Annotated in this window: 422 protein-coding genes, 13 tRNA genes, 9 rRNA genes, 2 other RNA genes, 4 pseudogenes and 4 riboswitches (2 of these 454 running past the window's edge); of the genes and pseudogenes, 242 read left to right on the top strand and 208 right to left on the bottom strand. The window is 51.2% G+C overall.

Going from position 1 to position 461,373, the window contains the following annotated elements; translation table 11 throughout:
* From NSS64_RS29755 to NSS64_RS29730, 6 genes are all read left to right on the top strand, one after another.
* Positions 1–898, top strand: the 3' portion of a protein-coding gene (locus NSS64_RS29755; protein ID WP_341142459.1) for an ABC transporter permease. Its footprint begins 80 nt before the window's first position; the window shows 898 of its 978 coding nt (coding positions 81–978); the start codon falls outside the window, past its left edge; its stop codon occupies positions 896–898.
* 15 nt (positions 899–913) lie between these two features.
* Positions 914–1,828, top strand: a complete 915-nt coding sequence (locus NSS64_RS29750; RefSeq protein WP_340946163.1) for a carbohydrate ABC transporter permease — start codon at positions 914–916, stop codon at positions 1,826–1,828.
* Between the two features lie 70 nt (positions 1,829–1,898).
* A complete protein-coding gene (locus NSS64_RS29745) occupies positions 1,899–3,494 on the top strand; it encodes an ABC transporter substrate-binding protein (RefSeq protein ID WP_339312114.1) in 1,596 nt (531 codons plus the stop codon).
* A gap of 189 nt (positions 3,495–3,683) precedes the next feature.
* A complete protein-coding gene (locus NSS64_RS29740) occupies positions 3,684–5,420 on the top strand; it encodes a sensor histidine kinase (protein WP_341142458.1) in 1,737 nt (578 codons plus the stop codon).
* 6 nt (positions 5,421–5,426) lie between these two features.
* Positions 5,427–7,052 carry a response regulator gene (locus NSS64_RS29735; protein WP_340946158.1) on the top strand — a complete coding sequence of 542 codons (1,626 nt, stop codon included), beginning with the start codon at positions 5,427–5,429 and terminating at the stop codon, positions 7,050–7,052.
* Positions 7,033–7,737 carry a hypothetical protein gene (locus NSS64_RS29730; RefSeq protein ID WP_341142457.1) on the top strand — a complete coding sequence of 235 codons (705 nt, stop codon included), beginning with the start codon at positions 7,033–7,035 and terminating at the stop codon, positions 7,735–7,737. The genes NSS64_RS29735 and NSS64_RS29730 overlap by 20 nt, the downstream gene beginning before the upstream one ends.
* 34 nt (positions 7,738–7,771) lie before the next feature.
* Here the strand turns inward: NSS64_RS29730 and araA are convergent, their stop codons facing one another.
* The 3 genes from araA to NSS64_RS29715 are packed head-to-tail and all read right to left on the bottom strand — an operon-like array spanning position 7,772 to position 11,549.
* Positions 7,772–9,196 (bottom strand): L-arabinose isomerase, encoded by a 1,425-nt coding sequence (gene araA, locus NSS64_RS29725; protein WP_340946156.1) that lies wholly within the window; start codon positions 9,194–9,196, stop codon positions 7,772–7,774.
* A 40-nt stretch (positions 9,197–9,236) separates the two neighbouring features.
* Positions 9,237–9,932 (bottom strand): L-ribulose-5-phosphate 4-epimerase, encoded by a 696-nt coding sequence (locus tag NSS64_RS29720; protein WP_036722865.1) that lies wholly within the window; start codon positions 9,930–9,932, stop codon positions 9,237–9,239.
* 3 nt (positions 9,933–9,935) lie between these two features.
* Entirely contained in the window at positions 9,936–11,549 is a 1,614-nt protein-coding gene (locus NSS64_RS29715) for a xylulokinase (protein ID WP_341142456.1), read from the bottom strand.
* Positions 11,550–11,830: 281 nt separating this feature from the next.
* Between NSS64_RS29715 and NSS64_RS29710 the strand changes: the two genes are divergently transcribed.
* Entirely contained in the window at positions 11,831–12,931 is a 1,101-nt protein-coding gene (locus tag NSS64_RS29710) for a GntR family transcriptional regulator (protein ID WP_340994968.1), read from the top strand.
* A gap of 116 nt (positions 12,932–13,047) precedes the next feature.
* On the opposite strand, the gene NSS64_RS29705 is transcribed toward NSS64_RS29710, so the two are convergent.
* The 3 genes from NSS64_RS29705 to NSS64_RS29695 all read right to left on the bottom strand — a co-directional run bounded on the left by NSS64_RS29705 (position 13,048) and on the right by NSS64_RS29695 (position 15,999).
* Positions 13,048–13,788, bottom strand: coding sequence for a hypothetical protein (locus tag NSS64_RS29705; RefSeq protein ID WP_341142455.1), 741 nt, complete (start codon positions 13,786–13,788; stop codon positions 13,048–13,050).
* Between the two features lie 115 nt (positions 13,789–13,903).
* A complete protein-coding gene (locus tag NSS64_RS29700) occupies positions 13,904–15,271 on the bottom strand; it encodes a sensor histidine kinase (protein ID WP_341142454.1) in 1,368 nt (455 codons plus the stop codon).
* A 29-nt stretch (positions 15,272–15,300) separates the two neighbouring features.
* Complete coding sequence (locus NSS64_RS29695; protein ID WP_341142453.1) at positions 15,301–15,999, bottom strand: response regulator transcription factor; 699 nt, start codon at positions 15,997–15,999, stop codon at positions 15,301–15,303.
* 168 nt (positions 16,000–16,167) lie between these two features.
* On the opposite strand from NSS64_RS29695, the gene NSS64_RS29690 reads away from it, so the two are divergent.
* The 6 genes from NSS64_RS29690 (at position 16,168) to NSS64_RS29665 (ending at position 20,812) form a co-directional block, all read left to right on the top strand.
* Positions 16,168–16,425, top strand: coding sequence for a GlsB/YeaQ/YmgE family stress response membrane protein (locus NSS64_RS29690; protein WP_173134188.1), 258 nt, complete (start codon positions 16,168–16,170; stop codon positions 16,423–16,425).
* 132 nt (positions 16,426–16,557) lie between these two features.
* Positions 16,558–17,274 carry a lantibiotic protection ABC transporter ATP-binding protein gene (locus tag NSS64_RS29685; RefSeq protein WP_341142452.1) on the top strand — a complete coding sequence of 239 codons (717 nt, stop codon included), beginning with the start codon at positions 16,558–16,560 and terminating at the stop codon, positions 17,272–17,274.
* Positions 17,267–17,995, top strand: coding sequence for a lantibiotic immunity ABC transporter MutE/EpiE family permease subunit (locus NSS64_RS29680; protein WP_341142451.1), 729 nt, complete (start codon positions 17,267–17,269; stop codon positions 17,993–17,995). The genes NSS64_RS29685 and NSS64_RS29680 overlap by 8 nt, the downstream gene beginning before the upstream one ends.
* 1 nt (position 17,996) lies before the next feature.
* Complete coding sequence (locus NSS64_RS29675) at positions 17,997–18,755, top strand: lantibiotic immunity ABC transporter MutG family permease subunit (RefSeq protein WP_341142450.1); 759 nt, start codon at positions 17,997–17,999, stop codon at positions 18,753–18,755.
* Between the two features lie 33 nt (positions 18,756–18,788).
* Entirely contained in the window at positions 18,789–19,451 is a 663-nt protein-coding gene (locus NSS64_RS29670; protein WP_341142449.1) for a response regulator transcription factor, read from the top strand.
* Positions 19,448–20,812, top strand: coding sequence for a sensor histidine kinase (locus NSS64_RS29665; RefSeq protein ID WP_341142448.1), 1,365 nt, complete (start codon positions 19,448–19,450; stop codon positions 20,810–20,812). Before NSS64_RS29670 ends, NSS64_RS29665 begins: the two co-directional genes overlap by 4 nt.
* 84 nt (positions 20,813–20,896) lie before the next feature.
* Here NSS64_RS29665 and NSS64_RS29660 read toward each other — a convergent pair whose 3' ends face one another.
* The 3 genes from NSS64_RS29660 to pnuC are packed head-to-tail and all read right to left on the bottom strand — an operon-like array spanning position 20,897 to position 23,500.
* Complete coding sequence (locus NSS64_RS29660; protein WP_341142447.1) at positions 20,897–21,790, bottom strand: NUDIX hydrolase; 894 nt, start codon at positions 21,788–21,790, stop codon at positions 20,897–20,899.
* Positions 21,791–21,815: 25 nt separating this feature from the next.
* Positions 21,816–22,826 (bottom strand): AAA family ATPase, encoded by a 1,011-nt coding sequence (locus NSS64_RS29655; RefSeq protein WP_341142446.1) that lies wholly within the window; start codon positions 22,824–22,826, stop codon positions 21,816–21,818.
* On the bottom strand, positions 22,823–23,500 hold the full coding sequence (pnuC, locus tag NSS64_RS29650) for a nicotinamide riboside transporter PnuC (protein ID WP_341142445.1): 678 nt from the start codon (positions 23,498–23,500) through the stop codon (positions 22,823–22,825). The genes NSS64_RS29655 and pnuC overlap by 4 nt, the downstream gene beginning before the upstream one ends.
* A gap of 266 nt (positions 23,501–23,766) precedes the next feature.
* Between pnuC and NSS64_RS29645 the strand changes: the two genes are divergently transcribed.
* Both NSS64_RS29645 and NSS64_RS29640 read left to right on the top strand, forming a co-directional pair.
* Positions 23,767–27,318: a DUF3289 family protein gene (locus tag NSS64_RS29645; RefSeq protein ID WP_341142444.1), complete on the top strand. Its 3,552-nt coding sequence runs from the start codon at positions 23,767–23,769 to the stop codon at positions 27,316–27,318.
* A 21-nt stretch (positions 27,319–27,339) separates the two neighbouring features.
* Positions 27,340–27,843, top strand: a complete 504-nt coding sequence (locus tag NSS64_RS29640) for a hypothetical protein (protein WP_341142443.1) — start codon at positions 27,340–27,342, stop codon at positions 27,841–27,843.
* A gap of 175 nt (positions 27,844–28,018) precedes the next feature.
* Here NSS64_RS29640 and NSS64_RS29635 read toward each other — a convergent pair whose 3' ends face one another.
* A complete protein-coding gene (locus NSS64_RS29635; RefSeq protein ID WP_341142442.1) occupies positions 28,019–30,148 on the bottom strand; it encodes a TerD family protein in 2,130 nt (709 codons plus the stop codon).
* A 518-nt stretch (positions 30,149–30,666) separates the two neighbouring features.
* Between NSS64_RS29635 and NSS64_RS29630 the strand changes: the two genes are divergently transcribed.
* The 3 genes from NSS64_RS29630 to NSS64_RS29620 all read left to right on the top strand — a co-directional run bounded on the left by NSS64_RS29630 (position 30,667) and on the right by NSS64_RS29620 (position 33,308).
* Positions 30,667–31,068: a RidA family protein gene (locus NSS64_RS29630; protein WP_340946123.1), complete on the top strand. Its 402-nt coding sequence runs from the start codon at positions 30,667–30,669 to the stop codon at positions 31,066–31,068.
* A 259-nt stretch (positions 31,069–31,327) separates the two neighbouring features.
* Positions 31,328–32,533: an ATP-binding protein gene (locus NSS64_RS29625; RefSeq protein WP_341142441.1), complete on the top strand. Its 1,206-nt coding sequence runs from the start codon at positions 31,328–31,330 to the stop codon at positions 32,531–32,533.
* Positions 32,534–32,549: 16 nt separating this feature from the next.
* Positions 32,550–33,308, top strand: a complete 759-nt coding sequence (locus tag NSS64_RS29620; protein ID WP_341142440.1) for a PD-(D/E)XK nuclease domain-containing protein — start codon at positions 32,550–32,552, stop codon at positions 33,306–33,308.
* 95 nt (positions 33,309–33,403) lie between these two features.
* Here the strand turns inward: NSS64_RS29620 and NSS64_RS29615 are convergent, their stop codons facing one another.
* The 11 genes from NSS64_RS29615 to NSS64_RS29565 all read right to left on the bottom strand — a co-directional run bounded on the left by NSS64_RS29615 (position 33,404) and on the right by NSS64_RS29565 (position 48,009).
* Entirely contained in the window at positions 33,404–35,914 is a 2,511-nt protein-coding gene (locus tag NSS64_RS29615; protein ID WP_341142439.1) for a hypothetical protein, read from the bottom strand.
* A gap of 24 nt (positions 35,915–35,938) precedes the next feature.
* Positions 35,939–37,027, bottom strand: a complete 1,089-nt coding sequence (locus tag NSS64_RS29610) for a HAMP domain-containing sensor histidine kinase (RefSeq protein ID WP_339252366.1) — start codon at positions 37,025–37,027, stop codon at positions 35,939–35,941.
* Entirely contained in the window at positions 37,020–37,718 is a 699-nt protein-coding gene (locus NSS64_RS29605) for a response regulator transcription factor (RefSeq protein WP_341142438.1), read from the bottom strand. Before NSS64_RS29605 ends, NSS64_RS29610 begins: the two co-directional genes overlap by 8 nt.
* A gap of 24 nt (positions 37,719–37,742) precedes the next feature.
* Positions 37,743–39,068 (bottom strand): ABC transporter substrate-binding protein, encoded by a 1,326-nt coding sequence (locus NSS64_RS29600; protein WP_341142437.1) that lies wholly within the window; start codon positions 39,066–39,068, stop codon positions 37,743–37,745.
* Positions 39,069–39,117: 49 nt separating this feature from the next.
* Entirely contained in the window at positions 39,118–40,278 is a 1,161-nt protein-coding gene (locus NSS64_RS29595; RefSeq protein ID WP_340994990.1) for an efflux RND transporter periplasmic adaptor subunit, read from the bottom strand.
* Positions 40,279–40,323: 45 nt separating this feature from the next.
* Positions 40,324–41,154 carry a carbohydrate ABC transporter permease gene (locus NSS64_RS29590; RefSeq protein WP_341142917.1) on the bottom strand — a complete coding sequence of 277 codons (831 nt, stop codon included), beginning with the start codon at positions 41,152–41,154 and terminating at the stop codon, positions 40,324–40,326.
* Between the two features lie 58 nt (positions 41,155–41,212).
* The gene (locus NSS64_RS29585; RefSeq protein ID WP_341142436.1) at positions 41,213–42,079 is read right to left on the bottom strand and encodes a carbohydrate ABC transporter permease; all 867 of its coding nucleotides are present in this window, start codon (positions 42,077–42,079) and stop codon (positions 41,213–41,215) included.
* Between the two features lie 184 nt (positions 42,080–42,263).
* Positions 42,264–43,214, bottom strand: coding sequence for a hypothetical protein (locus NSS64_RS29580; protein ID WP_341142435.1), 951 nt, complete (start codon positions 43,212–43,214; stop codon positions 42,264–42,266).
* Positions 43,211–43,768, bottom strand: a complete 558-nt coding sequence (locus NSS64_RS29575; RefSeq protein ID WP_341142434.1) for an RNA polymerase sigma factor — start codon at positions 43,766–43,768, stop codon at positions 43,211–43,213. The genes NSS64_RS29580 and NSS64_RS29575 overlap by 4 nt, the downstream gene beginning before the upstream one ends.
* A gap of 151 nt (positions 43,769–43,919) precedes the next feature.
* Positions 43,920–47,459 carry a family 16 glycoside hydrolase gene (locus tag NSS64_RS29570; protein WP_341142433.1) on the bottom strand — a complete coding sequence of 1,180 codons (3,540 nt, stop codon included), beginning with the start codon at positions 47,457–47,459 and terminating at the stop codon, positions 43,920–43,922.
* A gap of 175 nt (positions 47,460–47,634) precedes the next feature.
* Complete coding sequence (locus NSS64_RS29565; protein ID WP_339252383.1) at positions 47,635–48,009, bottom strand: hypothetical protein; 375 nt, start codon at positions 48,007–48,009, stop codon at positions 47,635–47,637.
* Between the two features lie 335 nt (positions 48,010–48,344).
* Between NSS64_RS29565 and NSS64_RS29560 the strand changes: the two genes are divergently transcribed.
* Positions 48,345–49,250 carry an alpha/beta hydrolase gene (locus tag NSS64_RS29560; RefSeq protein WP_341142432.1) on the top strand — a complete coding sequence of 302 codons (906 nt, stop codon included), beginning with the start codon at positions 48,345–48,347 and terminating at the stop codon, positions 49,248–49,250.
* Positions 49,251–49,341: 91 nt separating this feature from the next.
* Entirely contained in the window at positions 49,342–50,103 is a 762-nt protein-coding gene (locus NSS64_RS29555) for a class I SAM-dependent methyltransferase (protein ID WP_341142431.1), read from the top strand.
* Here the strand turns inward: NSS64_RS29555 and NSS64_RS29550 are convergent.
* The 12 genes from NSS64_RS29550 to NSS64_RS29495 all read right to left on the bottom strand — a co-directional run bounded on the left by NSS64_RS29550 (position 50,087) and on the right by NSS64_RS29495 (position 57,471).
* Positions 50,087–50,389 carry a hypothetical protein gene (locus tag NSS64_RS29550; RefSeq protein ID WP_341142430.1) on the bottom strand — a complete coding sequence of 101 codons (303 nt, stop codon included), beginning with the start codon at positions 50,387–50,389 and terminating at the stop codon, positions 50,087–50,089. The genes NSS64_RS29555 and NSS64_RS29550 overlap by 17 nt on opposite strands.
* A gap of 58 nt (positions 50,390–50,447) precedes the next feature.
* The gene (locus tag NSS64_RS29545) at positions 50,448–50,927 is read right to left on the bottom strand and encodes an NUDIX hydrolase (protein WP_341142429.1); all 480 of its coding nucleotides are present in this window, start codon (positions 50,925–50,927) and stop codon (positions 50,448–50,450) included.
* Positions 50,928–50,958: 31 nt separating this feature from the next.
* Positions 50,959–51,378 carry a VOC family protein gene (locus NSS64_RS29540; RefSeq protein WP_340946096.1) on the bottom strand — a complete coding sequence of 140 codons (420 nt, stop codon included), beginning with the start codon at positions 51,376–51,378 and terminating at the stop codon, positions 50,959–50,961.
* A gap of 75 nt (positions 51,379–51,453) precedes the next feature.
* Complete coding sequence (locus NSS64_RS29535) at positions 51,454–52,434, bottom strand: sigma-70 family RNA polymerase sigma factor (RefSeq protein ID WP_341142428.1); 981 nt, start codon at positions 52,432–52,434, stop codon at positions 51,454–51,456.
* On the bottom strand, positions 52,431–53,519 hold the full coding sequence (locus NSS64_RS29530; protein WP_341142427.1) for an ankyrin repeat domain-containing protein: 1,089 nt from the start codon (positions 53,517–53,519) through the stop codon (positions 52,431–52,433). Before NSS64_RS29530 ends, NSS64_RS29535 begins: the two co-directional genes overlap by 4 nt.
* A 19-nt stretch (positions 53,520–53,538) precedes the next feature.
* Positions 53,539–54,282 carry a hypothetical protein gene (locus NSS64_RS29525; RefSeq protein WP_341142426.1) on the bottom strand — a complete coding sequence of 248 codons (744 nt, stop codon included), beginning with the start codon at positions 54,280–54,282 and terminating at the stop codon, positions 53,539–53,541.
* 44 nt (positions 54,283–54,326) lie between these two features.
* Positions 54,327–54,890 carry a DUF4303 domain-containing protein gene (locus tag NSS64_RS29520; RefSeq protein WP_340995000.1) on the bottom strand — a complete coding sequence of 188 codons (564 nt, stop codon included), beginning with the start codon at positions 54,888–54,890 and terminating at the stop codon, positions 54,327–54,329.
* 2 nt (positions 54,891–54,892) lie between these two features.
* A complete protein-coding gene (locus tag NSS64_RS29515; RefSeq protein ID WP_340946089.1) occupies positions 54,893–55,351 on the bottom strand; it encodes an SMI1/KNR4 family protein in 459 nt (152 codons plus the stop codon).
* Positions 55,352–55,383: 32 nt separating this feature from the next.
* A complete protein-coding gene (locus tag NSS64_RS29510) occupies positions 55,384–55,920 on the bottom strand; it encodes a hypothetical protein (RefSeq protein ID WP_341142425.1) in 537 nt (178 codons plus the stop codon).
* Positions 55,921–55,955: 35 nt separating this feature from the next.
* Positions 55,956–56,228: a hypothetical protein gene (locus tag NSS64_RS29505; RefSeq protein ID WP_340946085.1), complete on the bottom strand. Its 273-nt coding sequence runs from the start codon at positions 56,226–56,228 to the stop codon at positions 55,956–55,958.
* A 34-nt stretch (positions 56,229–56,262) separates the two neighbouring features.
* Positions 56,263–56,886: a hypothetical protein gene (locus tag NSS64_RS29500; RefSeq protein WP_341142424.1), complete on the bottom strand. Its 624-nt coding sequence runs from the start codon at positions 56,884–56,886 to the stop codon at positions 56,263–56,265.
* Positions 56,887–56,892: 6 nt separating this feature from the next.
* Positions 56,893–57,471 (bottom strand): hypothetical protein, encoded by a 579-nt coding sequence (locus tag NSS64_RS29495; protein ID WP_341142423.1) that lies wholly within the window; start codon positions 57,469–57,471, stop codon positions 56,893–56,895.
* Between the two features lie 103 nt (positions 57,472–57,574).
* On the opposite strand from NSS64_RS29495, the gene NSS64_RS29490 reads away from it, so the two are divergent.
* Positions 57,575–58,201: a pentapeptide repeat-containing protein gene (locus NSS64_RS29490; RefSeq protein ID WP_339252413.1), complete on the top strand. Its 627-nt coding sequence runs from the start codon at positions 57,575–57,577 to the stop codon at positions 58,199–58,201.
* Between the two features lie 91 nt (positions 58,202–58,292).
* Here the strand turns inward: NSS64_RS29490 and NSS64_RS29485 are convergent, their stop codons facing one another.
* From NSS64_RS29485 to NSS64_RS29475, 3 genes are all read right to left on the bottom strand, one after another.
* The gene (locus NSS64_RS29485; RefSeq protein ID WP_341142422.1) at positions 58,293–59,282 is read right to left on the bottom strand and encodes a nucleotidyl transferase AbiEii/AbiGii toxin family protein; all 990 of its coding nucleotides are present in this window, start codon (positions 59,280–59,282) and stop codon (positions 58,293–58,295) included.
* Entirely contained in the window at positions 59,279–59,941 is a 663-nt protein-coding gene (locus NSS64_RS29480; RefSeq protein WP_076080646.1) for a hypothetical protein, read from the bottom strand. Before NSS64_RS29480 ends, NSS64_RS29485 begins: the two co-directional genes overlap by 4 nt.
* A gap of 132 nt (positions 59,942–60,073) precedes the next feature.
* Positions 60,074–60,214: a hypothetical protein gene (locus NSS64_RS29475; protein WP_340827700.1), complete on the bottom strand. Its 141-nt coding sequence runs from the start codon at positions 60,212–60,214 to the stop codon at positions 60,074–60,076.
* Between the two features lie 69 nt (positions 60,215–60,283).
* On the opposite strand from NSS64_RS29475, the gene NSS64_RS29470 reads away from it, so the two are divergent.
* Positions 60,284–60,943 (top strand): glycosyltransferase, encoded by a 660-nt coding sequence (locus NSS64_RS29470; protein WP_341142421.1) that lies wholly within the window; start codon positions 60,284–60,286, stop codon positions 60,941–60,943.
* 89 nt (positions 60,944–61,032) lie between these two features.
* Here NSS64_RS29470 and NSS64_RS29465 read toward each other — a convergent pair whose 3' ends face one another.
* From NSS64_RS29465 to NSS64_RS29445, 5 genes are all read right to left on the bottom strand, one after another.
* Positions 61,033–61,398: a GntR family transcriptional regulator gene (locus NSS64_RS29465; protein ID WP_341142420.1), complete on the bottom strand. Its 366-nt coding sequence runs from the start codon at positions 61,396–61,398 to the stop codon at positions 61,033–61,035.
* The gene (locus NSS64_RS29460) at positions 61,395–62,051 is read right to left on the bottom strand and encodes an ABC-2 transporter permease (protein WP_341142419.1); all 657 of its coding nucleotides are present in this window, start codon (positions 62,049–62,051) and stop codon (positions 61,395–61,397) included. Before NSS64_RS29460 ends, NSS64_RS29465 begins: the two co-directional genes overlap by 4 nt.
* On the bottom strand, positions 62,044–62,898 hold the full coding sequence (locus NSS64_RS29455) for an ABC transporter ATP-binding protein (protein WP_341142418.1): 855 nt from the start codon (positions 62,896–62,898) through the stop codon (positions 62,044–62,046). Before NSS64_RS29455 ends, NSS64_RS29460 begins: the two co-directional genes overlap by 8 nt.
* Before the next feature lie 83 nt (positions 62,899–62,981).
* Positions 62,982–64,238, bottom strand: a complete 1,257-nt coding sequence (locus NSS64_RS29450) for an acyltransferase family protein (RefSeq protein ID WP_341142417.1) — start codon at positions 64,236–64,238, stop codon at positions 62,982–62,984.
* 150 nt (positions 64,239–64,388) lie between these two features.
* On the bottom strand, positions 64,389–64,865 hold the full coding sequence (locus NSS64_RS29445; RefSeq protein WP_341142416.1) for a VOC family protein: 477 nt from the start codon (positions 64,863–64,865) through the stop codon (positions 64,389–64,391).
* Between the two features lie 99 nt (positions 64,866–64,964).
* Here NSS64_RS29445 and NSS64_RS29440 point away from each other — a divergent pair, with 99 nt between their 5' ends.
* Entirely contained in the window at positions 64,965–65,876 is a 912-nt protein-coding gene (locus tag NSS64_RS29440) for a helix-turn-helix transcriptional regulator (protein ID WP_341142415.1), read from the top strand.
* A gap of 56 nt (positions 65,877–65,932) precedes the next feature.
* Here NSS64_RS29440 and NSS64_RS29435 read toward each other — a convergent pair whose 3' ends face one another.
* The 8 genes from NSS64_RS29435 to NSS64_RS29400 all read right to left on the bottom strand — a co-directional run bounded on the left by NSS64_RS29435 (position 65,933) and on the right by NSS64_RS29400 (position 72,899).
* On the bottom strand, positions 65,933–66,862 hold the full coding sequence (locus NSS64_RS29435) for a sensor histidine kinase (protein ID WP_341142414.1): 930 nt from the start codon (positions 66,860–66,862) through the stop codon (positions 65,933–65,935).
* 22 nt (positions 66,863–66,884) lie between these two features.
* Positions 66,885–67,646 carry an ABC transporter permease gene (locus NSS64_RS29430; RefSeq protein WP_341142413.1) on the bottom strand — a complete coding sequence of 254 codons (762 nt, stop codon included), beginning with the start codon at positions 67,644–67,646 and terminating at the stop codon, positions 66,885–66,887.
* Positions 67,639–68,562, bottom strand: a complete 924-nt coding sequence (locus NSS64_RS29425) for an ATP-binding cassette domain-containing protein (protein ID WP_341142412.1) — start codon at positions 68,560–68,562, stop codon at positions 67,639–67,641. Before NSS64_RS29425 ends, NSS64_RS29430 begins: the two co-directional genes overlap by 8 nt.
* An 83-nt stretch (positions 68,563–68,645) precedes the next feature.
* Entirely contained in the window at positions 68,646–69,338 is a 693-nt protein-coding gene (locus NSS64_RS29420) for a response regulator transcription factor (RefSeq protein WP_341142411.1), read from the bottom strand.
* A 137-nt stretch (positions 69,339–69,475) separates the two neighbouring features.
* Positions 69,476–70,495, bottom strand: a complete 1,020-nt coding sequence (locus NSS64_RS29415; RefSeq protein WP_341142410.1) for an alpha/beta hydrolase family protein — start codon at positions 70,493–70,495, stop codon at positions 69,476–69,478.
* Between the two features lie 4 nt (positions 70,496–70,499).
* Positions 70,500–71,162: a GNAT family N-acetyltransferase gene (locus tag NSS64_RS29410; protein ID WP_341142409.1), complete on the bottom strand. Its 663-nt coding sequence runs from the start codon at positions 71,160–71,162 to the stop codon at positions 70,500–70,502.
* The gene (locus NSS64_RS29405; RefSeq protein WP_341142408.1) at positions 71,159–71,944 is read right to left on the bottom strand and encodes a MerR family transcriptional regulator; all 786 of its coding nucleotides are present in this window, start codon (positions 71,942–71,944) and stop codon (positions 71,159–71,161) included. The genes NSS64_RS29410 and NSS64_RS29405 overlap by 4 nt, the downstream gene beginning before the upstream one ends.
* A 64-nt stretch (positions 71,945–72,008) precedes the next feature.
* Complete coding sequence (locus NSS64_RS29400; RefSeq protein ID WP_076080626.1) at positions 72,009–72,899, bottom strand: LysR family transcriptional regulator; 891 nt, start codon at positions 72,897–72,899, stop codon at positions 72,009–72,011.
* Positions 72,900–73,044: 145 nt separating this feature from the next.
* Here NSS64_RS29400 and NSS64_RS29395 point away from each other — a divergent pair, with 145 nt between their 5' ends.
* Positions 73,045–74,199: an MFS transporter gene (locus tag NSS64_RS29395; RefSeq protein WP_445667820.1), complete on the top strand. Its 1,155-nt coding sequence runs from the start codon at positions 73,045–73,047 to the stop codon at positions 74,197–74,199.
* Between the two features lie 123 nt (positions 74,200–74,322).
* On the opposite strand, the gene NSS64_RS29390 is transcribed toward NSS64_RS29395, so the two are convergent.
* The 4 genes from NSS64_RS29390 to NSS64_RS29375 form a co-directional block, all read right to left on the bottom strand.
* The gene (locus NSS64_RS29390; protein WP_341142406.1) at positions 74,323–75,846 is read right to left on the bottom strand and encodes a malate:quinone oxidoreductase; all 1,524 of its coding nucleotides are present in this window, start codon (positions 75,844–75,846) and stop codon (positions 74,323–74,325) included.
* A 174-nt stretch (positions 75,847–76,020) separates the two neighbouring features.
* Positions 76,021–77,229, bottom strand: coding sequence for a hypothetical protein (locus NSS64_RS29385; protein ID WP_341142405.1), 1,209 nt, complete (start codon positions 77,227–77,229; stop codon positions 76,021–76,023).
* 161 nt (positions 77,230–77,390) lie between these two features.
* Positions 77,391–77,738, bottom strand: coding sequence for a hypothetical protein (locus NSS64_RS29380; RefSeq protein WP_341142404.1), 348 nt, complete (start codon positions 77,736–77,738; stop codon positions 77,391–77,393).
* A 175-nt stretch (positions 77,739–77,913) separates the two neighbouring features.
* Entirely contained in the window at positions 77,914–78,462 is a 549-nt protein-coding gene (locus tag NSS64_RS29375) for a pyridoxamine 5'-phosphate oxidase family protein (protein ID WP_341142403.1), read from the bottom strand.
* Between the two features lie 149 nt (positions 78,463–78,611).
* Here NSS64_RS29375 and pdxR point away from each other — a divergent pair, with 149 nt between their 5' ends.
* Positions 78,612–80,045 carry a MocR-like pyridoxine biosynthesis transcription factor PdxR gene (pdxR, locus tag NSS64_RS29370; RefSeq protein ID WP_341142402.1) on the top strand — a complete coding sequence of 478 codons (1,434 nt, stop codon included), beginning with the start codon at positions 78,612–78,614 and terminating at the stop codon, positions 80,043–80,045.
* Here pdxR and NSS64_RS29365 read toward each other — a convergent pair.
* The 9 genes from NSS64_RS29365 to NSS64_RS29325 all read right to left on the bottom strand — a co-directional run bounded on the left by NSS64_RS29365 (position 80,040) and on the right by NSS64_RS29325 (position 89,650).
* Complete coding sequence (locus tag NSS64_RS29365) at positions 80,040–81,434, bottom strand: MFS transporter (RefSeq protein WP_341142401.1); 1,395 nt, start codon at positions 81,432–81,434, stop codon at positions 80,040–80,042. The genes pdxR and NSS64_RS29365 overlap by 6 nt on opposite strands.
* Before the next feature lie 76 nt (positions 81,435–81,510).
* On the bottom strand, positions 81,511–82,101 hold the full coding sequence (locus NSS64_RS29360) for a TetR/AcrR family transcriptional regulator (protein WP_341142400.1): 591 nt from the start codon (positions 82,099–82,101) through the stop codon (positions 81,511–81,513).
* Between the two features lie 137 nt (positions 82,102–82,238).
* Positions 82,239–82,508 (bottom strand): hypothetical protein, encoded by a 270-nt coding sequence (locus tag NSS64_RS29355; protein WP_340946047.1) that lies wholly within the window; start codon positions 82,506–82,508, stop codon positions 82,239–82,241.
* 76 nt (positions 82,509–82,584) lie between these two features.
* Positions 82,585–83,022, bottom strand: coding sequence for a collagen-like protein (locus tag NSS64_RS29350; protein ID WP_341142399.1), 438 nt, complete (start codon positions 83,020–83,022; stop codon positions 82,585–82,587).
* A gap of 143 nt (positions 83,023–83,165) precedes the next feature.
* Positions 83,166–84,143: a phosphotransferase gene (locus tag NSS64_RS29345; RefSeq protein ID WP_340995030.1), complete on the bottom strand. Its 978-nt coding sequence runs from the start codon at positions 84,141–84,143 to the stop codon at positions 83,166–83,168.
* Positions 84,133–85,032, bottom strand: coding sequence for an NAD-dependent epimerase/dehydratase family protein (locus NSS64_RS29340; RefSeq protein WP_341142398.1), 900 nt, complete (start codon positions 85,030–85,032; stop codon positions 84,133–84,135). Before NSS64_RS29340 ends, NSS64_RS29345 begins: the two co-directional genes overlap by 11 nt.
* A 206-nt stretch (positions 85,033–85,238) precedes the next feature.
* Complete coding sequence (locus NSS64_RS29335) at positions 85,239–86,561, bottom strand: SMI1/KNR4 family protein (protein WP_341142397.1); 1,323 nt, start codon at positions 86,559–86,561, stop codon at positions 85,239–85,241.
* Positions 86,562–86,750: 189 nt separating this feature from the next.
* Positions 86,751–88,511 (bottom strand): dihydroxyacetone kinase subunit DhaK, encoded by a 1,761-nt coding sequence (gene dhaK / locus NSS64_RS29330; RefSeq protein WP_341142396.1) that lies wholly within the window; start codon positions 88,509–88,511, stop codon positions 86,751–86,753.
* Positions 88,508–89,650 (bottom strand): glycerol dehydrogenase, encoded by a 1,143-nt coding sequence (locus tag NSS64_RS29325; protein ID WP_341142395.1) that lies wholly within the window; start codon positions 89,648–89,650, stop codon positions 88,508–88,510. Before NSS64_RS29325 ends, dhaK begins: the two co-directional genes overlap by 4 nt.
* A gap of 171 nt (positions 89,651–89,821) precedes the next feature.
* On the opposite strand from NSS64_RS29325, the gene NSS64_RS29320 reads away from it, so the two are divergent.
* Both NSS64_RS29320 and NSS64_RS29315 read left to right on the top strand, forming a co-directional pair.
* Entirely contained in the window at positions 89,822–90,826 is a 1,005-nt protein-coding gene (locus NSS64_RS29320) for a PocR ligand-binding domain-containing protein (RefSeq protein WP_341142394.1), read from the top strand.
* A 35-nt stretch (positions 90,827–90,861) separates the two neighbouring features.
* The gene (locus NSS64_RS29315) at positions 90,862–91,137 is read left to right on the top strand and encodes a hypothetical protein (RefSeq protein ID WP_341142393.1); all 276 of its coding nucleotides are present in this window, start codon (positions 90,862–90,864) and stop codon (positions 91,135–91,137) included.
* A gap of 24 nt (positions 91,138–91,161) precedes the next feature.
* On the opposite strand, the gene NSS64_RS29310 is transcribed toward NSS64_RS29315, so the two are convergent.
* A complete protein-coding gene (locus NSS64_RS29310; RefSeq protein ID WP_341142392.1) occupies positions 91,162–92,328 on the bottom strand; it encodes a DUF7832 domain-containing protein in 1,167 nt (388 codons plus the stop codon).
* 25 nt (positions 92,329–92,353) lie between these two features.
* Positions 92,354–93,196 carry a hypothetical protein gene (locus tag NSS64_RS29305; protein WP_341142391.1) on the bottom strand — a complete coding sequence of 281 codons (843 nt, stop codon included), beginning with the start codon at positions 93,194–93,196 and terminating at the stop codon, positions 92,354–92,356.
* Between the two features lie 139 nt (positions 93,197–93,335).
* Between NSS64_RS29305 and NSS64_RS29300 the strand changes: the two genes are divergently transcribed.
* Positions 93,336–94,190: a LysR family transcriptional regulator gene (locus NSS64_RS29300; RefSeq protein ID WP_341142390.1), complete on the top strand. Its 855-nt coding sequence runs from the start codon at positions 93,336–93,338 to the stop codon at positions 94,188–94,190.
* Positions 94,191–94,278: 88 nt separating this feature from the next.
* On the opposite strand, the gene NSS64_RS29295 is transcribed toward NSS64_RS29300, so the two are convergent.
* The 5 genes from NSS64_RS29295 to NSS64_RS29275 all read right to left on the bottom strand — a co-directional run bounded on the left by NSS64_RS29295 (position 94,279) and on the right by NSS64_RS29275 (position 98,211).
* A complete protein-coding gene (locus tag NSS64_RS29295; protein ID WP_341142389.1) occupies positions 94,279–94,608 on the bottom strand; it encodes a hypothetical protein in 330 nt (109 codons plus the stop codon).
* Between the two features lie 136 nt (positions 94,609–94,744).
* A complete protein-coding gene (locus NSS64_RS29290; protein WP_341142388.1) occupies positions 94,745–95,251 on the bottom strand; it encodes an SMI1/KNR4 family protein in 507 nt (168 codons plus the stop codon).
* Positions 95,252–95,347: 96 nt separating this feature from the next.
* Complete coding sequence (locus tag NSS64_RS29285; RefSeq protein ID WP_341142387.1) at positions 95,348–96,553, bottom strand: hypothetical protein; 1,206 nt, start codon at positions 96,551–96,553, stop codon at positions 95,348–95,350.
* A gap of 151 nt (positions 96,554–96,704) precedes the next feature.
* Positions 96,705–97,673, bottom strand: a complete 969-nt coding sequence (locus tag NSS64_RS29280) for a helix-turn-helix transcriptional regulator (protein ID WP_341142386.1) — start codon at positions 97,671–97,673, stop codon at positions 96,705–96,707.
* A 70-nt stretch (positions 97,674–97,743) separates the two neighbouring features.
* Positions 97,744–98,211 (bottom strand): hypothetical protein, encoded by a 468-nt coding sequence (locus NSS64_RS29275; protein ID WP_341142385.1) that lies wholly within the window; start codon positions 98,209–98,211, stop codon positions 97,744–97,746.
* 146 nt (positions 98,212–98,357) lie between these two features.
* Here NSS64_RS29275 and NSS64_RS29270 point away from each other — a divergent pair, with 146 nt between their 5' ends.
* Complete coding sequence (locus NSS64_RS29270; protein ID WP_341142384.1) at positions 98,358–98,927, top strand: DUF6199 family natural product biosynthesis protein; 570 nt, start codon at positions 98,358–98,360, stop codon at positions 98,925–98,927.
* A 62-nt stretch (positions 98,928–98,989) separates the two neighbouring features.
* Here the strand turns inward: NSS64_RS29270 and NSS64_RS29265 are convergent, their stop codons facing one another.
* The 9 genes from NSS64_RS29265 to NSS64_RS29225 form a co-directional block, all read right to left on the bottom strand.
* The gene (locus NSS64_RS29265) at positions 98,990–99,391 is read right to left on the bottom strand and encodes a VOC family protein (protein WP_341142383.1); all 402 of its coding nucleotides are present in this window, start codon (positions 99,389–99,391) and stop codon (positions 98,990–98,992) included.
* Positions 99,392–99,502: 111 nt separating this feature from the next.
* Positions 99,503–100,498: a zinc-binding dehydrogenase gene (locus NSS64_RS29260; protein ID WP_341142382.1), complete on the bottom strand. Its 996-nt coding sequence runs from the start codon at positions 100,496–100,498 to the stop codon at positions 99,503–99,505.
* Between the two features lie 126 nt (positions 100,499–100,624).
* Complete coding sequence (locus NSS64_RS29255) at positions 100,625–101,260, bottom strand: hypothetical protein (RefSeq protein ID WP_341142381.1); 636 nt, start codon at positions 101,258–101,260, stop codon at positions 100,625–100,627.
* 70 nt (positions 101,261–101,330) lie between these two features.
* Positions 101,331–101,738, bottom strand: a complete 408-nt coding sequence (locus NSS64_RS29250; RefSeq protein ID WP_341142380.1) for a hypothetical protein — start codon at positions 101,736–101,738, stop codon at positions 101,331–101,333.
* A 139-nt stretch (positions 101,739–101,877) separates the two neighbouring features.
* Positions 101,878–102,573 carry an ABC transporter ATP-binding protein gene (locus NSS64_RS29245; protein ID WP_341142916.1) on the bottom strand — a complete coding sequence of 232 codons (696 nt, stop codon included), beginning with the start codon at positions 102,571–102,573 and terminating at the stop codon, positions 101,878–101,880.
* A gap of 5 nt (positions 102,574–102,578) precedes the next feature.
* Entirely contained in the window at positions 102,579–103,700 is a 1,122-nt protein-coding gene (locus NSS64_RS29240) for an ABC transporter permease (RefSeq protein ID WP_341142379.1), read from the bottom strand.
* Positions 103,701–103,832: 132 nt separating this feature from the next.
* Entirely contained in the window at positions 103,833–104,399 is a 567-nt protein-coding gene (locus NSS64_RS29235) for a TetR/AcrR family transcriptional regulator (protein ID WP_341142378.1), read from the bottom strand.
* 51 nt (positions 104,400–104,450) lie between these two features.
* On the bottom strand, positions 104,451–105,062 hold the full coding sequence (locus NSS64_RS29230; protein ID WP_340945993.1) for a suppressor of fused domain protein: 612 nt from the start codon (positions 105,060–105,062) through the stop codon (positions 104,451–104,453).
* 29 nt (positions 105,063–105,091) lie between these two features.
* Positions 105,092–105,679 (bottom strand): TetR/AcrR family transcriptional regulator, encoded by a 588-nt coding sequence (locus tag NSS64_RS29225; RefSeq protein ID WP_341142377.1) that lies wholly within the window; start codon positions 105,677–105,679, stop codon positions 105,092–105,094.
* A gap of 263 nt (positions 105,680–105,942) precedes the next feature.
* On the opposite strand from NSS64_RS29225, the gene NSS64_RS29220 reads away from it, so the two are divergent.
* From NSS64_RS29220 to NSS64_RS29210, 3 genes are all read left to right on the top strand, one after another.
* On the top strand, positions 105,943–107,097 hold the full coding sequence (locus tag NSS64_RS29220; RefSeq protein WP_341142915.1) for an MFS transporter: 1,155 nt from the start codon (positions 105,943–105,945) through the stop codon (positions 107,095–107,097).
* A gap of 115 nt (positions 107,098–107,212) precedes the next feature.
* Positions 107,213–108,496: an MFS transporter gene (locus tag NSS64_RS29215; RefSeq protein ID WP_341142376.1), complete on the top strand. Its 1,284-nt coding sequence runs from the start codon at positions 107,213–107,215 to the stop codon at positions 108,494–108,496.
* A gap of 102 nt (positions 108,497–108,598) precedes the next feature.
* Entirely contained in the window at positions 108,599–110,314 is a 1,716-nt protein-coding gene (locus NSS64_RS29210) for an ABC1 kinase family protein (RefSeq protein ID WP_341142375.1), read from the top strand.
* Positions 110,315–110,508: 194 nt separating this feature from the next.
* Here NSS64_RS29210 and NSS64_RS29205 read toward each other — a convergent pair whose 3' ends face one another.
* The 6 genes and pseudogenes from NSS64_RS29205 to NSS64_RS29180 form a co-directional block, all read right to left on the bottom strand.
* Entirely contained in the window at positions 110,509–111,270 is a 762-nt protein-coding gene (locus NSS64_RS29205) for a DUF3600 domain-containing protein (RefSeq protein WP_341142374.1), read from the bottom strand.
* Entirely contained in the window at positions 111,257–111,844 is a 588-nt protein-coding gene (locus tag NSS64_RS29200; RefSeq protein ID WP_340945979.1) for a sigma-70 family RNA polymerase sigma factor, read from the bottom strand. Before NSS64_RS29200 ends, NSS64_RS29205 begins: the two co-directional genes overlap by 14 nt.
* Before the next feature lie 178 nt (positions 111,845–112,022).
* Positions 112,023–112,685, bottom strand: coding sequence for a hypothetical protein (locus NSS64_RS29195; protein ID WP_341142373.1), 663 nt, complete (start codon positions 112,683–112,685; stop codon positions 112,023–112,025).
* Between the two features lie 189 nt (positions 112,686–112,874).
* Positions 112,875–114,362: an aldehyde dehydrogenase family protein gene (locus NSS64_RS29190; protein WP_445667860.1), complete on the bottom strand. Its 1,488-nt coding sequence runs from the start codon at positions 114,360–114,362 to the stop codon at positions 112,875–112,877.
* Positions 114,354–115,436: pseudogene (locus NSS64_RS29185) on the bottom strand (5-methyltetrahydropteroyltriglutamate--homocysteine S-methyltransferase); the annotation flags it as partial. The gene NSS64_RS29190 and the pseudogene NSS64_RS29185, both read right to left, overlap by 9 nt.
* Before the next feature lie 104 nt (positions 115,437–115,540).
* Positions 115,541–116,755 carry a TerD family protein gene (locus NSS64_RS29180; protein ID WP_341142372.1) on the bottom strand — a complete coding sequence of 405 codons (1,215 nt, stop codon included), beginning with the start codon at positions 116,753–116,755 and terminating at the stop codon, positions 115,541–115,543.
* Positions 116,756–117,325: 570 nt separating this feature from the next.
* On the opposite strand from NSS64_RS29180, the gene NSS64_RS29175 reads away from it, so the two are divergent.
* A complete protein-coding gene (locus NSS64_RS29175) occupies positions 117,326–117,607 on the top strand; it encodes an ArsR/SmtB family transcription factor (RefSeq protein WP_340945975.1) in 282 nt (93 codons plus the stop codon).
* Positions 117,608–117,691: 84 nt separating this feature from the next.
* Positions 117,692–118,864, top strand: coding sequence for an MFS transporter (locus NSS64_RS29170; protein WP_341142371.1), 1,173 nt, complete (start codon positions 117,692–117,694; stop codon positions 118,862–118,864).
* 156 nt (positions 118,865–119,020) lie between these two features.
* On the opposite strand, the gene NSS64_RS29165 is transcribed toward NSS64_RS29170, so the two are convergent.
* Both NSS64_RS29165 and NSS64_RS29160 read right to left on the bottom strand, forming a co-directional pair.
* The gene (locus NSS64_RS29165) at positions 119,021–119,272 is read right to left on the bottom strand and encodes an NUDIX hydrolase (RefSeq protein WP_340945970.1); all 252 of its coding nucleotides are present in this window, start codon (positions 119,270–119,272) and stop codon (positions 119,021–119,023) included.
* Between the two features lie 68 nt (positions 119,273–119,340).
* Positions 119,341–119,700, bottom strand: coding sequence for a MerR family DNA-binding transcriptional regulator (locus tag NSS64_RS29160; protein ID WP_340995071.1), 360 nt, complete (start codon positions 119,698–119,700; stop codon positions 119,341–119,343).
* 132 nt (positions 119,701–119,832) lie between these two features.
* Here NSS64_RS29160 and NSS64_RS29155 point away from each other — a divergent pair, with 132 nt between their 5' ends.
* Complete coding sequence (locus tag NSS64_RS29155) at positions 119,833–120,471, top strand: nitroreductase family protein (RefSeq protein ID WP_341142370.1); 639 nt, start codon at positions 119,833–119,835, stop codon at positions 120,469–120,471.
* Between the two features lie 16 nt (positions 120,472–120,487).
* On the opposite strand, the gene NSS64_RS29150 is transcribed toward NSS64_RS29155, so the two are convergent.
* Entirely contained in the window at positions 120,488–120,823 is a 336-nt protein-coding gene (locus NSS64_RS29150; RefSeq protein ID WP_076085712.1) for a winged helix-turn-helix transcriptional regulator, read from the bottom strand.
* A 105-nt stretch (positions 120,824–120,928) separates the two neighbouring features.
* On the opposite strand from NSS64_RS29150, the gene NSS64_RS29145 reads away from it, so the two are divergent.
* On the top strand, positions 120,929–121,312 hold the full coding sequence (locus NSS64_RS29145; RefSeq protein ID WP_341142369.1) for a RidA family protein: 384 nt from the start codon (positions 120,929–120,931) through the stop codon (positions 121,310–121,312).
* A gap of 206 nt (positions 121,313–121,518) precedes the next feature.
* On the opposite strand, the gene NSS64_RS29140 is transcribed toward NSS64_RS29145, so the two are convergent.
* From NSS64_RS29140 to NSS64_RS29130, 3 genes are read right to left on the bottom strand one after another with little or no spacing between them, the layout of a single operon-like run.
* Positions 121,519–122,214: a transglutaminase-like domain-containing protein gene (locus tag NSS64_RS29140; protein ID WP_341142368.1), complete on the bottom strand. Its 696-nt coding sequence runs from the start codon at positions 122,212–122,214 to the stop codon at positions 121,519–121,521.
* Positions 122,215–122,255: 41 nt separating this feature from the next.
* Positions 122,256–123,020, bottom strand: a complete 765-nt coding sequence (locus NSS64_RS29135) for an AraC family transcriptional regulator (RefSeq protein ID WP_341142367.1) — start codon at positions 123,018–123,020, stop codon at positions 122,256–122,258.
* A 34-nt stretch (positions 123,021–123,054) separates the two neighbouring features.
* Positions 123,055–123,684 (bottom strand): nitroreductase family protein, encoded by a 630-nt coding sequence (locus tag NSS64_RS29130; protein WP_341142366.1) that lies wholly within the window; start codon positions 123,682–123,684, stop codon positions 123,055–123,057.
* A 111-nt stretch (positions 123,685–123,795) separates the two neighbouring features.
* On the opposite strand from NSS64_RS29130, the gene NSS64_RS29125 reads away from it, so the two are divergent.
* Positions 123,796–124,161 carry a winged helix-turn-helix transcriptional regulator gene (locus NSS64_RS29125; RefSeq protein WP_341142365.1) on the top strand — a complete coding sequence of 122 codons (366 nt, stop codon included), beginning with the start codon at positions 123,796–123,798 and terminating at the stop codon, positions 124,159–124,161.
* A 105-nt stretch (positions 124,162–124,266) separates the two neighbouring features.
* On the opposite strand, the gene NSS64_RS29120 is transcribed toward NSS64_RS29125, so the two are convergent.
* Positions 124,267–124,674, bottom strand: coding sequence for a hypothetical protein (locus NSS64_RS29120; RefSeq protein ID WP_341142364.1), 408 nt, complete (start codon positions 124,672–124,674; stop codon positions 124,267–124,269).
* A gap of 195 nt (positions 124,675–124,869) precedes the next feature.
* Between NSS64_RS29120 and NSS64_RS29115 the strand changes: the two genes are divergently transcribed.
* On the top strand, positions 124,870–125,616 hold the full coding sequence (locus NSS64_RS29115; protein WP_341142363.1) for an MBL fold metallo-hydrolase: 747 nt from the start codon (positions 124,870–124,872) through the stop codon (positions 125,614–125,616).
* A gap of 107 nt (positions 125,617–125,723) precedes the next feature.
* Here the strand turns inward: NSS64_RS29115 and NSS64_RS29110 are convergent, their stop codons facing one another.
* The 7 genes from NSS64_RS29110 to NSS64_RS29080 form a co-directional block, all read right to left on the bottom strand.
* The gene (locus tag NSS64_RS29110; protein WP_341142362.1) at positions 125,724–126,191 is read right to left on the bottom strand and encodes a hypothetical protein; all 468 of its coding nucleotides are present in this window, start codon (positions 126,189–126,191) and stop codon (positions 125,724–125,726) included.
* Positions 126,192–126,249: 58 nt separating this feature from the next.
* Positions 126,250–128,844: an FtsX-like permease family protein gene (locus NSS64_RS29105; protein WP_341142361.1), complete on the bottom strand. Its 2,595-nt coding sequence runs from the start codon at positions 128,842–128,844 to the stop codon at positions 126,250–126,252.
* Positions 128,841–129,524, bottom strand: coding sequence for an ABC transporter ATP-binding protein (locus tag NSS64_RS29100; protein WP_340945924.1), 684 nt, complete (start codon positions 129,522–129,524; stop codon positions 128,841–128,843). The genes NSS64_RS29105 and NSS64_RS29100 overlap by 4 nt, the downstream gene beginning before the upstream one ends.
* 24 nt (positions 129,525–129,548) lie before the next feature.
* Positions 129,549–130,487: a VanZ family protein gene (locus NSS64_RS29095; RefSeq protein WP_341142360.1), complete on the bottom strand. Its 939-nt coding sequence runs from the start codon at positions 130,485–130,487 to the stop codon at positions 129,549–129,551.
* Between the two features lie 101 nt (positions 130,488–130,588).
* Positions 130,589–131,590 carry a sensor histidine kinase gene (locus tag NSS64_RS29090; protein ID WP_341142359.1) on the bottom strand — a complete coding sequence of 334 codons (1,002 nt, stop codon included), beginning with the start codon at positions 131,588–131,590 and terminating at the stop codon, positions 130,589–130,591.
* Positions 131,591–132,274, bottom strand: coding sequence for a response regulator transcription factor (locus NSS64_RS29085; RefSeq protein ID WP_341142358.1), 684 nt, complete (start codon positions 132,272–132,274; stop codon positions 131,591–131,593).
* Positions 132,275–132,288: 14 nt separating this feature from the next.
* Positions 132,289–134,532 (bottom strand): U32 family peptidase, encoded by a 2,244-nt coding sequence (locus NSS64_RS29080; protein WP_341142357.1) that lies wholly within the window; start codon positions 134,530–134,532, stop codon positions 132,289–132,291.
* A 328-nt stretch (positions 134,533–134,860) separates the two neighbouring features.
* Here NSS64_RS29080 and NSS64_RS29075 point away from each other — a divergent pair, with 328 nt between their 5' ends.
* Positions 134,861–135,424, top strand: coding sequence for an RNA polymerase sigma factor (locus NSS64_RS29075; protein WP_341142356.1), 564 nt, complete (start codon positions 134,861–134,863; stop codon positions 135,422–135,424).
* Between the two features lie 280 nt (positions 135,425–135,704).
* Here NSS64_RS29075 and NSS64_RS29070 read toward each other — a convergent pair whose 3' ends face one another.
* The 4 genes and pseudogenes from NSS64_RS29070 to NSS64_RS29055 form a co-directional block, all read right to left on the bottom strand.
* On the bottom strand, positions 135,705–136,238 hold the full coding sequence (locus NSS64_RS29070; protein WP_341142355.1) for a DUF3221 domain-containing protein: 534 nt from the start codon (positions 136,236–136,238) through the stop codon (positions 135,705–135,707).
* An 81-nt stretch (positions 136,239–136,319) separates the two neighbouring features.
* Positions 136,320–137,447: a S1 family peptidase gene (locus NSS64_RS29065; RefSeq protein WP_341142354.1), complete on the bottom strand. Its 1,128-nt coding sequence runs from the start codon at positions 137,445–137,447 to the stop codon at positions 136,320–136,322.
* A gap of 902 nt (positions 137,448–138,349) precedes the next feature.
* Complete coding sequence (locus NSS64_RS29060) at positions 138,350–138,637, bottom strand: hypothetical protein (RefSeq protein WP_341142353.1); 288 nt, start codon at positions 138,635–138,637, stop codon at positions 138,350–138,352.
* 478 nt (positions 138,638–139,115) lie between these two features.
* Positions 139,116–139,495 (bottom strand): annotated as a pseudogene (locus NSS64_RS29055) (EVE domain-containing protein).
* A 348-nt stretch (positions 139,496–139,843) separates the two neighbouring features.
* Here NSS64_RS29055 and NSS64_RS29050 point away from each other — a divergent pair.
* Complete coding sequence (locus tag NSS64_RS29050) at positions 139,844–140,686, top strand: sialate O-acetylesterase (RefSeq protein WP_341142351.1); 843 nt, start codon at positions 139,844–139,846, stop codon at positions 140,684–140,686.
* Positions 140,687–140,789: 103 nt separating this feature from the next.
* Here NSS64_RS29050 and NSS64_RS29045 read toward each other — a convergent pair whose 3' ends face one another.
* Positions 140,790–141,125: a helix-turn-helix domain-containing protein gene (locus NSS64_RS29045; RefSeq protein ID WP_341142350.1), complete on the bottom strand. Its 336-nt coding sequence runs from the start codon at positions 141,123–141,125 to the stop codon at positions 140,790–140,792.
* A gap of 162 nt (positions 141,126–141,287) precedes the next feature.
* Between NSS64_RS29045 and NSS64_RS29040 the strand changes: the two genes are divergently transcribed.
* The gene (locus tag NSS64_RS29040) at positions 141,288–142,289 is read left to right on the top strand and encodes a serine hydrolase domain-containing protein (protein WP_341142349.1); all 1,002 of its coding nucleotides are present in this window, start codon (positions 141,288–141,290) and stop codon (positions 142,287–142,289) included.
* A gap of 569 nt (positions 142,290–142,858) precedes the next feature.
* Here NSS64_RS29040 and NSS64_RS29035 read toward each other — a convergent pair.
* The 4 genes from NSS64_RS29035 to NSS64_RS29020 form a co-directional block, all read right to left on the bottom strand.
* Positions 142,859–143,725, bottom strand: coding sequence for an SDR family oxidoreductase (locus NSS64_RS29035; RefSeq protein ID WP_341142348.1), 867 nt, complete (start codon positions 143,723–143,725; stop codon positions 142,859–142,861).
* On the bottom strand, positions 143,722–144,231 hold the full coding sequence (locus NSS64_RS29030; protein ID WP_341142347.1) for a hypothetical protein: 510 nt from the start codon (positions 144,229–144,231) through the stop codon (positions 143,722–143,724). The genes NSS64_RS29035 and NSS64_RS29030 overlap by 4 nt, the downstream gene beginning before the upstream one ends.
* Before the next feature lie 127 nt (positions 144,232–144,358).
* Complete coding sequence (locus tag NSS64_RS29025; RefSeq protein ID WP_341142346.1) at positions 144,359–144,907, bottom strand: MarR family winged helix-turn-helix transcriptional regulator; 549 nt, start codon at positions 144,905–144,907, stop codon at positions 144,359–144,361.
* A 336-nt stretch (positions 144,908–145,243) separates the two neighbouring features.
* The gene (locus NSS64_RS29020; RefSeq protein WP_341142345.1) at positions 145,244–145,690 is read right to left on the bottom strand and encodes a MarR family winged helix-turn-helix transcriptional regulator; all 447 of its coding nucleotides are present in this window, start codon (positions 145,688–145,690) and stop codon (positions 145,244–145,246) included.
* Between the two features lie 169 nt (positions 145,691–145,859).
* Between NSS64_RS29020 and NSS64_RS29015 the strand changes: the two genes are divergently transcribed.
* Complete coding sequence (locus NSS64_RS29015; protein WP_341142344.1) at positions 145,860–146,756, top strand: alpha/beta fold hydrolase; 897 nt, start codon at positions 145,860–145,862, stop codon at positions 146,754–146,756.
* A 194-nt stretch (positions 146,757–146,950) separates the two neighbouring features.
* Here the strand turns inward: NSS64_RS29015 and NSS64_RS29010 are convergent, their stop codons facing one another.
* The 5 genes from NSS64_RS29010 to NSS64_RS28990 all read right to left on the bottom strand — a co-directional run bounded on the left by NSS64_RS29010 (position 146,951) and on the right by NSS64_RS28990 (position 150,596).
* Complete coding sequence (locus tag NSS64_RS29010; RefSeq protein WP_341142343.1) at positions 146,951–147,868, bottom strand: NAD(P)-dependent alcohol dehydrogenase; 918 nt, start codon at positions 147,866–147,868, stop codon at positions 146,951–146,953.
* 14 nt (positions 147,869–147,882) lie between these two features.
* The gene (locus tag NSS64_RS29005; protein WP_341142342.1) at positions 147,883–148,119 is read right to left on the bottom strand and encodes a helix-turn-helix transcriptional regulator; all 237 of its coding nucleotides are present in this window, start codon (positions 148,117–148,119) and stop codon (positions 147,883–147,885) included.
* 1 nt (position 148,120) lies between these two features.
* Entirely contained in the window at positions 148,121–148,567 is a 447-nt protein-coding gene (locus NSS64_RS29000) for a hypothetical protein (RefSeq protein ID WP_341142341.1), read from the bottom strand.
* Between the two features lie 139 nt (positions 148,568–148,706).
* Positions 148,707–149,543 carry an alpha/beta fold hydrolase gene (locus tag NSS64_RS28995; protein ID WP_341142340.1) on the bottom strand — a complete coding sequence of 279 codons (837 nt, stop codon included), beginning with the start codon at positions 149,541–149,543 and terminating at the stop codon, positions 148,707–148,709.
* A 147-nt stretch (positions 149,544–149,690) separates the two neighbouring features.
* A complete protein-coding gene (locus NSS64_RS28990; protein ID WP_341142339.1) occupies positions 149,691–150,596 on the bottom strand; it encodes a helix-turn-helix transcriptional regulator in 906 nt (301 codons plus the stop codon).
* Positions 150,597–150,669: 73 nt separating this feature from the next.
* Between NSS64_RS28990 and NSS64_RS28985 the strand changes: the two genes are divergently transcribed.
* On the top strand, positions 150,670–151,203 hold the full coding sequence (locus NSS64_RS28985; protein ID WP_341142338.1) for a dihydrofolate reductase family protein: 534 nt from the start codon (positions 150,670–150,672) through the stop codon (positions 151,201–151,203).
* A 235-nt stretch (positions 151,204–151,438) separates the two neighbouring features.
* Here NSS64_RS28985 and NSS64_RS28980 read toward each other — a convergent pair whose 3' ends face one another.
* The 3 genes from NSS64_RS28980 to NSS64_RS28970 form a co-directional block, all read right to left on the bottom strand.
* Positions 151,439–151,777, bottom strand: a complete 339-nt coding sequence (locus NSS64_RS28980) for a cupin domain-containing protein (RefSeq protein ID WP_341142913.1) — start codon at positions 151,775–151,777, stop codon at positions 151,439–151,441.
* 66 nt (positions 151,778–151,843) lie between these two features.
* Positions 151,844–152,824, bottom strand: coding sequence for an ABC transporter substrate-binding protein (locus NSS64_RS28975; RefSeq protein ID WP_341142337.1), 981 nt, complete (start codon positions 152,822–152,824; stop codon positions 151,844–151,846).
* Between the two features lie 86 nt (positions 152,825–152,910).
* Positions 152,911–153,738 (bottom strand): helix-turn-helix transcriptional regulator, encoded by an 828-nt coding sequence (locus tag NSS64_RS28970; RefSeq protein ID WP_341142336.1) that lies wholly within the window; start codon positions 153,736–153,738, stop codon positions 152,911–152,913.
* 844 nt (positions 153,739–154,582) lie between these two features.
* On the opposite strand from NSS64_RS28970, the gene NSS64_RS28965 reads away from it, so the two are divergent.
* Both NSS64_RS28965 and NSS64_RS28960 read left to right on the top strand, forming a co-directional pair.
* The gene (locus NSS64_RS28965; protein WP_341142335.1) at positions 154,583–155,485 is read left to right on the top strand and encodes a helix-turn-helix domain-containing protein; all 903 of its coding nucleotides are present in this window, start codon (positions 154,583–154,585) and stop codon (positions 155,483–155,485) included.
* Between the two features lie 133 nt (positions 155,486–155,618).
* Entirely contained in the window at positions 155,619–156,347 is a 729-nt protein-coding gene (locus tag NSS64_RS28960; protein WP_341142334.1) for an SDR family oxidoreductase, read from the top strand.
* Between the two features lie 757 nt (positions 156,348–157,104).
* Here the strand turns inward: NSS64_RS28960 and NSS64_RS28955 are convergent.
* Positions 157,105–158,031, bottom strand: a complete 927-nt coding sequence (locus NSS64_RS28955) for a bacteriophage abortive infection AbiH family protein (RefSeq protein WP_341142333.1) — start codon at positions 158,029–158,031, stop codon at positions 157,105–157,107.
* Between the two features lie 106 nt (positions 158,032–158,137).
* Complete coding sequence (locus tag NSS64_RS28950) at positions 158,138–159,169, bottom strand: NUDIX hydrolase (protein WP_341142332.1); 1,032 nt, start codon at positions 159,167–159,169, stop codon at positions 158,138–158,140.
* Between the two features lie 328 nt (positions 159,170–159,497).
* Between NSS64_RS28950 and NSS64_RS28945 the strand changes: the two genes are divergently transcribed.
* The gene (locus tag NSS64_RS28945) at positions 159,498–159,650 is read left to right on the top strand and encodes a hypothetical protein (RefSeq protein ID WP_341142331.1); all 153 of its coding nucleotides are present in this window, start codon (positions 159,498–159,500) and stop codon (positions 159,648–159,650) included.
* A gap of 497 nt (positions 159,651–160,147) precedes the next feature.
* Here the strand turns inward: NSS64_RS28945 and NSS64_RS28940 are convergent, their stop codons facing one another.
* The 8 genes from NSS64_RS28940 to NSS64_RS28905 all read right to left on the bottom strand — a co-directional run bounded on the left by NSS64_RS28940 (position 160,148) and on the right by NSS64_RS28905 (position 169,485).
* Positions 160,148–160,672 carry a hypothetical protein gene (locus NSS64_RS28940; protein WP_341142330.1) on the bottom strand — a complete coding sequence of 175 codons (525 nt, stop codon included), beginning with the start codon at positions 160,670–160,672 and terminating at the stop codon, positions 160,148–160,150.
* Positions 160,633–160,986, bottom strand: a complete 354-nt coding sequence (locus tag NSS64_RS28935) for a hypothetical protein (RefSeq protein ID WP_341142329.1) — start codon at positions 160,984–160,986, stop codon at positions 160,633–160,635. The genes NSS64_RS28940 and NSS64_RS28935 overlap by 40 nt, the downstream gene beginning before the upstream one ends.
* A 169-nt stretch (positions 160,987–161,155) precedes the next feature.
* Positions 161,156–162,187, bottom strand: coding sequence for a hypothetical protein (locus tag NSS64_RS28930; protein WP_341142328.1), 1,032 nt, complete (start codon positions 162,185–162,187; stop codon positions 161,156–161,158).
* Between the two features lie 68 nt (positions 162,188–162,255).
* Positions 162,256–162,735: a 23S rRNA (pseudouridine(1915)-N(3))-methyltransferase RlmH gene (rlmH, locus tag NSS64_RS28925; RefSeq protein WP_341142327.1), complete on the bottom strand. Its 480-nt coding sequence runs from the start codon at positions 162,733–162,735 to the stop codon at positions 162,256–162,258.
* Between the two features lie 157 nt (positions 162,736–162,892).
* Positions 162,893–164,098 (bottom strand): DUF4179 domain-containing protein, encoded by a 1,206-nt coding sequence (locus tag NSS64_RS28920; RefSeq protein WP_341142326.1) that lies wholly within the window; start codon positions 164,096–164,098, stop codon positions 162,893–162,895.
* Positions 164,099–164,140: 42 nt separating this feature from the next.
* Positions 164,141–166,228 (bottom strand): M56 family metallopeptidase, encoded by a 2,088-nt coding sequence (locus tag NSS64_RS28915; RefSeq protein ID WP_341142325.1) that lies wholly within the window; start codon positions 166,226–166,228, stop codon positions 164,141–164,143.
* Between the two features lie 2 nt (positions 166,229–166,230).
* On the bottom strand, positions 166,231–166,638 hold the full coding sequence (locus tag NSS64_RS28910; protein ID WP_339225569.1) for a BlaI/MecI/CopY family transcriptional regulator: 408 nt from the start codon (positions 166,636–166,638) through the stop codon (positions 166,231–166,233).
* A gap of 255 nt (positions 166,639–166,893) precedes the next feature.
* Positions 166,894–169,485, bottom strand: coding sequence for an S-layer homology domain-containing protein (locus NSS64_RS28905; RefSeq protein ID WP_445667819.1), 2,592 nt, complete (start codon positions 169,483–169,485; stop codon positions 166,894–166,896).
* Between the two features lie 208 nt (positions 169,486–169,693).
* Here NSS64_RS28905 and NSS64_RS28900 point away from each other — a divergent pair, with 208 nt between their 5' ends.
* Positions 169,694–172,054: a helix-turn-helix domain-containing protein gene (locus NSS64_RS28900; protein ID WP_341142324.1), complete on the top strand. Its 2,361-nt coding sequence runs from the start codon at positions 169,694–169,696 to the stop codon at positions 172,052–172,054.
* Positions 172,055–172,072: 18 nt separating this feature from the next.
* Positions 172,073–173,728: an ABC transporter substrate-binding protein gene (locus NSS64_RS28895; RefSeq protein ID WP_341142323.1), complete on the top strand. Its 1,656-nt coding sequence runs from the start codon at positions 172,073–172,075 to the stop codon at positions 173,726–173,728.
* A gap of 178 nt (positions 173,729–173,906) precedes the next feature.
* Here the strand turns inward: NSS64_RS28895 and NSS64_RS28890 are convergent, their stop codons facing one another.
* On the bottom strand, positions 173,907–174,266 hold the full coding sequence (locus NSS64_RS28890; RefSeq protein WP_341142322.1) for an ArsR/SmtB family transcription factor: 360 nt from the start codon (positions 174,264–174,266) through the stop codon (positions 173,907–173,909).
* 141 nt (positions 174,267–174,407) lie between these two features.
* On the opposite strand from NSS64_RS28890, the gene NSS64_RS28885 reads away from it, so the two are divergent.
* A complete protein-coding gene (locus tag NSS64_RS28885; RefSeq protein WP_341142321.1) occupies positions 174,408–175,820 on the top strand; it encodes an MFS transporter in 1,413 nt (470 codons plus the stop codon).
* A gap of 119 nt (positions 175,821–175,939) precedes the next feature.
* Here the strand turns inward: NSS64_RS28885 and NSS64_RS28880 are convergent, their stop codons facing one another.
* From NSS64_RS28880 to NSS64_RS28840, 9 genes are all read right to left on the bottom strand, one after another.
* A complete protein-coding gene (locus tag NSS64_RS28880; protein ID WP_063829067.1) occupies positions 175,940–176,107 on the bottom strand; it encodes a CxxH/CxxC protein in 168 nt (55 codons plus the stop codon).
* 102 nt (positions 176,108–176,209) lie between these two features.
* Complete coding sequence (locus NSS64_RS28875; RefSeq protein WP_341142320.1) at positions 176,210–178,006, bottom strand: M3 family oligoendopeptidase; 1,797 nt, start codon at positions 178,004–178,006, stop codon at positions 176,210–176,212.
* Between the two features lie 510 nt (positions 178,007–178,516).
* Entirely contained in the window at positions 178,517–180,319 is a 1,803-nt protein-coding gene (cydC, locus tag NSS64_RS28870; protein WP_341142319.1) for a thiol reductant ABC exporter subunit CydC, read from the bottom strand.
* Positions 180,316–182,085, bottom strand: coding sequence for a thiol reductant ABC exporter subunit CydD (cydD, locus tag NSS64_RS28865; RefSeq protein ID WP_341142318.1), 1,770 nt, complete (start codon positions 182,083–182,085; stop codon positions 180,316–180,318). The genes cydC and cydD overlap by 4 nt, the downstream gene beginning before the upstream one ends.
* Entirely contained in the window at positions 182,085–183,098 is a 1,014-nt protein-coding gene (cydB, locus tag NSS64_RS28860; protein WP_036728016.1) for a cytochrome d ubiquinol oxidase subunit II, read from the bottom strand. Before cydB ends, cydD begins: the two co-directional genes overlap by 1 nt.
* Before the next feature lie 3 nt (positions 183,099–183,101).
* Complete coding sequence (locus tag NSS64_RS28855; protein ID WP_341142317.1) at positions 183,102–184,490, bottom strand: cytochrome ubiquinol oxidase subunit I; 1,389 nt, start codon at positions 184,488–184,490, stop codon at positions 183,102–183,104.
* 223 nt (positions 184,491–184,713) lie between these two features.
* Positions 184,714–184,944: a cold-shock protein gene (locus NSS64_RS28850; protein WP_036699797.1), complete on the bottom strand. Its 231-nt coding sequence runs from the start codon at positions 184,942–184,944 to the stop codon at positions 184,714–184,716.
* A gap of 91 nt (positions 184,945–185,035) precedes the next feature.
* A complete protein-coding gene (locus tag NSS64_RS28845) occupies positions 185,036–185,236 on the bottom strand; it encodes a cold-shock protein (protein ID WP_019914582.1) in 201 nt (66 codons plus the stop codon).
* 393 nt (positions 185,237–185,629) lie between these two features.
* Positions 185,630–186,877 carry a S1C family serine protease gene (locus NSS64_RS28840; RefSeq protein ID WP_341142316.1) on the bottom strand — a complete coding sequence of 416 codons (1,248 nt, stop codon included), beginning with the start codon at positions 186,875–186,877 and terminating at the stop codon, positions 185,630–185,632.
* A 355-nt stretch (positions 186,878–187,232) separates the two neighbouring features.
* Between NSS64_RS28840 and NSS64_RS28835 the strand changes: the two genes are divergently transcribed.
* The gene (locus NSS64_RS28835; RefSeq protein WP_209879260.1) at positions 187,233–187,439 is read left to right on the top strand and encodes a hypothetical protein; all 207 of its coding nucleotides are present in this window, start codon (positions 187,233–187,235) and stop codon (positions 187,437–187,439) included.
* Here the strand turns inward: NSS64_RS28835 and NSS64_RS28830 are convergent.
* From NSS64_RS28830 to rpsF, 20 genes are all read right to left on the bottom strand, one after another.
* Positions 187,408–188,214 carry an MBL fold metallo-hydrolase gene (locus NSS64_RS28830; protein ID WP_340995133.1) on the bottom strand — a complete coding sequence of 269 codons (807 nt, stop codon included), beginning with the start codon at positions 188,212–188,214 and terminating at the stop codon, positions 187,408–187,410. The two genes, NSS64_RS28835 and NSS64_RS28830, sit on opposite strands and share 32 nt — an antisense overlap.
* 16 nt (positions 188,215–188,230) lie before the next feature.
* Positions 188,231–188,971, bottom strand: coding sequence for a two-component system regulatory protein YycI (gene yycI / locus NSS64_RS28825; protein ID WP_340945843.1), 741 nt, complete (start codon positions 188,969–188,971; stop codon positions 188,231–188,233).
* 48 nt (positions 188,972–189,019) lie between these two features.
* A complete protein-coding gene (locus NSS64_RS28820; protein WP_340995135.1) occupies positions 189,020–190,312 on the bottom strand; it encodes a YycH family regulatory protein in 1,293 nt (430 codons plus the stop codon).
* Complete coding sequence (walK, locus tag NSS64_RS28815) at positions 190,309–192,141, bottom strand: cell wall metabolism sensor histidine kinase WalK (RefSeq protein ID WP_340995137.1); 1,833 nt, start codon at positions 192,139–192,141, stop codon at positions 190,309–190,311. Before walK ends, NSS64_RS28820 begins: the two co-directional genes overlap by 4 nt.
* The gene (yycF, locus tag NSS64_RS28810) at positions 192,141–192,872 is read right to left on the bottom strand and encodes a response regulator YycF (protein WP_036728027.1); all 732 of its coding nucleotides are present in this window, start codon (positions 192,870–192,872) and stop codon (positions 192,141–192,143) included. Before yycF ends, walK begins: the two co-directional genes overlap by 1 nt.
* 247 nt (positions 192,873–193,119) lie before the next feature.
* Positions 193,120–194,670: a M23 family metallopeptidase gene (locus tag NSS64_RS28805; protein ID WP_341142315.1), complete on the bottom strand. Its 1,551-nt coding sequence runs from the start codon at positions 194,668–194,670 to the stop codon at positions 193,120–193,122.
* Between the two features lie 255 nt (positions 194,671–194,925).
* Positions 194,926–195,603, bottom strand: coding sequence for a hypothetical protein (locus tag NSS64_RS28800; RefSeq protein WP_341142314.1), 678 nt, complete (start codon positions 195,601–195,603; stop codon positions 194,926–194,928).
* Between the two features lie 427 nt (positions 195,604–196,030).
* Positions 196,031–197,317 (bottom strand): adenylosuccinate synthase, encoded by a 1,287-nt coding sequence (locus tag NSS64_RS28795; RefSeq protein WP_340995142.1) that lies wholly within the window; start codon positions 197,315–197,317, stop codon positions 196,031–196,033.
* A gap of 215 nt (positions 197,318–197,532) precedes the next feature.
* Positions 197,533–198,894 carry a replicative DNA helicase gene (gene dnaB / locus NSS64_RS28790; RefSeq protein WP_036699821.1) on the bottom strand — a complete coding sequence of 454 codons (1,362 nt, stop codon included), beginning with the start codon at positions 198,892–198,894 and terminating at the stop codon, positions 197,533–197,535.
* Between the two features lies 1 nt (position 198,895).
* Positions 198,896–199,342: a 50S ribosomal protein L9 gene (gene rplI / locus NSS64_RS28785; protein WP_036728030.1), complete on the bottom strand. Its 447-nt coding sequence runs from the start codon at positions 199,340–199,342 to the stop codon at positions 198,896–198,898.
* A complete protein-coding gene (locus NSS64_RS28780) occupies positions 199,339–201,342 on the bottom strand; it encodes a DHH family phosphoesterase (protein ID WP_340995144.1) in 2,004 nt (667 codons plus the stop codon). The genes rplI and NSS64_RS28780 overlap by 4 nt, the downstream gene beginning before the upstream one ends.
* Positions 201,343–201,353: 11 nt before the next feature.
* Positions 201,354–202,271 (bottom strand): DUF2232 domain-containing protein, encoded by a 918-nt coding sequence (locus NSS64_RS28775; RefSeq protein ID WP_340995146.1) that lies wholly within the window; start codon positions 202,269–202,271, stop codon positions 201,354–201,356.
* A gap of 6 nt (positions 202,272–202,277) precedes the next feature.
* Positions 202,278–202,580 (bottom strand): MazG-like family protein, encoded by a 303-nt coding sequence (locus tag NSS64_RS28770; RefSeq protein ID WP_179090524.1) that lies wholly within the window; start codon positions 202,578–202,580, stop codon positions 202,278–202,280.
* A 158-nt stretch (positions 202,581–202,738) separates the two neighbouring features.
* Positions 202,739–203,164 (bottom strand): CBS domain-containing protein, encoded by a 426-nt coding sequence (locus NSS64_RS28765; protein ID WP_036728036.1) that lies wholly within the window; start codon positions 203,162–203,164, stop codon positions 202,739–202,741.
* 190 nt (positions 203,165–203,354) lie between these two features.
* The gene (locus NSS64_RS28760) at positions 203,355–204,407 is read right to left on the bottom strand and encodes an LCP family protein (protein ID WP_341142313.1); all 1,053 of its coding nucleotides are present in this window, start codon (positions 204,405–204,407) and stop codon (positions 203,355–203,357) included.
* A 394-nt stretch (positions 204,408–204,801) separates the two neighbouring features.
* Positions 204,802–206,523: an oligopeptide ABC transporter substrate-binding protein gene (opp4A, locus tag NSS64_RS28755; RefSeq protein ID WP_341142312.1), complete on the bottom strand. Its 1,722-nt coding sequence runs from the start codon at positions 206,521–206,523 to the stop codon at positions 204,802–204,804.
* A gap of 230 nt (positions 206,524–206,753) precedes the next feature.
* A complete protein-coding gene (locus tag NSS64_RS28750) occupies positions 206,754–208,715 on the bottom strand; it encodes an endonuclease MutS2 (RefSeq protein ID WP_341142311.1) in 1,962 nt (653 codons plus the stop codon).
* A gap of 526 nt (positions 208,716–209,241) precedes the next feature.
* Positions 209,242–209,514, bottom strand: coding sequence for a 30S ribosomal protein S18 (gene rpsR / locus NSS64_RS28745; protein ID WP_036699837.1), 273 nt, complete (start codon positions 209,512–209,514; stop codon positions 209,242–209,244).
* Between the two features lie 21 nt (positions 209,515–209,535).
* A complete protein-coding gene (gene ssb, locus NSS64_RS28740; protein WP_076081908.1) occupies positions 209,536–210,051 on the bottom strand; it encodes a single-stranded DNA-binding protein in 516 nt (171 codons plus the stop codon).
* A gap of 49 nt (positions 210,052–210,100) precedes the next feature.
* Positions 210,101–210,385 (bottom strand): 30S ribosomal protein S6, encoded by a 285-nt coding sequence (gene rpsF / locus NSS64_RS28735; RefSeq protein WP_036728042.1) that lies wholly within the window; start codon positions 210,383–210,385, stop codon positions 210,101–210,103.
* 247 nt (positions 210,386–210,632) lie between these two features.
* Here rpsF and NSS64_RS28730 point away from each other — a divergent pair, with 247 nt between their 5' ends.
* Positions 210,633–210,830: a YjzC family protein gene (locus NSS64_RS28730; protein WP_036728044.1), complete on the top strand. Its 198-nt coding sequence runs from the start codon at positions 210,633–210,635 to the stop codon at positions 210,828–210,830.
* Positions 210,831–211,302: 472 nt separating this feature from the next.
* On the opposite strand, the gene NSS64_RS28725 is transcribed toward NSS64_RS28730, so the two are convergent.
* The 4 genes from NSS64_RS28725 to NSS64_RS28710 all read right to left on the bottom strand — a co-directional run bounded on the left by NSS64_RS28725 (position 211,303) and on the right by NSS64_RS28710 (position 212,987).
* Positions 211,303–211,393, bottom strand: a tRNA-Ser gene (locus NSS64_RS28725).
* Between the two features lie 76 nt (positions 211,394–211,469).
* Complete coding sequence (locus NSS64_RS28720) at positions 211,470–211,682, bottom strand: DUF951 domain-containing protein (RefSeq protein WP_076081909.1); 213 nt, start codon at positions 211,680–211,682, stop codon at positions 211,470–211,472.
* Positions 211,682–212,719, bottom strand: a complete 1,038-nt coding sequence (locus NSS64_RS28715) for a mechanosensitive ion channel family protein (protein WP_341142310.1) — start codon at positions 212,717–212,719, stop codon at positions 211,682–211,684. The genes NSS64_RS28720 and NSS64_RS28715 overlap by 1 nt, the downstream gene beginning before the upstream one ends.
* On the bottom strand, positions 212,712–212,987 hold the full coding sequence (locus tag NSS64_RS28710; RefSeq protein WP_340945816.1) for a DUF3343 domain-containing protein: 276 nt from the start codon (positions 212,985–212,987) through the stop codon (positions 212,712–212,714). The genes NSS64_RS28715 and NSS64_RS28710 overlap by 8 nt, the downstream gene beginning before the upstream one ends.
* A gap of 197 nt (positions 212,988–213,184) precedes the next feature.
* On the opposite strand from NSS64_RS28710, the gene yyaC reads away from it, so the two are divergent.
* Positions 213,185–213,793 (top strand): spore protease YyaC, encoded by a 609-nt coding sequence (yyaC, locus tag NSS64_RS28705; protein WP_076081912.1) that lies wholly within the window; start codon positions 213,185–213,187, stop codon positions 213,791–213,793.
* On the opposite strand, the gene NSS64_RS28700 is transcribed toward yyaC, so the two are convergent.
* From NSS64_RS28700 to rpmH, 12 genes are all read right to left on the bottom strand, one after another.
* Positions 213,765–214,265 carry a DUF4446 family protein gene (locus tag NSS64_RS28700; protein ID WP_341142309.1) on the bottom strand — a complete coding sequence of 167 codons (501 nt, stop codon included), beginning with the start codon at positions 214,263–214,265 and terminating at the stop codon, positions 213,765–213,767. The two genes, yyaC and NSS64_RS28700, sit on opposite strands and share 29 nt — an antisense overlap.
* An 86-nt stretch (positions 214,266–214,351) precedes the next feature.
* Positions 214,352–215,515 (bottom strand): aminotransferase class V-fold PLP-dependent enzyme, encoded by a 1,164-nt coding sequence (locus tag NSS64_RS28695; RefSeq protein ID WP_341142308.1) that lies wholly within the window; start codon positions 215,513–215,515, stop codon positions 214,352–214,354.
* A gap of 92 nt (positions 215,516–215,607) precedes the next feature.
* A complete protein-coding gene (locus NSS64_RS28690) occupies positions 215,608–216,450 on the bottom strand; it encodes a ParB/RepB/Spo0J family partition protein (protein WP_036728055.1) in 843 nt (280 codons plus the stop codon).
* On the bottom strand, positions 216,443–217,204 hold the full coding sequence (locus NSS64_RS28685) for a ParA family protein (RefSeq protein ID WP_209987398.1): 762 nt from the start codon (positions 217,202–217,204) through the stop codon (positions 216,443–216,445). Before NSS64_RS28685 ends, NSS64_RS28690 begins: the two co-directional genes overlap by 8 nt.
* 207 nt (positions 217,205–217,411) lie before the next feature.
* Complete coding sequence (gene noc, locus NSS64_RS28680) at positions 217,412–218,227, bottom strand: nucleoid occlusion protein (RefSeq protein ID WP_036728058.1); 816 nt, start codon at positions 218,225–218,227, stop codon at positions 217,412–217,414.
* A 338-nt stretch (positions 218,228–218,565) separates the two neighbouring features.
* Positions 218,566–219,288, bottom strand: a complete 723-nt coding sequence (rsmG, locus tag NSS64_RS28675; RefSeq protein WP_341142307.1) for a 16S rRNA (guanine(527)-N(7))-methyltransferase RsmG — start codon at positions 219,286–219,288, stop codon at positions 218,566–218,568.
* A gap of 3 nt (positions 219,289–219,291) precedes the next feature.
* The gene (mnmG, locus tag NSS64_RS28670) at positions 219,292–221,178 is read right to left on the bottom strand and encodes a tRNA uridine-5-carboxymethylaminomethyl(34) synthesis enzyme MnmG (protein ID WP_340995157.1); all 1,887 of its coding nucleotides are present in this window, start codon (positions 221,176–221,178) and stop codon (positions 219,292–219,294) included.
* A 15-nt stretch (positions 221,179–221,193) separates the two neighbouring features.
* Complete coding sequence (mnmE, locus tag NSS64_RS28665) at positions 221,194–222,570, bottom strand: tRNA uridine-5-carboxymethylaminomethyl(34) synthesis GTPase MnmE (protein ID WP_341142306.1); 1,377 nt, start codon at positions 222,568–222,570, stop codon at positions 221,194–221,196.
* A gap of 83 nt (positions 222,571–222,653) precedes the next feature.
* On the bottom strand, positions 222,654–223,388 hold the full coding sequence (gene jag, locus NSS64_RS28660) for an RNA-binding cell elongation regulator Jag/EloR (protein WP_036699874.1): 735 nt from the start codon (positions 223,386–223,388) through the stop codon (positions 222,654–222,656).
* Positions 223,385–224,323 carry a YidC/Oxa1 family membrane protein insertase gene (locus tag NSS64_RS28655; protein WP_076081919.1) on the bottom strand — a complete coding sequence of 313 codons (939 nt, stop codon included), beginning with the start codon at positions 224,321–224,323 and terminating at the stop codon, positions 223,385–223,387. Before NSS64_RS28655 ends, jag begins: the two co-directional genes overlap by 4 nt.
* 87 nt (positions 224,324–224,410) lie before the next feature.
* Positions 224,411–224,761, bottom strand: a complete 351-nt coding sequence (rnpA, locus tag NSS64_RS28650; RefSeq protein ID WP_036699878.1) for a ribonuclease P protein component — start codon at positions 224,759–224,761, stop codon at positions 224,411–224,413.
* A 358-nt stretch (positions 224,762–225,119) separates the two neighbouring features.
* Positions 225,120–225,254, bottom strand: coding sequence for a 50S ribosomal protein L34 (gene rpmH / locus NSS64_RS28645; protein ID WP_039295761.1), 135 nt, complete (start codon positions 225,252–225,254; stop codon positions 225,120–225,122).
* A gap of 672 nt (positions 225,255–225,926) precedes the next feature.
* On the opposite strand from rpmH, the gene dnaA reads away from it, so the two are divergent.
* The 6 genes from dnaA to gyrB all read left to right on the top strand — a co-directional run bounded on the left by dnaA (position 225,927) and on the right by gyrB (position 232,250).
* A complete protein-coding gene (dnaA, locus tag NSS64_RS28640) occupies positions 225,927–227,273 on the top strand; it encodes a chromosomal replication initiator protein DnaA (RefSeq protein ID WP_036699882.1) in 1,347 nt (448 codons plus the stop codon).
* Positions 227,274–227,469: 196 nt separating this feature from the next.
* The gene (gene dnaN / locus NSS64_RS28635; protein ID WP_036728067.1) at positions 227,470–228,612 is read left to right on the top strand and encodes a DNA polymerase III subunit beta; all 1,143 of its coding nucleotides are present in this window, start codon (positions 227,470–227,472) and stop codon (positions 228,610–228,612) included.
* Positions 228,613–228,659: 47 nt separating this feature from the next.
* Complete coding sequence (gene yaaA, locus NSS64_RS28630; RefSeq protein ID WP_340945799.1) at positions 228,660–228,890, top strand: S4 domain-containing protein YaaA; 231 nt, start codon at positions 228,660–228,662, stop codon at positions 228,888–228,890.
* A 20-nt stretch (positions 228,891–228,910) separates the two neighbouring features.
* Positions 228,911–230,029, top strand: a complete 1,119-nt coding sequence (recF, locus tag NSS64_RS28625; protein WP_340945796.1) for a DNA replication/repair protein RecF — start codon at positions 228,911–228,913, stop codon at positions 230,027–230,029.
* A 16-nt stretch (positions 230,030–230,045) separates the two neighbouring features.
* On the top strand, positions 230,046–230,294 hold the full coding sequence (gene remB / locus NSS64_RS28620) for an extracellular matrix regulator RemB (RefSeq protein ID WP_036728071.1): 249 nt from the start codon (positions 230,046–230,048) through the stop codon (positions 230,292–230,294).
* 45 nt (positions 230,295–230,339) lie between these two features.
* Positions 230,340–232,250, top strand: coding sequence for a DNA topoisomerase (ATP-hydrolyzing) subunit B (gene gyrB / locus NSS64_RS28615; RefSeq protein WP_036728073.1), 1,911 nt, complete (start codon positions 230,340–230,342; stop codon positions 232,248–232,250).
* A 99-nt stretch (positions 232,251–232,349) separates the two neighbouring features.
* Here the strand turns inward: gyrB and NSS64_RS28610 are convergent, their stop codons facing one another.
* Positions 232,350–233,237 (bottom strand): YheC/YheD family protein, encoded by an 888-nt coding sequence (locus NSS64_RS28610; RefSeq protein ID WP_341142305.1) that lies wholly within the window; start codon positions 233,235–233,237, stop codon positions 232,350–232,352.
* A gap of 295 nt (positions 233,238–233,532) precedes the next feature.
* On the opposite strand from NSS64_RS28610, the gene gyrA reads away from it, so the two are divergent.
* The 6 genes from gyrA to NSS64_RS28580 all read left to right on the top strand — a co-directional run bounded on the left by gyrA (position 233,533) and on the right by NSS64_RS28580 (position 243,430).
* The gene (gyrA, locus tag NSS64_RS28605) at positions 233,533–236,079 is read left to right on the top strand and encodes a DNA gyrase subunit A (protein WP_341142304.1); all 2,547 of its coding nucleotides are present in this window, start codon (positions 233,533–233,535) and stop codon (positions 236,077–236,079) included.
* Between the two features lie 241 nt (positions 236,080–236,320).
* Positions 236,321–237,421, top strand: a complete 1,101-nt coding sequence (locus tag NSS64_RS28600; protein ID WP_341142303.1) for an HD-GYP domain-containing protein — start codon at positions 236,321–236,323, stop codon at positions 237,419–237,421.
* A 376-nt stretch (positions 237,422–237,797) separates the two neighbouring features.
* Positions 237,798–239,358, top strand: a 16S ribosomal RNA gene (locus NSS64_RS28595).
* A gap of 269 nt (positions 239,359–239,627) precedes the next feature.
* Positions 239,628–242,553, top strand: a 23S ribosomal RNA gene (locus NSS64_RS28590).
* Positions 242,554–242,630: 77 nt separating this feature from the next.
* Positions 242,631–242,747, top strand: a 5S ribosomal RNA gene (gene rrf / locus NSS64_RS28585).
* The 16S, 23S and 5S rRNA genes sit together here, the layout of an rRNA operon.
* A 263-nt stretch (positions 242,748–243,010) precedes the next feature.
* Positions 243,011–243,430, top strand: a complete 420-nt coding sequence (locus NSS64_RS28580; RefSeq protein WP_036723990.1) for a hypothetical protein — start codon at positions 243,011–243,013, stop codon at positions 243,428–243,430.
* Positions 243,431–243,602: 172 nt separating this feature from the next.
* Here NSS64_RS28580 and NSS64_RS28575 read toward each other — a convergent pair whose 3' ends face one another.
* The gene (locus tag NSS64_RS28575; protein WP_340945787.1) at positions 243,603–244,127 is read right to left on the bottom strand and encodes a hypothetical protein; all 525 of its coding nucleotides are present in this window, start codon (positions 244,125–244,127) and stop codon (positions 243,603–243,605) included.
* A gap of 211 nt (positions 244,128–244,338) precedes the next feature.
* Between NSS64_RS28575 and NSS64_RS28570 the strand changes: the two genes are divergently transcribed.
* The 10 genes from NSS64_RS28570 to rsmI all read left to right on the top strand — a co-directional run bounded on the left by NSS64_RS28570 (position 244,339) and on the right by rsmI (position 252,267).
* Entirely contained in the window at positions 244,339–244,524 is a 186-nt protein-coding gene (locus tag NSS64_RS28570) for a sigma factor G inhibitor Gin (protein WP_340995166.1), read from the top strand.
* A 215-nt stretch (positions 244,525–244,739) separates the two neighbouring features.
* The gene (locus tag NSS64_RS28565) at positions 244,740–246,587 is read left to right on the top strand and encodes an aminotransferase class I/II-fold pyridoxal phosphate-dependent enzyme (protein ID WP_341142302.1); all 1,848 of its coding nucleotides are present in this window, start codon (positions 244,740–244,742) and stop codon (positions 246,585–246,587) included.
* Entirely contained in the window at positions 246,588–247,229 is a 642-nt protein-coding gene (gene tmk / locus NSS64_RS28560) for a dTMP kinase (protein ID WP_340945778.1), read from the top strand. It begins immediately after the preceding gene.
* A gap of 114 nt (positions 247,230–247,343) precedes the next feature.
* Positions 247,344–247,673 (top strand): cyclic-di-AMP receptor, encoded by a 330-nt coding sequence (locus NSS64_RS28555; RefSeq protein ID WP_036723983.1) that lies wholly within the window; start codon positions 247,344–247,346, stop codon positions 247,671–247,673.
* Between the two features lie 5 nt (positions 247,674–247,678).
* A complete protein-coding gene (locus tag NSS64_RS28550; RefSeq protein ID WP_036723982.1) occupies positions 247,679–248,122 on the top strand; it encodes a YaaR family protein in 444 nt (147 codons plus the stop codon).
* A 16-nt stretch (positions 248,123–248,138) separates the two neighbouring features.
* Positions 248,139–249,113, top strand: a complete 975-nt coding sequence (gene holB / locus NSS64_RS28545) for a DNA polymerase III subunit delta' (RefSeq protein WP_036696363.1) — start codon at positions 248,139–248,141, stop codon at positions 249,111–249,113.
* Between the two features lie 150 nt (positions 249,114–249,263).
* Positions 249,264–250,064 carry a PSP1 domain-containing protein gene (locus NSS64_RS28540; RefSeq protein ID WP_036696365.1) on the top strand — a complete coding sequence of 267 codons (801 nt, stop codon included), beginning with the start codon at positions 249,264–249,266 and terminating at the stop codon, positions 250,062–250,064.
* 31 nt (positions 250,065–250,095) lie between these two features.
* Positions 250,096–250,458 (top strand): DNA replication initiation control protein YabA, encoded by a 363-nt coding sequence (gene yabA, locus NSS64_RS28535; RefSeq protein WP_036723981.1) that lies wholly within the window; start codon positions 250,096–250,098, stop codon positions 250,456–250,458.
* 130 nt (positions 250,459–250,588) lie between these two features.
* Positions 250,589–251,365 (top strand): tRNA1(Val) (adenine(37)-N6)-methyltransferase, encoded by a 777-nt coding sequence (locus NSS64_RS28530; protein WP_200869522.1) that lies wholly within the window; start codon positions 250,589–250,591, stop codon positions 251,363–251,365.
* Positions 251,362–252,267, top strand: coding sequence for a 16S rRNA (cytidine(1402)-2'-O)-methyltransferase (gene rsmI / locus NSS64_RS28525; protein WP_340995171.1), 906 nt, complete (start codon positions 251,362–251,364; stop codon positions 252,265–252,267). The genes NSS64_RS28530 and rsmI overlap by 4 nt, the downstream gene beginning before the upstream one ends.
* A 990-nt stretch (positions 252,268–253,257) precedes the next feature.
* Here rsmI and NSS64_RS28520 read toward each other — a convergent pair.
* Positions 253,258–253,512, bottom strand: coding sequence for an AbrB/MazE/SpoVT family DNA-binding domain-containing protein (locus tag NSS64_RS28520; protein ID WP_019914502.1), 255 nt, complete (start codon positions 253,510–253,512; stop codon positions 253,258–253,260).
* A gap of 275 nt (positions 253,513–253,787) precedes the next feature.
* Here NSS64_RS28520 and NSS64_RS28515 point away from each other — a divergent pair, with 275 nt between their 5' ends.
* The 13 genes from NSS64_RS28515 (at position 253,788) to NSS64_RS28455 (ending at position 266,506) form a co-directional block, all read left to right on the top strand.
* Positions 253,788–255,071, top strand: a complete 1,284-nt coding sequence (locus NSS64_RS28515) for an HD domain-containing protein (RefSeq protein WP_341142301.1) — start codon at positions 253,788–253,790, stop codon at positions 255,069–255,071.
* Between the two features lie 54 nt (positions 255,072–255,125).
* Positions 255,126–255,896, top strand: coding sequence for a TatD family hydrolase (locus tag NSS64_RS28510; protein ID WP_341142300.1), 771 nt, complete (start codon positions 255,126–255,128; stop codon positions 255,894–255,896).
* Positions 255,897–256,095: 199 nt separating this feature from the next.
* Positions 256,096–256,324, top strand: a riboswitch (cyclic di-AMP (ydaO/yuaA leader).
* A 286-nt stretch (positions 256,325–256,610) separates the two neighbouring features.
* Entirely contained in the window at positions 256,611–257,771 is a 1,161-nt protein-coding gene (locus NSS64_RS28505; RefSeq protein ID WP_340945769.1) for a 3D domain-containing protein, read from the top strand.
* A gap of 161 nt (positions 257,772–257,932) precedes the next feature.
* Entirely contained in the window at positions 257,933–258,484 is a 552-nt protein-coding gene (rnmV, locus tag NSS64_RS28500; RefSeq protein WP_036696379.1) for a ribonuclease M5, read from the top strand.
* A complete protein-coding gene (gene rsmA, locus NSS64_RS28495) occupies positions 258,481–259,365 on the top strand; it encodes a 16S rRNA (adenine(1518)-N(6)/adenine(1519)-N(6))-dimethyltransferase RsmA (protein WP_340945768.1) in 885 nt (294 codons plus the stop codon). The genes rnmV and rsmA overlap by 4 nt, the downstream gene beginning before the upstream one ends.
* 74 nt (positions 259,366–259,439) lie before the next feature.
* On the top strand, positions 259,440–260,348 hold the full coding sequence (yabG, locus tag NSS64_RS28490; RefSeq protein WP_340945767.1) for a sporulation peptidase YabG: 909 nt from the start codon (positions 259,440–259,442) through the stop codon (positions 260,346–260,348).
* A gap of 269 nt (positions 260,349–260,617) precedes the next feature.
* Positions 260,618–260,893, top strand: a complete 276-nt coding sequence (gene veg, locus NSS64_RS28485) for a biofilm formation stimulator Veg (RefSeq protein WP_036696386.1) — start codon at positions 260,618–260,620, stop codon at positions 260,891–260,893.
* Between the two features lie 225 nt (positions 260,894–261,118).
* The gene (locus NSS64_RS28480) at positions 261,119–261,298 is read left to right on the top strand and encodes a small, acid-soluble spore protein, alpha/beta type (protein ID WP_036723967.1); all 180 of its coding nucleotides are present in this window, start codon (positions 261,119–261,121) and stop codon (positions 261,296–261,298) included.
* A 158-nt stretch (positions 261,299–261,456) separates the two neighbouring features.
* On the top strand, positions 261,457–262,311 hold the full coding sequence (gene ispE, locus NSS64_RS28475; RefSeq protein WP_340946788.1) for a 4-(cytidine 5'-diphospho)-2-C-methyl-D-erythritol kinase: 855 nt from the start codon (positions 261,457–261,459) through the stop codon (positions 262,309–262,311).
* A gap of 165 nt (positions 262,312–262,476) precedes the next feature.
* Positions 262,477–263,304: a pur operon repressor gene (purR, locus tag NSS64_RS28470; protein ID WP_036723965.1), complete on the top strand. Its 828-nt coding sequence runs from the start codon at positions 262,477–262,479 to the stop codon at positions 263,302–263,304.
* Positions 263,305–263,513: 209 nt separating this feature from the next.
* Positions 263,514–263,801, top strand: coding sequence for a septation regulator SpoVG (gene spoVG / locus NSS64_RS28465; protein ID WP_036696395.1), 288 nt, complete (start codon positions 263,514–263,516; stop codon positions 263,799–263,801).
* Positions 263,802–264,043: 242 nt separating this feature from the next.
* Positions 264,044–265,444: a bifunctional UDP-N-acetylglucosamine diphosphorylase/glucosamine-1-phosphate N-acetyltransferase GlmU gene (gene glmU, locus NSS64_RS28460; RefSeq protein WP_341142299.1), complete on the top strand. Its 1,401-nt coding sequence runs from the start codon at positions 264,044–264,046 to the stop codon at positions 265,442–265,444.
* A 108-nt stretch (positions 265,445–265,552) separates the two neighbouring features.
* The gene (locus NSS64_RS28455; protein ID WP_019914487.1) at positions 265,553–266,506 is read left to right on the top strand and encodes a ribose-phosphate diphosphokinase; all 954 of its coding nucleotides are present in this window, start codon (positions 265,553–265,555) and stop codon (positions 266,504–266,506) included.
* Positions 266,507–266,610: 104 nt separating this feature from the next.
* Here NSS64_RS28455 and NSS64_RS28450 read toward each other — a convergent pair whose 3' ends face one another.
* The gene (locus tag NSS64_RS28450) at positions 266,611–266,817 is read right to left on the bottom strand and encodes a hypothetical protein (RefSeq protein ID WP_379254216.1); all 207 of its coding nucleotides are present in this window, start codon (positions 266,815–266,817) and stop codon (positions 266,611–266,613) included.
* A gap of 85 nt (positions 266,818–266,902) precedes the next feature.
* Between NSS64_RS28450 and pth the strand changes: the two genes are divergently transcribed.
* The 49 genes from pth (at position 266,903) to NSS64_RS28205 (ending at position 320,468) form a co-directional block, all read left to right on the top strand.
* Positions 266,903–267,463 carry an aminoacyl-tRNA hydrolase gene (gene pth, locus NSS64_RS28445; RefSeq protein WP_036723962.1) on the top strand — a complete coding sequence of 187 codons (561 nt, stop codon included), beginning with the start codon at positions 266,903–266,905 and terminating at the stop codon, positions 267,461–267,463.
* Positions 267,464–267,553: 90 nt separating this feature from the next.
* Positions 267,554–267,784 carry an anti-sigma-F factor Fin family protein gene (locus NSS64_RS28440; RefSeq protein WP_036696405.1) on the top strand — a complete coding sequence of 77 codons (231 nt, stop codon included), beginning with the start codon at positions 267,554–267,556 and terminating at the stop codon, positions 267,782–267,784.
* 132 nt (positions 267,785–267,916) lie between these two features.
* Positions 267,917–271,441, top strand: a complete 3,525-nt coding sequence (gene mfd / locus NSS64_RS28435; RefSeq protein ID WP_341142298.1) for a transcription-repair coupling factor — start codon at positions 267,917–267,919, stop codon at positions 271,439–271,441.
* A complete protein-coding gene (locus tag NSS64_RS28430) occupies positions 271,428–272,477 on the top strand; it encodes a peptidylprolyl isomerase (RefSeq protein WP_036723960.1) in 1,050 nt (349 codons plus the stop codon). Before mfd ends, NSS64_RS28430 begins: the two co-directional genes overlap by 14 nt.
* Positions 272,478–272,782: 305 nt before the next feature.
* A complete protein-coding gene (spoVT, locus tag NSS64_RS28425) occupies positions 272,783–273,325 on the top strand; it encodes a stage V sporulation protein T (RefSeq protein ID WP_036723994.1) in 543 nt (180 codons plus the stop codon).
* 207 nt (positions 273,326–273,532) lie between these two features.
* On the top strand, positions 273,533–275,185 hold the full coding sequence (locus NSS64_RS28420) for a putative polysaccharide biosynthesis protein (RefSeq protein ID WP_341142297.1): 1,653 nt from the start codon (positions 273,533–273,535) through the stop codon (positions 275,183–275,185).
* 78 nt (positions 275,186–275,263) lie between these two features.
* Positions 275,264–276,763 (top strand): nucleoside triphosphate pyrophosphohydrolase, encoded by a 1,500-nt coding sequence (mazG, locus tag NSS64_RS28415; RefSeq protein ID WP_341142296.1) that lies wholly within the window; start codon positions 275,264–275,266, stop codon positions 276,761–276,763.
* A 286-nt stretch (positions 276,764–277,049) separates the two neighbouring features.
* Entirely contained in the window at positions 277,050–277,322 is a 273-nt protein-coding gene (locus tag NSS64_RS28410; protein WP_036723954.1) for an HU family DNA-binding protein, read from the top strand.
* Positions 277,322–277,600 carry an RNA-binding S4 domain-containing protein gene (locus NSS64_RS28405; protein ID WP_036723951.1) on the top strand — a complete coding sequence of 93 codons (279 nt, stop codon included), beginning with the start codon at positions 277,322–277,324 and terminating at the stop codon, positions 277,598–277,600. Before NSS64_RS28410 ends, NSS64_RS28405 begins: the two co-directional genes overlap by 1 nt.
* 131 nt (positions 277,601–277,731) lie before the next feature.
* Positions 277,732–278,016, top strand: coding sequence for a sporulation protein YabP (gene yabP / locus NSS64_RS28400; protein WP_076082791.1), 285 nt, complete (start codon positions 277,732–277,734; stop codon positions 278,014–278,016).
* Positions 278,013–278,576, top strand: coding sequence for a spore cortex biosynthesis protein YabQ (yabQ, locus tag NSS64_RS28395; protein WP_340945750.1), 564 nt, complete (start codon positions 278,013–278,015; stop codon positions 278,574–278,576). The genes yabP and yabQ overlap by 4 nt, the downstream gene beginning before the upstream one ends.
* Positions 278,577–278,607: 31 nt before the next feature.
* Positions 278,608–278,943 (top strand): FtsB family cell division protein, encoded by a 336-nt coding sequence (locus tag NSS64_RS28390; protein WP_340945749.1) that lies wholly within the window; start codon positions 278,608–278,610, stop codon positions 278,941–278,943.
* A 125-nt stretch (positions 278,944–279,068) separates the two neighbouring features.
* On the top strand, positions 279,069–279,569 hold the full coding sequence (locus NSS64_RS28385) for a S1 domain-containing RNA-binding protein (RefSeq protein ID WP_036696437.1): 501 nt from the start codon (positions 279,069–279,071) through the stop codon (positions 279,567–279,569).
* A gap of 673 nt (positions 279,570–280,242) precedes the next feature.
* A complete protein-coding gene (gene spoIIE / locus NSS64_RS28380) occupies positions 280,243–282,750 on the top strand; it encodes a stage II sporulation protein E (protein ID WP_341142295.1) in 2,508 nt (835 codons plus the stop codon).
* Positions 282,751–282,967: 217 nt separating this feature from the next.
* Positions 282,968–284,098, top strand: coding sequence for an IS4 family transposase (locus NSS64_RS28375; RefSeq protein ID WP_341139054.1), 1,131 nt, complete (start codon positions 282,968–282,970; stop codon positions 284,096–284,098).
* Positions 284,099–284,719: 621 nt separating this feature from the next.
* Positions 284,720–285,466: a hypothetical protein gene (locus NSS64_RS28370; RefSeq protein ID WP_036723943.1), complete on the top strand. Its 747-nt coding sequence runs from the start codon at positions 284,720–284,722 to the stop codon at positions 285,464–285,466.
* A complete protein-coding gene (locus tag NSS64_RS28365; RefSeq protein WP_445322091.1) occupies positions 285,456–286,394 on the top strand; it encodes a serine/threonine protein kinase in 939 nt (312 codons plus the stop codon). Before NSS64_RS28370 ends, NSS64_RS28365 begins: the two co-directional genes overlap by 11 nt.
* Before the next feature lie 58 nt (positions 286,395–286,452).
* Positions 286,453–287,916, top strand: a complete 1,464-nt coding sequence (gene tilS, locus NSS64_RS28360) for a tRNA lysidine(34) synthetase TilS (protein ID WP_445667818.1) — start codon at positions 286,453–286,455, stop codon at positions 287,914–287,916.
* Positions 287,917–287,962: 46 nt separating this feature from the next.
* The gene (gene hpt / locus NSS64_RS28355) at positions 287,963–288,502 is read left to right on the top strand and encodes a hypoxanthine phosphoribosyltransferase (RefSeq protein ID WP_340945737.1); all 540 of its coding nucleotides are present in this window, start codon (positions 287,963–287,965) and stop codon (positions 288,500–288,502) included.
* Positions 288,503–288,613: 111 nt separating this feature from the next.
* On the top strand, positions 288,614–290,659 hold the full coding sequence (ftsH, locus tag NSS64_RS28350) for an ATP-dependent zinc metalloprotease FtsH (protein ID WP_340945735.1): 2,046 nt from the start codon (positions 288,614–288,616) through the stop codon (positions 290,657–290,659).
* 245 nt (positions 290,660–290,904) lie between these two features.
* Entirely contained in the window at positions 290,905–291,843 is a 939-nt protein-coding gene (gene nadA, locus NSS64_RS28345; protein WP_341142294.1) for a quinolinate synthase NadA, read from the top strand.
* 39 nt (positions 291,844–291,882) lie between these two features.
* On the top strand, positions 291,883–293,499 hold the full coding sequence (nadB, locus tag NSS64_RS28340; protein ID WP_341142293.1) for an L-aspartate oxidase: 1,617 nt from the start codon (positions 291,883–291,885) through the stop codon (positions 293,497–293,499).
* On the top strand, positions 293,489–294,361 hold the full coding sequence (nadC, locus tag NSS64_RS28335; protein ID WP_036723928.1) for a carboxylating nicotinate-nucleotide diphosphorylase: 873 nt from the start codon (positions 293,489–293,491) through the stop codon (positions 294,359–294,361). The genes nadB and nadC overlap by 11 nt, the downstream gene beginning before the upstream one ends.
* Positions 294,361–295,128 (top strand): type III pantothenate kinase, encoded by a 768-nt coding sequence (locus NSS64_RS28330; RefSeq protein WP_341142292.1) that lies wholly within the window; start codon positions 294,361–294,363, stop codon positions 295,126–295,128. Before nadC ends, NSS64_RS28330 begins: the two co-directional genes overlap by 1 nt.
* A 51-nt stretch (positions 295,129–295,179) precedes the next feature.
* The gene (hslO, locus tag NSS64_RS28325; protein WP_340945728.1) at positions 295,180–296,064 is read left to right on the top strand and encodes an Hsp33 family molecular chaperone HslO; all 885 of its coding nucleotides are present in this window, start codon (positions 295,180–295,182) and stop codon (positions 296,062–296,064) included.
* 9 nt (positions 296,065–296,073) lie between these two features.
* Entirely contained in the window at positions 296,074–297,018 is a 945-nt protein-coding gene (locus NSS64_RS28320; RefSeq protein WP_340945726.1) for a peptidylprolyl isomerase, read from the top strand.
* 174 nt (positions 297,019–297,192) lie between these two features.
* Positions 297,193–298,131 (top strand): cysteine synthase A, encoded by a 939-nt coding sequence (cysK, locus tag NSS64_RS28315; RefSeq protein WP_036723922.1) that lies wholly within the window; start codon positions 297,193–297,195, stop codon positions 298,129–298,131.
* Between the two features lie 164 nt (positions 298,132–298,295).
* Positions 298,296–299,918 carry an anthranilate synthase component I family protein gene (locus tag NSS64_RS28310; protein WP_341142291.1) on the top strand — a complete coding sequence of 541 codons (1,623 nt, stop codon included), beginning with the start codon at positions 298,296–298,298 and terminating at the stop codon, positions 299,916–299,918.
* Positions 299,918–300,499: an aminodeoxychorismate/anthranilate synthase component II gene (gene pabA, locus NSS64_RS28305; protein WP_341142290.1), complete on the top strand. Its 582-nt coding sequence runs from the start codon at positions 299,918–299,920 to the stop codon at positions 300,497–300,499. Before NSS64_RS28310 ends, pabA begins: the two co-directional genes overlap by 1 nt.
* Positions 300,496–301,374 carry an aminotransferase class IV gene (locus NSS64_RS28300; protein ID WP_341142289.1) on the top strand — a complete coding sequence of 293 codons (879 nt, stop codon included), beginning with the start codon at positions 300,496–300,498 and terminating at the stop codon, positions 301,372–301,374. The genes pabA and NSS64_RS28300 overlap by 4 nt, the downstream gene beginning before the upstream one ends.
* On the top strand, positions 301,371–302,228 hold the full coding sequence (gene folP, locus NSS64_RS28295) for a dihydropteroate synthase (protein WP_341142288.1): 858 nt from the start codon (positions 301,371–301,373) through the stop codon (positions 302,226–302,228). The genes NSS64_RS28300 and folP overlap by 4 nt, the downstream gene beginning before the upstream one ends.
* 33 nt (positions 302,229–302,261) lie before the next feature.
* Entirely contained in the window at positions 302,262–302,624 is a 363-nt protein-coding gene (gene folB / locus NSS64_RS28290) for a dihydroneopterin aldolase (protein WP_076082833.1), read from the top strand.
* Between the two features lie 9 nt (positions 302,625–302,633).
* Positions 302,634–303,185 (top strand): 2-amino-4-hydroxy-6-hydroxymethyldihydropteridine diphosphokinase, encoded by a 552-nt coding sequence (gene folK, locus NSS64_RS28285; RefSeq protein WP_340945718.1) that lies wholly within the window; start codon positions 302,634–302,636, stop codon positions 303,183–303,185.
* A complete protein-coding gene (locus NSS64_RS28280; RefSeq protein ID WP_036696484.1) occupies positions 303,137–303,346 on the top strand; it encodes a helix-turn-helix domain-containing protein in 210 nt (69 codons plus the stop codon). Before folK ends, NSS64_RS28280 begins: the two co-directional genes overlap by 49 nt.
* A gap of 45 nt (positions 303,347–303,391) precedes the next feature.
* The gene (gene dusB, locus NSS64_RS28275) at positions 303,392–304,360 is read left to right on the top strand and encodes a tRNA dihydrouridine synthase DusB (protein ID WP_341142287.1); all 969 of its coding nucleotides are present in this window, start codon (positions 303,392–303,394) and stop codon (positions 304,358–304,360) included.
* Positions 304,361–304,632: 272 nt separating this feature from the next.
* Positions 304,633–305,112 carry a transcription elongation factor GreA gene (gene greA / locus NSS64_RS28270; protein ID WP_036696487.1) on the top strand — a complete coding sequence of 160 codons (480 nt, stop codon included), beginning with the start codon at positions 304,633–304,635 and terminating at the stop codon, positions 305,110–305,112.
* Between the two features lie 165 nt (positions 305,113–305,277).
* Complete coding sequence (gene lysS / locus NSS64_RS28265; RefSeq protein ID WP_340995201.1) at positions 305,278–306,792, top strand: lysine--tRNA ligase; 1,515 nt, start codon at positions 305,278–305,280, stop codon at positions 306,790–306,792.
* A gap of 381 nt (positions 306,793–307,173) precedes the next feature.
* A 16S ribosomal RNA gene (locus tag NSS64_RS28260) occupies positions 307,174–308,734 on the top strand.
* Positions 308,735–309,013: 279 nt separating this feature from the next.
* Positions 309,014–311,939: ribosomal RNA gene (locus NSS64_RS28255) — 23S ribosomal RNA — on the top strand.
* A gap of 76 nt (positions 311,940–312,015) precedes the next feature.
* Positions 312,016–312,132, top strand: a 5S ribosomal RNA gene (rrf, locus tag NSS64_RS28250).
* A gap of 358 nt (positions 312,133–312,490) precedes the next feature.
* The gene (guaB, locus tag NSS64_RS28245; RefSeq protein WP_076084859.1) at positions 312,491–313,948 is read left to right on the top strand and encodes an IMP dehydrogenase; all 1,458 of its coding nucleotides are present in this window, start codon (positions 312,491–312,493) and stop codon (positions 313,946–313,948) included.
* 126 nt (positions 313,949–314,074) lie between these two features.
* Positions 314,075–315,469 carry a D-alanyl-D-alanine carboxypeptidase family protein gene (locus tag NSS64_RS28240; protein ID WP_341142286.1) on the top strand — a complete coding sequence of 465 codons (1,395 nt, stop codon included), beginning with the start codon at positions 314,075–314,077 and terminating at the stop codon, positions 315,467–315,469.
* A gap of 120 nt (positions 315,470–315,589) precedes the next feature.
* Positions 315,590–316,471 (top strand): pyridoxal 5'-phosphate synthase lyase subunit PdxS, encoded by an 882-nt coding sequence (gene pdxS / locus NSS64_RS28235; protein WP_036724406.1) that lies wholly within the window; start codon positions 315,590–315,592, stop codon positions 316,469–316,471.
* An 18-nt stretch (positions 316,472–316,489) separates the two neighbouring features.
* Positions 316,490–317,074: a pyridoxal 5'-phosphate synthase glutaminase subunit PdxT gene (gene pdxT, locus NSS64_RS28230; protein WP_340945709.1), complete on the top strand. Its 585-nt coding sequence runs from the start codon at positions 316,490–316,492 to the stop codon at positions 317,072–317,074.
* 90 nt (positions 317,075–317,164) lie between these two features.
* On the top strand, positions 317,165–318,454 hold the full coding sequence (gene serS, locus NSS64_RS28225) for a serine--tRNA ligase (protein WP_341142285.1): 1,290 nt from the start codon (positions 317,165–317,167) through the stop codon (positions 318,452–318,454).
* Positions 318,455–318,519: 65 nt separating this feature from the next.
* Positions 318,520–318,608: transfer RNA gene (locus NSS64_RS28220), tRNA-Ser, on the top strand.
* Between the two features lie 155 nt (positions 318,609–318,763).
* The gene (locus tag NSS64_RS28215) at positions 318,764–319,105 is read left to right on the top strand and encodes a hypothetical protein (protein ID WP_341142284.1); all 342 of its coding nucleotides are present in this window, start codon (positions 318,764–318,766) and stop codon (positions 319,103–319,105) included.
* A 12-nt stretch (positions 319,106–319,117) separates the two neighbouring features.
* On the top strand, positions 319,118–319,270 hold the full coding sequence (locus NSS64_RS28210; RefSeq protein WP_076084811.1) for a small acid-soluble spore protein P: 153 nt from the start codon (positions 319,118–319,120) through the stop codon (positions 319,268–319,270).
* A 103-nt stretch (positions 319,271–319,373) separates the two neighbouring features.
* Positions 319,374–320,468, top strand: coding sequence for a DUF6612 family protein (locus NSS64_RS28205; protein ID WP_340945707.1), 1,095 nt, complete (start codon positions 319,374–319,376; stop codon positions 320,466–320,468).
* Between the two features lie 75 nt (positions 320,469–320,543).
* On the opposite strand, the gene NSS64_RS28200 is transcribed toward NSS64_RS28205, so the two are convergent.
* Positions 320,544–321,119 (bottom strand): GNAT family N-acetyltransferase, encoded by a 576-nt coding sequence (locus NSS64_RS28200; protein ID WP_340945706.1) that lies wholly within the window; start codon positions 321,117–321,119, stop codon positions 320,544–320,546.
* Positions 321,120–321,160: 41 nt separating this feature from the next.
* A complete protein-coding gene (gene tadA / locus NSS64_RS28195) occupies positions 321,161–321,664 on the bottom strand; it encodes a tRNA adenosine(34) deaminase TadA (RefSeq protein ID WP_268748444.1) in 504 nt (167 codons plus the stop codon).
* 363 nt (positions 321,665–322,027) lie between these two features.
* Here tadA and NSS64_RS28190 point away from each other — a divergent pair, with 363 nt between their 5' ends.
* Both NSS64_RS28190 and NSS64_RS28185 read left to right on the top strand, forming a co-directional pair.
* Complete coding sequence (locus NSS64_RS28190) at positions 322,028–324,301, top strand: ATP-binding protein (protein WP_340995771.1); 2,274 nt, start codon at positions 322,028–322,030, stop codon at positions 324,299–324,301.
* Positions 324,288–324,989: a pseudouridine synthase gene (locus tag NSS64_RS28185; RefSeq protein ID WP_209879523.1), complete on the top strand. Its 702-nt coding sequence runs from the start codon at positions 324,288–324,290 to the stop codon at positions 324,987–324,989. Before NSS64_RS28190 ends, NSS64_RS28185 begins: the two co-directional genes overlap by 14 nt.
* An 87-nt stretch (positions 324,990–325,076) precedes the next feature.
* Here NSS64_RS28185 and motB read toward each other — a convergent pair whose 3' ends face one another.
* Together motB and motA are read right to left on the bottom strand one after the other, a co-directional pair.
* Positions 325,077–325,898, bottom strand: coding sequence for a flagellar motor protein MotB (motB, locus tag NSS64_RS28180; protein WP_341142283.1), 822 nt, complete (start codon positions 325,896–325,898; stop codon positions 325,077–325,079).
* Positions 325,882–326,682 (bottom strand): flagellar motor stator protein MotA, encoded by an 801-nt coding sequence (gene motA, locus NSS64_RS28175; RefSeq protein WP_036724422.1) that lies wholly within the window; start codon positions 326,680–326,682, stop codon positions 325,882–325,884. The genes motB and motA overlap by 17 nt, the downstream gene beginning before the upstream one ends.
* A 202-nt stretch (positions 326,683–326,884) precedes the next feature.
* Here motA and NSS64_RS28170 point away from each other — a divergent pair, with 202 nt between their 5' ends.
* Together NSS64_RS28170 and NSS64_RS28165 are read left to right on the top strand one after the other, a co-directional pair.
* Positions 326,885–327,178, top strand: a complete 294-nt coding sequence (locus tag NSS64_RS28170) for a hypothetical protein (RefSeq protein ID WP_036698940.1) — start codon at positions 326,885–326,887, stop codon at positions 327,176–327,178.
* Between the two features lie 211 nt (positions 327,179–327,389).
* Complete coding sequence (locus NSS64_RS28165; protein WP_036698917.1) at positions 327,390–327,665, top strand: 4a-hydroxytetrahydrobiopterin dehydratase; 276 nt, start codon at positions 327,390–327,392, stop codon at positions 327,663–327,665.
* 132 nt (positions 327,666–327,797) lie between these two features.
* On the opposite strand, the gene NSS64_RS28160 is transcribed toward NSS64_RS28165, so the two are convergent.
* The 6 genes from NSS64_RS28160 to NSS64_RS28135 form a co-directional block, all read right to left on the bottom strand.
* Positions 327,798–328,154 (bottom strand): c-type cytochrome, encoded by a 357-nt coding sequence (locus NSS64_RS28160; RefSeq protein WP_341142282.1) that lies wholly within the window; start codon positions 328,152–328,154, stop codon positions 327,798–327,800.
* A 127-nt stretch (positions 328,155–328,281) separates the two neighbouring features.
* On the bottom strand, positions 328,282–328,767 hold the full coding sequence (locus NSS64_RS28155) for a GNAT family N-acetyltransferase (RefSeq protein WP_340945695.1): 486 nt from the start codon (positions 328,765–328,767) through the stop codon (positions 328,282–328,284).
* Positions 328,768–329,022: 255 nt separating this feature from the next.
* Positions 329,023–329,514 (bottom strand): C40 family peptidase, encoded by a 492-nt coding sequence (locus NSS64_RS28150; RefSeq protein WP_340945692.1) that lies wholly within the window; start codon positions 329,512–329,514, stop codon positions 329,023–329,025.
* A gap of 4 nt (positions 329,515–329,518) precedes the next feature.
* A riboswitch (cyclic di-AMP (ydaO/yuaA leader) is annotated at positions 329,519–329,661 on the bottom strand.
* A gap of 388 nt (positions 329,662–330,049) precedes the next feature.
* Positions 330,050–330,478, bottom strand: coding sequence for a C40 family peptidase (locus NSS64_RS28145; RefSeq protein ID WP_340946785.1), 429 nt, complete (start codon positions 330,476–330,478; stop codon positions 330,050–330,052).
* A 57-nt stretch (positions 330,479–330,535) separates the two neighbouring features.
* Positions 330,536–330,674: riboswitch (cyclic di-AMP (ydaO/yuaA leader) on the bottom strand.
* A gap of 212 nt (positions 330,675–330,886) precedes the next feature.
* A complete protein-coding gene (locus NSS64_RS28140) occupies positions 330,887–331,720 on the bottom strand; it encodes a hypothetical protein (protein WP_340945690.1) in 834 nt (277 codons plus the stop codon).
* Between the two features lie 9 nt (positions 331,721–331,729).
* Positions 331,730–333,745: a M1 family aminopeptidase gene (locus tag NSS64_RS28135; RefSeq protein WP_340945688.1), complete on the bottom strand. Its 2,016-nt coding sequence runs from the start codon at positions 333,743–333,745 to the stop codon at positions 331,730–331,732.
* 104 nt (positions 333,746–333,849) lie between these two features.
* On the opposite strand from NSS64_RS28135, the gene NSS64_RS28130 reads away from it, so the two are divergent.
* Positions 333,850–334,356: a YwhD family protein gene (locus NSS64_RS28130; RefSeq protein ID WP_340945686.1), complete on the top strand. Its 507-nt coding sequence runs from the start codon at positions 333,850–333,852 to the stop codon at positions 334,354–334,356.
* Between the two features lie 94 nt (positions 334,357–334,450).
* On the opposite strand, the gene NSS64_RS28125 is transcribed toward NSS64_RS28130, so the two are convergent.
* From NSS64_RS28125 to NSS64_RS28110, 4 genes are all read right to left on the bottom strand, one after another.
* Positions 334,451–334,933 (bottom strand): AbrB/MazE/SpoVT family DNA-binding domain-containing protein, encoded by a 483-nt coding sequence (locus NSS64_RS28125; RefSeq protein WP_340945684.1) that lies wholly within the window; start codon positions 334,931–334,933, stop codon positions 334,451–334,453.
* A gap of 268 nt (positions 334,934–335,201) precedes the next feature.
* The gene (locus NSS64_RS28120) at positions 335,202–335,879 is read right to left on the bottom strand and encodes a DNA-3-methyladenine glycosylase (RefSeq protein WP_341142281.1); all 678 of its coding nucleotides are present in this window, start codon (positions 335,877–335,879) and stop codon (positions 335,202–335,204) included.
* Positions 335,851–336,015, bottom strand: coding sequence for a hypothetical protein (locus NSS64_RS28115; RefSeq protein ID WP_340945678.1), 165 nt, complete (start codon positions 336,013–336,015; stop codon positions 335,851–335,853). Before NSS64_RS28115 ends, NSS64_RS28120 begins: the two co-directional genes overlap by 29 nt.
* Positions 335,982–338,054: a transglycosylase domain-containing protein gene (locus NSS64_RS28110; RefSeq protein ID WP_340945675.1), complete on the bottom strand. Its 2,073-nt coding sequence runs from the start codon at positions 338,052–338,054 to the stop codon at positions 335,982–335,984. Before NSS64_RS28110 ends, NSS64_RS28115 begins: the two co-directional genes overlap by 34 nt.
* A 255-nt stretch (positions 338,055–338,309) precedes the next feature.
* Between NSS64_RS28110 and NSS64_RS28105 the strand changes: the two genes are divergently transcribed.
* The 5 genes from NSS64_RS28105 to argS all read left to right on the top strand — a co-directional run bounded on the left by NSS64_RS28105 (position 338,310) and on the right by argS (position 342,799).
* Entirely contained in the window at positions 338,310–339,167 is an 858-nt protein-coding gene (locus NSS64_RS28105) for a carbon-nitrogen hydrolase family protein (RefSeq protein WP_340945672.1), read from the top strand.
* A 15-nt stretch (positions 339,168–339,182) separates the two neighbouring features.
* A complete protein-coding gene (locus tag NSS64_RS28100) occupies positions 339,183–339,851 on the top strand; it encodes a GNAT family N-acetyltransferase (RefSeq protein ID WP_341142280.1) in 669 nt (222 codons plus the stop codon).
* A 38-nt stretch (positions 339,852–339,889) separates the two neighbouring features.
* A complete protein-coding gene (locus NSS64_RS28095) occupies positions 339,890–340,558 on the top strand; it encodes a GNAT family N-acetyltransferase (RefSeq protein ID WP_341142279.1) in 669 nt (222 codons plus the stop codon).
* Positions 340,559–340,673: 115 nt separating this feature from the next.
* Complete coding sequence (locus NSS64_RS28090) at positions 340,674–341,117, top strand: DUF1934 domain-containing protein (RefSeq protein ID WP_076084844.1); 444 nt, start codon at positions 340,674–340,676, stop codon at positions 341,115–341,117.
* The gene (gene argS / locus NSS64_RS28085) at positions 341,114–342,799 is read left to right on the top strand and encodes an arginine--tRNA ligase (protein WP_341142278.1); all 1,686 of its coding nucleotides are present in this window, start codon (positions 341,114–341,116) and stop codon (positions 342,797–342,799) included. Before NSS64_RS28090 ends, argS begins: the two co-directional genes overlap by 4 nt.
* A gap of 69 nt (positions 342,800–342,868) precedes the next feature.
* On the opposite strand, the gene NSS64_RS28080 is transcribed toward argS, so the two are convergent.
* On the bottom strand, positions 342,869–344,113 hold the full coding sequence (locus NSS64_RS28080) for a S8 family peptidase (RefSeq protein ID WP_341142277.1): 1,245 nt from the start codon (positions 344,111–344,113) through the stop codon (positions 342,869–342,871).
* A 445-nt stretch (positions 344,114–344,558) separates the two neighbouring features.
* Here NSS64_RS28080 and rpoE point away from each other — a divergent pair, with 445 nt between their 5' ends.
* Positions 344,559–345,122 (top strand): DNA-directed RNA polymerase subunit delta, encoded by a 564-nt coding sequence (rpoE, locus tag NSS64_RS28075; RefSeq protein WP_339312211.1) that lies wholly within the window; start codon positions 344,559–344,561, stop codon positions 345,120–345,122.
* Between the two features lie 57 nt (positions 345,123–345,179).
* Here rpoE and NSS64_RS28070 read toward each other — a convergent pair whose 3' ends face one another.
* Positions 345,180–345,419, bottom strand: a complete 240-nt coding sequence (locus NSS64_RS28070) for a hypothetical protein (protein ID WP_340995256.1) — start codon at positions 345,417–345,419, stop codon at positions 345,180–345,182.
* Between the two features lie 45 nt (positions 345,420–345,464).
* On the opposite strand from NSS64_RS28070, the gene NSS64_RS28065 reads away from it, so the two are divergent.
* From NSS64_RS28065 to NSS64_RS27905, 33 genes are all read left to right on the top strand, one after another.
* Positions 345,465–347,072, top strand: coding sequence for a CTP synthase (locus tag NSS64_RS28065; protein WP_340945661.1), 1,608 nt, complete (start codon positions 345,465–345,467; stop codon positions 347,070–347,072).
* Positions 347,073–347,364: 292 nt separating this feature from the next.
* Positions 347,365–347,751: a response regulator gene (locus tag NSS64_RS28060; RefSeq protein WP_340945658.1), complete on the top strand. Its 387-nt coding sequence runs from the start codon at positions 347,365–347,367 to the stop codon at positions 347,749–347,751.
* A gap of 205 nt (positions 347,752–347,956) precedes the next feature.
* Positions 347,957–348,811 carry a class II fructose-1,6-bisphosphate aldolase gene (gene fba, locus NSS64_RS28055; RefSeq protein WP_036724454.1) on the top strand — a complete coding sequence of 285 codons (855 nt, stop codon included), beginning with the start codon at positions 347,957–347,959 and terminating at the stop codon, positions 348,809–348,811.
* 198 nt (positions 348,812–349,009) lie between these two features.
* The gene (locus tag NSS64_RS28050; protein WP_340945656.1) at positions 349,010–350,263 is read left to right on the top strand and encodes a UDP-N-acetylglucosamine 1-carboxyvinyltransferase; all 1,254 of its coding nucleotides are present in this window, start codon (positions 349,010–349,012) and stop codon (positions 350,261–350,263) included.
* A gap of 145 nt (positions 350,264–350,408) precedes the next feature.
* Positions 350,409–351,767, top strand: coding sequence for a transcription termination factor Rho (gene rho / locus NSS64_RS28045; protein WP_076162080.1), 1,359 nt, complete (start codon positions 350,409–350,411; stop codon positions 351,765–351,767).
* A gap of 25 nt (positions 351,768–351,792) precedes the next feature.
* Positions 351,793–353,070 carry a radical SAM protein gene (locus NSS64_RS28040; RefSeq protein WP_340995259.1) on the top strand — a complete coding sequence of 426 codons (1,278 nt, stop codon included), beginning with the start codon at positions 351,793–351,795 and terminating at the stop codon, positions 353,068–353,070.
* 126 nt (positions 353,071–353,196) lie between these two features.
* Positions 353,197–353,394: a 50S ribosomal protein L31 gene (gene rpmE, locus NSS64_RS28035; protein WP_036724459.1), complete on the top strand. Its 198-nt coding sequence runs from the start codon at positions 353,197–353,199 to the stop codon at positions 353,392–353,394.
* Between the two features lie 47 nt (positions 353,395–353,441).
* Positions 353,442–353,710, top strand: an RNA gene (ffs, locus tag NSS64_RS28030) — signal recognition particle sRNA large type.
* Positions 353,711–353,975: 265 nt separating this feature from the next.
* Complete coding sequence (gene dnaX / locus NSS64_RS28025; protein ID WP_445667859.1) at positions 353,976–355,694, top strand: DNA polymerase III subunit gamma/tau; 1,719 nt, start codon at positions 353,976–353,978, stop codon at positions 355,692–355,694.
* A 49-nt stretch (positions 355,695–355,743) separates the two neighbouring features.
* Entirely contained in the window at positions 355,744–356,055 is a 312-nt protein-coding gene (locus NSS64_RS28020) for a YbaB/EbfC family nucleoid-associated protein (RefSeq protein ID WP_036698884.1), read from the top strand.
* 36 nt (positions 356,056–356,091) lie between these two features.
* The gene (gene recR / locus NSS64_RS28015; protein ID WP_036698882.1) at positions 356,092–356,691 is read left to right on the top strand and encodes a recombination mediator RecR; all 600 of its coding nucleotides are present in this window, start codon (positions 356,092–356,094) and stop codon (positions 356,689–356,691) included.
* A gap of 263 nt (positions 356,692–356,954) precedes the next feature.
* A complete protein-coding gene (locus tag NSS64_RS28010; RefSeq protein WP_445322093.1) occupies positions 356,955–357,161 on the top strand; it encodes a DUF2508 family protein in 207 nt (68 codons plus the stop codon).
* A gap of 28 nt (positions 357,162–357,189) precedes the next feature.
* A complete protein-coding gene (locus tag NSS64_RS28005; protein WP_076084856.1) occupies positions 357,190–357,456 on the top strand; it encodes a pro-sigmaK processing inhibitor BofA family protein in 267 nt (88 codons plus the stop codon).
* Positions 357,457–357,762: 306 nt separating this feature from the next.
* Positions 357,763–359,323: ribosomal RNA gene (locus NSS64_RS28000) — 16S ribosomal RNA — on the top strand.
* A gap of 124 nt (positions 359,324–359,447) precedes the next feature.
* Positions 359,448–359,564: ribosomal RNA gene (gene rrf / locus NSS64_RS27995) — 5S ribosomal RNA — on the top strand.
* A 47-nt stretch (positions 359,565–359,611) separates the two neighbouring features.
* A tRNA-Ile gene (locus NSS64_RS27990) sits at positions 359,612–359,688 on the top strand.
* A gap of 96 nt (positions 359,689–359,784) precedes the next feature.
* Positions 359,785–359,860: transfer RNA gene (locus NSS64_RS27985), tRNA-Ala, on the top strand.
* 204 nt (positions 359,861–360,064) lie between these two features.
* Positions 360,065–362,991 (top strand): 23S ribosomal RNA (locus tag NSS64_RS27980).
* Positions 362,992–363,073: 82 nt separating this feature from the next.
* Positions 363,074–363,165: transfer RNA gene (locus NSS64_RS27975), tRNA-Ser, on the top strand.
* 24 nt (positions 363,166–363,189) lie between these two features.
* Positions 363,190–363,266 (top strand) — tRNA-Met (locus NSS64_RS27970).
* Positions 363,267–363,275: 9 nt separating this feature from the next.
* Positions 363,276–363,351 (top strand) — tRNA-Val (locus NSS64_RS27965).
* Between the two features lie 33 nt (positions 363,352–363,384).
* Positions 363,385–363,460: transfer RNA gene (locus tag NSS64_RS27960), tRNA-Thr, on the top strand.
* An 18-nt stretch (positions 363,461–363,478) separates the two neighbouring features.
* A tRNA-Asp gene (locus NSS64_RS27955) sits at positions 363,479–363,556 on the top strand.
* A gap of 26 nt (positions 363,557–363,582) precedes the next feature.
* Positions 363,583–363,658 (top strand) — tRNA-Phe (locus NSS64_RS27950).
* A 4-nt stretch (positions 363,659–363,662) separates the two neighbouring features.
* Positions 363,663–363,745 (top strand) — tRNA-Tyr (locus tag NSS64_RS27945).
* Between the two features lie 11 nt (positions 363,746–363,756).
* Positions 363,757–363,829 (top strand) — tRNA-Lys (locus NSS64_RS27940).
* 147 nt (positions 363,830–363,976) lie between these two features.
* The gene (locus NSS64_RS27935; RefSeq protein WP_341142275.1) at positions 363,977–365,077 is read left to right on the top strand and encodes a PucR family transcriptional regulator; all 1,101 of its coding nucleotides are present in this window, start codon (positions 363,977–363,979) and stop codon (positions 365,075–365,077) included.
* 109 nt (positions 365,078–365,186) lie between these two features.
* Positions 365,187–366,308, top strand: coding sequence for an ABC transporter ATP-binding protein (locus tag NSS64_RS27930; protein WP_036726231.1), 1,122 nt, complete (start codon positions 365,187–365,189; stop codon positions 366,306–366,308).
* Between the two features lie 229 nt (positions 366,309–366,537).
* The gene (hprK, locus tag NSS64_RS27925) at positions 366,538–367,476 is read left to right on the top strand and encodes an HPr(Ser) kinase/phosphatase (RefSeq protein WP_036726232.1); all 939 of its coding nucleotides are present in this window, start codon (positions 366,538–366,540) and stop codon (positions 367,474–367,476) included.
* A 12-nt stretch (positions 367,477–367,488) separates the two neighbouring features.
* Positions 367,489–368,520: a prolipoprotein diacylglyceryl transferase gene (gene lgt, locus NSS64_RS27920; RefSeq protein WP_341142274.1), complete on the top strand. Its 1,032-nt coding sequence runs from the start codon at positions 367,489–367,491 to the stop codon at positions 368,518–368,520.
* A gap of 8 nt (positions 368,521–368,528) precedes the next feature.
* Entirely contained in the window at positions 368,529–369,188 is a 660-nt protein-coding gene (gene ppaX, locus NSS64_RS27915) for a pyrophosphatase PpaX (protein WP_341142273.1), read from the top strand.
* Positions 369,185–369,676: an acyltransferase gene (locus NSS64_RS27910; RefSeq protein ID WP_340945642.1), complete on the top strand. Its 492-nt coding sequence runs from the start codon at positions 369,185–369,187 to the stop codon at positions 369,674–369,676. Before ppaX ends, NSS64_RS27910 begins: the two co-directional genes overlap by 4 nt.
* A complete protein-coding gene (locus NSS64_RS27905; RefSeq protein WP_341142272.1) occupies positions 369,676–370,833 on the top strand; it encodes an acyltransferase in 1,158 nt (385 codons plus the stop codon). Before NSS64_RS27910 ends, NSS64_RS27905 begins: the two co-directional genes overlap by 1 nt.
* 93 nt (positions 370,834–370,926) lie before the next feature.
* On the opposite strand, the gene gntK is transcribed toward NSS64_RS27905, so the two are convergent.
* Complete coding sequence (gene gntK / locus NSS64_RS27900; protein ID WP_445667858.1) at positions 370,927–372,465, bottom strand: gluconokinase; 1,539 nt, start codon at positions 372,463–372,465, stop codon at positions 370,927–370,929.
* Between the two features lie 269 nt (positions 372,466–372,734).
* Between gntK and NSS64_RS27895 the strand changes: the two genes are divergently transcribed.
* The 23 genes from NSS64_RS27895 (at position 372,735) to NSS64_RS27785 (ending at position 395,252) form a co-directional block, all read left to right on the top strand.
* A complete protein-coding gene (locus NSS64_RS27895; RefSeq protein WP_340995270.1) occupies positions 372,735–373,952 on the top strand; it encodes an ATP phosphoribosyltransferase regulatory subunit in 1,218 nt (405 codons plus the stop codon).
* 86 nt (positions 373,953–374,038) lie between these two features.
* Positions 374,039–374,683 (top strand): ATP phosphoribosyltransferase, encoded by a 645-nt coding sequence (hisG, locus tag NSS64_RS27890; protein ID WP_036726240.1) that lies wholly within the window; start codon positions 374,039–374,041, stop codon positions 374,681–374,683.
* A gap of 36 nt (positions 374,684–374,719) precedes the next feature.
* Positions 374,720–376,030, top strand: a complete 1,311-nt coding sequence (gene hisD / locus NSS64_RS27885) for a histidinol dehydrogenase (RefSeq protein WP_341142270.1) — start codon at positions 374,720–374,722, stop codon at positions 376,028–376,030.
* On the top strand, positions 376,017–376,628 hold the full coding sequence (gene hisB / locus NSS64_RS27880) for an imidazoleglycerol-phosphate dehydratase HisB (RefSeq protein ID WP_340995274.1): 612 nt from the start codon (positions 376,017–376,019) through the stop codon (positions 376,626–376,628). Before hisD ends, hisB begins: the two co-directional genes overlap by 14 nt.
* A gap of 1 nt (position 376,629) precedes the next feature.
* A complete protein-coding gene (gene hisH, locus NSS64_RS27875) occupies positions 376,630–377,250 on the top strand; it encodes an imidazole glycerol phosphate synthase subunit HisH (protein ID WP_340945625.1) in 621 nt (206 codons plus the stop codon).
* A 42-nt stretch (positions 377,251–377,292) separates the two neighbouring features.
* Entirely contained in the window at positions 377,293–378,042 is a 750-nt protein-coding gene (gene hisA, locus NSS64_RS27870; protein WP_340945623.1) for a 1-(5-phosphoribosyl)-5-[(5-phosphoribosylamino)methylideneamino]imidazole-4-carboxamide isomerase, read from the top strand.
* Positions 378,043–378,067: 25 nt separating this feature from the next.
* On the top strand, positions 378,068–378,826 hold the full coding sequence (gene hisF / locus NSS64_RS27865; protein WP_340945622.1) for an imidazole glycerol phosphate synthase subunit HisF: 759 nt from the start codon (positions 378,068–378,070) through the stop codon (positions 378,824–378,826).
* Entirely contained in the window at positions 378,823–379,542 is a 720-nt protein-coding gene (hisIE, locus tag NSS64_RS27860) for a bifunctional phosphoribosyl-AMP cyclohydrolase/phosphoribosyl-ATP diphosphatase HisIE (protein ID WP_341142269.1), read from the top strand. Before hisF ends, hisIE begins: the two co-directional genes overlap by 4 nt.
* Before the next feature lie 14 nt (positions 379,543–379,556).
* Positions 379,557–380,384, top strand: coding sequence for a histidinol-phosphatase HisJ (gene hisJ, locus NSS64_RS27855; protein ID WP_341142268.1), 828 nt, complete (start codon positions 379,557–379,559; stop codon positions 380,382–380,384).
* 23 nt (positions 380,385–380,407) lie between these two features.
* Positions 380,408–381,355, top strand: a complete 948-nt coding sequence (locus NSS64_RS27850) for a ribose-phosphate diphosphokinase (RefSeq protein WP_036726251.1) — start codon at positions 380,408–380,410, stop codon at positions 381,353–381,355.
* A gap of 254 nt (positions 381,356–381,609) precedes the next feature.
* Positions 381,610–383,058: a tetratricopeptide repeat protein gene (locus NSS64_RS27845; RefSeq protein WP_340945618.1), complete on the top strand. Its 1,449-nt coding sequence runs from the start codon at positions 381,610–381,612 to the stop codon at positions 383,056–383,058.
* 46 nt (positions 383,059–383,104) lie between these two features.
* Positions 383,105–384,058, top strand: coding sequence for a thioredoxin-disulfide reductase (trxB, locus tag NSS64_RS27840; RefSeq protein ID WP_076077056.1), 954 nt, complete (start codon positions 383,105–383,107; stop codon positions 384,056–384,058).
* 49 nt (positions 384,059–384,107) lie between these two features.
* Positions 384,108–384,214, top strand: a riboswitch (TPP riboswitch).
* 151 nt (positions 384,215–384,365) lie between these two features.
* The gene (thiC, locus tag NSS64_RS27835; RefSeq protein WP_340945616.1) at positions 384,366–386,060 is read left to right on the top strand and encodes a phosphomethylpyrimidine synthase ThiC; all 1,695 of its coding nucleotides are present in this window, start codon (positions 384,366–384,368) and stop codon (positions 386,058–386,060) included.
* A 168-nt stretch (positions 386,061–386,228) separates the two neighbouring features.
* Positions 386,229–386,456: a DUF1858 domain-containing protein gene (locus NSS64_RS27830; RefSeq protein WP_340995280.1), complete on the top strand. Its 228-nt coding sequence runs from the start codon at positions 386,229–386,231 to the stop codon at positions 386,454–386,456.
* Between the two features lie 14 nt (positions 386,457–386,470).
* Positions 386,471–387,733 carry a DUF438 domain-containing protein gene (locus NSS64_RS27825; RefSeq protein WP_340945612.1) on the top strand — a complete coding sequence of 421 codons (1,263 nt, stop codon included), beginning with the start codon at positions 386,471–386,473 and terminating at the stop codon, positions 387,731–387,733.
* Positions 387,734–387,934: 201 nt separating this feature from the next.
* Complete coding sequence (locus tag NSS64_RS27820; protein ID WP_036690067.1) at positions 387,935–388,885, top strand: ROK family glucokinase; 951 nt, start codon at positions 387,935–387,937, stop codon at positions 388,883–388,885.
* A gap of 45 nt (positions 388,886–388,930) precedes the next feature.
* Entirely contained in the window at positions 388,931–389,830 is a 900-nt protein-coding gene (rapZ, locus tag NSS64_RS27815) for an RNase adapter RapZ (protein WP_036690069.1), read from the top strand.
* Positions 389,831–389,887: 57 nt separating this feature from the next.
* Positions 389,888–390,829, top strand: coding sequence for a gluconeogenesis factor YvcK family protein (locus NSS64_RS27810; RefSeq protein WP_200869550.1), 942 nt, complete (start codon positions 389,888–389,890; stop codon positions 390,827–390,829).
* Between the two features lie 18 nt (positions 390,830–390,847).
* Complete coding sequence (gene whiA, locus NSS64_RS27805) at positions 390,848–391,777, top strand: DNA-binding protein WhiA (RefSeq protein WP_036726258.1); 930 nt, start codon at positions 390,848–390,850, stop codon at positions 391,775–391,777.
* A 97-nt stretch (positions 391,778–391,874) separates the two neighbouring features.
* The gene (locus NSS64_RS27800) at positions 391,875–392,144 is read left to right on the top strand and encodes an HPr family phosphocarrier protein (RefSeq protein WP_036690075.1); all 270 of its coding nucleotides are present in this window, start codon (positions 391,875–391,877) and stop codon (positions 392,142–392,144) included.
* A gap of 186 nt (positions 392,145–392,330) precedes the next feature.
* The gene (locus tag NSS64_RS27795; protein ID WP_341142267.1) at positions 392,331–393,086 is read left to right on the top strand and encodes an SIMPL domain-containing protein; all 756 of its coding nucleotides are present in this window, start codon (positions 392,331–392,333) and stop codon (positions 393,084–393,086) included.
* 273 nt (positions 393,087–393,359) lie between these two features.
* Positions 393,360–394,463 (top strand): PdaC/SigV domain-containing protein, encoded by a 1,104-nt coding sequence (locus NSS64_RS27790; protein ID WP_341142266.1) that lies wholly within the window; start codon positions 393,360–393,362, stop codon positions 394,461–394,463.
* 150 nt (positions 394,464–394,613) lie between these two features.
* Positions 394,614–395,252 carry a GDSL-type esterase/lipase family protein gene (locus NSS64_RS27785; protein WP_341142265.1) on the top strand — a complete coding sequence of 213 codons (639 nt, stop codon included), beginning with the start codon at positions 394,614–394,616 and terminating at the stop codon, positions 395,250–395,252.
* A gap of 87 nt (positions 395,253–395,339) precedes the next feature.
* On the opposite strand, the gene clpP is transcribed toward NSS64_RS27785, so the two are convergent.
* Together clpP and NSS64_RS27775 are read right to left on the bottom strand one after the other, a co-directional pair.
* Positions 395,340–395,936, bottom strand: coding sequence for an ATP-dependent Clp endopeptidase proteolytic subunit ClpP (gene clpP / locus NSS64_RS27780; protein WP_036690083.1), 597 nt, complete (start codon positions 395,934–395,936; stop codon positions 395,340–395,342).
* 193 nt (positions 395,937–396,129) lie between these two features.
* Positions 396,130–396,204 (bottom strand) — tRNA-Arg (locus tag NSS64_RS27775).
* Between the two features lie 292 nt (positions 396,205–396,496).
* Here NSS64_RS27775 and NSS64_RS27770 point away from each other — a divergent pair.
* The 11 genes and pseudogenes from NSS64_RS27770 to NSS64_RS27720 form a co-directional block, all read left to right on the top strand.
* A complete protein-coding gene (locus tag NSS64_RS27770; protein ID WP_340945605.1) occupies positions 396,497–397,549 on the top strand; it encodes a sugar-binding transcriptional regulator in 1,053 nt (350 codons plus the stop codon).
* Between the two features lie 116 nt (positions 397,550–397,665).
* A complete protein-coding gene (gene gap, locus NSS64_RS27765; protein ID WP_036690087.1) occupies positions 397,666–398,676 on the top strand; it encodes a type I glyceraldehyde-3-phosphate dehydrogenase in 1,011 nt (336 codons plus the stop codon).
* A gap of 133 nt (positions 398,677–398,809) precedes the next feature.
* Positions 398,810–399,991, top strand: coding sequence for a phosphoglycerate kinase (locus tag NSS64_RS27760; protein WP_036726266.1), 1,182 nt, complete (start codon positions 398,810–398,812; stop codon positions 399,989–399,991).
* Positions 399,992–400,018: 27 nt separating this feature from the next.
* A complete protein-coding gene (gene tpiA, locus NSS64_RS27755; protein ID WP_341142264.1) occupies positions 400,019–400,774 on the top strand; it encodes a triose-phosphate isomerase in 756 nt (251 codons plus the stop codon).
* Positions 400,775–400,776: 2 nt separating this feature from the next.
* Positions 400,777–402,321 (top strand): 2,3-bisphosphoglycerate-independent phosphoglycerate mutase, encoded by a 1,545-nt coding sequence (gpmI, locus tag NSS64_RS27750; RefSeq protein WP_341142263.1) that lies wholly within the window; start codon positions 400,777–400,779, stop codon positions 402,319–402,321.
* 57 nt (positions 402,322–402,378) lie between these two features.
* Positions 402,379–403,665: a phosphopyruvate hydratase gene (eno, locus tag NSS64_RS27745; protein WP_036726271.1), complete on the top strand. Its 1,287-nt coding sequence runs from the start codon at positions 402,379–402,381 to the stop codon at positions 403,663–403,665.
* 239 nt (positions 403,666–403,904) lie between these two features.
* On the top strand, positions 403,905–404,138 hold the full coding sequence (gene secG / locus NSS64_RS27740; protein ID WP_036690096.1) for a preprotein translocase subunit SecG: 234 nt from the start codon (positions 403,905–403,907) through the stop codon (positions 404,136–404,138).
* Between the two features lie 240 nt (positions 404,139–404,378).
* On the top strand, positions 404,379–407,360 hold the full coding sequence (gene rnr / locus NSS64_RS27735; protein ID WP_341142262.1) for a ribonuclease R: 2,982 nt from the start codon (positions 404,379–404,381) through the stop codon (positions 407,358–407,360).
* Between the two features lie 178 nt (positions 407,361–407,538).
* Positions 407,539–408,018 carry an SsrA-binding protein SmpB gene (gene smpB, locus NSS64_RS27730; RefSeq protein ID WP_036690100.1) on the top strand — a complete coding sequence of 160 codons (480 nt, stop codon included), beginning with the start codon at positions 407,539–407,541 and terminating at the stop codon, positions 408,016–408,018.
* A 203-nt stretch (positions 408,019–408,221) separates the two neighbouring features.
* Positions 408,222–408,586: a transfer-messenger RNA gene (gene ssrA, locus NSS64_RS27725) on the top strand.
* A 90-nt stretch (positions 408,587–408,676) separates the two neighbouring features.
* Positions 408,677–409,273, top strand: a pseudogene (locus NSS64_RS27720) (Rpn family recombination-promoting nuclease/putative transposase); the annotation flags it as partial.
* A 295-nt stretch (positions 409,274–409,568) separates the two neighbouring features.
* Here NSS64_RS27720 and NSS64_RS27715 read toward each other — a convergent pair.
* Positions 409,569–410,459 (bottom strand): GNAT family N-acetyltransferase, encoded by an 891-nt coding sequence (locus NSS64_RS27715; RefSeq protein WP_341142261.1) that lies wholly within the window; start codon positions 410,457–410,459, stop codon positions 409,569–409,571.
* A 299-nt stretch (positions 410,460–410,758) separates the two neighbouring features.
* On the opposite strand from NSS64_RS27715, the gene NSS64_RS27710 reads away from it, so the two are divergent.
* Both NSS64_RS27710 and NSS64_RS27705 read left to right on the top strand, forming a co-directional pair.
* Positions 410,759–411,004: a hypothetical protein gene (locus NSS64_RS27710; protein ID WP_341142260.1), complete on the top strand. Its 246-nt coding sequence runs from the start codon at positions 410,759–410,761 to the stop codon at positions 411,002–411,004.
* 388 nt (positions 411,005–411,392) lie between these two features.
* Positions 411,393–412,178, top strand: a complete 786-nt coding sequence (locus tag NSS64_RS27705; RefSeq protein WP_341142259.1) for a nucleotidyltransferase domain-containing protein — start codon at positions 411,393–411,395, stop codon at positions 412,176–412,178.
* Here NSS64_RS27705 and NSS64_RS27700 read toward each other — a convergent pair.
* The gene (locus NSS64_RS27700; protein ID WP_341142258.1) at positions 412,120–414,021 is read right to left on the bottom strand and encodes an alpha/beta fold hydrolase; all 1,902 of its coding nucleotides are present in this window, start codon (positions 414,019–414,021) and stop codon (positions 412,120–412,122) included. The two genes, NSS64_RS27705 and NSS64_RS27700, sit on opposite strands and share 59 nt — an antisense overlap.
* A gap of 60 nt (positions 414,022–414,081) precedes the next feature.
* Positions 414,082–414,648, bottom strand: a complete 567-nt coding sequence (locus NSS64_RS27695; protein WP_341142257.1) for a TetR/AcrR family transcriptional regulator — start codon at positions 414,646–414,648, stop codon at positions 414,082–414,084.
* 129 nt (positions 414,649–414,777) lie between these two features.
* Between NSS64_RS27695 and NSS64_RS27690 the strand changes: the two genes are divergently transcribed.
* The 3 genes from NSS64_RS27690 to NSS64_RS27680 all read left to right on the top strand — a co-directional run bounded on the left by NSS64_RS27690 (position 414,778) and on the right by NSS64_RS27680 (position 417,255).
* Positions 414,778–416,031 carry a mechanosensitive ion channel family protein gene (locus tag NSS64_RS27690; protein ID WP_341142256.1) on the top strand — a complete coding sequence of 418 codons (1,254 nt, stop codon included), beginning with the start codon at positions 414,778–414,780 and terminating at the stop codon, positions 416,029–416,031.
* Between the two features lie 166 nt (positions 416,032–416,197).
* The gene (locus tag NSS64_RS27685; RefSeq protein WP_341142255.1) at positions 416,198–416,653 is read left to right on the top strand and encodes a hypothetical protein; all 456 of its coding nucleotides are present in this window, start codon (positions 416,198–416,200) and stop codon (positions 416,651–416,653) included.
* The gene (locus tag NSS64_RS27680) at positions 416,650–417,255 is read left to right on the top strand and encodes a PIN domain-containing protein (RefSeq protein ID WP_341142254.1); all 606 of its coding nucleotides are present in this window, start codon (positions 416,650–416,652) and stop codon (positions 417,253–417,255) included. The genes NSS64_RS27685 and NSS64_RS27680 overlap by 4 nt, the downstream gene beginning before the upstream one ends.
* Positions 417,256–417,444: 189 nt before the next feature.
* Here the strand turns inward: NSS64_RS27680 and NSS64_RS27675 are convergent, their stop codons facing one another.
* Positions 417,445–419,859, bottom strand: coding sequence for a TOTE conflict system archaeo-eukaryotic primase domain-containing protein (locus NSS64_RS27675; protein ID WP_341142253.1), 2,415 nt, complete (start codon positions 419,857–419,859; stop codon positions 417,445–417,447).
* 139 nt (positions 419,860–419,998) lie between these two features.
* Between NSS64_RS27675 and NSS64_RS27670 the strand changes: the two genes are divergently transcribed.
* On the top strand, positions 419,999–420,916 hold the full coding sequence (locus tag NSS64_RS27670; RefSeq protein ID WP_341142252.1) for a VOC family protein: 918 nt from the start codon (positions 419,999–420,001) through the stop codon (positions 420,914–420,916).
* A 98-nt stretch (positions 420,917–421,014) separates the two neighbouring features.
* On the opposite strand, the gene NSS64_RS27665 is transcribed toward NSS64_RS27670, so the two are convergent.
* On the bottom strand, positions 421,015–423,345 hold the full coding sequence (locus NSS64_RS27665; RefSeq protein ID WP_341142251.1) for an AraC family transcriptional regulator: 2,331 nt from the start codon (positions 423,343–423,345) through the stop codon (positions 421,015–421,017).
* 256 nt (positions 423,346–423,601) lie between these two features.
* On the opposite strand from NSS64_RS27665, the gene NSS64_RS27660 reads away from it, so the two are divergent.
* The 12 genes from NSS64_RS27660 (at position 423,602) to NSS64_RS27605 (ending at position 438,521) form a co-directional block, all read left to right on the top strand.
* A complete protein-coding gene (locus NSS64_RS27660) occupies positions 423,602–424,540 on the top strand; it encodes an ABC transporter permease (protein WP_340945582.1) in 939 nt (312 codons plus the stop codon).
* A 10-nt stretch (positions 424,541–424,550) separates the two neighbouring features.
* Positions 424,551–425,435 carry a carbohydrate ABC transporter permease gene (locus NSS64_RS27655; RefSeq protein WP_340945579.1) on the top strand — a complete coding sequence of 295 codons (885 nt, stop codon included), beginning with the start codon at positions 424,551–424,553 and terminating at the stop codon, positions 425,433–425,435.
* 40 nt (positions 425,436–425,475) lie between these two features.
* Complete coding sequence (locus NSS64_RS27650; RefSeq protein WP_340945577.1) at positions 425,476–427,008, top strand: ABC transporter substrate-binding protein; 1,533 nt, start codon at positions 425,476–425,478, stop codon at positions 427,006–427,008.
* A gap of 32 nt (positions 427,009–427,040) precedes the next feature.
* A complete protein-coding gene (locus NSS64_RS27645) occupies positions 427,041–428,087 on the top strand; it encodes a glycoside hydrolase family 130 protein (protein WP_341142250.1) in 1,047 nt (348 codons plus the stop codon).
* A gap of 90 nt (positions 428,088–428,177) precedes the next feature.
* Positions 428,178–432,707, top strand: a complete 4,530-nt coding sequence (locus tag NSS64_RS27640) for a polysaccharide lyase family 8 super-sandwich domain-containing protein (RefSeq protein ID WP_341142249.1) — start codon at positions 428,178–428,180, stop codon at positions 432,705–432,707.
* 148 nt (positions 432,708–432,855) lie between these two features.
* Entirely contained in the window at positions 432,856–434,163 is a 1,308-nt protein-coding gene (locus NSS64_RS27635) for an aminoacetone oxidase family FAD-binding enzyme (RefSeq protein ID WP_341142248.1), read from the top strand.
* A gap of 31 nt (positions 434,164–434,194) precedes the next feature.
* On the top strand, positions 434,195–435,511 hold the full coding sequence (locus NSS64_RS27630) for a BaiN/RdsA family NAD(P)/FAD-dependent oxidoreductase (protein WP_341142247.1): 1,317 nt from the start codon (positions 434,195–434,197) through the stop codon (positions 435,509–435,511).
* Positions 435,512–435,654: 143 nt separating this feature from the next.
* Complete coding sequence (locus tag NSS64_RS27625) at positions 435,655–436,602, top strand: adenosine deaminase (RefSeq protein ID WP_155991481.1); 948 nt, start codon at positions 435,655–435,657, stop codon at positions 436,600–436,602.
* Between the two features lie 521 nt (positions 436,603–437,123).
* Positions 437,124–437,297: a hypothetical protein gene (locus NSS64_RS27620; protein WP_155991484.1), complete on the top strand. Its 174-nt coding sequence runs from the start codon at positions 437,124–437,126 to the stop codon at positions 437,295–437,297.
* A 29-nt stretch (positions 437,298–437,326) separates the two neighbouring features.
* The gene (locus NSS64_RS27615) at positions 437,327–437,680 is read left to right on the top strand and encodes a nitrous oxide-stimulated promoter family protein (RefSeq protein WP_051478087.1); all 354 of its coding nucleotides are present in this window, start codon (positions 437,327–437,329) and stop codon (positions 437,678–437,680) included.
* A 153-nt stretch (positions 437,681–437,833) separates the two neighbouring features.
* Positions 437,834–438,127: an AbrB/MazE/SpoVT family DNA-binding domain-containing protein gene (locus NSS64_RS27610; RefSeq protein WP_036726298.1), complete on the top strand. Its 294-nt coding sequence runs from the start codon at positions 437,834–437,836 to the stop codon at positions 438,125–438,127.
* 1 nt (position 438,128) lies between these two features.
* On the top strand, positions 438,129–438,521 hold the full coding sequence (locus tag NSS64_RS27605; protein WP_341142246.1) for a type II toxin-antitoxin system death-on-curing family toxin: 393 nt from the start codon (positions 438,129–438,131) through the stop codon (positions 438,519–438,521).
* Between the two features lie 268 nt (positions 438,522–438,789).
* Here the strand turns inward: NSS64_RS27605 and NSS64_RS27600 are convergent, their stop codons facing one another.
* The 3 genes from NSS64_RS27600 to NSS64_RS27590 are packed head-to-tail and all read right to left on the bottom strand — an operon-like array spanning position 438,790 to position 441,368.
* The gene (locus NSS64_RS27600; RefSeq protein ID WP_341142245.1) at positions 438,790–439,326 is read right to left on the bottom strand and encodes a GNAT family N-acetyltransferase; all 537 of its coding nucleotides are present in this window, start codon (positions 439,324–439,326) and stop codon (positions 438,790–438,792) included.
* Between the two features lie 16 nt (positions 439,327–439,342).
* The gene (locus NSS64_RS27595) at positions 439,343–440,671 is read right to left on the bottom strand and encodes a HAMP domain-containing sensor histidine kinase (protein ID WP_341142244.1); all 1,329 of its coding nucleotides are present in this window, start codon (positions 440,669–440,671) and stop codon (positions 439,343–439,345) included.
* The gene (locus NSS64_RS27590) at positions 440,664–441,368 is read right to left on the bottom strand and encodes a response regulator transcription factor (protein ID WP_341142243.1); all 705 of its coding nucleotides are present in this window, start codon (positions 441,366–441,368) and stop codon (positions 440,664–440,666) included. The genes NSS64_RS27595 and NSS64_RS27590 overlap by 8 nt, the downstream gene beginning before the upstream one ends.
* Before the next feature lie 177 nt (positions 441,369–441,545).
* Here NSS64_RS27590 and NSS64_RS27585 point away from each other — a divergent pair, with 177 nt between their 5' ends.
* From NSS64_RS27585 to NSS64_RS27570, 4 genes are all read left to right on the top strand, one after another.
* On the top strand, positions 441,546–442,250 hold the full coding sequence (locus NSS64_RS27585) for a TVP38/TMEM64 family protein (RefSeq protein WP_341142242.1): 705 nt from the start codon (positions 441,546–441,548) through the stop codon (positions 442,248–442,250).
* A 64-nt stretch (positions 442,251–442,314) separates the two neighbouring features.
* Positions 442,315–442,704 carry a DUF948 domain-containing protein gene (locus tag NSS64_RS27580; RefSeq protein WP_341142241.1) on the top strand — a complete coding sequence of 130 codons (390 nt, stop codon included), beginning with the start codon at positions 442,315–442,317 and terminating at the stop codon, positions 442,702–442,704.
* 204 nt (positions 442,705–442,908) lie between these two features.
* Entirely contained in the window at positions 442,909–445,158 is a 2,250-nt protein-coding gene (locus NSS64_RS27575; protein WP_341142240.1) for a pectate lyase family protein, read from the top strand.
* Between the two features lie 170 nt (positions 445,159–445,328).
* Positions 445,329–446,609, top strand: a complete 1,281-nt coding sequence (locus NSS64_RS27570; protein WP_341142239.1) for an AAA family ATPase — start codon at positions 445,329–445,331, stop codon at positions 446,607–446,609.
* A gap of 28 nt (positions 446,610–446,637) precedes the next feature.
* Here the strand turns inward: NSS64_RS27570 and NSS64_RS27565 are convergent.
* Positions 446,638–447,621 (bottom strand): annotated as a pseudogene (locus NSS64_RS27565) (S8 family serine peptidase); the annotation flags it as partial.
* A gap of 192 nt (positions 447,622–447,813) precedes the next feature.
* Here NSS64_RS27565 and NSS64_RS27560 point away from each other — a divergent pair.
* Positions 447,814–449,220: a transposase gene (locus NSS64_RS27560; RefSeq protein WP_341142238.1), complete on the top strand. Its 1,407-nt coding sequence runs from the start codon at positions 447,814–447,816 to the stop codon at positions 449,218–449,220.
* Positions 449,221–449,263: 43 nt separating this feature from the next.
* On the opposite strand, the gene NSS64_RS27555 is transcribed toward NSS64_RS27560, so the two are convergent.
* The 3 genes from NSS64_RS27555 to NSS64_RS27545 all read right to left on the bottom strand — a co-directional run bounded on the left by NSS64_RS27555 (position 449,264) and on the right by NSS64_RS27545 (position 452,308).
* Entirely contained in the window at positions 449,264–450,745 is a 1,482-nt protein-coding gene (locus NSS64_RS27555) for a S8 family peptidase (RefSeq protein WP_341142237.1), read from the bottom strand.
* 11 nt (positions 450,746–450,756) lie between these two features.
* Positions 450,757–451,716, bottom strand: coding sequence for an AAA family ATPase (locus tag NSS64_RS27550; RefSeq protein WP_076077175.1), 960 nt, complete (start codon positions 451,714–451,716; stop codon positions 450,757–450,759).
* A 364-nt stretch (positions 451,717–452,080) separates the two neighbouring features.
* Positions 452,081–452,308, bottom strand: a complete 228-nt coding sequence (locus tag NSS64_RS27545; RefSeq protein ID WP_341142236.1) for a helix-turn-helix domain-containing protein — start codon at positions 452,306–452,308, stop codon at positions 452,081–452,083.
* Between the two features lie 121 nt (positions 452,309–452,429).
* On the opposite strand from NSS64_RS27545, the gene NSS64_RS27540 reads away from it, so the two are divergent.
* Both NSS64_RS27540 and NSS64_RS27535 read left to right on the top strand, forming a co-directional pair.
* Positions 452,430–452,699 (top strand): DUF6809 family protein, encoded by a 270-nt coding sequence (locus NSS64_RS27540; protein ID WP_341142235.1) that lies wholly within the window; start codon positions 452,430–452,432, stop codon positions 452,697–452,699.
* Positions 452,700–452,836: 137 nt separating this feature from the next.
* Positions 452,837–455,626, top strand: a complete 2,790-nt coding sequence (locus tag NSS64_RS27535) for an AAA domain-containing protein (protein ID WP_341142234.1) — start codon at positions 452,837–452,839, stop codon at positions 455,624–455,626.
* Positions 455,627–455,665: 39 nt separating this feature from the next.
* Here the strand turns inward: NSS64_RS27535 and NSS64_RS27530 are convergent, their stop codons facing one another.
* Both NSS64_RS27530 and NSS64_RS27525 read right to left on the bottom strand, forming a co-directional pair.
* Positions 455,666–456,466 carry a WYL domain-containing protein gene (locus tag NSS64_RS27530; protein WP_341142233.1) on the bottom strand — a complete coding sequence of 267 codons (801 nt, stop codon included), beginning with the start codon at positions 456,464–456,466 and terminating at the stop codon, positions 455,666–455,668.
* Positions 456,453–457,766, bottom strand: coding sequence for a helix-turn-helix transcriptional regulator (locus NSS64_RS27525; RefSeq protein WP_341142232.1), 1,314 nt, complete (start codon positions 457,764–457,766; stop codon positions 456,453–456,455). The genes NSS64_RS27530 and NSS64_RS27525 overlap by 14 nt, the downstream gene beginning before the upstream one ends.
* Positions 457,767–457,943: 177 nt before the next feature.
* Here NSS64_RS27525 and NSS64_RS27520 point away from each other — a divergent pair, with 177 nt between their 5' ends.
* The 3 genes from NSS64_RS27520 to NSS64_RS27510 all read left to right on the top strand — a co-directional run.
* Positions 457,944–458,747 (top strand): nucleotidyltransferase domain-containing protein, encoded by an 804-nt coding sequence (locus tag NSS64_RS27520; protein ID WP_341142231.1) that lies wholly within the window; start codon positions 457,944–457,946, stop codon positions 458,745–458,747.
* Positions 458,748–458,950: 203 nt separating this feature from the next.
* Positions 458,951–460,216, top strand: a complete 1,266-nt coding sequence (locus tag NSS64_RS27515; RefSeq protein ID WP_341142230.1) for a class I SAM-dependent methyltransferase — start codon at positions 458,951–458,953, stop codon at positions 460,214–460,216.
* Between the two features lie 3 nt (positions 460,217–460,219).
* A protein-coding gene (locus tag NSS64_RS27510) for a metallophosphoesterase (RefSeq protein WP_341142229.1) crosses the window boundary here: on the top strand, positions 460,220–461,373 show its start. 1,456 nt of this gene lie beyond the right edge of the window; 1,154 of the gene's 2,610 nt are visible here — the first part of the coding sequence; its start codon is at positions 460,220–460,222; its stop codon lies off the right edge, out of view.

The following is a 461,373-nucleotide window of genomic DNA, read 5'->3' as shown; positions in this document are numbered from 1 at the left end:
TATCGTGCGATACCGGGTGCTGCTGCTGATGCTGCTGCCCACATCGATTATTTTTTTCATCAACTGCTATATTCCGATGTTCGGATTATTCATTGCCTTCAAGAACATCAACTACGTGGACGGCATTATGGGCAGTCCCTGGGCCGGGCTCGACAACTTCCGGTTCCTGTTCGCCACCTCTGACGCCCTGCGCGTGACCATCAACACCGTGGGGTACAATGTGGTCTTCATTATCTCAGGGCTCATTCTCTCCGTCTCGCTGGCGATTGCGATCAATGAGGTGCGTAACAAGCTGGCCTCGAAGTTCTTCCAGACCGTCATGATTATGCCGAACTTCCTGTCCATGGTCGTGGTCAGCTTCATCGTCTATGCCTTCCTGCACCCGGAGTACGGCTTCCTGGTCAAGCATATTCTGCCAATGTTCGGCTACTCCTCAGTGAATGCCTATATGCATCCTAACGCATGGCCTTACATTCTGTGGATCACCAAAATGTGGCACTCCATCGGGATCGGCAGCGTCATCTACCTTGCAGCCATCACCGGCATCAGCGAAGAGCTGTACGAAGCTGCGGTGATGGACGGCGCCAGCAAATGGCAGCAGATCACCAAGATTACCCTGCCGCTGCTCACGCCGATCATGGTCATTCTCACGATTCTTAACATGGGCGGCATCTTCCGCTCTGACTTCGGGCTGTTCTACCATGTGACCCTGGACTCCGGTGCGCTGCGCTCAACTACGGACGTTATTGACACCTATGTCTACCGGGGCCTGATCCAGCTCAACGACCTGGGGATGTCCTCAGCGGCGAACTTCTATCAATCGGTCGTCGGCTTCTTCCTGGTCATCGGCGCGAACGCTCTGGCCCGCAAGCTGAACCGCGATACGGCGCTTTTCTAGAAACGGAGGATTCTAATGACTACTGCATCCCGAAGCAACCCTTATACCAAAGGCTCCACTACCGCCCAGATTATTCTGAATGTATTCTTCATCGCCTTCAGCCTGGCATGTATTCTGCCGATCCTGCTCATTGTCGCCATCTCCTTAACCAACGAGAAGGCCTTGACGCTGCAGGGTTACAAGTTCTGGCCCGATCATATCGACGCGTCTGCGTACCAATATCTGTTCAAGCATTCGGAGACACTGGTTAAGGCGTATGGCGTCAGCCTGACGGTTACGGTGATCGGAACTGTGCTGGCCGTGCTGCTGATTGCGCTGTATGCGTATCCGCTCTACCGGAAGGATTTTCCTTTCAAAAAAACATTCAACTTCTACCTGCTGATCACCATGCTGTTCTCGGGAGGGCTTGTCCCCTTCTATCTGCTGTACGTGAACTATCTCGATCTGAAGGACTCGCTGGTTGCGCTGATCCTGCCCGGCCTGTCCAATGCCTTCTATATCTTCATCACCCGTACCTTCTTCCAGCAGACGATCCCGGAAGAGATGATTGAATCCGGCAAGCTGGACGGGGCCTCGGAATGGCGGATATTCTTCCAGCTTGTGCTTCCGATCTCCCTGCCTGTTCTGGCTACGATCGGTCTGTTCACTACACTGATGTATTGGAATGACTGGTTCAACTCCATGCTATTCATTAATGACACCGACAAGTTCTCCCTGCAATACGTCATGATTCAGATGATCCGCCAGGCGGAATTCTTCAAAACCCAGCTTGCAGGCAGCGGTGTCGCCCTGATGGTACAGGAATCCGTTCCGACCGAAAGTCTGCGGATGGCTATGGTCGTGCTGTCGATTGGTCCGATTCTGTTCATCTATCCGTTCTTCCAGAAGTACTTCACCAAGGGCCTTACGATTGGTGCGATCAAGGGTTAAGCGGTCTAGCTCTGGCGTAAATGCCGGTTAGAATATATGATCTAATTATCATTCGAGGAGGTTCATACAAATGAGAACAACAAGAAGCTCAGGCACGGTGCTTGCCGCTCTGACTGCCGTGATACTGGGCATTACCGGATGCGGCGGGGGCAATTCAGGTGCATCCGCCCCGTCCAAGGCAGAATCGACAGCAGCCGCCGCAACAGCAGGCACGGAAGGCAGCACGAATCCTGATACCTCAACGTTCCGGAAGCTGAAAGTTTACACGGTCGGGAATTTCCCGCAGAATGATACCAAGGCGGTTGTAGATGAGATCAACAAGTATCTCAAAGAGAAAATCAACGCCGAGATTGACTTCCAGGGACTCCCTTGGTCCTCCTGGGCCGAGAAGATGGCACTGGCTTACCAGTCCGGTGAACAGGTCGATCTGACCTTCGCCCCCAACTGGGCAGACTTCGCCAATAACGTAGCCAAGGGCGCGTTCCTTCCGCTGGATGATCTGTTAGCCAAATATGGACAAGGCATCAAGGAGACCCTTGATCCCCGCTTCCTTGACGGCGGAACCGTAGACGGCAAAATCTATGCGATTCCTACCAATAAGGAAATTGGTGAGAGCCATACCATTATGTTCCGCAAGGATCTGGTAGATAAATACGGATTCGATGTGAACTCGATTGAGACGCTGGAGGATCTGGAACCATGGCTGCAGACGATCAAGGAGAAGGAACCGGCTATTGCACCGATCTGGCTCTCCGGCAGCGGCTCCGATACCCTGGGCTACTTCGACAAGACCAGAGAGAGCATGAAGGAGAACTTCCGTTATGAGCTGGTGGCCGGCGCTCCTGCCGGAATTGTATTGGATACCAAGACTGATAAGATGGTGATCAGCTCCATGGAGTCCGACACCGCAATCTACCGGATGAAGCTCTACGGCGACTGGTTCAGCAAAGGCTACATCAATAAAGATGCTGCAACGACCAAAACCAGTACTGAAGACGCTTTCAAAGCTGGTAAGACCTGGATGAAATTCGGTTCAGACAAACCGGATTCCGACAAGGAAGATTCCATCGCCACCGGCATTGAGCTGGTGAAGCTGAAGGGCAATGAGCCTGAGATCAGTACGGCCAGCGTCAGCAACTCCATGATGGCGATCGGGCGTACCTCCATTGATCCGGAGCGGACGATGATGCTGCTGAACCTGCTGCATACCGACCCGGTTCTGGTCAACCTGATTGACTTCGGCGTAGAAGGACGGCAGTATGTTAAGGTGGAAGGCAAGGACAACTTCATCAAGCTGCCTGACGGCATTGCTACCCGTGCCGATACCGGCTGGGCGCCGGGCATTGAATGGATGTTCGGTAACCAGACCATAACCTATCTGTGGGAAGGCGAAAGCGCCGACAAGTGGGAGAAATTCAAGGCTTATAACGAGAGCGCCCATAAGGTGAAGTCCTTCGGCTTCAACTTCAATACCGACGCTGTCAAAACACAGGTCTCCGTGGTCAGCAACATTATCAAGGAATTCCGCCCGCTGCTGGAAACGGGCAGCCTGGGTGTAGATAAGGTGCTTACGGAGTACAATAAGAAGCTTAAGGCTAACGGCATTGAAGAAATCCGCGCCGAGGTTCAGAAGCAATACGATGCCTGGAAGGCCAAACAATCCTAAACAAACAAGTGAAAACGACTATGCCGTCCTTTTTAAGGACGGCACCCGTTTCAGCGAGAAATATAAGGATAAGTTGTCATGTGGAACATACAAATTCTTATATTTTAGGCTAAGGGGAAGGACGGCTGCCGTCCTTCCCCTTTCCTGCCGCTCAGCGTGTAAATGTACCTAAGGATAAGGGGGAAGACTGTGAAATTATCATTGCGATTCAAAGTGAGTGCCCTTGTCCTGCTGCTGGTCACGCCGCTGTTCCTTTTTCTCTCCTACACCAACCTCTATTCCACCAACATTGTCCGGGAGAAGGTTGCGAAGTCCGCTTCGGACACGTTGACCCTGCACTTAGGTACACTCGATGAGCTGCTGGAGCAGACCAGCCATTATCTGCTGCGTACGGCCAATGAAAACATGCTGCTGGAGCTCTATTCCGACAGCGGTCCCGACAGCGTCAATTATTATCTGTCCATCCGTAAGCTGATGGACCAGTGGTACAGCGATGTCAGCTACTATACCATTATCCGCAGTGTCTTCGTCTACCATCAGGACCGGGATGAACTCTTCCTGAGCAGCCAGAAGGAGTATTACCAAGAGAAGGAGATGATTGCCTCGGGGCTGTCTTCACACCTCAAGACCCCTAATCTCCAGGCCTCCCTGAAGTGGGAGACCGTGACCCTCGGCGGAGAGCCGGTGTTATTCAAGGTGCTGCCGGACAAGAGCGGCCGGCTTCTCATGGGGGTACTGGTCAGCATCGACTCTCTGGCCCAGCCCCTGACCCAGCTGGAGTCTACCGGGGGCAGCGGACAGGTCGGCATGATCGACAATGACGGTAAGTTACTCTGGGGCCAGTTCGCCAGTGAAGATCTTGCGCTCATCCGCAGCCGGCTTAATCAGCCCAACCCTCGTGCGGATGCCTCGATTCGCCTGAGTAACGGCAATTCGTATCTGCTGATTGACAAGCCCTCTCAATATTCCAATCTGAATGTCTTTTTCCTGCTCGACGAGAAATCCATTCTGGACGAGCTGCCGGTCTTCCAGCGGATCATCAAGGTGATTCCCTTCGTCATTATCCTCGTAATGGTTATCCTGCTGGCTCTGCTTAGCAGACTGGTGTTCAAGCCTATCCAGCAATTGACCAGCGGGATGCGCATCCTGGGGAAGGGACAGCTGGAATACCGGCTGAAGGATGGCAACAGCAGGGAGTTCCAGATCATTACGATGCAATTCAACCAGATGGCGGAGCAGATCGGCAATCTCAAGATTGATGTGTATGAGGAGCAGATGAAGGTGCAGCAAGCGGAGCTGAAGCATCTTCAGGCGCAGATCAATCCCCATTTTTTCATGAATTCCTTGAACATCGTCTTTCATCTGGTAGAGCTGAAGCAATATGCGCTAATCAAAAAAATGATCGGACATCTGGTCTCCCACTTCCGGTTCATCATGAATACCAACGACGCCTGGCTTCCGCTGCGCAGCGAGCTAGGTCATATTCAGAACTATATTGAGATCCAGATGGTTATGTATCCGAACAAGCTGTCTTATGAGGTGCTGCTTCCGCAGGAGCTGGAGTCTACGCTGATTCCGCCGCTGCTGATCCAGCCCTTCGTCGAGAATGCCATCAAGCATGGCTTCATTAACAATTCGAAGCCCTTCAATGTCGGCATCACAGTCAGTGAAGAAGCCGGAGAGAGCGGCGATTCCTGCATTGCCATTCAGATCCGCGATTCCGGGCCGGGCTTCTCCGCGGCTCAGCTCGACAGGCTCAATCATGGCGTATATGAGCGCAAGCCGACAGACCGCCATCTGGGAATATGGAACGTATACAGACGCATGCTGATGTTCTATAACAACCGGGCACGGCTTACCTTCCACAATGCTCCAGACGGAGGCGCGGTTGTGGAAATCAGACTACCCGTTCAAAAGGAGCAGTGACGTTCAATGTACAGAGTTCTAATCGTTGACGACCAATACTTCGCCTTGCTCGGCCTCCAGCAGGGGGTGGATTGGAGCGCGCTTAGCGTGTCAGATGTCTGTCTGGCGGAGAACGTAGACCAGGCGATTGCCGTTCTTGAGCAGCAGCCTGTAGACCTGCTGATCTGCGATATCGAAATGCCGGGCAGAAGCGGCCTGGAGCTGCTGGCCTGGGTGAAGCAATCCGCTCCCGGCACGCTGACGATTATGCTGACCTGCCATGCCGATTTCGAGTATGCCCAGCGCGCGATTTATCACGGTGCCTTCCATTATCTGCTCAAGCCGGTAGACTATGAGGAATTGATGAAAATCTCCCGTGAGGCGCTATTCGAGATCAGCAAACAGAGAGAGCAGCAGCAGTTCGAGGCCCTGATCCAGAAGTACCGGAGACAGTGGGAGCATCAGCTCCCCCTGCTGGTGGAACGGTTCTGGCAGGATATTCTCAGCCAGCGGGCAGCGCCCGTGCTGGAATCGCTCACCCTTCCGGCGAACACCTATAATCTGGATCTGCAGCCTGGAGACCGCTACTTCCTCGCCCTGCTGGGGCTGGAGCAGTGGAAGGAGAACCTTAGCGCACGGGATGAGACGATTATGGAATATGCACTGCGCAACATGGCCGATGAGCTGCTGCTAAGCGGGCTGGAAGGCACTGTGCTGCAGGATCAGGTCGGCCATAATCTGGCGGTCATCTACGTGCGTGGCGATATGAACGCCGCCTGGCATACGCTGGAGCAGAATGGCCGCACCTTCCTGGATACCTGCGGACGGCTGCTGCATTGCTCCCTGTCGATCTACATCAGCGCGGGTGTCCCTCTGTCCGGAATCATGAGCGCTTACACGGATGTCACGGAGCGGGAACAACGCAACCTGAACCGTTCGCGTCAGGTGTTCGGACCGGAGGATCAGGCCTATAGCCGAGATCAGCCGCTCGCGCCGGTGCCTCAGGCAGCGCCTATGCATATCTTCGGAGAGTGGGCGACCCTCCTGGAGCTTGGCGAGCTGGAGGAGCTGGAGCGCCGCGTGACGCTGTGGTTCTCGGGCATCGGGCCCGGCCGCTGGACCAGTGAGCTGCACCGCCAGCTTATCCACGGCATCCTGTTCATTGTACACACCGTTCTCGCCAAAAAAGGCTTATCCGCTCACGCCTCAGCGGAGCTGAAGCCCTTGATGGATAAGGAAAATTATCCGAAGCAGTCCGCTTCGCTCCAGAGCTGGGCGATGGAATGCCTGCGAGCCGTAATGCATTTATTGCAGACAAGCAATAACGTATCCTCGGCCACGGTGTCCAAGATTAGGCAGTATATCCGCTCGCGTCTGAGCGAAGAGATCACCCGCGACGAACTCGCGGCCTATGTCTACCTGAACCCGGCCTACTTGTCCCGACTGTTCAAGAAGGAGACCGGGCTGTCGATCTCCGATGTGATCATTCAGGAACGGCTGCAGAAGGCCAAGCAGCTGCTGGAGGAAACAGAGCTGAAGATCACCGACATCGCCGAGCAGGTTGGATATACCAGCCTCGGCAGCTTCTCCAACCTGTTCAAGCGGATCGTCGGCGCCACACCGCAGCAGTACCGTGCGCGGAATAAGAAGTGAGCGGGGCGGGCGGGACCACTGGGCACATGAACCGCTGTGCTGGCACATTGTGGTCGGTTTTTCCACTACATTTGGTCCGCGTGCGCCCATCCGCCGCATTGTAGTCGGTTTTTCGATTACATTTGGTCCGCACGCGCCCATCCGCCGCATTGTAATCGGTTTTTCGATTACATTTGGTCTGCGCGCCCCCATCCACCGCATTGTAATCGGTTTTTCGACTACATTTGGTCCGCACGCCCCCATCCGCCGCATTGTAGTCGGTTTTTCGACTACATTTGGTCCGCGCGCCCCCATCCGCCGCATTGTAGTCGGTTTTCCGATTACATTTGGTCCGCACGCCTCCATCGGCCGCATTGTAGTCGGTTTTTCGATTACATTTGGTTCGCGCGCCTCCATCGGCCGCATTGTAGTCGGTTTTTCGATTACATTTGGTCCGCACGCCCCCATCCGCCGCATTGTGGTCGGTTTTCCGACTACATTTGGTCCGCACGCCCCCATCCGCCGCATTGTAGTCGGTTTTTCGACTACATTTGGTCCGCGCCTGCACATTGTGATCGGTTTTTCGCATACATCTTTCCACGCTTCCCGGCGGGCAGGCAGATGTCTTTGGCATACCGCCGCCGCGCCCACCATATCTGCCAAACAAAAAGAGCGAGAGGGCTATATGCCTCCTCGCTCTTTTTAACATCTACTCGCTGTGCACTTTACATGTAACTCAATTACTTAATAATCACGTATTCCAGACCCACCAGCTTGGCGTAGGTAACGATTTGGTCGGTAGTCAGGTTGAGCGATACGACCGTGTGGTGGCCGCCGCCGTTCTCGATCCAGGCTCTTACTCCGTCCTGGAAGTTTGGCTTCACCTGCCACAGTACGCGGGCTACCGGAAGATTCGGAGCCGGAACGGTAGGTTCGAAGGCAGTAACTTCGTTGATTAGCAGCTTGTAATGAGTGCCGAAGTCAGCCATCGATACCACGACACCTTCGCCTGCCTTGCCGTCGAAGACGAGACGGGCCGGGTCTTCACGGTCGCCGATTCCCAGCGGAGAGACAATGATCTTCGGCTGGTTGCTGGCCAGGCTCGGATCAACCTCCAGCATGTGGGACTGGAGAATCGCTTCCTGTCCGGCAGCCATCTCGTAAGTGTAATCCTCCATGAACCCGGTGTTCAGGTTGTGACTCATCACCTTCATCAGGCGGTCCAGGGCCGCAGTCTTCCAGTCCCCTTCACCGGCGAAGCCGTAGCCTTGGGCCATCAGGCGCTGAACAGCCAGACCCGGAAGCTGCTTCATGCCGTGCAGGTCCTCGAAGTTAGAGGTGAAGGCATTGTAGCCGCCTGCATCCAAGAAGCGCTTCAGAGCAATCTCATAGCTCGCCTGCACCTTCACGCTGGCTTCCCAATCTTCCTTGCTGTACGTGCCGTAATCAACGGCATACAGCTTGGTATATTCAGCGAACAGGGCATCAATCTCTTCCTGCTTCACTTCATTCACATAAGCTACCAGATCGCCGATACCGAAGTAGTCCACAGTCCAGCCGAACTGGATCTGAGCTTCCACCTTATCGCCTTCAGTAACACCAACATTGCGCATGTTGTCGCCGAAGCGGGCAACCTTGATATTGAAGCCTTCGTTATATGCTACGGCAACGTCCATCCATTCTGCAATCTGCTTCTGGACTTCCGGGCGCTCCCAGTATCCTACAACGATCTTGTTCTGTTTCTTCAGGCGGGCATTAATGAAGCCATACTCACGGTCACCATGGGCAGCCTGGTTCAGGTTCATGAAATCCATATCAATCGTTGCCCAAGGAATGCTCTCATTGTACTGGGTAGCCAGGTGCAGCAGCGGCTTCTGCAGCAGCTTCGTGCCGCGAATCCACATTTTGGCCGGGGAGAAGGTGTGCATCCAGGTGATAACACCAGCAACCTCGTCACGGTAGTTTACTTCTTTCATGATGGAGGTAATCTTATCTGCACTGACGGCCAGATCCTGAAGTACCAGCGGATAAGGAAGCAACCCGCTGTTGTTGAGCGCATCGGTCATTTCCTGGGCATGAGCCTTCACTTCACCCAGCGCTTCATCTCCGTACAGGTGCTGCGATCCTACTACGAACCAGAATTGCTTGTCGCTTACTGTTGACATATCATTCATCCTCTTCTCTACTTGAATTGGTAAAAGTCAGTTACTTCTGTCCGTAATACGCATCCTTGCCGTGCTTGCGCAGATAATGCTTGTCCAGAATCCGCTGCGGCAGCTCCTCGGCGAAGGTATTCAGCTGGCGGGCAAAGTGGTTCATCTTGGACACTTCCTCCAGCACCACACTGTTCATGACAGCAGCATGGGCATCCTTGCCCCACGTGAACGGCGCGTGGCCCTTCAGCAGAACGCCGGGAATCGCCATCACATCCAGCCCCCGCTGTTCAAAAGTCTCAATGATCACATGCCCGGTCTCTGCTTCATAACCGCGGTCAATCTCTTCCTGTGTCAGGAACCGGGTGCACGGTACAGAACCATAGAAGGTGTCTGCATGTGTCGTCCCCATAACCGGAACATCCAGTCCGGCCTGAGCCCAGATGGTTGCCCACGTGGAATGCGTATGCACGATGCCGCCGATCTCGGCATAATGCTTGTAGAGTACAGCATGGGTCGCTGTATCCGAGGAAGGCCGCATCTCTCCCTCCACCACATTGCCATCGAAGTCCACAACGACCATATCGCTCGGCTTCATCTTGTCATAGCTGACGCCGCTCGGCTTGATGACGAACAGACTGCTCGCCCGGTCCACCGCGCTCACATTGCCCCAGGTGTATTTGACCAGCCCGTGCTTAGGCAGCTCCAGATTGGCCTCGTACACCTCTTCCTTCAGTTGCTCCAGCATGTGTTAATGCCCCCCGTTCTCTACGAGATGATCTACAGCGGCCTGCTCAATCGCCAGACCCGCCGTGTAGCGTTCCATGAACAATTCAAAGCCCTTCACATCCGCCGCAACCGGATGAATGGTCTCGCCTTCGATATCCTTGAAGACCTTCTGGTCGAGGAAATCATCCAGACGCTCCTGCTGCGCTCTGTTCTTCATATAAGAAGCCAGAATCGCCATGCCCCACGCGCCGCCTTCTCCGGCTGTTGACATCACAGAGACCGGAACATTCATCGCAGCAGCCACGATTCTCTGTCCGACAACAGGCGTCTTGAACAAGCCGCCGTGCGCCAGAATGCTGTCGATGGACACCTGCTCCTTCAAGGTCAGAATATCCATCCCAATCTTCAGCGCGCCAAAAGCGGAGAACAGATGCGTCCGCATAAAGTTGCCCAGCGTGAACCGGCTCTCCGGCGAGCGGACAAACAGCGGCCGTCCCTTCTCCATCCCGGTGATGTTCTCACCTGAGAAATAGCCGTAGCTGAGCAGCCCGCCGCCATCGGCGTCCGCCTCCAGCGCTTTGTTGAACAGAACGCTGAATAACTTCGCCGGATCGGACTGGAGGCCCATCGCCTCCGAGAATTCCCGGAACAAGCCGACCCAGGCATTGATATCGCTGGAGCAGTTGTTGGCATGCACCATCCCTACCGGACTGCCATCCGGGGTAGTCACCATGTCGATCTCAGGGTATACCGCTGTAAGGTCCTTCTCCAGCACGATCATGGCGAACACGGAGGTGCCTACAGAGATATTACCGGTCCGTTTGCGCACACTGTTCGTAGCGACCATTCCGGTTCCGGCATCGCCCTCTGGAGGACAGAGCGGAATGCCTGCCAGCAGGTCCCCGGATTCATCCAGCAGTCTCGCTCCGGCTTCCGTTAACACCCCTGCCTGCTCGCCTGCAGCGTAGACCTTGGGCAGAAGATCACTCAGCTTCCAAGGGTAATTCTTAGCGGCAATCAGCTCATCGAACTGGCTGACCATGGCCGGGTGGTAATCCTGTGAAGCTTCATCTATAGGGAAGACCCCGGAGGCATCGCCAATCCCGATCGCCTTGCTGCCGGTCAGCAGCCAATGGATATATCCGCCCAGCGTCGTTACGAACGTTGCCTGCGGGACATGCTCTTCCCCGTTCAGAATCGCCTGATACAGGTGGGCAATGGTCCAGCGCTCCGGAATATTGAACTGGAACAGCTCTGTTAATTCCTTGGCCGCCGCACCGGTTGTAGCATTACGCCAGGTCCGGAACGGAACCAGCAGCTCACCCGCGCTGTCAAAGGCCATATATCCGTGCATCATTGCTGAGAATCCGATCGAACCGACAGTAGTAAGCGTAACCCCGTATTTCTGTGCAACCTCCTGCTTCATCTCGCGGTAAGCCGCTTGCAGCCCCTTGATGATATCGGTGAGGGGATACGTCCAGTACCCGCCTTCCAGCAGGTTCTCCCACTCGTAGCTTCCGGATGCAACCGTCTCGAACCCCTGATCAATCAGGACGGCCTTGATACGTGTGGACCCAAATTCGATACCCAGTGATGTCTCTCCCTTAAGTATCGCTTGCTTGATGTTCTGATCCATGCCCACGTTACTCCTCTCTGAACCAAACTGTGTTACTTATGAATCTAAAGAATGCGCTTCCTTTATGAACAGGTTTAGTATATTTTTTGTTCGTACATTTGTCAATAATAGATATAAGATATACCTACAAATTTACCGGAAAATCACCCGTATTTTACGCAAATCATGATATATGGTAGACACCGGAGGATATTAAGCTTATATTCAAGCTATAATATGTACGTACAACTACATTAATTTTTCCACTCTATATAAGAACAACTATGAAAGAAGTGACCCGTGTGAGAACCAAGTACCAGATCATCTTCGATGAACTCAAAAGCAATATCCTGTCCGGCACCTACAGTGTGGGCGAACAAATCCCTACGGAATCTGCACTGCAGGAGATGTACGGCGTCAGCCGCCAGACCGTGCGGAAGGCCATTCTGGAGCTGTCCAACGAAGGGTTTCTGCGGAGCGAGAAGGGCTCGGGCACCTATGTCAGCCACCAGTTCCGGTCCAAATCCGGGAATGGCGCGGGCAAGCGGACCATCGGCGTAATAACCACTTACCTCTCCGATTATATTTTCCCGTCCATTATCCGGGGGATTGAAGGCAGGCTCAATGAGGACAACTATTCACTGCTGCTCGCCAGCACCAATAATGATGTGGCCCAGGAGAAAAAGGCGCTGGAGATGATGCTGTCCTTCGGGGTAGACGGGCTGATCATCGAGCCTACGAAGAGTAACCTGTACAACCCGAACATTGCCTACTACCTGTCGTTTAAGGAGCAGGACGTTCCGTTCATTATGATTAACGCTTACTATGAAGAGCTGGAGGTGCCGTTCTTCTGTCTGGATGATGTACAGTCCAGCTATCTGGCGACCCGTGAGCTGATCTCGAAGGGCCATACCCAGATCGGAATTATTGCTAAAATGGACGATCTCCAGGGCAAATACCGCATGAAGGGCTATATCAAGGCGCTCGGCGAAGCCAAGCTGCGCTTCCACCCGGAGCAGGTGCTCTCCTTCGATACGGAATCCAAGCGTGACCTGTCGGCGAACCTCAAGCAGTTCCTGAAGGATAACCGGGAGGTACTGACGGCCCTTGTGTGCTATAACGACGAGGTGGGACTCGAAGTGGTTAACGTCTGCAAGCAGCTGGAACTTTCTATTCCAGAGGAGCTGTCGATCATCGGCCAGGACAATTCCTATATCGCCAAGAACGCTGGCATCAAGCTGACGACCTTAACCCACCCGCAGGAGCAGATGGGCCGGGATGCGGCCGAATGGGTCATTAAGAAGCTCCAGGGTAAAAAAGATCTGAAGAACAGCACCTACTATCTGCCTGAGCTGGTAGAGGGGGAGACGGTGCGGGTGCTGGAGCCAGCTCCTGCGGAATAGGGTAGTCCGCCCGGAAATAGAAGACAGAGACAAACAGCCCTGACCGCTTCATGACCGTTACAGGCCGTGAAGCGGCAGGGCTGTTCTTATTCAATCCCGCTGAACCGGCTCAATGTTTAGTCCAGCAGAGTTGAGATGCTTATGCTTTCAATCTTAGCGCCCTTCACATGGAAGAGCATATAATCCACGTAGTTGCTTGGGGCGAACCGGTAGTCATCCTCTTCCTCAGGTGCCCCGTCTCCGGTCAGCTTGCCTTCGGGATAGGCTTTTTTGAGCGTGTCCAGGCTGTCTCCGACCTTGATATTGCGGACCGTAGTGTACTTCGGATCAGTAATCTTAATACTGAAGATGTAGAACTGCTTGCCGTCACCCGAATCAATCGTCTTAATCTCAAGGCCCGGGAAGGTATACGTGTTCTCTGTTCTGCCGATCAGGGTATCCATATTCTTACCGTCATCCAAGGAATACGTGTGCGATTTCTTCGCCGTTGCCTTGCCCAGCATACTCTCCAGCTTAGCATCATCCACAATGTCGGAGAGGGCGATGGTGTGATCCTTATGGACAAAAGCCAGCTCCTTCAGAATCACATTCCCTTCCTTCTCAATAGTTCCTTCCTTGATCGCCTCGGAGCTGCCTGCTGAAGCCGCAGGGGTTGGCTCAGCCGGAGCAGCTTCAGTCGCCGCAGGCTCAGCAGCCGGGGTAGCCGAAGCCTCCGGTGCCCCCGTGGCCACCGCTTCAGCTGTAGGTTCTGCCGAAGGGGTGGCCGCCGGAGCGGCCGAATCGGACTGGCATCCGGCCAGAAGTGTCATTAATAATACTGCGGGCAGCAGCGCTGCCGGTTTTTTAAATGTTCCCATAAGTAATCCCTCCATGAATGTACGCGATGGACGCGTTGTTTGTTTGGTATGAGGTTAGTATACGAAAAGCATTTATTAGTGTAATAACAGAGTTGTATCATTCTTGTAACGCATATCACAGGAGCGGCAGCCGGATGTAGACCGTGGTTCCCGCGCCGAGCTGGCTCTCTATATCCAGCTGCCCGCCGAACTTCTCGGCGATCTCCTTACAGATGGATAACCCCAGCCCCGTTCCGCCTGCCGCGCTGGCATTCCTTGCCCGGTAGAACCGTTCCTGTACACGGGTAAGTTCATCCGCACTGATTCCAATCCCCTGATCGCTGATCTGCACGACAGCTTCCTGCTCACGGACCGAAGTTTCAATACTTACCCGGGTACGGAGACCGGAGTATTTAATCGCGTTGTCCAGCACATTGGCGATGGCATGGGACATCAACAACTGATTCACTAAGACGAAGGCTGGCGGTCCTTGCTGGATCGTAAGCTCTATCCCCTTACTGTCAGCCTTGGTCCTCAATCCAGCGGCTACCCCCGCAGCCAGCTGCGCCAGGTCCGTCTTCTCGGCATCGATTCCATCCTGCCCTGCCTTATCGAAGCGCGACAGCATAAGCAGCTCATTGACCAGCCGGGTCAGGCGGTCCGATTCATTCACCAGATGGAAGTAGATCCGCTGCAGCTCCTCATCCTCGTCCTCACCTTCGTACAAATATTGAGAGAATCCCTTGATAGCAGCAAGCGGCGTCTTCAGCTCATGGGATACGTTCGAGACAAACTGCTTCTGATACTGGATATAGTCACTGAGCTGAATGCCCATCCGGTTCAGTCCCGCAGCCAGCATGCCCAGCTCATCCTTCCTGTTCAGGTGAACCTCCCGGAACTGCTGCCTGGAGAAGCTCTCTGTGGCGCCAAGCAGGTATTTGATCGGCTTCGTCGTATTGCGGGCGATGAACAGACTGGAGAGCGCAATCAGAATAATGAATCCTCCCGCACCGGCGAACAGGATATACCTGATCTGGTCCATCATCGTATAGAAATAAGAGACATCCTCCACGAACTCGTACACATAGCTGTTCTGATAATATTTGTCTTGGATCGGAACCGCGAAGTACAGCAGGTGATCCTCAGAGACCGTGTATGCATAATTGCCCTTAAGGGCGTTCTGGATATTCCCGGGAAAAATGACGGGGGTCTTGTTATTGATCACAATCCCGTCAACAGCGAGTCCCAGCAGCTTCTGGCTGCTGTCGTAGATCCGCACCTCCTTGACGGAAGCTTTTAACGTCTCCAGCGCGCTTCTCGCCACCTCCTCCATCTGCCCTGCATCTACCTCTTGTTCGTGCCTGGAGAGCACCTCCCTGAAGGACATCTCGCCCAGATCCGCCTTCTCCATCATTTGCTTCTCTATGGTTACGAAGCTGAAATAGTCAATCGCCTTATTCACCGAAATAATGATAACGGCAAAGGACAGTACCGAGAACAGCAAATACATTAGCACCAGCCGGGTAGCGTATTTCAGGCGGAGCCACCTCCCAGCTGATAACCGAAGCCGTAGACGGTCCGGATATATTTCGGATTCTCGGCATCGTCCTCCAGCTTCTTTCTTAAGCGCATAATCGTCATATCCACGCTGCGGCTGTCGCCCATGAAGTCATAGCCCCAGACGATCTCCAGCAGCTCATCCCGGGTATAGATTTTGTCCGGGCGCTTCAGCAGCGTCTCCAGAATTCTGAATTCCTTGGCCGTCAGGGCAACCGGAACGCCGCCTTTCTGCACCACCCGGGTCTCCAGATCAAAGGTCAGCTCCTCATGAGTGATCCGGGTATCTTCGGCATCTGTCGGCAGTCCGCTGTTCTGGGCTCTCCGGAGCACCACCTTGATCCGCGCCAGCAGCTCCCGGTTATCGAACGGCTTGGTCATATAATCCTCGGCCCCCAGCTCCAGCCCCAGCACCTTATCGATAATCTCATTCTTGGCCGACAGCATAATGACGGGAACCGCCTGCCGCTTGGTGATTTCCTTACACAGGTCATAGCCGGAGCAATCGGGCAGCATCAGATCCAGTACCACCAGATCCGGCTGAAAAGCCTCCAGGGCTGTAAGTCCCGCACTTCCGTTCTCCGCTGTCCGCACCTCATAATTCTCTCTGCGGAGCACAAGCTCGATCAGATCTCTAAGAGCCGCTTCATCGTCGATTACGAGAATTTTGTTCATCCGATCCCTCCTCCTATACTTAATATTAACACCGGCAAAGGACGTTAATCTCCCCGCAGCGCAGATCACCTGTTTTCACCGCTTTCCAAAAATAAACCTTCGCAGATGGTTCACCTTACCCGCTTCTCAACATACCTTGAATAAACCAACTAGAAAGGGGACAAATCAATGTATCTGCTCTGGGTAATCATCATAGGGGGACTCATCGGCTGGCTAAGCGGCAATCTGATCGGGCGTGATGTTCCGGGAGGCGTGCTGGGCAATGTAATCGCCGGGTTCATCGGCTCCTGGCTGGGCACCGAGCTGCTTGGTCCAAGGGGCCCTGTAGTAGGTGGCTTCCACATTGTTCCGGCCATTATCGGCTCCATCGTTGCACTATTGATCTTCTTTGCCCTGGCCCGCGGCGGCGCCTTCCGGCGCCGTTAATCCTTCCCGCCGGCTGCTGCAAAGTCAACACAGAGCCCCTCCTGTTCACCCAGGCAGGGGCTCTGCCATGTCATCCTTACAGAATCCTTAGAATCTGCCCTTAGAGTAGAGGCAGAGAAAGGATGATATACTATGCAGGAACATATTCTGGAAATACAGCATCTATGTAAAAGCTTCAAGCGCCAGGCAGCCGTCAACAACGTATCGTTAACAGTCGCGCGCAATTCCGTCTACGGGCTGCTCGGTCCGAACGGTGCAGGCAAATCTACCCTGCTCAAAATGATTACCGGGATGCTGCGTCCCGATTCCGGGACAATCCGTTTTCAGGGGCAGGAATGGACCCGGAAGGACTTAAGCCGGATCGGCGTATTGATTGAAGCACCGCCGCTGTACGATAATCTGACCGCCCGGGAGAATCTCAAGGTACGCACACTGGCCCTCGGACTGCCGCAGTCGCGTATTGAAGAGGTGCTTGCTGTTGTCGATCTGACCGCTACCGGGAAGAAACGCGCCGGACAATTCTCCATGGGGATGAAGCAGCGGCTCGGCATCGCCATTGCGCTCCTCAACCAGCCGGAGCTGCTGATTCTGGACGAGCCGACGAACGGGCTGGACCCGATCGGGATTCAGGAGCTGCGGGAGCTGATCCGCTCCTTCCCGCAGCAGGGAATCACCGTCATCCTGTCCAGCCACCTGCTCTCCGAGGTGGAGCAGACAGCCGACCATATTGGCATCATCGCGGGCGGCGTACTGGGCTATCAGGGTCCAATCTCCCCGGACCAGGACCTGGAGGCGTTGTTCATGCAGGTCGCGGCAGCCCACCGGAGGGACGGTGCCGTTCATGCTTAATATCGTTAGGGCGGAACACCTGAAATGGCGGCGTACCTTCATTCCCAAGCTGGCCTGGATCGCTCCTGTATTCACTCTGCTCTTGTGCGCTGTTCTGATGGGCGGCGGCTTTTTTCAGAGCGGGTCTTACAACTGGTGGTACACGATGCTGTTGCCCGGAGCGCTGAGCCTGGTCTGTTCGCTGGCACTGCAGAAAGATGCGAAGCTGAAGTACCGGGGATTACTGGCCTTGCCCTTTACACCGGGAACGCTCTGGGCCGGCAAAATCCTTGCCTGTATCGGCTGGCTCCTGGCCGCTCTGCTCGTATTCCTGATCGGCGTTACAGCCGGGGGCCTGCTGTTCGGACAGACGATTACACTGCTGAGCAGTCTGGCGGGCAGCATACTGATCTTCCTCACCTTCCTGTGGCAGATCCCGCTGTGCCTGTTCCTGGCTGCCCGTCTCGGATTATTTGCAGCGGTCCTGCTGAACCTGTCCGGTACCGTTCTGGGTGTAGTTGAATTTGACAGGGGCGGCTTGTGGGACTACATTCCTTATACAATTACCTTCAGGCTCATGTGTCCGGTGCTGTCCATCCTGCCGAACGGCCTGCCGGTCCCGGCGCACAGCCCGCTGCGCAGCACAGACATGATTCTTCCGGGTACGCTGGTCTCTCTCGGATGGTTCGCCATCCTGTTCCTGCTCACCACCGTATGGTTCCGTAGACAGGAGGCGAAGTAGCATGAATGCACTTCCGGGCCTGCTCAGGGCCGATCTGCTCAAAATGCGGCGCACCCCGTTTCTCCTGTTCCATCTGGTGACCCCGCTGATCGGGGCTGCCCTGTTCGTGGCCTACTATTCCATCTCCCCTGCCAGTGAAGCGGGCAAGGTGATGGGGTTCATGCAGGCCGTCGCTTGTGCGTTTCCTACCCTCATCGGGCTGGTCTGTGCGATGGCGGCGGAGCAGGAGGCCGCCTCCGGAGGGTTCCAGGGGATGCTTGCCCTGCCTGCGGGCAGGACAACAACCTTTTTGAGCAAGCTGCTGCTCCTGCTGGGATTCAGCCTGGGGGCTGTCCTGCTGATCTTCGGCCTGTTCAGCCTGGGCTTTGCCGGAATGCTGGGACAGGACCGGCACGGCATACTCTTTTATCTGACCGGGGCCGTGATCCTGTTCGCAAGTAATATCCTGCTCTATCTGGTTCACTTCGCTATCAGCCTGCGGTTTGGCCGGGGCGCCTCCATCGGCATAGGCATTACGGGAAGCCTGCTCGCCGCCCTGATGCTGACTGGTCTTGGCGATATCCTGTGGCCGTATATCCCCTTCGCCTGGGGCGGCCGTTTCCTCTCCCTGCTGGAGATTCAGCATTCGGGACTCCGGCTGCCCCGGGCTGAAACGGGACTGGCCACCGGCATATCCATCTGTACAGGAGCAACAATAGCCGCTGGCCTCCTCAGTATGTTATGGTTCAACAAATGGGAGGGCCGCTCTGCGGATAACTAGCCTCCTAATCTGCAAATGAAGGAAACAATGACTATGGCCAAAATACTTGTAGTAGACGACGAACCCGCTATCCTCTCCCTGATTCATAACGCGCTGAGCACAGACCAGCATCTGGTGACCACCATTTCCAATCCGGCGGAGATGCACAGCACCGATCTGGGGGCATATGATTTGATTCTGCTGGATGTGATGATGCCGGGAGTGGATGGCTTCACGCTCTGCCGGGAGATCCGCACGGCGGTGGATTGTCCCATTCTTTTTTTGACGGCAAAGACGCTGGAAAGTGACCTGATGTACGGACTCGGACTGGGGGCGGATGACTATATTACGAAGCCCTTCGGCATCGGCGCGCTGCGCGCGCGGATTCAGGCCCATCTCCGGCGGGAAGGCCGGGAGCGGCGCAATATGCTGTACCTGGACCCCGTGCGCCTGAACCTCTCCGGTAAGGAGCTGTATATACGCGAGAATAAGGTTCCGCTGACCAAAAGCGAATATGAAATCTGCGAATTCCTGGCCCGCCACCGCGGACAGGTCTTCTCCAAGGACCATATCTATGAAGGGGTCTTCGGGATGGACGGGGACAGTGACAGCAGTGCGATTACCGAGCATATCAAGAATATCCGCGCTAAGCTGGCCCGGCACGGGCTGGAGGCCATAGAAACCATCTGGGGGATCGGATACAAGTGGAAGCTGTGAAACAACGTAAAGCCGTGCGACTGCGTACTTTTTTCCTAAAATACCTGCTGCTGCTTAGTCTGGGCACCATTCTGCTGCTAGGAGGACTGCTCGGTGTATTCGCGCTGGCGTTCGCCCGGGGGGCGCTGCTGCCTGCCAACTATGAGGAGAAGGCAATTGCCCAGTTCAAGCAGCAGTTAGCTGCTGATGTAACAGATACGGTTCCCCGGGTCCCAGACCGGCTGAATTACACCGTATTCACCTTGGACGGGAAGCCGCTGGCCGGCAACCTGACGGCTAAGGAGGCGGAGCAAGCCTGGAGAATAATCCGGGAGGGGAACAACAGAAGCGCCTACTACTATACCACCGCCGAGCATGGGCAGGAGCTATGGATCTTCCGCTATGTCCTGACACCGCAGTATGCTTCTCCAGTGCTGCGCAGCGCGCTGCCGAATCCCCAGCTCCTGGGCCCCTTGCTCTTCGTGCTCGGATTCCTGGTGATGGCCGCCCTGCTCGCGGCCCGGTTCGGCCGGAAGCTCTCGGAGCGGATGGCCGGACTGCAGGAAGCGACCGAGAACATCCGGCGCGAGAATCTGGAGTTCGCCGTCCATCCCAGCGGCATTGTGGAGATTGATGAGGTACTGGGCTCGCTGGACCGGATGAAGGATGCCCTGCAGACTTCACTGGAGAAGCAGTGGGAGCTGGAGCGCTCCCGCAGAGAGCAGATCTCCGCGCTGGCCCACGACATCAAGACGCCGCTGACCATTATCCGGGGCAACGCCGAGCTGCTGCAGGAGATTGTAGAGACGGAGCCGCAGCGTGAATACAGCGGCTATATCCGCCGCAGCGCTGAAGACATTGAAGCCTTCGTGCAGGAAGTCATTGATCTGTCCAACCAGCAGGCCGGCTCCTCCCGCCAGAAGGTGCTGGTCCCGGCAGCAGAGATCATAGCTGAGCTGGAGCTGCAGATGAATGCCCTCAAGGCAGGCAGGAACCTGAAGACCTCTATCCGGCAGGAGAAGCTGCCGGAATACCTGTTCATTCACAAGGAGCTGCTGCTGCGGGGCATGATGAACGTGATTACCAATGCCGCCGAGCATACCCCGCCCGGGGGCAGCATTGCCCTGCTTGTCCAGAGCGGGCCGGATGCGGTTCAGTTCACGGTTACCGACACCGGCAGCGGCTTCTCGGCGGCCGACCTCCGGGAGGCCACCAGCCAGTTCTACCGGGGCGACCCGAGCCGCAGCTCCGGGAATCATCACGGAATGGGGCTCTATATTGCACGCTCTGTGGCCGAGCAGCACGGAGGCAGCCTAAGCCTAAGCAATGTCTCCCCTTCCGGGGGCGGGAAGGTGACGATGCGCATTGCCACGCCTGAGTAGCAGCACATCCAGCTCGTGGCTGAATTCCATTGTTCTTAATATTGCTCTTCCTGCGTTCATTGATGGTTCCTCCTAATTAAAAATTCAGGCTTCTCCCCAGTTCCGCTGATACAAGCGGCGGGAGGGTGTGTGTTCCGTATGCTCTGTGTACAGGTTGGTCGCGGTTATAAGCGCAGCCACCTTGTCCATGAAGATCGCCTTCGGCAACTCCTGGCCGAGAATCACCTCGTAGACCTGCTGCAACTCGGCCAGGGTGAATTGTTCAGGCATTAAGAGTAGCGCGATTCCGGTTCTTTCCATCTCCTGACGCAGCCGTTCAATGGCATAGGCAATGATCTTGGCGTGATCAAAAGCAAGTCCGTCATTGGACAAGACGGCATATTGCACCGATCTGGCCGACGGTGTCACCGTCACCGTCTGTTCGATCACTGCTGCCAGCTCCTGCCCGCCCGCTTCCAGCCGAAGCTCATAGGTACGGGTGCGGATGCAGCCCTGCTCCAGCAGCTCTTTGTGCTCCTGCCGGAGCTGGTAGCTTACCTTGAACCAGGCCGCAGCCTCGGCATCATCCCCTGCCTCTAATTGGATACGGCGGCTGTTGACCAGCGCCATATAGCTGCTGCTGATCACCCAGGTACGGGGATCGCGCCCGGGGTCAGAGAAGGTGCGAAGCTGCTCCAGATATACACCTGTAACACCGGTCTCCTCCTCCAGCTCGCGTGCGGCCGCCTGATCCGTGGTCTCGTCCGGCTGGACGAAGCCGCCCGGCAGCGCCCACTTTCCCAAGCAAGGATGCCCGCCTCTGCGGATGAGCAGCAAGCGCAGCTCCTTCGCCACTGGACCAGGCCCTTGGTCTGCTTCTGTGTCCGTGACGGTGAAGATCACCATATCCGCCGCCACGGAAGGCCGTTCATAGTCCCCGGCCCGGTACTGCTCCAGGAATTCACGCTCTGTAAGTCCGTTAGCATCTCTCAATTCCACATTCTCCGCCTCCTCTGTCTCTGGTTCAATGCTCCAGCTCTCCGTAATAATTCCCGTACGGCTTGAATTTTGCCAGTACACTGTCTACCTTGCTTATACGTTCCTTAAGCGTGCCTCTCAGAGTAATATAGGGAATCCGCCTCTCCTTCAGGTCTGCGATAATCTGCTTGTGGAACACCTGCCGCTTCTGGTCCCCACTGCGGTCCCACGTATCGTCATAGGGAATATCATCGTCGCACAGGAAGAACAGGTCGTAGCGCTGCGCGTTCTCCAAGGCCAGCCGGGTTAGCAGCTCGGGTGCCTTCCCATGGTAATCCAGCGCATACATATAGGTGGTAATCGCATTCGTATCGACGAATAAATACCTATTGGCGTCAAGCAGTGCCTGCTCTTCCCGCTCCAGATGCCCCACCGCGATCTCGTCAAAAGCCTCCAGCCCAATCCGGCGGTCCACCTGATGCTCTGTCCAGTAATCCCGCCCGTATTCACTGGCGAAGGCCGTACCGTATCTCCGGGCAAGCGCTTCGGTGATCGTAGACTTGCCGGTAGACATCGCCCCTACAAATACGACCTTGGTAATTAGATCGCGGTACACTAGCCCGCTGACATAACCCCGGTATTGGTAAGGGTCCGAGCGGACCATCGTGGCCGATACCGGAACCTGCATCCTCGCCTCATCCACCCGCCGGTCAATAGCACCCAGCGCCAGACTCATATGCTCTCCATAGAATTCACTCGAATAAAAATGGGTCACCTGCTCGCCCTTCAGCAGCCCGAGAATATACTGCTCCTCCCGGATCTCATGCTCCCTGTCATCCGAGTATCCACCCGGGCCGTCCCAGGCCTCGATGACCCGAACCGCAGGATAGAGCCTGCGAATCCAGTTGGCCCGAATCTGCAGCGGTACCGGAGAGACCTTGGTCTCATAGATCACCACAATCAGCTCGTCAACCTCCCGCAGCGCCGTCTCGAACATGAACTGGTGCCCTTTATGCAGCGGGGCGAACTTCCCGAGTGTTAATCCAAGTGTTTTCATGACAGCGCCTCCCTAGCTCCTTTGTTCCAGTTGTAGTAGCCGTAGACCGCATTGATCAGATAGGCGCTCCACATCACGATCATCAGCAGACCCTCCCCGCTGCCTTCCAGCGTCCGGATCACCCAGAGCAGCACGGTGAACATATTCAGCACAATATAGACCAGCCACTGCTCCTTGAAACGGCGCACCATCAGCATCGTTGCCACTACCGATAACACGGTAGTCAGGGCATCGATGTAAGGTGAATTCTGCGCAGGAATGAACGATAAGCCGAAGCCCAGCAGCAGCGCTCCCGCCACACAGACTGCACCGGTGAGCAGGATGCCCCTCGTTTCCATTTGGCGCATGGACAGCCTGCCGCCGTGCATGTTTCTTTTCCACATATAGAAGCCTACAATATTCATCGGCACAAAAAATAGCAGATTCAGCATAACCTCGCCGAATAATCCGTTGATATAGGCCAAATAAGCATATCCGAACGTATTATACATCCCGAATCCATAGCTCGCCAGCTTCCCCTTCGCCGTCAGCACCACGCATAGTACCCCGGTGATGAAGACCGTGAACCCGAAGAGCGAATCCTTGGACATCACCGTAAAAGTAACAGCGATCAGCGTAAATATCACCAGCCAGGCGAGTTCAAACCCGCTCCAGTTGCCGGGTGCCTTCTTCATGCTCATCCCTCCGCTTCCTCTGTATCCTAAGAAATTGAATACTTATTAACTAATTGATAATTACTTTTTGTTAATATCAAAATAACAGAATTTATAGCGGAATGCAAGCCCGATTTTCCACAACTTCGGCCCTATTTGTCGTCCTCATACTTTTATTCCATTTGTTGTTGCTTAAACCTCTTTATGCAAATATGATAGATTCATATACCCCAAGATCTTACATATTATCCACCCCATTAGCGATCATATAAGGAGGAACGGCAGCAATGTTCAAGACAAGGATCATGAAACGAAGCTTCATCTTATTTGCCATTCTGGTATTGGTATTCTCTTCTCTTCAGCTCAGGCCCGCTCTAGCTCAGGAAGACACGGGCGGCAAGCAGCAAACAATCTACACAGAAGAGGGGTACGAGGTAATCTACACAATTTCCTCCCAGTGGGAAGGCGCCTTTAACGCAGATGTCACGATCAGGAATACGGGTAACCGGACGCTGGAGAACTGGAGTATTGATTTTACATCCCCTTATGAGATTACGAATATCTGGAACGGACAAGTACAGTCCTACGAGAACGGAGTTTATACCATCAAGAATGCAGGCAGCAATCAGGACATTCCGGTGGGTGGCAGTGCGAATTTCGGCTTCACGGCTTCATTTGAAGGAGAGCTTCAGCTGCCTGTAGCATTTGAAATGCAGGGCGCGGAACAGATCGTACCGGCGGGGCAATACGAAACAGGCTTCAAGGTAACAAGTGATTGGGGGAGCGCTTTTAACGGCGAGATTGCCATTAAGAATACATCGCAGTCTACCATAGAGGATTGGACGCTGAGGTTCGATTATGACGGGAACCTGGACCGGTTCTGGACGGCTGAAATTACCGGGCATACCGGCAATCATTACGTTATACATAATGCGGGCTACAATGCCAACATTCAGCCGGGTGAGACTCTTATCCTGGGCTTCTCCGGGAGTCCGGGGAATGTGGTAAGCGGGCCTTCAGGCTATCAGTTGACGCAGATCTCTTCAAGGCAGGAAGCTCCTGAACCGGAGGGGGTATCCGTACAGCTCGATACGTACAGCCTTCAGCTTCAGAACAGCCCGGATGGAGACTACTACTTCCTGACCTCGAAGATGGATAAGCTGACCGGAACGCTGAGCGGGACAGCAAGCGTTACGGCCCTCACTTATCAGATTGAAGACCGAAATAAAGCAGTCCTCCAGCAAGGGACAATCCCTGTAAGTGCGGTGTGGTCTGCCGAAGGAATCGGGCTTGGGACCGGATACAATCTGCTGAAGCTGCGCGCACAAGTTCAAGACGGGACTGAAGTGACCAAAGAGTATATGATCGTGAACTTCGACGAGGGCAATCTGGATAACCTCGGGATCGACCGGGAGAAGGACAGCGATAAGGACGGCATCAGCGATTACTATGAGGAGCATTATGGGCTCTCCGCTACCAGCAAGGATACCGATGGTGACGGATTAAGCGACCGGGATGAGCTGCTCGTGTTGAAGCTGAATCCGCTTGAACCGGACAGTGATAAGAATGGGACCGCTGACGGTGATGAAGACTACGATAAGGATGGATTAACTAATCTGGAGGAGCTGCTGCTGGGCACCAGCCTCATCAGCGAGGACAGTGACGGTGACGGGCTTACGGACGGCGAAGAGGTTCATACGTACAAGACCGATCCCCTGAAGGCCGACACCGATGGCGACGGGCTCTCTGACGCCTGGGAACTCAAGATCGGTAGCGACCCGCTTGTGCCTGAGGCGAAGTTCGCAAGAACGGTGAAGGCAGAGGATGCCGGGGGCAAGGCCGTTCCAAGTGTGTTCGTTGAAGGGATCACTGCGGAGCAGGTAGACAGCTTGTCTGTCCAGCCGGTCCAAGACGGCATTCTTAATGATACAACCATTCCCGGCTACATTGATCAAGGCTATAATTTCTCCATCGAGGGAAGCTTTGAGAAGGCAACGATCTCCTTTGAGTTCGATCAGAGCCTATGGAATCAGGCAGATTTTGCGCCGCGGATCTACTATTACAATGAGGAGTCGCAGCTGTTCGAGGAGCTGCCGGATCAGCAGGTGGACGGAAATGTGGTCTCGGCCGGGACGGCTCATTTCTCCAGATACATTCTCCTGAATAAGACGGTCTACGACCAGGTCTGGCAGTATAAGTTCCTGTATGATGAGGGGCAGGAGCATTATGCCGGGATGGATATCGCCTTCGTCATCGATTCCTCGGGCAGTATGTCAGATAATGACCGGAACAATGTGAGAATCAGCGTCACCCGGCAGTTTGTTGATCTGCTGACGGACAGTGACCGCGGGGCCGTGGTTGATTTTGACGACTATGCTACGGTATTATCCGGCTTCACTTCAGACAAGGCCGTGCTGAGTCAGGCTGCGGGACGGATTGATGCGTATGGCGGAACGACTCTGAGCAGCGGGATTGCCAGTGCGCTTAGTCTGTTCGCCGCCGGCGGCAGAGCGGATGTCCTGAAGTACATTATCATGCTCACGGACGGGGAAGGCTCTTATGACACCGCTCTGACTAAGCGGGCTGCGGATCAGGGCATCGTCATTTATACAGTGGGCCTGGGGAGCAGTATTTCGACCAGTGTGCTGACCAGCATGGCCCAGGGCACCGGCGGCAGCTATTATCATGCGAGCAATGCCAGCCAGTTGTATGGAATTTTCGATACGATTGCGGAGACTTCTGACCTGTACAAGGACACCGACAAGGATGGCATCAGTGATTATCATGAGAAGGAGATGCAGGCCGGAAGACTGCGTGTTGGTACTGGCGGTGCGGCTATCCGATTGAATTATCTGGATGCTGACAGCGATAACGACGGTCTTAAGGACGGGCAAGAGATCCGCATTGTCAAATCCGGCGACAAGGTCTACGCTTATTTGTACTCCAATCCCAACCTGGCCGATACGGACGGCGACGGCTTGAACGATGCGGTGGACAGCAGAAGACTGATTCCAGATGTGGAGCAGGCCTTAATCCTTCAATCGAATCACAGGGAAGGGATTCTGAAGACCGCTGCGCAGGGAACGTCCCCTGTCTCTGACGACCTGACATTCAATGACTACACGTATAGTGAATTAATCAAGCTGGGCCCGGTATTCTCGGTGGCCAGGATTACGCCCGAGTCCATGATCTGGGGCGAGATGGCCGTTCTGTTCGCTGTCGGTAAGATAGGTGCAACAGATGATATGAAGTTCGTTCTTGGCGATCTGATCTCAACCTTCAAATACAGCAAAACCATAACCGAGGGAACATCGGTAGCCCTTGGCGATACCTTCGATACCAGCAAATACATCAAGTATCATAACAGCCAGCTGGGCAACGCCGTTATTACTGACTCCAGCACCCAGAACTATGTAGAGCTCATCAAGAATTATGTTGTGCAGGAGCTGCGCAGTAATAACGGTGATCTGTCCAGGCTGAAATTTGACCCGAACAGCAGCCGGAATCTTGTGAATAATTATGTGAATCAATTTCCGACGAGCCCGTATCCGGTATTTACGGAGAAGAGCAATCTGGCGTTATCGCTCGCCATTCATGCCTTCCATGGTCATAATATTACCATTAAGGACTTCAAGAACATCGGGGGGCAATTCAGCGGGAAGCTGGTATTCCATTTCTACGATCATTTCGGCCTGGATGCCGATGATGAGATCAATAATCCGGGATTTGTGGACTGGTTCACCCTGCAGCACTACGAACGGTTCAATGGCAAATATGTGCCGTTCATTACAACAATTGATTGCGAGCTGGAGTTCAGCGGCTCCGTAAAAACATTCTAAATAAGTAGGCAGGTGAAACAATTGAGCCGCAGGACACGAATCTTCATTGGCATGACCCTCATACTGTTGCTTGCAGCAGCAGGCTTCATCATCCGTTATGATCCCTCCGGGGCGAAATACGAACTATTCCATGAGCATAGCGGGCAGTTTGAGGCCGTGAAGTCGGAGACCCTGCTGCTGATGGACAGCCTGGATGAACGGAGTGATATCGGGAATACCTTCATCTACTCCAATAATGGTAATACCACCTCTCCGTTTCATGACAGTGTGAATACAGAAATGCAAGACAAGATCGGACAGATCGCTGCATGGTCCGGAGACAGCCTGGACTTCGTGCGCTACAGCAGGCAGGACGGGAAGCCGCTCCTCCGGTTCGTATTCGACTGGGAACGGGAGCATGGCCCCACCTATCATATCGTGTATTGCGCAAGTCAGAGCATGGTGGAGCAGGCCTATGCCGCAGAGCCGGTTAAGTATAAGCTGACTCCGCTGGCCGACGGCTGGTACGGAATCGAGATAGAATAGGTACCGTCCTAACAGGTGAAGGATGCTGGTGCTTTTCTCGTCGTCCGCTTGTAAGGAGCAGGATTGTTGCAGGATTTCTCTTATTCAAAGAACTAACAAAAGAAAGGGGTGTCCCACGCCATATCATGGCTGAGACACCCCTTTCTTTTTTGAATAAACCGGTTGCCCGCTCTGCTCACACCACATATTCGGCCATAATCTGCTCAATGTGGTATGGAGTCACTCCCTGATCCACCGAGAATACGGTATCGGCCTGCTGCGGTGACGCGGCCAGTTCGCCGCGGGCTTTGGCGTGAAGCGTGAACAGTTCATACAGATCGGGCTTTCGGAGCGAGGTCATCGCCTTGCCGATGATTACCATCCCCTTCTGGTTCCCCTCCACGTTATTCACATGGAACGGATCTCTGGTCAGGGACAGGTCTGTCCAGATCACGGTCCGCTCCACCAGATCGAGTATCACAGGAATGGCGATTTGGGTATCCGCCGTGACATCAATCTTGTTCGACACTGTGGCTGGCTCATAGATTTCACCAGACCCTGGCTTCTTCCGCATCATCCAGCCCGTGAAGCACTCCGGCAGATTGCAGTACGGCTGTCCAGTGAAAGAATGGAGGGTAGCCACCACATACCTTCCGCCATACTCAACAATAGAAGGAATATGCAGATCAATGAACTCACTGGCCCCGTAGGGCGCCGTTACAATATCCCCGCTATGGGCTGCATGATATTGTGCCGAGCGCAGATTGGTATAAGAGATATGCTCTACGTACTTCCAGTCCTGATCATACATCACGGCGGACAGGTCAATATCTACGCGGCCTGTGGATGTACCGTCCACCTTCCCTTCCTTCCACCAGCAGAAGAAGCGGATCGTGTTCCCTTCGGCCATCGGAATCCGGCTTCCCCGTACCAGAGTATGCAGCGCTTTACTGGCCGATCTCTGGGAGAACGGCACAAGATAATTCTTCAGGCGCTCGTCAACATATACCTTCCCCAGGGAAGGCTGTGCAGAGAAGCGCGCAACCAGCGTCTGCTCGCAGAGATCCACAATATCCCGGCAGGCTTCTTCACTGATCTCTGGCAGGGTGTTAGGGGTGGCCCAGGCTTTGGCGACATTTCCCTTGGGGAAAAACACCCTCAGCTCCGGCAGCTCCGGCAGCTCCGGCAGCTCCCGCTGGCGTTCGAAGTAGTTCTTCACCTGTAGCAGCACCGGGGTCGATACCTGATCGGCCACTTCGCCGAAGGCCATCACGACATACTCAGGCTCCCGGGTCATCCGCAGCAGCTTCGCCAATCTTCGTGCGAATTCACCCGGACGCTTCGCCAGCAGATCCAGCGCCGTCCACATCTGGTGATACTGAAGGGCCAGCTCCACACTTCCGTTAAAGGTCGTGAAGGCTTTTTTGTTGCGCAGGATATCAAAAGCTTCCACACAGCGCTTATACCGCAGCTTGTATTCAGATGGATGCAGGATCTCGCCGAGACGAATCCAGCGCTCCCTGTACCTAAGCATATCCTCCGTGATCGGCTTACACCGCTCCAAGAGCCCCAGCAGCAGCCGGCGTTCACTACGCTTGAACTTGCGGAAACGGGTGGGCAAGGCCAGACTAACATCGCCCCCCGACCAGGCCACCGCCAGCCGCAGCACATCGGTTGCCGTCTTGAAGTAAGGGCTTATTCTCGCCACATCCGCCTTACCATGCTTAAGCAGCGACGCCGCCACATAACCGGCATTCTCCTTGAACGGGATCTCCTGCGGCAGGAGTTCATCCAGCTCTTCGTTGGCTGTATTCGCAATCACAGCATCGATATCCTTCTGATCCTCTGCCGAGATCGAGCCTCTGGCCTCCATCAGCTGGCGGATTAGGGTCCGGAACTCCGTGATGCTGCCCAGGTCAATGACCTTCAGCGTAACTTTCTCCTGAAGCGGTTCTCTCTGCACAGGCTCAGCACCCGGCACTTCCCAAGTGTAGTAATGGAACATCGCATTGAAATACAGCTCCGCTTCGTCCTCCTGCATGACCTGCTCCGGGAACCCCGGATACATCGGTGCATAATGCACATGCGCGCCAACCATCCGTCTTATATCTGCAATCAGCGGATAGTACAGCTGCTCGAAGGCCTCGCGGGGCAGCCTCTGGACCGCCCGGAACAAGGCAGGCGACAGGGTATACCCGAGCCCCTGCAGATTGCGGAGAGCTGCGGCCAAGTACCCCTTCGGGAGCTGTTTCGTGTCAGCAGCGTCAGGTGTGTGTTTCAGCATCATTTTGCCTGCTCTACGCAGGTAAATTCGGTTTATTTTCATAGTAAAAGTGTCCAGGAGAGCCGTATCCCTACTCGGTTTCAGTCCATGGGTAGAAGGAAGGAATACAATAGCCTGGACGCCTCCTCTCTGGATAAGCATCCTTCAGGAGAGCTGCGGCTCTAATTCATCCAATTGAGTAGAAGGAAGAACCGCAATAGCCTGAAGATCTCCCGGCGCACTTGCCGCCGTTTGATGAATCCATCATCGCATACGCTTCTGCAGGCCAACAGGGCGGAAGTATTACGACAGAGGGAAATTTTAACTTATTTTGCCGCCCCGCACCTTATCGCACCCTGTATTTTGGTTTTTGTTGAGGATATGTTATCATTCTTACGTAAGTTAAATTTTAAATGTCTAGGAGGGATACCTGATGAAAAAGAGATCTATTCAATATTTGTCTGCTGGAATCGGGTATTCGACTGCTGTTTTTTTCTAGAATTCATGTGGACGGGATAGGTCTGTCCAATATGAAGTAATACTATGAAAAAACAACCCATTTAAAAGGAGACTTATAAGCAATGAGCCTAAATAACAATGTCATTCAAAGATATAATCCGGAAAATATAGCAAAACCGGTTGGAAGCTACAGCCATGTCACTAAGATCAGCAGAGACGCTGAAATGTATGTCTTTTCCGGTCAAATCGGAATCGATCAGAACAATAATATCCCTGCCGATTTCAACCAGCAAGTAACCCATACGATGAGCAATATTGTTGACATTCTGTCCTCTCAAGGACTAACTCCCGATCATGTCATCAAAATCAACATCTGGGCCACGGAGGAAATCGATTGGGATCATTTCTATTCCATCTGGAATAAGGTGTTCGGCCCCACGCCGCCCTCCATGACGGTTGCTTATATCCAGGGATTAGGTCTGCCTGAGTTGAAGATTGAATTGGATGTGTGGGCCGCTGGTTAGAGCGTAGAGTAAATTAATACACCCAAAACAAGCCCTAGAAGTATTCTAGAGGCTTGTTTTGGGTGTTTTTTTGCTCGCTGCGGGTAATTTAGGGAAAAAGGTGTATTATTGATGTGCATCAGATAATTTAAGAGGATTTTAGTGTTGTTCATCTTAAAAGGTTAGACATCGCTGTTAAATCATGACATTTAGGGATATACTAGAAGAGAATACGAAACTAAGATATTTACAACTATTTATACTGCCGAGGGGTGATAGATTGAAGCTCAGAGTTAGAGATGTTTTTATTGCCGGTGCCCTTCCGATTCACACCTATATTTCCCGCAAATCGGAATTTGGGCTGACCTATGAATTCCGTCTTCATAACGTAATCGATATGGTCGGATTTTTAACTTCAATCATAGGTCCATCAAAAACAGGAAAAACCGTACTGTGTGACAAGGTAATCGGCTTGGACGGATACGTCGATTTTATAGGAAGCGACTTTAAGGATACCGTAGATTTTTGGGAGACGGTTGCAAATAAAATTGGTATTTCCCTAGAACGGGACCATACAGAAATACGCACGCTTGAAGGTCAGGGTCTCGCCGGAACAACAGAAGGAATCACCACCTCCATCACAGAGTCTTTCCGTTCCGGCAAAGATAAAGTCATTCAATATTTTATAGCAAACAACTTAGTTCTATTACTAGATGACTTCCATTACGCTTCACCCAGCAAACAGTTTGAGATTGCCTATCAGCTCAAAGATGCAATCCGCAAAGGGCTTCGAACCATCATCATATCCTTACCACACCGTTCGGATGATGCTATTCGAAAGAATGCCGATTTAAGCGGGAGACTGAATCTGATTAATATCGAGCCCTGGAATGCAAATGAACTGCGTGAAATTGCTGTTGCAGGTTTCAACAAACTAAATATGCAGATTGATCTTAGAATCGCCGATAGTATTGCACAAGAGAGTTTATCTTCCCCTCAACTCATGCAATCGATCTGTTATAACCTAAGTATGATACTCGATATCGACAATACAGATCATCCGGCAATGCCTGATCAGGAGACCCTCAACCAGGCCTACAGAATGACCTCATTGAATCTTCTTGCTTACCAAGAGGTTGCCAGGAAGTTGAAAACAGGTCCTAACCCCCGGGGACAGAAAAGAAAAACCTATTTGACTGTCAAAGGTGAAGAAACCGATATCTATGAGTTACTTCTAAAAGCGATTGCTGATGATCCGCCCATTGTGAGCCTTTCTATCGACAGCATCAAACGAAGAATCGATGTGTTGCTAAGTGATTATACCGACAAACCGGATCGGGTGAAAATAAAAGCTGCTATTGATCAGATGCAGGCTATTATGCAGAGCAGCGAACCGATGTATCAGGTTTTTGAATATAAGGACGATGAAGTTTACATTTTAGAACCGTTATTCCTGTTCTTTTTGCGCTGGGGTAATCTCAAATAATCAAAGGGGGATTGTTTTGACTACGATTAATGAGGATAGACTACAAGTTATACGTGCGCTTCAAGTGCAAATTCAATCTTTCCCACAGGGACAATCGGGTGACTTCAGCAGATGGGTAGGTACTACCAGCCGCATTTTAGAGCGTCTCTTCCCCGATCAGTCTATAGCACAGAAATTTGTCTTGCTCACCAGAGCAGATATACTCCAGGCACAATTATACCTGGAGAATTTAATTACAGATATTAACGATGGGCTTTTCGATGATGCCAAACCACTTAATGAAATAGATGAAGCACATTTTCATCTTATCATCAGCAGAGTTCTTCATAATTTCGATAAGCATATTTACGAAATGTATCAGAAGCCTGTCCATGGAAAAGGAACACTGAAGCTAGAGAGCCTTGCCGACATTTCACTAGGTAACGAATATGATGTGCAGCGGTTGCTATATTCACTGCTCCGTCCCATTTTTCCTGAAGCAAGGGTCGAGGTACCCACTGACGGAGGATACAAGGGCTATCGCTTCGATATATTTATAGATTCCTACGAAACTGTAATTGAAGTTAAATGCTCGCGTCCCAATATGTCAGAGCGGAAGCTCACCGAGGAAATCGGATCAGATGCATTTCATTATCCCAAAAAGCACATCTATTTTTTCATCTATGATAAAGCAAAAATCATTACAAATGTTGAGGCATTCTGTAAGAACTATAACAGGACTCACGATTCTAAGCAGATAAAAGCAATAATAATCCAACCAGTTAAAATAATATAAGAAAAACAGGCCGCCTTCCTTCTCGGAAGCGGCCTGTTTCCTATCCCTGCTCTCAGGCAGCACGCTATACTTCTCCTGTTGTCATCCTATAGCTCTCACTCCCCCTCCGTCTTCTTCGGCGCAGGCCGCTCATACACCACAGCATAATTCTGGCTGCCCAGCAGAATCCGTTTGCCCTGGAACTCGTCATAGATGTTCAACCGCACCGTGCCGCCGTTAAGGGCCTTGTATGCTTTGTTGTTCAGCGGGAAGGACAAGCTGCCCGTGGCTCCCGCACCAGCCGGTCCGTCTCCCAGTGGCAGAAGCTGCTCCGACGGCTGACCGAACGGATCGATCAGCTCGGCTACGAGCTTATGCTCATTCGCCTCAGCAACATACTGCTCACTGCGGGTTAACCGGTAGTTCATCTGTACCTCTATGGACTCCCGGTCTTCAGGCATAGTAGCGGTCACCTGGTTCACGGACAGGGAGTACGGGAACAGGTCCAGCTTCTGAAGGGACGGCTGCGGAGCAGGATTGGCCGGACTCAGCCCCAGGCCCACGGTCTCGATATAAGCGGCCGGCACTGCGCCGGGTGCGGTCAGCTTGCCTTCGGCGGTGCCTTCCCCGAGGAAGAGGGTTAGATCCGACGCGTTGATCTCCGGAGGAAGCTTGCTCCATACGGTTACCAGACTCTTCTCTTTGGGGTTCAGAGCCGCGGCGGACTGCGAGATGACCGCCTCGAAATACTGCCGATCCGGGGTCCGGTAGTAGCCCACCAGCTGCGCCGGCTGGGTCTTGCGTAATTCCTCGTTCGTCATTACCAGCTCAGTATAGATCAGCTTGGAATCGGCGCCCGGATAGATCCGGCTCTGCCGCTCCAGAATCTCTGCCTTCTTCCCGGCCAGCTCCAGGCGGAAGGGTTCACCGGCCGCTACGGTTCTTAAGGTATTCTCCACCTGGCTGGTGAACAGCGTAAGGAAATTCGCCTGGGTCTCTTCCGAAGGATACTGGAGGATCACCTTCAGCTTCGTCAGCTGATAAGAATAGGGAAGGTTCCCCGTAATATACAGAACCGCTGTCTCCTGCGGGGCCAATTGGCTCTTGGAGCCTTCGATCACCATCTGCGCACTGCCGCTGATATCGAGATCCCCCGCCTTCAGAAGCGCTGTTAGCGCCGGGAGCTGCACATTCGTGGACCCTGAGTTGCGGAGGCTGATCTTGGTCACGACCTGATCGCGGTCCGACCACGGCAGGCGTTCCACCGATTCCAGCTTCACCACGAAGGTACCCAGACTGTTCTGTACGGGGTACTCAGTCGCCAGCAGATGATTCGGCTGCAAGGAGTAGGGAATCTGATAGTAAGCCGCCGGGAAGGCGATCCGGCCCTCTTCTGCCGGCTCGTTCATCTGTAGCTGGAGCACTCCCTGATTAAGCTTCAGGGGCAGCTCTGCGCTGAGCTCGACCACCCGCTCTTCCAGCGGCTTCAGACTGAGACCGGCCAGTGCCTTATTGCTGACCGGATAACTGTACCCTTCAGCAGTCGTCAGGCTGAAGGGGTAGGCCGGAATCGTCACCGCTTGGTTGCCTGTGTTGCGCACCCGGAATTTCAGGCTCCATTTCGCCAGATGATCCTCCGAATACACCGCCGTGCTCGCCAGCTGTGTCTCAATTGTATTGTTAGCAACCTTAAGCTTCGCGACGGCATTAGCGGGTAGGATGAAGTTGGGCGACTGTGCAGCAGGCAGCTTATACTCAGCCACCGGCAGGTTCAGCTGCAGCTCGCTGTCTTCCTGGACGAATTGCAGGGACATATTATCCGTCTTCGTATAGGAGGGGATGTCCGCCAGATACTGCACGGTCCGTTGCTCCTTGGGCTGAATCTGGTAATCGGCAGGAGCGGCATTCAGTTCAAATCTGGAGCCTCCCGAGGATATCAGATATCCCTTCAGGCCCGTGTCCTTAAGCACCTTGGTGCCCGAATTGGCGAAGCTGATGCCTACCCTGGCATACACTTTTCCGTTAGCCTTAACGATCTGCAGGCTCTCGGCCTTACTGATCACCGGCATACCCGCCAGGACCAGCTTCTTGCTCTGCCCTCTGGCGGTGGCTTCCGAATAGGAACCCGGAATCGTGAACATCCCCAGCTTCTTCTGGTAATTCGCCTGGCTGAAGTCCCAGCCGTACAGGGCGATGCGGACTCCGGTTATTTTGGCAGCCTTCCCCGCATTGACATAATACGTGACCGACTGGCTGCTATTAGCCGGAATAGACTTGATCGCAGCACTGCCTGTTACCGGCTTGCCTTGAATAACTGCGCCGCTTGAGGTAGTAACCTTGGAGAAATAATCAATCAGGCTCACGTTGCTGTTACTCCCGTTGACGTAATTCAGGGTGTACGTAATCATATTCCCGCTCTCCTGGGGCTGAAGGGCAGCGTCCAGCAGCTTCACGCTCACCCCGCTCTTCAATGAGACCGCCCCCAGTCCCTCCAGCGTGGACACGGCGGCTGTAGCCGCCTTTCCCGCTGAAGGCCCGGCCGCCGCATAGGCTCCGAAGGCGATGGACTGGTTGAGAACCGCCAGGCTTAGCATGGCGACAGCATATTTTCTAGTGGAATGATTCATAATTCTCTCCTCCCTTAACTTCGCTTAAGCTTGCGGCAGCCGGACCTCGAACCTCGTCCGCAGCTCATTGCTCTCTACAGACAGGCTCCCGTCATGCTGCTCTACAATATTCCGTGCAATGAACAGTCCCAGGCCGGTCCCGCCCTCCTGATGTGTCCGTGCCCGGTCCCCCGAGTAATACATCTCGAAGATATGCGGCTGCTCCTCCGGCGGAATGGGATTTCCGTAATTGATGACCTCAACCGCTACTGAACCTGAATCAGGGCGGCTGTTAATATCCACATAACCGCCTTCCTGCCCGTAACGGGCGGCGTTGGTCAGCAGATTGCCTAATACGCGTACCAGCAGATCCCCGTCCCCGTAGATCATTAGGCCAGGAGTCACATTCAGCCGGGAGGTCAGGCCATTGCGCTCGAATACCGGGTACATCTCCTCGTTCAATTGCCGCAGCAATTCGGTAATATCCAGATATGTCTTCACCACAGGCAGTGTGCCATGGTTCATCCTGGTGATCTCGAACAGCCCGTCAATCAGCTTCTCCAGCCGCTGGGACTTGGTGAAGGCAATCGTCGCGTAATGCCGGATCGTCTCCACTGGTAATTGCTCATCCCTCAGAATCAGATCCAAATATCCGAGAACAGACGTCAGCGGTGTACGCAGATCATGCGCCAGATTGACGACTAGCTGGTCCTTGCTGCTCTCGGCGAAATCACCTCTTTGTACCGCCTCCTGCAGCTTGGCCCCGGCCACATTCAGATCCTCTGCGATTGCGCTGAACTCATCCCTTGAGGCAATCCGCACCTGATTCTGGAAATCTCCGCCCGCCAGATGATGAATCCCCTTGGAAATCTCGTTAAGGTAGCGGATGTACGGCTTGGTGAACATGAAGAATAAGATCAGCATGATCGGAATGAACAGCATCAGAGACACATTGAAGTCTCCGATCCTGTAGATGAACCGGCGGATTTCCGCCTCCGGGTCCTCCCACTTCACCCCTGCGTAATAGAGCTGAAGCAGCTTGAAGATCCCGTAGGTAATCCCGGCGGAGAGCAGCATGCTTACGCCCAGTAACTGAACCAGTCTGGTTCTGAAGCCCCGGCGTCTCTTAGGCATTGAACGTGTACCCGACACCCCAGATGGTCTTGATGAACCGGTCCTTATTCTGATCCTCTCCCAGCTTCCTGCGCAGGGTGCGGATATGTACCATCACTGTATTCCCGCTCTCATAGTACGCCTCGCCCCATACCTGCTGAAATATGCTCTCTGCACTGAACACCTGCTTCGAGTGGCTCGCCAGCAGATAGAGGATGTCGAATTCCTTCGGCGTAAGGTCAATCTCTTCTCCATACAGCGTAACGGTGTGCTGGTCAGGGGAGATGATCAGCCCGCCCAGCTCCAGAACCGAAGTCAGATGGGCACCCGGAGGCTGGCTGAACTGCAGGGAGCGCCGTAACTGGGAATTGACCCGGGCCAGCAGCTCCATCGGATTGAAGGGCTTGATCATATAATCGTCCGCGCCCATGACAAGACCGGTAATCTTATCGAAGTCAGAAGTCTTGGCACTGAGGAAAATAATCGGCAGATTATGCTTCACCCGCACCTGGCGGGTGACCTCGTATCCGTCCAGCTTCGGCATCATAATATCCAGGATGGCCAGATCAATGGATTGGGACTGAATAGCCTGAACGGCCGCTTGGCCGTCGGATACCTGAATGCAGTGATACCCTTCCTTCTCCAGGTGCAGGGCAATCAGGCCGGCAATCTCTTTCTCGTCCTCTGCGATCAGAATAGTAACTCGCTTCATACAGGGACCCTCCTAGGCCTGAATCTATTCGTTAAGGTACGTAGTCGCCTTGTTCTGAATCAGCTTGGCCACATCCTCTGCCGTCTTCTGTCCGCTGAAGAACGCGCCTGCTTCCTCGCCGATGATGCTCAGAATCTTCACATCCATCATAGCGAAGTTATCCGCTGTATCCATCATGTCTTGGAACACCTTGAATTGTCCCTCAGGAACACTTGCAAGCTTGCCGTCCGGGAGCTTATACGTCCCGCTCTTCACCTGCTGCTGAAGCTCACTGAACTGCTTCTCATTAAGCGATCGGAGCAGGGAGAAGCCTTCTCTGCTCTGCAGGGACTGAACTTCATCAGAGAGCAGGAACTCCATGAACGTCCAGGCTTGTTCGGCAACCGGCGATTTGGCCTGTATAGCAAACGTATAGCTCGGAATAATTCTCATGGCCCCGGAAGTTCCGCTATGCGGCTTATACAGCAGCTTCGGATTGGCAAAATTGGTATACGGAATGTTGATGAAATCCGCCGGGCCCTGTATAACGGCAGAATAGAACAATTGATTCTCGGTCTCCACCGGCTCGGTGGTCATCAATTTCTCCTGATACATCTCGTTAATCTCCCGCATCATAAATATGAAGGCAGGGGAATCAAACTTGGCCTTGCGTGCAGCTACGTCTACGAACTGGTTATAGCCGTCGACCACCATCTCCTGAAGCAGCATATCCGGCGGATTATTCGGAAGCGCGTAGCGGTGTGCGGCCCCCGCTTGTTGCTCCGACGCGATCAGCGATTTGGATAATTTTTTCCAATCCTGCCAAGTCCAGCTCTTATCAATGATTTCCGCTTGCTTAAGTACATCCCCGTCTCCAAAGAAAGCTCTCAGGCTGAACCCGGATGGAATGATATAGGTGCCCCCGTTCACCTTCAGCGCATCCAGCACATTCATTTGCAGGTCCTCCTGCTTCAGCGTCTTCGACTGCTTGAGGTAATCATTCATATCAAGGAATAGCTTCTTGCTCACGTAATCACTGGCGGGCAGACTGCCCGTTTCATAAATATCGGCTCCTTTGCCTGAGAGCAATGCCGTACCGGCGGTTTTCTGATACTTCTCATAATCCGGCCCCTCCATCTTCTCGCTGATCCCCTTATACGCCTGAATCTGCAAGTCGATATCCGGGTAAGCTTGTTCAAACTTCTGCTCAACCGCACGGTAGAACTCACTATCCTGCTGGACCGATAACGTAACAACCGTCTTCCCCCCAGTGCTTGGAGCCTCTGTATTGCTCCCTGAACTGCATGCTGACATCATCGTTGTAAAAGCAAGGCTCATCCCCAGCCAGCCCATTTTGTTAATCATCTTCATCTTTCGCTACCTCCAATAATTGTTCGTATAGTATGCTGTACTCCTACGGCTATTGCAGACGTACGCGGTTCCCGTCCTGCAAGGGCTCACTGCTCTCCAAAATAATCATCTCGTCCCCATACAGGTTATCCGTCTGAATCATGCTGTCCGGGCCGTTCGTGATACTGGAGCGGATCTGAACCTCGCGGGCGACAAACGTATTGCCTAATGCCCCCCTCTGCTCCTCGATGGTATAGACGAAGCTGCGCCCGCCCGTCTGATGGATGGCCTTAGTCGGTACCACCACGCCCTCCTGAAGGGACGGCTTCTTCAGCTTAATCTGAACCTGCTCACCCCCCTGGAGCGAACCCTCATTCATTACAATGAAGACCGTCTTCTGCGCGATGTCCTCCGCCCCGCTGTTATCCTCACCGGCCGGACTTCCCGCACGCGCCTGAGCGCTCTTGATCTCTGCAATCTTTCCCGGCAATATCCGGGCCGATGGCCCCTCAGCAGAATGAACCTCCACCTCAAGCTTCTCCCCCAGGGTAATTCCAAGGCTGGATAATAGCCCAGCGTCCGCTGTGAAATCGAATTGGAACCCCTCGCGGCTGCTCGACAGCACCAGATCCGGCTCGCCCGATGACAGTATCCCCGGCAGGGCATTCAACTGGGTCACAATCCCGTCGAAGGGTGCCTTAAGCTGCTGCTCCGCCGTTAACCGCTCTCTCAATCCGGCAATTTTCCGCGCCTGGGTGACCTGATCGACCTTGCCCGCTTCAATCTCGCGCCGTGCCTTGCGAATCTGAAGCTCATCGCCTTCCGCATACGTCTGAATGAACTGATCCTGCAGCGTCTGCTGCGCGATCTTTTGCTTATCGAGCGCCGCGACTTCATCCTTCAGCTCCGCTTCGGCGACCTGGCTGTCATAGCGGATCAGCGTCTGCCCCTTCGTGACCCGTTCCCCCTCCTTCACAAGAACCTGCCTGACCTTCCAGCCGCTGGCATTCAGGAGCTTCGCTTCTCTCAAGGGCGTAAGCTTCCCGCTGCCCTCCAGCGTGAATTCTAGGCTCTTGGTCTGCGGCTTGACCGTGGTCACCTTGGGCAGGGTCAACGACTGCAGCGTATTGCTGAAGAAGGTGAAGAAGAGTAACACGCCCATGAGCAGAAGGAAGGCTGTTCTGATATTTTTTTTGCGCCTGCGGTCTGCGGGCACTCCTGTAGTCTCCATTTCCCCGTTCTCCTCCTATCCTCATAAGTCCCTCATATGCGAGCCCTAGCCCTTGATCCCGGATAACTGAATGCCCTCAATGAAATACGTCTCCGCATACAGGAAGAGCAGCACCATCGGTGCCATATAGATCATGGAAGCGGCGAACGCCAGGCCCTTCTCACTGCTGATATTCGATAAGTAGACGGATAAGGGCTGCCTCAGCGGGTCGTCCAGGAAAATAAGCGGCTGCTCCACCATATTCCAATAATCGACGAATAACAGAATCGTCAGAGCGGCCAGACCCGGCTGAACCATCGGAACAATAATCGTATAGAAAATCCGCAAATGTCCGGCTCCGTCCATCTTGGCCGCTTCAATATAGGCATACGGGATATCCAGCATGAACTGCCGGAGCATGAACACACCGAATGCGGCAAAAATACCGGGCAGGATAATGGCACCCGCGCTATTCAGCAGCCCCAGCCGGTCTGCCATGATGTAGTTGGGCACCAGCGTAACCTGGAAGGGCATCAGCATCGTCAGGACATAGACCAGAAACAGCGCTTCCCGGCCCCGGAATTTCAGCTTGGAGAACGCATATGCCGCGAGCGCGGCGATCAGCGTCTGTCCGGCAATGATCGGCACCACCAGGAAGACCGAATTCCAGAACATCGACAGGTACATCGGGCTGTCCAGCAGCACCTTGCCGTATTGCTCCAGGGAGACCTGGTCCGGCAGCCATTTCAGGTTGGCGAACGGATCGCTCCTGCCTGGGGTTACCTGATTCATCTGTCCGATGGGGCCGTAATTGATCCCGATTTCGCGGCTGCTCATGAACGAATTGATGAGGGTCACTCCGATGGGGAACAGCATCAGGAGGGCAATCGCCCCCATCAAGACGGTTAACGTCAGCTTTTGTATGACTTTACCAGCTGCCAAGACTCCTTCACCTCTATTCCATATACCGCCGGTAGCGGCGTTCCATAGCGAACAATCCCAGCACGATGATCAGAATGCCGCCGACCATTAAGGTCGATGCAGCCGTCATCTTCTGGAGGTCAAGCGACAGGAACATATTGTTCATATAGTGCTGCAGCATATAGATACTGTCATGCGGGTAAGCTCCGGCAATCAGATATGTCTCCCGGAAGACCTTGAAGGAATTAATGACCGACATAATGACGACAAAAAACATCGTAGAGGTTAAATAGACCAGCGTAATGCTACGGAACTGCCTTATACGTCCGGCCCCCTCGATCTGGGCGGTCTCATAATAATCCTTCGGAATCTGCTGCAATCCGGCCAGGAACAGGATCACGTTATACCCGATGTTTTTCCAGACATACATCAGCATGATGACATTCCGCGCAGCCTCCGTCTTCATCCAGTCCACCCGCGTCCGGCCGAAGCCGCTCAGCCAGGCATTAAGCACCCCGTTCCAGTCGAACAGGATCTGCCAGACCAAGATAATCGAGGCTACAGGCACGACCAGCGGGAGTACGTACGCAGTTCTCAGCCATTTCTGAAAATACAATTTCCTGTGCAGCAGCAGCGCTAGTCCCAGCGACAGCACAATCAGCAGCGGAACACTCACCACACTGAAGTAGAAGGTATTAGAGGCCGCCTTCCGGAAGGATTCGCCCGCAATGACCTCCCGGTAATTATCCAGTCCCACATAGTGGCCCCCCACCGTGCGGTCCATGAAGGAGTAGAACACGCCCATGCCGAACGGAATCAGATAGAAAAGGGCGAACCCAACCACACTGGGTGCCAGAAATAACCATGCAATCGATGAATCTTTACGGGCCCAATTCTTCAAGTCGCTCCCTCCCTGTACTCAAGAATAGGCTCAACTGTTTAAGAACAAGTCGGGTAAAGATTAAAACTTTCTTAAATTGTCTGCGCAGCAGCACATTCGGACCGATCGCCCTCTCGCCGGCAGCAAAAAAGCCGCAAACGGATGTCTCATCCATTCGCAGCTATATTCGTGTAGCGCAAACTCACTACTTCACCGGCTGTACCTCCATGACCTTATCCTTGAACCGGTACGTCACACTAACATTCTCGATAACCGCTGTGTCGTCGTAGGCCAGGGAGCCCTCGAACACTAACGTATCATTATCTTTCCACACAAGTTGACTCGGATAGCTGTAATTCTCATGATCCGTGCGGGACCACGTGTCCAGCTTGCACTGCGCGCCATGCCTGATCCTAGCCGACTCTACCAGCTCCGGGCTGATTGTCCCCTTCTCCACATTCAGGATCTGCACGAATTCACTTTTGTTAGAGCCGGTGACCACTGCCAGGAGCTTCCGGTCCGGTGACGGGAGGATTTCCTTAATGTACATGGAAGGGGCCGCGAAGCTGAAATACGGTTCAAGCACATCATCTTGTATGCGCCACAGTACATTCTGGGTACCGTAATCCGAATAGTTGTTGAATAAGGCGAATACGATGCTCCCGTCGGCCATTTTGTGGAGATACGGACTCTGGTAGCTTTTCGACAGGATATCTGTGGCAAAAGCAGCCGCACCCGCGATCTTCGGAGAATCATCCTTCAGCAAAGGCTGAAGCTTCTGCAACGCCAGCTCCCGGGCCTGCGGGTCATTGAAGCTCTCCACCAGCCGGTTCACCGCAATGTATACATATTCATCGTTGCCGCTGGCTAACGCCTTCAGGAATTTGTCCGCCTTATATTGAGCAGGAGGGGCCAGCTCCATATCCTCCGCTGTCAGATAACGGATGTAAGGCTCCGCCGCTTTATTCTTCGTGTACTCCGTGGCAAGCAGCGCGGTAGCCGTAGAACTGTAGACGACCAGACAGGCGACCAGTGCGATCCATCTTTTGGAGAACCCTCTTCTTCTGGATCTTCCCCTTACTCCGCTGTGTTCGGCCGCCGCAATCAATTCCTCGTCAATCAGTCCGATCTCCTTATACAAGTCCTCCCGCTTCATAGGTGAACGCCCTCCTGGTCTAAATGAATTCTAAGCTTGTTCCGGGTCCTGAACAGGCTCGACTTCACCTTGCTGCTGCTCATATCGAACCTGCCAGCGAGGGATTCTATGGAATCCGCATACCAATACCGTCTGATGAATAAATTTCGTGTCCCCTCCTCCAGCCCGTACAGGAATTCATTGATCAACCGGGCGGTTTCGCCGGCAGCAATCTCCGTTTCTACCGTTTCCGCTGCAGGCAGGCAGTCTTCCAGCTCCTCCAGAATCACCTCAAGCTGGCGGCTCCGCTTCTTGGCCGTATTATACCCATACTTATCGAGTGCGATATTGCGGGTGATCCGCCCCAGGAATACCGGCAGCCTTCTCGGCTGGTTAGGCGGTATAGCGTTCCATGCAGCGAGGTATGTATCGTTCTCACACTCTTCGGTATCGGAAGGGTTAGCAACAATGTTTCTGGCGATCGCCCGGCAGTAAGCACCATATTTGTTCCGTGTCTCCGTAATGGCCTGCTGTGAGCGCTGCAAGTATAGCTGAATGATTCCCTGATCTTCCATCTGCTGTTTCTCCTTTGGTATCCTCTTATCTATATAGTAGAGAATTCCGGGTGCCGGTTGCACTTATACGCTAATCTTTTTTAACGCAAAAAATCCCGGAACATAAGCATATCACTGCTTACACACCGGGATAGAGATAGCAATCTATAGGTTAACCGAGGACCGGCGGGTCCTGCTCATCCATGCTGTCATCCTCCATGTCTGCCGGTTTCAGGGTTACTCTAATGTCCACAATCAGGGTATCCATCAGCTCCGTATCGGCCCAGGCTGAGCCGTCCCATACCTGCTTGCGGTAGATAACGGTTATCTTGTAATCACCTACAGCAGACGGAACATATGCAGCCTGATACACCTCATCCGTTACGGTGAAGACGCCTGCCATACCTTCCTCTGTGGAGCTCCAGGCCTCCGGATGATAACGTTCATCTCCGGGAGCGTCAGGTGCTACGCTCTGGTTATGGCCTTCAGCCGTCAGGGTGATGATCTCCCCTGCAAAAGGGCTGCCCGGGCTAACGCTGAGCCGGTTGCCTTCAGGCGTAACCGTTTCATACACATCGAGGGTTACCGTCTTAAGCGCACTGGCCGTCACCTTTTGTATTCCTGTAACACGGGCATTATCGAACACCGTATTCTGGGAGGTTGTTCGGAAGCCGATCTTACCTGCAGTTAATTCTGTTATCGGGTTCGTCCATTGGAGCTTTAACTGGCCGTCCACAAATCCTAGAATCCGATTCCCTTTGATGACCGCCTTCAGCGTATACCACTGGCCCGCAGCCGCATCGGCGAAGAGGGTACTGGACACCGGGGTCAGCGTTCCGTTTACCGCCTTGAACAGCTCCAGCTTCTTGTCGTTGACATTGATCCGGTACATGTAATAGTTGTTGGCGTCTTGCACACGGAAGAGAATGCCGGCATTGGCATTAGCGATGGGAACCTTCACCTTGGCTTCCATAGCAATATCTTGCCATGAATCCCCGGCTGTAATGAGCCCCGCCCCATTTCCTTTTGTCTGAATCAAGGCTTTCGTACTGCCGTCAGTGGTTACACTCCAGGTCCCGCTGGCAGCCGTCCAGCCCGTCGTATTACCATCCTCAAAGTTATCCGTGAACCGGACGGAATTCGGATTGGCATCAATCGGAGTCTCGTCCACATCTGTAACCTGAATCGTGAAGCTCTTCTCCAGCGACAGGCCATTGGCGTCAATGCTCTTCACCCGGATGCTGTAGCTGCTCTTCGCTTCATAATCCGGCGTAGTGCGGAGGGTCAGCCTGTCTCCCTGCGGGGCAATGGAGAAGCTGCTGTTATCGGCGTCTCCTTGCCCCGGAACCAGCGCGTAAATAAAGGTCTGGCCCGCATCCGGATGGGCTGTAGTGAAGGTGCCCACTACACCGCCTGGAGTAGTCAGCTCCGGCACCTGGGTAGCGCTGAGTGTAATATCCGTGGGCGGATTGTGAATGGCGGTCACCTTGGCATCATCATACCAGACCCCGGCTGAAGTGGTGCGGAAGCCGATTCCGCCCGAGGTTAATTCATTGACCGGGTTGGTCCATGTCGTCTTCAGCACTCCATCCACATACCCTTTGACGGTATTGCCTTGAACCGTCGCCTTAAGGGTATACCATTGGTTCTTGACAGGCACGAACGAGGTGTTCGAGACCTGCGTCAACGTTCCGGCTACAGCCTTGTAGAGCTGCAGCTGGCTTGTGCTGGCATCAATCCGGTACATATAGAAGTTGTTCTGATCCTGCACCCGGAAGACAATGCCTGCGTTCTCGCTTCCATTAATAAGAGGCAGTCTGGCTCTGGCTTCATACGTGTAATCCGTCCAGGATGCACCGGCCTTGGCGGTAATCAGCGCCGTCGTGGTCTGGCTGGTGGACAGCACCCGGTTCCCTGTTCGATCGGTTACCGCCCAACTGTTGGCGCCTGAAGCCACGGTCCAATCCGGGAGCAGCCCGGAGGTGAAGTGATCGCTAAACCAGGCCTGATCCGTATTCGCGAAGACTACCCCGCTTACATTCTCATTCTTGATGCTCACCTTCAGGTCACTGAGATTCTTCGCCAGCGTTCCTTTGACCACCACATTTTCAAAAGTTACCCCGTTCACCATCCCGCCTCTGGTGGGATTGCCCTGAATAGGGGAATCTCCTCCCGTCTCGCGGACATTGATGTTCCGGAGAATGACATTGCTTACATCACCGGATGTACTGGTGGAGACCCGCAGCCAGTAATTGCCGAACTGGTTGATGCCCACCCGTTCAATATCGATATTCTCGAAGGTCACATCCTGGGCCCAGCCTTCGACCGGGAGCGGATTCTCTGTATAGGCATGATCCACCAGCAGCGCCCGCGCGCTTTGATAGACATACGAATTGCGGATGGTTACGCCAATCTGCGGCGTGCATATGCCCATCCCCAGCTTGAAGGCGGCGCAGCGTGTCCAGGCGAAGCAGTCCTCAAAGACCACATTCTCCAGATGCTCGATGGCTCCCGGCCAGTCCTTGGACATTCCTTTCTGCGGCCAGGTCTTGGTGGAGAAGGTATCGTCATCCGAGATGGCAAGGGCATGCTTCACCAGCACGTTCTGGCTCTCGTTAATATCGATGGCATCATCCTCAAGCGTAAATAAATCCTGGTATCCCTTATAGTTGGTGATGGTCACGTTATCGGAGCGGACCACCAGGAACGCCCAGAAGCCGCCGTCCCGCAGGGTTAACCCGTCGAACTTGAAGTTGCTGGTCGCCATCGGCACCACCAGGTTATTGATGAATCCCTCTCCCTGCTTATGGGTTGCAGGCGGGTTGGTCATCTTGCGTTTGCGCATTTCTATCCCTTTTCCGTCGATCGTTCCGCGCCCCCGCATGGTGATATTCACGGAATTGGTGGCGGTGCGGATGAAATAGGTTCCATCCGAGATCGAATCCTTGCGGAAGTCATTCCGGTAGTCCTCGCCCCGGCCTGTACCGACGATGACTGCACCCCCGGCCAGATAGAACGTTACATTGCTTTTGAGGGTCAGATTGCTGCTCTTATATACGCCCGCCGGAATATAGACGATACCGCCTCCGGCCTGATTGGCAGCATCAATCGCCTGCTGGATGGCGCCCGAGGTGATCGTTGCCCCCGTCTTGTCTGCGTTGTACGGTGCAGCGGTCACATTGTAGATTCCCGGGCCGGAGGACGCGGGGATGTCTGTCTCCAGCGGATCGGCGGCGATCACGAGTCTTTTGCGGCGCTTGTCCGGGTCCTTCTCATTCGGGTCTTCGTTCGCAGGTGCATTAATGTCGACGATCACATAGGTAGAGGCCGACAGGGTGAAGGTCAGCTTGTTGCCGTTGACCGTTCCCGTGATGTTCTTGGCCAGCGGGCTGATCGAATACGAGGTGATTGGCTTGTCTGCCGTCACCTCAAGGCTAATGGTTCCTTCAAAGGAGAACTGGGCATAATCATAGTCGGGTAAATACTTGACGACGGGGACCGCCTCATTGTTCACCTTCAACGAGTAAACAGAAGACGGAGTATAGATAGACGGCATCGGGTAATTCTGGATGGTTGCCGGGCCAGCGGCGGCCACCTGCGGCACCGGTTCCGTTCCCGGTTCCGGTTCAGCCGCACCGGCGGTCTGCGGGATGAACCCCGTGAATGCGACGGCAAGCACCAGCAGCAATCTCAATACTTTGCGAGTAAGCATAAATACCTCCTCCAGATCGATTTGGCTCCAGGCAACCGCTTTCAATTTCCAGCAGGATACATAGAGTCATTCCTTACTATAATCCCGGGCCAAAAAGAAAGGAGGGTGGCAAACCCACTCTCCAGGGACACAATTATACTGTTCTGCACCATCTGTTAACCTTAGATGTTATGCATTAGATGAATGCTTCGAAACGCCCCTCTGCATTTACTGTCGCTGTCTGCGGATCCGTCTGGCCGATCCCCTTCAGGAACCCCTTCCACTCGGTCCTCATCAGCGGACCCTGGACATTCTGGAAGGCTGTGCTTACGTCGGTGGAAGTACTGCTGCCGGCTTTGCGTGCAAGCTGAACCTCCAGCAGCCGGATCTGCCGCTGCAGCTGCTCACGGCGGTAGGGCACGGCCTCGCTGCTCTGTCCCGCGTTCACCCGGTCCAGCTCCAGCATCAGCCGATCCCGCTGCTTCTCCAGTGAGCTGACATCGCTCTGTGTGCCGCCGTAGGCCATGATGACCTGTACCGGACTGATTCCTGATACACTCTGTCCTATCATGATCCATCCCTCCAGTCCTTGGGTCCCGCCGCATTCCGGATGATCGTGCCTGTAACGTTTCCGCGCCGGGATTGCTGTGGCTACAGTTAAAGCTTCTATATCTGTCTATTACCCTGCCTCTTCCGGTATGACTACAGCTTAGCCGCTGGATGACTCTAAAATCTATCAAAAAATCCCAAAAATACAATTTACATAATATGTTATATATGGTATCCTTATGGTGGATGCGCTTACATTTTATGCCGTAAAAGAAGAGCTCTGCTTCATAGAGGGACATAAGAGGACGGATGAATCAGGTTTGGCCTAATCTATTTAAACTAAGGAGGATATGTGAAATGAAGAAGATGATGACTCGTATTGCCGCTTTGGCTCTGACGGCAGCGCTGATGCTGCCCGCTATGTCCTATGCCTCGCCGGTAGCCGAAGAGCAGGAGTTGAGCCTCTCTGCGGATGCCGCTGCGGCTATAACCAGTACCATCACTCCCGCTCCGCAAGGCTATGACGGATACCGCAATAATATTCCCCACGGCAACGTACAGCAGATTTCTTATTATTCGACTACCGTAGGTAAGTCAAGAAACGCAATGGTATACACCCCTCCGGGCTATACCCCTTCCAAGACCTACAATGTTCTTTACCTGCTGCACGGCATCGGCGGAGATCAGAACGAATGGCTGAACGGGATGAATCCACGGAACATTCTGGACAACCTGTACTCCCAGAACAAGCTGGAGCCGATGATTGTCGTGTTCCCGAATGGCCGCGCGATGGCGGATGACCGCCCGATCGGCGATATTTATGCACCGGACAAGGTAGCCGCCTTCGAGCGGTTTGAATTCGACCTGATCAATGATCTCATTCCTTATGTCGATTCCCACTTCCCGGTATACAAAAACAAGCAAAACCGCGCCCTGGCCGGCTTATCGATGGGCGGCGGACAGACGCTGAACTTCGGGCTCAAGCATCTGGACAAGTTCTCCTGGATCGGCGCATTCTCCTCTGCTCCGAATACGAAGCCGGCCTCACAGCTGATCACGAATCCGGCGCAGACGGCCAGCCAGCTGAAGCTGCTCTGGATCTCCTGCGGTGCTTCCGACGGCCTGCTGTATATCAGCCAGAACTTCCATAACAGCCTAACCAGCATGAATGTTCCGCATCTGTGGTATCTGGATGTCGGCGGACATGAAGGCAAGGTCTGGAGCAGCGGACTGTACCAGTTCTCGCAGCGGATCTTCAAGTAATTTAGGTCATAGGCTGCCCTCTCCCGATCCGTTATGGTTGGGGGAGGGCAGTTTTTCTTGATAAGGCCCGGCCAACTTTAAGGAGGGCAATATGGCGAATGCGATAACGGATTACTATGATTCCTATGATGAAGAAGGAAGGCTGTCCAGGGATAACGGTCATCAGATCGAATGGATCACAACGATGGCCTACTTCAAGAAGCTGTTTAAGCCGGAAGCCTACATTCTTGACGGCTGCGCAGGGACAGGGAATTACTCTTTTCCACTGGCAGAATTGGGGCATAAGGTTGTATCTGGAGATCTCGTTCCTTATCATGTAGATATCCTAAGAGAGAAGCAGAGCAAGCATCCGGTATTGGCCGATATGTATGCAGGAAGCATCACGGATTTATCCCGTTTTGACAGTGAAACCTTTGATGTTGTTTTGAACATGGGAGCCTTTTATCATATCGGCAATGAAGACCGACAGCTGGCCATGGCCGAATGCCTGCGCGTGCTGAAGCCGGGAGGGCTGCTGGCAGTCTCATATATTAACAATGCTGCCGTTTCGTTATTAAGCATAGGCGATAGGTTAGGGAATATGGATGATGTGCTTACCTGGCATACCAACCAGACGAAAGATGGTCTATTCCTACATATGTCCCCCTTGGAAATCGAACGCATAGCAGCGGCCTATCACACAGAGCTTGTGGCCCATATTGGAACAGACGGCGTCGGTTATCTGTTTGCCAAGCACATCAATGAGGCACAGCAAGAAGATTTTGAACGCTGGCTTCAGCTTCATCTGCGGACCTGTGAGGACAAGAGTCTGCTCGGGTATAGTTTGCATGGACTGGCTATTTTGCGAAAATGATAGAAATAGACCTACCATTTGGCCCGCGCGCCCACGCAATGCCGAATGTGATCGGTTTTTCGATTACATCTGGCCCGCGCGCCCACGCAACGCCCAATGTAATCGGTTTTTCGATTACATTCGGCCCGCGCGCCCACGCAACGCCCAATGTAATCGGTTTTTCGATTACATTGGGCCCACGCGCCCACACAACGCCGAATGTGATCGGTTTTTCGATTACATTCGGCCCACGCGCCCACACAACGCCGAATGTGGTCGGTTTTTCGATTACATTTCGCAGACGCACTCTCCAAAGAGCACAAGAAAACTGCACGCTCATCGCGTGCAGCCCTTCTCAAGCCCTCTTATGGTGTGCCAACACGTAACCATGCTGCTGGAGTTTTCCTGATGAAATGCTTCTCTATCGTAGCAAGCACTACATCATTCCCCGGTAAAGCGACCCTGTCTATGGCTTCATTCACCGTCAGCCATTCATAATCACTATGCTCATGATTAAGAATGACATCCTGGTCGTCATTCACATATCCCACGAACACTGGTGCGACGTAGATATAGTTTTCTTTTGCCGAATAGATCTGGTCGAAGGTATTGGAAGTGTAGAGAGTGACCTGGGTAATCCCCGTCTCTTCCCGAACCTCTCTTAGTGCAGCTTCCCACGCTTGCTCCCCTTCTTCAATGCCCCCGCCGATATAGCACCAGGCATCCCTGAGTACCGAACCGGCCCGCTTCAGTAACAGGACATGATGACCAGAGGGTGTATTCTTCAGCAATACTACGGCAACACCTGTACAACGTATGGGTACTTCAATGTTCGTCTTCATCATGTCCGAAACCCTCTCCTACTCGCTCTCCACTCTATCCAAGTTCCGTATAGATCTGGAACGTCACCCCGAACTTGTCCGTCAGATCGCCGAAGCCGGGGCTGAACGGCTCCTCCCGAAACGGCATATTGACTTGACCGCCCTCCTGCAGCGCATCAAAAATTCTCCGTGATTCCTCCACACTGTCCGTAGTAACGCAGACCGTTACCCGCTTCCCGCTCTCAACTGGCGTACCGCCGGGAGTATCCGAGAACATCAGCTCCGTGCCGCCCACCTGTACCTTGGCATGTGCCACCAGACTCCGCACCTCATCCGGGAACGTGTCCGGGAGGTCGGGCATATCACCGTACGTCAGGATGGAGAGGACTTCGGCACCCATAGTCTGTGCATAGAACTGAATGGCCTCCTGCGTGCGCCCCTCCAGGGTAATGTAGGGAGTAAGTTTGATTGTCATTGTGTGTTCCTCCTTGAGTTCGGAATGGTCTCGCTTGTGCGATTCATTAGTATAGACGTTCCGGCCGCGGCAGAATCATCGGTGTTCCGGCAATCCGAAGCAAATAAATAATTCAGCATCTATAAAATGATGAACATGCGCGATCTTCCCCCCGCTCAGCTCAAGCACATGAATCGCCCACGGAACCAGCAATCCATCTTCTCCAGAGGGAACGTACTGGGCAAATGCGGGCCGGTTCCCGTTCACCTGGACGGGCACCATCCGTGATCCCACACAGTGACTGCGTGTGATCTGGTAGAAGGCCGCGAGATCCGCGCCGCCCTGCACCCACATCGTAAATGGCGGCATCGACAGGCTGCCGTTCTCCTGGAATAGGTCTAACAACGCAGCAATATTGTATTGTTCAAAAGCCTCCACGTACCGGGTAATCAGTCCTTCGTCCACTTCATTATCATCAGCCTGCAAGGCCTCGGACCGGAGCTGTGCCTTGGCCATGGCTGCCCGTGCCCGCTGCATCGCGCTGTTCACGGCTGCCACGGTCATCTCCAGTGCCCCGGCGGTCTCGGCTGCCGACCACCGGAATACCTCCTGCAGAATCAGCACGGCACGCTGGCGGGGCGGCAACAGTTGAAGCAGTGCAATGAAGGACAGCCGGAGGGTCTCTCTACTGACCAGAATATTACCAGGGTCATCCACATAGCCCGGAGCGGGCCAGATCCAGGAATGCTGAGGCAGGCTCTCCCTAGGCTCCGTAACGACAGCGGCCGGTTCCGAGAGATCCATCGGCAGTGCCCGCCGCTTGGCGCTCCTTAGCCGATCGAGACAGACATTGGTGGCAATCCGGTACATCCAGGCTCGGAGAGAGGCCTGCTGCCTCATCTGCTCCTGGTGCTGCCAGGCCCGGATCATGGTATCCTGGACGGCATCCTCCGCCTCGAAGATGGAGCCCATCATCCGGTAACAGTACCCTGTTAGCTCGGAGCGCATGTCCTCCAGCCCGTCCAGGGTCTCGCAGGTCTCATGGTTATGATTCACTTTAGACGGTCTCTCCTTCATGACCCGTCCAGCTCTCCCTCCATGAACTGTATGAGGTAGCGTTCAGGCTGGGCAAGAAATTCCGGGAAGCTGCACAGATCCGCATACGTCTGATGCTCCAGATCATAGCAGCCGAGCTGCCCCTTCTTCTGCGGATTCCAGACCAGCACAAGACCGGAGTAATTATCGATATCGGCAGACAGCCGCAGCAGCTTGCGCCGCCCGGCCTTCATCTCTATCGTGTCGGTGAAGCTGAAGAAGTCGATGTACCCGATCTTATATTCATTAGGGGCCAGCGTCAGGCGCAGCTCGTCCCCTGTAAGGAAGCGGACCAGTTCATCCGGCAGTTTATATTTGGCCAGCTCGTATTTCTTGTTCTCCACATCATGAACATCCGGCGGTTCCAACGCTTTCAGGTATTCCGCCATAGCGGTATGCTTGCTGCTGACCGCAATCGTATACGGCCGCTCGCCGTCCTTCTCCGTCATCATAAGGTCCGCACCGCGTTCCACCAGGTAGCGGACCATGTTCAGATTGCCCAGCTGGGCAGCCACTGTCAGCGGCGTCGCCCCGTAAGGATAGACCATATCCGGCTTGTTGTAGTTGATATCCACTCCCTGATCCAGCAGATAGGTAAGCGTCTTCAGATCATGGTCCGAGGCGGCTTGCCGCAGCACGGCTCCGGCATGTTGCCGGATGTCCAGACCCAGCTCATGGATCAGCGGGATATTCTTCTTGTTGCCGTAGTAGGCCTGTGAATAAGCGCCCGATCCCGTCCGGTTAAGCAGGTCCAGCTTCGCGCCCTGTGCAGCAAGGTATCGGACCAGTTCCTCCTTGCCGTAACGGACCGCCCGCAGGAAGGCCGGATTCTGAGGTACATTCAGCTTCGCGCCATGCTCCACCAGCAGCTTCACCACCTCGGTCTGCTGCGTGATAATCGCCAGGTCGAGCGGGCTGACTGTGGTATGCTTGCTAAGCTCTAGCCCCGCTTCAATATCCCAGCCTGCAGCAATAGCCGCCTGCAAGGCCGGAACATCCCCCTGATAGATCTGCATCGCCCGCGCCGGCAGCACCTCGAATTTCCCTATGTCCTTCAGGACAATCATCCGCACTCCTCCTTATTCTTCACTCCCATGAATACTGCTCGCATCCCTTCGACAGAAGCCACTCTTTCATCTTGGCCGATACCTGCCCGGCAGCCTGCTCATAGAAGACGGCTACCTCCTGCCCACCCGCCAGATTCAGGCGGATATAGCCCCCCAGCTCCCGGTAAAACAGGTAGCAGACGTAAGGATTCTCAATGAAGAGATCCGGCGGAGCCTCCGTCCGGCACAGGCCAGCCAGCTCCGTGAGCGCCAGCTGGCCCTCTCCCGGCGGCATCCGCAGGAAAAGATGCTCGCGGGTTCCCGTCCATGGCTCATAATAGACGCTCTCCTCCTGGCTCCGCCCATACATCCGGCGGTAGATGCCGTCCAAGATCAGGGCATAGCTCTCTCCCTTCTCCTGTTCCCCGGATGGCAGCGGGATTGCTTGAATCTGTTCCGCATGACGGGGCAGCCATAGCAGCCCGTCCACCTTGGAATGAACCGCCAGGAAATCACCGTCCACAGTGGTCCCGATAGCGGTACACTCACCGATCTGCTGCTCCGTTATAGGACTGTCTTCATCATGCTCCCATAACCCATATTCGGCAAATGGCCGCAGCACCTCCGGGTCAGGGGTCTGCACATTCATCCAGCCCCGATACGTTCCTTCGCCGTACTGCTGCAAGAACCGGATATAGGCTGGAGGATACAGACCTGCGTTCTCCACTTCAAGCAGGTGCCTGTGATGCTCTGACAGCCCCTTGGGCTCAGATACGATATACATTCATCATTCCCCCGGTTTCCTGCGTGAGTTATTCATCAATAACCTTATTCTGCCGCTTCCGCCAGCCAGGCCCGCATCGCCGGAGCTTCCGCCCGGTTCAGCCGCAGGGCAATCTCCGTATTCCCCTCATCCGGCGGCATCACTTCGGCAAGCACACATACGTCCTCCCTGGGCTGATTGAGCGCGAACAGACCCTCAGCATCCAGCATCCGCATCGCCAGCTCTATGGCCCCCAGCCTCATAGTGAACTCATCGTTCCATGCCTCATCCTCAAGCTCCGCAATAGATGGACGCGCCTGGAATAACCGCTTGACCTCATCGAAATACTCATCTCCGAAGCAGCAATACGGCGAATCGGCATACGACCACTTGATCAGCTCGGCGATCTCTGTAGCCGGTGTGCTGTCTTCCTCTGCCTGTCTGTCCGCCTCCTGCTCCAGGGCCTCCCGTGACCAGGCGGAGAGGCTTGGCGCATGTCCCTCGCCCGTTGTATATAGCGTACAGTAATAATAATGCTCCCCATTCGCAAAAAGCGCGCGGAACGACCTCCGGGCCGCCTCCGCAATCTCCGCCGCCAGCCGCTCCACTTCCTTCTGTGCCGTATTCATGGTTACTTCCTGTCGTCGATCAGCTGTTCCAGGAATCCGGCGAACGTGGGAGCATACTCCTCGATCAGATCATTCATGAGGTCATAACGCATGACCGGGAATTCCCCCTGCACATCGGGGACAGAGGTGTCAAAGTAATACAGCTCATCGCTGTCCGGCACGAACAGATCCAGCCGGTGCGGAAACCGGCTGACCCACCAATCCTCCGCCAGATTCAGCCTGTGGATATACAGCAGATCCCAGTCGGTATACTCCCTATCCTCGGGAGCAACCAGCGTCAGAATTTGCCCGTCCCCCAGGCTCCCACCCCCATAACGGGCCAGCCACCAGCGGTAAGACGGCGGCAGCCTGAAGCCTAATTCCTCCTCGGCTTCGGCAATCCAGCTCTCCTCGGCCCCATGGCCCGGAAACCACCGGACCGGGGAAGGCTTGCTTAATAACTCTGTCAGACGCTCATACATAGTTGTACTCCCCTTTCCCTGCTAAGGGTTGATTATAGATTGTCAGGATGAACAGCAGCTGGCGCATCATTATTCATGCGCAGCAGGATATACTCAATCTCCTCCAGCGGCAGCTTCAAGGTCCGGCTAACCTCATGGAGTCCCATCTCCCGGGAGAGGAGGAGGCGTGCCTGATGGATTTTCCCTTCCAGCCAGTTATTGGCCAGCATCCAGCTCTTCACCCGTTCCAGCAGCTCTGCTTGGGCAGTCTTACCGGCATGCTTGGTATACTTGGAAATAGATTCTGCCAGATAGCTGTACAGGTGAATGCCCAGAGCCTCGCGCTGCTCATTCTTGGACATACGCTGGTACTGCTCGTAGCTGAGGCTGATATCCAAATAGAGGGTATGATCCCCGCTGTCAAAGCGTCTGAACGTTCTCCGCCCGTAGCTATCAGGTAACACCCGGAACACAACGAAGATATCGTAGGGGAACTCCAATGTATATGCCAGCTCCTCTAACGGCAGCAATTCATCTCTGAGTACACCCACACATGTTCCATGGGTATCCAGCGTAAAACCCAGTTGCATATTAGCACCCCTCCCCCGCTTAAGACACGCTTGAACTATTTCCCCCTTCTATAGGCATCTGCCAGCTGGACCAGATACCAGACGGCCGCACCGGTCAGGGCTGCGAACAGCAGATTAATACAGCCGAATACAAGAAATAACTTGGCTTTGCCTAGCCCGATCCGTACAGCAGCAACGAGTTGGAGAATCGCAGGGAGCAGGAACATCAGCCAGGCGACGGTGATCAGCTTTTCAGTCTTGAAGCTCCACCATACCGCCCAGCACGATAGAGCCAGCACGCCCCAGGTACAGATGAACTTCAGCGCCATCGGCTCCCCTCCCTTTCATGAGTAATCCAATAGATCAGCTAGGCCCTGGTTGCCCATGGATCAAGAGTCCATATTGTCTGACCATCCACGAGTCGCTTAAGTCTTGAGCCGCGTCACGGCTTATGCGTACAGAGGGCTTCTGTTCGTCCATCGCCTCCGTATCTTGCGCCGAGAAGCGGAGAGGCTTGGTTATTTTTTGAATAGAGCCGGTGATTTCCTTATATAGGGCATAGCTCAGCGGCTTGTGCTCCCGGACATCCTCATAGAGATAATACTCCCCTTGCTCATCCTGAGCATTGACCCGGTGCCCCTTAGGGCAGGAGATCAGGATACAGGGCAGCTCATTCTCTGCCCATTGCCCGTGATAGGGAATAGAAATCCCCTCATTTCTCGCAAAAAAACCGAAGCTCTCTGTATCCGGCAGAACCGATATCGAATAGATGAAGAAAGGGCGCACCCCGCTCTCTTTTTCCGCAGCTGTATAATATTGATAGAAGGCGCGATACGCCTCCACCACCTGATTCTGATCATGCTCTGTATGGGTATAATTGGTTAAATAGTACCGCACTTGCGTAGGCTCCAGAAGCTCTACAACTCTCTTGAACTCCTCGGGCGTGATGAAGAAGCGCTGCTTGTAGAATCCGCTGTTTTTTAGCATCTTCTTCTACCACTCATAGGTAACAAACCGTGCGCTGAGCGTCTCTTCATACGGCAGCCATTCCGCATCGCTCCATAGAGACATTCCAGTAATTTCGGACAGCCGCTCCACCGCTTGCCCGGGGCTGGTAAGGCTGATGAATGCGCCGAAGTTCTCCTCCTCAGCTTGCATCCCGAGCACCCGCTGCATATATTCGTCAGCTATACGCTCTTCCCGCAGGTGTTCGTATTCCTCCCGGGTCCACGGCTCACAGAAGATTCGTTCGGCCTGGATCTCCCCCTGTTCAAAGAAAGACAGCTCGAAGATCTCCTCATTCATGTATCCCGCCGTCATCACCGGCTCCTCCAGCAGCCCGGACAACGTTCTGCCAACCTTTTTCACCGTACCCCATACGAAATAATCGTGAAGCACGCTGATCCAGCCCTCGTTGCTTTGGCTTACATAGATAACTGCCTTACGCTCCGGCGTCTCAGAATCAGGATAACCCAGAACCTTGCCATGCTTGGCGATCAGCTCTTTCAAGGCTTGAAGGGTCTTGTCCAGGTCACCTGACTTGATATGCAGATTTGCAAACGATCTTCCCACGGGTGGATGGCCTCCTTTAATGGCTTGTCTATAGTTACTTGGCATACTAACATATAAACTAGATTTCATTCATTTTACCAAATTAATGTAAGGAGGGGCTACCTTGAATAAGAAATTCCTCTTGGCCAGATGGCAGGACGACCAGCTCTCTGAAGTGAACCGGCGTCTGGCCGCTATTTCAGGCAAACATAATCTCCATCAAAAGGACCGCTCCTTTCCCATCTCCCCTTATGGACAGACGGAGGCAGGACTGGAAGATTACCGGGGGGTTACTCTGATAGAGAGCATACAGTACCTCACTCTACAGGGCATTGATTTCTCTTATTCACGCTTCGAGGATGCGGCAAGCCTCAATACCTCAACGCTTACCCATTGTTGCCTGGACGGGGTCAAGCTGGACAACAGATTCGTGACCCATACCTTCAGCCACTGTTCCTTCCGGGGAGCGAAGCTGAATCGTGCCCGAATCAGCAAGGAGTTCCATGATTGTGATTTCACCGGCTGCAACTTCAGCAAAGCGATCGCTAATGATGTATCCTTCACCCGCTGCCGCTTTGACGGCGCCAACTTTCGCGGTGCCTTATTCCTGTATTGCCGGTTCGAGGAATGCAGCTTTGAGGGGGCGCTGTTTCAAGACGGCTCCATAGCTGGAAGCCGCTTTGCGGGAGAGGCACACTTGCTGCCTGAGTGGGGGAATACGATACTGGATCATGTGAAATTTGAGGAGTGATGCAGGTATACAGCACACCCCTCCACTATTTCCAAGGGAGGGGTGTGCTGATATAAGCCTGACCATAGTTCAAAACAATTTCAAAATAATGTTATCCTTCGAGTATCCGAATAGCAGCTATAACAGCCTCCGCCTGACTCAGTGGAATTTTGTCTTGTTCTCTAAATACATAAATATTTTGCATACGCAAATACTCTTCATGAAAATTCATGTCAGTAAGGAGATCATGTAGATAGCGAAAGTCTTTAATCAAACAATCTGACGGAATACCACCAGAACGTACTTGCTCTTCTTCCCGCTTTAGTCCAATTAGGTACTGAAGGTTAACTTTTTCTGTAAATAAATTTCGGATTTTTTCGTTAGTAAAAAGCACCATTAAATCATACAAATGTTTAGCAACATCAAATGCAAAATCACTTGGATTATCTGTTCTGGAGTTTATATATTGTCTGTATCTTTGATAATAAAACTCGGTAGCAAATACTTTGTCTATAAAGATGCGCTCTAGTTTTATGGTTAATATCTTAAAAGGCCGAACATTAAACTTTGTATCTAGTACATCTTGTGATTCTTTTTGGGCGTACAAGTAAAGAGCTGGGGCTATCAGCATAGGCTCTACAGGTTCGCTTTTAGTAAACGAAGTAGCTTCAATCTTCACTCTTCCAAATCTTTGTAGTGGATCAGTCCCCTCACTACCATTAAAGATGGGATCATATCCATAAACTGTAGTTATATTGCCCTTGCCTTTGCTCGATTGCTGATCATCTGAAAGCTTTTTTAAGCACGAGTAGCCCTCCGCTGACAATTCTAGCCGTTTTTTCTTTTGGGAGTTTGAGCTTACATCATCCACACACACCGTTAAGTCAATATCCTCTGAGAACCGATTAATGGACAACAACGCTTTATATAGTGCAGTTCCGCCTTTAAAATAAGCCTTCCATTGTTCTTGATTCCGAGCCAGCTCCTCAAGCATCAGCGTAACATAATAATCTTTTTCTAAAACATCAGCCCTTATGCCAGCTTTCATACTAACTTGCAGTATGATTTCCTCAAAATCATCCTTACTTTCATGCAATATCATAACCGGGTACCCTCTGCAACTTTACCTAGGCGCCAAACTATATCCTTAGCGTAGTTCATAGCGGCATATCCTAATAGCTTTCCATAGTCTAACTTGTTAGCTTCAATAAATTTGTTAATTATCCCTTCAGGGTGGGGAGCATCCCAGACCACCTGGTCTTTATTCTCAATGGCATCTAGGATCTGCAAATATAAATAGTTATCAATATTCACTTCCATACGCGGCTTACGTAATACAGTATGCAGCTCTTTCACAACCTTTGGAGCAGCTACGTTAGTTGCAATAAAATTATATTTGGGCATTTGAGTTGTAAGCCCCAATCGGTGTTGGAGCGATGCTCCTGTTTCATAACCGACTCTAATATTTTCTTTAGGTGATACGTACATTTTCTTTACAACCTGATCCGGATTTAAATGGGACTTTCCAAATGCAGTGGTTTTAGGCTTGTAGTAGATTCCCTTCCTAAAGCTCTCCAATACTACACCATTTAAACGGTTTAAATTTGTGTTCACAATTTTCCTTGCCTGAGTTTCTTCAAGCCCAAACTCCTCCATAACCCTCTCAGTAACTTCAGCAGTAAAAATTGGAGTTCCATATGGCGACTGAGCAATATAATTCGTAATGAAATCAACATACTTCCCCTTAATCGCTAATGTCATATATAAGCCACCTCCAATGCACTTGTTATTATTGTATACAAAAAACCAACAAATGATACATATATAATAACACCAGATAAGTGTTGAAGACCACCCTTCATACCATTTCTCCTTTATATTTCCGTCTCTCCCTTAGGACCAGTCCTCCTCGGTATACGGGCCTACGTGCTGCTTATGTCCCTCCCCAATGGCTCCGAAAGCAGAAGTTAGCACCGCACGTTTGGCCAGCAAGAGACCCTTGAGGAGATCTCCGCGCTCATCCGGCTTTTTCATAAATAATAACGATCCATCCTAGCCATAATAATACAGATTCTCTCATTCCGCCCAAAGGAGCAGTTGATCTTGAAAAAGCTATGGCTAATGGTGTTCACCCTCACGCTCGTATTCAATCTTGCGCAAGCCGGAGGAACGGTGCAGGCCCAGGCAGGCGGCAGCAAAAAGGCGGCGGCCTGCTGGAGCCCGCAGAAGGTGCAGCTGAGAAGTGAGATGCAACAGGTGTGGATTGACCACACCACATGGACGCACAGCTATATTGTGAGCGCCCTCAACAATAACCCGGATCAGAAGGAAGTATTGGCGCGGCTGCTAAGGAACCAGGAAGATATCGGCAATGTCTTCAAGCGTTATTACGGGGAGGCGAACGGCAATAAGCTGGCCGGACTGCTCAAGGAGCATATTCAGATAGCTGGACAGATCGTCGCAGCCGCCCAGAAAGGCAATGCGGCGGAGGTGCAGAAGCTGCAGGCGGATTGGCACAGGAACGCCGATGAGATTGCCCGATTCCTGAGCGGACTGAATCCGAGCTGGTCCTTCAAAGAAGTGCAGAACATGCTGTACGAGCATCTTCAGCTCGTCACAGACATCGTGCTCGATATCCTCAAGGGAGACTACGCTGCTTCCATTGCTGCCACTGATATAAACGGGGTCCACATGATTCATTTTGCCGACCTGCTGACGGAAGGCATTGTGAAACAGTTCCCGGAGAAATTCCAGGGGAAATAGGATACGTGATCCGTAACACACACAACAAAACAGGCTTTTCACCTCCCCAAGGGATCGTGAAAAGCCTGTTCCTATCCAGTCCATATTGTTCAGTAGATCTTGCCCAGCAGCACGATCACTTCATCAAGCGTAAGGCCGAAGGACTTGTAATACTGAATGTCGCCCTCCATCTGCTTCAAGACCATCTCGTTACGTATCCGCAGCATCTCATCCGGTGAGAATTCGGCCACAAAGCAGCCTTTGCCCGTTACCGTATTAATCAAGCCACTCCGCTCCAGCTCCTCCCAGGCCTTCTTCACCGTGATGACACTGACATGCAGCTCCAGGGCAGCCTGCCGGATGGGGGGTAAGCAATAGCCGCTTTCCAGCTCGCCACTAAGAATCTGTGCGCTGATCTGTTCGTGCAGCTGCTGGTAAATCGGCTTGTCGGAGGTGCTGGAGATGGTTACGTTCATAAGATCTCCACTCTGAGGAATCTCTTCACCGCAATCCGGTAGGCAAGCAGGGTGAAGACCGCGAAAATGAGGATGCCTCCGATCAGAATCGAGAGCTGAAGCCCCGTATGATCGGTCCCGGAGCCGTAGAATATGCCATGCATCCAGCTATTCTGGATGCCGGCCCATTGGACCAGGCCCGCGAACAGGATCGCCCCAGCCGTCGATGCAGTCGTAGCCGCGCCATACTTATATGCCGTCTTGTAATACATCGAGATAAATATAAGGTTGAACACCGCCAGCATAATGAAGCATAGGCCCCAGAAGCCCATATAAGGCGGAAAGAAAATATAAGTCAAATGCGGGTACAGGCGAAACGTAAAGATACTGAAGATCATGGCAATGAGCAGATGCATAAGCTCAAGAATGACAATCACAGCTATTCTGGACTTCACGATGTCCGGTTTGGTCACAGGCATCATCGTGCTGAATATGAGATCATTCTGGCTCTTGAATCCGCCGAACATGTTCGGTACGGTGATGAAGCAGAAATACAGCGGGACTATAAAGTAGACCCAGCCCGGAATGAGCATCAGACCGCCTAGAATTAAAGGTAATACAAAGAACCAGGGGTTAACGCCTAACTTCAAATCCTTCAGCACCAGATTATACATATACACCCTCCTTTTTGGCAAAGTAGATCATGATGTCGTCAAGAGTCGGGATGGCCGTGTTAAGCGTCCAGGCGGGATCGATATCCCGGGCATGAATTAATCCGGTGAAGCCGAAGGAGTTGATCTTGTAGGAAATCAGCTTCTCCTTCACTTCGTTAAGCTGCGACTCGCTGCCGCTAAGTAACCGGTATGACTCCTTGAACTCGTTCTTCTCGCTACTTGCCACAATCTCTCCTTGCTCAATGAAGGTGATATAATCCGCACAGCGTTCGAGGTCAGAGGTTATATGAGTGGAGAAAAGGATGCTGATCTCGCCGCCCATGATAAGCTCCTGGAAAATATCCAGCAGATCATCCCGGGAGACGGGATCGAGTCCGCTGGTCGGCTCATCCAGTATGAGCAGCTTGGCGCCATGCGACAGGGCAAGGGTCAAGCTGTATTTGACCTTCATGCCGGTGGACAGCTCAGCGATCTTCTTGTTCTCGTCCAGCTTGAACCGGCTCAGATACTTGTAATACGTGTCATCATTCCAATTCTTGTAGAACTTCTTCGTAATACCCGTCAGCGTCTTAAGCCTGCTGCGTGTATAGAAATCGATATCGCCGAAGGCGCAGCCGATGTCCTGCTTCAATTGCATTTCGTGTTCAGCGATGTTCTTGCCCAGAATGCTGATCTCGCCGCTGTCGGCTTGAACCATATTCAGGATTGATTTGATCGTGGTGGTCTTGCCTGCGCCGTTGACCCCGATGAAGCCCATGATATAGCCCTGCTCCAATTGAAAAGAGACGTCTTTGATCTGAAAATTAGGATATTTTTTATTTAAATTCCGGACATCTAAAGCCAGCATAACAAGCCCCCTTAACAAATTGTGTATTCCGTGTATACACAATGTATCATGGAGATTTCACAAAGTCAACGGTTCGGTGAAGGTTAGGCTGCCGCCTCCGCAGGCTTCTCCTTCGGCTTGCGCCGGAAGAGCGGCTTGCCTTTGGACCAGTTAATGAACGGCTGTTCTATGGCGTAATACGAAATAGTGGCCGCTGCATACGAGATGACCACAACAGACATACTGATGCCCAGCCAGCGCCACACATCCCTGATCCCGGAATAATGGAAATCCTGAAGGCCATACTTCTCGATCAAGGTAATGAACAGATAGTGCCATATGTACAGGCCGAACGACACTTTGGCTGTAAACCGGAAGAAGCGGTTATCCAGCACACGCCCAACCACCCGGCTGAACGGTGCCGAGAACAGTACAATGCCAAACAGCATGGCATAGACCGGGAATAGATACGGCTGCTGCTGGAGACTGAAGTCGAATTCGCCCGCGTGACGCATCCGCCAGATCAGGAGACCGGCAAGACCCAGGGCAAACGCCACGGCGGCATCGAACACACCAAGTCTGCTGAGCCTTTCCACTCTGGAGCGGCGCTGCAGCAAGGCATTCGTGATGCCCGCCGCCAGAATGCCGATGGTGAAGTGGCCGAAGAAGCCGACCGGATTGTATCTCGGCATCCAGAATTTCGCGCCTCCGACCTGGCCGTAGTCCCAGCCCCGGCCCTGCTCGCCTGGAGTAAACCACTTGTGAATGAGGGCATTGGCGGCCAGCACCAACCCAAATACGGCGACCCAGAACAGGATCGCCGTACTGAAGGAATGCCGCTTGCCGAGCAGGAATAACACCGCCATGAAGAGTGGCATCAGCAGGTAGCAGAATACCTCGAAGCTGATCGACCATAGCGGGCCGTTCAAGTCGGAGGGGAAGAACGTGGTATAGTGGAAGCCCGATGTGAAGGTGAAGGCTGTGACAATACGCCGCCCTAAGTACTCCATCGGAATACCCAGCCTCCAGGTCAGGAGCAGGCAGACCAGCAGGGATACATAGAAGCCGGGCATAATTCTTGCGGCACGGCGCAGAGTGTAGGTCCGCAGACTCGGATACGGTCCGTTATCCAGATACGCACTCCAGAAGGGAAACGACAGCAGGAAGCCGCTTAGCAAAAAAAACAAGCTGACCCCGCCGTTCCCCAGAAGCAGCACGGATTGCAGCTCCTGCAGCCAGGGCTTCTGTGCGGGCATGATCAGCTTTTGCGACAAGTGATGCAGGATGACTGACAGGCAGGCGATCGCACGAACGCCATCCGCTCCTGTTAGCCGGGTATTGCCCAGACGAATCGTTGACATCAGCTCAAATTCCTCTTTTCATGAGTGAATTCCTGAATATATGACGCAGACTGGTCTCAGGTACTCTATCTTTCCATAGATTCAGGCCAATTCCTTCAACGATTTAGGGCTTTAGCGGAGAAAATTTAACAAACTGTGATTTACGTCCCATTATTGCAATTTACTTGAATTCCCCTCCATGATCGCATCCAGAAACTGCTCGGCATCACTGTTGAATTTCCACCCCACACCATACTGGTCCACCAGCAAGCCGAAGCACGAAGACCATGGTGTAGCGGATAAAGGCATGATGACATGTCCGCCCGTAGACAGGCCCTTAAAGTACTCTTCCAGCTTCTGCTTGTCCTCCATCACCAGGCTGATCAGCATGGCATTCCCCTTCACCAGCTCTCCCATTACCGCTTGCATCGAGGGGAGAAGGTCGGACATCATAATTTTGCCGCCTGCGAATTCTATAGAGGATTCCATAATCATCGCTGATTCCTTGTCCGACAGGGGATAATTCGGGTCCTGCGGCATATCTCCGAATTTGACCTTTTTCACCTGGGTGGCCTGTAGAGCCTCTGTGTAGAATTCAATCGCCTGTTCGGCAACACCATCGAAATTAAGATAAGCAATCGCTGACATTGAGCATAACCTCCTTCGTAAGATAAATGTAGTATAATACACGATAGGTGACGGGTGTATGTCACCGTTTCATACTCAACTCAAGAAAGAGGGAAGCGGATGGACAAGGTCGAACGGCTGATTACCATCATTATGATTCTGCTCAAAAAAGATATTGTGCCCAGCTCAGAGTTCGCACAATTATTCGGCGTGTCCAAACGGACGATTCTCCGCGATATGGAAGCGCTCAGCCTGGCGCACATACCTATATACGCCACACCCGGCGTGCAGGGCGGCTATGGCATTATGGAAGAATACAAGGTGGATAAGCGCCTGTTGAGCAGCTCCGATCTGGAGAATATACTGGCTGCGCTCGGCGGGCTGGAGCAAATTCTGATCAGCGAAGACGTGGCCATGACGCTACGAAAAATAGAAGCGATGGTGAGTCCAATCGCTCCTAAGGGGTCGGTTCAGCTGTCCTTCTATGATTGGGAGGGCCGCGCAGAGCTTGCCGGAGCCTTGAAGACCTGCCAGGAGGCCATCGCCGGGAGCTGGCTGCTGTCCTTCCGCTACACCGACAGATCCGGCACTCCGACGACACGGACAGTGGAGCCCTATCAGCTTCATTTCAGTGAATCGAGCTGGTATCTGAAGGGCTTCTGCCTGGAGCGGATGGGGATGCGGATGTTCAAGCTCTCCCGGATGGAGCAGCTTGAGCGTAAGGAACAGACGTTCAGCCCCAGAGCGGACATGCTGAATCAGGCACGGGAGGCTGAAGTTCCGCCGCAGTTAACCGAAGTGAAGGCGCTGATCTCGCCGGGGATTAAGGATCATTTCATTGAACGGTACGGCCGCAAGAGCATCGAAGCCTATAGCGCTGAACAACTGCTGGCTACGTTCTATATTCCGCAGCACCCGATCGGATATCAATTCCTGGCCGGCTTCGGCACCCGTCTGGAGATTATGGAGCCGAAGCCCTACCGTGAAGAATTCCGTAAGTATCTGCTTGAAATGATGAGCCGGTATACGTAAAAATCACTACTTAGGAGGGAGCTGGCTGTTCGATGGGGTTAAACTAACCGCAGTGTTCAGCGGTAATTGGGCTGTTCTTCACCCTGTAACCACAGCGGCCAACAGCAGACCATGGTTAACTTATCCCCTTTCAGCTCTGCAGTCAACGTACCATTCATTTTGTTCATGAGGCTTTTGGCAATCGATAAACCCAGCCCTGAGCCTTGAGCGGAACGGGTGCGGTCTACTGTATAGAAGCGGTCAAACAGCAGCCTCACATCCATACCGGATAGTTCCTTCGCTTCGTTTGTAATTCTAAGCTCTGCTGTCATCTCCCGCTGCTCGAAGCAGATGGTCACCTGGCCAGTAGCATGCTTGACTGTATTCATCAGCAGGTTCTCAACGACCCTCCGCACAGCTGATTCGTCAGCATATACTGCCACCGGTTCCTTCGGAAACCGGATGTCCGGCGTAATGCCCCGCTCATTGAACGGATCATAGAAGCCGACCAGCGCGTCCGACAGCAGGAACGTCATTACAATCCGCTCGGCCTTAAGCTGATAATCCGCAGATTCGATCAAGGACAGCTCAAAAAAATCATTCAATAGCGCCTGAAGCCGCTTGGTCCGGTTTTTGACAATGTAGAGGTATTCGTGCTTCTCCTCAGGCGTTAACGGCTCAACTTCCAGCAATTGAATATAGCCAAAGATGGAGGTCAACGGCGTACGGATGTCATGGGACATATTGGAAATTGCCTGACGCAGCTCATTCTCCGTCCTTCTTCGGTTAGCTTCCGCTTCAACGACCAGATCAGACTGGCGGTTAATCTGGGCTGCGAGCGCTTCGAGCCGCTTGTCAAATAGGTTCACCTCCAGCTTTTTGCCGGTGGTCCGTTCATTATAACGGCGAAGCTGTCCGGTCATCCGTCCCAGCTCCCGCCTTACTACCAGGAGACGGGCCAGCAGGAGAGCCGCCGCTGTGACTGATATGAGCGTTAGGATGAACAAGACTCTCCGCTCCCCTCTTCCTTTATTTAATTTCCTTCTTGCGAAACACAAGCACTCCCAGCAGCCCGGAGACGACAATAGTCAGCAGGGGCACAAGCAGGAGGGCAGGCAGATCCCCGCCGTCTATCCGGGTCTTGCCGATGTCCCCGAGCAGCTTGAATACCGAGTAATCGTACACTGTAGTTAACACAGGGATATATTCCCCCAAGCCTCCTAGTATCGTATTGATCATCAGGAAGAAGACCATCAGGAAGCTGATTGTCTTGCCGCTCTCGGTGAACACTGCTGTGAATAATGCCCCGATCGCTGCGTAGGCAGCAGTGTACAACAGCGTCAATCCAAGGACCCGGGGGAGGAAGAAGGCATCCACGCCCTCCGGCAACTGGCCGAAGCCTGAGAGCATTGATACTTCAGCCAAGCTGACTAACGGAAATATCAAAGAAATCATCATGGCTCCCGCCGAGAATCCAATAAGCTTGGCTGCGTACAGCCGCCCCCGGTCATTGCCTGACGATGCAACCGTCTTCATCACACCTGTCGTATATTCGCTGGCGATGAAGAATCCCGCCAATGCCGCGATGCTGAATTTGATGACATAACCATTGCTTGCCACAAATTTAATCAGGAATTCGGCACCGGTGAACTGCGGCTTGCCGCCGGACTTATTATCGATATAGTAAAGCAGCGGATATGCCACAGAGAGTGCGGCGATTATGAGCAGCAGCACATGGAACGACCGGTCCTTGCGCAGCTTGAACAGCTCGGCTCTGATCAGGTTATACATTCCCGGCACCCCCGATCCGCTTCATGAAATAGCTCTCCAGGTCTTCACCCATCGGCATGAGCTGCTCAATAGTAATACCTGCGGAGAATAGCGCCGTAGCTACCTTGCCGGATTGCTCCCTATATCCGTAGAGCTTAATGACTCCATCCGGCATCACCTCGAAGTCTGTAGTGCCCAGCTCGTTCTGAATCACCATGGCTGCCCTGTCCGGCTGATCCGCTTTAATATGCACATACTGCTGGCATTTATCGTTCAATTCCCGGGCCGTAAGCTGCTCCAGCAGCTTGCCGTGATGGATAATGCCATAGTGGCTGGCAAGCAAATGCAGCTCACTCAGCACATGACTGGAGATCAGAATTGTTAACCCCCGTTCATGATTGAGCCGCTTCAGCAGTTCGCGCATTTCGATAACACTCATCGGATCAAGCCCATTGGTCGGCTCGTCCAGAATCAGAAATTCCGGGTCGCTTAGCATGGCGGTGGCAAGGCCCAGCCGCTGCTTCATGCCCAGTGAGAAATTCTTCACCTTCTTCCGGCCTGTCCCCTGTAGTCCAACCAATTCGAGCATTCTGCTGATGCAATCTTTGCCGGGGATGCCCCGGAGGAGACGGTTCACCTCCAGATTCTCGCTGGCCGTCATATGCGGGAACAACGAGGGACCTTCAATAATCAGCCCCATCCGCTTCCTGGCCTCGGTCAACTCCCGTTCCGTACCCGTGCCGAATAGCTCAATCGTTCCTTCCGATGGAAAGGCAAGTCCGGCGACAATAAGCATCAGCGTCGATTTTCCGGCTCCATTCTGCCCGATAAAGCCATAGATCGAGCCTTTTCGGATCGATACATTCACTTTATCCAGCGCTACACTGCCTTTGAATCTCTTGCTTAATTGATTCGTTTGCAATACATATTCACTCATTGCTGTCTTGGCCCCCCTTATGTGATAGACCAAGTATAGAAATCAAAACTTAAGAAGGGCTAAAGCCGATCCTTAAGAATGTCTTAAGTCTTCAGCCGGTAGCCCATTCCCCATACCGTATCTATAAATTCGCTTCCGGGTGCCGCCTTGGCCAGCTTGCTCCGCAAATTACTCATATGGACGTTCACCGTGTTATCGTCACCGTAATAGGGCTCCTTCCATACACTCTCGTACAGATTGGCCTTAGTGAATACCTTCTGAGGTTCTGATAGGAGCAATTTGAGAATTTCATACTCCCGTGCAGTCAGAGCTGCCTCTGTCCCCTCTGCCGTCACAATTTGAGAATCACAGTCAAGCACAAGTCCGTTGTGCTGCAGAATGCGGGCTACAGCTGGTGGCATAATCTGTGTTAGCCGGCGCAGATGGGAGTCAATCCGTGCGGATACCTCCTCAATATCAAAGGGCTTCGTAATGAAATCATCCGCACCTCCGCGCAGCGCCGACACCTTGGTCTGCTGCTCCCCCTTCGCCGAGATGATAAGCACGGGCATCCCCCCGCGCAAGCGAATCCACTTCAGCAGCTCCTCGCCTGTCATTCCCGGGAGCATCAGATCGAGCAGAACCATGCTCCATTCCCGCTGCTCCAGGTAGAGTAATGCCTCTGTACCAGAAAAGGCAGGCTGGGGCTGATATCCGCTCTTTCTGATAATGCTGCATAGCAGCCGGCTAATGTCACTGTCGTCTTCAGCAACAAGAATAGTTATTGGCTTGTCCATCGGTTCTCCTCTTGTCATTCATAATCCGCAGCTAATCCTATATGTTGAATTCTTTAGCCTATATGATAGACCATTGCTGCTGTAAGTTCCAGAGTATGTGCGTGACAAAAGACATTCTATTTACCAGCCCCTTGAGGTTAGTCCAGTTCCTTAAGGAATTCCCCAATCCGATCCATATAGCCTGGAACTGTAATGTGGCGTGGGGCGAAGAGGCTGATCATGAGCGCCATGACGCTGGAATCCGCCGTCTTCTTGCTCAGCATCGAATGCTCGGCCTCCGGGAAGACCGCCACGCTCAGCAGCTCCGGCTGGACGAGCTTGCGGTACACCTGCTCTGTCTCCTGCCAGTCTACATGAATATCCTGCTGGCCCAGCAGCAACAGCACCGGGGAATGGAATTGCTTAAGATCCTGCCCGGCATCCGACAGGTAATTCTTGCTGACAAAAGTCCACCGCTCCCGCGTCATCAGGTCATCTTCCTTCACCGCAGCCAGATAGTCTTCATAGCCCGCCTTCCGCGCCAGAAGCTGCCTAACCTCGTTGTTAGCCGCCTCTTCGGCTGCGATTTCCGCCTCAGATTTCCCTTCCTGCAGCATCTGCTGCCGGGTATGATAGGCTCCTTGGCGCAGCCAGTTGATGGCCGGTGAGACCAGAATGCTGAAGGCGAGCGGCTCCTTGCCCGCCAGCTTGGGAATCACCCAGCCTGCCTGACTGGCACCCCACACCCCGATCCGGTCCGGATCGATATTCGGCTGCTTCCGGGCCCATGCGATAGCCTCACGTGCTTCCTCCACCCGGTCATCTATACTCTGATCCAGCCAATTGCCTACGGAACCACCGATACCTCTTTTATCCAGCGACAAGGAGGCATATCCCAGGCTGGCTAACCGCTCCCATAGCGGCTTATACCCGTCATCATGCGAGGCATTAATCGGCCCGTCCCCATGGATGAAGAGCACAAGTCCCAGCTTGCCGGAAGATTGCGAAGCCTCCTTAGGCAGTACCAGCGTACCCGTCAACTTGCCTTCAGGCGACGCAATCTCGATGGCCTGCTCCGTCATCTCAAAGCGGTTCTGCTGCACAATATACAACCCCGCACCGCCAAGGAGCAGTACTACAATTAGCAGAGATATCCATAGTTTCTTCGTTGTCCTCATTTCTTTATCCCCCCCTCTGCTGAACCATGTATTCCCAGCTCAACTCATTGAACAATAAGTACAGGGTATAACGTGTCTCCCAGGCTTCCGTGTGGAAGGACCACTTCCCGTATAGCTTACGGGCATGCGGGTTACCGGCTGATACATGAAGGCTGAGACGATTCAGTCCCGGGTCTGTATCCACAAGCTTCTGCGCCCACTCTACAAGCAGCCTTCCTACCCCTTTGTTCTGATGCTCCGGGTGGACCGCAAGGTCGGTAATATAACACTCGCCTGCTGCCGGGGTATGGTCTAGTACATAGAGGCCGATCAGCATTCTGATCATGCCCCGTTTGCCTAATAGCTGTGAGGTTCCCGGTAACGGAGACGTCTGCTTGCTCCCCATAAGGTCCGCTTCAGGTGTACGCTTAACCGAGATGCTGCCAATCACCTCACCCTGCTGCACAGCTACCATCCTGTGTGTATAGGGATCAGCAGGAGCATACTGAAGCAGCAACTCGAAGCACCCTGCCAGCTCTGCCTCCTTCAGCCTGATCCGGTTCTGGAATTTCCCTTGAAAAGCTTGAGCCAGCAGCAGCCCCACCGCACGATTATACCTCGCCTCCATAGGTTCGATAGTTACTGGCGCTGTACTTATTGACGTTGTACCTGTTGGCATCGTTCTCATACGGAACCTCTCCCTTCCACAGGTGCAGCCGGGCCGATGCAGGCCCTCAGCTCATAATGCAGCTTGCCTTGAACGAACAGGGAGAGATAAGAGCGTTCAATGACCACCAGCGGTCCCGCGAGAGGAATCGCTTGTGCAGCAGCATGCACCAGTAATTGACTGATCCACTGTTCCAGCTCCTCCTCGCGGGCCACACATTGCAGAGTCAGATACTCCCCGTCCGGCAAAATCACCCCGCCCGCATCCGGCTGCTCCAGACACAAGGTTACCGCACCCGACTCCTCCAGCACATAATAAATATCCGATTCGAACAGATCCGGTATCCCTGCCGCCTGCTCCGCAAGCAGCGCTGCACTCAGCTTCCTGTGTGAATCCAGCTTCATCACCTGCATAAGACTTGTAGCCTTACACTTCTTGATCTGAAAGGTCTCAGGCGAGGTGCTGTAGCTCTGCTGTTCCTCCAGCATTTTACGGATGAACTGCCGAAGCTCCTGAAGACGCACCAGCTCCTGTTCAATCCCTTCGAGAGAGTTCTCCAGCAGCCCGCGATGCTGCTTCGGACTATAGCTCATACATTCGTTAATCGACTGAACAGGCACTTCAAGCTTGCGGAGCAGCAGGATATGCGCGAGCTGATACACTTGATCCATACTGTACATTCTGTACTGATTCTCACCGGTATAAGCAGGCTGCAGCACACCCTTCTCTTCAAAATACCGGATCTGGTGGACCGACACATTCATCAGCTTGGCCAGTTCACTAATCGTTATTTCATTTCTCATCCTAATCACTCCCCGGACTGCGGCTTGGAATATCTCTACGATACACCCTGGGTCTGACCTAAGGTCAAGGGGAGGATTCGAGATCCCGGGCCAAATGGATAAAAGCCTCAATTGCCGGGGAGAGCCATTTCTCCTCATGCCAGAACATTTGGGTGGCAAAAGATACTGCGGTCAAATCCCACGGCAGGGAGATCAGCTCCCCCCGCTTCAATTCTTCGCTTACGGCCATTTCAGGGAGGATGGCGATGCCCATGCCCAGCTTCGCACATTGTTTGATGGCTTCTGCGCTGTGAAACTCCAATTCCGTAATGCCCGCCATTCCCTTCTGCGACAGGCTGCGCTCGAAGAAGCTGCGGTAGGAGCACCCTTGCTCCGTCAGTAAGAACGTTTCACCATGGAAATCCTCGATAGCCAGCGCCGGGCGCGACGCCAGCGGATGATCGGGAGCGGCCAGAAGGCAGAAGCGTTCCTCCCTTATTTTTTCTCCGCAAAATCCGCTCTCGCCCTTCACTTCATCCAGCATAAAGATCACATCGACATCCCCGTCCCGCAGACTCTGCCGGAGGCTCGGGCTCACCAGCGGCAGGAAAATCAGCCGGACTCCGGGATGAAGCTGCCGGAACTTCTGCAACACAGCGGGGAGCCGGTAGGTGCATAATGTCTCATCTGCGCTAATCACGATGGTGCCTGTCAGCTCGCCGGGCTGCTTGAGCGCGTGCTGCGCCTCCTCCACCATACACAGGATGTTATCCGCATAACGCAGGAACGTTTTTCCGGTATCGGTTAACGTCACATTTTTGCCGAGCCGGTCCACCAGCTTCACCCCCAATTCTTCCTCCAGGGCCTTCATTTGCATCGTAACCGTTGAGGGAACGTAGTTCTGTGCTTCGGCGGCGCGGGCGAAATTGAGTGTGGAAGCCAGCGTATAAAAGGTTTTAAGTTGGCGTAATTCCATATGTGTCACTCCTTCATTCAAAAAAAATGAACGTTCCATTCAGAAACGTTTCTTTGACTTAACCTTAGCAGCATCGTAGAGTGATGACAAGAACGGCGGCCGATTCCGTTATGAAGGTACAAGGATATGAAACCACAAGGAGCGAATGAACTTGAATAACCGATTGACGATATATATTCTGGCACTTGCCGTTTTTCTGATCGGGACGATTGAATATATTATTACCGGCGTCATTGAGATGATGGCGGCAGATCTTAGCGTATCCACCTCTGAAGTGGGGCTGATGGTGACCGTATTCGCGCTGTCCGCAGCGATTATTGCCCCGGTTCTCATTGCACTGACCCTTAATATGGACCGCAAAAAGCTGCTGCTGACCGCCCTCGGCGTGTTCATTGCCAGCAACGGGCTGATGCTTCTGAACCTGCCCTATGAAGCTATGCTGGGGGTGCGGGTTATCCAAGGGGCAAGCGGGGGCATAGCGACCGTAGTCGCTATGGCTGTAGCTACACGGCTCGTGGAGAAGGAACGCAGAGGCAATGCGATTGGCATTATTCTGATGGGACTGAGCAGCTCGCTGGTTCTGGGCGTTCCTGCCGGCACTTTTTTCAGCGAACACTTTGGGTGGAGGGCTCTGTTCATCATCGTCGGGGGGCTGAGCCTTGTTCCGCTGTTCATTATCTCTGCCAAGGTCCCTGCCATCAAAGAAAAAGAAGCCGTCACCCTCAGGATGCAGCTGTCTGTGCTGAAGGATTCCAGAATTGTTACTGCTCTGGCGATCACCTTACTATATGTAGGGGGTTACGCTACACTCTTCACTTATATTACCCCTTACCTGCAGGCCGCATCCTCACTGTCTGTGACCGAAATCAGCGGGGTGCTCTTCCTGGCGGGAGTCTGCAGCTTCATGGGCTCCAAGTTAGGCGGGCAATTGGCTGATTCCAAAGGATCGAAGTTCACCATAATTACGGGACTTCTGTTACAGGCAGCCACGCTCCTCCTGTTCGCGCTGGCAGGCGTTCATGTGATTGTCCTCCTACTGATCCTGATGATCTTCATGCTGGGGACCTGGAGCATCTCCCCTGCGCAGCAGCTCCTGCTGGTCACCCTGGTTCCCCGGAACCCGGATATGGCCCTGAGCGTAAACACCTCCTTCATCCAGTTCGGATTCGCGCTGGGATCGGGCTTAGGCGGCTATGTGATCAGCCGTACCTCGGTGCTCCACCTGAACTGGGCCGGTCTCGCGGCTGTAGCGGTGGCTCTGATTCTGGCCATCCGGCTGTTCAAGACTCATAAGGCTTGATCTCTTTCGGGGTATAGGTTGGGCAGGTTTGATACAGCAAGACAAAGAGGCTATCCCAAGGGATGGCCTCTTTACACGTATACAAAAGCTGGCAGGCTTGTGGTCAGCACACGCCAATCTTTTCTATAGATGATTGACCGCGACTGGCGGCTCATGCCCATCTGTTCCATTCGTCAGGCCCAGCGTTTGCGCTGCGGAAGCATGAATGTCGTTCAATAGCTTCGGGTTAGCGGACAGGGACATGCCGTAGGCAGGAATCATCTGCTTGATCTTCGGCTCCCAGGCCTTGATCTGCTGCGGGAAGCACCTGGTGATTACCTCCAGCATGACAGAGACGGCCGTTGACGCCCCTGGAGAGGCTCCCAGCAATGCGGCGATCGAGCCGTCAGCACTGCTAATTACTTCCGTTCCGAATTGAAGTATGCCTTTGCCGGCTGCTGTATCCTTAATAATCTGCACCCGCTGGCCCGCCACCACCAGCTCCCAATCCTCGCTCTTCGCATCCGGGATGAACTCCCGCAGCGCTTCCATGCGCTGTTCTTTGGACAGCATGACCTGCCCGATCAGATACTTGGTTAATGACAGGTTCTTCGCTCCTGCTGCAAGCATCGTAACCAGATTATCCGGCTTGACCGAGGTAATCAGATCGAACATCGAGCCGTATTTCAGGAACTTGGGCGAGAAGCCGGCAAACGGCCCGAAGAACAGGGATTCCTGCTTATCGATCACCCGGGTATCCAGATGCGGAACAGACATCGGAGGCGCACCCACCGCAGCCTTACCGTACACCTTGGCATGATGCTGGGCTACAATCTCCGGCTTCTTGCAGACCATGAACAGTCCGCTTACCGGGAATCCGCCAATCTTTTTACCTTCCGGGATGCCGGATTTCTGCAGCAGATGCAGGCTTCCTCCCCCGCCGCCGATGAAGACGAACTTGGCGTTATGACGCTCTGTTGCGCCGCTGGCGAGATTCTTCACCTTCAGCTCCCAGGAGCCGTCCTGCGCGCGCTTCAGGTCATCCACCTGATGATTATACCTAATATCGGTGTTATTGCTCTGCAAGTGGTCGAACAGCATACGGGTCAGGGCGCCGAAGTTCACATCCGTTCCCGAATCGATTTTGGTAGCCGCTATCGGCTGGTCCAGCTTCCGGTTCTTCATCATCAGCGGTATCCATTCCATCAGCTGCCTTGGATCATCGGAGAATTCCATGCCTTGAAACAGCGGACTGTTTGAAAGCGCTTCAAATCGTTTTTGTAAAAATGTTACGTCCTTCTGCCCTTCCACAAAGCTCATATGTGGCACAGGAACAATGAAATCCTGCGGATTGTGTATTCGTTTCTGGCTCACCAGATAGGACCAGAATTGCTTGGAGAACTGAAATTCCTCGTTCACCTTAATCGCCTTGCTGATGTCGATCGATCCGTCCGGCTGCTCTGTAGTATAGTTAAGCTCGCAGAGTGAAGAATGCCCCGTTCCCGCATTGTTCCATTCCCCTGAACTTTCCTCCCCGGCACCCGCACGCCGCTCAAACACGGTTATTTGCCAATCCGGTACTAATTCCTTTAACAGTGAACCAAGTGTTGCACTCATGATTCCAGCACCAATTAAAATAACGTCTGTTTTTGTTTGTTGGTTGCTCATATTATACCGTCCTTCTACCCTACGATTTGCAGGAAGGATGCAGACACTCCTGCTTAGGCGCCATAGCAAGCCAGCGCGGACCAGGTCACACACCGTTTGGATCAATCCTGATCCTAGTTTATCACTAATGAAACTAAATTTTAAGATTTATCTTATTTTTTATAAACTTTTTAATTAATAATCACGGGCCGCATCGAACCAGCCCTGCGCCGCTTCCTCTGTTATAGGCTGCCCGATCTGGTGCTCTGACTGGCTGAGCTGCCATACCGCTTCGCCCAGGTCTTCCCTCTCGGTAGTCTCGATGCCCTTCAGTGAATTGAAGCGCAGAGTGAAGGCGGTAATGGCTGCTTCTGCCTCTTCAAGACTGCGGGCCTCCGCCAAGGCTGCCTGCGCAGCATCGTAGGCTTCGTTCGCCAGCTTGGCCAGACGCTTCGGCCAGGCGGAGAACGGGCGGCCGTACTCGATTATCCACCACTCGGGCTTTCTCAGCTGGCTCACCGAGGCATACTCATCCCAAGGACGCACCTTGGCCCGCGCCTTCATCTGTTGTCTTAGACGCTTGCCGCCGGCCTCTTCCACATTGAAGGCAATGAACCGGTTCAGCAGCGGCCACGTATCCAGCGAAGGCAGACCGTCAAGCTCCGGCATGAAGCGCAGCTCCAGGCTGGTCAGCCCGGTAAGGCGGGCAAGTGCGTCAAGATCACAGAAGCTGCCCCATAAGCTCAGGGATTCCAGGTTCGGTAACTGCTCCAGACCCGCAAGCGAGATGGGCTGGCCCAGCGGCGGGCTATTCAGCGCCAGAGTGGTCACCTCACTCAGCATGCCCAGGTCCGGCAGCCGGTAAGGTGCATCGCTTTTACGTCTGCTTGTGTCCGGCACCAGGGCTAGATAAGCCGGCAGATGGCCGGAAGCCGAGAAGCGTGTCAGATCGCCGGACAGGCTCAGGTTGTACAGCTTCTCCGGCAGAACCAGGCTCAGCTGTCCATTTGCCAGAGGACCCAGTTTGATACCCAGGGTATAGATATCCGCCCGGCTACCGTCCAAGGGTGTAGCCTCCGGCAGCACCGGGGTCCAGCTTATACTCTCAATAGGCCGCCGCTCCGCCCACTCCAGGAAGCCCGTGTCACCGCCGGTATAGCTCAGATAACGCGGCCAAGGGGAGCCGGCCGGGGTGGCGAAGGGCTCGAAGACAGACCAGTTGATGCGCTCATCCGCAGCGACCAGCAACTCCGCTGGTTGCTTCGATTCCCTGGGGCCGATTGATAAGCTGCCCATACCGGGCTTGCGGTCAAGCGTGTGGCTGCCGGGCCCCGTCAGATCAAGGACATACCGTCCGGGTTCTGTAATCGGAGCCGGGGGAAGAGCTTGGTTATCTGTGGACATTTGCTTCATCCTCTCTGCTTAATCCTACCTGTATTCTCGATACTACTAATATTCTCCATACTACCTTTGTTTGCTATACTAACTCAACCATACGATATCCTGGGGCTCACAGCAACTTTGACGGCCCTCTATCCTGTACATATCCTATGCCACCTGCAGTCTCATCCAATTGTAATCGATTTTTCGATTACATTTGGCCCATGCGCCCCCACCAGGCCCATTGTAATCGGTTTTCCACTTACATTTCCGTCCATGCCCCTCTCGTGGCGCATTGTAATCGGTTTTTCGATTACATTTCGATCCATGCCCTCCTCGCGGCGCATTGTAATCGGTTTTTCGATTACATTTCCGTCCATGCCCCTCTCGCGGCGCATTGTAATCGGTTTTTCGATTACATTTCCGTCCATGCCCTCCTCGCGGCGCATTGTATTCGCTTTTTCGCATACATTTGCTCCACACGCCCCCGCCGAGCCCATTGTATTCGGTTTTTCGATTACATTTACGTCCATGCCCCCTCTCGCGGCGCATTGTAATCGGTTTTTCGATTACATCCGCCCCAGCACATCGCCCGCCCCGCCCAATGGTGTTCGGTTTTTTGCATCCATTCCGCCGTGCCATAACGCGAACAAGCCCGGGCCGTTACCGGCCCAAGCGCTCATCTCTATTTAGTTTGGAGTGCAGCTATTACACGCTCTGCCCTTCATTCGTCCCTGCCTTGTACATACTCTCTGCTTCAACCGGATTCTCTTTGGCTGTCAGATGCTGCGGAGTGATCCGGTACACTTGTACGGGCCCGCCGTACACAGCCGACCGGTATTTCTCGACATGCTGCTTGGACAGAGGCCGGTTATAGTAACCGGGCACATACTTGTTCATCATCTCCTGCAGGACCTGCGTAGCCTCATCCAGATCCGTCACCGGCTCTGCCTGCCCGAAGACCATCACGCTCATATAGGCGGTATCCGTCTTGGCGGGCACGGGGTTCGTGATCGTTCCGTATTCCTCACATACCGTGAAGCATACCTCTGAATTGTCACTCATCACCTGATTGCGTCTTCCATCCCCGGCCCCGTGGATATACAGCTTGCCGTCCATCCATACATAGTTAAGCGGCACAACATAGGGGAGATTACCATCGACTAATCCCAGAAACCCAATTCTCGCCTGCTTCAAAAACTGTTCAATCCTCGCCTCATCCTTACATTCCCTGACCTTGTAACGAACCGGATTCATATCGAACCCTCTCCTTCCCGCGTCCTCCGCGTATACGTTATTCGGTAGTATATCAGCTATTGGATTGTGCTAAAATATCCAAAGAGGACGGTTCTAGGCAATCCATAATGCAAATACGGAACCAAAGCTACGATTAGGAGGGATTCCTCATGATGTTCGTCAACCGTAAGGATACAAGCCCGATCTGGCAGCAACTGCTGAATCAGGCGATCCATAATATTACACAAGGCATCTGGACCCCGGGTGAGCTGCTGCTCCCCTCCCGTGAGCTTGCTCACCAGCTAGGAGTCTCCCGCTCCACGGTACAGCTCGTCTATGAGGAACTGCAGAGCAGAGGATATACCGTAACCTCCCGGCGGGGTGGAACACGGGTAAGCCATTGGAACCCGGTTCCTGAAGCGGCACAGGAGGAGCCGGTGCCAGAAGGACCTGTTCCACCTTCAATTCCCCTACTGAACTCGGCGGTAGATCAGCTGCAAGACTGGTTCGGAGGCCATCTGCCTCAGGAGGTGGAGATCGATTTCACCCCCCACGAGCCCTATGTGGATAGGACCTTCCAGAATCAATGGCGGCAATCTCTGCTTCACGCCTCTGCCGCAATGGACGTATCCGATTGGTCCTACGGCAATCCCTATGGTCTCCTGCCGCTCAGGGAACAGATTCAGCGTTACCTGCTGCTTGAGCGGGGCATACGGATTGAGCTCAATCAGATTCTGTTGACCTCAGGAGCGCAGCACAGCCTTGACCTGATTGCCCAATCCCTGCTCACGGAAGGAGATACCGTCTCTGTGGAAGATCCCGGCTTCCCTGCGGCCTGGATGGCGATGAATTACCGGCGGATGCACGTAGCCCCTGTTCCTGTAGACGGACATGGTCTTGTGGTTGACCAGATCCACCCGAATTCCAGGCTGGTCTTCGTAACTCCATCGCACCAGTGCGCCATAGGCTCCGTGATGTCAGAGCCGCGCAGGCAGCAGTTGCTGCATCAGGCCGTGCAGGAGCAGCTATGGATTATAGAAGACGGCTATGACAGTGAATTCCGCTACCGTGGCGACCCGCTGCCCACGCTCTATAGCCAAGCTCCGAATAATACCCTGTATCTGATGAGCTTCTCCAAAATGATCGCCCCGGCCATCCGTATCTCGGCGATTGTCGGCCCGGCGCGGGCCATTGCCCAGTTGGCGCGTGTACAGGAGCTGACCTACCGCCACCTTCCCGTGATGGACCAGCTCACCTTGACTCATTTTATTCAAAAGGGGCACTTCATGCGCCATATGCGCAGAGTCCGCAATGTGTACCGCCGCAGACATGAGGCCATCACCAAGGCGATAACCGCAAGCGGTCTAGGCGAGCGGTTCACCCTGAGCGGAGCAGAGACGGGACTGCATGTATTCCTTGAGGCAGAATCAGACTACGATGAGGAAGCCGTGACCCGGTTAGCCCTGGAGCAGGGAATCCGGGTATATCCTCTTGCGCACTACTGTCTGGAGAGCCGCAGGAAGGGTTGGGTGCTGGGTTTTGCCAAGGTGGATGAGACCTTGATTGAGCAGGGGATTCACCGGCTGGCCGGGCTGTTATTATAAGCCCCTGCTTATGGTCCCGGATGATCTGCTCTCCTTGCGCCCGAACTGCACATAATAAACCATGCTCACCGCCATAACCAGAACAGCAAGCACCGTGAAAATATTACTAAACACAAAGGAAGCCTCATTTCCAGGTATAGGATTGAACGCCGCTGCCGGGGCACCGGAGTCGAGCACCTTGCCCAAGACGGCCGTTGATGTAGCGGCCGAGATGAAGGTGAGCATGGAGAACAGCCCCATCCCCACTCCTGTCTGCTCTGGGGTCAACGTCCGCGAGACCGTATTGGACATAGCAATCTGCATGAACGACTGACCCAGCACACAGAAGATGAGCGAGATCGAGACCAGGACCGCTGATCCTCCAGCTACGGAAGACAAGCACAGGAAGCCTATCCCCAGAAGTGAGGCCGCCGTATACACGAGCCGCGGATTCCCGTGCTCATCTGCCAGCTTACCGCCCTTACGGCCCAGAACCGTGGTAACGATAGCTGCGGGCAGCATGACGATTCCAATATAGGCGGGAGACAGGCCGTTTACAAGTGTCAGCAGCTGCGGGATGAGATATGGAGAGCTGAAGCTGATGCCTGTAATGCAGAAGGTAATGATCAGGATGATCGCATACTGCCTGTTGCGGAAAATATCAGGATGGATAAACGGAGCCGCAGCGGAGCGGATACGCAGAATAAACAGAATGAGCATCAGAACCGCTGCCAGCGCAAACCGGAAGCTCCCGTTCGTTAGCGCCAATAAGGTTGCCGTTACCACTCCAGCCAGCAACATCCCGCCAAGCCAGTCGATCGAAGCAGCCTTCCTTGATTCATCCTGCAGATATTTGCGGTAGACTGGCAGTGTCAGCAGCGACAGCAACGGAATGAGGAATAGAACCCGCCAGTTCCAGGCGCTGATGACCATCCCGGCAATAATCGGGCCCAGCGCTGTACCCAAGGCTATCCCGATAGCAGAGGTACCCAGCGCACGGCCTCTTTTGTCGGGAGAAAAGTAACGGATCGGGATGATCATCGTCATAGCAGGAATCACAGAAGCCCCGCCTGCCTGAACTACACGGCCTGCAATGATCATCCAATATTCGGTAGCGGCAACGCCAGCCATAGAACCCAAGACAAAGAGTAATAATCCATACGTCAGCAGGTCCTTCAGCCGGTACTTCTCCGTCAATTTGCCAAAAGTAACCGCACCGACAGCATATACAATCATATAACTGGTAATGACCCAGCTCACCTGGGATGGCGATAATTCAAATTCCTTACTGATCGTAGGCAGCACAATATTGAACATATTCGCATTCATTGACGAAATCACCAGGGTAAAAACGAGTGCGCGCATTAACACATTACCTTTGGTAGTAGGGGTTACAGCATGATTCTCCATAGGTGGTGCTCCTCTCTCCGTATATCAATTCGATAAGGTCAGTCAGTACTTACTGTCATTTCATTCAAAAAAACAACTAGGGCGTTAACGCCCTAGTAAACGTCTGGACACTTGCCGTGATGAATTCCTCCAGCGACACCGAAGTGAAATTCCCCTCATCGTCCAGATTGTTCAGGAATGCGCCATAATTCATCACCATAAATTGCACAGCCTGCACTCTGGGATTCCCGGGAATCAGCTTCCCTCGCTCAGTCATGGTCTTGAAATAATCCGTCAGATTCCGCATCAACTGCTCCGGGGCGGTTCTGCTATACTCCTTAAGACCGGGGAGCTGATCCCCTTCCTTGATAAATATCATGTTCATCTTCCGGTTGCGGTTCATAATCTCATGATACGTCCGGCTGACCAGAAGCAGATCGGTAGGAAGATCCCATATGATGCTTTCATTGAACAGCTTGGCCATATCTTCGGTATAATGAAACCGGTCGAAGGCCCGCTCCAGCAGGTTCAGCTTGGTTCCGAACTGGCGGAACAGCGTCTTCTCGCTTAAGCCTGCCGCCGCCGCAATCTCCTGGGTGGTCACACTCTTGTAGCCCTTCTCTGCGAATAGATCAATGGCAGCGGTCAGGAGTTTATCACTGGTACTTAGCGATTTGCTCTCCATCATCCTATTCCTCATTTCAAAAGTTGACTGTCAGTACTAACTGACATATTAGACTAAGAATACACCCTGCTCCCGAATTTAGCAAGGTGTATCGTTCTGCCCGCTATCACTTAAGCCGTTTCCAGCTCAATATGCTTGTCCTATTCTAATAGCGAGGTAACGCCCAGTGCAGCAAATAGGAGCAAGCCCAGCCCCAACAGAATGCCGCCCATCAGCGAATACCGTACTTCCCGCTGAAACGATGCGGTGCCTGGGCCTCCAGGTGCCGGCGGGCCGGGCTGGGCTACCGCGCCTTCCAGACGGGTACGCTTGCCCGTGCGCCGCCGTTGATAGCCAATAATGAGTAGTACAATCCCCAGCAGACTCAAGAAGCTGCCAGGGTAGACGAATGCCATCCATAGGTTCCCCATGGTACACCTCCCTGTCTAGTTGTCTTGCTGTATACTTAACCAGCACAAGTGAGGCCAAACAGGGAGATAGGTCAACCTAGAAGCAGGTGAACGAGCTAACCCGGTTCAAATCAACGCCGTAGTATCCCCAGAAGAAGCCGTTCCATCTGAAGCCTGCGACCGAACTTCTGCCCACGAATACCGGGTAGAACCAGAACTGCTCACCATTATTCAGCCAGATATAGGTGTTGCGGAACAGGCATCCTCTGATGCCTCCAGGGTCAACCGCATAAGCCGTGACCGCTGGTGCTTGCGGTACGAATTGCGGCGGTGGCGCCGTCGGTGCGGCTACTCCTCCCGGCGCACCCCCGGGCGTCCCCGGAAATCCTCCGGGCCCTCCGCCTGGAATCCCTGGAATCCCCGGCAAACCTGGTATCCCCGGAGTCCCCGGCCCTCCCGGCAAGCCTGGTCCACCCGGAAATCCCGGTATCCCCGGAAATCCTCCGCCGCCTCCCGGCACTGGTATAAATCCCATATATATCACTCCTCTTTCGCTTCATTAGGCATAATCATCATATGCATTCGCGGAGAAGATGCCTGGGCGGGTGCCCAGCTGCAATGGGCTTTTAACAGCATTCCGCCTAGCGGAGGGTAATCGGCACTATAGCTCATGGATCATCAGACTATATCGTAAGAGCGGAACTCATCAATGAACTCCTCCAGCCAGTCTTCCGTGTAATCCAGCGCCCCGCTGTCACTGATGAACTCAACATCAAGTCCCATCACCCACAACCGGCGGGCAATCATAAACAGATCAATTGCAGATTCATCTTGTTCCGAGAAGTCTCTAACCGAGCGGTAGCCCGACATTAACGCCTGCCACAGCGGTTCCTTCTTCTCCTGCGGCAGACGTTTTCTGTGCCGGACCTGGGCCAAGTCGTAGGCGCGCCAGCCTTGTGCCGCCCATTCAAAATCATAATGCGTAAACGTATCGCCCTCCTGGAAGGCATTATTGTTCCCGTGCAAATCTCCGTGGCAGATGCCCCAGTCCAGGCCCGGACTGGCAGCGATGATCCGCTCCGTTAATGCACCGGCGAACTCGCGCAGATAGGCAGCTGAGCGGTGTCCCTCACCGAGATAATCCACAATACGGTTCAGCGGCTGGAGGATCAGAGCGCGGGTATCCAGATCCGGTCTAGGCAGATCCAAGGAAACCCTGTCCATGGCAGCGTGCAATTCAGCAGCAGATTTCCCGAAGGAAGCACATGATTCCTCGTCATGCAGTACATTCTCAGTGCCTGTCAGATAGCTGTAAATCACGGCAACTCTCGGGCCCTCCGGCGCATCGATGACCGTGTATAAGCTGCTGTTCTTTTGAGGGATAGGAACGGAAACCTTTGTATTTACTGCGCTCAGTTGGTGTTCCAGCTGTGCCAGCAGAGACAATTCATAGACAACATCACTTTCAGCTATCGATTGGCGGTAGATCCGAAGAATATAAGTACCTGTGCCAGTACGGATTCTGTAAGTATCGTTCAAGCCGCGTAACCAGAACAGGCAATCTCGCCAATCCCCAATGTCATACAGAGGACTAAGGCAATATTCCAAATACTTTGGATCTAGAACGGAACGCATGGCCTTCGGTTTATGATACATTTAGCTCTCCCCTAGCTTGCTGCTCCAGCCGGACAACGGTCTCCTCGAACGTTTTGACCGGACTGTAGCCGAGCTCGTTTTTTATTTTGTCGCAACTATACGCCGTCCTTATAGGGTCCCCGCCCGGTATAATGAACTTCTTATTCAGGGCAAGCCCGATACGCATCGTAAAATCTTTTTCCGGATAATTTCCGTCAATTGCGTTATAGCACTGGTTCCCAGCCGCAGGCTGCGTCGCTGCCAGTACACACATCTCAGCCAGGTTGTCCGCATGCACCCAGGGCGTTAAGTCCTCCGGATGAATCCAGTCCACTTCCGCAGAATCAGCAAGCTTAGCGATCAGCCGGTCGCCCCAGTGCGAGTTATATTCAGAGCAGATCACTCCAGGACGCAGAATAACACTTGTCAAACCGTTAGCCATTGCAGCCTGTACGATCCGTTCCGATTCACATTTGGTTGAAATGTATACCTCCCCGTGGCCGAAGGCAAGGCTGCTTGACTCATCCAGCTCCACCTCTCCATCAAAATGACCATAGACGGACACCGTCGAAAGATGCACGAAGCGTTCCACTCCCGCGAATATTGCCCCGTCCACCAGATTTTGCACCCCCTGGATGTTGGACGCCTCGGCAATCACCCGATCCTCACCCAGATATGCCGCAGCGTGAATAATAATATTCACATTCCTGAGCGCTTCCGCGATGACGGCTCTATCTGTCAAGTCTCCGATGACGGGTGTAATGCCGAGCTCTTCACATCGCACGATCTGGTCCCTATTTCGGATAACTCCCTTGACCTCCGCTCCCTCGCTAACACATCTTCTGGCAATTTTATCTCCTGCCGTGCCCGTAACGCCTGTTACGAGAACGACTTTATCTCGAAGTCTCATGGGAACACTCCTATTAGAACATTGTTTTATTTGCATAGTCTAACTTTTCTTATGAATCTCACAATAGTAGTGAGGAGGACATAAAAGGCAGCTTAACGACATCTTCAACCGGTATTCATTTGATGATCATTCCGGGCCGGGGAAGATTGGGCCTATCTGACGGCGGTGAGGGCTACATCTAATCCTGAATAGGCCGGGCCAACTCCTCAGTCCAAATAATCATCCGGCAGGTGCAGCTCCCGCAGGCAAGCGGTGAATTTCTCCCTGAAATTAGGATTTCCTCTGTATTCGGGCCATATCGCCTTATAGTAAGGCAGCAGCTTCTCATGTGGAATAACGTCCCAATGTGAAATGGAGCTGCGCAGTACCTCTGTACCTCCAGTACGGAACATCTGCTCAATGATCTGCCAGCTCTCCTGCTTATTCCCGCAGTCTCTCACGGCATAGATCGCAGTCGTCTGCATAACCAGGCTGGTATGGCACAGGAAGGGTGCGAAATCGTGGAAGTTCACAGCATCGCAGTCGTTGAGGATATAACCTGCATAACGCAGTGTTTCCGCGTCATTAATTCGCTCAAGCCTCTGCTGGATCACCGGAATGAATTCGGTCCGGTCCTCATTCTTGCCGTAAGTATGCAGAATGCTTAAGGCGCGGAGCGATCCCTCAGCGTCATCCGACTGCAGCAGCTTCAGCAGATAGGGTCTGCCCGCCTCAAAGGACGTTTTGCAGAGCAGCGAGATGGCTGTGCCCGCATCCCGGGAACTTTGCCCGGCCACATTGCTTAGGAATTCCAGGGTGGACGGGGCGATTCGCTTGAACTTGAACATGGCCTCCAGCGCCTTGGCCTGCAGCTTCCCGTCAGGAGTGTTGCGATACAGCTGAATAAGCGTATTCTCGTCACCCGGCAGCCGGCTGCCAAACCATGCGTTGTCATAATCCAGAATAATCTCATCCAGCCAGCGCTCGTACCAGTCCAGGAAGTTATCTTCATAGACGAAGAAGAACGGGCGGTCAGGGAAAAATTCCGAGGTATACACAATCCTCCCCCGGTGCTCCCCTTCCAGCACGAGATACATCTCATATTCGCAGCCCTGGGTGCCGATACACAGCATTCCGCCAAGCGCCTTGTTTCTCGCTTCCTCGTACTCTTCATCCGAGATGTCCCGTTCCCCCGTCAGAGGCTCCGTCAATAGATTCCATTCCTCTGCAGTCATCCCGGGGCGAAGCACTGCCCGGCCCTGGAGTGCCGGAAGCTCGGTATAGGAGGTGGCCTGTGCAAGCGGATAGATTCCGTAATACGGTCCAGCCCCGCCGTTCCCGATCTCTGTAAGGAACCGGGCGAACGGTTCAGGAAGCCTGATCCCATATTGTGCCTCCCAGTCTGCCAGCTCGCCTGCTGTAAGCTTTTCTTTCAGCTTGTATCGATGCGAAGAGACACCGAATTCCGTGAACTCCGCATCCTTGCGCAGGGCCTGCTCCAGCTTCGTCCTGATCCGCTCAAGCTGATCAGCCTGCTTCTCTAATTCCATGATGATCCCTCCTGCATATTCAAAGAATGTCACATAATGGCCTGGCCGATTGTCTTCCATCATATCACACCCTGCATATGTTCCAGGCTCCTCGTTTACTCCCACAACATTCGGGAATTATAGTTTACCAGACAAGAATAAGCCCGCCGTCACGGTGAAATGACAGGCGGGCTTATAACGATAGAATACTTATTGGACAGCGTTAGACAGCTCTGTGAAAATAACCCCCAGGGCAAATGCGCCCGCATCCGGGTGGCCGATGCTGCGCTCACCTACCGTCCCGGCCCGGCCCATCCGCGCCACAATGGATTCGGTGCGCCGGGCTCCCTCAACAGCCGCTTCGGCCGCCTTGGCGAAGGCTTCCTTCAAGGACAGCTTCTGCTGGGCACTGCTCTTCCAGGCTTCGGCACAAGGGACCAGCGCATCAATCAGCGTCTTATCGCCCACGACTGCCCCGCGACCGAAGGAGCGTTCACCAGTAGCCTGGATGCCCTGAACCGCTGCTTCCAGCATTTCGGCCATCTCCAGCGTTTTCAGCGAGGTCCGGCCAGTGGCATATTTGCCTGCTGAGCGGAAGGCTGAGCCCCAGATTGGACCGGAGGCTCCGCCGCAATGCTCCATAATGATCAGGGAGCAGGCCTGAAGGAAGCTGCCGATATCCGTAGCGTGATCCTGCACAAGCTCCTTCCATTCCCGCTTCAATTGCTTGAAGCCCTTGGCGACACTCATCCCGAAATCCCCATCACCCGCATGAGCATCCAGCTCACAGAAGGGAGCCTCATTCGCGATAATAATCTCACTCATCTTATCCACCAGATAGATGATGTTCGTAAGCCGCAGCCGTTCGTCACGGAGGACAGCGAAGCCCGGATCGGTCTCGGCCGTCAGGCTCACCTCAGCCTGAGCGTCCTGCTGCGGAAGCGGGCTGACGTATTGCACCGGCGCAAGCTCACCCGTTAACCGGAGCGCCGGAGTATCGCAAGGCTCAGCAAGCCATCTGCGCAGCTCATCATCCAGCTTCATCAGGCTGATGGAAGCGCCGGCCATATCTATGCTGGTCATATAGTTGCCTACAAGAGATTGGCGGATGATGATCCCCCGTTCTCCCAGACTACGGATCACGGAGTGATTGAGCAGGTACAGCTCCTGCAGAGGCGTTGCGCCGAAGCCGTTGACCAGCACCACCACCTCTCCGCCGTCCTGCTGATCCAGGTTCAGACTGGCCAGCAGGGCAGAGATCATACGTTCCGCCAGCTCATCGGCGGTCAGCAGCTTTTCTCTGCGGATGCCCGGTTCACCATGAATGCCGACCCCATACTCCATCTCATCCTCCTGAAGCTGGAAGGTAGGCGTACCCTTGGCCGGAACGGTACAGGAGGTAAAAGCAAAACCAAGACTGCGCACATGAGCAGCCGCATGCTGCGCGGCCTGCTTCACCTCTGCCAGCGGCAGTCCGGCCTCGGCAGCCGCCCCGGCAACCTTATGCACCAGAATCGTGCCTGCAACCCCTCGGCGTCCCACCGTATACAGGCTGTCTTCTACTGCAATATCATCATCAACCTTCACATAGTCCACAGCGAGGCCGTCCTCAGCCGCCAGATAAGCCGCATTCTGGAAGTTCATCATATCGCCGCTGTAATTCTTGATGATCAGCAGAGCGCCCTTATGGCCGGTATGGTTGCGGATCGCCTGGTAGACCTGAATCTGTGACGGGGAGGCGAAGACATCCCCGCAGACGGCTGCATCCAGCATTCCCGGACCGACCAGCCCGGCATGCGCCGGCTCATGGCCGCTGCCCCCGCCGCTGATCAGCGTTACCTTGTCAGGATTCGGCGCAGACCTGGAGACAATTTTGTATTTGCTGTCGAATGTCAGCTGCGGATGAGCCATCACCAGTCCGCTGCACATCTCACGGACGAGATTGGCCGGATCGTTGATTATCTTTTTCATACGCGTTGCTCCATGCTCTTCTTGAAGGCTTCGCCCAGCTTGTCAGCAACAGCAATGGCAGCGGCAACCGCTTCAGCGGTAACCGGGAACGGCATCGAATGAATCGACTCCTCCGGGATACACGCCTTGCGGGCCACTTCCATCAGCTCCTCATGGGAGATGGAAGCGACACCAATATCGGCCAGGCATACAGGAAGGCTCACCGAGTGGCAGAAGGACAACACCTGATCGATCTCTGCCTGCTGCGCGTTCTCCAGAACGAGCTGTGCAATCGTGCTGAAAGCCACCTTCTCGCCATGGTAATAATGATGGGTGCCTTCGAGCGCCGTCAGGCCGTTATGGATGGCATGTGCGGCAGCCAGACCACTGCTCTCGAACCCGAGCCCCGACAGCAGGATGTTCGTTTCAATAATATTCTCCAGCGCCGGTGTCACCACGTTCTGATCACAAGCCAGCTTGGCCTTGGCGCCATCCTCCAGCAGGGTATCGTAGCATAAGCGGGCAAGGGCCAGCGCGGCTTTGGTGCCTTTGGCCTCCGTAATTACACCTGCATGCACTCCGCAAGGAAGCCCCGCATTGACATTGGAATAGGATGCCGCAGTAGCTCTGGCCTCGAAGTAGGTGGAGAGGGCATCGCCCATCCCGGATACCAGGAAGCGGGTAGGAGCCTGCGCGATAACAGTCGTATCAATCAGCACGACCGAAGGGCTGGCTTTGAAGTAAGCATAATCCTCGAAAGCGCCTTCAGAAGTGTAAATCACAGCGGAATGGCTGGTGGGTGCATCGGTGGCTGCAATGGTAGGAACGATAATCAGCGCCTCGCCTTCTGCCACACATTTAGCCGTGTCGATGGCCTTGCCGCCGCCAAGACCGATAGTACAAGCACACTTATGCTCACGGGCCAGCTCCTGTAGTCTGGAAATCTCCTGCCGGGAGCATTCGCCCTGGAAATCCCCCTTCACGAGAGTAATGCCGAATTGACTGCTGGTGGCATCGAGCTTGGCCTGCACACGCTTCACATCATCCGGGTGCGCAATCAGCAGAGCCGATGTGCCGAAAGTACTGACGAAGTATCCCAATTGAAGCAGCTCATCCTCACCTTGTGTGTATTTAGCCGGGCTGATAAAGGTTCTTCTCATTCTTTCATTCCTCCTCGAGTCGTATGTCCCCATTATAGACAAGTGGATAGAGGGGCGCATGGGACAAAGCAAACGAATTAATATGCTGCAAAATAGTATTATTATGTTCTAGACATCTGAATTATAATTATTTTGTACTCATTGTGACTGTAGATGGAAAGGGTGAGCCGGATGCAATCCAAATTCGACTTGAAGTATATCATTGATATGGACGAATGGGGCAAGCTTCAGGAATCGTTGTCTCTGGTGACGCGCATGGCCATCATTATGGTCGATTATAAAGGCGTGCCGGTTACGGCACATAGCCGCTGTCAGGCCTTCTGCCAGACCGTGCGCAGCGACAAGGAATTCTCAGCCTATTGTCAAAAATGTGACGCGCGCGGAGGTCTGGAGGCTGTGCGGCTGAGCCAGCCCTATATCTACCGCTGCCACTTCGATATTCTCGACATTGCTATCCCTATCATTGTCGATAATCAGTACATCGGGGCGCTGATGGCCGGACAGATCCGGCTGGCGGAGGGAAGCGGCCCGAATCTGGAACAGATTGTGTCCCGTCCGCAGCAGGACGCCATGACGGAGGATCGGGCCCGCAAGTACGAGCTGCTGCCTGTCATGACGTATGAGGAGGTTGTGGCCACCGCCGATATGCTCTATCATTTGTGCAACTATGTGGTTAAAGAATCCATACTAAAGCATGAGCTGCTGGAGCAGAACCGGCAGCATGAGGCCTTGAACCCGCAGCAGGAGTCCAAGTCGAAGCCCGGGCTGTCTGCGAAGCCCCTAGAGCCGCCCCCGGCTCCCGAGACTCCGGCCTCTTCGGGAAGCGCATACAAGACGGAATGCATAAGTCCTACGCTGCAGCCTGCTTTTGACTATATGCTAAGCCACCGGGAGGAGAATTTCTCGCTGAAAATGCTGGCACAGCTATGCCATATCAGTCCGAGCTACTTCAGCCGCCTGTTCACCAGGGAGATGGGCGAGCCTTTCTCCCTATATGTCGCCCGCATGAAGGTCGGGTGGGCGAAGGAGCTGCTGGCAACAACGGATTGGTCAGTCAACAAGATCAGCAATCACTTGAATTTTTGCGATGCCGGCTATTTCATTAAGATCTTCAAGAAATACGAGTCGGCAACTCCCCGGTCCTACCGTGCTTCTCTCATAACAAATCGAATATAATAGATGTAACACTATTTGAGCAGGGGGGTAGCCACATGAAGCTGAACGAACAAGGTGTGCTCATCATTGAAGAGCAGGATATACACAATCTGTACTTTTATCTGGTCCATGACGGGACGGCGTTCCAGGATTCTTTCCGGTTTGAGATGGGACTTCAAGGGATCGAGCTTCATCCGGGCAGCGTATCCGCCATTGTTCATCCGCAGGCCATGCCCGAGGACTATGGCTACCCGGAAGAAGACCTTCCCCTTATAGTGGAGGCGATTTATTCCGTCGTCAGGGAGTATGATCCGGGCTTCGGAGTGTGGTAACATCCCTGCTGCCTGTCTACAGCATCAAGGGATAACCAGACCGCTCTTGAACGCCAGCTTCACATCATTCTCACGGACATAGGCGGAATTGTCCCAGGATTCTCCCTCCTGCAGCCGCTTGTAGGTCTGATGAATATTCCGGCGCCAAGGCGACGGCCGGCTGTTGAAATAATTCGTAAAGAAGCGCTGCGCCTGCTCTTGTGTGCCGAAACACAGCAGATAGGCCAGCGGACTGGATTCAGCATCGCAGATGCCGGGGAATCCTGCGCCGCAGGCGGCAAGCTGCTCCAGTGCGCGGGGACGGTCTGCGAACAGCTCGAACAGCGGCAGGACACGTTCCCCGATCAGCTGACCGATACTCTCCAGGGAGGAATCCAGCTGTGAGCCGGCGACCTGCCAGACGATGGCGCTAGAGAATTTCTGCGGCCTGCGCAGCGAGCCGAACAGTACGGTATCGTCCCCTCTGCCGGTTTGTCCGGCAAGCCATTTTTTGAGGGGCTTGCTGGCAATCCACAGGTTCACCGTCATCCGCACATCGGTGCGGGTGTTGTAAGACTGCGGTTGGAAAGAGAGCTCGAATACGGTATCTTTGTCGGCCGCTGTTTTTTTCCATACCGTACCCGTCTTATTGGATCTGAAGCCCTCGGCCTGGAGGAACTGCTGTCCGATCTGCTGACAGGCCTGAAGGAATTGAGCTTTGGGATCGAGCTTACGGTTGGACAGACCTTCTGACCAGACCTCCCACTGGGCATAACGTTCGTCCAGCAAGGGCTGCAGGCGGTCATAATTCTCCCAGGTGTTCTCCACATGATAGATGCTGGGGTATTCGCGGCCTTGTTCAGCCGCCTGGCGGTTGAAGACTTCACAATAATCATTAAGATAGCTTCCATACTGTGCGGCAAAGGCCGATTGACCGTCGTAATAATCAGTGGCGAAGGCATTGCCGCGCTCATCCAGATCTTCATCCCAGAATTTCCCGTCGCAATACTCCAGCAGGTAATCCAGCCCCGTGAGCTCACGGCGTTTCAGCCGCTTCAGCGCTTCCGCCGACTCCTCAAGGTGAATTTCCCCCGCCATACCGCGGCCTAAGGCCCAGGCTAGAAACATGCCGATATGAATCCCGCCATTCTCTTCCGGCAGATCCGAGGGATAATCTCCCCCGGAATGCCAATCGATCCGGTCATATGCCATATAGGTCTCCTTTCGGCCAGGAGCTCTAGCTCCCGGCTTCCCTTCTTAATACAAATTGATACACTTCATCACTCGCTAAATCCCACTCTACTTTGCTTTCAGGAATCTGAGCAAGCGGGGTGGTCAGCAGTGGATGGTCTACTGAAACGTTATTGAGCCCCTCGGCCTGTCTCATTTTTTGGATGAGCCGGACTTCATAAGGGATGTAATTCAAGCATAGAATTTCTGCGAATTTATTAGTCAGATCCAGCGAGCTGTAGATATGGTAATCGCAGATTTCACCCATCAGGCTGCGCAGCAGCGCTTCATCCGTGGTAGACCAATGATCGAGAAGCCTCCGGTACACATGCTGCTCCGGCAACACCGGATACAGCTCCTGATTGATCTGCTCCGTGATGAATAAGTCATGTAACAACGCCATGAACAAATGATGCGTCTCCTTGAGGGCATAGCGCTGTGCATCTTTTTCAAATATCATCTGAAAATAGTCCCTGGCTAATTGCGCCAGCTCCTTCATATCCCATAGCAAGGCTAATCCTATGATACAGCCTATCGTTCTTGAAGAGACCTCTTTATAATCAAACAGCCTCCGCAGGATATGTTCCTCCCAATAAAGAAACCGGGTAACATACTTCCACCCTTCCTGTTCCCCGTTCAGAATCAGATTTTTCGGATAATCTCCGCCATGTACACCGATTCCAAGGGTCAGGTTTCTGGCGATGGTCTCTTTGTATCCGTCTTTGATGTCGTCCTGGATACTTTCTTTAATTAACGTATACCATTCTTTGAGTTCTCCTTCGGATACGGTTTTCTTTTGGAGGGTACGGATCTCTTTGTTGAATGCTTTTATTAATTTGCGGTGTTCCATCTGCTCACTCCCTGTAAGAGATCGTTAATCCAGGTGGCCCTAGCGGGTGCCGGATTTGTCATTAAGGATGGAATTCAGTACAATGATCAGCATCGGAAGGTACTACCACAGATTATGATATACAGAAGGTGACACCGCAATGGAAAGTGGAGATTTGAGGATTTTTCAGGCTGTGGCCCGTGAGGGTACGATTACGAAGGCTGCGCAAGCCTTGAACTATGTTCAGTCCAATGTGACCAGCCGGATTCAGTTCCTGGAGGCCGAGCTGACGGTCCCGCTGTTCCACCGGTCCAACCGGGGAATGAAGTTAACGCCTGCGGGTGAGAACCTGCTGGAATACGCGAATGCCATACTGATGCTAATGGATGAGGCTGTCCAATCAACACAATACTCCGAGCACCCGGCAGGCCCTCTGCGAATCGGCTCTATTGAGACAACAGCGGTCATTCATCTCACATCCATGATCGCTGACTACCATTCCCGCTACCCCGATGTCCATCTGTCGCTCATCACAGGCGAAACGCATGACCTTCTGCACAAGGTGCTTGATCACAAGCTGGATGGCGCCTTTGTCTATGGACCTATAGACCAGCCGGATATCGGGCATGTTGCGGCTTACGAGGAGGAACTGGTGCTCATTGCTGAACCGGGGACAACTGAGTTGCATGAGTTACTGCACAAGCCCATGCTGTTCTTCGACGTTGGCTGCACGCACCGCGTCAAAGCGGAGCGCTTCCTGCGCCAGAGCGGGATGCACTCGGTTCAGATCCGGGAATTCGGCACGCTGGAAATGATACTACACGGAGTATCTGCCGGACTCGGCGTATCCCTGCTGCCTGAGTCCTCGATCCGCAAGGCGGAAGAGGCCGGACGAATCATCTCCCACCGCCTCCCCGAAGAATACAGAAAGCTAGAGGTATGGTTGATATACCGCCGCAACTCCGTGCTTTCCAGTGCAATGTCCAGGTTTTTGGAGATGGTGGGGCAGAGATAGATAATGATAAAAGGAATATTTTCCTTGAACGATACACCCCACACCCTTAAACAAATTATCGGAGGCTTAAAGATTACTCCCTCCTACTTTAAATTGGTTGAACTTGAGTATGACAGAGACTGGGAGCAGGAATGAAGCAACTCTCTAGCTCTATCCAAGCATAAAATGCCTGCGGCATCCCCGTTGTGGTCGGTTTTTCGACCTTATCTGGCCCACACACCTCCGCCGCACCGAATGTGATCGGTTTTTCGACCTTATCCGGCCCACTCGCCTCTGCCGCACCGAATGTGGTCGGTTTTTCGACCATATCTGGCCCACTCGCCTCCGCCGCACCGAATGTGATCGGTTTTTCGACCTTATCCGGCTGTTCGGTGAAATCAGCGAAGTCATTCCTATTACTGATCCAGAATATAGTCATCCTGCCGATGCTCCAAGACACTTACCCCCAACTTTATGCACAACTTATCCACATCGGACGAAAATCATAATTTCCTAATCAATAAAAAAGATCAGAACCTATTCCCTCAGGTTCTGATCTTCTCGCATCTTAGAATCTATCTATTCGAATTCGACATCAGCCAGACCAGGAATTCCCCGAACGAGTCGGCTACCTTCTCAACCTCTTCGAATTCAGGCTCACATCCATGAACAATAGCCCCGCTGTCTGTCGTTAAGTCAATGGCATAGAAGGAATATTCGTCCTTCACAGACATTACGATCGGCAAGTGATGATCCCACCAGGACGTAATCTCTGACTGCCAAGCTGGATCACCCGCTGCTGCCTCCACACTAAGCATTTCAAATTCATTCCACCGGAATTCGGTTTCTGCGCTATGATTGAACTCAGCCTCACAATTAAACCAGGCTTGCTCATCCGGTGCAACGCAGGTCTCAACTACCTTTAGAAATTCTAAATACTCATCGGGCAGTCCTTTATATCTGGAAGTAATGCCGCTATTTAAATGCAGCTGAGCACCGGACTTTCTCCTTATCTCCCAGCCGTTTGCCTCCGCCCAAGTGATAAAATCCCCAATATGAGTTTTTCCTTTTCCATTATCCATTGCCAATTGATACACCTGCCCATCCGCTTAAGAAATGGAAACTCCTACACTAATATACCATTTCCGCAGGTCACTTATTTCAAAAATCCGCTAGAATCATTCCTTTACCTTGATCTGCTCCGTCGCATCCCTTCCCTCCCACTGCTTACCGTTAGCCACATGGTATTCTCTTTCCGTGGAACCGTCTGTTTTAGTAAGGCTGATGGCAAATACCTGACCTTCTTCGATCAGCATCGGATATTGATCATATGGAAGAACATTACCCGTCAGCGGCAGCTTACTGACATCTTCGAAAGCCCCCTCCACCCGCCAAAATTCCTGGGAGACGTAATCCTTGACTCCGCTCAAATCACTCTTTCCAAAATAAGATGCTGTATACTTGTTACCCTGCATGGTGATTTCATCTACTCTGACTGGTTCAATATCCTTAACCATCCAGCTTATGTCCTCCGTATGCAGGTTGCTGCCATAGTGCTTCTGCAACTGATTCGCCATGCAAGGGACCGATTGGGTAATAAGTTCCATTTCATTGACTCCGGTATGCGCTGCCCCGTAAATGCCCATGATGCTCTCGTTGCCCAGCTTTTCAAATTCTCGGATGAAATTCTCCGTCATCTTATTTTCCCGGTATACATTATCGTAACTCCTGTAATACCTCTGGCCCTGCTGAATCGCTTCGGTTGTTAAGGTGTACATCTCCGATCCGGTCAAATCGTTGGCCTTAAGATAAGACAAGAACCGCTCGCCGGTAGTATCAGGTCCATGCCCAATATCTGTTCCGTGGAAAATAGTATCAGGACATCCGCTTTTTATTTTCCGAAAAAAAGTCTTCGTATAGGGAATGTGACCCGGAGTCCCTTCCCAATCCTGATAAAGCTCCTCCAGAATGTCGTCATTATCCGACTGCATCCATAGGTTCAAGTATTCGGCAGCATAGTAGGACTGTTCCACGAATAGGTGTCTCGTCCCCTTGTTGTGGTAATAATCTGACCAAGCCTCATATTCCTTGTCCATAATCTTGGTAACGCCATGGGCTTCGCCATACAGATAAATCTGGCCGGTCGCTTTGGTCGTTAGCGGGGTTGCAGCAGGCGTTGCCTGGGCCAATTGGGCAGGAGGAGCCGATGGACTGGCTGGTTGTACAGACGGACTGGCTGTTTCACCCGCAGAAGAGTTGCCGCTGCAGGCTGTCAGGCTGCTGATTAGAAGTATAGCCATTAGGGCAAGCAGCAGAGGGCGAGCATACCTTATTCGCACCTGAGCCGCTACCCCGCCGTATATATTGGAACTTCTTACATCCATAAGAAATATCACCCTTTCATCATTAACTCCTACAAGTTAATCACAAAATATGGATGCCCTCAGTGCTGTATGTCATGCGTAGAGTTACATTATTCTTCTATTGAAATCAGCAAAGCACCCGCCCTATGAAGCAGCAGGCGCTTGGCAGCAATTAAGACTTCCGTACAGGCCGGACATACTTGAAGTACCGCTCCGGGTTGAAATAGAAGTAGATGATCCGGCCGGGGGTAGGGTCGAAGCAGTAGCCAGTGCCTGTATAGTCAAAAGCGGCCATCGCCTGCTCCATCCGTTCCTCAACACTGCGGTTCTCCTGCTCATAATCGAATGGCCCGTGCTCGAACACAATATACTCCGCCTCGGGGACATCCGCCATCAGCATCTGCGCAGGGACTTCGCCTTCATAATCATAGGGGAGACGTACCCCATAGCACTCTGTACGCGGAAATCCCCAATCGCAGAGCCTGCCGTCCGGGTCATTCATATAGGCCATAATCTGGCCGTTGCCGCTGTTCGTATCGCTTCCGCCGTCATCATCCAGCTTCCCCTTGATACTATCCAGCAAGCCGCTGATGGTCTCGCAGTCCTGCCCTGGAATCAGGCTCTGCTTCTGCCAGAAATCCCAGTACCCGTTGCTCTCGTAATTCTTAATGTGCAGGAATTTGTGCGCCGGAATGGTTACGAAATAAATCTTAACCTCTTCTGTAGATTTGATCATGCCAACCTCTCCTAGTCCGAAAAAGTAGCGGTCAAACGGGTTGATTTTGGTACGAAGGACGACAGGATACGGGTGTCTCCGGTACTCGCTTGGGGCTACACCATAGGTCACCTTGAACGCGCGCGTAAAGGCTTCATGGGAGGAGAATCCATAGTCGAGCGCAATATCCAGAATGCTTTTGCCGCTGTCCCGCACCTCCTTCAGTGCAAAAGCCAGCTTCCGGTGGCGAAGGTAATCCCTAAGCTGCATCCCGGATATCTCTTTGAATTTCCTCGTCGTATGAAACTCCGAATACCCCAGCTTGTCAGCAAGAGATTGCAGCGTTATGGCCTCACTGTTATGCTGCTTAATGCTTTGGTCCATATCATCGACAATGGTCTGGATCTGCCTGTGCCACTCGTACACCGTCCGCTCACCCCCTCGTTCCAACCGCTCTATGTTCATTCTAGAATACTGGAAAAGGCATTTCTTGATTCTACTTGCGGCATGGGATCAGCCTCATCTCTGTAAGATGATCCAGATTGATCTCGATCCTCAACTCATCATGCTCATTCACCGCGATTAATGTCCGGGCTTCGATACTTAATTGCTTAATAGGATTGGTGACATCCGAGAAAAAAGCCCAAACCAAATCACCGCCCGCATCGGTGCAGGCAATGAAGCCCTCGTTCCCCATCTGCCCGTCCCCGCCGTAGATTGTACCGCCCTCATAATCCAGGCTCGTCCATTCATCCACGATGGTCCAAGGATCATCATTGTACTTCACAATGCTCTCAATCGTTGTGTCACACAAGGGGGAACAGCTCATTGTGCGCTGACGGGTATTTGGGTCGTAACAGGTCTCAATATTTAGAATCGTAATGCTGCCATCTGCCCAAGCAATACAATTGATCCCCGGCAGCTCACGCTCCTCCGTCCAATGCTTCTGGATGAAGTTACTCATGGCTCTATCCTTTCATTGGGTTGATTTTCTAGTCTAATATACTATTTCTGTAAGCTGCCGCGTTTTCCCTTCAAAAGTTAAAGCCCCCCTGGGCAGGATGGCATTTCTATAAAAGAAACCTGAAAGAAGAGTCTCCCGTAGTACATATGAATAAACAGACATGGGATGTGATTGATGTGACAGGATTCCTTGGTGTTATCCTCATTGCCGTAGGATTGGTTATCGCCATTTGGCCAAAGGTAGCCTTTTATCTGCGGCTGGGCTGGAGGTTCAAAAATGCGGAGCCCAGCGGGCTGGCCTTAGGGGCGGAACGGGTAACCGGTGTGGTCCTGGTAATCGCCGGTTTCATCCTGGTGGTATCCAGCTGCGCCTCAGGAAACGCAGAGCGCCGATGGTCAGAGCATTTCAAAGAGAAGCTGGAATCGGGGCAGGTTCAGGAAATCAGCATCGGCATGATTAACCCCACCGTATTAAGCGAAGAAGAAACGAATAGAATGATCCAAATGATCCAGGATGCTGAGCTTAGACCTTTTGATGCAGGGAATTCGTTCGGGGCAAGCAACACCGGGACCATTACCTTTAAGGACCAGACCCGTGTAGATATGGTTATCCTAGGCCCGTCCGGGGGAATTGAGCTGCATCCAGGTGATGCACAGAGCGAATATGAGATTATGAGCGGATCACTGAAATCGTGGCTGAAGAGTTACGGGAACTAGACATGGCTTTATGCAAAAAAAAGCTGGAGGCTACCCGTCGGGACCTTCAGCTTTTTCTTTCGTTACCTGCCCTCAAACCGTTTCACCGCATCCTCCGTCACCGGCTGAAAGAGATTCACCAGGTTGCCGTCGGGATCACGGAACAGCATCGAACGGTTGCCCCACGGCATCGTCGTTGGCTCCTGTACCCAATCCTCAACAGTTGGCTTCAAGCGTGTATACTCCGCTTCAACATCGTCAACGCGGAACTCCAGAATGACCGTGCGGTTACTGCCCGCCACTACAGAATCAGCACCGAATAGCTGCGCTGTCTTGGAGTGGCCGATGGCCAAGGTACATGTCGGCATTACGAATTCGGCAAATACAGGAGCGGGCCGCTCTGCCGTCACCCCCGTCACTTGTTCATAGAATTCAACCAGACGATCGATGTCGTCAGTAATGATACGTATCGAAGCGAAATTCATAAGTGTTCATCCTTTCTTGAATGTTTACATGTCCAATGATACAAAAACGCTACTGACAACGTTATGTCAGTAGCGTTTTTATGCCAGTAGCTTTACGTGTATCCTGTACCCTTAGCCTATTCTCAGGGCAATGTTCCCGAGCTGCTCCGCGCGCTCCATCCGCCGAAGGGCAAGCGGAGTCTCCGCTAAGGAATACACGCTATCCATGATAGGGTGTATCTGATGCTGCTCCATGAACTGAAGCATCGCGGTGAATTCTTCATGGCTGCCCATGGACGTTCCAAGCACCTGAAGCTGCGGGAAGAATACCGCTCTGGCCGGAATGGTGAGATCATCGCCTGAGCTTGCGCCGAACATAACAATTCTCCCGCCCGGTTTGATGACCTCGAAGTATTGCCCGAATGTGGCTGGACCTACGCTATCCAGGATCAGGTCCACAGGTTGGTCCCCGATTTTCTCCCGCCAACGGCCATTGCTGTCTATAACCTGAGTAACCGGTAATTGCAGGGCCTCCGCACGCTTCGCTTCACTTCTGGACGTAACTGTGACCCGCGCCTCAACGGCTGCCGCCATTAGTGCTGCGAAGGTAGCCACTCCGCCGCCAATGCCCGGAATCAGCACATGGTCGCCCCGCTTCAGGCCCCCTCTAGTGAATAACGCCCGGTACGCAGTAAGTGCCGCTAGGGGTAACACACCCGCCTCTTCCCAGGACAGATACGCTGGCTTAGGCACAACATTCTGCTCTGGCACAATGACATATTCCGCAAAAGTCCCGTCTGCAGGATACCCTAATATGTCAGGAACCACAGGCACCTCATCCGCCCGATCCCAGCCCAGACATGGATTAATGATAACTTCCATCCCTTGAGACAGGCCAGTTACCCCTTCACCCGTCTCTGCAATAACGCCAGCCCCGTCTGAACCCAGCACGCAAGGATGAACCGGACCAGACGCACCTTCTGTAGCAGAAGCGGCAGCGATGATGAATAAATCCCGGTGATTCAATCCGGCTGTCTTTAACCTTACCCTAACCTGCCCCTGTTCAGGATGCTTGTCCGGATGATCCGTATATTGCAGACCCTGCGGTCCAAGTGTAATTGCCTTCATCTTCATATCCTCCTGTTACGCTGTAGTGGCTTCATACAAAGTGTAGGCTGTTACAGCGGTCAGGTAAAATGATTGGAAGAGAAGGTGAGTATCATAAATAATGATATCAGTAAGCCGGAACCGCCTCTAAGAGAATTGCCAGAACCCTGCTACCGGATGCCCGATTCCTTTCGTTCCGATATGGGCGTATACATACAGCGCTCCAAACCCAAGAAGATAACTCCCGTCCCCTTGAAGCAAGGTGTCGGGGTAGCCGTCTTCATCGACTTGGAAGAAGAAAGAGAAGGCCTCCTCCTCCAGCTTTGCGGAATAATACGTTTCATTCTGAAGAAGTCTCGGCGTCCCGCCCACTTTGATCAAGAAGGACCGTTCTACCGATTTATCATCAGTGCAAGGTTCTCCGGTTGTAATGTGGTGTTTCCGCAGACCCGCGTTTGTATACGTCTCTATATGGCTTTCCGCAGATAGAGGATGTTCTATTACCTTGATCGGGCAGTCAGGGTACATGTTATGTTCCAAGTACTCCTCATACTCTTCAGGAATGAAGATCGAAATCATACGCCCGGGTTGAATCGGATGAACGAAGCTCAGATAGAACAGGTAGGTTCGGCCCCCCAGGTCAAGGAGATGGGCTGGATTGTCAAAAAACTCGGGCGCATTCCCGCCGATCCAGCCTGCCCGGGGGATGTCCGCTATAGCCGGCTCCACATAATGCAGCATACAGTCTGTTCTTTGGGCCAGCAGATTGATTGGTTTGTCCATCCCTCAGCAGCTCCTCTTCTTTTTATGAAAAGTGTAATAATTCCATCCATCAGGATCAAGCGACTTGCGGTTAATGAAACCTCATCCCCCGTGAATGGTACCACCACAGGATGCGGATGACCTCATCCCCGATCTGAATCTCCTCCAGCTCCTCACTTTCCTCCATCAGCTTCCCCCGCAGGGGGGCATGGTGTGGCCAGTAGGCCAGTGTGTACTGGCTCTCATCCATCAGCCTGGGCATCGGGGAATCAGGGACAGCCTCCAGATGATGGGCGATTAGCTCGCATAAATAGGTGAAAATCCGCTCCAGCGTCTCTCCGCCTAAGTCGCCGGGCACGGCCATCACCCATTCTGTCCCCAGCGCTCGTCCACCGGATAGGTGATTAGCGGATAACCCGACTGTCGCAAATCTCGCTACCTTCTTCTCTTCTGCCGCCGGAAAATAATAGATCTCTACATGGACTGTTTTGGGCTTCATTAAAGTGATCCAGTATTCCGGTATCTGCCACACCCTGATATAAGCATCTAAGATGACCGACCGGCAGATATCGAAGGAAAGCTCATGTTCTTCGCTGGATTCAATGGATATGGCAACCACTCTCCCTGTTTTCCGAGTGCTATACGCTGGGCTCCAGTTCTGCCACAGATAACCTGCCGTCCTCCATCCGGTACACCTTGTCGCAGTATTCAAGCATACGCTCATCATGTGTGACCATAATCGCCGCTTTGCGGCGTGTTCTCACCTCATGGGCAATCAGGGAGACCACTTCATGGGCACGCTTGGTGTCCAGGCTTGCGGTAGGTTCATCCGCCAGGATGATCCCGGGATTATTAATGAGCGCACGGGCGATCGCTGTCCGCTGCTTCTCACCGCCTGACAGTTCCTCTGGGAAGCTGCTTAACTTCGAGCCCAGGCCGAGCTCTTCCAGCAGCTTAACGGCGAACGCTTTATCTTCTTTGCTCACCCTCCCTGACATCTTTTTTACGATAAGTAATTGGTCGAGTACATTTAGATAGGGAACCAGATTCGAGGATTGCATAATAAACCCGATCTCTTTCAGCCTTAGATCCGCCAGTTCCTGTGCTGTGAGCTTGGATATAGGATGTCCATTCAGCTTGGCCTCTCCTTCTGAAGCCTTCAGCAGTGCTCCGGCAATAGACAGGAATGTGCTTTTCCCTGAACCCGACGGTCCAACGACAGCAACGAACTCACCCGGCTCCACGGAGATTGACACATGATCGAGTGCTGCGATACGGTTGCTTCCTTCGGCATAATACTTGGTGACTTCACCCATTTGTAATCCCTTAGTCATTGTCATTACTCAGCCCTCCCGAGTGCCTTCAGCGGATCAATCCTGGTAATCTTCCGAACCGATACCAGCGAACTTAACATAGCGATAACCAGCAGGATCACAGAATACGTGACAACAAGAGTAGTCTCCAGCTTAAACGGCATACCCTTCGGCATAATGGCTGCTGTTCCATAAGTCAGTAAGACTCCGACTACAATGCTGGTCAGCGATAGCACAAGCACTTGCGATACAATGGCTTTGCTTAAGAATCTGTTACTGGCACCTATAGCTTTCATAATGCCGAACTGATTGGTTTTCTGCATCGTCATTACGTAAAAGAATACGCCAAGCACAAACGCGGCGATGGCGAGCAGAAATGCCAGCATCATCAGAATAGTTCCGTTCTCTTCTTTGTACCCTGGCATTCCTTGTACTGCTGCCGACCGGGTAACCGTGTCCGTCCCAGTTAGCCCGCTATTCATAGCGTCCGGGTCGATATCCTTGCCCTGTAGCATAATCGCATTAACGGGCCCGGCAATGCCTTTATCCGAACCCGGAGCTGCGAAGGCAATCTTCCGCCATTCCGCCATTGGAGTGAACACGGAGGCCACGTGGTTATAGGTCTGATTCTCCACGAATCCTATAATCTTTAGTGACTCCGTTGTGCCGTCTAATTGAAAAGTGTCACCTACGCCATAACCTTCGTCCTTCATGGTCGTATTCACGATGACACCCGTAAGATTCCCGGCAGATAAGCTCTCCCCTTCAATGACAGCCGGTTCCAGGAAGCTTCCCGGGTTAATCCCTATAATCGCGATATCCAGCTTGTCTTCACTGCTTGTACTGTTTGCCTTCAACGCCGTGGCCATGGTAGTTCCCATCGGGGCAGCGTCATCTACATTAGGCAGCAGTTCCGCTTCTGCTAGTAATTGATCTGACAACAGCGACTTGCTCATTGAGGACTGCGACCCTTCTTCAAAAATGACATAGTCTGCCTTCATCGTCTTAAAGGTTGACGCAGCCAGCGTAGATAAGCCATTCCCTAAGCCTGATAAGATAAATACCAGCCAAGCTAAGAGCACGAAAATAATGATGATCATTAAAAATCTCACTTTACTGTGCATCAATTCTTTTACAGCTAAAAACATTCCCTTGCCAACTCCTTATTTATTTTTCGACACATGTGTCAATTTAAACCTGCTGTTACCATCACCGGCATCCGACACATTAAATTAAACACCATATTTGACACTTGTGTCAAATTATATTCAAGGCGCATGTTAGCTCTTGGCCCCTCCGATCCACATTTGAAACAGCAGCTTACCCCAAGCAGGAGTAGGGATATTCAGCATATTCGGCGTATCAATCAGGTTAAAGAACACACCAATAAGTACAGGAAGTGGGATATCCTGCCGCAGGTCTTGATTCTGCTGGGCGCGTTCAAATAAGCGGGATAATTGAATTTTAAGCGTCTGATGCCCTTTCTCAATCACTTCGAGATCTCTCGCCGCTGCTGAAGAATTAGCCGTATTGATCTTATTGGCGTTTCCGAGCAGTTGATGTAACGCAGACTCCTCCACGTAAATGAGCAGCAGCTGTTCAAGGGCATCCATGGGATCAGCCTCATCAATGGCTAAAGCCTTGTCTAGTACCGCTGACATTACGCGCTTCATACAAGCCGCCACAATCTCTTCCTTATTCGCATAATATTGATAGATAGTGCTTCTGGCCCCTGACAGATGCTGTGAAAGCAGCTTAAGATGAAACCCGTCATATCCATGCTCAAGCACCAATTGTTTGGTTGTATCCAGCAGCTCTGTCTCTGTAAAAGACTGTTTTCTTCCCATTACATCTCTTCCGTCCTGTCCTTGGTGATATATATCATTAGTTTAGCATTGTTAGTGAACATTTCCCAATGGCCGCCGCGGATCAATAATGGAATGCTCGATATCCTCAACGTAGGAATCGAACGCTTCCACGCCTTCACTTAAGATTAATGCAGCCTCCTGCGCCGTGACTGGCAGCGCCCATAGGATCTGGGCCCTCTCGCTCCCGACCTGAATCTCCTCCAGCTCTTCACTTTCTCCCCTCAGCTCATCCAGCAGAAAAGCAGTGGTTGTCCAGTTAGCCGGGGCAAGCGGGCTCTCTTCCATAACCCTAGGTATCCGCGAATCACCGGCAGCCTCTATATGATGGGCGATAAGATCACTGAGATAGGTAAATATCCGGTCCATAGACTCTCCGCCTAAGTCAGAGGTCAGAGCCATCACCCACTCTGTACCCACAGCTTGCCCATTTGGGCGGTGTGTCGCGGATAACCCTACTGTTGCAAACCTCGCAATCTCTTCCCCCTCCACTGCAGGAAAATAATAGATCTCAACATAGGCTCCTGTTTCGGGCTTCTTCAGAATGACCCGGTATTCCGGCATCTGCCACTCCCGCATATAGGCACCCAAGATAAGGGTTCTGCGGATATCGAAGGAGAGCTCCCTCTCTTTAGTTGATTCCATGAAGATGGTCATCACCTTTCCTCTTTTGATTAGGATATGGTTAATAAGTTAAGTATCTCTTTTACAAACGTATCAACAACTGCTCTGTCAGGACGGGACTTCAGGAACACCGTAAGTCCTATTAAAGAAATGACAAGTGTCTGCGCCAGATTCTTGGCATTAATCCCGGCAGCTAGCTCCCCTGACCGCAAGCCCCGTTCAATCGTTTCCTGGAAGATGACCGAGAGGTACATCTGATGTTCTCTGGTCAGGATCTCAAACTTCTCATCATGGGGAGCAAGCTCCACCATTGAATTGATGCAGAAGCATCCCGTGCTCGGGCTTTTCTCATATTCTTTGGACACCACATCTTCAAAAAAAGTACGGAACGCCTCTTTCACTGAAGAATGCTTGTGCAGACTGCCCCGGACATAGGCAGCGTGGGAACTCGTATATTTCCGCAGCGCAGCTTCAAATAAGCCCTTCTTGTCTCCAAAGGTAGAGTATAGGCTTGGACGCTGAATGCCCATTCTTGCGGTTAAGTCGCTTAAGGAGGCAGCTTCGAACCCTTTTTCCCAGAATACATGCATAGCTGCCTCTAGCGCCTTATCCTGATCAAATTCACGCGGCCGGGCCATAGATCTCCCTCATTTCGTATCGAATGGTATATTTCGATTGTATTTGACGAAGTAGCCCCTGTCAATTAGAGCAATTTATATCCGACTCTTCCCGCTTTCCCCTTGACAATTAATTTTGGTTAGCGGTATATTAATCAGGAATTATTTCATACCAATCAGTATGTTATTATATCCCTATGTCGAAGGAAGTGTTATCTCTGGTCAGCTTTATAAAAGAACCGCAAGCCATTACCGCACCATCCGGGCCAACGCCTGCATCTTCAATGTCCCGCAAGGTAGCACTTCTGTTTGCCATCACCTGCGGTCTGACCGTTGCCAACATCTATTACGCGCAGCCCCTGCTCGACGCGATCTCCAGCGAATTCGGGATTACGCATTCTTCGGTCGGCATCGTGATTACCATTACTCAGATTTGTTACGCTCTTGGACTGCTATTGCTGGTGCCGCTCGGCGATCTGCTGGGTCGGCGCTGGCTGATTGCCGGGCAGATGCTGGTGTCCGTGCTGGCTTTGATTGTGGTGGGCACTGCCCCCACCAGCATGGTGTTATTCATAGGCATTGCTACGGTCGGACTGCTTGCGGTAGTGACACAGACGCTTGTTGCGTTTGCAGCCACCCTGGCTGCCCCGGCTGAACGCGGACGTACGGTGGGTGTGGTGACCAGCGGAATTGTCGTTGGTATTCTACTGGCACGGACGTTCGCCGGTGTGTTAACCGATCTGGCCGGTTGGCGTTCAGTCTACCTTGTCTCGGCGGGACTCACGTTAATCATGGCAGGTGTATTGTTCAGGGTGCTGCCGCAATCTGAGCCCCGCAGAGAGTCCTTATCCTATCCGCAGCTTCTCCGTTCGATGTTCACCCTGTTCGCACAAGAACGGCTTCTGCGAATCCGTGCTGTGTTATGCCTGCTGATTTTTACCGCCTTCAGTATATTGTGGACTTCCCTGGTGCTGCCTCTCAGCGCTCCGCCACTGTCCCTGTCCCATACTGCGATTGGAGCGTTTGGTCTGGCCGGAGTCACCGGGGCGTTAGCAGCAGCACGGGCAGGCCGTCTGGCCGACCGGGGGTTAGGGCAAAAAACCACCGGCGTGGCGCTATCTCTGCTGCTTCTCTCATGGCTGCCAATCAGTTATACTCCACATTCGCTCCTCGCGTTAATCGCCGGGATTATCCTTCTTGACCTGGCCGTACAAGCCGTACACGTCACCAACCAGAGCATGATCCTTAATCTGCGTCCGGAAGCGCGCAGCAGGATTACTGCCGGTTACATGGTATTCTATTCGATTGGCAGCGCTACCGGATCGATTGCATCTACCAGTATGTATGCATACTCGGGCTGGAACGGGGTGTGTCTGCTCGGTGCAATGGTCAGTGCTGCAGCGCTTATATTCTGGGCATTGACCCGTCACATTAAATGAACCGTGTAACGACTTCACATTTCCTCTGAGGTTTGTCAAACTCTGATATTTCCATTATTGTTATCCTTATCTTACATTTGACGTTATGGATGCAGAAATGGAGGCCCGGATTTCCTTGAGACCACGGTTATTAACACGTTCCTTCTATTATCTCTGGACAACTCAGACGGCGGCGAATGCCGCCGATGTCCTGTATATTATGGCGCTGACGGTGCTGGTGCTGGACCGGACGGATTCCCTTGTCTCGGCGGCGCTGATGCCGCTGATGCGCAGCTCGGCCCAGATGGTGAGCGGCTTCATTGCGCCGCTGCTCATCAACCGGATCAAGCTGCCCTCGCTGCTGCTAATCTCACAGACAGGCCAGTTCCTGCTGTTTGTGCTGCTGGCTCTGTACCTGCAGCTTAACGGTGCTGCTGCTTCACTCATGCTGGTCTTTGCCCTGGTCTTCGTCATGTCCTTCCTCGACGGCTGGACCGTCCCAGCCCGTAATGCACTGGTGCCGCGGCTCGTCACGCGGGAGGAGGGGCTGCTTCAAGCCAACGGTCTGATCAGCGTCAGTGATCAGGTCGTGCAGTTTGCGGGCTGGGGACTGAGCGGCCTTTTGGTCGCCTTCCTGGGACCCAGCCCGGCGCTGCTGCTGACAGCGGCCATCTATGGGCTGGCGGCCGCTTTTACGCTTGGCGTCAGAGAGCCGGCAGAGGCAAGTGTCCAGATGCAGGGACAGCAGGCGGACTCTGAACCGGCACCGTCATCTGCTTCGAAATGGAAGACCTTGACTGAAGGCTGGCAAGTCATCTGGCGTATGCCCCGCCTGCGGATGCTGACCTTCATGGACATCATCGACATGCTTGGAGGCTCGGTCTGGGTCGGCGCGTTCACACTGGCCTTCGTCCAGGTGGCGCTGAAGCAAGGCGAAGAATGGTGGGGCTTCATTAACGCAGCCTATTTCGCAGGAACGGTCGGCGGCGGGCTGCTGGTCCTGTCGGCAGTGCGTCTCATCGGCAACCGTTATCTGGGGGCGATGCTCATCGGTATGGCGGGCTATGGCCTGCTCACCATGGTGTATGCTCTGACTACACAGCCGTATATAGCACTGGTCCTTGTCCTGCTGATGGGACCGTTCGCGGAGCTGTCGGTGATTAACCGGCGCACCCTCATCCAGCGCAGCACCAGTAAGCAGATGCTGCCCAAGGTGCTGTCAGCGCAAGCTTCGCTGCTGCATCTGGTGTTCTGCATCTCGCTGCTGGTAATGGCGGGACTGGCCGAACGGTTCGGGATCGTCAACCTGTATCTGCTGGCGGCGGTTCTGACATCGCTGGCTTTCTGCGTCGGCTTGCTCGGCCGCCGGGCGTTCCGGGACGAACCGGAGTCATCAGATGTCAGAATTCCAAGCCTGTAATTGTATATCTGACTGGTATGAAATATCATACAATTAGGCACATGGATTTTAGAAGGAGAGATCTGGGATGCAGCATACTGACTCTGTGGCAGATGAACAAGAATGAGCGAATTCCTGAAATTGATGAAGGATGTACGGTTCAGAAGAACCATGCGGATGATTTTCAAGTTCGCCTGGGATTTCTGGTGGCTGGGCAAGCTGAAGTACTTGATGTCACGGCGGCGCTTTGCAGCGAGAACCAAAGCCTTATACCGCAAGCAGGCAGCGTATTTCACGACAACCGCCATGGATATGGGCGGGCTAATTATCAAGCTTGGGCAGCATGTGAGTGCGCAGGTGGATATGTTGCCGAAGGAAGTTATCGAGGAATTATCCAAGCTGCAGGATTCTGTAGAATTCGTAGATTTCCACGCGATCCAGCAGAAGGTAGAGCGTGAACTCGGAGCATCCATCAGCGAGAGGTTTGCTGAGTTCAGCACGACTCCTATTGCAGCAGCTTCCTTCGGACAGGTCCACCGGGCAACCTTACGGACAGGTGAGCAAGTCGCCGTGAAGGTAATGCGGCCCGGGGTCGAGGACATTATCGCGATTGATTGGAAATCCATTCAGGTCGCTATTTCGTTATTGAAGCGCCAGAAGATGATTACAGACTTCATGGATCTTGATGCCGTATATGATGAGTTTCATGACACCATTATGGAAGAGCTTGACTATCAGCAAGAAGGGCGTAATGCCGAAGAGTTCAAGCAGCAGCTAGCCCACCGGAAGGATGTCGTGATTCCGCACATCCATTGGTCCTGTACTACCTCGCAGGTGCTGACCATGGAGTTTATGGAGGGTGTCAAAATCAATGATTTCGCCAAGCTCGAGGCTTGGGGGGTAGACCGGACCCAACTGGCAACATCGCTGATCGAAATGTTCGTGGAACAGATTTTATTGAATGGCTTGTTTCACGCAGACCCCCACCCTGGCAATATGCTCGTGCAGCCTGACGGCACCATCGCCCTGATCGATTTTGGCATGGTTGGGCGAATTCCCGGAGATATGAAGACCCAGATGGTCGCCCTCCTGCTGGCCGTATACTTGAAGGACGCACACGGCGCCATCGATGCCCTGAACCGGTTGAGATTTTTAAGACGGAATGTAGATCTGGAGGTCTTCTCCAGGAACCTTACGTTATTATTCGAACAAATCAACGGAGATACATTTGATCTGAGTTTTGTGACGTCAGGCGACAATGTGGAGGAGTTACGCAATTTCCTCTACTCTCAGCCGTTTCAATTACCTGCCAATACCACATTCCTGGGCAAAGCCATAGGTACTGTGTATGGACTCTGTACCGGACTGGACCCTGAGCTCGATCTGGTCGGGACGGTTAAGCCTTATGTGGAACAGGTAGTGCGCCGCGATCTGCGGGGAAGTGTCATCTCCAAAGTTATCGAAGATGGCAAGGGTATGCTCAAAGACATCCTCCCAACGACCAAGAAGTTCATGTCGGCAATCGATAAAATGGATAGCGGAGGCTTAAGGGTCAAGCTGGCGAGCTCCCTTGAGCAAAAATTAATCGAGACGCAGAACAAAAATACACAGCGGTTGATTGCCACCATCATTGGCGCAGTATTACTTCTGGCCGGAGTCAACCTGTGGAATGAAGTGAATCCCATCATCTCTTATGTATTCGGCGCCCTTGGCCTGCTCGTTATGCTGAGCCAACTCCGAACAAGACAAGGCCGCCGGGACGAAAGACATGCGAGGCAAATTAATGCTATGCGTGAACGTAGCCGCTTGGAGAAGCCGAAGTCTAAATCGCGCGGATAACATTAACGCTGCGTACGAAAAAACGGTACCGTCCTTTAAAAGGACGGTACCGTTTCCACTTCATCCTTCCGTCCGATCACATCATTGTTATTCATTAGTGCTGAGCGGAACGTGAAAAGTTTGCTGCTAAATAAAGCTCCTGCGAGTTTTGGATCATAATGACTGATTTTTAAACCATACTGAGGGAGTACGGTTTAAGAGCCTTTTTTAACCATTAGGTCCAGCTTATTAACATAAGGGGTGAGCGCCTCCAATAACTTCTGTTGATCCTGTATTTCTTCTGTCGACAGGCGATCCATATGAACACTTCCGTCTGGATCAGTTACTTTGGCATCATAGCTTTTCAACTCATTTATTATGGGTTCAAGCTCCCTATACTCCTGTTCAGTAAGCCTCTGTTCAGCCTTCTCAAGCAAGCTATCCCAGAAAGCGCCACGATCTGTACCAGATGCCTTTGCCTTGGATTTATACGTTTCGTTCATTTTCTTGAAATACGGTTCAAGCTCCACCAGTAATTTCTTGTAAACCTTTTGTTCTTCTGCATAAAGCTGTTCTATGTGAAAAACTCCCTTGGAATCTGCCGCCAGCAGATTGTAATCGCCTAATTCCCTCAATAAGGACATAACCGTGGCAGCTTCTTCCTCGCTAAAATTATGCTTCAACCTCTGAAGCTTGGTCTCAAACTCCTCATATTTCTGCTGGCTTAGGCCAATCGTTGCTGCTGCTTCTTTCGACCCATACATACTATCCGCCAGATAATGATATCCGGCAAACGCTCCAGTAGGAATTAATAATGTAGCTGCCAAAACACCTGCTACGATCCACTTCTTTTTCATTCGTCTTCCCCCTTGTCCGGTTACGGTCTGATTTAGTATTCTCTCCTTCAGTTCCGGTGGGGCATTTAAATTTCTGGCCTCTTCCTGCAGAACTGTTCGCAGCTTTTCATTGAAATTCATGCAGATCCTCCACCTTTCCCTTAAAAAGAGTCTGATTCTCTGGCTTCTGACGAAGCTTGCGCAGTGCAGCATGAATACGGGATTTCACGGTACCCAGAGGGATCTCAAGGATTGCGGCACTTTCTTCCTGCGATAATTCATTTAAATAATGCAGAATAATCACCTGCTTCAGCTTATATGGAAGACTTTCTACGCTAGCAAGCAAGGAATGGTTAGAGATCCTGTCCACAACCTTATTTGTAAATTCAGGCTCCACCATCAGATTGACCTGCTCTGCCTTTTTGAGAACTCGGAGATGCGTCCATCTCTTTCTCCGGTAGGCATGAATTTGTCGCATTGCTATTCCCATAAGCCAGGGTCTAAAGGGACGACTGATGTCAAAATGTTCAAGAGATCTGCGCATTTGAATATAAATCTCCTGAACGATATCATCCACCTCAGATGTTTCGCGAACGAGGAAATGAACGGTTTGATATACATCCCTAATCGTAGCTTCATATAGCTCACTAAATGCTTCACGACTGCCGGCTAGCGTAAGCGTAATGAGCTGAGAATATTCTTTTGGATGTTCCATTCATCACCCCTCCCTTCGGTCTTACACTATATATTGGGGAATAAAGAATATTTCGTTCGATTTTTCTTCGGAAAAATGCTGTGACTCAGGTGCAGGCAGGTGATAAAAGAATAAACCGATCAAAGTCCACTAAGGATTTTGGTCGGTTTATTGTTCTCCCTAACGTTCACGTTCGCCATTAGTTGAGCAACATGCTCTCGAAATGTATTATCAGTGAATCCAACGGATTCCCGATTCTCACATTAAACTCTTGCTCAACTTTAACGGCTGATTCCACCATAGATAATTGAGCAACAGAAATTTTCTTGTTTTTTTCTGATGCAAGTATCCCCTTTATGTACTTTGATAATTCTTCAACATATTGCTCATTTTTACCTTGCATGATTAGCTCAAATGTATTCTCTATGACACGTGCCTCAATATGAATTGGCTTATCCTGAATAGAAGCAAATTCATTAAGCCTTCTCATTGTCCCTTCGACGGTTGCTGGATTAGTGAATAATAGAACTTGTGGTTCTGTAATATTGCAGACAGAACTAAAGAAAGGCTCATCGATTTTTATTATAGGAATAGATGTATGAAGCCGGTTTTCTTCAAGAAGAGCAATATAATTAGTACATGTGATAAGAATAGCCTCAACATTTGCTTGTGATATCCATTCTATTTGTTCGATGACTTTATTTTTGGCTTGTCCTTCATCGAAATTTTTATCTGATGTAATTCTACTCATCAAACCAGGATCCACAAAATGAACCAATTCCAACTCATCAGAGGTAAGAGCGTTTTGAATATACTGGATATTTGAATAGTGGGCGTGTAAACAGGCAATCTTTTTCTTCATGAATTTATCTCCTTACACCCGTACTTTGAGCAGTCCCGCTCCTTAATGATATCATGTTTCTCCAAAAAGTTCGTAATGCTGCTCTACCGGGTAACTCACTCTAGTTGCCAACGCAAAAAACACCTCCAAGGATCTCTCTATCTTACGACAGAGTTCATTCTCTTGAAGGTGTTTACATTTTTTTCTTTTTTACTCCGGGATATAAGGAAGATCCAGTGTCTTCGGAACGTTGATCACATGCTGCTCTGTATACGTGCGGATGCCCTCTGCCCCATATTCACGGCCGATACCGGACTGCTTGAAGCCACCGAATGGGAACCGGACATCGAGCCCCTGCACAGCAGCCGTATTGATCATGGTCGTTCCCGCTTCGAGCTGACGTGCGACCAAGATGGCCTCATCTTCTTGTCCCCACACCGAGCTCGTCAATCCATAGATGCTCTCATTGTGCAGATGAATCACCTGCTCCACATCGTCAAAGGGCAGAATCGGAACGGTAGGACCAAACTGCTCCTCCACCACAATCGGATCATGGTAATCACAGTCCAGAACAAGCGTAGGCTGCAGGTAGTATCCTTGTTCAAACCGCTCCTGATCCAGAATTTGGCCGAGAGGAATGATCTTAGCCCCGCGCCTCTGCGCATCTTCAATCAGACCCTGCACATAATTCTTCTGCTTCAGGTTATTCACCGGACCTACTGTCGTATTGGCGTCAAAGGGATCACCAATGCGAATCCAGCGGTTGGCCGCCTCGATATATTTTTCAACAAAAGCATCATAGATAGAACGGTGTACATATACACGCTTGGCAATCATACAAATCTGGCCTGTCGTCAGGAAGTTAGAGATAACAATCCGGCGCATGGCCCGCTCATCTTGAACATCGAAGCTATCCAGGAAGATCGCCGCATCATTACCGCCCAGCTCCAGCGTCATATCCTTGATCGTATCTGCAGCTGCTTTGATAATATGCTTGGCCGTTGCAGTCCCGCCTGTGAAGGCGATTTTGGCGACAAGAGGATTGCTGGTCAGTTCAACGCCCACATCCGCATCCCCATGAACGACATTGATGACTCCCGCCGGGAACTCACCCGCGATCAGCTCTGCCACCTTCGCCGCCGCCAGCGGTGCAAATGGACTCGGTTTGAGCACAATCGTATTACCCGCAAGTAAGGCAGGAGCAATTTTAATCGTAGATAACGCAATCGGATAGTTCCATGGACTGATCGCTGCCACCACTCCCATTGGATCATAGGACAGGATGGTTGTACCATGGTCATGCTCCTGAACCTCTTCCTGTAGAACGGATGCAGCTTCATTACAAGCGAACTCCATCCACATTAACGAGACATAAATCTCACCATGGGCATCATATAAGGGCTTGCCATGCTCTCTGGACAGCAGATGGACAATTTCATTCTCCGCTGCTCTAATCTTCTCTATTGCCTTACGCATCCGGGTAATACGTTCATCAATCGAGGTCTTCTTCCATATTTTAAAAGCTTCTGCCGCCGCTTCAATCGCCTGAGCCGCTTGTTCCTTCGTAGTGACAGGGAAATAACCTACGATTTCCGCCGGATTGGCCGGATTCTCTTTGGCTGACTGCGAACGGGAGGGTACATGGTGACCATTAATGAAGGCTTGGGCAACAAAGGTCTCTTGGTCTGCCTTCCACACTTCTTCGGCAATTTCCTTCACATAACGAAGCTTACGCCACTGTTGTTCTTCCGTTAGAATATTGCCTTCCTCTGTAGAGGAGAACCCGCATTGCGGGCTCAAGCACAGCTGCTCAAGGGGCACATAGGTTGCTGCTTCGGCAATCCGGGCTTTAATGTGCTCTTTATCTTCCAACTCACCTGTTTTGGATGTGAGCAGACCAAGTACGATTTTCAAATCCGGCCGGTTCACATATTTCAAGGACTCGAAGCTGCCGGAACGCTCATCGTCAAATTCCAGGAATAAGCCATCTACGTTCAAGCCGCCAAAAATGACCTCAGATGCGTAATCATAACCGCCCGTTGAGAAGTAGTTGGATTTATAGTTCCCCCGGCAAATATGCATCGTCACCACTAAGTCTGCCGGCTTATGGGCCAAGGTTTCGTTAATCATGCGCTGCATGATCTTGAGCTCTTCCGCCGGTTCCAGACCCTTTGCCCGCAGCTTATCGTGACCCGCTTCTGAGAAAAGGTCTGCCCATGCTGTATCATCCAGTTGCAGGTACCGGCATCCGGCATTATAGAACGCTTGAATGGCTTTTTGATACGCTGCAATCGTATCCTGAAGGAATTGCTCCCGGTCGTTATAACTATTGGCACCCGGCTCCAGCCGATAGATCAGCATGTTGGGGCTTGGAATGGTTTGTTTCGCTACGGCGTCACCTGCATGCTTCAGCAAAAACTCAAAATGCTCCACAAAGGGATGGCTCGAGAAATCCACCTTACCCACCACACGAATGCCACCCTTACGGGTCTGCATATTATGGAACTTGGGCCCGTCGATCTCCTCATACAGCTCTACGCCGTCTAGGCCGCCCAGAAAGTCAAAATGCCACCAGCTTCTGCGGAATTCCCCATCCGTCACTGCGAATACGCCATTCTCCTTCTGCTTCTCAATAATCCGGATAATCTCTTGATCTTCCACCGCTTTTAAGGCTTCATATGTGATGTTGCCTGCTTTATATTGTTCACGCGCCTGGCTTAAGTTCGCAGGACGCAGGAAGCTGCCTACATGATCATTACGAAAGGGTATCATCGCTACATCTCCTTACAACTTTTTAGTGTACTGAGTATAGCATGAGGGCAAAGAATGCAGGTTATATGTAAAAAGCATGATTGGTCATAGCTTTTCGCAATAACCTATTTATAATCATTTAAAGGTCCTTGATCCATTATCACTTCTACCATATTGGAGTCCCCTACCTTAAGAATCGGCCTATACTCTGAATTTGGTCTACTGTAAAGCTCTAGCGGACTAATAATTACGCCATTTGGCGTATTATGAAGTATCCCGGGTACACAGGTATAGATCGTATCATTATTATTTGCATTCTTGGCGGAGATCGTAACTGAGGTTCCATTATGATTATCTATACTCATGGAGACCTTATATCTGTAAAATGAACCGGTTCCATTGGATTGCGCTGAATAAACTACAGGAACAACCGCAAGAACATCATCTCTTAGTCTTAACTTTATGACCTCTGTCTTCTTTGATTTTTCACCTCTCCCCACATCGCCCATATGCTCAACTGTCCCTTTACCATAATTTTTGAGGGGAGGTGTTCCCGTTGCACCAAACATAGCTACATCAATCTGCTTTCCATCCTTTGTATAGACTAAAGCATAAATGTCATAATCCGTTCCAGTCTCCCAAGATACCGTAGCCGTAATTTCTGGTGTTTTCTCAATGATAACCGGCTTCTGCCCTTTATCGAGATTGATCTTACCCTTTACCTTCTCAAGGTTGATGGACATAGCCGGCTCAGGTTCCTTTGATACAGGCTCTTGAATAATCTTAGGTTCAGAATGCTCAATGGGCTCATCAGCCTCAGCTTCAACCTCAACACCATAGTTTTTGCATAACCCTTCAAGCCCGGAATCAAATCCGCGCCAGATTGATTTTACCTTGGTCTGACCGTTCCTTAGATATAATTCAAGCACTACAATTCCATTCTCGTTCGTGAAGCTGGATGGTGATAATTGAATAACCGTATTCTGTATATATATCTCTGCTGCCAGATTCTTCACATTCGCAAATCCCGTGCTGTTATCCTCTGTCAGAGTTACAGCTATTTTGGTTATACCTTCAGGGACCTTATCCATGTCGAAATTAAGCTTATGAACTTTGGTATTACCCACTTGCTCGGATGGTTGAAGCGTGGCTACTCCCGTGGAACTTGTGGGCTGATTATAGAAGATGATTCCGCTATCTCCTTGTACCTTATCCGAATCCGTTAAGAGGAAGGCTGTTAAAGAAACGTCTACCAGAGTAGAGATTTCGTGGCTAATCGTAATGCTACCTTTTGCGGCACTTAAAGTTGTATTTGCTCCCATTTGCAGAAATTGATTCACTTTCAACCACTCCAATCCATTTAATGGCTCGTGCTGTCTCAATTATATTAACACAGGGAGGAAATGCTTGGGATATAAAACTATAAAGGGCTCCGTTGTGTTAACCGGCACGTTATAGTACTCCTCTAATCGCGCTCTACAATAGTAATGGTGAGGAGATCGATATATATGGCGGACATCAATTTGTCAGGGTACAGGCGCTTGGCAAATTTGATGATGAAGACCGCGATAATTTTTACTCCTTGTTGGAAAGTGATGGTGTGGGATGAGTTTCCACCACAATGGTGTGGATATGGTTCATATCCGTAAGTTTCAGCAGTTTCCGTATGCAGGGAAGCTCCCGTTTGTAGAAAAAACCAGGTTCGTATGCCTGAGGGTTCTCTGTATAGGATACGATGACGGCGACCGATTAGTTGTTCTGTATTATCCCAATAAGAACATTTGTTATTTTGTGGAGGATTTAAGATAAATGCACCCGGCTACATTTTCACTTTACATCGCAGCATTTAGGTGGTAATATCATTTCTATAATTCCACAAATATAGAAATGATGGTGGAAGGGAGAATATAATGGCTGATGTCGATCGTGATCTGGTGCAAGCTGTCAAAGTATACAAGGCTCTAGGTGAGCCTACACGGCTAAAAATAGCCTTAATGCTAATCAAGCAAGAGAATCAATGCGTTACCGCGATCAGTGAACAGCTTGGTCATGTAGCCGGTTCAACGTTATCCCATCATCTCAAGCAACTGACGGAATCGGGTTTAATCCAGGCGCAAAAGAACGGTTCGTTTATTCACTACAGCGTTGATCAAGAAGTGGCAAAGAAGTTTGCGCCATATTTACTGGCGTAAATTTTTTTAAATAACATTTCTATATTTTTAGAATTATAGAATAACAACAAGAAAGGCTAAAGAATTTGAAAGGGGAACAATCAAATGATTAAATCTTGGAAAGTTTATATTTTAGCGATTATCAGTTTTTTAGTGGGAACCTCGGAATTTGTAATAGCCGGGATATTGGATCTGGTGTCCAAAGATGTAGGCGTAACTATTGCTGCGGCCGGCCAACTCATTTCGGTTTACTCCATATCTTACGCAGTGGGTACTCCGATTCTCATTGCGGCTACCTCCAAACTAAGCCGGAGAACACTTATGCTGGCTGCTTTGGCGCTGTTTTTTATAGGGAATTTAATTACGGTGTTCTCGACGGGCTATCCCATGCTTGTTGGTGCGAGAGTGATCTTAGCGCTTAGTACAGGTGTCTTTACCGTGGTTGCCCTAACGGTTTCTGCTCAAATTGCCGGGCCTGGAAAACAAGGCACCGCCATAGCAACGATCATGATGGGATTTAATCTATCGCTTATTTTAGGCGTTCCTCTGGGAAGAGTCATTGCCAGCACCTACGACTGGAAAATAATTTTTTATGGAATCGGCGCTCTTAGTTTTATCGCCATGCTGGTCATTTTAATGGCATTGCCCAAGTCGCAGGGAGAAGCAAATGTGCCTCTCAAAGAACAACTCGCCCTGTTGAAAAAGCCTCAGCTATTACTAACCTTGTCGATTAGCTTCTTTTGGATGGTCGGTTATACGATCGTTTACACGTTTATTACACCATTTCTGTTGGACATTACGGGCATGAGCAATGGGATGGTGAGCATCGCGCTATTTTCATTCGGCATAGCAAGCTTGCTGGGCGCCCAGGCTGGAGGATTTGGTGCAGATAAATTAGGTATTCCGCGTACGCTGAATGGAAGCTTGATTATCCACGCGGGTATTCTGATCCTTATGACCCTCTTTGCCCATACGTCTATCGCTGTCTTTCCCCTGCTGCTGTTATGGTCGTTTTTCGCTTGGTCTACGGGTCCCATTCAACAAGTCTATATGATTAGCCTGGCACCAAGCGCTGCAGGCATTCTTCTGAGCTTGAATACCTCCTTCATCCAGTTGGGGATTGCTGCCGGAGCTGCCATTGGCGGTCTTGTGGTGGAGAGTCTTTCCTTACAGTCAATCGGCGTGGCTGGCGCAATGGGTGTTGCCATCGCACTCCTTCCGGCTATATTATCGTTCTCGATGCGAAGTCAGTCTTCGGACGGCATACCGACGGAATAATCTACGGCTGAAATGGAAAAATATCTGTATAGATTTCATTCCGATCTCCGGTCAAAATTCACTCTTAAGCGCCTCAAACCTTTCTTTGTAGCTTGACGCTACATTCGGACGTTGTTGTGGTGGCGTACTCTATGAAATTTACAGAGCCGTTAAAGTTCAAATAAGCTTCATACCGTAAGCGGATGGGGGGCAGGGTAATGAAATCCAGAACGTTCTCCTTGGCCACCCATCGTCTATTCCGCTTTCCTCTTTGATTTCACGTATCACGCCATCGATAAGGTTCTCTCCAATTTCAGTTATCCCGCCAGGATACACCCAGCCATCATCATGGGCTTTTACTAATAGGATATTTCCCTTCCCATCTTCTACAATTCCGCCTGCCGACACAATATGCGTTGGAAAAGCCATTTTACAACCTCCATTATGAAGTGATCGGATAACTACCTCTGTAGATCCTAACATGGGTAACGAAACTATTATTGAGATTCACATCCGGTCTGAAAATGCGCTCTGCCCTCTAGCAAATCACCTAAAAACTTTTGGGATGCATTCAACTTGGCTTCTAACTCCTGAATTTCTTTGATTTTCTCCTTTACCAATGCTTCCTTCTTAATATACGAGCTCTCATTGATAAGTAAAACTAAGTCCTGGATGGTTAAACCCAAAGTGAGCAGCATTCTACAATCCTGCAAATAGGTGACCACTCCTTCATCGTATACGCGGTAATTATTCTCATCCCTTGATATGAACTGCTCAGGGATCAACTGTTTGCGTTCATAGAATCGCAAGGTGGATATGGGTAAATTCGTCAGCCTGGAGACTTCATTTGCTTTCATACTCTGCTCCTTCTAAATAAATCATTAATTTATATTTGCTATAAACCAAGGTTCATAGTTCAAAATAAAAATATGATAACCCGGGACATCGATACTGTCAAAATAATGGGTTACCTCAGAAGGAGTGCATTTATGCTGGAATCTATTCAAAATAATGATTTTGTCAACATTCTGACCGGCCGCCGTTCCATACGACAGTACGATGAGAGCATCAAAATTTCGGAGGAAGAAATGCATGCTATGATTCAAGAAGCAAGCTTGGCTCCCTCTTCCGCGAATATGCAGCCCTGGCGCATAATCGTGGTTCATTCCCCTGAAGGGAAAGACAAGCTTCGGCCTCTAGTCCAGTTCAATACACGGCAAAATGATACCTCTGCGGCGATGCTCATCATTCTGGGAGATACGCAGAGCGATTTATATGTAGAGAAAATCTATGATACGGCTGTGGAGCAAGGAAAGATGCCCAAAGACATACGCGATAAGCAGGTCACGCAAATTCTGGGCATGTATCCGCAAATCCCTAGAGAATTGAAGATCGAAATTGCCAAAATCGATGCAAGTTTATTCGCGATGCAACTGATGCTGGTCGCCCGTGCCCATGGGTATGACACTAATCCGATGGCGGGCTTTGAACGCGATCAGATCGTTAGCGCCTTTGATCTGGACGTTCACAGATATGTTCCGGTAATGATCTTATCCATCGGCAAGGCCAAAGATGAGGGTCATGAATCCGTCCGCCTGGGTAGCGAGGAAATTACCTTTTGGCGCTAATGTGAATGTATGAACATCACCGATTCTGTGCTCCCCACTCGCACAGCTGCTCCAACACAGGCAGCAGGGTCTGCCCTTTCGGTGTCAGCGAATACTCCACTTTGGGCGGAATCTGCGGATACTCCACGCGCTTCACCAGCCCGTCAGCCTCCAATTCCTTAAGCTGCGCGCTGAGAACCTTGTACGTCACCGCTCCGAGCTGTCTCTGCATCTCATTGAACCGAATCGACGGTTTGGCGGACAGCAGATACAGAATCGCCATCTTCCATTTCCCGCCGATCACCGACATCGTATAACCGAACGGCGTGTCTTGGATCACCGTCTCCTTGCCCTTCAGATCAGAAATGCCCATGTTCACGCTATCCTTTCGGATAGTAGCCCACTTCTTTGTGCGTACTATCCCTTTATTTTCGCTCAGTCTATAATAGCTTTACTTTGATGTAAAGGGGCTAAAGCAATGACAACCATTCGAACATACAACCATAACCTATGGGATCACGGGATTTCGCAGGGGTACCTTGTCGACAACACGCTGTATATCTCGGGACAGTTCTCCCATGATGCGGAGGGCAGCTTCGTTGGAGCAGGCGATATTCAGGCACAGATGACGCAGACGCTGAAGAATCTGGATACCGTGTTACAAGAGTTCGGAGCGACCAAGGATAATCTGGCTTACGTGGAGCTGTATCTGACGAATGCGCAGGAGCACGGGGAAGCCGCGATCGGACTGTTCAAAAAATATGTCGGAGCGCACCGGCCGGCGGGGAGCATGATCGGGGTGACTTACCTGGCATTTCCGGAACAGTGGGTAGAGGTGCGGGCTGTGGCGCATGTTGGTTAAGAAAAAGAGAGAGGGTTCAATTAAACAACGCTACTGGCAGAGTAATGTCAGTAGCGTTTTAGAATTTGCGGAATGTTTCCTTGTAATGTAAGAAATGCATTAGCTTGTTCAAATTGCTCCTTTAGATGTTTTTCAGGTTCTACACGTAAGGAAGTTACGTCAGCATCATTGCTTGCTACATAAACATTCGGCGAAATATGAATCGGTTACTTCATCCTCCCCCGCCTGATGTGATCAACATTCCGGTTCATCAGATGCCGCACCACCTTGGTGTAGACTATTTTCTTGACCGGACTTAGCCCTTGGGGATGAGCGGAGAAGAAGGCATCAGGGCTGTCGTAAATGCCGAAATCCTGAACGATTCCTTCTTTTTGCACGTAGGTATCATTTTCGTTCCAATAAATTTGCGGATTTTGAAAATCATCTGTTGCAGCGCCATATCCGCAGAAGGAACCCGTACACTGTTCAAATTTCTGCTGAAGCTTGGTTAAATAAGGAACGTCCAGTATAAATCCTTCAATATTCAACCACTTGTCTTCATATAGCACTTCAACCCAGCTATGAATGATCTCTCGGGGGGAGAGCTGGTAATACCACCCTTTCATGGCCCCCTTTTGCAGCTTCTTATCAATGGCAAATCCATGCATACGGCAAGGCACGCCCACGGCCCTTAGAAATGCCATAAACAGCACACCCTTCGTATTACACTGACCGTAGCCATCCTGCAGGACGTCCGAGGCTGGAATATCGTCCGCCCGGTTATAGCCGAACCGGATTTCGTCACGGACGTAGTTATAGATGGCGAGAATTTGGTTCTTCCTGGACATCGAATCCCACCGGCGGCTGTGAACAATAAGCTGGATTAACGGATGAGAATAGTTCAGCAATTCAGTTTCCTTCAAGTATGCACTCATGGAACACACCTCCTGCACCCATTGTAAGGTTAATACAGGCTGGAAACTTTTAAAAAGACGCTATCTTTACGGATATCCTTCGCCGTCATGCCCAGCAACTGCTTGCTGGTGGCAGCTAAGTGGGACGGACTGTCAAAGCCTGCGGCCATCGCCGCATCCGTAATGCTAAGCCCCGCAAAAATCAAATAGACGGCCTTCTGCAGCTTGTGCAGCACCATGTACCCGCTAAGCGAAATACCCGTATTTTCTTTGAAGAGATGCGACAATCTGCTGTTGGATAAACCTAACTGCCGGGCGTATTGACTAACGGAGTGCTCGGAGTCGGTACAATCTTTGATGAGCTGAATAAACTCTCTTATTCTCGAATCAACAATAGCAGTGTTCACCTGCTCTACACCCAATAACCTCAAGAGTTGTCCCAGAAAAGAACGATAGCTGTCCGGGTCCTTAATGCCGGCGTACTCGTTACGCACAAATTCGCGAATGCTCTTAATCAATTCATGCGGGAACACATGGAACTGCTGCCCCTCCAGCATCCGGCTAAAGCTTGCCGCCATGTCAGAGGCGCTGTCGATCAGAAGAAGCATTAGCGGATGTCCCGCTTCTTTTAACCGGTGAATGACACTTGAATTGATAACGATCCCTAGACAACGCAAGCTTTGCCCCGCTACCTCAATGTCAAATTCACCCGTTAAGGAGATTGTCACCTGTACAAAAGAATGCCGGTGCTCTTCCGCATCAATCGAATCGGACACCACCATCAAGTGATGCTCCGCTCCATATAAATTCATCATGTTCGAATCACTCCAGGCTTATTTCCTTATAAAATCACGAAGGTACCCTATCTATAAACGTTATATCCTCAACATCATGTCTTACAGTGGAATGCCCTTCTTGAATCCCTCTGCCCACACTTAATAACATAATGTCTTCATAGTGTTCAGGAATATTGAGCTCTTCAAAAAGGGCAGCTTTATCATAACCTGACATCGTGATGGTCTGGTAGCCTTTTTCGTTCAAAATAAGGACCAAGCTCATTGCAGCCAGACTGCCATCGCGGACCAACTCTTTTAAATACTCCTGATTAGACATGTCTCGATAATAACCAATGGCTGCATTTGTTAAATACGTTTTCGTCTCTTGAGTGAAATAACCTTTCTCCAAAGCCTGCTCTTGAATAGCTTGGATATTCTCAGCATGAAAAGCATGGTAATCCCCTAGAATCAAAATCAAATAACTGGAGGTTTCAACTTGCTCCTGGTGATATGCAATGGGTTTAACTTTAGCGCGTAGCTCCTTATCTTCGATGATTAAATAGCGTGTACTCTGAATGTTATTTCCGTTTGGTGATTTGGCTGCCAGTTCGATCGAATCAAGTATTTCCTTTCTTTCAATCGCATAGTTTGGATCATAGTGTCTGACTGATTTCCTGTGTAAAATAATATCCTGCACACTCACTTTAACGCCCCCCATAGCTTAGATTTGCTATAATCATCTTATCTGGAGTGTCTGCAATTGAAAATACTGCACTTTGTAGTCATTAGGTTACTTCGAAGTAAGGAGGATATCATGAATAAAATAAATACAGGATTTGATGTGGTACAAAATATCATTAGTGGTAAATGGAAAAGCATTATCCTGTATCAACTGGGATATGAGCAAAAGCGTACAAAAGACTTACTCAAGATTTGTGAAGGCGTCTCACATAAAGTTTTAAACGAACAATTAAAGCAACTGCAACAGGATGGATTAGTTCATCGGGCGGTATATGCAGACGAGGTTCCCATTAAAGTAGAATACACAATAACAGACTATGGCCGGACATTGCTTCCCTTATTAAAAGAAATGTGTGATGCGGGCGATAATCATCTTAAAAGAGAGGGGATCACCGCAGGTAATAATGCAGTCTGCGAACATTCTAAATATGGGACGTAAGCGTGCAAGGTCTCTAACCGTACCGGTGACGCTGGCTCCGTGACATAAAAGCGAAGAAGGAGTCATTGTCGAAAACAATGGCTCCTTCTTTAAGAAATGAACTTACTATTTTGATGAACTTGATGGAACATCAATATCAGTCAGATTTTCATCATTTAAGGTTTTACCTAAGAGCAACGAATTGGGATAATTTTTATGAAATTCTGCTTCATCTACTTTTAAAAAAAACGCGCCTTCAAAAATTAGTTGATTCGTATTAGGCCCGATTTCATCTATTTTTCTTGCTATCTCCGATTCCTTAAAGATACTTTGTTCCTCTGCCCGCACAAACATGCCATGAGGTGTATAGAATTGACTAGAATCCCCTTTTGCGATTTTTGATTCTACGGATTCTACGTTTTTTTCTGATTCTACGGATTTTACGTTATTTGTTGAAAAGTTAGTGTTAACAGGAGTTTCAACTGAAAAAATAATAATCACTGCAACGGTTAATAAGCCTATTTCTTTTAACATATTATCCCCGCCCTTTCTATACCAACAATTATTTCCTGCTTTTAAACACTATATTCACTAAAATGTTGAAAATATAGATATGAAGTATTGAGGGTGAAGATCAGTTACGGTCAGTGTTTTTTGACTCACCCTGAAATTTTTTTGAAGTAACTGATATACAGCATGAAACCTTAATAAATGGTACTCACCAAGCTTATGACTGAGACAATTATGCACAAGGAAGCCTCCAGAGAGCGTCTCACCGAGAATATCAGCTGGATGGACAACGTCATCAGAAGAGGGAAGGATTCTCTGGAATCGACTTCGGGTGAGCGGTTTTTTGCAGCAGAATTTGAAGGATTCGACCTGGAGGGCGTAGAATGGGTATACCCGAATATTCAGATCAAGGACGATATCAGTATCCGGCTTGACGATACGGAAGTCATGATTTACAACGTAGCCCCGGCCCACTCCGACAGTGACTTGCTGCTGTGGATGCCCAAAGAAAAAGTGCTGTTCGCCGGTGATGTCGTGTTTAACGGTTGTACGGCATACAGCGAAGAGGGAACCCTCAATTGGGTTAAAGTGCTTGATCGCATTATTGATGAAATTAAACCCGAAATCGTTGTTCCAGGACATGGCGCCATCTGCGGCCTGGACTTCGTGAAGGAGCAGAGGGACTACCTCCTGAACCTGATCAGCGAGTTCAACAAGCATTACAATGACGAAATTGATTCCTTGTCCTTGACCAAGCAAATTGATATTTCCCGCTTCCTTCATTGGATTCAGCCAGAACGCTTGTATGTTACCGTGGATATCCTATTGAAAAGCAAACGGGGGTTATCCCCCCTTCCAGCCTGGAACGAGGTGCCTGCTAAGCTGGAAGACATGAATGCTTTTTTGGCCGGAAAATATGGCAATCAGATCAAGCCATGGGACCCTATGAATGTATGGCAAGAATAGCAATTTGAAGCTAGCGCATGAAAAACGGAAAACGGCCCTGCCGCAAACGATGCGGACAGGGGCCGTTTTGTTTCAAAAACATTTAGGATGCATCCAACTTGTAAATGTTACGGAAAATCGAGCTCATCATCGATGACACGGAATATCTCCCTGCTCCGTGCCGGATACCGGGCATCCAGCTCTTCCCACTGCCGCTTCGGTAAAATCAAAAATTCGTGTGTATCCGAAAAATATGAGTCCTCAAACAGCCGGATTTCGTATTTATCCCGGATCAGCTCCTGAAAGCCGCGAATCGTGATGTAGCGGTCTTGTCCGGTGAAGGTAAGCGCAATCGAATGCAGTTGTCCATTGTAGGTAACGTCCAGTCCTTTGTCCGTTGATGTCACCTCAACCGTTTCATCTGGAAGCCGTTTACCGAACAACCGGATGATCTCCTCGTCCTCTTCTCCCCAATCTACAATGACGCTGTACGCAAAAGTAAATTGCTGCAGCTGTTGCTCATCTCCTTCGAATAGCACTGTCAGCTCGCTGCCGCTTGGCATTCTCATCCCGGTATCCTCCTTGTGTTCACTCAATTAATATACTCCTGATTTTTCGCCGTCACATACAAAATACATTTCAATACCAAGTAAATCATATATTCTCTTGCTTTAATGCATCAATAATATTCTCCTTTTTTATTTTAGCTCCGGAATAAACTACCGCAGAGCTGACAATGACAAATACACACACAATGACAGACAGAATACTCATCCAGGGCAGGGTGAACCCATAGCTGAATTTGTTCGCAAATGCTTTATAGATCAGAACCATCACGGCGAAACTGACAGGAAGCCCATACAAGAGCGACTTGACCCCATAAAAAACACTCTCATAGTTCAGCATTTTTGCAAACCCCTTTGGCGTCGCGCCTACGGATTTCAGCATCGCAAATTCCCGTTTCCGAAGAGCCAGCCCTGTAGAGATCGTATTAAAGATGTTCGCAACGGAAATCGCAGAGATTAATACGATAAAACCGTAAGAAAAGACGTTCATCAGCAGAATCTGTTGTTCTTCTCTTATTCTGGATTGATTTACATTGTAGACATTCAGATTGGTCTCATTCATCGCTTCAATTTCCTGCTGCGTTTTCAACGGTTCCTTGCTTATCAAATGGAGGTACATCGAAGCGTTAGCCAGCTCCTCGCCGTCTGCCAGCCGATTCATGACGCGTTCTGACACGATCATATTTAACCCGCCTACGCCTAACGGGCTCATCCCCATCGGTGCCTTATCCGTCAATGCGGCGGCAAATATCACTTGATTTGCCTTCGTTTCTTCCCCGCCCGCTTTAATAAAACTCGTTAGCTCGATAGGTTGTCCGATATTCGCATATATGGACTTCGTCTGAATATATTTCCCGGTATCTATATCTTTGTAATGAATCGTATCCATCACGATTGCGGCGGGATGATCCAGATCCGTAAGCTGTTCGTAATCTGCGCCAATCGCTCTGGCATAGGCTTGCAGGCTCGAATCATTCAGTGCATAGAGCTTAACTTCGTAAGGGTATTTCCCGTCTTGGAGCATACTCTTATCCTGCTTAACCTTCTCTTGCAACTCGTCGGCGATGCTTGCTGCATCGACCCAAGCGTTCCTGACTAACTCATGACTGACGCTGTATTCCGTGACGCCATCCAGAGATACCAGCGATTGCATCAACCGGTCATCTAGTCTTTCGCCATTACTGGACGACACTTCAATATCGTAATTGATGCCTTCCAGCGACAATGCCAGAGATTGTGTCAGGCCAGTCGTGAAAAACGATATCGTCAAAAACAATACGATGCTGATGACAAGCGAAAAAAGAATAACATGATATCTTCGTTTGTTCCTTTTTAAGTTTTTCATCCCGATTTCTGCTTCGATTCCGAAGAGCTTACGAATGATCTCGGGCGTCTTCACTGCATTGGCCGTAAGCTTTACGTCAGTGGTTTGGCGAATCGCGTCCATAGGAGATACCTTGGATGCTTTAACCGCCGGGAGATACACCGAAACGAAAATCGTCAGCATCGAAACAAGACAAGTAATCAAGAGCAATAACGGCGTGACGATAAGCCTCAGCTTTTCACTAGTCCATAATGCCCCTTCAATCATTGTGTTCATGAACGAAAAGGTGATTCCGATTCCGGCAAGACCGCATAAGATACCAATGGGAATGCTGATCAAACCAATGACGATACCTTCAAAAAATACGGAATTTCGCTTCTGCCTTTTCGTCGCCCCCACGCTTGCGAGCATCCCTAGATGGCGGGAACGTTCCGAGACGGATATCGCAAAAGCGTTATAGATGAGTCCAACCGAGCCAATGATAATGGTCCCTATAATGATTGCCGATAAGGAGAACATCATGCTGGATGAGGCCCCGCTGCTGGACAAGCCATAATAACGAAGCAAATCGTTATTATATTGGACAGTGTCAATTTGGTTTTTCTCAGCCAGCTTCTCCGCATGTGCGAACAAGAACGGATTGACCTGCTGCAAGACCACCGACGCATCGACCCGATCGTCCCCCCCGATGATATGATCATCGACATAGCTAATAATCGTATAAGCCGGGGCCCAAGGCGTTTCCGACACCGGGCGTTTAATGAAGCCTACCACCGTATAATCCCTAATTATGCTATGCTGTAATGTCTCGGTCAATGTGCCTTCTTTCCTGCGCAGCGGTTCCGTCTGATCCAGGGGATGATCGCCCCCTTGGTCGAACCGGTCGCCTACGCGAAGCGTTAGACGGTCGCCGATTTCGTACTTCACTTTGCCATTTGTTGCAACAGACTCGGAGATCACAACCTCCTTGTCCGTGTGCGGAAGACGTCCCTTGCTTATTTCTATCTGAAATTGTGTGAACCCTTGCACATCATATTCCTTAATGAACAAGTACGGCTTATTGGAATTTTGTCCCCCTTCTAATGGGGCATACCCAAGGTCTCTTGTGATTGCAACCGTTTTGGTTGCATCATCGCCCTGTATCGCCGCAAGCTGTTTCTTGGTTATATCTTGATACTGAATATGCCACTCCCCTGTATCTGTGATAGTTTGTCTAATCATTAAATCCGCAAAGGAAAAAATAAGCGTAATGACAGCGGTCATCATGGATACCGAAATAATTACGCCAAAAATAGTCACAAGTGTTCGTCTCTTGTTCTGCTTCAGATGCCGGATGGTTAATGTATTGACAATATTCATCGCCTGATCACCTCGTTTTTGGCAATCCTCCCATCTTCAATCGAAATGATTCTGTCGGCTTGCAGGGCGATCCGTTCGTCATGCGTGATTACGATCAGTGTCTGATGATAGGTCTTATTCAGCATTTTCAATAAAACGACGATCTCGTTGCTATTCCTGCTGTCCAGATTCCCGGTGGGTTCGTCGGCCAGCATGATCGCAGGATTGCCGATAATCGCCCTGCCAATCGAGACACGCTGCTGCTGTCCACCGGATAGCTGATTCGGCAGATGGTTTAATCGATGCTGCAAATTCAACGTATTCACAAGATCAGCCAATTGCTTTTGATCTACCTTTTGTTGATCCAGCAAGAGCGGCAGCGTAATATTCTCTTCCACCGTCAGGACGGGAATCAGATTGAAAAACTGGTAGATCAGCCCGATTTGCCTGCGTCTGAAGATGGCCAGCTGCGTTTCGTCCAAGGTATACATATCCGTATCCTGAACATACACTTTCCCGCCAGTCGGTCGATCCACACCGCCCAGCATATGAAGGAGTGTCGATTTCCCCGATCCGGAAGGTCCGATAATGGCGACGAATTCGCCTTTTTGGACCGAAAAGGAAACATCATCAAGCGCCTTCACCGCGGATTCGCCTGTGCCGTATATTTTGGACAAATTTTCAATGGTTAAAATCTCCATTGCCACTCCTCCCTCCCTAGATGCTCAATTCCAGGTATACACCATCTCTCTATATCCAACATCCCAAAGGGTTTCATTCCCCTCAATGGTTATCTTAAGCTCATTAGCCCGGGTGAGATGAAGGATCCTATTATCCGGCTCATGGAGCTGATCTTCTGCAGATACAGACAGGAGCTCATTCCCGTCAACGGTAACCTTAAGGCTGCCCTGAAAATCCTTATGATCAGGAATTCCATAATTCAAGCTAAGATACAGTTCTCCCTTATTGTCTAGCGAATACGTATATGTTTCCTTCTTTTTACCTTCGATGCCATACACATTATATTGGGGTGTCACGTCTTGACCGCCAATCTTAAGACTGTCCTGTTTGGTTCCCGTTAATCGATTTCCGGTACTATCTTTCCATTCGTTTATCGCTACAAAAGGGGCCAACTCTTTGGTGAACACTTGATCCACTACTCCTAAGACCCCCCACACGCCGAGCATTAAGACAGCACCGGCAAATCCCGTAGCAGTGATATTTCTCCAGTAGGTTTTTGTACGGAAGCCAATCTTGTACGCCCCGAATCCAATAGCAGCGCCCAATGAGTTCTTTATGACGTCGTTCATGTCAAAGCTGCCGAGGAATGTTAGTGCCTGGATGGTCTCCACCACAAGAATGGACAGGATAAACCCTGTCATGAAGCGAACAAAGCTGGTGCGGTATAACAGCGGGAACAGTATGCCAAAAGGTATGAAGGCTGCAAGGTTTCCAATACCCACCAAGTCCATCAGTGTCGGATGCAGGAGATCGGAAAGACCCGGCACCCTAAAAAAATCGTCCGGCAAAAAAATAAAGGTGTACTGACTGGTTTGATCTACAGTATCCGCTCTGCCGAAAGCAAAAAACATAAAATAAAGAATAATCAGTGTGTAGCCTATCGTGATAAAAAAAGTAATCTTGCGCTGCTGCTTCATTTGCATGGTTGTACCTCCATCGTTCATCTGATGAATATCATTTTATCTGTCTAAAATGACTTTACAGTGACGTTGGAGGTGACAGTTCAGTCACTTACGGAGTGCTGTTAAATGACATGCTTATAAAATTTGATCCGAAACTCTGTACCAGTCCCTTTGTCGCTCGTTACATCAATCACGCCGTTCTGGCTTGCAATGATGCTGTGAGCCATCGCAAGCCCTATACCGATGCTTCCTTCATTAGCATTCTTTCCTTTATAAAAACGTTTGAATATATAAGGCAAATCCTCTTTCGGAATGCCCTCTCCGTTGTCAGCAATAACGATTTCCGTAAATAGCATGTTGTCGGAAAATGTGATGGTAATCGCACCGCCCTCAGGTGTATGCTCCACTCCATTCTTCAAAATATTGATAACCGCTTCAGCAGTCCAATGCAAATCGCCGTCAAAAGAGACGTTGTCATCCCCTGTGATGGAAACGGTCTGTCCCTTAATATCCATCGGAATCATAACCGGCTCCAGTGCCTTTTGGATTAGGGTTTTCATGTGTATTCGATCTTTTTTGAACGGGATAGTTCCCGTATCCATTTTCGCTAGCTTTAATAAGGATGAAACAAGCCAATCGATCCGTTCAAGCTGAATGCGAATATGATGGGTGAACTCCGTTCTTTTGAGTGGAGGCAGATCAGGGGCGCTTAACAGATCTGCCATGACTGTCATAGAGGTGATCGGTGTTTTGAGTTGATGTGAAATATCGGAGATGGCATCGGTCAGTTGAAGCTTATCCTGCTGCAATAGCGAACGATGCTCGGAGAGCATGCGTGTCACCTTGTAAATATCATTCTTTAAGATGCTAAGCTCACCTTCTTGATTATCGCGGGGGTCAAGGGAGGCCTGGCCGCTGCTAGTCTCCCGCAAATAGACGGACAGCTTCTCTAGCTCGTAATATCTCCGTTTTGTGAATAATACAGCTGTGCCGGTAAGCAGCACGGATACAATAATAACCAGGGCTGCGGCGGCAGACGAAATGAAAGCAGCAATGACGGTCGCCGATAAGCTGATCGAGCCCATGACGAGCAATAATACTAGATTTTCCCGATTGCGCAGCATCTAATCACCAACCTTATAGCCTAAACCGCGTACCGTTTTGATCAGAGCCGGCTGCTCCGGATTATCCTCCAGCTTTTCCCTTAGCCTTTTGATATAGACCGTTAACGTGTTGTCATTCACGAAGTCGCCGGCCACGTCCCAGATTTGCTCCAAGAGCTGATTCCTGCTGAGGACCTGTCCAACGTGGTTGCCAAAGATCAACAATAAGCGGTATTCCAAGGCGGTTAGCGAAATTTCGGAACCGTTTTTATATACTTTGCCTTCCAGCGTATGGATGCGCACATTGTCAATGTCGATGACCGCTCCGGCGTGGGACAGCTTCTGGTATCTCCGCAAGACGGATTTGATCCTGGAGAGAAGCTCGCGAACCCGAAAAGGTTTGGTAATGTAATCATCGGCTCCCATATCGAGCCCCATCACGACATTGACCTCATCATCAATCACCGTTAAGAAAATGACCGGAATATCCCGCCGTTCCTTCACCATCTTGCATAATTCATAGCCCGTTCCGTCTGGAAGCTGTAAATCGAACAGGCACAAAGTGAACTGATCGATGTCTTCGGCAAGCACCTTTCGAGCTGAAGCGGCATTATGGCAGAGAACAGTCCAATAACCCTCTTGCTGCAGCGAATATTCCAGTCCCGAAGCGATCGTCTTATCATCTTCAACTAATAATATTTTCATCTGAAGGTCATCCTTTACACAATCTCTTTATTATAATGCCCTCTTGTGTCGGTTTCCGGATTAAAGACAGCATGATTCATTGAGCCATTTAATTTGCCTGAGGCCATATGAATGACCTCTACAACCTGCTCTTTAGATTCAACGGTGAAGTTTAACCGGAGCGCCTCGATTCCTTTGATATTCGGCAGCTCATCCAACAGATTAAGCGTCTTCCCGTTAAGAATAGTCGCTGTACAATCCTCATGGGAAAGGATAGGGAACGTTCCTTGCTCATCTTTTAACTCATAGCTTTTCGTTCTGCAAATTCTGCATTGATTCATTTTTCTCATCGGACAATATTTGGTGAACATCAACGGAGCCTTGCCATACACAATCATTTCCAGTGCAGGATAGCCGTCATTTTCTTCAACATAGGCATTCAATACATCTTCAATTTGGCTCTTATTCATTTCATAAGATAAAGTGACTCGCTTGGCACCTAATTTATAGAGTTCATAGCAGCTAGTAGCATTAATAACGTTTAGAGAATAGTCCGTAACAAACGGATTGGTGTCTCTATAGTGATAAATGCCGCCATATCCGCCGATCAGCAGCTGCCCTTCTTGTTCCTTATAATCATTCTGATTTCTTCTAACCACATTGTCAAAATAGATCTCCTTAATTCCACAGCTCACGCAGGCATCATACTGTTCCTGATTCGTTACAGAGGCCGTAAGGTATGGCATTACAGGGGCAAAGCTTATTTTTTCTTTTGTAGACACAGCCTTGGTTCTTTTCTGCTGGCTGTTAAGCTTCAAGTCATATAAGCCCAGTACAATATCTCTTCTTGCGGCATTTAACAGCTTAGCTGGAATAAACGCATTGCCTTCCTCATAATCGACATGATTAAGTTCAAATATTGTATCATTTAATCTGGAGAATTGCTTGATGACCTGGTCTTTGGTTGTTGGGTTATTAATGGCTTCGCCTAGTATTTCCTCACTTTCATAGGAATAATTAAAGCCTAAGCCCTCCGCCTCTATGACAAGCTTTGAACCTGGATATGCATATACTCTAAGATCCAGGTCGAACCGCTTAAATTCTTTTTCCAGTGACGCTTCTAATTCCTTGTGGTAGAAATAATCCTTCGTTTTATAGACTATATCTCCCGCAGACATCTTTTCTTTGACTTTGATATAGCAGACACCATCTGCTGTGTTGATTAAGTCGCCGTCTTTGTTGTATAGCTTGGCAACCGTCAAATTAACATCTTCATTGTTGTGGCTTATTCGAATGGTATCATTTTGATTTAAAGGACGTGTAAGTGTGATTTCATACCTGTCCTTCTCAAGCCTGCTAATGGTTCCAATCTCATAACCAAAGTGATTAGGTCTTGCGATGTTTGTGATATTCCTCCGGTCCTCGTGGAACAAATATCCTTTGGTAAAGGTGCGATTAAATGTCTTCTTCAGATTTTCTTTATCTGCTTCGGTGATTTTATGATCTAACGCCTTGCGATATTTGGATACCACATTCGCCACATACGTCGGCACTTTCATTCGGCCTTCTATTTTTAAAGAATCGATTTCTTTTAAATCGTCGATATAATCGATGGTGTTCAAGTCCTTAGTGGATAAAATATAGCTTTTGCCTAAAGATGTACCTGTTGTCTGATCCATCAGATCATATTCCTTACGGCAGGAACCCACACATCTTCCGCGATTGGCGCACCGAAAGCCGCTTAGTCCTGACATTAGACAGTTTCCCGAATAAGATACACATAACGCACCGTGAACGAAAATCTCTAAAGGGATGTCAGCTGCTCTTTTGATCTCTTTGACTGTTTCAATCTTAACCTCACGGGACAGAACAACCCTTTTAGCACCAAGTTCTTTGAATAATAAAGTTCCGTCTACATCGTCTATTCCCATTTGAGTGGAACAATGTGCTTCCATATCAACAAAGTTTTTAACGATATAATCGAAGGCCGTCAGGTCCTGGACGATAATGCCATCCACACCGATTTCATTTAATTCGTGTATCTGCTCTTTCATCTCTTCCACTTCGTTTTCGAACACGATGGTATTCATGGCAACATAGATTTTAACGTCCCTCAGGTGCGCATACGTAACGGCCTCTTGTAACGTTTCTAGATCAAAATTAGATGAGTATGCGCGTGCACCAAATTTTTGCATGCCTAAGTATACTGCATCACAACCATTAGATATTGCAGCTTTTAAAGCTTCCATGTTTCCTGCTGGCGCTAATAATTCAGTCATAAATGATCCTTACCTCCTACTTCAATAACCGCTCAAACTCAGCACCATTCATCATAGAATATGAACTACACTTAAGCTGCGGCAAAAAGCACAAACCAATGGCTTGCGCTTTTGTTTCTTGCAAGTCCTAGATTTGATCCAGGTAATTACAACTACTGAAAGCAAGAAGATTTCCAAATTAGTCAAAAGTGAACTTCAACATTAGATTGTCGATTTTCCCAGTCTTATAAAGGTTTTTCGGCCCGAAAAGTTTGACAATCAAATTATAAAATCATATATTATACATAACTTTACTTTTATGAAAATATAAGAGAATAGGATGACGCTTATGAAGGAATGGTTTTATCTATTCTATCAAGACTTTGAATTACTTAGTTTTGAGCAACAAGAAACCGTCTACCTCTCATTCTACAATCTGGTTTATAAGAACACTTATTATTTGACTAATGATCACGGAATGACAGAAGATATTATTCAAGAATCTTTCTTTAAGGCTAACGCTAACGCTCATAAATACGAAATTATAAATACTAACGCTTGGATAAAACAAATTACTCGAAATACAGCATTGGATATACTTAAAAAAAATCAGTTAATCAACTTACATAGCATAAATATAGATGAAGGTAATATACAAATCCCCGAACAGCAAGTCGAGGTTATTCAACAAGTAGAAGATAAGATTAAGTATGAGCTGCTTCATCAGTCAATCATGAGCCTAAAACCTGATTATAGAATCGTTATTACTCTCTTTTATATTGAAGGGTTGTCTTACAAAGAACTTTCCGCTCTGCTGCAAATCTCAGAACAAGCAGTAAGTCAAAGACTCGCTCGTGCTCGCAAAAAATTGCTTCAACAATTTCAAGATAGATGGGGTGGTTCAAATGACTAGTCATGAAAAAATATGAATTGCAAAATTTCATAATTCAAAACCAAGAGCATTTAGAAATACCTAATAACCCCCCCATTTTGCTATCTAAAAATTCCGTTTCCTTCTTCATAACGCTTTCATAATATAATCCAACACTTCGATTTTGTATGGTAATAATCACCTTTAGTAACGTAAAATTAATGATACGAGGATATATAAAAAGATAAAGCGGTATACTGGCTGATTCCTTTTGCTTTTATCGCTAGTAACAATACATTTCAGAAATCATTTTCTTGAACATTTATTTGTCCATTATTTCCGTATTCATTACTTCAGTATCTTTGTTAACTTTAAGACCTTCTAGATAACTAATTAGCCACTTCTTTTTTATTGGATCAAATTGTAGATCTTTAACTACAAAAACATTAATACTTGGATTTCTATCAATTACTTTTCGAATTACTTCATCAGGTAACATTTTAGCTTCATCAAAGATAATATTGATTACTTTTAATTGATCTATTTCAACACTACCGGGATAGGTTGTTAAAGTGATGCCTTTGGTTGTGAACTCAATCTTTTGCCCTACTTTTAGATCTTTATTTTTCACTCCTTGAAGCCATACTGCATCATAGTATACTTCTTGGCCACCACTTGAACTGAAATCTTGTATTTTATTACTCACTGCAAGTATTCGATCATTTTCTATTTTGGTAATGTAACTCCCCTTTATATCCACTGTATTGCCCCCCCCCTTCACCTCATTGTAATTATTCTCTGAACAACCACTTAACAAAACCATTATTAGTAGTATTGCAACTAAATATAACTTCAATTTAAATCCCTCCTTTGTATCAAAATCCAAAAAAGTCACACTATTCAGTAGCAAAAATAGTGTGACTTTTAAAGTGAATTATTATGGATTTGAAAGATTTAAGGTTGAAAATATTTTATCAGTTCTAGTGAAAATAGTATAAGAAGTACCAGAAACCCACGCGTTATTAAATAAGGCACTTGCACTTTGAATTCCCATGACAGAATAAACTGAAGATGCAGATCCAACATATCTATAATAGCATACCGAAGCACCGCTATCGCCAGGAATAGCCTTATAGTTTGCTTTTACTGTGTCAACCATTATAGCTCCATTATATGTTACTGTGTAATACGCTTCTAGTATTTGTCCGGTTTGTTTTCCCGATACTGAACCGTACGCATAAACTGTTTTCCCTTGTATTAAATTAGAAGTATCAGTTGCAGCGGAACTATAGGTATCTCCATTTGAGAAAGTTTTTGTAGGAGTATAAGAACCCGTTGCTTCTACCCAAGCAGCATCCACACCGCCACCAAAAGTTTTATTTCTTAGTGTGCCAACAGTGTTACCATTAATTTTGGCAGTAGACCCTACACCAGCGGAAAGATGACCTGCTGTAACAAATCCTTTAGTACCTGAGGAATTAACTGCAGCAAATCCGACAGTCATCCCATCTGAGCCAATAACTGATTGAGTTCCATTTATGATATTAGCTGTAGTCTTGATTTGTGTTTTATCTATATCGTATTCAACAGTTTCAGGGTCTATAATTGAATTAATTTTTTCAATAGACTCTTCACTTAATTTGTCTTGAAAATAAACAACAACTTTATTTTTTTTCTCATTAAGTCCAAGGGCACGAATTTCAAGTTCATTCATTTTATCAGTTAATACATCTTTTGTTTCTCTCAATTCCTCGAAACTATTGGCTACTACATTGTACTTTACTTCATTAATGCTTTTAGAAAATTTATTGACTTCTAAAGATTTTTCAACGAAGTTGATATTAAGCACACCATTATCATCAATATAGACTCCAGCGTAAGCCTTTTCAAGATCACTGTTTGAATGAATTTGCTCCTGTATTACTTTATTTAGTTCTACTGCTCTTTCCTCTTTTGTAGAACGTGAATTAATTGAATCAGAGCCACTTTCCGCAGAGACAAAGCCATTGAATGTAAATAACATAAGCATACATGCTAAACTCATAATTTTTAAATATCTTCTCATAAATTTTTATCCTCCTGAAATTGTGTTGTGATTACTTCATTTTTTCTTTTCTATAACATAATGTTTGTTTAATTACGACAGCTACTACATTAATCAAATTAGATAAAAAATATTAATTAGTATCTTTTCAACTTTACACCTCCATATAAACTGATATGAAGCAGGTCAAAGATGTTTGTCTATATATAGAGACTGATTAATAAAAGGAATTCTAACGCTTTTTTTGTAAATATATCTAAAAAAGAAAAATAACTAAGCATATTGCTCAAATTCATTAATAAACTTTTGATTTTCAAGAGATTTAACACAGTGTGAAACCTTAAGTTATTAGGGTTTGTCTTTTTATTAAGGTCGCTTACTAAAATAGATATAAGGATGCCTTGATTTTCATCATAAAGTAGCACCACAAGGTAGTGAAGGCAAATGCCGGTGGTTATCGATTCATTGTTAAGGTATGCACCTACCAATCTTTCTCTTCTGTGGCAGACTTGGATACCCATTTAGAGGAACTGAAACTTAACCAAGTCCTTACAAAGAAACATGAGATGAAGTTAGAAGAAATTATAAAATTTCAGAGTTTGAGGAAATAAAAAAACAGATTGGCTGACAAATGAATAAGGAAAATGGAGGGAGTATCGATACGAGAGGAGAATGCCTGTGACGGGCGTTCTCCTTGGGTTTGGCTTGATGGATCGTGCGTGGTGGAGGGCATGCTTCCTTGAATTTATTTATATTGCTCTCAAATTAACTTAGGCCATCATTGAAGTACTTGATTAACTATCTACAAACATACGTTTCCTTATGCGTATCAATATAGAGTCCCCTTCGATGATACGCCCTATGTCGCAGGGCTAATTGTTTTGTGAGCAAAAATGCACCGGGGGTTAGCCCGATCCTTACGATTATAATTTTCCAATCAACTCTTCTGCTTCCCTTAGTTCGTCACTATCAAAGTATTCTTTATATTTCGTGTATATTTTCATTGCTTCCTGCCTACTATTCGCTGCATTTGTTTCGTATATAGTCAGGTATTCTTGCGCTTCCCGTAGTTGGTATTTTACTGATTTTGTTTGTGGTGCGTACCTAAAGCCGCTCACAAGGTTTTCTTTATCTTCTGCTTGGCTTCTGTTTAATTCATAATTTTGCACATGGTCGCGAATATCATCAACAATTTGTGAAGCGATAGACATTTTATATTCCCCTTTCATTATGTATACAATAATTTTACCACATTAAAAATATGTAAATTCATCCCTCATTTATGGCATTTATACCCAAATAAATCTTGAACGCCCGGTACACCTACTCAGCTGGAGCACGTGCGGCAAGTTAATGTGGCCAATGTCTCAATCACTTTCTCAGTGCGGGAGACTATTGCCGCGAACAGGCCAAGCGAACCGTACACTTGTTACGGTAAGTAGTGCGGATGTGTCCGGCTGATACCGCTTCATTGCAACTGAAATGCCTCTTCGAGACCTTTCTAACTTCTGCCGGACCGAGGGTTGCACACGAAATTACCCAGAATTCATATCTAGAGAGATAAATATACTCCTACAGCCTTTACACCATCACTTCTACAAACCTCCGTACTTCTCCCCCCCCTTTTTCGCCCTACTTATACTACCGTTCCCCGGGCTGTCTGTAACGGCAAGTTAAAAGACCCTCTCTTTATTGAATGGCCGCATACATCGCTTCCGCGATAGTAAAGAAATCTTCTTGGTTTATCTCAAAGTGGCCGGTACGGAACGGGTAGCCCCAATTCCGCTTACCGCGGGTGAAGGACAGCCTATCTAGCAAGCCTTCGATTCTTGCTTCTTGACAGGGAACATATTCGATATTCCGCCGGTAAGGTACGAACGTCGCGGACATCGCATATTCGTACACATGGTCGTCCAAAACCCGGCCAATGGCGGTGAACGCTTGCAACGGCTTGCCGTCTCCTATCTCCGTTCGGGGAGAATAGTACACAAGCCAATCCCCAGGCTGCATTCTGCGTAAGGGTGCAGATTTACCGTGACACATTTGGGCGATGCCGAGACGACGCCTATCCAATAGGAAGGGGGATGGAGAACCGTATTTCGGACAAGTTGTTCAAGACTTGAGCCCGCCAATTCTTGAATATTACCGCAGACCGTTTCCTCAAAATTACACAACGTTTCTTTCGTATTCATTGCTGAACCCAGCTCCTTTTTCTTACACTGAATCCAGCTTACAATAACGCTACTGACAGCGGTCTGTCAGTAGCGTTCGAGCATTTTTTTGATATCCTGTCTATAAATCCGGCAACCGTCACTACCCCAACACCAGGCATAGTGATCATTAATTGATTTTAGCCTAATCAAACTATATAATAATTCAATTAGTCAATAATCGTTAGGTAAAGGAATGAAGATTAAATGATAAAATCATTTTTAATGCTGGGTCAATCGAATATGGCAGGCCGTGGATTCTTGCATGAAGTCGACCCTATATATAATGAAAAAATAAAAATGCTGCGAAATGGACAGTGGCAGATGATGACAGAGCCGATTAATTATGACCGTCCGGTTTCCGGTGTGAGCCTGGCGGCGTCTTTCGCCGATGCCTGGTCGAAAGCCCATTCTGATGATGAAATTGGTTTGATTCCTTGTGCAGAAGGTGGCAGCTCGTTGAATGATTGGCATCCGGAGGGCATCCTTTTTCAGCATGCTTTGTCTGAAGCTCGCTTTGCCTTGCGGTCCAGTCAAATCTGCGGAATTCTTTGGCACCAGGGAGAGAGCGACAGTTATCATTCGCTGCATGAAACCTATTACGAGAAATTAACCCTGATCATCGAGACCCTTAGAAACGAATTGAAGCTTGATGAGGTGCCGTTGATCATTGGCGGACTTGGTGATTTCCTTGGGAAGACTGGTTTTGGACAGCAAGCGACAGAGTATTTGCAGGTAAATGAACAGTTGCAGCGCTTCGCTAACGAACAGCAAAATTGTTATTTTGTAACAGGAGCAGAGTTGACCGCGAATCCTGATGGCATTCATATAAACGCAGTTTCGCAACGCAAATTCGGCTACCGCTATTTCGAAGCTTTTTCGAACAAGTGTCATGTCTTGGAGCCCCTCCGGGGAGAGGAGCAATCGCTGAAAGTGGAGCGCGACTATTCAAAAACAGAACAGATCTACCTTCATAGCATGGATTTGGCTTTGGGTAAAATTACTTACGCCGAATTCGAGGCGCAGATGGTTAAGGTTATGCAGGTCTGATCCCTTTTGCTTAACGGATCTATCGGTGAAAACAAAGGGCGGCCTAGAAGGCCGCCACTGTTGTTTATACTATGAATAGATAGGCTTGATTCATAATGATTCTTTATAGTAATTCCTTCAGTACATTTCTAGCCACACGTACCTTCTCGTCATTGGCCTCACGGAGCATACCTACCATATCCTGAATATCACGCTCTGCTGCGGTAACCATGAACTCCTCACCCTGGTAGGCAAACAACTGAATGATATTCACCTCAAGCGATTCTGCAATCTTATGTAAATTCAATAAAGAAACGTTCTTCTCCCCACGTTCAATCTGACCTATGTATGAAAAATGAAACCCGCCGATCTCCCCAAGCGCCTCCTGCGACAGGCCCCGCTCTTTCCGAAGAGCACGAATCCGGGCTCCTACCTGCTTCAATATTTCCTTATCCATCACAGTATTCACCTCTCCATGTTCAAAGTGCAGACAAGTTCCGCTCAAAATAAGATAGCCTAATGTACCTTTCCAGCGTTACCATAGTCTATAACTTCCAAAAAATGATATGATTTTTATATTCTATACCGGCATCTTTATTATAAACAGAGGTGAAGTGAGAATATGTTCATACCAAAAGAAGTAGTACATACCAGAAACCATAAGTATTGGGCGCTAACTAACCATGTAATTAAAGCTAAGAACCAAATTTCTTGTTCCGCTGCCGCTACACTTATCATCCATAATGACACTATTGTTAATGAAAGCTACTTTGGTTCATATGAGTATAATTCAAAGATACAATCTGTAACGCCCTCAACCCGGTTTAATGTTGCTTCAGTAAGAAAGTCTTACATTGGCTTTGCGATCAGCCTGGCCTTATACCAAAATAAACTTTCAAGCATTGATGATTATATTTCAGATTACTTAGAAGATCTAAACCCAGCTGCTGTTGAAGGGGTTAGAATAAGACATTTATTAACACATACTCATGGACTCAAAAATAATCAAGAGAAACTTTTCCCGCCGGGAACGAATTGGAAGTATAACAATATAGGAATCAATATGCTTATTAGATTAATAAAGAATTTATTTGAAGCGCCCCTATCAGAGGTCATGCAACAATATGTTTTCAAACCCTGCAATTTCATTGAGACAGGTTGGTGTAAGAATAGAGATGACAATTTAGTCTGGTTAAATGAAGAATATGCTGATGACCAAGGGGGGGAAGCCAATCTTTTTGTAAGTACCCGTGAATTGGCCTTTTGGGGTTATCTTCACCTGAACCGTGGACTCGTCAATGGACAACAAATTGTTCCGAAAGAGGTTATAGAACAAGCTACAACCAATCAGAGCCCAGCAAATCTTGATGATACTCTGCCTAGAAATGGCTTCGCTTGGTGGATTCAGGATAAGCCTAGAGCTATTTCTGAAATAGGAAACACACTCCCACCCGAGTCCTACCAAATGCTGGGACTAACTGGCTGTGCCTGTTTGGTTATTCCTGAACATCGGCTAGTCGCGGTTAGAATGTACAATCAAGCAGGTCCAAATCCACCAGGGTACGACTACTTGGAGGATATTAAAGCATTTGGAGACAAAGTCTTATCGTGTACTCTGAACTAATGTTAGCCAAAGCTGGATCATCAGGGTTTGCGGGAGCGAATTTGTCTGGTCTTCTGCAAGATGGCTTATTGCGGGAGGAGGCCTGGCAGTTCTTGCAGGTGTAACTATTAATGAATTTAATACTGCAAAGATGGATATGCAAAAGTCGTACATTAACATCACCCAACTTTAAAATTCACTAGTAAGGTTTGATCCCTATGTATTTAAAGATATTTATAGTGATTGGTATTGCCTGGCTTATGTTTTATAGCATATACTCAGCCTACAAAAAAGACCGTAACCCTCAAAACACATCTTTGAGTTTTATAATTACTTTTACATTGTTTAGTGTGTCTCTTTTACTGGCAGATAAAACAGATTATTCTTATATATTGGTGCTAATCAGCATAGCTATCCTTATTCATAATATCAGTATTTTTTTCGGCAGACGGAGAAAGAAGTAAGCGAATAGCAGGGTTGCAAAAGGGAGATTAACAGTTGTTCGTAGCTGCTAATCTCCCTTTTTGTAACCATCGTTGATACGTTAGCCAAAAGGGTGTGATTTCACAACCCCGTGTCATTGACATCCACTACCGGAAATTCTCCACATACTCCTGCAGAAACGCTTCCAGCTTGCGCGGCTCTCTGCCGAGCAGGCGCTGCACAGTGTCATTTGGACGTTCTGGAACCACCATAGACATGGATTGAATCTCCACAACGTGGTTCGCAAGCCAAGGAGGCATATTCCCGTGTTCAATAAGATTACGGAGTAGTTCTTGAGGTTCCATGTTGATGTAACTTATCGGCCGATTGAGCAGGGCGGACAGCCGGGCCGCGATCTGAGGATAGCTGAAAATCTCTGAACCCGTAAGCGTATATATTTGACCTGTGACCTCAGGGTTAGTTAGAGCTTCTGCGGCAACATCTGCGATATCGCGGCAGTCAATGAAGTTACACGGTGAATGGCCCATGGAGCCGAAGAAAACATTTTGGGTTGTAATGGTTGGTGCAAAGCGCATTAGGTTTTGCATGAATGCATACGGGCGCAACACGGTGTGGGTGAGATCTGATTCCCTCAGCACTTGCTCGATTTCTGTATGCCAGCCCGCCACTGCTACTGGAGAGCTCTGCTCAAAGGCAGGGCTGGATATTTTCACGATGTGCTCGATTCCAGATTCGCCTGCAATCTGAATGATTGAAGTTTCCAATTCAATTTGTCTTGGACTGTTGGACATGGCGAGGAAGAGCTGGCTGGCACCTGTACATGCGCGGCGCAGCGATTCGGGGTCAGCAGCATCTGCCCATACGACCTCGATAGCTGATCGGCCCTTTTCTCCGACCTGCTTACGCAACTGCTCTGGCTCTCTACTCAGAGCCCTGACGGGCACGCCAAGATCAGCCAAACGTTCCAAAAGCGCACTGCCTATCGTACCTGTTGCTCCCACAATAACTATCATTTTTTTCTTCTCCTTTTGAATGTCAAATGGGTGGTAACGGCGAGACGCCACCGCCATGTCACTATCGTGCTTGCTATGAATCCAGACAACGGGAAATCGGTCCAGACGCGATCGACCCAGGCCAAGTGATGGCCCGGCATCATAAGTTCCAGTACACCAGATGTCACCCATGCCGCGCATAGGCCATACAAGGACCCAGCTATTGCGAACCCTCCTACCACAACCAAGTGAGGTGCACCTGTGACCCATCGCATATGACCCAACCGGCTGCGCAATATAAGGCCAATCATCAAAGCCATCAAAGCTGATGCACCGCCGATTGTCGTCAATGCTCCGATTTGAAGCCCCCTATCAGCAGTAACCAATCCCCCAATACCTGCCATGATGGCAGGAGCAGCATAGGCCATTACAACTTCACGCCATAGTGCAAAGGGCTTTTTTCTGGAACCCACCGTCTTGATACCGTAAGCATCATCTGGCGGATTCGGGTATTTCATCTGGTTCATTTCGTTGCCCCTTCCTTCTCTGAGATCATTCCGTCGAGTGCTTTCAGTGAGATATAATTAGGAACCTAACTATATAGGAGTAAAAAGAGGCTAGCATTACTAGCCCATTCTACTCATTACTGATGTTTCATTTTGGTTGCGAGCCTGGTTCGTCCGTAAGGGCAGAGATGCCTTGTGTAACCCGGCCCAGCAAGTCGAGGAATACGCTGCGCTCGTCTATACTGAGTAAGCCCACCATGGCCTCCAGCCAAGCGAAATGCTCAGGAGCCATTTCATGTAGCTTCTTCGCTCCTCCTTCCGTCAGAATAACCGATTTCTGACGGCCATCCTCTGAGCTTAACCGCCTGGATACTAGGCCATCCCGTTCAAGAATGTCGATCAGACCAGTCACTGTAGCACGCGTAACGCCTAGATGCTCTGCTAATTGCGAAGGCAACTCTTCTCCTTCGTGATCTTCGAGATCTGCCAATACACGATATCGGCCTGTTGATAAGCCGAATCTGGAGAAATGAATCTCCGAGGCATGCCCAAGCTGGGCTCCCGCTGCCATTAGCCTAGACGCGACGAGTATAGCTTGGGCGTCTATGTCCAGGTTATAGCGATCAATCTGACGCTTGGATTGTACAAGGGAGGGAATTGCCTCCATGTCATTTATTTTTCTATTATTGTTGTTCATATATATAGTATGGTTCCTAATTACTTTTATGTCAACCAGCGTAAAGCAAGATTTAATCATATATTATATTTTTTCCTTCTTCAGTCCGCCCGTAATTCACGAGGCTCCAGCAGCTCTCACTCCTTGCCTGTTACCGTACCTTTACCCGAGATGGTCAGCAGCATGGAGAGCAATCGATCGACTCGCATGATTGTGTATGACGCTAAAGTAACGTCTCCTCCTCTGGATGGAATTCATTTTTCATATTACAAAAAACCCCTTGCAGATGAAGCTCACAAGGGATCAGTTCTCTTTATATCTTTGAAAATTTCGCCCTGCATCAAACCTTTAGAAAAACTACTCCCCTAGGTCTTGTGCAAGCCACCCTGAGTTATCGAGGCGATTGGGATCAGTTCCAATCAAATCCGCCAGGTGTTTCTCTAATTCCTCGAGCTGGGCGCTTCCAATCTGTCGGGCCCATTTATCCCGCAACTCATCAAAGATCTCTTCAGCTTCTCGCAGCATTTCTAACCCGCGTGCGGTGACACGAAGGCGTTTGCGCCGAGCGTCAAGTGGATCGACTTCGCGAACGACGTACGCTCGCTTTTGAAGGATGTCAATGGTTTTCGCCGCAGCTTGTTTTGAGACCATTAAGCGCCGGCCTAGCTCCGAAGCACTGTCGGCTCCAGAAGCAATGGCCCGAATTGCTACGTCGTGAACGGGGCGAACATCCTCGTATCCCCGAGCAGCAAGTTCAGCTTGCGCAGCCTCCACTAGTGAACGATAGCCGCCAATTAAAAGCATTGTTAGAGTAGCACCTGAATTAGACATAGTAAAATTATAATAGCATAGCTACTGATGATCCGTCAAAAACACTATACTCGTGAATATACTGCTTGACAAAGACAACTTGGTTGTCTATTATACAAATGGACAACCAAGTTGTCTAAGTGAATTGAAGGAGGATTTTTGAATGACTATAAATAAAACAGGGGTTACACTGACTGGTATCTCCCATCACTACGCAGAAGTTAACGGAACCAAGCTTCACTACGTATCAGCAGGAACTACTGGCACTCCAATCCTACTGGTTCATGGTTTCCCTGAGACTTGGTGGACTTTTCGAAAACTAATTCCACTTTTAGCCGAGAATCACCGTGTCTTTGCCGTAGACCTACGCGGTTTCGGTGACTCAGACAATGCGCCTGGTAATTACGACAGCAAGACCTCTGCAGAAGACTTGCATTTTCTTATCAAAGAGCTCAATGTTGGCCCAGTTCACCTCACAGGCCAAGACATAAGCGGGGCAACCGTCTTCCGCCTCGCGGTTACCTATCCGGAGGATGTACTCAGCTTCACCGCGATCGAGATGGGCCTACCTGGATTCGGCTTAGAAATGCTGGCCGATGTCACACATGGGGGTACCTGGTACATCGGCGTTTTTGCTGCTCCGAACATCCCCGAGATGCTGCTCTCCGGCCGCGAACGTGAATTCCTTGGACAATTCGTATTCCCAACCATGAGTGCGACACCAGGGGCAATCACTGAAGCCGACATCGGCGAGTTCGTACGCACCTATTCCCGTCCCAACGGTTGGCGGGGAACGATTGGCCTCTACCAGTCTATGCTTCAGGAGGGCGAAGACATTGCAGCTCTCGCCGCCGCCCACAAACTGAGTATGCCCGTGCTAGCGATCGGAGCCGGAGGAGGTGAGTTTACTTTTGCAACAATAAGCCAGGTAGCGTCAGGCGAAGTCCGGTCGGTTTCACTTGATGGCGTCGGCCACTATGCAGCACTAGAGGCACCCGAGAAGGTAGCAGCTGCTCTTCTCGAATTCTTTGACAGCATGTCTACGATAAATTATTTATAATCATTTAATGCTGCTTCTCCCGACATCGCCCTTGAATCGGCTAATAAAGGCTGGTCAATACGCACAGCCGCCAAATAGAAGATTTGGCGGCCCTGTTTGAAACCAGTGCAATCTTAAGCTTTATCGCAGGTAGCCAAAAAAGGTACTGAGCATTTTTCTTTGCCCTACTTATGATACGGTTCACCGCGCTGGCACTAACGGCAAATTTCACTTACAGTAATGACGACATTCCCCTTCTTATGTTTTTGTTCGACATAACGATGGGCATCCGGAATTTGTTCCAGCGAATAGCATCTATCAATAACAGGCTTAAGGGTACCGGCCTCAAGCAGCTCTTGGAGGAAGATAAGATCTTCAACGCGAGGCTTGTATGACATATCCACACTCACATACTTCCCGTTCGTACGCAGAGCTTTTTTGAATGCCGATTTTTTGATTTTCGATATCGTTTGCCCAACGGCATCAAAGATCAAATCATAGCTTTCTTCATGCGCCATGAACTTCTGTTTCGTATAATCTATGACCCGATCGGCTCCTATAGATCTTACCAGCTCAAGATTAGCAGTACTGCATACCCCTGTTACATCTGCCCCATAATATTTGGCAAGCTGGACCGCATAAGTTCCCACACTTCCAGAGGCTCCATAAATAAGCACCTTCATTCCGCTCGCGAGTTGCCCCTTCCTTAGAAGGTTCAACGCGGTGAGCCCCCCGACGGGAATAGCGGCAGCCTGCTCATAGCTCACATTGACCGGCTTCATGACCACCAGTCCATCTTCAGGCAGACATTTGTACTCGGCATATGCACCGAAGCTGAAACCACAAGACGCAAATATTTGATCGCCAATCTTAAAGCGTGTTACATTTTTGCCTGCGGCTTCAACTTCCCCGGCTAACTCAAACCCCAATATCGTTACCTTTTTGGGCCTTAAGAGACCATTGTACAATCTTGCAAGGAACGGGTCGGCCTTTCGCATACGCCAGTCCCCCGCTGTTACCGTTGCCGCATAGATTCTGACAAGGACTTCGTTATCCTTCGGTGCGGGTTTCTCTAGCTCCTTCAGGTGAAGCACATCAGGCGAACCGTATTTGGCATATACCATTGCTCTCATCCTTTACCCCCTATCTATTTCCCTCTTGGCTCCTCTGAATTTTCCCCGTAAAAGAATACCTCTTCGAGCGGCAAGTTAAAGGTGCGGGCAATACGAAAGGCCAACTCCAGTGAGGGGGAGTAATTTCCTTTTTCAAGAGCTACGATCGTTTGTCTGGTTACACCTACCTTGTCGGCCAGCTGCTGCTGGGTCATTTCGTTAAGATCGAATCGTAATTTTCTGATGTAATTGCCAACAAGAACTTTGCCCATCTTAGACTCCTCTCCTGTAGTAATACAGTCTCGATATTGAACCGGTTACGTCTGACAGAAATCCAGCGGCGATTAGGACGATGAACATTACCTTCAAAGGCTGGTCTATAACCAATAAGCCCATAGCCAGAAGGAAACCACTGACAAACATGGCAAATGAATTTCGGAAGGCCAACAAGTCGATGCGCTTATCCAGCTCGTCCGCGAATGCAGGTTCCTTTTCACCTGTCGTCATCCGGAAGATGATGTTAAAAACAATGCTGATCACGATATGTGCCGCGATGGAAACCAAGGTCAATACAAGAATGAAGGAACCCCAGTAATGGAAGGTTACTTTTGAATCCGACACTTCATTTGGATACTGCGGGTACCTGTACAGCAAATACACTGTAAAAATGAGCAGGGTGCTGATTAGCGATACGATGCTCTTCTTTTCCTGATAAGTCATGTATGACACCGCCTTTAGTATAGTTCACTAAACATAATGTATACAAAACTATACATCGTGTCAACTTTATCATACAAAAAAACCGTCTTATGTATGTTATGATCCTTTTTATCATACATAAGACGGTTTTTTTGTAGTATCAGCCCTTCAAGAATTGCAACAAGGCATGGTTAAATTCCTTAGCGTGGGTAACATTGAATCCGTGGGGGCCGCCATTAATTATGACTAACTGGCTACCTGCGATCCGCTCATGCGCTTTTTGACCACTGATCTCGACAGGAACGATCGCATCAGCATCACCATGAAGAATAAGCGTTGGCAATTTGAATTTTTCAAGGTCCGCACGAAAATCGGTATAGCAGAATGCCGAGATGCAATCAAGCGTGCCTTTCGGCGACGCGAAAGCCGCAATATCGCGATTGTATAAGCGGAACGCTTCGTTTACCAAGTCAGTTCTGTCCCCAGAGGCGAAGAAATTGGTTACAAACCCCTCTAGGAACCCTAGACGATCCGCCTTTACTCCCTCTTGGAATCCTTTAATAGTCGCATCGTCAAATCCGCCGTCCGGGTTATCCGAGGATTTGTACAGATACGGAGGGACAGCACCGGCCAACACCGCTTTTGATACCCGATCCACTCCATAAGTACCAATGTAACGCGCTACTTCTCCTCCGCCCATGGAGAACCCGACCAATGTCACATCATGAAGATCCAGGTTCAACATCAACGCATGCAAATCCGCCGCGAATGTATCATAGTCGTATCCGTTCCACGGCTGGGAAGACTGACCGAATCCACGGCGATCATACGTGATCACCCGATAACCGGCTTCCACTAGTGCAGGCACTTGCTTCTCCCAGGACCTTCCACTGAGCGGCCAACCATGAATCAGCACAACTGGCTTCCCTGTTCCGACATCCTCATAATGAAGCTCAATTGAAGTTCCATTCTCCTGCCCAACCGTAACCTTTGCCATTTGTACATCCCTCCATTTTTTGTTTCACCGCTTATTGGGCTTCTACTACCCCTTTAATTGTTAAATATAGTTAAAATTTTCGACGTTGAGAATATAACAATTAATAGTCTAGCTGTCAACACCCCGGGAAAATGGATATTGAGTATTTTATGAATACTGATTTATAGCCTTCTCCAGCAACTCTCTGACAGATTCCTGCAATTCCCTTGGAGAGACCACCTTCACTTCAGGTCCGTAGGCAAGCAGCTTCTGCGCCGTGAACGGGAACTCTTCCACAGGAATACAGCCGCGCCATTCCCTGTCCAGAACTGAAGCGAATACCCGGTCCGACTCCGCCAGCCTTACGCCCATATCTGTAAATTGTAATATGACTTCGGTGCTATCCCTGGTCTCCCCGGCCTTCATCCATGCTGCGAGCGTCGGAAGTGACTCCTCTGTTCGGTGAGGCCCTTCCTCCAGCTGCTCCATCCGATCGACCCGATACAGGCGAATCTCACCCTGCTTGCTGGCGGGCATATACCAATACCCTTGTTCATAATAGATCCCGAGCGGATAGACCTGTACATTCTTCTTGCCGCTGCGGGAATGATAAGCAAATGTAATCTCTCTCTTCTCCACGGCTGCACCTAACACCTGGGTCGTTAACGGAGCTGGGCGTATCGAAGAGTGCTGAAGAACAGCAAGATGCTGCTTCGAACGACTAATCAGATCCCGCACATCATCCGGCAATCCGGAATAATACTGATCTGCCAGTTGAGCCCGGATGATTCCATAGGGAAAGTCAGGAATATGCTCCAAATATTCAATCATCAGGAACAATCCCAACGCCTCGTGCTGTGTTAATTGAAGGGGCGGCAAAATCCGGTTCGGCAGCACCCGGTACCCCCCGTGTATGCCTACCTCCGAATACAGAGGAAGCCCCATCTGCTGCAGATAATCCAGATCGCGTTGGATCGTCCTTAGCGATACTCCGAATCGTTCTGCCAGCTGGCGGGCCGTAAATTTGGTCCTTGAATCCAATGTCCGCATAATTTCCAGTCTTCGATTAATCAATGGCTTCACCTAACTACGTCATATTTTGTCATAGTTCTAGTGTATCATTAAATCTAGAAGGGAGCGATTAACAATGTCAAAACATAAAGTTGTGCTGTACATCGCTATGAGTCTGGATGGTTACATTGCAAGATCCGATGGCTCCGTCGATTGGCTGTATGAGATCGAAGGAAATGGAGGGGATAACGGGTATAGTGAATTCTATGGAACTGTGGGAAGCGTAGTGATGGGGCGAAATACTTATGAAGAGGTGCTGAAGCTAGCCGATGAATTCCCCTATGCAGATAAACCGGCTTTTGTCCTTACGCATTCCGAGCAACCGCCTGCTCCACATGTAGTTTTTACAGGAGAATCCATTGACCGGCTTATCCCCCGGTTACAGCAAACCTCAGAAGGCAAGGTCTGGATTGTAGGCGGTGGATTGCTTGTCCAGAGCGTCCTTAAGCTTCAATTGCTGGATGAGCTCCAAATTGCGCTTATTCCCACCATTCTGGGAGAAGGCATTCCCTTATTCCCTGCCGGAACAGCGCCAGAGAATCTAACCTTAACCCATACCGAGAGAATGGGTCAGATCGTGATGCTTCATTATCAAACACTTCGGTCATAATCTCCATGATTGAGGGGTAGTTATGATACGGCTCAGCTTAACGGGTCTATCGGCGAACAAAAAACAACCATTGACGACTCCCGGTCATCAATGGTTGTTTGCATTACTTATCAATCAGGTCGTTTACTTTGAGCATTCTTGCGATCAATGCAGTTACTTCAGCACGAGCCATTTGTGCTTTTGGATCAAGGGATTTAGGTAGCAAACACTAGATCCAAGTATCATTGGCTGCAGTTCATTCGGACTCAGTACCGTCATTGTTTACTATGCTTCTAGGCTCCACCAACATGATATGGCATTCCTTTTCGGCGGAAGGCTTCATCTCGATCCCCTTCGGGAGAACAATCATCTCACCCTTGGAGATTTTAACCTGACCATCACGAAAATCAATGATCATCTCCCCTTCGATCACCATAAATACCTTATCGGTCTCTTCATGACTATGCCATTCAAACTCCCCGGCAATCTTAATGAGTTTAAATTGATAGTCATTCATTTCACCAATGACTTTCAGAGACCAAAGATCGTTAAGTTCAGATAGTTTCTCATTTAGATTAATCGCTTGGTAATGGATAGTAATCACTCCTTATTTTTTGATCTTCAAGTTACTTACAGTGAATAGGCAAGAGCTAACCATTATCTACTTACGCAAGGCAGTTAATATATTTTGCATAGCGTATTCAGTAGCTAATGGCCCACCAGTAATAGCGGAATTATCCATTAAATAGACATTGCCTTTCTTTACCGCATTCATTGCATTCCATACATTACTTTGTTTTAAGTCATTCATTAATTGTTCCTCTTTTGTAATGTCACCTATAAGGAAAATATGGTCTGCTTGAACAGTTGATATTCCTTCAAACGTAGTAAATTCATTATTAGCACCTGTATATGTATCATCTGGTGTAAGCCCGAGTCCCTTTTCTTTATCAAACGCAATGTTATAGACCGGATTTCCTTCACCTAGAACATTAAAAGTTTTTCCATCCCAAGACAATATAAGTGCTACTGTCTCTCCTTCCATCGACTTTAATACTTCACGCCCAGTTGTGATTTCTTTCATCATTTTATCAATTACTTCTTCTGCTTCGTCTTCTTTACCAATAATCTCGGCTACTGTACGGAGTCCATATTGCCAATCTTCATAGATGTCCTTGTATTTTAACGTAATGACTGGCGCAATTTTATCTAGTGAATCATACACTGCTTCATGATGCTCTGTTGCTAAAATAAAATCAGGGTTAATAGATAAAACTTTTTCAATACTAGGAGACACTTTATCGCCTAATTCTTCAGCTGAATCCATCTTTCCTTTTAAATAAGATAAAGATGATAGATACTCTTTTTCAGTCGAAGCAGCAGGTGGCTCACCTAATGCAACTAATATTTCAGGATAAAAATACCATAGTGAGGCTATCTTTTCTGGTTTTTTCTTGATAACAATTTTTTTACCTAAGGCATCCTTAAATGTTCTCGGCCAATCAGTTGCATCTACATTAACTGCTGATGTAGATGCGCCTTCTTTAGTTGATCCTTTATTTTCAGCAGGTGCTTCATTACAACCTGCTAGTATGCCTGATAATAATAGCATTGAGACCAGCAATCCTTTAATCTTCTGCATACGAAATTCCTCCAACATAATGGTTTCTTTAGTTAACCACTATTATAGTAAAGTAATTTTTAGATTAGAATGGATGCATGTTGAAATCAGCATGGATTATTGATGAACTTCTCTCGATATTCAGTAGGAGAAATGCCACATTGTTTCTTGAACACTCTACTAAAATAAAAGGGGTCAGTCATTCCAACCGTTTGCGCAATTTGTTGTACAGTCGCATCACTCGTAAATAGCATTTCTTGCGCCGCATTTATACGATATTTTAATAAATATTCTGCTGGTCCCATACCTGCATGTCTTCTAAATATGTAAGAAAGTCGATTTCGATTAACGTTATATTGTTCTGCAAGCGATGCGATTGTAAGGCTTTGATAATAATATTCATGAATATAATTAGTTACCTGTTCGAATAAAGTATGCGATTCACAACTATTTTGCCTATTATCAACACATACTAAGGCTTCATTCAGTACGTCACGAAATAGCATTTCGGTCTGAAACATCGAAATGCCTCCACGCTGATTATACACATGCCAAAGACGCATAATTAATTCAATAAGACGAGGAGATGGTCCTGTTGATAATTCAAAATGCTGATGAGAAAAGCTTGGCTCTGCTAGTTCTAAGTTACATATCCGGTATAGAACGAGAATATATTCCCAGTCGGCTTTACCAAACATTTTTTGAGCTAGTTTCATTTTCGCACCACCATGCACAACTTTTCCTGGCGAAAAGATATAAGGCGTTCCATTAAATTCAAATTGCACCTTACCTGTAAGTGGAAACACAAATCCAGGAAAAGAATCTGTGTAGTCAGCGTGAGGCGCACCTGGATTTCTAGCATATCGATATACTCCTTCTACTTGAAATGGAGTATGTGCAAAATGCTCTGCTAACTGATTTACGTCAATTTTCACATTGCATACCTCATTTCAATAGTAGTTTACCGGCAATCCTGAGATCGATCGGGAAGGCGGGCATGAGGACTCTCGTCTATCTTTAGATTATTGATAACGATTATCATTGTCAACCTATATGAAGAATAAAAAATCCGCACCCGGCTAAAGTACTTATTAATGGCGGTAGGGTTCCCCGCAATAGCTGAAGAAGAAAGTTTAGCAGCCATTCCCGTTGGGAATGGCTGTTACTTCAATCTTGCAGAAAACTATTTTACGCACCGTTCTGCGGAATCGGCTTTGGAGGTTCTTGAACTTGGCTGGTAAAAACATTCTCCCGGTTATCCTCGTTCGTTTTCCACACAAAACCAATCCCTTGTTCCTCCAGTTGTCACGCTCAGGCATCAGCTCAGTCCAGACGATTGTGGAGAGTAGATCGTAACACTTTTCGTCTCCACTTGGGCCCAATAATCAGATCAGGTTCTGTGGAGAGTATCCCCTCCAAAGTTTAAATTGCCACCCAATGGAATGACGTCCTTGAACGTTCCTTTGAAATAACTAGGAAACTCAGTGTGATAGTTCTCTGCTGCAACCGGGTTAACTCCCAGTGAAAAAAAATAAATTAATCATAATAGCCCATTATCCAGGAAAACTTGCTCGTTTGGAGCTAAATGAATAAGTCGTTTGAGCTTTTCAGCAAAGTATTCTCGCTGGGTTCCAGTTATACTAAAAGGATAAGTGTTGAAACGTTAACGTCAAAACGGCTTCTAATTATTCTACAGGTAAGCGCAGACTGGCATAACCGAAAGGATGATTAAGAAATGGAAACTAGAGCAATCGCAGGTACAAGTAAGGCGGGACGTCCATGGCTATGAGATCAAGCAAAATGGTCAAGGTGCCTAATGAACTGGTAAAGTTTCCTAATAAAAAAGGAAGCTTGAAGCTGGGTGGGATGTCCGTTATCGAAATCTGCTTTTACACGCAAGGCATAAAAGGCACCTTTTTTTTGCAGGATCATCTTCTGCTAATCGTCAAGTCGGGTGTCTATACAGTACGCTTCGGTGATCAAGAATATACGATGCGGAGCAACGAAATGATGTTTATTCATAAATCAATGGGAGTCGAGTACGAGAAAGCGGGTGAACCCGATTCCGATTACATCCTCGACTATATGATGTTTTTCCTGAACGAGAAGATAGTAGATGAATTCCTCAAATTCGCCGGTTTAAAACCGGTTTGTCTCGTGAATGATGTTGTTCCGATAACAGTCTTTCCGATCAATGACCGCATTGGAAGCTATATCGAGTCGTTAAAACCCTATTTCGAGAACCCTGACGAAGTCAAAGAAGGACTGGTTCGTGTGAAACTGATGGAATTGCTGTTTCACATAGCAGATTCGAATGATCGTTTGTTGCATCAAATGATGCAACCCATAAGCAAGGACAGAGACAGCATCACAAAGATCATGGAGGAGAACTTCATGAATCCCGTTTCCCTTAACGACCTGGCCTATTTGTCTGGCAGAAGCCTGGCGGCGTTCAAAAGGGATTTTCAAGCAATATACAATACCTCCCCGCTCAAGTGGGTTCGCAATCGAAGGCTGGATAAAGCCGAGGAACTGTTAGCGGAAACAGCGTTATCTGTTACTGATATCTGTTTTTCGACCGGATTCGAAAATATCGCTCACTTTTCCAAAGTATTCAAGGAAAGATTCGGACTTCCACCGTCAGAGTTTAGACGGCAGCTGAGGTTGAAGAAGGACGCCTAAAGAGGCTTAAAAATGAGCTAAATAAACAAATAGAATGAGCTTGTAGGCAAAGAAATGTACTCGTCTCCTTGATATTCTTATCTCATGCGGTAAACGCAGCCATATTAAAACAAGAATGTAGGGAGGCACTTTTATGAATAAATCTAAGATCGTATTAATTACAGGTGGAAACAAAGGTATCGGTTTTGAGACAGCAAGACAATTGGGAAATATGGGGTATGAGATTTTAATAGGAGCAAGAAGCGAAAATAAAGGACATGAGGCCGTAACGTTATTGGAAAAGGAGAAAATTAAAGCTAAAACAGTGGTTCTTGATGTCACGAACCCCAGCTCCGTTCTCTCCGCAGCAGAATGGATTGAGCAAGAGTATGGATTGCTTGATATCTTGATTAATAATGCAGGCGTGTTTTTCGAAGAAAACACCTCTCCAAGTGAATTGGAATTGTCTGTTCTCAAGAGTACCTACGAGACAAACGTTTTCGGTGTATTTTCTGTCACTAAAGCAATGCTTCCATTGCTCAGAAATTCTTCTGCCGGAAGAATCGTTAATCTTTCCAGCGCATTAGGTTCCTTAACCTTGAATTCAGACTCAACGTCGGAATTTTATAATGCGAATTCGCTCGCCTACAATAGTTCTAAAACGGCTGTAAATGCTTTAACCGTTTCCTTAGCTAAAGAATTAAGCGATTCTCCTATTAAAATCAACTCCGTTTGCCCTGGATTTACAGCTACCGATCTAAATGGTAATAGTGGCTATCGTACAGTCGAACAAGCAGCTTCCATTGTAGTGGAGCTTGCCACAATAATTAGTGATGGTCCAACTGGTGGCTTTTTTGATGAGCATGGAGTTGTGGCTTGGTAAAACAGAAGCAGTTGTCGCCATTCCTGCCCGTTAGGAGCTTAATTAACCTGATTATGTAGAAATCCATGATACCGTCAAGAAGTTTGTGTAAGTGGAATTTCCCTCGGAACGATGGAGAAAAGGGTCTGCTGTTGCCTTCGCTTGGGCTACGCCCTTCGCGAAGGCGCGGGAGGCTTTTAATTCTCTTCCCTTTGCTATTTGGATAACGTTCCTCAAACAGCTCCGTTAGACTTTTTAGATACGTAAGTGATGCTTTAATTACACCAGGCTTCCTGTCCTCTTTCGCAACTTCTTCTTCCAGTTGGGAAATGACCTGACATTGAGACGCTCTCCAACGAGCCCCATATGTTAGCCATCCAGTCCCCATTTCTGAACGAACAGCCTCTTCAAAAGCGGACCAAAGCTTGTTAACACCGGCAATACCCGTATTTAACATGTGCGGCTGCAGGCGACCCGGCCCCACCTCGGCCAATGCCCGCGAAATATCATAAGTGACTTCCGATTTCTATAAATTGATTTTCGCCGTCACTTATGATACGGTTCACCGCGATAGCTGTAACGGCAAGTTTCAGTGATATCAAAAAGGTTCACCTGCGAGTGAACCTTTTACACTATATCAAACATCATCGTGGTTATGTTGAACTCCAGCCTGCAAATCGTATAGGAGTTGAAATACGAGATCTGTCACTGAAAGCTTCACAATCCGCAGCTATAAGCTTCTAAACTTTAATACTATTACAGAACATACCATTTCAAACTACGAAATATGGTATGTATCAAAACTTCCCCTAAAGCCACAAGATCTCACAACTTCTTTATACTCATCTTGCTTCGAAACATCATCATAATCATTCAGATACCACGTAATATCTGCTGTAGGTAAAATCCGGCATAACTCATGTATATACACTTCATCAACTTTAGAAAATGAGAATCCGTAAGAATATATTTTCTTAACTGACTTTGAAATGCTGCTAAAGAAACCTTGATTCTTTTTAAGAGCCATTTCTGTATTTTTTCTCAGTTGACTTTGCATATACTGTAGCCGATCTTCGGAACCAACATTTCGTCCCATATTTTCTTCATAGTAATCCTTATCGTTTCCATGTCCAAATAACAATTCTCCACCTTGCTCACCATGAATATGACAAACATTCTCTGCTTCATACAACATCTCTAATGTATCAGTATAGTTAAAGGTTAAGAAAAAATCGTTTTTCTTATCAATAAGCTTTACGAAGTCCGCTATTGGTAAGCTATCTGTTGGTTCAATTTCATTAATCCAATCAGCAAAATACTCTGTAATTCCTAGAATTGCTCCAACAAGATTATCTGCTAGGTCTTGATTTCTATAAACTTTATGCCAAGGATTATCGTCATCATCGTCACCCCAATCAGAAAAGTAGTCATCCAATTCTAAAAAACCCACTGATGTTTCAAGGTCAGACCATTTATCTCCATATGGTTCAGCATTTGAAATAACTTCGAATAATAATCCTACTACTTCAACATCATTATAACTTTCACCGCCATCAGGCATTGTTATGGATTCGGGAACATATCCACCAAATGAAGCTTTAGCATCAGGATGATTTTCTTTGAGATAGTCATGAAAATTTTCATATGATGTTTTCATTCCATGTGCAAGATCAAATCCATTACCTATTAGAAATAAACTGTTCATTTTAATCTCACGCCCCTTTACAGTTAAATATACAGACTATATTTAACTATGTCAATATGACTAAGTTAAATATAGTGTATTTAATTTCTAGGGGTGCGTATTTACATTAAAATGAATTATAAATTGATAGGATTGGCTCGTTCCCCTCCTGTCTGAACTTATATAATTGCGCTTTAGGTCCCGCATATCTTTGCTCTTTTTCATTGAGTACCAGCAAAATTCCTTCCCTCCCCTTAGTTGCTAGAAGTTTTTTAGAAAAATTAGTTTCATCCACCTGAAATTCAGGCACTGTATCTTTTAATAATCGATGCAATTCACGAAGGGTAAATCCCTTTTTGTTTAAAAAATGTCTAGCAATTGTCGTTGATAACAACTCTGTTTTCATACGCTTCGTAGCATATTTAATAACTTCTCTATGATCGAATGCTAATTCGAGTTTAAGTGCTTCATCTATAGTAAAAAGCTTTGCCTCTAAAGCATCTGTATTCGCTTCAAGTTCTTTAAATACTATTTCTTTGAATACATCTCTTCCATCTTGAACAGTTATAAAAATTTCAGGTCTTACTAATGAAAAATATGCAACAGAAGGAATCCATCCTCTAGGATCTCGACCTTTGTAGTAGAACGTCTTAAGTTGATTAAGTGTAAAATCCTTCTCTATTCCGGTTTCTTCTTTCAACTCCCTTTCTGCCGCTTCATCTAGTGTCTCATCCACCTTAGAAAATCCCCCCGGTAATGCCCAGTGCCCCTCATAGACTTCATCTTTTCGACGAATTAAAAGAACATAAGGTTTAAACGAAGGCATATGTGGGCGTTTTTTACACTCAAACTCAGGAAGGACCGTTAGAATACAAATATCTACTGGTAATCCATCAGGTGTATGAAAAGCCCAAATAGATTCTTCAGACCCAGGCAATAAGTGTTTCTCACCTTCTAAATACTGAGCATAAACAGCGATGTTATTCTGAGCTCCAGCTATTAAATCACCAATAACACATGAAGTTTGATCTGAATTCAATTTTGTATAAAATTGTCCATTCAAGTGAATCTCATATGATAAAGCTTGCGAATCTGCTAAAGTAGTCCAATCTATACGTACAGCTTTTGTTAATAATCGCTCAAAATTCAACTTACTCAATAATATACATCTCCTCTTATTATAAAGTCATTTTGACTAAGTCATCATAACATAAATATAGTGATCTACAAAAAAGGTTGCCCATCAGTTAATGGCCAACCTTCATTTCATTCTATAAATTGAACTTTGTCAAAAGAATCTATAACCGTTATTGCATTATGAAATAAATATTCCTTCTCTTTTCTCTTTCTATTTGCTGAATATTAAAGCTGATACTCTTTAGTGGGTATATTTTCATATATTTCAGCAATGCTACTAACATAGTCATAGGTGGCGTTGCCCCGATTGTGTTAAAACGTTGCTACACCTGTTCATTAAGTGAATTACGATGAACACAAGCAAGAAGATAGAGTTAATTGAACTGAGCTTTTATGACAACGTGGATTCCTTCTTCTTCGACTCTTCTGTCGCAGCAGCGGCAAGGGACTCCCTCCAGCCTAAACAAGTAATGAAGGGGGAGAAAATCGAAATCATCATCTGAATTCATGGCTGCTCGCTTTAACGATTATGGGGTGAGCAGTTTTATGGGAGCCGCGCATAGAAAGCAGTTCATTTCCAAACTGCCTGTATGAAACGTTTGTCGTTAAAGATGACTACTTTAAGTTGTAAAGGTTTATGACGTTATGGGCTTATAATATTTTAAGACGCGGGGGGAATGGTAGGGAATCCATAAAAAGGTAGAAAGGGAGGCAATACGTCCACGCCTGGGAAGATTAACACTTTGGTGGAATGGAGGAAACGCCCATTCCTGGTCAGGATGATCGATGAGGAGACACCTGCAAAGGATCTGGTGTTATGGGCGATCCATTGCAGGTAGATGCTAATAGAAATAGGTATGATGGAACAGGATCGAATTTTGCGATCCTGTTCCATTGCAACTGAAATGCCTCTTCGAATCCCTTCACTTGTGCCGGACCGAGAGCCGCATGGCCTGAGCGTGTTGTTATAGGATGTCGGTGAATGCGGGGTTAGGCGAAGTTACTTTCTTTCCAGTTTCAGCTCTCTAATCTGATATTCTGAATCACACAATACAGTTACTGTTTTCTCAATAATTCCGTAAATCTTAAATTCGCAAATAATTTCACTTTCTTGTTTATAAAAATCAATTAGAACGAGGTCTTTATGATCTTCAACTATTCTGTCAGCAATACTTCTTCTAAGTCGTTTAAATTTCATACTGTCTACAAACGTAGCCTTGATATGTTCAAGCTCAGAGCCAAACCTGCTTGTCAAAAGTCCCTTTAGAATGTCCCAAGTTATTCCGGAAGTAACTGACCCACTAATAAACAATAAAATTTCTTCAAATCCTCCAGATGCCCCACCGTCAAACCGAGATTGCTGATGCCGAATTGTCTTAACGATCACATTTTGAGAAGATAAAAGTTTCCTTAAATCGTCTGCTACTCCCCAACCTCCACCTTCATGTGCTTTAATTACGAAGCCGTCCTCATCCACTATCTTATCTAGTATTTCAAAGTTATTGTGGCTTGTTGTTGTATCCAAATGCTCCAAATTCTGAAAAACAATTCACATTTCTTTATTACTTTGTTGATAATTTGTTTGTTATCTTCACTCAAATTCATTTCGTGGAAAATCAAGGTTGTTTGGATATAATATTTATCGCCTACTACGTTGGTGTTAAAGTTTAACCAATCCCCCTTAGCTTGAATAATTTCCATATGTAAATCATTAATTTCCCCATCAGTTACCAGCACGTTTTCTATTTCATAACTTTTTAGATGTGTAATGTCGTTCTTATAGTCATCAGTATTCCAGTCCATTTTTTCTAAATACAGTTCAAAATATAAATTGGACATATTAGCTCCTCCAAAGTTTAAAATTAATTTCACCTAACGTCTCTCGCGTTCGCGAACTCCCGAAGGGCGTTTTCCGCAACTCCTGCTTCCTCGAACCTACGTCTGCGACCGAGGCGTCCGCTGACGTGTGAATGTAGTGTTATCGGATATTGCCAGTTCTTCGAGTATGCTATAGGGTCACTTCACTTGAAATAAATTTGGATACCAAATTATTCAATTCTTCATTTTTTTGTTCTAACCATTTACGACGTTTTGTCGGTTCTTTCATAATAAAAGTAATATTACGACGAAAATTGAGATACAATTCTCCAATCGCTAGCGATTCAGTTTCTCCATATTCTTTATCGAATTCTTCGTAAGTCGACAGTATTTCTTCATCCCATTTATTTATGTTATCTGAAAGGTAAGACCTGATTGCAGAATGTATTTTCGTTATTGAACTGATATATTGTCGAATGTATAGTTTAAGATCAGCTTTTTCATTTTCTTTTTCTAACTCATTTAATACAGAAGCCTTAAACTTCCCATCATTTCGTAACTCACTGACCTTCAAGAATGGATTTATTACATGTTTTGAAAGGTCACCTACCTTGCTCTTATTAAATGAGAGTAAATGAACAGGAAGTCCTCTATGTTGTACATAATTTCTTAAAGCCTCTAAAACTCTGTAACCTAGAACATTTTCGTATTCAGTATTCTTTAACTTCTCAACAATACTGGAGAAAGTGGGGTCATCACTTAGTTCTTTTACGTCGTGAAGAATTTGGTCCAAATATAATCTTGAAGTTGTAAGGAAATTAATAATTCTTCGATTGATCAAATGAAAATCTCCAATTGATAGTATCCAATCAGTTGAGTATACAGGAGAAATCATTCTATTAAATGAAACGTTTAGAATGTCCTTCTCCAGTTCCGAATAGTTTTCAATTAAAAGATTTAGTTTCTCTTCAACCTTCATCATAGAAACAAGTTGTCGCTTAGCTTTAATTAATCGTTCATACTTTTCTGAACTGATGATAATGTTAACATCTGAGTTTAACCTAAAAAGACAGTACTCCACTGTCATAACCATTCCTCCAAACTCTCTTGGCGATTTCACAGTCTTATTTGCGAATTTCGCGAACAGTTCATATCCGTAAGTCTTTTCGAATCCACACACACCACAAAATCTCCCAGAATCCATTTCTTGAGAGATAAACATATCCCGATAGCACCTTACTCCATCACTTCTACAAACCTCTTACTTCTCAACACCCCCATTTTTCGCCGTCACTTATGATACGGTTCACCCCGATTGATCTTCACCGCCCGGTAAACCTGCTCCACCAGCACCAGCCGCATGAGCTGGTGGGGCAGCGTCATGCGGCCGAAGCTCATGCGCTGCTGGGCGCGGCGCATGACGTCATCGGAGAGCCCGTGGCTGCCTCCGATGACGAAGACGACGTGGCTCGTCCCGTAGGTGCCGAGCCGGTCGATCTCAGCGGCAAGCTCCTCGGAGCTCCAGAGCTTGCCGTCAATCGCGAGCGCAATGACATGCGCCTCGCTCTTAATCTGCGCGAGGATACGCTCACCCTCGCGCACCTTCACCTGAATAACCTCTGCGTCGCTGAGGTTATCAGGGGCCTTCTCATCCGCCACCTCAATCATCTGGAACTTGAGGTAGGGCGTGAGCCGTTTGGCATATTCTGCGATGCCGAGCGTCAGATACTTTTCCTTCAATTTGCCTACGCTTATCAGTTGAATTAACATAGTTCCTCCATCGGTCTGATCTTGTCATGTCCCTGTATTTTATCACATCCCTGTCCATAACATGCCCTCCATAAGAGACAATCCCCGCTCACCCTATACCGACACAAGAAGAGCCACCCTTCACGGATGGCCCTAAGATACTTCAGATGCCCTTCCCTTATTGGTTAGGCATATCCACAATCAACTGCTGTGTAATCTTACGGTCTTTCATATTGGTGAAATCCAGGCGAAGCGATTGCGGCTTATTCAAGAAGAAGTAGCTTTCCGACACGATTCTCATCTCATGGTCTGCATAGGTATAGGCAGAAGCTCCCTCTTGCGATTTATAATCACCGGTTCCGTTCTTGACCAATAGCGATGGATTATATTCCATATAGAAGGTCTCCATAAACTCTCTGTTTTTAAACAAAGCTTCGTCTGAGGATAGTGTGGTTACCGTCGTGAACGGTGTCAATTCCAGCTTCACTTTGATCTTATGCCCTGCCACATCAATGGTTTCCTCCGGCATCAGTGTCCGGGTCTCCTGCTTCCAGACCTTGGGATTGATATCAAAAGCCACCTTCAGCACAGAGCTATACTTCACGTTGGACTTGAGCGTGTTATACTTCTTTAGCAGTTCAGGACTGTAGCTGAACGATGAGGTCTGGTCCGGGTCGTCCGCATGGGACTTTTCGGTGGCAGCGAGCATTTCAGCATCCAGCGCCTTTAACTGATTCAGCTCAATGGCGGTTAAGGTGCCTAGCTGAAACTCAGCAGCTACTTTTTTGGGCGGCGTGGTCAATGGACTGCTTAACGGGATTTTAGCAATTCCATATAGAATATGATCTTTCTTTGCCGGACTTGTGCCTATGACTAGAGCATCATTGAATTTCTTGCCACTGATGACCTTGCCTGTAACCGCATCGGACAATTGGAGACTATGACCCTTTGGCGGCATGAACACGAATGCTCTCTTACTGTCGGCTTGGGCTGTAAAAAGAATAATTAGCTCATATTTGTCTGCGATAAAACCGTTCACCGTCAGCTGATAACCGTCTTTTTTGACGACTGTGTTCAGCGGCTGCACCAGATTGTGTTTGATGGCATACTCAACCTGCCGATAACCCTGAAGCTCGGGATTTACAAAGGGGGCAAGCGCTGCCGACGGTTTCGCGGCGGTTGCCGAGGCGGCCAAAGCTTGACCTGTCACGGCAAAAGGGCTAAGCACCAGCGCTGCGGTTGTCATGACTGCGACGATGGCGGCAGATAGCCGGTTCCTGGAGGACCGCCGTTTATTTGGTGCCGACCCTTGCTTTTGTTCCTGTCCTGGATGCGTCTGTGCCGTATGTTTAATCTCCATTGTATCCCGCTTTATGCTATTCATTACTACACTCTCCTTCAATACAAGTTGGTTGTTTCATCCGGATCAGCTCTGATCCTGTCCGGGGACATCAAAGGTCATCTGGTATGTATGCTCAAGATCCTTCATTCCAGTAGGTTTCGCCGGACTCTTCATGAAATCCAGCCGCAGAGATTGCAGCTTATCCAACAAATAATAGCTTTCTGTAACCATCTTCATTTCATAGTCTGTAAACGTAATTGATGAAGTGCCTGGCTGCTGCCTATAGTCTCCCGTTCCAGTCTTGCTCCACCACAGGAATGGAGAACCGTACTTCTCATGGAATGATTTCATAAATTCCTTATTCTTAAACAAAGGTTCATCTGAATAAAAAGTGGCGATGGTTGTTAAGGGTGTCAATTGTAATTTCACTCTGATCTTGTGTCCCGCTACGTTAAGCGTTTCTTGCGATGTGATGGTATGCGACTCCTGCTTCCAGTAATTTGCCCTCACATCGAAGGTGGTCTGAAGTGCCGGAGACTCCTGAATGTTGGAATCGTTGGCTCCCAGTGTGCGTAAATGGAACTCTACCTTAATCTTTGAAGGCGGGTCCGTCAAAGGAGTACTGAACGGAAGTCTGGCTATCGCATCTTTAATATGCTGCTCCGGGCTGCTGCTGCTGACCAGCGCGTGGGTCCGGCCGTTAATCACCTTGCCGGTAATACCATCCGTAATGATGCATTCTACGAAATGAGGACCGTCAGAGAATAGTGACCTACCGCCGTCCACTCTCGCAGTATAGAAGAGAATCAATTGATTCTTGTCTGCCATGAAGCCTGTGATGTTGACCTGGTAACCGTCTTGTTCAATCTCCACATTCATCGGCACCAGAAGATTATGCCGGGTCACATACTCCGTCTGTTGTGCACCTATGCTCGTTAACGGCATCAGTGTCTCTCCTTGATCCGTTGGCGTTTCTACGCGTTCCCCCGCAGCAACGCCTTCTGCATGAGTACCAGCGGAATTGGCCACAGGTTCTGTGACAGCAGAGTCACCGGATTCCCCAGAGACACCTGTAAGCATCACGATGCTGAGCAGAGCGACCAGAATTACAGCTGCTGCGGAGATGCGGTAGGAGCCTTTTTTGAAAGATTGAATCATACTGATTCTTCTTCGAATCTGTTGCCGCTGGTGCGGGTTAGAGAAATAAAGATGCCCCCTCCGCTCCCGGACTCGTGAGAAGCGCTTCAGGAACTCCACCAGAGTAAGCCCGTAATCGATGGCCTCCTCTTCTCCCAACACCTCCAGCACATAGGCGTCGCATGCAACCTCCCGATCGATCTTCATCCGCCGGATCGCCAGCCACATCAGGGGATTGAACCAATGTATCGTTGCGGCTAGGCTCCCTAGCAGGTTCCACAGCATATCCCTCCGCTTGCAGTGGGCAAGCTCATGCGCGAGGATATGCCGCAGCCGGGAAGCATCCAGTTCCCGCAGAGCTTGCTCCGGGACAAAGATCCATGGACGCAGGAGTCCTGACAGATATGGGTTGTTAGCGGAACCTCCGGTATAGATAGGTATCGCTCTCCTGATTCCAAACTGGCGTCTGGTGGCAAGAACCACCTTAAGAATCTCCGGGGCATTCACCCGTCTAAGCCGTCTGCGTTCGCGGTGCATCCGCCTTATGTACAGGAGTCCATTCAGCAGCATAAGCATGACGCCCAGCAGCCAGATCCCTGTGCCTATCTTCAACCAGAGCGGATAGTCTACGGCTTGCACAGAGCTGCGGTTATCCGTTGCCGCTCCATCCTTCTGCCGGGCTGTGTCTGTCTGCCCTTGTGCATCCCAAGCGGTGTTATTAGCCGGATATATAGCCTGATCTCCCTCTCCGGGCGCAAGCTCCTGATAATCACCCTTAGAAGCTCCGGTGTCCGGCCCCTTGTCCAGGATAGTTGTTAACAAATGCTTACTATTGCCGAGAATATGCAACATGCTGACAGGGCTGTCCGGTACAGCAGGCAATAACAGCCGGGCGATAACAAGCAGCCACAGGAGGTAACGCACCCGGGCATTAATGAACCTCCGCAGAACATATTGAATGAACAACACAGCCAAAATCACCATGCTTGCCGCCAGTGTCTGTTCTGCGATACCGGCAAACCATCCGTAGACCATATTCATTCCTGCTTACCTGAGTTGCCGCTGGTGCCCTGCGACTTCTTCTCCTTGAGCAGCTGTTCGAGTTGTTCAATCTCCTGCTTGGACAGCTCAACATCCTCCAGGAAGCTGGTCACCATTAACTGGGTAGCTCCGCCGAATACGCGCTTCAGGAAGGAGCGGCTCTCGGCCCGGACACACTCATTCTCTGACACCAGCGGATAATAGAGATAGCTCCGGCCGGATTTCTCATACGCTATCGCCTTCTTCTTAAGCAGCCGGGTAACGAAGGTGCGCACCGTCTGCTCGCTCCATTCCACAGATGCAGGCAGGAGCCGGGTAATTTGTTCCGAGGTGAGCGGATGATGCTCCCAGATAATCTTCATAATTTCCCATTCGGCTTCCGAAATCTTCGGGGTTGTACTCATCATAACAGCTCCATTCCGTGGCGGCGGCATTCGATCTACAAGTGTAAATACAAGATCTGTTCTATACATTACACTTGTAGATTTAATTTGTCAAATATGCCCACATTGTGATAAAAGCACGCGAAACGACACCCGAAGTGGCTAAGTAGCCGTAACCATAGCAAAAAGCACAAGCCAGCGGCTTGTACTTCCTGCTTTCTATCCATAAGAACTTACTTACTCCTGTCTCTCACTTGCAGCTAACAACCCTGCCGCTTACAACCCCGCAATCAAAGCCTTAACCGAGCTGTCGCTCTCCATCGCGCGGATGATCACAGCCACCGCTTCGGCACGGGTAGCCTGATTCTTTGGAGCGAACGCTGAAGCAGAGATGCCCTTCACCAGATTGGCCGAAGCAGCCTGGCGGATGGCGTCAGCCGCCCAGTAGCTGCTGCTGACATCCTTGAAGCTCACCGGAGTGCCGGTCTGGAGCACGCCGAGATCAAGCACACGGCCAATGATTGTGACCATCTCAGCGCGGGTAATGGTCGCGCCCGGCTTGAAGCTGCCGTCCGAGTAGCCGGTTACGATGCCTTTGTCTGCCAAGACACCGATATAGCCTGCCGCCCAATTGGAGGCTGTATCTCCAAATTTAGAGGCCGCCGATGTAGTGCCTAGCCCGAAGGAACGGGCGATCATCGCCGAGAATTCGGCTCTGGTCACCGGCGCATCCGGCCGGAAGGAGCCGTCTGCATAGCCGCTGATAATCTGCAGCTTCACGGCTGTAGCGATGGTGCTGCTGCCCCAGTGGTCTGCGGTATCCTTGAAGCTGATGCTCTGATTCTTCGTGGCTGCAATAGCTTCAGTCACGGTCTTGTACACCGCTTCTCTGCTGACCACTCCGGATTGGAACGGATCAACTCCGCCCTGTGGCTGTTTCCCCGGTTCAGCCGGAGTAGTGCTGCCATTCCCTGGAGTGGTGCCAGTGGTGCCTGGTACTGTTCCGGTATTTCCAGCCGGAGTACCCGGCGTTCCGCCACCAGTTCCACCGCCGGAACCAGGATTCCCGCCGCTTGTCGTATCTGTAATACTAAGCGCAATCTGATCGCTCAGGTATACTACCTGGGTGTTATATTTGCTTGGCAATCCTTCAACCTGCACGGAAGCAAACTGCCCGCTGCGCTGGCTGACGCCATGCGTAATGAGCGGAATCAGGCCGCTGCCTGGAACGTAGCTGTTCGCGAAGTTCACCTTCAGCTTCCCGTCAGCCTTCACCTCACCCTTAATCTCAAGGACATCGTCTGCTCCGGTAAGGCTCAGTACAAGCGTACCTTCGGAGGCCTGGGTGAAGCTGCCGCCAATCACTATTTTACCGTAGACGTTCTCAACTACAGAGCCGCCGGTATTCGTCACATTCCCTTTGCCGAAGGCTGTTGCCGAGTCGCCTTCCAGGACACCTGCGTTCACCTCAGTACCGCCGGAGTACGTATTGTTGCCCGCCAGCTTCAGCGTGCCTGTACCCTCCTTGGTCAGTCCGCCCGTCCCGGAGATATCATTGCGCCAGCGGTCTGCGGCGTGGAAGCCGCCCTTCGCAGCGTCCATCGCTACCGTTACATGCTCAGCGAATGCACCGTACCCGTCAGCAGCGGCGAACAGGTTCAATCGTCCCCAGCCTTCGGGATCATTAAGCAGCGGATAACCGGAAGGGAGTGACGTTGTTACGAGAACTGCTCTACGCTGATCCGCAGTCAGGTAAGGCAGGCGGGTCTCCAGCAAGACCTCTGCTCCCTTAGGAGCAACGGCAGGCTCAGTCGTGGAGTGAATCTGCGGGAAGCCGTAGGTCAGCCGCTGCGTATACTGGGCCTTATTCTTCGCATAATCCGTGAACCGGTCTTCTGCGGTGCCCGTCTGTGTAAGCAGCACTTCATGAGCCTGAGTATAGGCCGCCTGCTTCAATGCCGCATTATCCGGGTCATTCAGCGCTCCTGCTGCGAAGGCCATGGCCGTCACCCGTCCGCCCATAACATCCAGCGGCGAGTGCATCCCGGCGACAACCCGGTTGTTGCCCATCTCCGAGGCCCGGGCCATCAGCTCCTGGAAGCGCTCAGGTACAGAATACGCCAGAGCCAGGGCTGCCAGATAGGAAGCGTTGGTATGTCCGCTCGGGAAGCCGCCGTCTGTGGCAGGCGTACTGCTTCTCGCCGGCACCAGCGTCGGCACAATGACGGAGATATCCTTCCAGCGGAAAGGACGCATGTAGCTGTAGAAATTCTTGGCCTGACTCGTTGAAGCATAATTGCCGCGGACAATCCCGATCAGGTCCACCATTTTGCCCAAGCTGGAATTGGAATCGCCTGCCTTGTTACTGTCATTGCCGTCACTATATTTCACGGAAGTGGCATCATCAGGGATGCTGTTAATGGTCGTGAAGGTTCCTGACATCGAACGGTACACCTCAGACAACGGTCCAAGGCCGTCAGCCGCTCCATAAGTCTGGTTCCGCCGGTCATCGTAATACGCGGCCTCCTCCTCTGCCGGAGTTCGGGTCTTAGACAGATCGGCCACATATTGAATGTTGTAATCCAGCACACTGCTGTTCAGCTTCGTTCCGGTATCCCAGGTGGCGCCCGGTGTCCACAGATCCAGGAAGCCGGAGAGAACACCGATCGAGGGGTTGGAATACACCGCCGTATTCACAGGTGTGTTATTCTTATAAGTATCTACGAAATGTCCCCATGCCGGAGCAGCCGGCAGCCCGGTTAATGAATTACCCGTGGCCGCCTCTGCAGGATGTACCGCGATCGAATTCGTGAGGAGTACCAGACCTGCCGTAACAGACAACAGCTTTCTTTTCGACTTCAAGTTCAATGTGTCAGCCCCTATCCTGTTATTTTGATTGCCTGAATCGGACTCAATATAGCACCTGCCTCCACCGCCGCTCAATAACACAATTTCGCAATTCTATGATTTTGGGAACAATTCAGCTTTTTTCCGGCCATTTAACTTTGATTTAACATGAATCCCGAACAGATCTGTGAGGGGCTAGTGTATAATCCGCCTGGGAGGAGAATACATCTTGCGAAAATGGAACTCTGCCTTTGCCGCCCTTGCCGCTTCATACATCTCAGTTGTGTTAGTCATTGTCCTCTTACTCTGCTCTGCCTTCTATCTGTATTTCTCGAACCATTATAAGGAAGAGCTTCAGGGCCGCAACCGGCTCATCCTTGATAATACCGCCCGTACCCTTGAAGCTTCCGTGCTTCAGCGGGTGCAGCAGATCTATCTGGAAGTCTCCCTGAACCAGCGGGCTGCGCTCCGTATGCTGCCTGATGCTTCACTTCCAGCGAATCTCAGCAAGGTAAGCAGTCTCCAGGAGTCGCTGAACATGCAGGTATCCAATCATTCGGACCTGATTCAAGCCGTACATCTGTATGCTCCCAGGCAGCATCTCCTGCTGTCTTCGCTGTATGGGCTGAAATTTCGTGCGGACCAGCAGGCCGGTGCCGCCTACTGGATGGATTGGGTGAACGGCATGAACCTGAATTCCCGAAACAGCCTCTGGACGGAGGCCCGGTTCGTGCCGGACGATATCGTCTCCAGCATCCCCGGCGGCAGCGGCAGCCAGCTGATCACCTATGTGCACAGCTATCCGTTCCAATCTCCCGGGGCAGCCAGTGAGCTGCTGATTGCCATTGATCTGAAGGAGAGTGCGCTGCGCGCCATTCTGCAGAATATGATGCCTGCCCGCTATCAGAGCAGCTTCATTGCTATGCCCTCCGGGGGAATCGTGGCCGGATCGAATCCGGATGCTGCGGCTCAGGCCGACACCTATGCTGCCAGTATCTCGAATGCCCTAGCCTCTCCTGAGACATCCGGGAACATGAGCCAGGAGATCGGGGGCAGCACCTACGTCATCTCCTATCAGGACCTGCCGACCACCGGGTGGAAGCTCTTCAGTGCGGCTCCGGCGAACCTGTTCTATGAGAAATGGCTCGCCGTCCAGAGGGTCATCCTCTCCCTGTGTCTGCTTGCTCTATTGGTAGGAATCTGTCTGTCCGGCATTCTGGCCAAATTGAATTACAGTCCGCTTAAGCGGCTGCTTCGCACTATTAAGGACCTCTACGGCCCGGGGCCAGGGGTACCTGAACTTCCAGGACAAGCCCTTAACGAATTCGGAATTATTGACTCCGCTTTCATCCGCCTGAACGACAAAGTCACCACACTGGAGGGAACGCTTGAGGCCAGCAGTCCGCATATCCGGCAGAATATGATCCTGAATCTCCTTCAGGACAGCCCTGCCCAAGGCTGCGTAACCGTAGATCCCCAATTCCTGGGACTCTCTCCGGAGCACCGTTATTACTGCTGCCTGCTCCTCAACACCCGTGGAGCCTACGCCCGCATGAGTCTAAGCGGCTTGCAGGCAGCTATAAGCGGGATGACCGGGACGCTTGAGGCGATCCGGCTTCACGGAAGCCGCATTCTGGCCGAGGAGCTGCCGGACAAGCAGACGGTTGTCATTATCAGCGCGCTCGAAGCCTCCGGGACGCTGCTCGAACAGCTCTCGGACCGGATTACAGCAGCGGCGGAGCAGCAGTTCCAGCTGAATATTCAGCTCTCGCAGGGCTGCTGGGTGGATGCCATCAGCCTTCTCCACACCAGCTATGCTGAAGCGCAGACTTTAATGAAGTATGCTTATTTCCTGCCGGAGAACAGGATCTTGAAGGACCAGGAGCTGCTGAAGAAGGAGCAGAGTCTTGACGAGATTCCGCAGCCTGTGCTGATGCGGTTCAAGGATAAGCTGCAGACCCGTCAGCTGGATGAGACTCTGGCCGCGCTGGAACAGCTCATAGCCGTCATGCGGGAAGGCAGCTACCCGGCGGATTATTGCCACTTCGTGCTGGCGAACACCGTATTTATGTACTCGGATTATCTGAAAAGCATCCGCTACACCCCTTCCGCCCACGGGCCTCTGGATCTGTATAACGAATATATTGGCCTGCCGGATATCCGGCAGCTGCAGGAGTGGTTCGCGGCCTCTATCGGCACCTTCATTATGGAGACACAGAAGCGGAACAGTGACCGTGCACTCTCGGCCATTGAAGCGGCCAAGGCCTATATCGGGGAGCATTTGTCCGAGGATCTATCGCTGGATGCCGTATCCGCCAAGGTCTTCATCAGTCCCAAGTATCTAAGCAAGCTGTTCAAGGAAGAGCTGGGGATCACCTACACCGACTATATCACCGGTATACGGATGGAAGAGGCCCGGCGGCTGATTGAGAACAATAACATGTCGATCGAACAGATTGCCGGTACGGTCGGTTATGGAACGACTCCGTACTTCATCAAGCGCTTCAAGGAGATCTACGGCTGTACGCCGGGGAATTATCTGCGAACCGTGAATACACTACCGCCGCAGGCGGAGATTAGCATGGGATAAGGAGGGGGCCTGATGTATATGTATAAAAGATTACTGCTCTTGCCCCTCCTGGGGCTGATCTGCGGCTGCAGCGGGCAGCCAGCTTCCCTCCCGTCCGCGCCTGGACAAGGGCTGCAGGATGCCGCCGTTTCCGCTTCTGATTCTGCTGTTCCCGCTGCCTCTGCCCCGAAGCTCAAAATCTCTTGGACCATGCATCAGAATCTGCCTGTTGCGGAGGATGCAGTGATCGTGCGGGAGCTGGAGCAGAAGTTCAAGGTAGATCTGGAGTTCTGGAATCTGCCGAACAACAAATACGAATCTCTGCTCGACCTGAAGCTGGTGCAAGGCAGCATTCCCGACCTGTTCCGGGTCAGGCAGACCCAGGATCTGCTGAAGTACCAGCAGCAGGGCGTGCTCGCCCCTATTCCCGAGGATATGCTGAACACCTACGCTCCCAATATCCTTAAGGCCATCCGCGAGAATGCACCTGCCTATCAGCAATATGGCCGCATTAACGGGGCCTATTACGGCATTCCGGTCATTAATCCTACCAATATCTATCGGGTCCCCGTGGTCTACCGGCAGGATTGGCTGGACAAGCTCGGCCTTAAGGTGCCGGACACCTTGGCCGATTTCGAGAAATTCATCTATGCGGCTACGAACGAGGACCCGGACGGCAACGGTATCCGGGACACCTACGGCTTGTCGCAGGAGGGCATGAATGTGGTCTTCGGCGCATTCGGACAGATGGTCTTCACGGATCAGCTCTACTTCAGCCGGAAGGATCAGGGGCTGGTCATTGGCGCTCTGGAGCCGGACATGCAGGAAGCGCTGCGTTATCTCCGTAAATGGTACCGGGACGGGGTCATCGATCCCGAGTTCATCACCGGGGAGAATAGCGGAGGCTATAAGCATCTGTCGCATGCCTTCATTAACGGGCGAATCGGCATGACCTCCATGGGCAATTATTATCATTGGACACAGGCAGGGGATTATACGGACTGGAGACTGGATGACCAGAAGGCAGCGAGGCTGGTTCCGGTAGAAGCAACGTTTAACGTCAAGGAGTTAACCGCCAAGCATCCGCAGGCCAAGATCGCTTTCGGGCGGCCCTTCAGCGGTCCGGACGGCAGGCGCGGCTCCAAAGCCTACGATATGCTGATGAGCTTCACCGCCATTGGCGCGGATGCTACCCAGGAGCCGGGCAAGCTGGAGAAGATCCTCCAGCTGCTGGACTACGTCAGCGCAAATCCTGACCCTGATGAAGCGGCATCTCTGCAGTACGGTATTCAGGGGACACACTGGGACTGGGCCGGAACGGACAAGAAGGATATCATCCTGCTGCCGCCGTATAACCATAAGTTCAGCTACCAGAATACGATCGGCGCGGGGATCGGCATGACCCTGCCCATCCTTCCTGCCGGCCGGAGCGAGCAGTGGGCGGCAACCCTGGGGCTGGATCACGACGGCATCTATAATGCCTTGGAGGTGGCTACGCCCTCTCTGATCAGGAACAGCCCTGGGCTTATTAACCTAAGAGACCAGGCGTATATTGCCTTCATCACCGGGGAGCGTCCGCTGGAGGAATTCGGGGAGTTCGTGGAGGAGTTCCTGGCGGCGGGCGGTGCCGAGGTACTGGCGGAAGCAAATGAGTCTTATAAGAAGCTTGATCCACAAAATAACCCCACAAAGTGAGGCTTTAGCGTAGGTGATGACTCAGGTACTTTGCGGGGGCCCCAAAACATATAAAGTGAGAACGGTACCGTCCTTTAAAAGGGCAGTACCGTTTCGGCGAGAGCGTAGTCTCCTCAATTGCTCCTTGCAGTTGTTATATTAAACGATGTGAGGATGATGGCAAACGTTATATGTTTGATTAACCCTGCTCTTGCCCTTCCTCTTCCGGCTCCCCGAATCCCTCATCCGGCCCGGGTCTGACGTAAGCCTGCAATACAGAATCCAGCAGCCCGGGGAAGCGCTCGTCCAGATCTTCCGTCCGCAGGGACAGAATACGCTGGGTACCCTGCACCCGGGTATGAATGACACCCGCTTCGCGCAGCGTCCGGGCATGGTGGGTCAGCGTGGACTTGGCAATCGGCACCTTGAAGCTGTTGCAGGACTGCGGGCCGTGGTTACAGATCTCCGACACTACATATAGACGGATCGGGTCGCTAAGCGCATAGAGCACCGAGGCGAGCTGAATGTCCTTGCGTTCCGGATGATGGAGCTGCTTCATGAATAAGACTCCTTCAGAGTATATAATAGTACTTCTTTTCACGATGATTTCCTAATTGCATTTTACATTAGCGCATGCTATATTTCAATAGTTCGTAAGTAATCGAACAATACAATAAAAGAATGAAGGAGTGGCTTTCTCATGACCTCATCACCTGCTTCTGAGGGCGATCAAGAGCATTCAATGGCTGCTCCGCAAGCGGCTCTTCCACGGGAAGGACTGTTAACTCTGCTATTCAGCGTTGCTGTCGTCCTCGTGATTATGAACACAGCGATGTTCAATTTGGCCCTGCCTGATGTAACCGAGACCTTCGGCATCACCGCAGCGTCCGCCTCCTGGATTGTAACCGGGTATTCCATCATGTTCTCTATTGCCTCAATCACATACAGCCGGCTCTCGGACTTCCTGCCGATCCGCCGGCTGCTGGTTATCGGGCTGCTCACCTTAGGGCTTGCTGCTGTGGCCGGATTCTTCAGCACCAGCTTCATTTTCCTGCTGATTGTGCGTATTCTGCAAGCCTCGGGTGCAGGCGCCGTGATGTCACTGTCCCTTGTCCTGTTCACGCGCTACATTCCGCAGGCCCGGCGCGGCAAAGCCATGGCGACGATCATGTCGGCCGTCTCTCTGGGACTCGGTCTGGGTCCGGTAGCCGGCGGCTCCATTGTTGAATACCTCGGCTGGACCTGGCTGTTCGCGGTCACTGCTGCCATTCTGCTGCTGGTGCCGCTGTTCCTGATCCTGCTGCCCAAGGAAATTCCGGCTCGCGGCTCATTCGACGTTCTGGGCGGGATCTTCCTCGGCGTGGGTACCACCGGTCTGCTGCTGTTCCTGACCAGCGGACTGTGGATCGCGCTGATCGCCGGCATCGCCGCGATTGCCTTATTCGTAGGGCGCATCCGCACGACTCCTGATCCATTCGTGCTGCCCGCGCTGTTCAGCAACCGGCCATATCTGGTACTGGCGCTGATCGGGGTTGCCTCTTACCTGTGCAGCTTCGCTACCCTGTTCCTGCTGCCGCAGATTCTGACTCACCGCTTCGGCTTCAGTGCCAGCCATGCCGGGCTTGTGATCTTCCCGGGCTCGCTGCTGGCTATCTTCGTCTCCCGCCTGGTCGGACGGATGATTGACCGTTACGGCAATACCGGAATCCTGCGCTTCGCACCGCTGCTGGTTCTGGCCGCCACCGTATTGTTCGCCTTATTCGCCGGACAATCCTGGGTCGCCGTTATGCTCGTCTACATGATTATGAGCCTGTCATTCACTGTACTGTCGAGCAGTGTATCGAATGAAATCTCGCGTATCCTGCCTGCTTCGCAGATCGGCTCCGGGATGGGGCTCTTCCAGCTGCTGCAGTTCTTCAGCGGTGCCTTCAGCGTCGCGATGGCCGCCAGCGCCCTGGAATGGCAGCGCAGCCTGCCGCTTCAAGCCGCTTACTCCAACATCTACTGGGGCTTGTCGGTTGCGGCAATCGTGGCGATTGGCTCCGCCTTCATCTACCTGCGGGGCAGTGGGCGCGGACCGCTGTCCGAGATGGCGAAAGCCGCAGACTGCTAGATCCATTTTAGGTAATGCTAGATCCGCAACTGTACCACTCGCACACTCGCACATACGCCCGCACGCCAAAACACCCTGCAGCCTTCACGGCCACAGGGTGTTTCTTATTCCAGCCGTCCTCAGACGACCAGATATTCCGCATTTCGTTCACATTCCGCACATTTCGCCGGCGGGTCCCAGTCCGAGAACTCCGTCTCCTTCAGATCGACTACATCTGGTGCATCCTCGTACTCATCCACAAATTTGTCGATGGCCAGCTCTACGTGTTCCTTACAGACTACATACATTCAATCAAGCATCCCTTTCTGTGCCGCTGCGGCGTAGACTTATACTACTGTTCTACCACACTTCCCCGTAAAAAGGAACCTCCGGCAGCGCAAAACGCGCCCTTATTCCCTCCCCGCAAACTTCCGGACATCCCCGGCAATAAATCCGAGTGCCTCCTGCCAGAAATTCAGAGAATGCACATCAACATCCATCAGCTTCGCAGCGTCTGCAATGCTCCGGGTACTGGTCGCTGAGAGGAACTGTTCATAACGGCTTACGAACGCCTGCCCCTGCTTTTGGTACTGGGCATACAGCCCCTTAGAGAACAACAGCCCGAAGGAATACGGGAAGTTCAGGAACTCATTGCCTGCCATATAATACCCGGCCTTGCTAATCCACTGGTAAGGATGAATGGACCCGGGCAGCACACTGTCCCCATAAGCCGCGGCCATCGACTCCAGCATCAATGCATTCAGCTCCTCTAATGGGAGGGGACCGGATAACCGGCGGGCATACAGTGCGCTCTCGAAGCAGTACCTGGCATAGAAATCGACAATATAATACCCCGCATCCGAAAGACTACGTTCCAGGATCGCATCCGCTTCCTCCGCAGGCAGCGAGTTCAAGAGTTCAACATGGATCAGACTCTCGCAAAAAATCGACGCCGTCTCCGCAATCGGCACCGGATACTCCGTGTTAACCATTGTATGTCCCGCGAGACGGCTGCTATGGTACGCATGCCCAATCTCGTGGGCCAGCACACTCACATCTATATATTGGCCGTGGAAGCTCGTAATAATCCGGCTCTCTCCTATCGGGACAATATCGACACACATCCCGAAATTGCCCTTCCCGCTGCGCGGCTCGGCATCGATCCAGCGCTGCCCGAACACCTTGCGGGCGAACCCGCCCAGCTCGGGGCTGAACCCGCTGAACCCCGCGATAATCATCGCCTGGGCCTCAGCATAGGTTACGCGGACCGAGGATTCAGTGCCGGTGGGCGCAAAAACATCCCAGAACGGCAGCTGTCTCCCCGCATGCCCCAGCCGCCCAGCCTTCTCAGCATAATACTGCCGGAAGACCGGCAGGCTCTCCCGGATGGCCTGAAGCATCACCTCCAGCGTCTCCTGATCCATCCGCTCTGCTTCCAGCACCTTATGCAGCGGGGAAGCATAGCCCCTTAGCTCATAGATGGCTGCCGCCTCACCGGAGACAGCATTGATACAGGCAGCACTCTGCTCCGCTACACTGCGGCAAGCCTCATGCTCTGCTTCAGCCGCCGCCTGCCGTACCGCAGGATCGGGATCGTAGACCAGATTCCGCAGCTCCGCCAGCGTCACACTGCGGGTCACTCCGGCCAGCTCCAGATCGGTCCGCAGTGTAGACAGCGTCTGCATGTACAGCCGCTCCCAAGCCTTGGAGCCGGTACGCTGCATCCGGGCAATTACTGCCTCGCCTTCCGCGCTGAGCATATGCTGCGATTTACCCTGTAATCTGCGCAGATAGAAGCTATGCTGCTCCAGATAAGCGCTGGAGCGGAGACTCTGCTCCAGTTCATCCGCACTTACACCTGCCAGCCATTTGCTGAAGCGGACCAGGGCTTCCCCCGCCCCGCTGGTCACCTCTTCCAGCTCGTCCATCAGATTCACAGCTTCCTCACACTGGCTGTCCGCACTGAACCGCAGCTCCGCGTAGCTGAACAGACGCAAATATAGCTGTTGATACGCATTATATTGTTTAAGGAACTCTTCCATCAGTTCGGCTGGAGCCTGCCCGCTAACGGGCTGCGAGGCCGACCATGTATTCAGCTCCCCGGCAAGTCTCTCCACCTGCCGGCGGTCATGCTGAAATCCCTCCGACTCGAACGAGGGATAGATCCGGTCCAGATTCCATGTTAATTCGCACGTTGTTGATTCCATTGATTAATCTCTCCTTATTTATAATCGCAGGAGCCCTCCGTTATCACATGCTTCCACCCCGTTCTAATTGATCCTGACAGGATCATCCATTTCAGTATACCTTAATTCCTGAACGTCTCCCATCCACAGCCAGGCACCTTTTTTCGCATACACCCGGCCCGAACACCCAGCACTTTCGCCCAATGTGATCGGTTTTCCGATTACATCCCGCCCCAACACCCAGCACTCGCCCAATGTGATCGGTTTTCCGATTACATCCCGCCCCAACACCCAGCACTTCGCCCAATGTGATCGGTTTTCCGATTACATCCCGCCCCAACACCCAGCACTCGCCCATTGTGATCGGTTTTCCGATTACATCCGACCCGCACACCCCAGCACTCGCCCAATGTGATCGGTTTTCCGATTACATTGGGGCCCACGTGCAAAAAAAGCTCTTCCTGCCCCCAGCGGGACAGGAAGAGCTTTACCTTTGTACTCACACACTTACCTCGGCTCTAATCCTAGCCTCTACACACCATCTGCCCCATTCAGATATTGACCCGGCCGGTCCAGTTCATAGAGCTTGCGGTAACGCGGCTGCTGCTCCATCAGCTCGGCATGAGTGCCGCGCATCTCCACTTGGCCGTTCTCCATGAAGATGACCTCGTCCATCTGCTCGGCACCCACCAGATGATGCGTGACCCAGATCAGCGTCTTGCCGGCCATTGCCTCGAACATCGTGGCCAGCAGCTCGCGCTCCGTGCGCGGGTCGAGACCAACCGTGGGCTCGTCCAGCACGACTACCGGCGTATTCTGCAGCAGAATACGGGCCAGGGCCATGCGCTGGCGCTCTCCGCCGGAGAAGCGCTGCCCCGCCTCGCGTACCGGAGTATCATAGCCCTCCGGCAGCGAAGAGATTAGCGTATCCAGCTTCGCCAGGGCTGCCGCCTGCTGGACCGCTGCCTCTGAAGCCTCCGGGTCCCCGAGCCGGATATTGTTCGCCACCGTGGTGTCGAACAGATGAGGGCTCTGGTTCAGCACCGCGATGAGCTGCGGAATCCGCTCACCGTAAGCCGCAGCATCGATACCGTTAATCGTCACAGAGCCGACGGTGGGCGCTATCACGCCCTGCACCAGCTTGAGCAGTGTCGATTTACCGGCTCCGCTGCGGCCGATAACTGCAACCTTCCGCCCCTGCGGCAGCGCAAGGTCCAACCCCTGAACAGAGAAGTCGTCACCTGCCGCATAGCGGTAGCCCGCCGACTTCAGTTCAATCTGAACCTGCCCGCTGGCCTTAGCCGCCTGCATCGCAGCGTCAGCCTGAGCTTCCGCTCCGGCATTCCCAGCAGCAGTTCCCGCGCTAAGCGGTGCATCTCCCGCTGCGGCTTCCACGCCCTCCAGCCGCTCCAGTGAATTCCGGTATTGCGGAATTTTCTCCACAGCCTCGGATACGGGCAGGAAGGCATCCGCTACCGGGAAGACTACCAGCACGAACGCCGCAATCAGCGTTCCGGCAATCGCCCCTTCAGCATACTGTCCAGCCGCCCAGTATAACAAGGACAACACGGCCAGGCCGACAACCGCCTGCCCGATGAACATACGCAGCCGTGCCCAACTCCGCAGCGAACCGTCTACGCGGGCAACCGCCTGCTCGTCTGCTTCGTACGTATCGACGAACTGGTTCTGCCGCCCGCTGATTACCCAGTCGCTTAAGCCAAGCACAGCATCTGTCAGCTTTTGATACAGCCGGTTGCGCTCCTGCTTCACCTGACGCTGACGCTTCTGGGTCAGCAGGAGGGAGATCAGCGGCAATACGACAACCAGCACTAGCATGTAGAGTCCCATAAGCAGAGCAAAGGCCACATCAAACGTCCCGAGCGCAATCATCGCCGCTGCATAGATTAAGAGCGCGATAATACCCGGAAAGACCGTACGCAGATACACATTCTGCAAATATTCGATATCATCGGCAAGCATACCGAGAATATCCCCGGTACGGAAGCGTGTGGATAAGAACAGTGCCTGCGGCTCCAGCATATGGTACAGCCGGATCCGCATCTTCGACAGAATGCGCAGAATCGTGTCATGTCCCACCAGCCGTTCCACATAGTGAATGACAGCCCGGCTGGTCCCGAAGGTACGCACACCAACAATGGGGACATAGATCATCAGTATATTTTCCGGCGGAATCGAGGCCTTCGAGATCAGGAAGCCTGAGGTGTACATCAACGAAGACGCTGAGAAGATCGTCAGTGCGCCCAGCAAGATAATTAACACGAACCGCCAGAAGTAGGCAGAGTAATAGGGAGCAAACCATCCTTCACGTTTCAATGGATTCCCTCCAATTGACTTTGAATAAGCTCATAATAAGCACCCTTCCGCGCAGTCAGCTCGTCGTGTGTGCCTATTTCAGCCACCCGTCCCCGCTGCATAACGACAATCAGATCCATGTCGATCATCCAATGCAGGCGGTGTGTAGCCAGGAATACCAGCTTGCCTTCGAATAACGGCAGCATCGTCTCCTTCAGCTCATATTCCGTCTCAATGTCCAGATGGGCCGTCGGCTCATCCAGCAGCATAATGGGGCGGCTGCTCAGCAGAGCGCGGGCCAGAGCCACACGCTGCTCCTGTCCGCCGCTGAGCGAACGGCCGCCGCCGCCGATCATTTCGTTCAATCCCTCCGGCAGCGAGGATACCAGCTTCGATAAACCTGCCGACTTCAATGCGGCAGCTACCGCTTCCTGGGAAGCCTCAGGATAATAGAACCGGACATTATCAGCCAGAGTGCCGCTGAAGATATACGGGCGCTGCGGAATATAAGCCGTCTGCTTCCGCCACCTCTCATCGGTCAGCGCGCTGACACGGTTTCCATTGATCGTAAGTGTCCCAGAGGTTGGATGAAGGAAGCCGCCCAGAATATCTACAAGCGTAGACTTCCCTGCCCCGCTCTCTCCGATAATGCCAATCTTGCGATAACCGCTGAATTCAAGATGAACAGCTTCAAGTGACGACACTCCATCCGCTTCATAGGTCACGCCAACCCCTTCAAGCTTCAGGCGGCTGTTATTGTTCCACGTGAAAAAGTCGCCGGACCAAGCTCCGCCCAGGCCTGTCATCTCCTTCTGCCCACCCGGCTCCAGCAGCTTCGCCTGGACCATCTCACGGTCAATGATGCTCTTCATCGCTTCTCCAGCTTCCTTGCCGTCCAGCGTGGCATGGAAATCTGCACCCACCAGCCGCACCGGCAGGAAATATTCCGGCGCGAGAATCAGGATCGTTAGTCCGGTAACCAGCGTCATCTGCTCATTAACCAGACGCAGACCGAGACTTACCGCTACCGAAGCGACAGACAGCATAGTGAAGAAATCCAGCGCGAACGATGACAGGAAAGCGACTCGCAGCGTACGCATGGTTGCTGAACGGTAGCGGTCACTGACCTTGGCAATACTCTCACTGTGGCTGCGGCTGCGTCCAAGAAATTTCAGCGTCTCCAGACCGCGTAGCGAATCCACGAAGTGATTCGATAAGGTACGGTAAGACTTCAGCTGACGGTCCATCTGCTTGCGGGCCGTCATCCCGATCAGGATCATGAATACAATAATGATCGGCATCGTTAAGGTAAGAATGACACCGCTGGACGTATCCAGGGTGAATACATAGATAAGCAGCAGAGCGGGTGTGACCGCCATACCGACCATACGCGGAATAATCAGCTCCAGGTACGTTCGGAACTTCGTTACTCCTTCAAGCACTAATGTGACCATATTTCCGGTCCCCCGGTCGCCAGCCAGCCTTGGTCCCAGCTGGAACAGCTTGTCCATCATCTGTCTCCGCATGCTGCTGCCGGTCGCTTCTGCGAAGCGGTACGACACCCGGCTCATCAGCAGAGCGCAGGCATGGCGCACAAGAAACGCAAGAAGGAACAAGAGCGCTCTAGCCCCTTGTTCCTTCAGCGGTTCTCCTGCAAACAGCGCAGAGACAGCTTCTGCCAGCGACTTCGCCAGCAGAAGAATGGAGAAGCTTTGCACCAGGGTCAGGAAGCCAACCAGCAGAAAGACAGGCTTAACTCCTTTGTACCCAAGCAAATTTTTATCCATTAGTATTCAAGATGCTCCTTCTCATGAACCCGTTTGTGGAAGATGAAATAACTCCAGATCTGATAGCCCAGCACGAACGGCAGCAAGGTCAGCGCTACAATCGTCATCACCTTCAGCGAATATTGGCCGGAGGCCGCATTCGTAATCGTCAGGTTGAACGCCTGATCCAGCGAGCTGATCATCACCCGCGGGAACAGTCCGATGAAGATCGATGCAACAGACAGCGCCATCACAGCGCCGGTCATCCCGAAGGCATAGCCGTCCTTCTTCTTAGTCATGAAATATCCGGCCAGCAGATAAGCGGCTACAGCGAGAACAACTACAATCCACAGCAGCGTTCCGCGTTTATCGAAGATATCCGTCATAGTATATGTCATCACAACGAAGGCTACCAAGAGCGCCGCCAGTGGAATCAGCAGCTTCTGGGCCAGCTTACGCGCCCGTTCCTGCAGATCTCCAAGCGTGCGGAGCGTAGTGAACATCAGCCCGTGTACCAGACACAGCAGGACAACCGTAATTCCTGCAACCACCGTATACGCATTGACGATATCGAAGAATCCGGCATACATCTGCATATCCTTGTCGATCGGCAAACCCTTGATGAAGCTGGCGAATACCACGGCGAGCAGGAACGGCGGCAGGAAGCTGCCGAAGAAGATACAGACATCCCATGTTTTCTGCCAAGCCTTGGAATCGCGCTTGCCTCTGAATTCGAAGGCGACACCACGGGCGATCAACGCCAGGAGAGCAAATACAAACGGAATATAGAAGCCGCTGAACAGCGTAGCATACCAATGCGGGAAGGCCGCGAACATTGCACCGGCACCCGTAATCAGCCATACTTCATTCGCATCCCAGAACGGCCCGATCGAATTGATCAGTATCCGTCGCTCCGTATCATTCTTAGCCAGAATCTGCGTCTCCATCCCTACACCGAAGTCGAAGCCTTCCAGGAAGAAGAACCCGACGAACAGCACCGCAATCAGCAGAAACCATAATTCATTAAGTGACATGGGTTAGCCCTCCTTGTTATACGGATCGTGGGATTCACCGTGTTCGTTATCCATAGCATAAGGACCTTTTTTGATCACTTTGACGAACAGGCCGACCAGCACTGCACCCAATATGGCATAGATCGCAGTAAAAGAAATCACCGAGAACAGCACCTGTCCGCTCGTAATATTAGGTGATACACTGTCTTCTGTAGTCATAAGTCCGAATACAGTCCATGGCTGACGCCCGATCTCTGTCATAATCCAGCCGGCCGTGTTGGCAATCGGCGGAAGCAGCAGTCCCCAGAACATGAAGCGCATGAACCAGGTATTGGGTCTGTCCATCTTTTTACGCCACATGAGGTAGATAGCATATACCCCGAACAGCATCATCAGCGTGCCGGCAGCAACCATGATCCGGAAGCTCCAGAAGGTTGTTTTGACCGGCGGAATATAATCTCCTGGTCCGTAGGCTACTTCATACTCCTTCTGCAGCTCCAGCATCCCCTTCACATCACCGGAGAATTTACTGTAGGACAGAAAGCTCAGCAGATACGGAACCTGAACTTCATTGCTGTTGGTCTGGTTCTTCACATCGATATTGGCAAATACCGTCCAAGGTGCCGGGTCGCCGCTCTCACCCCACAGCGCTTCGGATGCAGCCATCTTCATTGGCTGTGTCTCTACCAGATATTGAGCCTGTGCATGTCCTGCAACCGCAACGCCGAAGGAAGAGATAACCCCTACAATGGCTGCAATCTCGAATGATTTCCGGAAAAAAGCAACGTCCTGCTTCTTAAGCAATTTGTAAGCACTGATCCCTGTTACCAGGAAGGCGCCTGTAGCGTAGGCGGCAAGCACTGTATGCGGAAATTCGACCAGCAGCTGGCCATTTGTAATCAGTGCGAAGATGTCATTCATCTCAGCCCGGCCATTGCTAATCTGGAAGCCGACCGGATGCTGCATGAACGAGTTAGCCAGCAGAATCCAGAATGCCGACAGCATCGTTCCGAAGGCAACCAGCCAGATGGATAACAGATGAATCCGCTTGGATACCTTATCCCAGCCGAAGATCCAGATTCCGATGAACGTGGACTCCAGGAAGAAGGCCAACAAGGCTTCAATCGCAAGCGGAGCCCCGAACACATCACCGACGAAGCGCGAATAATCCGACCAGTTCATCCCGAACTGGAACTCCTGCAAGATCCCTGTTACTACACCTACTGCGAAGTTAATCAGGAATAGCTTCCCCCAGAATTGCGCCATTCTTTTGTACTCTTCATTGCCCTTTCTTACGTACATGGTCTCCATAATGGCAATTATGAGCGCAAGTCCGATCGATACTGGCACAAAGAAATAATGAAAAATTGTCGTCGACGCAAATTGTATACGCGACAGCAGTACTGTATCCATATTTCTCCCCTTCCTTCTCCCCATTTCGTTATGTCTATTTTGTCAAATTTCTATCACTCAAAGTGTGATAATTATCACATTATACGCCCCGTTTAGGCATAAAAAACAATAAATTTGTGACAAATATCACAATTTTGCATTTAAAAGCAAAAAAAATAAGACGGTTTCACCGTCTTGAAGGTGCCCTGCATATATAGTTGTCTTGACTCATAAAGGTATTGGTCTAGGTAATGGAAATACCTTTCTTAAGCGATTTGAGATCGCCATTTGAATTAAGCAATTGCGGCAGCATCTTCATGCTACGAACCATTGGGGAATGACAGAGACGGCAGGAAGGCGCATGTTCAAATGCGAAATTATCCCTCATCCATCCATTGCAATCCTCATTGGTACAGGCCCAAATTGCGGTATTTTCTTCCGGTACTTCCTCCAAAGGCTTTTTCCGGTAGTTCATTGCCGTTCCTCCCTTCCTTTATGTTGCAAGCAAGTAATGATAAAAAAAGACCGTCCCAACTTTCACAAGCGGGGACGGTACCTTCTATTAATTACAGTTTTACAACGTTTTCGGCTTGTGGTCCGCGGTTGCCTTGAACAACGTTGAATTCAACGCGTTGGCCTTCGTCCAAAGTTTTGAAGCCGTCGCCAGTGATTGCGCTGAAGTGAACGAATACGTCGCTTCCGCCTTCAACTTCGATGAAACCGAATCCTTTTTCTGCGTTGAACCATTTAACTGTACCTGTTTGCATGTGTGTTACCTCCACAAATTTAAATTAATATGTTCTTTTTATCTTCAGACAAAGAAAAAATTCACACATTGAGAAAGGTTGTAGCTTTGGTTGACAGCCCTTTTCAATGCGAGAATAAGGTATCAATGTAAGAATAATTTCATGTTACCACACCTTAATAACAAAGGCAAGCTGTTCTATCCTAATTCCTCCGTTTTTTCCCTTATAAGGACTACTTCCCAATGTAAGGGCTACCAGTCATATTAAATTGTAATATTTATACCCAATGCTACCAATTACCCCATTTATTTATTCTTGAAACAGCCCCGCCCTCTTCTTTTTTCCTGAAAAGGACGGCTTGAACTGTTTCCGTAATCGTGACTGCCTCATTATTATATACGGCCATTTCCAATTTTATTCCTCTGGCTTCTCAAGAAGCTGGACCGTGGTCTGCTTCACTTCACCATTGCGGTAAAAGGTAATCTTCAGCTTATCGCCGATCTTGGTATGATCGTACAGATATTTGCGCAGCGACAGGGTGGAGGTAATCGGCTTATCGTTGAACTTCGTAATTACATCGTTAAGCTGCAGACCCGCATCCTTCGCCGGTCCCACCGCATCCAGAACTACAACCCCATCGGTTACTACAGACGGAAGATTAAGCTCCTTGCGCTGGTCGTCGGCCAGCGGCACATACGGATTATTCAGATCCACTGAATAGACGCCCAGATATGACCGGGCTATCCGGCCTTTGGAGGTAAGCTCATTGGCTGTATCCACCACATGATTGGCGGGAATCGCAAAGCCCAGTCCCTCTACCCCCGTATCGGAGATCTTCATCGTATTGATACCAATCACCTTGCCGTCCAGATCCACTAGCGCGCCCCCGCTGTTGCCCTCGTTAATGGCCGCATCCGTCTGGATTACTTCCTGCTCCCAATCGTACACGCCGTCCTGGTTCAGTGACACCGGTATCGTCCGCTCTGTGTAGCTGACAATGCCGGAAGTCAGTGTATCTCCAAGCCCCAGCGGGTTGCCGATGGCAATGACAGTCTCACCCAGACGCAGCTTGGAGGAATCCCCGATCTCAGCAATCCGGTCGATTCCCTTGCCGTCAATGGAGAGCACAGCAATATCGCTCACCTTGTCGGCGCCTACCAGCTCCGCCTTGTGTGTCACGCCGTCTACTGTAACCACTTCCAGCTTGCCGGCACCCTCAATGACATGATTATTCGTGATGATAAATGCCTTATTATCATCCTTCTTATAGATAACTCCCGAGCCTAGCGCAGACTCATCGAGAATATTAAGTTCCTTATTGTCTTGTTTATGATTAATGATGCTCACTACCGCAGGGCGGATATGTGCAGCAGCCTGAATAATCCGGTCATACGGATCTGCGCTGCTCGCAGCCACCTTATCAATAACCACCGGAGCCTGAGCTCTCTCAGCGGCGAACTGTCCCGTTACCAGACTGAACAGCAGCACAGCCACTACAGCACTGCAGACAGAGCTGATCAGCGAGATCTGCCAGGTTGCCAGCGACCGCTTCGATTTGCGGACAGCCCACTTGCCGTCAGCATAACCGCCGGTTGATTTAGATTTGCCGCTTTTGCGCCGTGACACCTTGGTTGAATAGAAATCATCATCGAATAATCCCATGTTACACTCTCTCCCCTCTATTGCCACCGCATTCACGACTGAACGCCAAGCAACCACGCCCGAGCTTACCCGCTATATCTCTTAGACTTCACGAAGTACTAAAAGGTTTCACTTGATTTATTCACCACATTCCAGTGGGTTCTAAGCGCAAGGGATGTCTATTATTCTAATAAGCTACTAAAAAGTTTAACAGCTTGTATCCGGAATATTTTGCAACTTAAAAGACTACAATAGGATTAGAACGCTCTATATGATTGTATCACAGGCAGCCGCGCTGCCCACATGTTTTCTATGTTAAATAAATGTAAATTATTCACAGCTTCATTACTATCCATTTCACAAGGAGGGCCCGACTATGGAATCTTTTTCAACAAGTAAAGATCTGGTGCAATTCATTGGCAAGCTGGGGGACCTTAAGGATGAACATTATCAGCTGATTCTTGTCCAGCATGCAATGATTGAGCTGTTAATTGATAAAGGGCTATTCTCCCGCCAGGAGCTGGAGCACAAGATTACCGAGGTTGACCGTCTTATGACTGGCTCACCTTATCCCATGGCGTAGGCCGGTCATAGTAGGTGTCGCAGAGCCTGAACTCACTGTCTTTGTAAAAGCAGCCCCGGTCCTCCATAGCCCCGCGCACGGACATCTTCGCCAGATCCATCATATTATGGTCTCTGCTCAGATGTGCCAGATAAGCGCGCTTGGTCCGCCCGCTCAGAATCTCGCTGAGCGCTGCGCCTGCCGCCTCATTGGACAGATGCCCCAGATCGCCGAGAATCCGCCGCTTCGTATTCCAGGGATAACGCCCCATCCGCAGCATTTCGATATCATGATTCGACTCCAGCACCAGCACATCGGCATCCGATATGGCCGTTCTCACCTTGTCGCTGACATACCCGAGGTCTGTCGCAACACATAGCTTCTCCTTGCCGTCATAGAAATTGTAAGCTACCGGCTCCGCAGCATCGTGGGAGATGGCGAAGGATTCCACCCGCATACTGCCGAAATCCCGGTGCTGCCCGGTTTCCATAACGACCCGGTTATGCTCCTCAATCTTGCCAATCCCCTTCTCAATGGCTCCCCAGGTGTTCGAATTCGCATAGATCGGAAGATTATACTTGCGGGCCATCGCGCCCAGTCCCTTAATATGATCCGAATGCTCGTGGGTCACAAGAATTCCGTCCAGCTCCGCTCCCGTCAGTTCGCGCATGGCCAGCAGCTCGTCAATCCGCTTCGCGCTCAGACCCGCGTCGATCATAAGTGTGGTCTCGCCGTTGCGCACCACTGTCACATTCCCGGTAGAACCGCTGGACAGTACTGTAAATGAAATCCCCATATCTCTCCTGCTCCTTCTACTCTGTTGTCTTCGGACTGATAATGTCCGCACTGATCGCATCCATATAATAGGCGCTTCCGTCCTCCAGCATGAACCGCCACATCGGCGAAGCCACCTGACTCTCGGAGTTGAACAGCTCGCCGTAATAGCCCAGCTCAATCTCCTTCACTGCGGCATCCGCAGGAAAATACTTCTCGATCAGACTGCTAAGCGCCTGCGAAGCCGGGAGCACCTTCTGCAGATCCTCGCTCCGGCTTGCTGCGATCTCAATCTTCGGCCAGCGGTAGGCCACAATCTTCTGGTCACTGTTAATCAGCTCCAGCCGCACTCTGAACAGAGACCACTTGTTATCCACCAGCGGATGCAGGACGAACCTCCCAACCTCACTCTCCTGTGAATCGAACCGGTAATTGGCAATGTCGGGAATCTGGCTCTTCAGCAGATTGCTCAGCTCCGAGAACGAGGAGTACATCAGCTTGCTGTCGATCGGCTCCTTAAGCTTCACAGGCAGTTCATTCTGCTCTTCGGCCGAATAACGGTACGTGATATCAGGCAGCTGCGGAGTAGCAGCCGGAATCGGACATAGCAGCCGGATATTCTTCTCCTCCATCACCGCCTGCGTCTCTGCGGACAGGGAAGTGAAGTCAAGTCCCGCACTGACCTGATCGCGCACATCGATCCATAGCTGATAGCACAGCAGCAGATTCAGCACCAGAAAGGCATATATCAATACACTCTTGGCCCTTCCCCAGTCCATAACGTCCCTCCTCGAATCGGTATTCTGTCCGCTTGGCTTAACTCCGCCCTAATTCAATGTAAGCTCACTGCCATCACTAAGCGTAACCCGCCAGACGGGATGAAGCTGCAGCTTCTCCCCGGCCAGCGCAGGCATATAAGCAGGCGTAAGCTCAACAATCCGCAAGGAGCTGCCGATCTGCGCCAGCCGCTGCTTCAGCAGTTCGCCGCCGGGCAGCTCGACAATGGTCTTCTCAGACTTGTCCTCATTCGTATACATCAAGGAGCGCTCATAGGAAGAGACCGTCCCCTGCTGGAGCTCCAGATGGATTACCCCATACTGAAGCTGCGGGTTGCTCATAATTGGATAGGAGCCGGATGGATAAGCACCATAATATTGCTGAAAAGAAACCTTGCGGTCCTGCCGGCCCTCCTCCGTAGCAGCCAGCCTGTAGGTTCCGTTCCAGCCGCCGTGCCGGTTCACGAAATCCACCGCCTCCAGCGCATCTTTTGCCGGTGTACTGTCGCCATCGGGCAGTGCAGCCGGGTCGCTATAGCTCATCCAGTTCTGTTCCTGGTCTACCTGCAGGCTGCGCTTGCTGTCCGTATAAATCTTGGAGCCATCCTTCTCCGGAATGTATCTGGTGCTGCCCGCATCGAAGAACAGATTGCTCTGCATTTGCTCAATGGTATACATACCCGCAGGCATCACAACTTTAACCAGCGGAACATCCGCCTCAGGAACATAGTACTCACCGTTCACGGCTGTATACAGCGTCAGATTCTTGCCGAAGTCCACATGCTGCTGCACATCCTGGACCGTAAGGTCCGCCTTGGCTGCCTCGTACACAATATCCCCGCGTGTGCTGAAGAAGATGGCATGGGCTTTGGAGTCATTTTTGATATTATAGATCCAGATCCGGTCAATGCTCTCCCCCTCGAACAGCGAATCCGGTGAGATCTGCATGACCCGCTGCAGCAGCGTTACCGGAATGCCTGCCCCGAACGACAGCTCAATGCCCGGATTCTCGCTGCGGATCTTGTCCCAGTCGAAGTCCTGTACGGACCGCCGCTGGAAGCTCTCGAAGCTGCGGCCCTTCAGGCGGTTCATAATCAGATTATAGAAGGTGGAGCTGGGGTAGAACAGCGTATGCTTGTCCCCGCCCATATGAATGATCATTTTATCGGGGTAGAGCAGGTTCTCCACCTTCTCCTCCGGCCCCATATTATCCGTCTTCACATATAAGGTCTTCGACAACACTGCCGAATCACTGCCGGGCAGCCTGTAGATCAGATAATAGCTCTCTACGAGACTTCCGAGTATAAGCAGGACCAGCATCCATGACTTGATTCTCTCCTTCACGCCTCACTCCCCCTTTGCTTCATCAAAGGCAGTGTGAACGTGACCAGCGAGCCCTCATTCAGCTCCGATTGCAGGGAAATGGAGCCGCCGTGGGCTTTGACAATTTCCCGGGCAATGGACAGCCCCAGACCTGTTCCGCCCATGTTCCGCGAGCGTGCCTTATCGACCCGGTAGAAGCGTTCAAAGATGCGCTCAATATCCTTCTTCGGAATCCCTATACCGGAGTCGCGGACAGACACGGCCAGCATGCCGTCCTCGCTCTTATGCGCCTCCAGCTGAATCGTCCCGCCTTCCGGCGTATACTTGAGGGCATTGGAGACCAGATTACCCAGCACCTGATCAATCTGGTCGCGGTCCAGCCAGGCTGTAGCGACATCCTTGCGCACCCTGGTGCTGATGTGAATCCGCTTCTGGCGGATCTGGAAGGAGAAGCGGTCCGCCACATCCTCCAGCATCTCGGTGATATCCGTCTGCTGAATGCGCAGGCTGGATTCCTTGGAATCCAGCCGCGACAGATGCAGCAGATCCGTAACCAGCCGGATCATGCGCTCCGTCTCATTACGGATAACGCCGACGAACCGCACGGCAAGCTGCGGATCTTCAAGTGCGCCGTCATCCAGCGCCTCTGCATAGCTCTTGATCGTCGTAAGCGGCGTCCGCAGCTCATGCGACACATTGGCCACGAACTCCCGCCGGGACTCCTCCAGATTCTCCTGCTCCGTAACATCCTGCAGCACCGCAATCGTCCCGGCGATCCGTCCGCCTTCGCGGCGGTGAATCGGGGTGAAGGTCACCCGCACAATATTGGGGTCCTCTCCGCCCATGGGAGACAGATGGAGCATAGCCGACTGGGGAACGCCCTGAGTTACCGAGACAGACTGCTCAGGCTCCAGCCCCAGCAGCCCGCCAAGTGAGGCTCCTGCCGGAAGCGGTCCTTCCGCGCCCAGCATCAGGGCAGCGCGGGTATTCATCAGAATCACCGCACCACTCTCGTCTGTGGCTACGACACCGTCACTCATATTGGCGAGAATGGACGACAGCTTCTCCTTCTCCTCTTCGTTCTGCAGCAGCGCCTCGCGCAGCCGGTCGGTCATATAGTTGAAGGCCTGGCTCAGCTGGCCAATCTCATCATTGCCGAACACAGGAACCTTCCGGTTGAAGCGCCCTTCGGCCACAGCCGTGGCATGCTTGGTCATCTCCTTGATCGGATGTGTGATCGTATGGGCCAGAATGACCCCCAGCACGGCCGTGAGCGCCAGCGCCAGCAGCAGCCCCGAGAGGAATACACTGTTAATCCGGCTCATGGTAGCATATAAGTCTTTCATGTCGGCGGCGATATAGATGGCGCCTACCACCTTATCACCGGAAATTACCGGCTTCGCCACTACCTTCTTGCGCACATTATCATCAGCGATGATATATTCCTCATTATCGCTGATCCCCTGCAAGGCGCGGCTGACCACGGTCTGCGTGTTCCGCTGGCCGACATAGTCATTCTGCGAAGGGATCGAGGTGGTAATAATCTTGCCGCTCGCATCCAGCACCTGAATTTCTGCACCATTGATATACAGATTATTCACCATGCCGCGCAGGCTCTCCACCGCCGATTCCTCATCGGCTGTTCCTGTCTCACTGCCGAATTTGTCAGCGGTGAGGATCGAGAGCATCTCGGCCCGGGCCTTCAGATCCTTGGTGAAGTTATCCGTCAGCGAGTTCTTCATCGAGCTGACAAAGTATACGCCGATCAGCTGCATCGCAATCAGAATCAGCAGCACGTAGATTACGATAAGCCTGGCCTGAATCGTCCGGAAAAAGGACAGTGCCTTCATTACAACCCTCCGTTTTTGGGGCTATGCATCAAATAACCGAGTCCGCGCCGGGTATGAATATACTCCGGCTTGCTGGGATTCTCCTCAATTTTTTCTCTGAGCCGGCGGATGGTCACATCCACCGTCCGCACATCGCCGAAATATTCGAAGCCCCACACAGCCTGCAGCAGATGCTCCCGGGTCATTACCTTGCCCGCATGGCGGATCATATAATAGAGCAGCTCATATTCACGATGCGTCAGATCCAGCGGCTCACTATCCTTGTAGACCATGTACATATCCGTATCAATGAATAATCCGAAATGATAGACCCCCTGCTTGCTCTCCACTGTCTCACTAGGCGCTTCCGACGGGGACGGCTTATGCTGGCGCCGCATTTGGGCCTTAACCCTGGCCAGCAGCTCACGGGTACTGAACGGCTTGGTCACATAATCATCCGCACCAAGCTCCAGACCCAGCACTTTATCAATCTCCCCATCCTTGGCGGTAAGCATAATGATAGGAATATCCAGATGGGCAGAGCGCACCTCACGGCAGACATCCATTCCGTCCTTACCGGGCAGCATGAGATCCAGCAGCATCAGATCGGGGCGCTTGGACAGAGCCAGCTCCACCGCACTGTTGCCGTCGAAGGCGCAGATGACCTCGTAGCCCTCTTTTTCCAGATTGAATTTCAATATATCAGCAATAGGTTGTTCATCATCCACTACAAGAATCGTTCCCATTTGCATATGCTCAGCTTCACCTTTCTAACGATACTCGAAACCCTGATTCCTTTATTTTAACATACCTGCCTTGGTGTCACATCTAAATCACCACACAAAGTGAGGCTTTCGCTTCAAGGATGACTCAGGTACTTTCCGGAGGTCCCAAAAACCTATAAATCCAAGTAGAAACGCGGTTCAGCGGGAAATAAAAAACCGCCCGAAATCATCCGGACGGCAGGGAATTATAGAATGGAAGCCTATCTGTCATTCTTTACTTTAGGTATTTCATCGGATTGATGGCCGTCCCGTTCTTGCGGATCTCGAAATGCAGATGCGTCCCCGTCGAGCGCCCGGTGCTGCCCATAATTCCGATGGGGCTGCCCTGTCCCAGCTTCTGTCCGGCAGAGACCGAAATACTGCTTAAATGCCCATAGTACGTAACGTATCCGTTGTTATGGTTAACGATCACCACATTGCCGTACCCGTTCTGCACACCAGCGAAGCTGACCGTCCCAGCGTCTGCAGCCTTGATCGTGCGGTTGGCCGATACCAGATCGACTCCCTTGTGTGTGCGTCCCCAACGCTCGCCGTAGCTGCTGGAGATCATCGCTCCGCTAACCGGCCAGGCGAACATTCCTGTTCCTTCACCTACAACCTTGGTGCCGGAATAGACCACTTCAGGCAGGGAAGCCTTCACTACGCTCTGGCCCAGCCACTCCTCCTGAACCACCTGTCCGTTCTCTTTGGTCAGCCTGTACTTCATTGTTTTGAGCCCGGTTTGTCCGGGGCGGACTACCTTCCGCTTGCCTGCCGGCAGCTGGTCACTCTTGCGGATAATAACCTCAGGCTCCGTGACCACCTCTTCGGTTACCTGTTCTACGGTCACTACCGTTAGGTCAGGCTGTGGCACCGTTAGCTGCAATTCATCCCCAATCTGCAGACTAAGCTCCTTCACCTCGGGATTATTGCGGAAAATCTCCGCCTGAGTGATATTGAACCGGGAAGCAATAGCGGAGACTGTGTCGCCTTCCTGAACCGCATAGCGCAGCGGCGCCTCCCTGCCTTCGGTCAGCACCTTCACTGCCTCTTCTACACTCAGCACCTTATTGGGATCTGCCTTCACCGGAACGATGTTCACTTCCTCCCGGATCTTGACCGACTCCACCTGATCATTGGCGGCTGAACCCGCCGCTCCCGCCTTGGCCGCAGTCTTCTTCAGCTTCGCACCCGGAGCTGCCGCATTCTGCGGAGCGTAATGCGACTTAACGGCCTGAAGCACCGCCGCCGCCGTCTCCTGATCCTTCACGATCCCGAGCGGTTCCCCGTCTACAGCGAGTTGTACGCCTACGGCATAAGCCTTGAGCATACCATCCAGCTTGTCCAGTGTAGCCTCGCTGTTAATCTCCGGCTTGTAAGCACGCTGGGCCTCGGTCGTAATACCGCCGGTCTGTAGTACCATCACAGAGTCAGGATACTTGAGCTGATATTCCCGTCTCTTCTCCTCGAACAGCTTGTTCAAATCCGCCTGCTGGTTCAGCGCTCCAATCTCCTCACCGTTCACCAGCACTTTGTAATAGGTTACTGTATTCGCTGCTACCTGCTTCTTCTGTGCCCCCACCAGGAAGGTGGTCAACAGAACCAGACCAGCAGAAGCCAGTATCCATGAACGCCGGCGGCGGGATTTCATCTCCGGCTGAAAGACACGGGGTTCACCCGCAGTCATTGCATCCTTACCTTGTTCACCTGCTGCACCAGATCCTGCGGATGCTTCTACGCGGTTCCGCAGGTTCCCCATCCGGCGCATAAATTTAAATCCTTTCATGGAACTCTCCCTTTCGGCTGTAAAAACAAGAATGTATATGCTTCGCGCACCCGATTTGCATGAGTACGAATATGACTGTGTGACGCATACGTAAAAAGGTTACAAAATATTAACCCTTATTAGTCCTTTTTTACTGTACCATAGCCTGAAGAAAAATTTCAACTTTGCTCCTATGGCAAAACCCGCGAAATTCGCGGGTTTTTTCCAAAAATATGCGTTTTAAACGGCAAAATCGTGTCCAAAAAATGACAATTTTTAATTCTGATTCGTCCCTCCGCTATCTGGTGTAAGCATTTTCATCAGCGCCTTATATTCATCCTCATCCACGTACTTCTCAATGATTCCCTGCAGTTCCGTTACTTCGCTCTCTGTCAAGCCGCCCTCCAGAGCAGCGGAGATCTTAACCATCTCCTCCGGGGGAAGCTTGTTCATCAAGATATTGAAGATATTGGATTTCTCACTCGCGGGGAGCTTCTCCTTCAAGTCGTTCATAGCCTCGGGTGTCATCACCAGATTCTGGTCAAGTCCCTGCTCACTTTGTTCTTCTCCCGCCGAAGCTTGTCCCATCACAGGCAGTGCATTGTCCGGCACCGTCTCGTCCACCGGTTTCTCCTGATTATTGCCGCTCTTTCCGCCGCTGCTGTCCTTCTTCACCCCATCCACCTTGCTCGCATCAGCTTCCTTCGCAGAGTTGTTCGTCCCGCTTGAGGCCGCTTTGGAGTTCTCCTTGGAGGCCGTTCCGCTGCCGCCTATACCGGTCAGACTCTTCACGAAGCCGCCGATTCCCGGCCCCGGCCCGTCCAGCTTAATATCGAAGCTGGCCAGCACCGACTGGATATACGTATTCACCACATAGGCCGTTGTCAGCATGGACAGGCCGCTCGCCAGCACTACAATCAGGCAGACGCTCAGCGCACGCTTCACTATTTTCATCAACATCACTCCCTTACACCCTGCTCTATTCAATCTCTGAAGAATCAGTTCGCTATTGATCCCATTCTCACAGTATTGACTAGAACAACGCCCGGGAAACGTCATCGAAGCACAGAAGAGCTGATTAACCTGCTGAAAAACATCTATATAAATTGAACTAATGATTTTAATGCTTTGGAATTAGCCGTGACTCCAGAGAAGTTTTGGACTTCCGGCCGCTGTTGTCTACAGATTTCATGATTTTTTACCGTATTAACGGTTGAAATCCGTAGACAAAGGCGGTCGCTACCGCTCCTCCAGTTCCAAAATTCCCCTCCGTCACTTTTCCTTTAGCTTAAATTTTTAGTTCAATCCATATAGACATACAGAAACAGGAGCCTCACCGAGGCCCCTGCTCCTATACGTATCTATTTAGTTCTGCTTCAGTCTAGATATAGATTGGCAGTACTTGATTAGTCTGTTCACGGTTGCGGCCCACAGAGAAGATCGAGATCGGAATACCCGTCAGCTCCGATACACGTTCCACGTATTTGCGTGTGTTGGCCGGCAGATCCTCCAGCGTCTTCGCCGCAGTGATGTCTTCGCTCCAGCCTGGAAGCTCCTCGTAGACCGCCTCACACTCTGCCAGCATTTTCAGGCTTGCCGGGTAATGGGTGATAATATCTCCACGGTACTTGTAGCCGGTGCAGATCTTCACAGTCTCAAGACCGCTCAGGACATCCAGCGAGTTCAGCGACAGGCCGGTGATTCCGCTGACGCGGCGGGCGTGGCGCACAACCACACTGTCGAACCAGCCCACGCGGCGGGCGCGTCCGGTTACGGTTCCGTACTCATGCCCGGTCTCGCGGATATAATCACCGGTCGCATCATTCAGCTCTGTAGGGAACGGGCCGTCTCCAACGCGGGTAGTATAAGACTTCGCCACACCGATAACCTGCTGGATCTTGGACGGGCCCACGCCCGAACCGATGCAGACGCCGCCAGCCGAAGGATTCGATGAAGTAACGAACGGATAAGTTCCCTGGTCGATATCGAGCATCACGCCCTGCGCACCTTCGAACAGCACCCGGGAATCCGCATCAATCGCATCATTCAGTACCACCGAAGTATCGGTTACATAGCCGCGCAGCACTTCTGCATACTCCAGATATTTGGTCAGAATTTCTTCCACATTCAGCGGCTCAGCGCCATATACCTGAGTGATCACCTGATTCTTCTCTTCCATCAATGGACGAAGTCTCAGCTCGAATTCCTCAGCGTCCATCAGATCGGCAATCCGGATGCCGTTACGGGCAGCCTTATCCATGTAGCACGGGCCGATCCCCTTGCGTGTTGTACCGATTTTGTTCGGGCCTTTGCGGTCTTCCTCAAGCGCATCCAGCACCATATGATAAGGCATAATGACATGGGCACGATCGCTGATGACCAGATTCTTCGTATCGAAGCCATTGTCATGAATATAATTAATTTCTTGGATCAGCGCTTCCGGGTTAATGACCATTCCGTTGCCGATAACACAAGTCTTCTCTTTATAAAATACACCCGATGGAATCAAGCTCAGCTTGAACTTCTTTCCGTCAATCAGAATCGTGTGACCGGCATTGTTACCCCCTTGATACCGGGCGACCACATCTGCACTTTCCGCCAGAAAATCCGTGATCTTGCCTTTGCCTTCGTCTCCCCATTGTGTTCCCACGACGACTACCGTTGACATGTACATTCCTCCGTAGGTGCTAGCAAGCACCATTATTTTTCCGCTTATCATAGGGGCTCTGTACGCGCTTCATCTTGTACGCAGCCCTCCGGACACAGGCGGGCAGGCCGCCAAAGCACAATAATCAGTGTAACAGCGGCACTTTTTAAAGTCAAATAAAAACGAACGATCACAGACTGAAATGTGCGATCGTTCGTGTATTGTGCGAAGTTTGCCTAACCTGCAAATGGTTCTGCATGGGCCCGCTCGTAGTTGACGAACTTGTTGAAGTTCTTGAGGAACACAAGCTCCACCGTCCCTACCGGACCGTTACGCTGCTTGGCAATAATAATTTCGATAATATTCTTCTTCTCGGTATCCTGATTGTAATAATCATCACGGTACAGGAACGCTACGATATCGGCATCCTGCTCGATAGAGCCTGATTCACGAAGGTCACTCATCATCGGCCGTTTGTCCTGGCGCTGCTCCACACCGCGGCTGAGCTGGGACAAGGCAATAACCGGAACGTCAAGCTCACGGGCGATCTGCTTCAAGGTACGGGAGATTTCCGATACCTCCTGCTGGCGGTTCTCGCCGGCCTTGCCCCGGCCCTGGATCAGCTGCAGGTAGTCGATGACAATCATCCCGAGTCCCTTTTCCTTCTTAAGCCGGCGGCATTTGGCCCGGATATCGGTAACCGTGATGCCCGGAGTGTCGTCGATGTAGATTTCGGACTCGGACAGCGACTGGATGCCCATCGTGAGCTTGGACCAGTCATCATCGCTCTTGAAATCACCGGTACGCATAATATTGGCGTCCAGATTGGCCTCTGCGCAGATCATACGCTGAACCAGCTGGGGCGCCGACATTTCCAGACTGAAGATGGCTACCGTCTCCTTCGCCCGCACCGCCACATTCTGCGCGATATTCAGAGCGAAGGCTGTCTTCCCGACAGAAGGACGGGCCGCCACAATAATTAAGTCATTGCGCTGAAAGCCGTTCGTCATATGGTCCAGGTCAACGAACCCGGTTGGAATCCCCGAGGTTCCGCCTTTATTCTGATGGAGCAGCTCGACCCGGTCGAATACCTGCATGAGCACATCGCGGATGGCAATGAACCCGCTGCCGCTGCGGCGGTTCGAGATCTCCAGGATTCGCCGTTCGGCGTCACTCAGCATAATGCCTACGTCTTCGCCGCCGGTATAGCCTTCGCTGACAATCTGCGTGGCTGTGCGGATCAGCCGCCGCAGCATCGCCTTTTCTTCAATAATCTGGGCGTAATAATCGACGTTGGCCGCAGTCGGCACCGCATGCGCCAGCTTCGCCAGATAGCTGACCCCGCCGATATCCTCAAGCTCCCCTTTATCCTGGAGGCGGGAGGTCAATGTAATCAAGTCAATCGGCTGGCTCTCTTCTCCGAGCTGCACCATCGCCTCAAATATCATCTGATGCGGTTTGTCGTAGAAGTCTTCGGTATTCACCCGCTCCATCGCGGTAATCAGCGCCTCATCCGACAGTAGAACTGCACCCAGTACGGCCTGTTCTGCCTCCAGATTCTGCGGGGGAACCCGATCGAAAAAGAGATCTCCACCCATCCTACTCCTCCGTTACCTGAACCGTGAGGTTAGCCTTTACTTCAGTGTGCAGCTTAACTGTTGCCTGGAACGTGCCTACATGGCGGATCGAATCGCTCAGCTCAATTTTGCGCTTGTCGATCACGATGCCCTGAGTAGCTGCCAGTGTCTCGCCGATCTGCTTACTGGTAATAGCGCCGAAGAGACGGCCGCCTTCGCCAGCTTTGGCCTTCAGAGTCAGAGTCAGCTCATCCAGCTTTTTGCCCAGCTGTACCGCTTCCTCCTTCTCCTGGTCCTTGCGGCGCTGTTCGGCTGCCGCCTGGTTCTCCAGTGTCTTCACATTGCCGTCTGTAGCCGGACGAACCAGCCCGCGCGGCAGCAGGAAATTGGCTGCATAGCCTTCCGACACCTCTTTAACCTGCCCCTTCTTGCCTTGACCCTTAACATCCTTCAAGAATATGACCTTCATTCAAATAACCCCTCTTTCGCTTCAATTTCGGCCAGCACTGCGAGCAGTCTGGCTTCCGCTTCTTTGGTTGTTCCTTCAAGCTGTACAGCCGCGTTGGACAGATGTCCGCCGCCGCCCAGCTTCTCCATGACTACCTGCACATTCATCCGACCCAGAGAACGGGCGCTGATGCCGATCAGGCCGTCAGGACGTTCACTGATGACGAAGGATGCCACCACATTCGTCATCCCAAGCAGCGTATCCGCCGTCTGGGCGATCAGCAGCTGCGGTATCTTCATCCCGGGCTGTGTGACCACCAGTGCTATCTGGTCATACACCATGCGCGCATGCTTGATGATCTCCGCCTTCGAGATGTACTCCTGCAAATCCTCCTTCAGCATGCGCTGAATGAGAATCGTATCCGCCCCGACCCGGCGCAGGAACCCGGCGGCCTCGAAGGTCCGCGAGCCTGTATGCAGCGCGAAATGCTTCGTATCGACCGTAATCCCGGCCAGCAGCATCGTGGCCTCCAGCGGGCTGAGCTTAATCTTGTCATGAATGTACTGCAGCAGCTCCGTCACCAGCTCACAGGTCGATGACGCATACGGCTCCAGATACACGAGCACAGCGTCATTGATGAACTCCTCACCCCGGCGGTGATGGTCAACCACCACAATCCGGCTGGCAACCTGCACCAGCCTCGGCTCCATAGTCATGGAAGCCTTGTGTGTATCCACAACAATGAGCAGCGTATGCTCCGTCATCATCTGGAGAGCCTGCTCTGGCGTGATGAAGGTCTTGTAGAGCGCCTCATCCTTACGAATCTCCTCCATCATCCGGGTAATCGAGGGATTCGGTGTCTCCATCACAATGCTGGCTTCCACATTGTACATCTGTGCCGCCTTGAGCAGGCCAATCGCCGCCCCCACCGCGTCAATATCCGGTATCCGGTGCCCCATAATCAGTACCCGGTCGCTCTCCTGCATCAGATCCCGCAGGGCGTGGGCGATCACCCGCGCCCGGACGCGGGTGCGTTTCTCGGCGGCATTGGTCTTGCCGCCGTAGAAGGAGAGCCGCTGGCCCGCCTTCACAGCGGCCTGGTCCCCGCCTCTGCCGAGCGCCATGTCCAGACTCGACTGGGCAAGCGCTCCCAGCTCACTGGCCGATTCCGAGCCGTAGGCAAGGCCTATGCTCAGCGTCATCGGCACCTTGAGGTCAGCCGTCATCTCACGGACCTCATCCAGCACCACGAACCTGCTCTCCTCCAGGGCCTGAAGGCTGCGGTGATTCAGCAGCATCAGGTAACGCTCGGAAGACAACCGGCGCAGATATACCTCGAATTGTTTGCTCCACTCGGTAATCTCACTGGCAACCTTGGCGATTAGCGAAGTGCGCTGCTGATCATCCATCCCCTGGGCGGCCTCATCCAGATTATCCATCATGACAATTCCAATCGCCAGCTTCTCTTCCTCATACCGCTCACGCAGCACCACAAGCTCGGTAATATCGAATAAATACAGCAGCCGTTCGCTTGGAATCACCACGACCTCATAATAACGGTCATCCACCGTAAGCTCATGGCGCTGCTCCTTCAATACTCCTTCCTTAACCGGTTCCCGCTTGGACGGCAGGCTCTGCAGAGAAGCCATAACCTCAGGCATCAGCTCCTGCATATCTTCACCCACAAGAGACTTGCGGGAGAAGATCTGGCCGGCATTCCGGTTATGCCACTCCACCGCCCGGTCCTCACTGTACAGGATAATTCCGAGCGGAAGCATGCTTACAGCCTCCCCCTCCACCCGCTTGATGCGGAAGGACAGGCCGTTGATATAATCTACAAGGTTGCGGCGGAACGACAGCTCGGCCTGCAGCATGGTGAAACACAATGTGCCGGCCAGGAAGAGGCTGGCAACACCGAGGACCCAGTTATAGATACTCACTACTATAATCAGGACCAGCAGCAGTAAGAACGCCCACACGGTATGATAGCCGTGCCAGCGTCTTTGCAGAAATTTTGGCATGAGCCCTCACCCTATCGTTTCGATTTCTTCACAAGCTCCCGCAGCGGAAACGCCAGGTCCACCACACCAATAATCCAGAATCCCGGCAGAGCAATAACAGGGATGGCCAGCAGAAGAGCGATGATCTTGCTCCACTTCCGTTCATGCACCAGGAAGAAGAGGAAGCCGATGGTCTGAATCTTGAACGCAATCTGCAGCAGCGGCAGCAGATTGGCCGAGACCATTAGCATGAAGCCGCTGTCGGCACCGCCGAACAGCAGGCTGATTACGACGCCAAGCAGATAATACCAGATGAATGCTCTGGCCAGTCTCCATTCCCGCGCCGGCTTCAGCTTGGGCACCGCATATCCCATACTGTTCAGAATAGGGCGGACAATGGAATGGGTAATGACCGCAATCACGAACGCACTGAGGATCAGCGTCATCGGTATCGCCTGGATCGTCAGCCAGCTCATCTGGCCAATCTGATCGGAGGAGAGGGCGATCTCGGACAGCAGCGGATTGCTTGCCCCCATACTTGCCAGCCAGTCTGCATAGGTCTTCAGAACATCATAGACATAGTCGTACAAGTTGAACTTAAGGAACGTCGTACTGATCAGCAGGATCAGCAGGAATTCAGCTAGGATAGCGACCATACCGGCAATCAGTGTAGAAATCGCTGAAGCACGCTTCTTGTACCATCGTCCCATCACAAGGGCCGGGATTAAGAAATAAGCCGCAATCAGGATATACATCGGGGTAATCAGGCCCACAATCAGCAGAACCGGTAACAGATGCAGAATGAACTGCTTGGTGTTAAGGGTCGTAAAGAGCACTATGGCCGGAATAATCATAAAGAATGTTGTAATAAGCAAAAGCGGGGTTGACAGGGATAACAGCAGCAACAGATAAGCTACGCTCCAAGCCACAGATGTCCAGCGAAATTTCAACAGTATTCACCTCTTACGCATATGTTCTTCTAATGCAGATATATCCTGGTACCATTCTTCCAGCTGATGGCCCTCCTGCCTGTGCTTTCTCAGCTTCTCCAGCAGTAAATCATCCAGCTCGCGATAAGGGATACCGAGTCTGCGCCCCAAGATGTACGAGCTCATAATCAGGCTGGCCAGACTGTCGCCGACACGCGTGGTACTGCCTTCCCACAGCGCTTTGAATAACCTTGAGACTTGATCAATAACTTCCGTCTTTAACCACTCAATTACCTTGGCGCGTTTGGCCACATCCAGATCCTTCGGCACATTGGGCACTGTCTCTCTACCTCCGGCAAAAAGCATTATTCTCCATTATAGCATAAAAATTTCCGAGCCACACGGACGCCTGCCGCCCCTGAATACCGCCTTCCATCTTTCAAAAAAGGCCCGCATTCCGCTTCGCCGGAAATACAGGCCTTGGTACCTTATAACGATTCGAGCGATTGCCGTGAGACAAATTTCTCGCAGTATTCAATAATCTGGCTCCGGCGTACAATGCCGATGAACCGCTTCATGTCGTCGACCACCGGTACGAAGTTCTGGACCTTGGCCAAATTAATCAGATCTTCCATATCCGCATCAATCGAGACCGCCAGATTGTTCATCCGCAGCGGAACATCCTTAAGCAGAAATTTGGAAGCATTCTCAAAAGTGACCGCGCCGCCCGACTCCTTCATATACCAGAGCAAATCACCTTCAGTAACCGTTCCGGCATATTCACCGTTGCGGTTCAGGATCGGCACTGCTGTATAGCGGTGAAACTCCATCCGTTCCAGGGTCTGCCGCAGCGTCGAATCCATGGTAACACATGCGACCTCCTGCTTCGGAAGTAAAAAAAACGCAATGTTCATCTCTTGATCCTCCTCAAAGAATTCCGAAGGAATGCTACTTTACCTTCCTTGCACTAAAGCCCACCGTAGTAATACGTCTGCCCTCAGCAATAAGTTCCATTCCATTATAGCATGAAGACAGTAAACAGCAGCCATTAACCTTGAGGGAATGGCTGCTGTTTTTACACGGACAACAATGGCCGTTCTAATCCTATTGTACTGCAGGTGTGGCCGAAGGCTCAAGCGCATTGCCGGCCTTGCCCGGCTCAATCAGCTGGTCAACCGGTGTGCTTGGGTTCATCCAATTGTCGATCAGCGCCTTGGCTTTATTCAGATCCTCTTCGTTCACTACATCGTAGTAGACCCCGTCCATCCGTTTGCCTTCCCCCATCACCGTGAAGCTGGAGATATCCATGTCCTTGCCGCCCATGAACTTCTTGGCGAGACTGATGATCATTGAGGGCTGAATATCCGTTTTGAAGTTGTCGCCCATGATATCCAGCAGCTCAGGAATATTGCCGATCTGGCTGATCGATAACATTTTATTCGCTACGACATCAATAAAGACCTGTTGACGTTTGGTCCGGTTGAAGTCGCTATCCTCACGGTAGCGGGTATAGTTAAGTGCCTCTTCGCCGCTATAATTCGACTTATTGGCCTTAATGGTGAATTTCTCATGGTCTTTGCCTTTGTTGACAATATCCTTCTTGATCGGGAGCGGCACACCGCCAATGGCATCGACAGCATCCTTCAGCCCCTGAAAGTTGATGGTGGCATAATATTGAATATCATGGCCGAGGAGCGCTTCCAGTGTGTCCTTGGACATTTGCTGCCCGCCGAACGCATAAGCATGTGTAATTTTATCCTTCTTATTGTCCTTGTATCCGATAATTTCCGTGTAGGTATCCCGGGGAACGGAGATCAGCAGAATTTTATAATCCTCCGGCCGGATCACCGCATACATCATGGTATCTGAGCGTGCGGTTTCATTCTTCCGCTGATCTGTACCCAGAAGCATCAGAGAGAACGGATCGCTTTTGAGTGCCACGGGTTCAGCCTTAACGGAAGTCGGTGTCTTGCTGGTGTTATTCTCCAGTGGCACATAGGATGCATCCTCCAGTTTCTTCTCCACCTGATCGGATAAAAAGAGGTCGAAGGCCAGCACAGCAAGCGGCTTCTGGAACAGAAACCCTCCGGCTGCAATCACCAGTACCAGAATGAGCGCAATGTATCTTTTCTTTATTTTTTTAAGCTTATTCATCATTATTGATTCCTTCTTTATGGTGGAATGTACATATTATGAACGTAATCTATTTACAATGGCCGCTTGGGCTTCCAAGACAGTCATGAGTGGGCTGTTCTAGCTGCTGTACGCCGCCCTGCTTCAGATGGTATTATTCCCCCTTTCCGGGATTCGGGTCGTTCTAATTGTAGAATAAACCTGGAAAACGGCTTTGACACATAAACAATATTTCTATTGTAATCACTTCACAACTAAAAAGAAACAACAAATAACGACAACATTGGCATTTAAGCCGCTTATATTCCATAAAGTATATGACGCAGCAAACGGCGTTTTGATTCTTTTTCAGGGAAAAAAATAAAAAAAGACAGTCTGTTCAGCCACTTAACACAGCAGATCAGACCGTCCTCTTAGCCTATTCAGTATCCTTAATCCACCAGCTCTGCGGATTGATGATATTGCTTAAAGCGTTCATTGTTACCCCTTGCAGGCGCTTATTCACCGCAGTAATATCCGAGCGTTCAGCGAAAAAGATCATCGGAACCTCATCATTGATCAGCTTCTGCCATTCATAATAGATTTCCTTCCGGAAGTCCTTATCGTACGCCTTCAGGCTGACTCCTTCCCGGATCAGGTCCTCACTGCGCTTCGACGTCCACCGGGGGTAATTCCACGAATCGGCAGCGCGCCATAAGCCCGAAGGATCAGGGTCGCTGGCCAGTCCCCACACGCCGTTGAACAGCTCCACTGCCGGATCATCCGACTCCACCGCTTCATAAAAGGTATTCAGCTCCTTCAGGCTTCCTCCGCTGAGCCGCACATCCAGCCCGACATCACGCCAATTCTGGAGAATGGCTGCCGTCCGGGCCTCAGCTGTCTTGCTGCCGCTCATCGCATCATAGTGAATAACAAGCTTCTTGCCGCCGGGATCTTCGCGGAGTCCATCCCCGTCCCTATCCAGATACCCGGCCTCATCCAGCAGCTGCCCAGCCTTTTCCGGGGAATAGGGATAGGTGTCGATCTCCTCATCCGCGATCTTGGCCCAGCTGGAGCTGGGGATAGGTGTCTCGATAAGCGTCCCAAGGCCATAGGAATATTTATCTAGAATCCCTTGCCGGTCAAGTGCATAATACATTGCCTTACGCAGTCGTTTATCCTTAAACTTGGGATTATCCATTTCCACCTGACCGTCTGTCTCATCCCAGTGTCCAAACTTGAACCCGATATATTCAAACGACATTCCTGGTGTGACCCTAATCTCTACATTATCCAATTGCCCTGCGGCTTCATAGGCATCACGCGGCAAAGCCGCCATATCGACAGTTCCTGCTTCAAGCAGAGCGGTAATATCCTTGCTGTCGATCGCCTTATAAGTAATCCCGTCCAGAAGCGCTCCGCCCTTGTAATAATTATCGAACCGTTTCATTTCCACCGTCTGGCCCGGCACAATGCTGGTTACCATGAACGGACCCGTGCCAATTGGCTGCTTGCGCACCTGATCGCTGTCCGGCATGTCCTTAACAGCCACTCCCTCGAAGTACCGCTTGTTCATCGGGTAGGCCCACAGATTATCAATCATGTTCACCCGTGCTGAATTCATTGTAATGCGCAGCGTATACGGGTCCATCACCTTAAGCCCTGTAATTTCCTTCGCCTGGCCCTGGTGGTAAGCTTCTGCGCCCTTGATCATCTCAACGCTATAGTATCTGGAACCCGTATACTCCGGGCTGGCGATAGTCTCCAGAGCAAACTTCCAATCCTCCACGGTCAGCTCATCCCCGTTATGCCAGCGGACCCCGGGCTTAATGGTGAATGTGAACACCGTATGATCCTCGGACTCCTGCCAGCTGGCGATATTAGGAGCAGTGGACAAATCATCCTTCACAGTGAACATGGCCTCAGTGGTGAACTCCAGCACATTGGAATCATCTTCTCCTTCGAAGAATGCCGGTTCAAAAATCCCTTGAAAAGCCGACGGGTAGCCGAAGGTCACAGTCCCGCCTGTAATGGGTTCATCGGCTGTTTGGCTAAGGCGCGCCACAACATTCTTGACGGCCGGGCTTGGCCCGCTGCATGCCGACAATGCCACCAAGAGCGCAAGCGGTAGCATCAGTCTGCCGATGAGTCGGTTTGACATATATTTCTTCCCTCCCGGGTTGGATCACACAGTAATGTAAGCGGTTTCCACACTAGATTTTACTGTAATGCCTATTATGCAGATTATGGACAATTAATTATTCCACATTATAGAGGATATACAATATTCACTGTAAAGTGAAGTCTTTAATTTATTTCGGGGCAGCCAAGAACCCTTCCGATGTTGAAAAAAGCCTGCCCTGACGGGCAGACTTCAGCTACAGCAGCGCCTTAATTTTCCTCTCCCGGGTGGATGATGCTAAGGCCCTCCACATGCTTTTTCCGCATCAGCTTACGCTTCTTCCGGGTCTCCTTACTCTCAAAAATAATATCAAAATCATAATCCTCCGGATACAGCTCTTCCTTGGACAGATAAGGCTTCAGCCGCTTATGGTTAATGCTCAGCTTCTGCTTCTGGATCATCACTCCTACCCTCCCCCGGCTGTCCTTCCTCTCATAGACAATTCCAGTGCGCCCCAGAGAGCTGACATAGACAGCATCCCCTACCGCAAATTCAGGTACCTGAGTGTGTGCCTCCTGTGATGCACCGCTTCCCTGCTGTCCTTCAGCCGTTCTATCCGCCTTTGCAGTTGTTTCAGCTACTGCTGCTTTAGCCCTCTGAGCAGCTCTGATAGCGTCCGTCCACGGGCTGTGGCCGCCTCTGTGTCCCTGCTGCTCTGTCACAAGCTGTTTGGCCCGCTCGATAACGGAATGGAGGATACCCAGCTTCTCAGCGATCTGCAGCGCGTAGCTCTCGCCAGCCTCGCCAATCGTTAGCTTATACAGCGGCTGCAGCGTGTTCTGATCGAACTCCATCCGTGCATTCTCGAAGCCTGCCGTTGCCGCCGCGAAGGCCTTCAGCTCATTGAAGTGGGTCGTTACCACGATATTAGCCCCCTTCCGGTTCAGCTCCTCCAGAATCGCGATGGACAGCGCGAACCCTTCACCAGGGTCTGTGCCGGCAGCCAGCTCATCAATCAGCAGCAGCACGCCTCTGCCGGCATCATAGAGCATTCCTTCAATACTCTTCATCTGTGCCGAGAAGGTGCTCAGGGACTGTGTCAGGCTCTGTCCGTCTCCGATAACGCTCATTACATTGGTGAAGACCGCGAAGTCACTGCCGGGACCAACCGGTACCAGCAGGCCGGACTGTGCCATTAATACGAGCAGGCCCAGAGTTTTGAGCACCACCGTCTTGCCGCCTGTATTCGGCCCGGTTACGATCAACGATTTATACCCCTGACCCAGCTCCAGACTGACCGGCACCATATCCTTCAGCAGGGGGTGACGGCCTCCATTCATCCTCACATACCCGCGTTCGTTCAGAGCAACCGGCCCCGCATCCATTACCCGGGCAACCTTCCCTTTGGCGAAAATAAAGTCATACATGCCCGTTACCTCAATATTAAGCCGGATAGCGGCCTGCTCCTGCTCTAACAGCCCTGTCAGCATACTCAGGATTATTCCTTCCTCGCGGGCCTCGTCAGCAGTCAGGAGCCCGATCTCTCCCTGTAACGAGGCCACCTCATCCGGCTCCACGAATACCGTCTGCCCGCTGGTGGACTGATCCAACACCGAGCCCTTAATTTGCTTATGATACTCCCGTTTCACCGGGATGACATACCGCCCGCCGCGCATACTGACCAGACTTTCCTGTAAAATAGATTTGTGGCGGTTCATGATACTCTCCAGCTTCCGGTGCAGGCGCTCCTTGGCGACCGCCAGCCGTTTGCGGACCCGTTCCAGTCCTTTGCTGGCCTGGTCATCAATGACGCCCAGCCGGATACACCGTTCTATCTCGTCACGTACCCCATTCAGCTCCTGAAGGGATGCCCCGTAAGCGGCGATGCGCGGCGCTATCTGCTCCTTGGCGGCCATGTATTTCCTGAGCTGTCCGCAGCTGTTCAGAAACAGCGAGACTGCAGTGAAATCCTGCTCATTATACATATAGCCAGTTCCAAGCAGTGACAGCACCCATTCAATGCCCTCCAGCGAGGGAATCGGCACACTGGCTCCGCGTTCCAGCAGCTCCTTCGCTTCTTGCGCCTCCTCAAGCGCCCGGTGTATCGCCGGCAGATAGATCATCGGCTGAAGCTCACTGACAATCCTTCTTCCCTCATAAGATACCGCATGACGCAGCAATTCCTGCTTAATCGTCTCATATTCCAATGTGTGCAGACTTTGCAGATTCAAGCTGAATTCCTCCTTGTATACAAGTATATTTCTTATCCCAATCCACTGCGCATAACGCAAAAAGAGGGCAAAGAACCGCCACCACGGCAGTCTTCGCCCTCTTTTTGCTGCTGCTTCTCTTTGGCCTCAGAGTCCCGACTCTGTCGGGAGGACACCTGAAAACAGAAAAAACCGTGCTGCAAGAGCACGGTTAATCACAAAGAGAACAATAGCCGGATCAAGAGGCCATCATGACGCTTCGCGTGTGTTCTTAACTAAATCATTCATTCCAGCAGCCCACGGTCTACTCAGTCAGAGATGTCACCAGGACAGACTCCAACAAGACATGTCTCTGTCAAAATCAGAGCATGCGGCGGCTAACAGCCGGAACGATATGAAATTGCTTAGTTAAGAACGCTCACCAACATCAAAATTTCCCCTTTAGTTATAGGATACCTGTAATTTACTACAGCTGGAATCCGTTTGTCAATTAGGGGTTATCCCATACAAAAAGCAGCCGGCTCAGCCGGCTGCTTCATAAAACGTCCTATTCTGTTGTGTAAGGCAGCAACGCGATTTGACGCGAGCGCTTTACAGCAATAGTCAGAGCGCGTTGGTATTTTGCACTTGTACCAGTTACACGACGCGGCAAGATCTTTCCGCGTTCGCTGATGAACTTCTTAAGAAGCTCAGTGTCTTTATAATCAATGTGAGTAATCTTGTTCACAGTGAAATAGCACACTTTTTTACGCTTGTTGCGTCCACCACGACGTGCCGGTCTTTTGTCGTTGTCCGCACCTTCTCTTGGTTTGAAAGCCATGTTCAGTTCAGTCCTTCCTTATTAAAATGGCAAATCATCGTCCGATATATCGATCGGTTTTCCATCGCCCGAAAAAGGATCTTGGGTATTGTTGTTACGCGAGAAATTATTGTTGCTTCCATTTCCGCGAGCACTGTTCCCGCCGTTACCGCCGCCACCGAAGGCTGGCTCTTCAGGCATACTTCCGCCACTTGCTGCATTTCCGCCTTCACGGCTCTGCGCGGATTCCAGGAAACGGACATTATCGGCAATAACTTCAGTAACGTATACACGTTTGCCTTCGTTATTCTCGTAATTCCGTACTTGGATGCGTCCTTCCACGGCTGCCAGTCTTCCTTTGCGCAAATAATTGGCACAGGTCTCAGCCAGCTGTCTCCAGGTTACTACCGGGATAAAGTCCGCTTCGCGTTCACCGTTCTGGCCCGTAAAGTTACGGTCTACGGCAAGCGTAAACTGTGTTACGGCAACACCAGCAGGAGTATAACGAAGTTCCGGGTCACGGGTCAACCGACCGATCAGAATGATACGGTTCAACAATTAGGTCCCCTCCTTAATAGCGCGATTCGTTACAAAGCTTGTCAATATCTTAGGCAACGTCGTTCGTAATGAGATAACGAATTACTTCGTCAGAAATCTTCATGATACGCTCAAGCTCAGTAACTACTGCAGGTTCTGCATTGAAGTTAACCAAAACAAAAACGCCATCACGATGTTTCTTGATCTCATACGCAAGACGGCGTTTACCTTGCACATCGTGCTTTGTAATTTCTCCGCCGTTGGAGATGATGCCTTGGAATTTTTCGACTGCTGCTTGAACGGCTTCTTGTTCAATGTCAGGACGAATAATGTACATGACTTCATATTTGCGCATAATTTTCACCTCCTTATGGTCTGCGGCCCCTGATCAGGTCAGGAGCAAGGAACGAGCACAAACATAGACTCGCACCAAATCAATATACCAAACCCAGCAGAGGATTGCAAGTTTTATTAATACGTACCAGATGCTGGACCATAGTAAAAAGGTGTTGGCGGATTCCATAATAACCTCTGAGTAATCCCTCATCGTCAAGGCCACAATATAACCGCTTCATCATTCGATAACAGGAGGTTATTCACCAATGGGCGAACAGACGGAGTATGAAAAAGGCGACAAAGCCCCCAACCCGGGCGTTTACACCGAGGTAGGCGAAGCGCGGAGCTTCCACACGGAGATTCAGAATCCAAAGCGGATTACAATGGAGAAAGGCGACACCTTCCCGGAGACCAGCAACCAGAACCGCAAGTGGAAAAAAGTCGAGAAGGCCCGTGTCCATTAATTTCAGCAGCCAGGTATAAAACCTTGAAGGCTGCGCATACTAGACCCAGGCAGTACAAAAGAGAGGTGTGGTTCCGTTGAACGTCGCAGACGAACACGATCACAGGGATTCTGAATTCAGCAGCTATCGTACCCGGGGAGAGTGAAGCTGGCTCTGTAAAAAGGAGTAACAGCTTTGGCATTACCCAATCACAGTAGTAGCTATAGACAGAGATTTCCGAACGTCATTGATGTACTGCCTCTGGAAGAGAGACCTGCGAAGGTCTCTCTTTTTGCGTGCTATCTATCCGGACTTCACGTTCAAGTATGCAGCAAGTGGAAACGGCTTTGCCGTCCTTTTACAGGACGGTACCGTTTCAGCGAGAAATAGAAGGATAATTAATCGTGTGCAACATATAAAATTCTTATATTTGCACAAAAAAGCCCCCGTATCAGAACGGAGGTCTCATAAATTAACAATATAATTGCTGAAGTGGCGGAGAGGGTGGGATTCGAACCCACGCACGCTGTGACACGCCTAACTGATTTCGAGTCAGCCCCCTTGGGCCTCTTGGGTACCTCTCCGCAGCAAGAATTATCATATCATGCCAATCGCACAATTGCAAGCGTTATTCATTTGCGTTTCGCTGCCTGCACCGGCTTAATTATTCTCCGCTCCGCTATCCGCTGAATGCAGGACCTTCTTCAGATTCTTCTCGAATTTGGCGCGGGGAATGAGGACACTGTGCTGACAGCCGGTGCACTTAATCCGGATATCCATCCCCATACGGATAATCTCCATCTCGTTCGTTCCGCAGGGATGCTGCTTCTTCATCTGCACTATATCACCCAGCCCGAATACCTTGCGTTCCATTACTCTTCCCCCTCCTCTGCCTCTTGCGCAGCTGCCACCTGCCTTCTTGGGCTGGCCTCCTGCTCCTCACGGGCTCTGTGGGCTTCCTCTGTACGCTCCTGCTCACGAGCCGCCTTAGCCTCTCTTGCCTCCCTCTCCGCCTGCTCACGCGCCTCCTGCTCGGCCTTAGCAGCCTCCAGGGCGCTCTGCTTCTCCAGAGCATGCTTGATATCATTCTGAATCTGCCGCTCGGCAGCGTCTCTGGCATTAGGCAGGCAATTCGCCGCTATGCGGATGACATACTCCGAGGTACTCATCGACTGGATTCCCAGAATATTAGGGTAGGCAATGACACTGGAGCTGCGTTCCTCGATGCCCTGAAGCGCCTCGCCGATCAGGGCCAGGGTGGCTTCGAGCCCGCGTTCGATTTTAACCGGTACATCTACTACAGCCAGTGCATTCGCCAGCGAATAATTCGTCACATTCACAATCGTGCCGTTAGGAATGATGTGTACCTCGCCCGTTGCACTTAACAGTCTGGTCGTCCTCAGGCCAATCATCTCTACCGTTCCCTTATAGGTTCCGCTCTGGATCACATCCCCGACAGCAAACTGGTCCTCAAAAATAATAAAGAAGCCCGTAATCACATCTTTGACCAAACTTTGTGCGCCGAACCCTATAGCCAGCCCGACTACCCCTGCTCCGGCGAGCAGCGGCTTCAGATCGAAGTTGAACTCCGACAGAACCAGCAGAATCATGGTGAAGTTACAGAAGAAGGTAACCACATTCTTCATCAGTCCGCCGACGGTGGAGAAACGCCGGTTGTTCGCTAGCATCCTCCCCCTCGTCTCCCGCTCAAGAGACCGGTCAATCACATTGGAGACCACTTTGATAATCACCCGGGTCAGAATGAAAATCAAGAGAATTCTGATTCCCGAAAACAGGACCGTGGCCCACATATCCGCATTGGTGAACCAGTCCCATAATTTATCTTTGAAGCGGACGGCATCATTAACAACACCTTCAACACCGTCGGCCGCAAGTAAGCTGTCAATCATCGAACCCCTCCTTCTCCGTTATTTCCACATACCCTGCACCCTCAACGGCCTTGGCGAAGATCCCCCGGATCTCTACGTTCTGCTCTTCGACCAGGACCCTTACCTCATCCAGCGCACTCCGGGAGAATTGGATCGACATCGCACAGCCGGCGGTGATCTCCTTGGGCGTAGGGAAGATATCGATTTCAATCTCCGCATATTCAAGCAGCATCTCGGCGCGCAGCGCCTGCTGGGTCGAATCAAACGCTAGCAGCAGTTCCTCCTCCACACTCCACGCCTCCTCTGGGCTATTGGTCCTATCTATTGCCGCCATAGTATAAAAAACCACTTCCATCCATATACTAGGATCATCAGAACACGCTCCCGCGGACGTAAGCCTTGCATAATCAGCAGCCTGGCAGCCTGACTGCTTTTTTAGCAGATTTTCCCGTGAATTGCAGTCGCCGCCCCAGAAAGGACGATTATATGAATTTCTCTTCCAAAGCTCCACCGCTGCAAGAACCATCCTGTTTAAAAATATCACATGCCGACCCCAATATCTATTCTGCCATTACCCACCGTCTGCTGTTCCACTTTTCGCGCACCCGTCCGGATACGCCCATTGTCATTATCTGCGTGGGCACGGACCGCTCGACCGGCGATTCTCTTGGCCCCCTGGTCGGCACGACACTGGCCCGCTTTCACAGCCCGCTGTTCCATCTCTACGGAACGCTGGAGGAGCCGGTACATGCTATTAACCTGGAAGAGACAGTGGGCCTTGTGTACCAAAAGCATGCCAACCCGTTCATCATCGCCATTGACGCCTGCCTCGGCCAGTCCACCAGCGTCGGCTGTATTCAGGTGGTTGAAGGTCCGCTGCGTCCCGGCGCAGGGGTCAACAAGCAGCTTCCCCCCGTTGGCGATATCCATTTGACCGGCATCGTTAATGTGGGAGGATTCATGGAATATTTCGTATTGCAGAACACCAGATTAAGCCTGGTGATGCGCTTGTCGGATATTATTTCATCCAGCCTCTACTCTGCCTTGAAGCAGTGGAACCTGCATGCTAGATCTGCTGCAACGCGAGAGCAATAACTTCCTTCTCCTCAGGTGATAGAGCATACGTGGACTCTCCCTGTTCAACCGGCTTAGCATAGATATATGAGTTCTCGCGGTTGTGCAGACTGCTCAGCACAATCCCGCTGTGGTTGTCATCCAGAATGGCAAGCGAGAAACTCAGGTCATTACCGCGTTCTCCAAAAGCATTATAGCGCTTCATGGCCACCTTGGACTTCATGCCGCGCATTTTGGTATGTGCCGCTTCAAGCAGCGTCTTCTGCTCCAGCTGGACCTCCTCCAGCATATCCCCCTGATTCTTCAGGTTGACCAGCAGATTCTCCAGATCCTCTATGCCATTCCCGCCCATCATGGCTTCGTACCGGCTCCGCATTCTGCGAAGCTTGGCGCCCTGGACGATCATCATAATGGCCATCAGTATGATGACCCCGGCAAAGCCCATGATGAACGCCGATAAATACTCGCTTATGATTTCATTTAACTCCGACATGTTGAATCATCCTTTATACAAAAATAAGAATTCCCACGCTGTAACGACACCGACCTGTATAATCCATCCGAATCCTTATCCACTTACTAGCTTGAACGCGATACGCCGTACATTTCCTTCATGGCTAACAGCAGCCGCTGGACATCCGCTTCCGTGGAGCTCACTCCTACACTTGCCCTTACCGCTCCGCTATCCAGAGTGTCCGCTGCTTGATGGGCCAGCGGTGTACAGTGCATACCTGCCCGTACGGCAATCTGGTATTCGCGGTCCAGCCGGTGGGCAATATGCGCCGACTCCTGCCCCTCTACGACAAAAGCCACAATTCCGCTGCGCGGAGCGCCCGGCGCCGGGCCCAGAAGCCGCATGCCCGGAATAGCAGCCAAGCCCTCCATCAGCAGCTGTGTCAGCTTCCATTCCTGCATATGAATCTGTTCCACTCCCAGCGCCTTAACCGCCTTCACTCCAGCCAGCAGACCGGCTATTCCGACGGCATTCTGTGTTCCTGCCTCATAACGGTCCGGGCGAACACTTGGCTGCTCGCTGTTCTCCGACTGACTGCCAGTCCCTCCATGCATCAGCGGTTCCAGATCCAGCACAGGAGAGATATACAGCCCCCCGGTTCCTTGCGGACCGAGCAGCCCTTTATGTCCCGGAAATGCCAGCAGATCAATATTCATAGCCGCCACATCAATATTAAGCGCCCCTGCACTTTGAGCGGCATCTACCAGGAACACAGCCCCATGCGATTTCACGATGTCACCGATATCCCCAACCGGCAGAATACTTCCCAGCAGATTGGAACTATGATTGCAGATCACCATCCGGGTGTTAGGACGCAGAGACCGCTGAAGCTCGTGAAGATTAATTTGGCCCTCGCGGTCCGCCTGTATATAATCCACTTCAATCCCGATGCTCCGGCGCAAATACTCCAAGGGTCTGCGCACAGAGTTATGCTCCGTCATCGTTGACACGACATGATCCCCTGGTTGAAGTGTACCCTTAATAGCCATATTTAGCCCCATAGTTGTGTTATGAGTGAACGCGATATCCTGAGCATTCGCTATACCAAACAACTCTGCCAGCAGCATTCGTGCACGAACTAATACCCGCCCCGTCCCGATAGCCAGTGAGTGGTTGCCCCGCCCGGCATTGGCTCCTGACTGCTCCAAGGCCTCCACCATAGCTGCAGCCACCTCCGGCGGCTTGGGCCACGAAGTAGCTGCGTGATCGAGATATACCAGCCTCTCCATCTTCCGCCTCCCTCTTTTCGATTTAAAAAACATACCCCTCCATATCCGTATTAAGGATATCTCAGGATATGTCTTCGGTACAAATATCCAAATCAGTTCCCCAGCAGCTCCAGCAATCTTTCCAGGTCTTGGGCACTGTAATAGTTTAATTCGATTTTTCCTTTTTCCTTGCCTTGTTTTATTTTGACTGTTGTCTTGAACCGCTCCCGTAATACTTCCTCTACATTATCAATATAAGGATCACGTTTCACAACCTTGGCCTTAATTCCGTTAGCCGGTTTGCGGTCGAGATTCTTCACTACCTCTTCCAGTTCTCTAACACTCCACTGAAGCTCCACACACTGAGCAGCCAATTGCTTGATGACCTCCGGATCTTTCAGAGCCACAATTGCCCGGGCATGCCCCATCGAAATTGTTCCACGTGAAACATAATCCTTCACTTCTTCCGGTAAGCTAAGCAGCCGCAAAAAGTTGGCGATATGCGATCTGGACTTTCCGACTTTAAGAGAAAGCTCTTCCTGAGTTAGTGAGAATTGATCCATCAGTCCTTGATAAGCAACCGCTATTTCCATCGCGTTAAGATTCTCACGCTGCAGGTTCTCGATCAGGGCAATCTCCATCACCTGCTGATCACTGAGGCTGCGTACCACTGCCGGAATCGTAGCTTTGCCGCAATATTGCGAGGCCCTGAATCTGCGTTCCCCGGCAATAATCTCATACCCTTTCAACACACTGCGAACAATGATCGGCTGGATCACACCATGCTGTCTTATGGATTCTGCAAGCTCCTGAATGGCCTCTTCATTGAAATCCTTGCGCGGCTGATAAGGATTGGCTCTAAGCTGCGTCAACGGGATCTCTACTACCTTATCGTCTTCATTGATCGACAGAGAAGGTATTAATGCATCCAAGCCTTTTCCCAAACGCTTACTCATAAGAGATCACTTCCTTTGCCAACTCTAAATATACTTCCGCTCCCTTGGAACGGGAATCGTAGGTAATAATTGACTGTCCATGTGAAGGGGCTTCGCTTAGGCGTACATTACGCGGGATAATCGTTCTGTATACCTTTTCCTGGAAATATTTTTTCACTTCTTCAATGACCTGAATCCCAAGATTCGTCCGGGCATCCAGCATCGTGAGCAATACTCCCTCTATTTTGAGATGCGGATTAAGATTCTTCTGAACCAGTCTTACCGTATTGAGCAGCTGGCTTAATCCTTCAAGCGCATAATATTCGCATTGTATAGGGATAATCACTGAGTCTGCAGCCGTTAGAGAGTTAATAGTAAGAATCCCTAATGATGGCGGGCAATCGATGATGATGTAATCATAATTCGCCTTCACTGCATTCAGTGCCTTCTTCAGCTTCAGTTCCCGCGATATCGTAGAGACCAGCTCGATCTCTGCTCCTGCCAGCTGAATAGTTGCCGGAATAATATGAAGGCCCTCAATCCGGGTCTCCTGTATTGTTTCCTGCGGATTCACTTCATTAATAAGAATATCGTAAATGCAATTCTCTACATCCGCTTTGTTGACGCCAACGCCGCTCGTAGTGTTGCCTTGCGGATCAATATCAACAAGCAGCACTCTCTTCCCCAGAGTAGCCATGCTGGCACCCAGGTTCACAGAGGTTGTTGTTTTACCTACCCCGCCTTTTTGATTTGCTATGGCAATAATCTTGGACACTTATTTCACCTCGAATTGTTTAGAAAGAATCATCTTGTAGTTCTTAGCTGTTAACGGCATTATAATCTGGATCTACGGCATCACATTTGCGGAGATGTAGATAAATAGACAACAACTTATCCTTAGAGTGTATATGTGATAATGTTCGGAGCTAGTCATAGAAAAGGCGGCCAACACCTCAGGGCCGCCTTCAGCTTTTTGTTGCCATTATCGTTTTGGAATTTGGATCACAATCTCATAATGATCTCCGCGGTCATTCTCGGAGGTCTTAATCTCCATTCCTGAGCCGGTAACCATGTCTATAGATTGACGAATTGTATTAAGAGCGAGACGGACATCTTTGGTATAGGAGGTCCGTTTTGATTTTTTGGTCTGGGTAACAGCCTTGTAGAAGGCGATACGTGCTTCTGTTTGTTTTACATTCAATTCCTTGGAAATAACCTCAGCCAGAACCTTAAGCTGCATCTCCTCAGTGTCTAGCGACAAGAGCGAGCGTGCATGGCGCTCGGTAATTTTTCTTTCCATTAATGCAGTTTTGACCTGTTCAGGCAAATTCAGCAAGCGGATTTTATTGGCAATGGTGGATTGGCTTTTGCCAAGCCGCTGAGCCAGACTCTCCTGGGTCAATTGATGCAAGTCAATCAGCTTCTGATACGCGATCGCCTCTTCAATAGAAGTTAAGCCCTCACGCTGCAGGTTCTCTATCAGTGCGATTGATGCAGCCTGTGAATCATTGAATTCGCGGACAAGCGCCGGAATGGTGTCCATGCCCAGCTTTTTAACTGCCCGCCAGCGTCTTTCGCCTGCAATAATCTCATACTGGGAATCACGCATACGAACAACGATCGGCTGGATCACGCCATGAGTTTTGATAGTCTGACACAGCTCGTCGATCTTCTCATCATCGAAAATAGTCCGTGGCTGATACGGACTGCTGATGACCTCATGAACCGGGATTTGTTTGATCTCTTCTCCGCTGCTCCGCTCGGTAAATCCAAAAAGCTTGGTGAATTGTTCTTTCATTCCGTTCATAACCACCTAATTTCGTTATAGTACGATCCTCTTAACCTTTCATGCGAAAAGCTTATCGTACAGCGTAAGAAAAGTATCCATAAGTCATTCTTAGCCACTTCTCTTAAAAGACGGCCTGGCATTCATTCTGATCATATCTATTAAAAGTCTTACTATATTATTCTATCACTTTTCTGCTAATAATCCTATTCTCCATAATGACCTATTTTTCCTGCAAACCAGCCTCAACTAAGCCAGCTTTCCAGGAAAATAAAAAGATCAAGCTCACATTCGCATGAGCTTGATCCAGTATAACAGAAGACTGTCAAATGTTGTTTCACGTGAAACAATTAGATAAGCGGCGACTTCGCAGGTACGCCGGGCTTGCGCGGATACTTGGACGGGGTGGCCCCTGTCTTACGTACAAGAATGATATGCCGGGAAGATTCTTCCACCGGCAGACTGAAGGATTCTACCTTGTGCAGTTCAGCACGCAGCTCCTTGAAGCTGCGCTTGGCTTCTTGCAGTTCCTCCGTCGGATCGCTCCCCTTCATGGCAGCGAAGATGCCGTCCTTGCGGGTGAATGGCAGACAGAATTCATTCAGAAGCGATAAGCGGGCCACCGCACGGGCAGTGACTACATCATAAGCATCCCGGTGAACAAACTGTCTGGCGACATCCTCCGCCCGGCCGTGAATGAGCTGTACACCCTTCAACCCCAGGGTATCACAGACATGCTGCAGGAAGGTGATCCGCTTGCTAAGTGAATCCACAATCGTCAGCTTAAGATCAGGGAAGCAGATTTTCAGCGGAATTCCAGGAAACCCTGCCCCTGAACCAATATCAGCAAGACTCTTCGTCTCCTGCATATTCACATAGAAGGCTAAAGATAAAGAATCATAGAAGTGCTTGGTATATACCTGGCTCCGCTCTGTGATCCCGGTTAGATTCATCTTCTCATTCCAGGAGACCAGCTCCTGATAATAGAGTTCGAATTGTTCAAGCTGCTTCATTGAGAGTTCCAGCCCATGCACCTTAAGCAGGTCGGTGAACTCAGCTACCGTTGTATCCATAGATTATCCTTTCGCCGCTGTTACACGGTTGTAGTGCTCCAGATAAACCAGCAGAATCGAGATATCTGCCGGGGTAACGCCTCCGATACGTGAAGCCTGCCCAATGGAGATTGGAGCGATTTTGGTCAGCTTTTGCCGGGCCTCCATGGCCAGTCCATGAATCTCATTATAGTTGATGTCGTCAGGAATCTTCTTCTTCTCCATCTTCTGAAGCTTCTCCACATGCAGGAGCTGTTTCTCAATATAGCCGGCATACTTAATCTGAATCTCCACCTGCTCCTTCATCTCTTCATCCAGCTCTTCTGGAGAAGGAGAGATCAGATCCACGAAGCTGTAGGCTAGCTCAGGGCGGCGCATTAAGGTCAGCAGATTGCTTCCGTCAACAATCGGTGCAGATCCATAACTGGCTAGAGCTTCATTCACTTGAACCGGCTTAATCTTCGTCTCCTGCAGACGGATAATCTCACGGTCGACCCGGCCCTTCTTATCAAGGAAGGCTTCATAGCGCTGCTCTGTAATCAGCCCAATGTCATAACCGATTGGCGTCAGGCGGAGATCCGCATTATCATGACGGAGCAGCAGCCGGTATTCCGCACGGGAAGTCAGCAGTCGATAAGGCTCATTCGTTCCCTTAGTGACAAGATCATCGATCAGAACGCCAATATAGCCCTGCGAACGGTCCAGCACCACCGGCTCTTTCTCCTGCACTTTACGCGCTGCATTGATACCGGCAATAACCCCCTGCCCTGCCGCCTCTTCATAACCGGAGGTACCGTTGATTTGTCCCGCAGTGAATAGTCCCGGCAGACGTTTGGTTTCCAGAGACGGCCAGAGCTGCGTCGGAACCATCGCATCATATTCAATGGCATAGCCGTTGCGCATCATCTCTACCTTCTCCATTCCGGGAATAGACCGCAGAACCGCCAGCTGCACATCCTCAGGAAGGCTTGTCGACAGACCCTGTACATAGTATTCCGATGTGTTTTTACCTTCCGGCTCCAGGAAGATCTGATGCTGTGATTTATCACTGAACCGGACAACCTTATCTTCAATTGAAGGGCAATAACGCGGACCCGTTCCTTCAATAATACCCGTGAACATCGGCGCCCGGTGCAGATTGTCATTAATGATCTGGTGAGTAACCGGGGAGGTGTAGGTTAGCCAGCAAGGCAACTGCTCATTATCCGAGGATTTGGTTTCAAAAGAGAAGAATTTCAGCTTCTCATCGCCCGGCTGGATTTCGGTCTTGGAGAAATCAATCGAGTCCTTGTGGACACGCGGCGGCGTTCCGGTCTTGAAGCGGACCAAATCGAACCCCAGTTCGCGCAGATTCTCGGACAGGCGTACGGACGGTTGCTGATTATTTGGTCCGCTCTCATATGTCAGCTCACCCATGATCACCTTGCCGCGCAGGTAGGTTCCCGTTGTCAGAATAACGGTCTTGCTGTGATACACCGTCCCGGTCTTCGTCACCACTCCGGCGCAGCGTCCGTCTTGGGTGATCAGCTCCTCCACCATCCCCTGGCGCAGAGTCAGGTTAGGAGTCTTTTCCATCGTTTCTTTCATCGCGTGCTGATAGAGGAACTTGTCGGCTTGTGCACGCAGAGCATGAACAGCAGGCCCCTTGCCTGTATTAAGCATTCGCAGTTGAATGAAGGTCTTGTCTATATTGCGGCCCATTTCTCCGCCGAGTGCATCAATTTCACGCACCACATGGCCCTTGGCGGGTCCGCCAATCGATGGATTACATGGCATGAAGGCCACCATATCCAGGTTAATTGTGATCATCAGTGTGCGGCAGCCCATCCGTGCAGCAGCCAGAGCTGCTTCGCAGCCGGCATGACCGGCGCCGATGACGATAACATCATAGCTGCCTCCATCATAATTCATAACGGTTCCTCCTTCTTATTTGCCCAAGCAGAATTGCGAGAAGATCTGGTCCAGCAGCGAATCAGCCGCCGTATCTCCAATAATCTCTCCAAGCTGCTCCCAGGCCAGACGTACATCAATCTGTATCATATCTATAGGAATCAGTATCTCCGCTGCTTCATAGGCATCCTGTAATGATTTATGTGCCTTCTTCAGCAAGGCTATATGCCTTACATTGCTTACATAAGTCAGGTCGCCAGATTCCAGCTTGCCTCCGAAGAACAGTGCGGAGATCGCCTCTTCCAGTCTATCGAGTCCTTCCTCTTCCAGCACCGACATCGGTACAATACTCGCTTCAGCGAAAAAGGAGCGCAGCTTCCCCGTGTCCAGACGGGACGGTAAGTCCATTTTATTCATGATGACCAGCGCTTGTCTACCGTGGATTTGTTCCATCAGTGCCAGTTCATCCTCATGAAGCTCCTCATTGGCATTTAGCACCAGCAGAATCAGATCCGCATCGCTGAAAGCCGCCTTCGAGCGCTCCACACCGATTCTCTCTACCACATCCATCGTCTCACGGATACCGGCAGTATCCAGCAGCTTCAGCGGGATATTATTAATCGTTACATACTCTTCTATCACATCACGCGTTGTTCCCGGAATGTCGGTCACAATCGCCTTGTTGTCACGGGCAAGCGCGTTCAGCAGTGAGGACTTCCCGACATTGGGCCTGCCCACAATAGCTGTCGTAATCCCTTCGCGCAGAATCTTTCCTTCATTGGCGGTTCGAAGCAGCTTATCTATGCCTTGCATAACCTCTTGACTCTTATCCTTGATGAAATCGGCAGTTAAGGATTCCACATCATGCTCGGGGTAATCAATATTCACTTCTATATGGGCCAGTGTCTCAATTAGCGTGTGCCGAAGCTCATGAATACGTGCGGATAACGAGCCGCTAACCTGCTTGAGGGCAACCGAGAAGGCCCGGTCCGACTTGGAACGAATCAGATCAATTACGGCCTCGGCCTGCGAGAGATCAATCCGTCCGCCCAAAAAGGCACGCTTGGTGAACTCTCCCGGCTCGGCCAGCCGGATATCCTGCTGCAGCAGCAGATCCATTACTCTTCTTACAGAGATTACACCGCCATGAGCGCTGATCTCCACCACATCCTCCGTGGTAAAGGAGCGTGGTCCCTTCATGACGGTTACCAGTACCTCTTCCAGCTGTTCGCCGTCCTGCAGACTTACGATATGTCCATAATGCACCGTATGAGAATCAGCTTCCGTAAGGGGGATACGGCTTTTGAACAAAGGGGCTACTTGGGGGATTGCCTGCGGTCCGCTAACCCGGATGATGGCAATACCGCCCTCGCCCAAGGCTGTCGATACAGCGGCAATAGTGTCACTAAGCATGTTGTAATTCACCTCTGGTTATGGTCTCTTCAAAAAAACAATGACTCCTCGCATAGGTCAAGGAGTCATTGCGGCATATGGTTCTACTTCAAAGTTATAACGACGCGGCGGTTCGGCTCTTCACCCTTGCTGAGGGTGTTCACCTGCTTGTGATCCTGTAATCTGGAATGGATGATCTTGCGTTCCTGCGGGGACATGGGCTCCAGGACCACCTCTTTGCGGGTCCTCACCACACGCCCGGCCAGACGGTCAGCCAGCTCCTCCAGTGTCTTCTTGCGGCGCTCCCGGAAGTTCTCCGCATCCAGCACGAGCCGGATGAAGCTGTCAGAATACCGGTTGGCCACAATATTAGCCAAATACTGCAAAGCATCGAGAGTTTGTCCTCTTCTGCCAATCAGCAGCCCAAGCTCCGGACCGGAAATTTGCAGAACAGTTGATTCCTTGGCATGAACGATTTCAACTTCCACCTCAAGCCCCATGCTCTTGGCGACATCTACAATGAAATGAACGGCCTGACCGTATGCTTCTTCTACCGGGTGTCCGGAATCCTGGCGCGGTACACCGCTGATCGCCTCTGTATTGCTCTCTCTTGTTGTCTGCTGAGACAGTAGCGGAGCACTCGCCGCTGATGCCGGTGCGGCTTCCGGGATCAAGGTCAATTCCACCTTGGCACCCTTCGCACCGATCAATCCAAGGAATCCTTTTGACGGCTGTTCAAGTACGTTGACCGTTACCCGGTCCTTGTGAACTCCAAGCTGATTAAGTCCCCGTTCTACAGCTTCTTCAATGGTTTTCCCTGTCGCGACGACTTTGCTCATTTTGACTTTTTGACCCCCTTCTTCCCATTGCTTCCGTTTCCTTTAGCAGCAGGAGTTACATCTTTGCGGGCGTTAGAGTTGCTGTTCTTGCTTTTCGTCAGGTTAACATCCTTGGCCTTGCTGTTGCCTGCACTTACCGTAGCATTCGCAGCCACAAGTGCTGCTTTGTGCTTATCATTGTTGCGGTACAGGAAGTAGTTCTGGACAATGGTGTAAATATTGCTGTATACCCAGTACAGAGGCAGAGCAGCCGGGAAGTTGTAGGACATGATGAAGATCAGAACCGGATAGACCATCATCATGAACTGCATTGGACCCTGCTGTTGGACCGGGTTCATCTTGGTCATCATGCGGGTCTGAATGAAGGTGGTTGCGGCAGCGAGAACCGGCAGAATGAACAGGTGGTCGGGCTTGCCAAGCTGCAGCCACAGGAAGTCATGCAATCTGAGATCCGGGTTGTAGTAGATGGAATTGTATAGGGCAATAAAGATTGGCATTTGCACGATCAGCGGCAGACAGCCCGCCATCGGATTAACCTTGTTCTCCTGGAACAGGCGCATTGTCTCCTGCTGTACCTTTTCGGGCTCATCTTTATATTTCTTCTTAATCTTCTCAAGTTCCGGCTGAATCGCCTGCATGGCGCGCGAGCTCTTCACCTGCTTAATCGTAAGCGGGAGAATCAGCGTGCGGACAATAATCACCATCACAAGAACGGCAAAGCCGTATTGGCCGTTGAACCACTTGGCGAAAGTATCCAGAGCTAAGGCGAAATAATAGACAACATTACTCTGCCAGAAGCCTCCATTTTTCAAATCCTCCGTAGTGTGCGTCACTGTTGTCGCAGACGGAGAGCATCCCGACAGAACAGCGATCATTAGAACCATTAACCCGAGGAGAAGAAACATTTTTCCTCGCTTAGTCTTCATTAGAGACACTTCAAAACCCCTCTCATAAACATTCCATTGCACCGTAAATCATAACATAATTATGGATACAAATAAACAAGCCCTCTTCAGGCTCTTTTACTTGCGTAAAGCCTTGAGCAGCTTGGCTTTGCGCAGCACATGCAGCACGCTTTTCTCCAGCTCGGCGTAATCCTTGGAGAGCGCTCCTTTTCTGACAATGAAAACGATATCCAGATTGCCGGCAATTTCCGCCTCGTGATGACGGACAATCTCCTTGACCAGCCTTCTCATCCGGTTCCGGACTACGGCATTCCCGACCTTCTTGCTGACGGATATGCCCACCCGGAATCGTTCCACTTCTCTTCTGGGGAACCAATACACCACATACTGATGATTCGCAAATGACTTCCCATGGCGGTATACGCGGCTGAAGTCGGCACGGTTTCGTAATCGTAGACTTTTGTGCACGGAAATCTCCTATTCAAATACCGGAATTGCTCCAGGCTCCGGAATTTCATCTTCTAATTAGTATTGTCATTCAAGGGAGACCATAAACAGTTACCGCGGCGGCCCTGGAGATCCCCTGCCAACAAACATAGACAGCTTGTGGAATTCTTATATCTTTAAAAAAAGCCCCGCAGTAGCGTTAACATCCCCTGCAGAGCCTATCATTTATTGTTGCAGCAGCAGAAGTAGTGCGTGGGTTTCTGCTCACTGAGCGTCATCCTATTCTGCGCTATATATAGAAGAGAAATAAAAACAGCTGATGCATTCTGCAAATAAAGCGTAAAAAAGGACCACAGCAGTGGTCCCAAAGTGGCCTATCTTACGCACTCAAAACTTTTCTGCCTTTCAAGCGGCGGGCTGCCAGCACTTTGCGGCCGTTTTTCGTGCTCATTCTTTTGCGGAAACCATGCACCTTTTTGCGTTTGCTAACATTTGGTCTGAACGTCGGTCTCATGTATTGCACCTCCCTTACAGGAACATAATTACTGTCATATAAGCAGAAACGGACTAAGCCGTCCTTAAAGTAGGGACAGTATCTACAAGTATTATCAATTTAATTTGGAGACATATCCTCACAGAAAACACCTTTATATATTTAAACATATATTAGCGCCAAAAGTCAACCATGTCTCTTTCTCCCTCTTTTTCAGGTTGCTCCGCTTATCCACAAAGGAACACATCCAAAATAATAATCCACAGGCTTGTCCAGTTATCCACCTGTGATTAATTCCGGGGGGAATTTGCTCACAGGTGAGCACAACCTGTGTATAAAAAAATTGGCGCAGCCGCGGAAACTGTCGAACGGTAAACAAATTATCAACAATATGTAGTGGTGTGCCTAAAAATTATACACAAGTGATTGAATTTGTGGATAAAATGGCCTCGCTCATTGAAAAACAAGGGGCGTTTTGCTATGATAGTATTACTTTTGAATGTGAATAGATTTGTTTGTTCAATAAATTATCAACAAGCTGTGGATAAAGTTGTGAACAATTCAAATTTATCCATATTTTTTTGTCTCTTGAAGTTGCATACTGGGGATAAGATTCAGCACCAACCCATTTTCTTCGACATTTCCACTTCATGGCTGATGCCACATTTGGAAGATTTAAAGGAGTGACAGTCTGTGGACAGCCATACTTCCGAATTATGGCAGCAAATATTATCGATTATTCAAACCAAACTAAGCAAGCCGAGCTTCGATACCTGGTTCAAGGCCACCAAGGCCATGACGTTCAATTCCCAGGCTCTTATCATCTCGGCGCCTACAACCTTTGCCGTAGAATGGCTGGAAAGTCGCTATACCAAACTGGTAGGAGCAACGGTATATGAAGTTACCGGACAGCAGGTGGAAGTCAAATTTGTCATTGAGGAGAACAAGCCCTCTGAGCCTGTAGTTCAGCAAAGTGCGCCTACTCCCGTTGTTTCGCGCGAAGAGGCACAGACTCATTTGCTCAATCCCAAATACACCTTCGACACGTTCGTGATCGGTTCAGGCAACCGTTTTGCGCATGCAGCCTCCCTTGCTGTAGCCGAAGCGCCGGCCAAAGCCTATAACCCTCTGTTTCTGTATGGAGGCGTAGGTCTCGGAAAGACTCACCTTATGCATGCGATCGGCCATTATGTGCTGGAGCATAACCCCAATAACAAGGTGATTTACATCTCCTCCGAGAAGTTCACGAATGAATTCATCAACTCCATCCGTGATAACCGCGGCGAAAGCTTCCGCAACAAGTACCGCAATGTTGACATTTTGCTGATTGATGACATCCAATTCCTGGCCGGCAAGGAGTCCACGCAGGAGGAATTTTTCCATACGTTCAATGCTCTTCACGAAGAACGCAAGCAAATTATCATCTCCAGCGACCGGCCTCCCAAGGAAATTCCCACTCTGGAAGAACGGCTGCGTTCCCGGTTCGAATGGGGACTGATCACAGATATCCAGCCCCCCGATCTTGAGACGCGGATTGCCATTCTGCGCAAGAAGGCCAAAGCGGAGAACCTGGATATCCCGAACGAAGCCATGATGTACATTGCCAACCAGATCGACACGAATATCCGGGAGCTTGAAGGCGCGCTGATCCGTGTTGTGGCTTATTCTTCCCTGACGAACCAGGATGTGACGACACATCTGGCAGCCGAAGCGCTGAAGGATATCATCCCTTCAAGCCGTCCGAAGATGATCACCATTAACGATATTCAGCAAAAAGTCGGTGAATACTACAATTTGCGCATGGAGGACTTCAAAGCGCGGAAACGCACGAAGGCTGTAGCTTTTCCAAGGCAGATTGCCATGTATCTCTCCCGCGAGCTGACGGATTATTCGCTTCCTAAGATCGGCGAGGCCTTCGGAGGACGCGATCATACGACCGTTATCCATGCCCATGAGAAGATTACGCAGCAATTAAAGGTGGACCAGGAGCTCTATAAAGTGGTAAATAATCTTTCGGAGAAAATTAAAAATCCTTCCTAAGAGGAACAAAGAGCCTATACACAATCTATACACATGTGGGTAGGCTTAATTTTATGCTGTTTAGCCACTTATCCACATAAACGGAGCCCCTACTACTAATACTATTAAATAACTATAATAATTCATCTTCTAAGAGCAGGTTTCAAAGAGCATTTACGTACACCCATTTCCCAATTTTTCAGCTAGGAGTGAAATCATGAAAATCAGCATTCTCAAAAACGAGCTTAACGAATCCATCGGCCATGTCTCCAAGGCAATCTCCAGCAGAACAACTATCCCTATTCTGACCGGTATTAAGTTTGAGGTTAGCCATCAGGGCGTTACACTGACTGCAAGTGATACGGATATTTCCATTCAGTCCTTCATCCCTGCCGAGAATGACAGCCAGACGATCGTCAAGGTAGAGCAGCCGGGCAGCGTAGTGCTTCCCGCCAAATTTTTCGTTGAGATTATCAAGAAGCTTCCCTCCAAAGAAATTCACATGGAAGTCAAGGAAGGCTTCCAGACCTATATCTCCTCCGGCTCTACGGAGATTCAGATCGTGGGTCTTGATCCTGAAGAATTCCCGGTTCTGCCAAGCATTGAGGAGAATGAAACCATCTCCATGCCGGGTGATTTGCTGAAGAATATGATCAAGCAGACCGCCTTCTCCATCTCCACCCAAGAGACAACACCGATCCTGACAGGCATTCTGTGGAATCTGGCCGACAATGAATTCAAGTTCACGGCTACCGACCGCCACCGGCTCGCAACCAGAGCTGCCCACTTGGAAGGCACAGAGAATATCCAGTTCGCGAATATTGTCATTGCCGGCAAAACGCTGAACGAGCTGAGCAAAATTATCCCTGATCAGAATATGCTGGTGGATATTGTCGTCGCCGATAACCAGGTGCTGTTCAAAATCGACAAAGTGTTGTTCTATTCGCGGATTCTGGATGGCATTTATCCGGATACTTCTAGAATTATTCCAACCACCTACAAAACAGAACTAACTTTGGACACAAAAAAATTAAGCGAATCGATTGACCGTGCTTATTTGCTGTCCCGTGAAGAGAAAACGAACATCGTCCGGATGCAGACCCTGGAAAACGGTGATGTGGAGATCTCTTCCAGCTCCTCCGAGCTGGGGAAGGTCCGTGAAGAGCTGGAAGTTATCGATTTCAAAGGCGAGCCGCTGCGCATCTCCTTCAACTCCAAATATATGCTCGATGTGCTGAAGGTGGTGGAGAGTGAGCAGCTCGTGATCGCCTTCACCGGTATGATGAGCCCGATTATTCTCAGACCGCTCGATGAGAGCCGCAGCCTGTATGTGATTTTGCCGTACCGGACAACTAATTAACGCCCTGTCCATCAACATGTGGATAAGTGGCTGAAAGGATTAAAATCATGAAAAAAATAGTTATCCACAGTGGATACATTAAGCTCGACCAGTTCCTGAAGCTCGCTGACTGTGTATCCACAGGGGGGATGGCCAAGGCGCTGCTGCAGGAAGGGCATGTGCAGGTGAACGGAGAGGTTGAAGAACGCCGTGGCCGGAAGCTCTACCCGGGTGATAGAATAGAGGTACAGGATAACGGCGTGTTTGAAGTTGAGGGCGGCGGCGTCAAGGAGGAGTAACCCTAAGGAGGAACAGGCTCTTGTTTGTCAAAAATATCGGACTGCAGGATTACCGTAACTATGGGCTGCTGCGTCTTGAGCATCTGGGCGATGTGAATCTCATTCTCGGACAGAATGCCCAGGGCAAAACCAATCTCATGGAGGCTTTGTTTGTCCTGGCGATGACCAAAAGCCACCGGACCTCCAAGGACAAGGAGCTGATCTCCTTCGATGCCCCGTCGGGCTCTGCACAGATTGTTGCTGAAGTAGAGCGCAAATACGGGGATCTTAAGCTGGAGCTGACCCTGTCCCCGCAGGGCAAGAAGGCCAGAATTAACGGACTGGAGCAACGGCGGCTCAGTGAATTCGTAGGCTCGCTGAATGTTGTAATGTTCGCCCCGGAGGATCTGGAGATTGTTAAAGGCACCCCGGGCATCCGGCGCCGGTTCCTTGACATGGAGATTGGCCAGGTTCAGCCGAGCTACCTGTTTCATCTGCAGCAATACCAGAAAATCCTCCTCCAGCGGGGCAATTTGCTGAAGCAGTTATGGGGCAAGGAGGCTGGCGGCCGGGAGCTTCTGGACATCTGGGATGCCCAACTTGTAGAACATGGTGTTAAAATCGTCAAAAAAAGGAAACAATTCATAAAGAAGCTGCAGATATGGGCAGAAAGCATCCACCGGGGCATCACAAACGGCGGAGAAGAGCTCAAGCTGCTCTATGTCCCCTCGTTTGGTGAGCGTGAAGAGGAAGATGAAGCTGTCTTATTGGACAAATTTATGTTAAAGTTATCACAAACAAGAGATCAGGAAATCAGGCGCGGCATGACGCTGACGGGTCCCCATCGGGATGACCTGTCCTTTTTTATCAACGGAAGAGAAGCTCAGGTCTACGGTTCCCAAGGGCAGCAACGTACGGCAGCTTTATCGCTCAAGCTGGCGGAAATTGAACTGATCCATGAGGAGATCGGAGAATACCCTGTGCTGCTTCTTGATGATGTTTTGTCCGAACTTGATCCCTATCGTCAGACCCAGCTTATTGAAACCTTTCAGAGCAAGGTGCAGACCTTCATCACTGCCACCGGTGTTGAGGGACTGAATGCTGATAAACTAAAGGGTGCAATCCTGTATCATGTTCATGGCGGCAAAGTGGGGTTATAAAGAGCGGAGGAAGACCATGTATATTCATTTGGGCGGAGAAAAAATTATTCGATCCTCAGAGCTGATTGCTATATTTGATATATCGATTGAGAAATCCTCCAAGGTATCGAAGCAGTTTATGACTCATTCCCAGCAGGATAAGAAGCTGGAACGCATTGGTGAAGAGGAAGCGAAGTCTATTGTCGTGACCAGGAATACTGTCTACTACTCCCCGATCTCCTCCTCCACTCTCAAAAAAAGAGCCAAGATCTTGTTAGAAATATAAGTTTCGTAAGTTACAAGAGATAATCTGAAAGAAGTAGGTGAAGGCATGTCAATGAATCAACCGACATATGATGAGAGCCAGATTCAGGTACTGGAAGGGCTGGAAGCAGTTCGGAAACGTCCCGGCATGTACATTGGCTCCACCAGCTCCAAAGGTCTGCATCATTTGGTCTGGGAGGTTGTCGATAATAGTATCGATGAGGCGCTGGCAGGTTTTTGCGACCGGATTCAAGTCATAATTACTGAAAATAATAGTGTGACTGTTATTGACAACGGGCGAGGAATTCCTGTCGGTGAGAACGTCAAGCTGAAGAAGTCCACGCTTGAAGTGGTCATGACTGTCCTGCATGCAGGCGGTAAGTTCGGCGGCGGGGGTTACAAGGTGTCCGGCGGTCTTCACGGCGTAGGGATCTCTGTGGTTAACGCCTTGTCCGAGAAGGTAGTTGTCACTGTCAAACGTGACGGGCATGTCTACCAGCAGGAGTACAACCGCGGCGTGCCGCAATATGACATCAGAGTGATCGGGGATACAGAGGAGACGGGGACCACCACCACCTTCCACCCGGACCCGGATATTTTTACCGAAACCACTACTTTTGAATACTCCACGCTCCTTACCCGTATCCGAGAGCTGGCCTTCCTGAACAAGGGCATTGAGCTGTCACTGCTGGATGAACGGACCGGAGTCAACAATACGTTCAAGTATGAAGGCGGTATTGTGGAGTATGTGAAATACCTTAACGAGAAAAAAGAAGCTCTTCATGAGGAACCGATCTACGTGGAAGGCTCACGGGATATGATCGCGGTTGAAGTAGCTCTCCAATATAACGATTCATATACAGAGAATATCTATTCGTTCGCCAACAATATCAATACCCACGAGGGCGGAACGCATGAATCCGGCTTCAAGAGCGCTTTGACGCGGATCATTAATGATTACGCACGCAAGGCCGGCGTGATCAAGGATAGCAGCCAGAATCTGACCGGGGACGATGTCCGTGAAGGTCTGACGGCGATTATTTCCGTCAAAATCCCTGAGCCGCAGTTCGAAGGCCAAACCAAGACCAAGCTCGGCAACAGTGAAGTCCGCGGGATTGTAGAATCACTGTTCGGCGAGAAGCTGCAGGAGTTCCTGGAAGAGAACCCTGCCGTCTCACGTAAGGTGCTGGAGAAGTCATTGCAGGCTTCCCGTGCCCGTGAAGCGGCCAAAAAGGCCCGTGAGCTGACCCGCCGCAAAAGTGCGCTTGAAGTCAGCGCCCTGCCGGGTAAGCTGGCAGACTGCTCCTCCAAGGATGCGTCCATCAGTGAGCTGTACATCGTCGAAGGTGACTCGGCCGGAGGATCTGCCAAGCAGGGCCGGGACCGTCACTTCCAGGCTATCCTGCCGCTGCGCGGCAAGATCCTGAACGTGGAGAAGGCCCGGCTGGACCGGATCTTGTCCAATGCGGAAATCCGGGCGATTATCACCGCACTGGGAACCGGGATCAGTGATGATTTCGACCTCTCGAAGGCGCGTTACCACAAGGTTGTCATCATGACCGATGCGGACGTCGACGGCGCCCATATCCGAACACTGCTGCTGACCTTCTTCTACCGCTACATGCGGAAGATTGTTGACGCAGGGTATATCTATATCGCCCAGCCGCCGCTCTTCAAGATCGAGCGCAACAAGGTTGTGCGCTATGCACAGACCGAGAAGGAGCGCGATGAGATCATTGCTGCCTTCGGTGAGAACGTGAAGGTTAACGTTCAGCGCTACAAAGGTCTGGGTGAGATGAACGCCGCTCAGCTGTGGGACACGACGATGGACCCTGAGAGCCGCACCATGCTGCAGGTGACCATTGAGGATGCCATGCTGGCGGACAGCATCTTTGATACCCTGATGGGTGACAATGTCGAACCGCGCCGTGAATTCATTCAGGAGCATGCGCAATCGGTTAAGAACCTGGATATTTAAGCCGCACATAGCGAACCTCCGGATTATCCCTTGCGGATGAAGCCGGAGGTTTTTTAGTAATCAAGAGGGGGATATAGCCTGCCGCTTGAATACATAGAGCTAGAAGTTTGATATTCGCTTGCGGCGGCTGGTCACGGACTTCCGGTTAGGCTTCAACCGTCCATAGGCCACAGCGTAACGGTGGATTCTGCGGTAAATTGCTTTGTTCTTGAACAATTTGAAGACAATGATGGAGGGTAAGGTGTTTACTTCAAGCAGCCATAGATCGTGATGCTGGTCGATAGCTACATCAAGCCCCAGCTCCTTAAGGCCTGGATAAGCCGTTTCGAGCTGCGCGCCGATTCGGACGCCCAGCGATTTGAGCTGCTGGGTAGTCGCAGACATTTCGTCAGAGGTCATATGCTCCTTGAACAGGGCATCTACCGGAAAAACACTGCCCCCGCTGTGATAATTCGTGATCACCTTCTGCGGTGCGGCGACCCGGCCAAGCATGCCTGTAGTCTCCCAGCTGCCCTGGGGATTCTTTTGGGTAAGCACCCGCAGGTCGAAGGGGCGCTCCTGATGCTGCAGCAGATCAATGCCCTGCTGGACCAGATAGCTGCGGTCTTTAATCCGCGGCACCAGTGCGGCATGAAGCTCTTCAGGGTTATTAAAGACCTCGGCGTCCTTCGCATACCTGAGAATATACATCAGCTTCGGCTCTGCCGATACTTCTGCTTCAATGTCTGCAGCTGCTGTCTCCGGTTCACGGGTCTCCGGCTGCTGCCCGCTGGGACTTAAGTGTACAACCCTCTGCTCGGCTCTCATCACTCCGCTGCCATAGGTGCCGCGGTCGGGCTTTATATATACCGTGCCATGCAGATGCAGCATTTCTTTCAGATCCTCCAGGCCGTATTTGCGCGTTTCCGGAATATAGACCGATAGCTGACGGTTTTGCAGAATGACTTTCGTTTTTGCCCATTTGCTGGACACGCGTTGAATCTTCATGTTCTGCCTCCGTTTCTTTACGCATAGCGAATTTTCAGGACAAGCAAACAAAAAAATGTTATAATATAAGGATATGAGATTATGCTTTTTGGGACGAAAACAGGGGCATGAAGCCAATTCTCTTGTCTCTACAGTCTATGTACTGAAGACAGCAGCGGAGAGGGCGTATACCCTTATCCGTACTAAAAGAAAATCAATATAGACGATAACAGGCTATCATGTTTAATTGTGCTGGTTTTGTGAAAGTAATATAATATAGGGTAGCGGTTTTTAACTGAAGGAGGTCCACCAACTCATGGCTGAACAAAATAACCCGCAAGTCAAAGATCGGGACATTGGCGTGGAAATGCGCGAATCCTTTATGGATTACGCAATGAGCATCATTGTAAGCCGGGCTTTGCCGGATGTGCGGGATGGACTTAAGCCTGTTCACCGACGCATTTTGTTTGCGATGTCGGAACTTGGTATGTCCTCGGATAAGCCACATAAGAAGTCAGCTAGAATCGTCGGTGAGGTTATCGGTAAGTATCACCCACACGGTGACTCAGCAGTCTATGAAACAATGGTACGTATGGCACAGGACTTCTCCATGCGCTATATGCTTGTAGACGGTCATGGTAACTTCGGTTCCATAGACGGAGACATGGCGGCTGCAATGCGTTATACAGAAGCACGTTTGTCCAAAATTGCCGGAGAAATGCTCCGTGACCTGAACAAGGAGACCGTTGACTTCGCGCCCAACTATGATGGTGAAGAGAACGAGCCTGTAGTCTTGCCGGCACGTTATCCCAATCTGCTGGTCAATGGTGTAGGCGGGATTGCGGTGGGGATGGCAACCAACATTCCTCCGCATAACCTCGGTGAGGTTATTGACGGTGTGCAGGCGATGATCAAGAATCCTGATATTACGCCTATGGAGCTTATGGAATATATTCAAGGCCCGGATTTCCCGACGGCCGGATATATTCTGGGCCGTGAAGGCATCCGTCAGGCCTACCGTACTGGACGCGGATCGGTTACCATGCGTGCCAAAGCGGTCATTGAAGAGAATAACGGCAAGGCCCGGATTATTGTGCATGAGCTTCCTTACCAGGTCAACAAAGCCCGGCTCGTGGAGAAGATTGCGGAGCTGGTGCGTGAGAAGCGCATCGAGGGCATTACGGATCTGCGTGATGAGTCTGACCGTAACGGAATGCGCGTAGTGGTTGAAATGAGACGGGATGTGAATCCGAGTGTTGTACTCAACAATCTCTACAAGCATACTTCTATGCAGTCCACTTTCGGGATCAACATGCTGGCTATTGTCAACAATGAACCGAAGATTCTGAATCTGCGCGATGTGTTGTATCACTATCTGCAGCATCAGATCGAAGTCATCCGCCGCCGGACGATCTTCGACCTTAAGAAGGCGGAGGCACGGGCGCATATTCTGGAAGGTCTGCGTATTGCCCTGGATCATCTGGATGAGGTCATTGCCCTGATCCGCGCCTCACGCACTACCGACATTGCCCGGGAAGGTCTGATGGAGACCTTCAGTCTAAGCGTAGAGCAGGCCCAGGCGATCCTCGATATGCGGATGCAGCGCCTGACCGGTCTGGAACGCGAGAAGATCGAGAACGAATATAACGAGCTTTTGGCCAAAATTGCCGAATACCGTGAGATTCTGGCCAATGAGCATCTTGTGCTGGATATTATCAGCAATGAACTGCAGGAGATCCAGGATAAGTACTCCGATGACCGCCGTACAGAAATTACGGTTGGGGAAGAAAGCATCCTCGACGAGGATCTGATTCCGCGTGAAGAGGTTGTTATCACGATTACCCACACCGGTTACATCAAACGTCTTCCGGTCAACACCTACCGCAGCCAGAAGCGCGGCGGACGCGGTGTCATCGGGATGGACACCAAGGACCAGGACTTTGTGGAGCATCTCTTCGTGAGTAACTCCCATAACTACCTGATGTTCTTCACTGATAAGGGTAAAGTGTACCGGATTAAGGCTTATGAGATTCCGGAGCTTGGACGGACTGCTCGGGGAACGCCGATCATCAACCTGATTCAAATTGAGCAGGGTGAGAAGATCAGCGCGGTCATCCAGGTAGAGGAAGCGGACAGTGACAAGTACCTGTTCTTCGCTACCCGCGAGGGAATTGTGAAGAAGACGCCTCTGGAAGATTACAACAACATCCGTAAGGGTGGCCTGATTGCAATCAATCTCCGTGAGGAGGATTCACTGATTGAGGTGAAGCTGACAGACGGTGAGCAGAATCTGATTATCGGTACTGCACGCGGAATGTCGATTACCTTCTCGGAGAATGATGTGCGTTCCATGGGCCGCAGCGCTACCGGGGTTAAGGGGATCACGCTTGATTCCAATGACCATGTTATTGGCATGGACTGCGTAGACCAGGAGCTTGAGGTGCTGATCGTAACCACCAAGGGCTATGGTAAGCGGACACCTGCTGCTGACTACCGGTCCCAGACCCGCGGCGGTAAAGGCATCAAGACCATTAACCTTACGGATAAGAACGGGCCGGTTGTCGGGCTGAAGGTCGTCAAGCAGGACGAGGACCTGATGATTATTACGACCAGCGGTACCCTGATCCGTACCAGCATGGACGGAATATCCACCATGGGCCGTTATGCGCAGGGCGTTAAGCTGATTAATATCCGTGAGGATGATGCTGTAGCTACACTGTGCAGAGCGGACAAAGAGGATGAAGAGCTGTCTGAGCATGAGGATGGCGAAGACATTCAAGGAGCTCCTGTAGAAGGCGAAGGCGAGATTGAAGCTAGCCAGCCTGAAGCGGATGACTTGAACGAAGACGACAGCCTCGAATAAGGATTGCAGGAGAGCATGGGTTTCTGATGTATAGAAATCCATGCTCTTTTTTTAAAAGATTTATATGTTTTGGGGCCCCCGCAAAGTACCTGAGTTATCTTCGAAGCTAAAGCCTCACTTTGTGGGGTTATTTTATACCTTATCAACTGATGAACGGGGAATTCTCTATCTAGCCGCTTCCCGTGTTCCATACTATAATTAGAGAATTACAGGTGTCACCGACATAAAGGGGCTTAGGCTAATGCCAAACATATCCGTTGGAGAGATTAAAGCGGGTTCAAAGATTATAAAGGATGTAATTACTCCTTTAGGGGGAGTATTATTCGGAAAGGGGAAGATCATTCTCCCCCGGGATATTGAAATTTTGCAGGCTTTTTTGATCGGACAGGTCGAGATTGAAGGGGCGCATGGGGAAGACAAACCGGCAGAGAGCGCTAAACCGGCAGTGAAGCAGCAAGCGGCCAAGGCAGGTGCTCTAATTAATGAGTCGGTGCTGTCCAAGAGTAATTCTCCTCTTCACGATGAGTATGAGAAAATGCTGGTGCTTATCAAGCAAAGCTACCGCGCAGCGGCCGCTGCGGCGTTGCCGATCTTCGAACTGCGGAGTCAGCTGGAGCTGCTGATTACCCATTTGAAGGATTACCATGTCTTAAAGTTTGCGCCGCGTGTGCTGATTGACCAGGAATATAACTATCATAATGCGGTCTTGTCTGCCCTGACCTCCTATCGAATTGCCCAGTGGTGCGGATATCCGCAGAAGGACTGGATGCAGGCTGCTTTTGCCGGCTTGCTGCACGATATAGGTAACATTAAGGTAGACGAAGCGCTGCTGCAGAAGCCAACCCCTCTAAGCGGTGCAGAGATTGATGAGGTACGCAGGCACACTACATACGGTTATCAGCTGCTGCGCAATGTTACAGCCATTAACGAAGGGGTTAGACTCGCCGCCTTGCAGCACCATGAGAAGATAGACGGTTCAGGGTACCCGCTTAGGCTGGATGGCAGCCAGATTCATTTCTACGCCAAGATTGTGGCAGTCGCCGATATCTTCCATGCCATGACGCTGGGAAAAGCCTACAGAAAGGCACAGTCGCCTTATCTGGTATTGGAGCAGCTGCAGAAGGAGAGCTTCGGGAAGCTCGATCCGGTAATCGTACAGACCTTCATTCAAAAGACGACAGACCTATACAACGGTACACGGATACGGCTCAGCGATGGGCGTCATGGGGAAATCATCTTTACTGACCGTAACAACCCGACAAGACCCATGGTTCAGGTTGAAGGAAACATCGTTAATCTCATCAATGAACGGGAGCTGCATATTCAGGAGATTATTGCTTAAGCACACGGACAAAGGAGTAGAGCTATGCTAACTTGCTTGCCGGGCTATGGCTGGTTAGAAGAAGCGTAGCTTTTAGATAATGAGTATGAAATAATGCTTGCAATGAATCTCTATCCGTGATATATTCTATTTCTGGCCGCGAAACATCAACGCCGAGCTCGAACAAGAAGTTAAAAAAAGAGCTTGCATTGATCGGCTGGATGTGATATATTATAAGAGTTGCTGGTGACGATAACATCGCCGCTAACAACGAGCTTGATCTTTGAAAACTGAACAACGAGTGAGTATCTGGAGATCACTTCGGTGAGATCCAAAATTAGAGAATGTAAATTCTCGTCAGATGTTTCAAAATGAGCAATCGCTCTTTCTAAATACCAATTTGGAGAGTTTGATCCTGGCTCAGGACGAACGCTGGCGGCGTGCCTAATACATGCAAGTCGAGCGGAGTCTGAAAGGAAGCTTGCTTCCTTTCAGACTTAGCGGCGGACGGGTGAGTAACACGTAGGCAACCTGCCCTCAAGCCTGGGATAACTACCGGAAACGGTAGCTAATACCGGATAATTTCTTTCTTCTCCTGAGGAGAGAATGAAAGGCGGAGCAATCTGCTGCTTGGGGATGGGCCTGCGGCGCATTAGCTAGTTGGTGGGGTAACGGCCCACCAAGGCGACGATGCGTAGCCGACCTGAGAGGGTGAACGGCCACACTGGGACTGAGACACGGCCCAGACTCCTACGGGAGGCAGCAGTAGGGAATCTTCCGCAATGGGCGCAAGCCTGACGGAGCAACGCCGCGTGAGTGATGAAGGTTTTCGGATCGTAAAGCTCTGTTGCCAGGGAAGAACGTCCGGTAGAGTAACTGCTACCGGAGTGACGGTACCTGAGAAGAAAGCCCCGGCTAACTACGTGCCAGCAGCCGCGGTAATACGTAGGGGGCAAGCGTTGTCCGGAATTATTGGGCGTAAAGCGCGCGCAGGCGGTTATTTAAGTCTGGTGTTTAAACCTTGGGCTCAACCTGAGGTCGCACTGGAAACTGGGTGACTTGAGTACAGAAGAGGAAAGTGGAATTCCACGTGTAGCGGTGAAATGCGTAGATATGTGGAGGAACACCAGTGGCGAAGGCGACTTTCTGGGCTGTAACTGACGCTGAGGCGCGAAAGCGTGGGGAGCAAACAGGATTAGATACCCTGGTAGTCCACGCCGTAAACGATGAGTGCTAGGTGTTAGGGGTTTCGATACCCTTGGTGCCGAAGTTAACACAGTAAGCACTCCGCCTGGGGAGTACGGTCGCAAGACTGAAACTCAAAGGAATTGACGGGGACCCGCACAAGCAGTGGAGTATGTGGTTTAATTCGAAGCAACGCGAAGAACCTTACCAGGTCTTGACATCCAACTAACGAAGCAGAGATGCATCAGGTGCCCTTCGGGGAAAGTTGAGACAGGTGGTGCATGGTTGTCGTCAGCTCGTGTCGTGAGATGTTGGGTTAAGTCCCGCAACGAGCGCAACCCTTGACTTTAGTTGCCAGCAGGTAAAGCTGGGCACTCTAGAGTGACTGCCGGTGACAAACCGGAGGAAGGTGGGGATGACGTCAAATCATCATGCCCCTTATGACCTGGGCTACACACGTACTACAATGGCCGGTACAACGGGAAGCGAAGCCGCGAGGTGGAGCCAATCCCAGCAAAGCCGGTCTCAGTTCGGATTGCAGGCTGCAACTCGCCTGCATGAAGTCGGAATTGCTAGTAATCGCGGATCAGCATGCCGCGGTGAATACGTTCCCGGGTCTTGTACACACCGCCCGTCACACCACGAGAGTTTACAACACCCGAAGTCGGTGGGGTAACCCGCAAGGGAGCCAGCCGCCGAAGGTGGGGTAGATGATTGGGGTGAAGTCGTAACAAGGTAGCCGTATCGGAAGGTGCGGCTGGATCACCTCCTTTCTATGGAGAATCGTTTCCTGCAACGGAAACATTCAAATCGGAAGCTCAGCTTCCACCAAAGAACCCTTGGGTTCGAATACTCACTCGTTGGTCAGTTTTGAGAGTTTAAGCTCTCATCTTTACCTTGATCCTTGAAAACTGGATACCGAAACGAATTTGCGTTTTAGAACATCTTTTAGCTGAAACTTGTGTAAGCAAGTTGAAATAGTTATTAGTTGCTACAAAGTGAAGGTATTGGATTGTGAAAACAAGCCAAATGCCGGAACGTTGGTTAAGCTACTAAGAGCACACGGAGGATGCCTAGGCGCCAGGAGCCGACGAAGGACGTGGCGAACAACGAAACTGCCTCGGGGAGCTGTAAGCAAGCTTTGATCCGGGGGTGTCCGAATGGGGAAACCCAGCTGTGGTAATTCGCAGTTACTCGTATCTGAATACATAGGATACGCAGAGGCAGACCAGGGGAACTGAAACATCTAAGTACCCTGAGGAAGAGAAAACAATAGTGATTCCGTCAGTAGCGGCGAGCGAACGCGGAACAGCCTAAACCAAGGGGCTTGCCTCTTGGGGTTGTGGGACGTCTCACATGGAGTTACAAAGGAATTCAGTAGGTGAAGAGGTCTGGAAAGGCCCGCGATAGAGGTAAAAGCCCTGTAGCCCAAACTGTGTTCTCTCCGAGACGGATCCCGAGTAGTGCGGGGCACGTGAAACCCCGTATGAATCCAGCAGGACCATCTGCTAAGGCTAAATACTACCTGGCGACCGATAGTGAAACAGTACCGTGAGGGAAAGGTGAAAAGCACCCCGGAAGGGGAGTGAAATAGAACCTGAAACCGTGTGCTTACAAAAAGTCAGAGCCCTTTTTATGGGTGATGGCGTGCCTTTTGTAGAATGAACCGGCGAGTTACGTTTAACATGCAAGGTTAAGGTGAGAAGCCGGAGCCGCAGCGAAAGCGAGTCTGAATAGGGCGATTTAGTATGTGGACGTAGACCCGAAACCGTGTGATCTACCCCTGTCCAGGGTGAAGGTGCGGTAACACGCACTGGAGGCCCGAACCCACGCATGTTGAAAAATGCGGGGATGAGGTGGGGGTAGCGGAGAAATTCCAATCGAACTCGGAGATAGCTGGTTCTCCCCGAAATAGCTTTAGGGCTAGCCTCGGTGAATGGAGTGGTGGAGGTAGAGCACTGATTGGGTGCGGGGCCCGCAAGGGTTACCAAGCTCAGTCAAACTCCGAATGCCATTTACTTCTTGCCGGGAGTCAGACAGTGAGTGCTAAGATCCATTGTCAAAAGGGAAACAGCCCAGACCATCAGCTAAGGTCCCCAAGTGTGTGTTAAGTGGGAAAGGATGTGGAGTTGCACAGACAACCAGGATGTTGGCTTAGAAGCAGCCACCATTGAAAGAGTGCGTAATAGCTCACTGGTCGAGTGACTCTGCGCCGAAAATGTAACGGGGCTAAACACACCACCGAAGCTATGGCTAGATGCGTTGCATCTGGGGTAGGGGAGCGTTGTATATACGTTGAAGGTGTACCGTAAGGAGCGCTGGAGAGTATACAAGTGAGAATGCCGGTATGAGTAACGAAAAGATCAGTGAGAATCTGATCCGCCGAAAGCCCAAGGTTTCCTGAGGAAGGCTCGTCCGCTCAGGGTAAGTCGGGACCTAAGGCGAGGCCGACAGGCGTAGTCGAAGGACAACAGTTTGAAATTACTGTACCACCGTAATCCGCTATGAGCGATGGGGTGACGCAGGAGGGTAGTGACGCGGACTGATGGATGTCCGTCTAAGCAGTGAGGCTGGTGTGCAGGCAAATCCGCACATCGTAAGGCTGGGCTGTGATGGGGAGCGAAAATTACAGTAGCGAAGGTCATGATCTCACACTGCCAAGAAAAGCCTCTAGTCAGGAGAAGGTGCCCGTACCGCAAACCGACACAGGTAGGCGAGAAGAGAATTCTAAGGCGCGCGGAAGAACTCTCGTTAAGGAACTCGGCAAAATGACCCCGTAACTTCGGGAGAAGGGGTGCCTCGGTAGGGTGAATAGCCCGAGGGGGCCGCAGTGAAAAGGCCCAAGCGACTGTTTAGCAAAAACACAGGTCTGTGCGAAGCCGCAAGGCGAAGTATACGGGCTGACGCCTGCCCGGTGCTGGAAGGTTAAGGGGAGCGGTTAGGAGCAATCCGAAGCTGTGAACCGAAGCCCCAGTAAACGGCGGCCGTAACTATAACGGTCCTAAGGTAGCGAAATTCCTTGTCAGGTAAATTCTGACCCGCACGAATGGCGTAACGACTTGGGCGCTGTCTCAACGAGAGATCCGGTGAAATTTTAATACCTGTGAAGATGCAGGTTACCCGCGACAAGACGGAAAGACCCCATGGAGCTTTACTGCAGCTTGATATTGAATTTGGGTACGATCTGTACAGGATAGGTGGGAGCCGGTGAGGCAGGAGCGCAAGCTTCTGCGGAGGCGCCGTTGGGATACCACCCTGATCGTATCTAGGTTCTAACCTGGTACCCTTAGCGGGTACGGGGACCGTGTCAGGCGGGCAGTTTGACTGGGGCGGTCGCCTCCTAAAGAGTAACGGAGGCGTTCAAAGGTTCCCTCAGAATGGTTGGAAATCATTCGCAGAGTGCAAAGGCATAAGGGAGCTTGACTGCGAGACCTACAAGTCGAGCAGGGACGAAAGTCGGACTTAGTGATCCGGTGGTACCGCATGGAAGGGCCATCGCTCAACGGATAAAAGCTACCCTGGGGATAACAGGCTTATCTCCCCCAAGAGTCCACATCGACGGGGAGGTTTGGCACCTCGATGTCGGCTCATCGCATCCTGGGGCTGAAGTAGGTCCCAAGGGTTGGGCTGTTCGCCCATTAAAGCGGTACGCGAGCTGGGTTCAGAACGTCGTGAGACAGTTCGGTCCCTATCTGTCGTGGGCGCAGGAAATTTGAGAGGAGCTGTCCTTAGTACGAGAGGACCGGGATGGACGTACCGCTGGTGCATCAGTTGTTCCGCCAGGAGCATGGCTGAGTAGCTACGTACGGACGGGATAAGCGCTGAAAGCATCTAAGCGTGAAGCCCCCCTCAAGATGAGATTTCCCAGTATGTAAGACCCCTTGAAGACGACGAGGTAGATAGGTTGGAGGTGGAAGTGCAGTAATGCATGGAGCTGACCAATACTAATCGGTCGAGGGCTTATCCAAATTTCTATTACGCAAATTCGTTTCGGATTCAGTTTTCAGGAATCAATTTCCTGAAGCATTTACGCTGTAAATGCCCGTTTGGTGGCGATAGCGGAGGGGTTCCACACGTACCCATCCCGAACACGACCGTTAAGCCCTCCAGCGCCGATGGTACTTGGACCGAAGGGTCCTGGGAGAGTAGGACGTTGCCAAGCACACATGAGCCATTGTCGAATTATCGACAATGGCTTTTTTGTATACCTGTATATATAAAAAGCGGGCAGGGGTGCGGTGTTTTATTATAAAAACGCTTACAAACGAGTGACATTTTTGTTACCGACGAGGCGATGGTTCCAAGTATAATGGAAAAGTGCAATAAATAAGCAAAAGCCTTAATACGAATGAACTACGTATAAATTCTATCTTGGAATTTTCTTGCGTCTTTAGATGCATGGTAGAGGTAAGGAGGATTTAAGGTATGAAGCGAACTCAACCTTTGTGGATATTAGTTATTCTTTGTATAGTCGGAGTAATGCTGGCGGGTTGCGGAACGAAGGAGCCGGCTTGGGATACTTTTAACGGTGCACTTAATGAGGAAGACTTCCCCGTTCCCAAAGAGGCAAGCTCACCCGACAGAACAACTACAAACGTAGCCATGGACTATGTACGGTACTCCTTGCCGGGGTTGAAGGAGAAGAAAGGCGTGCCGGAGCCTTATCTTGCAGCCATTAAAGCATGGGGCTGGGAAGAGCAGGAACAGAAAGCAGACGATTCCGGGAGCTCCCGTGTATTTCAGAAAGAAGGACTTATTGTACATCTGACCGTGCATGATGACTATTTCATCGTGATGATTCCGAAGGAAAAGAAGGTCACGACCAAAGGCTTGAAGAACAGATAAAAAATCGCCGTCCGGTTATGGATGGCGATTTTTTTGATAGATAAGAATTTATATGTTTTGGGGTCCCCGCAAAGTACCTGAGTCATCACCTACGCTAAAGCCCCACTTTGTGGGGTTATTTTGCGTGCATGCTTGGCCGCTTAAATACAGCGCTATGTATATCTGGTTGGGATTACTGGGCGTAATAGGAGGCGTCTGCCGCACCCAACTTGAGCATCCCGTCTTTGCCTACACTTTTTAACCGCAGCAGCGCATACAGACGGGGTAGCAGCAGCCACAGGTGGCATACCGCAAGCGAAACCGTAAAGGCTGGCGGAGCCCAGACGATGAAGAGTGCGGCTATACAAAGACCGATCCAGAGGTTATGCAGCTGTACGGTGCGGAAGATGCCGTAATTGATATATTGATCGGGCATGTAACCGGGCCAGGGCAGGCGCAGGGATAATCTCCAGCGCTTGGCGATAGGGTGTCCGCTAATCAGCAGCACAGAGCGTGAGATGACATACTGAATCCACAGCATGACAGGTCCGGCTATAATCATGAACAGAATACTAAGCCAGGAGAGAAAGACACTTTCGAGCACAAGGCATATAAAGGGCAGGGTGACATAGACCCGCAGCAGGAATGCTGTAATAGTAATTTTTTTGATAAGCTTGTATTGATAGAATGTAGCGGCACCTTTGGTGTTTGGTTCCATACCTGGAATTCGGACCTCCTCGCAAGTTCTCTTGTTATTATTATCGGCCTGCTCCTGCGTTTTTATTAAACAACGGGCTCAGATTCACCGAATGGGCAGCGGGCGAATATATATATTTTAGGCTATGAAGGATTAGGAAAAAACTATGAAAAGGTTTAAAATGATAGAAGGTGTACCATACTGTTCTTAAAAGAGTCAAGGTGGGATGAAAATGGAACAGCAAACCGGGCAGGCCTGCATTATCTGCGGGCAGGAAAAGGAAGAAGGCATTGTGATTGTCGCGCATTTCATCTGTGAGGACTGTGAGAGTGAGATGGTGCGTACGGAGGCTGAGGATGTGAAGTACAACTTTTTCATTAACCGGATGAAGAAGATCAATCTGCGTATGCATGCTTAATGCACGAATTGCAGTACCTGTAACAAGCAACATATAAAGAGCGGGCGGTGAATCTGTGTCGCGTTGGCTGCAAATACAAGGTTCCTCTTAACGGCTTCTCCGCCCTGACCGGGTGAGGGGAGCCGTTTTATTGCGTGCAATCCTTTGCGGAAGTGATAGGCGTGTGGGTGTATTTGCGTTAAAATAGAAGGTAACCCCCAGGGGAGGAAGAATCTATGGACAAGCTACAGCCTGGCAGGGCACCTGTATACGAAATGCTGGAACAATATAGACATAAGGGTAATATATCTTATCATGTGCCGGGTCACAAGAACGGGGAGGCTTACCGGAGTGCTGTAAGTGCAAAGAGTGCAGGATATCTCACGGAAGTGATGCGTTACGATGTGACGGAGATTACCGGAACGGATGACCTTCATCATCCGGAAGGGGTAATAAGGGAAGCCCAGGAGCTGGCAGCCGATTGTTACGGCGCGGAGGAGAGTTATATGCTGGTGGGCGGCAGTACCGCAGGGAATCTGGCGCTCATTCTGACGGTCTGTGCTGAGCCCGGAAGTCTGCTTATTCTGCAGCGCAACGTCCACAAGTCCGTGATCCATGGACTGATGCTGGCGGGAGCGCGTGCAGTTTTCCTGGAGCCGCAGATCGACCCGGGCAGCGGCCTTGCGGTGGCTCCGTCTGCTGAGACGGTGCAGGCGGCACTGGCCGCTTACCCGGAGGCTGCCGGGGTTCTGGTTACCATGCCGAATTACTACGGCATGGGCAGTGACCTAGCGCCCCTCGCGCAGGCCTGTCACGCTTGCTGCGTGCCGCTGCTGGTGGATGAGGCGCACGGAGCGCATTACGGGCAGCACCCCGCGCTTCCGGCGGGGGCGCTTGCCCAGGGCGCGGACGGCGTGGTGCAGTCCACACACAAGATGCTGACGGCGCTGACGATGGGCGCCATGCTGCATGTGCAAGGGCCATGGCTGGACCGCGCGCTGCTGCGGCAGCGCCTGGCCATGGTGCAGAGCTCCAGCCCATCCTACCCCGTGATGGCTTCGCTCGATCTGGCCCGGCGCCTGCTGCACAGCCAGGGCGCCGGTGCCTTCACGGCGGGACTCGCCGCCGTGGATGTCCTGCGGCGCGGCCTGGCGGCGCTGCCGCGCTTCGGGCTGCTGCAGCCGGCCTCGCCGCAGCAGCCTGTCTGCGGCGGGGAGGGCGCCGCAGGAGTGAGTACGCCGCCGCTGCGCGGGGCGGCGTACGTGACCCAGGACCCCTTCAAGGCGGTCATATATGACGCCGCGGGGGTCCTGGGGGGCTTCGAGCTGCAGCGCAGGCTCGAAGAGAGGGGAATCGTGCCGGAGATGAGCGACGACCGGCACGTGGTTCTGGCCTTCAGCCTCGGCTCGAAGGCTGAAGAGGCAGCGGAGCTGCTGACAGCGCTGCAGGACATTGCAGCGCAGACCTCCTTGGCAGCGCAGCAGACCGGCGGGAGCGCAGCCCCCTCAGACCTTGATCTTACCGCTGGCCTTGATCCTGTCGCTGACCTCAATCTTACCGCTGGTTCTGTCCCTGATACTGATACTGATCCTGACCGATTTCCCGGACCAGGATCGGCTCCCGGTTGTGATCGGGCTTCCGGCCCCAGCCAGCCTGCTTACTCAGACACTGCCGCAGCTCCCGCTCCCCAAGGCGGAGAATCCTTCTCCAGCGCACGGACCGCAGCCCAGGCAGCGTCATATAATAGCAGAGAAGGGGACTCAACCTTCTCCGGTGATATTTCCACGTGGAACAATTTCGACATTCCGGCAGTATCGGCTCCGGTCGCGTTCTCGATCCGGCCGGTGGCTGCCGGGGAGACAGAGAGTATAGAGCTTGAGGCAAGCGCGGGCAGGATTGCGGCAGAGATGGTTATTCCCTATCCGCCAGGCATCCCGCTCTTATATCCCGGAGAGAGCATTACAGCGTCTGTCTGTGACAGGCTGATCCGTCTGAGAATAGGCGGGGCGAAATTTCAGGCCTGTGCTGATCCGGCCTTACAGCATATTAGGGTATACAACATTCAGAAGGGCGGAGAAGCATAAGTGAAGCGAGAAGGATTCTTCATTACACTGGAGGGAGGCGACGGCTCCGGTAAAACAACCGTACTCGGCAGGGTGGCAGCTTATCTGCAGAACCATTCCATGCCCTATTTAATCACCCGCGAACCGGGAGGGATAGAGATCGCCGAGAAGATACGCTCTATTATCCTCGACCCGGCACATACGGCTATGGATGCCCGGACAGAGGCACTCCTGTATGCGGCGGCAAGAAGCCAGCATCTGGCGGAGGTGGTCGAGCCTGCCTTGCAGGAGGGCATTACCGTGCTCTGTGACCGTTTTGTAGACAGCAGTCTGGTCTATCAAGGGTACGCCAGAGGGCTGGGCATCGAAGAGGTGTGGGGGATTAACCGGTTTGCGACCGGCGGGAGAATGCCCGATCTTACCTTTTACCTGGATGTAGATCCTGAGGTGGGCCTGTCGCGGATTGCCGCCAACCAGAACCGGGAAGTGAACCGGCTGGATCTGGAGAGCCTGGAGTTTCATCAGAAGGTGCGGGCGGGCTATGAGCTGGTAACCAGCTCTGATCCGCAGCGGATTGTGGTGCTTGATGCGGGTCGTCCCATCCATATGGTGGAGCAGGATATTGTACGTGTACTGAAGGACAGGATATTAAAGGATTTCTGAGGTGTTTTGTCAAATAAACAATAGAGGTATAATGATTGAACAGGGCTTCTCCGCAGATTGAATCGATGTTGTGCGGAAAGCCTGTGAACATAACTAATAGGAGGGGATACGAAGATGAATTTGATCATTGCAATTATCCAGGATAAAGACAGCAACCGGCTATCCAGTGAACTGGTGAAGGCGAACTTCCGTGCCACCAAGCTGGCCAGTACAGGCGGATTTCTCCGTGCGGGTAACACTACCTTTTTGATTGGGGTAGATGATATTCAGGTGGATGCCGTACTCAGTGTAATCCGTAACAGCTGCAAAGTGCGTGAGCAATTGGTCACTCCTGTAACGCCGATGAGCGGCACGACAGATTCCTATTTGCCGCTTCCTGTTGAAGTGCAGGTGGGCGGAGCTACCGTATTCGTACTTCCCGTCGATCGTTTCGAGCATTATTGAGCATAATGAAGATCAACCCGGGCTACAGGCCCTTAAAAAGCGAAATGCTGACCACGGAGGCTGAGAGGCGTCCGGTCCAGCAAAAAAACTTCAACGATGTATTTCAACAGCAAAGCCAGCAGAAAACTATAGATGAGTTGAACCGTCAGATCAAAGATATCCAGCTGCAAGGCGACCGGCTCTCCAAATCCATGACTGTGCGTGAGCTATCCATCTATCGGAACCTGATCAAACGGTTTCTGGAGGAGACGGCCCGCCGCGGAGTGATCCTGAAGGACACCAAAGGCTGGGACCGGCGGGGCCGTGGCAAACGCTACAAGCTGCTCGAAGAGGTTGATGCCGCTCTGCTGAATATGGCGGATGATCTGCTGGACAGCGAGCAGGGCCGGATCGATCTCCTGGGACGGGTTGGAGAGATCCGCGGGCTGCTGATTAACCTTTCTTTCTGACAACTTGGAGGAACCTATGTCTTTTCATGAACTATTAGGCCAGGAGGACGCCAAGCGGCTGCTTCAGAATGCCTTACGCAAGGATGCGGTCAGCCATGCCTATCTGTTCACGGGTCCGGCAGGCAGCGGGCAGGTGAAGATGGCTTTGACGTTCGCCCAGGCGATATTCTGTACCGCCAGCAAAGATGATGCCTGCGGAGAGTGCCTGGAATGCCGCAAGGTGGAGCATGGCAATCATCCTGATCTCACCCTGTTGCGTCCTGACGGGGCCAGTATTAAGATCGACCAGATTCGTGAGCTTCAGCGTGTTTTTTCCTACCGCTCGGAAGGGATTAACCCGAAGGTCTATATTATAGAAGGAGCGGACAAAATGACGGTGCAAGCCGCCAATAGTCTGCTGAAATTTCTGGAGGAGCCGCCTGCCCCGGCGGTCGGTATTCTGATTTCGGATAACAGCAGTTCCCTGCTTCCGACGATCCAGTCCAGAACCCAGCGCATTCCGTTTAGCCCGCTGCATCCGGATATTATGCTGCAGGCGTTGTCTGGAGAAGGGGTTCCGGTGCCGCTTGCACGTTGCGCGGTATCACTGACGGCCGGTCTTGACGGCTGCAGGGAACTTTTGGCACAGAATTGGTTTGCAGAAATGAGAAATCTAGTGTTACAATTAGCGAAGGAGTCTCTGGGCAAGGGCAGCACTGCGGTAGCAACCGCGGGTTCGAAGCTGTTCAAGACCGGACTTGGTGAACATTTGGACACTCTATTCAGCATGTTCCACTTATGGTTCAAAGATATGCTCTACTTCCTGTACCGAAAGCACGAAAGTATCGTTTTCATAGATCAGTTAGACTTTATTTCGAGGGCTGCCCGTCAGAGGAGTACGCAGCAGTGGGTGGCTTATATGGAATATGCGGCGGAGAGCAAGCGGAAGCTGCGTTCCAATGCCAATGCCCAGCTGTGTCTGGAGCAGTTTTTAATCCGGCTGGAAAGCTAGAGGCTCGGGTTATTTATAATAGATCCTCCGGGATATAATCCTCAGCACCTGGAAAGACCGGGTATAGCGGACGAGGAAGGACAAGCATGGATCATCAGGGAAGCAGTCTTGCTTAAGGGTTCCTTTACCGTCAAACAAGGGGGTTAATTTTTGTACAGCGTAGTAGGTGTCCGCTTCAAAAAAGCGGGTAAAATATATTATTTTGATCCGCTTGATTTCCCGATTGAACGCGATCAATGCGTGATTGTCGAGACTGCAAGAGGGGTCGAATACGGTAAGGTTGTCGTTGGCAAAAAAGAGGTGCAGGAAGCTGACGTTGTACTGCCGCTTAAGAAAGTCATGCGCATTGCCGGTGAAACCGACGCGCGCGTGGTGGAAGAGAACAAAGGTGCAGCTAAGGATGCTTTTACCACCTGTTTAAATAAAATCCGCGATCATGGCCTCAAAATGAAGCTGGTGGATGTGGAGTTTACGTTTGACCGCAACAAGATTATTTTCTATTTCACGGCCGAGGGCCGCGTGGATTTCCGCGAGCTGGTGAAGGACCTGGCCAGTATTTTCCGTACCCGCATTGAGCTCCGGCAGATTGGTGTGCGTGATGAAGCCAAGATGCTGGGTGGATTAGGCCCATGCGGACGGGTGCTCTGCTGCTCCTCCTGGCTTGGCGATTTCGAGCCGGTGTCCATCAAGATGGCGAAGGATCAGAATCTGTCGCTTAACCCGACCAAGATCTCGGGATTATGCGGACGGCTGATGTGTTGTCTGAAGTTTGAGCATGATAATTATGAGAGCACGAAGGAAGAAATGCCGGCTGTAGGCAAAATGGTCGTTACTTCACTGGGTGACGGCAAGGTAGTCGGTATCAATGCCGGCAGCCGCACGGTTCATGTGCAGCTGTTTGAAGTGGGCAAAGTTAAAGAACTTCCAATGGATGATGTTGTCGTCAAGTAAACCATTATAAGGTTACTTTCGGGGTGGAAACTTGGAGAAGAAAAATATATTTGCACACATGCAGGAGATGGAAGCGCAGATGGATGAAATGCGCACCACTCTGGGCGATTGGAAGCAGACGGTCAAAGAGCTGATGGAAGCGAATCAGAAGCTGAGTCTGGAAAACGAGCAACTTCGTATCATATTGAAAAGGGAAGCGCCTGTAGATAAGGCCGCACTGTCTGCGGAGGCGGAGGCTATACTTGCTGCCGAAGGGAAAGAGGAGGTTGTCGGGGAAGGCTACGATAATCTGGCCCGGCTGTATCACGAAGGCTTCCACATCTGTAATGTCTACTTTGGGCATTTGCGGACGGAAGGCGATTGTCTGTTCTGCCTTTCTTTTCTTAATAAATGAGGATATCCAGCCGTAGGAGATTGTCGCCTACGGTTTTTTTGAATGTAAGGCTATGCTTCCGAAGCAAGTTTTGTTTCGAAGAATATACAGATTGAAGCATACGCTCAACAAAAACTTTTAGGAGATTACAATGACCCATTCAATGAACAATACACCTGTACCCTTACATGAAGCAGAACGAGTCGATGACCTGCTCACCCATGATCTGAGAATTATCCAGAGTGACGAAGTGTTCAGCTTCTCGATGGATGCCGTATTGCTGGCACGGTTCGCCAGTGTACCGCCGCGTGGACGGGTGCTTGACCTGTGTACGGGTAACGGAGTAATTCCTATGCTCCTGACTACACGGACGAAGGCTTCTATTGAAGGAATCGAGATTCAGCCCCGTCTGGCAGACATGGCCCGGCGCAGTGTATCGCTTAACGGTCTGGAGGAGCGGGTACAGATTCATGAGGGCGATTTGCGGGAGCTTCATCTTACAGCGGGCTATGGCGTATACGATGCGATCACGGTGAATCCCCCTTATATGCCGCTGAACGGGAGCGATCTGAAGCTGAATTCCCATCAGGCGATGGCCCGCCATGAAATCGGTTGTACCCTGGAGGAGGTCATTCAGGCCTGTGTCCGGCTGGTCCGTACCGGAGGCAAAGTCAGCATGGTGCATAAGCCACAGCGCCTCGTGGATATTATCAGTCTGATGCGGAAGCACCGGCTGGAACCGAAGCTGATCCGCTTTGTACATCCCCGCGCCCATCTGGAAGCGAATATGGTTCTGATCGAGGCCGCGCGTGACGGGAAGCCGGAGGTGCGTTTACAACCGCCTTTAATCGTATATAATGAGGACAATCAATATTGCCCTGAGATTATGGATATTTATTATGGGAACAAAGAGGATACGAGCCAATGACCATACAATGCCAAAGCAGCTTTCAAAATAACCATGACGGAGCGAAGCCCGAAGGATGCGGATGCCTGTATCTGGTGGCTACGCCGATCGGCAATCTGGAGGATATGACTTACCGGGCAGTACGCACGCTGAAGGAATGCGATATTATCGCAGCTGAGGATACGAGACAGACGCGTAAGCTGCTGAGCCATTTTGAAATTACACCGTCCATGCTGTTCAGTTACCATGAGCATAACAAGGCCGCCAGTGGGCCGGAGCTGATACGCTATATAATAGAAGGTAAAAATCTGGCACTCGTCAGCGATGCCGGTCTGCCGGCGATTTCCGACCCTGGTGCCGATCTGGTAGCTCTGGCTGTCAGCCATCAGATTCCGGTGATTCCGGTGCCTGGAGCGAATGCCGCTTTGTCGGCTTTGATTGCCTCAGGACTGCCTACCGCCAGCTTCACGTTCGTCGGCTTCCTGCCTAGAGAGCGCAAGGATATAAGGGCTGTTCTGGCGCCTCTGCGTTCTGCCCAAGGGACACTGCTCTTCTACGAATCGCCGCACCGCGTGGCCAAGACCCTTGTTCATTTGCAGGAGGCCTTCGGCAACCGCCGGATCACACTGGCCCGTGAGCTGACTAAGCGGTATGAGGAGTTCCTGCGCGGAAGCATTGAGGAGTGCCTGGCCTGGCTGGAGGAGCATCCCCCGCTGGGAGAGTACGTAATTGTCCTTGAGGGAGAGAGTAAAGAGGAGGCCGAGCTGGCCGAGTCTTCCTGGTGGCGTCAGCTTAGTACCGGGGAGCATGTAGCCCACTATGAGGCTTCAGGCTTAACACGTAAGGATGCGATGAAAAAGGCAGCGTCCGACCGTGGCCTGTCCAAGCGCGATATTTATAATGAACTCCTGGAGCGGGGTTAGAACACTGCGGTGTTGTAGTTATTACAATTCCAGTAAAAACCTAAAGATGGGTTTAACCATCTGATTACCCAATGAAATAAATGTATTTCGTACACTTATATGGATTATCTTGTTCCATTTATTGATTATAGTTGTAGTTTATACATTTATATGTATAGGAAAATAAATCTTTTGGAAGAATTATGTGGATATAAGTGTTCAAAGTATACTTATAATGTTCAGATGGATGATTTAGCAATAAATAGCTGCTCAGAATACAGTTATCCAAATTTCTCAAGACCATTTTTCTTATATAATGATTCTCACCTTAGGGGCGTTTGGCTTAGTGTAACGGACTGAGGTGCTCTTATCCGGGAAGAAAGTCGTCACTTGAGCGATTAACGGACCCCAAGGACCTTATCCCCTGCAATTCAGCTCCAAAACGACTCGTAGAAGGATGATAAGGTCGCCTGAGTCCGTTACGCTGCAAAAGGTGACGTCATCGTGGGAATAAGGTCTTTTCGGTCCGTTAGATTTTTTTGGGGTGATAGGGTTTCATTATCTGACACTGTACTAGTCGCTCCACATAGCAAGTTCTGGCAAAAAGAAAGTCAGCAGCCAGTAACCATCCAGCATCCAAGTCGCTAGTCACTCTATAGTAAAGCGTATCCCGCAGGGAGAGCGATCTGCGCTCATCCGTGGCACGGGAGCAACCGGCGCAGCCGCCATACTGCCTATGGCGAAACCCTTCGCATGGCAAGGCCTGAGGGATCACCGCAGGGAGTCCGAAAAGGGCCGGTCCACCGCCGAACCCCGCTTCCTTCCGCGTCCGCTGCAGAGATCCGCCAAGCTTCCGGGTGTCTAGAGTGCCGGGGCCCTTGGGGCCCTCCCTGTAGGGAGGGTTTGGGAGGGTACACACAAAAAAATACCTCCCGCGCGAACGGGAGGCCAAGGAGATATAAAAAGGTTAGAATTAACAATTGGATTAGTTCCTATTATACCCTATTTATTTTAGTTTGTCACAGGGGTAGGGATAGCCGAAATGCATTCATGACAAACAATTTTACCTTTGAAGTAAGTTACATTCTCAGCATTACCGCAGAAAATGCAAGCAGGCTCGTATTTCTTAAGCATGATCCGCTCACCGTCCACGTAAATTTCGAGCGCATCTTTTTCTCCAATGCCTAGGGTGCGACGCAATTCAATTGGAATAACGACCCGTCCAAGCTCATCTACCTTACGTACAATTCCTGTTGATTTCATCATTACAATCGTTGCTCCTCTCAATGTTCAAAAGCGTCATTATTCGACATTCTTCACTGTTTTATGATATTTATAATACCAACCATTCCCAAAACAGTCAACCTTTTTTCAGGCTAATTTTAAGGAATCTTTTGAGACCACATTTATTCCGCGTTTGATCGGGCAAATCACTCTAAAAAAGCTTATGAAGATGTTTGTCGATTTGGCAGTATATGAATCGCTAATATTCGACAAAGAGCGACAATATATTATATAAAACAAGAAAAGGAGATGATTTCATGAAGCAACCGCTGTCAGAAGAGAAGGTATTTAAGGACCCGGTCCACAACTACATCCACGTACAGGACACTATTATCTGGAGATTGATCAACACGATGGAATTTCAGCGTCTGCGGCGCATCCGGCAGCTGGGCACCTCCTATTTGACCTTTCACGGGGCGGAACACAGCCGGTTCTCCCATTCTCTGGGGGTATATGAGATTACGCGGAGGATTATTTCCCAGTTTGAACGGAGCGGCTATAAGGACTGGATGCCGGAGGAGAGACTGCTTACCCTGTGTGCGGCACTGCTGCATGATTTGGGGCATGGCCCATTTTCCCATTCTATAGAAGAAGCTTTCGAAATGGATCATGAAGACTGGACCTGCCGTATCATTCTGGAGGATACAGAGATTACGGCTATTCTGCGTGATGTGGCCGAAGATTTCCCCGGTAAAGTAGCCTCGGTCATCTCCAAAACCTATGAGCATGAAATTGTTGTCAATTTGGTGTCGGGACCGCTGGATGCGGACCGGATGGATTATCTGCTCCGGGATGCATATTATACAGGGGTGAATTATGGAACCATCGACATCGACCGGATTCTGCGGATGCTGCGCCCTTATGACGGCCGGGTGGTTGTGAAGGAATCAGGGATGCATGCGATTGAGGATTACCTGATGTCACGGTACCAGATGTACTGGCAGGTCTATTTCCACCCGGTAACCCGCAGCTCTGAGATTATTCTCAGGCAGATTCTCCGCCGGGCCAAGGAGCTGGTGCAGCAGCAGCATACCTTCCGCTTCATGATCGAGCCCTTAAGTGATCTGTTCAGCGGAGAGGTAACGGTAGGGCAGTACCTGCTGCTGGATGAAGCCTTGATGCAGACTGCCTTCATGCAGTGGACGCTGGAGGAGGATGACATCCTGAGCGACTTGTGCAGCCGGTTTATCCATCGTAAACTGTATAAATATGTGGAGATGGAGCATTTGGATTCTGACACGATTGACGAAATCCGCCGCAGCTTCGCCGGTGCGGGACTCCGGCCCGATTATGATCTGGAAATTGATTATCCCACCGATCTTCCCTATGATGTGTTCCGTCCGGGAGACGGCTTTGACAGCAAGCAGATCCTGCTTCTGGACAAGCATGACCGGCTGAGGGAAATCTCGGAGGTCTCGGATATTGTTCGTTCTATCAGTGGTATTCACCGCGGCAGATACCATCTGTATTTTCCGCAGGACAGACTGCAGAAAGCCCTTCCACAGCTGCCGCCGTCCATCGCAGAGATTTTTGCCAAATAATCAGATCATGCTTGGAATTATAGATACAACAACAGGCCGAAAGGATGTAATGTAATGCAGTTATTCGACACCCATACCCATCTGGATGCTCCACAATTCGACGAAGACCGCGAAGAGGTCATTTCCAGGGCGCTGGAAGCCGGCGTCAGCAAGATGATCAACATCGGCTTTAACCGGGATACGATACCGACCACCATGCAGCTTGCCGAGAAATATGATTATATTTATGCAGCCGTTGGCTGGCATCCCCAGGATGCCATCACGATGAAGGACGGAGACATGGAATGGATCGCCTCCTTATGCGCTCATCCCAAGGTGGTTGCCATCGGCGAGATTGGGCTGGATTACTACTGGGATACCTCTCCTAAGGATGTGCAGCATGAAGTATTCCGCAAGCAGATCGGGCTGGCCCGTGAGCTGAAGATGCCAATCAGCATTCATAACCGTGATGCTCATGAAGATGTGATCCGTATACTCCGCGAGGAGAAGGCGGGCGAGGTTGGCGGGGTAATGCACTCCTTCTCCGGGAGCTGGGAAAGTGCCAAGATGTGTCTTGATTTGGGCTTCCATCTTTCTTTTGGAGGACCGATTACGTTCAAGAATGCCCGGGTGCCCAAAGAGGTGCTTGCCCAGACTCCGCTGGACCGGCTGCTGATCGAAACCGACTCCCCATATCTGACTCCGCACCCCTTCCGGGGCAAGCGAAATGAGACCGCTCATGTGAGGCTGGTAGCGGAGGCGGCCGCGGCAATAAAAGGGATTGAATTACAGGAATTGGCGGAAATTACGTATGCGAACGCACTGGAACGATTTGGGATACTCTGAAAACAGGAGTAAAAGCGGTGAAAAATGAAGTATAGCGGATATATTAAACTTTTATGACGGAAAAACGGCCGATTATTACAATATTTTAATCATTTTTTTACGTAAACGTGGTTGAATCGTCCTTTACAACATGTATCAAAACAGGATATCATCTTTTCAGTGCAGTGAGCTGTTGTAACTGTGACAGTCACTAATTTCATGGATCGTCTCGCTGAGTCTCCGTATGGAGAACGGGGGAACCAATAATGCGCTGCCGCATGAACGTACAAGAGTACTGGCACAGAATTGCCGCAGGCATTATTTGATTTCTTTACGTGGTCTTTGGGGTGAATTTGAGGGCAACCGCCGTGAGCGGGTGACCTGAGATAGGGCGTCTCTCTTATGTCCGAACCCGACAGCTAACCCCGTAAGCGCAAGTAAGAGAGGAAACCTCGTGCATAAGCATTCCGACGTATTCGACACCGGGAAGCCACGAAAGAGTCCTCTATGAGCTCTTTTTAGGCTTCTTTTGTTTTGAATAATGAGAATGCTCCCGGCATACTGTTATATAACAGATCTCCGGAGTAACTATGCCGAGCAGGCGATCCATGAGCAGGAAACGCTGAAGCAAGTGCGGGCGTATCCTGTTGCAAACTCAAACCTAGTTTCGTCAGAAGTGATACAGTCACCTTGAACTAACTTGGACGACGGGGCTATGTAAGGAGGATGGAAAGAGTGGGCGTATTCCAACCAGAGGTATCCCATGATTCGCAATCATCCAGCAGGTCTTTCGCATTACGGTTGAAGCAAGTGAATCCCCGCGTAGTTTTACTTGCCGGTGTGGCATCGATTGTTATCGCACTGTTAATACTGCTGTACGTACACGGTCAGAGCAAAAAAGAAATTACCCTAGTAATAGACGGACAGGTACAGACACTGGAGACGCGGGAAACGCTGTTCAGTGATGTGCTGGCTAAGGAACAGATTTCGCTGCAGGCGCATGATGAATTATCTATTGGCCTTAGTGATGAAATAAAAGACGGCGACCGTATCGTGATTAACACTGCGCAGAAGTTCGCTCTTACCGTAGACGGAAAGACCGAGACGTTATTTACGACCGAGGATACCATTGGTCAGGCCATCGACAAGCTGGGCTACAGCCTGGAAGGCTTAGACAAGATTTACCCTTCGCTAGAAACCGCAGTATCTGCAGACATGGAAATCAAAATTGTCCGGATTAACAAGCATGTGGTTCAACGGACAACTAATTTGCCTTTCCGGGTCATTAAGACAGCAGACCCCTCATTGACCAAGGGAACCGTAAGAGTGGCACAGGCAGGTAAGCCTGGCGTAATGGTCCAGCACATCGAGAAGATCTATCAAGATGGCGAGCTGGCATCCATGCGCATGATCGGCAAGGAAGTACAGACGGTTACCAAGGACAAAGTCATTGCCATTGGAACCAAGCCGCTTCCTAAGCCCGTCGTAGTTACTGCCAAAGTTTCCAAACCTGTAACAACCTCCAAGTCATCTAAAGCGAGCGCAAAGGCCAGTAATGTTACCAGTAAGGCTGGTGTGGATTTCGAGTACAAAAGAATGATCAAAAACGTATCCATGACCGCGTATTCGTCGCAGGAACCGGGTATTGGAACACGTACTGCCTCCGGCACACGCGTAACGGAAGGCCGCACTATTGCTGTAGATCCTAGGGTTATACCAATCGGCTGGTGGGTGTACATTGAAGGATTAGGGTTTCGCCGAGCAGAGGATACCGGCGGTGCCATCAAAGGCAACAAGGTGGATGTCTATTACGATTCACTGAGTCATGCCCGTAATTTCGGCCGCAAGTCGCGCACACTCTATGTGATCGGACCTGTGAAGCCGGAGCTGAACTAAACGTAAAGTCTTTTGCAAATTAGCGGTTAATACGATATAGTGAGGGAAGCACTTACGAAATTTCAGAGAGCTGCCGCTCATCACTTATACATTCTTTAGCCAAAAAGAAGGGGAGCGAATCCTCTTCTTTTTGCGTTCTGGAGTAAGGAGTAAAAATATTTATGATTAAAGAGCTAATTGTGGTTGAAGGGAAAAGTGATACCGTTGCCGTTAAGCGGGCGGTTGAGGCCGATACGATTGAAACCGGGGGTTCGGCAGTGGATAGCAGGGTCATTGCCAAGATCAAGCTGGCCATGGAGCGCCGGGGTGTAATCATTCTTACCGACCCGGATCATGCCGGAGAGCGAATCCGCAAAATCGTCGCGGCCAAGGTGCCGGGCTGCAAGCATGCCTTCATCCCTGAGAAGGATGCAACGCGCAAAGGAGATATCGGAATAGAGAATGCTTCGCCTGAGGCTATCCGCCATGCGCTGGAGCATGTACATACCTCCTTCGAGGGGGCGCCGCCCATCATCGGGCTGGATGAGCTTATGGCCGCAGGGCTGATGGTGCATCCCCGGGCGGCTGAGCGCAGAATGCAGCTTGGCAATCTGCTCGGTATCGGTTATTGCAATGGCAAACAGCTGTACAAACGTCTGGCGATGTTCGGCATTACCCGCGAAGAGTTCGCGCAGGCCCTCGCCCAAATTGATCAGGGAGGCATTACTTCATGAGCGGTATCGAGAATATCTCGTCCCCAACAAGAACCAAAGCGATAATTCAGCGTTACGGATTCTCCTTCAAAAAAAGCCTGGGCCAGAACTTTCTGATCGATCAGAATATTCTGGACAAAATCGTGGATGCCGCCGGTCTGGACAGCACAGCCGGTGCGCTTGAGATTGGCCCGGGGATCGGAGCACTGACGGAACGGCTGGCGTTGACGGCCGGGGCCGTCACTGCGGTAGAGATTGACCGCAGGCTGATTCCGATTCTTAGGGATGTCCTGTCGCCTTATCCCCATGTAAAGATCCGTAATGACGATGTGCTGAAGGTGAATCTGCAGGAGCTGTTCGCTGAGGATTTCGCGGGCAGGGACCGGGTTAGTGTCGTAGCTAACCTGCCGTATTATGTGACTACACCTATCCTCATGAAGCTGCTGGAGGAGAAGCTGCCGCTGGATAATATCGTGGTCATGATCCAGAAGGAGGTTGCCGAGCGTATGGCGGCGTCTCCGGGCGGCAAGGAGTATGGCAGCCTGAGTATTGCCGTCCAGTATTACAGCGAGCCTGAGCTGGTCTGTATGGTGCCGCGTACGGTGTTCATCCCGCAGCCTAACGTGGAATCGGCTGTGATCCGACTGAAGGTCAGAGAACGTCCTCCGGTGGAGGTAGCGGACGAGAAGCATTTCTTTGGTGTGGTTCAGGCGTCCTTTACCCAGCGGCGCAAGACGATTGCCAATAATCTTAAGGCACGCTTCTTCCCGGAAGAAGGGCGGGAGCGCCTGGAGGCGCTGCTCTCCGAAGCCGGCATTGAACCCTCGCGGCGCGGCGAGACGCTTAGCATTGAAGAGTATGCACGGCTCAGTGCGGTTCTTCTGGCCGCAGGCATCGCATAGAATACAGAAAACCCTCCCGGCGGATGAACCAACCGGGGCCTTTGCCCATAACATGGGGTAGAGGTGGTGTTGTGATGAATCTAGGAGACTTGGTCATTCGTAAATCCTATGGCGGCGATGTGACCTTCCGGGTAGACAATATATTGCAGAATAGAGCAGTCATTAAAGGCACGGAGTTCCGTCTGCTGGCGGATTCCCCGCTGGAGGATCTGGTTCAGGTGCCTCCTACACGGGTTACCGAGCGGGGAGCGCGTGCGCAGATCAAGGCAACAGAATCTCTAACCTGGTTGCGTAAAGACCGGCAGGTGCAGAGCCAGCGAAGCGGAGAGAGCGTGTCGGGGTCCACGGGAACCTGGGGCCAATCTCCGAAGGAAGCGGCTTATTTTGAAGTGCCGGGTAAGGTCCTGCATTTGGATGGTGATGCACTCTATCTGAAGAAGAGCCTGAGCCTCTACGAGCAGCTGCGCATACCGGCGGAGGGACATCATGTCAACGAATCCAAAATGGCGGAGACGCTGTACCGTCTGCTGCCCCGTGTGCGTCCCGATATCGTAGTGATTACCGGCCATGATGGAGTACTTAAGCAACAGCAGAATTATGATCTGTACAGTCTGAGCAGCTATAAGAATTCACAGAATTTTGTGGCAGCCATCCGGGTGGCCCGTGAATATGAGCGGAATTTCGATGCTTTGACGATTGTAGCCGGAGCCTGCCAGTCGCACTTCGAGGCTCTCCTGGGCAATGGTGCCAACTTCGCCAGCTCCCCGGGCAGAATACTCATTCATGCCCTGGACCCGGTGTATATCGCGGCCAAGGCCTCTTTTACCTCTATCCGGGATACGGTGAACTTAAGCGATGTGCTGAGCCATACGATCAGCGGCAATCAGGGGATGGGCGGAATCGAGACGCGGGGCAGCTTCCGGATCGGAATGCCTCAGCTGCAGAACCTGGCTACGCTGAAGGTAGCGCCTTCGGTGCTGTAACCATTCAAGTGATAACTGAACAGGCGGAAGGAATAGGGTAAGCATTCGTGCTTATCCTATTTTGCTGCCACGGAAGCCGCTTAGGACACAAGATGGGTTAGGGAGCAGCCAGTCATCATTACTGATAACAAGGTGCTTAAGTCAGGAATATCCCCGTCTAAAAAAATTCCGTTGACAACTTTTTTCTCATCATCTATAATTATTTATTTAATTTGACAAGTGGTTATAGAGGTTGTATAATGGACAAGGAAAGAGGTGGTCGTCAGGTAATGGCTAATAACGCGCTGTTAGAAATTAAACGCAGTCTTGAAGCTCACGTCGGTCATAAGATCACGTTGCGGGCTAACGGTGGCCGTCGGAAGACCGTTGAACGCACCGGTGTCCTGGAAGAAACGTACCCTTCTGTATTTATTGTCAAACTCGATCAGGAGCAGCAGACATTCAAGCGTGTCTCCTATAGCTATGCCGATATACTTACTGAATCTGTGGAAATCACAGTTACCGAAGACGATGGGCAGATGCGGATTATGTATATCAAAGCTTAGCGTCATGACAGTCTCCCTGCGGGGGGGCTGTTTTTTGATAGAATTTTTATGTTTTGGTGTCCCCGCAAAGTACCTGAGTCAACACCTACGCTAAAGCCCCACTTTGTGGGGTTATTTTGCATGTAGGGGTCTTACTGAATTATGCTGCATGACACTGGCCTCCCGGCTGCATACTACATAGGCAGTACGTTCATCATAGAGCAGCATACAAGGGAGGAATTCGTAATGAGCCGCAGAAGACGAAGCATGATGTCGGAGGAATTGAAGACGGAGCTGGCCAAGGAGCTTGGGTTCTACGAAACGGTTGAGCAGGAGGGCTGGGGCGGAATCCGGGCAGTCGACGCCGGGAATATGGTGAAACGGGCGATTCAGCTGGCAGAGCAGGCTGCTGCGCGGAAATTGTAAGCGGCTATAGCGGTGTTATGCCGCACCGGGTATCGCCTGCGGGCGGTACCTTTTCTGCTTCATAGAACCGGATGTTTATTTAATGGACTTCACTGTCAGTTTCTCATATAATATGTTAAGTTGTTTTGTACGGGAAAAGCTGAGGGTGGGTGAACGCCTTGAAAATGTATGAGAAGGCACCGGCAAAAATTAATCTGATGCTGGATGTGCTGCATAAGCGGGCTGACGGATTTCATGAAGTGGAAATGATAATGACAATGGTCGATCTGGCGGACCGTCTGGAGCTGTCGGAGCTGAAGCGGGATTCGATTATTATCTCAAGCCAGGCCGGATATATCCCGCTGGATGAGAAGAATCTGGCCTTCCAGGCGGCAAGGCTGATCAAGGACCGGTATAACGTCAGAAGCGGAGTACATATCCATCTGGACAAAAGAATTCCGGTGGCTGCCGGCCTCGCCGGCGGCAGCAGCGATGCCGCGGCTACGCTGCGCGGCCTGAACCGGCTCTGGCGCCTGGGCATCCCGGTGCAGGAGCTGCAGGAGCTGGGCGCTGAGCTGGGCTCAGACGTCCCGTTCTGCGTCACAGGAGGCACTGCCCTGGCTACGGGCAGGGGCGAACGGCTGACCCAAATCGCGAATCCTCCGCAAATGTGGGTCATCCTGGCGAAGCCGCCGATCAATGTATCGACGGCTGAGGTATACGGACGCGTACGCGCCGGCAACATAGCGGTGCATCCGTCCGCGCTCCGCATGCAGCAGGCTCTGGAGGCCGGTGACTTCTCAGCCGTCTGTGAGGGCCTTGGCAACGTGCTGGAGGATGTGACGCTGAAGCTGCACCCTGAGGTGCAGCAGCTCAAGGAAGCGATGCTGAAGCTGGGGGCGGATGGCGTGCTGATGTCGGGGAGCGGTCCGACCGTATTTGGCCTTGTCTCCAAGCACTCCAAGGTGGCGAGAATCTATAACGGGCTGCGCGGATTCTGCAAGGAAGTCTATGCAGTGCGTTCGCTGAGCTAAGCGGAGCGGAACCATCCTCTGATCACGGAGGCAGAGCGGTTTTCGCTTGTGTAAATCCGTACAATAATGATATTATTCATAGTAATATTCGGTTTTGTATAAAGTGAATTTAAGAAGCAAGCATGCATTATTCTTAAATTCAGCTTATAAGGCGAGGAGCGTTCCGTGAAAAAACTTAAACGAAGCCAACGGTTAGTTGACATGACCCAATTTTTACTGGAGAAGCCGCATGATCTGCTGCCTCTGTCCACTTTTGCAGAGCGGTACGGTGCGGCGAAGTCATCGGTCAGCGAGGACCTGGCTATTATAAAAGAGGTATTTGAAGGCGAAGGAATGGGCGAGCTGCAGACACTGGCCGGGGCAGCGGGCGGAGTGCGTTATATTCCGCGCATGCCTATGGATATGGCGCTTGCCTTCGTGAACCGTCTGTGCGGGCAGCTTGAGCAGAGCGACCGGATACTGCCCGGCGGTTATCTGTATATGTCGGATCTGCTCGGCCTCCCGTCCCTGATGGAGCAGGCCGGCAAGATCATTGCCACCGCCTTCTACGGCGTGGAGATTGATGTCGTCATGACGGTGGAGACCAAGGGGATTCCGCTGGCGTACGCAACGGCTGCACAGCTGGGGCTGCCGGTCGTGCTGGTCCGCCGTGACCATCAGGTAACCGAGGGCTCGGCTGTAAGCATCAACTATGTATCGGGCTCCCATAAGAGCATTCATACGATGTCCCTGTCCAGACGGGCACTGCGCGAGAAATCCCGGGTGCTGATTGTCGATGACTTCATGAAGGCGGGCGGCACCGTACGCGGAATGGTCGATCTGTTGGGTGAGTTCAATGCAGAGGTCGCAGGTGTAGGCGTGCTCGTAGAGTCCGGCGACGTGGAGAATGAAGAACGTCTGCTGCATGACTACGTGTCGCTGGTGAAGCTGACAGAGGTGGACTCCAAGGTGCGGCGTATTTCGGCGTTTCCGGGCAACTATTTCTCCTCCTGAACGAGGGATACTGCCGGTTCTGAAAAGTCGCGCATAATGTCGAAACTGTGAGGATTCTTAAGATAACTGCACGAAATCTGTCGAAATCGACGATTCTGCAAAAATAATCTTCTTAATCAGGCATTATTTGGAATGAAAAAGAAGGAATTCGCTTTGCTGTGTGGAATTATACACCAAGTCTCTGATGGAAAAAGGTGGTGAACACACACATGCAAATTACGGATGTCAGACTCCGCCGCGTCAACTCTGAGGGGAGAATGAAAGCAATCGCATCCATTACAATCGATAACGAGTTTGTTGTTCATGACATTCGCGTCATCGACGGGAATAACGGGATGTTTGTTGCAATGCCCAGCAAGCGTACACCTGACGGAGAATTCCGCGATATCGCACACCCGATTTCTTCGGGAACGCGCGAGAAGATTCAATCTGCGGTTCTGGCCGAGTACGAACGTGCCGCTACGGAAGAAGAGGAAGTTATTGAAGAGGGAGCTTAAGCGGTGAACCGCTGACTCTCTGGAAGTTGCTGCCTCCCCAGGGCGGCAATAGGCCATACCGTTTTATATGTTTCGGGGTCCCCGCAAAGTACCCGGGTCAGCCTCGGAGCCAAAGCCCCACATTGTGGGGGATTTTATTGGGGTTCGAAGAAAAGGGAACCATGCCTGCATGGTTCTCTTTTCTTTTTGCCCGGAATGAGATATATTCAGTAGTGAGTTCAAGAAGTGGGAGGTTGGCATTCTTGAAAAGAATGGCTGTTGTACTTGCTGCAGGTCAAGGCAAGCGCATGAAATCTAAATTATACAAGGTACTGCACCCTGTCTGCGGTAAACCGATGGTAGGGCACGTGCTTGATACAGTGAAGGCAACCGGATGCCAGCGTAATGTAGTTGTTGTAGGCCACGGCGCCGAGAAGGTTAAGGCATACTTAGGCGAGGATGCCGAATATGTGCTCCAGGATGTCCAGCTTGGAACCGGCCATGCCGTCAAGCAGACCAAGGATCTTCTGGGCAGCGAAGAAGGAACCACCATTGTCATCTGCGGAGATACGCCGCTTGTCATGAGCGAGACACTCGAAGGCATGATGGTGCTGCATGAAGCGCAGAATGCTGCTGCAACGGTCCTTACTGCTGTTATGGAGCAGCCTGCCGGATATGGACGGATTATCCGCGGCGAAGACGGCGGAGTGCTGAAGATTGTGGAACAGAAGGATTGCACAGAGAGTGAAGCTGCGGTTAACGAGATTAATACAGGGACGTATTGTTTTGATAACGCGAAGCTCTTTGCTGCTCTCGAGAAGGTTACGAATACCAACAACCAGCAGGAATATTATTTGACGGATGTTATCGGCATACTCCGGGCGCAGGGCGATATCGTTCTGGGCTATCAGGCCCATGATGCAGCAGAGTCCATTGGTGTGAATGACCGACTGGCGTTGTCTGAAGCCGAAGGCTATATGCGTCAGCGCATCAACCGGGGTCATATGCTCGGAGGAGTCACTATCATCGATCCGGCTTCAACCTACATTGGAGCAGATGTTGTCATTGGAGCAGATACTGTGCTGTATCCGGGCACGGTACTCAAGGGCAAGACAGTGATCGGCGAAGATTGTGTGATTGGTCCGGCAAGTGAAATTGAAGACTGCGTGATTATGGACGGAGCGGCTGTGAAGCATTCCGTGCTGAATCAGGCTCAGGTCGGCACACGGGCTTCCGTTGGGCCTTTTGCGTATTTACGTCCCGGTACCGTTCTGGGTGAGGGTGTTAAGGTCGGCGACTTCGTAGAGATCAAGAATGCTACAATCGGCGACGGCTCCAAGGTATCTCATTTAAGCTATGTCGGTGATGCTGAGGTTGGTAAGAATGTCAATATCGGCTGCGGCGCGATCACCGTTAATTATGACGGCTATAATAAGTTCAGAACCGAGATTGGCGATGATGCCTTTATCGGCAGCAACGTGAACCTTGTGGCTCCGGTTACAGTGGGCAAGGGCGCATTCATTGTCGCCGGTTCCACGATTACGCGTCCGGTATCGGAGAACGATCTGGCGATTGCCAGAGCAAGGCAGGAGAATAAGCCGGGATATGCAGAGAAGATCCGCTCCCGGGCCAAGGCGAAGAAAGACCAGCATAGTCCATCGTAAAGCGTGTAAGCAGAAAGCAGCTGTAGGCTTAGAGCGCCGGACGGACTTCTTGCACATCCGCGCCGGTGCTTTGACCAGTTAAATTCCGTCACGGAGGGTTTATATTTTATGACTTATTGTGATTCCAAACTCAAGATTTTCACCTGCAACTCCAATCCTAAGCTGGCCAGCCAGATTGCTGATTATATCGGCATTCCGATGGGCGAGTCCCATACGACCAGCTTCAGTGACGGAGAGATTCAGGTTAAGCTGTCGGAGAGTGTCCGGGGCTGTCATGTCTATATCGTACAGTCCACCTGCGGACCGGTGAACGACAATCTGATGGAGCTTCTGGTGATGGTAGATGCGCTTAAGCGTGCCTCCGCGAAGAGCATCAATGTCGTGATTCCTTACTACGGGTATGCCCGTCAAGACCGTAAGGCCCGTTCCCGTGATCCGATTACGGCCAAGCTGGTAGCGAACCTGATTGAGAAGGCGGGTGCACATCGCGTCATTACTATGGACCTTCATGCGATGCAGATTCAAGGCTTCTTCGACATTCCTGTGGATCATCTGCTGGGTGTTCCGATTCTGGCTCAATACTTCCGTTCGAAGCAAATTCAGAACCCGGTGGTCGTCTCTCCTGACCATGGGGGCGTGGTGCGTGCCAGAAAGCTGGCAGACTTCCTTAATGCTCCGCTGGCGATTATCGACAAGCGCCGTCCTGAACCGAACGTCAGTGAGGTTATGAACATTATCGGTAATATTGAAGGCAAAACGGCGATCCTGATCGATGATATCATCGATACGGCAGGAACGATCGTTCTGGGAGCCAATGCTCTGATGGAAGGCGGCGTGAAAGAAGTCTACGCCTGCTGTACGCATCCTGTATTATCCGGTCCGGCGCATGAACGTCTGGAAAACTCTCCGATCAAAGAAATTATCGTGACGGATACCATTCCAATTCGCAGCAGTAACCCGACCTCCAAGCTCAAGGTACTGTCCGTAGCCCCGCTTATGGGCGAAGCTATCATTCGCGTGCATGAAGAGCTGTCGATCAGTAAGCTGTTCGAAATCGAATAGGCCGCAGGCAGATCAGCAGAAAAAGGGTTACACCTTTCGTCAAGCGGAAGGTGTAACCCTTATCGGCGTGATGCAGCGGCAGGGACTAAAGGCTCGTATAAGCTTCAATATCCCGGACGGGAGATGAAGGTGAAGAGGCTGCGGTTGTACAGCGTACCCTGCAGCTCTACGAAGCCTTCGTCCACCGCTGTAATTACACCGATGTCTACGTGCGCGTTCCCCCTATAGACTTCAACAGGCACAGCATATTGAATATGGTACTGGAAATGGCGCTGCAGTGTTAAGATATCGCCCTGATGTGGCATGTTCATCACCTGTCTCCGGAGTATAAACTTATTGTACCAAAAACGGAACTCTTCTGCTGAGAGTACCGGGCGGAAAGGAAAAACCTTAAATATGAAATGGATTGTTGGACTCGGGAATCCCGGAACGCAATACGCGAAGACCAAGCATAATGTCGGCTTCATGGCCCTCGATGAGCTTGCGTCCAGACACGGAATTGCCTTTAACCAGAATAAATGCAAATCGGTAATCGGTGAAGGGATGATCGGCGGTGTGAAGACTGTGCTGATCAAGCCGATGACCTTCATGAATCTGTCCGGGGAAGCGGTACGGGCTTATATGGATTATTATAAGGTCCAGCTGGAAGATATGATTGTGGTCTATGATGACCTGGATACGGAGCTGGGTAAGATCAGGCTGCGTTATCAAGGCAGTGCCGGCGGGCACAATGGCATCAAGTCCATCATTCAGCATACGGGCACCCAGAGCTTCAACCGGGTGCGGATGGGCATATCCCGTCCGGAGCCGGGCTTTGCTATAGTTGACTACGTACTATCTACCTTCGCCAAGAAGGATGGAGCAAGGCTTGAGAGCATGATAAGTGATACTTGCGATGCTGTGGAATATAGCCTGCAGCATACCTTTGAACAGACCATGGCCAAATTCAACGGATGAAATACAAGGCATAGGGTTCAGGACCCTGCGGCTAAAGCCCTCCCGGGCGGGGCATACTGAAGGTATATACTACCTTCAGGAGGCATATAGATGGCAATACACTATGTATGCAGGCACTGCCGGACGTTCTTGGGAAGCATTGGCAGAAGCGATATTACAGAGATGCAGCTGGGGCTGCAATCCTTGACCCCTGCGGAGCGCAGAGATATCATAGCGTATGATTCAGAAGGCGAGATTACGGTGAAGGTGACCTGCGATTACTGCAAGCAGGCGCTGGATAACAACCCCGAGCTCAGCCTGCTGGCCAGTCCGCTTCAGTAAGGTGGAAGCGCCTGTCTCTATCGTCATCCGCAAGCCTTGGCCTTATCCGCTGAGGCTTGTTTTCGATTCCAATTATAATAGGTGATAGCGGCATTGCCGCTGTCAGCCTGTTTAGTAAGAGAGGTGCACCTGTTGTTACAAGGTCTTATAGAAGATTTTTCCAAGGATACTGATTTCCAGTCTGTCACCTGTGGCATCGCAGCAGGGATGAAGGAACAGCTTATCTCCGGTCTGTCCGGCTCGGCCAGACAAATCATGCTGGCTGCCCTGCATGAGGAGACGCAGCGTCCGCTCTTGGTTGTGACCCATAATATGTTCTCAGCCCAGAAGATGGCTGATGATTTGCAGGAAGCGCTTTCCCCGGAGCAAGTGCTGCTCTACCCGGCGAATGAGCTGGTGGCGGCTGAGGCCGCTGTCTCAAGCCCGGAGACGCTGGCCCAGCGGATTGATGTGCTGACGCGCTGCGCCCAGGGCTTCCGGGGGATTGTGGTCGTTCCCTACTCCGGCGTTCGGAGGCTGCTCCCCGCTCCGCATGTCATGGCTGAAGCCCAGCTTACGGTTTCGCAGGAAGGAACCTTGCCACTGGATGACTTCCTCATGTCTATGATTGAGATGGGCTATGAGCGGGTGGAGCGGGTAGAGAACCGCGGTGAGCTTAGTGTACGCGGCGGTATTATCGACTTCTATCCCATGACCTCTCCACTGGCTTACCGGGTGGAGCTGTTTGATGATGAGGTAGACTCTATCCGCACCTTCGATCCTATGGATCAGCGCTCCATCGATAAGGTCCGCAGTGTGAAGATTACACCGGCCAAGGAGATTATATTCGATCAGCTCCGCCAGGATGCGGCTTCTACCGCTGCGTCTGCAATGCTGGAGCGGCAGCTTGAGAAGATGAGTGACCGTCAGGCCAAGCTGCGTCTGCGTGAGGAGATGGGCCGGGAGCTGGAGATGCTGCGGCAGGGTACCTATTTCCCGGAAGTCTATAAATATATCAGTCTGCTCTACCCTGAACGTATTCATCTGTATGATTATATGGCTCAGGATACTTTGCTTGTCCTGGATGAGCCGGCCAGACTTCTGGAGACCGCCAAGCAGCTGGAGCGGGATGAGTCGGAATGGAATCTGCACTTGCTGCAGAACGGCAAGACGCTGCCTGAGCTGCAGCTCTCTGTCGACAGCGAGGTTATTATGTACCAGCGTCCGTTCCAGAGCCTGTTTATGTCGATATTTCTGCGTCAGGTTCCACATATTCAGCCACAGAATATCTTAGGCTTCATCAGCCGCGGAATGCAGGACTTCCATGGCCAGATGAATGTGCTGAAATCCGAGATGGAGCGTTGGCACAAGTCCGGCGTGAAGGTGATCATGCTGGCTAATGGCGAGGAGCGGATGGAGCGTATCCGCCGGGTACTGGATGACTATGGCATCGAGGAGCCGACGATTCTGCAGGGTAACCTGGGCTCCGGCTTCGAGCTTCCTTCGATTCATCTCGCGGTGATCACTGAAGGTGAGATGTTCTCGCAGAAGCAGCGCAAGGCGCGGAAGGTCTCGAAGGGCATTGATAATGCCGAACGGATTAAGAGCTATACCGAGCTGAAGATCGGGGATTATGTGGTTCACCAGAATCACGGGATCGGTAAATATATGGGCATCGGGACGCTTGAGGTCAGCGGCATTCACCGCGACTATATGCATATCCTCTATGCTGGAGGCGACAAGCTCTCTGTTCCGATTGAACAGATTGACCTGATTCAGAAATATGTCGGCTCGGAAGACAAGGAGCCGAAGGTCTATAAGCTGGGCGGCAATGAATGGACCCGGGTGACCAGCAAGGTGCGGAGCTCGGTTCAGGATATCGCCGATGATCTGATCAAGCTGTACGCAGAGCGCCAGAGCGCGCTTGGCTATGGCTTCGAGAAGGATACGCAGGAGCAGCGCGAATTCGAAGAGATGTTCCCTTATGAGGAGACCCGTGACCAGCTGCGGGCGATCGAAGAGATCAAGAAGGATATGGAGCAGAACCGTCCGATGGACCGGCTGCTCTGCGGTGATGTAGGCTATGGCAAGACAGAGGTGGCGATCCGGGCTGCTTTTAAATCTGCTATAGAGGGCAAGCAGGTGGCTGTGCTCGTGCCGACGACGATTCTGGCGCAGCAGCACTACGAGACCTTCCGTGAGCGCTTCGCCAATTATCCGCTGAATATTCAGGTATTGAGCCGGTTCCGCAGCCGCAAGGAGCAGAATGAGACGATCAAGGGAGTACGCCAGGGGACAGTGGATGTTATTATCGGCACACACCGGCTGCTGTCACAGGATCTGGTCTTCAAGGACCTCGGCCTTCTGATTGTCGATGAAGAGCAGCGTTTCGGCGTGACCCACAAGGAGAAGCTGAAGCGGCTGAAGACCAATGTCGATGTATTGACTCTGACAGCCACACCGATTCCCCGCACGCTGCATATGTCGATGCTCGGGGTGCGTGACTTGTCAGTTATTGAGACACCACCGGAGAACCGCTTTCCCGTACAGACGTATGTGGTGGAGCATAGCCAGACGCTGACCCGGGAAGCAGTGGAGCGCGAGCTGGCCCGTGGCGGGCAGGTCTATTATCTGTACAACCGTGTACAGGGGATTCAGGAAATGGCGGCGCAGATCTCCATGCTGGTGCCGGAGGCAAGAGTGGGTATCGGGCATGGACAGATGTCGGAATCGGAGCTTGAGAAGACGATTCTCGACTTCCTGGACGGAGAGTATGATGTGCTGGTCAGCACCAGTATTATAGAGACCGGTGTCGATATTCCTAATGTAAATACACTGATTGTTCATGATGCTGACAAAATGGGTCTGTCCCAGCTCTATCAGCTGCGCGGACGCGTCGGCCGTTCCAACCGGATTGCTTACGCCTACTTCACCTACCAGCGCGATAAAGTGCTGACCGAGGTGGCTGAGAAGCGCCTGCAGTCCATCAAGGAATTCACCGAGCTCGGTTCAGGCTTCAAAATTGCTATGCGCGATCTCTCCATCCGGGGAGCAGGCAATCTGCTGGGGGCGGAGCAGCACGGCTTCATTGCCTCGGTCGGCTTCGACCTGTATTCACAGATGCTGGCGGAGGAAATCCGCAAACGCAAGGTGAGCGTGCTTGGCGAGGAGGATACTTCCCTGAAGCAGGGGAATACGGTCATTGATTTGTCGATTGACGCGTATCTTCCTTCCGAGTATATTTACGACAGTATCCAAAAAATAGAAATCTATAAGAAGGTTGCTGCTGTGGCTTCCTTCGAAGATGCCTCCGAGCTTGAGGATGAGCTGCTGGACCGGTTCGGCGAATTGCCGGAAGCCGTTATTAATCTGCTCTCTGTGGCCCGGTTGAAGGTGTATGGCAAGCTGTACGGCATGGAATCCATGGTCCGGCGCGGGGATGATGCCCTGCTTAATTTCCACGAGGGCAGCCTCGGGGCGTTTGATACGGCAAAGCTCGCCAAAGTTGGTAATAGCTTCGAAAGGCGTGTACAATTTGATAAGGATGCCAAGGCAACGATCCGGATCAAAGCGAAGGATTTAGGTGACAAGGAGCTGCTGGATGTGCTGGAGCAATTCCTGGCGGCAGCCAAACAGTCTTTAAAATCGAAGGGAGAATTACACAATGTCGTTAAATAAAAAATCCTGGAAGGTACTGGTGGTCTCGCTGACTGCAGCCCTGTCCTTCTCCATGCTTGCTGCCTGCAGCAATAAAAGTGATGATACTGCGGTGGCAACGTATAAGGGCGGCACCATTACCCAGAAGGAATTCAATCTGGATACCCGCGTAATGAAATTCCTGTCCCCCGAGCAGGCGCAGTATCTGGAGATCGATATGTTCAAGGAATCCATCCTGAAGCAGGAGGTCGCGTTCGAATACTTGGCGGACAAGGCCACGGATGAAGCGAAGAAGGCTGCGGAGAAGGAAGTCGATACTCAGATCGGCTCTATCAAGACTGCGCTGGGCGATAAGTACAAGAGCACGCTGAAGGAACAGGATCTAAGCGAGTCGGACCTGCGTTCCTATATGCAGCGCGTACTTACCGTATATCAGGACATGCTGCTGAAATTAACGGACGAGCAGGTCAAGACCCATTATGAAGCCACCAAGGCTGATTATAGCGTGGCTACTCTGCGCCATGTCCTGGTGGGCCTGACCGATAGCGCCGGTAAAGAGCGGACGGATGCCGATGCGCTGAAGCGCGCCCAGGAAGTGAAGGCGAAGCTGGATGGCGGGGCGGACTTTGCAGCCGTTGCCAAGGAATACTCGGATGATACCGGCACGAAGGAAACCGGCGGTGAATATAAGGACAAGGCTCTGGTAGAATATGTAGCAGAGTTCAAGGCTGCGGCCCACAGTCTTCCGCTGAATACGATCAGTGAGCCGGTCAAGACTACCTACGGATATCACATTATCAAGGTGGAAGCCCGCAAGGACACTACCTTTGATACGCTGACTGCCGACCAGCTGAAGGCTGTGAAGAACTCTGCCGCTTCTGCCAGCCTGGAGACCTTCCTGGAGAAGGAACTGGACAGTCTGGAGATTAAAATCAATCTGCCGAAGAGCTCAGCTGCTGCAGGCAGCGCGGGAGCCACAGCCACACCGGCTCCGGCTGCGGGCAGTGACACGCCAGCCGCTACAGATACACCGGCTGCTACAGAAGCCGCTAAATAAATTTAGGCTGGACAAGCCGCCTGATGCGCCATGCATCCGGGCGGTTTTTTTTGCCGCAATAGAGCAAAACGGGGAAAATACTGCGGCGGTATAGAAATGACTATTTGTGATCATAACTGGAATGATGCCGGGCCGGGGCGTTCTCATTCTCCATGAACAATTATATGCGGACTGACGGATGTATAAGGAACTGGGAAGAGATGAATACTATGGTCAGATATTACGATAAATCACCGGGATTAACCATTCCCATAATGGACAGTAGTTGGACCATACATCTTAAGGAAAGCGGGGCAACATTTGAAATGAAAGCTACTGGTATTGTAAGACGTATTGATGACCTCGGACGAGTTGTTATCCCCAAAGAGATCAGACGCACCTTACGGATTCGTGAGGGCGATCCTCTGGAAATTTTTGTTGACCGCGATGGTGAGGTTATATTGAAAAAATATTCACCGATTGGTGAATTGGGCGATTTCGCCAAGGAATATGCAGAGTCGCTGTATGAAGGAACAGGGCATATTACCATGATTACGGACCGGGACACGTTCATCGCGCTCGCCGGCGGCTCCAAGAAGGATTATCTGGAGAAGCAAGTGGGTGTGCTGCTGGAAAAGGTAATGGAAAGCCGTAAAACGATGCTTGAGACCAATGCAGGCAGCTATGACATCAGCAAGGACCACACGGAGCTGTTATCCACTTATGTGGCAGCGCCTATTATCTCCGGAGGAGATCCGATCGGCTGCGTAGTGCTGCTGAATAAGGATGATTCAGTCAAGATGGCCCAGATGGAAGTGAAAATGGCGGAGACAGCCGCAGCCTTCCTGGGCAAGCAAATGGAGCAGTAATCAGCTGGTGCTGGAGAGTCCCGCTTTTCCTTTGGTTATTATGACCGTAGGGAATGGCGGGTTTTTGCTGTGAATCGGCCCGCTAAGGAATAGACGCATAGCCATTTACACTTCTACCCTTAGATAAGTTATAATATAGAAATTCATTTGCTTAGGTTAAAGCAAGCTCTATATTATGGCAGTTATGGCTGTAGAAGCAGGTAAACGATGACATCCAATTCGCAAGGCTCGAAGCTGCTGCAGGGCGCTTTTATTCTTAGCGCGGCAGCTATTTTCTCGAAACTGATCGGTACGCTCCAGAAGATACCGCTGCAGAATCTGGGCGGTGACGCCGCGTTCGGTATCTACAATACGGTCTATCCGCTGTATACCATTCTGGTTACGGTGGCGATGCTCGGGCTGCCTGCCGCCATCTCGCGGTTCGTGGCCGAGGCCTCGGCGGCACAGGACGCGCAGAAGGGGCGGCGGGTCCTGCTGCTATCCGCCGGAATTACAGCGGCCAGCGGCCTGGTGCTCGGCATTCTGGTCTACGCCGGGGCTCCGCTCATTGCGGTATGGGTCGGCAGCTCCCATATAGTCCCGGCGCTGCGCAGCAGCGCCTGGGGGCTGGCGGTGGTGCCGCTGATGGCGGCGCTGCGCGGCTACTTCCAGGGACTGCATAATATGATGCCGACCGCCGTGTCACAGGTGGTCGAGCAGTCGGTACGCGTGGCGGTCATGATCGCGCTTCTGCTGTATCTGACGGGCGCTGGCGCAGATGCGGCAGGAATCGCTGCGGGTGCGATGCTGGGTCCAGCCGGGGGCGGGATCGCCGGTCTCGGCGTGATGCTGCTATATTGGCGCAGCCACCGCCGGGGCTTGCCCGACAGGCTGCCTCAAGCTCCGCTTCAGAACAGAACGGCATCGGCCGTACGAAGGGATAAGCAGGGCATTCCTGCCCGCGAGCTGTTAGCCTATGGCCTCCCGGTGATGCTTGGTGCGCTGGCTGTTCCGTTAATCGGACTGGTCGATGTCTTCACAGTTCCCCGTCTGCTGGCGGGGAGCGGGAGCAGCGAGACGGCGGCGATGGCCCAGTTCGGCATCTATAACCGCGGGCTGCCGCTCGTGCAGATCGTAACGATGCTGGCGACCTCGCTCTCGGTCGTCTTCATCCCGGCACTGGCTGAAGCGAAGTACCAGCGGGATGAGGCCCTGATCCGCACGCGCATCACGCTGTCGCTGCGCTGGTTCTGGCTCCTCGGGCTGGCCGCCTCCGTAGGTCTGGCCGTGCTTGCCGAGCCGGTGAACACGGCTCTGTACGGGGACGCCGCCGGCAGCGGAGCGATGACCTGGCTGGCCTTCACCGCCGCGGGCGGCACGGTCAGCATCATCTCCGCCGCGCTGCTGCAAGGCCTGGGCGCCGTGCGCGCGCCGGCGCTGACCCTGCTGGCCGCCGCTGTGCTTAAGGCGGCCCTCAACCTGCTGCTCGTCCCGCAGCAGGGCATTACCGGTGCGGCCATCGCTGGCGTGGCCGCACATCTCTTCGCAGCAGCGCTGAACGTGCTGCTGCTCTACCGGCAGGGACATCTGCGGCTGCGCGCCGCAGATGTCCTGCTGAAGCCCGCGGCGCTGCTCGCGGGCCTCGCGCTGGCCGCCGCGGCCGTGAGCCACGGCGCAGCCTGGGCGGCAGACGCCGCCGGCTTCGGCGGCGGGCGGACCGCGGCCCTGGCGCAGAGCCTGCTCGGCGTGCTCGCAGGCTGCGCCGTCTTCGCACTCGGCGCAGTGGCGCTGCGGCTGCTCAGCGAGAGCGAGCTGCGCCAGCTTCCGGGCTTCGGCCCGCGCTTAGCGGACAAGCTGAAGAAGCTGCGCCTGTTCCCATAAGGCGCAGCTCAATAGATACATAGCGCAGCCGCCTTTCGCGAACAGCAGGACGCGGCTGCCTGGAAGGAGCAGAATGGCATGAGCGCAACATTAACGATCGTCGGCCTGGGCTCCGGGAACCCGGACCGGCTGACACTGGGCATTATCAAGAAGCTGAAGGCGGCCTCGGCCGTATACGTGCGGACCGCAGAGCATCCTGTCATGGCTGCACTGGGGGAGATGGAGATCGTCTGGGAGTCCTTCGACGGGCTGTATGAGTCGCTGTCGTCCTTCCCTGAGGTCTATGAAGCCATTGCGGCAACGCTAATGGAGAAGGCTGCATCCGCTCCGCAGGGCACGGAGATCGTCTATGCCGTGCCGGGGCATCCGATGGTGGCCGAATCCGCCGTCTCCCTGCTGCGCGGGCGCTGCCCGGAGGCGGGCATTGAGCTGAATATCCTCGGCGGCGAGAGCTTCCTGGATGAAGCGTTCGTCCGTCTGGGCTTTGATCCGATTGAAGGCTTCCAGCTGCTGGACGCCTCCGGTATCCGCAGCTCCCAGCTTCACCCGGAGCTGCACACCCTGATCGGGCAGGTCTATGACAGCTTCACTGCATCCGAGACCAAGCTCTGCCTGATGGAGCTGTACCCGCCCGAGTATGAGGTCATTGCCGCACATGCGCTTGGCGTGGAGGGCGAAGAGCAGATTCTCCGGGTGCCGCTGTACGAGCTGGACCGGCTGGACGGCTATGGTAATCTGTCGCTGGTATATGTTCCGGCGAGCCTTGCGGATGAAGCACGTAACCGCACCTTTGCCCGGCTGCATGAGATTGTCGATATTCTGCGGAGCCCCGAGGGCTGTCCCTGGGACCGTGAGCAGACGCATGAATCCTTGCGCAAAAATCTGATCGAAGAGACCTATGAGGTGCTGGAGACAATTGACGAGGATGATCCGGACCATATGAGGGAAGAGCTGGGCGACCTGCTGCTCCAGATTATGCTTCACTCCCAGATGGAAGAGGAGCTGGGAACCTTCAGTGTCTACGATGTCATTGAGGGGCTGAATGAGAAGCTGCTGTTCCGCCACCCGCATGTATTCGGCGATCAGGCGGCGGGCAATGCCGAGGAGGCACTGCAGAACTGGGAAGGGATGAAGGCTGAGGAGAAGCGGCGCAAAGGCGTGAAGCCCGAAGCCCTGTCCGCACTCAGCGGGGTTCCGAGGGATCTGCCGGCTCTGATGAAGGCGTATAAGCTGCAGAAGAAGGCGTCCCGCGTCGGCTTCGACTGGGATAACACCAGTGATGTGCTGGCCAAGATCCGCGAGGAGGTTGACGAGCTTCAGGAAGCGATTGAGACGGGACAGTCCGCCGAGGAGCAGATGCTGGAGCTGGGCGACCTGCTGTTCGCAGCCACCAATGTGGCCCGCTTCATCGGAGCCGATCCGGAAGAAGCGCTGACCCGCACCAACCGCAAATTCGTATCCCGCTTCGAGTATATTGAGCAGCGTCTGCGGGATCAGGGGGTCCGGCTGGAGGACAGCCCGCTCGAAGAGATGGAGGCCCTCTGGCAGGAAGCCAAGACAGAAGAGCGGAAGCAATAGATTTTAGAATTATAGTCTTCGGCGGTATATCCCGCGCGTTTCACGGCAATGCTGTGACTATTGGCGCGAATCTCTGATTTAAAATGCATTGAGAGGTTTATAATGTTATAGTGCTATAACCCCCATATCCTACTCACGATGTTACTTTTTCAAAAAAAACGGCGGATCGTGGCAGGAATTGAGGGCGGAATCCAGAATATCATAAAGACGAAATGACGATTTGCCGTGATTCCCCGGTAAACCTGATTTTCATTTATTTTTTGTATCCTAGGAGGAACTTCAAATTATGAACAAGACAGATCTGGTAAACAACATTTCCGAGAAAAGCGGATTGGCCAAAAAAGACGTAGAAACCGTACTTAACGGAATGCTGGGCGAAATTACAGAAGCTCTCGCAAGCGGAGATAAAGTACAGCTGATCGGCTTCGGTACTTTTGAAACGCGCAAACGTTCCGGCCGCACCGGCCGTAACCCGCAATCGGGCACACCTATCGAAATTCCTGAATCCACAGTGCCGGCCTTCAAGGCAGGTAACAAGCTCAAAGAAGCCGTTAACTAATGCGTCTGGACAAGTTCCTGAAGGTCTCCCGTCTGATCAAGCGCCGCACCGTGGCCAAGGATGTGTCCGAACAGGGCCGGGTGTTGATCAATGGACGGGAGTCCAAACCGAGCAGCACAGTGAAGATCGGTGACGAGATTACTGTGCAGTTCGGCCAAAAGCTTGTGACGGTCAAAGTGGAAAAGCTGGTGGAAACCACCCGCAAGGACGAGGCCGCCGGAATGTATACCCTGCTCCGTGAAGAGCCGGTTGCCAAAAGCACGGGACTCGACTGGTAGCAAATGATTGCAGCATAAGGTGAAGAGGTATTCCTGAAGCCGGAAGACGGCGGAGCGGGATGCCTCTTTTTTCTTGTTCTATACCCTGTCCTTCCTTCATAGATTAGAACCAAGAAGGAGGGGTACATGCTATGATGGAGCCAACTAAAGTCAACAAACAGCATGATCTGCACATGCGCAGCCGTAAGCAGATTGAGCTGACAGGTGTGCAGAATGTGGAGAGCTTTGACAACGAGGAGTTTCTGCTAAGTACAGAACTCGGCCAACTGACCATTCGGGGTACTCATTTACATATCAAGAATCTAAGTCTGGAGAATGGAATGCTGTCCCTTGAAGGCAATGTTCATTCCCTGATTTATCTTGACCCCGGGGCGCAAGGCAAAAATAAAGGGATTCTCCGCAAGCTGTTTAAATGAATCCCTCCGTTCAATGGATCACCCTGCTCTATATGATTCTGTCCGGCATTTGCATGGGACTGGCCTATGACAGCTACCGGGTGCTGTCGCAGAAGCTGAGATTTCCCAATTGGCTGAATGCGCTGCTGGATTTGCTGTATTGGATAGGGGCGGCCCTGCTGGTCTTTCGCATGCTTTATGCCGGAAACCAGGGACAATTGAGGTTTTATGTCGTTCTTGGCCTCTTTCTAGGTGTATGGATCTATTTTTTGATCTTCAGTATTACGGTGCAGCGTTTTGTGGTAAGGTTAATTCAGTCGGTGCAGTATGCATGCAGGAAGCTATGGCGGTTCATTACCATAGTTATCGGAGGTCCGATTCTCTGGCTGTGGCGCCTGATTAAGGGAACAGTGCTGCTGTTCGGCCGGGTCCTTCTTTATATTTTTAAGCTGCTGCTGCGTCTAACCAAGCCAATCTGGGTACTTCCTGTAAGGTGGGCCTCTCCGTATACATCCCGGTTCGTTCATAGCGCCCGGATCGTGAGGATCACCAAGTGGATATCAGGGTGGCGGAAGCGCTGACCTTGAACCCTGGAACTGGAGGTAAGCTTAAATGAACAGATTCTCTGCGGAAGAGAAGAATACGAACCAGAGTGCTTCGGCCGCAGGCGCGAAGAGAAGAAAGTTTATATGGATTCTTGTGATGGCTGTTTTCTTCGGCTGGGCCGGATTCACTTTCTTTGCCCAGAGCGCAGCAATCGCAGACAAGAGTGCACAGCTCGCCCGTAAGACCGAGAGCAATGAGAGTGTAACAGCTACGCTGAATCAACTGAAATATGAGGTCTCGCGTCTGAATGACGATGAGTATATCGGACAATTAGCGCGTAAATGGTACAATATGTATCCTGCAGGCGAATCACCTATCCGTACCGAGCAATCCGGGCAATAAAAGCAGGCGAAAAGAGGCTTACGCTGTGTTGCCTTGCTTTGCTCTTTACTGTATAATCAAATCACCGCAGACAGGATGGACATTATATTCGTCTGTATATTTTTAAGGGAGGATCATTTTATTCTATGGCAATTGAAGTGGGCACCAAGTTAGAGGGCAAGGTGACAGGCATCACGCATTTCGGAGCATTTGTGGATCTGTCAGGAGGTGTCACAGGTCTCGTTCACATCTCGGAGATCGCCGATAACTACGTCAAGGATGTCAACGATCATTTGAAGATTGCGGATGTAGTAACCGTTAAGGTGATCAATGTTGACAAGGACGGCAAGATCGGACTTTCCATTAAGCAAGCCGTTGATAAGCCGGCATCGGAAGTACGTCCCCCCAGAGCTCCAAGACCTGAACGTCCAAGCGGTGGAGACCGTTTCGGCGGTGGTGGCGGCAGTGGCGGAGGCGGCGGTGGATTCAATCGTGAACGGGGTGGGCGTCCATTCAAGCCTGCAGCCGGTAAACCTTCATTCGAGGATAAAATGTCACGCTTCCTGAAAGACAGCGAAGAACGGATATCTTCGATCAAGAAGAACACAGAAGGAAAGCGCGGCGGCCGTGGAGCCAAGCGCGTATAATCTGAGTCTTGCACATCATAAATAAACCGCAGGGGCGTTGCGCCCTTCGCGGTTTTTTTGTGTTTGTGCCCGCGGGCCGAATGTAGGCCAAAAACCGAACACCATTGGCAGCTTGGAGGCGCGTGAACCAAATGTAATCGGAAAACCGATTACAATCGATAACGTGGAAGCGCATTGACCAAATGTAATCGGAAAACCGACTACAATCGGCAACATGGAGGTGCATTGACCAAATGTAATCGGAAAACCGATTACAATCGGCAACGGAGAGGTGTATGGACCAAATGTAATCGGAAAACCGACTACAATTTGCTCGCAACGCAGAGTATGAGCAGCCCACCCCGCCCCAGCTCTATACCGCGCGCCCAAGCTTCCGGCTATTTTTGTCGGGCTTTGAACAAATTGCCGACAGCATCTATGCCATTCTCACATAACTCTAGGGCAATCGCTGACGAATGTCCGCGCGGCCACTACCTGCAACCGGCAGTCTGACTGCGGCAGTCCGCAGCCGATCTTTTACCCCGTATGGGATTGGGAGGCTTTTCCACAGAATGTCGGGACAGGCTTTTTTGTCGGAAATTTTTTACAGATTGCTCTCCGTTTCTGACAAACTTTCTTAAGACCCCCGCTATATAATGAGAACCATAAAATTCATAAACGGGTGGTGCAGGGAATGAGTAAAAGCAATGTGGTGAATTTGCCGGAGTGGACAAGAGCAGGAAGCAAAGACAAAAATCAGAAAGAAGCCTTAGGTACGCGCTTGAAGGCGTGGGGCACCAAGCTGCCGGTTATCCAGTTCATCACGGTCAAGAAGTGGGTGCTGCTGCTTAGCCTTATGGGCTTTTTGCTGGGACGGGCTATGATCCTGGATGAGCTTACCCCGTTTGCTGCTGCTTATTTCGCCGTCATTGTATTTATGCGCAGGGATTCCATGCTGCCTGTGGCCGCAGCCATCGTGCTCGGCAGTCTCTTCACCCCGTTTCCGGGTGCCATCGTGGTTGCGGCAGAGCTGATTATTTTTTATCTGATCTACAAAGGGCTGGAGAACTTCCAGCGGGTGGATCTGTCTTATGCCCCTCTGATGGTGTTCGTAGCTTCTTTTATGGTGGGACTGTTCCAGGTCGTTATCGGTCCTTCGCTCACGTGGTATCCGCTGATGATGGCGGCCATTGATGCTATACTCGGGTTCTTGCTGACGCTTGTATTCCTGCAGGCGCTTCCTTTATTCACCTATAAGCAGAAAAGCAGGGCACTCCGCAATGAGGAGGTACTCTGTCTGATCATCTTGCTGGCTTCCGTCATGACCGGCCTTGTCGGCTGGACCATTAACGGTCTATCGCTGGAGCATGTTTTATCGCGGTTTCTGATTCTGATCTTTGCCCTGGCCGGAGGAGCGCCGCTTGGTGCTGCGGTTGGTGTAGTGACCGGACTTATTCTCAGTCTGGCCGATATCGGAGCCATCTATCAAATGAGCCTCCTGGCCTTTTCCGGGATGCTGGCAGGTATGATGCAGTCCGGACGCAAAGGGGCGGTCTCCATCGGGATGCTGCTGGGATCAACGATTCTATCTGTATACTTCATGGGACCGGGCGATGTCATGAATTCTACCTGGGAGACCTGTGCAGCTGTAGTATTGTTTCTTCTAACACCTAAGGGGATGATTACTGCCATTGCCAAATATGTACCAGGCACGGCCGATCACAGCCGTTCCCAGCATGAATATGCCCGGAGGGTCCGGGATATTACAGCAGACCGGGTGACCCAGTTCTCGCAGGTATTCCAGCAGCTCTCCAGCAGCTTCGGGCAGATTCCCCGGGCCGCAGAGGCGGGCAAAAGCGACCGTGAGATGGAGGATTTTATGAATACGGTAACAGAGGGAGCCTGCGCCGGGTGCATCCGGCGGACCCACTGCTGGGATGCCAAGTTCTATCAGACCTACAGGTATATGACCGACATGATGACCACGGTGGAGGAGTGCCCGGACATTACCGCTGCCCAGCTGCCGCCGGAGTGGAGCCGGATCTGCGGCAGGACGGGGGAGGTTCTTGAGGTGATGAAGGGCCAATATGAGCTATACCAGCATGATATGCGCTGGAAGCGGCAAATATACGACAGCCGCCAATTTGTGGCTGAGCAATTATCCGGCGTCTCGCAGGTAATGGAGGACCTGGCGAAGGAGATTAAGCGGGAAGGGCAGGCGATGTACCGGCAGGAGAGCCAGATCCGGGAGGCGCTGGAGAAGCTGGGCCTCTCCATTCACAGCATTGAGATTCTGAGTCTCGATCCCGGCCGGGTAGAGATTGAAGTCGTGCATGCCTACACCCGGGGCTTCGATGAATGCCGCAAAATGATCGCCCCGCTGCTCTCGGATATTCTGGAGGAGAATATCGCAGTGGTCAGTGAGACCGCCGTCCATCCCCGCGAGGGCCTGTCGATGGTGACCTTTGGCTCGGCGAAGGCTTACGAGATAAGCTCCGGTGTAGCTGCCGCCGCTATGGGAGGCGATATGCTGTCGGGAGACAGCTTCAGTACGGTGGAGCTGGGTAACGGCACCTTTGCCGTCTCCATCAGTGACGGAATGGGCAACGGGGAGCGGGCCCGGATGGAGAGCAGCGCTGCGTTATCTATGCTGGAGAAGCTGCTGCAATCAGGAATGGATGAGAAGCTGGCGGTGAAATCTGTTAACTCCATTCTGCTGCTGCGCTCCCCGGATGAATTCTATGCGACAGTAGATATGGCGCTGATCGACCAGTATTCAGCGCAGACCATCTTCATGAAGATTGCTTCCGCTCCGAGCTTCATCCGGCGGGGCAGCGAGGTGATCCCCGTGACGGCCAGCAATCTGCCGATCGGCATCATCAAAGATATCGAGGTCGATCTGGTCACCATGCAGCTTCGCCCCGGTGACATCCTCATTATGATGACTGATGGTATTTATGATGCGCCCGGTTATGCCGTTAATAAGGAGATATGGATGAAACGTCTGATTCAGGAGCTGGAGGGTGATGACCCGCAGGATATGGCGGACGAGCTGCTGGATAAAGTAATCCGCTATCAGGGCAATGAGGTCCATGATGACATGACCATCGTGGTCAGCCGTGTGGATCATTACCACCCGGAATGGTCCAGCCTGCATATGCCCGGCGTGGGCCGGATGGAGCGTCCGCGTACGGTTAGCTAACGAAGTAAGCCATTGACCTGACAACTAATTAGTCTATTTGGATGAGTAAGCTGGAAATGTTGCACATAATGCAGCTTGACGCTGAAGATACCCCGGTGTTTTAGTGGATTGTTGCATAAATTGTAAGCGTGTTGATTTCCCAAAAAAAGGGACAAAAAAGGCCGCCATTTCGGGTAATGGTAAGTACGACCAAACCAAACCGAAATGAGGCGACCTCATGAATAATAATACCCCATTCTTGGCCGTGTTCAAACAAGTATTAACTTCAGAAGAAGTCCAAAGGGTGACCGGGCAAACCAAGGACTACGAGGATACCGGAACCAAAATGACCGTGGGTGTGTTGTTCGATTACTTTATCCAAGCCTGCTACCACCAATGGGATGGCTTTCGTCAAAGTGCTCGGGTGGGCTCGAACTACGATTTGCCCAAGGTTCATTACTCCACCCTTTCGGGCAAAGCCGGTGAAGTGCCTTACGATATCTTCAAGCGTTTGTTTCAACTGCTCGTCCAGAAATGTAATCGGCAAACCCGTCGGCACCTAAATCTGCCTAAAGATCTTCTACTGATTGACTCTACGACGGTTACGGCGGCAAACTCCCGCATGTCTTGGGCTCCGTATAAAAAATTCAGAGGAGGCATCAAGCTGCATGTCGCTCTTTCACATGGACAGCATTCACCCGTGAATGTGGTCGAATCGATTGCCAGGCGCAATGACGCTCCATTTGGAGAAGTTTTGGCCGATAAGGACTACCTTTTAGTTCAGGATCGGGCGTATGGAAAAATCGGTCGATTGGATCAATATGTGCAGCAAGGTCAGTCCTTTGTGATTCGTCTGAAAGACAATCTCCATTTGGTGATGCCGCGAAAGCTTCAGCGACCGGCGGAGGGAGACACCAAAATTGTACGCGATATCACCTGTTATATTGGTCAAGGCAAACACCAATCCGCCCAGCGCCACCGCGTCGTTGAATTTGAAAATGACCGGGGTGAAGTGGTACGAATTGTGACCGATTTGAGAAAAGAGTCCGCTCATGTGATTGCTGAAATGTACAAAGCACGCTGGGAAATTGAAGTCTTTTTCCGCTGGGTGAAACAGCATTTGAATGTCCCTTGTCTATTTGGAACCACCGAAAATGCAGTATATAGCCAATTGTTTGTAGCCCTTGCCACGTATGTGCTTTTGAAATACATTTTTGATGAAATTCACCCGAAGGTACCGGTCTTTGCTGAGCTGACTCTTTGGGAATTTATGCAGCACTGGCGTATATTTAATCTTCCGCTGGAGTGGCAGGTTCAGTTTAATCTGCTCAGGCGTAAAGAACATTTAGGTGTTTTTGTCATCCCATAATATGGGTAATCAACACGCCTGCATAAATTGCATAAATTCTTTCCGCTAATCGATCTGTGAGGGCGGAATCCTGCCTTTTGTGCAACAAATTCCGGTTTTGAATGAATTAATGAGAGGAATGTTGCATATTAGGCAGGATTATTAGATTCGGAGCTGGAGCTAGGGGATGAAGCATGAGAATGGGCAAAAGTATGAGTAAAAGTATGAGTAAAAGTAACATTCAAGGGCCGAAAGCAAAGTGAGCGCTGAAAGGCCGGGTCTTGTCTTCAAATTATTCGGCGGGTGCATTCCACCCACGCGCCAGCCCCTGCTCCTCTCCTTTTCAACCGCTGCTGGTTAGCGGACGAAAGTTGAGGTTGAAGGTTTATCGTAAAATAAACGGAACGGAGAGAATTTTGAAGCCGTAGAAGCGCCAGCGTTCGCCTTGTCTTCCGATTTCAACCGCGAGCTGCGGTACAATAAATCAAGAAATCGGAAGACAACAGCGATCGAAGGCCCAAAATTCTCGCAGAGACTCTTTTTTACGAGCTCATTCAGATCTAATCTTTAAACGTTAAGCGGCGTTTGAAATCTCTCAACCTTGGCAATGCTAGTAACTAGACAAGGAAGGGAGGAACGGTCATGAAGCAAATTCTGCTGATCACGGACGGTTGTTCGAATGTGGGGGAGAGTCCGGTGCTGGCGGCTGCACACGCCCGTCAGGAGGGCATCACGGTCAATGTTGTAGGGGTCGTAGATTATGGAACCATCGGTGAGCTGGGCAGCCGGGAGATTGCCGATATTGCCAAGGCGGGGGGCGGGATCAGCCGGATCGTGGGAACCCCGCAGCTGGCCCAGACCATTCAGATGATGACACGCAAGACGGTGGTTCAGACCATTCAGCAGGCGGTTAATAAAGAGGTGCAAAAAATTCTCGGCGACGGCTCACTGGCGGAGCTGCCTCCGCAGCAGCGTTCACAGGTGGTTACCGTGGTCGATGAGCTGACCGAGACCTCGCCGCTGCGCATAGCGCTTTTAATTGATGCAAGCGCCAGTATGAAGCCGAAGCTTGGCGCGGTGGAGGACGCCATCCGTGATCTGGCGCTCAGTCTGGAGGCCCGGGAAGGGCGCAGCGAGATTGCCGTGTTCCATTTTCCCGGACGCTCCGGCAGTGAGGATGCCATGCTGGATATCGACTGGACCCGGAATGTGTCCGAGGTCCGCTCCCTCTTTTCCAGATTGAAGATGCGGGGGGCTACGCCGACCGGGCCGGCTATTTTCAAGGTGCTGGAACATTACCGGTATGATAAACTGGAAGAACATCGTAATTATCTTCCAGGGGAAGATGACGGGGCAAGAGAAGGGATGATTGATGGGTATGTCGTCTAATCCATCCTATCCGGCAGGCACAGTGATTACCGGCAAATGGCGGGGGAACCGTTATGTCGTGGAGCGTGTGCTGGGGAAGGGGGCAAACGGAACCGTATATCTGGTGCAGCGGGAAGGCAGACGGGAGCGGTATGCGCTCAAGATCGGATACGATACGCTGGAGCTGCAGTCTGAGATTAACGTGCTGACCTCCCTGCAGTCCTGCCGCAAGCGCAGCGAGCACCGGGCCCGCAAGGAATCGCCGCTATCCTCCTATCTGCTGGAATCGGATGATTTCAAGGACCGGGACCATACCCCCTTTTATGTGATGCGTTATGTGGAAGGAAGGCCGCTGCACCATTTCCTGTCCAGGAACGGTGCCTCCTGGCTGGGGCTGGTCGGAATGACGATTCTGGAGAAGCTGCAGACGCTGCATGAATGCGGCTTCGTGTTCGGGGACCTGAAGCCGGAGAATGTCATGGTATCCAGCTACGGGGAAGCCGAGCTGATTGATTACGGAGGGGCAAGCCCAATCGGACGGAGCGTGAAGCAGTTCACCGAATGGCATGACCGCGGATTCTGGAATGCCGGCAGCCGGACAGGCGACCAGAGCTATGACCTGTTTTCTTTTGCCGTCCTGTGCCTGCGTCTGCTTAATGAAGAAGGGCTGAAGTCTGCCGCCCAGCAGCTGCCGCAGACAAGGAGCGTAGAGGAGCTGATGAAGCTGGCCCGGGAGCTGCCGGATAAGAAGCTGTCCTCCTGGCTATGCCTCGCGCTTAAAGGCGGTTTCCCCGGTTCCGCGCAGGCAGCAGAGATCTGGAGAAGCCACATCTACAGAGGACGGAAGAGCGGACACGAGACGATGGCGACCCCGCGCTGGCTCAAAAATGCGTTCGCGCTGTCTTTATTTCTGCTGGCATTCACGCTATACTGGGTTTTCCGTTTCTGAGATCTGAAATCGTACATAATCAACAAGATGCTGACCGCCGGAGCAGGCGGTGTAAGGGATGGCAGGAAAGGAAGCCCCTATGGAGCACAGGAAGGAACTGGTGGAATCCGTAATGGAGGCTGCGGCTGAATATGAGCTGTGGGCGCCGCATGACACCATTGTAGTCGCAGTTTCCGGAGGGCCGGACTCTGTGGCTCTTTTGCGTATTCTGCATGAGATCTCCCTGACCCGGATGCCGCTGACGCTGATCTGCGCCCATGTCAATCACGGCTTCAGAGCCGAATCGGTTGAGGAAGCAGAGCTGGTCCGGGACCTCGCGGCGGAGCTGGGCATTCCCTTCGAGCTGGGCGAATTCGATATTCCGTCCATCATTAAGGACAGCGGGCTTGGCCCGGAAGGGGCTGCACGGGAGAAGCGTTACCAGTTCCTGATTGCTACCGCACACCGTTACCGGGCGCGCTCGGTAGCGCTGGCCCATCATGCAGATGATCAGGCAGAGACGGTGCTTATGCGGCTGCTGCGGGGGAGCGGGCCTTCGGGCCTTGCAGGCATGCGCTGGAAACGGACCGAAAAAAAGGTGGAACTCATCCGCCCCTTCCTGCGTATTAACAAAACGGCTCTTGTCGGCTTTTGCCTAGAAGAGGGCTTAGCTTATGCGGAGGATGCGACCAACCTCCTGACGCAGTACAAGCGGAATGCAGTCAGGCTGGAGCTGCTCCCTATGCTGGAGCAGCATAATCCGAGAGTGAGACAATCGCTTCTGCAGCTGGCTGAAATTGCCTCGGCGGAAGATGAATATATGGAGGCGAATGCGGCAAAATGCTTTGATGAGCTGGTTTTCACCGAGCATGGAAAATACACCTTGAAAAGAGCTGCCTTTGCGGCCATACCCTCCGCTTTACAACGGCGTTTGATTAAACTAATATTAAATTATCTGTCGGCGGATTCATCATTCATGGATTTTTCCAAGATTGAAGCAGTACGCCGGGGAACGCTGCAGGAATACCCTACCGTCTGGACACTGGATATGGGTGGCGGTTATGTCTGTGTGCGGCAATATGATACCATTGTGTTCTCGTCCAAGCCCTTGACCCGGCAGGTAAGCTATACATACCGGCTGTCTTTGACTCATCCCCGGATTAAGCTGATGGAGATAGGAAAGGTTATGACGATGAGGGGGCTTGCGGGGGAAGTTTTTTCTGCACAGGAGGAGGATTACGGGAAGAACTCGGCTTGGTTTGACGGGGACGATCTTGTCCTGCCGCTCACCATTCGTTCCCGGTTGCCTGGAGATACCATAAGGGTTATGGGATTAAACGGAAGCAAAAAGGTAAAAGATATTTACATTGATGATAAAATACCTTCTTCCGAACGGCCTGCAATTCCCCTCGTATGTGATGCACTCGGCAATATCGTCTGGATTCCGGGCGTAAGGCGCTCGGTGCATGCCGCAGTTGGGCGGCACACGGCCTCAGTTCTGCTCCTGACCCTGGAAGACATGGAACAGGGCGAAGAATCGTAATGGCCGAAGTAAGTCTTTCATAAGTATATCTTAGGAGGTTCGCAAGTTGCAGAATGATATTCAGGAAATCTTGATCAGCGAAGAAGAAATTCAACAAAGAATCAGGGAGCTTGGCGCCCAGCTGAGCAAGGAATATGCAGACCGCACACCTTTAGTGATTTGTGTACTCAAAGGTGCGTTTATTTTTATGGCGGATCTGGTTAAAGTGATTACAGTACCCGTTGAAATGGACTTCATGGCGGTATCCAGCTATGGCGGTACAACCAAATCATCCGGCGTAGTCAAAATCATCAAGGATTTGGACACATCGGTTGAAGGCCGTGATGTTCTGATTGTCGAGGATATTATCGACAGCGGCCTTACACTCAGCTATCTGATTGAAATGCTGCAGGGGCGCAATGCCGCTTCTGTCAATGTAGTCACTCTGTTCGACAAGCCCTCGGGCCGCGCCGTGAATCTTGAAGCCCAGTATACCGGCTTTGTGATTCCTGATGCATTCCTCGTAGGCTACGGACTGGACTATGCCGAGCTGTACCGGAACCTCCCTTATGTCGGTGTACTGAAGCCTGAGATTTATACCAAATGAACAACCCGACAGCCTTAGATCTACGGATCACTTTTCTGGATCTCCTGACAATTTGAGGAGTCCGGTCAGGCTATGGTACAATAACTTGAGCGTTGCGAGAGGAGGTAGGGGATGAATCGGTTCATCCGGAATTCTGGTTTTTATTTGATTTTATTTTTAGTCGTGGTGGGCATAGTCCAGTTTGTAAGCAATGGAAATGAATCCGCCGATCTCCCTAGATATGATGAGTTGCGGCAGGAGATCTCGAACAATAATGTGAAGAGCATGACGGTTCAGTTTGAGGGGAATGCATTTCTGGTTACTGGCGAATATAAAGAGCTGCCACCCGAGGCTAAATCGAAGAATTTCTCCACTTATGTTCCTCCTACAGACGAGGCTCTTAACGAGCTTGTGGCTGCCAGCGATAAGAACGGCATAGAACTTAGCCAGAAGAAAATGGAAGGTGACAGCATCTGGCTGACATTCCTCTCTTCCATGATTCCACTGGTTATCATGTTCATCCTGTTCTTCTTCCTGTTCAATAATGCACAGGGCGGCGGCGGCAAGGTGATGAACTTCGGCAAGAGCAAGGCCCGGTTATATAATGAAGAGAAGAAGAAGATCAGCTTCGAGGATGTTGCAGGAGCTGACGAAGAGAAGCAAGAGCTGGTTGAGGTTGTTGAATTCCTCAAGGACCCGCGCAAATTCGCAGCAGTGGGTGCCCGGATTCCGAAGGGGGTACTCCTTGTAGGTCCTCCGGGAACAGGTAAAACCTTGCTGGCCCGTGCAGTTGCAGGGGAAGCAGGCGTTCCGTTCTTCAGCATCTCCGGTTCCGACTTCGTGGAAATGTTCGTCGGTGTCGGCGCATCCCGCGTACGTGACTTGTTCGAGAACGCGAAGAAGAATGCTCCTTGTATTATCTTTATCGATGAGATCGATGCTGTGGGACGTCAGCGCGGCGCAGGACTTGGCGGCGGACATGACGAACGGGAACAGACCCTTAACCAATTGCTCGTTGAAATGGACGGCTTTGGCGGCAACGAAGGCATTATCATTGTCGCGGCTACCAACCGCGCAGATATTCTTGACCCGGCTCTGCTCCGTCCGGGCCGTTTCGACCGTCAAATTACGGTTGACCGCCCAGATGTGAAGGGCCGTGAAGCTGTACTGAAGGTTCACTCCCGCAACAAACCGCTGACCAAGGATGTAAGACTTGACGTTATCGCCAAGCGTACTACCGGGTTCACCGGTGCGGATCTGGAGAACCTGCTGAACGAAGCGGCATTGCTTGCTGCACGCCGTAACCGCAAGGACATTACGATGCGTGAAGTGGATGAAGCGATTGACCGTGTCATCGTCGGTACCGAGAAGCGCAGCCGCGTCATCAGTGACCGCGAGAAACGGATTGTCGCCTATCACGAAGCAGGCCATACCATTGCCGGCTACTTCCTTGAGCATGCTGATGTGGTTCACAAGGTTACCATTATCCCGCGCGGCCGTGCCGGCGGATATGTCATTATGCTTCCTAAGGAAGACCGGATGATCGTTACCAAGCAGGAGCTGCTTGATAAGGTTACCGGATTGCTTGGTGGACGCGTTGCTGAAGAAATGTTCATTGGCGAAATCGGCACAGGCGCTTATAGTGACTTCCAGCAGGCTACGCGCATTGTGCGTGCGATGATTATGGAATATGGAATGAGCGATAAGCTTGGGCCCTTGCAGTTCGGTGCAACCCAAGGCCAAGTCTTCCTGGGCCGGGATATCGGACATGAACAGAATTACAGCGACTCCATTGCTTATGAAATTGATCAGGAAATGCAGAACCTTATCCGCAGCAGCTATGAGCGCTGCAGAGAGCTGCTGACCAAGCATTCCAAGGAAATGCACCTGATTGCCAACACCCTGCTTGAGAAGGAAACGCTGGAGCTTGATCAGATCACAGAATTGATTGAGCAAGGCTACCTGAGCGAGGATGGCAAGCCAGAAGAAGGCGACGCCGTTACCAATGAAGCGGGCGAGCCGATTATTGATTCCATCGGTGATGTGCGTGTCCGGATTCAAGGCAAAACTGGCGAGGAATCCCCATTAGACCTGTCCAAGGATATTCCGAACAAGCCGGACCCTGAAGAGGGCAACGGACCGGATGACGGGAATAAGGGCGGCGGAAGCCTCGTCTAAGCTGTACCGCAGCACATTGTGTAATCTAGTCCGGAGAACCACTGGTTCTCCGGGCTTTTCTTTTGGATATAAGCATGCACAGGTTTCACACGGCAACTTGTCCTCCGGTTTCTCTCTGAAACAGAGCACCCGCTTGGATTGACAGGGGGTGGAACGTTGTGTACATTAGTGAATAAATATTAAATTTATCATTTATAAGAAATGTACTGGCGGCAAGCCATGAAGACATAAGGGGGAGACTGACCGTGGAAGCTCTGGCGCTTGAGCGCAAGAAGGAACAGAATCGTGAACTTCGTGTGCGCCTCGAACAGCTTAAGAAGGAACGGAATGCTATTATTCTGGCTCATTATTATCAGCGTGATGAAATTCAGGAGGTCGCCGATTTCCGGGGAGACTCTTTCCTGCTGGCCCAGAAGGCAGCGGAGACAGAGGCAGATGTAATCGTATTCTGCGGCGTTCATTTCATGGGGGAAAGTGCCAAGATTCTGGCACCGAACAAGACGGTCCTGATTCCTGACGAACGTGCTGGTTGCCCGATGGCTGACATGGTCAATGTGGATGGGCTGCGCAAGCTGAAGGCTCAGCATCCGGGTGCGAAGGTAGTAACCTATATCAATTCCTCTGCAGAGATCAAGGCGGAGACAGATATTTGCTGCACCTCAGCGAATGCGGTGAAGGTGATCGAATCACTCGATGCCGAAGAAATCATCTGGGTGCCCGATAAGAATCTGGGCCAATATGTGCAGGATCAGACCGGCAAGAAGCTGATTATCTGGGAGGGCTATTGCAATACTCATGACATGCTTACCGTCAAGGATGTAATGGAGATGAGAGCCAAATACCCGGAAGCTGAATTTGTTGTACACCCCGAATGCCGCCCGGAAGTCGTGGCAATGGGGGACTATGTGGGCAGCACTACCTCAATTCTGGAATATTGCCGGAAATCGGACCGCCGGCAGTTTATTGTGGGTACTGAGGATGGAACCGGGTATCAGCTAAGGCTGGATAGCCCGGATAAGGAGTTTCATTTTGCCACCAAATTCCTGGTATGTCCTAATATGAAGGTAAATAATTTGAAAAAGCTGGTCAAATGCCTGGAGACGATGAAGCCGCAGATCTATGTACCGCCTGCAGTCGCCGACAAAGCCAGAACATCCCTAGAGCGCATGCTACAAGTCCGGTAGCATGCGCTACTCTTTCGTTGAAACAGGTGAAAAGCGGTCATGATTCCACAATATTTGGTTGATTTTGATCTTCAGGGACTTCCTGTAGTTAAGACAGACTGCCTGGTCATTGGTTCCGGTATTGCCGGGTTATTCACAGCGATCAAGGCCAGCGAAGACCGGAAGGTTATTATGATTACGAAGAAGACCGTAATGGAGAGCAACACACGGTATGCCCAGGGCGGAATTGCGGCCGTCATTTCGGAGGATGATTCGCCGGCATATCACCGTCAGGATACCCTGATGGCCGGCGCGGGGCTGAACTCCTCTGCGGCTGTCGATGTGCTGGTCAATGAAGGACCCGAGGGCGTCCGTGAGCTGATCCGGCTTGGCACTATTTTCGATAAGGAGAATGGTGTACTGGCCTTAACCCAGGAGGGGGCACATAGCCACCGCCGTATTTTACATGCAAATGGGGATGCTACAGGATATGAGATTGTCCGCGCACTTGCTGAACAGGCTGCCCGGCATGAGAATATTGAGACCTGGGACGACCATTATGTCATTGACCTGATTACGGAGGGCGGAGAGTGTCTGGGAGCGCTTGTACAGCGGCCTGACGGCGGGCGGTTATTCCTGCAGGCAGATGCAACAATCCTATGCTCCGGGGGAGCAGGACAGCTATACCGTTACACGACCAATCCTGAGGTGGCCACCGGAGACGGGGTAGCCATTGCCTACCGTGCCGGTGCCCATATCCGGGATATGGAGTTCATTCAGTTTCATCCGACTGCACTCAGCTATCCTGGTGCTCCGCGCTTCCTGATCTCGGAGGCTGTGCGGGGAGAAGGCGCTGTGCTGCGGAACATTAACGGTGAGCGGTTCATGGAACGTTATCATGAGCTGCAGGAGTTGGCCCCGCGGGATATTGTTGCCCGTGCCATTGTAAGCGAGATGGAAATGACCAAATCAACCTTCGTCTATCTGGATATTACACATGAACCGGCGGATATGGTTAAACACCGCTTCCCGACCATTTATGCGACCTGCATGAGCTACGGGCTGGATATTACAAGTGACTGGATTCCGGTGGCTCCTGCTGCGCATTATATGATGGGGGGCGTGAAGACCGACCTGAGCGGAGAGAGTACGGTTGCCCGCCTGTTTGCCTGCGGTGAGGTATCATCTACTGGCGTGCAGGGTGCCAACCGGCTGGCCAGCAACTCCCTGTCGGAAGCTGTTGTGTTCGGCCGCCGGATCATTGAACGAATCCGCCAGCTTCCGCCGCTTCACCGGGATAACCTACCCTCAGCCTATCATCAGGCAAGGGTAGAAGCTCCTGCACAGGCTATTGTTGAACGGCGGTTGAAGCTTCAAAAGGTTATGGTGCGGTACGCCGGACTGCGGCGGAACCGGGAAATGCTAAACAAAGGCCTGGATGAGATAAAGCGCCAGCTGCCGATTTTTAAGACCAAACTGACAACACGGGAAGAATACGAGTTCGCCAATATGCTTACATGCTGTCTGCTGATCACTGAATCGGCCCTGGCACGGGAGGAGAGCCGCGGTGCGCATTATCGTGAGGATTACCCGCTGCGCAGTGACGCACAGTGGCAGAAGCATCTGCTCCAGATTCGCGAACTTGGAATAGTGGAGGAATTAAGTGATGATGTTTAACGGATACAATGAAGATCTGCTTAAGGCTATTAAGGGCTGGCTGCAGGAGGATGTCGGCTCGGGGGATATTACTACCCGTACTACCATTCCTGCCGGGCATGAGTCCAAGGGAATCATTCATGCCAAGGAAGACGGGATTATTTGTGGAATCCCCGTGGCTGAGCTGGTATTCGAAGTTGTTGATCCTGGGCTCGTATTCACGGCGCTGGTCCAGGAAGGACAAGCTGTCTCCAAGGGCACTGTGATTGCTGAGGTAGAAGGCAGCACTCATGCCATCCTTACTGGTGAACGGCTTGCCCTCAACTTGATGCAGCGTTTATCCGGTGTGGCCTCGCGCACGGCTTCTTTTGTAGAGAAGCTTCAAGGGCTGCCGACCCGCCTGGTGGATACCCGCAAGACCACACCGGGTCACCGGATGCTGGAGAAATATGCAGTCCGCATTGGCGGCGGAGCCAACCACCGTTACGGTCTGTATGATGCGGTAATGATTAAGGACAATCATATCAAGGGGGCCGGCGGCATCCGTCAGGCAGTAGGGCGTGCCCGTGCCAATATCCCGCACACCATGACCATTGAAGTAGAGACGGAGAGTCTGGAGCAGGTAGAGGAAGCGCTGGCGGCCGGAGCTGATATTATTATGCTCGATAACATGTCTCCTGAGCAGATGGCTGAAGCCGTGAGAAGAATCCGGACCAAGGCGAAGCATGTCACCATTGAGGCATCGGGAAATGTATCTCTGGAGACGGTCCGGGGCATTGCTGAATCGGGTGTGGATGTGATTTCGGTAGGACGGCTGACGTATTCCTTCGCGAGTCTCGATATCAGCCTGGATCTGAATGGCAAGAAGGAGGGAGCCCTCTGATGATACTTGTCGTCGATATCGGCAATACGAACATCGTGCTGGGCGTCTACCGGGGCAGTGAGCTGCTGCACCATTTCCGGCTGAGCACTGCCCGCGGGTCCACTGTCGATGAGTATGGTGTGATGATTCATAATCTGTTCAGCATGTCGAATCTCTCATTCAGGGATGTCGAGGGGGTCATCATCTCCTCGGTTGTTCCGCCGCTCGTGCAGGTTATCGTAGAGATGTGTGTCAAATTCATCGGCAAGGACCCGCTCCTTGTGGGGCCTGGTATCAAAACCGGGCTTAATCTGCGTTATGAGAACCCGCGCGAAGTGGGGGCGGACCGGATTGTGAACGCGGTTGCGGCGATTGAGCAGTATAAATGTCCGCTTGTCGTCGTTGATTTCGGGACGGCAACCACCTTCGACTGCATTGATGCCGGGGCCAACTATCTGGGCGGTGCTATCGTGCCGGGTCTGGGCATTTCCACGGAGGCCCTCTATCTGCGGGCGTCCAAGCTGCCCCGGATTGAGCTGGAGAAGCCCAAGAAGGTAATCGGGCGCAATACCGTACATGCGATGCAGGCAGGGATCATTTTTGGCTATGCCGGTCAGGTTGAGGGTATCGTCAGACGCATCAAGCAGGAGATGAACGCTCCCGTTCTCAAGGTTATTGCTACCGGAGGGCTGGCCTCACTGATTGCCAGTGAGACAGAATGTATCGATGAGGTTAATCCGATGCTGACGCTTGAAGGATTGCACATTATTTACAACCGTAACAAATAATCATAAAGATGAACCTATACAGAAGAGAGAGATAGGAGGAGTATGCACCTAATGGATAATAAGAAGGACCGGCTGGTCCGGGGGACGGCGATGAACGGAAGAGTCAGAGCATTCGCTGTCCGTACCACAGAGCTTGTCGATGAATTGCGGCGCAGACATGATACGTATCCGACGGCTACGGCAGCGCTTGGACGTACGGTTACTGCCGCAGCTATAATGGGGGCCATGCTCAAGGGGCAGGAGAAGCTCGCGATTATGGTCAAAGGAAACGGTCCGCTCGGGCAGATTACGGCTGAATCCAATGCCCTGGGAGAAGTTCGCGGCTATGTGCACAATCCGCATGTTCATCTGCCAAGCAACAGCATGGGCAAGCTGGATGTTGCAGGGGCGGTAGGCACGGAAGGCTTCATTGATGTCAGCAAGGATCTGGGGATGAAGGAGCCGTACCGTGGCAGTGTGCCTATCGTTTCAGGAGAGCTGGGTGAGGATTTCACCTATTATTTTGCCCTCTCGGAGCAAACGCCTGCTGCTGTAGGACTTGGAGTGCTGGTGGAGACCGATAATTCAGTCAGAGTTGCCGGAGGCTTTATTATTCAGCTGCTGCCTGGCCTGACCGATGAGGAGATTACCGAGGTTGAGCAAGCGGTTGGAGCCATGCCTTCGGTTACGTCGGTGCTGGATCAGGGGCTTGAGCCTGAGGAAATGCTGCGGCTGCTGCTGCCGGATGCTGTGATCCTGGATGAGCTCGAGGTCCGCTTTGTATGTCAGTGCTCACGGGAACGGATTGAGCAGACTCTGGTTAGTCTGGGTGAGCACGAGCTGGAACGGCTGATCGAAGAAGATGATACGGCAGAAGTTGTCTGCCATTATTGCAATGAGAGCTATGTATTTAACAAGGATGAACTGCAGGTAATCCTCGATCAAGCGAAGTCATAGGGCTATGAAATGGTGACAAGACAGGAGCGCGCGCTGCGCAATGCCGTTATATTACTTGCCGTGGCAACGCTGGTGCTGGGAGGGCTATTATTCTGGAGCCTGCGTGCCATGGCACTGCTGAAGGCAGAGACGGCTGAAGGGGAAGCCTCGGATGTCGCTGCTGCCGGAGGACAGCCGGTCACGGAACAGGAATGGATAGAGGAGCTTCAGAAGAAGCACGGGGAAGAAGTGCTGCTGAGCATGCTGAATCATATCGTGGTGGGCAAGGAAGCCGCAGCGCTGGGAATTACGGTCACGGATGAGGAGATTGAACGGGAACTGAAGCGGGGAATGTCCGGTTACAGCTCGGAGGAGCAATATTATCAGCAGATGCAGTCTGAGCTTGGACTAACCCGTCAGGAGCTGCGTGAGGAGACGTTATACCGGCTGACGCTCCAAGCCATAGCAACGGCCGGCATTACGGTCAGTGAAGCGGAAATTGATGATTATCTGAAGCAAAATAGCGAGAGATTTATGCCACGCAAGCAAATGCAGCTCTCCATCATCCAGACCTCCACCTATAACGAGGCCAGTACAGTGATGGACCGCCTGGAGCGGGGTGAGAATTTTGCAGCGCTGGCCCGTGAGGTCTCGATCGACGAGGAGAGCCGCCAGCATGGCGGCAGTATCGGAACGGTCGAGGAGAAGGACCCGTTCTGGCCTGAGGAGCTGCTGGAGACAGCAGCCGGGCTGGAGAACGGGGATATCGCAGGACCGCTGCAGGTTGACGGGGGGTATGCTGTGATCCGTCTGGAGAAGCTAATTGATCCGGTGAAGCCGGATCAGGAGGAACTGCGCCGGATGATCGGCCAGCAGCTGAGACTGGAGCAGGCAGCGCCCTTGCAGCAGGTAGAGCGTGAATTACGGGCCAAATATGATACAGCAATATATATTGACAACAGCCTGCAAGATTGATAATATGAAATTAAATATAAAACCTACTGATTTAGTCGGAAATATTAAGCGGTACAATTACAACTGTTAGTTACCCAGGCATTGTGAACCGGGAGCTACGGTAATATATGCTGATAGCATCTGTCATAAGTCCCGCACCCTAATTCATTTATCATTCCAAGGAGGTTTTTACTCATGGCTAAAGTCGTCAACAGTGTAACAGATTTGATCGGTGGCACACCGCTCGTCCGCCTGAACCGGATTGTTCCGGAGGGCTCGGCAGAGATCTTCCTGAAGCTGGAATACCAGAATCCAGGCTCCAGTGTGAAAGACCGTATTGCCATCAGCATCGTAGAAGAGGCTGAGAAAGAGGGCCTGCTGAAGCCGGGTGGCACGATTGTAGAAGCGACAAGCGGTAATACAGGGATCGGCCTGGCGCTTGTGGCAGCTGCCAAAGGCTACAAGGCCATTATTGTTATGCCGGAAACGATGAGCCTTGAACGCCGCAACCTGCTGCGCGCTTACGGCGCTGAGCTGGTATTGACTCCGGGATCGGAAGGAATGAACGGTGCGGTCAAGAAGGCTGAGCAGATTCTGAGCGAGAATCCGGATTATTTCCTTGCGGAGCAGTTCAAGAACAAGGCTAACGTGAAGATCCATCGCGAGACCACAGGACCTGAGATCGTTGAAGCGATTGAATCTGTTGGCGGCCCGCTGGATGCATTCATTGCCGGTGTCGGCACAGGCGGAACGATCAGCGGCGCGGGTGAAGTGCTGAAGAGTCAATATCCGGGCGTGAAGATCTATGCGGTAGAACCTGCGGCTTCACCGATTCTGGCTGGAGGGAAACCGGGCCCGCACAAGATTCAGGGTATCGGCGCTAACTTCGTGCCAGAAATTCTGAACCAGAATATCTATGATGAGATTATTCATGTTGAGAATGATGAAGCGTTCGAAACTGCCCGCCGCGTAGCCAAGGAAGAAGGCGTGCTGTCCGGCATTTCCTCCGGTGCGGCTGTATTTGCTGCACTGAAGGTAGCGAAGGAACTGGGCGCAGGTAAGAAAATTGTTGTCATCATTCCAAGCAACGGCGAACGTTACCTGAGCACTCCGCTCTATAACTTTGAAGTATAATTGCTGAGAATTCAGCTCTTACGAAGAGCCTGCCCTATCCGCTTTCACAGGGATACCGCAGGCTCTTTTTTCGGATAATAAGCATTTATAAGAATTGCGGGCTTTTCAAAGTAACCCTATGTACAGTATACTGACAGGCAATAAACTATCGATGAGACGGGAGAATGGTTGTGGAGATCTTAACGGCTTGGCAGGACTGGGAGCAGTGGGCAGAGGCAGATGAAGCCTGGAGCGTCTTGCCCCTGATCCTGAGGAAACGGCAGGACAACCAAGGCTTGCCCCGCAGCTGGAAGCAGGCCTGGGAACAGGCTTCCCCCTATTCGGTTGTCCTGGAGAGCGGCAAGGGCGGGCGCTACACCTATCTTGGCCTGAGCCCTGTCTCGATCATCGAAGGCCGAGGAGCCGTTGCGGAGAGCTATACTCCCGGAGCCAAGGCTTCGGGGCATATAGAGTCTGCCGTAACGGAAGGCCAGCCGCTGCAAGTGCTGCAGGCATGGATGAGGGAATATACGTCTCCCCGCCTGCCGCTTGACGGTCTGCCGCCGTTCACCGGCGGCTGTATCGGATTTCTTGGCTATGATGTGGCCCGTTCCCTGGAGAAGCTGCCGTCGCTTGCCAGGAACAACCCTGAGTTTCCGGATTATCTGTTCATGAGACTGGAAGAAGTGTGGATCTACGATGAGCAGGAGCAGCAGCTCTACTGTGCAGTTCATATCCCTGTGCCGGATATTGTATCCAGCGGTAACCTGGATGGGCTAAGGAGTCTGTATGAGGCTGCTGTGCACCGTGCGGAGCGCATGCTGGAGCAGTGGAGCCTTCTCTATGCACCGGCAGAGCCGGAAGAAGCAGCCGTTGCAAGGTACGCCGGGCTTACCCGCAGGGTGGAGGGCGAGGCCGAGATCACCGGTGAGTGGCCCGGCATGAGCTCGGATTTCTCTGCCGCACCCTTCCAGCAGGCTGTGCTGAAGGTCCAGGAATACATCCGTGCCGGAGATGTATTCCAGGTGAACCTCTCGCTGCGCCAGCAGGCGCAGCTCAAGTCTACACCCGAGGACGTCTACGAATGGCTCCGTAGACTCAACCCGTCCCCGTACATGGGGCTGCTCCGCACGCCCGGCTTCGCGCTCTCCAGCGCATCGCCGGAGCTGCTCGTCAAGCTGCACGGGGACAAGGTCAGCGCCCGCCCCATTGCCGGCACCCGGCGGCGGGGCCATACTCCCGCGGAGGACGCCGCCATGGAGGCGGAGCTGCGCGGGAGCGAGAAGGAGATCGCCGAGCATATTATGCTTGTCGATCTGGAGCGCAGCGACATCGGCCGTGTCGCTGCCTACGGAACGGTCAGCGTGCCGGAGCTGCTGACCGTAGAGCGATACTCGCATGTCATGCATCTCGTCTCGCAGGTTGAGGGGATCATCGCACCCGGCAGGGATGCGTATGATGTCATTGCCGCCTTGTTCCCCGGCGGCACCATCACGGGCGCGCCCAAGGTGCGCACGATGGAGATCATCGAAGAGCTGGAGCCGGTCCGCCGGGGACCCTATACGGGATCTATGGGCTGGATTGACTATAACGGCAATATGGAATTAAATATAATCATACGTACGCTGGCCGTGAAGGACGGAATCGGCTACATTCAGACAGGTGCGGGGATTGTGATCGATTCAGACCCTTACCGGGAGTACCGGGAATGCCACAACAAAGCCAAAGCGGTAGTCAAAGCCATTCTCTGCAGTGAACGCGAGCAGGAAGAGCGGGCTGCCCTCGGCACCGAAGGAGGAAGCTTCTAATGATCTTGGTCATCGATAATTATGATTCCTTTACGTATAACCTGGTGCAGTATCTGGGTGAGCTGGGGGAAGAGGTTAAGGTAGCGCGCAACGATGAGATCAGCATTGAGGAGATAGAAGCATTAGCCCCGGATCATATTCTGATCTCTCCGGGACCCTGCACACCGAATGAGGCAGGCATCAGCCTTGCGCTGCTGAAGCATTTCAAAGGCATCATCCCCATATTCGGCGTATGTCTCGGACACCAGGCGATCGGACAGGCTTTTGGCGGTAATGTCATCCGTGCAGAACGTCTGATGCATGGCAAAACCTCACCGATCCACCATAACGGTACCTCCGTATTTGAGGGGCTGGAGTCTCCTTTCACAGCGACACGCTATCATTCACTGATCGTGGAACGTGAGAGTCTGCCGGATTGCCTGGAGATTACCGCCGAGACCGCTGAAGGCGAGATTATGGCCTTGCGGCATAAGGAATACCCGATTGAAGGGGTACAGTTCCATCCCGAGTCGATCATTACGAACCACGGTCATACTATGCTGCGTAATTTCCTGAAACGGAGAGCCGGAGAACCGGCATGAGATATATAGGACTTAACAACAAAGCAGTCGACGCCAAAGACGCCGTGGTCTCCGCTCTGGATCACGGCTTTTTGTACGGCATGGGTCTGTTCGAGACCTTCCGCACCTATGGGGGGCAGCCGTTCCTGCTGGAGCGTCATCTGAGCAGAATGGCAGCGGGTTGCCGTCAGCTGGGCATTCCCTTCGAGCCGGATGTGCAGGGGCTGCGGGAATGGATTCAGCTTGTAATGGACAGGAATGAGCTTAGTGAGGCGTATATCCGCTACACCGTTACGGCGGGTGAGGATATTCTGGGTCTGCCATCCGCAGCCTATAAGCAGCCTAATCAGCTGCTCTATATCAAAGCCCTGCCGGTCACGCCAACCAGCCTTTATACGGAAGGCAAAGAACTTCAGCTCCTGAACCACAGACGCAATACCCCGGAGGGCCCGGTAAGACTCAAATCGCTGCACTATATGAACAACATTCTGGCAAAACGTGAATTGGCCGGTTATCCGTCCGCAGAGCGAGGAGCCGAGGGACTGATGCTGACCGCACAGGGCGAGCTTGCCGAAGGGATTGTGAGCAATATTTTTTTCATCTCCAATAAGCGGCTCTATACCCCCGATGCCGACACCGGGATTCTTCCGGGAATTACCCGGGAAATGGTGCTTGAGCTGGCAGCGTCCAGCCTTCAGCCTGAGCAGGGCTTTTACCGCTGGGAGCAGCTTGAAGCTGCCGATGAAGTCTTCCTTACCAATTCCGTGCAGGAGATCGTACCGGTGAGCACCTTGTGGAATGGGGACCGGAGGGTAACCATAGGCAGCGGGCGCTGTGGAGAGCGGACGGCTGCACTTATGAGGCTGTACAGAGAAAGGACGGATATGCTGATATGAAGCCGATGATCTATGAGCGGACTTACCGCTGCGGAAGCAGCGAGCTGAAATTGGGCAAGCGCACGCTGATTATGGGCATACTCAATGTGACACCGGACTCCTTTTCAGATGGGGGCCTGTGGACAGAGCGGGATAGAGCGGTAGAGCATGCGTTGCAAATGGCGGCAGAGGGTGCCGATATTATCGATATAGGCGGAGAATCCACGCGTCCGGGTCACCAGCCGGTGAGTGCTGAGGAAGAATTGGCCCGTGTACTTCCTGTCATTGAGCGCATCCATCAGGCCGCCCCGCATCTCCCCCTCTCTATAGACACCTACAAGGCGGAAGTCGCCCGCCAGGCGATTCAGGCCGGTGCGCATATCATCAATGATGTATGGGGAGCCAAGGCCGATCCGCAGATGGCGGCAGTTGCTGCGCAGGCAGACTGTCCGATCATTCTGATGCATAACCGCCATGACCGAGATTATAAGGATTTGATCAGCGATATGACGGATGACCTGAGCGCGAGTATTCACCTGGCGCTGGCAGCGGGAGTGAAGCCGGAGAATATTATTTTGGACCCGGGAATCGGCTTCGCCAAGGACTATGCAGAGAATCTTCAGGTCATGACCGGCCTCGGCGAACTGACGAAGCTGGGATATCCGGTGCTGCTGGCCACTTCGCGCAAAAAATTCATTCGTACCGCCCTAGGTCTGCCCGCAGATGATGTCCTGGAGGGGACCGCAGCTACTGTCGCCTTCGGGATTGCCCAGGGCTGTCAGCTTGTGCGGGTTCATGATATTGCGGCAATGAAACGTACCGTAGAGATGTGTGACGCCATGTTATATGCAGGGTCACCTGTGTTCTGCGTATAGACTATATTCTTCAAGAGAAGGCAGGTACCCTTAATGGATAAAATGAAGCTGCACCGCATGGAGTACTACGGTTACCACGGAGTGTTCGAAGAGGAGCGGAAGCTCGGACAACGTTATTATATCGACCTTGAGCTGGAGCTTGATTTGCAGGGAGCAGGACTCAGCGATGATCTGGAGCAGACTGTGAATTATGCTGAAGTTCATGTTTTGGTCAAAAAAATTGTCGAAACCCAGTCCTTCAAGCTGATAGAAGCTTTGGCGGAACATATTGCATCCGGGTTACTGGACACTTATACTGTTATCAATGCAGTAACGGTCCAGGTGACCAAGCCGCATCCTCCTTTTGATATTCATTTCCAGGGAGTCACTGTAGAATTGCGCCGGACGAGAAAGTGAGACAGACTGATGAACATACCTTCCACCTCTGAGGCATCAGAGGCTTATATTGCTTTAGGGGCTAACCTGGGTGACCGTCAAGGCACCTTGAGAGAAGCCCTGCACCGGCTGGAGCATCACGACAAGATTGAAGTTGTGCGCACCTCCCGGGTCTACGAGACGGAGCCTGTCGGATATCTCGATCAGCCTCAGTTTCTTAACATGGCGGCTGTTCTGCGCACCACACTGGCACCGGAGGAGCTGCTTCATGTGATGCTGGACACAGAGACCCAGTTAGGCCGGGTCCGGGATGTGCGGTATGGACCGAGAACGGTAGATTTGGATTTGCTGTGGGTAGAGGGGCTGACCCTGGACACGCCGGATCTGACGCTGCCTCATCCGAGGATGCTGGAGCGGGCGTTTGTCCTACTGCCGCTCAGCGATATCTTATCGCAGAACGAAGAGTCTTCCGGATTCCGCAGATTAATTACAACAGCGCTGCAAGACATAGACGGAAAGGCAGGAATTCGCCTGTGGACAACAAACGTATGGGAATGCGGGTCAGAGCGTTCCGGAAGCTGAAGGGCTACACGCAGCAGGAACTGGCGGATTCTGTCGGAATATCACTTGCTGTGCTTGGCGCAGTGGAGCGGGGCAACAGACGTTTGGAAGATCAAATTTTAAATAAAATTGCGGATTTTCTGGAAGTGACAGTAGAGGAATTGGCCCATCCGGCACCATAAGACCGGGCTGAACGTTACAAATTGAGGTAGGGAAGTGATTGGGCCATGCTGAAGATTGGTGATATTGAATTGAAGAATCAGGTCGTGCTGGCGCCTATGGCTGGCGTATGTAACCCGGCATTTCGTCTGATTGCCAAGGAATTCGGGACTGGCCTGGTCTGTGCGGAGATGGTTAGCGGCAAGGCGATCGTACATGGCAACCAGCGTACGCGTGAGATGCTGTTTGTTGATGAGCGTGAGAAACCGCTGAGCCTGCAGATTTTTGGCGGCGACCGGGAATCACTGGTGGATGCGGCGAGAATTGTCGATAAAGAAACGAATGCCGATATCATCGACATCAATATGGGCTGCCCGGTGCCGAAGGTGACGAAATGCGATGCCGGAGCACGCTGGCTGCTGAATCCGGACAAAATCTATGAGATGGTATCCGCAGTAGTGGAGGCCGTGGACAAACCGGTCACCGTAAAAATGCGAATCGGCTGGGACAGCGAGCATATCTTCGTTGAAGAGAATGCGCGTGCGGTGGAACGGGCCGGCGGAGCGGCGGTCAGCGTACACGGGCGGACCCGCGAGCAGCTCTATACCGGACGCGCCGACTGGAATTATATCCGTATGGCTAAAGAGGCAGTATCGATCCCGGTAATCGGCAATGGCGATGTGAATACGCCGGAGGATGCGCGGGCGATGCTGGACCAGACCGGCTGTGACGGTGTAATGATCGGGCGGGGTGCACTGGGCAATCCGTGGATGCTGTACCGGACGATTCAGTATTTGGATACCGGTGTTCTGATGCCTGAGCCTGGCGCTGAAGAGAAGATTAAGGTAGCCATTCTTCATATGGACCGCCTGATTGCTCTTAAGGGTGAAGCGGTGGCTGTCCGCGAGATGCGCAAGCATCTGGCCTGGTATTTGAAGGGCTTTAAGGCGGCGGCCCGCGTGAAGGACGTTATTATGGAAGAAACCAAACGTGACGAGATGGTGCGGATTTTGAATGATTTTGTCGGTCAGCTTTAGCAGGATGAGGAGCAGAACAGCGCGGATAGCGAGCTTTTTGCCGTATGAGCCTCACATATTCCTGGGATTAAGCCCCGTTCCTGTGTGCTTTATTGATTATTGCTAAACATTATATGGGGCGTCATTGACATTTTGTAGCGGTTCCAATATAATTTCACAGTATAAAATCGCCGTTACAGCAGGAGCAATGGTGAAGGAGGGTTCTGATCCCTCCGGATTCGCATATAGTATGGTGTTTTCAATAAATGTATACGACAGGAGAATCGGTTAAGATGAGCGATAAAGAAGTCATCCTTACACCGGACGGACTTAAGCGTCTGGAAGAAGAACTGGAGTTCCTCAAATCCGTTAAACGCCGCGAAGTAGCGGAACGTATCAAAGTGGCCATCGGCTACGGAGATATCAGTGAGAACTCGGAATATGAAGACGCGAAGAATGAACAGGCCTTCATTGAAGGACGGGTTCTTACTTTGGAGAAGATGCTCCGCAATGCCCGTATTATTAATAGCGATGAGATCGTGACAGATGTGGTAAGCATCGGAGTAACGGTGAACGTTGAAGATATGGAGTATGGCGACATTATGGAATACACCATCGTGGGTACTGCCGAATCCGATCCGCTGAACAACAAAATTTCCAATGAGAGCCCTGTAGGCAGAGCGATCATCGGCAAGAAGATTGGTACGATTGTGGATGTTAGTGTCCCTGCAGGCGTCATTCAATATAAAATTCTTGATATCAAAATGAAGTAAGACGGTTCCGAAAGCTTCCTTAGGGAAGCTTTTTTCAAAGTTACAGCCAGCCGTAAAATATGGGTGAACACATACAGCTTATATTTTGTACCGGAACGGACTGTCCTCTAGATCGGGGCGGAGCCGTTTCTTCTTTTGTATAGTGAGTAAGAGAGGATGAAGAACATGACGGAAGAAATCAACAACGTCGAAGCTACAGAGAATGAATTAAGTGAATTGCTGCAGATCCGTCGGGGCAAGCTGGACGAGCTCCGCGCACTCGGGATCGATCCGTTTGGCAAGAAATATGAGCGTACCGCTGCTGCTGGCGATCTTCTGGCCAAATACGACGGGCTAACCAAGGAAGAGCTGGACGAGCTGGCGCTGGAGGTTAGTGTGGCCGGACGCATTATGGCGAAACGGGTCATGGGCAAGGCAAGCTTTTCTCACATCCAGGACCTTAGCGGCAAAATCCAGATCTATGTGCGCCAGGACAGTATCCCTGAGTCGCAATATGCAGCCTTCACGATCCTTGATCTTGGCGATATCGTCGGTATCCGGGGAACCCTGTTCAAGACAAAGACCGGCGAAACCTCTATTAAAGTGGATAACCTTGAGGTGCTGTCCAAGTCCCTGCTTCCGCTTCCCGAGAAGTATCATGGTCTGAAGGATGTAGAACTCCGCTATCGTCAGCGTTATGTGGACCTGATCATTAACCCTGAGGTACAGCAGACCTTCATCATGCGTTCACGGATTATCCAATCAATGCGCCGTTATCTGGACTCGCTGGGCTATTTAGAGGTGGAGACTCCGACCCTGCATGCCATCGCTGGCGGAGCAGCGGCCCGTCCGTTTATTACCCACCACAACACGCTGGATATGCAGCTGTATATGCGGATTGCCATCGAATTGCACCTGAAGCGCCTAATCGTCGGCGGTCTGGAGAAAGTCTATGAGATTGGCCGTGTATACCGTAATGAGGGTATTTCAACACGCCATAATCCGGAATTCACAATGATCGAGCTGTATGAAGCGTATGCGGATTACAAGGACATTATGCATCTGACAGAGAGCCTGATCGCTCATATTGCCAGCGAGGTGCTGGGCTCCCAGGTAATTAATTATCAAGGACAGGAAGTGGATCTGTCTCCAGGCTGGCGCCGCGTTACTATGGTGGATGCTGTTAAGGAAGTAACCGGAGTAGACTTCGGTGTTCAGATGACGGATGAAGAAGCACAGGCTCTGGCTAAGGAACACCGGGTACCGGTAGAGAAGCATATGACCTTTGGGCATATTCTGAATGCGTTCTTCGAGCAGTTTGTGGAAGAGACGCTGATTCAGCCGACATTCGTAATGGGACATCCTGTAGAGATCTCACCGCTTGCCAAAAAGAATGAAGAGGACCCGCGCTTCACCGACCGGTTCGAGCTGTTCATTGTAGCCCGCGAGCATGCCAATGCGTTCAGCGAGCTGAATGATCCGATTGACCAGCGTCAGCGCTTCGAAGCACAGATTCACGAGAAAGAGCAGGGCAATGATGAAGCCCATGAGATGGATGATGATTTCATCCGTGCTCTGGAGTACGGCATGCCGCCAACAGGCGGACTGGGTATCGGTGTAGACCGTCTGATCATGCTGCTGACCAATTCAGCATCTATCCGTGACGTGCTGCTGTTCCCTCATATGCGTAATAAAGACTGAGGATTTCTCTGATTCCAGACCCGGATAACCAAGGGAGCTGCTCAGGCAGTTCTCTTGGCATCGGGGATTGAATACTCTGGTCAAAGGATTTAGAAATAATACTTGCAATGAATCTCTATCCGTGATATATTCTATTTCTGGCCGCGAAACATCAACGCCGAGCTCGAACAAGAAGTTAAAAAAAGAGCTTGCATTGATCGGCTGGATGTGATATATTATAAGAGTTGCTGGTGACGATAACATCGCCGCTGACAACGAGCTTGATCTTTGAAAACTGAACAACGAGTGAGTATCTGGAGATCACTTCGGTGAGATCCAAAATGAGAGAATGTAAATTCTCGTCAGATGTTTCAAAATGAGCAATCGCTCTTTCTAAATACCAATTTGGAGAGTTTGATCCTGGCTCAGGACGAACGCTGGCGGCGTGCCTAATACATGCAAGTCGAGCGGAGTCTGAAAGGAAGCTTGCTTCCTTTCAGACTTAGCGGCGGACGGGTGAGTAACACGTAGGCAACCTGCCCTCAAGCCTGGGATAACTACCGGAAACGGTAGCTAATACCGGATAATTTCTTTCTTCTCCTGAGGAGAGAATGAAAGGCGGAGCAATCTGCTGCTTGGGGATGGGCCTGCGGCGCATTAGCTAGTTGGTGGGGTAACGGCCCACCAAGGCGACGATGCGTAGCCGACCTGAGAGGGTGAACGGCCACACTGGGACTGAGACACGGCCCAGACTCCTACGGGAGGCAGCAGTAGGGAATCTTCCGCAATGGGCGCAAGCCTGACGGAGCAACGCCGCGTGAGTGATGAAGGTTTTCGGATCGTAAAGCTCTGTTGCCAGGGAAGAACGTCCGGTAGAGTAACTGCTACCGGAGTGACGGTACCTGAGAAGAAAGCCCCGGCTAACTACGTGCCAGCAGCCGCGGTAATACGTAGGGGGCAAGCGTTGTCCGGAATTATTGGGCGTAAAGCGCGCGCAGGCGGTTATTTAAGTCTGGTGTTTAAACCTTGGGCTCAACCTGAGGTCGCACTGGAAACTGGGTGACTTGAGTACAGAAGAGGAAAGTGGAATTCCACGTGTAGCGGTGAAATGCGTAGATATGTGGAGGAACACCAGTGGCGAAGGCGACTTTCTGGGCTGTAACTGACGCTGAGGCGCGAAAGCGTGGGGAGCAAACAGGATTAGATACCCTGGTAGTCCACGCCGTAAACGATGAGTGCTAGGTGTTAGGGGTTTCGATACCCTTGGTGCCGAAGTTAACACAGTAAGCACTCCGCCTGGGGAGTACGGTCGCAAGACTGAAACTCAAAGGAATTGACGGGGACCCGCACAAGCAGTGGAGTATGTGGTTTAATTCGAAGCAACGCGAAGAACCTTACCAGGTCTTGACATCCAACTAACGAAGCAGAGATGCATCAGGTGCCCTTCGGGGAAAGTTGAGACAGGTGGTGCATGGTTGTCGTCAGCTCGTGTCGTGAGATGTTGGGTTAAGTCCCGCAACGAGCGCAACCCTTGACTTTAGTTGCCAGCAGGTAAAGCTGGGCACTCTAGAGTGACTGCCGGTGACAAACCGGAGGAAGGTGGGGATGACGTCAAATCATCATGCCCCTTATGACCTGGGCTACACACGTACTACAATGGCCGGTACAACGGGAAGCGAAGCCGCGAGGTGGAGCCAATCCCAGCAAAGCCGGTCTCAGTTCGGATTGCAGGCTGCAACTCGCCTGCATGAAGTCGGAATTGCTAGTAATCGCGGATCAGCATGCCGCGGTGAATACGTTCCCGGGTCTTGTACACACCGCCCGTCACACCACGAGAGTTTACAACACCCGAAGTCGGTGGGGTAACCCGCAAGGGAGCCAGCCGCCGAAGGTGGGGTAGATGATTGGGGTGAAGTCGTAACAAGGTAGCCGTATCGGAAGGTGCGGCTGGATCACCTCCTTTCTATGGAGAATCGTCTTCTGCAACGAAGACATTCAAATCTTAAATCTAGCCGGTCGGCTAGTTACTCACTCGTTGGTCAGTTTTGAGAGCTCAAACTCTCAGCAGTCTGTAACTTCGATCGACACAGTCGTGTTCGACCCGAACTTACAGCATCTTGATCCTTGAAAACTGGATACCGAAACGAATTTGCGTTTTAGAACATCTTTTAGCTGAAACTTGTGTAAGCAAGTAGAAATAGTTATTAGTTGCTACCGTGATTTTCCTTAGGGAAAACACATTGGTTAAGCTACTAAGAGCACACGGAGGATGCCTAGGCGCCAGGAGCCGACGAAGGACGTGGCGAACAACGAAACTGCCTCGGGGAGCTGTAAGCAAGCTTTGATCCGGGGGTGTCCGAATGGGGAAACCCAGCTGTGGTAATTCGCAGTTACTCGTATCTGAATACATAGGATACGCAGAGGCAGACCAGGGGAACTGAAACATCTAAGTACCCTGAGGAAGAGAAAACAATAGTGATTCCGTCAGTAGCGGCGAGCGAACGCGGAACAGCCTAAACCAAGGGGCTTGCCTCTTGGGGTTGTGGGACGTCTCACATGGAGTTACAAAGGAATAGGGTAGGTGAAGAGGTCTGGAAAGGCCCGCGATAGAGGTAAAAGCCCTGTAGCCCAAACTGTGTTCTCTCCGAGACGGATCCCGAGTAGTGCGGGGCACGTGAAACCCCGTATGAATCCAGCAGGACCATCTGCTAAGGCTAAATACTACCTGGCGACCGATAGTGAAACAGTACCGTGAGGGAAAGGTGAAAAGCACCCCGGAAGGGGAGTGAAATAGAACCTGAAACCGTGTGCTTACAAAAAGTCAGAGCCCTTTTTATGGGTGATGGCGTGCCTTTTGTAGAATGAACCGGCGAGTTACGTTTAACATGCAAGGTTAAGGTGAGAAGCCGGAGCCGCAGCGAAAGCGAGTCTGAATAGGGCGATTTAGTATGTGGACGTAGACCCGAAACCGTGTGATCTACCCCTGTCCAGGGTGAAGGTGCGGTAACACGCACTGGAGGCCCGAACCCACGCATGTTGAAAAATGCGGGGATGAGGTGGGGGTAGCGGAGAAATTCCAATCGAACTCGGAGATAGCTGGTTCTCCCCGAAATAGCTTTAGGGCTAGCCTCGGTGAATGGAGTGGTGGAGGTAGAGCACTGATTGGGTGCGGGGCCCGCAAGGGTTACCAAGCTCAGTCAAACTCCGAATGCCATTTACTTCTTGCCGGGAGTCAGACAGTGAGTGCTAAGATCCATTGTCAAAAGGGAAACAGCCCAGACCATCAGCTAAGGTCCCCAAGTGTGTGTTAAGTGGGAAAGGATGTGGAGTTGCACAGACAACCAGGATGTTGGCTTAGAAGCAGCCACCATTGAAAGAGTGCGTAATAGCTCACTGGTCGAGTGACTCTGCGCCGAAAATGTAACGGGGCTAAACACACCACCGAAGCTATGGCTAGATGCGTTGCATCTGGGGTAGGGGAGCGTTGTGTAGGGGTTGAAGGTGTACCGTAAGGAGCGCTGGACACTACACAAGTGAGAATGCCGGTATGAGTAACGAAAAGATCAGTGAGAATCTGATCCGCCGAAAGCCCAAGGTTTCCTGAGGAAGGCTCGTCCGCTCAGGGTAAGTCGGGACCTAAGGCGAGGCCGACAGGCGTAGTCGAAGGACAACAGTTTGAAATTACTGTACCACCGTAATCCGCTATGAGCGATGGGGTGACGCAGGAGGGTAGTGACGCGGACTGATGGATGTCCGTCTAAGCAGTGAGGCTGGTGTGCAGGCAAATCCGCACATCGTAAGGCTGGGCTGTGATGGGGAGCGAAAATTATAGTAGCGAAGGTCATGATCTCACACTGCCAAGAAAAGCCTCTAGTCAGGAGAAGGTGCCCGTACCGCAAACCGACACAGGTAGGCGAGAAGAGAATTCTAAGGCGCGCGGAAGAACTCTCGTTAAGGAACTCGGCAAAATGACCCCGTAACTTCGGGAGAAGGGGTGCCTCGGTAGGGTGAATAGCCCGAGGGGGCCGCAGTGAAAAGGCCCAAGCGACTGTTTAGCAAAAACACAGGTCTGTGCGAAGCCGCAAGGCGAAGTATACGGGCTGACGCCTGCCCGGTGCTGGAAGGTTAAGGGGAGCGGTTAGGAGCAATCCGAAGCTGTGAACCGAAGCCCCAGTAAACGGCGGCCGTAACTATAACGGTCCTAAGGTAGCGAAATTCCTTGTCAGGTAAATTCTGACCCGCACGAATGGCGTAACGACTTGGGCGCTGTCTCAACGAGAGATCCGGTGAAATTTTAATACCTGTGAAGATGCAGGTTACCCGCGACAAGACGGAAAGACCCCATGGAGCTTTACTGCAGCTTGATATTGAATTTGGGTACGATCTGTACAGGATAGGTGGGAGCCGTGGAGGCAGGAGCGCAAGCTTCTGCGGAGGCGCCGTTGGGATACCACCCTGATCGTATCTAGGTTCTAACCTAGTGCCCTGAGCGGGTACGGGGACCGTGTCAGGCGGGCAGTTTGACTGGGGCGGTCGCCTCCTAAAGAGTAACGGAGGCGTTCAAAGGTTCCCTCAGAATGGTTGGAAATCATTCGCAGAGTGCAAAGGCATAAGGGAGCTTGACTGCGAGACCTACAAGTCGAGCAGGGACGAAAGTCGGACTTAGTGATCCGGTGGTACCGCATGGAAGGGCCATCGCTCAACGGATAAAAGCTACCCTGGGGATAACAGGCTTATCTCCCCCAAGAGTCCACATCGACGGGGAGGTTTGGCACCTCGATGTCGGCTCATCGCATCCTGGGGCTGAAGTAGGTCCCAAGGGTTGGGCTGTTCGCCCATTAAAGCGGTACGCGAGCTGGGTTCAGAACGTCGTGAGACAGTTCGGTCCCTATCTGTCGTGGGCGCAGGAAATTTGAGAGGAGCTGTCCTTAGTACGAGAGGACCGGGATGGACGTACCGCTGGTGCATCAGTTGTTCCGCCAGGAGCATGGCTGAGTAGCTACGTACGGACGGGATAAGCGCTGAAAGCATCTAAGCGTGAAGCCCCCCTCAAGATGAGATTTCCCAATTAGTAAGACCCCTTGAAGACGACGAGGTAGATAGGTTGGAGGTGGAAGTGCAGCAATGCATGGAGCTGACCAATACTAATCGGTCGAGGGCTTATCCAAATTTCTAACACGCAGATTCGTTTCGGATTCAGTTTTCAGGAATCAATTCCTGAAGCATTTACGCTGTAAATGCCCGTTTGGTGGCGATAGCGGAGGGGTTCCACACGTACCCATCCCGAACACGACCGTTAAGCCCTCCAGCGCCGATGGTACTTGGACCGAAGGGTCCTGGGAGAGTAGGACGTTGCCAAGCACACAAGACCACTGTTGATTTCTCAACAGTGGTCTTTTTGTATATCCGGGGATGCCGCCGAAATTTGTTCTATTGTCCACTGGAGACGGACTTTAGTCCAAGAATTCGCTTACCGGAGGGCGGATTGCCTAATCCCTTCACAGAGCGGTGTAATATTCTTGACAGGCCAAATGCCCTTTGCTAAGATGGACAATAATATATTTTTGGACAAGCCTCTCAAACCTTAACAGAAGACACAATTATGTATAACTCCCAGGCCTCTACCGCTGTCTATCGGGTATGGACTTGACGCAGGAGTTTCTTTATTCATAAGTTGGCGGGCGGGTAGAGAAAAGAATTTAGAGGAGGAATGACCCAGGTGTGGGAAGATAAGTTTGGTAAAGAGGGATTCACTTTTGATGATGTGCTGCTGGTTCCGCGTAAATCCGAGGTATTGCCTAAGGAAGTGGACTTAACCACTGTACTCAGCAAGAATGTGAAGCTGAATATCCCTTTGATGAGTGCAGGTATGGACACAGTCACAGAAGCCGCTATGGCGATTGCTATCGCCCGTGAGGGCGGGATCGGCATCATTCATAAGAATATGTCCGTGGAGCAGCAGGCAGAAGAGGTAGACCGTGTGAAGCGCTCGGAGAGCGGGGTTATTACCAATCCATTCTCACTTACGCCCGACCACTGGGTATCCGATGCTGAAGTTCTGATGGGCAAATACCGCATTTCGGGTGTGCCTATCGTAGATGAAGAGGGCAAGCTTGTCGGTATTCTTACGAACCGCGACTTGCGTTTCATCCATGATTTCAATATTCAGATCAAAGAAGTGATGACTCATGAGAATCTCGTTACAGCTGCTGTAGGAACCACTCTTCAGGAAGCGAAAGGCATTCTGCAGCGCCACAAGATTGAGAAGCTGCCGCTGGTAGACGAGCATAATATTCTCAAAGGTCTCATTACTATTAAAGATATAGAGAAAGCTATCCAGTTCCCCAACGGTGCCAAGGATGCTCATGGACGTCTGCTGGTTGGAGCGGCAATCGGGATCTCCAAGGACACGCTGGAACGGACTGAAGCACTGGTAAAAGCCGGTGTGGACCTGATTACCGTGGATTCCGCACATGGCCATCACATCAATATTATCGATGCAGTGCGTAAGCTGCGTGAGACTTATCCTGACCTAACCATCGTAGCCGGTAATGTGGCTACAGGCGAAGCTACCCGCGAATTGATTGAAGCAGGAGCCTCGGTAATCAAGGTGGGTATTGGTCCTGGCTCTATCTGTACTACCCGCGTAATTGCCGGTATAGGCGTTCCGCAGGTTACCGCGATCTACGATTGTGCGACAGTAGCCCGTGAATACGGCATTCCGGTGATTGCAGACGGAGGAATTAAGTACTCCGGAGAGATTACCAAGGCCATCGCTGCCGGTGCTGCTGCAGTCATGATGGGAAGCCTGTTCGCCGGTACGGAAGAGAGCCCTGGAGAGTCGGAAATCTACCAGGGACGTAAATACAAGGTATACCGCGGCATGGGCAGCATGAGCGCCATGAAGCAGGGCAGTAAAGACCGTTATTTCCAGGATGATGATAAGAAGCTGGTACCGGAAGGCATTGAGGGCCGAGTCGCTTTTAAAGGGCCATTGTCTGACACGGTTCACCAATTGATCGGCGGACTGCGCTCCGGTATGGGCTATTGCGGAACGAAGACATTAGAAGAGCTGCGCAATGATACCTCGTTCATCCGTATCACTGGGGCAGGCCTGCGTGAGAGTCATCCCCATGATGTCCAGATCACCAAGGAAGCCCCGAACTATTCTCTATAAACCGGAGAGAATCACTTATTTTGCCGACAGACGGGACGAATTCGTCCTGTCTGTCTTTTTTTGCAGATACCCCTGTGTTAGAATAGAACAAGCACTGATCTGAGGATTAAAGGAGAGTAGTAATCATTGAAGTACAAGCGGAAACTAAGCAGTAAACAAATTGTGATTAAGACAGTGGCAGCAGGTCTGCTTCTAAATATGCTAGCATTTCCTGCGGCTTCTGCGATGGCAGAGGCAGTAAATAAACCCGCTACAACCGAGGCGGGAACCAAAGCAGCGGCTACTCCTGCCAAAACGGCAGCAGCGAAGATTCCAAGCGTGGAATCTCTGGGACTGAATGTGAAATCTGCAGTGCTGATTGAGCCTACTACAGGGGAGGTTCTGCTCTCACTTAATGCAGACCAGGCGATGCCTCCGGCGAGTATGACGAAGATGATGACAGAATATCTTGTAACTGAAGCTGTAAATAGCGGCAAGATCTCCTGGGACCAGAAAGTCATTGTCCAAGAGAATGCGTCCAAGCAGATTGGTTCACGGATTTTTCTGGCTGCGGGTGATGAACATACAGTTAAAGAACTCTACATAGCGATGGCAGTAGGCTCAGCCAATGATGCTACGGTTGCCTTGGCTGAACTGGTAGCCGGTTCAGAGCAGCAGTTCGTCACTATGATGAATGAAACGGCGAAGAAGATGGGGATGAAGACGGCCCATTTCATTAATCCGACCGGGCTTGACCGTAAGGACATGCCTGCCAAATTCCGCCCGGAGGGTGAAGGCGAAACAGTAATGTCTGCGATGGATGCGGCGATTCTGGCCAAATATATTGTCACCGATCATCCGGAGTTTACAGATTTTACGACAATTCAGTCGTATAAATTCCGCGAGCGTGATTCGAAGCCGATGATTAACTACAACTGGATGCTGGAAGCCAACAAGAATATCCCCAATTTCAAGGCATACGCTTATCCGGGCCTGGACGGACTGAAGACAGGACATACCACTAACGCCGGTAATTGCTTTACGGGTACTGCGGTGCGTGACGGCATGCGTCTAATCAGCGTAGTTATGGGAGCGGACTCTGAGGCCCACCGTTTCACTGAAACGAAGAAGGTGCTGGATTTTGGCTTCAATAATTTCGAGATTAAGCAGGTAGTTGCACCTAAGGCCGTGATTGAGGGAACTGAAACCGTGCCTGTGCTGAAGGGCAAGAATAAAGAAGTGCCCGTGGTTACCGATGCCGGAGTAACGTTCATGGTTCCTAAGGGTACTGTATCGCCGCAGATCAAGACCACTGTGGTCACGAATGATCCGGCTACGCTGGTCGCACCGATTGCCGGAGCCAGCAAGGTAGGGAAGGTTACGTACTCCTATAAGATTGAAGGAATGAATCAGACGCAAGAGAAGACGGTGAACCTGATTACTGCCGAGGAAGCGGAGAAGGCGGGCTGGTTCAAGCTGCTGCTGAGAGCTATCGGTAATTTTTTCGGTGATCTGTTCAAAGGAATTAAAAATCTGTTCTAACCTTAACAGGTGCACAGGTACTAGCTTCACGGCAAAATCCCAGTAAATAGGTTGTATATATTACAGCCTTACGGTAGAATTAAATGTTAGATTAGGTTAGATCTAACGGGAGGCGTAGATATGGAAACAGGAACTTCGCGAGTCAAAAGAGGCATGGCAGAAATGCAAAAAGGCGGCGTCATTATGGACGTCATGAATGCAGAGCAGGCGAAAATTGCCGAGGCCGCAGGCGCAGTAGCCGTAATGGCCCTGGAGCGTGTACCTTCCGATATCCGCGCAGCGGGTGGTGTCGCACGTATGGCTGATCCTACTATTGTAGAAGAGGTTATCAAGGTAGTGAGTATCCCTGTAATGGCCAAAGCGCGGATCGGTCACTATGTGGAAGCCAAGGTTCTTGAATCTCTGGGTGTAGACTATCTCGATGAGAGCGAAGTACTAACTCCTGCCGATGAAGTGTTCCATATCAATAAACGCGAATTCACGGTTCCTTTTGTATGCGGAGCCAAGGATCTGGGGGAAGCGCTGCGCCGGATTAGCGAAGGAGCCTCCATGATCCGCACCAAGGGTGAGCCGGGTACCGGCAACATCGTGGAGGCTGTCCGCCATATGCGCCATATCAACAGCCAGATCCGTAAGGTGACCGGCCTCTCGCTTGATGAGCTATATCATGAAGCGAAGACGCTGGGTGTTCCGTATGAGCTGCTGCTGGAGGTTCACGAGCTGGGCAAGCTGCCTGTCGTTAACTTCGCTGCCGGTGGTGTAGCTACGCCTGCCGATGCCGCGCTCATGATGCATCTGGGTGCTGATGGGGTGTTTGTCGGCTCCGGGATTTTCAAATCGGACAATCCTGAGAAGTTCGCCCGTGCCATCGTCGAAGCAACAACCCACTTCACGGACTACAAGCTGATTGCTGAAGTATCCAAGAATCTGGGCGCTCCGATGAAGGGGATTGATATCGCCACATTGTCCCCGGCTGAACGCATGTCGGAACGCGGCCGGTAATAGAGAGAAGGCTTCCGGATGAGAATTGGAGTGTTAGCGCTTCAAGGCGCTGTTACAGAGCATATTATCAGTATTGAGAAGACTGGCGCACAGGGCCTGCCTATTAAGCGTATAGAGGAGCTAGACGGGGTAGATGGTCTGATCATTCCCGGCGGTGAGAGTACGACGATTGGCAAATTGATGCGCAAATACGGCTTTATTGAGGCTGTTCGTGAGTTCGCGGTTCAAGACAAGCCTATTTTCGGCACATGCGCCGGTATGATCGTGCTGGCGAAGCGGATTGCCGGAGACGAAGCCGGTCATCTGGAGCTGATGGATATTACCGTGGCCAGGAATGCCTTTGGCCGCCAGCGGGAAAGCTTTGAATGTGATCTGGAGGTTAAGGGGATTGCTGAGCCTGTGCGGGCGGTATTTATCCGCGCTCCGCTTATTGAAGAGGTGGGTCCTGATGTTGAGGTGCTTACGCTCTATAAGGATGAGATTGTAACCGCGCGCCAGGGTAATCTGCTGGCCTGCTCGTTTCACCCGGAATTGACTGATGATTACAGGCTGCATCAATATTTTGCCGGCATGGTAGAGGACAGTATGGCAGCCAATCTATAGAACCGCATATAAGGACACTTTGACTCTTTCAAAGCTGCAAACAAAACAGCATTTTGAAAGAGTTTGGGCTGTTTTCAGGAGGGAAACTTTGTGTTAGATGTTAAAGTATTGCGCAGCGATTATGCAAGAGTAGAAGAGGCACTGAATAAAAGAGGAAAGTCGCTGGATTTGATTGCCAGCTTCCCGGCGCTGGATCAGCGCCGCCGTGAGCTGCTTCAGGAAACGGAAGGGCTCAAGAACCGCCGGAACACTGTATCCGGAGACGTAGCCAAGAAGAAGAAGAACGGGGAACCGGCTGATGATCTGATCGCAGAAATGCGCACGGTATCTGACCGGATTAAGGAATTGGATGACGAGGTGCGTGAGCTTGAGGTCAAGATTGACGAGCTGACGATGAGCATCCCAAATATTCCGCATGAATCGGTGCCGGTAGGTACCTCTGAGGCAGACAATGTCGAAGTGCGCCGCTGGTCAGAGCCTACAGAGCTTGGTTTCACTCCGAAATCCCACTGGGAGCTGGCGCAGCAGCTGGATATCATTGATTTTGAGGCAGCGGCGAAGGTTACGGGTTCCCGGTTTGTCTTCTATAAAGGACTAGGTGCCAGACTGGAACGTGCCCTGATCAATTTCATGATGGACCTGCACAGCGGGGAGCATAACTATGAAGAGATGCTGCCGCCTTATATTGTTAATAAGGACAGCCTCTATGGAACGGGACAGCTGCCCAAATTCGAAGAGGATCTGTTCAAGCTGCGGGATACAGAGTATTATCTGATTCCTACGGCGGAAGTGCCTGTGACGAACTATTACCGTGAAGAGATTATGACGGCTGGCGATCTGCCGAAGTATCATGTGGCCTATAGCTCTTGCTTCCGCTCGGAAGCCGGTTCTGCCGGACGCGATACCCGTGGTCTGATCCGTCAGCATCAGTTCAACAAGGTGGAGCTGGTGAAGCTGGCCAGCCCGGAGAGCTCCTATGAGGAGCTGGAGAAGATGACAGCCGACGCTGAGCGTGTGCTGCAGCTTCTGGGGCTGCCCTACCGCGTCCTGCTGCTCTGTACGGCAGATATGGGCTTCACCTCTGCCAAGACGTATGACCTTGAGGTGTGGCTGCCTGAGAGCGGCATGTACCGCGAGATCTCCTCATGCTCCAACACTGAGGACTTCCAAGCGCGCCGGGCCAATATCCGTTACCGCAAGGAGCCGAAGGCGAAGCCTGAATTCGTGCATACGCTGAATGGCTCTGCCCTGGCTGTAGGACGTACGGTAGCAGCTATTCTGGAGAATTACCAGCAGGAGGACGGAAGTGTGCTGATTCCGGAATGCCTGCAGCCGTATATGCGTAATGTGAAATCCATTTCCGCCAAAACAGCTCAATAATAATAGTTGCATATTATTTGTGGGGCGTGGTATAATTCCTAATGCATGTGAAATTTCGATGCATTGGAGAGGTACCGAAGCGGTCATAACGGGGCGGTCTTGAAAACCGTTAGGGTGCAAGCCCACATGGGTTCGAATCCCATCCTCTCCGCCATTCCTTTACATCTAAATAAGTGCAGATAGAAGCCGTTCTCTCAGGAGGACGGTTTTTTTGTTATCCCGGGGCTTCTTTTTAGTGGAAGGCATTCCAGCGGGAATAAAAAGTCTCTTTTCTCCGCAATGTATTAGAGAAGGAGGCTGATCATAAAGATGGACCGACAATTGCAAGTAGACCAGCAAAGTCTGGTGTCTGCCTGGCAGGAGCGCCTGCCGTTACTGATGGAGAACGGCGACAGCTTCAGCGTACAGGGGGATGCGGCGAACCAGAACAGTCTGCTCATCCATTTCAATGCAGCGGGACGGCAGGGGTATTCTCTGGATTTCCGCTGCACCTATGTGGATAGCCGCGAGGTTGCAGTAGATTTGCTTGACGCCGAACAGGCCGGGGTACACGCGGATGAGCAGTTAGATGCTGTTCAGCTGTTGGCGCAGCAGTATACGAGACAGATTCATGAGTGCGCACAGGCCCTTCAGGGCTTAACTAATCCATAGGAGGTAATCGAAGTGAGCAAACCCAAGAGCATGCCTGTACCCGGCGTACAGCAGGATAATCAGGAGCCCCGCAAGGAGCATCATTCATCGGGTCCTGAGCCGTTGTCCGGGTCTAAAAAGGTGAAACAGGCCAACCATGTGGACCACAATAATCCTCAGGGCTGATAGGCTAATGGAACGAAATTACTGAGAAATGTTTCTCATAATTGCCAAATGGTTTATCATTAGGGAGGGGAAAAAGTTTTTTACATGGGAGAGGAGAAAAATAATGAACAAAAAGTGGGGGTTATCCGCTGCCGCGTTACTGTTAACTGCTGCAGTAATTCTGCCGGGATGTGCAAAGAAAGAGGAGCCGAAGGAGGCTCTGACTTCAGCTGCAGCCAAAGCTACAGCTATGACATCTTACGAAATGAAGACCAAATTAGTTATTAATGATCTGTCGATAGACACAGGCACCAATGAAGCGGATGCTTCAACGGGACAGATGCTCAGCATGCTTAAGAACGCCGAGCTTACCATCGATGGAGTCTACCAGGCAGAGCCAATGCAGACAGAAATGACAACCGTTCTGAATCTGAAGGGGGACATGGCCATGTCCTTCACGGTTCCAATGGTAATGACCGGACAGAAGCTGTATGTCAAAGTACCTTCAATTCCGTTCCTGCCGATTCCTGAGACGATCGTGAACAAATTCGTAGAGCTGGATCTGAAGCAGCTGGCGGAAGAGCAGGGTGCTGAATTCAATCCTGCACAGATGGATGCACAGAAGGTGCAGAAGCTGTCGAATGAAGTGATGAATACCTTGCTGGGTGAATATGATGAAGCCAAGTACTTCAATAATATCAAACCGAAGGATGCCGGCCTGCCTGAAGGCGTAGAAGCCAAGCAGGTAGTTCAGTTCCAGGTTACCAACGATAACGTCAAAGAGGCGCTCACCATTCTGGTGAACAACGCTATGCCTAAGATTATTGATATTCTGGGCAAAGAAGAATACAAGGATCTGCTGCAGATTGAGCCTGCCAAGCTGGCCGAAGCCAAGGAACAGCTTCAATCCAGTGAAGCCCGTGCAGAGTTCGACAAGAGCCTGGCTGATCTGAACAAGTATCTCACTATTAACCAGTTCCATCTGAATACCGCAGTCAACAAAGATGATTATCCGGTATATCAGGATATGCTCATGAACATCAAGGTTAATGATCCTGACAAGGGTGAGAACGTTACCTTATCCATGAATGCAAGCAACCAGTACAGCAAGATCAATGAGAAGCAGACCTTCAAGATTGGCATTCCGCAAGGCGATGATGTCATCACTCTGGAAGAGCTGCAGCAGCAGTTCGGAAGCACAGGTACGGGTACTTATTAATACCATAGTTCCGCAAGCCAAAAACCCGTATGAGCAAATTGCGCTCATACGGGTTTTTGTGTGGACATATGAAGGTTAAGGGGATTCCTGTCCCTCTGGCAGGAACTCCTCAGCCAGAATGGCGTAGGTACGGTGATCCTGCCATTCGCCGTTGATCCGGATGAAACGGCGCGCGAGTCCTTCGGCCTGGAAGCCGTTCTTTTCCAGCACTCTGCGTGAACCGGTATTATGAGGCAGGATGGCAGCTTGTACCCGGTGAAGGCCCAGAGAGCGGAAGGCATACCCGAGGATCAGGTGTACGGCGGCACTGGTATAGCCTTGCCCCTGCTGCTCATGATCGATCATATAGCCGATATCGCAGAATTGTCCGACTCCCCGCACTACATTGGAGATCGTAATCTGGCCGATCAGCTCGCCGCTGAGCAGATAAATCCCGAACATATACGCGCTGTCCTGCTGCGCATCCAGGATACGCTGGTTAATCAGCTGCCGCTGGCTCTCCAGGGTGAAGTAGTCTTCACTGCGCAGGGGTTCGAATTGCTGGTGGGCGATGCGGTTACGTAAACGGAGGCATAGCAGCTCCTCAGCATCCGTAAGCTCCAGCAGCGAGAGATAGATCCCCTGTGCGTTGTTATACAGCTTGTAGGACATCTGGCATTCTCCTTATGAGCATAATAAGTGTTGATGGGCTTTCAGAGCTTCGCAGGCCGCTTCCGCAGCTTGCGGAAGAAGGAGGTTAGCAGCTCCGCGCATTCCTCCTGCAGCACGCCCTGGATGACCTCTGTACGGTGATTAAAGCGAGATTCCTCCAGCAGGTTCATCAAGGTCCCTGCACAGCCGGCCTTGGGGTCTGGAGTGCCATACACGGTGAGCGGCACCCTGGACTGCACCATCGCTCCTGCACACATAGGACAAGGCTCCAAGGTAACATAGAGCTGGCAATCGAGCAAACGCCAGGAGCCCAGGGCTGTACTGGCTTCCCGGATTGCTACCATCTCCGCATGGGCAGTGGAGTCGAGCGTCGTCTCACGCAGATTATATCCGCGGCCTATAATTTGGCCTTCGTGGACGACCACGGCACCAATCGGCACTTCGCCCAAGGCTTCAGCCTTGCGGGCTTCTCCTATCGCTTCTGTCATCCAATGTTCATGAATGGCCCGCTCCTCCGCCGGCAGTTCTTCAAGCCTGGTATTCAAATGCATCTTCCCTTCTTCTATGCCCATTGTACAACGAACAAATATTCGTTCTTAACAAATTGTGGACAACTCTGTGGATAACGACCGACTTATACACAAAATTGTGCACATCGCAATTTGGCAAAATGTTTATATGTGCATAACCTGTGGATGGTTTCTTACCTATTGTAGAGAAACTGCCCCGATAATTCAATATCTGCCAGCACCCGGCTGTGGGGAAAGGCCTTTTCAAATGGGAGGGCAAAAGGTATGATTATGTTGAATGCCCGCTAGGATTTACCAGCGGATAAGAGGTGAACAATACGCTTGTCCATAAAAACGAAATTATCAGCGATTATATTTGGCTCGGTGCTCCTAATCTTGATGCTTAATCTTACACTCAATCTGTATGCTGCCCGGAATAATCTGCGTAATGAGAGTGTAAGCAACATGAAGATCACTGCGAAGCAGGTTGCCGTATCGGTGGAGCAGAGCGGCTACAGCTCGAATTACGTGCAGGATAAAATTGCCCAGAACCTGCGCTTGACCGCCATTCTGGCGTCCTATGAGCTGGACCCGGATATCAGGAATATTACCAATCAACAATTGAAGGCGCTATCCACCAAGCTGGGGGTGTCGAATATCTCGCTGCTGGTGAAGACTGCGGATGATATTATCGTAGCCAAATCTTCAGATCCTGCAGAGATTGGACTTTCGACCAGAGGCATGGGTTTTTGGTATGTGGCTTTTCTGGAGCTGTTTGCAGGCCAGCGGGTATCTGTCGATCAGGGGCAGTCCCTGGAGAATTTCTGGTCCGGGCCGTTTGAATATTCAACCTCCAATCCGGAGTATATTGATAAATGGGGCTATTATTATGACGGGGCCCGCAATTATATCATAGATCCGTTCGTCCGGAGCACAGCGGTAAGCGATTATGTCAAAATTATGAGTCCCGATGAGATCATCCAGGAATCCAAAGCTGTAAATCCCGGAATTCTGGAGATTACGGGAATCAATCCGAAGACCTTCGGGGCCTCAAGCATGCTGCCTGACGGTGCAGATCCCAAGAACACGAAGCTGCGGAACCGCCCTATTCAGTACGGTACTTATTCCTACGGCAATATTGCAGAGGACAAGGCGGCAATCCGTGAAGCATTGAACAAGGGCGAGCCGGTAACGCTGGATACGAAGGCATTGGGTAAAAGAGTGCTCAAAAGCTTCATTCCGATTGAGCGGCCGGGAGCCGCAGATTATGTGATCAGTGTAGTCATGGACTATCAGGCGATCTCCTCAGTCATCCGCGAGCAGCTGTTCAATAATATCACCACCTCGGTGCTGCTGCTTATTATCTTTCTTCTGGCCAGTTATGTGCTGGCCGGTGTAGTTACACGTCCGATTCAGGATATACTGGCTAAGGTCAATGATGTGGCCAAGGGCAAGTTCGAGCCCCCGCTTAATGTATCCAGCCGCGATGAGCTTGGGCAGCTGGCCCAGCGCATCAATGCGATGACCTCACATCTGCTGCAGCACACGAACAGGCTGGGGCAGACACTGGAGGAGAACCGTGCGGTTAAGGAGCATCTGGAGTCGGTCATTAACGGCACTTCGGATGCCATCCACACGGTGGATATGGAGGGGCGGATCATCAGTACGAACAGAGCGTTCGAGGATCTCTATGGATGGGGCGCTGCGGATGCTCTGGTCAAGCCGCCTTATCTGGTTCCGGCCACTGTGCAGGAGCAGGAGAGTATACGATTGCAGCAGCTTAAGGATGGGGCATCTCTGCCGCCTGTGGAGACCGTCAGGCTGAAGCGTGACGGCTCCCTGGTAGAGGTCAGCGTCAGCAGCTCGGTTATCCGGGATGAAGAGGGCCAGCCGCAGTCGGTTGTCCATGTATCCCGTGACATGACCGAGCGGAACCGGATCGAGGAGCTGCTCAGACGCTCGGAGAAGCTGACTACAGTCGGCCAGCTTGCCGCAGGCGTTGCCCATGAGATCCGTAATCCCTTGACCACCCTGCGGGGCTTCCTGCAGCTTCAGCAGGAGAAGAAGGTTCTCGTTCCGCTGCATATTGATCTGATGCTCTCGGAGCTGGACCGGATCAATATGATTGTCAGTGAGTTCCTGATTCTGGCGAAGCCGCAGGCTGTTCATTTCCAGCAAAGGGATCTGCGGCATATTGTGGGCGATGTCATCTCCCTGCTGGACAGTCAGGCCCACCTGTTCGGCATTGAATTCACAACGCATTTCTCGGGAGTACCTGCCATGGTGCATTGTGAGGAGAATCAGCTGAAGCAAGTATTTATCAATGTAATCAAAAATGCGATCGAAGCGATGCCGGACGGGGGAACGATTACCGTGGAGCAGCAGGAGCAGGATGATTCTGTGGTTGTTGTGATCACGGATGAGGGCGGAGGCGTCCCTGAGGATATGCTGCCCAAGCTGGGAGAGCCGTTCTTTACGAACAAAGAGTCCGGAACCGGTCTCGGCTTGATGGTCAGCCAGCGGATTATTCAGGCCCATAAGGGCAGCCTGGAGATAAGAAGCGAGTATGGCCGGGGGGCACAGGTAATTATCAAGCTGCCTGAAGCGAAGGAGCCCGTGCCACCGGCCGTTATGAATATAGAACGGAGTGAAGACGAACATGAGAATCAATAAATTCATCAGTGAGACAGGCTATTGTTCACGCCGTGAAGCAGACAAGCTGGTCGAGGGAGGGCGGGTCACCATCAACGGTGAGCCTGCTATGCTGGGCAGCCAAGCCGAGGCCGGGGACATTGTACTGATTGACGGCCAGCCGCTTCAGACGGGCAGCAGGATCGTGTATATTGCGCTTCATAAGCCGGTTGGCATTACCTCTACTACAGAAGCGCATATTCAAGGCAATATTGTCGATTTCATAGGGCATGAGGAGCGGATATTCCCGATCGGGCGGCTCGACAAGGATTCAGAGGGATTGATTCTGCTGACCAATGACGGTGACATTGTTAACAAAATATTACGCGCAGAAGGCAAGCATGAGAAGGAATATGTGGTCACAGTAGATCGACCCGTCACGCCTTCTTTTCTGACCGGTATGTCCACCGGCGTGAAAATTCTGGGCAGCAAGACACTTCCCTGTGAAATTACGCGTATTAGTGAGCGGGTATTCCGTATCGTGCTGACTGAGGGCAAGAACCGGCAAATTCGCCGTATGTGCAGCGCCTTCGGTTATGAAGTCCGGCGGCTGCAGCGCATCCGGGTCATGAATATCCGACTTGGCGCACTGAAGACCGGAGAATGGCGGGAGCTGTCCCAGGAAGAGAAGCAAGAGCTGGGGGCTATGCTGAACTATCAGCTGCAATAAGCTTATAATGCCCATACCTATAATAAGAGCTGCTCCGATAGACCCTGGTAGGGCCGTTCGAAGCAGCTCTTATTTGTTTTATAACTATCAGGGAGCTGTTACATTAGAGACATCCGTTGTCTCCGCAGCAGCGTCCTTATATTTACGCAGGATGGATACTTCAACCCGGCGGTTCTTGGCCCGCCCGGCAGCCGTAGCATTGGTAGCGATGGGGTGGTATTCGCCAGAGCCGGTCGGGCTGAACTTCGTCGGGTCCAGGTTGGGATTAAGCAGCAGAATCTTCATGAACTCAAGGGCGCGATCTACGCTAAGATCCCAGTTCGAGGAGTACGTGCTGTTGGAGATCGGAACATTATCGGTATGCCCCTGTACCAATACTTCATAATCGGGAAATTGCTGCAGCATGTTAGAGATCGACTTGGCCAGCTGGCGGGATTCGTCCTTCACTATAGCCTGTCCCGAAGCGAACAGGGCATTGTCACTAATCGTAATCATCAGCTGGGACTGATTCAGCTTCGTGCTAAGCAAGTCATTCATCCCGTTGTTCTTGATGTACTGGTCGAACTGCTTCTTCAGCTTCTCCAGATCCTCCTGCTCTTTGGCACGGAGCTTGGACAGATCGGAGGTGCCGGTGTTCTTGGCAATCACATTGTTCATTTTATCCTGCTTGCCCTGGTCCAGCTGGGTGCTGGTCGGGGAATCCGACCGGTACTCCAGGACGCCGCCGCCGCCGCTGAGCGCTGAATTGAAGGCTTCAGCCATTTGCTGGAACTTCACGGCGTCCGTTGCGCTCATGGCGTACATAACCAGGAACAGAGCAACAAGCAGGGTCATCAGATCAGAATAGGGAAGCAGCCAGGATTCATCGGCATGCTCTTCATGTTCCTCATGCCTAGTCTTTTTGCTCACTGGAAGCCCCCTCCTTCTCGCTAAGCTTGGCACGCTCGGACGGAGTCAGGAAGACGGACAGCTTCTGGTTAATGGCAATGGTAGACACCCCGGACTGAATGGAGAGCAGACCCTCGACCATCATCAGGCGGACTTCAATCTCGCGTTTGGATATCCGCTTCAGCTTGTTCGCCATAGGATGCCACATGACATAACCGGTGAATATCCCGAGCAGGGTTGCAATGAAGGCACCGGCAATCGCGTGGGCCAGGACGTCCATGTTACTCATATCCCCCAAGGCGGCGATCAGCCCGATAACAGCCCCGAGTACCCCTAGTGTAGGGGCATACATCCCAGCCTGGGAGAAGATCAAGGCTCCGGCTTTATGTCTGTCTTCAGTGGCATGAATATCTTCCATTAATACATCACGGACGAACTCCTGATCATTGCCGTCAATAATCATCCGCATGCCGTTACGGAGGAAGTTATCTTCAATTTCATCGACATTGGACTCCAGAGCGAGCAGCCCTTCGCGGCGGGTAATGGATGCCCATTCCATGAACATGGTAATCAGTTCGGGCTTACCGACCATCTTTTTCTTCGTAAACAGGATCTTCAACAGCTTAGGGAAATTCTTGACTTCCGACATCGGAAAGGCCATGAAGATAGAGGCAGCCGTGCCAAGAAAAATAATGACATAGGCAGCGGGGTTGTTCAAGCTTGCAAGCGGAGCATGCTTGAGTATCATCCCCCAGATTACTGCGATCAGACCAAACACCAGGCCTAGAATTGTTGAGATTTCCATTTATGCACCTCGTCCATGAGAATTAAGAAGTGATCGACTAACCGCTAATTCGTCCTTGAACCGCGGGAGAACACTCTGTTCGTAACCAAATCACGTATATTCTTCTTTATCGACATCATTCCCTTTTTTGTGAAGTGATTTTTTCGGCTATAATAGATAAGGTAGGTTATTATTCATCAGCGAAGAAAACGGAGTGATTGATGTGGGAGTTAAGCATGGCAGGGATTACGGTGAAATTCTGGTTGAACTGACAGGAGCCGTTGGACGGATTGCAGACGGGTACATTTTTTTTGAAATGGAGCCTGAAGAGTGGACGAATCTGCCGGAGGAATCGAGGCAGGAGGTGTGGGAGGCGCTTGCAGAAGACCTGTTCTACGCGCTGGGCAACGAGCCGGTCATTCAGGTGGGCAGCGGAGTTGTGATGTACGATAAAGAAACACACCGCATTAATATTCTGCTGGGTGATGAGGATCTGGCTTCGGTCGTTCTTGTATAAAGCAGGGGGAAAATGCGGCAGCGGGTTTGTCCCGGGCATCCGGCCATGTTAAAATTGGAAGTGGAGTACTAATTTCCGGGATGTCAGAATACATTTAATCAAAAATCTTTGGCCTGGCACATCCCTTGGACTTTCAGAAGCTGAGGGATGTTTTATTTGAAGAAGAAGAGCAGGCTGAAGGAACCGTTAACTTAGCAAGGGAGGAAACGAATTGCAATTAACTGAGGAACAACTGCAGGAGCAGATCGGCAAGCTTGAGGGCTGGAAGCTGGAGAGGGATAGGCTGGTGCGCAAATATATGTTCAGTGAATATATGAAGGGAATTGCCTTTGTGGATGAGGTAGCGGCAATTTCGGAGGCCTTTGACCATCACCCGCATATCACCATTGATTACAAGACGGTTGTTCTGCGGCTGGCTGCAGATGTGGAGAAGCTTGATCTCCGCCAGGCGCATGAATTTAATGAGGCATTCGAGAAGACCCGCTAGAGGACAAGGCCCCTATGGAGACAACAGGAATATCTGATCAATAGAAAATGCCCGTGCAAGGATCATTCGTTATCCTCGTCACGGGCATTATACATTTAGAATAAGGAGCATGGTGTGAGTACAGGTTGCGGATTATTTCTTCTCGGCCAGCCATAGGGCTACATTCGCAATCTCTTCAGGGGCCAGCCTGTCTTTGAAGGGGGGCATCTGTCCGCGGCCCTTGGTGACTATGCTGTAGATCTGAGCTGCGTCATGTGAAGTGCCTTCCTGCTGCAGGCTGGGCCCCGCCCCGCCCTGAAGCTGGTCACCGTGGCAGGAGATACAATTGGCCTTCACTGTGGCTTCTGCGCCCGCAGCGTCCAGCACAACCTCCGGCATGGTCGGTTTGTTCTGTTCCGCCACCTCGGATTTACCGGGTAAGGTAAACATTAAGATTACTGCAAAGGCACAGGCGGCAAAAAACAAACCGCTCATGATCCATTTCTGCATCTGCATCCGTCCCTCCATGTAAGCTGCTGACTCCATTATAGCGGATGGTGAAGCGTTATCATAGTATGTGTGTCAAAAAAATGAACACAAATGATCCATTTTTTTGAAAACACCTCATTCTCCGGTGCTATTCCTCATAGACCATGCAATAAAAAGGCTTATTGCCCGTCGGGGTACGGCGCTCATAGGTATCTGTTATGGTGAACCCGCATTTCTGATAGGCGCGGATGGCGCGCTGGTTCCAGGTCAGCACCTCCAGATCGATCTCGCGTTCCGGGTAACGGGCCTGTGCTGCCTGCACAATAGCCTTCATGAACAGATGCCCCATTCCATGACCGCACAGATCGGGCCGCATTCCGACTCCAAGCCGGACTACCCCCTCCATCGGAAAGAGCTGGGCGAAGCCGCACAGAACGCCTTGTCCGTTCACTACCGACACATATTGCTCGCTGCGCAGCTGCGGGTCTCCGAACTCCACGCCCAGCGCCTGCATCTGCTCCCAGGACATCCAGCCGTAAATATTATACGGAGGCTTGTAGCTCCACTCACAGATCTCAGCGGCATGCTGCGGCTCCATAGGCACCACGTAAAAGGTTAGCGGGGAGCTAATCATTAGGGGAGGCCTCCTTCCAGGGGAAATCAATTTATTCTTATCATTCTTTATATTAATTATATACAAAAACAGCGAGTTTCGACGCAAATTCCTTGCGGAAATACAGAAACTTGACAAACGCCAAAATATATTTTCCGAAAGTGCAGAATCGGTGTTTTACAAATATAGAGACGGGTAAGTAATTTTATAGACAAAAAAAGCCCTTCTCCAAGATTTCGGCAAAAATCTCGGAAAAGAGCGTTAGGTTACAAAGGATTATTGTACATCATCGTTGTCTTGGGAATCCGAAGCTACAGTCTTGTAGGCATCTGTACTCATGATTCGCTTGGCGCCAACGTAGCGGTTGACGTAATAGCTGTCACTCAGCGAACTGATGGTTACACCACGTGAGGAAGAGGCATGGGCGAATTCGCCGTCACCAACATAAATACCGACATGGGATACGCCCTTACCGCTTGTATTGAAGAATACAAGATCGCCCGGTCTCATCTCGTCACGGGATACAGCAGAGCCCATCTGATATTGGGAGCCGGATTGATGGGGCAGGTTAATGCCGATCTTATCAAAAACATACATTGTAAATCCGGAGCAATCAAACCCGTTAGTTGATGTACCGCCGGACACGTATTTGGTTCCGATGGCTTTGTCGATCACTTTATCCATTTTGGAATCCGCGAAAGCGCTTCCTGCTCCGATGGTGAAGATAATGGACAAGCTTAGTACTGCGGCTGCTAGCTTCTTCTTCAAAAGTAAATACCCCTTCCAATGCCTACGAGGTTAGCTTAAGGGTTCGGTTGAAGGTCCCCTATGACCCCTCTTAGAATAGGAGGTCAATTCACCCAAAGTGGTTCCCCCGTTTCCCTAATTCATTAGGGAACTCGGCACGACTGTTGATTAGGATTAGCGGTTCATTCAATACATGACAAAACCTTTGTTAAAAGCGATTCAATAATTACAAAAATGTTACTAAAAGATCACTGCGATAATTGTAACAAAGACTAAGGCGCTTGGCAATCACTTATAACATATTAATGCATCTTTTTTGCTGTTTTTTAGAGTTATAGCCCTTTCGAAAGACTCATATCTATGCGCAGGGGTTAATTTATATGATAATTTCTTTATTTTTGCAAGAAAATGCTGTTTCAAGGCTGCGAATTCGGTGTAAAAGGTAGAATAAGGAAAAGGAAAAACCCGGAAATGATTACGGCAATAATCATCCCGGGCTCGTATAAGTTACATTTAGTTGTTAGAGGCTGAAATATTCGGGGTATGCTTCAAGGGTTCAATCGTAAGCGACAGCTTGGTAGGCTGTTGTGCTCATTACTCGTTTGGCGCCAACGTAGCGGTTGGCCCAGTAGGACTGGCTCATCGAACTGATGGTTACACCACGTGAACTTGAGGACTGTGCGAACTTCCCGTTTCCAACATAAATACCGACATGGGACACTCCGTTACCCAGAGTATTGAAGAACACGAGATCACCTGAACGCAGGTTGCTCTTGGATACACTTGTTCCAACTTTGTACTGTGCTTTGGAGGTGCGGGGCAAGGTAAGCCCGACATTCTTGAACACATACTTGGTAAATCCGGAACAGTCGAAGCCGCTGGTGGTTGTGCCTCCGGTTTTATACGACGTTCCAATGGTTTTTGAAATCACAGTATCCATTTTGGAATCTGCGAAGGCACTGCCCGCTCCGAGTGTGAATACCATCACAAGACCCAGCGCTGCTGCGGTGCATTTTTTCTTGAAATTCTGACTAATCAAAAGATGTACTCCTTCCAGGGCCTGCGAGGTTAGCTTAAGGATTCGGTAGAAGGTTCCCCTATGACCCCTCTAAAGCGAGATCAATTCACCCAAAATATGGTTCCCCCACTTCCCGGTGCAGGGAATTCGGCGTTTTGTGCACCAGAACAGTGACTTATCGGCATAGCTTAAATTGCAATAGTTACGGAAGATTTTGCTTGAAAGATTACAACTTTGTTACTACTGGTACAGCCATCATTGTATCAGAGGATTTAGCCTTTTGCAAATGCTTTTGTCCTCCGTTCAAGCAAAAAAGAGTCCTGCTCCCGGATAGAGGGGCTGTGACTCTCTTTAGTATGCCGCTTCAGCAGCTTATTATTGTGGAAATGATTTACTGGACCAGAGGTGGTACTGGGCAGCGATCCCCCACATATTGAACAGCGTGGAGGGCAGCGGAGCTGCCTGGCGGAGCATAAGGGCCGGCAAACCGGGATAGAACAGAGCAGAGGCGCTGCAGAGCAGAATGACGGCCAGGCTTCCCGCCCCCAGAACGATGGATATACCAATGGAAGGCAGCAGCACCTTCAGGCAGATCAGCAGCGAGGAGAACATACCGGTACCTGCGGTATAGCCGAACTGCATATAGAGCAGAAGCTTGCGGACAAGGAAGAGATAGAGCAGCCAGCCCAGTACATAAGGCACCAGCTTGAGCAGGAGCTGTACATCGAGAACGCCGCTGAGCAGATGACGGTACATACGCGGAAGCAGCCAATAGAGCGGCAGGAGGGTTAGCGCCCATTCAACGAGGCTGAACACCAGCACCGGCAGCCCATATTTTCTCATTCCGGGAAAAAAGAACAGTCCCCGCGCTCCGGCGCGCTCCTGGTGAAGCTCGTGCAGCAGCCCTGCACGGATAAAGGGAGTCACCAGCAGCCTTAGCACTGTCAGCGCAAGCAGCATCCACAGCCAGTGCTGGACGGCGGGGTCGGTGCGCAGCGCGGTCTGCCCCTCGATATAATACAGCAGCCTGCCTATTCCGCTGCCGCCGGCGTTCGCATCCGGGTAGCGGAGCAGGACGGGGACAACCGCGCTTTTAATGAATTTGTACAGGAAATATCCCCAGAACAGCCGGTAAATAAATAGCAGGATCAATATATAGAACTGCTCTTTCATGCTGATCCAACCGCGGGCAATTGAGCTTTTCACCATTCCTTCACCTCACCAGACAAGAGTTCCGAGCAGGGTTTCAAGCAGAGTTGATGCACTAAGCGTCCAGCGGGAGAGTGTACGCGGCTCAAGCTCCGCCATTCTGAAATTATTAAGATGCCTGCTCTCCAGCAGAATGGAATGCCCCGGATCAATCTCTGCGGAGACCAGCGGCGCTTTATACGTTAATTCAAAGGAGGTAGCCTTACCCTCGCCATTCCAGTATTGCTGCACCGTGTACCCGTCTGCGAAGGTGAATTTCACGGGAACATCGGGGTACAGGCTGCCCTTATTGCTTACATCGACCACAGCGCTATAGCGGCTCCCCCCGCTGTCGCTGTTGTCTTGTTTAACCGTAAGCCTGATATCGTCAACTGCGAAGTCGGGTGCCCCCCCGCTATAGACATACCGCTCAAAATACGTCTGCCAGGATTGCTTGGTCACTTTCTCCACAACCTTCTGGAAGTCGGCGGTGGTCGGATGCTGGAAGCGGTATTTGCGGGCATAGGCGGCGAGGATGGCGTCCATATTCTTGGTCCCGGCGATGCGTTCGATATCCTTCAGCACCAGCTTGCCCCGGATGTATACATTGCGCGTGTAGGCATCATCTCCGGTGTATTTCCAGGTCTCCAGCTTAAGCGGCTGTGAAGAGGAGACCAGGCTGGACTGCAGCGGGAGGCTGGAGACCACACCGTATTCCTGTTCCATCAGCCGGTCTTCGGCATAAGAGGTGAAGCTCTCATCCAGCCAGGCTTCTTCGAATTCATTGCTGGCCACCAGGCCGTAGAAATATTGGTGCCCGATCTCGTGGATGATCGTGCGCTCCAGGGAGGTGCCCGGTGAAGTGTCCGTGGCGCCGAAGGCGGTAATCAGGGTCGGATACTCCATGCCTCCGGCCCCGTTGCCGGACTCCGGCGGGACAACAATTGATAAGGTGGAGTAGGGATAAGGGCCATACCACTTGCTGAATGCCATCAGTGCAGCCTCAGCCGCCTGGAAGTAACGCTCCTGGAGATGCTTATGCAGCGGGTCCAGATAGAGCTTAATCTTCACCCCGGGCACCTGCGGCGCGGAGAAGGCCTTCTCGGCAACCACGAAATCAGGCGAGGCCGCCCAGGCGAAGTCGTGGACGTCATCTGCATAGAACTGATAGATCTTGCGCCCCTTCACAACCTTGGCGTCTCTCACCGGAAACCCGGTTGCGGCGACCTTATACTCGGGCGGGACAGAAATCGATACATTGTAAATTCCAAAATCACTGTAGAACTCGGAGTTGCCGTGATATTGATGCAGGTTCCAGCCTTCTTCCTTCAGTCCTCTTCTGCCGGCAGGCTCATAGACGCTAATCTTCGGAAACCACTGTCCGGCCATCACGAAGTCGTCAGCGGTTCCCATCCGGGCGAAAATTTTCGGCAGCTTGACCTCGAATTTAAGCCGTACCGTAACGCTCTCACCGCCGTTCACCGGCTGCGGCAGATGGACCTTGAGCAGTGTTCTGTCATTGACATTGCCGTCGTCCGGCTGCACATATTGGGTGCGCTGCATCAGTGAAATGCCCTCGGAGGTCCGCAAATCTGTCAGGGTAATGCTCCCGTAACCCCCTGCAGGCATGGTATCACCGCGAAGCGTGCCCCCGGATTCCTTCATGAAGGTGGTGCCGGCGGATGAGAATGCATTGGGATACAGATGAAAGTAGAGCTCCTGGACCGGCTTTGCGCCCGGATGGGTCCAGGTCAGCGTCTCGGAGGCGACCAGGGTCTCCGCACCCGGCAGGAGCTCCACATCCATGTGATATTCAACCACGCGCTGGCTTAAAGCCTCTGTCTCCGATGTGTAGATCGTATCTGAAAGATCGGACTGCACGGGCTGCTGCCGGGGGATAATGGCGGGGGACTTGGCCTCTTTTGGAACAGAGGCAGTCCATACGGCAGGGCTATGCCCTGACAGAAACCATATTCCGCCTCCAAGCAAGGTGAGGACAGCCAGGACTGCGAAGATGAGGGTATACCTTAATGAATGTGGCTTCATACTATGATTCCTCCCGTGACAAGCATCTACGGGATGTATATGTTTGCAATCGCCGCATTATTAGCTAAAATTAAATAATTAGTGAATGGAAAGGATGTGCACATGTGGATAACGTACAACCGGAGGGCAAAAAACAAATTGCCTTGAATATTGTGAACGCCAGAGCCAAGCATAAGGGCTTCGGTGCAGGCTCGATTGATCTGAACAATGTATCGCCTGTCATTATTGATCAGGGTATCGCCGTTATCGATATCGGTGCCATGCATGCCAAGAGCAAAGTGGAGAAGGGAATCAAGTTCTCTATGAACCGTGAGGATGTCCCGGCGGGAAGACAGGTATGGGTCGTATGGGTGGCTGTGGACCGTACCCCGGAGGGACAGTTCTACGGCGGGATTACCGCCTGTGAGATGTGGATTGACACCGAAGCGCGCCGCGGCTGGAAGATTCTTGCGGATCATGTCAATAAGCTGGATGCGGCCTTGAAGCGCAAGCTTATTCTGGATGGACTTGGAAGCACTGAGCGGGCAGCGCTGAAATCACTGCTGATGGCCCATAATGAAGAGTGGTGGGCCGCTTCGCCTGAGGAGCTGAAAGCTGCGCTATCGGAATAGAAGATCAGGTTATATGCTTCGCCCAAAAATTAAGGCTTGGCCCCGACGGGGCCAAGCCTTATCTGATGTCTAAGCAGGGATGAATGGATAACGGTTACTGCGGATCTGTTCTGCCGGGAGTGTTCAGCTTGCGCTTGAGTTGGCTGACTCTGGCTTGGCTGATGCCGAGAACCTCGGCAAGCTCCTTCTGGTTGGCATACGGATGATCTTCGATCGCTTTCATAAGACGCAGACTCATTTCTTCGGTCTTGCTTCTCCGGCCCCCGCGGGCTGGCTCGGGATGCTCTTCTGCTGAACTTGGGGAGACATGGATGGGTTCTGATCCGCGGTCGGGGTCACTAAGCTCCTTCAGACAGGTGTTGCAAATGAACTGATCCTTATAGTAGGTCACATGATCAAGACTTCTGCAAAAAGTGCATTCTGTGGAGGTGTACTTTCGGAGGACGATGATATCCTCATCCAGTATAAAAAATTCGATAGGATCCCCAATGTCAATATTACGTGTCATGCGGATTTCTACGGGAACCACAATTCTTCCGAGACTGTCTAAGCTTCGGATCATGCCTGTATCTTTCATCCCATGTCCCTCATTTACATCTTTATATTTTTTGTAGATATATATGATTATAGCAGTAATTGTAAGTTTAGAGAACGGGGGAAGCGTATACAAATAGGGGGATTTATTGTCATTTTATAGGAGTGTTTATCATTTTTTGGCGCCTAAGGGTGCGGAGATCAAAATATAGAAGAAAAACCTCTCCGCCTGGAAAGTTCCAAGGGAGAGGCTGATTAGGGTTCTCTTATTAATACCCAATATACCACAGCCGAAACAGCGGTGTAGGCCTTTAGACCAGCCTGTGGGGCTGTGCCTGCGGATCGCTGACCGAGACATAAGGATTGCCCTTCAGATAGAAGCGCCAGGGGCGCCCGGCATACTCTTCCGCATAAGGAATATTGATGCGCGGGGCCTCGACAATATCCAGGGACTCCGGGTCATCCCCCTGCTCGATGCTCAGCGGGCCTTCCGGCAGATCGAACCTGGTATTGTTAAGACTCTTGTCAATCCGCAGCGCCCGGCACAGCTTGCCCGGCCCGCCCGAGAGGTCCGAGGGCTTCCTCACGGCAACTCCTCTATATGCCGTCATAAGCTCGGTATCCCTCTCCGTAAGCGGCTCTACTGCCCGGATCAGAACGGCATGCGGCTCGTCCTGAGCGGCAGTTACGACATTCAGGCAATGGTACATGCCGTAGATCAGGTATACATACACTGCGCCTCCGGCGCTGAACATGACCTCTGTACGGGCGGTCCGGCGGCTGCCATACGCATGGCTGCCTTTATCCTCAGCGCCTCCATAGCTCTCTGTCTCCACAATACGGCAGCGGATGTCCCCGTCTTCTGTGCGGCGGACCAGATGCTGGCCAAGAAGGCGCGGCGCTGCTTCAACTGCCGCGAGCTTATAGAGCTCAGGCTGCAGCAGCTGTGGCGCGTCCGGCTCAAGGCTGCCGGAATGATTCGGCTTCATGAATGGATGACACACCTTCCTGCGGCGGAGTTAGGCGGGCGTACGCCTCTGCCAGTCTCCCCATCGTAACGCAGACAGCGGGGAGCGGCAATCCCCGGTTAGTTAGTTCATCCACCAGCGCTTGATATTGTTCCATAGGGAATGATCTTCCTTGACCGGATCGGCTGGAGCGGAAGGATCGGTGCTTCCGGAAGCACCGGGTTCACCGGAGCTATGCTGGTCACAATATCCGGTAGGCTCTGTGCCGCTGATGAAGGTCTCCAGCTTTTTCTCCGGACAGTCTGCTGTAGCCAGCATGCCGGACAGCGGATCGACATATACGCTGACTACGCCATCGGGAATGGGGAAAATCTTCGGCGGCACATTCTCCAGTGCTTTTTCCGTGAATCCGGCGAAGATAGGTGCTGCCCGTCTGCCGTCGGTGGTCGCAATATCGCGGCCCTTATCGTATCCCACCCAGACGGCGGTTGAGAGCTCAGGCGTGAAGCCGACCATCCATCCGTCGGTATCTGTAGTGCCGGTCTTGCCGGCAACCGGACGCTTGATCATCGAGGCCACCCGGTTCCCGGTGCCTCCGCTCTCGAAGACCCCCTCCATCAGCCGGGTTAACACATAAGCCGCTGCCGGCTCAACCACGGGCTGACCCTCTGGCTGCGGAGCTTCATATAGAAGATGTCCGCCCGCATCCGTGATCTTCAGGACCGCAGTGACCGGCTGCTTCACTCCTCCACTGGCAATCACTGCGAAGGCTGAGGCCATCTCCAGCGGGCTGACAGGCGAGGTTCCCAGCGCCAGCGAAGGAACGCTCTGCAGCGGGCTGTTAATCCCCATGGCGGCCGCCATAGCGGCGACCTTATCTGCCCCGATCTTCATAATAGTATTCACTGCATAGATATTGTCGGACGCGGCAATGGCCTGCCGCATATTAATCTCTCCCAGATATTTATCCCCGAAATTCCGGGGCTGGTACGTCTTGCGGTTGTTATCATAATGGAACAGCGTCGGCTGGCTGTTGAAGACGGACAAGCCGGTCATTTCTTTGGTCGACAGCGCCGCCAAATACATAATCGGCTTAAAGGAAGAGCCGGGCTGGCGCGTCTTCGCCAGCGCATGGTTGAAGGAGCTGGTCCGGTAATTCGTGCCCCCGACCATAGCCTTCACATAGCCGGTGCGGGGATCAACGGAGACCAGGGCCGTCTCCAGCTCGCTGCTGTGGTCCATCCCCTGATCCACCGCCGCTTCCGCAGCCTGCTGCATATCCGGGTCAAGCGTTGTATAGACATTCAGCCCGCCCCGGTCCAGCTCGTCACTGCTGATATGCAGGCTGTCGATCACAAGACTGCGCACATAATCGCGGAAATAGGGTGCAGCCACCGTGGTATCCTTTTGACCCTGAGGACTCAGCTTCAGCTGCTCCTTAGCAGCCTCCTGTGCCTGCGACTCGGTAATATCCCCCGTATCAACCATGGCGGCCAGGATAATGCCTTGACGCTTCAAGGCGCTGTCCAGATGATTATAAGGAGAATAATAGGTGGGTCCCTTGGGCACTCCGGCCAGCAGGGCGCTCTCCGCCAGATCCAGATCTGCGGCAGCTTTACCGAAATACATCCGGGCCGCAGCCTCGATTCCGTAAGCCCCGTGTCCGTAGTAGATTTCATTTAAATACATATTCAGAATTTCATCCTTAGAATATTTCATTTCCAGCTGCAGAGTATATAGCGCTTCCTTGGCCTTGCGGGTCCAGGTCTTCTCATGGGTCAGGTACAGATTGCGGGCGAGCTGCTGGGTTAAGGTGCTGGCCCCTTGCGTGCGTCTGCCCGCCTCCAGATTGGCGAGTACCGCTCTCCCCATGCCTTTGAGATCAAAGCCGATATGATTATAGAATTTCCGGTCCTCCACAGCCAGCGTGGCCTTGATGAGCAGCGGGGAGATCCGGTTAAGCTCAACAGGCTCGCGGCTGCGGCCGTCTGTAGTGAAGGTGGTCATCACATTGCCCCTGGCGTCAAGCAGTCTGGAGCGGACATCATCCCCGAGCGGGGGGAGCGGCTTCTGATATAGGTATCCAAGCAGAGCGCCGGCTGCCAGCAGGAACAGCAGGGCGGAGACGGCCAGCAGCCGAAAGAGCAGGCGGAAGCGGCGTTTGCGGACTTTGGGTGTGGCAGAATCGCGCGTCATGGTATCAGGCTCCTTCGAATTCAAGCAATAACACAGGCTGTCCCCATGAGGGCTGCCGCTGCTTGTATTCCTCATTATGGGAAAGGATGAGAGGAGATATTCACCATTGGCAGAGAAAGCGGAACTTGCCCGACCCGGCGGTATACCGGGGAGTATGCGCCCGCTGCGACTTGTGTGATTTTGTGAACGGTTATGGTAAAATTTTAGATACTTATGAAAATGCATGTAACTATCATGCCCGGGAGGACTGCCGCCATGGCTTTTCGCGTATCTGCTGTACAATATCATCTGCACACCATCTCTTCCTTCGGGGAGTTTGCTGCCGAGTGTGAGCACTATATCAAGACGGCCGGAGAGTACGGGGCCGAATTTATCCTCTTCCCTGAATTTCTTACGACACAGCTGATGTCGATTGGAGGCGAGGACGGGGAGGCGCTGGGGATAGAGGATCTGCCGCAGTTCACAGACCGTTACCTGGAGATGTTCTCCGGGTACGCGGGGAAGTATGCGGTACATATTATTGGGGGGACCCATGTGCTGCGGCGCGGCGGCAAGCTGTATAATGTGGCCCATCTGTTTTATCCGGACGGAAGAATTGCCGAGCAGGCCAAGCTGCATATTACCCCTGCTGAGGTAGAGGGCTGGAATATGGGGGCGGGTGAGGAGCTTCAGGTATTCCAGACAGACCATGGAACCATTGCCATGCTGACCTGCTATGACATTGAATTCCCTGAGATTGTGCGCATGGCCCGGGCCAAGGGTGCAGATGTGATCTTCTGCCCGTCCTGCACGGATGACCGCCACGGCTTCCACCGGGTACGGTATACAAGCCACGCGCGGGCTATCGAGAATCAAGTCTACGTGGTGCTGACCGGCACCGTAGGCTCACTGCCTACGGTTGATCTGATGCGGGCCAACTTCGGCCAGGCGGCGATTATCACACCCAATGATATTCCGTTCCCTCCGCAGGGTCTGCTGGCCGAAGGAGAGATCAACAACGATATGATCATCACCGCCGATCTGGATCTGGAGCTGCTGTACCGCGTCCGGGAACACGGGTCTGTAACTACGTGGCGTGACCGCCGCACCGATCTGTACACCGACTGGACGTAAGGGGGAGACTAACGGATGTATTATAAGAAGTTCTACGCTCTGGACGGCAAGACGCCGGTGCCTGCGGTGATCCGTTCCTATACGGAAGCTGACTTCACCGAGCTGATCACGATTCAGTCCGAGGCGTTCCCGCCGCCTTATCCCGCGGAGCTGTGGTGGAACCGGGAGCAGCTGCTGAATCACGTGACACTTTTTCCGGAAGGGGCCTTATGTGTAGAGGTGGCCGGGGAGCTGGCCGGATCGGTTACCGGATTCCTGATGAATTTCGACCCGGAGGCGCAGGCGCATCATCATACGTGGTCAGAGGTTACGGCAGACGGTTATCTCACTACGCATCAGCCGGGCGGGAACACGCTGTATATCGCTGATTTGTGTGTCCGTCCCGGATACCGCAAGCTGGGTCTGGGCAAGGAGCTGGTCCAGTCGTTATACCATGTGGTCGTGCAGCAGAAGCTGGAGCGGCTGCTGGGAGCGGGCCGGATGCCGGGCTATCACCGGGTGGCCGGGCAGATGACAGCGGAAGAGTATCTGGCCGGGGTTATCGCCGGAAGCTGGTCTGATCCGGTGATTACTTTTCTGCTGCGGTGCGGCCGGTCTCCGGTTCGTGTGGTCGCGGGTTATCTGGAGGACGAGGAATCAGGGAATTACGCAGCGCTGATGGAATGGCGGAATCCTTTTCAATAAATGAATATAGCCTATCGCTTGGAGGAGATCCCTTGACTATGGAATATAGAAGAATTACAGATATTGCCGACCCGTTGTTCAGAGAGGTGCATCAGATGTTGTCGGATGTATTTCCGCCCGAGGAAGTGCTGGAGTACAGCTTGTGGAAGGAGCCGCTTGCCGATCCGGGAATACGCGTGTTCGCTGCGGTGCATGAAGGGAAGGTTGTAGGCACTACGGAATACCGTTACTATGCCGACTGGAATGTAGCGATGACCGATTTCACCATCATTGGCCGGGAAGGGCTGGGCATTGGCCGTTTTCTGGCGCGTCAACGCTTGAAGGACCTGGAGAAGCTGGCGGCTGAGAATCATACGGAGCTGCTGGGGATGTTCGCTGAGATCTATGATCCGTACCGTGTGGGGTATGATTTTGGCGGAATTAAGCCGATGGACCCGTACGTCCGCCGTGAAGTTCTGTCGCATTTGGGCTATAAAAGAATAGATATTCCCTACGTCCACCCTTCCTGGCAGGGAGATGGCGAGGCGGTGTCCGGTCTGGACCTCTGCTTCATGCCCGGAGATGAGGAGCAGGAGAGCATCGCGGCACCGCTGGTGGCCGATTTCCTGACCCGTTATTACGTCGTGCTGGAGGGCAAGCCGGAAGCCTGGACATCGATGATCAGCCAGCTTCGCAGCAGGGAGCGTGTGGCGTTATTGCCGCTGTGAGGGCCAGGGCAGATGAAAAAGCGATTGAAATGCCCTCCTGATCTGGATATAGTGTACAATGGGAAAGCGAATATGACCTCTATGATTACAAGTACGAATAAGCGGGGAACGTGTGATGACTGAAGGACCGCAAGGCAAATACGGCGTTTCGGTAACGCTGGAGAGTGTGCAGGGCACAGAGCGCAGTGTGGTACATGCTGCAGGAGAGGCTATTGCCAAGGGGCAGTCGCTGTACATCATTTATGAAGAGCAGCAGACCGCACCCGAAGGCGCAGCAGTTGTGGTACGCAACACACTGAAGATTTCAGAGGGCAGAATCAAGCTGATCCGCCATGGCGCTGTCCAGTCGGAGCAGTCCTTTGAGCCGGGGCAACCGCTGCCCGGATTCTACCGCTCGCCTTATACACAGTTCAATCTCACCACAGACACGAAGACACTGGACATCAAGCGCGAAGGAAGATCGCTTGCCGTTTCATGGGAATATGATCTCTACGTATACGGGGAAATATCAGGACAGTTCGCTATAAGTTTGAATATACAGGAGGAACCACAATCATGACACAATCTTTAAATCCGCTCCAGCTTGCCCATGAACGGGTGAAGGAGGCCATCGCCGATGCGGTAGTAGCCGCAGGTCTGGTGTCCCGCGAAGAGCTGCCGGCCATTGTGCTGGAAGTACCGAAGGACAAGGCCCATGGAGATATGGCCACCAATGCTGCTATGCAGCTGACCAAGATTGCTAAGCGTAACCCCCGGCAGATCGCCGAGGCGATTATAGAGCATCTGGATACGGGCCGCGCTTCTATTGAGAAGGCGGAGATTGCCGGACCGGGCTTCATTAACTTCACTTTGTCCAAAAGCTATCTCTACCCCGTGATCGCACTTGTGGCCGAGCAGGGTGAAGGTTATGGCCGTGTGAACATAGGCCAGGGCAAGCGTGTAGAAATGGAGTTCGTCAGCGCGAACCCTACCGGCAGCCTTCATCTGGGACATGCCCGCGGCGCTGCGGTCGGCGATGCCCTGTGCAACGTGCTGGATTATGCCGGCTACAACGTGACCCGGGAGTACTACATTAACGATGCCGGCAACCAGGTCGCCAATCTGTGCTTATCCATCGAGACCCGGTACCTGCAGGAGCTGGGCCAGCCGGCCGAGATGCCGGAGGACGGTTATCATGGAGAGGATATCAAGGGCTTCGCCAAGGAGCTGGTGGCGGAGAAGGGCGACTCTCTGCTGGCTATGACACCGGGCGACCGGGCGGCATTCTTCCGTACCTACGGGCTTGCCAAGGAGCTCGACAAAATCAAACGTGACCTCAGCCGGTTCCGGGTCAACTTCGATATCTGGTTCAGTGAAACCTCCCTCTATGAGAACGGAGAAGTGCTGCGTTCGCTGGATGAGCTCCGCGAGCGCGGAGAAGTCTATGAGAAGGAAGGCGCCACCTGGCTTGCGACCACCAAATACGGCGATGATAAAGACCGCGTGCTGATCAAGAACGACGGCACGTATACGTACCTCACACCGGACATCGCCTATCACAGCGACAAATACGGCCGCGGCTACGACACGATGATCAACATCTGGGGAGCCGACCACCACGGCTATATTCCACGGATGAAGGCGGCTATGGCGGCGCTCGGCAATGATCCCGAGAAGCTCGTGGTGCTGATCGCCCAGATGGTCAGCCTGTTCCAGGACGGCGAGAAGGTCAAGATGTCCAAGCGTACCGGCAAAGCCGTGACGATGGAAGACCTGATGGAGGAAGTCGGAATCGACGCGATCCGTTACTTCTTCACCATGCGCAGCATGGATTCGCATCTGGACTTTGACATGGATCTGGCGATTTCGACATCCAATGAGAACCCTGTATTCTATGTACAGTACGCGCATGCGCGGATTTGCAGCATATTCCGCCAAGCGGAGGAGCAGGGGATTGTAGTGCCGGATGCAGCCCAGATTGATTACAGCAAGCTGACTGCCGCACATGAATATGATCTGCTCCGCAAAATCGGTGAACTGCCTGCGGAGATTACCATTGCCGCCGAGGGCTATGCGCCGCACCGGCTGATCCGCTATGTATACGACCTGGCTTCGCTGTTCCACAGCTACTACAAGGCAGAGCGCGTAATCACTGAGGATGCTGCTCAGACGGTAGCCCGCCTTGCCCTGCTGGGCGCTGCACGGACGGCCATTGCCAATGTCCTGCGGCTGGTTGGTGTTACTGCACCGGACCGGATGTAACTATACTTGGAAAGCGCCGCCCCTATTTTCTGGGGGCGGCGTTTTTTGGTCTTGTCATGCTGCTGTACCTTACACCTTTGCCGCCGCAGCGGCCTTCGCCCCGCTGCTGCTTCCGCTGCCAGCGCCGCTGCCACCGGCTGCGCTGCCGCCAGCCCCGTTGCTGGCGCGCCGGGCCCGGATGCCTGCGCGCAGCAGCCGCAGCGCATCGGCCGCCCCGCCGCCCAGCGATGCGCGGCGCTGGCCCTTGCGCAGCCGCACCGGCGAGGCGGTGCGGCGCAAGAGCAGCTTCAGCTCGCGGGGCGACAGCCCCGGCCGCAGCGCGAGCAGCAGGGCCGCGGCACCGGTGACATGGGAGGTCGCCATGGAGGTGCCGCTCATTTCCTTGTACCCCTCCCGCAGCCAGCAGGAGGGGATGCCCTCGCCCGGACCGTACACATCGATGTACGGTCCGCGGTTGCTGAAGGCCGCGACGCGCTGCCTTCTGTCAAGAGCGCCAACGGCAATCGTCTCCGGATAGCGCGCGGGGTAATCCCCGCCGCGCTTGCCGTCGTTGCCGGCGGAAGCGATGATGGCAATCCCGGCCCGGTAGGCCTTGATTACCACATCATGCAGAGCCTTGCTCCGGTTCCTCATCCCGAAGCTCATGTTAATGATGTCGATTTTGTTCTGCACGCACCAATCGATGCCAAGGACAATATCCGACACATAAGCGGAGCCGTTGTGGTCGAAGGCCTTGACCGGATAGAGCAGCGCCCGGGGAGCTACGCCCATCATGTTGCGCGCGCCCCCGGCCGCCGCCAGGGTGCCGGCAATATGCGTGCCGTGGCCGTTGTCATCCAGCGGCATCATGCCGCGGTTCAGCAGGTTGACTCCGGAGGCCAGGGAATGCCTGAGATCAGGATGGCGGAAATCAACGCCCGTATCGATGACGCCGATCTTCACATGAACGCCGGTCGATCTGGACCAGGCCTGCGGAGCGCGGATGGCCCTGATCCCCCAGGGCATCAGGGCGGAACCGCTTTTGTCCGCCAGGGGCGAGTGAACCTTAATCCGGTGGTCTTCTTCTATACAGAGGGAATCCGCATAACGGTCCATCAGCCGCTCTGCTCCGGCGGCGGGCACGAAAAAAGCCCGGATCAGCGTAGAGACCTGAACCTGCCTCAGGCCAGGCTTTTTACTCTTCAGAGATTTCCACTGCGACAATGCGCCGGCATACATGCGGGGGTCGTTGAAGGTCACAATGTGCCGTGGTGCACTTTTGGAGGCAGCCTTCATTTCTTCAAGCAGCATCTGCCAAAATCCGTAATAATCCATAGGTTACGCCGTCCCCTCCTCGGTGCCGTGCTGCCATATTGTATGAAAGGGGGATGGCGTCCGAATGGGAACTTGCCCTTTTTTAACGAAATAGGCTGCCCATCGTGTCAAAAGGCTGGAGTTTACATAAAATAAACAGAGGGAACCGCGAGGCGCCCTGCAACATCCCGTAAGGAGCCGATCCTTGGCGTGGATACAGTCATGCGCGGAGGGGTAACCCCTCCGCCTTTTTGGAATGAAAAGCCCGTCCATGCTCATCCCATTTATTGCCCTGTCCAGGTGGATAAGCCTTCTTCATGCGGAAGCACCGCCAATCCTGTTTCCCTGATCTTGCTGCAATAGACTTGCAATTTACCCGCAAATAGGTTTTACTTAGTTTTGTTAATGGATATCATGAATGAAGCATGATTGAATGTGAACAATGCGTGAGAGGAAGTGTCCTTTAGTGAGTACGCCACTCAATTTAAAGCTGGACCCTGAGAAAGTAAAAGAAATGCCGATGGTAGACCTGGCCTTCCTGGTGCTTAAGGCAGCCAATACGCCTTACTACTACCGTGATCTGATGGTGGAGGTTGCCAAGCTGCGCGGGTTGACCGATCAAGAGAGCCAAGATACGATCGCCCAGCTATATACCGAGATTAATATTGACGGACGTTTTGCCTGTGTCGGAACCAACCTGTGGGGGTTGAAGCGCTGGTACCCGCTCGAACGCTCCGATGACCCTGTCGGCAACACCAAGCGTGTGCGGATCATCAACGACGAAGACGACGATCTGGAAGATGACGACTTCACCGATGAAGAAGAGAATTATGCTGCCGAGGAAGAGGATTTCGATGCGATTGACGAAGATCGCGACGACCTCTATTCCGACGACGACAGCGAAGAGGAAGTTGACGAAGATGTAGTCATCGATGAAGACGACATTGACGAAGACGAATCGGATGATGAAGATTCCGAAGACGGCGAAGAAGACGATGCCGACGATGAGGACGAGGAAGATAAATATTAGAACAGTCTTTGCAGCGCGCAATTCCTCCCTTGACAGGGGCGGGACGCTCAGAGTAAACTATTGCATGGGCTTATAATGAAAGTTAATATTGTTTTCGAAAATAAAAAGTGCCCCGGGTCTACGGGTGTCACTTTTTTGTTTTTTTACAAGATAAGAAGGAATAGGCTTCGCTTCATTTGTATGCCAAGAAGCTGCGGTTTTCCGCGATTCCCAGGCTGCCGGCCTTGAATTTTGGCGGGTGGAAGCAACTTTCGGGTTCCCCGGTTGGATGATGGAAAAAAGGGATACGATAAGCATCAAGCGTCCCCTGAATTTCTGGACTTTATTTAGGAGGGTTTTAGAGTGACAAAGTATATTTTCGTAACGGGTGGCGTTGTGTCTTCCCTTGGCAAAGGCATTACCGCTGCTTCGCTGGGCAGACTGCTCAAGAACAGAGGTCTCAAGGTAACGATCCAGAAATTCGATCCTTACATTAACGTGGACCCGGGAACAATGAGTCCTTATCAGCACGGGGAAGTATTCGTAACCGATGACGGTGCGGAGACCGACCTCGATCTTGGGCATTACGAGCGGTTTATTGACATTAACCTGTCCAAGAACAGCAACGTAACCACAGGCAAAATCTATTCCTCGGTCATCAGCAAAGAACGCCGCGGGGAATACTTAGGGGGAACCGTACAGGTTATCCCGCATATTACGAACGAAATCAAGGAACGCGTCTTCCGTGCAGGCCGTGAGACCGGCTCCGATGTAGTCATTACCGAAATCGGCGGCACCGTGGGCGACATCGAGAGTCTGCCGTTCATGGAAGCCATCCGCCAGATCAAGAGCGACATCGGCCGGGAGAATGTCATGTACATTCACGTAACCCTGATTCCTTATATCAAAGCAGCCGGAGAAGTGAAAACAAAGCCGACCCAGCACAGTGTGAAGGAGCTGCGCAGCATCGGGATTCAGCCCAATGTGATCGTATGCCGTACGGAATATCCGCTCACCGACGATATGAAAGCCAAGCTGGCTCTGTTCTGTGATATTGATGCGAACGCCGTTGTGGAATGCCGCGATGCCGCGACGCTCTATGAAGTGCCGCTGAATCTGCGCGACGAAGGTCTGGATGAGATTGTCGTCAATCATTTGAAGCTGACCACTCCTGCACCGGATATGCGCGAATGGGAGAGCATGCTGGAGCGGATCCAGAAGCTGGAGCGTACCGTTGAGATTGCTATCGTCGGCAAGTATGTGGCGCTGCACGATGCTTACCTGAGCGTGGTTGAATCCTTGTCCCATGCCGGATTTGCCTCCAATGCCGAAGTGAAGCTCCGGTGGGTCGATGCAGAGCTGGTGACGGATGAGAATGTGGATGAGCTGCTGGGCGGCATCGGGGGCATTCTGGTTCCAGGCGGTTTCGGTGACCGGGGAATCGAAGGCAAGATCTCGGCCATCCGCTATGCGCGGGAGCAGTCCATTCCGTTCTTCGGCATTTGCCTGGGAATGCAGGTGTCTGTCATCGAGTATGGCCGTTCCATGCTGGGACTGGCAGGAGCGAACAGCTCCGAGATCGATCCTGCGACTCCGCATCCGCTGATTGACCTTCTGCCAGAGCAGAAGGATATCGAAGATATGGGCGGCACGATGCGCCTCGGCCTGTATCCTTGCAAGCTTTTGCCGGATTCCCTGGCTATGTCCTGCTATGACGATGAGCTGGTCTATGAGCGTCACCGTCACCGGTATGAGTTCAACAATGCTTACCGTGATGAGATGGAGAAGGCAGGTCTGGTTATTTCCGGTACCTCCCCTGACGGACGTCTGGTGGAGATTGTCGAGCTGCCGGGTCACCCGTGGTTCCTGTCCGTGCAATTTCACCCGGAATTCACCTCCCGTCCGAACCGTCCGCAGCCGCTGTTCCGTGAATTTGTCAAAGCCTCGCTTACACATTCCGAGCAAATGTAACTATAGAATGAATAGGCCAGACAGGCCTGTGGGAGCTCCCGGTTCGGGGGCTTTCTTTTTGACAAAACCTCCTTTGCATAATAGCTCCCGGAATGCAAGGGGACTGTATTCCCGCTTTTTCACCGGAATTCCTCCTTTATATGGCATAGATTTACGCATTTTAGCCAATTAGCAGGATTTTGGCTGCAAAGCACGAATAATAGGTTTCGTATAGACTAAGTTGAAGCGGGGCCGTTAGCTGTTGAGAGGGCGCGGTATGGACAATCTGCCTTAAACTCTGGGAGGGTAACGTATGGAAAAGAAAAAAGTGTTAATCGTCGACGATCAGAATGGAATCCGGATTCTTCTCATGGAAGTATTCAATAGTGAAGGTTATGCCACCTTTCAGGCAGCTAACGGGAAATTGGCGCTGGACATTGTCAGGAACGAATCGCCGGATATGGTTTTGCTGGATATGAAAATTCCGGGGATGGACGGACTCGAGATTCTCAAGCATCTGAAGGAGCTTAATCCGGCGATCAAGGTCATTATGATGACGGCCTACGGAGAACTGGACATGATTAAGGAAGCGACCAAGCTGGGGGCCCTGATGCATTTTACCAAGCCGTTTGATATTGATGAGATGCGCGTTGCCGTCAATATGCATCTGCACAACAAGTCGATTGACCAATGCAGCTAGCTTAGAAGTTTATAGTTTGGGGACGTCCTGTTATGGATACGCTAAATGAGAAAATAGTCCGCCGGCAAAGGGTTGGCCGAATATCGTCCCACCGGGACATTTTTTTGTGTATCCTATTTAGTATTTAACACAGGATGTGCTATAATAGGCCTGTATGTGATGTCGGCTTATATAAGCAACCCAATATTTTAGGAGGATTGAAACCATGCCATTAGTATCTATGACAGACATGTTGACCAAAGCACTTGAAGGAAAATATGCAGTTGGCCAGTTCAACATCAATAACCTGGAGTGGACGCAAGCGATTCTTGGTGCAGCAGAAGAAGAGAAGTCACCGGTAATCCTTGGCGTATCCGAAGGCGCAGCCCGTCACATGGGCGGCTTTTACACAGTAGTTAAGATGGTTGAAGGTCTTATTCATGACATGAAAATCACCGTTCCTGTAGCCATCCACTTGGACCACGGTTCAAGCTTTGACAAATGTAAAGAAGCTATCGATGCCGGATTTACTTCCGTAATGATCGACGGCTCCCACCACCCGATTGATCATAACATTGAGATGACCAAGAAGGTTGTTGACTATGCTCACGCTAAAGGTGTTTCTGTAGAAGCAGAAGTTGGTACTGTAGGCGGACAGGAAGATGACGTTATCGGCGGCATCCAATACGCTGACCTTAACGAATGCGTACGCATTGTTAAAGAAACAGGCATTGACACTCTGGCTCCTGCACTGGGTTCCGTACACGGTCCTTACCTGGGCGAACCAAACCTTGGATTCAAGGAAATGGAAGAAATCCGCGATGCAGTTAACCTTCCGCTTGTACTTCACGGCGGAACTGGTATCCCGGTACATGACATTCAGAAATCCATCTCCCTGGGTACTTCCAAGATCAACGTTAACACTGAGAACCAAATCGCGTTCGCTAAGGTTGTCCGCGAAGTTCTTGCTGCTAAGCCGGATGCTTACGATCCGCGTACATTCATCGCACCAGGCCGCGATGCTATCAAGCAGACTGTTATCGGCAAAATCCGCGAATTCGGATCCAGCAACAAAGCCTAATTATTACCCTGCCGCATAACGTTTTTTCCGCACAAGCTATTTCGTTTTCCTCAGAAACGGGTGCCGTCCTTCAGGTAAGGACGGCGCAGCCGTTTCTTCTTCTAATCACCAATCACAAGCAGTCCTTATGTCACCTTAAGCCACAACTGGTATTGCCACAACAAGCTGCAATACACGTAGGGGGAACCAGATAAATTTATGGAAAAATTAATGATTGGCGGCGGACGTCCGCTAGAGGGCGTTGTTACCATCAGCGGAGCAAAGAATAGCGCCATTGCGCTTATTCCTGCAGCAATTTTGGCGGAGTCTGAAGTTGTGCTGGATAATTTGCCTGCGCTTAGTGATGTTGCCGTTTACTCCGAAATTCTGGAGGAGCTTGGCGCGAGCGTGTCTTGGACAGGCAGCCAAATGAGAATTAATCCCTCCCGTATCGTATCCATTCCCATGCCTAACGGACCGGTGAAGAAGCTCCGGGCCTCTTATTATATGATGGGCGCACTTTTGGGCCGGTTTAAGGAAGCGACCATTGGATTACCCGGCGGCTGTAATTTTGAGCCCCGTCCGATTGACCAGCATATCAAAGGCTTTGAGGCGCTTGGTGCGACTGTTACCAATGACCATGGCTCGATTCACCTGTATGCCAAAGAACTGCGCGGTGCCAAGATCTATCTGGATGTATCCAGTGTCGGCGCCACTATTAACATTATGCTCGCGGCCTCCCGTGCCAAAGGCTCTACAATTATTGAAAATGCGGCTAAAGAGCCTGAGATTATAGATGTAGCTACCCTGCTCAACTCCATGGGCGCTGTTATTAAGGGTGCCGGAACCGAAACAATCCGGATTGAAGGCGTAGACGAAATGCACGGCTGCCGCCATTCGATCATTCCTGACCGTATTCAGGCTGGAACTTACATGATTGCCGCAGCGGCTACGCGGGGCAATGTCTTAATTGATAACGTGATTCCCAAGCATCTGGAGGCGCTCACTGCCAAGCTGCTGGAAATGGGAGTTGACATAGAAGAACTGGATGAGAGTATCCGGGTGATCGGCAAGGCCAAGTATCAGCACGCGGATGTCAAGGCGCTGATCTATCCCGGTTTCGCGACTGATCTGCAATCGCCAATGACGAGCATGCTGACTCAGGCTGAAGGCGTTAGCGTCCTGAGCGATTTCGTCTACAGCAACCGGTTCAAGCATGTTCCTGAATTGGTCCGCATGGGCGCTAAGATTCGTGTAGAAGGACGTTCCGCAATCATTGAAGGCGGGCCGCTCAATGCAGCTAAGGTGAAGGCTGCCGACCTCCGTGCAGGCGCAGCATTGGTGATTGCCGGTCTGACTGTTGAAGAAGGCATCACCGAAGTGACAGGTGTAGAGTATATTGACCGCGGTTATGACAACCTCGTAAGTAATCTTCGCAGTTTGGGAGCCGATGTCTGGCGCGAGAACGAATAATGAGAATACCCGGATTGGCAAGGGCAGAAATTGGCTGTTAAATGCATATCTCCTTCCAATTCGGGTAATCCTATCCTAATAAGCATTTTCATAGACTCATAGTTTAGAACTCATCATACACAAATTGAATAGGTGGTTATAGCACATGGATCTTCAAATTTCCGATCTGGAAGAAATGAAGCTTACCGATCTGTATAAGCTTGCCAAGAAATACCAGATTCCTTATTACGGAACGCTTAAGAAGCGGGAGTTAATCTTCGCTATTCTTAGAGCACAGGCAGAGCAGAGCGGTCTAATGTTTATGGAAGGCGTGCTTGAGATTCTGCCGGAAGGCTATGGCTTCCTTCGGCCGATTAACTACTTGCCTAGTGCAGAGGATATCTATATCTCCGCATCGCAGATCCGCAAGTTCGACCTTAGAAGCGGTGACCTGGTCTCCGGGAAATGCCGGACGCCGAAGGAGAACGAACGCTATTTCGGACTCTTGCAGGTGAATGCCGTCAACGGCGAGAATCCGGCAACTGCAGCTGAACGGTTACATTTTCCGGCGCTTACGCCGCTTTATCCGCAAGATAAGCTGCCGCTCGAAACATCCCCAACCCATTTATCGACCCGTATCATGGATTTGCTTGCTCCTGTAGGACTGGGGCAGCGCGGTTTGATTGTAGCACCTCCCAAAGCAGGGAAGACGCTCCTCCTCAAAGAAATTGCCAACAGTATCTCTACGAACAATCCCGAGATTGCACTGTTTGTTCTGCTGATCGATGAACGTCCCGAGGAAGTAACGGATATGCAGCGTTCGGTTAAAGGTGAGGTAGTGGCTTCGACATTTGACGAGCTGCCGGAGAACCATATTAAAGTGGCAGAGCTTGTCTTGCAGCGCGCGCTGCGTCTGGTAGAGCACAAGAAGGATGTCGTTATTCTGCTGGATAGCATCACCCGTCTTGCCCGCGCCTACAATCTCGTAGTTCCGCCATCCGGCCGGACACTTAGCGGAGGGATTGACCCTGCTGCGTTCCATCGGCCTAAGCGTTTCTTCGGTTCCGCACGTAACGTGGAGGAGGGCGGCAGCTTAACGATTCTTGCTACCGCACTGATTGATACCGGATCACGGATGGATGATATTATTTATGAGGAATTCAAGGGTACAGGGAACATGGAGCTCCATCTGGACCGTAAGCTGGCTGAACGCCGGATCTTCCCGGCAATTGATATCCGCCGTTCGGGTACACGCCGTGAAGAAGTATTGCTTAGTAAGGAAGAGCTGGATACCATCTGGTCGATCCGTAAAAATATGAATGAATCCTATGACTTCGTCGAAGGATTCCTGAAGAAGCTGCGTGACAGCAAGACGAATGCGGAGTTCCTGGCCTCCTTCGATGTAGCCGGAGGCAAGGATTCCTCGTCAGCAAGCGGTACGGCCAGCAAAGGCGGCACCTCGAACAGCGGCTCGTCCGCCCGCCGCACCACGCGTCCCAAGGCGCCTTCTGTGCCGACTACCTGAGAATAGATAACAAGAGGAGAATAACATGTATTTGGTATATGCCGACGAACAAGGAAACGTATATGATCATCCCGAGCTGTATGCCCTGGCCCGCAGTGGCGATATGATCGTTGAGATACTGGAGGAAGAGCTGGTTCCGCTGCCTGAGGGGGCCACGCTGGTCGGGCTCCCGAACACCCGGGCGATTGGGATGAATCCGGAGACCGGCGAGATGCTGCCCCTGCCGGCAGGTTCGCAGGCTGTCGGAGCCTTGCTGCCGCAGGGATACACCCGCCTGTGCCTTCCCGGTTACGTCAAGACAGACAAGACCTACAAGCTTCCGCTCTTCGGATATTCCGCTGTAGTATGGAAGGACGGCGGATTCTATGTGGCGGCTGATCTTACGGACGATCCGGAGCAGTGGAACCCGCTTAACTGTGACCGGGACGATGTGAAGACCGGTGTGGGCGAACTGACTGCCAAGTACCCGGAGAACCGTCTGTATAATCACTTGTCCAACTGCGCGCTGGAGTATGAATGCTTAACCTCGTCCAATACCTTCCTCGGCCGCTGGGAAGGCGCTGTTCCTGTCTCCTACTCCTGCAACGCCGGTTGCTTCGGTTGTATCTCTGAACAGCCCGATGACAGCGGGTTTGTGTCCCCGCAGACACGGATGAACTTCCGTCCGGCAGTGAACGAAGTATCGCAAGTGATGCTGGAGCACCTGAAGACGCCGGAATCCATTGTCAGCTTTGGACAGGGCTGTGAAGGTGAGCCTTCTACGCAGGCGAAGCTGATTATTGAATCTATCCGTGAAGTCCGGTCCATTACCGATATGGGCTATATCAATATCAACACCAATGCCGGCTTAAGCGATCATATCCGCGGCATTGTCGATGCCGGTCTTGATCTGATGCGGGTTAGCACCATCAGCGCGCTGGATGATCATTATAACGCCTATTACAAGCCTCGCGGGTATACGCTGGCTAACGTGGAGAAGTCGCTGAAGTACGCTGCCTCACAAGGCGTATACACCTCCATTAACTATTTGATTTTCCCGGGGGTTACAGACCGTGAGGAAGAGATTGAAGCAATGGTGGAGTTCGTGAGACGTACAGATCTTAAGCTCATTCAGATGCGTAATCTCAATATTGACCCGGAGAGCTATCTGGAGCTTATTCCCCCTGCACGGGGAGAGATCCTTGGCATGAAGACCATGCTCGAGATCTTCCGTGAGGAGCTTCCGGAGGTTGTGATCGGCTCCTTCACCCATGTTCCCCCTGCTGAGCTTGCCCGTGCCAAGCGGCGCGGAGTGCAGCTCTAGGCCTTAGGTTTTTTAAGAACGGCTGGCCTATTGCAGAGCCTGGGCTTCACATGCTAGAATGTAGCTTGCGTAATCATATAACTCTAGGCCCGCATGAGGCTTAGGGCGTGAGAGGTGAGATTTCATATGCAAACAACCATTCAACCCAAGTACAATGTAACGAAGGTAACCTGCGCTTGCGGCAACACGTTTGAAGCCGGTTCGACAGTTCAGGAGCTTCGCGTCGAAATTTGCTCAAGCTGTCACCCGTTCTTCACCGGTAAGCAGAAGTTCCTGGATGCCGGCGGCCGTGTGGACAGATTCAAGAAGAAATACGGTGTCTAATATTGCATAGTTGATTTTTGCCTGTCCGTAAGCTATACTTATCTTCGCCGTGCTAGACGGGGAGGTAGCGGTGCCCTGTAACTCGCAATCCGCTGTAGCGAGGTTGAATTCCTGTTAGAGGTGCTGTCGATGTGAGGCCTTGGTTCCTATGGGCTGTGTTGACGGTTGGGTCCTCCGCAATGAGTGCTTGTGAACCTGGTCAGGTCCGGAAGGAAGCAGCCATAAGCGAGTTTGCTCTTGTGCCGGAGGGTGGCCTAGCCCGAGCAGTTTTGTAGGGTTACCGCTTGGATCGCAGCCATCAATAACAGGTGCACGGTTTAAATAAGGATGATGATAGCGTCTTTGCTACAAGCAAAGATGCTTTTTGTTTTTCTGCGTATCCCAGGCAATGAGATATTATTCCCGCTCTGGCTCATATCCTCACCTTTCGGACGGTGAGCCGCTTCTGCTTGGTCAAAGACTTGGGAATATAGTATAATAAATTAGCGACAAATGCCGGAAAGCGGCAGCCTGAGAGAGGGTAATGCATAGTGGAACATATCGCGCTGTACCGTGCCTGGCGGCCGCAGTCGTTTCAAGATATGGTAGGGCAGCAGCATATTATCCAGACGCTGCAGAATGCGATCCGTGAACAGCGGGTTTCGCATGCCTATCTGTTCAGCGGACCGCGGGGAACCGGTAAGACGAGTGCGGCCAAGGTATTGGCCAAGGCAGTCAACTGCGAGCGGGGCCCGGGTCCTGAGCCCTGCAATGAGTGTCCGTCCTGCCTGCGGATTACGGCAGGCAACATCATGGACGTTCAGGAGATAGATGCGGCATCCAACCGGGGCGTTGAAGAGATTCGCGATCTGCGGGATAAGGTGAAATATGCACCTACCGAAGTACGCCGTAAAGTGTATATTATTGATGAAGTGCATATGCTGACAACAGAGGCTTTCAATGCCCTGCTGAAGACGCTCGAAGAGCCTCCGCAGCATGTGATGTTTATACTGGCGACTACCGAGCCGCACAAGCTGCCGGCTACGATTATCTCGCGTTGCCAGCGGTTTGACTTCCGCCGGGTCTCACTGGAGGAACAGACGGGCCGCCTGACCGAGATCTGCCAGAAGGAAGGCATTACAGCAGATGCAGATGCTCTCCAGTATATCGCCCGCCTGTCTGACGGGGGAATGCGGGATGCGCTCAGCATCCTGGATCAGATCTCATCCTTTACAGATGGGAATGTGACCTATCAGCAGGTGCTGGGAATGACCGGGGGCATCCCCTCCGAGCAGTTCGCGCGTCTGGCGAACGCTATTCTTGAGAGTGACATGGGGCAGCTGCTGGAGCTTGTGGAGCAGATGATGCATGAGGGTAAGAGCGCAGATAAGTGCCTTGAGAATCTTTTGTATTACTTCCGCGATTTACTGATGATCAAGATGGTGCCTGGAGCGGATCAGCTAACGGACCGCGTGCTGAATCCGGCAGATTTCCGCGATATGGCTAAGGCCTTTACCCGCGACCGCTTATTCCTGATTGTGGAGACGCTGAGCCGTTATCTGGGAGAGATGAAGTATGCTACACATCCGCAGACCATATTCGAGGTAGCGCTGATGAAGCTGTGCAGCGGTCCGCAGGAGGCTGCTGCTCCGTCTGTAGGCGATCCGGCAGTGAATGCAGCCGCGCCTGCAGCTGCGAATGGTTCTCCGCAGGTACAGTCCGGTGAGCTGGATCAGCTCAGAGCGCAGATTGCCGCGCTGGAGAAGAAGCTGGAGCAGGCTGTTCAAGCCGGCGGGGTTGCCGGCGGCGGGCGGGAGCAGGCGCCGCAGCGCACTGCCCCGCCAAGCGCTCCGCGCGTATCCTCGGCCTCTAAGCTTCCCCCGCAGCTGGATAAGTTTATTGCGGGTAAGGACAGTCCTGATTTTAACGCGGTCTATAAGCAGTGGAGTCTTGTTCTTCAGGGTGTGAAGGAAGAGAAGGTCACGGTACACGCGTGGTTTGTGGACGGTGAGCCGGTGGCGGTGATGGAAGATGCCGTGCTGGTTGCCTTCAAGAATACCATTCACCGGGATACTACCGAGAAGCCTGCAAACCGGCAGGTCATCGAGAACGTAATGAATGCCAAGCTGGGTAAGCCATTCCGGCTGGTAACGATGATGATGCGCGACTGGAATGAAGCTGCGACGAAATCCGCGGCTTCGGCCGGAACAGAGGAGCTGCGTCTGGAGCATGAGCACGAGAGCGGCGAAGGCAAGTCCGAACCATGGATTGATGAGGCGATCCAGCTCTTTGGAGAAGACCTTGTTGTCATAAAAGAATAAGGATTCAGCTATCAGCGCGAAGAAGCGCATCCCAAAGGAGAGATGATCTATGAATAATATGAACCAAATGATGAAGCAGGTTAAAAAAATGCAGGAGCAGATGCTCAAAGCCCAGGAAGAGCTGGGCAGCAAGACGATTGAAGGTTCTTCCGGCGGCGGCGTGGTTACCGTTCAGGTGAACGGACACAAGAAATTGCTGTCCATTCAGATCAAACCGGAGGTTGTTGATCCGGAGGATATCGAAATGCTGCAGGATCTGGTGATTACTGCTGTTAATGATGCTCTTACCCAGGCAGAAGAGTTGGCGAACAACGATATGGGTAAATTCACAGGCGGAATGAAGATTCCTGGCTTGTTCTAGGCTTACTCCACTCCCTGCCAAAGGAGAACCGATACTTTGTATTATCCAGAACCGCTAGCCAAGCTAATAGAAGCTTTTACACGTTTGCCCGGGATTGGTCCGAAGACAGCTGCCCGGCTGGCCTTTCATGTATTGAACATGAAGGAGGACGAGGTGATTGATTTCGCCAAAGCCCTGGTCAGCGTCAAGCGTAATCTTCATTATTGCTCGGTCTGCTGCAATATAACGGATACCGACCCGTGCCGGATCTGCCAGGACAAAACCCGCGATGCTTCGGTAATCTGTGTGGTTCAGGACTCGAAGGATCTGGTGGCTATCGAACGAACCAAGGAATTTGACGGCTATTATCATGTGCTCCAGGGTGCAATTTCGCCTATGGAAGGCATAGGGCCGGATGATATAAGGCTGAAGGAGCTGCTGACCAGACTCAGCGATGAGCGGGTGAAGGAGCTGATTATGGCTACCAACCCCAACATTGAAGGGGAAGCCACCGCCATGTATATCTCGCGTCTTGTCCGTCCCTTTGAGATCAAGATCACCAGGATAGCCCATGGCTTGCCTGTAGGCGGCGATCTTGAGTATGCGGATGAGGTAACCCTGTCGAAGGCGCTGGAAGGCCGTCGTGAGCTGTTCTGAGTGTTGTGCTGTTGTATTATAAGTGTAGGGAGCCCTCGGGCTCCTTTTTTGTTTCCCCGGAGAGCCGCTGATATTCTGCTAAAAGTTGTGCTAAGTCCCCTCTCCCGGTTCTAAGTTTGTCCCTATTCCGATATGTATGAGATTAACGGGTGTGAATCACCGGTTGCATCTGCAGTTATTCATATCTCTTAGGAGGGATTGCAATGGGTTGGTGGAGTGCCAAATGGCTGAGCGGAAATACGGGGAAGGAAAAGGCAGTGGAGATGGAAGAAGAATGGGGCGCGGTGTACCATGAGGTGCGTAAAGCCCAGTCTGAATGGGAGCGGGCCTATCTGATGTTTGATGAGGCTCTCGGCCAGGATCAGATTGACTATGCGATCTATATCCTGGAGGCGGCTGAGCGTAAATATCAGATACACCTTAAGGATGCCAAGCGGCTGGGGCTTAACCGGAGCCAGCTGCAAGTATGAACAGACTGAGTCAGCGAGGAGGAGAACGATGCTAAGAACTGTTGCAATGGGTGTGCTGATTATATCTGCAGCGCTGCTGGTCCTGATTGTATTCAGGAAAAGGCTGGGCTGGGCATGGCTGAGCGTATTTGGAACCCATCTTATATTGGCGGCGCTGGGGATTTATATCGTTAATTTCTCAGGAGTTGTAAGTGATCTGCACATTCCGCTTAACCCTACAACCATAGGTGCTGTAACCATTCTTGGGCTGCCGGGAGTGGCGCTGTTATTGGGATTAAAATTAACTTTGTTTTAGAGGTTGACGAAGGCTCCTGATTCATGATACATTAAGTCTCGGCCCTTTGGACAGGAGATCTTCGGATCACTTGCTGGAAGCTAAAGCAAAAAAAGAAATTAAAAAAACGCTTGACTGAAACAAGGGTGCTGTGATATATTATAAAGGTCGCTGCTGAGACAAACATCAACGACAAAAGATGAGACATTGATCTTTGAAAACTGAACAACGAGTGAGTGGGAAATCACTTCGGTGAGATCCAAAATTAGAGAATGTAATCATTCTCGTCAGATGTTTCAAAATGAGCAATCGCTCTTTCTAAATACCAATTTGGAGAGTTTGATCCTGGCTCAGGACGAACGCTGGCGGCGTGCCTAATACATGCAAGTCGAGCGGAGTCTGAAAGGAAGCTTGCTTCCTTTCAGACTTAGCGGCGGACGGGTGAGTAACACGTAGGCAACCTGCCCTCAAGCCTGGGATAACTACCGGAAACGGTAGCTAATACCGGATAATTTCTTTTTTCTCCTGAGGAGAGAATGAAAGGCGGAGCAATCTGCTGCTTGGGGATGGGCCTGCGGCGCATTAGCTAGTTGGTGGGGTAACGGCCCACCAAGGCGACGATGCGTAGCCGACCTGAGAGGGTGAACGGCCACACTGGGACTGAGACACGGCCCAGACTCCTACGGGAGGCAGCAGTAGGGAATCTTCCGCAATGGGCGCAAGCCTGACGGAGCAACGCCGCGTGAGTGATGAAGGTTTTCGGATCGTAAAGCTCTGTTGCCAGGGAAGAACGTCCGGTAGAGTAACTGCTACCGGAGTGACGGTACCTGAGAAGAAAGCCCCGGCTAACTACGTGCCAGCAGCCGCGGTAATACGTAGGGGGCAAGCGTTGTCCGGAATTATTGGGCGTAAAGCGCGCGCAGGCGGTTATTTAAGTCTGGTGTTTAAACCTTGGGCTCAACCTGAGGTCGCACTGGAAACTGGGTGACTTGAGTACAGAAGAGGAAAGTGGAATTCCACGTGTAGCGGTGAAATGCGTAGATATGTGGAGGAACACCAGTGGCGAAGGCGACTTTCTGGGCTGTAACTGACGCTGAGGCGCGAAAGCGTGGGGAGCAAACAGGATTAGATACCCTGGTAGTCCACGCCGTAAACGATGAGTGCTAGGTGTTAGGGGTTTCGATACCCTTGGTGCCGAAGTTAACACAGTAAGCACTCCGCCTGGGGAGTACGGTCGCAAGACTGAAACTCAAAGGAATTGACGGGGACCCGCACAAGCAGTGGAGTATGTGGTTTAATTCGAAGCAACGCGAAGAACCTTACCAGGTCTTGACATCCAACTAACGAAGCAGAGATGCATCAGGTGCCCTTCGGGGAAAGTTGAGACAGGTGGTGCATGGTTGTCGTCAGCTCGTGTCGTGAGATGTTGGGTTAAGTCCCGCAACGAGCGCAACCCTTGACTTTAGTTGCCAGCAGGTGAAGCTGGGCACTCTAGAGTGACTGCCGGTGACAAACCGGAGGAAGGTGGGGATGACGTCAAATCATCATGCCCCTTATGACCTGGGCTACACACGTACTACAATGGCCGGTACAACGGGAAGCGAAGCCGCGAGGTGGAGCCAATCCCAGCAAAGCCGGTCTCAGTTCGGATTGCAGGCTGCAACTCGCCTGCATGAAGTCGGAATTGCTAGTAATCGCGGATCAGCATGCCGCGGTGAATACGTTCCCGGGTCTTGTACACACCGCCCGTCACACCACGAGAGTTTACAACACCCGAAGTCGGTGGGGTAACCCGCAAGGGAGCCAGCCGCCGAAGGTGGGGTAGATGATTGGGGTGAAGTCGTAACAAGGTAGCCGTATCGGAAGGTGCGGCTGGATCACCTCCTTTCTATGGAGAATCGTTTCCTGCAACGGAAACATTCAAATCGGAAGCTTCGCTTCCACAATAGAACCTTCGGGTTCGGACACTCACTCGTGTTCAGTTTTGAAAGAGCAAGTCTCTTTCGTATGCGTTTGGTGGCGATAGCGGAGGGGTTCCACACGTACCCATCCCGAACACGACCGTTAAGCCCTCCAGCGCCGATGGTACTTGGACCGAAGGGTCCTGGGAGAGTAGGACGCCGCCAAGCGAACAATCAATTCATTGATTGCTTCACTACTGTATGTTTTGTTATATGGGCTTTTAGCTCAGTTGGTTAGAGCGCACCTCTGATAAGGGTGAGGTCGGTGGTTCGAGTCCACCAAGGCCCACCATATAACAATCTGAAATTGAATAGTAAGTACCGGGGTCCCCGAAAAGTAATCGGAATTAACCTCGAAGCTACACCTCGCTTTTTGGGGTGATTATATGGGGCCATAGCTCAGCTGGGAGAGCGCCTGCCTTGCAAGCAGGAGGTCAGCGGTTCGATCCCGCTTGGCTCCACCAAAACTTCTTTACAACAGTATATGCACATCGTCTGTTATTCCGAACATCACAGTCGTGATTGTTTTATAATAACAGCAACTTGATCCTTGAAAACTGGATACCGAAACGAATTTGCGTTTTAGAACATTCCTTTAAGCTGAACTTGTGTAAACAAGTTTTGAATTAATGGCGATGCTAAGCGGTTTTCCTTAGGGAAAACGCATTGGTTAAGCTACTAAGAGCACACGGAGGATGCCTAGGCGCCAGGAGCCGACGAAGGACGTGGCGAACAACGAAACTGCCTCGGGGAGCTGTAAGCAAGCTTTGATCCGGGGGTGTCCGAATGGGGAAACCCAGCTGTGGTAATTCGCAGTTACTCGTATCTGAATACATAGGATACGCAGAGGCAGACCAGGGGAACTGAAACATCTAAGTACCCTGAGGAAGAGAAAACAATAGTGATTCCGTCAGTAGCGGCGAGCGAACGCGGAACAGCCTAAACCAAGGGGCTTGCCTCTTGGGGTTGTGGGACGTCTCACATGGAGTTACAAAGGAATAGAGTAGGCGAAGAGGTCTGGAAAGGCCCGCGATAGAGGTAAAAGCCCTGTAGCCCAAACTGTGTTCTCTCCGAGACGGATCCCGAGTAGTGCGGGGCACGTGAAACCCCGTATGAATCCAGCAGGACCATCTGCTAAGGCTAAATACTACCTGGCGACCGATAGTGAAACAGTACCGTGAGGGAAAGGTGAAAAGCACCCCGGAAGGGGAGTGAAATAGAACCTGAAACCGTGTGCTTACAAAAAGTCAGAGCCCGATCTATGGGTGATGGCGTGCCTTTTGTAGAATGAACCGGCGAGTTACGTTTAACATGCAAGGTTAAGGTGAGAAGCCGGAGCCGCAGCGAAAGCGAGTCTGAATAGGGCGATTAAGTATGTGGACGTAGACCCGAAACCGTGTGATCTACCCCTGTCCAGGGTGAAGGTGCGGTAACACGCACTGGAGGCCCGAACCCACGCATGTTGAAAAATGCGGGGATGAGGTGGGGGTAGCGGAGAAATTCCAATCGAACTCGGAGATAGCTGGTTCTCCCCGAAATAGCTTTAGGGCTAGCCTCGGTGAATGGAGTGGTGGAGGTAGAGCACTGATTGGGTGCGGGGCCCGCAAGGGTTACCAAGCTCAGTCAAACTCCGAATGCCATTTACTTCTTGCCGGGAGTCAGACAGTGAGTGCTAAGATCCATTGTCAAAAGGGAAACAGCCCAGACCATCAGCTAAGGTCCCCAAGTGTGTGTTAAGTGGGAAAGGATGTGGAGTTGCACAGACAACCAGGATGTTGGCTTAGAAGCAGCCACCATTGAAAGAGTGCGTAATAGCTCACTGGTCGAGTGACTCTGCGCCGAAAATGTAACGGGGCTAAACACACCACCGAAGCTATGGCTAGATACGTATGTATCTGGGGTAGGGGAGCGTTGTATATACGTTGAAGGTGTACCGTAAGGAGCGCTGGAGAGTATACAAGTGAGAATGCCGGTATGAGTAACGAAAAGATCAGTGAGAATCTGATCCGCCGAAAGCCCAAGGTTTCCTGAGGAAGGCTCGTCCGCTCAGGGTAAGTCGGGACCTAAGGCGAGGCCGACAGGCGTAGTCGAAGGACAACAGTTTGAAATTACTGTACCACCGTAATCCGCTATGAGCGATGGGGTGACGCAGGAGGGTAGTGACGCGGACTGATGGATGTCCGTCTAAGCAGTGAGGCTGGTGTGTAGGCAAATCCGCACACCGTAAGGCTGGGCTGTGATGGGGAGCGAAAATTACAGTAGCGAAGGTCATGATCTCACACTGCCAAGAAAAGCCTCTAGTCAGGAGAAGGTGCCCGTACCGCAAACCGACACAGGTAGGCGAGAAGAGAATTCTAAGGCGCGCGGAAGAACTCTCGTTAAGGAACTCGGCAAAATGACCCCGTAACTTCGGGAGAAGGGGTGCCTCGGTAGGGTGAATAGCCCGAGGGGGCCGCAGTGAAAAGGCCCAAGCGACTGTTTAGCAAAAACACAGGTCTGTGCGAAGCCGCAAGGCGAAGTATACGGGCTGACGCCTGCCCGGTGCTGGAAGGTTAAGGGGAGCGGTTAGGAGCAATCCGAAGCTGTGAACCGAAGCCCCAGTAAACGGCGGCCGTAACTATAACGGTCCTAAGGTAGCGAAATTCCTTGTCAGGTAAATTCTGACCCGCACGAATGGCGTAACGACTTGGGCGCTGTCTCAACGAGAGATCCGGTGAAATTTTAATACCTGTGAAGATGCAGGTTACCCGCGACAAGACGGAAAGACCCCATGGAGCTTTACTGCAGCTTGATATTGAATTTGGGTACGATCTGTACAGGATAGGTGGGAGCCGTGGAGGCAGGAGCGCAAGCTTCTGCGGAGGCGCCGTTGGGATACCACCCTGATCGTATCTAGGTTCTAACCTGGTGCCCTTAGCGGGTACGGGGACCGTGTCAGGCGGGCAGTTTGACTGGGGCGGTCGCCTCCTAAAGAGTAACGGAGGCGTTCAAAGGTTCCCTCAGAATGGTTGGAAATCATTCGCAGAGTGCAAAGGCATAAGGGAGCTTGACTGCGAGACCTACAAGTCGAGCAGGGACGAAAGTCGGACTTAGTGATCCGGTGGTACCGCATGGAAGGGCCATCGCTCAACGGATAAAAGCTACCCTGGGGATAACAGGCTTATCTCCCCCAAGAGTCCACATCGACGGGGAGGTTTGGCACCTCGATGTCGGCTCATCGCATCCTGGGGCTGAAGTAGGTCCCAAGGGTTGGGCTGTTCGCCCATTAAAGCGGTACGCGAGCTGGGTTCAGAACGTCGTGAGACAGTTCGGTCCCTATCTGTCGTGGGCGCAGGAAATTTGAGAGGAGCTGTCCTTAGTACGAGAGGACCGGGATGGACGTACCGCTGGTGCATCAGTTGTTCCGCCAGGAGCATGGCTGAGTAGCTACGTACGGACGGGATAAGCGCTGAAAGCATCTAAGCGTGAAGCCCCCCTCAAGATGAGATTTCCCAATTAGTAAGACCCCTTGAAGACGACGAGGTAGATAGGTTGGAGGTGGAAGTGCAGCAATGCATGGAGCTGACCAATACTAATCGGTCGAGGGCTTATCCAAACACACTAACACACAAATTCGTTTTGGATTCAGTTTTCAGGAATCAATTTCCTGTGCGGATTTACATGGCTACCATTAATTTGGAGAGATACCCAAGTGGCTATAAGGGGACCCTCTGCTAAGGGGTTAGACTGCGTAAGCGGTGCGAGGGTTCGAATCCCTCTCTCTCCGCCATTATAAATCCAATACTTGTAGTGTGGCGGCGTAGCTCAGCTGGCTAGAGCGTACGGTTCATACCCGTGAGGTCGGGGGTTCGATCCCCTCTGCCGCTACCATACATACCCGGAGGCTTAGCTCAGCTGGGAGAGCATCTGCCTTACAAGCAGAGGGTCGGGGGTTCGAACCCCTCAGCCTCCACCATTTTTATGTTCGAATTGTATTGCCTTACACCGTGCCGGTGTAGCTCAACTGGTAGAGCAACTGACTTGTAATCAGTAGGTTGGGGGTTCAAGTCCTCTCGCCGGCACCATTTTTTACAATAAATTGTGGAACCGTGGTGTAGTTGGCCTAACATGCCTGCCTGTCACGCAGGAGATCGCGGGTTCGAATCCCGTCGGTTCCGCCATTTTTTTGTTTTTAGGTTTTTTTTATGGCTCGGTAGCTCAGTCGGTAGAGCAAAGGACTGAAAATCCTTGTGTCGGGGGTTCGATTCCCTCCCGCGCCACCATCATGGAGGCTTAGCGAAGTGGCCAAACGCATCAGACTGTAAATCTGCTCACGTACGTGTTCGGTGGTTCGAATCCATCAGCCTCCATCCCTTTTTAGGAGCCATTAGCTCAGTTGGTAGAGCACCTGACTTTTAATCAGGGTGTCGAAGGTTCGAGTCCTTCATGGCTCATCTTAAGTCAAACGGTCATCACTTTAGGGTGGTGGCCTTTTTTGTATTTTGATACATGATACAAGTATGCTCATAAGCGCAAATTCCGCATTTTACAGCAAAATATGATAAAATAAGCGAAAAAAGCAAAAGTGGTGGAGAATGGTGATGATGGATAGTGAGGGTTTGCGTCAAAAATTGGAGCAACTCACCGGAAAGAGGACCGGAATCAAGCAGCTGGGGAGACAGCATTCCGCTTCACTTTTTGGCATAGGTACGGATAAGGATCAGGAACTGCCGGTCATTCATGAGGGTTATCTCTGGCTTCCCCTCTATGAGAATGATGGCCGTGTTACAGCAGTGTGGGTGGAGACAGAGGGGCTGTCGCCGCTGGAGCTGGAGCTGGTGAATTATGCCGGACGCAATTTTGCGGTAGCGCTGAAGGCAACCGGGTTCAAGGAAGAAGGGGAGATGGAGGCGCGGCAGCTTAGCGGCTGGCTGAATGCCCAACTGGAGCAGGAGAAGGACGATGCGGAGATCCCGGATGAAATCTCACTGAAGGGCCGGCTGTTCGGAGATATGATTCCGTTCATGCTGGTAAGCGAGAATGTTCATAATCCGCAGATGACGTATCGCTCCTTAATGAAGCTGCTGCGCAGTTATTTCGAGAATGATGTATTGCTGGTTCCCCTGCAGGATAAGGAATGGTTAATTTTAGCCCGTAAGGAACTCCTCACAGGCGGAGATGATAAAGAGGATGAGGAAGAGAGTGCTGAGGATCTGCTGTCACAGACTTCTATGGGGCTGCATGAACTGATTGCCAGTGAGTGGGTTGGCGTCTTCCATCTGGCGGTCTCTCCAGCCATTATCCCGGTTAAAGGTCTGACAGGAGCAGTCGCCTTGCTGCGGGAGACCATTATTCTTGGCCGTATCTTCCAGGTAGGCGATTATATTCATCTGCCGTGGGAGCTGCACATGGAGCGGCTGGTTAACAGTATTCCGGATGACCGGCGGAGACAGCTGCTGGGCCAGATCGGTGATTACACGGCGGTACTGGCGGATAAGGAAATGCTGCTGACGCTGGAGAGTTTTTTTGAAATGGACTGCAATGTCAGTGAAACCGCCAAGAAGCTGTACATTCACCGCAACACGCTGCTCTACAGGCTGGACAAGATCAAACAGGAGACGGGGGCCGATGTCCGCAGCTTTGGTGATGCCGCTATTGTGAAGCTTGCCATGTTATTGTATAAAGTGACGAAAAGAAAATAGGTTTTTTGTGAACCTTGCAAATAGCCATGAGGCCGGCTCTGGGGTAAGATAAGTGTACAAGAAAGCGTTTGATTTTCTAATCCAATACTAGACTCGAGGGGGAAATACAATGGCAGGCGTACGTTTAGAGCATATTTTCAAAAAATACCCGGGTTCCGATAAAGCAACAGTAATCGATATCAATCTTGATATTAAAGATAAGGAATTCCTCGTACTGGTTGGTCCTTCCGGTTGCGGTAAATCCACAACCCTGCGTATGATCGCTGGTCTGGAAGAAATCTCTGAAGGTAAAATGTACATTGGTGACCGTGTAGTGAATGACGTTGCTCCTAAAGACCGTGATATCGCGATGGTATTCCAATCCTACGCCTTGTACCCGCACATGAGTGTATATCAGAACATGGCTTTCGGTCTGAAATTGCGCAAAGTGAAGAAAGAAGAAATCGACAAGAAAGTACGCGAAGCAGCGAAAATCCTGGATATCGAGCACTTGCTGGAACGCAAACCTAAGGCACTGTCCGGTGGTCAACGTCAACGTGTCGCTCTAGGCCGCGCAATCGTCCGTGATCCACAAGTCTTCTTGATGGATGAGCCTCTTTCCAACTTGGATGCTAAGCTTCGTGGTCAAATGCGTGCTGAAATCACTAAGCTGGTGAAACGCCTTGAAACTACTTGTATCTATGTAACGCATGACCAGACAGAAGCAATGACGATGGGTGACCGAATCGTAGTTATGTACGATGGTATCATCCAGCAGGCAGCTTCCCCTGAAGAACTGTACAATGAGCCTACGAACCTGTTCGTAGCCGGATTTATCGGTTCCCCTACCATGAACTTTATCAACGGTACTCTTTCCGAAGTGAACGGCGCTGTCCGTTTCCGTGCAGAGAACCTTGATGTTGAAGTTCCAGGCGGCAAAGCTACAATCCTGCGTAACAAAGGCTTCATCGGTAAAGATGTAATCATGGGCGTTCGTCCAGAAGACATTCATGAAGAGCCAGTGTTCCTGGAAGCTTCCCCTAACACAATCTTCACTTCGATGGTTGATGTTACGGAAAACCTTGGTCATGAAATGCTCCTCTACTTGAGCGGTCTTGGCAATAACACTGTAATTGCGCGTGTAGATGGACGTTCCACTACCCGTGAAGGCAGCAAGCCTAGATTGGCCATCGACATGAACAAAGTCCACATCTTCGACAAAGAATCCGAACTTAACGTTCTGCTGGGATAAGATCTCTGCAGGGTGAACATAGTTTATAATGAAGAAAGCCGCCTGGTTAGGCGGCTTTTTCTTGTAATGATCATGGTGGAATGGAACGATAACCGCTGGGGTTAAGATTGCATTCACTGGCATAATCCATTAAGATAGCAGGAGAATTACCTGTAGCTGGAATGGATAAAGATGTAACCGGTATGCGGGGAAGCGGCATAAGCCGCGGGTGACGAAAGGACGGACATATATGGCTAAGAAGGTAAAAGTATCGGAATTGGTGCAGCATTTTCAATTAGAGGTAGTATCCGGACATGAAGGTCTGAAGAGACCGATCACAGTGGATGATTTGAACCGTCCCGGGCTGGAAATGGCCGGTTATTTCGAATATTATCCGGAAGAACGTGTGCAGCTATTAGGCAAAACAGAGCTGGCTTTCTTCTCTATGCTCTCAGAGGAAGAACGGAAAAGCCGGGTACGCGGAATCTGTAACGACAATACCCCTTGTATTGTCATTACTCGTGCGCTGGATGTACCCCAGGAGCTTGTAGACATCAGCAACGAGAAGGGACTTCCCGTGCTTCGCAGCTCGATGGCGACCACGATTTTCTCAAGCAGACTGACCAGCTTCCTTGAGGGCAGACTGGCACCGACAGCAACAATTCACGGTGTTCTCTGTGATGTATATGGGGTAGGGATGCTGATTACAGGCACCAGCGGCATTGGTAAAAGTGAAACGGCACTGGAACTCGTTAAACGCGGTCATCGCCTGATTGCCGATGATGCGGTGGAGATCCGTCAGACCTCGGATAATCAGCTTCATGGTACCGCACCGGAATTAATCCGTCACCTGCTGGAGATCCGCGGTGTCGGGATTATTAATGTTATGACGCTCTTTGGGGCAGGCGCTATCCGTAATCACAAGCGGATTACCCTGGTGGTCAGACTGGAAGCCTGGCAGCAGGACAAGCAGTATGACCGTCTGGGACTGGATGAGGAGACGACACGGATTATTGATACCGATGTGCCGCTGGTTACCATCCCTGTCCGTCCGGGACGTAACCTCGCTGTCATTATCGAGGTGGCTGCGATGAATTACCGGCTCAAGCAAATGGGCTTCAATGCCGCGCTGCAATTTACGAATAAACTTACCGCCACCATCTCAGAAGATATGGATGATCTCGATTAGGAGTGTGAGAGCATGTTTTATTCACTAGCGATTGACCCGATTGTCTTCTCGATTGGATCACTGCCAGTGCACTGGTATGGCCTGATTCTGGGTCTTGGTGCGCTTATCGGGCTATTCCTATGTATTCAAGAAGGCAAACGCTTCAACATTCCTCAGGAGTTCTTCATGGATATGTTGCTGTTGGGCTTGCCATCGGCTATTATTGGCGCGCGGCTATACTTCGTAGCCTTCAAGTGGGAAGACTATAAGGATAACCTGCTCGATATCTTCAAGGTCTGGAATGGCGGTATTGCGATTTATGGCGCCCTGATCGGCGCGATTATCTGCGGGATTATTTATTTCCGCTATAAAGGCTATCCGTTCTGGCGCATCGTGGATATCTGTGCTCCCGGACTGCTTGCCGGCCAGATGATCGGCCGTTGGGGTAATTTCATCAACCAGGAAGCCTATGGCGGCGTGGTTGAGGAATCGTTCCTGCGGGATAAGCTGCATTTGCCGGATTTTATCGTTAATCAAATGTACATAGGGGATGCTTTTCACCATCCGACCTTCCTGTACGAATCACTCTGGAGTCTGCTGGGTATTCTGCTCCTCATGGTGCTGCGCCGCCAGAAGTTCGTACGTGCCGGAGAAATCTTCATGTCCTACTTCATCTGGTACTCCATCGGCCGCTTCTTCATTGAAGCTCTGCGTACGGACAGTCTTGCCTTTGACGGCAGCAGCGGTGTGGCAGCCTTCATTAACGGGCTGTGGAGCCCGATGAAGTGGATGGGCTTTGAGCAAGGCTATCTTGACCCGGCTTACGGGAATATCCGTATCTCTCAGCTGCTCGCGCTGCTCATTATTGTTGCCGCCATTGTACTGATTATTGTACGGCGGGTTAGCGGACAGCCGAAGGCACATTACCTGGACCCGATCATCAGCACCAAACCGGCAGCGGCGGATGCTGTAGTTCCAGAGAGTGCCGCTAATACGCCTCAGAAGCCTGCTCAGCCTGTTCAACCGCTGGAAGATCCCTCTGAAGATAAGGAAACAAAGGAGTAATACAATCAATGATAGAATGCGTGTTATTTGATCTGGACGGAACGATTGTGAATACAAATGAGCTGATCATTAATTCGTTCATGCATGCGCTGAAGGAGAATAATCTGCCGGCTCTGACCCGGGAACAGATCATTCCTTTGATGGGAACTACACTTCAGCAGCAGCTAGGCGCATTCTCCGGCCTGGAGCCGAAGGATATAGGGGTGCTGGAACGGTCCTACCGTTCGTACAATAATGCGCATCACGATGAGCTGGTCCGCGCTTTTCCCCATGTGAATGAGACGATGGAGGAGCTGCAGCGCCGGGGAATCAAGCTTGGGGTGGTGACCACGAAGATCCGGCCAACCACGCTCAAGGCACTGGAGATGTTCGATCTGCTGAAATATATGGAGACGATTGTTACGGTGAATGATGTGACTCATCCGAAGCCGCATCCGGAGCCGGTGCTCACGGCAGCTGCCAATCTGGGTGTTGATCCAGCCAAGACACTGATGGTTGGCGACAGTGCTGTCGATATTCAGTCTGCGAAGGCAGCAGGGGTTCGTGTAGCCGCTGTGGCCTGGTCGCTTAAGGGTGAGGCTGTGCTGCGCACCTATGAACCGGATTACATCATCCAGGAGATGAAGGATTTGTACTCTATTGTGGAGCAGGAGACTATGCAGCCGTGAGAAAGATAACCCGTTATCCCGTGGAGGGGCATAATTCGCTCTGGCATATATACCGCACGGTCAGCCCGTGGAAAGGTGTGCGCAATTTTATTTTTATCCAGATTGCCCGCTATTGCCCGATTCTGCCGCTCAAGAACTGGATTTACCGCCGGGTGCTCGGGATGAAGGTAGGCAAGCATACTGCGTTTGGACTTATGGCGATGGTGGATGTTTTTTTTCCGGAGAAGATCTCTATTGGGGAGAACACGGTTATCGGCTATAACACTACGATCCTGGCTCATGAGTATCTCATCAAGGAGTACCGGCTGGGTGAGGTTATGATCGGTGAGAATGTAATGATTGGGGCTAACACGACTATTCTCCCTGGGGTTACGATTGGGGATGGGGCTACGGTTGCGGCGGGATCGGTGGTTCACAAAGATGTTGCTGCCGGTTCGTTCGTCGGGGGGAATCCGCTCCGTGAGCTGCGTAAACAGGAGGAATCATAATGGCTCAAAAGGAAAGAATACCACAGCTTGATATTTTTCGGGCAATCGCTATTTTTGCGGTGATCGCCATTCATGCCACTTCACGCACGTTGGCTGAGACACTGGGCACGTCCATGTTCCCTCCGTTTCTGTTTATTAACAAGTTCAGCCAGTTTGCGGTGCCTTCCTTTATATTCTTAAGCGGGTTCGTCCTGTTCTACAATTATATTGACCGTCCGCTGGGCGGGAAGGTACTGGCCAAATTCTACAGCCGCAGGCTGATCTATATTATTGTGCCTTATCTTGTGTTTACGGTGCTGTATTTTGGACTGAAAATGACGGCCGGTCATACCTGGGGGATGCCTCTTCAGGAGATGGGCGGGAAGTTCTTCAAGTATCTATGGACGGGTACGGCGTATACACATCTCTACTATATCATCATCATTATCCAGTTCTATCTGCTGTTCCCGTTGATACTCTGGTGTCTGCAAAAAGTCCGGCATCTCGCGGCATGGGCACCGGTGATCGGGCTTGCTCTACAGTGGGGCTTCGTGCTGCTTAACAAATATATGGTGAACCACGGGTACTGGAAGCTGTCCAAGGGTAGTCTGGCCATTACGTATTTCTCATATTTCCTGCTAGGTGCGGCGATTGCCATCTACTACAGCTCGTTGAAAAAGTGGCTCGTTCCCTCCCGCGAAGGCTGGCGCTCCGGTAAAGGCACGGGCTGGGTGGTACTGTGGCTGTTATGGGCCGCTGCAGGGATTGGGCACGTAATATTGTGGTATAACAACTATACGAAAAAAACAGTGATCAACAGTCTGTGGTATGAAGGCTTCTCGAACCTGCATGCCTTGCTCTCTTGTCTGGTACTGTTCCAGCTGTCCTTCCTGCTGTACGGGGCAGGACGAAGCGTGCTGAGCAGACTGCTGCTCTCGGCCGGGGCATGCTCCTTCGGTATCTATCTGCTCCATCCGCTGCTGCTGTTCATGTACCGGAAGCTGCCGTTCCACGGCGGATCGCTGGCCTATACGGCAGCAATAGCGGGCGGCTGGCTGGTGGCCCTCCTGGGCTCCTGGCTGGTGGTTGCGCTTGCCTTCCGTTATGTGAAGCCAGCCTGGATGGTGTTCGGCTCTGCACCGCAGAAGCCGGCAGCAGCGCCAAAGGCGACAGTGTAGACTTAGGCTAAGTATAATATATTGAAAGCGCCGGCTGGCCGCATCTGCGGCTGTCCGGCGCTTTGCTGTAAGCAGGCGGTTCTGGAAAGCACGTTAGCCGGGCTGTTCCCCCGCCTGCTCGCGCTGGAAGTCGGCGATAGCCTGATATTGATCCTCCAGACTGCGGGATACCGAGATGAAGATGGGCAGCAGCTGTTTGTAGGCTTTGGCGTGGGCAGTAACCGGCTCATGCCGGTGAGTGGAGCCAATCATGCTGAAGACAGCATCCAAGGAATCGATCCGGCGGATGGCGTATAATCCCAGTACGACTGCGCCGAGGCAAGAGCTCTCGAAGCTCTCAGGGACGACTACCTCCTGATCGAAAATATCCGCCATCATCTGCCGCCATAGCTCCGAGCGGGCGAAGCCGCCGGTAGCCAGGATTCTAACGGGCTCGCCGATACATTCCTCCATGGCCAGCAATACGGTATACATATTGAAGATGACACCTTCCAGCACCGCACGGATCATATGCTCCTTACGGTGATTCATGCTTAGCCCGAAGAAGGAGCCGCGGGCATCGGGATTCCACAGCGGTGCACGTTCTCCGGTCAGATACGGATGGAAGAGCAGTCCGTTACTGCCGGGCGGCACCTGCTCGGCGATCCGGGTTAATACTTCGTAGGGATCAATGCCCAGGCGCTTCGCGGTCTCCACTTCAGATGCGGCGAACTCATCACGCACCCAGCGGAAGAGCATCCCGCCATTATTCACGGGGCCGCCAATCACCCAATGCTTGTCTGTCAGGGCGTAGCAGAAGATCCGTCCTTTGGGATCGGTAAGCGGATGGTCAACTACAGTACGTATGGCACCGCTTGTGCCTATCGTTGCAGCGATTACCCCCGGCTCCAAGGCCCCTACGCCCAGATTGGACAGAACGCCGTCACTGGCACCCACTACAAACGGAGTGTCTGTGAGCAGACCGAGCTTTCCGGTAAGCTCCGGAAGCAGTCCCTGCAGGATATGGGTGGTGGGGACCAGACGGGATAGCCGCTCTGGAGTAACACCGGCAATCTGGAGCGCCTCCTCGTCCCAGTCGAGCTTCTCCAGATTGAACATGCCGGTGGCAGAGGCGATGGAATGGTCAATCACATATTCTCCGAACAACCGGAAGAAGATATATTCTTTGATGGAGATGAATTTGTAGGTCTGCCGGAACAGCTCGGGCTGCTCTTCGCCCAGCCACATCAGCTTGGTGATTGGAGACATAGGGTGTATAGGCGTTCCTGTCCGCAGATACAGCTCATGTCCATTCAATTCATCCTTCAACCGCCGGGCATAGCGGCTGCTCCGGTTATCAGCCCAGGTGATACAGGCGGTGAGCGGCTTACCCGCAGGGTCTACAGCGATGACGCTATGCATAGCGGAGCTGAAGGAGACCAGCAGAATGGCTTCAGGGGTTGCAAGGCTCTCCTGCATGACCGATGCTATGGTATGAATTACGGCTTCCAGAATCTGCTCCGGGTCCTGTTCTGCGACAGAGGGGGAGGGCTGATGCAGCGGATAGCCCTGATTGCTCTGAGCGACAATTGTTCCGTTCTCCTCAAAGAGGACAGCCTTCGTGCTGGTGGTTCCAATATCAACGCCAATCATATAGGATGTACTCAAGCCGTCAGTCCTTCTTTCTGCTTCTGAATTAGATACCGGGAATACTTAATGGAGGAAATAAAGTACAATCATATTAACTTATTATATTCGCCGCTTATCCCGGTGGCAAAAGGAACTCTGTAATTCAAGCGAATTGTTGACGCAAAAGGATGGTCCGTGATACGATATTGCCACTACTTTACTTTGCTACCACTTTACCATGATAAAGTATTTGATGATACCCTTTAACATATCCGATGAGGTGAACAATGAAGATGGCCAAACCAAAGGGATTTGAAAAGCCTGCCGGCGTAAGAGATTATCTCCCGCGTGCGGTAACGAAGCTGCGCAAGATCGAGAAGGATGTACTTCACTGTATGAGCCGCTGGGGCTACCGGCAGATGATTACGCCTACTCTTGAATATTACGATACGGTCGGTGTAGCCAGCTCTACATCGGATCAGAAGCTGTATAAATTGCTGAACAACCGTGGGCAGGCGCTGGTACTGCGTTCAGAAATGACGGCACCTGTAGCCCGTGTGGTCTCCTCTCTATTGAAGGATGAGCCGCTGCCGCTGCGATTGTCCTACCATGCCAACGTCTTCCGGGCCATTGAAGAAGAGGCCGGGCGGGAGGCAGAATTCTTTCAGACCGGTGTAGAGCTTGTCGGTGACGATTCGCCGGAGGCTGACGCGGAGGTAGTCGCGCTGGCAATTGCTTCACTGCAGGCGGCGGGCGTAAAGTCTTTTAAAATAGCAATTGGACATGTGGGCTTCCTCGACGGTCTCTTTCAGGAGGCGGTCTCCGGCCTGCCCCAGGCTCAGGAGGAGCTGAAGAGCCATCTGCTCAGCCGCGATTATGTAGCCTTCCGCGAGACGCTGCGGCGTCTTGAGCTGTCTGCTGCCCAGAAGCAGGAGCTGGACGGACTGCTGCGGCTGCGCGGCGGGAAGGAGATCTGCGGTCAGGCGCTGGAGCTGAGCAACCATCCGGTGGCGCGCGCATCGATCGAGCATCTGTGCAAGGTATGGGAGGTGCTGGTTGCTTACGGTGTCTCGGAGCATGTGCTGATTGATCTGACGATGATCGGTGATTTCTCATACTATACAGGCATGACCTTCGAGGGATATGCTTCTGAGCTGGGCTTCCCGGTATGCAGCGGCGGCCGGTATGACAACCTGCTGCAGCAATTCGGGCGTCCGATTCCCTCCACCGGCTTCTCCCTGAAGACCAACCGTATTCTGGATGGAGTCTCCGGGCTGCTGGAAGAGGAAGAGCTGCCGATTCTGGTCCAGTACGATGCACTGCGGCGCCAGGAGGGTCTTGCTGAGGCTGCGAGGCTGCGCTCGGAAGGGCATGCTGTGGTTACACGGCTGGCAACCGGCCCGGAGGAGCTGAAGACCGTGAAGCGGCTGGATGCGGATACTATTCAGGCAGAGGGCGAGCTGTACGGCGAGATATACACGTTCGTGTCTTTTGTCAGCGAGCATGGGTGAGCGGAGCAAGATTAAGAAATGGAACCATGATGTCATATAGATGCAGATGTTAAAGAAGCGGAAACACGAAACGGGGGCGGGTATTGATGGCACAGATTCTTAAGGTAGCCATGCCGAAAGGCCGGATTTACAATAAAGCGGCAGAGCTGTTCCGCCAGGCGGGACTGCCGATTCCTCCCGATGGAGAAGAGTCGCGCAAGCTGGTGATTTCCTTGCCGGAGGCCGGAATGGAGTTCATTCTGGCCAAGCCGGTGGATGTGCCCACTTATGTAGAGTATGGAGTGGCGGATATCGGCATTGTCGGCAAAGATGTATTGCTGGAGGAGAGCCGCGATGTGTACGAGCTGCTGGATCTCGGGATCGCCCGCTGCCGGATGTCGATTATCGGGCTTCCGAACTGGCAGCCGGGCATTCAGCAGCGGGTAGCTACCAAGTACCCGAACGTGGCTTCACGGTATTTCCGTGAGCAAGGCCAGCAGGTGGAGGTGGTGAAGCTGAACGGCTCCATCGAGCTGGCACCGCTGATCGGGCTGGCTGACCGGATTGTGGATATGGTAGAAACCGGCCAGACGCTGAAGGATAACGGTCTGGTGGAGATGACGAGCATCTTCGAGATTACCAGCCGCCTGGTGGCGAACCGGGTAAGCTACCGGATGAAGAATGAGGAGATTCAGCAGCTGTGCGACCGGCTGCAGGCTGTTATTGCAGAACCGGGGTTGCAGGTAAAATAATATAAGCAAAACTATAAGCTCAAGGGGGAAGCGGCGGTGAAGATCCAGTCCAGTAAGGAATTTAAACTGCAGCGTGAGGTGGAATACGGCACGCCGGAGCAGAACAAGGCCGTACGTGAAATCGTGGCCGGTATCAAGCGGGAAGGCGACGCGGCGCTGCTCCGTTATACGGAGCGCTTTGACGGCGCTGTACTGACGCCAGCGCAGCTGCGCGTAACGCCGGAGGAGCTTGAGGCCGCCTACGGCCGGGTAGAGGAGTCCTTCGTGGCGGCGATCCGCGCAGCAGCCGTGAACATCCGTGCGTTCCATGCGCGGCAGAAACGCAATTCCTGGATGGATCTGCAGCCGGACGGCACGATCCTCGGCCAGATCATCCGCCCGCTGAAGCGCGTGGGCGTCTATGTTCCCGGCGGCAAGGCGGCCTACCCGTCCTCGGTGCTGATGAACGTGATTCCGGCACAGATCGCCGGGGTGCCGGAGATCGTGATGGTGACGCCGCCTTCGACGGGCGGCTCTGAAGGCATTGATCCCTATATTCTCGTGGCCGCCGCTGAAGCGGGCGTACACGAGATCTACCGCGTAGGCGGCGCGCAGGCTATCGCCGCCCTCGCCTTCGGCACGGAATCAATCGTGCCGGTCGACAAGATCTGCGGGCCAGGGAACATCTACGTGGCCCTGGCCAAGCGCGAGGTCTACGGCGCTGTCGACATCGACAGCATCGCCGGACCGAGCGAGATCGTCGTGCTCGCCGACGATACCGCCGAGGCCGCCTACATCGCGGCCGACCTGCTCTCGCAGGCCGAGCACGACGAGATGGCGTCGGCGATCCTCGTGACGCCGTCGCAGCGTCTCGCGGAGGCGGTGGCTGCCGAGGTCGAGCGGCAGCTGCAGGCCTTGCCGCGCGAGCAAATCGCGCGGGCCTCGGTAGAGAACTACGGCGCGATTATCGTCGTAGACTCGCTTGAGGAGGGCATCTCCGTAGTGAACCGGCTGGCGCCGGAGCATCTGGAGATTGTGGTGAACGACCCGATGGGGCTGACCGGCGCAATTGAGAACGCCGGGGCGATCTTCCTCGGGCCGTACAGCTCAGAGCCGGTAGGCGACTACTTCGCCGGACCGAACCATATTATACCGACGAATGGCACAGCGCGGTTCTCCTCGCCTGTAGATGTGGATGACTTCATCAAGAAGTCCAGCCTGATCTATTACAGCAAGGAAGCGCTGATGCGGGACGGGGCGGCGATTATGGAGCTTGCCCGGCGCGAGGGGCTGGAAGGCCATGCACGCGCCATCGAAATCCGGCTTACGAACGAAGCGAAAGGTGGAGACACAAATGGAGAACAATAACAACGAACTGGCGCTACGTAAGGCCGGACTTAGCCGTACAACCAATGAAACGGACATCAAGCTAACCTTTGCCGTAGACGGCAGCGGGGTTTCGGAACTGGAGACCGATGTGCCTTTCTTGAATCATATGCTGGACTTGTTCACGAAGCATGGACAGTTTGACCTGAACGTGCAGGCACGGGGCGACATTGATATTGATGACCATCACACGGTAGAGGACATCGGCATCTGTCTGGGACAGGCTCTGCGCGAAGCGCTGGGCGACAAAAAAGGGATCAAGCGGTACGCCAGTGTCTTCGTCCCTATGGACGAAGCGCTGGCTCAGGTAGTGATTGATATCAGCAACCGTCCGCATTTTGAATACCGGGCGGAGTATCCTTCCCAGCAGGTGGGCAGCTTCTCTACGGAGCTCGTTCATGAATTCCTCTGGAAATTCGCGCTGGAAGCCAGAATTACGCTGCATGTCATCGTACATTACGGCTCCAACACCCACCATATGATAGAAGCAGTATTCAAGGCATTGGGACGGGCACTGGACGAAGCGACTATCGTAGATCCGCGTGTGAAGGGCGTACCTTCGACGAAGGGAGTGCTGTAGCATGGCCGTTGCAATCGTCGATTATGGCATGGGCAACCTGCACAGTGTCAGTAAGGCGGTAGAGCGGCTGGGGTATACGAGTCTTGTAACCTCGGATGCCGCCGAGATTCTGGCGGCAGACAGTGTCATTCTGCCGGGTGTCGGTGCCTTTGGCGATGCGATGGAACACCTCCGCGAGAGCGGAATGGATGTGGTAGTCCGGGCCGCAGCAGAAGCGGGACAGCCTGTGCTGGGCATCTGCCTCGGGATGCAGCTGCTGTTCAGCAGCAGCGAGGAGCATGGCGAGCATCAGGGGCTGGAGCTTCTGCCCGGCGCAGTGGTGCGCTTCGCCCCCCGGGACGGCTACAAGGTGCCGCATATGGGCTGGAACAAGCTGAGCTTCCGCCAGCCGGAGAGTCCGCTGCTAACCGGTCTGACGGAGGGCCATGTGTACTTCGTGCACTCCTATCATGCACTCGCGGCGGACAGCGAGCTGCTGGCCGTCACAGACTATGGACATCCGGTAACGGCTATTGTGGGCCGCGGCAATGTCTACGGTATGCAGTTCCACCCGGAGAAGAGCGGGGAGCTTGGCATCAAGCTGCTGGGTAATTTCCTGAGACTCCAGGCACAGCAGGCTTAGCCTGCCTGAATCACTAATTTGCAATGAAAGCGGGGAGTATTCATGTCTTCTTTTATCCTATATCCGGCGATTGATATCCGGGACGGCAAGTGTGTCCGGCTGCAGCAGGGTGATTATGCCCAAGAGACGATCTATAACGACAGTCCGGTAGAGGTAGCTAAGTCATGGGAAGAGCAGGGCGGGCAGTATATCCATCTGGTGGATCTGGACGGAGCCAAAGCAGGCTGCCCCGTGAATGATGCCATCATTGGAGCCATTGCGAAGCATGCGAATGTTCCTGTACAGGTCGGCGGGGGTCTCCGTACTCTTGCCGATGTCGAGAAGCTGCTGGGCCTTGGCGTCAGCCGGGTGATTATCGGAACGGCGGCCATTAATGATCAGGCTTTTACAGAAGCAGTTCTTGCCAAATACGGCGACAAAGTTGCCATCGGCATCGATGCCCGCAACGGCTATGTGGCTACGCACGGCTGGCTCAATACGTCTGAGGTCCGCGCGGAAGATCTGGCTAGAGAGCTGGCCGCCAAAGGTGCCGAGACCTTCATCTATACCGATATCTCCCGTGACGGGATGATGCAGGGGCCGAACGTGGAAGGCATTCTGTCTATGGCCAAGGCAAGCGGCCGCAGCGTAATCGCCTCCGGCGGAGTGACCAGCCTTAATGATCTGCAGCGCCTGAACGTACATAGCGGCAGCGGAATCGGCGGGGCGATTGTGGGCAAGGCGCTGTATACCGGCAATATTGATCTGGCTGAAGCGCTGCAGGCCCTGGGCCAGTCCTCCGGATTGCGGTAAGTCTATACTAGGGAGGGGTCTTGGAATGTTGGCGAAACGGATTATTCCCTGTCTGGATGTGAAGGACGGGCGTGTGGTAAAAGGCGTGAATTTTGTGAATCTGCGCGATGCCGGAGATCCGGTGGAGCTTGCGGCGCTGTACGACCGCGAGGGCGCGGATGAGCTGGTATTCCTGGATATTTCCGCTTCTGTGGAAGGCAGGGCGACCATGATTGAAGTGGTGCGGCAGACGGCAGGTGAGATTGCCATTCCCTTCACGGTGGGCGGGGGCATCTCGACCCCGGAGGATATGAAGCGGATTCTGCGTGCCGGAGCGGACAAGATCGGCATTAATACGGCCGCTGTCAATAATCCCCGGCTGATTCTGGAAGGGGCCCGTCACTTCGGCTCGCAGTGCATTGTAGTGGCGATGGATGCCAAATATAATGAGGCTTGGGGCGAATGGGAAGTGTATACGCACGGCGGACGTACGCCCACGGGCATCCGGGCCTTGAACTGGGCCAAGGAAGCTGAGCGGCTGGGGGCCGGCGAGATTCTGCTTACAAGTATGGACGCAGACGGGACCAAGGACGGCTTCGACCTGAAGCTGACGGCGGCAGTCAGTGATCTGCTGAGTATTCCAGTGATTGCTTCCGGCGGGGCCGGGAGAATTGAACATTTCTATGATGTATTTACGGAAGGCCGGGCAGATGCCGGACTTGCGGCAACCATTTTTCACTATAAAGAGATTGCTATTCATGATCTGAAGGCTGATCTGAAGCAAAGAGGAGTAGAGATCCGATGAGCGAGGATAAAAAGACTATTGCACAGAGCCAGCAAGAGGCAGTGTCCGGCATCCGCTGGAATGAATCAGGCCTGCTGCCTGCTGTCATTCAGGATGCGCGCACCCTGGAGGTATTAATGTTCGCCTATATGAATCCTGAGTCGCTGCAGCGCTCCCTTGCGAGCGGCCAGACCTGGTTCTGGAGCCGTTCACGCAGCGAGCTGTGGCATAAGGGGGGGACGTCCGGCAATACGCAGGCGATCACCTCGATCCATTACGATTGTGACAGCGATACGCTGCTGGTGAAGGTAGTGCCGGAGGGACCGGCCTGCCATACCGGGGAGAACAGCTGCTTCTTCCGCGAGGTTCCGCTCGATTCACCTGCAAACGTAACTGACACTGCCGGGGCTGCCGTGAACGCTGCTGGAGCAGAGAGCGGCCGGTTTGCAGTACTTGGGGAGCTGGAGCGTGTGATTGCCGAGCGTGAGGTGAACCGTCCTGAGGGGGCTTATACGACCTATCTGTTCGACAAGGGCGTGGACAAGATCCTGAAGAAGGTCGGTGAGGAAGCCTCCGAGACGATCATTGCCGCCAAAAACAAGGATAATGCCGAGCTGCGCCTGGAGGTCAGCGATCTGATCTATCACCTGCTGGTGCTGCTGCAGGAGCGCAAGCTTCCGCTGGATGAGATTCTGGAAGAGCTGAGCGCCCGCCATGAACGGCCTCGCCGCGATTAGGAGGAACTTTCAGCATGCACATCGATTATCATACCCATCATGAACGCTGCGGTCATGCGGTCGGGAAGCTGGAGGAGTATGTGCAGCGGGGCATCGCTCTGGGGCTTGAGCAGCTCGGGCTGTCGGATCATCTGCCGCTTATCCATGTCGATCCGGACCACTATTATCCCGAGATGGCTATGCCTCTTGCGGAGCTTCCGCGATATGTGGAGGAATGCCTTACACTGAAGGAGCGCTACCGTGGCACGATTGAGCTGCGGGTGGGGCTGGAGGCGGATTATATTGAGGGATATGAGGAACAGATCCGCGAGCTTTTGGCACCCTATCCGTGGGATTATCTGATTGGCTCGGTGCATTTCCTGGGAGAATGGGATATTACCGACCACAGGCAGACCCATGGCTGGGAAGGCCAGGATGTAATGGCGGTATACCGCCGCTATTATGATGCTGTACAGAAGTCGGCGTTATCGGGATTATATGATATTATAGGACATATGGACGTCATCAAAAGGTTCGGTTACGGACCCCGGACGCCGGAGGACCTGGCGGAGGCCAGAGCGCTTGAGCTGGATACGCTGAAGGTCATCGCCCGCAGCGGAACCGCCATGGAGCTGAATGCTTCCGGGCTGACCAAGCCGTGCGCCGAGATGTTTCCGGCAGAGCATGTGCTTGTCCAGGCGCTTGCGCTAGGCATTCCGCTCACGGTTGGCTCTGATGCGCATGATCCCATGAAGCTGGGAGACGGCTTAACTGAGGCCCGGGACATGCTCTGGCGCACCGGCTTCCGCGAACTGGCCGTCTTTGAAGGACGCCGCCGTACATCCGTTCCGTTCAATATATAAATTTATAATCCCAGGAGGGTACTATGCATCATCAATTACGGATTTTTTCCGGTTCGTCGAATCCGAAGCTTGCCGCTGATATTGCGGAGCGCCTTGGTGCGCCGCTTGGCCAGATCAAGCTGACCCGTTTCAAAAGCGGCGAGATTTATGTGCATTATGAAGAGAGCATCCGGAACTGCGACGTATTTTTGGTGCAATCCCTGGCTCATCCGATTAACGAGCTGTTTGTAGAGCTGCTGGTCATGATTGATGCCGCCAAGCGCGCATCGGCCAGAACGGTGAATATTATCGTTCCCTATTACGGGTACGCCCGGCAGGAGCGTAAGTCCGCACCACGTGAGCCGATCTCGGCCAAAATGGTCGCCGATGTGCTGACCACCGCCGGCGCAACGCGCGTCATTACGATTGATCTGCATGCTGCAGCCATACAGGGATTCTTCAATATTCCGGTGGATCATCTGACTGCGCTTGATCTGATCAGCGGTTATCTGAAGGTGAAGGGGCTTACCGATCTGGTCGTGGTCTCCCCGGATGCGGGACGCGCGTCTATGGCGGAGAAGCTGGCCAGCCGGCTGGATTCGCCGTTCGCCATCATGATCAAGAAGCGTCCGGCGCATAATGAATCGGTGATTACGCATGTCATTGGTGATGTGGAAGGCAGGACGCCGATCATTATAGAGGATCTTATTGATACCGGAACGACTATCGTCAATGTGGTGGAGGGCCTGAAGGAGCGGGGCGCCCGGAACAGCATCGTCTGTGCTACGCACGGACTGTTCTCCGGGGATGCGCTTGAGCGGATGGATCATCCCAATATCGACGAGATTGTCATTACCGATTCGATTGCCCTGCCGGACGAGCATTCCAGCAGATTCGCAGTGCTCTCGGTAGCTCCCATGCTGGCTGAGGCCACGCGTATTATCATCGAGGGCGGTTCCATAGATAAGCTGTTCAGAGACGCGGGGATTTAACTCCCGCGTCTTTTTTATTGTGAATGAGGCACAAGATAACCTATCCTTCTATTTCTCGCTGAAACGGGTGCCGTCCCTGAAAGGACGGCAAAGCCGTTTCCACTTGAGCTTTTCCCTCCCGTCAGCTCTCTCCCTGAGACTTGAGAATCTCGTTGCCACATGTGGTATACTGTGTGAAGAAGACAGCCGAGACCATAAATGGAAACGAACAGGTAAGGCTAGGGAAGCTGAAACAAGGGAGGTGCCTTGCTTCCATGATAGAGAGAACTTCAGAGAATGTCGCGGAGCACAGTAATGTCATTCCGGTCACTCTGGATGCCAATTTTTTCTTTGAAAGAGCCGTTCGGTCGCTGGACCGCTTTCAATATGATAAGGCATTAAGAAATTTTCGCAAAGCTGTTGAATATGAGCCGGATAATCCGGTGAATCATTGCAATATGGCGGGTATATTATCTGAGATGGGCAATTATACCGCATCTAACGAGATTCTTATCCATGTTCTGGAGAAGATCGACCCCGCTATGACGGAATGCCATTTCTACATGGCTAATAACTTCGCCAATATGGAAAGCTTTGAAGAGGCGGAGCGTTCGCTGGTCACTTACTTGGAAGAGGATGCTAACGGCGAGTTCATGACCGAATCCGAAGAACTGATGGAGCTGCTGCAATATGAGCTGAACCGGCCTGCTCCGCTGGTGCGTATCCGCAGCCGTGAGGGAGTCGTAGAGCATGACCGGGCGCGGAGTCTGCTGGAGGAGGGTAAGTTCCCTCAGGCTGTAGAACTGCTGGAGGAGATCACTGCGGGCACCCCGGATTTTTTGGCTGCGCATAATAATCTGGCACTGGCTCATTTCTATATGGGCCGGTTCGCCAAGGCGAAGGAATGTCTGAATGAGGTGCTGAAGCAAGACCCCGGCAATCTGCACGCTCTGTGCAATATGGCCATCTTCCTGCAGTATGCAGGAGATAAGGAACAGCTTGCGACACTGCTGGGTATGCTTGAAGCAACGGTGCCGTTCCATCAGGAGCATGTATTCAAAATGGCTACAACCATGGGTATCCTGGGCCGGCACGCTGCCGCTTACAGCCATTTCCGCCGTCTGCTGAAGGACGAGGAGGTCGCCGGAGACGCCGGGCTGTATCATTACTGTGCAGCGGCGGCAAGCAATAGCGGAAGACATGATGAGGCACTGCGCTGCTGGAGACAGGCAGCCAAGCTGGACCCTGCTTCCGCTGTCCCGGCGTTCTTCCTGTCCCAGCTCCAGCAGGCCCGGGCAGAAGGACAGCCTATGCCTGCAGTCAGCTATAACTATCAGCTGCCCTTCCAGGAGCAGCTGAAGCAGTGGAAGGGCAATACGGGCAGATTCACTGAAGAAGTGCGGAATAATCCGCTGCTGCGCGCCTCGTTCTTCTGGGCGCTGCGCTACGGCGATTCCGCTACGAAGCTTCAGGTGACCGAGGCTCTCCGCTGGATTGAGGACGAGGAGATGTCCGAGGTACTGCGCGGAGTTCTGGAGCAGGAGCCGCTGAAGGAGGACCGCCTGCAGGAGGCGGCATTGTTCAGCCTTCAGCGGCTGATCGGGGAGAACCTGAATGAAGCCGGCGGCTCGCCCGGCGAAGAGCAGGAGCCTGCGGCTGCTCCCGGACCCAAGGGGATGCTGCCCGGAACCGGCGGCTTATCGCCGTCCACTACCCGTATTTGAAGCAATTGCTGTTGTAAGAACACCTACTTGTAAGGAGGCCAATGTAATGTACAAAACGATTGTAATCGGAACAGGCCCGGCCGGGCTGACTGCCGCGATTTATCTGGCGCGTGCGAACCTGAGCCCGCTGGTCATTGAAGGCTTGCAGCCGGGTGGACAACTGACAACGACGACAGAAGTGGAGAACTTTCCAGGCTTCCCTGAAGGGATTCTGGGTCCGGACCTGATGGACAATATGCGCAAGCAGGCGGAACGCTTCGGCGCTGAATTCAAGAACGGCTGGGTGGAGTCGGTGGACTTCTCACAGCGCCCGTTCAAGGTAACCGTGGACGGGATGGGTGTACTGGAAGCAGAATCAGTTATTATTTCAACCGGGGCCTCTGCAAGATATCTGGGCATCCCGGGCGAGCAGGAGAATGTGGGACGCGGGGTCAGCACCTGTGCGACCTGTGACGGCTTCTTTTTCCGTAATAAAAAGATTGTCGTCGTCGGCGGCGGAGACTCCGCCATGGAGGAAGCCAGCTTCCTGACCCGCTTTGCGTCCAGCGTAACGCTGGTTCACCGCCGTCCCGAGCTGCGGGCCTCGAAGATCATGCAGGACCGGGCGCGTGACAACAGTAAGGTAACCTGGGCCTTGAACCGCACACCGGTTGAAGTAACGGTAGGAGAGACCGGAGTGAAGGGCCTTACGGTGCTTAATAATGAGACAGGTCTGACAGAGCTGGTAGAAGCAGACGGCGTGTTCGTAGCGATTGGACACACACCGAACACAGCCTTCTTGGGCGGGCAAATCAACACGGATGCTAATGGCTATATCGTGGTGAACCCGGGTACCACCGAGACCAACATCCCAGGCGTATTCGCCTGCGGCGATGTGCAGGATACGCGTTACCGTCAAGCGATATCGGCAGCAGGGACCGGCTGTATGGCCGCCATGGATGCTGAGAAGTTCCTGGAAGGCACGATGGTGCACGACTGGAGCGAATCGCTGGACAAATAACGGGTTTACAACAATTACCCAAACTGGTAGAATGCATTTAATTAGATAAGATACCCACTAGGGGAGCCTGAATAGGCTGAGACGGGAAAATTGAATTTCCGGACCCTTGAACCTGATCTGGATCATACCAGCGTAGGAAAGTGGAGTCGGACCTTTTTTGAATACAGTCTTATTTGGCTGTTCCTTTAATAAAGCCGCTCCAGGTGGAGCGGCTTTTTGACTTGCAGGAATCTATAGATTCTTCAGCTCAATCTGCTGCGTGACCTCTTATCTGATGAGTGTACAGAGCGAAGAGGAGGAGATTGAAATGACAGGAATGCTCAAGAACGAAGAGGTGAATCTTTCCGGATTCCCCGCGAGCCGTAAAGTGTATGTGGAGGGCTCACGCCCGGATATCCGGGTTCCGATGCGGGAGATCAGCCTCAGCAGAACCGAAGGCGTTGCCGGGGAAGAGGACAATGCTCCGCTGCGGGTCTATGACACAAGCGGTATGTACACGGATGCCGCGGAGGAGACGGACATTCGGAGGGGACTGCCGCCGCACCGTTCATGCTGGATTGAGGAACGCGGCGATTCGGAGGAATACACCGGAAGAGCCGTCCGGCCGGAGGATAACGGAATCCGCAGAGAAGGGGCTGCCGCAGAAGCTCATCCAGGACTGTGCAGGAATCCCCGGCGGGCCTATGCAGGCGGCAATGTGACCCAGCTGTATTATGCAAGGCAAGGGATCATAACACCGGAAATGGAGTATATTGCGATCCGTGAGAATATCCGGCCGGAGTTCGTAAGGGATGAGGTGGCCGCAGGCCGCGCCATCATTCCGGCCAATATCAATCACCCGGAGAGTGAGCCGATGATTATCGGCCGTAACTTCCTCGTGAAGATCAATGCGAACATCGGAAATTCTGCGGTCACTTCTTCTATTGAAGAAGAGGTGGAGAAGATGCGGTGGGCAACCCGCTGGGGGGCAGATACCATCATGGATCTCTCCACCGGCTCTAAGATCCATACCACCCGGGAGTGGATAATCCGCAATTCTCCTGTGCCGGTCGGGACAGTGCCCTTATACCAGGCGCTGGAGAAGGTGAACGGCATAGCCGAGGACTTAACCTGGGAGCTCTACCGTGACACGCTGATTGAGCAGGCGGAGCAGGGAGTGGATTACTTCACCATTCATGCCGGGGTACTGCGGCGCTATATTCCGCTGACTGCCCGGAGAATGACCGGCATCGTATCCCGGGGCGGATCGATTATGGCCGCCTGGTGCCTGGCTCATCAGCAGGAGAACTTCCTGTACACACACTTCGAGGATATATGTGAGATTATGAAGACGTATGATGTGGCCTTCTCGCTGGGGGATGGCCTGCGTCCCGGCTCTATCGCCGATGCCAATGATGAAGCTCAGTTCGCCGAGCTGGAGACACTGGGAGAACTGACGCTACTAGCCTGGAAGCACGATGTTCAGGTCATGGTCGAAGGTCCGGGCCATGTGCCGCTGCACAAGATTAAGGAGAATATGGACAAGCAGCTTGAGATCTGCCACGAAGCCCCTTTCTATACCCTCGGCCCGCTGACTACGGATATTGCACCCGGCTATGATCACATCACTTCGGCCATCGGGGCAGCGATAATCGGGGGGCTCGGGACGGCGATGCTGTGTTACGTTACACCTAAGGAGCATTTAGGCCTGCCTGACAAGAATGATGTGCGCGAAGGCGTCATTACCTATAAAATCGCTGCACATGCCGCAGACCTCGCCAAGGGACATCCGGGGGCGCAGGACCGGGATGATGCGCTGTCCAAGGCGCGGTTCGAGTTCCGCTGGCGCGACCAGTTCCATCTCTCCCTCGACCCGGAACGGGCGCTCGCGTATCATGACGAGACCCTTCCGGCAGAGGGGGCAAAGCAGGCGCATTTCTGCTCGATGTGCGGTCCTAAATTCTGCAGCATGCGGATTTCGCATGATATCCGTAATTCTCATAGATGGAGCAAATCACTGTAATTTAGCTGCTAATATAGCGGAATCGCAACATTCTTAGGCTATCTCCCAAGCTGAAAGGCTTGCGGGGATAGTCTTTTTATAGTTAGTGATTACAATCACAATTCACCTCTGTGACCTATGCTAAGCTGTTGCTTGAGAAGAGTTCTCATTAGTGAGGTGTGCAAAAGGATGAGCAAAGCGTTGAAGCTGGATGAATCGGTCTTTGAGCTGGTAACCAGGCACCCGGAAGTGGTGGAGATCATGGTGGAGCTGGGATTCCGTGATATTGCGAAGCCTGGAATGCTGCAGACCGCAGGACGGTTCATGACCCTGTCTAAAGGAATGAAGTTAAAGAAAATAGAGCTGGAAACCGTTCGGCTGGCCTTTTGGCAGCATGGTTTCGAGATTATAGAATAGAAGGAGAGATTGCGATGAGCGAACTGATTAATAACCGCGAGGTCGATGTGCCGGAACAGACACGCCGCCAGGCTATGCTGAGAGAGATCATCAAGGAGCTGCATGCGGGCAAAAGCGTGGAGGAGGTCAAGGCGCGATTTGAAGAGGCGGTAGGCGATGTTACGGTGGAGGAAATCTCCGCCATGGAGCACTCCCTGATGACCGAGGAAGGCATTCCGGTAGAGGAAGTACAGCGCCTCTGCTCTGTGCATACGGCGATTTTCAAAGGCTCGATTGAACAGATTCACCGTTCTTCTAAGCCCGAGGAGCAGCCCGGTCATCCCGTGCATACGTTCAAGCTGGAGAACCGCGAGATCGAGCGTCTGGTCAACTTCCGGCTGGAGCTGCATGCAGATAAGTTCAAGAAGAACGCCAGCGAGGAGATTATTTTCAAGCTGCTGGAGGACCTTAGTCTGCTGCTGGATCTCGACAAGCACTACAGCCGTAAGGAGAATCTGCTGTTCCCTTACCTGGAGAAGTACGGCATATACGGTCCTACGAAGGTAATGTGGGGAGTGGATGACGGAATCCGCAATATGATCAAGGAAGCCAAGAAGGCGCTTAGCGCCTATAACGGGGACAGCGGGCAGATTACAGCCGCACTGGAGGAGATCATTAAGGAAGTCAATGAGATGATCTTCAAGGAAGAGAATATTCTGCTCCCGATGGCGCTGGATAAGCTGACTGAGGATGAGTGGGTCCGGATCGCCCGCGAAAGCGATGAAATCGGCTTCTGCCTGACTGCGCCCGACCAGGAATGGATACCGGAACGTGCAGCGGAGCCTGAGGGTGCTGATGTTCCGGCGGAAGAAGGGGAAGGCCTGTCCCCGCAGGGCTTCATCCGGTTCGAGACCGGACTGCTGTCGCTCCACCAGCTCGAGACGCTGATGAATCATCTGCCGGTGGACCTCACCTTTATCGATGAGAACGATGTTGTCCGCTACTTCTCGCATGGCAAGGAAAGGATCTTCGCCCGGACGAAGGCCGTTATCGGCCGCACCGTACAGAACTGCCATCCGCCGCAAAGCGTGCATGTTGTCGAGAAGCTGCTCGCTGATTTCAAGGCGGGAGTGAAGGATGCCGAGGATTTCTGGATTAACATCAAGGATAAATTCATCTATATCCGTTATTTCGCTGTACGGGATGCAGACGGCCGTTATATGGGGACGCTGGAATTCACCCAGAATATTGCACCGATCCGTGCCCTGGAGGGCCAGAAGCGAATTTTGTCCGAATAGCATTAAGGCATCTGGCACCCTACAATAGAAGAGAATGAACGGACTTTCTTGCCTGCCTGGTGAGAAAGTCTTTTTGTTAACAAATAAGAACTGAAGCCCATTGCCCCGGGTGTATCGCCTTTCCTTGACCGCAGGGGAGGCTTCTATTATAGTGGGTACGTAGGATTAACTATTTTAGCATAGAAAAAGGTGGCTTGTAACATGTCTGAACATATCTACGTTGGCGTGGATTTAGGTGGTACCACGATTAAGGTTGGAATCTGTAATGCCGAGGGAAGCCTGCTGCACACTTACGAAGGTCCGACAGGGACTGCGGATGGCGTCGATGCTGTCATCGATAATATCGAGAAGTATGTACGCCAGATTGTGGAGGACTCTCCGTACTCCTGGGACCAGCTGGCTGGTGTGGGTGCGGGACTGGCCGGATTTACGAATATTCGTGAAGGTATCATCATCCTTGCGCCCAACATAGGATTTAGAGATGTGCCGATCCGCTCCATTCTGGAGGGTCGTCTGAACAAGCCAGTCAAAATAGACAATGATGCCAACGTGGCTGCACTGGGCGAAGCCTGGAGCGGTGCAGGGCGCGGCATAGAGAATTGTGTCTGCTATACGCTCGGTACCGGTGTCGGCGGCGGTATTATTATTAATGGTAAGGTGTATCAGGGCTTTGCCGGTCTGGCCGGTGAGCTTGGACATATCTCCGTGGTGCCCGATCTGGAAGCGATCCAGTGCGGCTGCGGGAACATGGGCTGTTTGGAAACCGTTTCCTCAGCGACAGGCATTATCCGTATGGCGAACGATGCTGTAGCACGCGGGGACCGGACCTCCTTGTCCACCGTTGAAAAAATCGCTGCGAAGGAAGTATTCGATGCCGCCAAGGCAGGCGATGAAGCTGCGCTGCGGATTGTGAACCGGGCGGCCTTCTACCTGGGCAAATCAATGGCCTCCGTTGCAGCGGTTCTGAACCCTGAAGTATTCATCGTCGGCGGCGGAGTCTCCAAGGCAGGCGATATTCTGTTCGATGAAGTCCGCCGGGTATTCGCCAAGCTGGCGCCTGCCCCTCTGCAGACCGGTGTTACGATTGTACCTGCAGCGCTTGGCAATGACGCCGGTATTATTGGTGCGGCAGGTCTGCTGCTGCGTTCTTAAAAGACCGGAATTATTCATATACTAATCATAGGGAGGGATGCTGTAATGACCGACCTCGAGCAAACCCTGCCCGCCCATGCCACCCTGATTATCATTACAGGCATGTCGGGTGCGGGCAAGACGATTGCCGTGCAGAGCCTGGAGGATCTGGGGTTCTTCTGCGTGGATAATCTTCCGCCTGTGCTAATCCCGAAATTCGCTGAGCTGATTGAGCAGTCCAAGGGTAAAATCGCCAAGGTGGCGCTGGTCATCGACCTTCGGGGGCGGGAATTCTTCACCGCCCTGTCGGAGTCTCTGGCCTACATCAAGGACGAGTCAACGATCGGGTGTGAGATCCTTTTCCTGGACGCCACAGATTCAGTGCTTGTACAGCGTTACAAGGAGAGCCGGAGGCATCATCCGCTTGCTCCGAAGGGCATGCCGCTGGACGGCATCCGCATGGAGCGCCAGATGCTGGAGGAACTGAAGAATTCAGCTACCCTGTGTCTGGATACCAGCAGCATGAAGCCGGTTCAGCTCAAAGAAAAAATAGTGTCACGCTTCTCCCACCTCGGGAAAAGCACCCTCTCGGTTAACATTACTTCGTTCGGATTCAAGTATGGGATTCCGATTGATGCTGACCTGGTGTTCGACGTCCGCTTCCTGCCTAATCCGCATTATGTGGATCAGCTGCGGCCCAAGACAGGCCAAGACAACGAGGTGTACGACTACGTAATGAAATGGCCTGAAACGCAAGAATTCCTGACCAAGCTGCTAGATATGCTTCAATTCCTTATTCCGCAATACCGCAAGGAAGGCAAATCCCAGATTATTATCGGCATCGGCTGTACGGGCGGCAAACACCGTTCGGTAGCCATCGCCGAATACCTGGGCAAAATGCTGGGGGTTAGCGAGACGGAAGCGGTAGCAGTCAGCCATCGGGACTCCGAACGCGACCGGCATTGATGAGAGAAGGGATGAATAGTGGCTGAAGAACAAGGACAGCGTCCGAAGATCGTCGTGATGGGTGGCGGGACCGGGCTCTCGGTGATGCTCCGGGGGCTGAAGGAGAAGCCGCTGGATATCACGGCGATCGTAACTGTAGCAGATGACGGGGGAAGCTCCGGGATTCTGCGCAGTGAGCTGCAGATGCCGCCGCCCGGGGATATCCGCAACGTACTTACGGCTATGGCTGACGTTGAGCCTCTGATGGCACAGATTATGAAGTACCGCTTCAGCAGCGGAGAAGGCTTAGCCGGGCATAGCCTGGGCAATCTGATTCTGGCTGCACTGACGGACATCTCCGGGGACTTCGTTACAGCAGTCCGGGAGCTTAGCCGGCTGTTCGCCGTTCGCGGCCGGGTGCTGCCTGCGGCCGGAGAGGCGGTAATCCTGCATGCCGAGATGGCGGATGGAACGCTGATTACCGGTGAATCCAAAATCCCGGAGGCGGGAGGCGTCATCAAGCGCGTATTTCTGGAGCCGGTGGATGTTGAGCCGCTGCCGGAGGCGCTGGAGGCTATCCGTAACGCAGATGCTATTCTGCTCGGTCCGGGCAGTCTGTATACCAGCATTCTGCCGAATCTGCTGGTGCCGAAGCTGGCAGAAGCCGTGGTAGCTTCCGAGGCCATTAAGATTTTTGTATGCAATGTAATGACCCAGCCGGGTGAGACGGATAATTACACGGTTAATGACCATCTACAGGCCGTATATGACCATATCGGGCTGCATCTGTTCGATTATGTGATCGTCAATGACGGGGAGATCCCGGAGCAGGTGCAGATCAAATACGCCGAGAAGGGTGCCCGTCCGGTACAGCTTGACCGTGAGGCCGTGGACGGCAACGGGTATAAGGTGATTGCTGACAAGCTGGTATTATTTAAAACCTATTTGCGGCATGATACAGATAAGCTCAGTCACCATATTTTCCAGCTGGTGAAGGATTGGATTGACAGAAAGAGTTAAATGAAAGAGGTGAGCCCCTTGTCTTTTGCGGCCCTTACCAAAAAAGAGCTGACGATGGTCGAGAGCCAGCCCTGCTGCGAGAAAGCGGAAATGTCAGCGCTGATCCGAATGAATGGTTCGGTGCAGCTTTCGAGCAAAAAGGTGGTTCTCGACATTTCGACGGAGAACGCCGCGATTGCAAGGCGGGTATATTCTTTGCTTAAGAAATATTACCAGGTCCATATCGAGCTGCTCGTGCGTAAAAAAATGCGTTTGAAGAAGAATAACGTCTATATTGTAAGAATCCCGAACCAGGTCCAGGAGATCCTGAAGGATCTGCGGATTGTCTCTGAGGGCTTTATTTTCACGGATGGGATTGATGAAGAGATTGTCGGCAAGAACTGCTGCAAGCGTGCCTATCTGCGCGGTGCCTTCATGGCTGGCGGTTCGGTCAATAACCCGGAGGGCTCTTCGTACCACTTGGAAATCGCTTCCATGTATGAGGAGCACTGCAAGGCGCTCGTGGAGCTGGCTGGTGAATTTCACCTGAATGCCCGCTGCATAGAACGCAAAAAAGGCTTCATCCTATACATCAAGGAAGGCGAGAAGATCATTGAGTTCCTCAGTCTGATCGGCGCCCATCAGGCGCTGTTCAAATTCGAGGATGTGCGGATCATGCGCGATATGCGCAACTCGGTCAACCGGATTGTGAACTGCGAAACGGCCAATCTGAACAAGACGATCAGTGCGGCGGTACGCCAGATTGAGAACATCAAGCTGCTGCAGCGCGAGGTGGGTCTGGAAAGTCTGCCGGATAAGCTGCGGGAGGTTGCCGAGATCAGACTGGCGCACCCGGATATTAACCTCAAGGAAGTCGGGGATATGCTGGGCGGGACAGTCAGTAAATCGGGTGTGAACCACCGGTTGCGCAAAATTGATGAGCTGGCGGACAAGGTCCGCGGCGGCTGATTATTTTTTTTCTAGTGCGGTATGCGTTATAATGATATAATATTATAAAATTAATGTGAAATTTTTGGGCAGATCTCAAATAGGGGGTAAGCGTTTCATGACAAAGCACCCGGTAGTTGTTCGGTTGAAGACGGGGCTCCATGCTCGGCCGGCAGCATTGTTTGTGCAAGAAGCTAATAAGTTTTCGTCGGAGATTTTCGTGGAAAAAGACGATAAAAAAGTGAACGCCAAGAGTATCATGGGCATTATGAGCCTCGCGATCAGTTCCGGTACGGAGATCCACATCAGCGCAGACGGTGCAGACGCGGAACAGGCTGTAACCGCTTTGACCAGTCTGGTAAGCAAGGAAGAGCTCGAGAATCAATAAATGCTACATGGTCTAACCAAAAGCCCTTAGGGGCTTTTTTTCATATCGGAAATGTCATCCGCCTGTTCTGGACCGGGACGGGGAACAAATAAAAAATAAATATCGTACATCGCTCATGCAACTTTTACCATGCTGTCCCGTCTAGAGGGTAATAACACTTAAACGAATCGAAAGGGGATGGCAAGCATGAGAAAATGGGGTAAATCGATTGGATCAGTTCTGCTGGCAGCTAGCTTGATGATTGGAGGAATGGGGTTGAGCGGAGTGCTGAAGGGTCCTGAAAAGGCTTACGCCGACGAAGTACAGAAGAATATTGTGAACGTGGTGGGCAAAGGCGAGCTGTCGATCAAACCGGATATTGCGTATCTCTCCATCGGGGTAACGACAACTGCCGAAACCGCGCAGGAAGCACAGAAAGGCACAGCCGCGAAGGTCTCCAAGCTGACCGCTTTGTTCAAGACCACCTGGGGCATTGCGGACAAAGACATTCAGAGCACCCAGTTCAACGTACAGCCTAACTACACTTACAGCGAGAAGGACGGCCAGAAGGTAAAAGGCTATAACGCCCAGCACACGCTGGAGGTCTCTTACCGGGATCTGACAAAGGTTGGACAATTGCTGGACGCTGCTTCTGCAGCTGGAGCGAACAACATCGGCAATGTGCGGTTTGCGATTGAGGATCCGTCCGCCTTTGAAGCACAGGCTATTGAGAAGGCTATGCAGAATGCAGATGTCAAAGCTGCGGCCATCGCCAAAGCAGCCAAACGCGGACTGGGTCAGGTAGTCACTGTCATTCAGAGCGATGACGGGAATCATCCGGTAATCTTCGCTCAAGCAGAGGCTATGCAGAAATCCGCAATGGATAACAATGCCGGCAGTTCCGTTGAGCCTGGGCAGGTTAAGGTCACTACCCAATTGAGTGTAACGTATGAACTGAAATAAACGTTTCGCAAGAGGCGCTTGCTCTGCTGTTATAAGCAGGGCAGGCGCTTTTTATAATCATATAAATGAATGTATATGCACATATGCGCTTTTGAAATCTCTCAGTTTGTTTAAATTAAGGTAACAGGATCTTTAGATAATCATGGCAAACCTTAAGAAACTGTAAAGCGGATTGTAACATCCCCCGCTAGTTCTTTTACTATAATAGGAACAGTGATACGGAAGAACACACATCATGACTAATCATACCACCAGGTGGAAGGGGAAATAACAATGAATTCGAACTCTAAGAAATACATCCGCAGATGGGGTGCGGGAATGCTCGCAGCAGGAATCCTGCTGGGCGGAACAGGAATAATTCAGACAGGCATAACGGAGGCCGCTCCGGCAGCCGCTCAGGTCAAGGCCAAATCCTCCTCTGTAGTGCTTAAGGTAAACGGTAAAAATGCAGCCCAGGCGGGCCTGCTCCAGGAAGGAAAGGTATGGGTGCCGGTAACCTTCCTGCGCGATGCGCTGGGGATGCCGCTCTCTTATGATAAAGCGGAGAAAACTTATTCCATAGGAACAGGTACTGCACAATTGAAGCTGGCAATTATGGATTACGGCATTATGATCCGAGTGAACAACTATTATATTGGTGAATATGAGGGCAAACAACTGAACAACCGGCTGTACGTCCCGTTCCAGCTGATTAACGATTACATGGGCTATAAAGGGGACTGGAACGCTGCTGCAGGACAGCTGAATCTGACGAAAAGGACGCAGAATGCCGTAACAATCAAGACAGCGAGCTATACGAAGGACTATAAGGATGCGCCAATCAAGCTGGATTATCCGCAGGTCAGCGGTCTGGCGAACGCCGGGGCAGAGAAGGCGATCAATGATCTGATCAAGCAGACCGTTCTGAACTATGCGAAGGATGCTGAAGATCAAATCTCCAAGCGGTCGAAGGATGACCGGCCGTATGAATTCGAAGGCGGTTATGTGGTCACGTATAACCAGGATGGCGTACTCAGCCTAATCACTAATCAATACGGGTATACCGGCGGTGCCCATGGGATGACTTACCGCAATGCGTTCACCTTCTCGCTCAAAGACGGGAAACGTCTGTTGCTGGGCGACCTGTTCGGTGCCAATCCTAATTACAAGAAACAGCTCAATGCCAAGCTGGCCACCGAGATCAAAGCTAACGGAGGTTATCTGGGCGGGTTCAACGGTCTGGATACAGAGAAGTATTTCTATTTAAAAGATGGCAAAGCGGTGCTCTTCTTCCAGTTATACGAATACACCGCATATGCCGAGGGCTTCCCGGAATTCAACTTCAGCTTCAAGGAACTCCTGCCGGACGGAAGCAGTCCGTTCGCAGCGCTGAAATAATACAGCCTAATACTGACCCTTGTGCTCTATGACGAGCACAAGGGTTGTTTGCGTTTTAATGGACTAATCGGGCGGCCCTGCCGTTACCACTTCACCCGGCCTTTCATAAATTAAAGAAGGCAAGCAGCTTATAACGGGGAGGGAAAGAGTATGGTCTATCAGTATACGGCCATTGGGGATTCACTCACAACCGGCTTCGGGGCGCTTCCCGGGAACGGCTTCGTCCCCGTCTACCGGGGGATGGCGGAAGGGAGACTCGGCACGCCGGTGGTGCCGGCGAATCTTGGCGTCAATGGTCTGACCACCGGGGGGCTGAAGCAACGGCTGAGGAGCTCGAACGTCTACCGGGCGGCGGTGAAGGATGCGCAGATCATTACGCTGTCCATTGGCGGCAATGACTTGATTAAGGCAGCCCGGGCAGCCGGGCCACGGCCCGGTGAATTCCAGGGCTTGCTGAAGCAGGCGCTTAGGGACTGCAAGCGTAACTACAGCGACATCATGGGTAGCCTGACACAGCTCAAAGCGGGCTCCCGCAGCCCCTACATCCTCCGGATGGTAGGGCTCTATAACCCATATCCACAGGTGGATGAAGCAACAGAGTGGGTGCGCGAGTTCAACCGCTATGCATCAGGCTACAGCAGCAGTAACGTAGGGTTTGCTTCGATCTACTATGAATTTGCCGGTAATGAGCGGGGGCTGCTGTTCCTGGATCATATTCACCCGAACAGCAGAGGCTACCGCGTAATTGCAGGCAAGCTGGATGCTCTGGGGTACGGGGGCTTAAGGTAAGTTGGAACGGTGCAGGAACAATCAAAGAGGCTGCTACGGACCAGATGGTCTGTAGCAGCCTCTTAGTGAATTCATGAAATTAAGTACTTATACGCCTGTCGGCAGAGTCTTCTCAATTACCTTGTCCACGATACCATATTCGGCAGCGTCTGCGGCGCTCATGAAGTAGTCGCGGTCAGTATCCTTCTCGATCTTCTCCAGCGGCTGGCCTGTACGTTCGGACAAGATGCGGTTCAGCTTCTCACGCAGTTTGATGATGCGGCGGGCGCGGATCTCGATATCGGAAGCCTGGCCCTGGGCACCGCCTAGCGGCTGGTGAATCATGATCTCGCTGTTCGGCAGGGCGAAGCGCTTGCCCTTGGCGCCGGCGTTCAGCAGGAACGCTCCCATGGAAGCGGCCATACCTACACAGATGGTGGATACATCCGGCTTAATGTATTGCATTGTATCGAAGATGGCCATACCCGCTGTGATGGAACCGCCTGGGCTGTTCACATACAGGTGAATATCCTTATCCGGGTCCTCGGCAGCCAGGAAGAGCATTTGTGCGATGATGGAATTGGCAACCACGTCATTAACCTCCGTTCCAAGGAAAATGATGCGGTCCTTCAGCAGGCGGGAATAGATGTCATAAGCGCGCTCACCGCGGTTGCTCTGTTCTACTACCATAGGAATATAACTCACGTGGAAAACCTCCTTGAAATTGGTGCTTCGAATGTGTTCATTTTTTACTGTTACCGTATTAACCACATGATAAACAAATTCAAACAAAAAGTCAAAGAAAGTCAAACTTACTTTCAAAAAAAAGAGCCCTCAAGCGGCTCTTTGGTTAAATATAATATAATCGTCACTAAATTATGTACAAGCTTGAAAATAATGGCGCGCCCGCCAAGAATCGAACTTGGATCTCAGGCTTCGGAGGCCTACGTCATATCCATTGGACCACGGGCGCAACAGAAATTATTATAATATACTTCTCGGATAAAAGCAATGCGTATTAGGCATCCTGCGCAAAAATAGTTTTCTCTGCCTCCATTAATAGAGCCGGAGATGCGTCTCCTGCCTGCGGCCTGCCGGACAAGCCCATGTATAAGATGAAAGCGGGCTGAGAATTATAGTCTCGGAACACTTGCACTCGGCGTCAGTTTTGGGTAGAATATGGGTGGGACTTAAAAAGTTAACCCGGGACATTTTGAGACCACGAACAAGGGATAAGAGAAAGACGAAGTTGCAGGAGTGAAAGCATGCGTAATCTATTGGAAATCCAAAAGCAGCTTCTGCCTGATCTCATGGAAACCCTTAAGAGACGGTATACGATTCTACATCAGATCATGCTGTCCGATATTATTGGGCGCAGGACGCTAGCCGCATCGCTTGATATGACCGAGCGGGTGCTGCGTGCCGAGACGGATCTTCTGAAATCGCAGGGGCTCATTGAGATCGAGAGCGTCGGTATGCGCATTAGCGATGCCGGTCGCAGACTGCTTGACCTGCTGGAGCCGGTCGCCAAGAGCCTATTCGGCCTGGATGATCTGGAAGAGAAAATTCGTACTACGTACGGTCTCACCAAAGTAATTGTGGTTCCTGGCGATTGTGAGACATCGCCGTTCACCAAGCGTGAACTGGGGCGCGCAGGCTCCAAGGCACTGCTCAGTGTACTGCGAAGTGACGATACGATTGCCGTCACAGGCGGATCAACCCTGGCCGAAATGGCCGATCAGCTGACCCCGCCGCTATCCCTTTCCTATAAGAACGCCTGGGTTGTTCCGGCGCGCGGAGGACTGGGAGAGAGCATGGAGATACAGGCCAACACTATTGCTTCAACCATGGCCAAACGGATTGGCGCCAATTACCGTCTGCTGCATGTGCCCGATCTGCTTAGCGGAGACGCTTATCAGTCGCTTGCACAGGACTCCAATATTGGAGAGATTGTACAAATTATCCGCAGATCGCGTATTATTGTACATGGAATAGGTGATGCCATTGAAATGACCCACCGCCGCAAGCTGGACTCCGGGACGATCTCAGAGATTCAAGGCGAGGGTGCTGTAGCCGAATCCTTCGGATACTATTTCAATGAGGACGGCGAAGTGGTTCACACTATGCTGACCATGGGGCTGCGCCTGGAAGACATTATCCGTACGGAAGTCGTTATCGGTATTGCCGGAGGCAAACGCAAGGCGAAGGCCATTCATGCGATGCTGCGGTTCGGACAAGAGGATATTCTCGTCATCGACGAGGCGGCGGCTGTCGAAATCGGCAAGGAAATCGACACACAGCTACAAAAGGTCCTATAGATTCCATTAAATGGGACGCGCGCAAAGGGTTTATGCATTATACTTAACATTGTTGTCTTGACGAGCCTCACGGCCTGTCTTGAATAAATAAAACGAACTCTAGGAGGAACTATTCAATGAGTGTAAAAGTTGGTATTAACGGTTTTGGACGTATTGGACGCCTTGCATTCCGCCGTATTCAAAATGTAGAAGGTATCGAAGTGGTAGCAATCAATGACTTGACTGACGCTAAGATGCTTGCTCATTTGCTTAAATATGATACAACTCAAGGTAAATTCCAAGGCGATGTTGAAGTGCATGACGGCTTCTTCAAAGTGAACGGTAAAGATGTTAAGGTTCTGGCGAACCGCAACCCTGAAGAGCTTCCTTGGGGAGAGCTTGGCGTTGATATCGTTCTGGAATGTACTGGTTTCTTCACAACTAAAGAAGCCGCTGAGAAGCACCTGAAAGGCGGAGCTAAGAAAGTAGTTATTTCCGCTCCAGCTACAGGCGACATGAAAACTGTTGTGTACAACGTTAACGATGACATCCTTGACGGTTCCGAAACAGTAATCTCCGGTGCATCTTGCACAACGAACTGCCTGGCTCCTATGGCCAAAGTTCTGAACGACAAGTTCGGTATCATCGAAGGCCTGATGACTACAATCCACGCTTACACAGGTGACCAGAATACGCTTGATGCTCCACACGCAAAAGGCGACTTCAGACGCGCCCGCGCTGCTGCTGAGAACATCATCCCTAACACTACCGGTGCTGCTAAAGCCATCGGCCTGGTTATTCCAGAACTGAAGGGCAAGCTTGACGGTGCAGCACAACGTGTGCCTGTAGCTACAGGTTCCCTGACTGAGCTGGTTACTGTTCTGGATAAGAGCGTAACCGTTGAAGAAATCAATGCAGCCATGAAGGAAGCTTCTGACCCAGAAACTTACGGCTACACTGAAGACGAAATCGTATCTTCCGACATCAAGGGTATGACTTTCGGTTCCCTGTTCGATGCAACTCAGACTAAAGTACTGACTGTTGGCGACAAACAGCTGGTTAAAACTGTTGCTTGGTATGACAACGAAATGTCCTACACTGCACAGCTGGTTCGTACTTTGGAGAAATTCGCTAAGCTTGCTAAATAAGACCGATTTCATATAAGCAGTACAATAGAGCGGAAACAAGGAAAGTCTGTTTCCGCTCTTTCTAAATGCAATGGCTACGTGATGAAATGGCTTCGTGAAGGAACCAATTTTGGGTGTGGAGGAAATGTTAATCATGAACAAAAAAAGTGTCCGTGATGTAGAAGTAAAAGGCAAGCGCGTATTCGTGCGTGTAGATTTCAATGTGCCAGTGGAAGACGGCAAGATCACTGATGATACCCGTATCCGCGAAACCCTTCCAACAATTAAATACCTGATTGAGAACGGTGCAAAGGTCATTCTGGCCAGCCATATGGGCCGTCCTAAAGGCGAATTCGTCGATTCCATGCGGTTGACTTCCGCTGCAGTCCGTCTGTCTGAATTGCTCGGCAAACCGGTAGCCAAGGCTGATGAGGCCATTGGCGAAGCGGTAAAAGCGAAAATCGCTGAACTGAACGATGGCGATGTGCTTGTGCTTGAGAATGTCCGTTTCTACAAAGGTGAAGAGAAGAATGATCCTGAACTGGCTAAGCAGTTCGCTGAACTGGCTGACCTGTTCGTCAATGACGCATTCGGCGCAGCTCACCGTGCCCATGCTTCGACAGAAGGAATCGCTCACTTCCTGCCGGCAGTATCCGGTCTTCTGATGGAGAAGGAATTGTCCGTTCTCGGCAAGGCGCTCTCTAACCCGGAACGTCCTTTCACGGCCATCATCGGCGGTTCCAAGGTTAAAGACAAGATTGACGTTATCGACAACCTGCTGAATCTGGCTGACAATGTACTGATTGGCGGCGGCCTCTCTTACACGTTCACCAAGGCTCAAGGCTACGAAATCGGTAAATCCCTGGTAGACAACGACAAGATTGATGCAGCGCTTGGATTCATTGAGAAGGCCAAGAAGCTGGGCAAGAACTTCGTGCTTCCGGTTGACGTTGTAGTCGCTGACAAGTTCGGTGCAGATGCCAACACCAAGATTGTAGATGCAACAGAGATTCCTGCAGACTGGGAAGGTCTGGACATCGGTCCTAAGACTCGTGAAATCTATGCCGATATTATCAAAAACTCCAAGCTGGTTGTATGGAATGGACCGATGGGCGTATTTGAAATCGACATCTTCGCTGAAGGTACAAAGGCTGTGGCTCAGGCTTGCGCTACTACCGAAGGCTACACTGTTATTGGCGGCGGCGATTCCGCTGCGGCTGCTGAGAAATTCCACCTCGCAGACCAGATGGACCACATCTCCACTGGCGGCGGCGCATCGCTCGAGTTCATGGAAGGTAAAGCTCTTCCAGGTGTAGAAGCACTGAACGACAAGTAATACCGAAGAGGGAGGCAATACATCACTATGAGTAGAACACCTATTATTGCAGGCAACTGGAAAATGTTCAAAACCGTTCCGGAAGCCGAAGGCTTCATCGCTGAAATCAAAGGCCAGGCGGAAGTGGCAGGCGTAGAGACTGTAATCTGCGCGCCATTCACGAACCTGCCTGCACTGGTTGCAGCGGTACAAGGCACCACCATCAAAATTGGTGCACAGAACCTGCACTTCGAAGATAACGGCGCTTATACAGGTGAGATCAGCGGCGTAATGCTGAAGGATCTTGGTGTAGAGTACGTTATTATCGGCCACTCCGAACGCCGTGCTTATTTCGGTGAGACGGACGAAATCGTCAACAAGAAGATGCATGCGGCATTCCGTCACGGCATTACTCCGATTGTCTGTGTAGGCGAAAAGCTTGAAGAGCGCGAAGCTGACCAGACTAAGAACGTATGCAAGGTGCAGACTGAAGCGGCATTTGCCGGTCTTAGCGCAGAGCAGGCAGCAAGCGTAGTTATCGCTTACGAGCCCATCTGGGCGATCGGTACAGGTAAATCCTCCACTTCCCAGGATGCCAACGAAGTTATTGCTTATATCCGTACCCTTGTTAAAGGCCTGTACGATGAAGCAACAGCTGAAGCTGTACGTATCCAATACGGCGGCAGCGTGAAGCCTGAGAATGTAACGGAGTACATGAGTCAAAGCGACATCGACGGCGCTCTAGTCGGCGGTGCCAGCCTGCAGCCTGCTTCCTTCGTTTCACTCGTTGAGGGGGCGAAGTAAGAATGTCAGCTCCAAGACCTGTAGCACTGATTATCATGGACGGCTTCGGACTGCGGAACACGGATGAAGGCAACGCTGTTGCCCAAGCCAACAAGCCGAACTACGACCGTTACCTGAAGCAATATCCGAATACTACGCTTACCGCTTGCGGCGAAGCTGTAGGTCTGCCGGAAGGCCAAATGGGTAACTCTGAAGTAGGGCACCTTAATATTGGTGCCGGCCGGATTGTATATCAAGACCTGACCCGTATCGACAAGTCGATCCGTGATGGAGAATTCTTCGATAACGAGACGCTGGTGGCTGCCGTAAGAAGCGCTAAGTCAACCGGCAAAAAGCTTCACCTCTATGCACTGGTATCCGATGGCGGCGTACACAGCCACATCAATCATCTGTTCGCCATGCTCGATCTGGCCAAAAAAGAAGATCTGCATGAAGTCTATATTCATGCCTTCATGGATGGCCGTGACGTACCACCCGACAGTGGACAGAAGTTCATTCAGGATCTGGTCGCCAAGATTGAAGAGGTTGGCGTAGGTACGATTGCTACGGTATCCGGACGCTACTTCGCGATGGACCGTGACAAGCGCTGGGAGCGTGTAGAGAAGGCTTACCGTGCAATGGTATATGGCGAAGGCCCTAAATATACCGATGCCCTTCAGGCCATCACTGCATCCTACCAGAATTCTGTGTTCGATGAATTCGTGGAGCCAAGTGTAATTGTGGACAGCCAGAACAAACCGGTAGCGACAGTGGAGAGCGGCGATTCGGTCATTTTCCTTAACTTCCGTCCTGACCGTGCCATTCAGCTGTCACAAGTGTTCACGAACTCGGATTTCCGCGGCTTCGACCGTGGTCCTAAGTTCCCGCAAGGCCTGCACTTCGTATGCCTGACTACCTTCAGTGAGACGGTTCAAGGCTTCGTGGCTTACTCTCCGAAGAACCTGGACAATACGCTCGGTGAGGTGCTGGTTCAGCAGAACAAGAAGCAGCTGCGTATTGCAGAGACCGAGAAGTATCCGCATGTGACCTTCTTCTTCAGCGGCGGACGCGATGAGGAGCTTCCGGGCGAGACCCGTATCCTGATCAACTCGCCGAAGGTGGCAACCTATGATATGAAGCCAGAGATGAGCGCTTACGAAGTGGCGGCGGCCTGCGTAGCGGAGATCGAGGCGGACAGACAGGATGCCATTATCCTGAACTTTGCCAACCCTGATATGGTAGGACACTCCGGCATGCTGGAGCCTACAATCAAGGCAGTTGAAGTAACGGACGAATGCGTAGGCAAGGTTGTGGATGCTGTAGTTGCCAAGGGCGGCGTTGCGATTATCATTGCCGACCACGGAAATGCGGATATGGTATTCGATGAGAACGGACGTCCGTTCACAGCCCATACCACCAACCCGGTACCGTTCATCGTTACCACTGAAGATGTAGTTCTGCGCGAAGCTGGTATTCTCGCAGATGTGGCACCGACGATCCTTGATCTGATGGGACTTCCGCAGCCTGCGGAAATGACCGGACAATCCATGATTGCCAGCCGCAAATAAGCAAGACACCTGTTTATGTAAACCCAAAACCATTGTATAAAAGGAGATTAAACTTACATGACTATTATTTCTGATGTGTATGCACGCGAAGTCCTTGACTCCCGTGGTAACCCTACTGTAGAGGTTGACGTATATCTGGAGTCCGGCGCAAAAGGCCGTGCTATCGTTCCTTCCGGCGCTTCCACTGGCGCTCATGAAGCTGTAGAGCTTCGTGACGGCGACAAATCCCGTTACATGGGTAAAGGCGTTCTGAAAGCTGTTGAGAACGTAAACGAAATTATTGCTCCAGAAGTTATCGGTATGGACGCTCTTGACCAAGTGGGCATCGACAAGCTGATGATCACTTTGGACGGAACTCCTAACAAAGGCAAGCTGGGCGCTAACGCAATCCTGGCAGTATCCATGGCCGTAGCCCGTGCAGCTGCAACAGCACTGGATATTCCTTTGTACGTATACCTGGGCGGATTCAACGCCAAGACGCTTCCAGTACCAATGATGAACATCATCAACGGTGGTGAGCATGCTGACAACAACATCGACGTTCAAGAGTTCATGGTTCTTCCTGTAGGCGCTCCAAGCTTCAAGGAAGCACTGCGTACTGGTGCCGAAATCTTCCACAACCTGAAATCCGTACTGCAATCCAAAGGCCTGAACACAGCTGTTGGCGACGAAGGCGGCTTCGCACCGAACCTGGGTTCCAATGAAGAAGCGATCACTACAATCATTGAAGCCATCGAAAAAGCCGGTTACAAACCAGGCGTTGACGTATTCCTCGGTATGGACGTTGCTTCCACTGAGTTCTACAAAGATGGTAAGTACACACTTGCCGGCGAAGGTAAATCTTACACTTCCGCTGAGTATGTTGACCTGCTGGCTTCATGGGTTGAGAAGTACCCAATCATCACAATCGAAGACGGTATGTCCGAAGATGACTGGGATGGATGGAAATTGCTGACTGAAAAATTGGGCGACAAAGTCCAATTGGTGGGTGACGACCTGTTCGTTACAAACACTGAGCGTCTGGCAACAGGTATCGAAAAGGGTATTGGTAACTCCATCCTGGTTAAGGTTAACCAGATTGGTACACTGACTGAAACCTTCGATGCGATCGAAATGGCGAAACGTGCCGGTTACACAGCTGTTATCTCCCACCGTTCCGGTGAGTCCGAAGACAGCACCATCGCTGACATCGCTGTAGCGACTAACGCTGGCCAGATCAAGACTGGTGCTCCTTCCCGTACAGACCGTGTGGCTAAATACAACCAGTTGCTTCGCATCGAAGACGAGCTGGGCGAATTGGCTCAATACAACGGCCTGAAATCCTTCTACAACCTCAAAAGATAATTTCTTTTGAACCTATATTGAAGACCTGCCGCACTTTGGCAGGTCTTTTTTTGCTCTTATTGTGTCTCCTGGCTGCCTGTAGGAGATAAATATGCGATTTTAATAGGAAGATCGGGGTCGATCGCGATGTGGATGGTTGTTTTCATTCTGTGGCTATGATAAAATAAGAATGCTGTTTATGAAACGGAAATTCTAATTTAGCATAGATAGTGATGCTTGGACGTAGGAGGTGGAAGTGAATGGATATCTTTTTGAAAGTGGTGCTTCTGATTTTTGCCGTAGGTCTGATTGCGGTCGTTCTTCTGCAAAAAGGGAAAAGTGCAGGTCTTTCCGGTGCCATCTCCGGCGGTGCTGAGCATCTCTTCGGTAAAACAAAAGCACGCGGTATGGAGCTTGTGCTACAGCGTGTAACAGTTGGCCTGGCGGCCGGATTCTTCATCATGTCAATTGTTGTTGCCATTGTTGTTGAATAGTATGTCTACAGTAAACCTTCGCTCTGTTCTGAAATGGAATAGGCGGAGGTTTTTTTGTATGCAGATTTAATATTGTGAACATCATAACAGGGATGCCCGGGATTAAATTCGTGTATACTAGGGTATGAAGTATAGAAAGGTAAATTTTACTTGAAATGATTAGCTGTGCAATAGGACAAGGCATACATATATGCCAGCGGCATAGGAATGCTGCGGAGCGGAGAAGAGAAGGTGACGAACATGATAACACAGGAAATTTTACTTGATTTCATGCGGGAGACCGCTTATAAACCACTAACTTATGAAGAACTGGTGAGCCATTTCGCAATTGAGGATAGTGCTGAATTCAAGGCCTTTGAGGCCTTGCTGATTGACCTGGAAAAGGACGGCCGGATCATATTGACCCGGGGTAGCCGTTATGGTGTGCCTGAGCGGATGGATCTGCTGCGCGGACGGCTGCAGGTTCATGCCAAGGGCTTTGCTTTTCTGATTCCCGATAACCGGGAGCACCCGGATGTGTATATCCACGCGAACGATCTGAAGGGTGCTATGAACGGCGATATCGTCTTGATCCGTATTACCTCGAAGAGCCCGTCCGGCGGGCGAATGGAAGGCGAAGTGGAACGGATTCTGATCAGAGGCGTGTCGCAGACGGTGGGTGTCTTCCAGAGCCTGGAGACCTATGGCTTCGTGCTGCCTGATGATAAGCGGATTAACCGGGATATTTTCATTCCCAGGGAGTCTTTCAAGGGTGCGGTTGACGGGGAAAAGGTGGTTGTCCGCATTGTGAACTATCCGGAGGGCCGTGCTGCGGCTGAGGGTGAGATCATTGAGATCCTTGGCCATAAGGATGATCCGGGCGTGGATATTCTGTCGGTCATCCGTAAGCATCAGCTTCCGGAGGCTTTTCCGGCTGAGGTGATGACGGAAGCGGAGCAGGCGCCGGATTCCATCACGGATGAAGAGATTATCGAGCAGGGGCGGCGTGATCTGCGCGGACTCAATATCGTAACCATTGACGGCGCGGATGCCAAGGATCTGGATGATGCGGTCAACGTAGAGCGTCTGGAGAATGGCCATTATAAGCTGGGCGTTCATATTGCTGACGTAGGCTATTATGTGCGTGAAGGCTCTGAACTGGACAAGGAAGCCTATGACCGCGGATGCAGTGTGTACCTGGTGGACCGTGTCATTCCGATGCTTCCGCACCGGCTGTCGAACGGGATCTGCAGCTTGAACCCGCAGGTTGACCGTCTGACGATGTCCTGTGAAATGGAATTTGACGAGCAGATGAAGGTCGTGAACCACGATGTCTTCACCAGTGTCATCCGTACGAAGGAGAGAATGACCTACTCTGATGTACGGAAGATTGTCGAGGATGAAGATCCTGAGCTGCTGGAGCGGTATGCTCCGCTGATCGGGGATTTCCGGCTGATGAAGGAGCTGGCGATGAAGCTGCGAGGTGCCCGGATGCGGCGCGGTGCGGTGGATTTCGATTTTGAAGAGAGCAAGATTATTGTAGATGAGGCCGGTAAGGCTATCGATATTGTAAAACGCGAACGCTCTGTGGCGGAGCAGATTATTGAAGAGTTCATGCTGGTCGCCAATGAGACGGTGGCGGAGCACTTCCACTGGCTGAAGGTTCCGTTCCTGTACCGGATTCATGAGGACCCGGACCCGGAGAAGCTGCAGAACTTCATGGCTTTTGCGGCTAACTTCGGCTACCACGTGAAGGGCCGGGGGAATTCGGTTCACCCGCGCGCGCTCCAGGATCTGCTGGAGCAGATTCAGGGAACGAAGGAGCAGACCGTCATCAGTACGATGATGCTGCGCTCCATGAAGCAGGCGAAGTACGATGCCGAGAGCACCGGGCACTTCGGACTAGCCGCAGAGTTCTATTCCCACTTCACCTCACCGATCCGCCGTTATCCCGATCTGGTGATTCACCGCGTCATGCGCGAGGTGCTTGAGAATGGCGGAGCGCTAACCGAGAAGCGCCACGAATATCTGGCCTCCCGGATGCCTGATATTGCCCAGCAGTCCTCGGAGCGTGAGCGTGTGGCTGTTGAAGCCGAGCGCGATACCGAGCAACTGAAGAAAGCAGAGTTCATGCAGGACAAGGTGGGCGAGGAATTCGACGCCATGATCAGCAGCGTGACCAGCTTCGGGATGTTCATCGAGCTGGATAATACGGTCGAGGGTCTTATTCGCCTTAGTGCGCTGACGGATGATTACTACCACTTCGATGAAGCTCATATGGCGCTGATCGGCGAGCGTACCTCCAAGGTCTTCCGCATCGGCGATGAAGTGAAGATCCGCGTAGCCAAGGTCAACATGGACGACCACACCATCGACTTCGAGCTGGTCGATATGAAGCCGCGCGCAGCCGGAGACCACCGGAGCTACGGCGGACGCGGCGGCAAAGGCGGCCGTCCGGGCGCAGGAGGCTTCAGCAAGCCGTTCGCCGGTAAGGCCGGAGGCGGCAAGGGACGCGGTGGGAAGGGCAAGCCCGGCAGCGCTGCTGCCGGAGGTAAGAGTGGTGCTGCCAAGGGCAAGAACGGCGCCATCTTCGGGGCTGGCGGTAAGGGCAAGAGCGGCGGCGCAGGTGCCGCTGGTAAGAGCAAGAGCGCTTCTGCCGGGGGCGGCGGTGAAGCGGCTGGTGGCTTCGGCGGCGCTGAGTCTGGCGCCGGGAACGGGCCTCGCGAGGGCGGAGCGGCGGCGTGGGACATCGCCGGCGCAGCAGGCAGCGGCCGCAAGCGCGGGCGCGGGCCGGAAGCGGCAGCGCGGCGCGGTCTTGCCGCCGCAGGCGCAGCGGGCGGCGGCAAGGCGGACCGCCGGGGCGAAGCCGGCGGGTCTGGCGCTCCGCGCGAGGGCGGCAGAGGCCGCGGCGCGGAGGCCGGTGGCGGTGCCGGGGGACGCGGCATCGCTTTCGGCTTCGGCTCGGGCAAGGGCGGCTACGGCGCGCCGAGCGGTGGCGGGTCTGAGCAGGCGGGCGGTGAGCTGCGCGGCGTAGACGCGGGCACACGGTTCCGCAGCCGCGAGGACCTCGGGGCCGAAGGGCGCGGCGCAGCGCCGGAGGGTAAGGGCCGCCGTAAGAAGAAGGGCGGCGTGTTCATTAGCCCCTCCGTGACGCCAGGCAGCGGGGATTCCGCAGGCGAGGCCGGTGCTGACACTGGCGAGAAGAGCGGGCGTCGTAAGCGTAAGAAGAAACCTAAGGCGTAGGCTGAATGATATGAGGCACTGTTCTTTTAGGGGGACAGTGCCCTTTTAATAAGGAATTGGCATCATAAGAGCGGAGTATAGGGCGATCCTTCCTTGCGCTGGAAGCTTCGCTTTTGATACAATATAGACCTGGTGTCCGTGAAGGATTGCCGGGAATTCGATTCAAGGAGTGACGCTCATGGGTAAAAAAGCAGACGGGAAAGTGCTCGCCCAGAACAAAAAAGCTTCCCATGACTATTTTATTGAGGACACCTACGAAGCGGGTTTGGTTCTTACAGGAACAGAGATCAAATCGCTGCGTAATGGCCGCGCTAACATTGGGGATGCGTTCGCTACGATCCGTAATGGCGAGATTCATATCCACAACATGCATATCAGTCCTTTTGAGCAGGGAAACCGCGCCAATCCTACCGACCCTACACGCACACGTAAGCTGCTGATGCATAAGGAGCAGATACACAAGCTGCTGGGCTCGTCCAAACGGGATGGCTTCACCATTGTGCCGCTTAAGATTTATGTGCGTAATGGCTACGCCAAGCTGCTGATTGGTCTGGGTAAGGGGAAGAAGGAATACGACAAACGGGATTCCGCCGCGAAGCGGGACGCCCAGCGTGATATCCAGCGTGTGCTGCGCGACAAACAGAAGGTAGCCAGATAGACTGACTTCTGCACCCGGCGACAGGTAGTTCCAGATTCAACCTTCAATTCCTTTAACCTGCGTGTTAAAGTGTTGATAAATGTGCTATACTGGGTAAGTAGATTTTTTGCTTCTGAACAGCCATCTTAAGTCAGATCGCTGTGTACCGGATCAGCATTTGTGCTTGTCATTGATCCGTTAATCCGAAGCGCCCTTTCTAATGAGGGGCCGTTCTTGGATTCGACGGGGATAGTTCGAGCATGAGTAGCGAGTAGTGGGGACGCGTCCGCTTCATCAACGCTAAAGCCTATTAAACGGCAAACAACAAAACAACTACGCTTTCGCAGCCTAAGAAACTGTGTGCGTGCTTCTACTCTGCATCGTCCATGTGACAGGGCTAGGGGCTAACAAATAGTGGAATACGCTGTCTCATCTCCGCCTGGGGTGAGCTGAAGAAGATAATCAGGCTGACCCGAAGGGGACCCGGTTACGGGGGGCTTCTAGGGTGACATCAAAACTGTAACTACACTCGTAGAAGCTTATGTGCCGTTATCTTCGGACAGGGGTTCGACTCCCCTCGGCTCCATATGGAGTAAAGTAGAAGACACCTTTATGGGTGTCTTTTTTCGTTTTAAGTATTTTCCTTCAAAGCCTATTTTAAATGAAAAATGTTATAATCCTTATTGATATAGAGATGCAGCTTTTTAATAAGTACGATATAGAGAAACGGACGCTGTTTTATTGGAGTAAACGGTATGCCAGCCAGCTTAATGAAGGCGAGAAGTATCCAGAGTTGAAAAAATGCGTAACGATCAACATTTTGAATTATTCGTTCCTGAAGAATGACCAGTACCATAACGTATTTCATCTGCGGGAAGACCGGACAGGAATATCGTTAATTGACGACATTGAGGTTCATTTCTTGGAGTTGCCGAAGTTGGATGAACGCAGCGTTCCATCTGAAGGCGGATTGATCAATTGGCTGTTGTTTCTGAAAGGTGCCGATACATCACACTGGGAGGTGCTGAAGATGAATGAACCGGGTTTGAAAAAGGCGATGGATACTTTGCAGTATTTGAGTCAGGATTCAGAGGCCAGACGGTTGTATGAAGCTAGACAGAAATATCTGCATGATGAAGCGTCGATGCTGGGTAGTGCGGAAATGGCAGGTATAAAGAAGGTGGCTAAGAACATGCTTGACCTGAATCTAGACACATCGATTATTGTAAAGGCCACTGGATTAACGGAGCAGGAGATCAATGCTTTGAGGAAGTAAGGAATGAGGGAGCATCCTATGTGCGAATTCTCCCTTTCTATAAGTTAGGCAAATTATATAATTACGGGGGCTTCTAGGGTGACGTCAAAACTGTAACTACACTCGTAAAAGCTTATGTGCCGTTATCTTCGGACAGGGGTTCGACTCCCTAGGCTTCATATGGAGTATCAGTGAAAGGCACCTTGTCAGGTGTCTTTTTTCATTACTGTGAATGTTTTAAAATTATCTTTTTCCGTCAGGTCAATTACGCGGTTACACAGGTATCCACTTGTTCGCTGCTGAGCATTACTTTTACTTAAAAAGACCTACTCCAACAGTAACTCTTTGACGTTTGTTTGAAGCCTATGCTTTTGTACCAAGGATAAGGTTGTTTATCAGGGGCAACAAAGACGATATCCGCACCAAGTTCTTTGCAATTCTTCATGGATTCATAGATACATGCTTTGGCTAATCTCTGATGTCTATACTTTTCTGCTGTCGCCAATGGTTCAATAAAGGCTGCCTTTGTATCCGAATCGAACCACATTCCGCAAAAAGATGCATAGCTTCCATCTGGGGCTACAGCGACGGAGCAGATCTCTTGTCTATAGTCGAGCCATGCATGTTTTATAGGTAAATAGACATCATCATCATAGGCAGGTGGTTCTCCTTCATAATTAAATGCTCTCCACAGTAAATCATTCAGTTTCTTGAAGTTGTACACTTCTTGTAGGCTCTTTATTTCAAATCCCACAGGAATAGGGACATCTTGTATCGGTTCGGATAAAGAGTATGTCAGAGTCCTGCCTTCGTCTCCCTTGGTGTATCCGTTGGCTTCAAGGCAAGCTTGTAATACATCTCCTTCATTTGCACCAATGTTTAAATACGTATTCCCGTTGTCATCTGTACCTGCAAAGGTACTTTCTGCATATTGGAGCAAGTCTGGACAAAGCTCAGCATATTCAGGGTTAATATAAATGATTGCATCACCATACCAAGGACTGTCAAGTGAAACCCTTCCCACAATTTCACCGTCATCCTCCCAAATACCGATCTTTTCTGGATGAAACATTTCAAAACAGGGATGTTTTGAAAAGCAATCCCAGGTCACCTTTCCCATGTTATTAAACTCATATTTGCTTTTTCCAAGTGCCTTGCTTATTTTTTCGATGTCCCCGTCTTTAAAAGTTCGAAAAGTTATCCCCATGAGTATTCTCCTTGTTAGATATAATTAAGTTGTTATATATATTTAATTCTATATTTTGGGTGTCCGTAGTGCGAGAGAAAGAATGGATAATATCCATTTTTTATCTAAGTATAGTTATTGTATGTTTGTTATGGATTAAAAATAAGGAATGCGATAAGTATGTCAGAACTATAGGTATACCCGTAGAAGTTTATGTGGCATTATATACTCCAAAGATCGGGTGGAGGTCTAACTCTGGTTTAGACTATACCAACCGATATGCTATAATAATAGTAATTATTTAACCGGAGGTGTCCAAGATGCGATGGGATGAAGTTCAGGAGCGGTTTCCGAATGAATGGGTCGTTCTTGAGGCGACTAAGGCCTATTCTAAGGAGGGCCAGCGTTTTATTGAAGAGATGTCTGTGATCGATTCCTACGAGGACTCTACCAAAGCATTGAAGCGGTATAGTGAATTACACCAGGAAGACCCTCACAGAGAGTATTGTTTTTTTCACACCTCCCGTCCTGAGGTTGTAGCACGAGAACGATATGTCGGGATTTGAGGGCCTCGGCTTCATATGGAGTATCAATAAAAGTCACCTTTAGGGGTGTCTTTTTGTTTTATTCTATCAAACTCGGAAAAGATGGGAATTTCTCATTCTCCAGCATTCCTTTAATTTGATCCTCCAGTATGTGCCAAGGCTCTCTGAGTTTTGAATGCATTGTAATTCCTTCTCTGCGGTGAGAAGGATATCTCGCTTGGCGAATATATGACCCGAACGACTTCATCCATAGGTTCTCCCCTCACTAACAAGTTATTAACCCAACTATACCAAATATCCCTTTACGGGGGGCTTGCGGGAATTTCAAAAGTGGAATATTATTTAATTATAATTAACGTATTAGCTTACTAATTAATGTTTATATTAACTTTATTGGAGCGGATGTATTATGTATCCCCATCATCAAGCTGCCATTGATGCCATCACCAACAAGCTTAAAGCCAGACCCGACGTACAAGGGATTATCATCGGAGGTTCCGTGGCGCATGGCTTTGCGGGCGAAACCTCTGATATCGACATTATGATCGTCCTTTCTGAAGAGGATTACCAGAAAGCTTGTTCCATCCATAATCTTGGGTATTTCGAAACGGAATCCTGTTCTTATAAAGGCGGTTACGTGGACGGGAAAGTTGTATCCGCTTCCTACATCAAGCAAGTGGCCGAATCCGGCAGCGATCCTGCTAAGTTCGCATTCCAGGATGCGTTCGTCACGTATTCCAATATTGAGGGGCTCAAACAGTTGGTCCAAGACGCTCCCCGATATCCGGTGGAGAAAAAGGCTGAGAACATGCAGAAGTTCTATGCACAATTCGAAACCTGGAAATGGTATTATTACGAAGGACTGAAACGAAACAATCGTTTATTAATCGACTACTGTTTGACCCACTATGCCTTTTTCGCAGGTAGGTTGATTTTGGTACACAACGAAACGCTGTTCCCTTCTTATAAGTGGTTCTTAAAGGTTCTGGAAGGTGCCCAAAAGAAGCCGGAGAATTTGTTGGCGGACATCCATCGGGTACTGGAAGAACGAACGCCGGAAGCCGTCGAGAATCTGTACGAGAGTATTGTGGAATTTAATAACTGGTATCAGGCAGAGCATCATTGGACGGTTCAGTTCATGATGGATAGCCAGCTGAACTGGATGGACGGACCGGTTCCGGTTCTCGATTTATAAACAGTTCCGCTAACACATAACCAGCCGTCTCCCGTGGATGGCTAAGCGGAAAATGATGACCATACGGAACAACATCAACCTTACCAAGCTGCACTGGAGCAGAATAGCGCCGATCTTGATCGCCCCAGATAATATGAAGATTAGACCCCGGTACTTTGGTGAAATCCCCCTGATAATTTTTCGACAGGAAACGGTTGAGCTGAAGAGTTGTATTTAAAATTCTAGGCGAAGTGAAGCTACTGCGTACTTTGGCAATATAATGTTTCGGAATGCTCTCTGTGGTTTCAAACAGACCATGACCAATTAAATAACGTTCTAATGAATTAGCTGTTGCTAATTTCAATGCCCACTTGTTCAACAATTGAGGAGCATTGAACGATTTAGAATTTTTTTTGGCAACAGGTGGCTGAAGTAAAGTAATAGTATTCTTCGTATCTAGGTACTCTCGCGCTAACGCTTCCAGCAGAATAACCGCTCCGAAGGAATGGCCAATCCAATGTGCGCCATGAGCAGCTTTTCCTGATAACTCCTTCACTACATTCAAATATAGATCCAGAAGATTCTTCTCCCGCTTAAAAGGGGAACGTCCTAAACCCGGGAGATCTGGAATCCATACGGGTTGACCCGTTTGTTCATGAAGCTCTTGCCCTAAAGAAAATAAATCGGCTCCATCACTGAACAAACCGTGGAACAAAATAAAGGGCCTGCCCTCTCCTTGTATTTGATACATCACAGTGTTTCCGATTAAGTTTCGTTCAAATGTATGATTATGCTGGTCATTTGGGTACATCAGGCAATAATCCAAATCTGCTACTACGGCCGGGAAAAAATTCATCACACTCGTCTTAGTAAACCAATCTTCCCCCATATTTTTTTTCGGTAAATCATTTGAAAACGTTCTATTTGTAATAAAATTCAGTCCATCCGATGGAATTTGTGTGATTTTACTGATTCCACTGTTCATAAGTGCCTTCATGAGGCGAAGCGGCACAGAGATTGTAGGTGCGGCCATATTCATACTCTCTGACATAATGCCTAATAATTCAGAGATATCCGGGTCCAGCGGTTGGTCTGGAACAAGTGTATAGGTTTGAATAGACGATGACTCCCGCTTAACAACCTGAACAATCAACTTCGCCAGCGCATCGTTTGCAATTAGCGGTAATTTATACCCTTTGCCTCCCGGAATAACTGGCATCAGCCCTCTGCGCATACTCTCCACAAGCAAGCCTAAGCCTGCAACCTGCTCCGTACTCCCTGTTGTACTGCTGCCGACTACAGTTGGCGGATTAATCACAGACAGCGGATAGCCTATTGCCGATGCCTGCTGGCGAATATACAGATCTGCTAGAAATTTTGTTCGTTCATACGGATTTTTTATTTTCAAATAGTCGTGCCCTTCTTGGAACACATCAATCGCAACCTTGCTATTAGTATCATCAAAGGGGGACATATATCCAACTACATGAATAAATTGCTGCAAACCTTTCAATTGGTGGATACGTTTAGCGAATTCACTGATATGCTTGGCACCGTTTAAAAATACAGAGGTTGCCTCTTGCGTTGTCGCTTGAATATCCATTTGTCCGCCTGCGTGAATAATAACATCTGTGTTCAATACCCTATCCTTATCTTCATCGCTTAAACCTAAATCTGTTTTGGTCAAATCACCTTCAATAAAGTGCATGGCTGCCTCGTTTAAAATACCTTGTTTCTGAAAAACACGTGTTGCTTTACCTTTCGACCGCACTAAAAGAAAAATCATAACATCTTCTTTAAGAAGCTCCTCCACGAGTTGCCTCCCGATAAAACCTGTTCCACCTGTTAATAATATTGTTCTCACTTCATCTGCTCTCCTTTTTAGTACTGAATGGTACTAATAATGTGTAAAAAAAATGCTTCTCTATCGAAGCAAGTTGAAAAAGTGGCTGGCTGTTCTCGTGATCACCGTTGCATCCTTCAATGTCTCTGCAAGAAACAGCGCTCCTTCCAGATTTGTTATAAAAAGTGCCGCTACCTCATCAATATGAATCGTATCTCTAAACTCGCCTTTTTCTGCTCCTTGCTTAAGTAATAGAGAGATTTTCATTTGTAATCCTGTGAAAAAGAGACCTATTTTTTCTTTGATGTGCGTAGCTTGTGCCGGAGTTTGAATATAAAGCGTAATAAACGGACAGCTCCCCTTATAGTCTCTGGACTGAACTCCCTGCGATAAATGCTTTAAAAACATCTGGACACGATCTTCAACGGATAATTGGTTCTGAGAGAGGATTTGATCTATTGCTCGCTCATACGTTTCAATCCAATAATCCACGACCCCTGCTAACAACTCTTCCTTATCAGCGAAGTGATAATACACATTCGATTTTGATACTTTGCTTACACGTACTAATTCATCCATGCTGGTATAAGCAAATCCCTTTTCTAAAAATAAGGCTGCCGCGACTTCAAGCACACGTTTTTGATTCATTACTTTTACCTTTGTCATGACTAGAACTATACAGTGCTAAATTGAGCGTTGCAAGTATTTTTATTTTTGCATAACCCCTAATTATCCTCTATAATTGTAGGCTACTATGCACCCAGTCAGGAGGATATGATGAATTTTATACAAGAGCACCTAGCAGGATATGGAATGAGCGAGCAGATGGTTGTGTATCTCTCGAACATCATTATGGTTTTATGTATTGCTTTACTCTCTATAGTGGCTAATCTTGTAGCCAAAAAAATTGTGCTGAGGATCATCATCCATTTTATTAATAACAACCGGTATACGTGGGATAATATCTTTTTGGAGAAAAAAGTATTTCACAAGCTGTCGCATCTCGCTCCGGCCTTTATCATTTATTACGCCGCGCCTATTTTTCCGCTGTATCAGTCTTTCATTGTAAAGTTCGCCTTAGCTTATATGATTATTGTAACGATCACGGTGTTTAATGCCCTGCTTGATGCTATCGATGCTATTTATCGTACGTATGAAGTGTCCAAGATGAGACCGATCAGAGGCTACATTCAGGTTGCGAAGATTATACTGTATATTATTGGTGCGATTGTGGTGATTTCTAACCTCATGGGTCAGAATCCGCTAATTCTGCTTAGTGGACTGGGCGCGTTATCCGCTGTTCTGATGCTGGTCTTCAAAGATTCGATATTGGGCCTCGTGGCAGGTATTCAATTATCTTCTAACGATATGGTTCGTGTAGGCGACTGGATTGAAATGCCTAAATATAATGCCGACGGCAATGTAATTGATATTACGCTGAATACGGTAAAGGTGATGAATTTCGATAAAACCATTACCATGCTTCCGAGCTATGCCCTGATCTCAGACTCTTTTAAAAATTGGCGGGGGATGGAAGCCTCCGGGGGCAGAAGGATTAAACGAAGTGTCTGTATTGATACAAGCAGCATATGTTTCTGTACCAAAGAAATGATTGAGGAGTTCCAAAAGGTTCACTATCTTAGCGATTATGTCCTGACAAGATTAGATGAAATTAACGCCTATAATACGGAACATCATATCAATATGGAGAGCAAAGTGAATGGGCGACAGCTAACGAATATCGGGGTGTTCCGGGAATATGTCCAAGAATATCTGCGCAATCATCCCAAAATTCATAAGGATATGACGCTCATTGTCAGGCAGTTAGCACCAGGAGACAGCGGACTGCCTTTAGAAATTTATGCGTTCAGCAATGAGACTACCTGGGGTGTGTATGAGTCCGTCCAGTCAGATATCTTTGATCACATTTTTGCGATTATCCCTCTGTTTGGACTTCGCGTTTTCCAGAACCCGACGGGCCAGGATATTGTTAATTTAAAAGAAAGTAGGGAGTATTCGGCGGGATACTGACCATAAATCGGTTAAATGACTTTGGCAAGGAAGAAGACTCAGTAACATCAAAATTGTAGTGAATACACTCTAGGTCTTTATGAGTTGTTGCTGGTGTGTTTGTTAATACCAATCATACTTTATTTTGTGTATAATTGGGTACAAAGATCTTAAGGATGGTGAGATTGTGAATTCAAATTCGTTTGATATTCTCATAACAAATGATGATGGAACAATCGCAGTAGTTGAAGTAAAAAATCGTAAAAATCTCAATATAGAAGATGCAAAAAAAGTAAGAAGAAATATCATGGCTCATCAAAATTTAAAGTCTAAGTATTTTGTTTTGGTTTCTCAGGATTATGGATATATATGGGATAATGAGGATTCACATCAAGTTTTGAGCAACCCGCTCATTAGCTTTTCTATGCAAGACGTTGTGAGCCGTTACTATAAACAAATGAGCACTAATGAAAACCGCCTTAGGGAAAATGAATTAGAGATAATTGTAACTCAATGGATAAATGATCTTGTAAGAGCGAATGAAAGCCGTAATTTCACAAGTGAACCTGAACAAAAGCTGTTGGAAGGTGGCTTTATTGATACTATAATTGGTGCAAGAGTCATCTCAGAGGTACAAGGATGATTGTATATGTAGAATCAAATTTTATACTTGAATTAGTTCTTGCACAAGAAGAGTCAATATCAGCAGAACGGATTCTTCAACTTGCAGAAAGAGATGCCATTAGCCTGCTATTCCCTTCTTTTTCATTAATGGAACCTTTTTGGACGATACAGGGCAGGGGGAAGCAACGGAAAAATGTTCAACAGTCCTTAAATAAGGAATTACAACAATTACAGAGATCTCTATATAATCAAGAACTGGTTTCCTTACTACAGCCATTAACAAAAACAATCGTTGATGTCGAGATTAAAGAGATGGATATGCTAGAGAAAGTACTGAGTCGATTACTACAAGTTGGGCAACAGATTGATATTAATAAGAACATTTTTGATGAATCCATACGTTATCAAGAGGAATTAGGTCTATCACCGCAAGATGCAATTATTTATTCTTCGATAATCGCCAGTATAAAGCAACAAAATGGTGGTGAAGAAAAAGTTTTTGTAAGCAGAAATTGGAAGGATTTTGACCAAGAGGAAATTGTAGAAGAATTAAGAGCGTTTCAATGTAAATATTTCTCCAAATTTGATAATGCAGTTGAATATGTTCAATCAAGACTGTGATCCGTCTGAAGGCGGACTGGACAATTGGTTATTGTTCTAAAGGTGGATCGGGTTAGAGGTTGAAACTATTGTAAAAGCAGCGGGTCTCTCAGTACAGGAAGTAAAGGCATTAAGCCCACTGCAATAGTACAATTTTCAGATAAGAGTAAAGCCAGCCTGATTGTGTGGGCTGGCTTTTTCTCTCCTATCCTACAACTCCGCCCCCCGATACCCCATCTTCCGGTAACCCTTCACCCGTTTCTTGAACATCCCCATCAGCATGGGGACCTGGAGGTCGATATAATCGTATATTCTAACTTCTTCTTTGTTGACATGACTCCGGTGCAGGCGGCCGGCATATTGCTGTAGGGTGCCTGACCAGGAGATGGGATGGACCAGGAACAGGGTGTCCAGTCTGGCGTCATCGAAGCCTTCACCGATCAGCTTGCCAGTAGCAATAACGACCCGTTCCTGATCGTCTGGAATAGCGGCGATTTGGGTGCGGAGTGCCTCGCGCTGTTTTTTGCCCATGCGGCCTTTCAGTACAATGACGTTCTTGGCAAAAGCCTGCAGCCTCTCTGCAAAATACTCCGCATGGGCCGTTCGTTCAACTAGCAGCAGGGGAGAGCGGCCTTCGTCCAGACAGGTGAGCAAGTCGTCGAAAATAAGGGTGTTTCGCTCCTCATCCTGCGTTAGCTGCTGATAGATCTCTTGAATCCCGGCAGCCTTGTCTTCTGACTTGAGCTGAAATGTAGTATACCGGGGAACCACCCTAAGGGAGAATCCTCTGGAACTGCTAAGGGTTTTGGCATCGATCTTCATGATCACCGGGCCAAGCTGAAACCGGACAATGGCCTCCTGACCGTCCTGCCGTTTAAGGGTAGCCGTTAAGCCGAATACATACTTGGCCCGGACTCTTTGCAGAACCTGCTCGAAGCTGTAGGCAGATACATGGTGGCACTCATCCACGATGACTTGTCCGTATTCACTTACAAGGGATTTAACCTCTCCTTTGTGGTTGAGGCTCTGTATGACGGCGATGTCGATGATGCCGGTTGGTTTGTTTTTGCCGCCGCCAATCAACCCGATGGCTTGTTTCGGTACATCCAGAAAAGTGCGCAAGCGCTCCTGCCATTGCTCCATCAGCTCCCGGCGGTGCACCAGAATGAGAGTATTTGTTTTTCTGGAAGCGATCACGCTGGCGGCAACGACCGTTTTACCGAATGCGGTGGCTGCGGAGAGAACGCCTATATCCCGGTTCAGAATAGCTCTGGCTGCTGTATCCTGAAGCGTGGTTAGGGTGCCGGTGAACTCTGCCTCAATAGCTGTACCGGATGAACGTTGGTCCTCCACAGACACTTGGACTGCATATTCTTCAAACAAGGATAACACCTCTTGCAGGCATCCCCTTGGCAGCACTACAGCATTGCCCAAATCCTCTGCGCAGGAGATGACCCGCGGTTTGCCGTAGGTGGAGAGCCGCATGGCTTGTGCCTTGTGGAACTCGGGGTTGGAGAAGGAAGCTATTCGCATTAAAGCATGAATGGCACTTGAAGGCAGCCCAGACTTGGATATATACAGGCGATCCGACTGTAGAATCTGTATTTCCGCAGGGAGGGTTTCTGGCAGAATCGCTTGCCTATTACTTTTATTCTGTTTAAACAGGTTCAATTCATCTGCTTCATCATCGGACCCGGCTAAAATATTGTCATTGCCAAACAGCCCGCGCTCCCCGTGCTTGTGTATAAAGCTCCAGACCTCGTCCCCGCTCATTTTGCCGATTCCGGATAGGGCGCTCCATTGGTCCTCATAAGGTTCAAAATGCTCGTCCACAAAGACACTGTTCCCCTGTTTTCGGGGTCCACCTTGAAGCGGGAGCGCAATGAGGTTGCCGAAGCCGCCTTTGGGCAGTGTATCCTGATTGGGGAAAAGCCGGTCATACGATTCCATGCCAATCTGGTATCTGTGATTCATGGTCAGACTCAGCAGGGTCATTCCAAATCTTCTGGCTGTAGCCGCCTCAATCTTCTGACTGAAGAAAATCCAGATATGCCCCCCGTTGCCAGAACGCGAACGTTCTAATAGGGCAGGGACTCCATGGTTACTACATAGCTCCATCACGGCAGTAACATCCTGCTTCCAATCACGCTTGTCGAAATCTATGGCGAGCAGCCAGCAGGTCTCATCTGGCAGCATAGGGTAGATCCCAATGGTCCGGTCTTGCCTTGCATCCAGATGGGTGGATAGGACTTCAGCGGTGAGCGGCATGAAGCTCTGATGCTTACATACGGAGCATTTCACGCGGGGCTTCTCACAGACAGCAGTCCACTCATTGGCACATACGGGCGAGTACCCGGATTTACCTTGCTTGTTGCTCCAGCGGATCGGGTACACATCTTCTCTGCCGCGAAAATAACTTTTATATAGAGCCAGTTTGTCATCTACGGTGGAGTACTGATGAACATTCGATTCTGCAACAGTAACCTCGCCGCTGGATTTTTCGGGAAAAGTGGTCATTTCGCCTTCCTCCGCATGTCCCAGAAGAGCTTTTAACCGGATAATCTCCAGCTTAAGTTCCTTGATATGTGCCAGCGCTGCCTTGTATTTGTCCTCCATATTGTCCATTGATAGGTCCTCGTGTTTTCTTTATAGTATACCTTGAAAGAAAATAAAGAATAAAGCAGTCTCCCTGTAGTGTATAATAAAGCAAATTAAAGCCCCTATCCCTGGATCGGAACGGACAGGAAGCTGAGGAGGAATCGTTGTGGCCAGCATCAGACAGAGAATTGTCCCGCATCTATGGTATGACAAGGAGGCGGCAGAAGCCGCCCGCTTTTATGCTTCTGTGTTCCCGGAGTCCAAGGTAACGAGTGTGACCACCCTTCAGGATACGCCGTCCGGCGATGCGGATCAGGTCTCTTTTGAGGTCTGGGGGCAGCCATTCATGGCGATTAGCGGGGGTCCGTATTTCAAGCTGAATCCGGCTGTATCTTTCTTTGTGAATTTTGATCCTTCACGCGAACAGGATGCAGCAGGCAGACTGGGTGAGGTGTGGGACAAGCTGTCGGAAGGCGGTACCGCCTTGATGCCGCTTGGCAAGTATCCATTCAGTGAGCGGTACGGCTGGATTCAGGATAAGTTCGGAGTGTCCTGGCAGCTGATTCTCACGAACCCGGCAGGGGAGGAGCGGCCTGCAATTATTCCATCCCTGCTGTTCGTCGGGGATCAATGCGGGAGGGCGGAGGAGGCGATGTCCTTCTATCTGTCTGTATTCAAGGATTCACGGCAAGGTCTTCTTACCCGCTACCCTGCGGGCTCTGCGCCGGATCAGGAAGGGACGGTAATGTTCGCGGACTTCATGCTGGAGAACCTGTGGTTCACGGTCATGGATAGTGCGCATAATCATCAGTTCAGCTTCAATGAAGCCGTCTCCTTTATGGTATCATGCGATTCTCAGGAAGAGATTGACTACTACTGGGACAAGCTGTCCGCAGTTCCTGAAGCCGAGCAATGCGGCTGGCTGAAGGATGCCTTCGGCATCTCCTGGCAGATTATTCCTGCGGAGATGAATGAGATGATGGAGAAGGGCACACCGGAGCAGCTGGCGCGTGTGACGAAGGCTTTTCTGCAGATGAAGAAGTTCGAGCTTGCGGAGCTGCGTAAGGCCTATAAGGGAGAATAAAAGCGGCAACTTGCTGGAATACCAACACAAGCGATAAGGAACATATCCTTATCGCTTGTTTGCGCTCAAATATAAGAATGTATAGGTTTCACTTGCCCTCACACCTTCCCCCCGCCATCCCCCGCCCGGTACTTCTTCCGGTACTGGGCCGGTGTCATGCCGTACACCTTCTTGAAGCTGGAATAGAAGGTGTTCAGGGACGAGAAGCCGAAATGCTGGACGATGGGCTCGATCGGGGAGTCGGAGGCAATGAGCTCCTGGCAGATGAAGGTCAGCCGCTTCTCCGATATTTTGTCGGTGATGGACTGGTTGGTCTCTGCTTTATATAGGCTGCGGAAATAATTGACCGACAAGCCCAGGTGATCAGCCAGCATGGTGGCAGACAGATTCGGATCGGTGAGATGACTCTCCATGAACTGGTCCACCTGTGAGATCAGGGCGATATTCTTGGATTGGCTGCGGGCGGCTGCAATGTCTTCGAGCGTCTTGGTAATTAAGGCCTCCATCCAAGGCGTGACGTTATCTATTGTCTCCTGCTGGATGATCTGCTTCTCGATGGACGTTAGCCCCCACGAGCTGGGCAGCGGCTGAGCCGAATGCTCCTGGATGAGCCGGCGGATGTTCATGAACAAGGTGATGAGGGACATTTTGCATTCAAAATATGGCAGTTCCCGCAGCTTCACTACCGCGGAGCGCAGGACCTCCAGAATGACGGGGGCCTCCCCCTTGAGAATGGCCTGGGCGATCTGCCGCTCCTGGCTCACAGGCAAATGATACAATTCCCCGGGTGCATCCGGCAGCCATGCCTTGACGATAAGCGAGCGGTGTCCGAAGCGGAACCGTTCTTGCGTCAGCTCATATGTCTCCAGATATACCTCGTGCATGTCGGTTAAGCCCGGCAAGGTCCGGCCCCAGGCAATGGTGGTGCCCACGGACAAATATTGCTGGATTAATTGCTGGGAGCCTTGCAGCTCCTTCACGAATTCCTCGGATAAGGGAGCCGATAAGATGACAGCCACGTGGTCGTCTCCCATATCCACCGTTTGCAGTTTGTGCCTGGACGCTTGCAGCGACTCTTGAATGATATTGGACATGGCGAACCGCAGCAGACGCCGGTCCTTCTCCGGGTATACTCCCGAGAATTCTGCGAAGTGGTCGATCCGGAAGATCGCTACGGATAGCTGATCTGTCGGCAGATCAATCCCCCATTCCAAGAATTGAGCGCTGATCTCCTCTGCCGAGTGATAAGTCTCCCCCAGAAAATCCCTTAGGAATCGCTCTCGGCCCAGAAATTTATTATGCCGCCATTGCTCGGTAAGCTCGTGAATCTGATTATGCTGCGAGGTAAAGACACTCGATAGGTATTCCAGTTCATTGGCGTTTGCGCCAAGGCCCGGCTTCTCGGCCTGATGCTGCCGCATGACCCGGCTGATCAGCTCCTGAATGGGCGAGTATACCCGTTTGGAGATTAGAATAATCACCGCCAGGGAGGCCGCGAACAAGACGAGGAACAGGATCAGGCTGGTATTTCGCAGGACTGTGATTTTGCCCAGGATGGCGGACTTCGGTATCATCTCAATGAAGGTCCAATCCTGGATGCCCTTGATCGAGGAGTCGGCATACACCACCAGCTTCTCCCCCTGGCCATAGGGCTGGAACAGCTTCCAGCCGCTGGCGCCCTTCATTCCGTGGCTCCGGAGCTCTGCAATCTGCTGCGGACTCATGTCCGTGCTGCTGAAGATCGTCTCGTCGCGGTCATTCAGCACGGTGATGGATCTGCTGGCGAAGTTTGAATTGTTCTGAAGCAGGGTCATGAGATTATCCGTATCCACATTCATGACGAACGCAGAGATGGAACTGCCTTTTTCATAAAATCTGACAATGGTCAGCACGTCCTTGGGTGTATTCCCGGTAAGAGGGAGGGACAAGGTTCGCGGAATGAGCACGCTATGGTTCACTATATCCGGGTCACGTAAGCGCTTAAGTATATCCTGATCGTAAAAAGCGGCGGTATCATTTAACCCAAGCCTGGAGTCAACAACCGTATTCGTATAATCGTTAATGAGGTAGACAGAGTCAATGGAGGGGTTGGCGTTCTTAATGTCCATCAGCTGGCTCCATACCTCATAGGTTTCGAAATCGCTGTAATGATCTGAAAGCGCATACACCTTGAGTGCGCTGTCATTACTGGAGGAGAAGCTGAAATCAAGCGCCCATTCCATCAGCCGTGACGTATTCCGGGCTCCGTTCACCAAGAGGGATTCCGAATGATCTCCGATCTCGTGCAGCAGGGTCTTAGAGGATTGCCCATAGAGCAGTACGAAGGATACCCCCAGTACCAGAACGTTCGCACTGACAAAATAAAAAATAAGCTTCATATAAGTAGGGTGCCGCTTCAGCGATGCGAAGAGTGGTTGTCTGAATTTCATGGCGCTGGAACCTCCGTAATCATAACTGCCCGGCTCGTAATAAGTAGGTTTATTATAGCATAACGTGCATTTTCGTCTGCCAAATCGTTTGTTTTCGGAAGAGTGTTGTTTTTGGGAAGGCGGTGAATCTGCGCTTGCGGGAAGGATTGGAGCTTCTCGGAATTGCTCTGGCCGTAAGGGCTTGATAAGGTGACGGCATAGATAACGGGACGCTCTTGGGGCGGTTACCGGTCTTGAGGAAAGGGGGGATGTAAAGATGAACTACCAGCTTAACGCAGGTAGACGTTCAAAATGGAGGCATATCGTGCAGAATCCTTTTCTGTATGTAATGGCTGTACCGGGGCTGTTGTTCTTTCTCGTGTTCAGTTATTTGCCCATATACGGGATTATGATTGCCTTCAAAGACTATGATTTTGCCAAGGGGATCACGGGGAGTGACTGGGTAGGTTTTAGAAATTTTGATTACTTTTTTACATCAGATGACTTCTGGATTATTCTGCGGAACACACTGATGCTCAACGTGCTGTTTATTGTGTTTACGACAGCGGCTGCCGTTCTGATTGCACTCATGTTCAATGAGATCCGCAATAAGTATTTCAAACGGATCTCGCAGTCGCTTATTTTCCTTCCTTATTTCATGTCCTGGATTGTGATCGGAATGATTGTGCAATCCTTATTCGGCGGGGAAGAGCCCATGATTAATGTCTGGCTGCACAATATCGGCATGGAACCGGTCAACTGGATGTTTGAGTCGAAGCTTTGGCCGTATATACTGACTGTGATCCGTGTATGGCAAGGCGCCGGTTATCTTTCGATCATATTCCTGGCTTCCATTACGGGAATACCGGAGGATCTGTACGAGGCTGCCCGGATTGACGGAGCATCCAAGCTGCAGATTGTAACCCGCATTACATTGCCGCTGCTGGTGCCGACGATTATGATCATGACGCTGCTGGCCGTAGGCAAAATTTTCAATGGTGACTTTGCGATGATCTATGCGATCATTGGAGACAACTCCATGCTGTATCCGACTACGGACGTTATTGATACCTTTGTCTTCCGCTCGATGAGACAGCTGCACGATTTCGGCATGTCTTCGGCTGTAGGCCTGTTCCAGTCCATTATGGGGCTGATCTTCGTCATTGCCGCCAACTGGGTAACCCGGAGGGTATCCAAAGAATCTGCTTTATTCTAGGAGAGTAACTATGAGACAGAAACATAGCGCTGCGGATCGCACCTTTACGGCATTCGCCCATACGTTCATTTTGCTGTTCACTATATTTTGTCTGTTTCCTTTTCTGCTGATGATTGCCGGCTCGTTTACGGATGAGGAGGAGCTGATTGCGCACGGCTACACCTTATTTCCGCAAAAATTATCGCTGGCCGCTTATAAGGCGGTTCTGCAATCCGATGTATTGTTCAACGGCTATGGCGTCACCGTGTTCATTACGGTGGTCGGGGCCTTAAGCGCCCTGTGCATTTCGGCCATGCTCGGCTATTCACTGGCGAATAAACGGAATGTTCTGCAAACGCCTTTTCTGTTATTCTGCTACTTGCCTATGCTCTTCTCGGGAGGCATCATTCCGTTCTATATTGTGGTTAGCCAGTGGCTGCATTTGCAGAATACGATCTGGGTACTGATTCTAACCATGTTGTGCCAGCCATTCCTCGTCTTCCTGCTGGTCAGCTTCTTCCGCACCATTCCTGAGGAGCTGGAGGAAGCCGCCAGAATAGACGGAGCGAATGAGATGAGAGTGTTCTTCCAGATTATGATTCCGATCTCTAAGCCGATTCTGGCTTCTGTCGGTCTCTTCTATGCGCTGAGCTTCTGGAATGACTGGTTCATGGGACTGATGTTCATCGATAATGAGAAATTATTCCCGCTGCAGTTAATTCTGCGCCGGATGGTCTCCAATATGGAGGCGGCCAAGAATCTGATTCCTTCCGGTGCGGCGATTGCAGTGACACCACCGACTTACGGGGTGCGGATGGCGACAACAGTGCTGACCATCGGCCCGATTGTACTGCTGTATCCGATGCTTCAGAAATATTTTGTCAAAGGTCTAACGGTAGGAGCGGTAAAAGGGTAAGTTATTCAGATTGTGTCCATAGATATGGGAGGGTTATGAGATGAGGTTAAAAAGATGGTTTGGCACGGCAACAACAGCGGTATTGGTATCGTCACTGGTGCTCGCGGGCTGCGGGGGAAATACGAAAAATGAAGGCAATGCCGCGAATCCTCCGTCCAGTACAGACAGTGCAGCTCCTGCTGCCAAAGACATTGTGACGCTAAAGGCTTATTTCCCGGGAGATAAACCTGCGGGGTTCGATACTGTGCTGCAGGCGGTTAACGACAAGCTGAAAGCGGATAATATCGGAGCCGCCCTGAATGTCAATTTCATGCCATGGTCCGATTACGGGAATGCGGTATCCGTGAAGATGTCTGCCGGGGAAGAGTTCGATATGTATCTGGATGCTCCTTGGATATCCATGAACCAGATGATTGAGAGTAAATCTTTGATGGAGCTGGATGCGGCAGTGGCTGCACGGCCCGAGCTGAAGGCGTCCATTCCGGAGGAAATGTGGGAGTACAACAAGTTCGGCGGCAAAATTATGGGGGTTCCGCTCGGCACCACCCAAGGCCAGCTCTATGGCCTGCTGATCCGCAAGGACTTACGCGAGAAATACGGGCTTCCCGAGCTGAAAACGCTGGGTGACCTGGAGAAATTCCTGTATGCGGTCAAGGAAAATGAGAAAGACGTCAAGCCTTTTGTCATTAACGGAATTAAGGCGGATAAGCTGCCATTCATTCTGAGTGACTCTGCGAATCTGGCAAAGGATGAAGTGCTGGAGATTGGGGTCAACATGTTCTCGTATTCGATCAAGGATAAGAAGGTCATTGGCCAATGGGTGAGTCCGACGATTGCCGATGCCTATGAACGTGTCACCAAATATTATAAGGACGGAATTATCTCCAAGAATATTGCCCAGGAGCAAAATGCGGAGACGCTGTTCAAGCAAGGTAAATATGCGGCGACCTACTATGCAGCCGATGGTGTGGAAGGATTGAAATATTCGGAAATGCTGAAGGATGGCAGCGACAAGCTGGAGATCTTCATTCCGAACGGGGAGCAGGCCAAGCCTTATACAGCTTATCAGCAATGGAACTTCCTCTGTATACCGACGACTTCCAAGCATTCGGATACAGTTATGGATGTAATGAACTGGCTGTCGATTAAGGAGAACCATGATCTGATGGAATACGGCATTCAAGGGAAAGACTGGGAGCCTGTCGGCGATTCGAGCTATAAGGTACTGTCCGCGTATACCTTCCCTGGTTATGTGCTGACCTGGCGGCCGACGCTGAACCGTACACCTGACAACATGATGCCGGATGACAAGAAGTGGTTCGATTTCTCGACCAAGACATCCAACTTCACGCTGAGTCCAATTGCAGGCTTCAACTTCAACGCCGAGAAGGTAAAGACGGAATATGCCAAAATCACGCCGCTTCATGATTCGATCTTCCTGCCGCTCAGCCAAGGCCTGATCCCTGCGGAGGAAGGAAAGAAAACGATGGAGGATAAAATGGCCAGTCTCGGCGGGCAAAAAGTGATCGATGAAATTCAGGCTCAGATTGATGCCGTTACTTCCGGGAAATAACCGTACTTCACACACAGAAAGAGGTCACTCCAATGAAAATAACACGCAGCGCGCATAATCCGCTGATTGAAGCCGGGGATGTTGTCCCCTCCCGTCCCGATTTCCGGGTGCTGGGTGCCTTCAATGCAGGCGTGGCGCAGCTACAGGATGAGACGATCCTCTTGCTGCGCGTTGCCGAAGCGCCGATATCGGACCAGGCGGACGAGGTGCTCGTTCCCCGGCTGAATGAGGCAGGGACGGAGGTGCAGGTGGAGCGTTACGACAAGAGCGATCCGGGCTATGATTTCTCCGACTCGCGCTTCGTAGCCAAGGACGGACAGACGGTCATGCTCACCTCCTTATCCCATCTGCGGGTAGCACGAAGCCGGGATGGCATTCATTTCGAGGTGGAGCCGCAGCCGGCCCTTTTCCCGGAGCATCCTCTGGAAGCCTGGGGGATCGAAGATCCGCGGGTGACCCGGATCGGGGACACCTATTACATTACTTACAGCGCGGCCTCCGCGCGCGGTGTCGGTGTCGGGCTGGCGGAGACCCGCGACTTTCAGACGTTCAAGCGGCGCGGGATGATGCTGCCTCCCGAGAATAAGGATGTTATGATTTTCCCAGAGAAAATTGGCGGCAAATACTACGCTCTGCATCGTCCGGTGCCGAAGTCATTCGGCGCTCCCGAGATGTGGATCGCGGAATCGCCCGATCTCGACCATTGGGGGAACCACCGCTTCCTGATGGGACTCGGCGAGCAGGGCTGGGACTCGGCCCGTATGGGCGGCGGGGCGGTTCCGATTCGAACCGAACGCGGCTGGCTTGCGCTGTATCATGGCGCGGACAGCAGCCACCGCTATTGTATGGGGGCGGTGCTGCTGGATCTGGAGGACCCGACCCGGGTCATTGCAAGATCGCGTGTCCCAGTGCTGGAGCCGGAAGCTTCCTATGAGGTGAACGGATTCTTCGGCAAGGTCGTGTTCTCATGCGGAGCCCTGCTGCTGGACCAGACGGTCCGTATGTATTACGGAGCTGCGGACGAAGTGATGGCAGTGGCGGACATTCCTCTGGAGGATATATTAAGTACGCTGTGGTAATAAGCTGGAGGCAGTGCAAGCTGCCTTCTTTCATCCGCTAAAAGGAAAGCGCTGTCAAAATAATGGCCCAGATAGCAAAGGAGCGTGTACATGACTGGTAACATGCAAAGCAGGATCAAGAGATGGATATGTCTCGTTATGGTTGGTTTGATGATCTCGACCCTCGGGTTCCAATATCCTGTATCGGCAGATGGATCGTCGCAAGAGCTGGCGGAAATCAAGCTGATGAAGCAGCGGGTGGTAGACTTCTACATCTCCAAAGACATCATCAATGACGGCACGAATGGGCGGGTCGAATGGACTTTTAAATCACAGGCCGGAACCTACTTATCTAGTCAAAAGGCGAATGGAAGCTGGGGCGATGTAGATTATACCAGTACGGCTTCCAGTGCCAACGGGCGGGCGTGGTCGCCTTACCTTGCGCTGGACCGGATGCAATCGATGGCTCAGGCTTTTGCAGACCCGAAGGGGCCTTACTATCACGATGAAGCCCTGTTAGCCGGTATTCAGAAAGCACTGGATCACTGGTTTACGGTCAAGCCGACCTCCACTAATTGGTGGGAGACCGGGATCGGCAAACAATTACGGCTCAGCAAAGTTGCACTGCTATGTGAGGGCTATCTGACTGCGGAGCAGGCTGCCAATATTATCGGCACGTTAGACAGCAAACCGAATACGATCGATGGGGCCAATTCGTCCTGGTACAATCAGAATTATATGATCCGCGGCTTATTGCTGGAGGATGTCCAGAATGTCCGTAGCGCTGTAGAGGCGTTTAACGTGCTCTCGGCGGTGACGGAGACGCTAACGGGAATCCAGTCTGACATGTCCTTTTTCATGCATGGGAAGACGAATTATACCACGGGCTACGGAAGAAGCTTCGCGAGAGATATGTCCTTCTGGGCTTATGTCGTCTCGGGCACAAGCTTCGCTTACAGCCAGGCGGCGATTGACTCGTTGTCCTCTTATGTGCTGGATGGGACCAGATATCTGGTGAGAGGCGATGTTGCCGATCTGGGGATGGGGATGAATGGACCGGAGTGGCCGGATTATGAGAGCTCTGCGCTGACCTTCTACGAAGATCCGCTGGAGTGGATGCAGGCGGCGAATCCGAAGCGGGCGGATGAGTTCGCAGTTTTCCTGAATAACATCCGGGGTATTGGCACGGTCTCGGGCAATGGACTGGATGCGAACAATATGACGCAATGGCAGACCCTGGTCTCCTCTCATATGCGCAAGGATTACGGAATTACAGTCAAGATGTCGTCCAGCACGGTCAAGGGCGGCGAAATGAGAACCATTAACCCAAGCGGATACAACCTGCTCTACTGGACTCCGCAAGGCGCCACGGCTATCCAGAGAACCGGGGATGAGTACAGAACCGTGTACCCGCTGATGGACTGGAATCATGTTCCGGGAACAACAGCTCCCTACGTTTTCACGAAGGAGAATAACTTCAACAACCCGAAGACCTTTGTGGGCGGCGTAACCAATGAGCGGTACGGAGCCACGGCGTTTGATTTCAACAAGCTGAGTACCAGCGGGAAAAAGGGCTACTTTTTCTTCGATGATGAAATGGTAGCGCTGGGCGCAGGCATCACTTCGACGAATGCTGCACCGGTCCATACCACGCTGAATCAGAGTCTTGCTGTTGGCGATGTGCTGGTAGACGGCAAAGTGGCAGATGGAACATCGCAGGTGAACGGACGCTGGGCCTATAACGATAGTACCGGGTATGTGTTCCCGGATAAGACGGACTTCCAGGTGAAGCAGGAGACGAAGACCGGGAAATGGAGCGATGTGGTTACTGGCAGTTCAACAGAGCCCATCACTAAGCCGTTGTTCTCGATGTGGCTGGATCATGGCGTGAAGCCGATCAATGCGTCCTATCAATACATCGTATTGCCGGGTAAAACCGCCGGGGAGGTTGGCAGCTACGCGGAAGCAAACCCGATTAGTATTCTCGCGAATACCCCGTCCGTGCAAGCGGTCCGGCACCGTTCGCTGGGTATTGCGGAGTTGCTGTTCTATCAGCCGGGTACGGTGACGCTAAGAGAAGGACTGACTGTCACCGTAGATAAACCGTCGATGGTGATCGTTGATGAATCCGCGGACCCTGTCCGCATCTCGGTGGCGAATCCCGAAACGCCGGGGATTACAGTGAATGTAACGCTGAACCGGAACGGAGACCAGACTACGACCACGTACAGACTCGGTAAAGATACGTTCACCGGGCGGAGTGAGACGCTAAGCGAGGGAGCTTCCATCGACGACAGCGGGTATGATCTCGCTTACAGTAAAGGAGCGGCTGCTTCCTCCAGCGTAGGCAAGCAATTTGCTTCCAATGCTAACGATCTCTACAGAACCTCCAGCTGGAGTTCTAACGCTTCGGACGATGAATGGATTTACGTTGATCTGCAGGATCAATATATGATCAATAAGGTTAGACTGCATTGGGAGAAGGCTTACGGCAAAAGCTATAAAATCCAAGTATCCGATGATGGGGCCACCTGGAAGGATGTTTATGCGACCTCGATGGGAGATGGGGGAATCGATGACATTACGTTCGGTAAAACCAGTGCCAGATTCGTCCGCATGCAGGGCGTTCAGCAGGGAACCGGAGAGGGCTACTCGCTTGCTGAATTTAACGTGTATGAAGCGGTTGCCCTGAACCTTGCGGAAGGCAAAACCGTGATTGCAAGCTCATCCAAAGCCGCCGATGTGGCAGTGGGGAATGCGGTAGACGGCTCATTGACGACCCGCTGGGGGTCCAACTATGCCGATCCGCAGTGGATTTATGTCGATCTTGGCGCAAGTCAGCCTATTGCTAAGGTCATGCTGCACTGGGAAAGTTCGTATGGAAAGGAATACCGGATCGATGTCTCCGATACGCTGGACGACTGGAAGACAGTATATAGTACATCCAGCGGAGATGGGGATATCGACGAGATCTCTATCGATTCGGTGAATGCCAGATATGTCCGGATGTACGGAACTCAGAGAGCAAGCAAATACGGCTACTCGCTCTGGGAATTCAAAGTGTTCGGACCAGAGAACGCAGAGAGGGTTCCGGCCCGGGTTGAGCTTGCGGCAGCGCCATCTTCGGTGGTGACTGGAGGCAAAGTATCCGTTATGGGGGCCGTCTACGCTGACGGTGATCTTCCGTTGTCCGGTGTAGACGTTGAACTCATAGCAGCCGATGGCAGCCTTGAGCCTGCCAAAGTAACTACAGATGTGTACGGCAAGTTCAGTACGGTCTATACTGCACCATCGGTTCCCGGTAAGGTATCCATCTCAGCCGTACTGCCGGCAAGTCCATCCGTGACAGGGGCGGTTACCGTATCCGTTGAAGAAGAGGCTGTGCCTGTATCCGCCCGGATTGAACTGCAGGCCACACCGTCCTCCGTATCCGCTGGAGGCAAAGTGTCCGTTACGGGAACCGTCTATGACGGTGAAGATCTTCCGTTAGCCGGTGCTGCGGTTAGTCTCATGGCAGCCTCGGGTAGTTTCGAGCCTGCACTTGCCGTAACGGATGAGTACGGAAGGTTCAGTACGGTGTTTACGGCACCATCCGCAGCCGGGGATATCGCAATTACGGCTGTACTGACCGGCAATCCTTCCGTGACGAATACGGTTACCGTTTCGGTTAGTAAGGCGATACCGGTCCCTGCTCTTATTGAACTACAGGCAGCACCGTCTGCTGTGAATACCGGAGATGAAGTATCCATCACAGGAATCGTCTCGGGTAGTGACAATCTTCCGGTCTCCGGCGTAGAGGTTGCACTCGCGGCTTCCTCGGGCAGCCTTGAGCCGGCTCATGCTGTAACGGACGCCAATGGCCGGTTCAGCGCGGTCCTTACAGCACCGTCCACACCTGGAGAAGTGACGGTTACGGCAGTCTTGAGTGCGTATCCGTCCATTACGGGAAAAATCAACGTTTCGGTTAACGAGCGTTCGGGCGGCGGAAATGACGGCGATCCTGGAGGTGAAGCGCCAGTGACTCCGTCAGTACCAGTAGCGCCGGTTATTGTTGGAACGCCTAGTAAGCCGGACGAGGGCCCGCAAGCCCCCGCTAATCCGGTGCCTGGTCCATCCTTAACAGATATTGCCGGACATTGGGCCGAAGCCAGTATCCGCGAAGCCGTCAAGCAAGGGATCATTACAGGGTATCCGAACGGTTCGTTCCAGCCTGACCGTACCGTGACCCGTGCAGAATTCACGGTGATGCTGGCAAAGGCGCTGAAGCTTCAGAACACAGAAGGAGCGTTGTCCTTCAAGGACAGTGACCGGATCGGTTCGTGGGCCCGGACCGCCATCTCGCAGGCGGTAGCCTTGGGAATCATCCAGGGGGATAACAACAGCAATTTCCGCCCGGATGCGCCTGTAACCAGAGCGGAAATGGCTGTCATGCTGGCAAGAGCATTACAACTGGCTCCCGTTGCCCGCTCCGCTGGATTCACGGATGACCGCGACATCCCGGCCTGGGCAGTTGGAGCAGCAGCCGAGATGAAGAAGTCGGGACTGATGCAAGGCAAAGGCAACAACAGCTTCTTCCCGAAGGATGCCGCAACGCGGGCAGAGACGGTTACGGTTCTGCTGCGGATGCTGGAAGCTAAGTAAGTATAGCCAACCTTTCATCGATATACGTTAGAACACAGCAAAGCAGCGATTCTCCTGTTGTTAGGGAATCGCTGCTTTGCTTATGCTATAATTTAATAAAGTGTTTTTGAGCTTAGAGAAAATTGGATAAAGGATGCATTGACCAACCATGTATGAGAATCAGACTTCTATGCACCACAAGCTCTTTATTATCGGCGCAGGTGCTGCCGGACTAATGGCTGCTGTTACTGCGAGTGATATGGGGATCGATACTGCTATTCTGGAGAGTAACGACCGGATTGGCAAGAAGATCTTAATGACAGGTGATGGCCGCTGCAACATTACGAATGAATCCACTGTGACAGATACGGATGAAGCAACTGCTTTATCGCGCAGATATCACAGTAATCAATCCGAATTTCCGCTTGCGGTAGTGCAGCAGTATGGCGTCAGTCAGACGATTGATTTTTTCTCCTTTCTCGGGCTTCCGCTGACAAGACTCAAGGGGGGCTTGCTGTACCCGATGTCGCTGCAGGCAGCGGCGGTACTGGATATTTTCCAGCTGGCGCTAGAGGATCGGAATGTTCCCGTATACCTTAAGAATAAAGTGGTGGATGTTACTGCTTCGGCAGATCATCCTCGCTTCACGATAAAATGCCTAACCGAGACAGAGGAAGAGGTTGTGTATACTAGCGACTATCTGCTTCTGTCTACGGGGGGCAACACCGGTCCCAATGCAGGAAAAGAACCTCCGGGTTATACCCTTGCCGAGCGTCTGGGGCACACCGTGATTGAGCCTTTTCCGGCCATTGTGCAATTGAAGCTGCAATATCCGAATATGAGGGCACTGTCCAGTATCAAATCTCAGGGACAAGCTCATATCATTGTTAAGGGTAAAGTCATCGGCAGTGAACAGGGTGAGCTGGCCTTCACAGACTATGGTATTACCGGTCCGCCCATTCTCCAGTTAAGCCGAAAGGCCGCGTATCATCTGGCCAGAGGAGAACAGGTGAAATTATCGGTGGATCTGATGCCTGGCCGCACAGAGGAAGAGCTAGTGGAGTTCCTAGAAAAGCTCTGGGAGACCTTTGGGCACCGGACCGTGGCGGATTCCCTCGTGGGTATCTTCAACAAAAAGCTTGTTACTGTCCTGCTTAAGGAGACGGGCTTAGATCAACAGCCACAGCTTCTTTGCCAGAATCTGCCGCAGAAAACTAAAGAGAACTTTTATAGGCTCTTGAAGCGTTGGGAATTTAAAGTGACGGATACCAATGGCTTTACGAATGCGCAGGTGACAGCCGGCGGCATTGATACGTCGGAGCTCACCCGGGGAACGCTGGAATCCAAGCTAGTGCCCGGGCTGTATCTGGCTGGCGAGGTGATGGATGTGGACGGAGATTTCGGCGGCTATAACCTGCAATGGGCCTGGAGTTCCGGATATGTGGCCGCCATGGCGATAGCTAAGTCCATTCAATAAATTTATTAGGAAAAGGGATGCATCAATTAACATGTATAAGGATCAGACTTCTAAGCACCACGAGCTGTTCATTATCGGTGGGGGTGCTGCAGGTCTAATGGCTGCAGTTACAGCGAGAGATCAAGGTATTGATACAGCCATTATTGAAAGCAATGACCGGCTCGGTAAGAAAATAATAACGACAGGTAACGGGCGTTGCAACATTACGAACCAATCCACCGCCACCGGTACGGATGAAGCAGCCGCTTTATCCATTAAGTATCACAGCAATCAGGCAGGATTCCCAATACATGTACTTCGGCAATTCGGTGTCCGCCAGACGATCGAATTTTTCTCCTCGCTCGGGCTTCCTTTTATGAGCTTGGAGAATGGCCGGATGTATCCGATGTCGCTGCAGGCGGCTTCGGTGCCGGGGGTGTTTAAGCTGGCCCTGGAGGACCGGAATGTCCCCGTATATTATAAACATAAAGTATTGGATGTGACCGTTTCGGCGGGACATCCGCGGTTCGCGATAACCTGCCAGACGGAGACAGAGGAGCAGGTTGTGTATACAAGCGACTATCTTTTTCTATGTACCGGCGGCCTTACCGCTCCCAAAACAGGAACAGACGGTTCCGGTTATACGCTTGTCCAACGTCTGGGGCACACCATGATCCACCCGGTACCAGGCATTGTACAATTGAAGCTGGATTATCCGTATTTGAAGGAACTGTCGGGCATCAAATTTGAGGGAGAGGCCCATGTGATCGTGAACAATGAGGTTATCCGCACGGAGTCCGGAGAGATTCTTTTTACAGACTATGGGATCTCGGGCCCGCCCATCCTTCAGCTAAGCAGAAAGGCTGCGTATAATCTCGGCATAGGAGAATCCGTGACCCTGTCGGTTGATTTGATGCCGGAGCGCACAGAGGAAGAGTTAATTGATTTCCTGGAGATCCACTGGGGGATCTTCGGACACCGGACGGTTGCCGATTCCTTCGTGGGTATCGTCAGCAAGAAACTGATTCCAGTGCTGCTGAAGGAGGCTGGAATTGATCAACAGCTGCATCTGCTGTGTCAGGATCTATCGTGGAAAACCAAGAAAATATTTTATAAACTATTGAAGCGTTGGGAATTTAAAATCACCGATACCAACAGCTTCACGAACGCCCAAACCACAGCCGGTGGCATCGATACGACGGAGCTGATCGAAGGAACGCTCGAATCTAAGCTAGTGCCGGGCCTCTATTTAGCCGGTGAGGTAATGGATGTGGACGGAGATTGCGGCGGCTATAACCTGCAATGGGCCTGGAGCTCCGGATACGTCGCCGCGATGGCGCTTGCTGACCGGCGTGCAGGCACCACGTAAGGGTAGAGGATTGATACAGTGCTAATGAAGACACCCCTTAGGGGTGTCTTTTTTATAAGATATGCTAAGATAAAAGTGTCATCGAACCTGCTATTTCATTATCTTGAATGGGGTGTCACCAATTGCCGACAGGATCTAAGAACTTGTCCACTAAACAAAGGTTTGTAGAAGCGCTTATGAATGAATCACTTGTGGAGCTGCAGTCCATCCCGAAAAGCGATTTGCATAACCACGCCGGACGCGGAGGGAACATTCGATATATTAGCGAGTGGGCGCATGTTGACATAGAGCCGGCGGCGGAACCGTTCCGATCGTTGCAAGACATGCAGCAATGGTTTGTTGAATCTGTGAAACGGCATTGCCCTGGTATTCAAGGTTATTTGAAACGGATTGAAGCTTCCTTTGCGCAAGCGGCTGACGACCATATTGAGAGATTGGCATTAAGCTTTGGAGTGGATGAGGTGGATACCTTGGGAGGAATGGAGCCATTTATGCGGATCATGAATGAATATCATCGCCGGTTTGCTCCTGCAACACAGTTTCTCCCGGAGCTGGCTTTGGACCGTGCCTGCAATGTAGATGAAGTGTATAACCGGTTAGATGAAATATTGGCTTACCGCTGGTTTCGCTCCATCGATATTTGTTGCGATGAATTTGCCCAGCCGATCACATCTTTTAAGTCCATTTACCAAGCTGCGAATACGGCGGGGCTGGCGCTCAAGGCTCATGTGGGGGAGTTCGGAACCGCGGATGATGTTATGGAAGCTGTTGAGGAGCTCGGGCTTCATGAGGTTCACCATGGAATTGCAGCCGTCCGTTCGCCTCAAATTATGAACTGGCTTTCTGCTCACCATATTCAACTGAATGTCTGTCCTACTAGTAATATTATGCTTGGTGTAGCGGAGAACTACGGCAGCCATCCTATTCGGAAGCTTTATGATTGTGGAGTACCTGTGACGATTAACACCGATGATTTGCTGATCTTTAATCAAAGCATTTCTCAGGAGTACATGAATCTGTATCAAGCTGGATTAATGACAGCAGAAGAGCTGAACGAGATCCGCCTGATAGGACTTGGAGGCGTTCTTTGATGAGTTTGAAGAGGTTCTGGCTATTCTTGAAGATTTAAGGGATCGTTGATAGGACTAGTAGCTCATCAGAACTAAACGTGAGAAAATTACTTTAACTCATGGCTTGCTGAGGGTTTACCGCGCCCCGTTTAGAGTGCAAGGGGAGGCTTAATTGCAATTTGTACAACTAAATCGCCCTATGTCCCGCTAAATCAATGTTTAGTTGTATTTCCTGCAATTAAAATGCCTCAATATCTGGATTTTCGCCCATCCGGGCAAATTTAGTTGTACAGAATACAATTAGAAGAGGAAGTCCACCCGTTTCACTGTTTTTAGTTGCACAGAATACACTTACCCCTTTTTTTCGCTACGAATGCAGCTTCATCCCTTACCACATTTTTGGAATGAAATCACTTGTTTAAATCTGATGTGGTACTAGATAAAGGCAAGGTGTCCAAATGACTGATGAATATATCTGGGTTATTTTTGTTGCTGAGCAGACGAGCGGATTTCCGAACTTTTATCCTATAGGAGTATTTACAGTGCACGACAGGGCTGTCGAAGAAATAGACAAGCTGCCTAAGGATAAGAATTATCAGCTTCTAAGGCTGCCGATTAACCGGATGTTTCCGTATTACCATAAGAAGAGCGGAGAGCTGGTTGGAATGGATGCGATCCATCATGAGCATTTTCACTTCAAAGATTTAGATGAATAAGTTCAACTAAGTCCAGGAGGCCTTATTATATGAGCAGAGCAGCAAAGCAGCAGCTGAACGATGGCCCTAAGATCCGCAAAGAAAAAATGATTGCTTCAAAGATGATTCGTATCTATTGCAAGAAAAAACATTATGGGCAGGAGCTCTGTGAGGAATGCCGGGTTTTAAATGAGTATGTTATGACAAGACTCTCCCGCTGCAAATTTGGTGATGAGAAGACAGCGTGTGCCAAGTGTCCGATTCACTGTTATACACCCGTCTACCGCCATAAAATTAAGGGGGTTATGCGTTTCTCGGGACCGTGGATGCTGCTGTATCATCCGTTAGAATCCATAAGGCATATTCCCATACCGGAGAAGTTAAGGAAGCCTTTGTCACGATAGCCGCTTCAATCAATCTATCTGCTATCAGAAGGACCATCTGTGAGTTGGTCTTTTTAATATCCTTTTGATAAAATGTACATATATTATAACTTTTATTACCGTTATAAGTTATAACTTGAAGCGAGCAGAGCATACTATAGGAGGGGGAAAAAAATGAATGGTGTGGTCAAAGTGACGAAGGATCAATCGAAGGTGAAGCGTTATTCCCGAAAGATTGGACGGATGGGGAATAGCTTGGGTGTGAGCTTGCCAAAAGCTCTTGCGGATAAAATGAATATCTCTCAGGGAGATGAAATTGAGTTTATTGAAAATGAACACGGAGAAGTGGTGTTGAGAAAAAGCCGGGCAGCTCTGTTGCCTGAACAGGTTCGTCCTGAGGTGTTGGAGGCGTTCTTCGATGTATTTGAAGAGGATCAGGGCATTCTTGAAGACCTAAGGGATCGTTGATATGGCCATCTTTCTTACTAAGGAAGAAGTTATTACAGCACACCATTTCATGATGAAAAGAATGAATGACGTAGATCAGGCAGGTGTGAAGGATCACGGCCTGCTGGAGTCTGCGGTACATAGACCACAACAAAGTGTTTTTGGAGAGGATGCTTATCCCTCTATATTCGATAAGGCAGCTGCATTGCTGGAATCGCTGGTCAAAAATCATTGCTTCCATAATGGCAATAAACGTACAGCTTACCTGGTTACGAAATCATTTTTGATTCTAAACGGGTATCATCTAAGAATGCAACGAGAGTTTGCAGTTGAGTTTGTTGTAGACATTGCCAAGGGTGTGTATTCATTAGAAATGATTACTGATCTTTTAACAAAATATTCTGTGGAACAGTAAAGGCAAGGTGTCCAAGATGCGATGGGATCAAGTTCAGGGGCGTGTTCCAAATGAATGGAAGGAAGGCCAGCGTTTTATTGAGAAATTGTCCGTGATTGATTTTTATAAGGATCCCACTTTCATCTACCTACATAATAGCATCATTATGCAGAATACGAATGGGTATAGCCTTCACCGCTTCATTAGTAGAGCTGACTATACCCTAAAAAACCCTTCTCCGCTTCGTTAGCAGAGTTGGGTTTTTTAAGCTTTTTATTAGCTATAAGGATTACACCAACCCCAGCCATTCCCGCTTCAATATAGCAAATTGCTGGGTATTCTCGTACTTCGGGGTTCCGTCTTCGTTCTTGGTGAAGGAGATGAATTCCATGAAGCAGCCTTCCCGGCGCATGCCCAGCTTCTCGCAGAGCTTCTGCGATCTGGAGTTGTCGTCCTCGACGTAGGCGTAGATGCGTCTGGCTTCCTGCTCCAGGAAAAGATAGCGCAGTAGCGCGCGGGCGCTTTCGCTGGCATAGCCGACGCCCTCGTAGGCTGGGTTGAAGTGCCAGCCTACGCTGTAGGTATCGGGCTCTTCTTTCATGCAGAATAATTCGCCAATGATTGAGCCGGTATCCTTCAGGCAGACGGCGAGATGGGAGTCGTCCTGACTCCGTTCGCTGGCGGTGGCGATGGCTTCCTCTAATGTGGAGAGGCGTTCGCTCAGGAAACAGTTCACCCGCGGATTCGCCAAATATTTCAGCATCCCTGGTGCATCCGTCTCCCGGAAGTTTCTGATGATTAAGCGGTCGGTAGTGAATTTTTGCATGATGATCCTCCCTAAATTAAGTGAGCGTGTTATTTACCGGCAAGCGGATGTGAACGGAATACCTGCCGCCAGTGCTTGTGAATGTGATTTCGCCCTTATGCTGGCTGATGATTTTGTGGCAGGTCTTGAGGCCGATCCCAGTGCTATGGATTTCATGGGCCTCCGTTTTTATAACATTCGTGATATCTATCAACAGCCAGCGGTCTTCGATTCTATACGTAATCGTTACGGCCGCAGACGTATCGGCATACTTCGTAATGTTGGAGAAAAGGTTGTCGAATACCCGCCTGAAGGAGATCAGGTGAAGCTCCACGCGGAAAGGGACAGGGGACGGCTCCCATGCTACCCGGAAGCCGTGATTCTCCAGCAACATCGACTGCTCATCGATTAACTGATCCATGAGCTGAATCCCATCGTAGGACTCGAACTCCAGATCATTCTCCTCTGTGTTATACACGGTGAAGTACTCGAATAGCTTGTCGGACAGATGCTTGATCTGATAGGCTTTTTCCCTACTGCTGTGAATGTATTTCGCTAACGCCTCCTGATCCTGATATTTCTTGTATTCGATGATGTCCAGGTAGCCGACCAATGCGGTGAGCGGTGTCCGCAGATCGTGGGACATGGCGGTGACCAGCTCGCTGTTGGCGACTCTGGCCTGCTCCTCGCTCTCCAGGCGCTCGATGAACGATTTCCTCATCTCATTGATGCTCTGGGCCAGAGACGATAGCTCATCCTTCCCCTTCAGCGTAATCGGATAGTCCAGATTCCCGCCCTCCAGAATTTTAATCTCCTTCTCCAGCACGCCAATATAAGAGGTCTTCTTATTGATGAAGAACAGGACCAGGACAATGAAGAATAAGAACGACAGAATCACACCCAGAATCGTAATGAGGTTGTAATACTTGTATTCAAAAAAATACTCCATATAGACCTGAGCAGTCGTATCCGCAAAGGTAACCGTGGAATATTGGGATTTGCTGAAAATGCTAGGGTCGGGCAGAAACCTCGTATTCTCGGTCTTGATCGTGTACCCGTCCGTAGAGTAGAGAAATTGGTTGTCCTTATAGAGATAGAGATTTACGTACTTGGTTTTCCTGACCCATTCAGCTATTTGTGCGTCATCCTTAAGCGACAGATGCTGCCCGGAGACATATTCCTCAAGTGCCGGAAGGGCTTGCTCTTCTTGCTTGTTAATGAACGAGCTTCTGGTCCGGTAATGCTCCAGCAGATCTTCGCCTGTGGACTGCAGCAGCAAGAACAGTGCCGCTGAAGCCAGGAACGAACCGATCAGGCATAGGATTAATTTGAGTTTCAGCCTGCTCCACCACAGCTTGTTATTCAATCCGGTACCCCTTTCCCCAGACGGTTCTGATAAACTTGGGATTCTGCGGGTCCTTCTCCAGCTTCATGCGCAGATTGCGGATATGAACCATCACCGTATTGTTGCAGCTGTAGAAATAAGGCTCGCCCCACACACTCTCATACAGATTCTGTGCCGAGAAAATCTTATTGCGGTTGCCGGCCATCAGCGCCAGCAGCTTGTACTCAATTTCGGTTAGGGTCAGCTCCTTCTCATTCATTCTTACCTCGTTGACGGTAGTATTCACGCTTAGCCCGTTGAAGGTAATCACATCCGAGGGGGCGGAGGTATCCTCCTTGCCTTTGTATACATAATACCGCCTAAGCAAGGCCTTCACCCGGGACACCAATTCGGTGTAGGAGAAGGGCTTGGACAGGTAGTCGTCACTTCCGGCCGAGAAGGCCAAGGTTTTATCAGAATCTTGAGTCTTAGCTGTAAGAAATAGGATAGGCGCGCTGGTCATCTCACGTATCTCCACGCAGGCCTTAATTCCCGACTTCCGGGGCATCATCATGTCCAGAATGATCAGGTCAATGGTATCGTCTACTTTATTCACGGCATCTTCCCCGTCAACAGCCTCAACGACATGGTATTGCTCACTCTCCAGCAGCACCCGGACAATCTCACGAATCTCGTGGTTGTCGTCGGCTATAAGTATGGTCTTGGCAGGATTCATCATTTATCCATCCCCCTCCCTTCCTGAGCACTCATTGTGCTTCCATTATAGATTGTCTAAAGCGCGTAAACCACCGGATGACAGGCGACTTAAGAATTCTTAAGGAAGTTCATGCCCGAATCTTAAGAATATTCACCTAAGCTGGAGATATTATAAGCCAGTGAAGAGAGGGATTCGTAAATGGATTGGTTATTGCAAAAAAAGCGGGCAGGCAAAATTCTCCTCGCGTGCGTAGGCCTTGTGACCATTATCGTATTCATCAGATACCTGCCGCAGCTTCTGCGCGTGACGATGTCTCTGGACGGCTTCCGGGATTACATCCTTTCTACGGGAAAATTAGGACCGGTCATGCTGGTTCTGTTCCAGATTCTCCAGACGGTCATTGCCCCCATACCAGGGGAGGTCGTTCAAATTGCCGGGGGATACATCTATGGGACAACTCTAGGGGCGGTCTTCGTGACCGGGGGAATGCTGCTGGGGGCAATGATTGCCTTTTACTTCACCAGATTCCTGGGCGGGTCTTTCATTGATAGCCTGCTTCAGAGGGATAAGTTCAAGTGGATGAGAGGAATGATGGATAATAACAAATTCTCGGTTTTCCTGTTCATTATCTTTATCATTCCCGGACTTCCCAAGGATATGTTCATCTATGCAGCGGGTTTGACGACGATGAAGCCCCTAAGATTCTTTACGATCCTGCTCATCGCCAGATTTCCGTGGCTGCTGGCCTCCGTAAGCATTGGGGCTAATATCTACCACAAGAATTATGGACCCACCATCGTCATCTCCGCTATCTCCGTCCTGGCCTTTATCTTCGGATTAATCTATAAGGACAAGCTGATTCATAGATTATCTGCCTTCAAAGGCGGCAAAAGCGGGCAGTAGGCGCAACATGTAGGAATGATGTCTGTAAGTTGGACATAGAGTGGTACTACAGGAGGCGTTGCATATGGTTATCCAACTTAGTGTTGCTTTGGCGGCGGTTGCTTTTGTCTGTCTGGTTGCATTCGTGATCCTTACGCTGCGCAAGGGAATGACCACCCTCGGCGAGACTAACCGGACGCTGGGCGAGGTGAGGAATGCGATTCATGGATTAACGGGCGAGGCGACTCAGCTCATTCACACGGCGAATCAGGTCACCCGGGATGTGAAGGGGAAGATCAAGACCATCGATCCGATCTTCGAATCTGCGCACAATGTGGGCGAGGTCATTCAGACTGTGACCGAGACCTTCAAGAAGAACGCTGCCGACATCGGCCAGAGCTTGAACCAGGAGCCGGAGAAGGCTGCGGTCAAAAGTAAAAGCAGCCAGATCCGCGTTAATACGAAGTTTCAGTGACCTTTGTGTCATCGATAAGAAGCGTCAGTTCAAGGCACCCCGGGCGGGTGTCTTTTTAAATACAGTTATCATTTCGCTGCAAAATAATCATTTTCTCATAATAGTGCATAATCGCAGGAGAACTGAGCAAATGATTGTTTCAGCACTAATTCGGCTTCTGCTATGCTCGGGGTGCCAGCAAACCTAAATCGGGAGGCCGAATTCATGAAAAGAATCGTTGCGAAGGTAACCAGTATGACTCTGTTGTTCACTCTTACACTCACTCTACTATTCAGCGGGTGGGGAACGTCGGTGGTGCACGCTGCAGGACTTACGGTAACAGGCAGTGGAGGCGGAAATGAAGCTGCATATGTGGAGTGGTCACCTGTCAGTAATGCATCCGGCTATAAGGTATTCATCAAAGCGGCGAGCGCCGCAGATTCCCAGTATCAGCAGCTCCATAATGAATTGATCCGCAAATATGCCTCCTACTGGAGAGCAGATGCCGTAGGCCTTGCGGCCGGAAGCTATGTTATGAAGGTGGAAGCCGTGCTGTCAGGCGGGGGAACGGCAAGTGCAGTGACGGGTACGCTGGCCGCCGCGCCGTATGACCGGTCCGGGTTTGCTTTTTCAGCCCAATCTCCATATGGTACAGGCTCCGGCGCTTATACTAACAATGGAACGCTGAAGAGCGGGGCACAGGTGCTGTATGTCACCTCCCAGAATGCACAGACTGTAACGCTCCCCGTAGTGGTCAGCAGCTCAGGTACAGTGCAGACGGGAGTAGGTCTTGGCGGCATTCTTTCGCTTCGGCAAAAAGGCTATGATACCACCCCGCTCGCGATCCGGTTTATCGGAAAAGTGAGGGCTGCTGATCTGAGCGGACAGCTCAATAGCGGCGGTTATCTGGAGGTGAAGGGGAAGAGCAATTACACCGAGATGAATCTGACGATTGAAGGGATCGGCACAGATTCGTATGCCTATGGCTGGGGGCTGCTGCTCAGATATGCAGGGAATGTAGAGGTGAGAAATCTTGGCCTGATGTTATTCCCGGATGACGGCATTTCCATGGATACAGGCAACGCGAATGTGTGGGTGCATAATAACGATATTTTATATGGATCGGCGGGGAGTGATGCCGACCAGGCCAAGGGCGACGGCTCCACGGACCTCAAGAAAGGCTCCACGTATATCACCATTTCGTACAACCATTACTTCGATTCCGGCAAAGCAGCTCTGGTCGGACTTAGCGAATCCGCAGAGTTCTTCGTCACCTTGCACCACAACTGGTTCGATCATTCCGACTCGCGTCACCCGCGGATCAGAGTAGCCTCGGTCCATGTGTATAATAACTTCTATGACGGCGTGTCAAAATACGGTGTGGGCGTGACGACCGGTGCTTCGGCCTTCGTGGAAAGTAATGTGTTCCGCAATGCCAAATATCCGATGCTAAGCTCCCTTCAGGGGACAGATGCTCTGGGCGAAGGCACGTTCTCCGGGGAAAACGGCGGGATGATCAAAGCGTACAACAACAGTATCACGGGTGCGGCGAGTCTGATCTATGCGAACTCCAACAGCGGAACGGCTCCAGCCAATGCAGCCTCCCACGATGCTTACCTGGCCTCATCGAGAAGCGAAGCCGTTCCCGGCTTGTACAAAGCACTTGTCGGCGGAACAGCATATAACAACTTCGATACGCTGGTCGATACAGGTGTCAGCGTAGCAGCTGTCGATAACGTAAGCGCAGTAGAGCAGAAAGTTACAGCGGGAGCGGGACGCCAGGGGGGCGGCGATTTCAGCTGGGCCTTCAATAACGCTGTAGATGACACCGCCTATGCCCTCAACGCACCATTAATGTCAGCCATTCGAAGCTACACCTCGGGGCTGGTATCTGTGGGAGGCAACGCTAACCCGGGAGGCCCATCGCCGACTCCGGCAGCAACGCCTGTGCCAACGGTAACTCCTGTGCCGACAGCGACTCCTGTGCCGACAGCGACTCCAGTGCCGACAGCGACTCCAGTGCCAACAGCGACTCCGGTGCCGACAGCGACTCCTGTGCCGACAGCGACTCCAGTGCCAACAGCGACTCCGGTGCCGACAACAACTCCCGCGCCGACAGCAGCGCCAACGTCAACGCCTGCTCCGGGAGCGGCGGTTCACAATTTTACAGCGTCCGGGACTTCGAGCAGCTTCTTTACCATTCAAGGCAATCTCTCCACCAGCAAGGGAACGGTCTCCTATAACGGACTGACCTTAACGCAATGTCTGAAGATCGAGAGCGCCACCCGCATCCAGTTCACCGCTGCCCAAGCCTCGACTTTGACGCTGGTGTTCAACTCTGAAGGGACCAAGATTAAGGTGGATGGGACAAGCTATCCCATAACGAACGGCGTGGCCACCGTCTCCCTTGCGGCGGGTGCGCATACGATTACAAAGGATAGTACGGCTAATTTGTATTATTTGGTGGTGGAGTAGGGGGAGGAACCTTTCTCCGCTGGCAGTAGCCAGGGCGGCCTGAATGGGCCGTCTTTTCCGTCCTGTTGAAGAGGTACTACTGTGCCTCTCACTAGTGAGTATTACTATGATCATTATTTGCTATAATGAAGGGTATACGGGCAATACTCCATGTGAGGGGAGCGTTGAAGATGCTGAAGAATTTTTCGTTCCAGAGCTTTAAAAGCTTTGATTCATCTATTCTAGAAATTGAGAAATTAACATCGGTTATTGGTACTAATGCAGGTGGTAAAACTAATGCGATTGAAGGGATGAAGATACTCTCTGAGATCTCTTCAGGAAGAGACTTATCTATTATTCTGGATGGCTCTAAGAATGTGGACAGTGAGATCAGAGGCGGAAGTGTAGGCTGTCCCAGAATTGGAACAGATACATTTACCCTGGGATGTCTGGTGGATATTGATGAAGAGTATGATTTGGAGTATTCCATAACGATCAAAGTGAGCAATCGGGTTTTTGTGCTTGCCGAGCATTTGTTGAAGCTATCCTCTAGCGGCGACAGACCAGTAACCGTGTTTCAGACCAAAGATACTCCTGACGATTATAGTGACATTAACGTTGAATATAATAATGGGCGCAAGGGGAGAAATCCCGAAGTGACCTGTATTCGTTCTGTCTCTGTACTATCGCAGCTATCGTCCAAGATGCCTACAACTACAGATAATAACAAGAAGAACGTGTCTTATATAAATCTGGTACTGGAACGTCTGGGGAAGATCCTTTTCTTAGACCCCGTACCGGTTCGCATGAGAGATTATTCAAGGATGAGTGACCATGAGCTAAGACCTACAGCGGATAATATTTCTTCAGTGATTTATGAATTGTGCAAGGATGAAGGGGTCAAGCAAGAGCTGCTGAACGCCTTAAAAGATCTGCCGGAGAATGAGATCCTGGATATTGGGTTCATAGAGACTTCCATTGGCGATGTGATGTTCTGCCTGAAGGAGAAGTATGGTAACCGCTCGGAATTCGTGGAGGCCAAACGTCTCTCAGACGGTACGCTCAGATATGTGGCCATTCTCGCTGCACTTATTACAGAAGACCCTGATACTATGATTGTGATTGAAGAGGTGGATAACGGAATCCACCCCAGCCGAATTAAGAGCCTGATCCAAACGATATCCAGACTAACCAAAGAGAGACAGATAGATGTCATCATTACTACACATAATCCAACCTTGCTGAATGCTCTGTCGAAAGAAGAATTGTTCGGGGTTGTTTTGTGTTACAGAGATCCTGACGACGGATCGAGTAAATTCTATTCCTTGCCGGATTTGGAATCCTTACCGATTCTTTTGTCAAAAGGTAATCTGGGCGATCTGACAGTCAGGGACGAATTAGTGAAGGCGTTGAAGAAGAATAAAGAGAATAAAGTACTACTGAAGTTTATAAAGCATCTGGCTGCAAATTGAAAATAGTATAATGATTGTTAATCAATCACTAAACTTGAGTTTCGATTTTATTTGTTACTAAGTTTTCAATTGGTGTATATAAGTCAACGCTAGTTGCTGGCGTGGATAGCGTTACCATTAAAGAATATCTTAATTCTCTGTTCCATCGATTTAACCATGGTCGTTTTGCCCACCATCCACTTATTGGGTAAACACCGATTATATTACTTGTTGCAAGTTCTGAAGCAGTAGTTTCCCAGATATCACTATGAATGGATCCTTTATTTCGAGCATTTGGTCCTATTGTCCAATTTATACTACTTTGTTGAATCTTACCTTCATCCTCTTCCCGGGCTGCTTGATTGATACGTTTAATAAACTGTTCTTGTGTAGCTGAGCCATTAATATCAAACCTTAAGCCACAAGAGGAGTATGAGTATCTACTTTTCCAACCTACTTCGCCAGGACTCGGCTCAATAAAATAAGATAATGTTACCCTCAACTTTACATCAAGTTCACCAAGACTCAATAAAACTTCTTTTGGCCAAGGCAATTCATACAAGTGCATTTCATTTAATGAGACCGCACCCTTGCTTTTACTAAAAGGTACTATTGTTGACTGCATTACCATACTCACACTATTTTTAAGGCTATTTAATGCAATATCGAGATTAGGAACTCCATATCCACACATTCTGATCAAATCATGATAATGTTTTTTATCAGATCCAGATAGTAACTGTTTTTTTAATCCTTCTGTCCAGTCTGCTGAATGTACTAGGATCCCCCTAACTGTTTCAGGCCATGCTTGAGGATATTTTTCTTGAATAAGTGCGGCCATCCAAGCTGCTTTTGCAGTTGCTGCGCTTGTGGCATTAAATACTGAAAATTGTTCACTTTGAAGTTTATGAGAGGTTGTAAGAACTGAATGATTTTCATCTGACCATGCTCCAAAACTATCCACCACCATATTTCCACCTTCTAATACAATATCCGGTTTTACTGGCCATTTAGTCTTATCCCAAACATAAGAGGTTGTGCTAAAGAGACAATTTCATAATTCAAAACCCTTGCTATACCTGGTTTTTTTGAGCATAGAAAAAGGAGTACCTCCCCAAATTCTCGAAGTTATAGGCGACGAAACCAACACCCGAGAAGAAAAGAGGTAATCCCCATCTATTCTATTCGACAAGAAGAACTGTTTTCCTTCGAGGAATTGCTCCAAATGAGTCCAGAAGATAAATACAGCCAAATCTTTGAACACTTACATTTAGCTCCAGTTCTGTTCGCACTGGGGAAAAAGAACCATCGCGGACGGCCTGAAAAATTAAACGTACCTGCCATGATCTACTCGCTGCTGATTGCAAAAATGGAGAACATCGAGTTTGTCTCTGCCCTGGTCCGGCGACTGAATCATAGCAACGAATTTCGAGTCCAGTGCCGGTTCACCGGCTCGGATAACATTCCAAGTCAGGCCTCCTATTCCCGTTTGATTCATGCGCTGGAGCAAACGGGAATGCTGGAACAACTTCAGGATCGCCTAGTCACGTCTGCCCTAGAAGAAGGCTTTGTGAGCGGAACCCATCTGGCTGTGGATTCCTCCATGGTCGAGGCTTGGGATTGCCAATTTAGCGAATCGGCCTCCAAGCGTCGTGCGGCTCGCCGGGGGCAAAAGGAAGGCGAAGCTTCGGTGGCCGAGCAAATTCAGCTCGAACATCCCGAGCCTGAGCCTAAGGTGGCGAACGAGCCGCTGAAGAAACCCAGATATAGCAAGCCCGGCCGTCCATCCCAGGCGGAAAAGGAACGTCGGCGCGAGGAAATGGAAGCCTATGAACAAAGTCTCGGACCGTTCCAGAAAACCATTGAAGCGATGTTGCCGTACCCGTACGATGAACTACTGACCGCGTTGCCCCGGCATGCTGCGCGTTGTGACAAGAAAAATACGAAGGGCCGAATGACCAGCTATTACGGGTTCAAGGCGAATCTGCTGGTCGACACGGACAGCCAGTATATCCTCAGCGGCCTCTTTAGTTCGGCCAATCCGAATGACCAGCGTATGGCGGTCGTCCTTCTCAAAGGCCTGCTCCTGAAGTTTCCGATGCTAAAGGTCAAGCATATCTTGGGCGACAAGGGGTACGATTGCGCGGCGGTCTACCAGTTGATTCATTCGCTCGGCGCCTATCCTGCGATTTCCCTGATTCACCACAAAGACCCGCCTGCGGGAATGAATCTGGATTACACGCCGGTGTGCGCTCAAGGGCATGCGTACCGTTACGACAGTTTTGATGCCAAATATGAGACCCTGAAGTACACCCGGCCTAGTGAATGCAACGGCTGTACGCTTTCCGGTACCGAATGCCAAAAAGTGTTTAAAATTCGAATCCAAACGGATTTGCGTTTACACACCTATCCCGCCAGAGGGAGCGAAAGTTTTACAACACTGTACAAGAAGCGTACGGCCGTTGAGCGTGTATTTGCCTATCTCAAAGAGTATTTCGGGATGAAGCGCACACGCCACCGCGGTGTCCGGGCAAGTGTCGATTTCCAGCTCAGTACGCTCGCGTACAATTTGAGTAAGTTTGCGTTAGACAAATTGAACCAGCAGTTGAGGAATTCCCAGCAAATCGCCTGATTTTTTAAAAATGTGACCTTAGATTTTGGCCTAATCTTGCTATTTAACAAATTGAATTATGAAATTGACTCCTAAATGGTGATAATCCTCCTTTGGGTGCTAAAGGCTTATAATTATCATATGGGGCATGGAGATCGGTATAAGCTCCTACTGTAAGGGCATTCCATGATTGTCCAGGATTTTGAACTATACTCGTATAATTGCTATCAGGATATTCAGCCTCATTACTAATATCATTATTGCCTGCTGAAATAACAAATAATTTCTTGATATCATCAATATACCCTGACGTGAGTTCGTCGATTGAAGCTGACCAGGATGAAGGGCGCCCATCTTCTGATTGATAATTAGGAGCAGTAACTGCCATGCATATTATTCTTTGCCTATTGGGATTATCAATGATAGCGTTGCTAATTATTTGTCCTGTAATATCACCGTATAATTCAGGGGGATTTTGCCCCTTATCAGGAATGATTTTTAATGATTCAAGCCTATGATTGATTTTGATTTTATCAAAACCTATTAATGCTTCTTTCAAGTCACCATATGCAACAACTCCGCTCATATTAGTACCGTGACCAGCAATATCTGAGCTTGTCCAGCTTAAATCAAACGATTTACAATCTTCATCTCTTAATACCGGATTTAGAAGAAGATGACCGTTATTAACCCCTGTATCAAGAATACTTATGTATACATTAGTATCTTCTGAGATTTCCAACCTATCTAATAGGTCCGTTGCCCACTCAATTTGTTCGCTATTTTCAATGTCAATAAAGAACGAGATTGCTTCAGATGCTCTTCTCATTTCAGCTATATCATTACATAAAGATAGTATATTTTGGAGCGCTTCTCGGTCTGCATTAACTAGTACAACTCTTCGCTCGGGAAAAACAATTGAATTATCCTTTATCTCAAGTCCGAGGAGTGTCTTTGCAACAAAAATAAAATTATCGTAAACTGTCTCAGTTTCACTGCTAAGCCAAATTTCACACCAAACCTTAACGGTATTAGGTATCCATTTTATTTCATTAATAGACCAGAAAGACTCAAGGATAGCGTGATTTATATCCTCTATCCCATCTATTAATGATGCATTTTTGGGTCTCCCATTGGATGTATCTTTTTCTTCATTCATATATGATTCAATCTTCTTGAGAAAAACATGTCGCTTATCTTTTGGAATAAATACAGTAGCAAACTTCTCTACTTTATCATTTACTTTTTTCTCGCGAATATTTAGAAGTCTTATACCATCTCTTCTACTTTCTAAACTCTCAAATTTTAAATCATACCCGGGTGCATTATGAAATTCCACATAAACACCATCTCTTGTTACTGCCGAGACAACTGTTTTATCTGCTTCGCTGTCTTCATTCCAAAGATGATCAAACTGTTTTAATAACTTTTCACTATGTGTTTCCCTATTTCTCAATGGATAGTTTGAAACGCCTTGACCTTTGCCTTTATATTTGTGTGATTCAACGGCGTCGATATAAAAATGACCAAACCTTTCGTTAGCCATTAAAATTCCTCCTATGAATATGCTCCAATCTTTTCTCTAATCATTTGCAAAAGTAATTCCCCTTGTACAATTTTATTATCAGACATAATGGTTGCCTTAATCGCATCGTCACAAGCTTTTGATAACTCTGCATGGCTTAACGACTTGGCAGCATCTACAATATTATCCATGAAATCGTAGATCTGATTAGAAGAGAATTGTCCTAATCTGTTGATTATTAAACTTGGAATCTGAAGTTCATCGGGTAACAAATAGTGAATAACATCATCGAACCTTCGAAATAGAGCAGGATCCAATTGCTTTGAATTATTTGTAGCCGCAATAATTATGCTTTCAGAATCATCTTGCTCAATAAACTGTAAAAAAAGGTTAAGTATTCTTCTGATTTCTCCAACATCATTTTCTTTGCTTCGATCCGCACCAATTGCGTCAAACTCATCAAAAAAATAAACTGCAGGTTTTTCCTTGATTGCATCAAAAATACCTCTTAACTTAACCCCAGTTTCCCCCATAAATTTAGTCATCAATTTGTCCATTTTTATCGTACATAGTGGAAGACCTATTTCAGTTGAAATTACAGATGCTGTCATCGTCTTACCTGTACCTGGAGGTCCCTCTAAAAGAATCTTTCTTCTATTACTCAAATGATATTTGCGCAATTTTTCTCGCATCTGATATTCTTTTAAAATACGTTTAATTCGATCTTTAATGTCGTTTGCAACAACCAACTCAGCAATTCTCTGGTCACTATATGTAATTCCTATTAGTTCACTAATTTCTTTACTGAAATGAATTATTTTCACATCTTCATTCCGATTTTTATTTAGTAACTCCCTTATTTCCCTTGCAAATGAGGTGTGTCCTAATTTGGCTTCATACGCTGCTAATTGAAGTACTAAAGTTTTAAACCTATCGTCATTCTTTAATACATGCGCCTCAATAAGCATTTTTATTTGATCTGCAGTTGCCACATAAACACCCCTTTTCACAATATACTCCGCTCACTATTCTTTAGACTAATTCTATCAGAAATATGATTCCCACAAAGAGTGAGTTTTAACAATTTATCAAAGTTAATTACGTAATTAACCGTGATTCCCCTTAATTTATGATGCAATTCAGCAGATGGCCGAATTTATCCTTGAAAACTGAAATGACGAGCCCCCAGCCTATTACGTTAATTGGCGTGGGTGGTCTATACATCATCCAAGTATACAAGAAGAACAAGAATGTTCCTGCTATCGGTTCTATAACAATATGGGGTCTGGATCATCATCTAAAAGCTTGTTATGAAGAGGTGCCTTCGATACGGAGACGCAGGGACAGGTAACTAAATCAATTCTTTTCTTTACTGTCAGTCAAGTCGATAATCTCCCTTATGTCCTCAATATTTAAAGCTTCTGCAATTCTAACGATATGACTGAAGCTAATGCTTTCTCTCTTCCCATTGGCTAATTCGCTTAATGCGGCATGGCGGACATCGGATAGTCTGGATAACTCCCGCATTGAAATCTTATGTTTTTTGGTTAATTCTGATATTTTCACTACTATTATCTTTCCCATTGGAATCCCTCGCTTATCCTGAATATTCGCATTGACTATACGCATAAGCGTACCGTATAATAATCTCGTGGTTGGTACGTATAAGCGTATTCCCCTTAAATGTTTTAGAGAGGAGGCCCCGATGCCCAACATTCTAGAATCGCTATATCATGGCAGTTTGTTCCCGAATGAGGATATTGTCTCCAAAGACCCTGATTACCGCCCGCTCAACAGGCAGATTACTGATTCTCTTGAGGCTTGGAGACGGAGGCTGTCACCGGATGAGTTCGCGGAGCTGGAGGCATTATTGGATCTGTATTCACAGGTGCAGGGAATGGATATGGCGGCTGCATTTGTATCCGGGTTCAAGACCGGGACGACGATGATGATCGAGGTGCTAGTCGAGGTATAGTTTTTCTTTGGACACCATATAAGGTGTCTTTTTTTGGTGCGCCTCAGGCTATTTATATACCATTGAAGGAATATGATTCCAATCCATCGAATTTTCTACATACCGAATTCAAATACGCAAATATAGAAGGAAACGCTATGGATGAAGAAAAGTATTTATTGTTCATAAAAAATAAGGAACGCACCGCAGATATCGCTTCATATACACAACGGGGTACCAATATACAAGTGACGTTTCACAATTATTCAACTCTCTATAACTTTCGTACAAGTGATGTAATATTCCTCAGTAATCCTACTGCTATAGCAATTGCTAAAGAGCAGGTGATCTTTCATCAGGATAATCCTCTGAATAATGTGATGAGAGTACTCGATTTTGGGCCTAGGATCTGTATCTTTTTTAAAGATGGGACCAAACGCGTGTATGAATCACAGAATGTCCGAATTGAAAATAGCGGCGTTAAGACCTCCGATGCCCTAAAGGTCATGGAGTATTGGCGTTCCATTTCGCTTCATCTCAGAAGCTCAGAAGAGCAGTCAGAAACGAAAGATTTTCTGAAAAAGCAGTTCGCAAAGCTCAACTTTGTGCATCCAGAGAGTGTATTGAGTCATTATGTTAATAGCTCTCCGGTGAGTATAGATGCTTCTACTGAGATAAAGCCGATCTTTCCCTTTCGTTACAACCTGAGTCAAAAAACAGCATTAGACCAAGCGTTGCGCAGTAAAATTAGTATCATTGAAGGGCCCCCGGGCACAGGCAAAACTCAGACGATTCTCAATATATTAGCTAATTTGGCGGTCATGCAGCAGAAGAAAGTGGCTGTGGTCTCGGGGAATAATGCAGCAGTTCAGAATGTACGCGATAAGCTGGAGGCGGCGGGATATTCATTTTTGGCAGCATCGCTGGGGAATACAAAGAACAAAAAACGTTTCTTTGCTAATCTGCCTATTGCGGAGGTTGCGGGCTGGGAAAGTGAGATACCGGAAAAAGAGCTTCTGTCTAAAGTACAAGAGCTGGATGGCCGTATTACCCGGCTAATGGAGTTAGATGTAGAGAAGGCAAGATTGAAGCAACAGTTATCAGCGTATGTACTGGAGCAAAAGCATTTTGAGAATTATTACGCTGATCAGGAGATTGAATCTCTTGATAGGCTGTCATTTTACCGGGAGACACCGGAGCGGATGCTAGAATTCATGAAGGATAGCCATCTTGCAGTGAGGAAGGGAAAAGAAGCGGGCTTACTGTACAAGTTCAAGCTGTTTTTTAAACATGGGTTCACTGACTTTAAATACTTGAGAGAACAGGGTGCAGATGTAATTCTGAATGTTCAGCGGAAGTTTTATAATCTGCGGATTAAAGAACTGTCGAGCCGTATTGAACAGATTGAACAAGATCTTGAGTCCGCATTCTATTTACCCCTGTTGGATGAACATCAGCAGTGCTCTGCACAGCTTTTTCGTCATAAACTGCATGAGAAGTATCTTAATCTTCCAAGTGTTAAATGTAGTGTGAAAGATTATCGGCAGAGCAAGAATTTTAAAACATTTATCAACTATTATCCAATTGTATTAAGCACGACCCATTCTTTACGCAACTGTATTCCAGAGAATGATTTATTTGACTATGTCATCATTGACGAAGCATCCCAAGTGGATTTGATCACAGGCGCACTTGCTCTATCCTGTTGCAAGCGGGCAATTATTGTTGGTGATACCAAGCAATTGCCACAAATTGTGACTATGGAGATCCAGCAACTGGTTGGAAATGCAGATTCCGCTGGCATTGACGAAGCCTTTAATTATTTTGAACAAAATCTATTGTCATCCATGCTTGCTTTATACGGTGACAATATTCCCAAAGTGATGCTTAAAGAGCACTACCGCTGTCATCCCCAGATCATTCAGTTCTGCAATCAGAAGTATTATAACGGTGATCTAATCACTTACACGGCTCAAGAAGAGACGGATCTGCCATTGCTAATTTACAAGACTTCACCAGGCAATCACTTGAGGGAAGTTACTCGGGGAGAAGGCAAAGGGAAGTTCAACCAGCGGGAACTGGACGTCATTGAAGGGGAGATTCTTGCGGGTTTGGAGGAAGTGGCAGTCGGGCAAACAGATATTGGTTTCGTCACACCATACCGGAAACAGGTAGAGAAGGCAGCCGGACAGTTTACTGATGATATAGAGAGCGACACCATACATAAATATCAAGGCCGTGAGAAGCCTATTATGATTATGTCAACCGTGTTGGACCAGACCCGTTCCGGCAAAACTGGTATGAAATTTGTCAATAATCCTTGCATGATTAATGTGGCTGTCTCCCGTGCGCAAAATAAGTTCATTCTGGTGACCGATCATGCCCTGTTTCGGAAATATGGTAATGAAATTGGTGACCTCACACGTTATATGGAATATAGCACACTTGATGAGAATGTGGTTGAGAGCGAAATTGTTTCTATATTTGATCTAATGTATAAAGAATACGCAGTGAAGCTCCATGCACTTAGAGAACGAGCTAAGCACTTTAAAAGATCCAGGTTCCAATCGGAAAACTTAATGGAGGCATTGCTTACGGATCTCTTACAAGAACCTGCTTATAGCGGATTTACACTTGGAAATCAGATTCTTCTTAAGAATTTGCTTAGAAGTGTAGATAAATTGACAGATCAGGAGCGGCAATACATCAAAAACCGGGCTTCTGTCGATTTTGTCATTTATCATAAACTGGATATGACAGCAGCACTAGCTATTGAGGTGGATGGATTTGAGTTTCATGAAAATAAACCGGAACAAGTAGAGAAGGATAAAATGAAAAATAATATTTTTAAGACCTATGGATTGAAGCTGAAAAGATTTGCAACCAATGAAAGCTTAGAGGAGCAGAAGATCCGGAAGCTGCTGGATGAGATTATTCAATCGAGCTGAAAATAATGCTTATCGGGATCTTCAATTTCCCCCTTTTCATTATCCCTCCCCATACCGCCCAACCGCCATCTCCGCCGACTTCAGCATGCGCTGCTTCAGCTGCTCGCCCTGGGTGATCTTCACGCGCAGGCCGAGGAAGCGGATGCGGGAGAGCAGGAACTCGCTGTCGTCCCTCATGTAGTGGACGGTGATGTGGTAGATTCCGGTAGCTTCATCGAAGGCCACTGACTTATCGAAGCAGGAGAACGTGGACAAGATCCGCGACAGCTCGGCATTGTAGACAGGAATGACCTGAATGCAGGCGGATTCCTTCAGACCGTCTAGTAAGCGGGCGATCCGGGCCTTAAGGCCGTCGATCCGGTGGGCGGGGATGGGAGCGGGATCGGCAGACACAATGTTCCGCAGCTTCGTGGACATGAGCGAGCGCTGCCGGGTGCTATACCACTGCAAGTACCACTCCCGCTTATACATATTGTACTCCAGCTTGTGAGGGAAGCCGGACGGGTCTGTCCGTTCCCCGCCATGCTTGATCGCATACGTGAGCTGAATTCCCTGATTCTGCATGATGATGCGGCGTAGGGGGCGGAGCAGCGGATGATAGACCTGACGCTCCTTGCTGCGGGCCTTCTCGATGATAATCTCTCCTACCTCAATAGAAGCTTCGGCCTCTAGCAGGGAATTCAGTTTACGTAAGGTTTCGGTTGAAAAAGCTTCAGCCGCCGCCGGATGCCCCAGCATCGTCTTCAGCCAGGAACGCTCCTGTGAGGTTAGCGCCAGGGAGCCGGCCTCTTCCAGGCGGGAGATGATCTGGAAGTTAAATATTTTCTCAAAGGGATTCATAGTAGCTCTTAATCTCCTTCCATTCCTCCATGAACTGCTTGCGCAGCCAGCGGGGCTCCAGAATCTCGCAGCTGGAGCCGAAGCTCCGCAGCCACGGCTTGATTTCAAAGATCTCGTTCACCGTAATCTCGTACAGGAAGGTCGTATCGGATTCCTCCGTAATGGTTCCCCACTGCCCCTGCGCCTCGACCCGCTCCCGGATGAAGTTGGCCCCGGACCGGCTGGGGTTATAGAACCGGACGGCGACCTTCACCGCACGGTTGGTATCTGTTACCCAGCTATACTCCAACAGAGCCTCTAATTGCTGAAGTCTCTGCGCAAACTCCTCTTCTTCTACAGGCTCGCCCTCTTCAACCTGGGTCAGGCCGTCCATCCGTAATTTCTTAATCCCGGTCCGGCTGTGATAGCCGATCAGATACCAGCGCCCATACTGATGATCGTAGACGACACGCAGCGGAAGCAGACTGTCCGTAATCCCTGCCGATTCCCGCTCGAAGAGGGGATTGGTGTTCTGGGAGGTGTAGTTCATGCCTTTTTTGGGCGACAGATAGAGGAATTTGATTCTCCGCCGCTGCTGGATCGCCCCGTGGATCGTATAGAGATGAGCCTCATCCAGAATCCGTGAATGGTAATGATATTTGTACCGGTGGGTCTCCGTGGCTTCGGGGAGAATGCCCCGTAACCGCAGTGCCTTCTTCAAGGTGTCACGCAGGAGGTAACCCTGGACAGAAGGAATCTGCGTATTGGCAATGACATCTACATAATCGAACAGGTCGAGCAGCTCGTCATCCGTAAGCTGGTCCAGCAGTTCGTTGGCTGCCTTGTACCGGTAGGGACGCTTCTCATTCACCCTTACAATCACGCCGACGTCCTCCAGGTATTTCAGGTCTCCCCGGATGGTCTTCTCGTCCGGCAGCGGTGAATCGGCGGGCATCTGGTCACAACAGCCGTCATGCAGTTCCTTGGCCGTCAGTTCTTCGCTCTGAAGTGCGGTTAACAGCAGCGTCAGCCGGATGCTCTCCGTCTCCTTCAGCGATTTCGCCCGGAACAGGAACAGGAGCAGCGGATCGGCCGATTCATAGTAATTGTAGCGGAGCCATTCAGATAGCTCGGTGCCCTGTTCTGTAGTCAGATCCTGCTGCAGGACGGTCACCATCTCTTTGAGATTGCGCAGCGTTTTGTCATAGGTATGTACGGAAATGCCGAGCCGCTCGGCGAATTGCTGCCTGCTGTAAGCTCCCCCGGCTAGTGACAGCATACGGAGAAACTGGATTTCTTTATCGAAGCTTTCCTTGGCCATATGTATACCTCCAGCCTGTAACGCGTTCATGAGTTGTAATAGTTAATACCTCTATTAAGCACCAGAGTTGCTTGAAAGGGAAGGTTTTTTGCCTGCTGCCATACTTTCACCCTGTTCACCCTTGGCAAAATGAGGGAAGATAAGGCCAGTGAAGCCGACTTGGAACGGAGGGATGGCATGAACCCTATCAATACGCTCATTCATGAGCAATTGAAGCAGATTGAACAAGAGGAGCAAGTGACGATCCTCTATGCCTGTGAGTCCGGCAGCCGTGCGTGGGGATTCCCCTCACAGGACAGCGATTATGATGTGCGGTTCATTTATCTGCATAAGCCGGAGTGGTATTTATCGATCTTTGACCAGCGGGATGTCATAGAGCGTCCCATTAACAATATGCTGGATATTAGCGGCTGGGATCTGCGCAAAGCGCTGAAGCTGTTCCGTAAATCCAACCCGCCGCTGCTGGAGTGGCTGCAATCTCCAATACAGTATGCTGAGAAATTCAGTGTAGCAGAGCAGCTTAGAGGGATCTCGCCGTATACTTTCTCGCCGCAATCCTGTATGTACCATTACTTGAACATGGCCAAGGGCAACTACCGGGATTATCTTCAAGGGGCGCAGGTCAAGATCAAAAAGTATTTCTACGTGCTGCGCCCGGTGCTGGCCTGCGAGTGGATTCGCCGGTACGGGGAGATGCCGCCGATGGCATTCGAATTGCTGGTAGACCGGCTGATTCCAAGGGACAGTGAGCTGTGGCAGGTTGTGCAGCAACTGCTGGCCCGGAAGCGGTCGGGAGAAGAGTTGGACCTGGAGCCACGGCTGAGTGCGATTAACGAGTATCTGGAGGAGCAGCTGAAGGTGCTGGAGCAGATCGCGGCGGCATACCTGAGTGCTAAGACGGATAATAGGGACGGGCAGCTTGATGCCTTGTTCCGGGAGGCCTTGCAGGAAGTGTGGGGGTTGAATTTAAATTTAAACTAAAAGTGAAAAGGATCGAAGGGGAATTTTGGAACTGTAGGAGCGATAGCGACCGCCCTTTATGGTTGGATTTCTACCGCCATTGGCGTCTAAATCAGGAAATCCAACCATAACAGCGGCCGGAAGTCCAAAACTTCACCGAAGTGACGACTAAGCTTTAAGTTAGGTTTTGCTGATAATGAACGACCGACAGGAGGAAGACAATCATGGCTATTGTACAACTGAGATCAACGAACCCGCAGCTGAGCTTCATCATCCGCAAGAATCCGCAGAGCGGCATGCAGCTTCGCCCGGTCCGCCAGGGTATCGCTTACGGCTGGTATTCGGATGAGGCCACTTATAATGTGTATTTCAAGGATGCTGATAATGAGGTCTCCTATAAAAAGAACGAAGGCGAGAGCTTCGAGTATCTCAATGTCTCCCGCTATAACACCCCGTTATTCCCGCTGAATGCGGTGAATGAGTTCTTCTCTACCCCGTTCAAGGCGCGGGATGAGCGGGATGCGGAGGGGTTTGAGCACTCTTTTACCATCCAGATGATTCATGTGGAGCGGCTGCATTACATCCGGTTCTTCGAGCAGCATCTGAAGGATTATACGTTCAATCTGGAGCATCAGGCGCATAAGAGCTATTCCCTGACCATTACTACGCAGCTAAGCTTATACCACCTCCTGCATGTGGTCAGTGTGCTGTCCTTATTCTTATCGATCTTCGGGGATGAATATATCGATATTTCGGACCGGATTCTGGACAAATATATCCGCAGTCTGAACGTGATGGACGCCCCCTTCTATATCCGCAGCCTGTTCGCCCGGAATCTCCTGAAGACCCGGGAGCAGTTCAAGCGGTACAAGGCGGCGGTCGAGCAAACGGAGCTGTATCCGATCGGTCTGGAATATGGCAGTACGGCGATGCAGCGGCGAACGTTCATCTCAGGTGTGCTTCCGTTCGATAAGCCCATTCTGGATATCGGCTGCGGGGAAGGCTTTTACGCCATTCCGTATGCCGGGAAGATTGAAGGCGCTTATTATGCGGTGGACATCAACGAGGAGCTGCTGGAGGTCGTGAACCGGAAGGCAAAGGCCAAGGAGCTCGATAACATCGTAACCTTCCGCTCGCTGGAGCATTTCCTGGAGCTGTACAACGGAGAGCTGGTGGATATCATACTGACTGAGGTTGTGGAGCATATGAGTGAGACGGAAGCGGCTGCGCTGATCCGGCAGATCATCCGCCATGTGGACTTTGGACAGCTGATTGTGACCACGCCGAATGCGGATTTCAATCCTTACTATGAGCTGGAAGGCTTCCGGCACGAGGATCACAAGTGGGAAAAGGGTCAGGCGGCGTTCGAAGAGTGGCTGACCGCCACACTGCAAGGGCTGGGCGTGGAAGCTGAATTCTCGCTCGTGGGTGACCGGGTGGGCGACATTCGTACCACGCAGAGCGCGATTGTGCGCAGACAGGAGGGTTAGACCATGGACATTCAGACGAAGGTACACACGATATTCATGCTGGTGGGCGCGACGGAGTGCGGGAAGTCTACTTTTGCCAAGGAAGTGCTGATTCCACAGCTTAAGGCTGCGGACAGCGCTACAGGTCTGCGCACGAATGTGCAGTACCTCTCCTCGGACCTGATCCGTCAGGAGATCTTGGGCTACGATTACGATAAATATGACCAGGTGATGCTGGAGGCCAGCTCGCATACGTTCGCGCTGTTGTTCGAGCGGCTGAAGCGGGTCACCTCCTGGCCGATTAATGCAGAGTTTGTCATTATGGATACGATTGGTCTCGCCGAGGATTACCGCAGCAAGGTGCGGGCGATTGCCCAGGAGAACCAGTATAATCTGGAGGTCATTCTGTTCGATTACCGTAAGCGGGAGGATTATTATGCCTCGGAGCGCTCGAAGAAGCTGATCTCGGGCCACCTGAACCGGCTGCGCCGCGAAGTGCTGCCTGTGTTGTCCCGTGAGGGCTACCATAGCATTCATAAGGTGCGGGCGAAGGATTTTCTGCTGGAAGGTCTGGAAGGTACCGATGATTCGGGGGAAAAGCGGCCGAACCCGGATTACCGGGTGCACATTCAGGACTGGGAGGCGTATGCCGCTGCGGTGCTTCCGCAGGAGCAGGAATACATTGTGGTCGGGGACGTACACGAGTGTGTTCAAGAGCTGCAAGGGCTGCTGCGCAGCTACGGCTACCGGATTGAAGAAGGGAAGCTAAGCGCCACGGATAAGCTGAAGAATACACGGATCATCCTGGCGGGCGACTGGATCGATAAAGGCAAGCAGACTCGGGAGATCATCGAGTTCTTGTATAGCAATCAGGAGCATTTCCTGTTCGTAATGGGTAACCATGAGAATTTCGTCTACAAGTACCTGCGCGGGGAGATCAAGGGGACCGAGCCGGAGCTGCTGAGAACCTATTTCGATTCCACTCAGGTATTACAGGAGGACGAGGAGCTGTTCCGTCAATTCTCCGTGCTGGTGGAGCGGGCGAAGCCCTTTTACCGTTATATCGGGAATCGGGGGCCTTCCTTCTATGTGACGCATGCCCCTTGCCGCAATAAGTATGTCGGGAAGCTGGATACGAATTCGCAGCGCCATCAGCGCAACTTCCGGCTGGACCGTGA

Source organism: Paenibacillus sp. FSL H8-0122 (assembly GCF_038005345.1).
Lineage (GTDB): Bacteria > Bacillota > Bacilli > Paenibacillales > Paenibacillaceae > Paenibacillus_AQ.
The sequence above is the reverse complement of the archived record's forward strand: the minus strand, read 5'-3'. Positions and strand labels throughout refer to the sequence as shown.

Excerpts from the sequence above, each read along its gene's own strand:
- NSS64_RS28880 (WP_063829067.1), bottom strand. The coding sequence starts at position 176,107 with ATGTATGTAGTCTGTAAGGAACACGTAGAGCTGGCCATCGACAAATTT.
- NSS64_RS28040 (WP_340995259.1), top strand. The coding sequence starts at position 351,793 with ATGTATTTGGTATATGCCGACGAACAAGGAAACGTATATGATCATCCC.
- NSS64_RS29275 (WP_341142385.1), bottom strand. The coding sequence starts at position 98,211 with ATGAGTAACTTCATCCAGAAGCATTGGACGGAGGAGCGTGAGCTGCCG.
- NSS64_RS28510 (WP_341142300.1), top strand. The coding sequence starts at position 255,126 with ATGCAGTTATTCGACACCCATACCCATCTGGATGCTCCACAATTCGAC.
- NSS64_RS28120 (WP_341142281.1), bottom strand. The coding sequence starts at position 335,879 with ATGAAGCCGAATCATTCCGGCAGCCTTGAGCCGGACGCGCCACAGCTG.
- eno (WP_036726271.1), top strand. The coding sequence starts at position 402,379 with ATGACTATTATTTCTGATGTGTATGCACGCGAAGTCCTTGACTCCCGT.
- NSS64_RS27645 (WP_341142250.1), top strand. The coding sequence starts at position 427,041 with ATGAAAATAACACGCAGCGCGCATAATCCGCTGATTGAAGCCGGGGAT.
- NSS64_RS28330 (WP_341142292.1), top strand. The coding sequence starts at position 294,361 with ATGATACTTGTCGTCGATATCGGCAATACGAACATCGTGCTGGGCGTC.
- NSS64_RS29260 (WP_341142382.1), bottom strand. The coding sequence starts at position 100,498 with ATGAAGGCAATTACACTTGGACCGCAGGGTCTGCAATATACGGATCAT.
- NSS64_RS29560 (WP_341142432.1), top strand. The coding sequence starts at position 48,345 with ATGAAGAAGATGATGACTCGTATTGCCGCTTTGGCTCTGACGGCAGCG.
- cysK (WP_036723922.1), top strand. The coding sequence starts at position 297,193 with ATGGCTAAAGTCGTCAACAGTGTAACAGATTTGATCGGTGGCACACCG.
- thiC (WP_340945616.1), top strand. The coding sequence starts at position 384,366 with ATGACAGGAATGCTCAAGAACGAAGAGGTGAATCTTTCCGGATTCCCC.
- NSS64_RS29125 (WP_341142365.1), top strand. The coding sequence starts at position 123,796 with ATGAATAAAATAAATACAGGATTTGATGTGGTACAAAATATCATTAGT.
- folK (WP_340945718.1), top strand. The coding sequence starts at position 302,634 with ATGAACATACCTTCCACCTCTGAGGCATCAGAGGCTTATATTGCTTTA.
- NSS64_RS29380 (WP_341142404.1), bottom strand. The coding sequence starts at position 77,738 with ATGGACGTAAATGTAATCGAAAAACCGAATACAATGGGCTCGGCGGGG.
- NSS64_RS28385 (WP_036696437.1), top strand. The coding sequence starts at position 279,069 with ATGGCAATTGAAGTGGGCACCAAGTTAGAGGGCAAGGTGACAGGCATC.
- NSS64_RS29205 (WP_341142374.1), bottom strand. The coding sequence starts at position 111,270 with ATGAATTTCAATGAAAAGCTGCGAACAGTTCTGCAGGAAGAGGCCAGA.
- rapZ (WP_036690069.1), top strand. The coding sequence starts at position 388,931 with ATGACCGACCTCGAGCAAACCCTGCCCGCCCATGCCACCCTGATTATC.
- NSS64_RS28390 (WP_340945749.1), top strand. The coding sequence starts at position 278,608 with ATGAACAGATTCTCTGCGGAAGAGAAGAATACGAACCAGAGTGCTTCG.
- NSS64_RS29175 (WP_340945975.1), top strand. The coding sequence starts at position 117,326 with ATGGCTGATGTCGATCGTGATCTGGTGCAAGCTGTCAAAGTATACAAG.
- spoIIE (WP_341142295.1), top strand. The coding sequence starts at position 280,243 with ATGAGTAAAAGCAATGTGGTGAATTTGCCGGAGTGGACAAGAGCAGGA.
- rsmG (WP_341142307.1), bottom strand. The coding sequence starts at position 219,288 with ATGGATACAACGGTAGCTGAGTTCACCGACCTGCTTAAGGTGCATGGG.
- NSS64_RS29480 (WP_076080646.1), bottom strand. The coding sequence starts at position 59,941 with ATGACATTAGCGATTAAGGGGAAGTATGTTGATTTCATTACGAATTAT.
- hprK (WP_036726232.1), top strand. The coding sequence starts at position 366,538 with ATGGCTAAGAAGGTAAAAGTATCGGAATTGGTGCAGCATTTTCAATTA.
- NSS64_RS29115 (WP_341142363.1), top strand. The coding sequence starts at position 124,870 with ATGACTGAGACAATTATGCACAAGGAAGCCTCCAGAGAGCGTCTCACC.
- NSS64_RS28930 (WP_341142328.1), bottom strand. The coding sequence starts at position 162,187 with ATGTTTATCTCTCAAGAAATGGATTCTGGGAGATTTTGTGGTGTGTGT.
- tpiA (WP_341142264.1), top strand. The coding sequence starts at position 400,019 with ATGAGTAGAACACCTATTATTGCAGGCAACTGGAAAATGTTCAAAACC.
- NSS64_RS28960 (WP_341142334.1), top strand. The coding sequence starts at position 155,619 with ATGAATAAATCTAAGATCGTATTAATTACAGGTGGAAACAAAGGTATC.
- hisA (WP_340945623.1), top strand. The coding sequence starts at position 377,293 with ATGTCTTCTTTTATCCTATATCCGGCGATTGATATCCGGGACGGCAAG.
- NSS64_RS29715 (WP_341142456.1), bottom strand. The coding sequence starts at position 11,549 with ATGGATCAGAACATCAAGCAAGCGATACTTAAGGGAGAGACATCACTG.
- NSS64_RS27575 (WP_341142240.1), top strand. The coding sequence starts at position 442,909 with ATGAAAAGAATCGTTGCGAAGGTAACCAGTATGACTCTGTTGTTCACT.
- rsmA (WP_340945768.1), top strand. The coding sequence starts at position 258,481 with ATGAGCGGTATCGAGAATATCTCGTCCCCAACAAGAACCAAAGCGATA.
- NSS64_RS29375 (WP_341142403.1), bottom strand. The coding sequence starts at position 78,462 with ATGAATCCGGTTCGTTACAAGGTCAGGGAATGTAAGGATGAGGCGAGG.
- hisH (WP_340945625.1), top strand. The coding sequence starts at position 376,630 with ATGGCCGTTGCAATCGTCGATTATGGCATGGGCAACCTGCACAGTGTC.
- yabQ (WP_340945750.1), top strand. The coding sequence starts at position 278,013 with ATGAATCCCTCCGTTCAATGGATCACCCTGCTCTATATGATTCTGTCC.
- NSS64_RS28690 (WP_036728055.1), bottom strand. The coding sequence starts at position 216,450 with ATGAGTAAGCGTTTGGGAAAAGGCTTGGATGCATTAATACCTTCTCTG.
- NSS64_RS28365 (WP_445322091.1), top strand. The coding sequence starts at position 285,456 with ATGTCGTCTAATCCATCCTATCCGGCAGGCACAGTGATTACCGGCAAA.
- NSS64_RS27795 (WP_341142267.1), top strand. The coding sequence starts at position 392,331 with ATGAGAAAATGGGGTAAATCGATTGGATCAGTTCTGCTGGCAGCTAGC.
- NSS64_RS29610 (WP_339252366.1), bottom strand. The coding sequence starts at position 37,027 with ATGCCTAAGAGACGCCGGGGCTTCAGAACCAGACTGGTTCAGTTACTG.
- NSS64_RS29690 (WP_173134188.1), top strand. The coding sequence starts at position 16,168 with ATGTATCTGCTCTGGGTAATCATCATAGGGGGACTCATCGGCTGGCTA.
- NSS64_RS29145 (WP_341142369.1), top strand. The coding sequence starts at position 120,929 with ATGACAACCATTCGAACATACAACCATAACCTATGGGATCACGGGATT.
- NSS64_RS28205 (WP_340945707.1), top strand. The coding sequence starts at position 319,374 with ATGAACAAAAAGTGGGGGTTATCCGCTGCCGCGTTACTGTTAACTGCT.
- NSS64_RS29245 (WP_341142916.1), bottom strand. The coding sequence starts at position 102,573 with ATGACTAAGGGATTACAAATGGGTGAAGTCACCAAGTATTATGCCGAA.
- NSS64_RS29500 (WP_341142424.1), bottom strand. The coding sequence starts at position 56,886 with ATGCTAAAAAACAGCGGATTCTACAAGCAGCGCTTCTTCATCACGCCC.
- NSS64_RS27525 (WP_341142232.1), bottom strand. The coding sequence starts at position 457,766 with ATGGCCAAGGAAAGCTTCGATAAAGAAATCCAGTTTCTCCGTATGCTG.
- NSS64_RS29000 (WP_341142341.1), bottom strand. The coding sequence starts at position 148,567 with ATGACTTATCAGGAAAAGAAGAGCATCGTATCGCTAATCAGCACCCTG.
- NSS64_RS27520 (WP_341142231.1), top strand. The coding sequence starts at position 457,944 with ATGAACCCTATCAATACGCTCATTCATGAGCAATTGAAGCAGATTGAA.
- NSS64_RS28835 (WP_209879260.1), top strand. The coding sequence starts at position 187,233 with ATGGAATCTTTTTCAACAAGTAAAGATCTGGTGCAATTCATTGGCAAG.
- NSS64_RS29595 (WP_340994990.1), bottom strand. The coding sequence starts at position 40,278 with ATGGAGACTACAGGAGTGCCCGCAGACCGCAGGCGCAAAAAAAATATC.
- yycF (WP_036728027.1), bottom strand. The coding sequence starts at position 192,872 with ATGCAAATGGGAACGATTCTTGTAGTGGATGATGAACAACCTATTGCT.
- NSS64_RS28455 (WP_019914487.1), top strand. The coding sequence starts at position 265,553 with ATGACTTATTGTGATTCCAAACTCAAGATTTTCACCTGCAACTCCAAT.
- dnaX (WP_445667859.1), top strand. The coding sequence starts at position 353,976 with ATGGTAGGGCAGCAGCATATTATCCAGACGCTGCAGAATGCGATCCGT.
- NSS64_RS28805 (WP_341142315.1), bottom strand. The coding sequence starts at position 194,670 with ATGAAAGGATTTAAATTTATGCGCCGGATGGGGAACCTGCGGAACCGC.
- NSS64_RS27655 (WP_340945579.1), top strand. The coding sequence starts at position 424,551 with ATGAGACAGAAACATAGCGCTGCGGATCGCACCTTTACGGCATTCGCC.
- NSS64_RS27705 (WP_341142259.1), top strand. The coding sequence starts at position 411,393 with ATGTATCCCCATCATCAAGCTGCCATTGATGCCATCACCAACAAGCTT.
- NSS64_RS27935 (WP_341142275.1), top strand. The coding sequence starts at position 363,977 with ATGATGGATAGTGAGGGTTTGCGTCAAAAATTGGAGCAACTCACCGGA.
- ftsH (WP_340945735.1), top strand. The coding sequence starts at position 288,614 with ATGAATCGGTTCATCCGGAATTCTGGTTTTTATTTGATTTTATTTTTA.
- NSS64_RS29630 (WP_340946123.1), top strand. The coding sequence starts at position 30,667 with ATGAGCCTAAATAACAATGTCATTCAAAGATATAATCCGGAAAATATA.
- NSS64_RS29200 (WP_340945979.1), bottom strand. The coding sequence starts at position 111,844 with ATGGAACATCCAAAAGAATATTCTCAGCTCATTACGCTTACGCTAGCC.
- NSS64_RS29015 (WP_341142344.1), top strand. The coding sequence starts at position 145,860 with ATGACTATAAATAAAACAGGGGTTACACTGACTGGTATCTCCCATCAC.
- NSS64_RS29600 (WP_341142437.1), bottom strand. The coding sequence starts at position 39,068 with ATGAAGATGATTAACAAAATGGGCTGGCTGGGGATGAGCCTTGCTTTT.
- NSS64_RS28570 (WP_340995166.1), top strand. The coding sequence starts at position 244,339 with ATGGAACAGCAAACCGGGCAGGCCTGCATTATCTGCGGGCAGGAAAAG.
- NSS64_RS29365 (WP_341142401.1), bottom strand. The coding sequence starts at position 81,434 with ATGGAGAATCATGCTGTAACCCCTACTACCAAAGGTAATGTGTTAATG.
- NSS64_RS28700 (WP_341142309.1), bottom strand. The coding sequence starts at position 214,265 with ATGTCGGAGTTAAATGAAATCATAAGCGAGTATTTATCGGCGTTCATC.
- NSS64_RS28945 (WP_341142331.1), top strand. The coding sequence starts at position 159,498 with ATGAACACAAGCAAGAAGATAGAGTTAATTGAACTGAGCTTTTATGAC.
- NSS64_RS28895 (WP_341142323.1), top strand. The coding sequence starts at position 172,073 with ATGTATAAAAGATTACTGCTCTTGCCCCTCCTGGGGCTGATCTGCGGC.
- NSS64_RS28440 (WP_036696405.1), top strand. The coding sequence starts at position 267,554 with ATGGCAATACACTATGTATGCAGGCACTGCCGGACGTTCTTGGGAAGC.
- hslO (WP_340945728.1), top strand. The coding sequence starts at position 295,180 with ATGGATAATAAGAAGGACCGGCTGGTCCGGGGGACGGCGATGAACGGA.
- NSS64_RS29580 (WP_341142435.1), bottom strand. The coding sequence starts at position 43,214 with ATGAAGCGGGAGGACTTGTATAAGGAGATCGGACTGATTGACGAGGAA.
- secG (WP_036690096.1), top strand. The coding sequence starts at position 403,905 with ATGGATATCTTTTTGAAAGTGGTGCTTCTGATTTTTGCCGTAGGTCTG.
- NSS64_RS29430 (WP_341142413.1), bottom strand. The coding sequence starts at position 67,646 with ATGTATAACCTGATCAGAGCCGAGCTGTTCAAGCTGCGCAAGGACCGG.
- NSS64_RS27790 (WP_341142266.1), top strand. The coding sequence starts at position 393,360 with ATGAATTCGAACTCTAAGAAATACATCCGCAGATGGGGTGCGGGAATG.
- NSS64_RS29415 (WP_341142410.1), bottom strand. The coding sequence starts at position 70,495 with ATGAGGACAACGAAGAAACTATGGATATCTCTGCTAATTGTAGTACTG.
- yaaA (WP_340945799.1), top strand. The coding sequence starts at position 228,660 with ATGAAAAAAATAGTTATCCACAGTGGATACATTAAGCTCGACCAGTTC.
- jag (WP_036699874.1), bottom strand. The coding sequence starts at position 223,388 with ATGAGCAAAGTCGTCGCGACAGGGAAAACCATTGAAGAAGCTGTAGAA.
- NSS64_RS28420 (WP_341142297.1), top strand. The coding sequence starts at position 273,533 with ATGACATCCAATTCGCAAGGCTCGAAGCTGCTGCAGGGCGCTTTTATT.
- gyrA (WP_341142304.1), top strand. The coding sequence starts at position 233,533 with ATGGCTGAACAAAATAACCCGCAAGTCAAAGATCGGGACATTGGCGTG.
- rplI (WP_036728030.1), bottom strand. The coding sequence starts at position 199,342 with ATGAAGGTCATATTCTTGAAGGATGTTAAGGGTCAAGGCAAGAAGGGG.
- NSS64_RS28800 (WP_341142314.1), bottom strand. The coding sequence starts at position 195,603 with ATGAAAATAGTGAAGCGTGCGCTGAGCGTCTGCCTGATTGTAGTGCTG.
- holB (WP_036696363.1), top strand. The coding sequence starts at position 248,139 with ATGTCTTTTCATGAACTATTAGGCCAGGAGGACGCCAAGCGGCTGCTT.
- NSS64_RS29615 (WP_341142439.1), bottom strand. The coding sequence starts at position 35,914 with ATGAATCATTCCACTAGAAAATATGCTGTCGCCATGCTAAGCCTGGCG.
- NSS64_RS29010 (WP_341142343.1), bottom strand. The coding sequence starts at position 147,868 with ATGAGAGCAATGGTATATGCCAAATACGGTTCGCCTGATGTGCTTCAC.
- rnmV (WP_036696379.1), top strand. The coding sequence starts at position 257,933 with ATGATTAAAGAGCTAATTGTGGTTGAAGGGAAAAGTGATACCGTTGCC.
- NSS64_RS28920 (WP_341142326.1), bottom strand. The coding sequence starts at position 164,098 with ATGAATAGCATAAAGCGGGATACAATGGAGATTAAACATACGGCACAG.
- spoVT (WP_036723994.1), top strand. The coding sequence starts at position 272,783 with ATGAAAGCTACTGGTATTGTAAGACGTATTGATGACCTCGGACGAGTT.
- cydB (WP_036728016.1), bottom strand. The coding sequence starts at position 183,098 with ATGTCACTTAATGAATTATGGTTTCTGCTGATTGCGGTGCTGTTCGTC.
- NSS64_RS29295 (WP_341142389.1), bottom strand. The coding sequence starts at position 94,608 with ATGACTATATTCTGGATCAGTAATAGGAATGACTTCGCTGATTTCACC.
- NSS64_RS27590 (WP_341142243.1), bottom strand. The coding sequence starts at position 441,368 with ATGATGAATCCTGCCAAGACCATACTTATAGCCGACGACAACCACGAG.
- NSS64_RS28300 (WP_341142289.1), top strand. The coding sequence starts at position 300,496 with ATGAGATATATAGGACTTAACAACAAAGCAGTCGACGCCAAAGACGCC.
- NSS64_RS29540 (WP_340946096.1), bottom strand. The coding sequence starts at position 51,378 with ATGACAATCAAACTTACTCCCTACATTACCCTGGAGGGGCGCACGCAG.
- remB (WP_036728071.1), top strand. The coding sequence starts at position 230,046 with ATGTATATTCATTTGGGCGGAGAAAAAATTATTCGATCCTCAGAGCTG.
- NSS64_RS28760 (WP_341142313.1), bottom strand. The coding sequence starts at position 204,407 with ATGATGAATAAGCTTAAAAAAATAAAGAAAAGATACATTGCGCTCATT.
- NSS64_RS29450 (WP_341142417.1), bottom strand. The coding sequence starts at position 64,238 with ATGTCAACGATTCGTCTGGGCAATACCCGGCTAACAGGAGCGGATGGC.
- NSS64_RS29075 (WP_341142356.1), top strand. The coding sequence starts at position 134,861 with ATGAAGGAATGGTTTTATCTATTCTATCAAGACTTTGAATTACTTAGT.
- NSS64_RS28935 (WP_341142329.1), bottom strand. The coding sequence starts at position 160,986 with ATGTCCAATTTATATTTTGAACTGTATTTAGAAAAAATGGACTGGAAT.
- NSS64_RS29420 (WP_341142411.1), bottom strand. The coding sequence starts at position 69,338 with ATGGACAAGCCAATAACTATTCTTGTTGCTGAAGACGACAGTGACATT.
- NSS64_RS28140 (WP_340945690.1), bottom strand. The coding sequence starts at position 331,720 with ATGGTGAAAAGCTCAATTGCCCGCGGTTGGATCAGCATGAAAGAGCAG.
- NSS64_RS28190 (WP_340995771.1), top strand. The coding sequence starts at position 322,028 with ATGCTTAATCTTACACTCAATCTGTATGCTGCCCGGAATAATCTGCGT.
- NSS64_RS28550 (WP_036723982.1), top strand. The coding sequence starts at position 247,679 with ATGAAGATCAACCCGGGCTACAGGCCCTTAAAAAGCGAAATGCTGACC.
- NSS64_RS28100 (WP_341142280.1), top strand. The coding sequence starts at position 339,183 with ATGTATTATAAGAAGTTCTACGCTCTGGACGGCAAGACGCCGGTGCCT.
- NSS64_RS29750 (WP_340946163.1), top strand. The coding sequence starts at position 914 with ATGACTACTGCATCCCGAAGCAACCCTTATACCAAAGGCTCCACTACC.
- NSS64_RS29120 (WP_341142364.1), bottom strand. The coding sequence starts at position 124,674 with ATGTTAAAAGAAATAGGCTTATTAACCGTTGCAGTGATTATTATTTTT.
- NSS64_RS27680 (WP_341142254.1), top strand. The coding sequence starts at position 416,650 with ATGATTGTATATGTAGAATCAAATTTTATACTTGAATTAGTTCTTGCA.
- gyrB (WP_036728073.1), top strand. The coding sequence starts at position 230,340 with ATGTCAATGAATCAACCGACATATGATGAGAGCCAGATTCAGGTACTG.
- NSS64_RS28975 (WP_341142337.1), bottom strand. The coding sequence starts at position 152,824 with ATGCAGAAGATTAAAGGATTGCTGGTCTCAATGCTATTATTATCAGGC.
- NSS64_RS29555 (WP_341142431.1), top strand. The coding sequence starts at position 49,342 with ATGGCGAATGCGATAACGGATTACTATGATTCCTATGATGAAGAAGGA.
- NSS64_RS28050 (WP_340945656.1), top strand. The coding sequence starts at position 349,010 with ATGGAAAAATTAATGATTGGCGGCGGACGTCCGCTAGAGGGCGTTGTT.
- NSS64_RS28890 (WP_341142322.1), bottom strand. The coding sequence starts at position 174,266 with ATGAAGCAGCTCCATCATCCGGAACGCAAGGACATTCAGCTCGCCTCG.
- NSS64_RS29005 (WP_341142342.1), bottom strand. The coding sequence starts at position 148,119 with ATGGGCAAAGTTCTTGTTGGCAATTACATCAGAAAATTACGATTCGAT.
- NSS64_RS29535 (WP_341142428.1), bottom strand. The coding sequence starts at position 52,434 with ATGAAGGAGAGACCGTCTAAAGTGAATCATAACCATGAGACCTGCGAG.
- walK (WP_340995137.1), bottom strand. The coding sequence starts at position 192,141 with ATGAAGGCACTGTCCTTTTTCCGGACGATTCAGGCCAGGCTTATCGTA.
- NSS64_RS29680 (WP_341142451.1), top strand. The coding sequence starts at position 17,267 with ATGCTTAATATCGTTAGGGCGGAACACCTGAAATGGCGGCGTACCTTC.
- nadC (WP_036723928.1), top strand. The coding sequence starts at position 293,489 with ATGATGTTTAACGGATACAATGAAGATCTGCTTAAGGCTATTAAGGGC.
- NSS64_RS29040 (WP_341142349.1), top strand. The coding sequence starts at position 141,288 with ATGTTCATACCAAAAGAAGTAGTACATACCAGAAACCATAAGTATTGG.
- cydD (WP_341142318.1), bottom strand. The coding sequence starts at position 182,085 with ATGGATAAAAATTTGCTTGGGTACAAAGGAGTTAAGCCTGTCTTTCTG.
- dusB (WP_341142287.1), top strand. The coding sequence starts at position 303,392 with ATGCTGAAGATTGGTGATATTGAATTGAAGAATCAGGTCGTGCTGGCG.
- yycI (WP_340945843.1), bottom strand. The coding sequence starts at position 188,971 with ATGGACTGGGGAAGGGCCAAGAGTGTATTGATATATGCCTTTCTGGTG.
- NSS64_RS28995 (WP_341142340.1), bottom strand. The coding sequence starts at position 149,543 with ATGGCAAAGGTTACGGTTGGGCAGGAGAATGGAACTTCAATTGAGCTT.
- yyaC (WP_076081912.1), top strand. The coding sequence starts at position 213,185 with ATGAATTTCTCTTCCAAAGCTCCACCGCTGCAAGAACCATCCTGTTTA.
- NSS64_RS28875 (WP_341142320.1), bottom strand. The coding sequence starts at position 178,006 with ATGGAATCAACAACGTGCGAATTAACATGGAATCTGGACCGGATCTAT.
- dnaB (WP_036699821.1), bottom strand. The coding sequence starts at position 198,894 with ATGGGTGGAGATCTCTTTTTCGATCGGGTTCCCCCGCAGAATCTGGAG.
- NSS64_RS28885 (WP_341142321.1), top strand. The coding sequence starts at position 174,408 with ATGACCTCATCACCTGCTTCTGAGGGCGATCAAGAGCATTCAATGGCT.
- NSS64_RS27610 (WP_036726298.1), top strand. The coding sequence starts at position 437,834 with ATGAATGGTGTGGTCAAAGTGACGAAGGATCAATCGAAGGTGAAGCGT.
- NSS64_RS28730 (WP_036728044.1), top strand. The coding sequence starts at position 210,633 with ATGGGCGAACAGACGGAGTATGAAAAAGGCGACAAAGCCCCCAACCCG.
- NSS64_RS28375 (WP_341139054.1), top strand. The coding sequence starts at position 282,968 with ATGAATAATAATACCCCATTCTTGGCCGTGTTCAAACAAGTATTAACT.
- NSS64_RS28310 (WP_341142291.1), top strand. The coding sequence starts at position 298,296 with ATGGTTGTGGAGATCTTAACGGCTTGGCAGGACTGGGAGCAGTGGGCA.
- NSS64_RS29080 (WP_341142357.1), bottom strand. The coding sequence starts at position 134,532 with ATGACTGAATTATTAGCGCCAGCAGGAAACATGGAAGCTTTAAAAGCT.
- NSS64_RS29520 (WP_340995000.1), bottom strand. The coding sequence starts at position 54,890 with ATGAATACGGCACAGAAGGAAGTGGAGCGGCTGGCGGCGGAGATTGCG.
- mnmG (WP_340995157.1), bottom strand. The coding sequence starts at position 221,178 with ATGAATTATGATGGAGGCAGCTATGATGTTATCGTCATCGGCGCCGGT.
- NSS64_RS27715 (WP_341142261.1), bottom strand. The coding sequence starts at position 410,459 with ATGGGGATAACTTTTCGAACTTTTAAAGACGGGGACATCGAAAAAATA.
- NSS64_RS28580 (WP_036723990.1), top strand. The coding sequence starts at position 243,011 with ATGAAGCGAACTCAACCTTTGTGGATATTAGTTATTCTTTGTATAGTC.
- NSS64_RS28005 (WP_076084856.1), top strand. The coding sequence starts at position 357,190 with ATGCTAAGAACTGTTGCAATGGGTGTGCTGATTATATCTGCAGCGCTG.
- NSS64_RS29695 (WP_341142453.1), bottom strand. The coding sequence starts at position 15,999 with ATGAACAAAATTCTCGTAATCGACGATGAAGCGGCTCTTAGAGATCTG.
- tilS (WP_445667818.1), top strand. The coding sequence starts at position 286,453 with ATGGCAGGAAAGGAAGCCCCTATGGAGCACAGGAAGGAACTGGTGGAA.
- NSS64_RS29350 (WP_341142399.1), bottom strand. The coding sequence starts at position 83,022 with ATGGGATTTATACCAGTGCCGGGAGGCGGCGGAGGATTTCCGGGGATA.
- NSS64_RS29685 (WP_341142452.1), top strand. The coding sequence starts at position 16,558 with ATGCAGGAACATATTCTGGAAATACAGCATCTATGTAAAAGCTTCAAG.
- NSS64_RS28565 (WP_341142302.1), top strand. The coding sequence starts at position 244,740 with ATGGACAAGCTACAGCCTGGCAGGGCACCTGTATACGAAATGCTGGAA.
- NSS64_RS28160 (WP_341142282.1), bottom strand. The coding sequence starts at position 328,154 with ATGCAGAAATGGATCATGAGCGGTTTGTTTTTTGCCGCCTGTGCCTTT.
- NSS64_RS29060 (WP_341142353.1), bottom strand. The coding sequence starts at position 138,637 with ATGTCTATCGCTTCACAAATTGTTGATGATATTCGCGACCATGTGCAA.
- NSS64_RS27650 (WP_340945577.1), top strand. The coding sequence starts at position 425,476 with ATGAGGTTAAAAAGATGGTTTGGCACGGCAACAACAGCGGTATTGGTA.
- NSS64_RS27555 (WP_341142237.1), bottom strand. The coding sequence starts at position 450,745 with ATGGCTAACGAAAGGTTTGGTCATTTTTATATCGACGCCGTTGAATCA.
- NSS64_RS29035 (WP_341142348.1), bottom strand. The coding sequence starts at position 143,725 with ATGATAGTTATTGTGGGAGCAACAGGTACGATAGGCAGTGCGCTTTTG.
- NSS64_RS27800 (WP_036690075.1), top strand. The coding sequence starts at position 391,875 with ATGACAAAGCACCCGGTAGTTGTTCGGTTGAAGACGGGGCTCCATGCT.
- NSS64_RS29360 (WP_341142400.1), bottom strand. The coding sequence starts at position 82,101 with ATGATGGAGAGCAAATCGCTAAGTACCAGTGATAAACTCCTGACCGCT.
- NSS64_RS28405 (WP_036723951.1), top strand. The coding sequence starts at position 277,322 with ATGCGTCTGGACAAGTTCCTGAAGGTCTCCCGTCTGATCAAGCGCCGC.
- NSS64_RS27605 (WP_341142246.1), top strand. The coding sequence starts at position 438,129 with ATGGCCATCTTTCTTACTAAGGAAGAAGTTATTACAGCACACCATTTC.
- NSS64_RS28955 (WP_341142333.1), bottom strand. The coding sequence starts at position 158,031 with ATGAACAGTTTATTTCTAATAGGTAATGGATTTGATCTTGCACATGGA.
- NSS64_RS29735 (WP_340946158.1), top strand. The coding sequence starts at position 5,427 with ATGTACAGAGTTCTAATCGTTGACGACCAATACTTCGCCTTGCTCGGC.
- hisB (WP_340995274.1), top strand. The coding sequence starts at position 376,017 with ATGGAGAACAATAACAACGAACTGGCGCTACGTAAGGCCGGACTTAGC.
- NSS64_RS28320 (WP_340945726.1), top strand. The coding sequence starts at position 296,074 with ATGGTGACAAGACAGGAGCGCGCGCTGCGCAATGCCGTTATATTACTT.
- rho (WP_076162080.1), top strand. The coding sequence starts at position 350,409 with ATGGATCTTCAAATTTCCGATCTGGAAGAAATGAAGCTTACCGATCTG.
- NSS64_RS29745 (WP_339312114.1), top strand. The coding sequence starts at position 1,899 with ATGAGAACAACAAGAAGCTCAGGCACGGTGCTTGCCGCTCTGACTGCC.
- NSS64_RS28185 (WP_209879523.1), top strand. The coding sequence starts at position 324,288 with ATGAGAATCAATAAATTCATCAGTGAGACAGGCTATTGTTCACGCCGT.
- NSS64_RS29050 (WP_341142351.1), top strand. The coding sequence starts at position 139,844 with ATGATAAAATCATTTTTAATGCTGGGTCAATCGAATATGGCAGGCCGT.
- NSS64_RS29390 (WP_341142406.1), bottom strand. The coding sequence starts at position 75,846 with ATGAGCAACCAACAAACAAAAACAGACGTTATTTTAATTGGTGCTGGA.
- NSS64_RS27710 (WP_341142260.1), top strand. The coding sequence starts at position 410,759 with ATGCGATGGGATGAAGTTCAGGAGCGGTTTCCGAATGAATGGGTCGTT.
- hisJ (WP_341142268.1), top strand. The coding sequence starts at position 379,557 with ATGCACATCGATTATCATACCCATCATGAACGCTGCGGTCATGCGGTC.
- NSS64_RS28855 (WP_341142317.1), bottom strand. The coding sequence starts at position 184,490 with ATGGATACAGTACTGCTGTCGCGTATACAATTTGCGTCGACGACAATT.
- hisF (WP_340945622.1), top strand. The coding sequence starts at position 378,068 with ATGTTGGCGAAACGGATTATTCCCTGTCTGGATGTGAAGGACGGGCGT.
- dnaN (WP_036728067.1), top strand. The coding sequence starts at position 227,470 with ATGAAAATCAGCATTCTCAAAAACGAGCTTAACGAATCCATCGGCCAT.
- NSS64_RS29705 (WP_341142455.1), bottom strand. The coding sequence starts at position 13,788 with ATGGGAACATTTAAAAAACCGGCAGCGCTGCTGCCCGCAGTATTATTA.
- NSS64_RS27810 (WP_200869550.1), top strand. The coding sequence starts at position 389,888 with ATGGGTGGCGGGACCGGGCTCTCGGTGATGCTCCGGGGGCTGAAGGAG.
- NSS64_RS29155 (WP_341142370.1), top strand. The coding sequence starts at position 119,833 with ATGCTGGAATCTATTCAAAATAATGATTTTGTCAACATTCTGACCGGC.
- NSS64_RS28200 (WP_340945706.1), bottom strand. The coding sequence starts at position 321,119 with ATGTCCTACAAGCTGTATAACAACGCACAGGGGATCTATCTCTCGCTG.
- NSS64_RS28070 (WP_340995256.1), bottom strand. The coding sequence starts at position 345,419 with ATGCTTATCGTATCCCTTTTTTCCATCATCCAACCGGGGAACCCGAAA.
- NSS64_RS28720 (WP_076081909.1), bottom strand. The coding sequence starts at position 211,682 with ATGGAACGCAAGGTATTCGGGCTGGGTGATATAGTGCAGATGAAGAAG.
- NSS64_RS29165 (WP_340945970.1), bottom strand. The coding sequence starts at position 119,272 with ATGGCTTTTCCAACGCATATTGTGTCGGCAGGCGGAATTGTAGAAGAT.
- NSS64_RS28965 (WP_341142335.1), top strand. The coding sequence starts at position 154,583 with ATGGCTATGAGATCAAGCAAAATGGTCAAGGTGCCTAATGAACTGGTA.
- NSS64_RS27825 (WP_340945612.1), top strand. The coding sequence starts at position 386,471 with ATGAGCGAACTGATTAATAACCGCGAGGTCGATGTGCCGGAACAGACA.
- NSS64_RS29605 (WP_341142438.1), bottom strand. The coding sequence starts at position 37,718 with ATGAAGCGAGTTACTATTCTGATCGCAGAGGACGAGAAAGAGATTGCC.
- NSS64_RS29440 (WP_341142415.1), top strand. The coding sequence starts at position 64,965 with ATGGACAAGGTCGAACGGCTGATTACCATCATTATGATTCTGCTCAAA.
- NSS64_RS29720 (WP_036722865.1), bottom strand. The coding sequence starts at position 9,932 with ATGCTGGAGCAACTGAAGGAAGAGGTGTACGAGGCCAATCTGGAGCTG.
- gpmI (WP_341142263.1), top strand. The coding sequence starts at position 400,777 with ATGTCAGCTCCAAGACCTGTAGCACTGATTATCATGGACGGCTTCGGA.
- nadB (WP_341142293.1), top strand. The coding sequence starts at position 291,883 with ATGATTCCACAATATTTGGTTGATTTTGATCTTCAGGGACTTCCTGTA.
- NSS64_RS29565 (WP_339252383.1), bottom strand. The coding sequence starts at position 48,009 with ATGATAGGACAGAGTGTATCAGGAATCAGTCCGGTACAGGTCATCATG.
- NSS64_RS29475 (WP_340827700.1), bottom strand. The coding sequence starts at position 60,214 with ATGAAAAAGCCGGATGAGCGCGGAGATCTCCTCAAGGGTCTCTTGCTG.
- NSS64_RS27905 (WP_341142272.1), top strand. The coding sequence starts at position 369,676 with ATGGCTCAAAAGGAAAGAATACCACAGCTTGATATTTTTCGGGCAATC.
- NSS64_RS29645 (WP_341142444.1), top strand. The coding sequence starts at position 23,767 with ATGTTCAAGACAAGGATCATGAAACGAAGCTTCATCTTATTTGCCATT.
- NSS64_RS29100 (WP_340945924.1), bottom strand. The coding sequence starts at position 129,524 with ATGGAGATTTTAACCATTGAAAATTTGTCCAAAATATACGGCACAGGC.
- NSS64_RS28830 (WP_340995133.1), bottom strand. The coding sequence starts at position 188,214 with ATGGGGATTTCATTTACAGTACTGTCCAGCGGTTCTACCGGGAATGTG.
- pth (WP_036723962.1), top strand. The coding sequence starts at position 266,903 with ATGAAATGGATTGTTGGACTCGGGAATCCCGGAACGCAATACGCGAAG.
- NSS64_RS29220 (WP_341142915.1), top strand. The coding sequence starts at position 105,943 with ATGTCCCGCAAGGTAGCACTTCTGTTTGCCATCACCTGCGGTCTGACC.
- fba (WP_036724454.1), top strand. The coding sequence starts at position 347,957 with ATGCCATTAGTATCTATGACAGACATGTTGACCAAAGCACTTGAAGGA.
- NSS64_RS28090 (WP_076084844.1), top strand. The coding sequence starts at position 340,674 with ATGACTGAAGGACCGCAAGGCAAATACGGCGTTTCGGTAACGCTGGAG.
- veg (WP_036696386.1), top strand. The coding sequence starts at position 260,618 with ATGGCTAATAACGCGCTGTTAGAAATTAAACGCAGTCTTGAAGCTCAC.
- NSS64_RS28520 (WP_019914502.1), bottom strand. The coding sequence starts at position 253,512 with ATGATGAAATCAACAGGAATTGTACGTAAGGTAGATGAGCTTGGACGG.
- NSS64_RS29030 (WP_341142347.1), bottom strand. The coding sequence starts at position 144,231 with ATGAACCAGATGAAATACCCGAATCCGCCAGATGATGCTTACGGTATC.
- NSS64_RS29310 (WP_341142392.1), bottom strand. The coding sequence starts at position 92,328 with ATGGCATATGACCGGATCGATTGGCATTCCGGGGGAGATTATCCCTCG.
- NSS64_RS27760 (WP_036726266.1), top strand. The coding sequence starts at position 398,810 with ATGAACAAAAAAAGTGTCCGTGATGTAGAAGTAAAAGGCAAGCGCGTA.
- mazG (WP_341142296.1), top strand. The coding sequence starts at position 275,264 with ATGAGCGCAACATTAACGATCGTCGGCCTGGGCTCCGGGAACCCGGAC.
- NSS64_RS29570 (WP_341142433.1), bottom strand. The coding sequence starts at position 47,459 with ATGCTTACTCGCAAAGTATTGAGATTGCTGCTGGTGCTTGCCGTCGCA.
- NSS64_RS29485 (WP_341142422.1), bottom strand. The coding sequence starts at position 59,282 with ATGATATTGCATGAAAGTAAGGATGATTTTGAGGAAATCATACTGCAA.
- NSS64_RS28985 (WP_341142338.1), top strand. The coding sequence starts at position 150,670 with ATGTCAAAACATAAAGTTGTGCTGTACATCGCTATGAGTCTGGATGGT.
- NSS64_RS29395 (WP_445667820.1), top strand. The coding sequence starts at position 73,045 with ATGAACTTGAATAACCGATTGACGATATATATTCTGGCACTTGCCGTT.
- NSS64_RS29025 (WP_341142346.1), bottom strand. The coding sequence starts at position 144,907 with ATGAACAACAATAATAGAAAAATAAATGACATGGAGGCAATTCCCTCC.
- NSS64_RS27515 (WP_341142230.1), top strand. The coding sequence starts at position 458,951 with ATGGCTATTGTACAACTGAGATCAACGAACCCGCAGCTGAGCTTCATC.
- NSS64_RS29195 (WP_341142373.1), bottom strand. The coding sequence starts at position 112,685 with ATGAAGAAAAAGATTGCCTGTTTACACGCCCACTATTCAAATATCCAG.
- NSS64_RS28915 (WP_341142325.1), bottom strand. The coding sequence starts at position 166,228 with ATGGTCTACGGATGGTTTGCCGGTATCGCAGAACAGACACTGGCGGCA.
- NSS64_RS29240 (WP_341142379.1), bottom strand. The coding sequence starts at position 103,700 with ATGTTTTTAGCTGTAAAAGAATTGATGCACAGTAAAGTGAGATTTTTA.
- NSS64_RS29655 (WP_341142446.1), bottom strand. The coding sequence starts at position 22,826 with ATGAAAACACTTGGATTAACACTCGGGAAGTTCGCCCCGCTGCATAAA.
- NSS64_RS29020 (WP_341142345.1), bottom strand. The coding sequence starts at position 145,690 with ATGCTTTTAATTGGCGGCTATCGTTCACTAGTGGAGGCTGCGCAAGCT.
- NSS64_RS28080 (WP_341142277.1), bottom strand. The coding sequence starts at position 344,113 with ATGGATTATTACGGATTTTGGCAGATGCTGCTTGAAGAAATGAAGGCT.
- NSS64_RS29085 (WP_341142358.1), bottom strand. The coding sequence starts at position 132,274 with ATGAAAATATTATTAGTTGAAGATGATAAGACGATCGCTTCGGGACTG.
- NSS64_RS29265 (WP_341142383.1), bottom strand. The coding sequence starts at position 99,391 with ATGAATTTCGCTTCGATACGTATCATTACTGACGACATCGATCGTCTG.
- NSS64_RS28020 (WP_036698884.1), top strand. The coding sequence starts at position 355,744 with ATGAATAATATGAACCAAATGATGAAGCAGGTTAAAAAAATGCAGGAG.
- NSS64_RS29675 (WP_341142450.1), top strand. The coding sequence starts at position 17,997 with ATGAATGCACTTCCGGGCCTGCTCAGGGCCGATCTGCTCAAAATGCGG.
- rpsR (WP_036699837.1), bottom strand. The coding sequence starts at position 209,514 with ATGGCTTTCAAACCAAGAGAAGGTGCGGACAACGACAAAAGACCGGCA.
- rpmH (WP_039295761.1), bottom strand. The coding sequence starts at position 225,254 with ATGAGACCGACGTTCAGACCAAATGTTAGCAAACGCAAAAAGGTGCAT.
- NSS64_RS28010 (WP_445322093.1), top strand. The coding sequence starts at position 356,955 with ATGGAAGAAGAATGGGGCGCGGTGTACCATGAGGTGCGTAAAGCCCAG.
- NSS64_RS29170 (WP_341142371.1), top strand. The coding sequence starts at position 117,692 with ATGATTAAATCTTGGAAAGTTTATATTTTAGCGATTATCAGTTTTTTA.
- NSS64_RS28600 (WP_341142303.1), top strand. The coding sequence starts at position 236,321 with ATGCCAAACATATCCGTTGGAGAGATTAAAGCGGGTTCAAAGATTATA.
- dhaK (WP_341142396.1), bottom strand. The coding sequence starts at position 88,511 with ATGAAAAAGATAATCAACGATCCGGCCAATCTCGTCCGTGAGATGTGC.
- NSS64_RS29400 (WP_076080626.1), bottom strand. The coding sequence starts at position 72,899 with ATGGAATTACGCCAACTTAAAACCTTTTATACGCTGGCTTCCACACTC.
- NSS64_RS27770 (WP_340945605.1), top strand. The coding sequence starts at position 396,497 with ATGCGTAATCTATTGGAAATCCAAAAGCAGCTTCTGCCTGATCTCATG.
- rpsF (WP_036728042.1), bottom strand. The coding sequence starts at position 210,385 with ATGCGCAAATATGAAGTCATGTACATTATTCGTCCTGACATTGAACAA.
- araA (WP_340946156.1), bottom strand. The coding sequence starts at position 9,196 with ATGTCAACAGTAAGCGACAAGCAATTCTGGTTCGTAGTAGGATCGCAG.
- NSS64_RS28715 (WP_341142310.1), bottom strand. The coding sequence starts at position 212,719 with ATGATTGACAGCTTACTTGCGGCCGACGGTGTTGAAGGTGTTGTTAAT.
- gap (WP_036690087.1), top strand. The coding sequence starts at position 397,666 with ATGAGTGTAAAAGTTGGTATTAACGGTTTTGGACGTATTGGACGCCTT.
- noc (WP_036728058.1), bottom strand. The coding sequence starts at position 218,227 with ATGAAAGAACAATTCACCAAGCTTTTTGGATTTACCGAGCGGAGCAGC.
- NSS64_RS27785 (WP_341142265.1), top strand. The coding sequence starts at position 394,614 with ATGGTCTATCAGTATACGGCCATTGGGGATTCACTCACAACCGGCTTC.
- NSS64_RS29505 (WP_340946085.1), bottom strand. The coding sequence starts at position 56,228 with ATGGCGCTGAAGTTCATCTGTACCTGGGGCGTGCTGGCTCTATCGTGC.
- NSS64_RS27635 (WP_341142248.1), top strand. The coding sequence starts at position 432,856 with ATGTATGAGAATCAGACTTCTATGCACCACAAGCTCTTTATTATCGGC.
- NSS64_RS29575 (WP_341142434.1), bottom strand. The coding sequence starts at position 43,768 with ATGGAAGATCAGGGAATCATTCAGCTATACTTGCAGCGCTCACAGCAG.
- NSS64_RS28060 (WP_340945658.1), top strand. The coding sequence starts at position 347,365 with ATGGAAAAGAAAAAAGTGTTAATCGTCGACGATCAGAATGGAATCCGG.
- NSS64_RS27675 (WP_341142253.1), bottom strand. The coding sequence starts at position 419,859 with ATGGACAATATGGAGGACAAATACAAGGCAGCGCTGGCACATATCAAG.
- NSS64_RS28480 (WP_036723967.1), top strand. The coding sequence starts at position 261,119 with ATGAGCCGCAGAAGACGAAGCATGATGTCGGAGGAATTGAAGACGGAG.
- NSS64_RS28145 (WP_340946785.1), bottom strand. The coding sequence starts at position 330,478 with ATGGTATTCACACTCGGAGCGGGCAGTGCCTTCGCAGATTCCAAAATG.
- NSS64_RS29405 (WP_341142408.1), bottom strand. The coding sequence starts at position 71,944 with ATGAGAAATGAAATAACGATTAGTGAACTGGCCAAGCTGATGAATGTG.
- NSS64_RS27630 (WP_341142247.1), top strand. The coding sequence starts at position 434,195 with ATGTATAAGGATCAGACTTCTAAGCACCACGAGCTGTTCATTATCGGT.
- NSS64_RS29635 (WP_341142442.1), bottom strand. The coding sequence starts at position 30,148 with ATGAAAATAAACCGAATTTACCTGCGTAGAGCAGGCAAAATGATGCTG.
- NSS64_RS29425 (WP_341142412.1), bottom strand. The coding sequence starts at position 68,562 with ATGAGTGAATATGTATTGCAAACGAATCAATTAAGCAAGAGATTCAAA.
- NSS64_RS29325 (WP_341142395.1), bottom strand. The coding sequence starts at position 89,650 with ATGAGAAGAACCTTTATCAGCCCGGCTAAATACACACAAGGTGAGGAT.
- pdxT (WP_340945709.1), top strand. The coding sequence starts at position 316,490 with ATGAGAATTGGAGTGTTAGCGCTTCAAGGCGCTGTTACAGAGCATATT.
- NSS64_RS29210 (WP_341142375.1), top strand. The coding sequence starts at position 108,599 with ATGAGCGAATTCCTGAAATTGATGAAGGATGTACGGTTCAGAAGAACC.
- NSS64_RS29445 (WP_341142416.1), bottom strand. The coding sequence starts at position 64,865 with ATGTCAGCGATTGCTTATCTTAATTTCGATGGTGTTGCCGAACAGGCG.
- NSS64_RS27845 (WP_340945618.1), top strand. The coding sequence starts at position 381,610 with ATGATAGAGAGAACTTCAGAGAATGTCGCGGAGCACAGTAATGTCATT.
- NSS64_RS29285 (WP_341142387.1), bottom strand. The coding sequence starts at position 96,553 with ATGGATGTAAGAAGTTCCAATATATACGGCGGGGTAGCGGCTCAGGTG.
- NSS64_RS29135 (WP_341142367.1), bottom strand. The coding sequence starts at position 123,020 with ATGATGAATTTATATGGAGCGGAGCATCACTTGATGGTGGTGTCCGAT.
- NSS64_RS29235 (WP_341142378.1), bottom strand. The coding sequence starts at position 104,399 with ATGGGAAGAAAACAGTCTTTTACAGAGACAGAGCTGCTGGATACAACC.
- rlmH (WP_341142327.1), bottom strand. The coding sequence starts at position 162,735 with ATGTTAATTCAACTGATAAGCGTAGGCAAATTGAAGGAAAAGTATCTG.
- NSS64_RS29065 (WP_341142354.1), bottom strand. The coding sequence starts at position 137,447 with ATGAGAAGATATTTAAAAATTATGAGTTTAGCATGTATGCTTATGTTA.
- NSS64_RS29335 (WP_341142397.1), bottom strand. The coding sequence starts at position 86,561 with ATGGAATTAGAGAAGCAGGCTGATCAGCTTGAGCGGATCAGGACGAAG.
- NSS64_RS28110 (WP_340945675.1), bottom strand. The coding sequence starts at position 338,054 with ATGACGCGCGATTCTGCCACACCCAAAGTCCGCAAACGCCGCTTCCGC.
- NSS64_RS28115 (WP_340945678.1), bottom strand. The coding sequence starts at position 336,015 with ATGGAACAATATCAAGCGCTGGTGGATGAACTAACTAACCGGGGATTG.
- hisIE (WP_341142269.1), top strand. The coding sequence starts at position 378,823 with ATGAGCGAGGATAAAAAGACTATTGCACAGAGCCAGCAAGAGGCAGTG.
- NSS64_RS29290 (WP_341142388.1), bottom strand. The coding sequence starts at position 95,251 with ATGGATAATGGAAAAGGAAAAACTCATATTGGGGATTTTATCACTTGG.
- NSS64_RS29160 (WP_340995071.1), bottom strand. The coding sequence starts at position 119,700 with ATGAAAGCAAATGAAGTCTCCAGGCTGACGAATTTACCCATATCCACC.
- NSS64_RS29300 (WP_341142390.1), top strand. The coding sequence starts at position 93,336 with ATGGAAAGTGGAGATTTGAGGATTTTTCAGGCTGTGGCCCGTGAGGGT.
- NSS64_RS28795 (WP_340995142.1), bottom strand. The coding sequence starts at position 197,317 with ATGTCAACGGTAGTCGTCGTGGGAACACAATGGGGAGACGAAGGCAAA.
- NSS64_RS27540 (WP_341142235.1), top strand. The coding sequence starts at position 452,430 with ATGCCCAACATTCTAGAATCGCTATATCATGGCAGTTTGTTCCCGAAT.
- NSS64_RS28610 (WP_341142305.1), bottom strand. The coding sequence starts at position 233,237 with ATGAAGATTCAACGCGTGTCCAGCAAATGGGCAAAAACGAAAGTCATT.
- NSS64_RS29320 (WP_341142394.1), top strand. The coding sequence starts at position 89,822 with ATGCAATCCAAATTCGACTTGAAGTATATCATTGATATGGACGAATGG.
- NSS64_RS29515 (WP_340946089.1), bottom strand. The coding sequence starts at position 55,351 with ATGTATGAGCGTCTGACAGAGTTATTAAGCAAGCCTTCCCCGGTCCGG.
- NSS64_RS27850 (WP_036726251.1), top strand. The coding sequence starts at position 380,408 with ATGCATCATCAATTACGGATTTTTTCCGGTTCGTCGAATCCGAAGCTT.
- rnr (WP_341142262.1), top strand. The coding sequence starts at position 404,379 with ATGATAACACAGGAAATTTTACTTGATTTCATGCGGGAGACCGCTTAT.
- pnuC (WP_341142445.1), bottom strand. The coding sequence starts at position 23,500 with ATGAAGAAGGCACCCGGCAACTGGAGCGGGTTTGAACTCGCCTGGCTG.
- NSS64_RS29670 (WP_341142449.1), top strand. The coding sequence starts at position 18,789 with ATGGCCAAAATACTTGTAGTAGACGACGAACCCGCTATCCTCTCCCTG.
- NSS64_RS29590 (WP_341142917.1), bottom strand. The coding sequence starts at position 41,154 with ATGGGGGCGATTGCCCTCCTGATGCTGTTCCCCATCGGAGTGACCCTC.
- NSS64_RS29525 (WP_341142426.1), bottom strand. The coding sequence starts at position 54,282 with ATGTATATCGTATCTGAGCCCAAGGGGCTGTCAGAGCATCACAGGCAC.
- NSS64_RS28765 (WP_036728036.1), bottom strand. The coding sequence starts at position 203,164 with ATGAACATTGCGTTTTTTTTACTTCCGAAGCAGGAGGTCGCATGTGTT.
- NSS64_RS29455 (WP_341142418.1), bottom strand. The coding sequence starts at position 62,898 with ATGCTGGCTTTAGATGTCCGGAATTTAAATAAAAAATATCCTAATTTT.
- trxB (WP_076077056.1), top strand. The coding sequence starts at position 383,105 with ATGTACAAAACGATTGTAATCGGAACAGGCCCGGCCGGGCTGACTGCC.
- NSS64_RS29355 (WP_340946047.1), bottom strand. The coding sequence starts at position 82,508 with ATGGGGAACCTATGGATGGCATTCGTCTACCCTGGCAGCTTCTTGAGT.
- NSS64_RS27600 (WP_341142245.1), bottom strand. The coding sequence starts at position 439,326 with ATGCAAAAATTCACTACCGACCGCTTAATCATCAGAAACTTCCGGGAG.
- NSS64_RS29090 (WP_341142359.1), bottom strand. The coding sequence starts at position 131,590 with ATGCTGCGCAATCGGGAAAATCTAGTATTATTGCTCGTCATGGGCTCG.
- pdxR (WP_341142402.1), top strand. The coding sequence starts at position 78,612 with ATGATGTTCGTCAACCGTAAGGATACAAGCCCGATCTGGCAGCAACTG.
- NSS64_RS27665 (WP_341142251.1), bottom strand. The coding sequence starts at position 423,345 with ATGAAATTCAGACAACCACTCTTCGCATCGCTGAAGCGGCACCCTACT.
- NSS64_RS29095 (WP_341142360.1), bottom strand. The coding sequence starts at position 130,487 with ATGCAAATGAAGCAGCAGCGCAAGATTACTTTTTTTATCACGATAGGC.
- NSS64_RS29255 (WP_341142381.1), bottom strand. The coding sequence starts at position 101,260 with ATGGACAAACCAATCAATCTGCTGGCCCAAAGAACAGACTGTATGCTG.
- hisG (WP_036726240.1), top strand. The coding sequence starts at position 374,039 with ATGGCACAGATTCTTAAGGTAGCCATGCCGAAAGGCCGGATTTACAAT.
- NSS64_RS27930 (WP_036726231.1), top strand. The coding sequence starts at position 365,187 with ATGGCAGGCGTACGTTTAGAGCATATTTTCAAAAAATACCCGGGTTCC.
- NSS64_RS29270 (WP_341142384.1), top strand. The coding sequence starts at position 98,358 with ATGAATAAACAGACATGGGATGTGATTGATGTGACAGGATTCCTTGGT.
- lysS (WP_340995201.1), top strand. The coding sequence starts at position 305,278 with ATGACGGAAGAAATCAACAACGTCGAAGCTACAGAGAATGAATTAAGT.
- NSS64_RS27570 (WP_341142239.1), top strand. The coding sequence starts at position 445,329 with ATGCTGAAGAATTTTTCGTTCCAGAGCTTTAAAAGCTTTGATTCATCT.
- NSS64_RS29230 (WP_340945993.1), bottom strand. The coding sequence starts at position 105,062 with ATGGAATCAACTAAAGAGAGGGAGCTCTCCTTCGATATCCGCAGAACC.
- motA (WP_036724422.1), bottom strand. The coding sequence starts at position 326,682 with ATGGAAATCTCAACAATTCTAGGCCTGGTGTTTGGTCTGATCGCAGTA.
- NSS64_RS29545 (WP_341142429.1), bottom strand. The coding sequence starts at position 50,927 with ATGATGAAGACGAACATTGAAGTACCCATACGTTGTACAGGTGTTGCC.
- NSS64_RS27545 (WP_341142236.1), bottom strand. The coding sequence starts at position 452,308 with ATGGGAAAGATAATAGTAGTGAAAATATCAGAATTAACCAAAAAACAT.
- NSS64_RS27820 (WP_036690067.1), top strand. The coding sequence starts at position 387,935 with ATGTCTGAACATATCTACGTTGGCGTGGATTTAGGTGGTACCACGATT.
- mnmE (WP_341142306.1), bottom strand. The coding sequence starts at position 222,570 with ATGCTTAGTGACACTATTGCCGCTGTATCGACAGCCTTGGGCGAGGGC.
- NSS64_RS28135 (WP_340945688.1), bottom strand. The coding sequence starts at position 333,745 with ATGAAGCCACATTCATTAAGGTATACCCTCATCTTCGCAGTCCTGGCT.
- folP (WP_341142288.1), top strand. The coding sequence starts at position 301,371 with ATGAAGCCGATGATCTATGAGCGGACTTACCGCTGCGGAAGCAGCGAG.
- NSS64_RS29340 (WP_341142398.1), bottom strand. The coding sequence starts at position 85,032 with ATGAGACTTCGAGATAAAGTCGTTCTCGTAACAGGCGTTACGGGCACG.
- NSS64_RS28125 (WP_340945684.1), bottom strand. The coding sequence starts at position 334,933 with ATGAAAGATACAGGCATGATCCGAAGCTTAGACAGTCTCGGAAGAATT.
- pabA (WP_341142290.1), top strand. The coding sequence starts at position 299,918 with ATGATCTTGGTCATCGATAATTATGATTCCTTTACGTATAACCTGGTG.
- NSS64_RS27660 (WP_340945582.1), top strand. The coding sequence starts at position 423,602 with ATGAACTACCAGCTTAACGCAGGTAGACGTTCAAAATGGAGGCATATC.
- NSS64_RS29385 (WP_341142405.1), bottom strand. The coding sequence starts at position 77,229 with ATGTCCACAGATAACCAAGCTCTTCCCCCGGCTCCGATTACAGAACCC.
- greA (WP_036696487.1), top strand. The coding sequence starts at position 304,633 with ATGAGCGATAAAGAAGTCATCCTTACACCGGACGGACTTAAGCGTCTG.
- NSS64_RS28155 (WP_340945695.1), bottom strand. The coding sequence starts at position 328,767 with ATGATTAGCTCCCCGCTAACCTTTTACGTGGTGCCTATGGAGCCGCAG.
- NSS64_RS29150 (WP_076085712.1), bottom strand. The coding sequence starts at position 120,823 with ATGGGCATTTCTGATCTGAAGGGCAAGGAGACGGTGATCCAAGACACG.
- lgt (WP_341142274.1), top strand. The coding sequence starts at position 367,489 with ATGTTTTATTCACTAGCGATTGACCCGATTGTCTTCTCGATTGGATCA.
- yabG (WP_340945767.1), top strand. The coding sequence starts at position 259,440 with ATGAATCTAGGAGACTTGGTCATTCGTAAATCCTATGGCGGCGATGTG.
- NSS64_RS29305 (WP_341142391.1), bottom strand. The coding sequence starts at position 93,196 with ATGGAACACCGCAAATTAATAAAAGCATTCAACAAAGAGATCCGTACC.
- argS (WP_341142278.1), top strand. The coding sequence starts at position 341,114 with ATGACACAATCTTTAAATCCGCTCCAGCTTGCCCATGAACGGGTGAAG.
- NSS64_RS28840 (WP_341142316.1), bottom strand. The coding sequence starts at position 186,877 with ATGGGATTATTCGATGATGATTTCTATTCAACCAAGGTGTCACGGCGC.
- NSS64_RS29410 (WP_341142409.1), bottom strand. The coding sequence starts at position 71,162 with ATGAGAACGATGCCAACAGGTACAACGTCAATAAGTACAGCGCCAGTA.
- NSS64_RS29510 (WP_341142425.1), bottom strand. The coding sequence starts at position 55,920 with ATGCAACTGGGTTTTACGCTGGATACCCATGGAACATGTGTGGGTGTA.
- folB (WP_076082833.1), top strand. The coding sequence starts at position 302,262 with ATGGATAAAATGAAGCTGCACCGCATGGAGTACTACGGTTACCACGGA.
- NSS64_RS27690 (WP_341142256.1), top strand. The coding sequence starts at position 414,778 with ATGAATTTTATACAAGAGCACCTAGCAGGATATGGAATGAGCGAGCAG.
- NSS64_RS28555 (WP_036723983.1), top strand. The coding sequence starts at position 247,344 with ATGAATTTGATCATTGCAATTATCCAGGATAAAGACAGCAACCGGCTA.
- NSS64_RS27640 (WP_341142249.1), top strand. The coding sequence starts at position 428,178 with ATGACTGGTAACATGCAAAGCAGGATCAAGAGATGGATATGTCTCGTT.
- NSS64_RS27895 (WP_340995270.1), top strand. The coding sequence starts at position 372,735 with ATGGCCAAACCAAAGGGATTTGAAAAGCCTGCCGGCGTAAGAGATTAT.
- opp4A (WP_341142312.1), bottom strand. The coding sequence starts at position 206,523 with ATGTCAAACCGACTCATCGGCAGACTGATGCTACCGCTTGCGCTCTTG.
- NSS64_RS27695 (WP_341142257.1), bottom strand. The coding sequence starts at position 414,648 with ATGAATCAAAAACGTGTGCTTGAAGTCGCGGCAGCCTTATTTTTAGAA.
- NSS64_RS29225 (WP_341142377.1), bottom strand. The coding sequence starts at position 105,679 with ATGGCCCGGCCGCGTGAATTTGATCAGGATAAGGCGCTAGAGGCAGCT.
- NSS64_RS28515 (WP_341142301.1), top strand. The coding sequence starts at position 253,788 with ATGAAGCAACCGCTGTCAGAAGAGAAGGTATTTAAGGACCCGGTCCAC.
- NSS64_RS27585 (WP_341142242.1), top strand. The coding sequence starts at position 441,546 with ATGGATTGGTTATTGCAAAAAAAGCGGGCAGGCAAAATTCTCCTCGCG.
- NSS64_RS29345 (WP_340995030.1), bottom strand. The coding sequence starts at position 84,143 with ATGTATCATAAACCGAAGGCCATGCGTTCCGTTCTAGATCCAAAGTAT.
- NSS64_RS28530 (WP_200869522.1), top strand. The coding sequence starts at position 250,589 with ATGACCCATTCAATGAACAATACACCTGTACCCTTACATGAAGCAGAA.
- NSS64_RS28695 (WP_341142308.1), bottom strand. The coding sequence starts at position 215,515 with ATGGAGAGGCTGGTATATCTCGATCACGCAGCTACTTCGTGGCCCAAG.
- NSS64_RS28910 (WP_339225569.1), bottom strand. The coding sequence starts at position 166,638 with ATGAGTACAACCCCGAAGATTTCGGAAGCCGAATGGGAAATTATGAAG.
- rsmI (WP_340995171.1), top strand. The coding sequence starts at position 251,362 with ATGACCATACAATGCCAAAGCAGCTTTCAAAATAACCATGACGGAGCG.
- pdxS (WP_036724406.1), top strand. The coding sequence starts at position 315,590 with ATGGAAACAGGAACTTCGCGAGTCAAAAGAGGCATGGCAGAAATGCAA.
- NSS64_RS29315 (WP_341142393.1), top strand. The coding sequence starts at position 90,862 with ATGAAGCTGAACGAACAAGGTGTGCTCATCATTGAAGAGCAGGATATA.
- NSS64_RS27560 (WP_341142238.1), top strand. The coding sequence starts at position 447,814 with ATGAGTCCAGAAGATAAATACAGCCAAATCTTTGAACACTTACATTTA.
- NSS64_RS28215 (WP_341142284.1), top strand. The coding sequence starts at position 318,764 with ATGGACCGACAATTGCAAGTAGACCAGCAAAGTCTGGTGTCTGCCTGG.
- NSS64_RS28410 (WP_036723954.1), top strand. The coding sequence starts at position 277,050 with ATGAACAAGACAGATCTGGTAAACAACATTTCCGAGAAAAGCGGATTG.
- NSS64_RS27615 (WP_051478087.1), top strand. The coding sequence starts at position 437,327 with ATGAGCAGAGCAGCAAAGCAGCAGCTGAACGATGGCCCTAAGATCCGC.
- yabP (WP_076082791.1), top strand. The coding sequence starts at position 277,732 with ATGATGGAGCCAACTAAAGTCAACAAACAGCATGATCTGCACATGCGC.
- NSS64_RS28850 (WP_036699797.1), bottom strand. The coding sequence starts at position 184,944 with ATGAACTACCGGAAAAAGCCTTTGGAGGAAGTACCGGAAGAAAATACC.
- NSS64_RS27535 (WP_341142234.1), top strand. The coding sequence starts at position 452,837 with ATGGATGAAGAAAAGTATTTATTGTTCATAAAAAATAAGGAACGCACC.
- NSS64_RS29460 (WP_341142419.1), bottom strand. The coding sequence starts at position 62,051 with ATGTATAATCTGGTGCTGAAGGATTTGAAGTTAGGCGTTAACCCCTGG.
- NSS64_RS27530 (WP_341142233.1), bottom strand. The coding sequence starts at position 456,466 with ATGAATCCCTTTGAGAAAATATTTAACTTCCAGATCATCTCCCGCCTG.
- NSS64_RS28095 (WP_341142279.1), top strand. The coding sequence starts at position 339,890 with ATGGAATATAGAAGAATTACAGATATTGCCGACCCGTTGTTCAGAGAG.
- NSS64_RS28370 (WP_036723943.1), top strand. The coding sequence starts at position 284,720 with ATGAAGCAAATTCTGCTGATCACGGACGGTTGTTCGAATGTGGGGGAG.
- NSS64_RS28845 (WP_019914582.1), bottom strand. The coding sequence starts at position 185,236 with ATGCAAACAGGTACAGTTAAATGGTTCAACGCAGAAAAAGGATTCGGT.
- NSS64_RS29530 (WP_341142427.1), bottom strand. The coding sequence starts at position 53,519 with ATGATTGTCCTGAAGGACATAGGGAAATTCGAGGTGCTGCCGGCGCGG.
- NSS64_RS28105 (WP_340945672.1), top strand. The coding sequence starts at position 338,310 with ATGGCTTTTCGCGTATCTGCTGTACAATATCATCTGCACACCATCTCT.
- NSS64_RS28430 (WP_036723960.1), top strand. The coding sequence starts at position 271,428 with ATGTCGTTAAATAAAAAATCCTGGAAGGTACTGGTGGTCTCGCTGACT.
- NSS64_RS29250 (WP_341142380.1), bottom strand. The coding sequence starts at position 101,738 with ATGAAGCCCAAAACAGTCCATGTAGAGATCTATTATTTTCCGGCGGCA.
- NSS64_RS28575 (WP_340945787.1), bottom strand. The coding sequence starts at position 244,127 with ATGGAACCAAACACCAAAGGTGCCGCTACATTCTATCAATACAAGCTT.
- NSS64_RS27830 (WP_340995280.1), top strand. The coding sequence starts at position 386,229 with ATGAGCAAAGCGTTGAAGCTGGATGAATCGGTCTTTGAGCTGGTAACC.
- smpB (WP_036690100.1), top strand. The coding sequence starts at position 407,539 with ATGGGTAAAAAAGCAGACGGGAAAGTGCTCGCCCAGAACAAAAAAGCT.
- NSS64_RS28450 (WP_379254216.1), bottom strand. The coding sequence starts at position 266,817 with ATGAACATGCCACATCAGGGCGATATCTTAACACTGCAGCGCCATTTC.
- spoVG (WP_036696395.1), top strand. The coding sequence starts at position 263,514 with ATGCAAATTACGGATGTCAGACTCCGCCGCGTCAACTCTGAGGGGAGA.
- gntK (WP_445667858.1), bottom strand. The coding sequence starts at position 372,465 with ATGATTGGCGTTGATATTGGAACCACCAGCACGAAGGCTGTCCTCTTT.
- rpmE (WP_036724459.1), top strand. The coding sequence starts at position 353,197 with ATGCAAACAACCATTCAACCCAAGTACAATGTAACGAAGGTAACCTGC.
- NSS64_RS29465 (WP_341142420.1), bottom strand. The coding sequence starts at position 61,398 with ATGAACGTAACCATCTCCAGCACCTCCGACAAGCCGATTTACCAGCAG.
- ppaX (WP_341142273.1), top strand. The coding sequence starts at position 368,529 with ATGATAGAATGCGTGTTATTTGATCTGGACGGAACGATTGTGAATACA.
- NSS64_RS28780 (WP_340995144.1), bottom strand. The coding sequence starts at position 201,342 with ATGCCAAAATTTCTGCAAAGACGCTGGCACGGCTATCATACCGTGTGG.
- NSS64_RS27580 (WP_341142241.1), top strand. The coding sequence starts at position 442,315 with ATGGTTATCCAACTTAGTGTTGCTTTGGCGGCGGTTGCTTTTGTCTGT.
- NSS64_RS29105 (WP_341142361.1), bottom strand. The coding sequence starts at position 128,844 with ATGAATATTGTCAATACATTAACCATCCGGCATCTGAAGCAGAACAAG.